316 protein-coding genes, 1 tRNA gene, 7 pseudogenes and 1 riboswitch are annotated in these 355576 nt (G+C 74.3%); of the genes and pseudogenes, 183 read left to right on the top strand and 141 right to left on the bottom strand.

What is annotated here, in order from left to right; all coding sequences use genetic code 11:
* A pseudogene (locus FH609_RS04775) lies at positions 1-146 on the top strand (peptidase); the annotation flags it as partial.
* Positions 147-192: 46 nt separating this feature from the next.
* Here the strand turns inward: FH609_RS04775 and FH609_RS04770 are convergent.
* From FH609_RS04770 to FH609_RS04760, 3 genes are all read right to left on the bottom strand, one after another.
* Positions 193-1386: a cytochrome P450 gene (locus tag FH609_RS04770; protein ID WP_139670708.1), complete on the bottom strand. Its 1194-nt coding sequence runs from the start codon at positions 1384-1386 to the stop codon at positions 193-195.
* 194 nt (positions 1387-1580) lie between these two features.
* Positions 1581-2153, bottom strand: a complete 573-nt coding sequence (locus tag FH609_RS04765; protein WP_139670706.1) for a transcriptional regulator — start codon at positions 2151-2153, stop codon at positions 1581-1583.
* 17 nt (positions 2154-2170) lie between these two features.
* Positions 2171-3727, bottom strand: coding sequence for a helix-turn-helix domain-containing protein (locus tag FH609_RS04760; protein ID WP_139670704.1), 1557 nt, complete (start codon positions 3725-3727; stop codon positions 2171-2173).
* Between the two features lie 315 nt (positions 3728-4042).
* On the opposite strand from FH609_RS04760, the gene FH609_RS04755 reads away from it, so the two are divergent.
* The 11 genes from FH609_RS04755 to FH609_RS04705 all read left to right on the top strand — a co-directional run bounded on the left by FH609_RS04755 (position 4043) and on the right by FH609_RS04705 (position 13241).
* Positions 4043-5203, top strand: a complete 1161-nt coding sequence (locus FH609_RS04755) for a thiamine pyrophosphate-dependent enzyme (RefSeq protein ID WP_139670772.1) — start codon at positions 4043-4045, stop codon at positions 5201-5203.
* Positions 5200-6219, top strand: a complete 1020-nt coding sequence (locus FH609_RS04750) for an alpha-ketoacid dehydrogenase subunit beta (protein ID WP_139670702.1) — start codon at positions 5200-5202, stop codon at positions 6217-6219. The genes FH609_RS04755 and FH609_RS04750 overlap by 4 nt, the downstream gene beginning before the upstream one ends.
* Entirely contained in the window at positions 6216-7481 is a 1266-nt protein-coding gene (locus tag FH609_RS04745; protein WP_139670700.1) for a dihydrolipoamide acetyltransferase family protein, read from the top strand. The genes FH609_RS04750 and FH609_RS04745 overlap by 4 nt, the downstream gene beginning before the upstream one ends.
* A gap of 18 nt (positions 7482-7499) precedes the next feature.
* Complete coding sequence (locus tag FH609_RS04740) at positions 7500-8309, top strand: enoyl-CoA hydratase/isomerase family protein (protein ID WP_139670698.1); 810 nt, start codon at positions 7500-7502, stop codon at positions 8307-8309.
* 6 nt (positions 8310-8315) lie between these two features.
* Complete coding sequence (gene paaA / locus FH609_RS04735; protein WP_139670696.1) at positions 8316-9299, top strand: 1,2-phenylacetyl-CoA epoxidase subunit PaaA; 984 nt, start codon at positions 8316-8318, stop codon at positions 9297-9299.
* Positions 9292-9594, top strand: coding sequence for a 1,2-phenylacetyl-CoA epoxidase subunit PaaB (paaB, locus tag FH609_RS04730; protein ID WP_405379063.1), 303 nt, complete (start codon positions 9292-9294; stop codon positions 9592-9594). Before paaA ends, paaB begins: the two co-directional genes overlap by 8 nt.
* A gap of 37 nt (positions 9595-9631) precedes the next feature.
* The gene (paaC, locus tag FH609_RS04725) at positions 9632-10498 is read left to right on the top strand and encodes a 1,2-phenylacetyl-CoA epoxidase subunit PaaC (RefSeq protein ID WP_139670694.1); all 867 of its coding nucleotides are present in this window, start codon (positions 9632-9634) and stop codon (positions 10496-10498) included.
* Positions 10492-11004, top strand: coding sequence for a 1,2-phenylacetyl-CoA epoxidase subunit PaaD (gene paaD, locus FH609_RS04720; RefSeq protein ID WP_226961396.1), 513 nt, complete (start codon positions 10492-10494; stop codon positions 11002-11004). Before paaC ends, paaD begins: the two co-directional genes overlap by 7 nt.
* Complete coding sequence (gene paaE / locus FH609_RS04715) at positions 11004-12092, top strand: 1,2-phenylacetyl-CoA epoxidase subunit PaaE (RefSeq protein WP_139670692.1); 1089 nt, start codon at positions 11004-11006, stop codon at positions 12090-12092. Before paaD ends, paaE begins: the two co-directional genes overlap by 1 nt.
* A 372-nt stretch (positions 12093-12464) precedes the next feature.
* Positions 12465-12680 carry a hypothetical protein gene (locus tag FH609_RS04710; RefSeq protein ID WP_226961395.1) on the top strand — a complete coding sequence of 72 codons (216 nt, stop codon included), beginning with the start codon at positions 12465-12467 and terminating at the stop codon, positions 12678-12680.
* 51 nt (positions 12681-12731) lie between these two features.
* Positions 12732-13241: an NUDIX hydrolase gene (locus FH609_RS04705; RefSeq protein ID WP_139670690.1), complete on the top strand. Its 510-nt coding sequence runs from the start codon at positions 12732-12734 to the stop codon at positions 13239-13241.
* 55 nt (positions 13242-13296) lie between these two features.
* Here the strand turns inward: FH609_RS04705 and FH609_RS04700 are convergent.
* The 4 genes and pseudogenes from FH609_RS04700 to FH609_RS04685 form a co-directional block, all read right to left on the bottom strand.
* Positions 13297-13722 (bottom strand): annotated as a pseudogene (locus tag FH609_RS04700) (transposase); the annotation flags it as partial.
* A 165-nt stretch (positions 13723-13887) separates the two neighbouring features.
* The gene (locus tag FH609_RS04695) at positions 13888-14310 is read right to left on the bottom strand and encodes a YjbQ family protein (protein ID WP_139670688.1); all 423 of its coding nucleotides are present in this window, start codon (positions 14308-14310) and stop codon (positions 13888-13890) included.
* A gap of 286 nt (positions 14311-14596) precedes the next feature.
* Positions 14597-15619 carry a LacI family DNA-binding transcriptional regulator gene (locus tag FH609_RS04690; RefSeq protein WP_139670686.1) on the bottom strand — a complete coding sequence of 341 codons (1023 nt, stop codon included), beginning with the start codon at positions 15617-15619 and terminating at the stop codon, positions 14597-14599.
* Positions 15620-15716: 97 nt separating this feature from the next.
* Entirely contained in the window at positions 15717-16037 is a 321-nt protein-coding gene (locus FH609_RS04685; protein WP_139670684.1) for an L-rhamnose mutarotase, read from the bottom strand.
* A gap of 330 nt (positions 16038-16367) precedes the next feature.
* On the opposite strand from FH609_RS04685, the gene rhaI reads away from it, so the two are divergent.
* The 8 genes from rhaI to FH609_RS04645 all read left to right on the top strand — a co-directional run bounded on the left by rhaI (position 16368) and on the right by FH609_RS04645 (position 26295).
* On the top strand, positions 16368-17528 hold the full coding sequence (gene rhaI / locus FH609_RS04680) for an L-rhamnose isomerase (protein WP_139670682.1): 1161 nt from the start codon (positions 16368-16370) through the stop codon (positions 17526-17528).
* 2 nt (positions 17529-17530) lie between these two features.
* A complete protein-coding gene (locus FH609_RS04675; RefSeq protein WP_139670764.1) occupies positions 17531-19591 on the top strand; it encodes a bifunctional aldolase/short-chain dehydrogenase in 2061 nt (686 codons plus the stop codon).
* 131 nt (positions 19592-19722) lie between these two features.
* Positions 19723-21183 (top strand): rhamnulokinase, encoded by a 1461-nt coding sequence (locus FH609_RS04670; RefSeq protein WP_139670766.1) that lies wholly within the window; start codon positions 19723-19725, stop codon positions 21181-21183.
* Position 21184: 1 nt separating this feature from the next.
* Positions 21185-21937, top strand: a complete 753-nt coding sequence (locus FH609_RS04665; protein ID WP_139670680.1) for a (Fe-S)-binding protein — start codon at positions 21185-21187, stop codon at positions 21935-21937.
* Positions 21938-21987: 50 nt separating this feature from the next.
* Positions 21988-23445 carry a lactate utilization protein B gene (locus FH609_RS04660; RefSeq protein WP_139670760.1) on the top strand — a complete coding sequence of 486 codons (1458 nt, stop codon included), beginning with the start codon at positions 21988-21990 and terminating at the stop codon, positions 23443-23445.
* Between the two features lies 1 nt (position 23446).
* Positions 23447-24088: a LutC/YkgG family protein gene (locus FH609_RS04655; RefSeq protein WP_139670679.1), complete on the top strand. Its 642-nt coding sequence runs from the start codon at positions 23447-23449 to the stop codon at positions 24086-24088.
* A gap of 103 nt (positions 24089-24191) precedes the next feature.
* Entirely contained in the window at positions 24192-25271 is a 1080-nt protein-coding gene (locus FH609_RS04650) for a questin oxidase family protein (RefSeq protein ID WP_139670677.1), read from the top strand.
* A 100-nt stretch (positions 25272-25371) separates the two neighbouring features.
* Positions 25372-26295 carry an EamA family transporter gene (locus tag FH609_RS04645; protein WP_139670675.1) on the top strand — a complete coding sequence of 308 codons (924 nt, stop codon included), beginning with the start codon at positions 25372-25374 and terminating at the stop codon, positions 26293-26295.
* Here FH609_RS04645 and FH609_RS04640 read toward each other — a convergent pair.
* A complete protein-coding gene (locus FH609_RS04640; RefSeq protein ID WP_139670673.1) occupies positions 26271-26783 on the bottom strand; it encodes an O-acetyl-ADP-ribose deacetylase in 513 nt (170 codons plus the stop codon). The two genes, FH609_RS04645 and FH609_RS04640, sit on opposite strands and share 25 nt — an antisense overlap.
* Before the next feature lie 45 nt (positions 26784-26828).
* Entirely contained in the window at positions 26829-27506 is a 678-nt protein-coding gene (locus tag FH609_RS04635) for a ThuA domain-containing protein (protein WP_139670671.1), read from the bottom strand.
* 195 nt (positions 27507-27701) lie between these two features.
* On the opposite strand from FH609_RS04635, the gene FH609_RS04630 reads away from it, so the two are divergent.
* From FH609_RS04630 to FH609_RS04610, 5 genes are all read left to right on the top strand, one after another.
* The gene (locus FH609_RS04630; protein ID WP_139670669.1) at positions 27702-28793 is read left to right on the top strand and encodes a DUF2332 domain-containing protein; all 1092 of its coding nucleotides are present in this window, start codon (positions 27702-27704) and stop codon (positions 28791-28793) included.
* Positions 28794-28797: 4 nt separating this feature from the next.
* Entirely contained in the window at positions 28798-29226 is a 429-nt protein-coding gene (locus FH609_RS04625; RefSeq protein WP_139670667.1) for a PPOX class F420-dependent oxidoreductase, read from the top strand.
* 80 nt (positions 29227-29306) lie between these two features.
* Entirely contained in the window at positions 29307-29699 is a 393-nt protein-coding gene (locus FH609_RS04620) for a VOC family protein (RefSeq protein WP_139670665.1), read from the top strand.
* A gap of 144 nt (positions 29700-29843) precedes the next feature.
* Positions 29844-30245, top strand: coding sequence for an NUDIX hydrolase (locus FH609_RS04615; RefSeq protein ID WP_139670663.1), 402 nt, complete (start codon positions 29844-29846; stop codon positions 30243-30245).
* Between the two features lie 80 nt (positions 30246-30325).
* A complete protein-coding gene (locus FH609_RS04610; RefSeq protein ID WP_139670758.1) occupies positions 30326-30970 on the top strand; it encodes a TetR/AcrR family transcriptional regulator in 645 nt (214 codons plus the stop codon).
* A 58-nt stretch (positions 30971-31028) separates the two neighbouring features.
* Here FH609_RS04610 and FH609_RS04605 read toward each other — a convergent pair whose 3' ends face one another.
* A complete protein-coding gene (locus tag FH609_RS04605; protein ID WP_139670662.1) occupies positions 31029-31910 on the bottom strand; it encodes an alpha/beta hydrolase in 882 nt (293 codons plus the stop codon).
* A 117-nt stretch (positions 31911-32027) separates the two neighbouring features.
* On the bottom strand, positions 32028-34085 hold the full coding sequence (locus FH609_RS04600) for an ABC transporter ATP-binding protein (protein WP_226961394.1): 2058 nt from the start codon (positions 34083-34085) through the stop codon (positions 32028-32030).
* Between the two features lie 126 nt (positions 34086-34211).
* On the opposite strand from FH609_RS04600, the gene FH609_RS04595 reads away from it, so the two are divergent.
* Complete coding sequence (locus FH609_RS04595; protein WP_139670660.1) at positions 34212-35789, top strand: phytoene desaturase family protein; 1578 nt, start codon at positions 34212-34214, stop codon at positions 35787-35789.
* A gap of 62 nt (positions 35790-35851) precedes the next feature.
* Here FH609_RS04595 and FH609_RS04590 read toward each other — a convergent pair whose 3' ends face one another.
* A complete protein-coding gene (locus tag FH609_RS04590; RefSeq protein ID WP_226961393.1) occupies positions 35852-36940 on the bottom strand; it encodes a LacI family DNA-binding transcriptional regulator in 1089 nt (362 codons plus the stop codon).
* A gap of 207 nt (positions 36941-37147) precedes the next feature.
* Between FH609_RS04590 and FH609_RS04585 the strand changes: the two genes are divergently transcribed.
* A complete protein-coding gene (locus FH609_RS04585; RefSeq protein WP_139670655.1) occupies positions 37148-37738 on the top strand; it encodes a lytic polysaccharide monooxygenase in 591 nt (196 codons plus the stop codon).
* Between the two features lie 147 nt (positions 37739-37885).
* Here the strand turns inward: FH609_RS04585 and FH609_RS04580 are convergent, their stop codons facing one another.
* The 3 genes from FH609_RS04580 to FH609_RS04570 all read right to left on the bottom strand — a co-directional run bounded on the left by FH609_RS04580 (position 37886) and on the right by FH609_RS04570 (position 42172).
* Entirely contained in the window at positions 37886-38473 is a 588-nt protein-coding gene (locus tag FH609_RS04580; RefSeq protein WP_139670654.1) for a hypothetical protein, read from the bottom strand.
* 39 nt (positions 38474-38512) lie between these two features.
* A complete protein-coding gene (locus FH609_RS04575) occupies positions 38513-40567 on the bottom strand; it encodes a glycoside hydrolase family 9 protein (protein ID WP_139670651.1) in 2055 nt (684 codons plus the stop codon).
* Between the two features lie 1023 nt (positions 40568-41590).
* Positions 41591-42172 (bottom strand): DUF6886 family protein, encoded by a 582-nt coding sequence (locus tag FH609_RS04570; protein WP_139670650.1) that lies wholly within the window; start codon positions 42170-42172, stop codon positions 41591-41593.
* A 340-nt stretch (positions 42173-42512) separates the two neighbouring features.
* Here FH609_RS04570 and FH609_RS04565 point away from each other — a divergent pair, with 340 nt between their 5' ends.
* Both FH609_RS04565 and FH609_RS04560 read left to right on the top strand, forming a co-directional pair.
* Positions 42513-44294 carry an ABC transporter transmembrane domain-containing protein gene (locus tag FH609_RS04565; protein WP_139670648.1) on the top strand — a complete coding sequence of 594 codons (1782 nt, stop codon included), beginning with the start codon at positions 42513-42515 and terminating at the stop codon, positions 44292-44294.
* Positions 44291-46072, top strand: coding sequence for an ABC transporter ATP-binding protein (locus FH609_RS04560; RefSeq protein ID WP_139670646.1), 1782 nt, complete (start codon positions 44291-44293; stop codon positions 46070-46072). Before FH609_RS04565 ends, FH609_RS04560 begins: the two co-directional genes overlap by 4 nt.
* A gap of 167 nt (positions 46073-46239) precedes the next feature.
* Here the strand turns inward: FH609_RS04560 and FH609_RS04555 are convergent, their stop codons facing one another.
* On the bottom strand, positions 46240-47028 hold the full coding sequence (locus FH609_RS04555) for a metal-dependent hydrolase (RefSeq protein ID WP_139670644.1): 789 nt from the start codon (positions 47026-47028) through the stop codon (positions 46240-46242).
* A 124-nt stretch (positions 47029-47152) separates the two neighbouring features.
* Between FH609_RS04555 and FH609_RS04550 the strand changes: the two genes are divergently transcribed.
* Positions 47153-49666 (top strand): DEAD/DEAH box helicase, encoded by a 2514-nt coding sequence (locus tag FH609_RS04550; protein WP_139670642.1) that lies wholly within the window; start codon positions 47153-47155, stop codon positions 49664-49666.
* Here the strand turns inward: FH609_RS04550 and FH609_RS30835 are convergent.
* The 4 genes from FH609_RS30835 to FH609_RS04530 all read right to left on the bottom strand — a co-directional run bounded on the left by FH609_RS30835 (position 49638) and on the right by FH609_RS04530 (position 52991).
* The gene (locus FH609_RS30835; protein WP_193318002.1) at positions 49638-50666 is read right to left on the bottom strand and encodes a DUF6397 family protein; all 1029 of its coding nucleotides are present in this window, start codon (positions 50664-50666) and stop codon (positions 49638-49640) included. The two genes, FH609_RS04550 and FH609_RS30835, sit on opposite strands and share 29 nt — an antisense overlap.
* A 109-nt stretch (positions 50667-50775) precedes the next feature.
* Complete coding sequence (locus FH609_RS04540; RefSeq protein WP_139670640.1) at positions 50776-51168, bottom strand: roadblock/LC7 domain-containing protein; 393 nt, start codon at positions 51166-51168, stop codon at positions 50776-50778.
* A 406-nt stretch (positions 51169-51574) separates the two neighbouring features.
* Positions 51575-51757, bottom strand: a complete 183-nt coding sequence (locus FH609_RS04535; protein ID WP_139670638.1) for a hypothetical protein — start codon at positions 51755-51757, stop codon at positions 51575-51577.
* Between the two features lie 148 nt (positions 51758-51905).
* A complete protein-coding gene (locus tag FH609_RS04530; RefSeq protein ID WP_139670636.1) occupies positions 51906-52991 on the bottom strand; it encodes a fatty acid desaturase family protein in 1086 nt (361 codons plus the stop codon).
* Positions 52992-53276: 285 nt separating this feature from the next.
* Here FH609_RS04530 and FH609_RS04525 point away from each other — a divergent pair, with 285 nt between their 5' ends.
* A complete protein-coding gene (locus FH609_RS04525; protein WP_139670634.1) occupies positions 53277-56195 on the top strand; it encodes a DEAD/DEAH box helicase in 2919 nt (972 codons plus the stop codon).
* A complete protein-coding gene (locus FH609_RS04520) occupies positions 56192-57601 on the top strand; it encodes an SWF or SNF family helicase (RefSeq protein ID WP_139670632.1) in 1410 nt (469 codons plus the stop codon). The genes FH609_RS04525 and FH609_RS04520 overlap by 4 nt, the downstream gene beginning before the upstream one ends.
* Here the strand turns inward: FH609_RS04520 and FH609_RS04515 are convergent.
* A complete protein-coding gene (locus FH609_RS04515) occupies positions 57574-58380 on the bottom strand; it encodes an SGNH/GDSL hydrolase family protein (RefSeq protein ID WP_139670630.1) in 807 nt (268 codons plus the stop codon). The two genes, FH609_RS04520 and FH609_RS04515, sit on opposite strands and share 28 nt — an antisense overlap.
* Before the next feature lie 299 nt (positions 58381-58679).
* Here FH609_RS04515 and FH609_RS04510 point away from each other — a divergent pair, with 299 nt between their 5' ends.
* Positions 58680-61613, top strand: coding sequence for a glycoside hydrolase family 2 TIM barrel-domain containing protein (locus FH609_RS04510; RefSeq protein WP_139670628.1), 2934 nt, complete (start codon positions 58680-58682; stop codon positions 61611-61613).
* A gap of 53 nt (positions 61614-61666) precedes the next feature.
* On the opposite strand, the gene FH609_RS04505 is transcribed toward FH609_RS04510, so the two are convergent.
* The 3 genes from FH609_RS04505 to FH609_RS04495 all read right to left on the bottom strand — a co-directional run bounded on the left by FH609_RS04505 (position 61667) and on the right by FH609_RS04495 (position 63675).
* Entirely contained in the window at positions 61667-62476 is an 810-nt protein-coding gene (locus tag FH609_RS04505) for an SAM-dependent methyltransferase (RefSeq protein ID WP_139670625.1), read from the bottom strand.
* Between the two features lie 134 nt (positions 62477-62610).
* On the bottom strand, positions 62611-62847 hold the full coding sequence (locus FH609_RS04500) for a DUF397 domain-containing protein (protein WP_122185429.1): 237 nt from the start codon (positions 62845-62847) through the stop codon (positions 62611-62613).
* A 3-nt stretch (positions 62848-62850) separates the two neighbouring features.
* Positions 62851-63675 carry a helix-turn-helix domain-containing protein gene (locus FH609_RS04495; protein ID WP_405379066.1) on the bottom strand — a complete coding sequence of 275 codons (825 nt, stop codon included), beginning with the start codon at positions 63673-63675 and terminating at the stop codon, positions 62851-62853.
* Positions 63676-63854: 179 nt separating this feature from the next.
* On the opposite strand from FH609_RS04495, the gene FH609_RS04490 reads away from it, so the two are divergent.
* The gene (locus FH609_RS04490; RefSeq protein ID WP_226961392.1) at positions 63855-64310 is read left to right on the top strand and encodes an ATP-binding protein; all 456 of its coding nucleotides are present in this window, start codon (positions 63855-63857) and stop codon (positions 64308-64310) included.
* 7 nt (positions 64311-64317) lie between these two features.
* Here FH609_RS04490 and FH609_RS04485 read toward each other — a convergent pair whose 3' ends face one another.
* The gene (locus FH609_RS04485) at positions 64318-65604 is read right to left on the bottom strand and encodes an MFS transporter (RefSeq protein ID WP_139670621.1); all 1287 of its coding nucleotides are present in this window, start codon (positions 65602-65604) and stop codon (positions 64318-64320) included.
* A gap of 186 nt (positions 65605-65790) precedes the next feature.
* Here FH609_RS04485 and FH609_RS04480 point away from each other — a divergent pair, with 186 nt between their 5' ends.
* The 6 genes from FH609_RS04480 (at position 65791) to FH609_RS04455 (ending at position 71197) form a co-directional block, all read left to right on the top strand.
* Entirely contained in the window at positions 65791-66813 is a 1023-nt protein-coding gene (locus FH609_RS04480; RefSeq protein WP_139670619.1) for a TerC family protein, read from the top strand.
* A 109-nt stretch (positions 66814-66922) separates the two neighbouring features.
* Complete coding sequence (locus FH609_RS04475) at positions 66923-67234, top strand: hypothetical protein (RefSeq protein WP_226961391.1); 312 nt, start codon at positions 66923-66925, stop codon at positions 67232-67234.
* Between the two features lie 138 nt (positions 67235-67372).
* A complete protein-coding gene (locus FH609_RS04470; protein WP_139670617.1) occupies positions 67373-68176 on the top strand; it encodes an alpha/beta fold hydrolase in 804 nt (267 codons plus the stop codon).
* Positions 68177-68503: 327 nt separating this feature from the next.
* On the top strand, positions 68504-69364 hold the full coding sequence (locus FH609_RS04465) for a DMT family transporter (protein WP_264372780.1): 861 nt from the start codon (positions 68504-68506) through the stop codon (positions 69362-69364).
* A 263-nt stretch (positions 69365-69627) separates the two neighbouring features.
* Positions 69628-70635, top strand: a complete 1008-nt coding sequence (locus tag FH609_RS04460) for an ArsR/SmtB family transcription factor (protein ID WP_139670613.1) — start codon at positions 69628-69630, stop codon at positions 70633-70635.
* Positions 70636-70792: 157 nt separating this feature from the next.
* Positions 70793-71197, top strand: coding sequence for a VOC family protein (locus FH609_RS04455; RefSeq protein WP_139670611.1), 405 nt, complete (start codon positions 70793-70795; stop codon positions 71195-71197).
* Positions 71198-71288: 91 nt separating this feature from the next.
* On the opposite strand, the gene xylA is transcribed toward FH609_RS04455, so the two are convergent.
* Positions 71289-72470, bottom strand: coding sequence for a xylose isomerase (gene xylA / locus FH609_RS04450; protein ID WP_139670609.1), 1182 nt, complete (start codon positions 72468-72470; stop codon positions 71289-71291).
* Between the two features lie 102 nt (positions 72471-72572).
* Between xylA and xylB the strand changes: the two genes are divergently transcribed.
* The 6 genes from xylB (at position 72573) to FH609_RS04420 (ending at position 79658) form a co-directional block, all read left to right on the top strand.
* Positions 72573-74006 carry a xylulokinase gene (xylB, locus tag FH609_RS04445; protein WP_139670607.1) on the top strand — a complete coding sequence of 478 codons (1434 nt, stop codon included), beginning with the start codon at positions 72573-72575 and terminating at the stop codon, positions 74004-74006.
* Between the two features lie 75 nt (positions 74007-74081).
* The gene (locus tag FH609_RS04440) at positions 74082-75242 is read left to right on the top strand and encodes an ROK family transcriptional regulator (protein ID WP_139670752.1); all 1161 of its coding nucleotides are present in this window, start codon (positions 74082-74084) and stop codon (positions 75240-75242) included.
* A gap of 185 nt (positions 75243-75427) precedes the next feature.
* On the top strand, positions 75428-75994 hold the full coding sequence (locus FH609_RS30830) for a hypothetical protein (RefSeq protein ID WP_193318001.1): 567 nt from the start codon (positions 75428-75430) through the stop codon (positions 75992-75994).
* 21 nt (positions 75995-76015) lie between these two features.
* Positions 76016-76786: a DUF4239 domain-containing protein gene (locus tag FH609_RS04430; RefSeq protein WP_139670604.1), complete on the top strand. Its 771-nt coding sequence runs from the start codon at positions 76016-76018 to the stop codon at positions 76784-76786.
* A gap of 101 nt (positions 76787-76887) precedes the next feature.
* Positions 76888-78339, top strand: a complete 1452-nt coding sequence (locus FH609_RS04425) for an acyl-CoA synthetase (RefSeq protein WP_139670602.1) — start codon at positions 76888-76890, stop codon at positions 78337-78339.
* Positions 78336-79658, top strand: coding sequence for a carboxyl transferase domain-containing protein (locus FH609_RS04420; protein WP_405379059.1), 1323 nt, complete (start codon positions 78336-78338; stop codon positions 79656-79658). The genes FH609_RS04425 and FH609_RS04420 overlap by 4 nt, the downstream gene beginning before the upstream one ends.
* Before the next feature lie 26 nt (positions 79659-79684).
* Here FH609_RS04420 and FH609_RS04415 read toward each other — a convergent pair whose 3' ends face one another.
* Entirely contained in the window at positions 79685-80530 is an 846-nt protein-coding gene (locus FH609_RS04415; RefSeq protein ID WP_139670600.1) for an NAD(P)H-binding protein, read from the bottom strand.
* A gap of 106 nt (positions 80531-80636) precedes the next feature.
* On the opposite strand from FH609_RS04415, the gene FH609_RS04410 reads away from it, so the two are divergent.
* The gene (locus tag FH609_RS04410) at positions 80637-81047 is read left to right on the top strand and encodes a winged helix-turn-helix transcriptional regulator (protein WP_405379056.1); all 411 of its coding nucleotides are present in this window, start codon (positions 80637-80639) and stop codon (positions 81045-81047) included.
* A gap of 224 nt (positions 81048-81271) precedes the next feature.
* Here the strand turns inward: FH609_RS04410 and FH609_RS31440 are convergent.
* Together FH609_RS31440 and FH609_RS04400 are read right to left on the bottom strand one after the other, a co-directional pair.
* Positions 81272-81545, bottom strand: a pseudogene (locus FH609_RS31440) (EamA family transporter); the annotation flags it as partial.
* A 47-nt stretch (positions 81546-81592) separates the two neighbouring features.
* On the bottom strand, positions 81593-82654 hold the full coding sequence (locus tag FH609_RS04400; RefSeq protein ID WP_139670598.1) for an MsnO8 family LLM class oxidoreductase: 1062 nt from the start codon (positions 82652-82654) through the stop codon (positions 81593-81595).
* Between the two features lie 93 nt (positions 82655-82747).
* Here FH609_RS04400 and FH609_RS04395 point away from each other — a divergent pair, with 93 nt between their 5' ends.
* The gene (locus FH609_RS04395; protein WP_139670596.1) at positions 82748-83662 is read left to right on the top strand and encodes an ADP-ribosylglycohydrolase family protein; all 915 of its coding nucleotides are present in this window, start codon (positions 82748-82750) and stop codon (positions 83660-83662) included.
* A gap of 122 nt (positions 83663-83784) precedes the next feature.
* On the opposite strand, the gene FH609_RS04390 is transcribed toward FH609_RS04395, so the two are convergent.
* Both FH609_RS04390 and FH609_RS04385 read right to left on the bottom strand, forming a co-directional pair.
* Entirely contained in the window at positions 83785-84210 is a 426-nt protein-coding gene (locus FH609_RS04390) for a hypothetical protein (protein ID WP_139670594.1), read from the bottom strand.
* A 9-nt stretch (positions 84211-84219) separates the two neighbouring features.
* Complete coding sequence (locus FH609_RS04385) at positions 84220-84723, bottom strand: ATP-binding protein (protein WP_193318000.1); 504 nt, start codon at positions 84721-84723, stop codon at positions 84220-84222.
* Between the two features lie 242 nt (positions 84724-84965).
* Here FH609_RS04385 and FH609_RS04380 point away from each other — a divergent pair, with 242 nt between their 5' ends.
* Both FH609_RS04380 and FH609_RS04375 read left to right on the top strand, forming a co-directional pair.
* Complete coding sequence (locus tag FH609_RS04380; RefSeq protein WP_139670590.1) at positions 84966-85841, top strand: helix-turn-helix domain-containing protein; 876 nt, start codon at positions 84966-84968, stop codon at positions 85839-85841.
* Positions 85842-85935: 94 nt separating this feature from the next.
* Entirely contained in the window at positions 85936-86751 is an 816-nt protein-coding gene (locus tag FH609_RS04375; RefSeq protein ID WP_139670588.1) for an SAM-dependent methyltransferase, read from the top strand.
* A gap of 46 nt (positions 86752-86797) precedes the next feature.
* Here FH609_RS04375 and FH609_RS04370 read toward each other — a convergent pair whose 3' ends face one another.
* Together FH609_RS04370 and FH609_RS04365 are read right to left on the bottom strand one after the other, a co-directional pair.
* Positions 86798-87460 (bottom strand): response regulator transcription factor, encoded by a 663-nt coding sequence (locus FH609_RS04370; RefSeq protein ID WP_139670586.1) that lies wholly within the window; start codon positions 87458-87460, stop codon positions 86798-86800.
* Entirely contained in the window at positions 87457-88650 is a 1194-nt protein-coding gene (locus FH609_RS04365) for a sensor histidine kinase (protein WP_226961390.1), read from the bottom strand. The genes FH609_RS04370 and FH609_RS04365 overlap by 4 nt, the downstream gene beginning before the upstream one ends.
* 171 nt (positions 88651-88821) lie before the next feature.
* On the opposite strand from FH609_RS04365, the gene FH609_RS04360 reads away from it, so the two are divergent.
* The gene (locus FH609_RS04360; protein WP_139670582.1) at positions 88822-89025 is read left to right on the top strand and encodes a hypothetical protein; all 204 of its coding nucleotides are present in this window, start codon (positions 88822-88824) and stop codon (positions 89023-89025) included.
* Between the two features lie 401 nt (positions 89026-89426).
* On the opposite strand, the gene FH609_RS04355 is transcribed toward FH609_RS04360, so the two are convergent.
* From FH609_RS04355 to FH609_RS04330, 6 genes are all read right to left on the bottom strand, one after another.
* Positions 89427-90095 (bottom strand): ABC transporter ATP-binding protein, encoded by a 669-nt coding sequence (locus FH609_RS04355; RefSeq protein ID WP_139670746.1) that lies wholly within the window; start codon positions 90093-90095, stop codon positions 89427-89429.
* A 112-nt stretch (positions 90096-90207) separates the two neighbouring features.
* On the bottom strand, positions 90208-91116 hold the full coding sequence (locus FH609_RS04350; protein WP_139670744.1) for an ABC transporter ATP-binding protein: 909 nt from the start codon (positions 91114-91116) through the stop codon (positions 90208-90210).
* A 122-nt stretch (positions 91117-91238) separates the two neighbouring features.
* Entirely contained in the window at positions 91239-92246 is a 1008-nt protein-coding gene (locus FH609_RS04345; RefSeq protein WP_139670580.1) for an ABC transporter permease, read from the bottom strand.
* Positions 92247-92275: 29 nt separating this feature from the next.
* Positions 92276-93262, bottom strand: coding sequence for an ABC transporter permease (locus FH609_RS04340; protein ID WP_226961389.1), 987 nt, complete (start codon positions 93260-93262; stop codon positions 92276-92278).
* Entirely contained in the window at positions 93259-94866 is a 1608-nt protein-coding gene (locus FH609_RS04335) for an ABC transporter substrate-binding protein (protein WP_139670578.1), read from the bottom strand. Before FH609_RS04335 ends, FH609_RS04340 begins: the two co-directional genes overlap by 4 nt.
* Positions 94867-95116: 250 nt before the next feature.
* Complete coding sequence (locus FH609_RS04330; protein WP_139670576.1) at positions 95117-96100, bottom strand: acetylxylan esterase; 984 nt, start codon at positions 96098-96100, stop codon at positions 95117-95119.
* A gap of 138 nt (positions 96101-96238) precedes the next feature.
* On the opposite strand from FH609_RS04330, the gene FH609_RS04325 reads away from it, so the two are divergent.
* Both FH609_RS04325 and FH609_RS04320 read left to right on the top strand, forming a co-directional pair.
* Entirely contained in the window at positions 96239-97720 is a 1482-nt protein-coding gene (locus FH609_RS04325; protein WP_139670574.1) for a lipase maturation factor family protein, read from the top strand.
* Between the two features lie 74 nt (positions 97721-97794).
* A tRNA-Pro gene (locus FH609_RS04320) sits at positions 97795-97868 on the top strand.
* A 107-nt stretch (positions 97869-97975) separates the two neighbouring features.
* Here FH609_RS04320 and FH609_RS04315 read toward each other — a convergent pair.
* From FH609_RS04315 to FH609_RS04310, 3 genes are all read right to left on the bottom strand, one after another.
* Complete coding sequence (locus FH609_RS04315; RefSeq protein ID WP_139670572.1) at positions 97976-99508, bottom strand: LacI family DNA-binding transcriptional regulator; 1533 nt, start codon at positions 99506-99508, stop codon at positions 97976-97978.
* 73 nt (positions 99509-99581) lie between these two features.
* Entirely contained in the window at positions 99582-99728 is a 147-nt protein-coding gene (locus tag FH609_RS30825; protein WP_193317999.1) for a hypothetical protein, read from the bottom strand.
* 125 nt (positions 99729-99853) lie between these two features.
* Positions 99854-100351, bottom strand: a complete 498-nt coding sequence (locus FH609_RS04310; RefSeq protein ID WP_193317998.1) for a helix-turn-helix domain-containing protein — start codon at positions 100349-100351, stop codon at positions 99854-99856.
* Positions 100352-100414: 63 nt separating this feature from the next.
* Here FH609_RS04310 and FH609_RS04305 point away from each other — a divergent pair, with 63 nt between their 5' ends.
* The 23 genes from FH609_RS04305 to FH609_RS04210 all read left to right on the top strand — a co-directional run bounded on the left by FH609_RS04305 (position 100415) and on the right by FH609_RS04210 (position 111764).
* Positions 100415-100972, top strand: coding sequence for a helix-turn-helix domain-containing protein (locus tag FH609_RS04305; protein WP_139670568.1), 558 nt, complete (start codon positions 100415-100417; stop codon positions 100970-100972).
* 90 nt (positions 100973-101062) lie between these two features.
* Positions 101063-101413, top strand: a complete 351-nt coding sequence (locus tag FH609_RS04300) for a hypothetical protein (RefSeq protein WP_139670566.1) — start codon at positions 101063-101065, stop codon at positions 101411-101413.
* Positions 101410-101736, top strand: coding sequence for a hypothetical protein (locus FH609_RS04295; protein WP_139670564.1), 327 nt, complete (start codon positions 101410-101412; stop codon positions 101734-101736). Before FH609_RS04300 ends, FH609_RS04295 begins: the two co-directional genes overlap by 4 nt.
* A complete protein-coding gene (locus FH609_RS04290; RefSeq protein WP_139670561.1) occupies positions 101733-102113 on the top strand; it encodes a hypothetical protein in 381 nt (126 codons plus the stop codon). Before FH609_RS04295 ends, FH609_RS04290 begins: the two co-directional genes overlap by 4 nt.
* The gene (locus tag FH609_RS04285; RefSeq protein ID WP_139670559.1) at positions 102110-102292 is read left to right on the top strand and encodes a hypothetical protein; all 183 of its coding nucleotides are present in this window, start codon (positions 102110-102112) and stop codon (positions 102290-102292) included. Before FH609_RS04290 ends, FH609_RS04285 begins: the two co-directional genes overlap by 4 nt.
* A gap of 88 nt (positions 102293-102380) precedes the next feature.
* The gene (locus tag FH609_RS04280) at positions 102381-103232 is read left to right on the top strand and encodes a PD-(D/E)XK nuclease-like domain-containing protein (RefSeq protein ID WP_226961387.1); all 852 of its coding nucleotides are present in this window, start codon (positions 102381-102383) and stop codon (positions 103230-103232) included.
* Positions 103229-103882 carry a hypothetical protein gene (locus FH609_RS04275; protein WP_139670557.1) on the top strand — a complete coding sequence of 218 codons (654 nt, stop codon included), beginning with the start codon at positions 103229-103231 and terminating at the stop codon, positions 103880-103882. The genes FH609_RS04280 and FH609_RS04275 overlap by 4 nt, the downstream gene beginning before the upstream one ends.
* Positions 103879-104112, top strand: a complete 234-nt coding sequence (locus FH609_RS04270; protein ID WP_139670555.1) for a hypothetical protein — start codon at positions 103879-103881, stop codon at positions 104110-104112. The genes FH609_RS04275 and FH609_RS04270 overlap by 4 nt, the downstream gene beginning before the upstream one ends.
* Before the next feature lie 107 nt (positions 104113-104219).
* Complete coding sequence (locus FH609_RS30820; RefSeq protein ID WP_193317996.1) at positions 104220-104387, top strand: hypothetical protein; 168 nt, start codon at positions 104220-104222, stop codon at positions 104385-104387.
* Positions 104388-104459: 72 nt separating this feature from the next.
* The gene (locus tag FH609_RS04265) at positions 104460-104756 is read left to right on the top strand and encodes a hypothetical protein (RefSeq protein ID WP_139670553.1); all 297 of its coding nucleotides are present in this window, start codon (positions 104460-104462) and stop codon (positions 104754-104756) included.
* On the top strand, positions 104753-105127 hold the full coding sequence (locus tag FH609_RS04260) for a hypothetical protein (protein WP_139670552.1): 375 nt from the start codon (positions 104753-104755) through the stop codon (positions 105125-105127). The genes FH609_RS04265 and FH609_RS04260 overlap by 4 nt, the downstream gene beginning before the upstream one ends.
* Positions 105124-105966 carry a helix-turn-helix domain-containing protein gene (locus tag FH609_RS30815; RefSeq protein ID WP_193317995.1) on the top strand — a complete coding sequence of 281 codons (843 nt, stop codon included), beginning with the start codon at positions 105124-105126 and terminating at the stop codon, positions 105964-105966. Before FH609_RS04260 ends, FH609_RS30815 begins: the two co-directional genes overlap by 4 nt.
* On the top strand, positions 105963-106241 hold the full coding sequence (locus tag FH609_RS30810) for a WhiB family transcriptional regulator (RefSeq protein ID WP_193317994.1): 279 nt from the start codon (positions 105963-105965) through the stop codon (positions 106239-106241). Before FH609_RS30815 ends, FH609_RS30810 begins: the two co-directional genes overlap by 4 nt.
* A 16-nt stretch (positions 106242-106257) precedes the next feature.
* Positions 106258-107226: a hypothetical protein gene (locus FH609_RS04250; protein ID WP_139670548.1), complete on the top strand. Its 969-nt coding sequence runs from the start codon at positions 106258-106260 to the stop codon at positions 107224-107226.
* Positions 107223-107768 (top strand): hypothetical protein, encoded by a 546-nt coding sequence (locus FH609_RS04245; protein ID WP_139670546.1) that lies wholly within the window; start codon positions 107223-107225, stop codon positions 107766-107768. The genes FH609_RS04250 and FH609_RS04245 overlap by 4 nt, the downstream gene beginning before the upstream one ends.
* A complete protein-coding gene (locus FH609_RS04240; RefSeq protein ID WP_139670544.1) occupies positions 107765-107992 on the top strand; it encodes a hypothetical protein in 228 nt (75 codons plus the stop codon). Before FH609_RS04245 ends, FH609_RS04240 begins: the two co-directional genes overlap by 4 nt.
* A 136-nt stretch (positions 107993-108128) precedes the next feature.
* Positions 108129-108677, top strand: a complete 549-nt coding sequence (locus FH609_RS32070) for a VUT family protein (RefSeq protein WP_139670542.1) — start codon at positions 108129-108131, stop codon at positions 108675-108677.
* Positions 108678-108714: 37 nt separating this feature from the next.
* Positions 108715-109275 (top strand): hypothetical protein, encoded by a 561-nt coding sequence (locus tag FH609_RS04230; RefSeq protein WP_139670540.1) that lies wholly within the window; start codon positions 108715-108717, stop codon positions 109273-109275.
* The gene (locus FH609_RS04225; RefSeq protein ID WP_139670538.1) at positions 109272-109517 is read left to right on the top strand and encodes a hypothetical protein; all 246 of its coding nucleotides are present in this window, start codon (positions 109272-109274) and stop codon (positions 109515-109517) included. Before FH609_RS04230 ends, FH609_RS04225 begins: the two co-directional genes overlap by 4 nt.
* A complete protein-coding gene (locus FH609_RS30805; RefSeq protein WP_193317992.1) occupies positions 109514-109690 on the top strand; it encodes a hypothetical protein in 177 nt (58 codons plus the stop codon). The genes FH609_RS04225 and FH609_RS30805 overlap by 4 nt, the downstream gene beginning before the upstream one ends.
* The gene (locus FH609_RS04220) at positions 109690-110109 is read left to right on the top strand and encodes a DUF4031 domain-containing protein (protein WP_139670536.1); all 420 of its coding nucleotides are present in this window, start codon (positions 109690-109692) and stop codon (positions 110107-110109) included. The genes FH609_RS30805 and FH609_RS04220 overlap by 1 nt, the downstream gene beginning before the upstream one ends.
* A complete protein-coding gene (locus FH609_RS04215; protein WP_139670534.1) occupies positions 110106-110771 on the top strand; it encodes a hypothetical protein in 666 nt (221 codons plus the stop codon). The genes FH609_RS04220 and FH609_RS04215 overlap by 4 nt, the downstream gene beginning before the upstream one ends.
* A 315-nt stretch (positions 110772-111086) precedes the next feature.
* Entirely contained in the window at positions 111087-111764 is a 678-nt protein-coding gene (locus FH609_RS04210) for a hypothetical protein (RefSeq protein ID WP_139670532.1), read from the top strand.
* A 6-nt stretch (positions 111765-111770) separates the two neighbouring features.
* Here FH609_RS04210 and FH609_RS04205 read toward each other — a convergent pair whose 3' ends face one another.
* The gene (locus FH609_RS04205; protein WP_139670531.1) at positions 111771-112085 is read right to left on the bottom strand and encodes a hypothetical protein; all 315 of its coding nucleotides are present in this window, start codon (positions 112083-112085) and stop codon (positions 111771-111773) included.
* A gap of 176 nt (positions 112086-112261) precedes the next feature.
* Here FH609_RS04205 and FH609_RS04200 point away from each other — a divergent pair, with 176 nt between their 5' ends.
* The 34 genes from FH609_RS04200 to FH609_RS04045 all read left to right on the top strand — a co-directional run bounded on the left by FH609_RS04200 (position 112262) and on the right by FH609_RS04045 (position 137427).
* Positions 112262-113038, top strand: coding sequence for a DUF2637 domain-containing protein (locus tag FH609_RS04200; RefSeq protein WP_139670529.1), 777 nt, complete (start codon positions 112262-112264; stop codon positions 113036-113038).
* The gene (locus tag FH609_RS30800; protein ID WP_193317991.1) at positions 113035-113181 is read left to right on the top strand and encodes a hypothetical protein; all 147 of its coding nucleotides are present in this window, start codon (positions 113035-113037) and stop codon (positions 113179-113181) included. Before FH609_RS04200 ends, FH609_RS30800 begins: the two co-directional genes overlap by 4 nt.
* Complete coding sequence (locus FH609_RS04195) at positions 113181-113741, top strand: hypothetical protein (protein ID WP_139670527.1); 561 nt, start codon at positions 113181-113183, stop codon at positions 113739-113741. The genes FH609_RS30800 and FH609_RS04195 overlap by 1 nt, the downstream gene beginning before the upstream one ends.
* Positions 113738-114301 carry a hypothetical protein gene (locus FH609_RS04190; protein ID WP_139670525.1) on the top strand — a complete coding sequence of 188 codons (564 nt, stop codon included), beginning with the start codon at positions 113738-113740 and terminating at the stop codon, positions 114299-114301. The genes FH609_RS04195 and FH609_RS04190 overlap by 4 nt, the downstream gene beginning before the upstream one ends.
* Positions 114298-114996 (top strand): hypothetical protein, encoded by a 699-nt coding sequence (locus tag FH609_RS30795; protein ID WP_193317990.1) that lies wholly within the window; start codon positions 114298-114300, stop codon positions 114994-114996. Before FH609_RS04190 ends, FH609_RS30795 begins: the two co-directional genes overlap by 4 nt.
* Before the next feature lie 344 nt (positions 114997-115340).
* On the top strand, positions 115341-115544 hold the full coding sequence (locus FH609_RS04180; protein ID WP_139670523.1) for a hypothetical protein: 204 nt from the start codon (positions 115341-115343) through the stop codon (positions 115542-115544).
* Between the two features lie 62 nt (positions 115545-115606).
* Positions 115607-116119 carry a hypothetical protein gene (locus tag FH609_RS04175; RefSeq protein WP_139670521.1) on the top strand — a complete coding sequence of 171 codons (513 nt, stop codon included), beginning with the start codon at positions 115607-115609 and terminating at the stop codon, positions 116117-116119.
* Between the two features lie 84 nt (positions 116120-116203).
* Positions 116204-116347 (top strand): hypothetical protein, encoded by a 144-nt coding sequence (locus tag FH609_RS30790; RefSeq protein ID WP_193317989.1) that lies wholly within the window; start codon positions 116204-116206, stop codon positions 116345-116347.
* A gap of 490 nt (positions 116348-116837) precedes the next feature.
* Positions 116838-117077, top strand: coding sequence for a hypothetical protein (locus FH609_RS30785; protein WP_139670519.1), 240 nt, complete (start codon positions 116838-116840; stop codon positions 117075-117077).
* A complete protein-coding gene (locus tag FH609_RS04165) occupies positions 117022-118521 on the top strand; it encodes a terminase (protein WP_152311249.1) in 1500 nt (499 codons plus the stop codon). The genes FH609_RS30785 and FH609_RS04165 overlap by 56 nt, the downstream gene beginning before the upstream one ends.
* Before the next feature lie 96 nt (positions 118522-118617).
* Complete coding sequence (locus FH609_RS04160; protein WP_139670515.1) at positions 118618-119799, top strand: phage portal protein; 1182 nt, start codon at positions 118618-118620, stop codon at positions 119797-119799.
* A complete protein-coding gene (locus FH609_RS04155) occupies positions 119796-120458 on the top strand; it encodes an HK97 family phage prohead protease (RefSeq protein WP_139670513.1) in 663 nt (220 codons plus the stop codon). The genes FH609_RS04160 and FH609_RS04155 overlap by 4 nt, the downstream gene beginning before the upstream one ends.
* A 202-nt stretch (positions 120459-120660) precedes the next feature.
* Positions 120661-121908 (top strand): phage major capsid protein, encoded by a 1248-nt coding sequence (locus FH609_RS04150; RefSeq protein ID WP_193317988.1) that lies wholly within the window; start codon positions 120661-120663, stop codon positions 121906-121908.
* Between the two features lie 57 nt (positions 121909-121965).
* Positions 121966-122367, top strand: a complete 402-nt coding sequence (locus FH609_RS04145; RefSeq protein ID WP_139670509.1) for a hypothetical protein — start codon at positions 121966-121968, stop codon at positions 122365-122367.
* A 5-nt stretch (positions 122368-122372) separates the two neighbouring features.
* The gene (locus tag FH609_RS04140; protein WP_139670507.1) at positions 122373-122660 is read left to right on the top strand and encodes a hypothetical protein; all 288 of its coding nucleotides are present in this window, start codon (positions 122373-122375) and stop codon (positions 122658-122660) included.
* A gap of 2 nt (positions 122661-122662) precedes the next feature.
* Positions 122663-123238 (top strand): phage head-tail connector protein, encoded by a 576-nt coding sequence (locus tag FH609_RS04135; protein ID WP_139670505.1) that lies wholly within the window; start codon positions 122663-122665, stop codon positions 123236-123238.
* 10 nt (positions 123239-123248) lie between these two features.
* On the top strand, positions 123249-123692 hold the full coding sequence (locus tag FH609_RS04130) for a hypothetical protein (RefSeq protein WP_139670503.1): 444 nt from the start codon (positions 123249-123251) through the stop codon (positions 123690-123692).
* Between the two features lie 2 nt (positions 123693-123694).
* Positions 123695-124426, top strand: a complete 732-nt coding sequence (locus FH609_RS04125; RefSeq protein WP_139670501.1) for a hypothetical protein — start codon at positions 123695-123697, stop codon at positions 124424-124426.
* A gap of 70 nt (positions 124427-124496) precedes the next feature.
* Complete coding sequence (locus FH609_RS04120) at positions 124497-124907, top strand: phage tail tube protein (RefSeq protein WP_139670499.1); 411 nt, start codon at positions 124497-124499, stop codon at positions 124905-124907.
* Complete coding sequence (locus tag FH609_RS04115; RefSeq protein WP_139670497.1) at positions 124907-125419, top strand: hypothetical protein; 513 nt, start codon at positions 124907-124909, stop codon at positions 125417-125419. The genes FH609_RS04120 and FH609_RS04115 overlap by 1 nt, the downstream gene beginning before the upstream one ends.
* Positions 125420-125431: 12 nt before the next feature.
* Positions 125432-125839, top strand: coding sequence for a hypothetical protein (locus FH609_RS04110; RefSeq protein ID WP_139670495.1), 408 nt, complete (start codon positions 125432-125434; stop codon positions 125837-125839).
* 158 nt (positions 125840-125997) lie between these two features.
* A complete protein-coding gene (locus FH609_RS04105; RefSeq protein WP_139670493.1) occupies positions 125998-127977 on the top strand; it encodes a phage tail tape measure protein in 1980 nt (659 codons plus the stop codon).
* Positions 127974-131450, top strand: a complete 3477-nt coding sequence (locus tag FH609_RS04100) for a hypothetical protein (protein ID WP_139670491.1) — start codon at positions 127974-127976, stop codon at positions 131448-131450. Before FH609_RS04105 ends, FH609_RS04100 begins: the two co-directional genes overlap by 4 nt.
* A 10-nt stretch (positions 131451-131460) precedes the next feature.
* Positions 131461-131985: a hypothetical protein gene (locus tag FH609_RS04095; protein WP_139670488.1), complete on the top strand. Its 525-nt coding sequence runs from the start codon at positions 131461-131463 to the stop codon at positions 131983-131985.
* 74 nt (positions 131986-132059) lie between these two features.
* Positions 132060-133043, top strand: a complete 984-nt coding sequence (locus FH609_RS32065) for a LysM peptidoglycan-binding domain-containing protein (protein WP_139670487.1) — start codon at positions 132060-132062, stop codon at positions 133041-133043.
* A gap of 19 nt (positions 133044-133062) precedes the next feature.
* The gene (locus FH609_RS04085; RefSeq protein WP_139670485.1) at positions 133063-133308 is read left to right on the top strand and encodes a holin; all 246 of its coding nucleotides are present in this window, start codon (positions 133063-133065) and stop codon (positions 133306-133308) included.
* 13 nt (positions 133309-133321) lie between these two features.
* Entirely contained in the window at positions 133322-133639 is a 318-nt protein-coding gene (locus tag FH609_RS04080) for a hypothetical protein (protein ID WP_139670483.1), read from the top strand.
* Entirely contained in the window at positions 133636-134286 is a 651-nt protein-coding gene (locus FH609_RS04075; RefSeq protein WP_139670481.1) for a collagen-like protein, read from the top strand. The genes FH609_RS04080 and FH609_RS04075 overlap by 4 nt, the downstream gene beginning before the upstream one ends.
* A 158-nt stretch (positions 134287-134444) precedes the next feature.
* Positions 134445-134699, top strand: coding sequence for a hypothetical protein (locus FH609_RS04070; RefSeq protein ID WP_139670479.1), 255 nt, complete (start codon positions 134445-134447; stop codon positions 134697-134699).
* Positions 134659-135183, top strand: coding sequence for a DUF6879 family protein (locus FH609_RS04065; RefSeq protein ID WP_139670477.1), 525 nt, complete (start codon positions 134659-134661; stop codon positions 135181-135183). The genes FH609_RS04070 and FH609_RS04065 overlap by 41 nt, the downstream gene beginning before the upstream one ends.
* Before the next feature lie 13 nt (positions 135184-135196).
* Positions 135197-136051, top strand: coding sequence for a helix-turn-helix domain-containing protein (locus FH609_RS04060; RefSeq protein ID WP_139670475.1), 855 nt, complete (start codon positions 135197-135199; stop codon positions 136049-136051).
* A gap of 86 nt (positions 136052-136137) precedes the next feature.
* The gene (locus tag FH609_RS04055; RefSeq protein ID WP_139670473.1) at positions 136138-136566 is read left to right on the top strand and encodes a hypothetical protein; all 429 of its coding nucleotides are present in this window, start codon (positions 136138-136140) and stop codon (positions 136564-136566) included.
* Positions 136563-136877 carry a hypothetical protein gene (locus FH609_RS04050; protein WP_139670470.1) on the top strand — a complete coding sequence of 105 codons (315 nt, stop codon included), beginning with the start codon at positions 136563-136565 and terminating at the stop codon, positions 136875-136877. Before FH609_RS04055 ends, FH609_RS04050 begins: the two co-directional genes overlap by 4 nt.
* 208 nt (positions 136878-137085) lie before the next feature.
* On the top strand, positions 137086-137427 hold the full coding sequence (locus tag FH609_RS04045) for a hypothetical protein (RefSeq protein WP_139670468.1): 342 nt from the start codon (positions 137086-137088) through the stop codon (positions 137425-137427).
* Positions 137428-137488: 61 nt separating this feature from the next.
* Here FH609_RS04045 and FH609_RS04040 read toward each other — a convergent pair whose 3' ends face one another.
* Entirely contained in the window at positions 137489-137746 is a 258-nt protein-coding gene (locus FH609_RS04040) for a helix-turn-helix domain-containing protein (RefSeq protein ID WP_226961385.1), read from the bottom strand.
* A 537-nt stretch (positions 137747-138283) separates the two neighbouring features.
* Between FH609_RS04040 and FH609_RS04035 the strand changes: the two genes are divergently transcribed.
* The 3 genes from FH609_RS04035 (at position 138284) to FH609_RS04025 (ending at position 140442) form a co-directional block, all read left to right on the top strand.
* Complete coding sequence (locus FH609_RS04035; protein ID WP_139670466.1) at positions 138284-139120, top strand: AraC family transcriptional regulator; 837 nt, start codon at positions 138284-138286, stop codon at positions 139118-139120.
* Positions 139121-139243: 123 nt separating this feature from the next.
* Positions 139244-139714, top strand: a complete 471-nt coding sequence (locus FH609_RS04030; RefSeq protein ID WP_139670464.1) for a cupin domain-containing protein — start codon at positions 139244-139246, stop codon at positions 139712-139714.
* Positions 139711-140442, top strand: coding sequence for an SGNH/GDSL hydrolase family protein (locus FH609_RS04025; protein ID WP_139670462.1), 732 nt, complete (start codon positions 139711-139713; stop codon positions 140440-140442). The genes FH609_RS04030 and FH609_RS04025 overlap by 4 nt, the downstream gene beginning before the upstream one ends.
* Before the next feature lie 95 nt (positions 140443-140537).
* On the opposite strand, the gene FH609_RS04020 is transcribed toward FH609_RS04025, so the two are convergent.
* Positions 140538-141305 carry an ABC transporter permease gene (locus FH609_RS04020; protein WP_139670460.1) on the bottom strand — a complete coding sequence of 256 codons (768 nt, stop codon included), beginning with the start codon at positions 141303-141305 and terminating at the stop codon, positions 140538-140540.
* 137 nt (positions 141306-141442) lie between these two features.
* Complete coding sequence (locus FH609_RS04015) at positions 141443-142546, bottom strand: DUF5954 family protein (RefSeq protein ID WP_193317987.1); 1104 nt, start codon at positions 142544-142546, stop codon at positions 141443-141445.
* A gap of 346 nt (positions 142547-142892) precedes the next feature.
* On the opposite strand from FH609_RS04015, the gene FH609_RS04010 reads away from it, so the two are divergent.
* The 4 genes from FH609_RS04010 to FH609_RS03995 all read left to right on the top strand — a co-directional run bounded on the left by FH609_RS04010 (position 142893) and on the right by FH609_RS03995 (position 146698).
* A complete protein-coding gene (locus tag FH609_RS04010) occupies positions 142893-143900 on the top strand; it encodes an ATP-binding cassette domain-containing protein (RefSeq protein ID WP_226961384.1) in 1008 nt (335 codons plus the stop codon).
* Positions 143897-144712, top strand: a complete 816-nt coding sequence (locus tag FH609_RS04005) for an ABC transporter permease (RefSeq protein WP_139670458.1) — start codon at positions 143897-143899, stop codon at positions 144710-144712. Before FH609_RS04010 ends, FH609_RS04005 begins: the two co-directional genes overlap by 4 nt.
* Positions 144709-145503, top strand: a complete 795-nt coding sequence (locus FH609_RS04000; RefSeq protein WP_139670456.1) for an ABC transporter permease — start codon at positions 144709-144711, stop codon at positions 145501-145503. The genes FH609_RS04005 and FH609_RS04000 overlap by 4 nt, the downstream gene beginning before the upstream one ends.
* 154 nt (positions 145504-145657) lie before the next feature.
* Positions 145658-146698 carry a LacI family DNA-binding transcriptional regulator gene (locus tag FH609_RS03995; RefSeq protein WP_139670454.1) on the top strand — a complete coding sequence of 347 codons (1041 nt, stop codon included), beginning with the start codon at positions 145658-145660 and terminating at the stop codon, positions 146696-146698.
* A gap of 227 nt (positions 146699-146925) precedes the next feature.
* Here FH609_RS03995 and FH609_RS03990 read toward each other — a convergent pair whose 3' ends face one another.
* A complete protein-coding gene (locus FH609_RS03990) occupies positions 146926-147651 on the bottom strand; it encodes a DNA-binding response regulator (protein ID WP_405379053.1) in 726 nt (241 codons plus the stop codon).
* Positions 147652-147657: 6 nt separating this feature from the next.
* Between FH609_RS03990 and FH609_RS03985 the strand changes: the two genes are divergently transcribed.
* Positions 147658-148500 carry an aldo/keto reductase gene (locus FH609_RS03985; protein ID WP_139670450.1) on the top strand — a complete coding sequence of 281 codons (843 nt, stop codon included), beginning with the start codon at positions 147658-147660 and terminating at the stop codon, positions 148498-148500.
* 142 nt (positions 148501-148642) lie between these two features.
* Complete coding sequence (locus tag FH609_RS03980) at positions 148643-150511, top strand: TerD family protein (protein ID WP_139670448.1); 1869 nt, start codon at positions 148643-148645, stop codon at positions 150509-150511.
* Between the two features lie 89 nt (positions 150512-150600).
* On the opposite strand, the gene FH609_RS03975 is transcribed toward FH609_RS03980, so the two are convergent.
* Positions 150601-152052 (bottom strand): PLP-dependent aminotransferase family protein, encoded by a 1452-nt coding sequence (locus tag FH609_RS03975; protein ID WP_139670446.1) that lies wholly within the window; start codon positions 152050-152052, stop codon positions 150601-150603.
* Between the two features lie 139 nt (positions 152053-152191).
* Here FH609_RS03975 and FH609_RS03970 point away from each other — a divergent pair, with 139 nt between their 5' ends.
* The 3 genes from FH609_RS03970 to FH609_RS03955 all read left to right on the top strand — a co-directional run bounded on the left by FH609_RS03970 (position 152192) and on the right by FH609_RS03955 (position 154926).
* Complete coding sequence (locus tag FH609_RS03970) at positions 152192-152692, top strand: cupin domain-containing protein (RefSeq protein ID WP_139670437.1); 501 nt, start codon at positions 152192-152194, stop codon at positions 152690-152692.
* Positions 152693-152874: 182 nt separating this feature from the next.
* Entirely contained in the window at positions 152875-153714 is an 840-nt protein-coding gene (locus tag FH609_RS03965; RefSeq protein WP_139670435.1) for an ABC transporter ATP-binding protein, read from the top strand.
* Positions 153715-154227: 513 nt separating this feature from the next.
* The gene (locus tag FH609_RS03955; RefSeq protein ID WP_139670433.1) at positions 154228-154926 is read left to right on the top strand and encodes a restriction endonuclease; all 699 of its coding nucleotides are present in this window, start codon (positions 154228-154230) and stop codon (positions 154924-154926) included.
* 101 nt (positions 154927-155027) lie between these two features.
* Here FH609_RS03955 and FH609_RS03950 read toward each other — a convergent pair whose 3' ends face one another.
* From FH609_RS03950 to FH609_RS03940, 3 genes are all read right to left on the bottom strand, one after another.
* Entirely contained in the window at positions 155028-156635 is a 1608-nt protein-coding gene (locus FH609_RS03950) for an ABC-F family ATP-binding cassette domain-containing protein (protein WP_139670431.1), read from the bottom strand.
* A 412-nt stretch (positions 156636-157047) separates the two neighbouring features.
* Positions 157048-158046 carry a CehA/McbA family metallohydrolase gene (locus FH609_RS03945; RefSeq protein ID WP_193317986.1) on the bottom strand — a complete coding sequence of 333 codons (999 nt, stop codon included), beginning with the start codon at positions 158044-158046 and terminating at the stop codon, positions 157048-157050.
* Between the two features lie 160 nt (positions 158047-158206).
* Positions 158207-159463: an amino acid deaminase/aldolase gene (locus tag FH609_RS03940; protein ID WP_139670728.1), complete on the bottom strand. Its 1257-nt coding sequence runs from the start codon at positions 159461-159463 to the stop codon at positions 158207-158209.
* Between the two features lie 174 nt (positions 159464-159637).
* Between FH609_RS03940 and FH609_RS03935 the strand changes: the two genes are divergently transcribed.
* Positions 159638-160954, top strand: coding sequence for a D-arabinono-1,4-lactone oxidase (locus FH609_RS03935; RefSeq protein ID WP_139670429.1), 1317 nt, complete (start codon positions 159638-159640; stop codon positions 160952-160954).
* Between the two features lie 101 nt (positions 160955-161055).
* Here the strand turns inward: FH609_RS03935 and FH609_RS03930 are convergent, their stop codons facing one another.
* The 7 genes and pseudogenes from FH609_RS03930 to FH609_RS03900 form a co-directional block, all read right to left on the bottom strand.
* Positions 161056-162231, bottom strand: a complete 1176-nt coding sequence (locus tag FH609_RS03930; protein WP_226961383.1) for an NAD(P)-binding domain-containing protein — start codon at positions 162229-162231, stop codon at positions 161056-161058.
* A 217-nt stretch (positions 162232-162448) separates the two neighbouring features.
* Positions 162449-163585, bottom strand: a pseudogene (locus tag FH609_RS03925) (pectate lyase family protein); the annotation flags it as partial.
* A gap of 42 nt (positions 163586-163627) precedes the next feature.
* Complete coding sequence (locus tag FH609_RS03920; RefSeq protein ID WP_139670427.1) at positions 163628-164854, bottom strand: right-handed parallel beta-helix repeat-containing protein; 1227 nt, start codon at positions 164852-164854, stop codon at positions 163628-163630.
* A 247-nt stretch (positions 164855-165101) separates the two neighbouring features.
* A complete protein-coding gene (locus tag FH609_RS03915; protein WP_139670425.1) occupies positions 165102-165920 on the bottom strand; it encodes a sulfite exporter TauE/SafE family protein in 819 nt (272 codons plus the stop codon).
* A gap of 135 nt (positions 165921-166055) precedes the next feature.
* Complete coding sequence (locus FH609_RS03910; protein ID WP_139670423.1) at positions 166056-166790, bottom strand: type 1 glutamine amidotransferase; 735 nt, start codon at positions 166788-166790, stop codon at positions 166056-166058.
* 126 nt (positions 166791-166916) lie between these two features.
* Positions 166917-167759, bottom strand: coding sequence for a DJ-1/PfpI family protein (locus FH609_RS03905; RefSeq protein ID WP_139670422.1), 843 nt, complete (start codon positions 167757-167759; stop codon positions 166917-166919).
* Positions 167756-168742 carry a GlxA family transcriptional regulator gene (locus tag FH609_RS03900; protein WP_139670724.1) on the bottom strand — a complete coding sequence of 329 codons (987 nt, stop codon included), beginning with the start codon at positions 168740-168742 and terminating at the stop codon, positions 167756-167758. Before FH609_RS03900 ends, FH609_RS03905 begins: the two co-directional genes overlap by 4 nt.
* A 299-nt stretch (positions 168743-169041) precedes the next feature.
* Between FH609_RS03900 and FH609_RS03895 the strand changes: the two genes are divergently transcribed.
* The 6 genes from FH609_RS03895 to FH609_RS03870 all read left to right on the top strand — a co-directional run bounded on the left by FH609_RS03895 (position 169042) and on the right by FH609_RS03870 (position 174872).
* Positions 169042-169590 (top strand): tellurite resistance TerB family protein, encoded by a 549-nt coding sequence (locus tag FH609_RS03895; RefSeq protein ID WP_139670420.1) that lies wholly within the window; start codon positions 169042-169044, stop codon positions 169588-169590.
* A gap of 314 nt (positions 169591-169904) precedes the next feature.
* Complete coding sequence (locus FH609_RS03890; protein ID WP_226961381.1) at positions 169905-170816, top strand: hypothetical protein; 912 nt, start codon at positions 169905-169907, stop codon at positions 170814-170816.
* 154 nt (positions 170817-170970) lie between these two features.
* Positions 170971-171690, top strand: coding sequence for a helix-turn-helix domain-containing protein (locus FH609_RS03885; protein ID WP_139670418.1), 720 nt, complete (start codon positions 170971-170973; stop codon positions 171688-171690).
* Positions 171691-171771: 81 nt separating this feature from the next.
* Positions 171772-172326, top strand: coding sequence for a dihydrofolate reductase family protein (locus FH609_RS03880; RefSeq protein WP_139670416.1), 555 nt, complete (start codon positions 171772-171774; stop codon positions 172324-172326).
* Between the two features lie 303 nt (positions 172327-172629).
* The gene (locus FH609_RS03875) at positions 172630-173181 is read left to right on the top strand and encodes a hypothetical protein (RefSeq protein ID WP_139670415.1); all 552 of its coding nucleotides are present in this window, start codon (positions 172630-172632) and stop codon (positions 173179-173181) included.
* Positions 173182-173296: 115 nt separating this feature from the next.
* A riboswitch (SAM riboswitch) is annotated at positions 173297-173414 on the top strand.
* 135 nt (positions 173415-173549) lie between these two features.
* Positions 173550-174872 carry an aminotransferase class V-fold PLP-dependent enzyme gene (locus tag FH609_RS03870; protein ID WP_139670413.1) on the top strand — a complete coding sequence of 441 codons (1323 nt, stop codon included), beginning with the start codon at positions 173550-173552 and terminating at the stop codon, positions 174870-174872.
* Between the two features lie 71 nt (positions 174873-174943).
* Here the strand turns inward: FH609_RS03870 and FH609_RS03865 are convergent, their stop codons facing one another.
* Positions 174944-175780, bottom strand: coding sequence for a polysaccharide lyase family 7 protein (locus FH609_RS03865; protein ID WP_226961380.1), 837 nt, complete (start codon positions 175778-175780; stop codon positions 174944-174946).
* 286 nt (positions 175781-176066) lie between these two features.
* Here FH609_RS03865 and FH609_RS03860 point away from each other — a divergent pair, with 286 nt between their 5' ends.
* Both FH609_RS03860 and FH609_RS03855 read left to right on the top strand, forming a co-directional pair.
* The gene (locus FH609_RS03860; RefSeq protein ID WP_139670411.1) at positions 176067-178046 is read left to right on the top strand and encodes a protein kinase domain-containing protein; all 1980 of its coding nucleotides are present in this window, start codon (positions 176067-176069) and stop codon (positions 178044-178046) included.
* A gap of 130 nt (positions 178047-178176) precedes the next feature.
* Positions 178177-178980: an FHA domain-containing protein gene (locus FH609_RS03855; protein ID WP_139670409.1), complete on the top strand. Its 804-nt coding sequence runs from the start codon at positions 178177-178179 to the stop codon at positions 178978-178980.
* Between the two features lie 32 nt (positions 178981-179012).
* Here the strand turns inward: FH609_RS03855 and FH609_RS03850 are convergent, their stop codons facing one another.
* The 12 genes from FH609_RS03850 to FH609_RS03795 form a co-directional block, all read right to left on the bottom strand.
* A complete protein-coding gene (locus FH609_RS03850) occupies positions 179013-180401 on the bottom strand; it encodes an aldehyde dehydrogenase family protein (protein ID WP_139670406.1) in 1389 nt (462 codons plus the stop codon).
* On the bottom strand, positions 180401-181483 hold the full coding sequence (locus FH609_RS03845; protein ID WP_139670405.1) for an AMP-binding protein: 1083 nt from the start codon (positions 181481-181483) through the stop codon (positions 180401-180403). Before FH609_RS03845 ends, FH609_RS03850 begins: the two co-directional genes overlap by 1 nt.
* Positions 181484-181532: 49 nt before the next feature.
* Positions 181533-182750: a 3-deoxy-7-phosphoheptulonate synthase gene (locus tag FH609_RS03840; protein ID WP_139670403.1), complete on the bottom strand. Its 1218-nt coding sequence runs from the start codon at positions 182748-182750 to the stop codon at positions 181533-181535.
* Positions 182751-182755: 5 nt separating this feature from the next.
* The gene (locus tag FH609_RS03835; RefSeq protein WP_139670401.1) at positions 182756-183556 is read right to left on the bottom strand and encodes a hypothetical protein; all 801 of its coding nucleotides are present in this window, start codon (positions 183554-183556) and stop codon (positions 182756-182758) included.
* Complete coding sequence (locus FH609_RS03830; RefSeq protein ID WP_139670399.1) at positions 183553-184869, bottom strand: LLM class flavin-dependent oxidoreductase; 1317 nt, start codon at positions 184867-184869, stop codon at positions 183553-183555. Before FH609_RS03830 ends, FH609_RS03835 begins: the two co-directional genes overlap by 4 nt.
* 137 nt (positions 184870-185006) lie before the next feature.
* A complete protein-coding gene (locus FH609_RS03825; protein ID WP_139670397.1) occupies positions 185007-186614 on the bottom strand; it encodes an ABC transporter substrate-binding protein in 1608 nt (535 codons plus the stop codon).
* Positions 186611-188320: an ABC transporter ATP-binding protein gene (locus FH609_RS03820; protein WP_139670395.1), complete on the bottom strand. Its 1710-nt coding sequence runs from the start codon at positions 188318-188320 to the stop codon at positions 186611-186613. The genes FH609_RS03825 and FH609_RS03820 overlap by 4 nt, the downstream gene beginning before the upstream one ends.
* Positions 188317-189156 (bottom strand): ABC transporter permease, encoded by an 840-nt coding sequence (locus FH609_RS03815; protein ID WP_139670393.1) that lies wholly within the window; start codon positions 189154-189156, stop codon positions 188317-188319. Before FH609_RS03815 ends, FH609_RS03820 begins: the two co-directional genes overlap by 4 nt.
* Positions 189153-190157: an ABC transporter permease gene (locus tag FH609_RS03810; protein WP_139670391.1), complete on the bottom strand. Its 1005-nt coding sequence runs from the start codon at positions 190155-190157 to the stop codon at positions 189153-189155. Before FH609_RS03810 ends, FH609_RS03815 begins: the two co-directional genes overlap by 4 nt.
* A 4-nt stretch (positions 190158-190161) precedes the next feature.
* Positions 190162-191532: an aspartate aminotransferase family protein gene (locus FH609_RS03805; protein WP_139670389.1), complete on the bottom strand. Its 1371-nt coding sequence runs from the start codon at positions 191530-191532 to the stop codon at positions 190162-190164.
* Between the two features lie 81 nt (positions 191533-191613).
* Complete coding sequence (gene asnB / locus FH609_RS03800) at positions 191614-193473, bottom strand: asparagine synthase (glutamine-hydrolyzing) (protein ID WP_139670387.1); 1860 nt, start codon at positions 193471-193473, stop codon at positions 191614-191616.
* A 424-nt stretch (positions 193474-193897) separates the two neighbouring features.
* Positions 193898-194833, bottom strand: coding sequence for a LysR family transcriptional regulator (locus FH609_RS03795; protein ID WP_139670385.1), 936 nt, complete (start codon positions 194831-194833; stop codon positions 193898-193900).
* A gap of 149 nt (positions 194834-194982) precedes the next feature.
* Between FH609_RS03795 and FH609_RS03790 the strand changes: the two genes are divergently transcribed.
* The 8 genes from FH609_RS03790 to FH609_RS03760 all read left to right on the top strand — a co-directional run bounded on the left by FH609_RS03790 (position 194983) and on the right by FH609_RS03760 (position 205693).
* The gene (locus FH609_RS03790; protein WP_139670383.1) at positions 194983-196218 is read left to right on the top strand and encodes an MFS transporter; all 1236 of its coding nucleotides are present in this window, start codon (positions 194983-194985) and stop codon (positions 196216-196218) included.
* A 31-nt stretch (positions 196219-196249) separates the two neighbouring features.
* Positions 196250-197017 (top strand): nucleotidyltransferase domain-containing protein, encoded by a 768-nt coding sequence (locus FH609_RS03785; RefSeq protein ID WP_139670381.1) that lies wholly within the window; start codon positions 196250-196252, stop codon positions 197015-197017.
* Positions 197018-197075: 58 nt separating this feature from the next.
* On the top strand, positions 197076-197441 hold the full coding sequence (locus FH609_RS31425) for a small secreted hydrophilic protein (protein ID WP_226961379.1): 366 nt from the start codon (positions 197076-197078) through the stop codon (positions 197439-197441).
* 70 nt (positions 197442-197511) lie between these two features.
* Positions 197512-198945, top strand: a complete 1434-nt coding sequence (locus FH609_RS03780) for a sensor histidine kinase (protein WP_226961408.1) — start codon at positions 197512-197514, stop codon at positions 198943-198945.
* Positions 198942-199604: a response regulator transcription factor gene (locus FH609_RS03775; protein WP_139670376.1), complete on the top strand. Its 663-nt coding sequence runs from the start codon at positions 198942-198944 to the stop codon at positions 199602-199604. Before FH609_RS03780 ends, FH609_RS03775 begins: the two co-directional genes overlap by 4 nt.
* A 160-nt stretch (positions 199605-199764) precedes the next feature.
* Positions 199765-201177, top strand: a complete 1413-nt coding sequence (locus tag FH609_RS03770; RefSeq protein ID WP_139670374.1) for an SLC13 family permease — start codon at positions 199765-199767, stop codon at positions 201175-201177.
* A gap of 29 nt (positions 201178-201206) precedes the next feature.
* Positions 201207-202439: a glycerate kinase gene (locus tag FH609_RS03765; protein WP_139670372.1), complete on the top strand. Its 1233-nt coding sequence runs from the start codon at positions 201207-201209 to the stop codon at positions 202437-202439.
* 221 nt (positions 202440-202660) lie between these two features.
* Positions 202661-205693, top strand: coding sequence for an ATP-binding protein (locus FH609_RS03760; RefSeq protein WP_139670370.1), 3033 nt, complete (start codon positions 202661-202663; stop codon positions 205691-205693).
* Between the two features lie 86 nt (positions 205694-205779).
* Here the strand turns inward: FH609_RS03760 and FH609_RS03755 are convergent, their stop codons facing one another.
* Positions 205780-206076 (bottom strand): hypothetical protein, encoded by a 297-nt coding sequence (locus tag FH609_RS03755; protein ID WP_139670368.1) that lies wholly within the window; start codon positions 206074-206076, stop codon positions 205780-205782.
* Positions 206077-206081: 5 nt separating this feature from the next.
* A complete protein-coding gene (lanM, locus tag FH609_RS32060) occupies positions 206082-210521 on the bottom strand; it encodes a type 2 lanthipeptide synthetase LanM (RefSeq protein ID WP_139670366.1) in 4440 nt (1479 codons plus the stop codon).
* Between the two features lie 179 nt (positions 210522-210700).
* Between lanM and FH609_RS03745 the strand changes: the two genes are divergently transcribed.
* Positions 210701-212419: a BTAD domain-containing putative transcriptional regulator gene (locus tag FH609_RS03745; protein WP_193317985.1), complete on the top strand. Its 1719-nt coding sequence runs from the start codon at positions 210701-210703 to the stop codon at positions 212417-212419.
* Positions 212420-212434: 15 nt separating this feature from the next.
* Here the strand turns inward: FH609_RS03745 and FH609_RS03740 are convergent, their stop codons facing one another.
* From FH609_RS03740 to FH609_RS03715, 6 genes are read right to left on the bottom strand one after another with little or no spacing between them, the layout of a single operon-like run.
* Positions 212435-212974 (bottom strand): GAF domain-containing protein, encoded by a 540-nt coding sequence (locus FH609_RS03740; RefSeq protein WP_139670362.1) that lies wholly within the window; start codon positions 212972-212974, stop codon positions 212435-212437.
* Positions 212975-212981: 7 nt separating this feature from the next.
* Complete coding sequence (locus FH609_RS03735) at positions 212982-213860, bottom strand: S8 family peptidase (RefSeq protein ID WP_139670360.1); 879 nt, start codon at positions 213858-213860, stop codon at positions 212982-212984.
* Positions 213857-217102: an adenylate/guanylate cyclase domain-containing protein gene (locus FH609_RS03730; protein WP_139670358.1), complete on the bottom strand. Its 3246-nt coding sequence runs from the start codon at positions 217100-217102 to the stop codon at positions 213857-213859. The genes FH609_RS03735 and FH609_RS03730 overlap by 4 nt, the downstream gene beginning before the upstream one ends.
* A 58-nt stretch (positions 217103-217160) precedes the next feature.
* Positions 217161-217424 carry an aroma-sacti cluster domain-containing protein gene (locus tag FH609_RS03725; RefSeq protein ID WP_226961378.1) on the bottom strand — a complete coding sequence of 88 codons (264 nt, stop codon included), beginning with the start codon at positions 217422-217424 and terminating at the stop codon, positions 217161-217163.
* On the bottom strand, positions 217421-218182 hold the full coding sequence (locus tag FH609_RS03720; protein ID WP_139670356.1) for an iron-containing redox enzyme family protein: 762 nt from the start codon (positions 218180-218182) through the stop codon (positions 217421-217423). The genes FH609_RS03725 and FH609_RS03720 overlap by 4 nt, the downstream gene beginning before the upstream one ends.
* On the bottom strand, positions 218179-219318 hold the full coding sequence (locus tag FH609_RS03715; RefSeq protein ID WP_226961377.1) for a radical SAM protein: 1140 nt from the start codon (positions 219316-219318) through the stop codon (positions 218179-218181). Before FH609_RS03715 ends, FH609_RS03720 begins: the two co-directional genes overlap by 4 nt.
* A 349-nt stretch (positions 219319-219667) precedes the next feature.
* Here FH609_RS03715 and FH609_RS03710 point away from each other — a divergent pair, with 349 nt between their 5' ends.
* The 7 genes from FH609_RS03710 to FH609_RS03680 all read left to right on the top strand — a co-directional run bounded on the left by FH609_RS03710 (position 219668) and on the right by FH609_RS03680 (position 227782).
* On the top strand, positions 219668-219868 hold the full coding sequence (locus FH609_RS03710; protein ID WP_122184369.1) for a hypothetical protein: 201 nt from the start codon (positions 219668-219670) through the stop codon (positions 219866-219868).
* A gap of 113 nt (positions 219869-219981) precedes the next feature.
* Positions 219982-220194 carry a hypothetical protein gene (locus FH609_RS03705; RefSeq protein WP_139670354.1) on the top strand — a complete coding sequence of 71 codons (213 nt, stop codon included), beginning with the start codon at positions 219982-219984 and terminating at the stop codon, positions 220192-220194.
* Between the two features lie 124 nt (positions 220195-220318).
* Positions 220319-223105 carry a class III lanthionine synthetase LanKC gene (lanKC, locus tag FH609_RS03700; protein WP_139670352.1) on the top strand — a complete coding sequence of 929 codons (2787 nt, stop codon included), beginning with the start codon at positions 220319-220321 and terminating at the stop codon, positions 223103-223105.
* Positions 223102-224403: an MFS transporter gene (locus FH609_RS03695; RefSeq protein WP_193317984.1), complete on the top strand. Its 1302-nt coding sequence runs from the start codon at positions 223102-223104 to the stop codon at positions 224401-224403. The genes lanKC and FH609_RS03695 overlap by 4 nt, the downstream gene beginning before the upstream one ends.
* Positions 224404-224466: 63 nt before the next feature.
* Complete coding sequence (locus FH609_RS03690) at positions 224467-225492, top strand: MsnO8 family LLM class oxidoreductase (protein ID WP_193317983.1); 1026 nt, start codon at positions 224467-224469, stop codon at positions 225490-225492.
* A 98-nt stretch (positions 225493-225590) separates the two neighbouring features.
* Positions 225591-226643, top strand: a complete 1053-nt coding sequence (locus FH609_RS03685; protein WP_139670346.1) for a FecCD family ABC transporter permease — start codon at positions 225591-225593, stop codon at positions 226641-226643.
* 71 nt (positions 226644-226714) lie between these two features.
* The gene (locus tag FH609_RS03680) at positions 226715-227782 is read left to right on the top strand and encodes a FecCD family ABC transporter permease (protein WP_226961376.1); all 1068 of its coding nucleotides are present in this window, start codon (positions 226715-226717) and stop codon (positions 227780-227782) included.
* A gap of 31 nt (positions 227783-227813) precedes the next feature.
* On the opposite strand, the gene FH609_RS03675 is transcribed toward FH609_RS03680, so the two are convergent.
* Entirely contained in the window at positions 227814-228794 is a 981-nt protein-coding gene (locus FH609_RS03675) for an ABC transporter substrate-binding protein (protein ID WP_193317982.1), read from the bottom strand.
* A 105-nt stretch (positions 228795-228899) separates the two neighbouring features.
* Here FH609_RS03675 and FH609_RS03670 point away from each other — a divergent pair, with 105 nt between their 5' ends.
* The 6 genes from FH609_RS03670 (at position 228900) to FH609_RS03645 (ending at position 235159) form a co-directional block, all read left to right on the top strand.
* Entirely contained in the window at positions 228900-230552 is a 1653-nt protein-coding gene (locus FH609_RS03670) for a (2,3-dihydroxybenzoyl)adenylate synthase (protein ID WP_139670344.1), read from the top strand.
* Positions 230553-230619: 67 nt separating this feature from the next.
* Positions 230620-232008, top strand: a complete 1389-nt coding sequence (locus FH609_RS32055; RefSeq protein WP_139670342.1) for a serine/threonine-protein kinase — start codon at positions 230620-230622, stop codon at positions 232006-232008.
* Positions 232005-232493 (top strand): effector-associated constant component EACC1, encoded by a 489-nt coding sequence (locus FH609_RS03660; protein ID WP_139670340.1) that lies wholly within the window; start codon positions 232005-232007, stop codon positions 232491-232493. Before FH609_RS32055 ends, FH609_RS03660 begins: the two co-directional genes overlap by 4 nt.
* Positions 232490-233632 carry a caspase, EACC1-associated type gene (locus tag FH609_RS03655; RefSeq protein ID WP_139670338.1) on the top strand — a complete coding sequence of 381 codons (1143 nt, stop codon included), beginning with the start codon at positions 232490-232492 and terminating at the stop codon, positions 233630-233632. The genes FH609_RS03660 and FH609_RS03655 overlap by 4 nt, the downstream gene beginning before the upstream one ends.
* 245 nt (positions 233633-233877) lie before the next feature.
* Positions 233878-234108 carry a DUF397 domain-containing protein gene (locus FH609_RS03650; RefSeq protein ID WP_122184379.1) on the top strand — a complete coding sequence of 77 codons (231 nt, stop codon included), beginning with the start codon at positions 233878-233880 and terminating at the stop codon, positions 234106-234108.
* 118 nt (positions 234109-234226) lie between these two features.
* On the top strand, positions 234227-235159 hold the full coding sequence (locus FH609_RS03645) for a helix-turn-helix domain-containing protein (protein ID WP_139670336.1): 933 nt from the start codon (positions 234227-234229) through the stop codon (positions 235157-235159).
* 73 nt (positions 235160-235232) lie between these two features.
* Here the strand turns inward: FH609_RS03645 and FH609_RS03640 are convergent, their stop codons facing one another.
* Both FH609_RS03640 and FH609_RS03635 read right to left on the bottom strand, forming a co-directional pair.
* Positions 235233-236009: an SAM-dependent methyltransferase gene (locus FH609_RS03640; RefSeq protein WP_319789578.1), complete on the bottom strand. Its 777-nt coding sequence runs from the start codon at positions 236007-236009 to the stop codon at positions 235233-235235.
* Positions 236010-236156: 147 nt separating this feature from the next.
* On the bottom strand, positions 236157-236576 hold the full coding sequence (locus FH609_RS03635; RefSeq protein WP_139670331.1) for a hypothetical protein: 420 nt from the start codon (positions 236574-236576) through the stop codon (positions 236157-236159).
* A 633-nt stretch (positions 236577-237209) separates the two neighbouring features.
* On the opposite strand from FH609_RS03635, the pseudogene FH609_RS03630 reads away from it, so the two are divergent.
* Positions 237210-237605: pseudogene (locus FH609_RS03630) on the top strand (zinc ribbon domain-containing protein); the annotation flags it as partial.
* Here FH609_RS03630 and FH609_RS03625 read toward each other — a convergent pair.
* Positions 237602-237868, bottom strand: coding sequence for an SDR family NAD(P)-dependent oxidoreductase (locus tag FH609_RS03625; protein ID WP_226961405.1), 267 nt, complete (start codon positions 237866-237868; stop codon positions 237602-237604). The pseudogene FH609_RS03630 and the gene FH609_RS03625 overlap by 4 nt on opposite strands.
* A 43-nt stretch (positions 237869-237911) precedes the next feature.
* Between FH609_RS03625 and FH609_RS03620 the strand changes: the two genes are divergently transcribed.
* Complete coding sequence (locus FH609_RS03620; RefSeq protein ID WP_139670330.1) at positions 237912-238166, top strand: hypothetical protein; 255 nt, start codon at positions 237912-237914, stop codon at positions 238164-238166.
* A 58-nt stretch (positions 238167-238224) separates the two neighbouring features.
* On the opposite strand, the gene FH609_RS03615 is transcribed toward FH609_RS03620, so the two are convergent.
* On the bottom strand, positions 238225-238611 hold the full coding sequence (locus FH609_RS03615; protein WP_139670328.1) for a winged helix-turn-helix transcriptional regulator: 387 nt from the start codon (positions 238609-238611) through the stop codon (positions 238225-238227).
* A gap of 102 nt (positions 238612-238713) precedes the next feature.
* Between FH609_RS03615 and FH609_RS03610 the strand changes: the two genes are divergently transcribed.
* The 3 genes from FH609_RS03610 (at position 238714) to FH609_RS03600 (ending at position 241147) form a co-directional block, all read left to right on the top strand.
* Positions 238714-239361, top strand: coding sequence for an NAD(P)-dependent oxidoreductase (locus FH609_RS03610; protein WP_226961374.1), 648 nt, complete (start codon positions 238714-238716; stop codon positions 239359-239361).
* A gap of 165 nt (positions 239362-239526) precedes the next feature.
* A complete protein-coding gene (locus tag FH609_RS03605; protein ID WP_139670324.1) occupies positions 239527-239820 on the top strand; it encodes a DUF1330 domain-containing protein in 294 nt (97 codons plus the stop codon).
* Between the two features lie 112 nt (positions 239821-239932).
* Positions 239933-241147 (top strand): MFS transporter, encoded by a 1215-nt coding sequence (locus FH609_RS03600; protein WP_139670322.1) that lies wholly within the window; start codon positions 239933-239935, stop codon positions 241145-241147.
* A 1156-nt stretch (positions 241148-242303) separates the two neighbouring features.
* Here FH609_RS03600 and FH609_RS03595 read toward each other — a convergent pair.
* The 8 genes from FH609_RS03595 to FH609_RS03560 all read right to left on the bottom strand — a co-directional run bounded on the left by FH609_RS03595 (position 242304) and on the right by FH609_RS03560 (position 252517).
* Positions 242304-243596 (bottom strand): ATP-grasp domain-containing protein, encoded by a 1293-nt coding sequence (locus tag FH609_RS03595; RefSeq protein WP_226961373.1) that lies wholly within the window; start codon positions 243594-243596, stop codon positions 242304-242306.
* Positions 243593-244657 (bottom strand): DMT family transporter, encoded by a 1065-nt coding sequence (locus tag FH609_RS03590; protein ID WP_226961372.1) that lies wholly within the window; start codon positions 244655-244657, stop codon positions 243593-243595. Before FH609_RS03590 ends, FH609_RS03595 begins: the two co-directional genes overlap by 4 nt.
* Before the next feature lie 33 nt (positions 244658-244690).
* A complete protein-coding gene (locus tag FH609_RS03585) occupies positions 244691-245845 on the bottom strand; it encodes a saccharopine dehydrogenase C-terminal domain-containing protein (protein WP_139673851.1) in 1155 nt (384 codons plus the stop codon).
* Positions 245838-246896: a saccharopine dehydrogenase gene (locus FH609_RS03580; protein ID WP_139673848.1), complete on the bottom strand. Its 1059-nt coding sequence runs from the start codon at positions 246894-246896 to the stop codon at positions 245838-245840. The genes FH609_RS03585 and FH609_RS03580 overlap by 8 nt, the downstream gene beginning before the upstream one ends.
* A gap of 100 nt (positions 246897-246996) precedes the next feature.
* Entirely contained in the window at positions 246997-248721 is a 1725-nt protein-coding gene (locus FH609_RS03575) for a thiamine pyrophosphate-binding protein (RefSeq protein WP_139673845.1), read from the bottom strand.
* The gene (locus FH609_RS03570) at positions 248718-249518 is read right to left on the bottom strand and encodes a class I SAM-dependent methyltransferase (RefSeq protein WP_139673842.1); all 801 of its coding nucleotides are present in this window, start codon (positions 249516-249518) and stop codon (positions 248718-248720) included. The genes FH609_RS03575 and FH609_RS03570 overlap by 4 nt, the downstream gene beginning before the upstream one ends.
* Before the next feature lie 470 nt (positions 249519-249988).
* Complete coding sequence (locus FH609_RS03565; protein ID WP_139673840.1) at positions 249989-251035, bottom strand: porin PorA family protein; 1047 nt, start codon at positions 251033-251035, stop codon at positions 249989-249991.
* Positions 251036-251149: 114 nt separating this feature from the next.
* Positions 251150-252517, bottom strand: coding sequence for an SGNH/GDSL hydrolase family protein (locus FH609_RS03560; RefSeq protein ID WP_226961371.1), 1368 nt, complete (start codon positions 252515-252517; stop codon positions 251150-251152).
* A 439-nt stretch (positions 252518-252956) separates the two neighbouring features.
* Between FH609_RS03560 and FH609_RS03555 the strand changes: the two genes are divergently transcribed.
* Positions 252957-253802 carry a glycoside hydrolase family protein gene (locus FH609_RS03555; protein ID WP_139673838.1) on the top strand — a complete coding sequence of 282 codons (846 nt, stop codon included), beginning with the start codon at positions 252957-252959 and terminating at the stop codon, positions 253800-253802.
* Between the two features lie 22 nt (positions 253803-253824).
* Here FH609_RS03555 and FH609_RS03550 read toward each other — a convergent pair whose 3' ends face one another.
* From FH609_RS03550 to FH609_RS03535, 4 genes are all read right to left on the bottom strand, one after another.
* Positions 253825-254544: a siderophore-interacting protein gene (locus FH609_RS03550; protein ID WP_139673835.1), complete on the bottom strand. Its 720-nt coding sequence runs from the start codon at positions 254542-254544 to the stop codon at positions 253825-253827.
* Between the two features lie 134 nt (positions 254545-254678).
* The gene (locus tag FH609_RS03545) at positions 254679-255788 is read right to left on the bottom strand and encodes a DUF4037 domain-containing protein (RefSeq protein WP_139673832.1); all 1110 of its coding nucleotides are present in this window, start codon (positions 255786-255788) and stop codon (positions 254679-254681) included.
* A 101-nt stretch (positions 255789-255889) separates the two neighbouring features.
* The gene (locus tag FH609_RS03540; protein WP_226961370.1) at positions 255890-257212 is read right to left on the bottom strand and encodes a purple acid phosphatase family protein; all 1323 of its coding nucleotides are present in this window, start codon (positions 257210-257212) and stop codon (positions 255890-255892) included.
* A 193-nt stretch (positions 257213-257405) separates the two neighbouring features.
* On the bottom strand, positions 257406-260456 hold the full coding sequence (locus FH609_RS03535) for an AfsR/SARP family transcriptional regulator (protein ID WP_193318089.1): 3051 nt from the start codon (positions 260454-260456) through the stop codon (positions 257406-257408).
* Positions 260457-260574: 118 nt separating this feature from the next.
* On the opposite strand from FH609_RS03535, the gene FH609_RS03530 reads away from it, so the two are divergent.
* The 6 genes from FH609_RS03530 (at position 260575) to FH609_RS03505 (ending at position 269097) form a co-directional block, all read left to right on the top strand.
* Complete coding sequence (locus FH609_RS03530) at positions 260575-261585, top strand: LacI family DNA-binding transcriptional regulator (protein WP_139673823.1); 1011 nt, start codon at positions 260575-260577, stop codon at positions 261583-261585.
* 256 nt (positions 261586-261841) lie between these two features.
* The gene (locus tag FH609_RS03525; RefSeq protein ID WP_139673820.1) at positions 261842-263191 is read left to right on the top strand and encodes an ABC transporter substrate-binding protein; all 1350 of its coding nucleotides are present in this window, start codon (positions 261842-261844) and stop codon (positions 263189-263191) included.
* 14 nt (positions 263192-263205) lie between these two features.
* The gene (locus FH609_RS03520) at positions 263206-264165 is read left to right on the top strand and encodes a carbohydrate ABC transporter permease (protein WP_139673817.1); all 960 of its coding nucleotides are present in this window, start codon (positions 263206-263208) and stop codon (positions 264163-264165) included.
* 14 nt (positions 264166-264179) lie between these two features.
* A complete protein-coding gene (locus tag FH609_RS03515) occupies positions 264180-265082 on the top strand; it encodes a carbohydrate ABC transporter permease (protein WP_139673814.1) in 903 nt (300 codons plus the stop codon).
* A gap of 72 nt (positions 265083-265154) precedes the next feature.
* Positions 265155-267320: a glycosyl hydrolase family 28-related protein gene (locus FH609_RS03510; protein ID WP_226961369.1), complete on the top strand. Its 2166-nt coding sequence runs from the start codon at positions 265155-265157 to the stop codon at positions 267318-267320.
* Positions 267321-267408: 88 nt separating this feature from the next.
* Entirely contained in the window at positions 267409-269097 is a 1689-nt protein-coding gene (locus FH609_RS03505; RefSeq protein WP_139673811.1) for a glycoside hydrolase family 13 protein, read from the top strand.
* A gap of 101 nt (positions 269098-269198) precedes the next feature.
* Here the strand turns inward: FH609_RS03505 and FH609_RS03500 are convergent, their stop codons facing one another.
* From FH609_RS03500 to FH609_RS03410, 20 genes and pseudogenes are all read right to left on the bottom strand, one after another.
* Positions 269199-273728 (bottom strand): serine/threonine-protein kinase, encoded by a 4530-nt coding sequence (locus FH609_RS03500; RefSeq protein WP_139673808.1) that lies wholly within the window; start codon positions 273726-273728, stop codon positions 269199-269201.
* Positions 273715-275637 carry a P-loop ATPase, Sll1717 family gene (locus FH609_RS03495; protein ID WP_139673805.1) on the bottom strand — a complete coding sequence of 641 codons (1923 nt, stop codon included), beginning with the start codon at positions 275635-275637 and terminating at the stop codon, positions 273715-273717. Before FH609_RS03495 ends, FH609_RS03500 begins: the two co-directional genes overlap by 14 nt.
* 184 nt (positions 275638-275821) lie before the next feature.
* Positions 275822-278749: a DUF5682 family protein gene (locus FH609_RS03490; protein WP_226961368.1), complete on the bottom strand. Its 2928-nt coding sequence runs from the start codon at positions 278747-278749 to the stop codon at positions 275822-275824.
* On the bottom strand, positions 278746-279873 hold the full coding sequence (locus FH609_RS03485) for an ATP-binding protein (protein ID WP_139673802.1): 1128 nt from the start codon (positions 279871-279873) through the stop codon (positions 278746-278748). The genes FH609_RS03490 and FH609_RS03485 overlap by 4 nt, the downstream gene beginning before the upstream one ends.
* Before the next feature lie 15 nt (positions 279874-279888).
* Positions 279889-281211 carry a VWA domain-containing protein gene (locus tag FH609_RS03480; RefSeq protein WP_139673800.1) on the bottom strand — a complete coding sequence of 441 codons (1323 nt, stop codon included), beginning with the start codon at positions 281209-281211 and terminating at the stop codon, positions 279889-279891.
* Positions 281208-282608, bottom strand: coding sequence for a hypothetical protein (locus tag FH609_RS03475; RefSeq protein ID WP_139673797.1), 1401 nt, complete (start codon positions 282606-282608; stop codon positions 281208-281210). The genes FH609_RS03480 and FH609_RS03475 overlap by 4 nt, the downstream gene beginning before the upstream one ends.
* Positions 282608-283105 carry a hypothetical protein gene (locus tag FH609_RS03470; protein ID WP_122182548.1) on the bottom strand — a complete coding sequence of 166 codons (498 nt, stop codon included), beginning with the start codon at positions 283103-283105 and terminating at the stop codon, positions 282608-282610. The genes FH609_RS03475 and FH609_RS03470 overlap by 1 nt, the downstream gene beginning before the upstream one ends.
* 312 nt (positions 283106-283417) lie before the next feature.
* Positions 283418-284149 carry a PQQ-binding-like beta-propeller repeat protein gene (locus FH609_RS03465; RefSeq protein ID WP_193318088.1) on the bottom strand — a complete coding sequence of 244 codons (732 nt, stop codon included), beginning with the start codon at positions 284147-284149 and terminating at the stop codon, positions 283418-283420.
* Positions 284150-284200: 51 nt separating this feature from the next.
* Positions 284201-284383, bottom strand: a pseudogene (locus FH609_RS32365) (hypothetical protein); the annotation flags it as partial.
* 544 nt (positions 284384-284927) lie between these two features.
* Positions 284928-285581, bottom strand: a pseudogene (locus FH609_RS32360) (serine/threonine-protein kinase); the annotation flags it as partial.
* 256 nt (positions 285582-285837) lie between these two features.
* Positions 285838-286596, bottom strand: coding sequence for a class I SAM-dependent methyltransferase (locus FH609_RS03455; protein ID WP_226961367.1), 759 nt, complete (start codon positions 286594-286596; stop codon positions 285838-285840).
* A gap of 50 nt (positions 286597-286646) precedes the next feature.
* Entirely contained in the window at positions 286647-286922 is a 276-nt protein-coding gene (locus tag FH609_RS03450; protein WP_139673788.1) for a hypothetical protein, read from the bottom strand.
* Between the two features lie 87 nt (positions 286923-287009).
* Positions 287010-288263, bottom strand: coding sequence for a sugar ABC transporter permease (locus FH609_RS03445; protein ID WP_139673786.1), 1254 nt, complete (start codon positions 288261-288263; stop codon positions 287010-287012).
* A complete protein-coding gene (locus tag FH609_RS03440; RefSeq protein ID WP_139673783.1) occupies positions 288263-289147 on the bottom strand; it encodes an ATP-binding cassette domain-containing protein in 885 nt (294 codons plus the stop codon). Before FH609_RS03440 ends, FH609_RS03445 begins: the two co-directional genes overlap by 1 nt.
* A gap of 1 nt (position 289148) precedes the next feature.
* The gene (locus FH609_RS03435) at positions 289149-290228 is read right to left on the bottom strand and encodes a substrate-binding domain-containing protein (RefSeq protein WP_226961366.1); all 1080 of its coding nucleotides are present in this window, start codon (positions 290226-290228) and stop codon (positions 289149-289151) included.
* A 21-nt stretch (positions 290229-290249) separates the two neighbouring features.
* Positions 290250-290921: a histidine phosphatase family protein gene (locus tag FH609_RS03430; protein ID WP_139673780.1), complete on the bottom strand. Its 672-nt coding sequence runs from the start codon at positions 290919-290921 to the stop codon at positions 290250-290252.
* Entirely contained in the window at positions 290918-291967 is a 1050-nt protein-coding gene (locus tag FH609_RS03425; protein ID WP_226961365.1) for an NAD(P)-dependent oxidoreductase, read from the bottom strand. Before FH609_RS03425 ends, FH609_RS03430 begins: the two co-directional genes overlap by 4 nt.
* A gap of 53 nt (positions 291968-292020) precedes the next feature.
* Positions 292021-293499: an FGGY-family carbohydrate kinase gene (locus FH609_RS03420; RefSeq protein ID WP_193318087.1), complete on the bottom strand. Its 1479-nt coding sequence runs from the start codon at positions 293497-293499 to the stop codon at positions 292021-292023.
* Complete coding sequence (locus FH609_RS03415; RefSeq protein WP_139673774.1) at positions 293492-294985, bottom strand: FGGY-family carbohydrate kinase; 1494 nt, start codon at positions 294983-294985, stop codon at positions 293492-293494. Before FH609_RS03415 ends, FH609_RS03420 begins: the two co-directional genes overlap by 8 nt.
* A 263-nt stretch (positions 294986-295248) precedes the next feature.
* Complete coding sequence (locus FH609_RS03410; RefSeq protein ID WP_226961364.1) at positions 295249-296052, bottom strand: DeoR/GlpR family DNA-binding transcription regulator; 804 nt, start codon at positions 296050-296052, stop codon at positions 295249-295251.
* A 166-nt stretch (positions 296053-296218) separates the two neighbouring features.
* On the opposite strand from FH609_RS03410, the gene FH609_RS03405 reads away from it, so the two are divergent.
* The 4 genes from FH609_RS03405 (at position 296219) to FH609_RS03390 (ending at position 303569) form a co-directional block, all read left to right on the top strand.
* Positions 296219-297163, top strand: coding sequence for a quinone oxidoreductase family protein (locus FH609_RS03405; RefSeq protein WP_139673771.1), 945 nt, complete (start codon positions 296219-296221; stop codon positions 297161-297163).
* A 118-nt stretch (positions 297164-297281) separates the two neighbouring features.
* Positions 297282-298631: a family 43 glycosylhydrolase gene (locus FH609_RS03400; RefSeq protein WP_139673768.1), complete on the top strand. Its 1350-nt coding sequence runs from the start codon at positions 297282-297284 to the stop codon at positions 298629-298631.
* Positions 298632-298743: 112 nt separating this feature from the next.
* Complete coding sequence (locus tag FH609_RS03395; RefSeq protein ID WP_139673765.1) at positions 298744-303258, top strand: DUF6531 domain-containing protein; 4515 nt, start codon at positions 298744-298746, stop codon at positions 303256-303258.
* Positions 303255-303569, top strand: coding sequence for a hypothetical protein (locus FH609_RS03390; protein ID WP_139673762.1), 315 nt, complete (start codon positions 303255-303257; stop codon positions 303567-303569). The genes FH609_RS03395 and FH609_RS03390 overlap by 4 nt, the downstream gene beginning before the upstream one ends.
* 75 nt (positions 303570-303644) lie before the next feature.
* Here the strand turns inward: FH609_RS03390 and FH609_RS03385 are convergent, their stop codons facing one another.
* Positions 303645-305939: a glycoside hydrolase family 3 N-terminal domain-containing protein gene (locus tag FH609_RS03385; protein ID WP_139673759.1), complete on the bottom strand. Its 2295-nt coding sequence runs from the start codon at positions 305937-305939 to the stop codon at positions 303645-303647.
* A 329-nt stretch (positions 305940-306268) separates the two neighbouring features.
* On the opposite strand from FH609_RS03385, the gene FH609_RS03380 reads away from it, so the two are divergent.
* The gene (locus FH609_RS03380; protein WP_139673756.1) at positions 306269-306889 is read left to right on the top strand and encodes a TetR/AcrR family transcriptional regulator; all 621 of its coding nucleotides are present in this window, start codon (positions 306269-306271) and stop codon (positions 306887-306889) included.
* A gap of 73 nt (positions 306890-306962) precedes the next feature.
* Here FH609_RS03380 and FH609_RS03375 read toward each other — a convergent pair whose 3' ends face one another.
* Complete coding sequence (locus FH609_RS03375; protein WP_139673752.1) at positions 306963-307289, bottom strand: DUF4333 domain-containing protein; 327 nt, start codon at positions 307287-307289, stop codon at positions 306963-306965.
* 299 nt (positions 307290-307588) lie between these two features.
* On the opposite strand from FH609_RS03375, the gene meaB reads away from it, so the two are divergent.
* Positions 307589-308644 carry a methylmalonyl Co-A mutase-associated GTPase MeaB gene (gene meaB, locus FH609_RS03370; RefSeq protein WP_139673749.1) on the top strand — a complete coding sequence of 352 codons (1056 nt, stop codon included), beginning with the start codon at positions 307589-307591 and terminating at the stop codon, positions 308642-308644.
* Positions 308645-308785: 141 nt separating this feature from the next.
* A complete protein-coding gene (locus FH609_RS03365) occupies positions 308786-309982 on the top strand; it encodes a lactonase family protein (RefSeq protein ID WP_139673747.1) in 1197 nt (398 codons plus the stop codon).
* 115 nt (positions 309983-310097) lie between these two features.
* Here FH609_RS03365 and FH609_RS03360 read toward each other — a convergent pair whose 3' ends face one another.
* Positions 310098-312539, bottom strand: a complete 2442-nt coding sequence (locus FH609_RS03360; RefSeq protein ID WP_139673744.1) for a glycosyl hydrolase family 95 catalytic domain-containing protein — start codon at positions 312537-312539, stop codon at positions 310098-310100.
* A 196-nt stretch (positions 312540-312735) separates the two neighbouring features.
* On the bottom strand, positions 312736-313485 hold the full coding sequence (locus FH609_RS03355) for a B3/4 domain-containing protein (protein ID WP_139673742.1): 750 nt from the start codon (positions 313483-313485) through the stop codon (positions 312736-312738).
* 525 nt (positions 313486-314010) lie between these two features.
* Here FH609_RS03355 and FH609_RS03350 point away from each other — a divergent pair.
* Complete coding sequence (locus FH609_RS03350) at positions 314011-315255, top strand: Cmx/CmrA family chloramphenicol efflux MFS transporter (protein WP_139673860.1); 1245 nt, start codon at positions 314011-314013, stop codon at positions 315253-315255.
* Between the two features lies 1 nt (position 315256).
* Here the strand turns inward: FH609_RS03350 and FH609_RS03345 are convergent, their stop codons facing one another.
* The gene (locus FH609_RS03345) at positions 315257-315976 is read right to left on the bottom strand and encodes a tryptophan 2,3-dioxygenase family protein (RefSeq protein WP_139673740.1); all 720 of its coding nucleotides are present in this window, start codon (positions 315974-315976) and stop codon (positions 315257-315259) included.
* A 227-nt stretch (positions 315977-316203) separates the two neighbouring features.
* Between FH609_RS03345 and FH609_RS03340 the strand changes: the two genes are divergently transcribed.
* On the top strand, positions 316204-318426 hold the full coding sequence (locus FH609_RS03340; RefSeq protein WP_226961363.1) for a DEAD/DEAH box helicase: 2223 nt from the start codon (positions 316204-316206) through the stop codon (positions 318424-318426).
* A 52-nt stretch (positions 318427-318478) separates the two neighbouring features.
* On the opposite strand, the gene FH609_RS03335 is transcribed toward FH609_RS03340, so the two are convergent.
* The gene (locus tag FH609_RS03335; protein WP_193318086.1) at positions 318479-318946 is read right to left on the bottom strand and encodes a MarR family winged helix-turn-helix transcriptional regulator; all 468 of its coding nucleotides are present in this window, start codon (positions 318944-318946) and stop codon (positions 318479-318481) included.
* 115 nt (positions 318947-319061) lie between these two features.
* Between FH609_RS03335 and FH609_RS03330 the strand changes: the two genes are divergently transcribed.
* Positions 319062-319622, top strand: a complete 561-nt coding sequence (locus FH609_RS03330) for a MarR family winged helix-turn-helix transcriptional regulator (RefSeq protein WP_139673737.1) — start codon at positions 319062-319064, stop codon at positions 319620-319622.
* Between the two features lie 531 nt (positions 319623-320153).
* On the top strand, positions 320154-322196 hold the full coding sequence (locus tag FH609_RS03325) for an ABC transporter ATP-binding protein (RefSeq protein WP_139673735.1): 2043 nt from the start codon (positions 320154-320156) through the stop codon (positions 322194-322196).
* 105 nt (positions 322197-322301) lie between these two features.
* Here the strand turns inward: FH609_RS03325 and FH609_RS03320 are convergent, their stop codons facing one another.
* The 3 genes from FH609_RS03320 to FH609_RS03310 form a co-directional block, all read right to left on the bottom strand.
* Complete coding sequence (locus tag FH609_RS03320; RefSeq protein ID WP_139673732.1) at positions 322302-322835, bottom strand: ferritin-like domain-containing protein; 534 nt, start codon at positions 322833-322835, stop codon at positions 322302-322304.
* Between the two features lie 198 nt (positions 322836-323033).
* Entirely contained in the window at positions 323034-323828 is a 795-nt protein-coding gene (locus FH609_RS03315; RefSeq protein ID WP_139673729.1) for an Fpg/Nei family DNA glycosylase, read from the bottom strand.
* A 74-nt stretch (positions 323829-323902) separates the two neighbouring features.
* Positions 323903-324220, bottom strand: a complete 318-nt coding sequence (locus tag FH609_RS03310; RefSeq protein ID WP_139673727.1) for a hypothetical protein — start codon at positions 324218-324220, stop codon at positions 323903-323905.
* A gap of 86 nt (positions 324221-324306) precedes the next feature.
* On the opposite strand from FH609_RS03310, the gene FH609_RS03305 reads away from it, so the two are divergent.
* Together FH609_RS03305 and FH609_RS03300 are read left to right on the top strand one after the other, a co-directional pair.
* Positions 324307-325125: a class I SAM-dependent methyltransferase gene (locus FH609_RS03305; RefSeq protein WP_139673725.1), complete on the top strand. Its 819-nt coding sequence runs from the start codon at positions 324307-324309 to the stop codon at positions 325123-325125.
* Positions 325126-325418: 293 nt separating this feature from the next.
* Positions 325419-326162: a hypothetical protein gene (locus FH609_RS03300; protein ID WP_139673723.1), complete on the top strand. Its 744-nt coding sequence runs from the start codon at positions 325419-325421 to the stop codon at positions 326160-326162.
* 115 nt (positions 326163-326277) lie between these two features.
* Here FH609_RS03300 and FH609_RS03295 read toward each other — a convergent pair whose 3' ends face one another.
* The 3 genes from FH609_RS03295 to FH609_RS03285 all read right to left on the bottom strand — a co-directional run bounded on the left by FH609_RS03295 (position 326278) and on the right by FH609_RS03285 (position 331866).
* A complete protein-coding gene (locus tag FH609_RS03295) occupies positions 326278-327099 on the bottom strand; it encodes a hypothetical protein (RefSeq protein ID WP_139673721.1) in 822 nt (273 codons plus the stop codon).
* 279 nt (positions 327100-327378) lie between these two features.
* Positions 327379-329922 carry an alpha-L-arabinofuranosidase C-terminal domain-containing protein gene (locus tag FH609_RS03290; protein WP_139673718.1) on the bottom strand — a complete coding sequence of 848 codons (2544 nt, stop codon included), beginning with the start codon at positions 329920-329922 and terminating at the stop codon, positions 327379-327381.
* 828 nt (positions 329923-330750) lie between these two features.
* Complete coding sequence (locus FH609_RS03285; RefSeq protein ID WP_139673715.1) at positions 330751-331866, bottom strand: PucR family transcriptional regulator; 1116 nt, start codon at positions 331864-331866, stop codon at positions 330751-330753.
* Between the two features lie 393 nt (positions 331867-332259).
* On the opposite strand from FH609_RS03285, the gene FH609_RS03280 reads away from it, so the two are divergent.
* Positions 332260-333168 carry a UbiA family prenyltransferase gene (locus tag FH609_RS03280; protein WP_139673712.1) on the top strand — a complete coding sequence of 303 codons (909 nt, stop codon included), beginning with the start codon at positions 332260-332262 and terminating at the stop codon, positions 333166-333168.
* 40 nt (positions 333169-333208) lie between these two features.
* Here the strand turns inward: FH609_RS03280 and FH609_RS03275 are convergent, their stop codons facing one another.
* The 5 genes from FH609_RS03275 to FH609_RS03255 all read right to left on the bottom strand — a co-directional run bounded on the left by FH609_RS03275 (position 333209) and on the right by FH609_RS03255 (position 340077).
* Positions 333209-334132 (bottom strand): carbohydrate ABC transporter permease, encoded by a 924-nt coding sequence (locus tag FH609_RS03275; protein WP_139673708.1) that lies wholly within the window; start codon positions 334130-334132, stop codon positions 333209-333211.
* A gap of 17 nt (positions 334133-334149) precedes the next feature.
* Positions 334150-335106 (bottom strand): carbohydrate ABC transporter permease, encoded by a 957-nt coding sequence (locus FH609_RS03270; RefSeq protein ID WP_139673705.1) that lies wholly within the window; start codon positions 335104-335106, stop codon positions 334150-334152.
* Between the two features lie 105 nt (positions 335107-335211).
* Entirely contained in the window at positions 335212-336522 is a 1311-nt protein-coding gene (locus tag FH609_RS03265; RefSeq protein WP_139673702.1) for an ABC transporter substrate-binding protein, read from the bottom strand.
* A 1340-nt stretch (positions 336523-337862) separates the two neighbouring features.
* The gene (locus FH609_RS03260) at positions 337863-339101 is read right to left on the bottom strand and encodes a DUF4032 domain-containing protein (protein WP_139673699.1); all 1239 of its coding nucleotides are present in this window, start codon (positions 339099-339101) and stop codon (positions 337863-337865) included.
* 124 nt (positions 339102-339225) lie between these two features.
* A complete protein-coding gene (locus tag FH609_RS03255; protein ID WP_139673696.1) occupies positions 339226-340077 on the bottom strand; it encodes an endonuclease I family protein in 852 nt (283 codons plus the stop codon).
* A gap of 210 nt (positions 340078-340287) precedes the next feature.
* Here FH609_RS03255 and FH609_RS03250 point away from each other — a divergent pair, with 210 nt between their 5' ends.
* From FH609_RS03250 to gndA, 3 genes are all read left to right on the top strand, one after another.
* The gene (locus FH609_RS03250; protein WP_139673694.1) at positions 340288-341049 is read left to right on the top strand and encodes a ZIP family metal transporter; all 762 of its coding nucleotides are present in this window, start codon (positions 340288-340290) and stop codon (positions 341047-341049) included.
* An 85-nt stretch (positions 341050-341134) separates the two neighbouring features.
* A complete protein-coding gene (locus FH609_RS03245; protein ID WP_139673690.1) occupies positions 341135-341965 on the top strand; it encodes an aldo/keto reductase in 831 nt (276 codons plus the stop codon).
* Positions 341966-342105: 140 nt separating this feature from the next.
* Positions 342106-343542: an NADP-dependent phosphogluconate dehydrogenase gene (gene gndA, locus FH609_RS03240; RefSeq protein ID WP_139673687.1), complete on the top strand. Its 1437-nt coding sequence runs from the start codon at positions 342106-342108 to the stop codon at positions 343540-343542.
* Between the two features lie 101 nt (positions 343543-343643).
* On the opposite strand, the gene FH609_RS03235 is transcribed toward gndA, so the two are convergent.
* The 7 genes from FH609_RS03235 to FH609_RS03205 form a co-directional block, all read right to left on the bottom strand.
* Positions 343644-345077: a GH1 family beta-glucosidase gene (locus FH609_RS03235; RefSeq protein ID WP_139673684.1), complete on the bottom strand. Its 1434-nt coding sequence runs from the start codon at positions 345075-345077 to the stop codon at positions 343644-343646.
* A gap of 20 nt (positions 345078-345097) precedes the next feature.
* The gene (locus tag FH609_RS03230; protein WP_139673680.1) at positions 345098-346093 is read right to left on the bottom strand and encodes an ABC transporter ATP-binding protein; all 996 of its coding nucleotides are present in this window, start codon (positions 346091-346093) and stop codon (positions 345098-345100) included.
* Positions 346090-347157 carry an ABC transporter permease gene (locus FH609_RS03225; protein ID WP_139673677.1) on the bottom strand — a complete coding sequence of 356 codons (1068 nt, stop codon included), beginning with the start codon at positions 347155-347157 and terminating at the stop codon, positions 346090-346092. The genes FH609_RS03230 and FH609_RS03225 overlap by 4 nt, the downstream gene beginning before the upstream one ends.
* Before the next feature lie 5 nt (positions 347158-347162).
* On the bottom strand, positions 347163-348143 hold the full coding sequence (locus tag FH609_RS03220; RefSeq protein ID WP_139673674.1) for an ABC transporter permease: 981 nt from the start codon (positions 348141-348143) through the stop codon (positions 347163-347165).
* Positions 348140-349276 (bottom strand): ABC transporter ATP-binding protein, encoded by a 1137-nt coding sequence (locus FH609_RS03215; protein ID WP_139673671.1) that lies wholly within the window; start codon positions 349274-349276, stop codon positions 348140-348142. Before FH609_RS03215 ends, FH609_RS03220 begins: the two co-directional genes overlap by 4 nt.
* 116 nt (positions 349277-349392) lie before the next feature.
* Positions 349393-351111 (bottom strand): ABC transporter substrate-binding protein, encoded by a 1719-nt coding sequence (locus FH609_RS03210; RefSeq protein WP_139673669.1) that lies wholly within the window; start codon positions 351109-351111, stop codon positions 349393-349395.
* A gap of 35 nt (positions 351112-351146) precedes the next feature.
* A complete protein-coding gene (locus FH609_RS03205) occupies positions 351147-352148 on the bottom strand; it encodes a LacI family DNA-binding transcriptional regulator (protein WP_139673666.1) in 1002 nt (333 codons plus the stop codon).
* Between the two features lie 374 nt (positions 352149-352522).
* On the opposite strand from FH609_RS03205, the gene FH609_RS03200 reads away from it, so the two are divergent.
* Positions 352523-353497 (top strand): TIGR03557 family F420-dependent LLM class oxidoreductase, encoded by a 975-nt coding sequence (locus FH609_RS03200; protein WP_139673663.1) that lies wholly within the window; start codon positions 352523-352525, stop codon positions 353495-353497.
* Between the two features lie 62 nt (positions 353498-353559).
* Here the strand turns inward: FH609_RS03200 and FH609_RS03195 are convergent, their stop codons facing one another.
* The gene (locus FH609_RS03195; protein ID WP_226961362.1) at positions 353560-355449 is read right to left on the bottom strand and encodes a Dyp-type peroxidase; all 1890 of its coding nucleotides are present in this window, start codon (positions 355447-355449) and stop codon (positions 353560-353562) included.
* Between the last annotated feature and the right edge of the window lie 127 nt (positions 355450-355576).

The following is a 355576-nucleotide window of genomic DNA, read 5'->3' as shown; positions in this document are numbered from 1 at the left end:
GCCCGGAGCGCTTCGTCCCGATGCTCAACGCGGCCCGCTCGCCCACGTTCTACGAGTTCGACTCGATGGACCTGCTGCGGCTCTACCGGGAGATGGACGACCGCGACGAGGAGGCCGTCGTCGTCTATGCGGAAACTACCACCACCCCTCACCAAACTCACCGATAACGACCCACCAATAACAAACGCAAATTCACCAAATAACAGGAAGCCCCGTGATCCCGTTGATCATGCTGCCGTGCTTCCATTCGAGATCCGTCTCGGGAACAGCGAGTTTGAGGCTGGGCAGTCGATCGAGTACCGCCGTGATGGCTTCCTGTAGTTCGACACGCGCGAGGTGGGCCCCGATGCAGTAGTGGGGGCCATGACCGAAAGCGAGATGAGGTGCGGCAGGACGGTCCAGCATCAGGGTGTCGGGCTGAGAGAAGACCGCCGGGTCGCGGTTGGCAGCGCCGAGGACGACGATAACGGGTTCGCCGGCGCGGATGGCGACACCGTCGAGTTCGACGTCTTCGGTGGCGTAGCGGGCAAAGGAGAAGCCGCTGAGGATGGGGACGTAGCGGAGGAGTTCTTCGACGGCCTGAGGGACGAACTCCGGTTTGTTTCTGAGGAGTTCGAGTTGCTCGGGATGGCAGAGCAGCGTGGCCAGGAAGTTGGCGATCTGATGTGAGGTGGTGACAAAGCCCGCGTTCAGGATGTCGGCCGTGAGGGCGAACATCTCGTTCTCGGTGATCCGGCCTTCCTCGTCGCAGGCGCGTACGAGGGTGGTGAGCATGTCGTCTCGGGGATGCTCGCGACGTTCCTGGAACATTCCGGCGAGGTGGTGGAAGAAGTCCTCGACGCGTTGGCGAACCGTCTGGCCCGGGATGTCGTTGGCGAAGATGGTGTCGGCCCACATCCAGAAGTTGTCGTGGTCTTCGGGAGGTGCGCCGAGGATTTCGCAGATGATGGTGGTGGGGACGGGGATGGCGAACTGCCGGAGCAGGTCGGCGGGTTGACCGGCCTCCAGGATGGCGTCGAGGCGTTCGTTGGCGACGTCCCTGACGCGGCTGCGGATGGGTTCCATGCTGCGGGCGCTGAAGTGCCGTCCGACGATGGATCGGAGACGGGTGTGCTGGGGCGGGTCGAGGGAGAAGAGCCCTCCGGTGACTCGTGCTTCGTCGCGCATTCGGGGCTGGTCGCGGTCGGTGCCGGCGGCGATCGAGAAGCGAGGGTCGGACAGGACCGTCTGGACGTCGGCATGGCGGGTGGCCAGCCAGGCGTCGTCGCCGTGGGGCAGCCGGACGCGGGTGGGCGGCTGTCGGCGCAGCTCGGTGTAGGCGGGGTGGAGGGTGAAGCCGTGGTTGGTCGGGAAGGGGCAGTGTCGCTGCTCCTGGGCTTCGGGCACGGTGTTGTCTGGTCTTCCTGTGAGGAATGGCTACCCGTGTTCTGGGAGTGCCGGGCCGTTCCCCAGTATCGACAGCGGGGCGGGGTGGCCGCGGGTGCACCGGGCAGGATCACCCCATCAGGTGGTGGAGCGCGGGCCGGGCGGCCCCAACCTGAGGGTTGTGCGGTTGGGACCCGGAGTTGCGCTGACGGCGGTCAGGCGGCGAAGCCCACGTTGGTGACGTACTCGTACTGGCCCCACTGCGATCCCAGATCGACGATCTGCTCGATCCATGCGTCGTCCAGGGCCTGGTCGTTGCCGGCGGCCCAGGCCTCGACGATGGCTCCCCAGCGGCGGATGTTGAGGGTGCGGAACTCCACGACGCGTTGGTGGGGAGGGCGCACGCCGGACTGGTTGAGCGGATGGATCTCCACGCGCGTGCCTCGGCCCTCGCGGTTCAGGCGGGCGAGGAGGTAGCGGGCGACGTTCTGGCGACGGACCGCGCGATAGGCGGTGTCGATGCGTGTGAGGTTGCGTTGGGTGGGGTTGCGCGTGCCGGCCAGCCACGCCTTGAGGGTGCGATCGGTGACGGTCAGTCCTGCCTCGCGTGCGGCGGCGCGGGCTCGGGATGTCCGGGTGAGGTAGTGCAGGCGGGCCAGCAGACCACGGCGCGTTGTGACGGGGGATGCGATGAAGTCGGCGAGGGCGTCGAGTTGGCGTGCGACGGCCTCGAATCCCTTGATTCCCTGGGCGCCGTATTTGCCGAAATCGATGGTGCGCTCGGGCACGTTGTCCTCTTCCCCGGTCAGTTCTCGTCGATGTGGTCATCGGTGTGTTCGGCGGCGGCCTGGTCGAAGGGCTCGTTGCCGATCGGGTAGACGTCCTTGACCTTCACCTCGGATACCCCTCGGCCCTCCGGGAAGACTCTGGGCCAGTCGCCGATGACATGGAGTTCGTCGGTGCCCATCGCTCGGACGACCGTGAGGCCGGCGTCGTGGGCCTTGAGGGCTTTGGTCCAGAGGTTCGCGAAGGCCTGGGAGCGGATGAGGTGCATCCAGTCGGGGCGGTACAGCTCCCGGTTGTAGTTGGACTCCCCCATGGTGGAGACGAACTTGGAGTACATCGCCTTCACGTATTCCAGTGTCACCTCGTCGTCCTGGGCGATGGCGCGGTCCCGGGCGTCCTTGAGGATGACGCGGAACTTCTCCAGCAGGTTCTCGGTGGCGCCGGAGGTGAACGACTCGTGGATCTCGGGGGGTTCGCACAGGCCGAGTTTGGGGCCGGACAGGCGCAGCAGCAGGCGGAGGGTGGGTTCGGTGACCCAGAGGGGGCCGGGTTCGTCGCGGTTGCCGATGGGGTTGGGCAGGTAGGCGCCGTGTTCCCAGGGGGGTGGGGTGATGAGGTGGACGCCGGCGCGGCGGCGGTCGTGTGTGCTGCCGATGGTGTGTTCCAGCTGTCCGATCGGCAGGTGTGTCTTGAGTGCGCTGAGGTAGGCACCGTTGATGTCGAGGGCGGTCACCTCGTGTACGCCGGTGGGTAGTTCGGGGCGGAACCACTTGGGGCGGGCTTCCCAGATCTGGTCGGCGCCGCGTGCGGACTGCTTTCGGAGGATGTCCGGAATCCAGGGGTGGGCGACGATGGCGTAGCGGCCGCCTTTGCGGCAGCTGTCGAGCAGGGCCATGGCGTCCGGGATGGCTCGCTTGACGAGGGCTGCGGTCGCTGCTTCGACGTCGCCCTGGTGTGTGGCGAGTGCGTCGGTCACGGCGGCCGCGATGGGGTCGGGTGAGGAACGGGGGCGGGAGGGCGTCCCGGTGTGGGGGGTGGCTCGGGGGCGGCGGGCAGCGGGCGGTGTCGGGGCGGGTGTGGGCGTGCGGCTCGCCGGTGGCTCGGCGGGGGCGCACTGGGTGGGGTCGAGGTGTTGGGGGAAGCCGGCGACCTGGTGGCGGGCGGGGCGCCCGCACAGGACGCATGGCTGGGGTTCGGTGAGGGCGTCGCCGTCGTCGGTGTGGGCATCCGGGGTGCGGACGTTGGTCTCCCCGCCCGTGGGGGGGCTGGCGTGGGGTGCCGGGGGTGCTTCCGGTGTGGCGGAGGGCGCTTCGTTCGCGGGTGGCGGGACCGGAGGCGCGAGCTTCTCGGCGAGGCCGTCGAGGAGGTAGGCGTACTTGGTTCTGACCTCTCCCACGGGGTCCCGGCCGGCCTCCCATCCGGTGACGGTGGACGGGCTGACGCCGAGGGCGCGTGCCACCTGGGCCTTGGACAGGCCGGCTCGCTCGCGCAGGTCGCGGCGCACGTGTGGCTCGGGGAGGGCGGCTTGGGGGGTGAGGGAGGCGAGCAGCGAGTCGATCGCGTCGAAGTCACTCATCGGGCCACGGGCTCTCGGGATGGCGGTGACGGGGTCGTGGGAGAGGTCCGGATCTGCGACACCTCACCTGTCTCCTGCCTTGACGTCTGAACGTGTCACGAAGTTACCAGCGTGCGGGGGCTGTGTCGGTGGCGGGCCAAACGTCCCGGGTGGTGGGGTGGGAGGGCTGGGCGGGTGGACGAGTGAGTCGTGGCGTGGGGTGGTTTCGGCAATACGTCGCGGGTTGGGGAGGTCGTATTCCGGTGTCTTGTGGGGGGCTTGGGCGGCGGACCATGCTCGATGGTGTCTGGTCTCCTCGGGCTGGGAGTGCCGCGTATGTCGTTCCAGGCTCTTCGGCAGACGGTTGACCGTTTGCTTCCTTCTTCTGATCCGGTTCGTTATGTCGCCGAGGACGGGACGCCGCTTCCCGTTCCGGATGGCGCGGAGATTCCCGCCGACGCGGTGTTGTTGGACGCTTTTCGGCGGATGGTGGTGGGGCGGCGTTTCGACGCGCAGGCGACGGTGTTGACGCGGCAGGGGCGGTTGGCGGTCTATCCGTCCAGTCGGGGGCAGGAGGCCTGCCAGATCGGCGCGGTGTTGGCGCTGCGGGAGGAGGACTGGCTCTTTCCGACGTATCGGGACTCGATGGCGTTGTTCGCGCGGGGGCTTGATCCGCTGGAGCTGCTGACGCTGTTGCGGGGTGAATGGCACTGCGGCTATGACCCGGTGGCCTGGCGTACCGCTCCGCAGTGCACTCCGCTTGCGACGCAGGCGCCGCACGCGGTCGGTCTGGCCGAGGCGTTGCGGCGGCGGGGTCGGGGTGGGGTGGTGTTGGCGTTGGTCGGTGACGGCGGGACGAGTGAGGGCGATTTCCACGAGGCGTTGAACTTCGCGGGGGTGCTCGGGGCGCCGGTGGTTTTCCTGGTGCAGAACAATCGCTATGCGATTTCGGTTCCGCTGGAGCGGCAGTCGGCGGCGCCGGCGTTGGCGTTGCGGGGGGTGGGGTGTGGGGTGCCGTCGGAGCAGGTGGACGGGAACGATCTGGTGGCGACGCTGGCGGTGGTGTCGGCGGCGGTGGAGCGGGCTCGGGCGGGGCGGGGGCCTTCGTTGATCGAGGCGCACACGTATCGGATCGAGCCGCACACGAACGCGGATGACGCGGGGCGGTATCGGGACGAGGAGGAGGTCGCCCGGTGGCGGGCGGCTGATCCGGTGGTGCGGTTGGAGCGGTATCTGCGGCATCGGAGGCTGCTGACGGATCGGGAGGTGGCGGACGCGCAGCAGGAGGCGGAGCGGGCGGCGGAGGCGCTGCGGGCGGGCCTGGGTGGGCCGTTGGCGGGTGATCCGTTGGAGCTGTTCTCGCATGTGTTCGCCGAGCCGACGCCGCAACTGGTCGAGCAGCGGGCGTGGTTGGCGGCGGAGTTGGCCGCCTCGGACGGCGACGACGGTGCCGGCGGCGACAGCGACGGTGTGGGGCTGGAGGGACGGTCGGGATGACGACGGTGACCATGGCGCGGGCGTTGAACTCCGCGCTGCGCGAGGCGCTGCGGGCGGATGACGACGTGCTGGTGTTCGGCGAGGACGTGGGGCCGCTGGGCGGGGTGTTCCGGATCACGGACGGGCTGACCCGGGAGTTCGGGCAGGAGCGGTGTTTTGACACGCCGTTGGCGGAGGCGGGCATCGTGGGGGTGGCGGTGGGCCTGTGCATGGGGGGCTTCCGGCCGGTGGTGGAGATGCAGTTCGACGCGTTCGGCTATCCGGCGTTCGAGCAGATCGCCTCGCATGTGGCGAAGACGCGGAACCGGACGCGGGGGCGGCTCTCCCTGCCGATGGTGATTCGGGTTCCGTTCGGTGGCGGGATCGGGGGCGTGGAGCATCACAGCGATTCCAGTGAGGCGTACTACGCGCACACGCCGGGGCTGAAGGTGGTGACGCCGGCGACGGTGGAGGACGCGTACTGGCTGTTGCGGGACGCGGTGGACGATCCCGATCCGGTGGTGTTCCTGGAGCCGAAGCGGCTGTACTGGTCGCGGGGTGAGGTGAGCACGGAGCGGCGGGCGGTGGAGCCGTTGGGGCGGGCGGTGGTGCGGCGGGCGGGGCGGGACGTCACGGTGGTGGCGTATGGGCCGGCGGTTCCGGTGGCGTTGGAGGCGGCGCGTGAGGCGGCGCGCGGTGGGGTGGATCTGGAGGTGGTGGATCTTCGGTCGTTGGTGCCGCTGGATGACGCGACGGTGATGGCGTCGGTGCGGCGGACGGGGCGTTGTGTGGTGGTGCAGGAGGCGCAGGGCTTCGCGGGGGTGGGCGCGGAGGTGGCGGCGCGGGTGCAGGAGCGGTGTTTCCACTCGTTGGCGGCGCCGGTGTTGCGGGTGGCGGGGTTTGACATTCCGTATCCGCCGCCGGCGGTGGAGCGGGTGCATCTGCCGAGTGTGCGGCGGATTCTCGGTGCTGTTGCCCGGCTTCAGTTCGATGACGAGCCGGATCTGACGCACGGGGTGGCGGGGGTGGTCTCGTGAGCGGCGACGGAGCGGGGGGTCGGCGGGTCTTTCGGCTTCCGGATCTGGGTGAGGGGCTGACGGAGGCGGAGGTGCTGGGCTGGCGGGTGGCGGTGGGCGAGAGCGTGGTGACGGACCAGGTGGTCGCGGAGGTGGAGAGTGCGAAGGCGGCGGTGGAGATTCCGGTGCCGTTCGCGGGGCGGGTGGTGACGTTGCACGCGGGGGTGGGTGAGCGGGTCGAGGTGGGTGGGCCGTTGGTGACGATCGAGGGGGGAGACGGGGCCGGGGTCAGGGCGGAGGCCGTTGCCGGGGCCGGGCCGGAGGTGGCGCGGGAGGAGGTCTCCGGGGCGGAGTCGGGGTCGGGGCCGGTGCTGGTGGGCTATGGGACGGTGCCGGTGGCCGACGTGCCGCGGGACGCGCTGGCGCCTCGGGCGATCTCGCCGTTGGTGCGGCGGATGGCGGCGGAGAACGGGCTGGATCTGGCGGCGTTGTCGCGGGAGGCGCCGCACGGGGTGGTGCGGCGGCGGGATGTGGAGGCCGCGCTGGCGGACCGGTCCCCGGAGTCGTCGGCGGCGTCAACGTCGGCGGCGGTGGAGGAACGGGTGCCGTTGCGGGGTGTCGGGCGGGCGATGGCGGAGCGGGTGACCCGCAGTCGGCGGGAGATCCCGGACGCCTCGGTGTGGGTGGATGTGGACGCGACGGAGCTGCTCGCGGTGCGGGACCAACTGCGCGCTGCGGCGCCGGAGTTGGGCATCGGTCTGCTGGCGCTGGTGGCGCGGGTGTGTGTGGCGGGGCTGGCGCGGTTCCCTGAGCTGAACGCGCGGGTGGACGCGCGGCGCGGGGAGCTGGTGCGGCTGCGGGGCGTGCACCTGGGGTTCGCGGCGCAGACGCCGCGCGGGCTGGTGGTGCCGGTGGTGCGTGACGCGCAGCGGCTGTCGACGGCGGAGTTGGCGGCCGAGCTGCGGCGGCTGGGTGAGGCGGCGCGCGGGGGCACGCTGTCGGCGGAGGCGATGGCGGGCGGCACGTTCACGGTCAACAACTACGGGGTGTTCGGGGTGGACGGGGCGACGCCGATCATCAACCATCCGGAGGCGGCCATGCTCGGCATGGGGCGGGTCGTTCAGCGGCCATGGGTGGTCGACGGTGCGCTGGCGGTGCGCTGGGTGACGCAGCTGTCGATCACCTTCGATCACCGGGTGTGTGACGGGGGGACGGCCGGCGGGTTCCTCCGGTTCGTCGCCGACCATGTGGAACGGCCGGCGCTGCTGACGGCGCGGCTGTGAGGACGAAGGGAGACGGCCATGGCGGGTGAGACGGGCGCGGCGTCGGGTGTGGTGTGCCGCCGCGAGGGGGGCGTGGCGGTGATCGCCCTGGCCCGCCCGGAGGTGGGCAACGCGTTGGACAGTCCCATGCGGCGGGCGCTGTTGGCGGCCGTGGAGGAGGTGGCGGCGGCGGGCCCGGCGGTGCGGGCGGTGGTACTGACGGGGCGGGGCGGGACGTTCTGCGCCGGCCAGGACCTGAGGGAGCACGCGGCGGCGTTGGAGGACGATCCGGGGTCGGCGTTCCGCTGTCTTGAGGAGGAGTACAACCCGCTGGCGCGGGCGCTGTGGGGTCTGGAGCAGCCGCTGGTGGTGGCCGTGGAGGGGGCGTGTGTGGGGGCGGGGCTGGGGTTGGCGTTGACGGGTGATGTGCGGGTGGTCGGGGAGGGTGCGACGTTCGCGACGGCGTTCGCTGGGGTGGGGCTGGCGGCCGACTCGGGGTTGAGCGTGTCGTTGGCGCGGGCGGTCGGTCCCTCGCGGGCGGGGGCGTTGTTCCTGTTGGGCGAGCGGTTCGACGCCGGGCAGGCCGAGGCGTGGGGGCTGGCGCACCGGGTGGTGCCGGCCGGCACGGCGGAGCGGGAGGCGTTGGCGGTCGCCGAGCGGCTGGCGGGCGGGCCGACGGCGGCGTTCCGGGAGATCAAGCGGCTGCTGCGGTCCGAGCCCGAGCCGGACTGGGCGGGCGCGTTGGTCAGGGAGACGGCGGCGCAGACCCGGCTGGGTGTCACGACTGATCATCGGGCGGCCGTCGAGGCGTTTCTGGCGCGTCGGCGGCCCACCTTCGAGGGGCGGTGAACCGGCATGGAGCGTCGGGTGGTTGACGGGCGGCTGGTTGACGGGCGACGGCCCGGGGACGGGGAGGAGTTCGCGGAGGGGCAGGCTCGTTTCGAGGAGACGATCGCCGCGGACCAGCGGGTGGAGCCGCGTGACTGGATGCCGGAGGCGTACCGGGCCACGTTGGTGCGGCAGATCGCGCAGCACGCGCACTCGGAGATCATCGGGATGCAGCCGGAGGGCGAGTGGATCACGCGCGCGCCGTCGCTGCGCCGGAAGGCGATCCTGTGGGCGAAGGTGCAGGACGAGGCGGGGCACGGGTTGTATCTGTACGGGGCGGCGGAGACGCTGGGCGCGGACCGGGCGGAGTTGACGCGGGCGCTGGTGGAGGGCCGGCAGAAGTACTCGTCGATCTTCAACTATCCGACGTTGACGTTCGCGGATGTCGGGGTGATCGGCTGGCTGGTGGACGGGGCGGCGATCTGCAACCAGGTGCCGTTGTGCCGCACGTCGTACGGGCCCTATGCGCGGGCCATGGTGCGGGTCTGCAAGGAGGAGTCGTTCCATCAGCGGCAGGGCTTCGAGCTGCTGTGGACCATGATGCGGGGCACCCGGGCGCAACGGGCCATGGTGCGGGAGGCGGTGGACCGCTGGTGGTGGCCGACGTTGATGATGTTCGGGCCGCCGGACGCGGCGTCGCCCAACTCGGCGCGGTCGATGGCGTGGCGGGTCAAGCGGCACTCCAACGACGAGCTGCGGCAGCGTTTTGTCGACATGACGGTGCCACAGGCGGAGCGGTTGGGCGTGACGCTGCCCGACGAGCGGCTGCGGTGGAATCCGGAGCGAGGGCACTACGACTTCGGGGCGCCGGACTTCGCCGAGTTGGCGCGGGTGATCGCCGGGGACGGGCCGTGCAACGCGGAGCGGGTGCGGCGGCGTGCGGCGGCGCACGAGGAGGGCGCGTGGGTGCGGGCGGCCGCGCGGGCGCACGCTGCGCGGCGGGGTGAGTGAGGTGGCCGGGGTGGCGGAGGAGTGGCCGCTGTTCGAGGTGTTCCTGCGGGGCCGGCGGGGGTTGAACCATGTGCATGTGGGGTCGTTGCGGGCGGCGGACGCCCGCATGGCGCTGACCCACGCGCGTGACCTGTACACGCGGCGGAACGAGGGCGTCAGCATCTGGGTGGTGCGCTCGGCGGACGTGACGGCGTCGGCGCCCGAGGAGCGGGACCCGTTCTTCGACCCGAGCGGCGACAAGGTCTATCGGCATCCGACGTTCTATGACATTCCCGATGACGTTCCGCACATCTGACGGTGCGGGTGCGAGGCGGCAGGGAGGTGGGAGCGGCATGAGCGGCGACGTCTGGGGCGAGCCGGAGGCGGACGGTGCACCGGCCGGCGGTGCGCGGTGGGCGTTCGGCACGGGGTTCGCCGATCCGCTGCACGGGGTGGACACGGCCGTGCCGGCGGGGGTGGACGGGGCGGAGCTGGCGCGGGTGTGTGTGGCGTTGGCGGATGACGCGCTGGTCGGCGCGCAGCGGCTCGCGGAGTGGGTGACGTGGGCGCCGGAGATCGAGATCGAGTTGGCGTTGGCGAACGTCGGTCTCGACCTGCTGGGTCAGGCGCGGCTGCTGTACACGCGGGCGGGGCAGGTGGACGGCAGCGGGCGTGACGAGGACGCGTTCGCGTTCGCGCGGTCTGCACCGGAGTTCCGCTGTCTGCGGCTGGCGGAACTGCCGCGCGGGGACTTCGCGTTCACGGTGCTGCGGCTGCTGGTGCTGTCCTCGGCGCGGCTGGCGGTGCTGGAGCGGCTGGCGGGGGCGGCCGATCCGGTGCTGGCCGCGGTGGCGGGGCGGGGGGTCGCGGAGGTGGCGTATCACCGGCTGTTCGCGGCGGAGTGGGTGGTGCGGCTGGGTGACGGCACGGCGGAGTCGCGGCGGCGGCTGCGGCGGGCGGTGGTGGAGGTCGAGCCGTGGCTGGGCGAGGTCGTGGACGACCGGGTGGGGGCGGGGTGGGGCGTGGCGGCGGGCGCGGTGCGGGCGGCGTGTGCGCGGGACTGGCGGCGGGTGGGCGAGGAGGCGGGGGTGCGGCTGCCGCTGCCGGCGCCGTGGGACGGGGCGCCGGGTGGCAGGGCGGGGGTGCACACGGAGCATCTGCCGGTGCTGCTGGCCGAGTTGGGGTCGGTGGCGCGTGCGCATCCCGGGGCGACGTGGTGACGGGCGCGGCGGCGGAGCTGGCGTGGCGGGTGGCGGGCGGGGTGCCGGACCCGGAGCTGCCGATGGTGACGCTGGGCGATCTGGGCATGGTGCGCGGGGTGGAGTGCGACGCGGCGGGCGGGGTGGTGGTGCGGCTGGCGCCGACCTATGCCGGGTGTCCTGCGCTGGCGGAGATCCGGGCGGATGTGGCGGCGGCGCTGGCGGCGGCGGGGTTCGGGCCGGTGCGGGTGGTGACGGTGTGGTCGCCGCCGTGGACGACGGAGTGGATCAGCGCGGCGGGGCGCCGGAAGTTGGCGGACGCCGGGATCGCGCCGCCGGGCCCGGTGCCGGCGCGCGGGGGCGGCCCGGTGCCGCTGGTGTTGGGCGCGAGGCGTCCGGCGGTGGCGTGTCCGCGCTGTGGCGGGCGGGAGACGGAGGAGGTGTCACGGTGCGGGGCGAGCCTGTGTACGGCGCTGTGGCGGTGCCGGGTGTGCCGGGAGCCGTTCGAACATCTGCGGGAGGTGTGATGGGCCCGGCGGCGGGGCGCGGCGTGTTCCATCGGCTGCGGATCGGGCGGGTGGAGCGGCTGTGCGGGGACGCGGTGGCGGTGACGTTCGACGTGCCGGCCGAGCTGGCCGGGGTGTTCGCGTTCGCGCCGGGGCAGTGGCTGACGGTGCGGCGATGGGTGGACGGCCGGGAGGAGCGGCGTTCCTACTCGGTGTGCGCGCCGGTGGGGGCGGCGCCCCGGATCGGGGTGCGGCTGGTGCCGGGCGGGCTGGTGTCCACGTGGTTGGTGCGGGAGGCGGCGCCCGGCGACGAGGTGGAGGTGGCGCCGCCGGCGGGGACGTTCACGCCGGATCTGTCGGTGCCCGACCACCATGTGCTGGTGGCGGCGGGGTCGGGGGTGACGCCGATGGTGTCGATCGCCGGGTCGGTGCTGGCGCGCTGCCCGGGCGCGCGGGTGACGCTGCTGTACGGGAACCGGGCGAGCGACTCGGTGATGTTCGTGGACGAGCTGGCCGAGTTGAAGGACGCGTTCCCCACCCGGTTCCAGCTGGTGCATGTGCTGTCGCGGGAGCCGAGGGAGGTCGACGTGCTGTCGGGGCGGCTGGACGGGCCGCGTCTTGAGGTGTTGGCGCGGGCGTTGCTGGACCCGGGGGTCGCGCACCGGTGGTGGCTGTGCGGGCCGCTGCCGATGGTGGACCAGGCGCGGCGGACGCTGGCCCGGCTGGGGGTGGACGGGGCCCGGGTGCGGGGCGAGCTGTTCCACGCGGCGGACGAGGAGCCGCCGCCGGCCGTGCGACGCGCGGAGAGGCCGGCCGTGCCGGCCGGGGAGCCGGCGAGCCGGGTGACGGTCCTGCTGGACGGGCGGGCCACGACGGTGGAACTGCCTCGCGGGCAGCGGGTGTTGGACGGGGCGCAGCGGGCCAGGCCGGAGCTGCCGTTCGCGTGCCGGGGCGGGGTGTGCGGCACGTGCCGGGCGCGGGTGACGGCGGGGCGGGCGGCGATGCGGCGGAACTTCGCGTTGGAGCCGGCGGAGGTGGCCGCCGGCTATGTGCTGACCTGCCAGGCCGTGCCGGAGACGGAGGCGGTGACGCTGGACTACGACGGGTGAGGGCGTGGTCGGCGGGCCTGCCCGGGCCGTCGTTCAGCCGAGGAAGCCGAGCCGGACCTGGTGGCGCGGGTTGTCGCCGTTGGTGTCCGCCAACCTCCGTAAGGGCAACCATGAGCCGACCCGCGTCCGCCTCCCGGAACGGACGCCGAGACCCAGCGAACTCCTCATCCGCCGGCCGTGGGTTCGAGCCCCGCCTGCCCCACCCTCTCGCCCCTTCTAAGCGGCGCCGTGACCTGGCGGTTTCCCCTGACGCGGGAGTCACAGGCTCTGACAAGCCGAGCAAGGGCGCCCATCGACACGTCGCCGAACACGGCTTCCGCTCGCTGTTCAGGGTCCTCAAGGCCCGGATGATGGCCTTCGCCGACCCGACGCGTGGCCTCCCGGTGGATCGCAGCGCGGCTGAAGCCACAGGCCCTGCGGGAGGACCGCATCCTCGACGAGATCCACGCCACCGGTGGCGACGTCCGGCGCCGCTGTGACCTCTTCGGCCTCTCGATCACTGGAGCCCTCCGATACGCCGCCACCATCGAGCACCCCGACCTGGCTGGTGGGGTTGGTGACGGCGCCGACGCCAAGGCCCAGGGGTAGCGAAGGCACCCGAGTGAGCGGCCGTGACGAGCGACTGCGATCGTGGGGGCCATGGGTGAACTGGTGGAGCGAGTCGACGAGCGGGACCAAGTGCTGGAAATCGTCGACCGGGGCGAGGCGATCCGGCACGAGTGGCTGCATCGCGTCGCCACGGTTGTCTGCCGCGATACCGCCGGACGGACCCTCGTGCATCGTCGTCCCGACAACGCGTCCCGCTTCCCGGGGAAGCTCAACTGGATGCTCGGCGGCGCGGCCGAAGTCGGCGAGTCGTACGAGGAAGCGGCGGCCCGCGAACTGGCGGAAGAACTCGGCGTTCGAGCAGCCCCTCGATTCGTATTCAAGTTCCTGTGCGCGGGCGTGATCAGCCCCTACTGGCTCGGCCTTCACGAGGCCGTGGTCGAGGCGCCTGTGCAACCTGATCCAGGTGAAGTCGCCTGGCACGGCTGGCTGTACGAGCGGGAACTTGAAGACCTCGTCCGTCAGCAGGACTTCGTGCCGGACGCCCGTGAGGCATTCGACCGGTATCGCGCCTTCAAACAGCCGACTCGACCCCTGGGTTAGGCTCGCCATACGTTTCCGGTCTCGCCCACCACCGCCGCGCGGTGGGCCGGCCGCTCGCCCTTCCCCTTGAGGACGCGTACGCGGCGTAGACCCCGATCTGGTAGTTCTCGACTCGGCCGGCCGTCCCGGAGTACTGCCGCTGCACGCCCGCAGAGGTGATGCCCTTCTTCGAGAAACCGGTGTCGTCCACGATCACAACCCCGTCCGGGGTGCCGAGGCGCTCGGCGACGCACTACTGCGGGCAGTCCCGGACCGCGTCAGCGCCCCAGGAAGCGCCGTTCAGCAGATGCTGGAAGCCGGCCGGTCCACGGTGCCCCGCGTACTCGGCCAATGGCCAACCGTTCTTCCGCTCCACCGGAGCCAGCAGACCATGCACGCAGTCCCGCATACGCCACCGCAGATCCACCCGCGAGAACAGCCCCGCCACACGGGCGAACAACGACTCCAACTGCCCAGCCCACAGGCCACAGGCCAGTTTCATTCATCCCCACCATGCCTGGAACAACGAAGCCGACCAGCTCGGGCAACGATTTCTCACGGGAGTACGCTCGCTCGATCGCTCCCAGGTCTGTGTCGTGCATAGCCTCTCCAATCCGGTCGCACAGGATACGGAGAATCGGCGGCATCACCCTGGGGAAGGGCTTAGCTACCCCAGGAAGCTGAGCCGGACCTGGCGGCGTGGGTTGTCGCCGTTGGTGTCGACGACGCACACGGACTGCCAGGTGCCGAGGGCGAGTTGGCCGTCGACGACGGGCAGCGTGGCGTGCGGCGGGACGAGGGCGGGCAGCACGTGGTCGCGGCCGTGGCCCGGGCTGCCGTGGCGGTGCCGCCAGCGGTCGTCGGCCGGCAGCAGGTCGCGGAGCGCGCCCAGCAGGTCGTCGTCGCTGCCGGCGCCGGTCTCGATGAGGGCGATGCCGCAGGTGGCGTGCGGGGTGAACACGTTGAGCAGCCCGTCCCGGCCGGCGGCGACGTCCCGCAGATAGGCGGCGCACTCCCCCGTCAGGTCGTGGACGGCCTCGTGGGAGCCGGTGGTGATGTCGATCAGGCGGCTGTCGAAGGCGTGGGTCATGCCGTCCATGGTCGGGGGTGGCGCGGGTCGGGGCGGTGGCGGGGGGCGGCGTGTCGCGGTGCCCCGCGGGCTCGGGGAACGCGGCGTCGCCGTCGGCCGGGCCGGGAGACGCGCCCCTGGCAGCCGCCACTCGCGCAACGACCAAGGCCCGCTGCTCAGTCAACGCTCCGCTCTGAGCCTGCTCTTGGGCGTGCTGGTAGGAGTCGGCGCCGGAACCTTGGCCGCCCTCGGAGGCGCCAACCCGGCAACCGCCGTGCTGACCGGCGGAAGCGCCTTCGGAACGTTCTCAGCGGCGGGGTGCCAGGCTGGAGTCGCGGACGATCAGTTCGGGGTCGAGCACGATCCGCTGGTGGCGGTGGCGGGCGGCGTCGTCGCCGGTCTCCTCCAGGAGCAGTTCGGCGGCCTGCTGACCCATGCGGACGGCGGGCTGCCGCACGGAGGTGAGGGGGACGGCGGCAGCGGCGGCGAACTCGATGTCGTCGTAGCCGACGATGGCCATCTCCTCCGGCACCCGCACCCCGGCGGCGAACAGGGCCTGGAGCACGCCGAGGGCCAGCAGGTCGTTGGCGCAGAACACGGCGGTGGGCCGGGGCGCCAGACCCAGCAGGCGGGCGCCGGCGTCGCGTCCTGAGGCGACGTCGAGGCGTTCGGCCTCGATGCGGCGCAGCGCGGAGCGCGGCAGCCCGGCCTCGGCGAGGGCGGCGAGGGCGCCGTCCTCGCGGTCGCGGCACTGCTGGAGCGACATGGGCCCGCTGACGTAGGCGACGGAGGTGTGCCCCTGGTCCAGCAGGTGCCCGACGGCGAGCGTGCCGCCGCGCACGTCGTCGACGGAGACGGAGCAGCCCTCGGCGCTGGGCAGGACCCGGTCGACGAAGACGAACGGGATGCCGTGCCGGCGGAACTCGGTGAGGTTGCGGCCCGACATGTCGGCGGGCGTCAACAGGACGCCACGGACGCGCTGTTCGGCGAAGAGGGAGAGGTAGTCGGCCTCCTCGGCGGGGCTCTGCGCACTGTTGCAGAGCATCACGCCCAACGTCTCGGCGCGGGCGACGCGTTCGGCGCCGGAGGCGACGTCGACGAAGAACGGGTTGCCCATGTCGAGGACCAGCAGGGCGATGATGCGGCTCTGCCCGGCGCGGAGTTGCCGCGCGGACTCGCTGCGGACGTAGCCCAGGCGCACGATGGTGGACTGGACGCGTTCCCTGGTCTCGTCGGCGACCATGTGGGGCCGGTTGATGACGTTGGAGACGGTCCCGACGGAGACTCCGGCGGCCCTGGCCACTTCCTTGATCCCCACCGTGTGCGCCATGTGCGTTGTCCGTTCGTCTCGTGGCCCGCGTGTGCCTCGCGGGCCATGGTATGCACCAGTCGGCCGGTCGGTCGGTGGGGGCCGGGCGGGGTGAGAGTCAGGCGAGGTGGAAGATCTCGGTCAGCGGCTTCATCGCCTCGTCGGGCCGCTGGTCGTCGAGGGCCTCGAACAGCTCGCCCATCTCGGCCTGCCAGCGGGCGTTGACGTCGGTGGCGGCCATGGCGCGCTGGGCGGCCTCGAAGTCCTCGGTCTCCAGGTAGCCGACGAGGAGCCCGTCGTCGCGCAGGAAGAGCGAGTAGTTGTGCCAGCCGGTGGCGGTGAGCGCGGCGCGCATCTCGGGCCAGACGTCGGCGTGGCGGCGGCGGTACTCGTCGATGCGGTCGGGCCGGACCCTCAGCAGGAAGCAGACGCGCTGCACGGACCCTCCTTGTGAAAGGTTTCATATGGGCGTGGGGGCCAGCATCGGACGGGGCGCGCGCCGCGTCAAGGGCGGGCGGACGGGACGGCCGCGCGCGGTTCCGTGACGCGGAACGGCGAGGTGAGCTGCGGTGGATCAGGGCGCTCCCTTGACAGCGCTCGGCGGCGACTCTTAGCGTCGAGGATGCACTGTGAAACGATTCATCAGACCTGAGGTCCCTGTCGTCTCCCCCGTCACCTCCCCACCCACCACTCCCCCACGTCCCCGTCTCCCCCACCCACCCGTCGCCCTCACTTCCCCCTTCCGCGCTGCTATGGGAGCCCTGATCGCATGACCCCCTCATCCGCCGTCAAGGCGGCCCTGTCCTCCCAGGTCGTCGAGACACCCTCGTGGGCCTACGGCAACTCCGGCACCAGGTTCAAGGTCTTCGCCCAGGCGGGCGTGCCGCGCACCCCGCAGGAGAAGCTGGACGACGCGGCGCGGGTGCACCACCACACCGGGGTGGCGCCCACCGTGGCGCTGCACATCCCGTGGGACCGGGTGGACGACTACGCCGCGCTGGCCGCGCACGCGCGGGAGCGTGGGCTGCGGCTGGGCGCCATCAACGCCAACGTCTTCCAGGAGGACGACTACAAGCTGGGCAGCGTCACCCACCCCGACGCGGCGGTGCGGCGCAAGGCGTTGGCGCACCTGATGGAGTGCGTCGACATCATGGACGCCACCGGCTCGCGCGACCTGAAGCTGTGGTTCTCCGACGGGACCAACTACCCCGGGCAGGACGACATCCGCGCCCGCCAGGACCGGCTGGCCGAGGCGCTGACCGCCGTCTACGAGCGGCTGGGCGAGGAGCAGCGAATGCTGCTGGAGTACAAGCTCTTCGAGCCGGCGTTCTACATGACGGACGTGCCGGACTGGGGGACGGCGTACGCGCACTGCCTGAAGCTGGGCCCGAAGGCGCAGGTGGTGGTGGACACCGGGCACCACGCGCCGGGCACCAACATCGAGTTCATCGTGGCGACGCTGCTGCGGGAGGGCCGGCTCGGCGGCTTCGACTTCAACTCCCGGTTCTACGCGGACGACGACCTGATGGTGGGGGCGGCCGACCCGTTCCAGCTGTTCCGCATCATGTACGAGGTGGTGCGCGGCGGCGGGTTCACCTCGGACGTGGCGTTCATGCTGGACCAGTGCCACAACATCGAGCCGAAGATCCCGGCGATCATCCGTTCGGTGATGAACGTTCAGGAGGCCACGGCGAAGGCGCTGTTGGTGGACGCGGACGCGCTGGCCGCGGCGCAGCGCGCGGGTGACGTGCTGGGCGCCAACGAGGTGCTGATGGACGCGTACCACACGGACGTCCGGCCGCTGTTGCGGGAGTGGCGGCAGGAGCGGGGCCTGGACCCCGATCCGGTGGCGGCGTACCGGCGTTCGGGCTGGGCGGAGCGGATCGTGGCGGAGCGACAGGGCGGCCAGCAGGCCGGTTGGGGGGCGTGACGATGGGCGCGGACGAGACGAGGGGCGCCGAGCGGACGCCGGTGGCGGAGCTGTTGGAGCGCGCGCACCGGCTGGGCGCCGACCCGAGGAACACCAACTACGCGGGCGGGAACGCCTCGGCGAAGGGTTCGGCGCCGGACCCGGTGACCGGGGGCGCGGTCGAGCTGATGTGGGTGAAGGGCTCGGGCGGCGACCTGGGCACGCTGCGCGCGGAGGGCCTGGCCGTGCTGCGGCTGGACCGGCTGCGGGCGCTGGTGGACGTCTATCCGGGGGTGGAGCGCGAGGACGAGATGGTGGCCGCGTTCGACTTCTGCCTGCACGGGAAGGGCGGGGCGGCGCCGTCCATCGACACCGCGATGCACGGCCTGGTCGAGGCGGCGCACGTGGACCATCTGCATCCGGACTCGGGGATCGCGCTGGCGTGCGCGGCGGACAGCGAGGCGCTGACGGCGGAGTGCTTCGGCGAGCGGGTGGTGTGGGTGCCGTGGCGGCGTCCCGGGTTCCAACTCGGCCTGGACATCGCCGAGGTGCGGCGGGCGCATCCGGAGGCGGTCGGCTGTGTGCTGGGCGGCCACGGGATCACGGCGTGGGGTGAGACGAGCGAGGAGTGCGAGCGGAACGCGCTGTACATCATCCGCACCGCCGAGGAGTTCCTGGCCCGCCGGGGTCGGCCGGAGCCGTTCGGGGCCGAGCTGCCGGGGTACGGGGCGCTGCCTGAGGCGGAGCGTCGGGCGCGGGCGGCGGCGTTGGCGCCGCATGTGCGGGGGTTGGCGTCGCGGGACCGGCGGCAGGTGGGGCACTTCACGGACAGCGCCGAGGTGTTGGACTTCCTGGCGCGCGAGGAGCACCCGAGGCTGGCGGCGTTGGGCACGTCCTGCCCGGACCACTTCCTGCGGACGAAGGTGCGGCCGCTGGTGGTGGACCTGCCGGCGGACGCGCCGCTGGAGCGGGTGGTGGAGCGGCTGGGCGAGCTGCACGCGGCCTACCGGGAGGAGTACCGGGCGTACTACGAGCGGCACGCGGGTCCTGACGCGCCGCCGATGCGGGGGGCGGACCCGGCGATCGTGCTGGTGCCGGGGGTGGGGATGTTCTCCTTCGGCCGGGACCGGCAGACGGCGCGGGTGGCGGGCGAGTTCTATGTGAACGCGATCAACGTGATGCGGGGCGCGGAGTCGGTGTCGACGTACGCGCCGATCGAGGAGTCGGAGAAGTTCCGCATCGAGTACTGGGAGTTGGAGGAGGCGAAGCTGCGGCGGATGCCGCCGCCGAAGCCGCTGGCGGCGCGGGTGGCGCTGGTGACGGGCGGCGGCTCGGGCATCGGGCGGGCGACGGCGCTGCGGCTGGCGGCCGAGGGCGCGTGTGTGGTGGTGGCGGACCGGGACGCGGGCGCGGCGGAGAAGGTGGCCGAGGAGTTGGGCGGCGCGGACCGGGCGGTCGCGGTGGCGGTGGACGTCACCTCGGAGGAGCAGGTGGTGGCGGCGGTGCGGGCGGCGTCGCTGGCGTTCGGCGGGGTCGACCTGGTGGTGAACAACGCGGGGATCTCCATCTCCAAGCCGCTGTTGGAGACGACGGTGGCGGACTGGGACCTCCAGCACGACATCATGGCGCGCGGCTCGTTCCTGGTGTCGCGGGAGGCGGCGCGGGTGATGATCGACCAGGGGCTTGGCGGCGACATCGTGTATGTGGCGTCGAAGAACGGGGTGTTCGCCGGGCCGAACAACATCGCGTACGGCGCGACGAAGGCGGACCAGGCGCACCAGGTGCGGCTGTTGGCGGCGGAGCTGGGCGAGCACGGCATCCGGGTCAACGGCGTCAACCCGGACGGCGTGGTGCGGGGTTCGGGCATCTTCGCCGGCGGGTGGGGCGCGAAGCGGGCGGCGGTGTACGGGGTGGAGGAGGAGCGGCTGGGCGAGTTCTACGCGCAGCGGACGCTGCTGAAGCGCGAGGTGTTGCCGGAGCATGTGGCGGCGGCGGTGTTCGCGTTGACCGGCGGGGACCTCGGGCACACCACGGGGCTGCACGTTCCGGTGGACGCCGGGGTGGCGGCGGCGTTCCTGCGGTGAGCGGCGTCGTGGCGAAGGGCGTCGGGTCGGGAGGCGTCGGATCGGAGGGCGTCGGGTCGGGGGACGGGGCGGCGCGGGCGGGTGGTCCGCCGTTCGCGGCCGTCGACCTGGGGGCGTCCAGTGGTCGGGTGATGCTCGGCTGGGTGCGCGGCCCCGACGGGTCGGACGGTGAACGGGCCGGCGGCGCGGTGGAGTTGGCGGAGGTGCACCGGTTTCCGAACCGGCCGGTGCGGGTGGCCGGCACGCTGCACTGGGACGTGCTGGCGCTCTACCGGGGTGTGTTGGACGGGCTGGCGGAGGCCGGCCGGCGGGCCGGGGGGCGGCTGGCGGGGGTCGGGATCGACTCCTGGGCGGTGGACTTCGGGCTGTTGGACGCCTCGGGCGCGCTGCTGGGAAATCCGGTGCACTACCGGGACGGGCGGACGGCCGGGGTGGCGGAGCGGGTCGCGCGGCGGGTGGGCGCGGCGGAGCTGTACCGGGCGACGGGGCTGCGGGCGCTGCCGTTCAACACCGTCTACCAGCTGGTCGCGATGGAGGGCTCGCCGCAACGGGCCGCCGCGCGGCGGCTGTTGCTGATGCCGGACCTGATCGCTTACTGGCTGACGGGGGTGGCCGGCACGGAGCTGACGAACGCGTCGACGACGGGTCTGATCGATCCGCGCACGGGCGACTGGGCGTGGGGCGTGGCGGAGGCGCTGGGCATCGACGTGGGGCTGTTTCCGCCGCTGCGGCGGCCGGGTGCGGCGGCCGGCGAGTTGCTGCCGGAGGTGTTGGACGAGTGCGGGCTGGCGGGTCCGGTGCCGGTGACGGCGGTGGGTTCGCACGACACGGCGTCGGCTGTGGTGGGCGTGCCGGCGGCGGGCGACGGCTTCGCGTATGTGGCGACGGGCACCTGGTCGCTGGCCGGGCTCGAACTGCCGGCGCCCGTGCTGTCGGAGGCGAGCCGGCTGGCGGACTTCACCAACGAGCTGGGCGTGGACGGCACGGTCCGCTATCTGCGGAACATCATGGGGCTGTGGCTGCTTCAGGAGTGTCTGCGGGAGTGGGCCGAGGGCGGCGTCGAGCCGGAGTTGGGGCCGCTGTTGGCGGAGGCGGCGCGGCTGCCGGGCCCGGGCCCGGTGGTGGACGCGGGCGGCGAGGAGTTCCTGGCGCCCGGCGGGATGCCGGGGCGGATCGCGGCGGCGTGCCGGCGGTCCGGGCAGCCGGAGCCGGTGGGGCGGGCGGGGATGGTGCGGTGTGTGCTGGACTCGTTGGCGTTGGCGCACCGGGAGGCGGTGGCCGAGGCGGCGCGGCTGGCGGGCGTCGAGGTGCGGGTGGTGCACGTGGTGGGCGGCGGCGCGCACAACGCGCTGCTGTGCCAGCTGACGGCCGACGCGTGTGGACTGCCGGTGGTCGCGGGGCCGACGGAGGCGGCGTCGTTGGGTAACGTGCTGGTGCAGGCGCGGGCCGCCGGGCGGGCGCGCGGCGGGCTGGGCTCGCTGCGTTCGCTGGTTGCGGCGTCGCAGGCGCCGCTTCGCTTCGCCCCGCGCGGGGAGCGGCGGGCGGCGTGGGAGCTGGCCGCGCGGCGGGTCGCCGGCGGCGGAAGGAGCTGAGGTGCGGGTCGCGCTCTTTGTCACGTGTGTCAACGACACGCTGTTCCCGCGCACCGGGCAGGCGGTGGTGGCGCTGCTGGAACGGCTGGGGGTCGCGGTCGACTTCCCGCAGGAGCAGTCGTGTTGTGGGCAGCCGCAGTTCAACACCGGCTACCGGCGGGCGACGGAGCCGCTCGTGCGGCGCTTCGCGCGGGCGTTCCACGGCTACGACTACATCGTGACGCCGTCGGGTTCGTGCGCGGCGATGGTGCGGGACAACTATCCGAGGATCGGGGCGCGCGCGACGGCGGAGGGGCGGGACCGTGGGCTGACGTCGATCGCGGCCTCGGTGGTGCCCAGGACGCTGGAGCTGACGGAGTTCCTGGTGGACGTGGTGGGCGTGACGGACGTGGGCGCGTACTACCCGCACACGGTGACGTACCACCCGACGTGTCACGGGCTGCGGATGCTGGGGCTCGGCGAGCGGCCCAGGCGGCTGCTGGAGGCGGTGCGGGGGCTGACGTTGGTGGACCTGCCGGGCGCGGAGGAGTGCTGCGGCTTCGGCGGGACGTTCGCGCTGAAGAACGCGGCGGTGTCGGCGGCGATGGGCGCGGACAAGGCGCGGCACATCATGGGCACGGGAGCGGAGGCGGTGTGCACGGTGGACAACTCGTGTCAGACGCACATCGGCGGGACGCTGTCCCGGCTGGGCTCGTCGGTGCGGCCGGTGCACCTGGCGGAGATCCTGGCGAGCACCGAGGAGCGGCAGTGGTGAGCGGGGACCGGGTGCGGGGCGACGTTTCGGGCGGCGGAACGTATCTGGGGATGCCGGCGTTCCCGGTGGCGGCCGAGTCGGCGACGCGGGACGCGCGGCTGCGGGCGAACCTGACGCACGCCACGCACACCATCCGGGACAAGCGGGCGCGGGCGGTCGCGGAGCTGCCGGACTGGGGGCGACTGCGGGCGGCGGGCGCGTCGATCAAGGACCGGACGCTGCGTCACCTGGACCACTATCTGGAGCGGTTGGAGGCGGCGGTGACGGCCGCCGGCGGGCAGGTGCACTGGGCGGCGGACGCGGAGGCGGCCAACCGGATCGTGACGGAGCTGGTGCTGGCGACCGGGGAGCGCGAGGTCGTCAAGGTCAAGTCGATGGCGACGCAGGAGATCGAGCTGAACGCGGCGCTGGAACGGGCGGGGGTGCGGGCGTTCGAGACGGATCTGGCCGAGCTGATCGTGCAGTTGGGCGACGACCTGCCCAGTCACATCCTGGTGCCGGCGATCCACCGCAATCGGCGGGAGATCCGCGACATCTTCGCGGAGCGGATGGGCGCGTGGGGCCGGCCGGCGCCGGAGGGGCTGTCGGACGAGCCGGCGGACCTGGCGGAGGCGGCGCGGCTGCATCTGCGGCAGAAGTTCCTGGACGCGAAGGTCGGGATCTCGGGCGCGAACTTCATGGTGGCCGAGACCGGCACCATGGTGGTGGTGGAGTCCGAGGGCAACGGGCGGATGTGCCTGACGCTGCCGGAGACGCTGATCTCGGTGGTGGGCATCGAGAAGGTGGTGCCGACGTGGCGGGACCTGGAGGTGTTCCTCCAGCTGTTGCCGCGCTCCTCGACGGCGGAGCGGATGAACCCGTACACCTCGATGTGGACGGGCACCACGGACGGCGACGGGCCCTCGACGTTCCATCTGGTGCTGGTGGACAACGGGCGAACCGACACCCTCGCTGACGAGGTGGGGCGGCAGGCGCTGCGCTGCATCCGGTGTTCGGCGTGCCTGAACGTGTGCCCGGTGTACGAGCGGGCCGGCGGGCACGCCTACGGCTCGGCGTATCCGGGGCCGATCGGGGCGATCCTGACGCCGCAACTGCGGGGCGTGGACAGCGCGTTGGACGCGTCGCTGCCGTACGCCTCGTCGCTGTGCGGGGCGTGCTACGAGGTGTGTCCGGTGGCGATCGACATCCCCGAGGTGCTGGTGCGGCTGCGGGAGCGGGTGGTGGAGGGCGGCGAGGCGACGGTCCGGGGCCGCCGGGTGCGGATCAGGCCGGCGCGGGGGCACGCCGCCGAGCGGGCGGCGATGCGGGCGGCGGCGTGGGCGCTCGACCATCCGGGGGCGATCCTGGCGGGGCAGCGGCTGGCCGGGCGGATGCGGCGCCTCCAGCCGCGTCGGCTGCCGGGTCCCGGGCGGGCGTGGTCGGCGACGCGGGACGTGCCGCCGCTGCCGGCGGAGTCGTTCCGCGCGTGGTGGCGCAGGACCAGGGGCGGCGAAGGGGAGGCGGGCTGACATGGACGCGCGCGAGGTGGTGCTGGGGCGGGTGCGGCGGGCGTTGGCCGACGTGCCGGCCGAGGAGACGCCGGAGCGGGTCGCGGTGGAGCGGACGTATCTGGACAGCCACCAACCGGCCGACGCGGTCGCGCTGTTGGCGGAGAACCTGGCGGACTACCGGGCGGTGGTGCACCGGGCCTCGGGCGAGGCGCTGCCGGGGCTGGTGGCGGAGCTGCTGGCCGGGCGGGGCGCGGCGTCGGTGGTGGTGCCGGCGGGGCTGCCCGCCGGGTGGCTGGCGGCGGTGCCGCCCGAGGTGCGGCGGGTCGCGGACGAGGAGGCGGTCACCGCGCGGGAGTTGGACGCGGTGGACAGCGTGGTGACGGGGTGTGCGGTGGCGATCGCGGAGACGGGCACGCTGGTGCTGGACGCGGGGCCGGACCAGGGGCGGCGGCGGATCACGCTGGTGCCGGACCACCACGTGTGCGTGGTGCGGGTGCCGGAGCAGGTGGTGGACTCGGTGCCGCAGGGCCTGCGGCGGCTGGACCCGGCCCGCCCGTTGACGTGGATCTCGGGTCCCTCGGCTACCAGCGACATCGAGTTGAACCGGGTGGAGGGCGTGCACGGGCCGCGCCGGCTGGACGTGGTGCTCCTCGGGTCGTAGGCCGCCCGGCGCGGGTGGGCCGTCGGGGGTAGGTCGTTGGCGCCGGTCGGCCTGGTCCTCCGGGCCGTTACCCGGGGGCGCGCGGGTGCGTAGCGTCCCCGGTATGAACCAGAGCGACGGCGGGACGGACGAGGCGGGGCGGGCCGGGGACGGCACGCTGGACGAGGCGTGGGAGCGGCTGCTGCGGTCGGGCCCCGAGCGGAACGGCTGGCTGACCAACCACGCGCCGATGGCGGTGGAGGCGCTGGTGCGGCGCGGGCAGGGCGCCCGGGTGCACCGGTGGATCGACGCCTACCAGGCGAAGTTGGAGGACCGGCCGGCGGCGCGGGACCGGATCACGGAGGAGAACTGGCGCGAGCGGCTGGGCGACGCGCGGCATCTCGGGGACTGGGCGCGGTACTTCGGCGAGCGGCTGGCGGAGCGGCCGTGGCCCGAGGTGGTGGCGGAGTGGTGGCCGAGGCTGCTGCCGGGGATCGCGGGGGGCGCGACGCACCCGGTGATCCGGGTGGGGCACGCGGTGCGGGCGCTGCTGGCGGACGGGGCGTCGGAGCCGAGGCTCGCGGAGCTGGCGGAGGGCCTGGGCTACTGGGCGGCGCGGCACCAGCCGCTGCCGGCGGGCATCGCGGCGGTTCCGGCGGCGGGCGAAGCGGCGGGGGCGTTGGCCTCGGTGGAGCCGGTCGCCGACCGGTCGGGCGGGATCAACCACCGGCTGGGGCAGTTGACGCGGCTGCCGGCGTGGGCGGGGACGCTGCCGGACGACCCGGCGGCGACGCGGGCGCGGCTGGGCGAGCTGGTGCGGGCGGCGGCCGGGTACTACGCGGGGCACGCGCGGGGCGGGCCGGTGATGCTGGTGCACGCGGTGACGGCGCCGAACGCGGTGCTGCGGGTGTTGCCCGCGCTGCCGGTGGAGCTGTGGCGGCCGAGCGTGGCGGCGGCCTGGTCGGCGAGCGCGGCGGTGGTCGCGGCGTACGCGCCGGACGGCGGGCCGGAGCCGGGGCGTGAACGCGGTGGCGACGAGCGGGAGTTGACGGCCGACGAGGTGTTCGCGCGGGCCGCCGAGCACGGCGACGAGCATGTCATCAAGCTGGCGGACTCCGTGCTGGACCTGCTGGCCGAGCGGCCCGGAGACCCGATGCCGGCGGTGGCGGCGCTGCGCGCGGTGGAGCTGATCGCGCCGGAGTGATCGGGCCGAGCCGGGTGGCGCGACCGTGTAGTTTCGCTTGACGGTCGGGCGTTCGAATTCTCGCTGGTCGCGGCCGGAGGGGCGGGAGGATGCTCGGGTCATGCGTCCACGTCACACCGCTCTCGCCGTTCTCGTCGCCGCCGTCTGGGGCGTCAACTTCGTGGTGATCGAGGTCGGCCTCGACCACTTTCCGCCGTTGTTGTTCTCGGCGTTGCGGTTTCTGCTCGCCGCGTTTCCCGCCGTGTTCCTGGTGCGGCGGCCGGCGGTCGCCTGGCGGTGGATCGTGGGGGTCGGGCTGGCGCTGGGGGTGGCGAAGTTCGGGCTGCTGTTCCTGGGCATGGAGGCGGGGATGCCGGCGGGCGGCTCCTCGCTGGTGTTGCAGGTGCAGGCGGTGTTCACGGCGGCGCTGGCGGCGCTGGTGCTGGGGGAACGCCCGGGCCGGGTGCGGCTGGTGGGCATGGTGGTGGCGATGGCGGGCATCGGCGTCGCGGCGTGGGACGAGGGGGTCTCGGGCTCGGCGGTCGGCTTCGCGCTGGTGGTGGGGGCCGCCGCGTTCTGGGCGGTGTCGAACGTGTTGACCCGCAGGGCCGAGGTGGACGACGCGCTGGCGTTCATGGTGTGGGTGAGCCTGGTGCCGGTGCTGCCGCTGGTGGCGCTGTCGCTGCTGGTGGACGGGGTGGACGCCAACCGGGACGCGTTGACGGGGCTGGACTGGGCGGGGGTTGGGGCGGTCGCGTATGTGGCGGCGGGCGGGACGCTCTTCGGGTTCGCCGCCTGGAGCTTCCTGCTGCGGCGCTACGACGCCTCGCGGGTGGCGCCGTTCTCGCTGCTGGTGCCGGTGTTCGGGATGTCCTCGGCGGCGCTGCTGCTGGGCGAGGGGATCTCGGCGGCGAGGTGGGTGGCGGCGGTGCTGCTGGTCGGCGGGGTCGCGCTGACCTCGCTGGGGCCGGCGCGGCGGGGGCCGGCGCTGGCGGTGGCCGGCTCGCCGGGGCTGGGGGCTCAGGAGGCCGGGTCGAAGGCGTGATAGGCCCGTTCGTCGAAGAGGACGAACCGCAGCTCGTCGAAGGCGCCGGAGGCGGCCGCCTCGCGGGTGGCGGCCAGCGCGATGCGCGCGGCGTCGTCGAGCGGCCAGCGGTAGACGCCGGTGGAGATCGCCGGCAACGCGACGGTGCGGGCGCCGAGTTCGGCGGCGACGCGCAGGGACTCGCGGTAGCAGGAGGCCAGCAGCGCGGAGCGGTCCTCGGCGGTGGAGTGGACCGGGCCGACGGTGTGGATGACCCAGCGGGCGGGCAGCCGGCCCGCCGTGGTGGCGACGGCCTGCCCGGTGGGCAGCCCGCCGCCGTAGTGGCCGGCGCGCAGTTCCCGGCAGGCGGCGAGGATCTCGGGGCCGCCCCTGCGGTGGATCGCGCCGTCCACTCCCCCGCCGCCGAGCAGCGAGGAGTTGGCGGCGTTGACCACCGCGTCGACGTGCTGTTCGGTGATGTCGCCCTGGACGCGGGTGAGTACGGACATGCCGCCCATGATGGCACCCGGGGCGGCGAAGACGGCTACGATCCGTCAACTCCCGGCTGCGGTCGGCGCGTTGCCCGCCCAGCGCAGCCCGCCCAGCAGCTGGGCGCGGAAGGCCGGGTCGGAGAAGGATTCGGGGGTGTGGCCGAGGGCGGTGTAGAACGAGCGTCCGCCGGACCGTTCGTGGCACCACACCAGGGGGTGGTCGGCGCCCATCCGGCCGCCCTCGTAGCTGGTCTCGTCGGCGGCGGCCAGGACCCGGACCCGGGGGCGGGGGTTGGTGGTGAAGTTGTACCACTCGTCGACGAAGTCCCAGCGGGCCGGGAGGTGGGCGGTGGCGGGGTGGTCGTGGTCCTCGACGACGACCACGCCGGGCTGGAGCGCGGGGTGGCCGTCGAAGACGGCGCCGACGACCTCGCTGCCGAACCAGGGCCAGTCGTACTCGGTGGTGGAGGCGCCGTGCACGCCGACGAAGCCGCCGCCGGCGGCGAGGAACGCGCGGAGCGCGGCCCGCCCCTCGTCGGTGAGGACCTCGCCGCTGGTGGAGAGGAACACCACGGCGCGGGCGCCGGGCAGGGCGGCGGTCAGCTCGTCGGGGTCCTCGGTCGCGGTCACGGCGAGGCCGGCCTCGGCGCCCAGCTCGTGGAAGGCGGCGACGCCCGCCGGGATCGACTCGTGACGGAACCCGGTGGTGCGGCTGTAGACGACGATGCGCTCTTCGCTCATGTCGCCATGGTAGAAGGCGCTTTCCCGCCGGCTCGGCAAGCGTTCGGCCACCCGTGCGCGAGGTTGTCATGATCAGGCGCAATTGGGGCACGGGAGTACGAGTGGCCCTTCCGCTGGGTCTCTTGCTCCGATTCCTCTTCCCTTCGGCCCCCGACCGGCCCCATGATCTTGGGCGACCCCCACGAAGGAGTACCGATGCCCCGTGAACATGTTGCCCGGGTCTTTCGCCAGCAGGCGGGGGCCTGCGAACGTCAGGGCTCCCCGCTCTACGGCGCGCTGCTGGAGCGGGTCGCGCGGGACATCGAGCACGGCGGGCCGTGCGCCGACGTGGTCGCCGACCACCACGACGTGGCCGTGGACGACGTGCTGCCGCTGCGGCTGCTCGGCGGGGCGCACGCGCTGGCGCTGACCGGCCGGGCCCCCGAGCTGGCGGCGCACTTCCCCAGCGCGGGCGGCGTGTTCACACCCGAGCGCCCCGACGCGGCCTGGCCCGCGCTGCGGGCGGCGATGACCGAGGAGCGGGAGTGGCTGGGTGACTGGCTGACCAGGCCGCCGCAGACCAACGAGGTGGGCCGCGCGAACCTGCTGGTCGCCGCGCTGCTGCACCTGGTGCCCACGGCCCAGACGCCGATCCGGCTCTTCGAGCTGGGCTCCAGCGGCGGCCTCAACCTGCGCGCCGAGCAGTTCCGTTACGAGGGGCCCCGGTTCGCCTGGGGCCCGCTGGACTCGCCGGTGCGGCTGACGAACGCGTGGGCGCCAGAGGTGCCGGGCTGGCTGCGCGCGGGGGCGCGGAGGCACCAGGCGCTGCGGATCGTGGAGCGGCGCGGCTGCGACCCGGCGCCGATCGACCCGCTGTCGGCCGACGGCTCGCTGGTCCTGCGGGCCTATGTCTGGCCGGACCAGCGGGAGCGGATGGCCCGACTGGAGGGGGCGCTGCGGATAGCGGCCAAGGTGCCGGCGACGGTGCAGGCCGGCGGGGCGGCCGAGTTCCTCTCCACGCTGGACGTGGAGCCGGGCACGTGGACCGTGGTGTGGCACTCGGTGATGCGGCAGTACGTGCCGCGCGCCGAATGGGCGGCCGTGGAGGGCGAGTTGGCGCGGCTGGCGGCGTCGGCGACGCCGGACGCCGGCTTCGCGCACGTCGCCTTCGAGCCGGGGCGGCACGACGGGGGCGCCCGGTTCTGGCTGTCGGCCCGGGTGGGCACCGGGCCCGAGCGGCTGTTGGCGTCCGCTCACCCGCATGGCCTGCCGGCCGCTGGCCGACTCCCGGCGGATGTCGCACGATGACCTCATGGCACACGCGATGGGGCGAGACGAGTGGCGGGCCTTCCTCGCCGAGGGCACCAGGACCGGGAAGCTGTCGACGGCGCGCGCGGACGGCACGCCGCACGTGGCGCCGGTGTGGTTCGTGCTGGACGGCGACGACGTGGTGCTGACCACGGGCCGCGAGACCGTGAAGGGGCGCAACCTTGCCCGGGACGGGCGGGTCGCGTTCTGCGTGGACGACCAGGCCCCGCCCTTCGCCTTCGTCGTGCTCCAGGGGCGGGCCGAACTGAGCGAGGACGCCGGGGAGTTGAAGGACTGGGCGATCCGGATCGCGGCCCGTTACATGGGGCGGGAGCGGGCGGTGGAGTTCGGCGAACGGAACGCCGCGCCCGGCGAGATGGTGGTGCGCGTCCGGCCCGAACACGTGGTGGCCCAGGCCGACCTGACGGACTGAGCCGGCGCGGTTCGCGACGCGCGACCCGCGCGGGCCGCGAGGTCCGCCGCCCGCCGGGGCCAGCCCTTAGGCTCGGCGGCATGGCTCCCGCGCGATTCAAAGATCTGGCGCTCGACGCCGTGGACCATCAGGCCCTGGCCGACTGGTGGTGTGCCGCCCTGGGATACGAGCGGCGTCACCGGGAGGACGAGAACGGGGAGTGGCCGCCCGAGTGGCCGGTGCCCATCCACGACCCGCTGGACGAGGGCCCGTCCATCTGGTTCAACCCGGTGCCCGAGGCCAAGGAGGGCAAGAACCGGATGCACATCGACGTCCGGGGCGACACCGAGGAGTTGCTGGCCATGGGCGCGACGCTGCTGCGGCGCCGCGAGGGCGCGACGGCCTCCTGGGATGTCCTGGCCGACCCGGAGGGCAACGAGTTCTGCGTCTTCCCGCCCAAGGTGCCGCCCGTGGTGCGCCCCACCGTCCGCTGAGCCCGGGGACCGCGCCGGCGCCCGCCGGCCGTGTGACACCATCGTCCGGCGCCTCCTGCCACGCGGTGTGGCCCGGGGGCCGGAACGAACGGCACGGCGGGCCGCCGGCGGGCGTCCGCGGGCCTCGGGAGGGCGAGGAGAACGGTGGCAGCGCTGATCGACACCGTGGCATGGGTGCACCTGGAGGACGGAAAGATCCTCGGGGCCCGTTCCCGGGGTAAGGATGTCTTCTATATCCCCGGTGGCAAGCGTGCTCCAGGAGAGAGCGATTTGGAGACGCTGACCCGCGAGGTGCGCGAGGAGCTGACCGTCGCCATCGACCCGGCCTCGGCCGTGCATGTGGGCACCTACACCGCCCAGGCCCATGGCCACCCGGAGGGGACGCTGGTGCGGATGGCCTGCTACACCGCCGACTACCTGGGCGATCTCGTCGCCAGCAACGAGATCGAGGAGATCGCCTGGCTGACCCTGGCCGACCGGGAGCGCACCGCGCCGGTGGACCACGCGGTCTTCGACGACCTGGCCGCCTCGGGCCGGCTGCGCTGAGGCGGCGGCCGGCCGCACGAGCCCGGCCCGGGGCGGCCGCGCCCGGGTACGATGGGGCCCTCTTGGCGGAAGGCGACGAGGTGGCCGGGGCACGGATCGACGGGCGGGTGGAGCGGGGGAACCAGTCCCGTCGGCTGGTGCTCGGACACACCATGAAGATCGCCTCGGTCGAGGGCCTCGGCGGCCTGTCGATCGGGCGGATCGCGACCGAACTCGGCCTCAGCAAGAGCGGCGTCTTCGCGCTCTTCGGCTCCAAGGAGGAGCTGCAACTGGCCACCGTCCGCGCGGCCCGCGCGGTCTTCGTGCGGAGCGTGGCCGAGCCGGCCGAGGACATGCCCCCCGGTCTGGGGCGGGTGTGGCGGGTCTGCGGGCGCTATTTGGCCTACTCGCGCGACCGGGTCTTCCCCGGCGGCTGCTTCTTCACCACGGTGGCCGCCGAGTACAGCGCGCGCTCCGGGCCCGTGCGGGACGCGGTGGCCCGGGCGCGCGAGGAGTGGATCGGCTATCTGCGCGGGCTGCTCGAAGAGGCGCGCGAGGCCGGCGAGTTGACGGCGGACTGCGAGGTGCCGCAACTGACCTTCGAGCTGGTGGCGCTGCTGGAGATGGCCAACGCCGACTCGGTGCTCCACCAGGATCACGAGAGCTACCGGCGCGCCGGCGCGGGCATCCGCGCACGGCTGACGGCCTGCGCCGCGCGCCCCGTCTCCCTCTCCGAGCCGGACTGAGCACGGGGCCGGCCGCACCATCCGGCGCTTCACGGCGGTCGGCCGGCGTTCGCCGGGCTCAGCGGGCGGAGCGAGCCGGCTCCTCCTCGTGGTCGACCGTCCGGACGAAGGCGAGGACGGCGTCGATCACCTCGGGGTCGGCGAGGATGCGGTTGTGGCCGAGCCCCCGGGTGAGCAGCGCGTCGGCGCGGCGGGCGTGGGCGGCCAGCAGCAGCCGGGCCTGCGCGACGGGGACCTGGCGGTCCTCCTCGTCGTGCACCACCATCAGCGGCACGGTGACCCGTTCCGGGCGGTGGGTGGCCGAGAGGGTGCGCAGCGGTTGGGGGACGCCGGGCAGGAAGCGCTCCGCGAGCTGCTGGCCCATCGCGCGCCGCACCCGGGAGTTGAGGCCGAGCTGGTCGCCGAACGAGTCCATGACCCACTCGAACTCGACGGGTGTCGACATGGTGACAAGCCGCTCGGCCGGCACGCCCCCGGCCAGCGCGTACCAGGCGGCCAGCCCGCCGAACGAGTGCCCGACGACCGCGCCGAACGGCCCGTGCTCGTCGGCCAACCGCCCGATGATCCGGCGGAGTTCGGGCAGGTCGCTGCCGGTGCCGCCGGAGGCGCCATGGCCGGGCGCGTCGAACGAGACGACCGCGTGGCCGCGCGCCAGCAGCGCCTCGACCAGCGGCGCGAACCGGGCGGCGCGGAACTGCCAGCCGTGGACCAGCAGCACCGGGCGCGGCCCCGCGCCCCAGCGGTAGACGGCGACCCGGACGTCCCCGACGGTGCGCGTCTCGGCGTGGGCGCGGGCCATGGTCGGCTCCTCGGCGGGCCGCACCGGCACGCGCCCGGTGGCGCGCCGGAAGACCGAGAGCGCGGCGCGGCCGGCGAGCCGGGGGGCGACGTGAACGGTGGTGTTGAGTGTCGCGCCGATCAGCGCGGGCCCTGACCGCATGGGGTCTCCTCGGGGGTGGTGTGCTCGACGCCGAGATATTAGCACGACCGTTCGCTCAGTTTTATGGGCGGTGCACAGGGCGGCGCGGGCCGCCGCGCGGGCGGCACGGGCTCGGCCTCAGGGGGCCAACTCGACCGGGGAGGCGTCGCGTTCGGCCGCCGGACCGGCCGGCCGGTCCGGCCCGGCGCGCGTCGGCTCGGCGCGCGTCGGCTCGGCGCGCGTCGGCTCGGCGCGCGTCGGCTCGGCGCGCGTCGGCTCGGCGCGCGTCGGGTCGACGGGGTCGACGGGGTCGGCGGGTGCTGCGGGCTCGGCGGGCTCGGCGTTGGCCGTCTCGCGGTCGACCAGGGCGGCGTAGCGTCCGCCGAGGGCGAGCAACTCCTCGTGGGTGCCGCGCTCGACGATCCGGCCGCCGTCCAGCAGCACGATCTGGTCGGCGTCCCGGATCGTGGAGAGCCGGTGCGCGATGGTGATCACGGTGCGGCCGGCGGCCAGCGCGTCGACGGCCCGCTGCACGGCGTGCTCGGTGCGGGTGTCCAGCGCGCTGGTCGCCTCGTCGAGCACCAGCACCGGCGGGTCCCGCAGGATGGTGCGGGCCAGCGCCAGCCGCTGCTTCTCGCCGCCGGAGAAGCGGTAGCCCCGCTCCCCCACCACCGTCTCGTAGCCCTCGGGCAGGGTCGCGATGTGGTCGTGGATCTGGGCGGCGCGGGCCGCCTCCTCGATCTCGCGCTGGCTGGCCTCGGGCCTGGCGAACCGCAGGTTGTCGGCGATCGAGGCGTGGAAGAGATAGGTCTCCTGGGAGACCACGCCCACCGCCCTGGCCAGCGAGTCGAAGTCCAGGTCGCGCACGTCGACGCCGTCGAGCGTGACCCGACCCTCGGTCACGTCGTAGAGGCGGGGAACGAGATAGCCCAGGGTGCTCTTGCCGGCGCCGGTCGCGCCGACCACGGCGAGCGAACTCCCGGCCGGTACGGTCAGGTTGATGTCACTGAGGGTGGCGGGCGCGCCCGGGTCGTAGCGGAACGTCACCCTGTCCAGGACGACCTCGCCCCTGGGTCGCTCCAGGCGCACCGGGTCCGGCCGCTCGGTGATGTCCACGGGCAGGTCGAGGTACTCGAAGACGCGTTGGAAGAGGGCGAGCGAGGCCTGGATGTCGACGCCGGTGGACAGCAGCGAGGTGGCCGGGCGCAGCAGCCCCTGTTGCAGGCCGACGAAGGCGACCAGGGTGCCGATCGACGGCGGGGCGCCGCCGAGGTGGGCCAGGGCGCCGGCCGACCAGTAGAGCAGCGGGGGGATGGCGCCCATGATCATGCCGATGGTGGCCATCCGCCAGCGGCCGGCCATGCTGGCGCGCACCTCCAGGGCGACGAGCTTCTCCGACTCGTCGGAGAACCGTTCGGTGAGCGTCTCGGCGCGGCCCATGGTGCGGCCGAGCAGAATGCCGCTGACGGAGAGCGACTCGGTGACCATGGCCGCCATCCGGGCCATCTGCCGCTGCCGGGTGGCGGTGATCCGCTTGCGCTCCCGGCCGACCCGGCGGGCGATCCAGACGAAGAACGGCAGCAGCGCCAGCGAGACCAGGGTCAGCCGCCAGTCCAGCGCGAGCATGGCGACCAGGGTCGCGGTCACGGCGGTGACGTTGGAGACCAGCGAGGTCGCGGTCGAGGTGACGGTCGCCTGCATACCGCCGATGTCGCCGGCGATGCGGGACTGGACCTCGCCGGTGCGGGTGCGGGTGAAGAACGCCAGCGGCATCCGTTGCAGCTTGGCGTAGACGCCGGTCCGCAGGTCGTGCATCACGCGCTGGCCGACGGTGGTGGAGATCAGGGTCTGGAGGACGCCGAAGACGCTGCTGGTCAGCGTCGCGGCCACCATGCCGAGGGCCAGCAGGGTCAGCAGTCCGGTGCGCTGCTCGGGGAGGGCGACGTCGATGATCTCGCGGAGCAGGAACGGGGAGGCGACGGCGACCAGCGAGGAGGCGCCGACCAGCAGGCCGACCAGGGCGAGGCGGCCCCGGTAGGGACGGAAGAGACGCAGGATGCGGCGGATCTCGTGCGGCGGCCCTGGCTCGTCGGGCCCGTCCCGGTCCTCGGCGTCCCGGTCGGGTTCGGTGTCGCGGTCGGGTTCGGTGGCGGGAGTCCGGGGGCCGGGCTGGGCGGGAGTCTCGGGGTGGGGCATTGGCTCCTTCGCGGGGTGCGGGCGGCATGGCGCGTGCTGCGGGGTGGGACGACCGTCCAGCCTACGACCGGTCGGGGACCTTTCCCGACGGGTGGCCGAGTGGCGGCGGGCGTGTTACGAAGAGCCATGCCCAGTCGCTCGCGGTATGACGTGGTGATCGTGGGCGGCGGCCACAACGGACTGGTCGCCGCCGCCTATCTGGCCCGGGCGGGCCACCGGGTGGTGGTGCTGGAACGGCTGGACGCGGCTGGCGGCGCGGCCGTCTCCGACACCCCGTTCCCCGGGGTGGCCGCGCGGCTGTCGCGGTTCGCCTACCTGGTGAGCCTGCTGCCGCAGCGGATCGTGCGCGAGCTGGGGCTGCGGCTGGAGCTGCGGCGGCGGCCGTTCGCCTCCTACACGCCGACGGTGCGCGGCGGCGCGGCGACCGGGCTGCTGGTGGGCGACGGGGAGGCGCGGGTGCGGGAGTCGTTCACGCGGCTGACCGGGGACGGGCGGGAGTACGCCGCGTGGCGCGACTTCTATGCCCGCACCGGGCGGCTGGCGGGCCGGGTCTTCCCGACGTTGACCGAACCGCTGCCCAGCCGGGCGGAGTTGCGGGCGCGGGTGGGGGACGACGCGGTGTGGTCGGCGGTCTTCGAACGGCCGCTGGGCGAGGCGATCGAGGAGACGTTCGCGGACGACCTGGTGCGGGGCGTGGTCTTCACGGACGCGCTGATCGGCACGTTCACGCACGCGCACGACCCGTCGTTGGCGCAGAACCGCTGCTTCCTGTACCACGTGATCGGGCAGGGCACCGGGGACTGGGACGTGCCGGTGGGCGGCATGGGCGCGGTGACGCGGGCGCTGCTGGACGCGGCGCTGGGGGCGGGCGCCGAGGTGGCCACCGGGCACGAGGTGACGGGGCTGGCGACGGACGGCCGGGTCGCGGAGGTGGCGTGGCGGACCGAGGCGGGCGAGGGGCTGGTCGGCGCGGAGACGGTGCTGGTGAACGCCTCGCCGAGCGAGTTGGCGCGGCTGCTGGACGAGCCGGGGCCGGCGGCGCCCGAGGGTGCGCAGTTCAAGGTGAACATGCTGCTGCGGCGGCTGCCGGCGCTGCGCGATCCGGCCGTCGACCCGCGTGAGGCGTTCGCCGGGACGTTCCATGTGGCGGAGGGATACGGGGAGTTGGAGACGGCGTACCGGCAGGCGGCGGCCGGGCGGCTGCCGGCGGTGCCGCCGAGCGAGGTGTACTGCCACTCGTTGACGGACCCCTCGATCCTGTCGCCCGAGCTGGCGGCGAGCGGGCACCACACGATGACGCTCTTCGGGCTGCACACGCCGGCGCGGCTGTTCGCGGGCGACGCGGAGCAGCAACGCCGGGTGCGGGAGCGGCTGTTGGCGGACACGCTGGCGGCGTTGGACGCGCGGCTGGCGGAGCCGGTCGGCGACTGCCTGGCGGTGGACGAGGAGGGGCGGCCGTGTCTGGAGGCGAAGACGCCACTGGATCTGGAGCGTGAGCTGCGGCTGCCGGGCGGTCACATCTTCCACGGCGACCTGGCGTTCCCGTATCGCGCCTCGGAGGACGCGCCGGGGACGCCGGGGGAACGGTGGGGGGTGGCGACCGGGCACCGCAACGTGCTGCTGTGCGGCGCGGGCGCGGTGCGCGGCGGCGGGGTCAGCGGGGTGGGCGGCCACAACGCGGCGATGGCGGTGCTGGAGCGGTAGCGGCCGGCCGCCGGGCCGGCCCGCCGCCGGGCCCGGGGCCGGCGGCGGGGTGGGCCGGTTGGTCAGGTGGGGCGGCGGCGGGGTGGTGGGGCGGTGGAGTCGCGGAGCACCACATGGGTGCCGAGCAGGGCCCGCTGGTCGGCGGCCGAGACCGAACCCTCGGTGAGGCCCAGCGCCAACCGGACGGCGGTGCGGCCGAGTTCGACGTAGGGCACGTGGACCGTGGTCAGCTGCGGCAGCAGGTCGGTGGCGCACTCGGCGTCGCCGTAGCCGACGAGGGAGACGTCGTCCGGCACGCTGAGGCCGACCTCGCGCAGCGCGGCGAGCGCGCCGGAGGCCGCGTTGTCGGTGACCGCGAAGACGGCGGTGAAGTCGGAGCCGCCGACCAGGCGGCGGGCGAGGCGGTCGCGGGCGTCGGCGCGGCCGAGGCCGCCGCCGACCACCAGCTCGGGCCGGAACGGCAGGTCGAAGTCGGCCAACGCCCTGCGGTAGCCGGCGAGTCGGCCGGCGGCGGTGGTGGAGCCCGTGGCCGGCCCGAGGAAGAGGATGCGTCGGTGGCCCTGGACTAGCAGCCGGCTGACGACAGCGTAGGCGCCGCCCTCGTTGTCGTACTCGACGACGGTCGCCGGCGTCGCGTCGTCCGGGGCCGGCCGGCCGCAGAACACCAGCCGGGAGCCGGCGGCGGCCAGGGAGCCGGCGATGGTGGCCAACTCCTCCTGGTGGACGGGGTCCTGGGCGCCGCCGCCGATCAGGATCACGGCCCCGGCGCCGTTCTGGCGCATCCCGCGCAGCACGGTGCGCTCCCGCTCGGGGTCACCCCTGGTGGTGCCGATCAGACAGCTGCGGCCGTTGCGGGTGGCCTCCTCCTCGACGCCCTGGGCGATCCGGGCGACGGCCTCGTCCCGCAGGTCGGGCAGGACGAGCGCGACGGTGGGGGTGGCGTGGCCGCGCAGGGCGCGGGCGTGGGTGTTGGCGACGTAGTCGAGTTCCTGGACGGCGCGGAGCACCCGCTGGCGGGTGCGGGGGGCGACGGGGTAGTTGCCGGCGAGGACGCGGGAGACGGTGGCCATGGACACGTCGGCGGCGCGGGCGACCTGACGGAGCGTCGTGGGCTTCGAGGTCGTGGTCCTGGAGGTTCGGGTCGGGGTCACGGCGTTCCCGCTCGGGGGCCGTGGGCGGCCTCGCGGTGGGGCGGGCGGGACGGAACTGACGGAACGGACAGGCGCGATGGACATGGCCACCCCTCACGATTCATTGGTCTGGACATGACGAAAACCTCGCAGTAACGTCACCCTTGGTCTAGACCGCGCTACTCCCCTCAAGGAGCGCTCCTCCCCCACGACATCCGGGAGCGAACTATGCGAAAGACGATCCTCACCGCCGTGACGGGCGTCGGGCTGGCCGTGGCGACGGTGTTCGCCACGACCACCACCGCGCAGGGCCACGGCTACACCACGTCCCCGACCAGCCGGCAGCTGTTCTGCGCGCAGGGCACGGTCACCGACTGCGGCCAGGTGCAGTGGGAACCGCACAGCGTCGAGGGGCCCAAGGGCTTCCCGGCCGCCGGCCCCGCCGACGGCGCGCTCTGTTCCGGCGGCAACTCCCGCTTCTCCGAGCTGGACGACCCGCGCGGCGGCAACTGGCCCGCCACGGACCTCAACCCCGGGCAGTCCATCACCTTCAGCTGGACCTTCACCGCCCGCCACAGCACCTCCGAGTTCGACTACTACATCACCAACGACAGCTACGACCCCTCGCAGCCGCTGACCCGCTCCGACCTGGAGCCGGCACCGTTCCTGAGCGTTCCGATGAACGGCGCGCAGCCGGGCGACACCGAGCACCACCAGGGCACGATCCCGAACAAGTCCGGGCGGCACCTGATCCTGGCCGTGTGGAACGTGGCCGACACCGGCAACGCCTTCTACGCGTGCTCGGACGTGGACCTCTGAGGTCTCCCGCCACTCCCTCCGATCCCGCCGACGCTCGTCCCGGTCGGTTGACGCGGGTGCGTGGAGAGGTCCAACCCACCCTCCACGCACCCGCCGTTCGGGGGCGGCCGGACCCCGGCAGGGGCCCGGCCGCAACCGGGGTGGCGTTCAGCGCAGCCACGGGATGTTCCGCACCAGCTGGGTGCGCTCCCACCAGCCGCCGAGGCCGTAGACCCGGCCGGCCGAGTAGAGCGCGACAACGACCATCACCCCCGCGTAGACCACGTGCGCGTCGATCACCGGGTTCGGCGACATCGTGGGCGTCCCGTCCGAGGCGAAGCGGGCGGGCGGGAACTCGCTGACCCAGAGCATCAGCATCATCAGCGGCCCGGCGACCGCCGTGACCCGCAGCCCGATGCCCAACACCAGCGAGATGCCCAGGCCACCCATGCCGGCCATGTACAGCCAGTCGATGGCGACCTCGCCGGCCCACGCGTGGAACGTGGACTCCAGCGGCCCGACCGAGACCCCCGAGAGGTAGCCCTGGGCCGGGGAGCCGCCCTGGAGCCAGGACCGCTCCGAGGCCGTGGCGTACCCCAGGCCCAGCGCCTTGTCGAGGAAGGCCCACAGGAAGATCGCCCCGGTGACGATCCGCAGGACGGCGAGCGCGCGCAGCGCCCCACCGGGCTCGGCCGGGATCGGCCGCTCATCGGGCGTCGGGAGGCTCGCGGGCCGGGGAGGATGCTGAACTGCCATGGTCTTCTCCTTGTGTGGCCGGCCGTGAATCGAGATGGCTCACGGCTCCACCACCGCCGTGGGCTCGACTCCCCAGACCAGGGCCCCGTCCTCGTAGACCGTCAGATACGGGGTGCGCGCGGGATCGTCAGCGATGTCCTGGTGCGACCAGTCGTCGCTCGGGTCCCAGCCGGGCCCGCCGTCCACCCTGAACTGCACCTCGGCACGGTGCGCCGACTGGCCTCCCGGATAGATCGAGCGTCCCGCGCAGCTCAGCTCCGCGTAGTAGAGGTCGCCCGCCGCCTGGTGCACCCCGCCCTCCGGCTCGGGGCACTCGCTGTAGCCGGCGGTCAGGGTGACCGACGCGGGGTCGACCCCCTCGTCGAGGGTGAACCAGTAGCGCACCGTGGCGTTGTCCAGCGAACGGGCGGGGAACGCCGAGATGTTGCGCACCGTCGCCTTGATCTCGCTGAACGTGTCGCCGGTCGCGTTGGTGCTCGCCTCGACATAGATCTCGTCGTCGTCCGGCTCCTCCACCGGCGGGAAGTCCGGCAGCGGCGTGCCGCCGTAGCGGGCCGTCAGATGGGCCAGCGCCCCGGAGAAGGCCGCGTTGTAGTCGGTGGCCACCTCGTTGGCCACATAGTCCTGCCGGTCGTCCTCGTAGGCGTCGTCCGGCGCGCCGGGGCCGCCGACCAGCGCGCCGTAGAGGACGTGCCGGCTGGCCTCGGGCTGGGTCAGCTGGTCGGTCCACGAGCCGTGCGCGGTGCGGTGGTGCGGGTCGCGCGGCGAGTTCTCGCCGAAGCCCACCACATAGCTGGAGTCCCTCGGGTTGTCGCCCAGCGCGTAGTTGATCTGGCTCTCGCCGAACTCCCGGTAGCGCGTGGCGCGTTCGGCGTCCGACTCGGCCAGCCAGTCGGAGTAGACCAGCGCCACGAACGAGGTGTTGGCGGCGTAGCGCAGCGAGCCCCAGGTGTCGAGCACGGCCTGGCCGCCCGGCGAGTACCGCACCCGCTGGCCGTCGACGCCGGTCGTCCAGAAGTCCAGCCACCGGTTGGCGTCCTCGACGTACTTGGGGTCGCCGGTCTCCATCGCCAACAGGGCATAGGCGCCGTAGGACTTGTCGTCCCAGGCGATGGTCCAGCGGAAGCTGCGCACGTCCGACTGCGGCTCGGTGGCCAGCAGGTCGTACTCGGTCTCGGCCTTCTCCAGATAGGCCGCGTCCCCGGTCGCCTTGTACAACCAGTAGGCGCCCCAGACCAGTTCGTCCTGGTAGCCGGACCAGGAACGGTAGAAGTCGCCGGCCGGCACGCAGTCGGAGTAGACCCCACGGTGCTCGTCGGCGAAGGCGTACAGCTGCTCGGCGTGGGTCACCAGCTCGGCCGCGTAGGCCGGGTCGTCCTCGGCGAAGACCAGCGAGGAGGCGGCCATCGCGGCGGCGGTCTCGCCCGCCACGTCGGAGCCGGGGCAGGAGGCGTCCACCCGGTAGGCCGGGCGCTCCATCGGCATCACCTCGGCCGGGCCCCACCAGCGGTGGTCCTCGTTGCCGTCGCCGACCTGGGCGTAGAGCACGTCGGGCTCGGGGTGCGCGCGGATGAAGTAGTCGTTGACCCAGCGGAGGTTGCTCTTCAGATACGGCAGCTGCCCCGACTGCTCGTAGCCGTCGCCGGCGGCCAACCCGCCCCAGGCGAGCATGGTGGCCGAAGCGGCCATCGGCAGGCCGAACTTGACGTGGTCGCCCGCGTCGTACCAGCCGCCGGTCAGGTCCAGGCCCACGTCGGCGCCGTCGTCCAGCGCGGAGTCGCCGCGCCAGCTGACCCGGTTGTCCTCGGGCAGCGGTCCCGAGCGCTGCGCCTCGTAGAAGAACATCGACTTCTGGAGCGCCTCGGCGTAGTTGAACGCGGGGGCGGCGGCCGTGGGCGGCTCGGCGTTCGCGCCCTGGGAGGTGAGCGGCACCAGCAGGCCGGCGGCGAGCGCCGTCGCGGCCAGCGCGCCGGCGGCGACGCGGCCGCGCGGGCGGCGCCGGCGGCGGCCCGAGGGGGCGGCCTTCGCGGCCTGGCGGCGGTCAGACGCTCTGTCAGACGCTCTGTCGGGCTCTCGGTCGGAGTGAGGAGACATCAGCGGCTCGTTCCTGGGGTCCGAAGGAGAACCGCCGCCGGGTGGTGACCGTCGTTCGCCCTGCGGCGAGCGACGGTCGGACTGGGAGCGCTCCCACCCGGCGGCGGCAGCTTAATGGTGTGGAAGCCGCCATGCTCCCGTCAAGTCCGTTGACTTAACAGAATGGAGCGATGGAACGGATTCGACGTCGTTCTGGCCTCTGGTGACTTCACCGGGCGAAGAACCCGGATCGTTCTCCTGGTGCGGTGTTCGCCTGGCGACCGGCCGGTCGCCGGGTCCCGCCGCGGCGTTTCCGCCACGGCGGTCGTTTCGCCCCCGCCCGTCCCCGACCGGGGCGAAACGACCGCCTTCCCGCTGGTCCGCCGGACACCCCCTCCCGCAGGGGGTCCGGAGCGGCGAAACCACGGCGGACAGCGGGCCGTTGGTCACCGCAGCGGATGCGGCGGCGACCTGGTCTCTCGGCGGTGCGGCTAGCCGCCGACCCCTCGGCTGCGTCGGTTGAAGTCACTCCTTCTGTTGACCTCTTGAACCCAGAGCCGAAGCAGGGGCCGTCGATCCTGACCGTGGTTCGGCCGCGCGCCGTGGCACGGCGCGGCGCGGGTCGGCTCCGCGCGGTCGGCCCCGTCCGCCGGCATCCCGCGCTCGTCGCGACACTCGGGGTCCTGGCGGACGTCGGAGAAACCTGGTGGAGGTGGCATGGGACGGCCCTCTCGATCCTTGGTCGGCGATCCGAGAAACCACCGCCGAGCGCGAGACGACTCCCGGTGGTGAATGGGAGCGCTCCCACCTTGCGGTTGCCCCTCATACTGAGAGCAGAGCATGACCCCGTCAACCGTTGGCGCAGTCTTTTGTCAAACAAAATCGGCGCGGAGGGGCCGCGAACGCGCCGAACGCGTCCAGGTTGTGAACGCCCGGCGCGCAGAAGGGGGTTGACGCGGACCGCGGGGCGGGCGCCGGCTTCGGGGCGTGGAACCAGGCGCCGCGCGGGGGCCGGCCACGCGCTCCGGCGCCGGCCCCGGTCGGTCAGCCGATCCTGGTGGGCGCGTGCGGGGGGCCGGCGCGGTGGGTGGGGCCGGGGCGGGGGCGGGCGTTGCGCATCCGGATGGCGCTGTGGCCGAGGCTGCTGCCGACGGCCGCGTCCCAGAAGGGCCAGAGGTTGTCGTAGAGGCGCAGTTGGATGCCGGCCTCGCGGTGGAGGGCGAGGAGGTTGCCCACCTCGAGGGGCGGGCCGAGCGGCTCGACCGGCTCGCGGGCGACCAGGGCGTGCCGGTCGGGGCCGAAGGGGCGGAACGGGGCGGCCGGCAGCCGGTAGGCGTAGAGCCTGGCCTCCAGCAGCCGGGAGAGCCAGCCGTACTCGATGGCGTGCACGCGGTGGCCGCCGCCGTCGCCTATCAGGCGCTGCCGGTCGGCGCGTGAACTGCTGGGCCTGAGCCAGACCATGGCCCTGGGGCACTGTCGGGGGAACCAGTAGTCGGGGGCGCGCTCGGCGTCCACGGCCCACACGAGCGCCTCCAACGGGCCCGCGCTGGCGGAGACATGAGGGCGGAAGACCTGGATGCCCGGGTCTTCGGAGAAGTGCAGGACCTCGCCTGGAGCTGGACGCATGGTGATCATCATCGCACCCGGGGACTCGCGGGGGGCGGGTGGGGGGCGCCGCCGGCGCACGGGGTGACCTGGGGCGCGGCCGGGGGAAACGGGCCCGCGCGCCGAGGCGGAACGGGTGCGCCGGAGCGCGCAAGACCCACCGTCGTTTTCCGGCCAGCGCGGGCGCTCGCGGCCGCTCCCCCGGGGCTTCGCGGCCGCGCCGCGAAAGTGGCATGTCAGGGACACATGGGGAGGTGCGGGGCGGGCCGCGCCAGCGGGAAAAACCCGTTGATTTTCGGCACCGGTGACCGTGACCCTTGCAAGGTTGCCCAGTTACGACACGCACTGACTCTGGGATGTCATGCAGATTCGCGATCTTCCGCATACCGACCCCGGCCAACCGGACGTGAGGTCGGGATTTCGTTTTCTGGTCTGGCTCTTCCGCTGCCAGCTCGGCGGCCAGGCCAAGGCGCTGGGGTGGGGCACCCTGCACATGGCCAGCATCGCCGCCCTGCCCGTGGCCATGGGTTCCGCGATCGCGGCCGTGGTGGACGACTCCGGCCGACGGCTGCTGGCGACCGGGGCGTTCCTGGTCGCCATCGCGCTGGTGATGGCGTTCGCCGACGCCATGCTGCACCGCGCGGCCGTCACCAACTGGATCACGGCGGCGGCGCGGGTGCAGCAGCTGCTGGCCCGCCAGACCGCCGCGTTGGGCGGGGTGCTCACCCGCCGGGTGGCCGCCGGCGAGGTGGTGAAGGTCTCCACCGGAGACGTCGAGAAAATTGGCTGGTTTGTCGAGTCGTTCTCCCGGTTCGCCGCCGCGGTGGTCGTCACCGTCTCGGTGTGCGCGGGGCTGATCTGGTTCGAGCCCCAGCTGGGGCTGTTGGTGGCCGGCGGCGTGGCCGCCGTGGTGCTGAGCGTCTTCCCGCTGCTGCCGGCGGCGATCCGGCGGGCCGAGTTCGAACGGTCGAAGTCCGGGCGGGCCACCGAGCTGGCCTCGGACACGGTGGCCGGGCTGCGGGTGCTGCGCGGGATCGGCGGCGAGGAGCTGTTCCTCGACCGCTACCGGAAGGCCTCGCAGGAGGTGCGGTCCGCCTCCGTGCGCAACGCGCGGATGTGGTCCCTGATCGACGCGGTGCAGGTGGTGATGCCGGGGCTGCTGCTGATCGCGGTGGTCTGGCAGGGCACCAGGCTGGCGCTGGACGGCCGGCTGGGCGCGGGCGAGCTGGTGACCGTCTACGGCGCGGTCAGCTTCCTGCTCTTTCCCCTGCGGCTGTTCACCGAGGCGGCGATGGCCTTCACCTTCTCGCGGCCGTCCGCGCGGCGGGCCGTGCGGGTGCTGGGGCTGCGCCGCGAGGGTGGTGCCGAGGTCGCGCCGTGCGCGGACGCGCGCGGCCCCCTGCGGCCCGCCGGCGAGCTGACCGATCCGGCGACCGGACTCCGGGCGGCGCGGGGGCGGCTGACGGCCGTGGTCTGCGGCGCGCCGGACTTCGCCGAGCGACTGGCGGAACGGCTCGGCGGGCACCCGGTCATGCCGGGCGACGAGGCGTCGGCGCGGCTGGGCGGGGTCGCCCTGGACGAGGTGCCGCTGGCCGAGGCGCGGGCGGCGGTGCTGGTGCAGGACAAGGACCCGGTGCTGCTCTCCGGCACGCTGGCCGAGCTGCTGGACGTGCCGTCGTCGGGGCGGGTCGACGCCGAGGCGGCGCTGCGCGCGGCGCACTGCCACGACGTGTTGGAGGCGCTCTCGCGGGCGACACGGGACGGCAGCCGGGACCCGATGCGGGGCGTGATCACCGAGCGGGCCCGTTCCCTCTCGGGCGGTCAGCGGCAACGGCTGGCGCTGGCGCGTTCGTTGATCACCGACCCGGAGGTGCTGGTGCTCGACGAGCCGACGTCGGCGGTGGACGCGCACACCGAGGCGGGCATCGCGCAGGGTCTGCGGTCGCTGCGCGCGGGGCGCACCACGGTGGTGTTCACCTCGAGCCCGCTGATGCTGGACCAGGCCGACGAGGTGGTCTTCGTCGACGACGGCGCGGTGGCGGCCGTGGGCTCGCACCGGGAGCTGTTGGGGACGACGCCGGCCTACCGGGCCGTGGTCACCCGCGACACCGAGACCGTTCAACTCGCTGAGGAGTCCGCATGATCGGCGTGCAGCCGCCCGGCCACGACCCGGCCGGCACCGAACACGCGACGACCCTGCCGGTGGCGGGGCCGGAGACGGTACGTGACTATGTGCGGACGCTGCTGCGCCGACATCGCGGCGCCTTCGCGGTGCTGATCGCGGTGAACGCGACGGCGGTGGTCGCCTCGATGGTGGGGCCCTACCTGCTGGGTGGGCTGGTGCAGGATCTCGCCGACGGCGAGCGGGAGTTGCGTCTGGGGAGGAACATCTCGCTGTTCGCGGTGGCGCTGGTGGTACAGGCGTTCTTCGTGCGGATGGTGCGGCTGCGCGGGGCGGTGCTCGGCGAGCGGATGCTGGCCGACCTCAGGGAGGACTTCCTGGTCCGCTCGGTGGGGCTGCCGCCTGGGGTGCTGGAGCGCGCGGGCACGGGGGACCTGCTGGCGCGGATCAACACCGATGTGGACCGGCTGTCCACGGCGATGCGGGAGGCGCTTCCGCAGATGTCGATCGCCGTGGTGTGGGCGGGGCTGCTGCTCGGCGGCCTGGTGGTCACGGCGCCGCCGCTGGCGTTGGCGATCGTGGTGGCGCTGCCGGTGCTGCTGGGCGTGTGCGTCTGGTACTTCCGGCGGGCGCCGGCCGGCTACCGCTCGGAGGCCGCCGGGTACGCGGCGGTGGCCGCCGCGCTGGCGGAGACGGTGGACGCCGGGCGGACCATCGAGGCGCACCGGCTGGAGGAGCGGCGAATCGCGCTCTCCGACCAGCGGGTGGCCGAGTGGACGAGCTGGGAGCGGTACACGCTCTGGCTGCGGTCGATCCTGATCCCGGCGATCAACTTCTACCACGCCTCGCTGCTGGCGGGGGTGCTGCTGATCGGCGGCTGGTTCGTGCTGGAGGACTGGCTGACCGTGGGGCAGTTGACCACCGGCGCGCTGCTGACCCAGCTGATGGTCGAACCGGTGGGGATGATCCTGCGGTGGATGGACGAGTTGCAGGTGGCGCGGGTCTCGCTGGCGCGGCTGGTGGGCGTGCGGGAGATCGAGGAGGACGCGGGCGACGAGGCGCTGGCGCCCGGCGGGCGTGAACTCCTCGCCGAGCGGGTGCGGTTCGGCTATCTGTCGGACGTGGACGTGCTGCACGACGTGAGCCTGGACGTGGCTCCGGGGACCCGGCTGGCGCTGGTGGGGCCCTCGGGCGCGGGGAAGTCCACGCTGGGGCGGCTGCTGGCCGGGATCTACGGGCCGCGTACGGGCTCGGTGACGCTGGGCGGCACGCGGCTGTCGGAGATGACGGCGGAGCGGGTGCGGGAGCGGGTGGCCCTGGTGAACCAGGAACACCATGTCTTCGTCGGCCCGTTGCGGGACAACCTGCTGTTGGCGCGGACGGACGCCTCGGACGCGGAGTTGTGGGCCGCGCTGGGCGCGGTGGACGCCGACGACTGGGTGCGGGGGCTGCCGGAGGGGCTCGACACCGAGGTGGGCTCGGGGGCGATGTCGGTGACGCCGGCGCGTGCCCAGCAGATCGCGTTGGCGCGGCTGGTGCTGGCCGATCCGCACACCCTGGTGTTGGACGAGGCGACCTCGCTGCTCGACCCGCGGGCGGCGCGCCATCTGGAGCGTTCGCTGGGGCGGGTGTTGGACGGTCGGACGGTGATCGCCATCGCGCACCGGCTGCACACCGCGCACGACGCGGATGTGATCGCGGTGGTCGAGGACGGCCGGATCACGGAGTTGGGCAGCCACCACGAGCTGGTGGCGTCCGGCGGGGCCTATGCGGCGCTGTGGCGGTCCTGGCACGGGTGAGGGAACGTCGCCGGCCGTCGGCCGGGGGCGGTCCGGCCGCGCGCCGGGGTGTGGGCCCGGCTCCCGTCGGGGAGTCGGGCCCCTGGCCTTCCCTGGCCCGGCTTCCCTGGCCCCCTGGCCTTCCCTGGCGGCGGCCGGGTGGTGGCGCGTCAGGGGGTGGCGGGGCGTCAGGGGGTCAACAGGCCGGCGCCGACGCCGCCGGCCGCGCCCAGGAGGATGAAGGCGGGCATCAGCACCTTGTTCTCCACCCAGGCGCCGGCCCGGAACCGCATGAAGCTCGGGGTGCCCAGCGGGTACCAGCGGCGGCCGGCGATCGGCAGCGGCCAGAGCATGGGGCAGCCGGAGATGGTGATGGCGTCGCCGAGGGTGTGCACGATGGCGCCCAGGACGATGGGCAGGCCGAGCCAGGCGTAGGGCTCGTCCGTGAAGAGCCAGTTGGCGCCGTTGCCCGGCTCGTCGAGGACGCCGGCGACGATCCAGGCGGTGGCGGCGCCGAGCAGCCAGACCAGCACGTCGCTGGAGACCCGGGCCATCCGCCACAGCAGGCCCTCGACGGCGAGCACCATGTGGACGAAGAGCGTGAACAGCACCGCCCAGCGGCCGAAGGCGACGGCGGCTCCGGAGAAGCCGACGCCCAGCAGGACGGCCCAGATCCAGGTGTGGGTGAGGGTGCGGTGGCCGCCGCTGCGGCGGCGGTCGCGTGGGCCCCGGGTGGCGTTGTAGACGGCGCTGGAGAGCTTGTCGATCAGGCCGGCGAGGATCTTGGAGAAGGGCCCGAAGGCGCGGGATATGGTCGCCGACCTGTGGTCCAGGTCGGGGGCGAGTGCGGCGCCGGCGCAGATCAGGGTGCCGGCGACCAGAACGGGCCACGGCATCGGGTGGTCGGCGGCGGCAGCGGCGGCACCCACGCCCAGCCAGGCCATCGCGCCGGAGAGCGAGTGCGCAGGTCCCATCATGGTTCGAATCCCCCGCCTTGTCTTGACCGTTGGGTCTTCCTACGGCGGGACAGCGTAGCGCCATGTGATCTTCCGTCGAGTGGCCGGTTCTCGTTAGGGCGGGTGGGACGGGCAGTATGGGACGGTGACCCTTATCGATCAGATGCCGCAGAACAGTGACCCCGACGCGCTCTTCGACACGTTCTCGTCGTGGGCGAGCGAGCGGGGGATCACCCTCTACCCCGCCCAGGAGGAGGCGCTGATCGAGGTGGTGTCGGGGTCCAACGTGATCCTCTCGACGCCGACGGGCTCGGGGAAGTCGCTGGTGGCGGCTGGGGCGCACTTCGCGGCGCTGGCGAGGGACGAGGTGACCTTCTACACCGCGCCGATCAAGGCGCTGGTGTCGGAGAAGTTCTTCGAGCTGTGCAAGCTGTTCGGGACCGAGAACGTCGGGATGCTCACCGGGGACGCCTCGGTGAACCCGGACGCCCCGGTGATCTGCTGCACCGCCGAGGTGCTGGCGTCGATCGCGCTGCGCGACGGGGAGCGGGCGGACGTCGGCCAGGTGGTGATGGACGAGTTCCACTTCTATGCGGAGCCGGACCGGGGGTGGGCCTGGCAGATTCCGCTGCTGGAGCTGCCGCAGGCGCAGTTCGTGCTGATGTCGGCGACGCTCGGCGACATGACGCGCTTCGAGGAGGACCTGACGCGTCGTACCGGACGGGCGACCGCCGTGGTCCGCTCGGCGACCCGGCCGGTGCCGCTCAGCTACGAGTACCGCACGACGGGCATGACGGAGACGCTGACGGAGCTGTTGGAGACCCGTCAGGCGCCGGTGTACATCGTGCACTTCACGCAGGCGCAGGCGGTGGAGCGGGCGCAGGCGTTGATGAGCATCAACATGTGCAGCCGGGCGGAGAAGGACGAGATCGCCGCGCTGATCGGGAACTTCCGTTTCACCACGCGGTTTGGTCGGAACCTGTCGCGCTATGTCCGGCACGGCATCGGGGTGCATCACGCGGGGATGCTGCCCAAGTACCGACGGCTGGTGGAGAAGCTGGCGCAGGCCGGGCTGTTGAAGGTGATCTGCGGCACGGACACGCTGGGCGTCGGCGTCAACGTGCCGATCAGGACGGTGCTGTTCACCGCGCTCACCAAGTACGACGGGAACCGGGTGCGGGTGCTGCGGGCGCGGGAGTTCCACCAGATCGCGGGGCGGGCGGGCCGGGCCGGCTTCGACACCTCGGGGCTGGTGGTGGCGCAGGCGCCGGAGCATGTGGTGGAGAACGAGAAGGCCCTGGCGAAGGCCGGCGACGATCCGAAGAAGCGCCGCAAGGTGGTGCGGAAGAAGGCGCCGGAGGGCTTCGTCAACTGGAGCCAGCAGACGTTCGAGAAGCTGATCGCGGCCGATCCGGAGCCTTTGACCTCCCGCTTCCGGGTGACGCACGCGATGCTGCTGTCGGTGATCGCCCGGCCGGGCGATCCCTTCGCGGCGATGCGGCGGCTGTTGGAGGACAACCACGAGCCGCGCCGGCAGCAGCTGCGGCTGATCCGGCGGGCCATCGCGATCTACCGCTCGCTGCTCGACGGCGGCGTCGTGGAGCGGCTGCCGGAGCCGGACGCGCAGGGGCGCACGGTGCGGCTGACGGTGGACCTCCAGGCGGACTTCGCGCTCAACCAGCCGCTGTCGACGTTCGCGCTGGCGGCGTTCGAACTGCTTGATCCCGAGTCTCCCTCCTATGCGTTGGACATGGTCTCGGTGGTCGAGGCCACGCTGGACGACCCCCGGCAGATCCTGGCGGCCCAGCAGAACAAGGCGCGGGGCGAGGCCGTGGCCGCGATGAAGGCCGAGGGGATCGAGTACGAGGAGCGGATGGAGCGGCTGATGGACATCAGCTATCCGCGTCCGCTGGACGAGCTGCTCTTCCACGCCTTCGGGCTGTACCGCAGGAGCCACCCGTGGGTGGGCGACCACCCGCTCTCCCCCAAGTCGGTCGTCCGGGACATGTACGAACGGGCGTTGACCTTCACCGAGTTCGTCTCGCTGTACGAGCTGGCCCGGACCGAGGGCATCGTGCTGCGGTATCTGGCCAGCGCCTACAAGGCGTTGGAGCACACCGTGCCGGACGACCTGAAGTCGGAGGACTTCCAGGACATCACGGCCTGGCTGGGCGAGATGGTGCGTCAGGTGGACTCCAGTCTGTTGGACGAGTGGGAGCAGCTGGCCAATCCGGAGACGGAGGACGCCGAACAGGCCCAGGAGCGGGCGGATCAGGTGCGGCCGGTGACGACCAACGCGCGGGCGTTCCGGGTGCTGGTGCGCAACGCGATGTTCCGCAGGGTGGAGCTGGCGGCGCTGGACCGCTTCGGGGAGTTGGGCGAGCTGGACGGCGAGGACGGCTGGGACGCGGAGGCGTGGCGCGCCGCGATGGACGGCTACTGGGCGGAGTACGACGAGTTGGGCACCGGTCCCGACGCGCGGGGGCCACGGCTGCTGCGGATCGAGGAGCACCCGGAGGACGGGCTGTGGCGGGTGCGGCAGACCTTCGCCGATCCGTCCGGCGACCACGACTGGGGCATCTCGGCCGAGGTGGACCTGACCGCCTCGGACGCCGAGGGGCGCGCGGTGCTCAAGGTGACGGACGTGGGCCAGCTGTGAGCAGGGGCAGCGGCCGCCGTCTGGCGAGGCGCAGCGCGGCGGCCAGCTGCTGGCGGTACCAGCCCGACTCGTCCGGCTCCTGCGCCGTCAACAGGCGCCGCACCGTGCGCCAGGGGCCGGCCGCGAGCCCGGCCGCCACCAGGGGCGGCCGCAGCCGGCAGAGAGCGGCGCGCTCGGCGGGGTCGGGCACCGACTCCCGCAGCGCGCCGAGCGGGAGCACGGCGGCAGGCACGGCCGCCGCCTCCCACGGGCCGGCCGCCTGCCCGACGAGGAGGCCGGTGCGCCGGGCCCGCCAGCGGCGGGGCCGCCAGTCCTGCCCCTGACGGAGCGTGTGCCGCAGCCCCTCGGGCAGGGCGCCGGTCAGCAGCGCGGGGCGGCGCCTGGCCAGGGCCAGCAGCTCCACGGGGGGATAGCGCCAGGCGATCACGCCGTGCTCGGTGAGGAGGAACTCGCAGGGGCTGAAGCAACCGCCCTTCGCCAGGCGGGAGAAGCGGGCCGTGCTGATGCCCAGCAGCTCGGCGCCGACCGAGGCGCCGACCGGGCGGTGCGGGAACCGCCGCCCCAGCGAGGGCCGGTGCGGCACCCGCCGCGCCCGGGGCGGGCCGCCGCGCTCCCTTCGGCCAGGGCGGGACACGGACGGTGCGGCGAGGCCGGGCGCGGAGCGCCACGGGCGGTGGCGGATCAGCTGGGCCCTGGCACGGCCGAGGGCCAGGGCGGCCGGGCCCGGCGGAACGCGGGTGATGCGGGGATGGTCCGGCAGGCGGGGCAGGACGGGGGCCCGCGCCCCGCGCGGGGCGGCGGCCGCGCGCCCTCGGAGGCCGCCGGCGGCGCGCCCTCGTGGACCGACCGTCAGCGTCGCGCGGCCGGTGACCGTGGGCCGCGCTGGCCAGGGCAGGGGCGAGACGCCGGTGCCGTGCGCGGTCGGCGCCGGCCGGGGGCGGTGCCCCCGAGCCAGGGCCGGGGTGGTGGGCTCGATCAGGGAGAAACTCTGCGGATACATGGCTACCTCCAGCACGCAGTGCTAACTGTCAGTAGCCACTCTAGACACAGCCGCGCTCGATCGGCAACCCTCCGTAGTCAATTCCTCACGACGGGTTCGCGGCCGAGCGTCAGAGGGCCTCCCTGGCCGTCAGGCCCATGTGCTCACCGACCTTGTTGACCAGCAGCGTCATCTCGTAACCGACCTGCCCCACGTCGGCGTCGGGCCCGGTGAGGACGCACAGACAGCTGCCGTCGCCGGCGGAGGTCACGAAGAGCACCCCGTCGTCGAACTCGATCATCGTCTGGCGCACGTCGCCGACGCCGAAGTGGTCCCCCACGCCCTTGGCCAGGCTGTGGAGGCCGGAGGCGACGGCGGCCAGGTGCTCGGCGCTGCTGCGCCGCAGGCCCCGGCTGACCGAGGTCACCAGTCCGTCGCTCGACAGAAGCAGGACGTGCCTGACCCGAGGTAGCCGCTGCGCCAGGTCGTCCAGCAGCCAGTCGAGCGTGGTGCTCAGTGCCATCCCCAGCTCCCCCTTCTCGTAAGGCGACCGCGGTGTCAGCCTTCCCCAGCAAGCGGTTGTGGGCAACCGTTTGGGCCACACCGCTATGCGGAAGGGACCGTACCGTTTCCGTTTCTCGACCGGCGCGGCGGGTGCCCCGCCGAGCCGCGGGAGGCAAGGAGGGAAACGGCTTCGGAGCCCTGGCCACGCGGCCAGGGCCCTGCGACAACAACGACGGGGACACGTCTCGGCCCGGCCGAGACTCCGCGAAACTCCCGCGCGAACACGGCCGAACATCGGCGGTAAAACGTCCGGGAATCGTCGAGGGACCGACGGGACCGACGGGCCGGACGGGACCGGCGGGGGCTGACAGGACCGCGAGCGAACGGCGCCGCCGGCCGGAGCGCGCCGGCGCCCCAGCGGAGACCTAGCGGCCCAGCTCCTTGCGGCCCACCCGCCGCAGCCGGGTGCGCTGCGAGGAGTCCAGCAGGAAATAGGCGCCGACCGGAATCCCGACCATCACCAGCAGGGCGATCCAGAAGCTGGTCAGCCACCAGAGCACCACCCCGACGCCCAGCGCGCCGAGCGCGACCTTCGCACCACGAGACATGGTCCGCACCTCCTCGCCAAGGCGGAGGTCGCCCCGGCACTTCGTCAACGTCTCTCCAGTGTCCACCGTTCCGCGCGAAGGTGTACCGGGGGTCGCACGCGCCGTTCGATCGGCGTGCGCGACCCCCGGTACGGCGCTCGGGTCGGCGTCAGCGCCCCGCGCGGCGCTCGGCGCGCAGCTCCGCGCCGATGCCGTGCATGTGCGTGAGCGCCTGCCGGTAGGAGTCGACCAGGCCCGTCTCCGCGTAGGAGACGTCGATCGACCGGCAGTAGTCGCGGACCAGCGGCTGGGCGCGGCGCAGGTTCACCCGGGGCATGTTCGGGAAGAGGTGGTGCTCGATCTGGTAGTTGAGCCCGCCCATCATCCAGTCGGTGAGCAGCCCGCCGCGCACGTTCCGCGAGGTCAGCACCTGGCGGCGCAGGTGGCCCCAGCGCACGTCGGGGTCGGGCATCTCCATGCCCTTGTGGTTGGGCGCGAAGACGGCGCCCAGGTGCAGGCCGAAGAGCGCGTGGTGCACCAGCGCGAAGACCAGGGCCTTGCCCAGGCTCATGGTGCTCAGCAGCAGCGCGGCATAGGCCACGACATGGACGACCATCAGCGCGCACTCGGTGGCACGGGCCCGGCCCCGGCCCTCCCAGCCGTCGCCGGCGGCCAGCATCCGCGCGCTGGCGACCTTCAGCGCGATGCCTTCGAGCAGCAGCAGCGGGAAGAAGAGCCGGGCCTGGTTGCGGGTGAGCCAGCGGGCGAAGCCGGTGCGCTTCTCGGCCTGCCCCTCGGTCCAGACGAGGACGCCCTCGCCGACGTCGGGGTCCTTGTCGACGTGGTTGGGGTTGGCGTGGTGCCGGTTGTGCTTGTCGTTCCACCAGGCCGAACTCATGCCGAGCAGCAGGTTGCCGTGGATCAGCCCGAGTGCCCGGTTCACCTTGCGGCTGCTGGCGATCTGGGAGTGGCCCGCGTCGTGCCCGAAGAACGCGGTGCGCGTGGTGAACAGCGCCATGGGAACGGCGAGCAGCACGGTCCACCACGAGTTGCCCGCCAGCAGCACGGCGGCGACCACCGCCGCCAGGGCCACGGCGTTGGCGCCGAGGTGGACGGCGTACCAACCCAGGCGCCGGTCCAGGAGCCGCTGCTCCTTGATCAGCCGCGACAGCGGCGTGAACTCGCCCGCGTCGGGCGTGGCCGACGGGGTGGCGGCGCGCGGCGGGGGGATGACGGCGGTGGGCTGTGCTGCCATGGGAACTCCGGTATGAGGAAACGATGGTGCCCCCACCCTAGGGGGCGCTCACGTTGGGTGACCATGGCAGCAACCCCCCGGTGGGGGTGTACCCAGTGCCACCATGGGCGGCGTATCGGCCCCGCTTTGCGCCTTTTTGGCGCCCTCGTCACCGCGCGTTCCCATCGGCGGCGTCGCACGGCCGGGATTCTCCGCGGAGGCGTTTCCGGTCGGGCGGTCCGGTGGAGTACCCTCGGCCGTCGCCCGCCGGCTAGTCAAACTTGAAGACACATCCGAGGAGTGCCTGTGTCAGCGAGCCCGCCCTCCCCGTCGCAGGTCGCCGCCCTCCTCGGTCTCGCCGCCACCGTGCTGCCCGCCGATCCGCCCCGGCTCTCCCGGGTCGCGTTCTGGGACCCGGGCGGCTCGGCGCCCGGGATGGCCGGGCTGTCCGGGGTGGCCGGGCTGTCCGAGGAGGAGCTGACGGTGGTGCTGCCCGGGGCCGACGGCGCCGTCGGGCCGGTCACCGTGCGGACCGCCGTGCTGCCGGTCGCCGCCGCGCTGCCGGTGCTCACCCGGGCGCGGGCCGCCCGCCACGCGGCGCCGGCCGCGCGGTACTGGGGCGCGGCCGCCGTGCTGGCGCTGCAACTGGCGGCCAGGGGGCGGCTGTTGCCCGGGGTGACGGCCGGTGAGCACGACGCCTGGCGGCTGGGGCCGCTGGACGCGGCCGACGCCGAGCGGCTGCGCGAGCTGGCCGAGGCCATGCCGCCGCACGCCCACGCGGTGCCGCTGCCCGAGCCGGACGCCGCGGGCGGGCCGCTGCTGCCGCGCCCCGCCGAGCTGTTGCGCGCGTTCCTGGACGCGGTCGCCGACGGCCTGCCGCGCACGCCGGCCGCCGCGCTGGCCGCCGGCTCCCCCGCGTTCGCGGCCGGGGAGCCGGTGCGGGTGCCCGAGCGGCGGGCCTGGGCGAACGAGGTCGCGGCGGGGCACGACGCGGGCGTCGGGCTCTCGCTGCGGATGGAGCTGCTGGAGCCGCCGACCGGTGACGGCGGGAACGCCAGGTTCCGCGCGGTGCTCCAGGCGCACAGCCTGGCCGACCCCGGCGTGGTGGTGGACGCGGCGGCGCTGTGGTCGGACGAGGGGCCCGGCGCCGAGCACTTCGGGCCCGGCGCGCGGCGGGACGCGCTGCTCACGCTGCGGCGGGCCGTCGCCGCGTGGGAGCCGCTCTCCCCGCTGCTGACCGCCGCCGTTCCCGACGCGGTGGAGTTGGCGGACGACGAGGTGGCGCAGCTGCTGGGCGAGGCGGCCAACCGGGCGCTGGAGGGCGCGGGCGTGCCGGTGCACTGGCCGCGCGACGTGGTGCGCGGGCTGACGGCGGAGGCCGAGATCGGCCAGGACGAGGGGCCGGCTCGCGGCGCTGCGCCCGGGCTGCTGAGCCCGGGCGCGCTGCTGGCGTTCCGGTGGCGGTTCGCGGTGGGCGATGTGCCGCTGAGCCGCGCCGAGTTGGACCGGCTGGCGGAGGCCGGGCGGCCGCTGGTGCGGCTGCGCGAGAGGTGGGTGCTGCTCGATCCCGAGGCGTTGGCCCGCGTCCGGCGGCGGCAGGACACGAAGGTGACGGTGGGCCAGGCGCTCAACGCGGTGCTGACCGGCGACACCGAGGTGGGCGGGGAACGGGTCGCGGCGCGGGCCACCGGCTGGCTGGCCGAGCTGCGCGAGCGGCTGGCCGATCCGGAGCGCGCCGCCGCCGAGCCCGTCGCGCCGCCGCCCGAACTGCGCGCCACGCTGCGCGACTACCAGCGGCACGGCCTGGACTGGCTGCACCGGATGACGTCGCTCGGCCTGGGCGCCTGTCTGGCCGACGACATGGGGCTGGGCAAGACCGTCACGCTGATCGCGTTGCATCTGCACCGGCAGCGCGCGCCCGCGACGGCGGGGCCGACGCTGGTGGTGGCGCCCGCCTCGCTGCTGGGCAACTGGCAGCGGGAGATCGGGGCCTTCGCGCCGGGCACCCCGGTGCGGCGCTTCCACGGCAGCGAACGGGAGCTGTCCGAACTGGCGCCGGGCGCCTTCGTGTTGACCACCTACGGCACGATGCGACGGGACGCGGCGCGGCTGGCCGAGGTGGAGTGGTCGCTGCTGGTGGCGGACGAGGCGCAGCAGGTGAAGAACGCGTTCTCGGCCACCGCCAGGGAGCTGCGCACCATCCCGGCCGGAGCCCGGGTGGCGCTGACCGGCACGCCGGTGGAGAACAACCTCTCCGAGCTGTGGGCGATCCTGGACTGGGCGACGCCGGGGCTGCTGGGCTCGCTGCCCGCGTTCCGCCGGCGGTTCGCCGACGCCGCCGAGGACGGCGGGGACCCGGCGGCGACCGAGCGGCTGGCCCGGCTGGTGCGGCCGTTCCTGCTGCGCCGCCGGAAGTCGGACCCCGGGATCGCGCCCGAGCTGCCGCCCAAGACCGAGACCGACCGGGCGGTCCCGCTCACGCCCGAACAGGCGGGCCTGTACGAGGCGGTGGTCCGGGAGGGGCTGGCCGAGGTGGCCGGCAGCTCCGGGGTGGCGCGGCGGGGCATGGTGGTCAGGCTGCTCACCTCGCTCAAGCAGATCTGCAACCACCCCGCGCAGTACCTGAAGGAGGAACGGCCCCGGCTGGCGGGGCGTTCCGGGAAGCTGGAGGCGTTCGAGGAGCTGGTGGACGCCATCGTGGCGGGCGGCTCCAGCGTGCTGGTGTTCACCCAGTATGTGCGGATGGCCCGGCTGTTGGAGGCCCGGCTGGCCGAACGAGGCGTGGCCAGCCTGCTGTTGCACGGCGGAACGCCGGTGGCGCGCCGGGAGGAGCTGGTGCGGCGGTTCTCCGAGGGCGAGGCGCCGGTCTTCCTGCTGTCGCTGCGGGCGGCGGGCACCGGGCTCAACCTCACCAGGGCGGATCATGTGGTGCACTTCGACCGCTGGTGGAACCCGGCCGTGGAGGCGCAGGCCACCGACCGGGCGTACCGGATCGGCCAGGACCGGCCCGTTCAGGTGCACCGGCTGATCGCCGAGGGCACGGTCGAGGACCGGATCGCGGCGCTGCTGCGGCGCAAGCAGGCGCTGGCCGACGCGGTGCTCGGGGGCGGGGAGGCCGCGTTGACGGAGTTGAGCGACGCGGAGCTGGCCGAGTTGGTGACCCTGCGCCGGGAGCCGGCGGGGCCGGCGGACGCGCGCGACGGGTCGCGAGGGAGCGGTCGATGAGCGAGGACGGTCGTGCGATGGGCGAGGACGCCGAGGTGGTGCTGGCGCCGCTGCCGCCGGCGCGGGGCCGGAGCTTCGCCGACACCTGGTGGGGCCGGGCCTGGCTGAGCGCGCTGGAGGACGGCGCGTTGGACGGCGAGGGGCTGCGGCGGGGCCGGCGGCACGCGCGGGCCGGCGCGGTCGGCGCGGTCTCGGTGCGGCCGGGCCGGCTGACGTCGGTGGTGCGGACCACGGGCGGCGACGCGCGGCGGGCCGACGTGCTGCTGCGCCCGCTGAGTGAGGCGGAGTGGGACCGGCTGGTGGGCATGGCGGCGCGGGAGGCCGGCCATCTGGCGGCGCTGCTGGACGCCGAGCTGCCGCCCGCGCTGGTCGCGGACGCGGCGGCGGCCGGCGTCGAACTGCTGCCGGGCATGGGCGAGTTGGAGCCGACCTGCGAGTGCGGCGAGTGGGATCACTGCGCGCACACGGCCGCGCTGTGCTACCAGACGGCGCGGCTGTTGGACGCCGATCCCTTTCTGCTGCTGTTGCTGCGCGGGCTGGGGCGGGCGGAGCTGCTGGCGCGGCTGCGGCGGCGGAGCACCGCGCCGGCGCGGGCGGCGGGGCCGGTCGGCGTTCCGGCGGCCGAGGTCTACGCCGGGGCCGGCTCGGCGGCGCCGGAGCTGCCGGCGCCGCCGCCGGCCGTGGCCCACCCCGGGCCCGTGCCGGGCCTGGTCCCGGACGACCGGGGCGAACTGGACGTCGCCGCGCTGGAGTTCCTGGCCGCCGACGCGGCGCGCCGGGCCTGCCGGCTGCTGGCCGAGGCGCTGGCGCCGGGCCACGAGCGGCGGCCGGTCGGCGCGGAGCCCTGGGCGGGGACGGGGAGTGGGGGCGGCGAGAACGGGCGCGAGACGGCCGCCGCAGGGGCGGAGCGGGAACGCGGGGCCGGCTCCACGCCGGCGCGGGACGCCCTGTGGCGGGACGCCGTGCGGCTGGCGGCTGGCGGCGATCCGCCGGCCTCGGTGGCCCGGCGGCTGGCCGCCGGGTGTGAACGGACCGGCGTCGAGCTGGCGTTGGCGGTGCGCGCCTGGCGCGTGGGCGGCGCGCCGGCGCTCGCCGTGCTGGAGGCGCCGGGCGCGCGCGCGGACCCGCGCGCCCTGGAGGAGGTGGCGCGCGCCTTCGGTGAGTGGGGCGAAGGGTCCCCGCCGCGTGCCCGGGGCAATGTCTGGACGGTGCGCGGCGCCGGGGTGCAGCTGCGCTATGGCAACGGCCGGTGGTGGCCGTACCGGCGGGAGCGGGGCCGCTGGTGGCCGGCGGGTCCCGCCGAGTCCGACCCGGCCACGGCGCTGGCCGCCGCCCGGGAGGAGTCCCGAACGGCGGCCGGTGCGCCGGGTGTCGGGCCTCAGGCCAGCGACTCGAAGACGGCGTAGTAGCCGCCGGACTGGCCGGCGGCCGTCGGGTGGTAGGAGTCGCCCACCGGCACGGTGACGCTGTGCAGCCACTCGTCGGCCGAGCAGATCTCGTGACCGGTGAAGGCGGTGCGGACGTCGCCGTAGGTGAAGCCGTGGGCGGCGGCGCGGTCGCCGGTGACGGCGCTGAGGTTGTCGGCGGCGCCGTTGATGGCGGCCCGCGACTCCTCGCTGATGCCGAGGGCGCAGCCGCCGTCCAGCTCGTACATGCGCGGGTAACCGAGCACCACCACCTGCGCGTTGGGGGCGGCGGCGCTGATCGCGTCGTAGGCGGAGTCCAGCCGTCCGGGCAGGGTGTCGGCGATGTAGGCGTTGGCCTCGGCGACGGCGGCCAGGCAGGCGTCGGTGCCCTGGAGCACGCAGGTCTGCATGGTGTCGGCGAAGCCCGCGTCGTTGCCGCCGACGCTGACGCTGACCAGGGTGGTCGAGGCGCTCAACGGACCGAGCTGCTCGTTGATCACGTCCGTGGTCACCGCCCCCGAGCAGGCGGTGAACGCGAACGAGGCGGGGCCGTTGGCGTCGGCCCACAGCTCCGGGTAGGCGACGGTGCTGCGGCGGCAGTCGCCGCTGGCGTCGTCGTAGGAGCCGGCGCCGACGCCGGAGGAGTAGGAGTCGCCGAGGGCCACGTACTCGGCGGCGGCGGCGGTGGGGTCCGCCTGGGCCGTGGTGGGGGTGAGAGCGGTGACGCCGAGCGCGGCGGCCACGGTGGCGACCGTGGCCAGAAGACGGCGTGCGTGCATGGAACCTCCCGGGTGTTCCGTGGGGGGACGGGTGGTGCCCCAGGGCTTACCCCGCCCAAATCGTGTCCATGCCAAGCGACTTGGCGGGACGCCCTGCCCAACGAGCGGCGGCGAGCGGGGGCAACGCGCACGGGCGGGCGGAGGAGGCGGCGGGCGGGCGCGCCGCAGCACAGGACCACAGGAAGCGCTTACCAAGCGGGGGTTGTCGAAGCCCCGGTCGCCGTTCTAGCGTCTTCCAACAGCAGGGAACACATCTCAACAACGCGGCCGTCACCAGGGTCGCGAACGCAAGGAGACTCATGCGGAATCGGCCCGAGGACGCTCCTCTCCCGTACTACGAGGACCCCTCCCCCGGGTTCGGCGACCTCCCGCCGCGCGCCTGGTACCCCGCCTCCGACGCGGCCCGGCTCCCCCTCGACGGCACCTGGGACTTCCGGCTGAGCGAGACCGCCGAGGGCGGCGACGTCGCGTTCACCTCCGACGCCTTCACGCCCGAACCCGACGCCGGCTGGGGCCCGTTGACCGTGCCGGGGCACTGGGTGCTCCAGGGCCACGGCGCGCCCGCCTACACCAACGTCCGCTACCCCTTCCCCGTCGACCCGCCCCGGGTGCCGACCGAGAACCCGACCGGCGACCACCGCCGGGTCTTCGACCTGCCCGACGACTGGCCCGAGGACGGCGAGGCGGTGCTGCGCTTCGACGGCGTGGAGTCCTGCGCCCGGGTCTGGCTCAACGGGCGGGAGCTGGGCGTCTTCCAGGGCAGCCGGCTGCCGCACGAGTTCGCCGTCGGTCACCTGCTGCGCCGCTCCGGAAACGTGCTGGCGGTGCGCGTCCACCAGTGGTCGGCCGGCAGCTACCTGGAGGACCAGGACATGTGGTGGCTGCCCGGGATCTTCCGGGAGGTCACCCTGCTGCACCGGCCGCCGGGCGCGGTCGAGGACCACTTCGTGCACGCCGGCTTCGACCACACCACGGGCGAGGGCGTGTTGCGCGTCGACTCCTCGCCGGCCGGGCGGGTGCTGGTGCCCGAGCTGGGCGTGGACGTCGCCACCGGCGATGAGGTGCGGGTGCCGGTCGAACCGTGGACGGCGGAGACGCCCAGGCTCTACGCGGGCGAGCTGGTCACGGCCGGGGAACGCGTTCCGCTGCGGATCGGGTTCCGCACGGTGGTCGTCGAGGACGGGCTGTTCCGGGTCAACGGCCGCCGGGTGCTGTTCCGTGGCGTCAACCGGCACGAGTTCCACCCCGAGCGCGGCCGGGCCCTGGACCAGGCCACCATGCGCGAGGACATCCTGTTGATGAAGCGGCACAACATCAACGCCGTGCGCACCAGCCACTATCCGCCGCACCCGGCGTTCCTCCGGCTCTGCGACGAGCTGGGCCTGTGGGTCATCGACGAGTGCGACCTGGAGACCCACGGCTTCTGCGACTTCGAGGACTGGCGCGGCAACCCGGTGGCCGACGAGCGGTTCACCCCGGCGCTGGTGGACCGGGCCCGGCGGATGGTGGAGCGGGACAAGAACCACCCGGCCGTGGTGATCTGGTCGCTGGGCAACGAGTGCGGCGCCGGCGACGGCCTGTCCGCGATGGCGCGCTGGATACGCGAGCGGGACCCGGAGCGCGCGGTCCACTACGAGAACGACCCGACCTGCCGGGACAGCGACTTCTACTCCCGGATGTACGCCCCGCACGCCGAGGTCGAGGCGATCGGCCGCCGCGCCGAGGAGCCCCTGGCGGACCCCGAACTGGACGCGCGCCGGCGCTCGTTGCCGTTCATCCTGTGCGAGTACGCGCACGCGATGGGCAACGGGCCGGGCGGGCTCGCCGAGTACCAGCGGCTGTTCCGGGAGCACGAGCGCTGCCAGGGCGGCTTCGTCTGGGAGTGGATCGACCACGGCTTCCCGAAGACCACCCCCGAGGGCGTGCCGTACTTCGGCTACGGCGGCGACTTCGGCGAGGAGCTGCACGACGGGAACTTCGTCTGCGACGGGCTGCTCTTCCCCGACCGCACGCCCTCGCCGGGGCTGCTGGAGTTCCGCAAGGTCATCGAGCCGGTGCTGATGGCGGCCGACCGCGCCGCCGGGGTGCTGGAGGTCACCAACGACCAGGACTTCGCCGACACCTCGGGGCTCGCCTTCGAGTGGGCCTACGAGGTGGCGGGCGAGCCCGTCGCCGGCGGGCCGCTGACCGTGCCGCCGCTGGGCCCCGGCGCGACGGCCCGGGTGCCGCTGCCGAGCCGCCCTGGCACCGACCGGCCAGGCGCCGGGGTGTGGACGTTCCGCGCGCTGCTGGCCGACGACACCCCGTGGGCGCCGCGCGGCCATCTGGTCGCCTGGGCCCAACTGGCCACGGACGAGCGGGCGGTGGAGCCGGCACCGCCGGCGTCGGGTGCGGCGCCGGTCCGGAGCGACGACGGGATCGCGCTGGGCCCCGGGCGCTTCGACGCGGTGAGCGGCGCGCTGCTGCGGCTGGGCGACCTCGCCGTGCCGCACGCGCCCCGGCTCGACGTGTGGCGCGCCCCCACGGACAACGACCTGGGCGCCTCCTGGCAGGACGACGAGCGGCACGGCCAGTCCTGGCGGGCGTTGGGCCTGGACCGGATGCGCCACCGGCTGGACGGCGTCGAGCTGACCGACGACGGCCTGGTCGTGCGCGCCCGGGTGGCGCCGGCGGCGGCCGAGGTGGGCCTGGCCACCACCTACCACTGGCGGGCGCTGGACGACGCGTTGCTGCTGTCGGTCACCGTGCTGCCCGAGGGCCCCTGGCGCACCACGCTGCCGAAGGTGGGGCTGCGGCTGGGGCTGCCGGCCGCCTATGGGGCGGTGACCTGGTTCGGCGGCGGCCCGGGCGAGGCGTATCCGGACACCCGGCAGGCGGCGGCGCTCGGCCGCTACCGGGCCGACGTGGACGCGCTCCAGACGCCGTATGTGCGGCCGCAGGAGAACGGCGCCAGGGCCGACGTCCGGTGGGCCGAGCTGGCGGCGGACGTGGGGCCGGCGCTGCGGGTGACCGCCGTGGACGAGCCGTTCTTCCTGACGGCCCGCCGGTGGACGCCCGAGCACCTGGACGCGGCCGAGCACACCAGCGACCTGGTGCCGTCCGACACCGTGTGGGTGCACCTGGACCACGCCCAGCACGGCATCGGCAGCCAGTCCTGCGGACCGGGCCCGCTGGCCCAGTACCACCTGCGGCCCCGGGAGTTCCGCTTCGCGCTGCGGCTGGCCGCGCGCTGAACCGGCCCCGTCTCCCCGGGCATCCGGCCGTCCGGTGCCCGGGGAGACGGGCTTCAGGGCTTGACGCCGACCCCGGCGTAGCCGGCGAGGCGGGCCAGCTCGGGCGAGTCGGGCACCGGGGCGTCCGGACGCCAGAGGTGCGGCTGGACGACCCCGGGTTCGAGCAGCTCGAAGCCGTCGAAGAACGCCTCGACGGCGCTCCTGCCGCGCGGCGTGACGTTGGCCGTCGAGTTCCGGTAGACCTCGCGGACCCTGCGCACGTCCTCGGCGCTGTGGAAGTCGCTGGTGGCGTGGCTGAGCACCAGGCAGCTGCCGGGCGCCAGCCGGGAGGTCAACGCGTGGATCATCTCCGTCGGTCGGGCCTCGTCGTCGATGAAGTGCAGGATGGCGACCAGCATCAGCGCCACCGGCTGGTCGAAGTCGATCAGGTCCCGGATCACCGGGTTCTCCATGAGCGCCTCGGGGTCATGCAGGTCGCCCAGCACGAACCCGGCGTTGCCCTCGGCCGTCAGCTTGGCCCCCGCGTAGACGCTGACGATGGGGTCGTTGTCCACGTAGGCGACGCGGGCGGTCGGGTCGACCTCCCTGGCCACCTGGTGGGTGTTGGGGGTGGTCGGGATGCCGGTGCCGACGTCCACGAACTGCCGGATGCCGCGCTCGGCGACGACCCGGACCGCCCGGTGGAGGAAGGCCCGGTTCTCCCGGGCGGCCAGCCTGACGTCGGGGGCGACGCTGAGCACCCGCTCGGCGGCGATCCGGTCGACCTCGTAGTTGTCCTGGCCACCGAGGTAGTAGTCGTACATCCGCGCCGGATGCGGACGACTGGTGTCTATCTGCTCGGCGTCGAATCCCTCTGTGGTCACCCAATGCTCCGTTCTCTGCCTGGCGTCCACCCCGCGCGGGGTGGCGCCGCCGTCATGTCGCGGTGCCCGCGCCCCCCGCGCGCGGGCACCGCGACGACTCGCTTCCGTCCGGTGAGGTCACACGTCCGGTGCGGTCACACCAGGAGGTAGTCGGCCTCGCCCGACTTCACGCCCTCGATGAAGGTCGCCATCTCGTGCAGGGAGCAGATCAGCGCCGGCCCCTCGGGGTCGGTCGACTGACGCAGCGCCACCCGGCCGTCCGTCAGCCGCATGGCCTCCACGCAGCTGCCTCCGTTCCCGCCGCTCCATGGCTTCTGCCAGCCCTCGGTGCCCAGGTGGGCTGCCGGCATCCCGTTGTAGATGCGATCCATCGTTCAGATCTCCTTGCGAATTCCACTGAGGATGGCCTCAGTGCGGTGCACTGGCGCGGCCTGCGCGCACATCCGGTCCAGCGCCTCCCGGAACGCCGAGACATCGTCGCGCTGGTCGAAGTACGCGGCGCCGACCAGGTTCTCCGCGCAGGCGATGTCGGACAGTTCGGGCACGGGGAACCGGAAGAGGTGGAACGGCCCGTACATGGCCGGGTGCGGGCCCGCCGAGAACGGCATGATCTGGAGCCGGATGTTCGGCGAGGCGGCGGCCTCGATCAGCCGGGTGATCTGGCCGCGCATCACGTTGGGGTGGCCGATGGGCCGGCGGAGCACGGTCTCGTCCATCACGATCCACAGCAGCGGCGGTTGCGGCCGGCCGAGGATGTCCTGGCGGGCCAGCCGCAGCGCCACCAGCCGCTCGATCTCGGTCGCGGGGGCGTGCGGCATCCCGGAGCGGAGCACGGTGGTGGCGTAGGCCTCGGTCTGCAACAGGCCGGGGACATAGTGCGGTTCATAGGCGCGGATCTGGTCGGCCTCGGCCTCCAGGCTCACGAAGGCGCTGAACCACTCGGGCAGCACATCGCGGTAACGGTGCCACCAGCCGGGCCGGTTGGCCTCGCGGACCAGGGCGAGGAAGGTGTCGATCTCCTCCTGCTCGCTGACCCCGTAGATCCGCAACAGCTTCTCGATATAGGGGACCTTGAGCCCGACCTGGGCCTTCTCCATCCGTCTGATGGTGGCGTGCGTGACGTCCAGCGCCCGCCCCGCCTCCTCGAAGGAGAGCCCCGCCGCCTCCCTGAGGTCCTGGAGGCGGCGGCCCAACACCACCCGCAACGCGGTGGCGGCCCCACTGGTCTGCCCGCCGGCCACTAACCCACCCCACCAACTGCCGTCATGGGCAAGGAGTCTGCCATGCCATCAGCCCGAACAACAGACTGAAAGAACCGGATCTGTAATTTGCAGGATGCCTCTTGCCGGATGCGAGGGACAACCCGCACAGTAGTGCCGTGGCTTCCTCCTCGCGCGTCGAACCCCTGGTGCGACAGAACGGCTCAGCGCCGCCGAGCGGGTGTCTGCGCTTCCGCCTGCCGGCGGTGCCGACATCGGCGGCCGAGGCACGTCGACTCACCCGGCAGCAGCTCGCGGAGTGGCGCACGCCCAGTGACGCCAACGACAGCGCCCAGCTGGTGATCTCCGAGCTGGTCACCAACGCGCTGCGGCACACGGACAGCGACAGCGTGGGCTGTGAGGTCCGGCTGCTGGGCTCGCTGCTGCGGGTCGCCGTGGCCAGCGAGGGCGCGGGGCCGCGCAGCGCGCCGAAGAACGCCGGCGAGGAGGACGAGGGCGGCCGGGGCCTGCTGCTGGTCTGCTCCCTCGCCCAGGTCTGGGGCGTCCGCCCGCAGGACGCCGGCGCCGGCCACGTCGTGTGGGCCGACCTGCCGCTGAGCGGCTCCGACCGCTGACCCCGACTCAGGGGCGCGCCACGCCCGTTGACCCCGGCTCCTCCCCCGTCGCCTCGGGCTCTGGCCCGCCGCGTGCGGGACGGGATCGGGCCGTCGCCATCGCGCGGAACGCGCCGGCGGCCGGCAGCGCGACGACCAGGGCCGCGAGCCCCAGGCCCAGCGTGAGGGCGTAGCCCCAGCGCGGGCCGTGCGCGTCCAGCACCGGGCCGGCCGCCAGCCCGCCGGCGGCCCGGCCGAGCGCGGTGGCGGTGGAGAGCCAGGTCATGCTCTCGGTCAACGCCGAGGCGGCGACGCCCTCCCGCACCAGGCTGTAGCCGGCGATGGTCATGGGCGCGACCAGCAGCCCGGAGAACAGCGAGAAGACGCCGAGCACCGCCACCGACGGCATCGCGCCCAGCGGCGCCATCCCCGCGACCACCAGCAGCAGCGCGACCCGCAGCCGCCGGTCCACGGGCGCGGCGAAGGCGTGCGTCCCGTACCAGAGCCCGCCGACCGCGCTGCCCACGGCGAACGCGGCGAGCACCGGGCCGATCATCCAGGCGTCGCCGTGGGTCTCGACGAAGGCCATGGTGGTCAACTCCCAGGCGGCGAACATGGCCGAGGAGCACACCCAGACCGCGCACAACGCGCGCAGCCCCGGGTTCGCGAGCGCGCCGCCGTCACCGGGGGCGCGCGGCGCGACGGGCGGCTCGGTGGCGCGCTGCCCGGCCATCAGCAGGCTCCCGGCCAGCCCGAGCGCGGCGACCACCAGCACGCCGAGCGCCGGATGCCAGAGCACCACCCCGGCGACCACCAGCGGCCCGACGACATAGAGCAGTTCCTCGGTGACCGACTCCCAGGAGTAGGCGGCGCCCAGCAGCCGCCCCGAGCCCTCGTCGCGCAGCAGATGGCTCCAGCGGGCGCGGGCCAGCGCGCTGAGCGGCGGGCGGGTGGCACCGAAGGCGGCCCCGGCCAAGAGCAGCACGGCGGTCGGCGCCCCGGCCCGCGCGGCCGCCACGAGCAGGACGCCGGAGAGCGCGAAGACCGTGGCGACCAGGGTCAGGACCCGGCGCTGGCCCCGGCGGTCCACGGCCCGGCCGACGCGGGGGACCAGCAGGGCGTAGGCCAGCGCGCCGGCCGCCGAAACGGCGCCCGCCGTGGCATAACTGCCCGTGACATGGGTCACCAGAAGCACCACGGCGAGGTGGAGCGTGGCGCCGGGGAACCGGCCCACGAGGCTCGCGGCGACGAAGCGCCCGGCGCCGGGAAGCCGCAGGATCTCGGCGTAGGAGCGCAGGCCGGAGGAGTTCGCCATGGGGCGGCATGATGCCCGTCACAGCCGACGGGGGCAGCCGAATTACCGTGCGGGCGGCGGGGTTTCGGCCGGGGAACCTCGGCATTCCGGAACTCGTTACTTTACCGTTCCATTACCATTGGCGAAGCCGCGACGGCACGCCGCGCGGAAGCCCGTCATGCCGCGCGCAGGAAGACCGGAGGAAGAGTGGACGTCTCGTTGACCGTGTGGGTGCTCACCGTGGTGGTGTTGTGCGCCCTGATCGCCGTGGACTTCTTCTTTGGACGCAAACCACACGAGGTCTCCATGAAGGAGGCCACCGTGTGGACGGTGTTCTGGGTGGTGTTGGCGATCCTCTTCGGGATCGGTCTTGCCGTGTTCGAGGGTGGCACGCCGTCGAGCGAGTTCTTCGCCGGCTATGTCACCGAGAAGTCGCTGAGCGTGGACAACCTCTTCGTCTTCGTGCTGATCATGACCAAGTTCGCCGTCCCGGCGCAGTACCAGTCCCGGGTGCTGATGGTGGGCGTGCTGATCGCACTGCTGCTGCGGGCCGGGTTCATCGCCGCCGGCGCCGCGCTGATCGCGAACTTCTCCTGGGTCTTCTACATCTTCGGCGCGTTCCTGATCTGGACCGCCTGGAAGTTGATCAAGGAGGCCCGCTCCAAGGACGAGGGCGAGGAGTACGAGGAGAACCGCTTCCTGAAGATGGTGGAGCGGCGTTTTCCCGCCACCGACCGCTACCACGGCACCAAGATGGTGATCCGGGAGAACGGCCGCCGGCTGATCACGCCGATGCTGATCGTGATGCTGGCCATCGGCAGCACCGACATTCTCTTCGCGCTGGACTCCATTCCCGCGATCTACGGGCTGACCGAGGAGCCCTACATCGTCTTCACGGCCAACGCGTTCGCGCTGATGGGCCTGCGCCAGCTGTACTTCCTGATCGGCGGGCTGCTGGAGAAGCTGGTGCACCTCTCCTACGGCCTGTCGGTGATCCTCGGCTTCATCGGCGTGAAGCTGGTGCTCCACGCGCTCCACGAGAACGGGGTGCACACGCCGGAGATCAGCACCGCGTTCTCGCTGAGCGTCATCTGCGGCGTGCTGATCGTCACCACCATCACCAGCCTGTACGCCAGCCGCGAGGAGCGCGCCGCCGCCCGGGCCGCGAAGGAGAACGGGTCGGAGGGCGCGGACGAGGAGTCGGCGGAGTCCGCCGAGCACCGCTCCTGACCTCGCCTCCGGTACCGTGACCCGAACGCCGCCGCCGGAACCCGGCGGCGGCCTCGGGCGTTTACCTGGCGTGGGACTCCGCGCACCAACGGTGGACAGGAGGCAGCTCATGGGGACGGGGCCCTCGGGTCAGGAGGAGCCGCAGGGCGGTGACGACGCCCCACGCGAGGAGGACTGGGAGAACCTGGTCCTGGACGAGAGCTTCATACGCGAGGCCGAGGTCCGGGAGCCGACGGCGCGCACGCGGATGCTGCGCGAGCGGTGGAAGGACGGCGGGCCCGCCCCCCAGCCCTGGCGCTCGGACGAGCCGCCGGCGGGCTGGGTGCACGGCTCGGGCCGCCGGGGCGGCTCGCGCAAGCGCGGCGACAAGCCGCGCAAGCGCCGCTGGTTCCGGCGCAAGGGCAAGAACGACGACAGCTGATCGAGGCCGGGCGGGGTCACCACGGTGGCGCCGCCCGACGCCCCGGCCCGTTCCGTCCGACGCCCCGGCCCGTTCCGTACCGGTTGTCGCCGGTCGAGGTCCCCGTTCCCGGTTGAGAGTCCCGTTCCCGGAGTCGCCATGTCCACCGGCCGCCCGCCGACGTTCGCCGCGCTCGACACCGGGGCCCCCGCCGGGGGCGCCGGGGCCACGCTGCTGCTGGTGCACGGGTGGGGCGGCGACCGGCACGAGTGGGACGCGGTGGCGGCGGCGCTCGCCGACCGGCACCGGCTGCTGGCCCCCGACCTGCCGGGCCATGGCGCCACCCGCGCCCGCCCGGGTCGGCACACGCCCCGGCTGGTCGCGGCCGACCTCGCGGCCTGGCTCGACGCCGGGTCGGTGGGCCCGGTGGTCGCGGTCGGGCACTCCATGGGCGGGCAGGTGGTCGCGGCGCTCGCCGTGGACCACCCCGAGCTGACGCGGGCCACGGTGACGGTGGCCACCGGCTTCGGCGGCACCGCGACGCTCGACCAACTCCGTTCCGAGCAGGCCGCTTTGGAGCGGGAGGGCGCGGCCTGGGCGGCCCGCTTCGCCGACCGGGCCAGCGGCCCGGCGACCCCGCCCGAGGTGACCGAGCGGCACCGCCGGCTGCTGGCGGCGGCCGATCCGGCGGTGCTGGCCGCCTACCGGGAGGCGATGTATCTGGCGCCGGACGCCTTCGGGCGGCGGCCGGCCGCCGAGGCGTTCCTGCGCGGGCGGCGCTGCCCGGCGCTGGCGCTGCACACGAGCGCCGAGGCCGCCGCCTGGGAGGCCGCGCTGCCCGGGCATCCGCTCTCGACCCAGCTGACCTGGCCCGACTGCGGCCACTACGTCCACGAGGAGCGGCCGGCCGAGGTGGCGGCCCTGATCGAGGGCTGGTGTCGCCGGGTGGCGGCGGTCGGCTAGCCTGGCGTCATGCCGTCGACGTTCCGCAACCGGGTCATCTCCCCGCCGATCGCCCGCTGAGGGCACGGCTCGCGCGTCATTCCCACCGGCCGCCGCATCCGGCCGCCGGCTCTCCTGAGTGTGCCCTCCTACCGGTCCCTCGTCGGATTCACCATGGAGCAGGACACCTCACCCATGACGTCTTTCTTCGCATCTTCTCGTTCCTCTGGTTCCTCTGGTTCCTCCGCACGTTCCCTTGAGGCCGCCGGCCGCTCCGGCGGCGCGGGGCTCCCCCGTTCCACCCGTGCCGCTCGGGCGGGGCGGCGGCCGCGCGGCGGGGCCTGGCTGGTGCTCGCGGCCGCCGGGCTGTGGGGCACCACCGGGACCACGGCCAGCCTGGCGCCCGAGGGCGCGTCGGCCCTGTCCATCGGCGCCGCCACCATGGGCATCGGCGGGCTGCTCACCCTGGCGCTCGCCGGCCGCTCGGTCCGGCCGGTGCTCCAACGGGCCACGCTGGGCTGGGCGTTGGCCGGCGCCGCCGCCGTCGTCTGCTACCCGCTGGCGTTCTACACCGCGATGGCCTGGGCCGGCGTTGCCGTGGGCACCGTGGTGAGCGTCGGTTCGGCGCCGGTCTTCGCCGCGCTGCTGGAACGGTGCTGTGAGGGGTTGTCCCTCAGCCGCCGCTGGTGGGGCGCGACGCTCGCCGCGGGACTCGGCTGCGTTCTCCTCACGCTGGCCGGCGACGGCGGCACCCCCTCGGGCCAACGGCCGGCCGCCGGCGTGGCGTTGGGCGTGCTGGCGGGCGTCGCCTACGCCGGATACACCTACTGCGCCTCCCGGGTGATCCGGCGCGGGCACCCGGCGCGGGCCACCATGGGGGCGCTCTTCGGGCTGGGCGCGCTGGTGCTGCTGCCGGTGCTGGCCGTCACCGGGGGCCCGTTGCTCGGCTCGGCGCGCGGCCTGGCGGTGGTCGGCTACCTGGCCGTGGTGCCGATGTGCCTGGCCTATCTGCTCTTCGGCGCGGGGCTGGTGCGGGTGCGGACGAGCGCGGCGACGACGTTGAGCCTGTTCGAGCCGCTGGTGGCCGCCGTGCTGGCGGTGCTGGTGGTCGACGAACGGCTCGACGCGTGGGGCTGGTTCGGGGTGGCGCTGGTCGCCCTCGGGCTGACCGCGCTCACCGCGCGGGGGTCGGTGGGCCCCCGCCGCTGACGCCGGCGGGGGAGCCTTCCGAAGGCGGTGGCCGGCCGAGGCTTCGGGTCACGACCGGCCACCGCTTTCCCCTGGGACGGGGCACCCAGAGGGTCCAGTGCCTCCGCCGACGTGCCGCTCCTCGCCGGCGGAGCCTCCCCCGCCGCGGTCCCCCCCTCGTTCCGCCCGGGCGCCCCTCCCCCACGATCATGGCCGGCGGCCCGGCACGGTGCGACCTGTTGTGGCCTGGCCCGAACAACGACATCCGGGACATGCTCTCCTCCATGCCCCTGCGTATCCACCTCACCGCCGAGGACGTCGCCCGCACCCGCCTGGCCCAGGAGCCGCGCGCCATGCTGGAGTTGGACCTCGCCCTGCGACTGCTCCAGGAGCCGAGCCAGCCGACCCGGTTCGGGGCCTGGCGCGGGAGGTCGCTGCGGCGCCTGGCGCCGGGGGCGCGGCGGCTGTTCGACCTGGTGCCGCCGACGGGCTGGTCGGTGGGCTTCCTCGACCGGGCGATGGCCGACTCCGTCGAGGAGGCGGCCGAGGCGATCCGCGCCACGCCGGCCTCCCGGGTCAGGGCGGACATGCGGCGGTGGGCGGAGCGGCGCGGCCGGCCGGTGCCCGGCTGGACGCGGGCGCTCGGCAACGACCGGGAGTTGCTGCGGGAGCTGGCCGACGCCGTGACCCATGTCCATCGGGAGGCCGTCGCGCCCTGCCGGGACCGGATCACCGCGCTCGCCCGTGCGGACCGGACGCTGCGCGAGCGGCAGGCGGCGGAGGGCGGGACACACGCGCTGCTCTCCGCGCTCAACCCGCGCCGCATCCGGTGGCGGCCGCCCGTTCTGGAGCTGACGATGGCCTCGGGGACGGACGGCGACGTCCATCTGGAGGGCGAGGGGCTGCTGTTGGTGCCCTCGGTCTTCGGGGCGGTCCATCCGCTGGTGGACGCGACGGCGCGGCCGCAGCCGTATCTGACCTACCCCGTCGGCTCGCCCGACTCCGAGCCCCTGCTGCCCGCCGTGGCCACCGCGCGGGCCCTGGCGACCGTGCCGGACTCGCTGGCGGCGCTGCTGGGGCACACCCGCGCCATGGTGCTGTGGACCATCGCCGAGCACCCCGGCTGCACCACCACCGAACTCGCCCGGCGCACCGGGATCTCGCCGGCCAGCGCGAGCCAGCACGCGACGGTGCTGCGCACGGCCGGCCTCACCCACACCGCGCGCCACCGCAACACGGCCCTGCACACGGCGACCCCGCTGGGCCTGGGCGTCCTCAACGGCGGGGGCTGACGCGGCGCCGGCGCGCGCGGCGCGGGCGTTCCGCGCGGAGACTCGTCGGCGCGGGCGTTCGGCGCGGAGACTCGTCGGCGCGGGCGTTCGGCGCGAAGACTCGTCGGCGGGGAATCTCGTTGGCGCGGGGTTGGCGCGCGGGTCAAGGATGGGGCGCATGGCACACCTTCACGACATCGTCTTCGACGCGGCGCGCCCCTCCGCCGTGGCCAGGTTCTGGGCCCGGGCGCTGGAGGGCTACGCGGTGGCCCCCTATGACGAGGCGGAGCTGGAACGGCTGCGGTCGGAGGGCATCGACGACCCGGAGGACGACCCGACCGTGCTGGTGGAGCGGGTGGGCGGCGGCGGGCCGCGCCTGTGGTTCCAGCTGGTGCCGGAGGCGAAGGCCGGCAAGAACCGCGTCCATCTGGACCTGAAGGCGGCCGAACCGGCCGTCGAGACCGAGCGGTTGGTCGAGCTGGGCGCCCGGGTGGTGGCCCGCCACGAGGAGCACCTGGTGCTGGCCGACCCGGAGGGCAACGAGTTCTGCCTCTTCCCCGACGCCTCCCCCGACGCCGCCTGACCACGACGTTCGGACAACGACCTGCGACGGCACCGGGCCCGACGCCCCCGGGTACGGGGACGGCGGGCCCGGCGGTCGGTCCGGTCCGGGGTCAGCCCCGGACGCCCAGCAGGTGGTCCATGGCCAGCTGGTCGAGCGCCTCGAAGGCCATGCCGCGCGCGGCGGCGGCCTCGGGGTCGAACTCCTCGAACGCCGACCGGTCGGCCAGCAGTTCCTCGAAGCCCTCGCCCTCGTTGAGGGTGGGCCGGGCCAGCTCGTCGAGGCGGGCGGCGCGCAGCGCCTCCTGGACGGCCGGGTCGGCGCGGAAGGCCGCCGCCCGCTCCTTCAGGATCAGGTAGTTGCGCATACAGCCGGCGGCCGAGGCCCACACGCCGTCGAAGTCCTCGGTGCGCGGCGGCTTGAAGTCGAAGTGCCTCGGGCCCTCGTAGCCGGCGGTCTCCAGGAGGTCGACCAGCCAGAAGGCGGAGCGCAGGTCGCCGGCGCCGAAGCGCAGGTCCTGGTCGTACTTGATGCCGGTCTGGCCGTTGAGGTCGATGTGGAACAGCTTGCCCGACCAGAGCGCCTGGGCGATGCCGTGCGGGAAGTTGAGGCCCGCCATCTGCTCGTGGCCCACCTCGGGGTTGACGCCGAACAGCTCGGGCCGCTCCAGCCGGTCGATGAAGGCCAGCGCGTGGCCGACGGTCGGCAGCAGGATGTCGCCGCGCGGCTCGTTGGGCTTGGGCTCGATGGCGAACCGCAGGTCGTAGCCCTTGCTGACCACATAGTCGGCCAGCAGGTCGAAGCCCTCCTTGAAGCGGTCGAGGGCGGCCCGCACGTCCTTGGCGCCGCCGCTCTCGGCGCCCTCCCGGCCGCCCCAGGCGACGAAGGTCTTCGCGCCCAGCTCGGCCGCGAGGTCGATGTTGCGCAGCACCTTGCGGAGGGCGTAGCGGCGCACGTCGCGGTCGTTGGCGGTGAAGCCGCCGTCCTTGAAGACGGGATGGGTGAACAGGTTGGTGGTGACCATGGGCACCACCAGCCCCGTGGCGTCCAGGGCCTGCCGGAAGCGCTTGATCACGCCGTCGCGCTCGGTGGCCGAGGCGCCGAACGGGACGAGGTCGTCGTCGTGGAAGGTGACGCCCCAGGCGCCCAGCTCGGCGAGGCGGTTGACGGACTCGACCGGGTCCAGCTCGGGCCGGGTGGCCTCGCCGAACGGGTCGCGGCCCTGCCAGCCCACGGTCCACAGACCGAAGCTGAACTTGTCCTCGGGGGTGGGCTGGTACTTCTCAGCTGACATGGCGGCTCCTCGGCTCCCCAGCTATTTCGTCATGGCCGTTAACAAATTAGTATGCGGGGACCCGCCTTAGGAACCCCCTTCGGCTCAGAGAGGACCGCGCTCATGACCGCAGCAGAAGGCCCCCTGGTGGTCGGTGTGGACAGCTCGACCCAGTCCACCAAGGTGCTGGTGGTGGATGCCGCCACCGGCGCGGTGGTGGCCAGGGGCCAGGCGCCGCACCAGGTGACCGCCGAGCACGACAGCGATCCCGAGGTGTGGTGGGAGGCGCTGACCTCGGCGCTGGCGCAGTGCGGCGAGCCGGCGAAGCGGGCCGGCGCGGTCGCGGTCGCCGGCCAGCAGCACGGGCTGGTGACCCTGGACGCCGAAGGCCGCCCGGTGCGCAACGCGCTGCTGTGGAACGACACCCGCTCCGCGCCCCAACGCGACCGGCTGCTGGCCGAGTTGGGCGGGCCGGAGGCATGGGCGGAGCGGGTCGGCAGCGTGCCGGCCGCCTCGTTCACGGTGACCAAGTGGTCCTGGCTGGCCGAGCACGAGCCGGCCGCCGCCGCCGCGACCCGGGCGGTGCGGCTGCCGCACGACTACCTCACGGGGCGGCTCGCCGGGGCGCCGGTTTCGGCCGGCACCACCGACCGGGGCGACGCCTCGGGCAGCGGCTGGTGGTCGACGGCGACCGGCGCCTACGACGAGGAGATCCTGGCCCATGTGGGCCTGGACCCGGCGCTGCTGCCCCGGGTCGTTCCGCCGGGCGAGGCGGCCGGCACGGTCGCCGAGGGCCTGCCGCTGCCGGCCGGCATCCCGGTGGCCGCCGGCACCGGCGACAACATGGCCGGTGCCCTCGGCCTGGGCCTGGCGCCCGGCAGCCCGGTGCTCAGCCTGGGCACCTCGGGCACGGTCTACGCGGTCTCCGAGCGCCGCCCGGCCGACCCGACCGGCACGGTCGCCGGCTTCGCGGACGCCGGCTCGGCGTTCCTGCCGCTGGCCTGCACCCTCAACTGCACGCTGGCCGTCGACCGGTTCGCCGCCCTGCTGGGCCGGGACCGGGAGGCGGTGGAGGCGGGCGGCTCGGCCGTGGTGCTGCCGTTCCTGGACGGCGAACGCACCCCCGACCTGCCCTACGCCTCGGGCCTGGTGCACGGGCTGCGACACGACACCACCGCCGGGCAGCTGTTGCAGGCGGCCTACGACGGCGCGGTCTTCGCGCTGCTCAAGGCGCTCGACCTGGTGCTCGACGAGGGCGCCGACCCGAACGAGCCGATCCTCCTGATCGGCGGCGGCGCGCGGGGCACGGCCTGGCGGGAGACGGTGCGCCGGCTCTCGGGCCGGCCGGTGCGGGTGCCGGTGGCCGAGGAGCTGGTGGCGCTCGGCGCGGCGGCACAGGCCGCCGGGCTGCTGCTTGGGCGGGACGCGGCCGCCGTGGCCCGGGGCTGGGACACCGCGCGGGGGCCGGCGCTGCCGGCGGTGGAACGGGACGAGGCCGCGCTGGAACGGCTGGGGACGACGCTGGCGGACGCGGACGCGCTGCTGCGGCGGGCCTGAGGAAGTCGGCCAACGACCCTTGAGAGAACGGACGTTCAGGTGGCCCAGCCCGCGACGACCACGCCGCAGTCGGCGATGCGGCAGCACAACCTCTCGCGGGTCCTCCACACGCTGGCCGCCGAGGGGCCGCTCTCCCGCGCCACGGTGGCCGCGCGGATCGGGCTGACCAGGGCGGCGGTCTCCACCCTGGTGGACGAGCTGCTGCGCGGCGAGCTGCTGGTGGAGGAGGGCCCCGGGCGGTCGGGCGCGGTGGGCCGGCCTGGCAGCCAGCTGCGGCTGACCGACCGGGGGCCGTGCGGCTTCGGCGCGGAGATCGGCGTGGACCATCTCGCGGTGTGCGCGGCCGACCTGCGGGGCGAGATCCGGGTGCGGGTGGAGAAGGAGTTCCGCGCCCAACACCGCGAACCGGCCGAGGTGCTCGCCGAGGTGCGGGCCCTGGCGAGTCGGGCCAGGGCCCAGGCCGCCCGGGTCGGGCTGCGGCCGGCCGGGCTCGCGGTCGCCGTGCCGGGGCTGGTGCTGCGGGAGAGCGCCACGGTGCTGCGGGCGCCCAACCTGGGCTGGCGCGATGTCGAGTTGGCCGGGCTGCTGCCCGACGACCTCGGCGAGGTCACCGTGCACAACGAGGCCAGCCTGGGCGGGCTGGCCGAGCTGTGGTCGCGCACCGAGCCGGCGGCCGACAGCTTCGTCTATGTCTCGGCCCAGATCGGCATCGGCGCCTCGGTGGTGGTCGACGGCCAACTCCTGGGCGGGGCCCACGGGTTCGGCGGCGAGTTGGGGCACGTTCCGGTGCGTCCCGAGGGGCCCGTCTGCGGCTGCGGGGGCCGGGGCTGCCTGGAGACCTACGCCGGCGAGGAGGCGGTGCTGCGCGCCGCCGGGATCGAGCCGGGGCCCGGCGTTCGGCTGGGCGCGCTGACCGCGCGCTGCGAGGCGGGCGAGGCGGGCGCGCTGCGCGCGGTGCGGCGGGCCGGCACGGCGCTGGGCATCGCGCTGTCCGGCGCGGTCAACCTGCTGGACCCGCGTCAGGTGGTGATCGGCGGCTCGCTGACCCGGCTGACGCCGTGGCTGCTGCCGCCGCTGCGGCGGGAGTTGGGGCGGCGGACGGCGGTGGCCGCGGGCGGCCGCGAGACGCCGCTGCCGGTGACGGCCTCGCCGCTGGGCCCCGACGGCCCGCTGCGCGGCGCGGCCGGCCTGGCCGTCCGCACCGCCCTCGACGACCCGGCCCGCCTCCTGGCGTGACGGGGGCCGGCGGGCCGGGCGCCCCGGCCCGGGGGCCGGGAGCGGGCGGGTGCCTCACCGGACAACTCCCGTTATCCGTACGGGAGATCGGCCGTCCCCCCGCAGGGGTTGATCGGTTCACCGGATAAGGCGAAAAGCCGGCGCATCCGCCCCGCGTGGGGCGTGGGGGGCGGAGGATCGCCCCCGTGACGACTGGGCAGCGAACGTGGTGGAGCACCCTCGGCGCTGCCGGCGCCGGCCTGGCGCTGGCGGCCGCGCTCGGCGGCGGGCCGGCGGCGGCGCACGGCCGACCCGCCGACTCCTGCGCCATCGCGGGCGAGCCCGTCTTCTGGGACTGCTCGACCCCGACGCCGGAGCCCACGCCGACGCCCCCCGACGAGCCGGCGCCGGAGCCGACGGAGTCGCCCCGGCCGGCGCCCACCGAGGAGCCACGGGCACCCGAGCGCTCCGCCGCGCCGGCGCCGATGCCGCCGGCCGTCGCGGAGCCGACGCCCGGCCCCGCACCGCCCGAGGACTCCCCGCCGCCCGACCCGGCGCCGCCGGCCGACGCCGAGCCGCCCGAGCAGCCGCCCCCGTCCCCCGTTCCGCCCGCCGTCTGGCCGCCGCCGGCCGTGCCCCGCGCCGCCGCCGACCCCGAACCCGCCGCGCGGGAGGGGTCGTTGGTGAGCCGGATGGTGCTGGTCGTCACGCCGGCCGTGCTGGCCGCCGCCGTGCTGCGCCCCCGTTCCCGTGCCCGTTCCGGCGCGGCCTAGCCCGTCCCAGGAGACCGATCGATGTCCGAATGGCTGGTTCTCACCTTCGCCGTCCTCGCCACCTGCTCGGTGGTGCTGCTGGTCGCCGTGGTGCGGCAACGGCGTCAGGGCGAGGAGGACGACCCGACCGAGACGCCCGATGTCATCGAGTACATGACGATGATGATCGGCGTGGTCTACGCGATCGTGCTGGGCCTGGCCATCGCCGGGGTCTGGGAGGAGCGTTCGGCGGCCGACGAGTGGGTGCGGCAGGAGGCCCAGGCGCTGCACGAGATGGACCAGCGGGCGGCGGTGTTCGCGCCCGAGCGGGCGGCCGAGATCCGTTCGTCCGTGGAGTCCTATGTCGCGCGGGTCGTGGGCCCGGAGTGGGACCACATGCTGGAGTCGGGCGAACTGACCGACGAGGGCGAGGAGTCGCTGACCGAGCTGCGGGCCACCATCGCCGACCGCGAGCCGACGACGGTCGCCGAGATCACCGCCTACCAGGCGCTGTTGGACGAGGCGGCGGCCGTGGACGAGGCGCGGGCCGGGCGCGGCCAGAGCGCGGAGTCGACGATGCCGGCGGTGGTGTGGTTCGGGCTGCTGGCGGGCGGGGCGGTGACGGTGGGCATGGTGTTCACGCTCCAGATCCAGCGCTCGGGGCGGGAGTTGCTGCTCGCCGGCCTGTTCAGCGCGTTGATCACCTTTCTGCTCTTCCTCATCTGGTACTTCGACGCGCCCTACGCCCGGGCCCTCGGCGACTCGACCGAGGCGTTCCAGAACTTCTTCCCCGGGGTGGCCGGCGGGGACTGAACCGGCGAAGACCGGGCCGGCGCGGACCGAGCCGACGGAGACCGAGCCGCGCGCGCTCGGCCGGCCCCGCCCGGGGTCGGCCGAGCCTTTAGCATGAGCGGATGAGTTCCCTGTTCCCGGCCTTGGACAACGCGCCAGCCAAGCCCGCGCTGCACTTCGGTGACCAGATACTCGACTACCCGACGCTGCGTTCGGTGGCCCTCACGCTCGCCGGGGCGCTGCGTGACCAGACCCGGGTCGCGGTGTGGGCGACCCCGACGCCGGGCACCGCCGTCGCGGTGGTCGCCGCGCTGCTGGCCGGCGTGCCGGTGGTGCCGCTGAACCCGAAGAGCGGGGCGCGCGAGCTGGCCCATGTGGTGGGCGACAGCGAGCCCTCGCTGCTGCTGACCCCGCCCGGCGTCGCCGAACTGCCGCCGGCGCTGGCCGGGTTGCCGGTCCTGGAGGTGGCCGTCGACGTGGCGGCCGACGCGGCCGAGCCCGAAGGGCCGGCGGCTGTCGACCCCGAGCTGCCGGCGTTGGTCGTCTACACCTCGGGCACCACGGGGCCGCCCAAGGGCGCGTTGCTCTCCCGCCGGGCGGTGGCCGCCACGCTGGACGCGCTGGCCGACGCCTGGGGATGGACCGAGCGGGACGTGGTGGTGCACGGCCTGCCGCTGTTCCATGTGCACGGCCTGGTGCTGGGCGTGCTGGGCCCGTTGCGGCGCGGTGGCACGGTGCGGCACCTGGGCCGCTTCTCGCCGGACGGGGTGCGCCGGGCGCTGACCTCGGGCGGCACGGTGCTGTTCGGGGTGCCAACGATGTACCACCGGCTGGCCGAAACCGTCGAAGAGGACCGGGCGTTGGCGGACGCGCTGGCCGGGGCCCGGCTGCTGGTCTCGGGTTCCGCGCCGCTGCCGCTGCCCGACCACGAGCGGCTGTGGCAGGCCACCGGGCGCCGGGTGGTGGAGCGCTACGGGATGACGGAGACGCTGATGAACACCAGCGTCCGCGCCGACGGGCCGCCCGCCACCGGAACGGTGGGCATGGCGCTGCCGGGTGTGGAGGTGCGGCTGGTGGACGACGCGGGGCGCCCGCTGGACGTCGGGGACGGCGAGACGGTGGGCGAGATCCAGGTGCGCGGGCCGAACCTGTTCAGCGGCTATCTCAACCGCCCGGAGGCGACGGCCGAGGCGTTCGACGCGGAGGGCTGGTTCCGCACCGGCGACATGGCCACCCGGGACTCGACGGGCGGCTACCGGATCGTGGGGCGGCGCTCGACCGACCTGATCAAGAGCGGCGGCTACAAGATCGGCGCCGGCGAGATCGAGAACGTGCTGCTGGCCCACCCGGGCGTGGCCGAGGCGGCGGTGACGGCCGCGCCCGACCCGGACCTGGGGGAACGGGTGGTGGCCTGGGTGGTGCCGAGGGACCCGGCGGCGCCGCCGACGCTGGAGGAGCTGAGCGACCATGTGGTCGGGCAGCTGGCCGCGCACAAGCGGCCCCGCGAGGTGCGGTTCCTGGCCGCGCTGCCCCGCAACGACCTGGGCAAGGTGCTGAAGCGGGAGCTGGTGTGAGTCAACCGGCCCGCCCCGCCCGGGAGTTGTTGGACGCGGTGGCGCCGGGGTCGAGGCCGCTGCCGGTCGGGTTCGAGGCGGGGCCCGCCGGCGGGCCGCTGGGCTGGCCGGGCTATGACGCCGGCCTGGCGCGGGCCGCCGCGCGCTCGGGCGAGGCGGAGGCGGTGGTGGCCAGGGTGGGTCGGGTCGGGGAGTGCGAGGCGGTGTTGCTGGCCTTCGAGTTCGGCTTCCTCGGCGGCTCGATCGGCCGGGCCGCCGGGGCGCGGATCGGCGCGGCCCTGCGCACCGCGCGCGACCTGCGGCTACCGGTGGTCTCGCTGCTGGCCTCCGGCGGCACCCGGGTGCAGGAGGGGATGCACGCACTGACCCAACTCCAGGCGATCGCACGGGAGATGGTCCGGCTGCGGGCGGCCGGGCTGCCGCAGCTGGCGGTGTTGGCCGGTCCGGTGACGGGGGGCAGCTGGGCGACGCTGGGCGCGGGCGCCGATGTGCGGCTGGCGCTGCCCGGGGTGCAGGTCGGCTTCTCCGGCGCCCGGGTGCGGCCGGAGGGCGCGGACCCGGCGGCCTACACCGCCGAGGCGCAGGCCGCCGCCGGGCAGGTGGACGCGCTGGTGGCGTGGGAGGAGCTGCCGGGCGCGGTGGCAGGCTGGCTGGCGCTGCTGACCCGCCCGGCCCGGGGCCCGGTGCCTCCTCCCTCGGTGCCGGGCGGCGGCGCGCCGCCGGCGACCGGCTGGGAGGCGGTGGAACGGGCCAGGTCGGCCGGCCGGCCGCGCGCGCGGGCCCATCTGGCCGCCGCCTTCGGCCGGTTGGCGCCGCTGGCCTGCCCCGACCCGGGGCTGCTGGTCGGGCTGGGCGAGGCGGGCGGGCGTTCGGCGGGCTATGTGGCACAGTTGGGGACGCGCACCACGCCGGCCGGGTTCCGGTCCGCGACCCGGCTGATCCGGCTCGCGGACCGGCTGTCGATCCCGGTGCTCACCCTGGTGGACACCCCGGGCGCGGCCAACGACGCACGGGCCGAGCGGGAGGGGGTGGGCGCGGCCGTCGCGGAGACGATCACGGCGCTGGCGGCGGCGCGCGTCCCGGTGACCACCCTGGTGGTGGGCGAGGGTGGCTCGGGCGGCGCGGTGGCGTTGACCGCGCCGGGCCGGATCTGGGTGACGCCGGGGAGCTACTACTCGGTGCTGGCCCCGGAGCCAGCCGCCGCCGTGCTGAAGCGGGACGTGTCCGATCCCTCGGCGGTGGCCGAGGTCGCCGAACGGCTGCGGCTGCGGCCCCAGGACCTGGTGGCGATGGGGCTGGCCCGGGGCATCGTCGGCTGACCCGACGCCCCCCGGTGCGGTGTTCGCTAACGGAACGCCTCGACGGTGCGGCGGGCCCAGTCGGCGAAGGAGCGGGGCGCCCGGCCGGTGACCCGTTCGATGTCCGGGCTGAGCCGCAGCTCGGTGGCGTTGGGCTCGCCGAGCACGTCCAGCGTGGTCTCGACGACGGGCTCGGGCATGAACGCCGTCATCCGGGCGTGCGCCTCGGCCCGGGTCAGCTCGACGAACCGCACCGGCTCGCCGAGGGCGGCGCCGATCGCCTCGGCCTGCTGCCGAGGCGTGACGGCGGCCGGTCCGTTCAACTCGTAGACGGCGCCCGCGTGTTCGTCCTTGCGCAGGGCCACGGCCGCGACGGCCGCGATGTCGCCCGGGTCGACCACCGGGATGCCGACGTCGCCGAAGGGCGCCGCGACGGTCCGCTCGGCGCGCACCGAGCCGGCCCAGGCGAGGGCGTTTGAGGCGAAGCCGCCCGGCCGCAGGATCGTCCACGCCAGGCCCGAGGCGCGCACCGCCTCCTCGACGGCCCGCAGCACGCTGCCGTGCGAGACCGAGTCCGGCCGGCTGACCACGCCCTGCGAGGACAGCAGCACCACCCGCCGCACCCCGGCGTCCCTGGCCACGCCCAGCAGGGCGCGCGGGTCCAGCCCGTGGCCGCCGGCGCCGCCGTCGTGCAGGAGGAGGGCCTCGGCGCCGTCGAGGGCGGGCCGCAGGGTCTCGGGCCGCGCCAGGTCGGCCGGCGTATGACCGACCCCGTCCGGCAGGTCCACCGGGGCCCTGTCCCGCGAGACGGCCGTCACCCGCTCCCCCACCTCGGCGAGGGCCCGCACCAGCGGCCGTCCGACGTTCCCGGTCGCTCCGGTCACCACGATCATTCTGAACTCCCTTGTCAGCCGCTCTCTGTTGCGACGACCGGGACGTTAACAGGCTCGATATAGTAGGTACCCAGGAGAAAGTGACTACCCCGGAGGGATGTGACGCATGACGACCGAGGCGGGCCGTTGGACCCCCGAAGCCATGGCCGGCGCGGCCGACCCGGAGGCGGCCTGCCCCATCGCCCCCGTCGTGGACATCGTGTTCAGCCGGTGGACCACGCCGATCCTCTGGTCACTGCACGCGTTCGGCCGGCAGCGGTTCGTCGAGTTGGAGCGGCGGATCGGGGGCATCACGCCGAAGGTGCTCACCCAGCGCCTGCGCCAGCTGGAGCGCGACGGGCTGGTGGTCCGCACCTACCATCCGGAGGTGCCGCCACGCGTCGAGTACGAGATCAGCGAACTCGGACTCAGCCTCGCGCCGCTCTTCGCGCATCTCGCGGAGTGGGCGGGCAGCCACCTCGACCGGGTCGAGGCGGCCAGGGCCCGGTACGACGAGGCGGGCTCGCCGCGCGCCTGACGACGACCGGTCGCGGGCCCGTTCAACGGGTGGCGGGCGGGGTCAGGCCCGGGTCGTGGGGTCGGTCCCGCCGGGGCGCCGGGCCGTTCGCGGGTGAGGGTCAAGGCGCTGGCGCGGTCGGGGAGTTGGCCGACGACGATCGCGGCCAGGGCAAGGGCGAAGCCCAGCCGTCGCACCGGCCCCAGGGTCTCACCGAGCAGGGCGGCGCCGAGCAGCGCGGCGACCAGCGGCGAGAGCAGGCCGATGTTGAGCACGCCGAGCACGGTGGCCCTCCCCCACCAGACGCCGCGCGGCAGCGCCCGGCCGACGGCCACGGCAACCAGCCCGGCGGGCAGGGCGCGGCAGGGCGGCGAAGAACGGGTGCCCGGGCGGGAGGAGTTCGGTGGTGACCACACAGGTGGTGCCCCACACGGCGGGGGCGAGCGCCGTCAGGGCGGTGCGCCCGAGCACGCCCGACGCGGGGTCGCCGTCTCGCTCCGGGCTGAGCGGAGGTGTCATGGCGGCAGTCTCGGCCCGCGACGATCAATGAGTCCACCACATGTTCGTCAGCCCATCGATCGCGTTGCACGATGGGTCGGGACCGGTCGGAGGCCGGCCAGCCGGGCCAACCTGCGGTAGGAGTCGAGCTGTTCGGCCGGGTCGTGGGTCGCGAAGGTGACCAGCACCTCGTCCGCGCCGGTGGTGGTGACCAGCTCGGCCAGTTGCCGGGCGACGCTGGCCTCGTCGCCGTGCACCTGCCCGGCCAGGGCCTCCGCCAGATAGCGGGCCTCCCGTTCGGTCGGCCGCCGCTCGGCGATCGCGGCCGGCGGCTGGAGCGGCGGGAAGTCGCCCCGGGTGCGGGAGTGGGCCACGGCCCACGCCTCCGGCAGCTGGCGGCGCCGCGCGGCGTCGGCGGTCTCGGCGACCGCCACGTTGACCGCCAGCACCAGGTAGGGGCGCGCGCCCCCGGGCGCGCGGGGCGTGAAGCGGTCCCGGTAGCGCTCGGCGGCCGCGCGGGTGCGGGCGGCGTCGGCCGAGGCGCCCAGCACCAGGGGCAGGCCGAGGTCGGCGGCGATGTCGGCGCCGGCGCCCGTGGCGAGCACGAAGGCCGGCACGTCGAGGCCCTGCGCGGGAACGGCGCGCACCGGGCCCCGGCCGGCGAAGTAGTCGAGCAGCTCGGCGAGTTGGGCGGGGAAGTCGTCCATGGCCTCCCGTTCCGCGCCCAGCGCGCGGCGCACGGCGCCGGTGAAGCCGACGGACCGGCCCAGGCCCATGTCGATGCGGCCCGGGTACAGGGAGGCCAGCACGCCGAACTGCTCGGCGACCACCAGCGGCCGGTGGTTGGGCAGCATGACGCCGCCGGTGCCCACCCGGATTCGTTCGGTGGCGGCCGCGACGGCGGCGGCCAGCACGGTGGGCGCGGCGCCGGCGACGCCGGGCACCGCGTGGTGCTCGGCCACCCAGAACCGGTGGTACCCGAGCCGCTCGACCTCGCGGGCGAAGTCGACCGTGGCGCGCAGCGCCTCGGCCGGCGTCCGCCCGGCCCTGACCTGGGCGCGGTCCAGGACGGACCAGCGGGTTTCGGCCAGGACGGCGGGCGGTGCGACGGGCGCGGGCGCGGTGCTCATGTCCTGCTGGAACGCGGCGGCCCGCCGGCGGATTCCCGGTGGATTCCCGGCGGTGGTTGGCCGAGCCGGGCGGCGGTGGCGCAGGATGGGGGGATGCGACGTGGCACGGTGGCGGCCCTGGACAGCCTGCGCGGTCTGGCGCTGGGGGACGCGTTCGGCGAGACCTGGTTTCCGGTGCTGCGCGCGGGCGGGGACGCGCTGGCGCTGATCCGGGCCCGGCGCACACCAGGGGCGGACCGGTGGCCGTGGACCGACGACACCGCGCTCGCGGCGGCGCTGCTGCGCGCGGCGTGGCCGGACGGCGCGGTCGAACCGGACGCCGTGGCCCGGGAGTTCGGGCTGGCGTACCGGGCGGACGACGGGCGCGGCTACGCCTCGGGGATGCACGAGCTGCTGCCCCGGCTGGCGGAGGAGCCGGGGGCGTGGCGGGCCGCTTCGCGGGCGCTCTTCGGCGGCGAGGGCAGCCTGGGCAACGGGGCGGCCATGCGGGCCGCCCCGCTGGGCGCGCTGCTGGCCCGCGATCCCGGGCTGGCCGCCGAGCGGGCGGTGGTCGCGGCCGAGGTGACCCACCGGCACCCGGAGGGCGTGGCCGGCGCGGTCGCGGTGACGGTGGCGGCGGCGCTGGCGGTCACGGCGCGCGGGCCGGTGGACCCGGGAGCGCTGCTGCGGCGGGTCGCCGGGTTCACGCCGGCGGGCCTGGTGCGGGAAGGGCTGGAACGGGGGGCGACGCTGCCGGCGGCGACCGCGCCGGGCACGGCCGCCGAGGCGTTGGGCAGCGGCGCTCGGATGCGGGCGGACGACACGGTGCCGTTCGCGCTGTGGTCGGCCGCGCGGCATCTCGACGATCTGACCGGGGCGCTGTGGTGCGTGGCCGAGGGGCTCGGGGACGTCGACACGACCTGCGCGATCACCGGCGGCGTGGTCGCGGCACGGGTCGGCGTGGCCGCCGCCCCCGAGGAGTGGCTACGCCGCGCGGAACCGCTGCCGGCGTGGGCGCCGGCAGCGTGAGGGCGGGACTGCCGCCGGGCCGGGGCCGAGACGGGGCGTCCGCCCGGGGCAGGCCGGCGAAGCCGGTGCGCGCCCCGCACGCCCCCACCGGCCCACACCATGACCTGCGGGCAAGCGCCTAACTAGGTCGCCGTGAGGTCGCCCGCCGTGGTGGTGGCCACCGGGTCGACGCCGGCCAGGCGGCAGACGGAGATGAAGAGGAACAGCGGCTGGCTGTAGGGGATGCCGTGGTGCGGCCAGTGGATCAGCCGGGGGGCCCACAGGCCCTCGCCGGCCCATTCGGGCGGGGCGGCTATGGCCAGCCGGACGTCGGTGAGGTAGCGGGTGGGCGCCGGCCAGCACATGCCGGTCTGGGAGCCGCTGGGAACGGGCCACCACCAGCTGGGGCCGACCGCGAAGATCGCACCGGGCCGGGGCAGGCCGGACAGCACGCGGTGGCCGTGCTCCCTGGGCATCTCGACGACGTCGCTCTCCAGCCAGCCGGGGCGACGGCTGTGCACCAGCCGCAGGTGACGCGGGCGGGGCGTGGGGTGGGTGAACTGAACCATAAGGCGGCGTCAGAACCTCTGCTCGGCGGGACGGTTCGGTCCACGGCCGGCCGGGACCGCCGCGTCGTTCTCCCGAGCGTCGTGCGGCAGTTCGGCCCAGACGCGCTGGCCGATCCCCTGCCACGCGGTGTCCACACCCCAGCGGAGGCTGAGCGCGTCGACCAGGGCCAGCCCGCGCCCGCACTCCTCGTCGACGCCGGCGGCGCGCGGGCGCGGCGTTCGACAGCCGGCGTGCTCGTCGGTGACCTCGACGCCGAGCCGGTCGCCGGCCTCCCAGAGCCGGCAGTCGACGGTGGCGCTCTCGGTGTGCTGGACGGCGTTGGCGGTCAGCTCGGAGATCACCAGCTCCACCGTCTCGGCCGTCTCGTCGCTCACGCCCCAGGCGGCGAGGGCGGCCCGGACCCGGCGGCGCGCCTGGCCGGCGGCTCTCAGCTCGGCGGGCAGCCGGAAGCGAAGCTCACCACGGGCGGGTCGTGAGGATCGCTGTGTGGCCGCGGCGGCGAGGGAGAGCATGGCGCTGCCTTTCTCTGCTGATGCGCGCACAGAAACCGTCAAGAACCGGACAGGAGAGGGTATTTCCCCCGCGTCCGGCCACGGATCATGCCGGGAGTAAACGCTCCCAGTCACTCTGGCACTGCCAAGTTCAGTCCGCAACAGGTAAGTTGCAATTTGCATATCGCCACTGCCATGACTCTAGGGTGGGTTCACGAGCGAACGCCGTGGGACGCGTCGCGCACGGTGCGAGGAGGCGTCAGATGATCCAGGGAACGGACTGGGGCGGCGCACCGGCCGTGCTGCGCATGATCCTGGGCCGGCAGCTGGAGGAGCTGCGCCGCCGCGCCGGGCTCTCCTACCACCAGGCGGGCGAGGCGTTGGGCGTGAGCCACTCGACGATCCGCAGGATCGAGGCGGCCAAGGTCGCCCGGCTCCGACTGGGCGATGTCGAGAAGCTGTTGGAGACCTACGGGGTCGAGGACCGCGAGGAGGTCGACACCTTCCTCAAGACCGTCCGCGAGGCCAACAAGCGCGGCTGGTGGCACACCTACCGCGATGTGCTGCCCGACTGGTTCGCCGCCTATCTCAACCTCGAACAGGCGGCCCGTCAGATCCGCGCCTACGAGCCGCAGTTCGTGCACGGCCTGCTCCAGACCGAGTCCTACGCCCGGGCGTTGCTCGGCACGGAGAACCCGCACGCCGCGCCGGCGGCGTTGGAACGGCGGGTGGCGCTGCGGATGCGCCGGCAGGAGCTGTTGGGGCGCGCCGACCCGCCCCGGCTGTGGGTGGTGATGGACGAGACGGTGCTGCGCTGGCCCGTGGGCGGCCGGGCGGTGATGTGTGAGCAGCTCGACCATCTGCTGGAGCTGTGCGAACTCCCGCATGTGACGCTCCAGATCATGCGGTTCGGGCGGGGGCCGCACCCGGCGCTGGGCGCGGGCGCGTTCCACCTGTTCCGGTTCCGCGCGCGTGAACTGCCCGACGTGGTCTATCTGGCGGGCCTGATCGGCGCGGTCTACCTCGACGACCGGGCGGACGTCCTCGTCTACCGGGAGGCCCTGGACCGGCTGGGCGCCCAGGCGTCGCCCGACACCCGCACCCCCGAGATCCTCGCCTCGCTCCGCGCCGAACTCTGAGAGCCGCGGCGCGGCGCACTCCGGAACGAACTCCCCTGCGTGGCGGGGTGGTTGTGAGCCGGCGGGAAGGACTCGCCGGCGGAAGGGACCCGAGATGTCCGAGAACGGCTGGCCTGCCGACCGCATCGACACCGGCAGCGCGCACTCCGCCCGCATCTACGACTACATCCTCGGCGGGGCCGACTACTACCCGGCCGACAAGGAGGCCGGCGACGCGATGTGTGTGGAGTGGCCGGCGCTGCCCGTCCACATGCGCGCCAACCGGGACTGGATGCACCGCGCGGTGCGCTATCTGGCGGCGGAGGCCGGCATCCGGCAGTTCCTCGACATCGGAACGGGCATCCCGACCTCGCCGAACCTGCACGAGATCGCCCAGCAGGTGGCGCCGGACGCGCGCGTCGTCTACATGGACAACGACCCCATCGTGCTCTCCCTCTCGCGCGGGCTGCTCACCAGCGCGCCGGAGGGCCGCACGGCCTATGTCGAGGCCGACATGCGGGACCCGGCCGGCGTGCTGGCCGCGCCCGAGCTGCGCGCGACGCTCGACCTCGACCAGCCGGTCGCGCTGACGGTCATCGCCATCGTGCACTTCGTGCTGGACAAGGACGACGCGGTGGGCATCGTCAACCGGCTGCTGGAGCCGTTGGCCTCCGGCAGCTATCTGGCGATGACCATCGGCACCGCCGACTTCGCGCCGGAGGAGATCGCGCGCGTCTCGCGGGAGTACGCGGCCCGGGGGATGCCGATGCGGCTGCGGAACCTGCCGGAGGCGGAGGCGTTCTTCGAGGGGCTGGAGCTGGTGGACCCCGGCGTGGTCCAGATCCACAGGTGGCGCCCGGACGGCACCGAGCCGGCCGGCATCAGGGACGAGGACATCGGCATGTACGGCGGGATCGCCCGCAAGCCCTGAGGTCCCGGTTTGGGCCGGTCCTGACCGGGACCGGCCGGTCCCGGCCTCAGCGCGGCTCGTCGGGCAGGAGTCCGGCGTCGTGGACCAGCAGGGCGAGTTGGGTGCGGTTGGCCAGGTCGAGCTTGGCGAGCAGCCGGGAGACATGGGTCTTCACGGTGGGCACCGACAGATAGAGCGCGGCGGCGATCTCCGCGTTGGACCTGCCCTGGCCGACCAGCAGCGCGACGTCACGCTCCCGTTCGGGCAGGGCGTTGACCCTGCGGCGGGCCTGGCGCCGCTCCCGGCCGGAGCCAGCGACCTGGGCGATCAGGCGCCGGGTGACGTCGGCGGAGAGCACCGGCTCGCCGGCGGCGACCCGGCGAACGGCCGCGACGATCTCCTGCGGCGGGGTGTCCTTGAGGACATAGCCGGCGGCGCCGGCGCGGAGGGCGCGCACCACGTGCTCGTCGGCGTGGAAGGTGGTGAGCATCATCACCTCGGGCGCCGGGTCGCGCTGGCGCAGCCGCTCGGTGGCGGCCAGGCCGTCCATGCCGGGCATCCGGATGTCCATCAGCACCACGTCGGGGCGGTGCTCGGCGACCAGGGCCGGCACCTCGCGGCCGTCGGCCGCCTCGCCGAGGACGGCGATGTCCTCGGCGGCCCCCAGCATCAGGCGGAGTCCGGACCGGACGAGGGGGTCGTCGTCCACCAGCAGCACGCCGATCGTCATGCCGGCCACGGTAGCCAGGCGGTGAGGACGAAGTCATCGCGCCCCCTGGTGTGCTCCAGCCGGCCGCCGGCCAGGGTCACCCGCTCCCGCAGGCCCGTCAGGCCGGCGCCGGCGCCGGGGACGCGGGTGCCGGGGACGCGGGCGGGCTGGGGGGCGGGGACGCGGTTGCTGACCCGGACGGTGATGCCGTCGCCCGGGCCGCCCGCGACGTGGACGAGGGCCTCCGCTCCCGGGGCGTGCTTGCGCACATTGGTGAGGGCCTCCTGGACCACCCGGTAGACGGTGCGCCCCACAGCCTCGGGCGGCGGCCCGGGCGGCCCGGCGCCGCGCCCGTCCGGCTCAACGAGGGTGTCGGGCCAGGCGGGGATACGGAGGTGGACGGGGGTGCCGGCCCTGCGGGACTCCTCGGCCAGCTGCGGGAGATCCGCGAGGGTCGGCTGGGGACGCGTCGAACCGGCCGGCTCCGCCGCCGGCGCCCCGGGGCCGGCGCGCAACACCCCGATCACGTCCCGCAGCTCCTCCAGCGCCTGGTGGGCGCTGGAACGGATGACGGCGGCGGCGTCCCTGACCTGCTCGGGCGAGGCGTCCGGGTGGTACTCCAACGCCCCGGCGTGCACGCTCAGCAGCGACAGCCGGTGCGCCAGCACGTCGTGCATCTCGCGGGCGATGGCCTCCCTGGTGCGGCGCTGCGCCTGCTCGTAGAGGGTCTCGTGCAGCCGCCTGCGATAGCGCACGGACAGGCCCCAGGAGATCACAGCGGTCATCACGACCAGCATGAACGCGACGGAGGCGCCGTCGGAGATGCTGGACTCCGGCCGCTGGTCGACGTTGACCGGCATCAGGGCCAGCTTCAGCAGGACCAGCAGCACCAGGGTGCGGGTGCGGCAGTGCACCGCGACGGTGAACAGCGAGGCCAGCATCGGGCCCGCCATGGCGTGTGAGGGAAGCGAGAGCACCTGGACGATCAGGGCGATCGCCACCGGGTGGCGGCGGCGCCACCACAGCAGGCCGCAGGCGAGGGCCGCGACGACCTGGTCGATGACGACCACGTCGGGGTCCTCGTGGGTCTCCCCAGCCAGCACGCCCGAGCTGAGGACGGTGGCGACGGCGGCCAGCCCGATCATGGCGAGGTCGACGGTCAGCTGGCGCCGGTCCCCGCCCCGACCGTCCGACGGGGTGCGTTCGTTCACGCGTCCCGACGGTACCGGCCGGCGGCCCGGGGCGGGAGCCGTCCCCGGGCGGCTCATCCCTTGGTCGACGCACGTCATCCCTTGGTCGTCGCGCCGGGCGACCAAGGTCGCGGCGGCCGGCGACCTTCGCCGGAGGCGGCGTGCCCTTCGTCGTCCCTAGCGTTCCCGGTCATGAGCAAGCTTCTTGGACTCCTCTGTTTCTTGCTGCTGTCCCAGGGACTGGGCGGCCTGGTGCACTACTTCTGGGACTGGTTCGAGGTGTGGACCCTGGTGCACCGGATCGGCTTTCTCGACGGCTACGAGGTCTTCGCCTCCGTGGTGCTGTTGGTGTTGGGCGTGCTGGTGGGCGGTGTGGCCGAACGCTTCGAGGGGTAGCGCATCGGCGACACGGGCCGTCCCCGGCGGCGGAGGGACCGCCGCCGGGGCCGCCGCCGCCCCGGGCGGGACCAGGAGGGCGGCGAGCACAGCCGCCAACACGGCCAGCATGGCCGGCGCGGCCAGCGCGGCCGGCGCGGCCAGGGCGCGGCGTCGGCGGCCCAACAGTCCGAAGAGGGACAAAGATTGACGGGTGGTGACGGCCGCTGCGGCCGGCGCGGTGTTCATGCCCCCACCGTGCCGGTCACACACGGTATCCGTCATCGGACCACGGGCTAATCTCCCGCGCCCCGACCTGGCCCGGGGTCGTAGTTCCCCGGGCTAACGGTGTGCCCGGGCTGAGGGTGCCGCACCACCTGCCCGTTCGTTGGTCCTGCCCTCGACCGCCCGGCGAAGGCACCTCAGGCGGCAGCCCGTTCGGCGCTGGACGGGAAGTCCGCCACCCGGTCGCACCAGCGGCGCAGCAGCACCCGGTCGTGTCCGACGGCCAGCAGCGCCGCCCCGTTGGCCGACCGGTACTCCTCGACGACCGCGACCAGTGCGGCCGTCGTGGAGGCATCCAGCATCGCGGTCATCTCGTCGCAGATCAGCAGCCGGGGCGTGAGCAGCAAGGCGCGTGCCACGCAGGCGCGTTGCAGCTGTCCGTCGCTGACCTGGTGCGGGCGGCGGGTGAGCAGGTCGGGGGTCAGACCCACGGTGTTCGCCAACTCGTCGACGTGTCCCCGCAGTTCCTCGCCCCGGCCGGTGGCGTGCGCCGGCGCCGCGATCAGTTGACGGAGCGTCATTCTGGGGTCGGCGGCCAGCCGTGGCTGCTGGAAGACCATGCCGACGCTGGTGCGTTGTTCACGCGCCGCGCGGAAGCGGAAGCCGGTCGCCGCCCGGCCGGCGAGCCGCACCGTGCCCGCGTAGGGGCGGTGCAGCAGCGCGGCGACGCGGGCGAGCGTGGACTTGCCGCAGCCGCTGGGGCCGAGCAGGCCCACGGCCTCGCCGTCGGCGACGGTCAGGGACATCCCCCGCGCCACCGGGGCGCGGCGGTCGTATCCGGCGGTGATCCCGTCCAGTTCGAGCATCGGCGACCCGGGTTCGAGCACCTGCGGCATCGACTCGGACATCCGCTCGGACACCAACGACTCCGACTCCGACTCGGACTCCGACCTCGGCACAGGCATCGACGGCTTCGGCTCAGGCATCGGCGACGGCCTCTCGCGGGTGGTGGCAGGCCAGACCGCCGGCGAAGGCGGGCAGGGTGGCGCAGGTCTCGGAGGCCGCCGGGCAGCGCGGGGCGAAGGCGCAGCCGGCCGGCAGCGCGTCCAGTTCGGGCGGCAGCCCGGGGATCGGGACGAACGCCCGTTCCGGCAGCGCGTCCAACAGCCCGGCGGCGTAGGGGTGTCGAGGCCCCGGCTCGCCGAAGAAGTCGGGGGAGGAACGGAGTTCGACGATGCGGCCCGCGTACATCACCGCGACCCGGTCGGCGATCCGTTCGGCGGCGGCCAGGTCGTGGGTGATCACCAACAGCCCGTGCCCGTCGTCGACATGTCGACGCAACTCGTCCACGGTGCGGTCGACGAGGTCGCGGTCCAGGCCCGTGGTCGGCTCGTCGGCGATCAGCAGCGGCGCTTCGCCGACCAGCGCCAGCGCGGTGGCGGCCCGCTGGGCCAGCCCGCCGGAGAGCTGGTGCGGGTAGCGGTCCAGGTGGTCGAGCGGGAACGCGGCACGCTCGGCGGCCCGTCGGGTCGCGGCCCGCAGCCCGGCGCGCGGGGTGCCGGTGACCTCGCGGACGGTCTCCTCCAGTTGGGCGCGGACGGTGCGCACCGGGGTGAGGTGGGCCGAGGGGCTCTGCGGGATCAGCCCCAGCCGGCGGCCCCGCACGGTGCGCGAGAGCATGGCCTGGGAGGCGGTGAGCAGGTCGGGGCCCTCGGGCGCCAGCCGGGCGCTGCCCCGGGTGCGGGCGTTGGCCGGCAGCAGCCCCAACAGGGCTGAGGCCAGCACCGACTTGCCGCAGCCGCTCTCCCCCACCAGCGCCAGGCACTCGCCGGCCGCGAGGTCGAAGGAGACGTCGTTGACTGCGGCCACGTCGCGCCCGCCCGGCATCAGGAACCGCACCGACAGGCCGGTCACGGTCAGCAGCGGCTCGCCGGCCGGCACCGGTCGGGCCGGCCGGTCGGCCGACGCGGGCCCGGGGGCGGAGGTGGGTGCGGTGGTGGGGGCCTCGGTCACAGGACCAGCTCCGATCGGCGGCGTGGGTTGATCCGCTCCCGCCACAGCCCGGCGACGCCGGCGATGGCGAGGGTGGTGACCACGATGAACAGGCCGGGGAAGAGGGTGGGCCACCAGTCGCCGGCCGACAGCGAACCACGGGCGCCGTTGATCATGGTGCCGAGGCTGGCCTGGTGCGCCGGGATGCCCAACCCCAGGAAGGACAGGGCCGATTCGTGCCACACCGCGTGCGGCACCATCAGCACGGCGGCGAGCCCCGCCTGCGGCAGCACGGCGGGCAGCAGGTGGCGGGTGGCGACCCGCAGCCGGGAGGCGCCGCCGGATATCGCGGCGTCGACGAACGGCCGGGCGCGCAGCGACAGCACCTCGGCCCGCACGATGCGGGCGGTGGAGACCCAGTGGGTCAGGCCGACCGAGGCCACCACCGGCCAGACGCCCGGCCGGAACATGGCCACGATGAAGATGCCCATCAGCAGGTGCGGCACGGCGGTGAACGTGTCCACCAGCCGCATCAGCAGCCGGTCGACGCGCCCGCCGACCGCTCCGGCCAGGCAGCCGAGCGCCAGCCCCAGGCCGCTGGCCACCAGCGCGGCGACCAGCCCGACCAGCAGCGAGACGCGCAGCCCGTAGACGCTGCGGAGCAGCAGGTCCCGGCCCATGTCGTCGGTGCCGAAGGGGTGTTCGGCTGAGGGCGGCAGCAGCTTGGCGGTGAGGTCGACGGCCTGCTGGTCGAGCGGGAAGAAGGCGGGGACCAGCAGCACGGCCAGCGCCGCGAGCCCGACCAACGAGACGGAGGCCACCACGCGCACGCGGCGCGTGCCCCGGCGCGCGTTCCCGGCCGCGCGCCACTCGGCCGCGTCGCCCGCTCGGGATCGTTCCCGGGAACGATCCCGAGCGCCCGAGCCCTGCGCGGGCACCGGCGCCCGCGCCCCCTCGACGGCCACCGACCCGGCCTCCCGGCCCGCCGGCTCCCCGGCCGACTCGCGGGCCGGTTCCTCTGACATCTCTGGGGACACTTCCGGAGGCATGGCCCTCACATCTCGTTCAGGTCGACGCGCGGGTCGGCGAGGCCGTAGAGCAGGTCGGCCAGCAGGTTGCCCGCCAGCACCGCGAGCGCCGAGAGGGCGGTGAGCGCGGCCAGCAGCGGGAAGTCGGTCGACGTCGCCGCGCGCACGGTGGCCGAGGCGATGCCCGGCCAGCTGAAGACCGTCTCCACCAACAGCGCCCCCGTGATCAGCTCGGGGATGCGGGTGCCGACCAGGGTGAGCACCGGCAGCAGCCCGGAGCGCAGCGCGTGGCCGAGGAGCACGGTCCGTTCGCTCACCCCGCGCGCCCTGGCGCCGCGCACCGGGTCCTCGTGGAGCGCGTCGCCGACGCCCTGGCGGACGTAGAGCGCGAACCACGGCGTCTGCGAGATCGTCAACACGGCCGCCGGCAGCGCCAGATGGCGCAGCAGCGAGCCGGCGGTGACGGTGGACTCGCCGGCCTCGGTGAGGCCGCCGGCCGGCAGCACGTCCAGCTGGAGCGCGAACAGCCAGATCGCCAGCAGGGCCAGCCAGAACGGCGGCGCCGCCTGGAGGGTGTAGCTGAGCGAGGTGACGGCCCGGTCGAGCCAGCCGCCCTCGCGCCGCGCGGCCAGCACGCCGAGCGCGCAGCCCAACAGCACCGAGCCGACGAACGCGACCGCGCACAGCAGCAGCGACCAGCCGACCCGTTCCGCGATCACCTGGGAGACCGGCTGCCGCAGCGCCAACGACTGCCCGAGATCGCCGCCGAGCACGGACGTGAGCCAGCTCCACCACTGTTCGACGAAGGTGCCGTCGGGCGAGAGGTTCTCGCGGAGCGCGTCCAGCGTCTCCTGGGAGGCGCTGGAGCCGTCGCCCACATAGCGCCGCACCGGGTCGAACGGCGAGGCGGCGGCCACCGCGAACATCCCCAATGTGACCACGACCAGCACCGGAACGGCGGCGAGCAGCCGCCGTCCGACGAGCCGGCCCACGGCCGGCCAGGGCGCGCTCACGGGCGGACTCGCCAGTCCTCCACGTTCCACCACGGGCCGTGGCCGAGGCCGTGGTCGTGCGGCTCGACCTGGGTGGTGACCCCGTCCCAGGCGTCGGCCATCACATAGACGTGGTCGATGTGGGTGAGGAAGGTGTAGCCGGGGTCCTCGGCCAGCTCCCGCTGCACCGCCTCGTACGCGGCCTCCCGCTCGGCCTGGTCGCCGCTGCGCCGGCCGAGGTCCAACTGCTCGTCCACGGCCGGGTTCCGGTAGTGGGCCATGTTGTTGTAGCCGTTGCCGGCCAGCTCGGAGTAGAGCAGGTTGTAGAGCTGGAAGTCCGGGTCGGCCGGGTCGCCGCCGCCGGAGAGCACCGCGTCCTCGGCGAGGCGGCCGTCGATGACCTCCCAGGAGCCGGACTCGACGGTGATGTCGACGCCGACCTCCTTGGCGTCCGAGGCGTAGGCCAGGGCGTGTTCCTGCCGCAGCCGGTCGCCGGCCGGATACCAGAGGGTGAACTCGGCGCGCTGCCCGTCCCGTTCGCGGATGCCGCCCTCGCCCTCCGTCCAGCCTGCCTCCTCCAGGATGCGGGCGGCCTCCTCCGGGTCGTGGGCCCGCTCGGTGCCCTCGGCGAACCAGGGGCTGGCGGTGGGGATGGCGTTGTAGGCGGGGTGGCCGGCGCCCAGCAGGATGGACTCGACCATCAGCTCGCGGTCGACGGCCAGGTCCAGGGCCCGGCGGACGGCGATGTCGCCGGTGACCGGGTTGTCCGAGGGCAGGGTGACCGCGCGGAAGTCGGCGCTCTCCGCGTTGATGGTGGTCAGGCCCTCCTCGTCGGCGAAGCCCTCGGCAAGGTTGGGCGGCAGCACGGCCGCGTCCAGGTCGCCGGAGCGCAGCCGGGTGGCGCGCACGTCGTCGTCCGGAATGATGGCCATGGTGACCTGCTCGACCTCGGGCGCGCCGCCCCAGTAGTCGGGGTTGGCCTCCAGCGAGATCCGCTCGCCGGGCGACCAGTCGGTGAGCAGATAGGGGCCGGTGCCGACCGGTTCCGTGTTGTAGGAGCCGGTGTTGACGTCCTCGCCGCCGGCCAGCTCCTCGGAGGCGATGGGCAGCACGGTGCGCTCGGCGAACGGGGCGTAGGGGTACTTCAGGGTGAAGACCACGGCGTGCTCGCCGTCGGCCTCGACGCTCTCGATGGGGTCCAGCTCGCCCTTGTTGGGGTTGTTGGTGCCTTCGTCGAGGATGGTCTCGTAGGTGAAGACCACGTCGGCCGAGGTGAACGGCGTCCCGTCGCTGAACGAGACGTCCTCCCGCAGCGGGTAGCGGTAGGTGAGCCCGTCCTCGCTGACCTCGGGCAGTTCGGTGGCGAGCGCCGGCTCCAGGCCCAACTCGTCGTTGTGGCGCAGCAGTCCGTCGAAGATCTTGGAGTTGCCGTCCTTGCCGTAGCCGAGCAGCGGGCTGAGCGAGTCGGGCTCGTTGGCGATGCCCACCACCACGCTGTTCCGGCCGCCTCCGCCGCCGGAGTCGCCGCCCTCGTCGTCGCTGGGTGTCGAGCACCCGGCGGTCGCCACCAACGCGGCCACCGCTCCCGTCACGGCGCCACCGCGGACCAGCCTGCGGACCGTCATCACCACACCCCTGCCCAGCGCGCCCGGCGCGCTGTCACCAGCTTGTTGTTGCGAACCGCTCGCAATTAAAACAGGTGATCGGGTGGGCTTGTCCAGGGGTGCCCGCTCCCTGGTCAAGGGCCCCACGGTGCCGCCTTCGCCCCGTTCCGCACGCGTTCCCCTCCCGTCCCGGTCCCGGCCCCGGCCCGTCCCCGTCCCCGTCCCCGTCCCACGGGAAGGAACGTCTTCGTGCCCGAGGAGGGCGGCGGCCTCAGTCCGTGGCGCCGAGGCCGTGCCGGGCCAGCCACTCCAGCTGCCGGACGGACTGCGTGGAGCGCCCGCCGCCGTGGTCGCCGAACTCCCAGACGGTGATGTCCTTCTCGCCGGCGTAGCGGTTGTAGGCGGCGTAGACCGTGGACGGCGGGCAGACCGGGTCCATCAGGGCGACGCTGAACAGCGTGGGCGCCGTGGCGTCGGGGGCGAAGTGCTGGCCGTCGAAGTAGGCCAGCACGTCGAACACCCGGGCCGGCTCTACCCGTTGGTGCTGACCGAGATAGGTCACCAGCTCGGAGTAGGGGCCCCGGCCCGCGATGTCGGCGCTGCGCCGGTAGTCGCACAGGAACGGGACGTCCACCAGCGTGGCGGCCACCGCGTCGCCGAGCAGGCCGGCCGTGGCGAGGGCCAGTCCCCCGCCCTGGCTGCCGCCGGCGACCACGACGCGGGCCGGGTCGACGGCGGGGTGCTCGCGCAGCGCCTCCACGGCGCGCACGCAGTCGGTCATCAGCCTGCGGTAGTAGTACTCCTCGCGGCTGCCTATGCCCCGGGTCATGAAGCCACCGAACCACTGGGCGGTCGAGACCGGGTCGGGGTCGGGGGTGTCGTGGCCCTGCCCCCGGCTGTCCACCACGAGGTGGGCGTAGCCGGCGGCGCTCCACAGCAGTTGGTCCACGGGCAGGCCGCGACCGCCGCCGTAGCCCTGGAAGCCGACCACGGCGGGCAGCGGCCCCGGGGCGTTCCTGGGCAGCAGCAGCCAGGCGGCGACCGGTTGGCCGTCCCAGCCGGGGAACCGGACGTCGAAGATGTCCACGGAGGCGAGGCGGACGTCCGTCACCGGCCGGTACTCCACCTCGCGCCCGGCGCCCGCCGCCCGCGCCTGGTCGAGCGTGCCGGACCAGAACGCGGTGAAGTCCGCCGGCCGCTCGGCGCCCGAGTCGTAGCGTCGCAGTTCGTCCAACGAAAGATCGGTCAGCGCCACGGCCGGCCTCCTCAGTTCCTGACCGCACCCGTTCCCCGGAGCGGCCCAACGATCAACGGCGGAAAGCTACGTGGCGCTTCGCCGCACGTCAACGGCCGTTCCGCGAGGGCGCCCGGCCGGCTGTGGTAACCACGGTCCATGGATCTCGCCGTGGACCTGGCCGCGAACCTGTCCGTGAACGTGGCCGTCGACTGGGCCGCCGATCCCGACGCCTGGCTGCCCCGGCTGATCCTCCAGCGCGGGCTGGCGGTGATCTATCTGCTGGCCTTCGTCGCCGCCGTCCGCGAGTTCCGGGTGCTGGCCGGGGAACGCGGGCTCACCCCGGCGCCCGCGCTGCTGCGGCGGGTGTCGTTCCGCCAGGCGCCCAGCCTCTTCCACTGGCGTTACGCGGACCGGCTGCTGGCCGGCGTCGCCTGGCTGGGCGCCGCGCTGGCCGGGGCGATCGCGCTGGGCGCGGCGGACGCGGTGCCGCTGGCCGGCTCGATGGCGCTGTGGGCGACGCTGTGGGTGCTCTATCTGTCGATCGTCAACGTCGGGCAGCACTGGTACGCGTTCGGCTGGGAGTCGCTGCTGCTGGAGGCCGGCTTCCTGGCCGTCTTCCTGGGCAACGCCGCGATCGCCCCGCCGACGCTCACGCTGCTCCTGGTGGTCTGGCTGGTGGTGCGCGTCGAGTTGGGCGCCGGGCTGGTCAAGTGGCGCGGCGACCGCTGCTGGCGGCAGCTGAGCTGCCTCGACTACCACCACGAGACGCAGCCGATGCCGGGCCCGTTCAGCTGGTACTTCCACCGACTGCCCAGGCCGCTGCACCGGGTGGAGGTGGCGGCCAACCACGTCACCCAGATCGTGCTCCCGCTGGGCCTGTTCCTGCCGGGGCCGGTGGCCACCTGGGTGGCGCTGGCGGTGATCGTCACCCAGCTGTGGCTCATCGCCTCGGGCAACTTCGCGTGGCTCAACTGGCTGACCATACTGCTGGCGTTGGCCGCCGTGGACGGCGCGCTCGCCGCCCGCCACCTGCCGCTGCCGGCGCCGCCGGCCGACCAGCCGACGGCGCCCGCCTGGTTCACGGCGACCACCTGGGCGGTGGCGGCGCTGGTCGTGGTGCTGAGCCGGCACCCGGTGCGCAACCTGCTCTCCCCGCGCCAGCGGATGAACGTGATCTACAACCCGCTGCACCTGGTCAACAGCTACGGCGCCTTCGCGAGCGTGACGCGGCTGCGGCACGAGATCGTGCTGGAGGGCACGGCGGACGCCGAGATCGGCCCGGAGACGGTGTGGCTGCCCTACGGCTTCCACGGCAAGCCGGGTGAAGTCGGGCGCAGGCCACGCCAGTTCGCGCCGTTCCACCTGCGGCTGGACTGGGCGATGTGGTTCGCGGCGCTCTCGCCGCGCTTTCCCAGGCCCTGGATGCGGGAGCTGGTCGACCGGCTGCTGGCCGGCGACGCCGCGACGCTGCGGCTGCTGCGCCACAACCCGTTCCCCGACGAACCCCCGAGGTGGGTGCGGGCGCGGGTGCTGCGCTACCGCTTCACGACCTGGCGTGAGCGCCGCGCCACCGGCGCCTGGTGGCACGCCGAGCCGACCGGCGAACACCTCCCGCCCCGACCCCGCCCCGGGGGCTGAGCAAGCACCCCCGGCCATGCGGTATGGTTCTACCGCGCGCTGATCGAGGGCGAAGCCCCAGATCAGACGGGCACCGGGACGTGGCGCAGCTTGGTAGCGCACTTGACTGGGGGTCAAGGGGTCGCAGGTTCAAATCCTGTCGTCCCGACGGTGAAGTACAAGGTCAGAGGTCCCTCGCCGAACTCGGCGAGGGGCCTTTTTCGCGTCTCCAGGGCTCCTGGGTCCTATCTGGGTCTTGATCTTGGGAATCCAGGGTCAGCCGAGCAGTCGATCAAGCACGGCAACCGGCGACCGGGGATGCATTGCTCGGCGGGCCGCCAGGGACTCCTCCCAGACCTCCGTGAGGCCGACGACGAGCCGCCGGCGCATCGCGGGCGTGACATGAGCGTACCGCGCGGATACCGAGCTGTCGCTGTGCCCCATCCGCTCATCCATCAACACCTTCGGCGTGCCGATCTCTTCTAGTACGGTGCGGTGCGCGTGGCGCCGGCCGTGTCGGGTCATGCCTGTGCTGATCGGCACCCAGCCAGCTGTCGCGCGGCCGGCGGCTCCTCGGCCACGTGCTGGGACGCCGGGCCACGGCTCAGCCAAGATCGGCACGGGGTGCGGAGCCGCCGGCCCGCGTTTCGGGTACCAGCCGGAGACGGCCGGGGTCCAGATCCATGCGGCGTGGCCGGAGCGCCGCCAGTGCGCCGCCGTCCCCTGCGGGGTTCCGCCGCGCACGTACCCCAGCTCGCTCATCGCCGCCTCGACCCGGGCGAGCGTGGCGTCGGCGACCATGTGGGGCCGGTTGATGACGTTGGAGACGGTCCCGACGGAGACTCCGGCGGCCCTGGCCACGTCCGCCATCGTCGGACCGGCCCGGCCCGTGCGCGCGGCCCCGCCCCGGTAGACGTACCGGATGCCGTGGCATGGGCATGGAGTGGGCGAGATACGCGCCACGTGATCACGTATCAGGCCGGTGAGCCAGCGCGGGGCGTCGATGTCGCGGTAGCTGTCGTCCTTCGGTGGGCAGCGGACGAGGGCGCCGCTGTCCAGCTCGTACAGCTGCCACTCGATCCGGATCGAATCGTCGCGCACGAACTGAGGCTCCAGGCCGACGATCTCGCCCCACCGCATCCCGGTGTAGCCGGCGAGGATCGTCTCGACGAACTCGTCGTCACGGCCAGCGAGGAGCGCGGCCCGCTCGGCGGCGAGCAGGAGACCGAGCGCGTCAGTGATGCGCCGCTCGGGGCCACGCGCCGTCGATCGCCCTGCACGGCGCCCTCGATTCCGCCTCCTCTTCGCTGGGTTGGCCGCGATCAGCCCGGCCTCAACGGCATCCTCTAGCGCGACGTGCAGCACGCGCCGGTAGGTCGCTGCGCTGCTGGCGGACCCTGCTGCCGCCTCGCTCCGCTCCCAGGCGTCGATCGCGGTGCGAGTGAGGTCGCCGAGCGCGGTGTCCCCGAACTCACTGATCGCGCGCTTGATGTGGTGGGCGTAGCTCTGACCGGAGGAGGCCGCCAACTCCTGCGCAGTCAGCCAACCGCCGGCACCGTCGCGTCCGTAGATGTGCTCGTTGAGCGTCACCCTCGACTTCTCGGGGGCGACCCACCGCCCCCGGCCGGCAGCGGCGTCGACCTCGTCCTCGGCAGCGCGCGCGGCCTTCAGCGCGCTGGCCTTCGTCGGATACCGGATGGCCTTGCCGTCGGTGCCCAGCACCGTGCCCTTCTGGCCGTCCGGTCGCTCGTACCGCGCGCGGTAATAGAGCCGCCCGTCACGCCCACGGCGCCCTTCAGCGCCAGCCATCGCCACCCCTTTCCTACAGTGCCGCGCCTCACCCCGCCGTTCCCCGGCGGGGTGATGGGGGTACGCGACTTCCCTACGCCTCGGGCTCGTTGAGGTGGGCTTCCAGCAGCCGCGCCTGAACCTCGTTGACGTGCTCTCTGTTGACCAGCACGATCCCCGTTGCGCCGCACCAGAGGGTCACCCTGGCCGGCATCACCACTCGCATCACTCGGACGACCATCAGTCCCCCTTGACCGTCTGAGCAGCCTCTCATCCGGTCAGTACATCTCACCACATGTGCACAGCCAGGGGCAGTCTGTGAGACGAATTGGCACTATGTGACTGATGTGACCCCGAACCTGACGCTTAGTCAGCATTGGTGTCCGCCGGCGGCGGGGGGTTCCGCAAGGCATCCTCGACCGCCCTCATCTGCCGCCCCCACTGGCGCAACTCGTCGTCGGTCGGCGGCCGTTCACCGCGCACGACGATCGTGGCGGTGAACTCCCCATCCCCGATGGGCACGGTGACGACCTGATCATCCACCAGGACGCCGTCACTGATCGCTCGCTGAATGCGAGCGGAGAGGTCACTCGGTGCCGCCAACTGCTGCTCGGCCGAACCAGAGGGCTCCGGTTCCCCCCCGGCCAGCACCCTGTCGATCGCACCATCCGGCCATCCCAGTAGGGCGGCGTACCGCACCAAGGTCGGCGTCTGCGTGGAAATGTGTCCGTTCTCGATGTTCCGGATGGTCGATCGGCCGGCGCCCAGCTTGCGAGCGACCGCCTGCTGCTCCAGACCGCGCAACAGGCGATCAGCCCGCAGTTGCCCGCCCAGCCGCTTCCAGTCGTGCCCGGTCGTGTCCATGGCCTCATCATGCCTGAGCCCATGCACATGGGATAGCCCCGTCTCACCCTCTGAGCAGCGCATATGTGTAGCACGGGTTGCATGGGGGGCGCACACTGCGCACATAGCCAGTGCATCGCCAGGAAACTGGCTTCAGACTGCTTGTGCACTGGCTTTGACTGCGCATATGCTCAGAGCGTGACACCGAACGGCACCGCGATTCGGGCCATCCGGACCATGCGCTCCCTGCGTCTGGCGGATCTCGCCCACTCCACCGGCCTCAGCACCAGCTATCTCTCCCGCCTGGAGAGGGGGGAGGCCGGGGCGAGCGACAGCACGATCCGCGACATAGCGGATGGGCTGGCGGTGCCGCCAGCCGACATCACCCGAGGAGCAGACATGGCCAGCCAGCCCAGACAGGTGCCGTTCCCCGGTACCCCGGAGGGCGAGGTCTTCCACTACACCCCCGAGGAGGCGGCCGAGTTCCTGCCCTGGTCGCCCCGCGTCCTGCGCATGAAGGCGCAGCAGTATGCGGTCCCGCACAACCGCGGGGGCGGCCGGATCACCTTCACGGCCCGCGACATCCGCGAGATCTCCGACATGACCGCCGTCCGGCCGCTGCCCGAGCGCGCCGCCGCCTGACGCAGAAGGGCCGCCCCGAGAGGCGGCCCGGGCGCCGATGCCACGGCGCCTGACCCACCCCCCTGCACCACTACGAGAGAGGAGTAGGCCGTGTCCGAGCCTACCCGCACCTTGTCCACCACGGCGGCCGGCGAGCTGCTGGCCGCGATCACCGAGTACCTGACCCTGCCCGAGCCGGCCGACGCGGCGGTCCCCGCCCGTGACCGGGCGCTGCTGGAGCGGGCGAGCCGGGTCGTGTCCGTGTTGCGCCTGGCCGGCAGCGACGAGTCCGCGAACCGGGCGGCGCGGGTGCTGCGCCGGTGGGCCACCCAGCCGGTCACCTACGCCACGCGCCTCGCCGAGCTGGCCGACGCCCGCCTCGCGGAGCAGCGCCACCAGCTCGACCTCGCCGACGCCGCGTTCCGCGCGCTCGCCCCGGCCGGGATGGCGGTGGCCCGATGAGCGAGCCGACGATGCGCCACCTCGCGCCGGCTCTGCACCTGGCGTATCTGATCGCGGAGCAGGACCCCGGCCTGCCGGCGGCCATGATCTCGGTGTCCTACACCCACCCGTCCACGGTCGAGGTGTCCCTGCACGGCGACCCGGGTGACATGGAGCCGTGGCGCGTCGCGTTGGGCATCGCCCCGGCCGAGGTGCGGCTGGACACCCACAAGGGCTCGTCGTGGCTGACCGCGTCCACCACCGTCCGTGGTGTCCGTGTCGAGCTGACGTTCCACCTCCCCACCCCGGTCGCCCCGCGCAACACCGAGGGCGGTGCGCGATGAGCGAGCCGACGGTGCCGACCGGGCCGATCGAGGAGCGCCCGGCCGGGTTCATGCCTGACGAGGCGCAGCGGGCGCTGATCCTGGAGGCCCTGTCCACGGCCGGCGTGGAGCTGGGCGCCTACGACATCCGCATGGCGACCTGGCTGGCCGGGTGGGACTGGCCCACCGTCGCCGTGATCGCGTCGTGGCTCCACCGCGCCGCATCGCGGCCGGCGGACGAGGCCGAGGACGAGCCCGCCAGCACCGCCCCGTCCCGCGCCGACGTGCTGCGGGAGGCGGCGGACGAGCTGGTGCACGCCGGGCAGCTGCACGCCGCCGCCCATCTGCGCCGCCTCGCCGACGAGACCGACGCCGACACCGACGGGGGTGCGCGATGACCCCGCAGCAGCCCAGCGAGGCGTTCGCCGTCGAGGAGGAGCAGCGCGGCGACGGCATGGTCGCCTACGCCGCCGCCCACCCCGGAGTCACCGGCGGCCTGTGGCGCGAGTGCGCCCAGCAGGCGTTCGCCACGGCCGCCGCGCACACCGCCCAGCCCAACCTCGGGGAGGCGTCGTGAGCTTCCTCGCCAACTGGTGGTTCGCGCTCGTCATCGCGCTGGTCGCCATGGTCGCGCTGGTCGTCCTGCTGACCTGGTGGGAGGACCGGTGAGCGCGCCGGCCGAGACCGGGATGGCGCCCGGCGTGTACGACGGCATCCCCGAGGACGCGTATCACGCGGACCCGGCGTTGAGCAGCAGCGGCGCCCGCCGACTGCTCGCTTGCCCGGCGAAGTTCGCCTACGAGCGGGAGCACGGCAGCGTGCCGACGCGGGCGATGGAGACGGGGACGGCCGCGCACCTCGCCGTGCTGGGCGTCGGCCCCGACGTCGTGGTGGTGGACGCCCCCGACTGGCGCACGAAGGCCGCCCGGGAGCAGCGGGACGCCGCGCGGGCCGACGGCGCCGTGCCACTGCTGGCCGCCGAGTACGACCAGGTGCAGGCCATGGCCGAGGCCGTGCGCCAACACCCGGTCGCCGGACCGCTCTTCCAGCCCGGCGACGGGCGGGCCGAAGTGTCGATCTGGTGGACCGACCCCGACACCGGCGTCTCGTGCCGGGCCCGCCTCGACTGGCTGCGGAACCCCGTGGCCGGCCGCAGGTTGATCATCCCCGACTACAAGAAGACCGTCGACGCCTCGCCAGCGGCCATCGCCCGGTCGATCGCGAACTACGGCTACCACCAGCAGGGCGACTGGTACACGGAGGCCGTCGCGGCGGCCGGACTCGCCCCGGACGGGTCGGTCTTCCTGCTGGTCTTCCAGGAGCCGACGCCGCCCTACGTGGTCACCGTCGCCCAAATCGCCCCGTCGGACCTGATGTTGGCCGGCGCGAAGAACGCCGCCGCCCGCCAGCTCTTCCGCGACTGCACGGCGTCCGGGCACTGGCCCGGCTACGCCGACGAACCCCTGATCATCCAGCAGCCCTCATGGGCCCAGAAGCGAGACGAGGAATGGCTGTGAGCAGCGAGTTGGCCCTCCCCGACGAGCCGGGCGAGGTCGCCCCGGCCGCCCCGCCGGCCGAGATGACGAGCGAGCTGATCCTGTGGGCACAGGAAGCCCGGCAGGCGGCCGGCATCGCCACCAGCCTGGCGAAGACGTCGTTCGTCCCCGCCTCGCTGCGGGGGAAGCCCGAGGACATCACCGCCGCCATCTTGGCCGGCGCCGAGCTGGGGATGCGGCCCATGGCCACCCTCCGCTCCATGGACGTCATCCAGGGCACCCCCGCCCTGCGGGCCCACGCCATGCGCGGCCTGGTCCAGTCCCGGGGCCACGAGGTCGAGTTGGTGGACTCCAGCGCGGAGCACTGCGTGATGCGCGGCCGGCGCGCCGGTTCGGAGACGTGGCAGACCGTCACGTGGACCATCGAGCGCGCCGCCCAGATGAAGCTCACCGAGAAGCCCGAGTGGAAGAAGCAGCCCCAGACCATGCTCGTCGCACGGGCGACGGGCGAAATCTGCCGGCTCATCGCCTCCGACGTTCTGCACGCCATGCCCTACGCCGCCGAGGAGTTGGACCCGGGTCCCGGCGGGCGGCCGGTCACCACCACGGTGGCCGAGCCCGTCACGGTCGACGAGATCACCGGCCAGGCGCCCGAGGACGGTGCCCGGTGAACCCCTACCTGCTGCTGACGGCTGTGGCGGTCGCCCTGATCGCCGCCGGCGTGGGGCTGGTGGTCCTGGCGCACCTGCCCGCGCTGTGGACCACGACCGGCCCCGTGCCGGAGCCGACGGCGGACGAACTGGCCGCGTGGCGCGAGCAGTTGGCCGCCGACGTGGCCAGCAGCCCCGACCTGGACGCGGCGCTCCGGCGCCACGGGCTGACCGACGGCCCCACCCCCTGATCCGGTCCCGCCGGCCGGTGACCAGACCCGGCCGGCGGGACCCCCAACACCTCGCCGCCCCCACCCGACATGGGGGCGGCCACCCCGACCATACCCAGGAGCACACGATGGCTATCGAGACCACGTACCACGTGCGATGCGACGCCTGCGCCGCGCTACTCGACGGCGAGTACGCAACCCGCGAGGACGCCGAGGCCGCCCGCGAGGACGCCGGCTGGCACCCCACCTACGGCCAGACCCGCTGCGACGCCTGCCAGGACGCCACCGCCCGCTGACCACGGCCGCCGCCCGGCCCGTCCGAACCGGCCCGGGCGGCGGCCACCCCGAACGATACCGAGGAGCACGCGATGACCACGCTGATGGTCCAGATCGACGGCACGACCGTCCCGCTCACCACCTGCTTCTGGGTCCGCCGCACGGCGGACGGCTGCGCCGAGGGGTCGCTCCATGGCGAGTACGCCGCGACGCCGGAGCAGGCGCACAAGGAGTTCGTCCCTCGCCAGCGGGACCGCGACCGCGACCAGAAGGCGGGCTACACCCACGAGTTGGTCACCCGCGAGCAGTGGGACGCCACGGTGATGGCGTGCCTGCTGGGGAAGTGCGAGCACCGCCAGGCCACCACCGAGGACGGAGCCGCCCGGTGACCGGCACCCAGCTCCAGCTCCCCGCCGTGGTGCAGGGCGCCGTGGACCCCGCCGCTGGCCGCGCGGCGAAGACCGCCGGCATGGCCCGCGCCCAGGCCGCGACCGCGCCGTCGTGGGCCGCCGCCTGCCAAGCCGCCATAGCCGTCATGGCGAAGCGCGGCGTCCCGTTCCAGGCCGCCGACCTGCTGAAGGAAGGGCTCCTGGACGAGCCCGAGCACCCGAACCAGTGGGGCCCCCAATTCGGCGCAGCCGCCCGCCGGGGCGTGATCCGCCCGGCCGGCTACGTCCAGTCGAAGCGCGCCACCGTCAAGGCGTCCGCCTGCCGGCAGTGGATCGGCGCCGGGACCGCGCAGGGTGGTGAGGCAGCGTGACCACCGCAACCAGGCCCGCGCCGGCGCACGGCACGACCGCGCGCGCCAAGGGCCGCCCCGCCGCCGGCGTCCGAGGCTGCGGATGCGAGCCGTGCATGGCCGCCGCCCGCCGCTACGACGGCTGGCGCCGCCTCCGCAACCTCTCCCCGGACACCGCGCTCACCGTGCCCGCCGGGCCGGTCGCCGAACACCTGCACCGCCTCCGGACCGCCGGCGCGGGCTGGCGCCAACTCCAGGCCGCGACCGGCTGCTCCTCCTCCACCATCTCCGCAATCCTCAACGGCGAACTCGCCTGGGTCCGGCGGGACACCGCCCGCCGCATCACCGCACTCCAGCCCGGCGACGCCGTGCCCGGCCGGCGCCTCGTGGACGCCACCGGCACCCGCCGCCGCCTGCGCGCCCTGGCCGCCATCGGACACACCATCACCGCCATCAGCGGATACAGCGGCGTGGACGCCGGCCTTCTCCAAGAGCTGACCGCCGGCCGCCGGCCCCACGTCAGCCGCGACGTCGCCGGCCGCGTCGCCACCGCCTACCGGGAGATGGCCACCAGCCCGGGCGGGAACCAGCGGGCCATCAACCGGGCCCAGCGCGGCAGTTGGCCGAACCCCGAGTTCTGGGAGGACTGGGGCGGCATCGACGACCCGCAGGCGCCGGAGTGCGAGCCGGCGGCCAGCGAGCAGCCCCGATACGCGGTGATCGCCGAGAACGCCATGTGGCTGGAGCAGCAGGGCCACAGCCGCCAGCAGGCCGCCGAGCGGCTGGGCGTCTCCCGCGACTACGTCAACCAGGCCATCCGCCGGCTCGGCCAGCGGCGGCAGAACGGGGAGGCGTCGTGACCACCTACGACTGGGAGCGGGAGGCGGTCTGCCGTACCACGGACCCGGAGCTGTGGTTCCCCAGCCAGGGCGAGTCCGGCCGGGTCGCCCTCGACATCTGCTGGAACCACTGCCCCGTCCGCATCTCCTGCCTGGACGCCGCCCTCGCCGAGGAGCAGCGGCCCCGCAGCGGCCGGCACGGCATCCGAGGCGGATACACCCCCGAGCAGCGCGCCCATCTCCAACGCCGCCGCACCACCGCCGCCAACCGCGCGGACGCCACCCCGACCAACTGACCACGCAGGAGCACCGATGCCTTGGGTTCGCCTGGACGACCGCTTCCCTTCTCACCGGAAGGTCGCGTTGCTGTCCGACCGAGCGTTCCGGCTGTACGTCTCCGGGCTCTGCTGGTGCTCCGAGAACCTGACCGAAGGCCGCATCGCCACCCGGGAGTTGAGCCTCATCTCCCGGGTGCGCGGCGCCAAGACCGCAGCGGCCGAGCTGGAGAAGGCCGGTCTGTGGGACCGGACCGAAGACGGCTGGGAGGTGCACGACTACCTGGAGTACAACCCTGACCGTGCTCGGGTGAAGGCGGACCGGGAGGCGAACGCCGCCCGGCAGAAGGCGTGGCGGGAGCGGAAGAAGGCCGAGCGGGAAGCGAAGCGCGCCGCCGAAGAGGCCGCGCGTAACGGGCAGAGTAACGCCCCCAGTAACGGCGTTACGGGTGACGGTTCTGACGTCGAAAACGACGCCTCGGCGACACGACGGCGACACGACGGCGACACGAACGCGCACGGAAGCGACTCCGAAAATCAACCGTCGTCGCAGGTCAACGAAGTTCGTAACGCCGTTAGTAACGCTGCCCCGTCCCCGTCCCGTCCTTCTTCTCCTTCTACGAAGGAGAAGAACAAGCAAGCAAGCCCGCAAGACGGCCCCCTGGTGCCCGACTTCGCTCGCGAGTTGGTGGACCAGCTGACCGCCTCCGGGATGGTCGTCGGCTGGCGCCTCTCCGAGGTGGAGTGGTTCAAGATCCACGCCCACATCAAGCGGTCGTCCGTCCCGGCGCTCGTGGAGTTCACCCGCCGCCGCTGGAACCCCGCCGACCCACCGAGGTCCGCCCGGTACCTCACCCGCATCTGGGAGGACATGCCGTCCGTCCCCGCCGGCACCCCCGGGGCCCCCGCGCTCCCCGCCGCCGCCAACGGCACCACCGGCGGCACCTCGCACAACTCGTCCGTGATCGCGCAGTTCCGCGCCCGCGCACAGGAGCACACCCCGTGAACCTCAACCAGACCGCCGACCTACTCGAACTCCTCTCAGCCGCCAACGTGCTGAACCGCATGGAGGCCGGCACCCCCGACGTGTGGCACGCCGCCTTGGGCGACCTCGACTACCGGGACTGCATGGCCGCCGCCGCCGACCTGATCCGCACCCAGCAGTGGGTCAAGATCGCCGACATCCGCAAGCGGGTGGGCGAGCGCCGCTCCCAGGCCGCTGCGGACTACGTCGGCCCCGGGCTCAGCGCGGAGATACCGGACGCTGATCCGGACGACGTCGCCGGCTACCTCGCCGCCCTGCGCGCCGGACGGCAGCGGGCCGCGTCCGGGCTGGAGCGGCCCCGGCCCGTCGCCGCCCTCGTCGCCGGCGTCGGCCGGGCGGTCCCCGCGCCCCGCCGCGAGCCCGGCCCCATGTCCATCCCCTGCCCCCGCTGCACCGCGCCCATGGGCCGGGGCTGCCGGCTCCCGTCCGGCCGTCCGCGCGGCGCCGGACCCCACCGGGAGCGGGCGCAGGCCGCGCGGCAGCGATGGGAGGCCACCTCGTGACCAGCCACCGCTGCCCGCCCACCTGCCACCGCTGCCCCGACCTCGACGGCGACGTGATGCCCGGCTGCATGGGTACCGCAGCCAACCAGGCCGGGGCCGACACGGCCCGCCTCCTCACCTGGTGCACCTGCTCGGCGAACCTGACGCTGCCTCAGGAGGACAACCTCGCCCACCGCGTCGCCCTGCTGGAGGCGCGCCTCGCCGAACTGGCGGACCAGTTGTGACCGCCCCGCCGCTTCCCGGCCGCCGCCCCCGCCCCTGGTGCCACGCACCGGCCGGCGCCCGATGCACCACCCGACGCGGACGGCCCATGGACGGCAGCCACCCAGCCCGCACCACCACCACCGAGAGGAACGAGACATGACACCCGCCCGCACCACCCTGGCCGCCCTCGCGGTAGCCGCCTACATCACAGCCATCGCCGGAGCGAACTGGGCCACCGACACCTACGGCCTCATCCCCATCGCCCCCGGCCTGACCACCACCGCCGGAACCCTCGCCGCCGGGGCCGCCCTGCTGCTGCGCGACACCGTGCAGGACACCGCCGGCCGCCGCTGGGTGCTGGCCGGTATCGCGGCCGGCGCCGCCCTCACCTGGACCACCGCGCCCGCCCTCGCCATCGCATCCGCAACCGCGTTCCTTGTGGCCGAGCTGGCGGACATGGCCGTCTACACCCCACTCCGCACCCAGGGTTGGGCCCGAGCCGCCCTCACCTCCGGCGCCGTCGGGGCCGTGGTGGATACCTGGCTGTTCCTGTGGCTGGCCGGGTTCCCCCTCACCGCGTCGGTCGTCGGCGGCCAGCTCGTCGGCAAGGTCGCGTGGGCCACCGCCCTGCCCGTCGCCCTGGTCGTCGCCGCCCGGTGGGGGGTGACCCACCGTGCTGTACCTCGCGACACCGTCCGGGCCTGACGCCCGCGCCGCCATGTCCGCCGGACTCATCGGCTGCATGACCACCCCCGCGCAGGGCAACCGCATCCCCGACGGCGCCATGTACGCCTGCGACAACGGCAAGTTCGGCAAGGGCTGGCCCGGAGCCGACCGATGGTGGGACTGGCTGACCCGCACCGTCGCCCGCTACGGCGCCGACCGCTGCCTGTGGGCTGTCGCCCCCGACGTTCCGTTCGACGCCCGAGGAACCCTCACCGAGTCCCTGCCGTGGCTGGCCCGCATCCGCGAGTTGGGCATCCCCGCAGCGTTCGCCGCACAGGACGGGTGCGACCTGCTGGGCGTGCCCTGGGACGCGTTCGACGTTCTGTTCCTGGCCGGCAGCACCGGATGGAAGGTCGGCCCGGTCGCCGAGCAGTTGGCCCGTGAGGCGCGTGAGCGCGGCAAGGGCGTCCACATGGGCCGCGTCAACTCCCGCCAACGCCTCGGCATAGCCGAGTGGTTCGGCTGCGACAGCGCGGACGGAACGTTCCTCGCGTTCGGCCCGGACAAGAACTGGCCCCAGCTCTCCGAGTGGATCGACCACCTGCACCGCAACCCGACGCTCGGCAGCGTCGCATGACCACCCAGCAGGACGCCCGCGCCGTTCGACCCGGCGCGGGCGCCCCCCGATCCCACCACACCACCAACCTGGAGGACCAGATGGCATCCCCGACCCGTATCCAGCGCCGCTGCGAGCAGTGCGGCAGAACCGGGACCCGCCAGTTCCGTGTGCTGCCCGCTGTCCCGCCGATCATCGTGTGCGTCAACCGCGCGGCCTGCCGCCGCCGGTGGCCGCGCCCCGTCATCGGGGAGGCGGCGTGAGCGGCCCGTCGTCCGCCCCGCGCCCGGAGCACACCCCGCGCCCCGGCGCCGCGTGGGAGACCGCCCTCGCCGGCACCGGCGAGGTCTACATCCCCGACGGCCAGCCCGAGCCCCGCCCCAACCGCGCCACGAGGCGCGCAGCCGCACGCAACCGCCGGAGGAGGACCCGCTGATGGCCGTCTACGTCGACGAGATCCGCGACTACACATGGCTGGCCCGCGCCCGGGGCCTGCGCCACACACACTGGTGCCACCTCACCGCCGACGGCGTCGACGAGCTGCACGCGTTCGCCGACCGGCTCGGCCTGCGCCGCACGTGGTTCCAACGCAAGGGGCCTCGCGACTACCGGTGGCACTACGACATCACCCCACCCAAGCGCGCCCAAGCCGTGAAGCTCGGCGCGGTCGAGGTCGACCGCCGCTTCATGGGCCAGCTCATGACCCGCCGGCGGGAGGAGGAGCGCGACGGCGCCGAGGTCGGTCCACGCTGCGGCAACAACCCGAACACCCAGCTCACCGACGGCGATCGCGAGGCCATCGCCGAGTTCCGCGCCTACCTCGCCGCCCGCAACCCGGAGGAGACCGACCGATGACCGAGCCCACGCCCGCCGTGTGCGGGGACCAGTTGGAGGACTGGACGTGCAGCCTGCCCCCCGGCCCGCACCCGCGCTGGCGGCATGTGGACAAGGCGACGGGGGCGTGGTGGCAGCAGTCCGCCATCCCCCCGCACAGCAACGCACCCACCGTGGCGCCCCTGAGCGCCCCTGAGCGCCCCGCAGACGCCCCGGCGAACTCCGGGACCCTGGACGCCAGTTCGGGCCCGCAGACGGGCGCACAGCCGTTCGGGCGCACCGACCACGACCAGTGCATCGACGCCGCCGGCGAGGCCGCGGTCCAGGTCGATCGCTACGTCGTCCAGCCGCTCCTCGCCCGCGCCGAGGCCGCCGAGCAGCGCGAGCGGGAGCTGGCCGCCCGGCTGGCCGACACCGAGGCCGCGCTCACCACCACCATCCGAGCCCGCAAGGCTGCCGAGGCGGCGCTGGCGCGCGTCCGTGCCCTCCACCCCCAGTGGTCCGGCCATGGCCACGGCGACACCTGCGGCTCCTGCACCACCCCGGACGGCGTCCTGCGCGCCCCCTGGCCCTGCCCCACCATCCGCGCCCTGACCGGAGACGTCTGCGAGCAGTTCGTCCCCGGCGACGACCCGGACCGATGCGGGCACTGCGGGCTGGACCCCGACCACCACCCCTTCTAACCCGGCGGCCCGGACCAGCCGGGCTACCCCCGCACCGACCGGAGATCCCCATGCCCGACCGCATCCCCCCAAGCGTCACCCGCGTGATCGTGCGCGGCGGGCGCGTCGTCCATGCCGTCGTGCGCGATGACGACGGCGTAGCCCGCACCGCCTGCGGGAGCAGGCGCCTGCGCGCCGTCGACCGCGCCCAGCACAGGAGCGAGCCCGTCACCTGCCCCGGATGCCGCCGCGCAACGGCCTGACCCTCGGCGGCCCGGCAGTTCGCCGGGCCGCCACCCAACCCGCCGCCCGCACCGAACCGATCGGGGAGCCACCGTGTTCGACCTGACCGCCACCCGCACCGCCCTGACCAACGTCATCGCCCTGTGGCCCCTGCTCGCCGACGCGGTCGGCGCCCGCCCGGCCGGCGACTGGCCCCCCGCCATGGGCATCTCGCGCCTCCGGGAACCTGACGAGGCCGGGGACGGGCGCCCAGGCGACGTCCGGCCGCTCCCCATCTCGGTGGACGTGTTCGACGCCATGACCGAGATCACCGAGCGCCTGGTGGACCTCGCCGACCGGATCGCCGCCGACACCCAGCGGCCCGCCATGAGCCACGCGCCGCGCACCGCCGGCTGGCCGGCCGCCGACCGTGAGCGGCGCGACCAACTGGCCGACGCCGACGCGGCCGACCCGAGACGCTGGCGCTACACCGGCCAGCGCTCGGCCCCCGCCGCCGCACAATGGCTCGCCCACCGGCTGTCCGCGAAGCCGGGCGGCCCGTTCGCCCCCCTCGCGTTGCAGCACCTCCACCAGATCCAGCGCGCCGCCGAGACGGCCGCCGACCGCATCGAGACCCTGCTGCGCATCGCCCGCCGCACCACCGCGACCGGCCGCACCCACGACGGATGCGGCGGAGACCTCATGGTCAGCGGCGGAGACGGGACAGACCCCGCCATCGACTGCGACGCCTGCGGGCGCCGGTGGACGCTCGACACCACCGCCGCCGCCTGACGGGCGTCAGCCCTCCGGCTGTCGGGCGTCACCCCCACTGGCGCCCGCCCGACGCTTCCCGTCATGCCCGTGGCCGATCCGCCACGCCCGCGAGCGATCCACCCCGATCGCCCGGCCGATCTCCGGCCAGTCCATGCCCTGCCCGTGCATCGTCATGACGGCGTGCTCGCGGATCTCCCGCACCAGCCTGTGCAACTCCGGCCACCCCCGCAGCAGTTCCGTCGCCGCTGTCGCCCGCTCTGTCGCGTCAGGGATCGCCTCCAGCGCGCGCACCGCCGTCCTGACGGCCGCCACCTCCGGCCGTTCCTCCGCATCCGCCATGAACTCCACCTCCCCGCCGGAGCGTAGGGGTACACGACGGGCGCCGTGTCGGGTACGCTCAACAGGTGTCGGCTACCCGACACGAACTGGCAGGCCCTCGGGCCCCACAAATGAATCGAGCCCCGGTCGGTGTGTGGAAGCCCGGCCGAGGCTCTGACCACCGGAGAGTGACCTCCATGGCTGAGCAACAGCCTACCCACGCGACCCCCGAAACGGGACGCCCCCGCGACGCCATCTACTGGCTCGCCCTCACCGCCGCCGCCGTGACCATCGGCCTCACCGCCGCCGCGTTCTGGCTCTCATACGCTCACCTCGCCGAGGTTGCCGGCACCCACGGGCTCACCGGCGAACGCATGTGGGCATGGCCCGCGACCCTCGACGCGTTCATCGTCATCGGCGAGATCCTGATCCTCCGCAGCAGCCTCCAGGGCCGCGTGGACTGGTGGGCCATCACCCTGACCGCCGCCGGCTCCGCCGGGTCGATCGCCCTGAACATCGCCGGCGTCGGCGCTGGCGCGCCCCGCCTCGACTACGTCGTCGCCGCCGTGCCGCCCGTCGCCGCGCTCCTCGCGTTCGGTGCCCTCATGCGGCAGATCCACGGCATCCTCGCTGCCCACGTCGCCACCCCGGCGACGCCCGCCGAGACGCCCGACACCGCGCAGCAGACGGGCAATGTCGAACTCGACGCCCCCGACACCGGCGACACGACGGGCGACGACCAGCCCAACGACGAACCGGCGCCCCCCGTCACCTACGACAGCCCCGTCGACCGCGCGATCCGCCCGCTCTACGAGACCGGGTACCGGCCGACGACGAAGCAGATGCGGGCCGCCATGACGGCCGCCGGGCTCGGCGACAGCGAGTCCACCGCCCGCGCGTCCCGGCAGCGCATCGAGCGCACCGAACCGGGCCTGGCCACCTACCCGTCGGCGCTCGGACGGGAGGCGTCGTGAAGCTGCTCTTCTTCCTCGTCGCCGTGCTCGCGGTCGGCGCGCTGCTCGCCGTGATCGAGCCCGAGGAGCTGCTGGACCTCCTCGCCTGGGCCGCGATCACCGTCCTCGCCGGCGCCGCCGGCCTCGCCTGGGTGGGTGCGTGATGACCGACCCGATCCAAGGCCGCATCCTGCCGCCGGATGAGCCTCTGCCCCGCCGGTTGGCCCGGCCGTGGTTCCGCGAGGAGCCCGACCCGGCGCCGGCTGAGGAGCCGGTGGCCGAGCGGCCCTACGAGGCGCCGCCCGACGTGCTGCACGTCCACGTCACCATCACCCCCGGCACCGACGTGTCCCCCGTGGAAGCCGACGTCAGGCCGTGGTGGCGGCCGGCCTGGACGTTGCGCACCGCCATCCTCGGCGCCATCGGACTCATGCCCATCCCCGGCATCGGCGCCCCCGCCGGCCGCTGGGCCCTCACCCTCGGAGACATCCAGGCCGAGGCCAGCATGGGTGCCGCCTGGGTCATCGGCGGGGCCGCCGTCGCCGGAGCCCTCGCCAACGACCGCCGGGTCAGGAACCGGCCGTCCCGCTGGGACCCCGACGAACGCGCCTACCGGCCCGGCTGGGTCGCCCGCGCCATCCTCTGCGCCGCTGTGGCCGGCGCCGCCCTCACCCTCCCCCTGGCCGACGGCCTGGTCTACGTGCTCACCGGAGTGAACCCGTGAACCTCTACAACTCCCCGCCCGGCAGCGTCTCCCTCGGCGGCATCCTCATCGGCCTCGGCATCCTCACCTGGTACGGCGCCCGCTGGTGGTACAAGGGCCGCCCCAAGGGCAAGGGCAAGAAGAGCGGCGACGGCGAAGCGGTCGAGACCAGCACCCGCGACTGGAAGGAACTCCTCCCGCTCGCCTCCGGGCTCGTCTACGGCTCCGCCATGGTCGCCTGCGTCGGCGGGCTCATCGGCTGGACGGCGTACTACATCTCCAACCTCAACAGCGGCGGCGGCAACACCGCGCTCGCCGGCACCACCGGCGCCCAGGGCCGCGACATGGCGACCAACGACATCACCTACCTCACCGACGGCGGAGCGCTTATCGTCGCTGTTGCCTTGGTCGCCCTCATCGCGCTCTGGAAGAAGATCCCGAAGAAGAAGCGCATCCAACTGGCCGCCGGCGTCTGGGCCGGCGTCTCCCTCGCCTACTCCTCCGGCCTCGCCGGCACCCTCGGGCGCACCATCTCCCCGCTGCTCAACGGCGCGGGCGACCCGTTTGTGGGTGTCCTGTGATCCGCCCCGGCCCCACCATCCGCATCCCGGCAGCCCGCGTCCACGACGGCAGCGCCATCATCGCCCGCCGCTGGGCGAGGTGGATCTGGCCCGAGGACGAGGACCAGCAGAGCCTCCCCGCCGCCCTGAGGCGCCTCGCCGCCACCGGGGGAGTCCTCTACCTCGCCGGAACGGCCGTGCTCGACTCCCCCGTGCTCATGTGGCCGGCGGCCTCCGCCTGGTGCGTCGTCGCCTACCGCACCCGGCCGGAACCCGAGACCGAGGAGCCGGTCGACGACGAGGCCGCCCAGGACGACCCGGAGCCCGAACCGGGCCCCGACGAAGCCGAGTTCACCGAGCTGGTCCGGGCGCTCATCGGCGACGGCCCCGGCATCCACCTCGCCGAAATCCCCCCGGCGCTCACCCGCCGCTGGCCCCACCGACACTGGACCCCCGCCGACGCCCGCCACCTCGCCGCCGAAGCCGGCCTCCCCATCGCCGGCACCCGCTCCGCCACCCGGCCCGGCTCCAGCACCGGCATCCGCGCGAAGGACCTGCCCCCACTCCCCGACCGGGAGACCTCTCCCGACGGTGTTGTTGCCGCAGGTCAGCCCGCCAACAACAACACCAACAACACGATCGTCGACGAGATCGGGCAGGGGGGCTGGGTCACCCGCGACCCCGCCGAAACCACCGCACGACACCACGTCGCATAACCCCCCGGGCCGGCCGGTCGCCTGGCAGTGATGCGGCCGGCCCGGGACCCGCCCCGAACACGAGACGGAGACCACGATCATGCCCTTCTTCCGCCGCCGCTCCACCCCCGAGCCCGCCCCCGCCCGGCCCTTGCCCCCCTTCCCGCACCCCATCGCCCGCGACCCCCAGTGCGGCGCCGGCCACACCATGAACCGCGCCGCCGACGGCGGATGGACCTGCCCCTGCAACAAGTAGCCCCCCAGTCGAGCAGATTCGGGCCCTCCGCCCCATAACAAGGTCGGCGGGGCGTGCAGTCGCCCCCGCCTAGCCTCGGTGAAGGCACCCGATCACCCCAGGAGGAACCGTGACCGACGACCGCTTCACCAGCACCATGTCCGCCCCCACCGACCAAATGCCCCTACATATCGCCCGACAGCACATTGGCGAGACGCATCCCTTCCTGTTCTACTTCCGCGACAGCGACGTGACCGCCCAGTTCGGCCACATCACGATCCTCAACGCCACCAGCGACGGCACCCTCACCACCCTCACCGTCGCCCACCACTAACCAACCCGCCGGCCCGCCCAACACCCGGGCGGGCCGGCCCCGTTCCGCGAGAGGATGAACCCATGGCCACCCACACCCCGCCGCCCGACCTCGAACCCTGGGAAACCCTGGACCCCGCCATGCGCGCCACCCTCGCCTCCCAGGTCCCCGCCCGACTCCAACGCGTCATGTACGGCGCCGACCACGACAGCCCCGACCCGGCGGACTTCCGCACCGACATCGCCTGGGCCGACGCCCGCCTCACCGAACTCTGCGCCCACGACCACATCGCCGCCCGGAGGTTCGGCACCCTCACATTCGCCTCCGTCGCCCACGAGCCCAACCGACAGCTGGCCGCCGAGCGCGAGTACTACCTGTGCAACGCCCTCATCGACTACGCCAACCAGCACCACGACCGGGAGTTCCCCGTGCTCGGCGAGATCCGCGACCCCCGCACCACCATCCAGCGCGTCCAGGCCGGCGACAGCAGCCTCGACCTCAACCCCGCCACCAACCAGTGGGTTGAACGGCCCTGGCCCCCCACCCAGTCCGGCGGCGACGGTAGTTGCGCCAGCAGCGATCATCCGGCATCCTGACCCCAAGTCCGGCGTGCCCGGACACAGAAGCTTACGAAGGCCCCGACGGTGAGTCGGGGTCTTCGGCGTTGAACCACCGGCGAGGTGGATGGGGAGCTGGCGCCGCCCGGTGAGGGTCGGGCGGCGACGGCATTACGGAACGGCCACACCCACCCCGACGGCCACGGCCCGGACATCGCCGCACAGATCAACTCCGTGGTGCACGACCACCTCTGCCCCACCTACTGAACCCCCGGCCAACACCCCCCCGGGGGTCCCCCCACCCCCACCCCGCCCCCACACCCCGGCCCCGAGGGGGTGCCCCCGTGTCCACCGCAGCAGGCAGGCGACATCGCTCCGGCCGCCCCTACCGACGGGCCCGCCAGCAGATGTTCGCCATCTACGGCGACCGCTGCCACATCTGCGGGCACGCAGGCGCAGGCGAAGCCGACCATCTGATCCCAGTCAGCGTTGACGCTCAGCAACCAGTGGACCCACACGCCATGCGCCCAGCGCACGGAGTCAACGCACGCTGCTCGACATGCGGACGCGCCTGCAACACCGAGCGCGGAGCAGGGCCGATCGAGAAGCATTTGCGCACGTCAGAGGCTTGGTGACGCGCCGTCACGCGCGGCGCGGTGATCGTTTTTTGGCCAGGGGCGCTGGACGACCCCGCGCCCACTCTTCCGTTTCTCTCCCCGCGCCCCCTGGGGCCGGTGACGCTCCGTAGGCGGTGACCGTGAGTGACGTTGTTGCGGCTGCCGAGTCGGGCGACCGGCGGGCGATTCTGGAAGCCGTGCGCGATCGGCTCGCGGTTGAGTTGGCCGCCGTCGAGGGCAAGGACGCGGCGGCGGTGGCGAAGGAACTGCGGGCGACGGTGGCCGAGTTGGAGTCCCTGCCGGGCGGCAAGGAGGTGAGTCCGCTTGACGAACTCGCTGCTCGACGTGCGGAGAGGCGCGCAGACGCCTCGGGTGGGTAAGTGGCCCGAGTACTCCTCGTCGGCCGGGCCGGAGTTCGTGGACCTGGCGGCGTCGGCTGGGCTGATCCTCGATCCGTGGCAGCAGTACGTGTTGCTGCACGGGTTGGGTGAGCGGCCGGACGGGCGGTGCGCGGCGACGAAGGTGTCGTGCTGGGTGCCTCGGCAGAACGGCAAGGGCGCGATCATCGAGGCGTTGACGCTGGGCTGGCTGTTCTTGACGCGGGAGCGCCTGATCCTGCACTCGGCGCACGAGTTCAAGACGGCGCAGGAAGCGTTCGTCCGGGTTAAGGAGCTGATCCAGTCCACGCCGGACCTGGACCGGCGGGTGGCGCGCATCCGCGAGGCGAACGGCGAACAGGGCATCGAGCTGACGAGGAGCGCGGGCGGTGCGCGACTCCGGTTCGTGGCCCGGTCGCGTGGCTCCGGCCGGGGCTTCTCCGGGCGGAAGAACATTCTGGATGAGGCGCAGGAGATCACCTCGCAGCAGAACGCGGCGATGATGCCGACGCTGTCCGCGCAGCCGGACCCGCAGGCGTGGTTCTTCGGAACGCCGCCGGAGGACCCGACGGCGTGGTGTTACGGGCTTCGGGAGGATGGCGAGGCCGGGGTGCCGCGCATGGCGCATTTCGACTGGGGCGCGGATCTGGACCCGACGGACCCGCTGGACGTGCGGCGCGGGGCGAAGGACCGGGACCTCTGGTACGCGTGCAACCCGTCGATGGGTATCCGGATCGCTGAGGAGACCGTGGAAGACGAGGCCAAGCCCAGCGGGTTGGCCGAGCGGTTCCCGATCGAGCGGTTGGGCGCCTGGTATCCCCGGGCGGTCGGTGGCTCGTCGGTGCTGGATCTCGGGCGGTGGGCCGAGCTGACGGACCGTGCCAGCCGCCGCGAGGGTGCGGTGGCGTTCGCGGTGGACGTCACGCCTTCGCGGGACTGGGCGTCGATCGCGGCCTACGGGCTGCGCGCGGACGGGCTGGGGCACGCCGAGGTGATCGAGCATCGGCAGGGCACGGACTGGCTGGTGGGTCGCCTGGCGCGGCTGCGGGACCGGCACACGCCAGTCGCGATCGGGCTGGACGTGAAGGGCCCGGTCGGCTCTCTGCTGGTCGATCTGGAGAAGGCGGGCATCACCCGGCCGGCAGACGGCGCCGAGCCTCGGTATGGGGATCTGGCGATCCCGACGGCGCAGGAAGTGGCGGCCGGCTGTGGGCAGTTGGTGGACGCGGTGACGCAGGGAACGCTGCGGCACATCGGGCAAGAGCTGCTGGAGACGGCGATCACCGGGGCGCGGACGCGCCCGCTGGGGGACGCGTGGGGCTGGGGCCGGCGCCTGTCCACGGTGGATATCTCCCCGTTGGTCGCCGTCACCTTGGCCAGGTGGGCGTTCGAGTCCCGCGCACACCTGATCGCCCCCGACTACGACGTTCTGGACTCGGTTCTGTGAGGGGGTGGTCGCGTGCCGACGCTGGGGCGTGATGGTGCCTGGTACGCGGGTGAACCCCCGCCGGGCCCGGGTCGTTGGCGGCGCGGGTTCGCGGCCGTGGGCCGCGCGCTGGTGGCGCCGTTCCGCGCGCTGGCCGGGGTGTCGACGCGGGCGATCCAGTCGCTTCCGTGGATCGCGGGCGGCGGGCGGCCGGCGGTGGACGTGTCGGAGCGGGCGATGTCGCTGGTTCCGCTGTGGGCGTGCGTGCGCATCCTCGCGGACAGCATCGCGTCGCTGCCGGTCCAGCTGTACCGGCGAGACGGCGCGACGCGGACACCGGTCTCCTACGTGCCTCAACTGCTGTGGCAGCCGGCCGCGCGGGACGACCTGTTCCAGTGGCTCCACAAGGCGGTGTACAGCCTCGCGTTGCGGGGGAACGCCTACGGGCTGGTGGTGCAGCGGGACCCGATGGGCTACCCGATCATGATCGAGTGGTTGAACCCCGACGACGTGTACGTGGACGAGCTGCGTCCGACCCTCCCGGTGTACTACTGGCAGGGCGTTGAGGTGCCTCGGGACGACATCGTGCACATCCCGTGGATGGTGCCCCCGGGCCGGGTGGTCGGGCTGTCCCCGGTGCAGGCGTTCGCCCGCACGATCGGCATCGGCCTCGCCGCCACCGAGTACGGCCTGAGCTGGTTCGAGAACGGTGGCACGCCGCCGGCGACGATGAAGAACACCCAGAAGACCATCACCCGGGACGAGTCCGAGGAGATCCGCGACCGGCTGATGGCGTCGATCCGCTCGGGCAAGCCGCTGGTGTACGGCGCGGACTGGGATTTCACCGCGCTGTCTGTGTCGCCGGAGGAGTCGCAGTTCATCGAGACGATGCGGCTCAACGCCAGCCAGATTGCGGCGATCTATGGTGTGGCGCCGGAGATGGTCGGCGGGGACTCTGGCGGCAGCATGACCTACGCCAACGTGGAGCAGCAGGCGATCAACTTCGTGAACTTCACGTTGCGGCCGTGGATGACGCTGCTGGAGTCCCGCCTGTCCCAGTTGATGCCGGGTCGGGAGTTCGTGAAGTTCAACGCGGACGCGTTGATCCGCGCGGACACCCTGTCCAGGTACCAGGCCCACAAGTTGGCGCTCGATGGACAGTGGAAGATCCCGAACGAGGTTAGGGCGCTGGAGGACATGCCTCCGGTGCCGTGGGGCGACGACCCGAACCCGATCCCCGGGGCGGCACCCGAGCCGGGCCCTGGGCAGGAAGATCCAGAGGAAGGGAGCCCACGGTGACGGACACCGAGCGGCGCTTTACGAAGGTGCCCGTCGAGCTGCGGGCTTCCAGCGACCGGAAGATGATCGGCGGCTACGCGGCCGTGTTCAACCGGCAGAGCAGCAACCTCGGCGGGTTCGTCGAGGTTGTGGACCCGGCGGCGTTCAACGCGTCGCGCGGGGACGGCTGGCCGGACGTGATCGCCCGCTACAACCACGACGACAACATGCTTCTCGGCAGTACCGGGGGCGGGACGCTGCGGTTGGCGATCGACGGTACCGGGCTGGACTACGAGGTGGAGCCGCCGAAGTCCCGTTCCGACATCCTGGAGCTGGTGCAGCGGGGCGACGTGCGCAAGTCCAGCTTCGCGTTCCGCACCATCGAGGACGAGTGGGGTACGACCGATCAGGGGTTCCCGATGCGGACCTTGGTCAAGGTGCGCCTGGTGGACGTGGCGCCGGTGAACACCCCGGCGTATCCGGACTCGACGGCTGGCCTGCGGTCGCTGGCGGCGCACGTGGGCGCCGAGTTCGACGAGGTCAGGTCGCTGGCCGAGCGGGACGAGTTGCGGCGGTTCTTCCGCCGCTCGGACGGTCCCGGCCCGGCGGAGAAGAAGACGTTCGGCCCGGCGGCGCGGATGGCGCTGCTGGCCCGCAAGCAGGGCCCCTACCAGCCGTAGGGACGTGAGGACTTGGCGCGCCGGCTTAGCGGCCGGTGCCCGGCATCCGGCCGGGTATGGCGATTGGACACCCCGTCGTCACGCGTAGCACGGAGAGCGATCAAGCGACCGCCGATTGCACCACGCGTCGGCCACCGGCACCCGGAGGGGTGTGGGGCGCTGCGGGCTCCCGCTGGATGCCAACCCCCAACGGGAGATGATCATGTCTGAACTCGCGGCGCGGCTCACCGAGCGGCGCAACAGCGTGTGGGAGCAGGCCAAGGCCCTGGCGGACAAGGCGGCCGAGGAAGGCCGCCAGTTCACCGGTGAGGAGGAGGCGTCGTGGCAGGCGCTCGACTCTGAGCTGGACGCCCTCGACAAGCGCATCAAGAACGTGCTCGCCGGCGAGCAGCGCGCGAAGGACGCCGAGGACGCCATGGCGGCGCTGCGGGGCAACCCGAAGAAGAAGGAGCAGGAGCGCGGCGGCGCCGGTGACGAGGAGCTGCGCAAGTTCCTGCGCGGCGAGGGCGGCCGGACGTTCGACGTTTCGCCTGACGCGAAGGTCTCCTTCCGTGACCTGTCGAAGCTCTCCTCGGGTGCGGGTGGGGCGACCGTCCCCACGAGCTTCTACGGCTCGCTGGTCGCGCACCTGGTGGAGACGAGCGCGATCCTCCAGGCCGGCGCGACCGTGCTGAACACCTCCTCGGGTGAGGCGCTTCAGGTCCCGAAGACCACCGCCCACTCGTCGGCGGCGATCGCGCCGGAGACGAGCCCGATCACGGAGTCGGACCCGGCGTTCGGCCAGGTGTCGCTCGGGGCGTACAAGTACGGCACCGTTATCCAGGTGTCCCGCGAGTTGCTGACGGACGCCGGGGTGGACCTGGAGGGCTACCTGGCGATGCAGGCCGGCCGCGCGCTGGGCAACGCGTTCGGGGCGCACGCCTTGGTCGGCAACGGGTCGGGGCAGCCGCGCGGCATCCTGCTGGACGCGACGACCGGCGCGACCGGTCCGACGGGCGAGGGCGGCGGGTTCGGCTCCCAGTCCACCGTGGGCGAGGGCGCCGACCTGCTGATCGAGCTGTTCCACAGCGTGATCGCGCCGTATCGGGCGTCGGGGTCGTGCCGGTGGATCATGAACGACACCACGGCCGGGGTGATCCGGCGGATCAAGACGACGGACGGCCAGTACATCTGGCAGCCCAGCGTGATCGCCGGCACCCCGGACACCATCCTCGGCAAGCCCGTGCTCACCGACCCGAACGTCCCCGACGTTGGCCTGGGCGCCGACTCGGTGATCTTCGGTGACATGTCGCAGTTCTTCGTGCGCATGGCCGGCGGCGTGCGGTTCGAGCGGTCCGACGAGTTCGCGTTCAACGCCGACCTCGTCACCTTCAGGGCGCTGATGCGCGCGGACGCCGCGCTGGTCGATCTGACCGGCGCGGTGAAGACGTTCACCGGCGGCGCCAGCTGACCACCCGGCGCCGGGCCCGCACTGGGCCCGGCGCCCCACCTTCCTGGGAGGGATCACATGTCTCTGTACGACGAGGTGGTGACGGTGCCGACGCTGGCGCCCGCCACTCTGACCGCCGGTGCGGCTACCGGCAGCACGGTGGACCGGGCCATCAACGGCGGCATGGCCGACGCCGTGGTGGTGGTCACCGCAGGCGCCGTTGAGGACGGGACCCATACCGTGGCCGTTCAGGACTCGGCGAACGGCTCCACCGGCTGGACCGCCGTGCCAGCCGGTCAACTGCGCGGCACGGTGCCGGTGATCGACGACGGCGGCGCCGACACGGTCTACGAGATCGGTGTCGTGCACAGCCGCCGCTACCTGCGTGTGGTGGTCACGACGGCCGGCGCGACGGACGGTGCGGTGGTCGCCGCCGCCGTCCTTCTCGGCCGGCCCCGCTACGCGCCTGTGGCGAGGTGATCGGCGTGCGTGTGCGCATGAAGGTGCAGTTGTCGGGGACCCGCAACGGCCGGCCGTGGCCGGGAAGGGGCGAGGGCGTGGAGCTGCCGGAGGGTGAGGCGCGGAAGCTGCTCGGTGCCGGCATGGCCGAGCCGGAGACGGCGACGCCTCCGGAGCCCGAGGTGTCCGCGCCACCGGCGGCCGAGACCTCCACGCCCCCGGCGGCCGAGGAGCGCGACCCCGAGCCGCCGAAGCGCGGCAGGGGCCGGCCGAGGCCGCCACGCGACGCCGCCGGCAACATCGTCAAGGAGTAGCCGTGGACTACGCCGACCTGGCCACGCTGAAGTCCGCGCTGCACATCGCACCGGACGACACCTCGGCGGACGCGCTGCTCAACTCCGCGGTGGCGTCGGCCAGTCGCAGCATCGACGTGGCGTGCGGCCGGCGGTTCTGGCTGGACGACGAGGCCACGGAGCGGGTGTTCTCCCTGCGTGGCCGGCTGCTGTGCAGCGAGGACGGCGAGCGGCTGCTGGTGGACGACATCGGCGCCGACGACATCACCGTGGAGACCGGCGGCGCTGGCGGCTGGACACCGGTGAACGAGGTGGACCTGGCGCCGGACAATGCGGTGGCGCGCGGCCGGCCGGTGACCGCGCTCATCGCCGGCGGCTGGGCGGGGCCGCGTGTGCGGATCACGGCGCGGTGGGGGTGGCCGGCGGTGCCGGACGATATCCGGCAGGCGGCGTTGATCCAGGCCCAACGGCTCTACCGCCGCAAGGATTCCCCGGAGGGCGTCACCGGCAGTGCGGAGTGGGGCGTGGTGCGGCTGTCCCGCCGGGACCCGGACGTGTGGAGCTTGATTGAGCACTACCAGGCGCCGGGCTTCGGGTGAGGGGGTCATCGTGCAACCGAGCCTGATCCGCGACGCGTTGGCCGACGCGGCGCGCGCGGTGACGATGCCGTCCGGTATCCGCCGGCTGACGTGCAGCGGGTACGTTCCTGACGCGGTGACGGAGCCGCACTTCTTCGTCGGCGAGTTCACCGCCGACTTCGACCGGGCGATGAACCGCTCGCTGGACGAACTGGAGTTCACCTGCCGCGTGTTGGTGGGCCGGCAGGACGACCGGGCGGCCCAGCGGGTGCTGGACGCTCTGCTGGCCGGCAGCGGGCCCGCGTCCCTGAAAGCGGCGATCGAGGCGGCGCGCGGCGGGCCCGGGGAGTACGCGCTGGGCGGGCTGGCCCATGACCTGCACGTGATGCGGGTGCAGGGCTACCGCTGGTACGAGCACCAGGGCACCGACTACGTCGGCGCCGAGCTGATCATCAAAGTCATCGGAGAGGGGTAGTCGTGTCGTTCGTGCTGCTGGACGCGAGGCTGTTCACCGGCGGGGCCGACCTCTCCGGGCACTCCAACAAGATCGAGTTGAGCGGCGAGACCGAGGACAAGGACGTCACCAACTACCGCAGCGACGGATGGACCGAGGTGCTGGGCGGCCTCGCGTCCGCCGAGATCTCCGGCGCCGGCCAGTGGGAGGCCGGCGACCCCGGCATGGTGGACGACGTGTCGTGGTCCATGCTCGGCGGCATCGGCGCCTGGACCGTCTGCCCGACCGACAGCACCCCGGGCGCGCTGGCGTACTTCACCCGCGCCCTGCGCGCGGACTACACCCTGGGCGAGTCCGTGGGTGAGGTGGCCCCCTGGTCCGGCACCGCGAAGTCCAGTTGGCCGCTGGTGCGCGGGGTGATCGAGCACCCGCCCGGCATCGCGCGTACCGCCGACGGTTCGTCGGCCGGGGTGGAGCTGGGGCCGGTCCCGGCCGGTGGCCGGCTGTACGCCGTGTTGCACGTCCTGTCGGCCGCTGGCACAACCCCGTCCTTGACCGTCACCGTGGAGTCGTCGGGGGACGACGAGTTCGAGGAGCCGGCCACCGTGCTGACGCTGGACGCGGCGACCGAGCCGGGCGGCCAGGTCGTCCGCACCGCTGGCGACGCCGTCACGGATGGCTGGTTCCGCGTGTCCTGGGAGATCACCGGCACGTCGCCGTCGTTCCTGTTCGTGGTCGCGCTCGGCATCGCCTGAGCACCGACCAATCCGTTCCCCGGCCGGGCGGCGCGGGGCTACTCAACCTGCCCTGAAAGGGGATCACGCCATGCCGAAGATGGTCCTGCTCGCCGAGTACGTCAGCATCAACGGGAACGACCTGTCCGAGTACTGCCGCAAGGGCGAAGTCACCGTCGAGGTGGAGGACAAGGACGTCACCACCTACGCAAGCGACGGCTGGAAGGAACTGCTGGGCGGCCTGAAGTCCGGCGAACTGAGCTTGGAATTCCTCCAGGACGTCGCGGCGTCGGAGATCGACTCCATCATGTGGCCGCTGCTCGGCCAGGTCGTTCCCTTCACCGTGCGCCTGTCGCAGGCAGCCGTCGGCGCCTCGAACCCGGAGTACGGCGGGAACATCCTGATCAACGGCTGGAACCCGATCGAGGGCAGCGTGGGCGACGAGGCGTCCGTCAGCGTGGGCTACCCGACGTCGGGCCCCGTCACGCGCGCCACGAGCTGATGGCCGGCGGAGAGCCGCCGTTCGCTCTGCGGGTCGAGACCCACGAGGGTCTGGACGCGCTGGTGCGCCGCATCCGCGCGGAGGAGGACGGCAAGGAGCTGCGCCGAGAGCTGGCGGCGAACCTCCGCAACGAGCTGAAGCCAGCCGCCGCCCTGGCGAAGTCCGGGATCATGGCCATGTCCAGCGCGGGGCCCGGCACTTCGCCGGCGCTCCGCAGCAGCATCGCGAAGAAGATCCGCCCCGAGGTCAAGCTCGGCGGCCGATGGAGCGGCGCCCGCGTGAAGGCGTTCAAGACGCCCGGCGCGCGCGGGTTCAGAAACGCCCCGAAACGGACCAACAGGGCGAAAGGCTGGCGCCACCCCCTGTTCGGGAACCGCGACGTGTGGATACAGCAGCGCGGCCGGGAGCAGTGGTTCGACCGCGCGCTGGAGGGCCGCCAGGCCCAGTACCGGCGCGCGGTGCTGGACGCGATGGAGCAGATGGCCGCGCGGATCGCCGGCCGAGGACGATAGGAGACCGCGCGCATGTATCTGGTGTACCAGCCCGAGGGGCAGGACGAGCCGACCCGCTGGAAGTACCTCCCGAAGAAGCTCCGCAGCGTGGACCGCGAGGAGCTGGAACGTCGTAGCGGCATGAACTTCTCCGACTTCACGCAGGCCGTGGTGCAGGGCAACAGCCTGTGCCGCAGGGCGCTGCTGTTCATGTTCATGCGCCGCGACCACCCCAAGCTGCGCTTCGACGACGTGGACTTCGCCTGGGACGAGCTGACGCTGGAGTACTCCCGGGGCGAGCTGACCCGGATGCGCGAGGAGGCCGCCAAGAGCGCCCCCGCCGCGCAGCGCGCCGCGATCCTCGCCGAGCTGGACGAGAAGATCGCCGACGCCTACGACGAGGCTGACGAGGGAAAAGCGAGTCTGCCGATCGCCGACTAGCGCGTCTCGGCACCGCCGCCCACCTCCTCGGCATCCGCCCCTGGGAATGGCAGCTCATGACGGTCGAGGAGACCGACCACGTCCTGGCCTGGATTGACGCCTACGAGCAGCAGCAGCGCGAGGCGAGCGAAAAACTGAAGAAGGGGCGGTAGACGGCTGTGTCGGACACGTCCCTGATCTTCAACATCATCGCGAAGGACAAGGCCAGCGCTGCTCTGCGGCGGACCGGGGATCGGATCACGGCGACGGCCGGCGTCATCGCGGAGGGCGTCGCTATGGCGTTCTCCAGCGGCTTCACGCACTCCATGGACGTGTCCGCCGCCAGCGACAAGTTGGCGGCGCAGCTCGGTGTGGGGCAGGCGGAGGCTGCCGAGCTGGCGGCGGTGTCGGCGTCCGTCTACCAGGACGCGTGGGGCGACTCGACGGCCTCGGTGAACGAGGCGATCCGGGCGGTCTACCAGAACATCGGCGACACCTCGACGGCGGAGGGTGGGCTGGAGGGCGTCACCGTCAAGGCCCTGGCGCTCAGCGAGACGTTCGATCAGGACGTGTCCGCGTCGGCGCGCGCCGCCGGCAAGATGATCAAGACGGGGCTGGCGGCCGACGCGGACGAGGCGTTCGACATTCTGGCGCGCGGTTTCCAGACCGGCGCCAACGAGGCCGATGACCTCTTGGACACGTTCTCGGAGTATTCCACCCAGTTCCGCAATATGGGCCTCGACGGGGACCAAGCCATGGGCCTGCTGACGCAAGGTCTCCAGGCTGGTGCACGCGACGCCGATACCGTCGCGGACGCGATCAAGGAATTTTCGATCGAGGCCGTTGCCGGCGGGGAGCGGGTCAGCGAGGGATTCGCGAGCGTCGGCCTGGATGCCGGCGAGATGACGGAGATGATCGCGGCCGGCGGGGATTCCTCGGCGCGCGCTCTGGATATGACGCTGGACGCGCTGCGGGCGATCGAAGACCCCACGGAGCGGAATGCCGCCGCGATCGAATTGTTCGGGACGAAAGCGGAGGATCTTGGCGAGAGCTTGTACGCGCTGGACCCGTCGGAGGCCGTGGCGGCGCTCGGTGAAGTGGGTGGCGCGGCCGACGCAATGGCCGAGACGCTGGCCGATAACCCGGCGCGCGCGCTGGAGAGTTTCAAGCGGAAGGCCATGGCCGAAATCGGTGCGATCGCCGGGGGTTTCGCGCAGTGGGCGATGGCCAACCCGCAGATCGTGCAGCCCTTGGCCATCGGCATCGGGGCGCTCGCTGCGACGATTCTGCTGGTCAGGGCCGGGATGATGGCGTGGGCTGCTGGCCAGGCTCTCGTTACGGCCGGGACGACGCTGTGGGCCGGCGCCCAGTGGCTCCTCAATAGCGCGCTGTTGGCGAATCCGATGACGTGGGTGGTTATCGCGATCGTCGCGCTCATCGCGATCATCGTGGCCGTCGCGACGAAGACCACGTTCTTCCAGGACGTCTGGAAGGCGATGTGCACCGCCGTGACCGCCGCTTGGAATTGGACCTGGAACTTGATTAAGGCCGGGTTCAATTTCCTCAAGAATTTGTTCTTGAATTGGACCGGCCCGGGGCTTTTCATCAAGCACTTCGACAAGATCAAGGGCGCGGCCGGGCGTGCGATGACCTGGGTGAAGGATAAGGTCAAGTGGGGGATCGATAAAGCCAAGGACTTCATCACCGGTTTGAGGGATATGCCCGGCAAGGTCGTTTCCTGGTTTTCTAGTCTCGGCTCAGATATCGGGAGCAAGATGAAGAACGGCTTCAAGGACGGCGGGGTTAACGCGATCATCCGGGCCTGGAATGGATTGTCGTTCACTGTGGGCGGCGGGTCGTTTATGGGTGTCGGTGTTCCGTCGTTCACGCTGAATACCCCGAACGTCCCGCTCCTCGCTCAGGGCGGTCTCATCAACCGGGCCGGTGCGGCGGTGGTCGGCGAGCGCGGGCCGGAGCTGCTGTCGCTGCCGGGCGGGGCGCAGGTGACTCCGCTCTCCCGGGGACGCGGCCCCGATGCCGGCTCTACCGGCCCGTTGGAGGTTCGGTTCGTGTTCGAGGGGCCCGAGGAGCTGGTTCGCATGATGCGCAAGGCCGTGCGGGTGCGCGGCGGGAACGTTCAGGTCGTGTTGGGGGGATGACGGGGATGGAGTGGCCGCAGGGTCCGCTGCCGCAGCGGGTCGAGATCTGGACCGGCGAGCAGTGGGAGGACATCACGGCGGACGTCCGCACCAGGGAGGCCACCACGATCGCGCGGGGCCGGCCGGACGAGGCAACCGTGGCCGACCCCGGCAGCTGCTCGTTCCAGCTCAACAACGGGACGAGCAACGTCAACGGGATCGTCGGCCGCTACTCCCCGCGCAACCCCCGGTCGGACCTGTATGAGGTCATCGGGAGGAACACCCCGGTCAGGGTCAGTGTGCGGGCGGGGGCGCCGTACCTGATGGTGCCGGAGTCGGCGACGCTGGACGCGGCGGTCTCCGCCCCGCTGGCCACGCCGACCACCGCGCTGGACGTGCGGGTGGAACTCGCACTGCCGAGGATGCCGGGGCAGGCCCCGGCCAGCTCGCCGACGCCGTTCGTCTCGGACTGGACGGAGATCATCGGCCAGTACGTGCCGGCCGTGGGCCAGCGCAGTTGGTTCCTGGCCGTGAACGGCGTGGGCGGGCTCTCCCTGCGGTGGTCCACGGACGGCACCAACGCCCCGGGGAGCGTGGTCACCGCGCAGGGTGCGACCGCGTCGGCTCCCTACGCCTCGGGTGAGCGGTGGGCGCTGCGCCTGGTCGCCGTCTGGTCGGGCGGCGCGTGGACCACCACCGCCTACCACGCCCCCACCCTGGAGGGGCCGTGGCGGGAAATGGGTCAGCTCACCGGTACTGGGGCGCCGCCCTTCGCCAGCACGGTGCCTATCCGGGTGGGCGCCGTCGCCAGCATGGGGGTGCTCCCTCACGGGGCGCGGCACTACCGGGCCGAGGTGCGCCACGCCATCGACGGCGCACCCGTCGCCGCGCCGGACTGGACCACCGCTTCGCCCGGGGACACCGCGCTGACCGACGCGCAGGGCGTGGACTGGGTGCTGGTCGGCGACGCCGAGGTGACGGACTGGTACCCGCGCTGGGCCGGGGAGATCCCGGCGTGGCCGCCGCGCTGGGACCTGTCCGAGGCGGACGTGTGGACCCCGGTGCGCGCGGCCGGCATCCTGCGCCGTCTCGGCCAGGGCGCCCGCCCGCTGCAATCCACCCTCCGGCGCAAGATCCCCTCCTACGGCCCGGCCCTGCTGGCTTACTGGCCGATGGAGGACGGCGCCGACGCCGCCGAGGCCGCCAGCGCGATGCCGAACAGCCCGGCCATGACGGCTATCGGGCTGGACTTCGCCGCCAACTCCGACCTGCCCAGCTCGGCACCGCTGCCGACCGTCACCGACGGGGCCCGGATCGTCGCGCCCTTGCCCCCGCTCCCGGCCGGGAGCCCCGGCTGGAGATTCGAGATGGTGTACTACCTCGACACCCTGCCCTCCACGGAGACCGTTCTCATCGCGCTGGACGTCGCCGGCGATGGGATCGCTCGGGTCACGCTGGGCATCAGCTCTTCGAGTCTCCAGTTCCGCTGGTACGACGGGGACGGGGCCCAGGTCGACGCCATGGGCACCAGCAACTCCGCAATCCTGGAGTGGTGGCGGTCGGGCTGGTGCCGCCTCTACATCACGGCCACCCCATCTGGGGGAACCACCACGTGGCGCGTGATGTCCACACCGGTCGGTGAAACCGCCGAATGGGGGCTGCAAGATGGGGTGGCCTTCTACGCGGTTCCCCGCCGCATCGCCACCACCTGGGCCAGCACGGCGGCGGGGCTGCCCATCGGGCACATCACCTACACCAACACGCCGACCGGAAACCCCTACGGCGGCGGTGTCGGCGGCGCCGATAACGGCTGGCGCGGCGAAACCTCTGTTGCCCGGCTGCGGCGCCTCGCGCAGGAAGAGCAGCTGCCGGTCACGACCGCCGGCTGGGGTACCGCCCTGGAGTACACCCGCCTGGGCCCCCAGCGCATCGCCACGATGATGGATCTGATGCGGGACGCGGCCGAGGCCGACGGCGGCCTGCTCGGCGAGGTCCGTGACGACATCGCCCTCTCCTACATGCCGCGTACCTCCATGCTGAACCGGAGGCCGGCGTTGGAGCTGGACTACGCCGTCGGGCACATCGCGCCGGATCTGCTGCCGGAGGACGACGATCAGCAGGTCCGCAACGACATCACCGTCACTCGCACCAGTGGATCATCGGCGCGGGCGGTGCTGGAGGAGGGGCCGCTGTCCGTCCAGCCCCCGCCGGCCGGGATCGGGGTCTACGACGAGGCCGTGGACGTCAACGTGATGGCAGACAGCCAGCTCCCGGACATCGCAGCGTGGCGCCTCCACCTGGCGACCATCGACGAGGTGCGCTACCCCGTGGTGCGGTTGAACCTGCGCAACCCGCGCATGGCCGAGCACATCCAGGCGTACCTCGACCGGGTGGATGTCGGCGCGCGGATCACGATCTCCAACCCCCCGCCGTGGCTGCCGCCCGAACCCATCGACCTGATCGTCCAGAGCTACACGGAGACGATCGGCCAGTTCGAATGGGACGTGGAGCTGACCTGCACCCCGGCATCACCGTGGCGGGTGGGTGAGGTCGCCCCCAACGACCCCGACGAGGCGCGGCCGGCGCCGGTGCACGTGGACACGGACGGCACCACGCTGGCGGTGCCCGTGAACGAGTCGGCCACGGTGCTGTACCTGTGGTCGAACCCGGGGCCGGAGTGGGTGACGAGCGGCGGGCCTGCCGGCGGAACCGCCGCCGACGGGGACCTGCCGGTGGACCTCGCCCTCGGCGGGGAGGTAGTGCGCGCCTCCCGGATTGAGCCGGTCGGCTGGGACGCGTTCGACCGCACACTCTCGGGCGGCTGGGGGACGACGACTACCGGCCTGACCTGGCTGGCCAACTCCGGCCCGGCCGGGGATCGGTCCGTGTCCGCCGGGGAAGGCATCATCACCCTGACCAGCAGCCCCACCACCCCCCGGTTCATGCTGCTGTCGCCGCCGAACTTCGACGACGCCGAACTGCTCGTCAACATCGCGCCGAGCCAGCTCGCCACCGGGGCCGCGCTGGCCGCCGGCGTCATCATGCGCGTCGCCGGCACGGCGTACTACCGGGTCCGGGCCCTGCTCGGCACGGACGGCACGGTGGGGCTGGACGCCGCCCGCGCCAGCACGGTCATCGGCGCGGTCGCCTCCACCCCCTACACCTACACCGGGGGAACCGTGCTGCGCCTCCGCGTGCGGCTGGAAGGGCACCGCATCCGCGCAAAGGTCTGGACGGCCGCCAGCGTGCTGGAGCCCGACGCGTGGCAGCTCGACCGCACGGTGGAAACCGACCCGGTGCCCGTCGGGCTCGTCGGCGTCGTCGCCATGGGCGAGTCGGGCAACACCAACTCCTCGCCGCAGATCCGGTTCTCCGCCTGGCAGGTGGTCGGCCCACAGTACGTAGAGGTGGAGCGCTCCATCAACGGGGTGGCCAAGAGCCACCCGGCCAGCGTGGTTGTGCGCCTGGCCGACCCCATGATCGTTGCTCGATGAGGAGGCGCTGATGCCTTGGCCATGGCAACCCGGGATGGTCGTCACGGCGGCCCGGCTGGAGGAAGGCCGGCTGCGGCGCGTCGAGCAGCCGTCGGACATCACCATCACGTCCAGCATCACGCCACAGTCCACCGACCTGGTCTGGGACGTGGTAGCCGGCGCCGTCTACGCCTACTGGGCCAGCCTCAGCTACAGCGCTACGACCAACAGCGACTTCCGCTGGAACTGGGCGCTGCCGAGCGGCAGCGGCGCGTCCCGAGGCATCGTCGGCTTCGACCCGGCGAACACCTCGGCCGGCGTCGGTACCGGCGGCGCGGTGCTGCTTCGCCGTCCCGCACCCGGCACCCAGATCGTCATCGGCGGCAAGGACGCCTCCAGCCCGCCCGGTGATTTCCGGGTCGCGCTGGATCAGGGGATCATCACCATCGGGTCCGTCGCCGGCGTCGCGCGCGTCCAAGTCGCCCAAGGCGCCAGCCATGCCGACCAGACCATCTTCAGGGCGCAGTCCACCGTGGTCTACCAGCGCATCGGCTGACCACCCCCACCGCTCACCCCGGGAACCACCAGGCCCCCGGGGCGCACCGCCATGCCCAATGAGAGGGGCACCCGATGGAGTTCGTCAGCCGCGCCCAGTGGGGCGCACCCGCGTCGTCACCGGCCGCCGCGCTCACCACGGCGCGGGGCGTCGCTGTGCACTGGCTCGGCGCCACCTACACCCCCCGCGCCCACACCCAGTGCGCCGCCTACGTCCGCTCCGTGCGCGCCTCCCACCTCGCCAACAAGGCCGAGGGCTACGTGGACATCGCCTACAACCTGCTGGTCTGCCAACACGGTTCGATGTTCGAGGGGCGGGGCGCGAAGAAGCGGTCCGGCGCCAACGGCACCACCACCGCCAACGCCAACCACTATGCCGTCTGCGCCCTGTGGGCCAAGAACAGCGGCGAGGCGCCGGCCGCGCTCCTCGGCGGCCTGCGCGACGCGATCGACTACCTGCGCCAGCGCGGCGCCGGCACCCAACTCACCGGCCACCGCGACCACCGCGCCACCGAATGCCCCGGCGACGCCCTGTACGCCTGGGTCCGCGCCGGCGCCCCCCGCCCCGGCGGTTCCACCCCGCCGGCCACCGGCGGCACCACCACCTACACCGTGAAGTCCGGCGACACCCTCTCCGGCATCGGCCAGCGCCTCGGCGTGAAGTGGCATGACATCGCCACCGCCAACAAGATCACGGCGCCCTACGTGATCCGGCCCGGCCAGCGCCTCGCCATCCCCGGGAAGGGGAAGCCAAGCACACCGGCGCCGGCCCGGCCGAAGGTCTCCCTCGCCCGCCTGGTCGCCGCCGCGCGCACTGACCCCCCGAAGCAGGGCACCCCCGTCTCCTACGCCGGCGCCCGCACCGTCGAGGAGGCCCTGGCCGCCGAAGGGCTCCTCAACCGCTCCCTCGCCGACGGCCACTTCGGCACCGCCACCATCAGCGCCTACGCCGCCTGGCAACGGAAGCTCGGCTACACCGGACGCGACGCCGACGGCATCCCCGGCAAGGCCAGCCTCCAGAAGCTCGGCGCGAAGCGCGGCTTCGACGTCACCAACTGACCACGAGAGGAACCGACCCATGACGACCTGGACCTTCTGGCGCGCCACCCTGGAGCGCGCCGTGCGCACCGCCGCGCAAACGCTGGTGGCGGTGCTGGGCGCCGGCGCGGTGGATCTGCTGAGCGTGGACTGGCCGGCGGCCCTCGCGACCGCCGGCGGCGCGGCGCTGCTCGCGGTGCTCACCGCCGTGGCGACCCCGGGCGGGCCCGGCGCGACCGAGACGCCCACGCCCGCGCCAGCCCGCGCCGGACTGCCGCGATCCTGACGAGGGGGTGACCGTGGCCGATGAGCCGACCCTCGGCGAGGTGGCGCGACGTCTCGCAGACGTCCACGCCGACCTCAAGGAAGACCTGCACCAACTCGCCAGCCGGCTCGACGGCAAGGTCTCAACCGACATCTTTGAGCTGCGGATGAAGACCCTGGAGAAAGACATAGCCGACGCCGCCGCGCGAGCGACGGCCGTTGAGGCGGGCCAAGCCGAGCGGGACCGGAAGCGCGCCGCCGACCGCCGGTTGGCGTTCAGCGCCCTCGTCGCCCCCGTGCTGCTCCTGCTGCTCCAGGTCTACCTCTCAGCCAGGGGGGCAGGGTCCGCATGAAGAGGAGGACACGAGCCGATCTCGGCTACGGCCTCGGCGTGCTGGTGGCGGTGGCGGTGCTGGCCTGGGTGGTCATCACCATGACCCGGCTGGCTGACGATCTGCGGGACGCCAACCGGGCGCGCGACCTGCTGGCCGAACAGGTACAGGAGTTGGGCGCCGATCCGGTGGCCGGCCCGCCCGGCAGCCGTGGCGAGGCCGGCGCCTCGGGCCCGCCCGGCCCGCCGGGTGAACGCGGCCCCACCGGCCCGCGCGGCCCGGCCGGCGAGGACGGCGACGACGGGGAGCCGGGGGATGACGGCGACGACGGGCCGGCGGGTGATCCTGGTGCCGCCGGAACTCCGGGCGACCCGGGCACGCCCGGCAGCGACGGCACCGACGGCGCGGCCGGACCAGCAGGACCACCCGGGCCCGCCGGCGACCCCGGACCCGCAGGACCCGCCGGGGAACGGGGGCCCGCTGGGGAGCGCGGCCCGGCCGGGCCGGCGCCGAGCAGCTGGACGTGGACGGGTCCGGACGGCACGACGTACCGGTGCACGGCCGCCGACGGCGGCACGGACTACACGTGCTCCCCGACCTCGACCCCGGAGGCCCCGCCCACCGGCGGGCTCCTCGGCGCGCTCGACCCCGCGCGCCGGCAGTGGTAGACGACATCGCCCCCGCTTGGCTCCGGCCGGCGGGGGCGGTTCGTCATGTCTGGAGCGCGACTGCCAGCCATCACGCACCGTAGTGCACTCTTGACGGGGCTCCTCGGATGGGTGATGGTCCGCAAGTACGCGCAACCCACTCGACAGGAGATCACGCCATGGCACTACGGTTCATGGGCATCGACCCCAAGACCGACGGGGACGAATGCCCGACAGCATGGGTGGATGAGGAGAAGGCCGAGATCGTGGTCCAGGGCTGGAAGGCCGACGGCGCGACCGAGGCTGAGTGCTTGGAGACCGGGAAGATCCCCGAGACTGAGGCGGTCATCCGTCTCCCAGCACGTATGGTGCCGATCCTGAGGAAGGCGTGCGATGCCGCAGAGGCCGCCGAGCTTCAACGAGCAGCTGGCTGACTGCCACCAATCCGCCGTGCATCTGGAGATGCGCGACGTCTACGGAATCGCCGCCGAAGCTGGCGAGTTCGCCGCCTGGAAAGCAGGGGACGACAGCAGCCGGCGCGACGGGACTGGACGCCGTAAGGCATGGCTCGACACCGTTCGTGATGCGACCGCGCGGGGCGTGGAGATCCGCCGCGCCCGGATCGTGTCCGAGCCGGTGAGCGAGTACATCCGGTTCGAGCACGCCGGAACGGCGCTCAACATCGCGGCCGGTGAAGACGTCCGCTGGCTCCCTCGGCGCCGAGCTTCCGATATCGCGCTACCGGGGAACGACTTCTGGCTGTTCGACGGCCGCATTGTGCGCTTCAACCACTTCAGCGGCGACGGGGCCAGCGGCGGCCCGGAGGTGGTCACTGATCCGGCCGTAGTGGACCTGTGCGCCTCGGCGTTCGAGAAGGTATGGGAACGGGCTGTTCCGCACGCCGATTACCAGATCTGACCGGCTCGGCATCGTGGGTGCATCGTCCTCGTCCAGCGTCCAGGCGGCCCGAAAGGCCATCGCCGATCGGCTTCACGGGCTACGCCTGGACGCTGGCCTGACGGCGCATCGCCTCTCGGAGACGTGTGGCTGGCATCCTGCCAAGACGAGCCGCATCGAGCACGCGAAGGCGGCCCCGTCCGACGCGGATATCCGCGCTTGGTGCAGGGCTTGTGGCGCTGACGACCAGGTCGCCGACCTCATCGCCGCATCGCGCGATGCGGACAGCATGTATATCGAGTGGAAGCGCCTTCAGCGCGGCGGTCTACGACAGCTTCAGGAGTCCCGTGTTCCGCTGTACGAGCGGACCCGGCTGTTCCGCACCTACTCGTCGCACGTGATGCCCGGCCTGCTACAGACCCCGGAGTACGCCACGGCTTTGATGGCGGCGATCACCGACTTCCGGGGGACTCCGAACGATGTCGCCGAGGCCGTGGAGGCACGCATGGCCCGGTCGGACGTGATCCGCCAGGGGCGGGCCCGGTTCGCCATGCTCATCGAGGAGTCCGTTCTTCGCTACCAGATCGGTTCCCCGGAGGTGATGGCGGGTCAGCTCGGCGCGCTGCTCTCCGCGATGGCGCTGCCGGCTGTCTCGTTGGGGATCGTCCCATTCTCCGCTCGAAGCCGGGCGCAGTGGGTCACCGAGGCGTTCACCATGTTCGACGACTCCCGTGTTCACGTCGAACTGCTGGCTGCCCAGGTAACGGTGACGGCGCCGGGTGAAGTTGATCTCTATGTTCGGGCGCACGCAAGGCTGATGGACATGGCCGTGCGCGGCGAGCACGCGCGTCGCCTGGTCGCGGCCGCGCTCAGTGCCCTTGCAGGGTGAATCTCCGCAAGAATCCGCAAGACGCTGGTGGCTGATCTCGCCCCGCTCCTACCGTCCTTGGCACACGCCTTGGTGGGAGGAACGGCATGGACGTGGAGACCGAGGGCCGCGCGGTGACCGCGCCCGCCTGGATGCCCAGCACGGCCGAAGGGGCGGCCGTGCTCCCGGCCGGTGTCCACTGGGACGCGGCGCGGGTGCCGCTCGGCCTGGGGATGGACCTGGTCGCCGCCATGGAGCGGCCCCAGCCCGTCATCCGCAATCAGGCCAACGTGACCGTGGCCTGGCTGATCCCGAAGGGCGCGGCCGGCGACTGGCCCGACCTGCGCCACGTCGACGTGCTGCGCGCGGCCCGCGCCGCCCGCCGGCTCACGGTGCCCGCCGCGACGGAGGTGTGGGAGCGGTGGGACGGCGGGCCGGCGACCAGCTGGCGCATCGCGCCCCGGCCGGGGCCGCTGGCCGACCCGGATGTGCTGCTGGATGCGCTGTCCCGAGTGCTGAGCAGGACGGTCCGGTGACCGCCGCCGACACCACGGCGGCCGTGCCGGGCACGGTCACCGCCTGCATCAAGTGCCGCGTTGAGTTTTCCGTGCGACCCGAGGCGACGCCGCACCGCTGCCAGCCCATACCCATCCCGCCGGCCCTGGCCGACATCGACCTGGACCGGCTTCCCCGCCGGGTGTGGATCGGGCTGGACTGCGTCCGCTGCGGCGAGTACATGCCGCCCCGCACCGCCGTGCCGGTCGGCCAGGTCGACGACCGGCACGGCTTCCGCTACGACCTGTTCGCCCACCTCGGGTGCGCCGACGAGGCCACCCCGCCGCCGTAGCGCGGCCCCCACGCTCCCGTCGCCCGGTGGCTCAGCCGTACCCCCGAGCTGCCCGGCCTCGGCCGGCGGGACGCCCGCCCCGCGCCACCCCACCTCGGCGCGGGGCGGGCACCCACGAACCCCTGCGCCGCGCGGTCGTCCGGCGCAGGACCCGCCCGCCCGCCGCACCCCCGTCGGCGGGCGGGCCACCCCACACCCCGGAGACCGCGTGATCGTCCTCGCCCTCACCACCACCCTCGCCGCCGCCTACCTGGCCGCGTCCTGGTGGTGGACGCGGACCCTCGTGCACGCGATCGCCCGGGCCGACAGAGCCGACAGAGAGGACGCCGCCGTGTTCGGACGCAGGAGCAGCAGTGAGAGCGGAGACGACGAGGCGATCGTCCCGTGCGGCACCAGCGGTTGCTCGACGCAGGTGCGGGTGCAGCGATACTCCGACGGCAGCGCGCCGAAATCTGGGATCTGCGACGGGTGCTTCCGCCGGGCGACAGGCGGCGCCGAACCGGCCGAACAGCAGGACGTTCCCGCGCGGCGCGGCTGGTTCCGCCGCTGACCCCCCGACTCCCCGCGCGGCCTGGGGCATGGCCGCGCGGGGCCCAGGGCCGGAGCCCGGATCACCCAGGCTCCGGCCCACCCGGCATCAGCACGGCGGGCGGGACGCCGAGGGCGTCGGCGATGTCCAGCAGGTGATCGAGCACCGGGGACGTCAGCCCGTTCTCGATGCGGTTCACGGTTTTGATGTCGAGCCCGGCGAGCTGGGCGAGGTCGCCCTGGGAGAGGTTGGCCCGGAGGCGGGCGGCGCGGACGCGGCGGCCGACGTCCAAGCGGCGGGCGAGGCGGCGTTCGTCGGCGGGCAGGGGCACCCGCCCCACGCCACCGGATCGTGATCATGGAGTCTGTACCATCGCTGGTACAGTTATTGATCTTGCTAGGGTTGTTGACGACTTATCTATCAAGCGAGAGGCTGGGGCGCTGGGAGCGCTCGCACGCACGTTCGAGCGCGGTCAAGCGTGCCGGCGACACGGGCAGCCTCTCAGGCCGGCACGGGCAGCCCCCTCCACCTGCGAGGGGGCTGCTTCCGTTCTGGGTCCTATCTGGGTCTTGATCTTGGCCCTGAGGGCTGTCGGCAGAGTGATTCGAGACTGTCAGCAGAATGCCCGCCGAGCGACGGGGGTACGCTGCCTGGGCTCTGACCTGCTGGAATGGGCGACATCAGCGCTGGTCCGCCGCGCGCAGCACCGGCGCAGCTTGGTAGCGCACTTGACTGGGGGTCAAGGGGTCGCAGGTTCAAATCCTGTCGTCCCGACGGTGGAACAAGCGCTCTGACAGGGGTCGAACCCCGGTCAGAGCGCTTTTCGCTTGCCCGGGGGCCCGGCGGTGGCCGGCGGCCGGTTCGTAGACTGCCGAGGGTGGAGGACCCTACGACCACCATGATCGAGGCCCGTCCGGCCCCCGCCCTGCGGCGGTACGTCCGCTCGTATACCGGTTTCGACCTTCGCGGATTCCCGGCGGGGGTGCACTGCGGTCCGCCGGGCCACGTGCTCACCACGGTGATCAGTTTGTCCGACCCGTTGGAGGTCGCGGCGGGCGTGGACGACGGGTCACCGGTCACCCGGTTCGACAGCGTGGCGGGCGGTCTGATGTGCCGGTCCGTCGCGATCCACCATGACGGACGCCAGCAGGGCGTGCAGGTGTCGCTGACACCGCTCGGGGCCCGGGCCGTCTACGGGATGCCGGCCGCCGCGCTCGCCCACCGGCTGGTCCCACTCGACGAACTTCTCGGCGCGCTCGGCATCGAACTGGTCGACAGGCTCCGGGCGGCGACGGCCTGGGCCGCGCGGTTCGCCGTGCTGGACGAGTTGCTGCTGCGAGCCGTCGGCCGCGAGGTCGGCGGCGACCCCCTGTCGCGGGTCCGCCCCGAGGTGGCCGGGGCCTGGCGCCTCCTCGTCGCCGCGCGGGGCCGCGTCCAGGTCGGGGCGGTGGCCGGGGAACTGGGCTGGAGTCGCCGGTACCTCACCGAGCGGTTTCGCGGTGAGGTGGGCCTGTCGCCGAAGACCTTCGCCCGCGTTCTGCGTTTCGAGCACGCGCACGAACTGGCCACGGCGCACGACACGCTCCCGTGGACCGATGTGGCGACCGCCTCCGGCTACGCCGACCAGGCCCATCTCGTCCGGGACTGGCGCGAGTTCACGGGCCGGTCGCCGACGGTCTGGCGTCGCGGCGAAGTCCTGCTCGGCGCCGGGTAGTCGCCCTCCGCGCCGGGTGGTCGCCGGCCGCGCCGGGTGGTCGCCGGCCGGCCGCCCGTCGCGTGGGCTTCCGTTCCCATTCCTTCAAGACCGCCCGAGCGCTGGCCTGTGACGATCGTCGGCATGAGACTCGTCAACCACGCACACCGTGCCATCGACCTGCGGACCACCCCCGTGCACCTCGGGCTGGGATCGAGCGCGAACCCCGTCGAGGGCTTCGCCTGGGACCCGGAGGTGCTCCGGGCCTACGGCGCCGCCGTCGCGGCGGACGGCGCCGAGGGCCGGCTGGTGACGATCATCGACGGCGAAGGCCCCGGCGACCACTGGGAGCGCCACCCCTCCGGCGATGAGATGGTCGTCTGCCTCAGCGGGTCGGTGACGGTCATCCGCGACGTGGCCGGGGTGGCCCAACGCGTTGTGCTGGGGGCGGGCGAAGCCACCGTCAACCCGGCCGGTGCCTGGCACGCGGTCGACATGGCGGGGCCGGCGGTCATCCTGACCATCACCCCCGGCCTCGGCACCGAGCACCGTCCCCGGACCGACACCAGCCCGACCGAGCACGTCGGCAACACGCCCAGCACCCAGGCGCCGTGACGACCCGCGTCGCCTGCCTCGGCGACAGCCTCACCCGCGCGCAGCTCAGCGTCGACTATCTGGACCTTGTCGAACGGCGCCGCCCTCCGGGCGAGGTGCGGCTCGTCCGCTTCGGCGCCAACGGGGACTACGCCTACCACCTCCTGCGGCGCCTCGACGCCGTCGTCGTGGACCCGCCCGACGTGATCACCGTGTTGATCGGGACCAACGACGCCCGGGCGAGCCTCGCCGGCTACCCCGTCGAGCAGGCCATGAAGCGCAAGCGACTCCCCGAGCGCCCGTCGGCGGGCTGGTTCCAGCAGTGCCTGGGAGCCGTCGTCGAACGGCTGCGAACGGAGACCGACGCGGCGATCGGTCTGCTGTCGCTCCCGGTCCTCGGCCAGCGACCCGACGGGGCGGCGGCGCGGGCGTCGCAGGCGTACAGCCGGTTGATCGCCGAGGTCGCCGACGCCAGCGCGGCGGCCTACCTCCCGCTCCACGAACGCCAGATCGAGGAACTGCGCCGGGCGGACCCGCCGCCGGTCCCCTACCGGGAGCCGACGCCCGCGGCGGGCCTCGGCGTCCTCATCCGGCACGCCGTGCTCCGCCGCAGCCTGGACACGATCTCGCGCCGCCGGGGTCTCGTGCTCACGACCGACCACATCCACCAGAACAGCCGAGGTGCCGCCCTCGTCGCCGAGGTCATCGACACCTGGCTGACGACCAGGACCACGGACAGGACCACCTAGCCGGTTCCGGCGCCGGGCCCCTTCGGATGCGCGCGGTTCCTGTCCACACCGGAGGGAGGCAACGAGGACCGGCCGTCTCGAAGGCCGCCCGGCGCTCACCGTTCGGTCGCGTCCCGGTGGAGGTGGCCACGGGCGATCAGCTCCAGCACCGTGGCCACCGAGACGGACTGCACGGCCATCAGGCCGATGAGCACGAAGAGTTGGACGGCGCCGGCCTCCATCGGCGAGGCGCCGCCCAGCAGGATGCCGACGAACGCGCCGGGGAGGGTGACCAGGCCCACCGTTCGCGTCTGGTCCAGGCCCGGGACGAGCGCGCTGGCCGCCGCCGTGCGCCCGATCTCCATCCGCGCCTCCCGTTCGGACAGGCCCAGGGCCAACGCGGCCTCGACCTCGCCGTGCCGAGCCTCCAGTTCCTCCAGGGCCCGGCGGCCGGCCAGCGTGGTGGAGGTCAGCGAGCCGCCGATCAGGATGCCGGCGACCGGGACGAGAGCGAAGGAGTCGGGGCGCACCAGGCCGGTCGCCAGCACCAGCGACACGACCGGCGCCACGCCGGCCAGGATCGCCCAACCCGCCCTGCGCCAGGTCGCGTTGGAGGTGATGCGCCGACCGGCCGTGAACGAGGCGACGGCGAACATCAGGGCGACGAAGCCGAGTTGCGGCGCGGTCTGCCCGACGATCCAGCCGATCACCAGGGAGACGACCGCGAGCTGCGCGACCGCCCGCAGCCCGGCCCGCACGATCGGCCACGCGTAGGTACCGGCGTCACCGTCCCGGGTCAGTCGCGCGAACGCCGCCACCCCTGCGGCGGCCACCAGCAGGACGGCGACGACCACGCCCAGCGTGGCGTTGGTGGGCAGCAGCATGGCCCCACCTCACCACGGCGGACGCCCCCGTTGAACACGCCGACGCTTTCAACGGCCGGTCCCGCTCCCCGCGTTCATCGCGTTCCCCGCGTTCACCGCGCCCCCCGCGTTCACCGCCCGACGGTGGACTCGGCGGCTCAGGCGTCGTCGCCCTCGTCCTCGTCGTCCTCGTCGAAGTGGATGGTTCCGTCCTCGTCGAGCACCGGGTGGAGGGCGCCGGGCTCGTGATGGCTAACGTCGGAGGGGCGCGGGCCCTCGGGACCGTCGGGGCCCCAGCGCAGCAGGCGGCGGATGCGGCCGATCCGGTAGAGGGTGCCCAGGACCTCCAGTTCGTTGACCCGGCCCTCGCGCAGCCGATCGGCGGCCTCGGCATAGGCGGCCAGCTCCCCCGCCCCGGCGTCGGCCCCTTCGGCGGCCCGGGTGCGGGCGTCGACGTGCCGGTCGGCGTTCAGGGGGATGAGGCCACGGCTGCGCGGCTCCCAGTACGTCAGCGAGAAGTCCAACGACCTGCGGGCGCCGTGCGCGCTGACGAACAGGCCGCTGTCCGACTCCCATCCCGCGCCGGCCCGCTTCACGATCTTGAACATCACGGGCAGCAACAGCACGTCGGGATGGGTGCGCAGCGCGCGACGCGAGTCGCGCAGCACGTGGTCGGGGTACCGGGAACCGGCGTAGGTCAGGCCGCGCAGCGACAGCCGCTCGGCGGCCTGGGTGGGCGTCACCGGCGCGTCCGGGTCCAGGACCAGGCCGTCGTCGGCCTCCGCCTCCCTGGCGCCGGCGCTCCAGTCGGGGGTCAGCGGCTCGGGATCGGTGGGGCGGGGCTGCTCGAAGCCGTCGGGGCCCATGCCCGCGTACTCCTCCGCGCGCACGACGCGGTAGCGGGTGCCGAGCACGGTGAGTTCGTCGACGGGCTCGCTCTCCAGCCGGGCGACCGCCGCCAACAGGGCGCGCCGCTCCGCCCTGTCGCCGGCCTCGTCCTTCGCGCGGAACCACAGCAGCGAGTTCAGTCCGTCGCGCGCGGTCTGCGGGCAGCCGTTCGTCACCGGGACCACCAACCGCCACCGGGGCCCGTCGTTCGCGTCCTGCGTGGCGACGCCGAACAGCGGCCCACGGACCGCCATATCGGAGGCCCGCATCGCGGCGTCCACCGCGTCCGCCTCCACGGCGGCCTCGACCGGTTCCACCGGAACCCGCACCAGCACCGGCCGCGCCTCGCCCGACCTCATATCCTCACGGTCCATGCGGCCATCCTGCCGCCCGTGTCAGGGCTCCCACGTGGGTTTCCCGGAATCCGCACCCTCACGGGTTCGGATGGCCCCGGCGGGGCACGCTGGCCGACGGCACCCGTCGGGGCTCCCCGTCCGTGCGCCGAGGACCCGGAGAGCTGTCGGGAACGGCGCCGCAGGGCCCGGGCGTTGGCGCGCTCCACCTGCGGCGGGCGACGGTCGTGGGCGGGAAAGTGGCCCGGTGGTGGGGCGGTTGCCGCTCTCGGAACGCCTCCCCTAGGATCGTGCAGGCTCCTCAGGGCTGGAGCTTTCCACACGACGTCGGTCGACCCCGCCCTGCGTGGTCGACGGGGAGTCCGTCGTGCACGCACGCGCAGCGAAGCCCGATCCGATCATCACGACCCGGGGCCTGGGCAAGTCATACGACTTCTACGAGCAGCCAGCGAACCTGCTGGGTGCCCTCCGGAGCCTCCTCCGCCGCGAACTCACGACCGTTCAGGCCGTCCGGGACCTGAACCTGGACGTGCGGCGCGGGGAGATCGTCGGCCTCCTGGGGCCGAACGGCGCCGGGAAGACCACCACCGTCAAGATGCTGTGCGGTCTGCTGGTGCCCACCACGGGCGGCCTGAGCGTCTGCGGGGAGACCCCGGCACGTCGCTCGTACCCGTTCCTGTCGCAGATCTCGGTCATCTTCGGTCAGAAGTCGATGCTCTGGTGGGACGTGTCCACCCGGGAGTCGTTCAGGATCCACAAGAGCATGTACGAGATCCCGGACGACGACTTCTCCGAGGTCGTCGCGCGGCTCGGCGAACTCCTCGACATCGGCGGCATCCTGGACGTTCCGGTCCGCAACCTCTCCCTCGGGCAGCGGATGCGCTGCGAACTCGCCCTGGCCCTGCTGCACCGGCCGTCGCTCCTCTTCGCCGACGAGCCCACGATCGGCCTCGACGTCGAGGCCAAGGTGGTCGTGCGCGCCCTCTTCCGGGAGATCAACCGGACGTTCGGCACCACCATCGTCCTGACCAGTCACGACATGAGTGACGTGGAGGCGCTCTGCGACCGCGTCGTCATCGTCACGGACGGTGGGGCGGCCTTCGACGGGGACATCGGCGAGCTGCGCGCGCGGGCCGGCATCGCGCGGACGGTGGTGTTCACGTACCGGGACACACCCCGGCTCCCGCCCGAGATCCTGCGGGCGTCCGTCGAGAGCGGAGCGCACAGCGTGCGGCTGCGCCTGGGCGATCAGCCGGTGGCGACGCTCGTCCAGGCCGCCACGGGCTGGGGCGACCTCGCCGACGTCGGGATCGTCGAGCCCGGGCTCGACGAGGTCATGTCGAAGGTGTTCAGCGAGAGCGGACGCCGCCCGTGACGCACCACGTCCCGCGACGCAACGCCGCCGTGTTCGTCGCGGTGTTGCGTCAGGAATTCCAGACGATCGCCCAGTACCGCTGGTGGCTGCTGGCGATGCAGGCGAGCGTTGTCGTCATCCCGCTCATCTCCCTCCTGGTGTGGCGCGGTGCGATCTCCCACGGAGCCGACCCGCCGGTCACGCGGGAGTATCTGACGACCTATCTGGTCCTGGTCAGCCTCGTCACCATGCTCACGTCGAGCTGGACCACCAGGTTCCTCGCCGAGAGCATCCGCCTGGGACGCCTGAACACCTGGCTCGTCCGGCCCTGCTCCACCCATCTGGCCGCCGCCGCCAACAACGTCGCCGAGAAGATCGCGAAGCTCGCCACGCTGCTGCCGCTCGTCGCCGTTCTGGCGGTGGCCTTCCTCGGTGACATCAACCTGCCGACGCAGCCTCGACGTTGGCTGCTCTTCGCCTGGGCCCTCGCCCTGGGTGCCACGATGACGTTCTGCCTCGACATCGTCGTCGGCTCGCTTGCCTTCTGGTGGCAGGACATCAGCGCCGTGGACCGCTTCCGGCAGCTGATCACGCTTCTCCTGTCGGGCGCGCTGGTTCCGCTGGCGGTCATGCCGTCGGCGTGGGGGCCGTTCCTCGATGTCCTGCCCTTCGGATACATCGTCGCGTTTCCCATCGACACGCTGTTGGAGCCGAGCGGCGCGGAACTGGGGACGAGCCTGGTCGTCCAGGTGGGTTGGGCCCTTCTCCTCCTCGCGACCGCCCGCCTCGTCTGGCGGCGCGGGCTCCGCCTCTACCACGGGGCGGGCGCATGAAGACACGAACCGCGCTGGTGACCTTCCGGGTGTGGCGAAAGCTGGTGCGCCAGGCACTGATGCGGGATTTCCAGTTCCGTTCGCAGGCGTGGATTCACCTGGCCGCGAGCGTGGGGGAACTGCTCGTCGGCGTCGTCCCGGTGTTGGTCCTGACCCGTTACACGGGGGCGGACCCGGAGATCTCGCAGGCGTCCGTTCTCGCGGTCGGCGTGTTCGCCGTCACCACGGGGCTGATGGACTGCTTCGTCTCCCCCGGCCTGCGGAGGTTCGATTTCGCCGTTCGCCAGGGCGAGTTGGACCTCGCGATCGTCAGGCCCGTGCCGACGTTCTTCTACGCCGTGCTGCGGTGGATTCAACCGACCGAGCTGGGCAGGTGCCTGAGCGGGATCGCGATCCTGGCGGTGGCTCTCGGGACCGGCGACCTCGCCATCGCTCCCCTGGCGGTGGTGAGCATGGTCGTGTGGGCGTTCGTCGGGACCGTCGCCTACTGCGCCTTCTGGGCCGATCTGGCGTTTCTCGCCTTCTGGGCACGCTCCATCGAGCCGGTGAACGAGCTGGCCGCCGCCTGGCGCGGCGCCGGCCAGTACCCGCGGCAGTTCTTCCCGCGAACGTTCCAGATCGTGCTGGTGTCGCTGGCCCCGGCCGCGCTGAGCGGCTCCTATCCGGCGCGGCAACTGCTCGATCCGGACGCCTCGCTCGTGCTCGCACCCGTCGTCCTCGTCGCGACGGCCTCCGTCACCGCGCTGGTGTGGCGGCGGGGCCTGGCCCGTTACGACAGCGCGAGCAGCTGAGAACGCCCCTGCCAGCCGACGACGGCCGGCTTCCGGGCCGCGGCTCGGGGCACGGCCCGGGTCCGGGCTCCGGGACGCGGCTCAGGTCGTGGGCACGGTGTCCCGTTGGGAACGCGTTGGGGAAACTTCCGGAAACCTGGCGTAGGGATCCCCCATGGCGAACGGAAAGCGTGTCACGGCTCGTGATGTGGCCGCGCTGGTCGGGGTCTCGCCCGGCACGGTGTCGAAGGCGCTGTCGGGCCGGGGGGCCGTCCACCCCGACACGCGGGAGCGCGTGCTCAGGGCCGCGAGGGAGCTGGGCCTCAGGACCGCCCGCACGCCCCTCGAGCCGACGCCCGCGCGGGACCTGACGGTCGGCCTGGTGGCCCAGGAGCCCTTCGGGATGCGGCGCACGTCGCCGCTGCTGCTCGGCGCCATGGAGCGGTTCGCCGAGCACGACATCGCCTTCCTGCTCTGCGACGGCCGAGGCGATCCCATCCGCGAGCAGCACTTCGCGGAGTCGCTGCTCCGACGCCGGGTCAACGGCATCCTCGTGGCGGGCAGCGGCGGCGAGCGGCTGACGCGGCCGCCGCTGCGCGGAGCCGTCGGCGTGCCCGTGGTCTACACGACGAGCGCCTCGACCGATCCGCGCGACGTCTCCGTAGTGCCGGACGACCGGGGCGGCGCCGAGGCCGCCGTCCGGCACCTGGTCGCGACCGGCCGGCGGCACATCGCCTGCGTGCTGGGGCCACGGCGCGAGGAGGCCGCCCGGGTCAAGGTCGCCGCCGCGCGGGAGGTGCTCGCCGAGCACGGGCTCGCCCTGGCCGTCGACCCGCTGCACGGCCCCTGGAGCGAGGAGTGGGGCCGGCAGGCCGCGATGCGGCTGGTGCACGGCGGCGTGCGCCTCGACGGGCTGGTGTGCGGGAACGACGTGATCGCCCGGGGCGTCACCAGCGCGCTCGGGACGCTGGGCGTCTCGGTCCCCGACGACATCGGCGTCATGGGGTTCGACAACTGGGCGGTGATGGTGGAGGCCAGCCGTCCCCGGCTGTCGAGTGTCGACCTGAACCTCCCGGACGTCGGCGCGGTGGCGGCGGACCGGATGATCGAGGCGACCCTGCGGGGCGTCGCGCCCCGCCCCGGGGTCACGACCGTCGAGTGCGACCTCGTGCCGCGCGAGTCGACCGCCGTCGCCCCGCCCGGCGCCCGCGTGTAGTTCCCTTTTGTTTCCCTGTTGTTGGGGTTGCCCCTCTCATGCACCGTGGTTACATCCGGGTTGCGGAAACATTTTGTTTCGGACGTTTCTCTTCTGGGCGTTTCCGCCCTCCATCCCGTCCGCACCTCGTCCCGAACCTCGTCCCGAACCTCGTCGGAGAGGACGCGCCGATGTCGGCGAGGCGCCCTGACGGACCCCGGGCCGTGGGGCCGGGCCGAGGCGTTCGTTCAGCGGGAGAGGCCCCAGGAGCCGGCGCGGAGTCCGGCCTGGAAGCGGGAGTCCGCGTCGAGCGCGGCCATCAGCTCGGCCACCCGCCGGCGGTAGGTGCGCAGCGAGACGCCGAGCCGCCGCGCGGCGGCCGCGTCGGTGAGGCCGGAGGCGAGCGCGTCCAGGACCTGGCGGCCGGCGGCGTCGAGGTGGGGAACGTCGTCGCCAAGGTAGCTGTCCAGGTCGCGCGCGGTGTCCCAGAGCGCGGAGAACAGGGCGTGGACGCCGTCCACGAGGACCGGTGACGTCGTCACGGTGTACTCGCGGCCCGCCGGGCTCGCGGGCCCGGCGAGGATCATCACCCGGCGGTCGATGACGATGGTCTCCTGGGGCAGCGGCGCCTGGCTGATCCGGACGACGGTGCCGCGCCCGCGGATCAGTCGCAGGTGGGCGCGGGTCTCCTCGTCGGCGAGCGACGCCGGGCTGAGCAGCTTGCGCGCGGTGAACCTCGGGTCGGCGCCGGCCCGCATCCGGCGCATCATCCCGGCCCTGGCCCGGGGCCGCGACCAGGTGGTGAGGTCACGCGCCGCGCACACGAACTCGCGGTCGGCGGACTCGAAGAGATGACCGGCGCGCTCGATCAGCTCCGCGTCGCCCCGCACTGAGAACACCTGTTCCTTCCGCACCCCACCAGTCTGGCAGCAGGCTGCCACGGACTCGCCCGCCCCCTCGGCCGGGGACACCATGGGCCCATGACGACCAAGATCTTCTCCCTCGGTGGAGACCTGACCATCAACCGGCTCGGCTTCGGCGCGATGCGGCTGGCGATGTCCACGTTCGACGGTCCGCCGCGCGATCCCGAGGCCGGCATCGCGGTGCTCCGGCGCGCCGTGGAGCTGGGCGTGAACCACATCGACACGGCCGGCTTCTACGGCAGGGGCGGGGTGTGGGCGAACGAGCTGATCCGCACGGCGCTCGCCCCCTACCCGGACGACCTGGTGATCGCGACCAAGGTCGGGCCGCTGCTCGCCGACAACGGCGTGCCGAGCGGGCAGGCCAGGCCGGACCAGTTGCGCGGCCTGGTCACCACGGACCTGCGCACCCTCGGGCTCGACCAGTTCCCGCTGGTCTACCTGCGGGTGGGCGGGATGAGCGGTCCCGGCGGCGAGTCGATCGGGGAACGGTTCGCGGTGCTGGCCGAGCTGCGGGCGGAGGGGCTGATCCGGCACCTGGGCATCAGCAACGTCGACGCCGCCCAACTGGCGGAGGCCCGGGCGATCGCACCGGTCGCCGCCGTGCAGAACGCGCACACCGAGGACATGGCGCTGCTCGCCGAGTGCGAGGCGGCGGGGATCGCGTTCGTGCCGTACTTCCTGCTGGGCGGCGGCGGCAACGCGCTCGACGTGGCACGGCTCGACCGGGTCGCGGCGCGCCGGGGGGTCACCGCCTCGCAGGTGCAGATCGCCTCGCTGCTGGCGCTGTCGCCCTCGGTGCTGGCGATCCCCGGCACCGGCTCCGTCGACCACCTGGAGGAGAACGTGGCGGCCGGCGACCTCGACCTCGACGCCGATGACCTGGCCGAGCTGCGCCCCTGACGCCGCGTGCGTTCCGTTCCCACGTTCCGTTCCAACTGGGCGCGGCCCGCGTCCGGTTGGCGGCCTTCGGGGGCGGCGGCGCGTATCGGGAGGAATGGGCGTTCGGCTTGATGCGGGGTGATCCCCCCGCATTCTGATCGCCATGTCTCTCATGTCGCCCGCCCTGGGCCTGTCCGATCCGTCCGACCCACCCGCGCACGCCCCGGACTGGGCGCTGGTGGACGTGGAGACCTCGGGCCTGGTGCCGCGCCGTGACCGGGTGTTGTCGGTGGCGGTGGTGACTCTGGGTCCCGACGGCGAGCCGACCGGGGAGTTCGCGACGCTGCTGAACCCCGGCTGTGATCCGGGCCCGACGCACATCCACGGGCTGACCGCCGAGCGGCTGCGGGGCGCGCCGACGTTCGACCGGATCGCGGACCGGATCGGGGCCCTGCTGCGGGGCCGGGTGTTCGTCGCGCACAACGCCCAGTTCGACTACGACTTCCTCGCGCACGAGTTCGCCCGCGCCCGGATGTCGCTCCCGGTGACGCGACGGCTGTGCACACTGGCGCTGAACCGCCGCATCGAGCCGCCGACCGGGGACCTGACGCTCGGCTCGCTCGCCGCACACTACGGCGTCCCTCAGGCGCGGCCGCACGACGCGCTGGACGACGCCCGGGTGCTGGGCGGGGTCTTCCGCGCGACGCTGCGGGAGGCGGCGAGGCTGGACGTTCCGCTGCCGCTGGTGGCCTGCCCGCCGCGCCAGGACCCACGGTTCGCGCCGAAGCCGCCCAAGTCGACCTGCGCGTACCGCAATCCCGGTCCCTGGACTCCGGGCGGGCCGCTCGTGCAGGGCATGAAGATCGCCGTCACCGGGCCGACCGTGGCATCCAGGGCGGAGCTGGTCGAACGGGCGGTCGCCGCCGGGCTCAACGTGATGGGGTCCGTCAGCCGGCGCACCAGCCTGCTGGTGACCAACGACGCCTCGTCCGCCTCGGCGAAGGCCAGGCGAGCCCGGGCCGAGGGCGTTCCGATCGTCGACGAGGCCACGTTTCTTGGTCTGCTGGACGCGGTGCGGCCTGGCGTCCCGCACGCGGCGGAGGCCCCGGCGACCTTGCTCGGCGCGGCCGCCGCCGCACGGACGACTCGGGCCGCCGCACCGCCCGGTGCCACGGGCCCGGGGGGCCCGGCGGATGCGGTCTCAGACGCGGTCTCAGACGCCGAAGCGGACCTCGCGGGGCGGCGCGTGCTCGTCCTCGGCGGCCCGCACGACGCGGCGGTGGCCGCCCGGGCCCGCGTCGTGGAGCGGGGCGCCGCCGCTGCCGTCAACCTGTCGGCCGGCGTCACCGACGTGGTCCTGCTCGCCGGCGGCGATGCGGATCGGCGGATGCGCCGGATCGCCGACCTCGGCCTGCCCACGCACGACGCGGCCTGGCTGACGGCGTCACCCGCCGGCCGGCCGGCGCCGGGCACGGCCGAGCCGCGCGGGGCGGCGCTGGTGCTGCCGCGCGGCGGCGTCGTCGACCTGCCGGCCGAGAACGGCGGGGCGCCGCCGACCCGTTGGGCGGTCACCGCCTCCTGGGAACAGCGCACGACCTGCGAGATCGATGTCGTGGCCTTCGTGCTCGACCAGGACGAACAGGTCGCGTTCGACGAGGACTTCGTCTTCTACGGCGCCCCCGAGAACCCGGGTTCCACGGTGCGGCTGCTCGGCGACGGGCCGACCGAGCAGACCGTCGAGGTCACACCGGCCACCCTGCCGCCCTCGGCCCACCGGGTGGTCGTGGCCGCCGCGATCGACGGCGCGGCCACGTTCGGCGAGGTCGGCGCCATCCAGATCAGCGCGGCGCCCGGCCCCTCGGCGCCGCCACTCGTCCAGGCCACGTTGGACGCCGCCACCAGTGAGCGGACGCTGGTGCTCGCCGAGGTCTACCGCCGTGGCCCGAGGTGGCGGCTGCGCGCCGTGGGCCAGGGCTACGACCACGGCCTCGCCGACCTCGCCCGGCGCTACGGGGTCGAGGTCGACGACTGACCCCGGGCGGTCCCGAAGGGGCGGGCGGCTCCTTCCCGAAGGAGCGCGGGCGACTCCTTGATCGACCGGCGCCCGGGGCGCCCCGGTGGCTAACCCTGCGGGGGCAGGGTGTGGCAGAGGGCTTCGAGCGCCGCGCCGTAGGCGTGGTCGGGGGGTGCGGCGTAGCCGACGACCAGACCGTCGCGGGGCGGGTCGGTCGCGTCGGGGTGGCGGAACGCGGCGAGGCCGTCGACGGAGACGCGCGTGGCCGTGGCGGTCGTGACCGTCGAACGCTCCGTCCCCGGCGGCAGGTTGAGGACCACGTGCAGGCCGGCGGCGATGCCGGTGGGCGTGACGTGCGGCACCCGGCGGGCGAGGAGCCCGACGAGGCGGTCCCGGCGGCCCCGGTACCGCTGCCTGGCCCTGCGGACGTGCCGGTCGTACTGTCCTGAGGCCAGGAGGTCGGCGAGCGTCAGCTGGTCCGTCACGCTGGACCACGCCTCCCGCTCGCCCTTGGCGCACAGCACCGGCTCGATCAGGTGGTCGGGCAGCACCATCCAGCCGAGCCGCAGCGCGGGCGAGAGGCTCTTACTGACCGAGCCCAGGTACACCACCCGCTGCGGGTCGAGCCCCTGGACGGCGCCGACCGGGTCGCGGTCGTAGCGGAACTCCCCGTCGTAGTCGTCCTCCAGGAGCACGCCGCCCGACCGGCGCGCCCAGTCCACGGCGGCCGCCCGCCGCTCCGGGTGGAGCGTTCCCCCGGTGGGGAACTGGTGCGCTGGCGTGAGCAGCGCCGCCCTGATCCCCGGGAGGTCAGTCAACTCGCCGGTGTGCGCGCCGTGTTCGTCCACGGTCAGCGGAACGGTCCGCACCCGCGCCGTCGCCAGGATCGAACGGTGGAACGGCAGCCCGTAGGACTCGACGGCCAACGGACCGCCCAGCACCTTCCCGCCCAGCACCTTCCGGCCGAAGAGCAGCCGCAGGGCGTGCGCGACGCCCGAGCACACGACGATCGATTCCGCGCCGGCGCGCACGCCCCGGGCGCGCGCCAGGTAGCGGGCGAGGGCCTCGCGCAGCTCGGGCCGGCCGCGCGGGTCGCCGGGGCCGAACGCCTCGCTGGGCGCCGCGTTCACCGCCCGCCGCGCGGCGGCCAGCCAGACGGTGCGGGGGAACGAGCCGGCGTCCGGCAGTCCCTGCCGCAGGTTGTGCGCCGGGAGCGCGGGGCGGGTCGGCGCGGGCGCCGAGCGGCCGTGCGGGGTGGCGGCCGGCCGGGCGCGGGGCGCCACCCAGGTGCCCGCCCCCTGGCGGGCGACGAGCCAGCCCTCGGCGACGAGTTCGGCGTAGGTCTCGGCGACGGTGTTGCGGGCCAGCCCGAGGTCGGCGGCGAGCGAACGGTACGGCGGGAGGCGGGTGTCGGGGGCCAGCCGCCCGTCCTCGATGGCCTCCCGCAGCGCGCGCCCGAGCGCGGCCCGGCGGCCGCCGCCGGTCGCCGGGTCGAGCCGCAGGTCGAGGTGGATGTCGCTGCCGCCGCGCTCGGCCGGATTGACCCAGGAATCAGCCATGGGATTGCACCCTACCCGGGGTCTTTCCCGCGCCTAGCGTGGTGGTCACGGGGGCGCGGCGAGGAGCCGGCACCAGCCGGCCCTTTCCCCGTCCTCGGAACCCGAGCCCGATGTCACAGCCACCGCAAGGAGCGTCCCCATGACCGAGCAAGTGACCGCCCCCGCCCCCGTTCTCGTGCGTGCCGCCTCCGCCGAGACGGTGCGGGACGGGGCCGCCAGCCTCATCACCCTGTTCGCCGACTCCGCCCAGACCAAGGGGGCGTTGACGGCCAACCGCGCCACCCTGCGCAGGGGCTCCCCCGGCGCTCCGGCGCACTTCCACACCCGGGCGACGGAGCTGTTCTTCGTGCTGGGCGGCAAGCTGCGGGTGCTGCTCGGCGAGTCGGTCGTCACGCTGGGGGCGGGCGACCTCGTGACCGTCCCGCCCCGGCTGCCCCACGCGTTCGCGCCCGCCCCCGGCACCGAGGCCGACGTGCTGGTGGCCTTCACGCCCGGCATGGACCGGTTCGACTACTACCGGCTGCTGGAGCGCGTCTACCAGGGCCGGGCCGGCGTCGAGGAGATCAGGGCCAGCTCGGAGCGGTACGACAACCACTACCACGAAAGCCCCGTCTGGCAGGCCGAGTTGGCTCGTGCCTGAGCCGCCCCGCCCGCCAGCCGCCCTTCCGGGGCACCGGCCGGGCCGGCGGCTCGGCCGGGCCGGCGGCTCGGCCGGGCCGGCGGCTCGGCCGGGCCGGCGGCTCGGCCGGGCCGGCGGCACCGCCGTCGCCTACCCTCGTGCCGGGGAGCGGCGAGAACGGCGAGACGAGTGAGAACGGTGCGATGAGTCGGAGGCCCGAAGTGATCAGCGCCAGCGACGTGGAGGTCGTCCGCGACGGGACGCCGATCCTCGCGGAGGTGTCGCTGACCGTCCGGGAGGGCGAGCACTGGGCGCTGCTCGGCGCCAAAGGTGCGGGAAAGAGCACGCTGCTGGCGCTGCTCGGCGCGCGCGGGCACCCGACCAGGGGCACGGTGCGGGTGCTCGGCCGGACGTTGGGCCGGGTCGACCTGCGGGAGCTGCGGGCCGCCGTCGGCCATGTCGACCCGCGCCATCCGCTGCGTTCCCCGCTGCGGGTGCGCGACGTCGTGCTGACCGGGCTCACCAACAGCGTGGAGCCGCTGCCCCGTTGGGCGCCGAGCGCCGAACAGCGGGCGCTGGCGGACCGGTTGATCGAGACGCTGGGCATGGCCGGTCGGGCCGACGCCCGTTGGCCGACGCTCTCGCAGGGCCAGCGGGGGCGCACCCTGATCGCCAGGGCGCTGATGCCCCGGCCTCGACTGCTGCTCCTCGACGAGCCCTCGACGGGGCTTGACCTGGCCGGCCGGGAACAGCTCCTGGACAGCCTGGAGACCCTGCGACTGACCCAACCCGCCCTCACCACCGTGCTCGTCACCCACCACCTGGAGGAACTTCCCCCGGGCACCAGCCACGCGCTGCTCCTGCGCGAGGGGCGCGTTCTCGCGCGCGGGCCGGTGGCGACCACCCTGACCAGCGACCAGGTCAGCAAGTGCTTCGACCACCCGCTGCGCCTCAGCCGCGCCGACGGCCGCTGGAGCGTGCGCACCGACCCGCCACGCGGACGTCCGGGCCGGCCGCCGTTCAGCCAGACGAGGATGTCCTGATCCGCTCCTCGACCGTTGGGCATTCGATAAGCGTGCGGCAGTTCCCTTGAACGAATGGTCGCAGCCGGTCTACTTCTTTCATTTTGGCAACTCGGCGGCGTTCCTCGGTATGTGATCTCCGTGGAACTCGGCCACTACTGTCACGCCGGCGCCGGCCATATGCGGTTTCTCGGCCGGCCCACCGGCGCCCGTGGGTCGGGAACTGTCAGTGCCGCTTGTTAGACCGGATCCCGAGGTGGCGCCGCGCCGGGTGGTGCCGCCGTCGGAGGAGAGGGCACGGCAGATGCCGCAGGGAAAGCACGTACCGGACGGATTCGTCCGCGTCAGGTCACACATTCGGCGCCTGCCGACGGCGCGAGGTGGCGGAAACACGAAAAGGGGACTCAGCGGCTGGACGATCGCCGCGCTCATCGCTGGCGTGTGGCTGTGGGGACAGGTCTTCGGATTCGGTGACGCCGGGGCAGAGGAGCCGGCAACGTCGGAGACCTCGGTGAGCGAGTCGGCGGACCGGCGATGAAGGGTCCGCGCCCGCGCTGGCCGCGCGGTGGCGGCGAGTGGCTGGCGGCGGCGCTGGTGGCGGTCGCGCTCCTGACGGCCCTCGTCGAACTGGCGGCAGCGGCGGCCGAGTTGCTGGTGCGTAGCTGGCCGGTGTCGCTGGCAGCGGCTCTCGGCGGCTCGCTCTGCGGAGGCTGGCGCGCCTGGCGCGGTGCCAGAGCGGAACGGGAACGGGCGGCGGCGCTGGCCACGTTACGCATACGTCTCGACGACCTGGACGCGATGGGCGACAAAGCCTTCGAGTTCGCGCTGCGCGACCTGTTGATCCGGGACGGGTGGGCGGCCCGGGTCGTCGGGCGAAAGGGGGACCAGGCGGCGGATGTGATCGCGGACCAGGAGCGGCGCGGGCGGATCGTGCTTCAGGCCAAGCACACACGCGTCGGGAACAAGGTCAGGTCGTCGGTGATGTACCAGGTGAAGGGCACGGCGGGTCCGGTGCACGGCGCCGACACGGCGGTCGTCGTCACCAACGCGGACCTCACCCGGGACGCCAAGGCCTGGGGCGATCGGCACCAGGTGCACTGGCTGGACCGGGAACGGCTGCGCCACTGGGCCGAGTTGGGCACCCCGCTGCACGCTGTCCTCCGCCTGCCCGAGGGGCGGTCGCGGCGTCGGACGGCGCGAAGGGAGGTGCCCTTGTCTGACGCGAGCCCGTGAGTCTCCGGCGGTGGGCCTGTCGCGCGCCGGCGCGCGACAGGCCCACCGCCGGTGTGGCCAGCCAGGTGCGCCCCGCCGCTCGCGGGGCGGGGCGCGCCGGGTCAGGCGGACAGGTCGCGGCGTTGGCGCATTCGGCCGTCGGGGTCGAGGGCGATGACGGTGTCCACGCCGATCCGGTCGAGGAAGCCGGCGTCGTGGCTGACGACGAGGAGCGCTCCCCGGTAGGCGTCGAGGGCCTCCACCAGTTGCTCGACGCTGACGATGTCCAGGTTGTTGGTCGGCTCGTCCAACACCAGCAGGTGGGCGGGCGGTTGGGCGAGGAGGAGCCGGGCGAGGGAGACGCGGAACCGTTCGCCGCCGGAGAGGGTGCGCACCGGGCGGTCGGCGGCAGCGCCGCGCAGCAGGAGGCGAGCGAGCTGGTTGCGGACGGTTCCCGGGGGCGTGTCGGGGGCGACGGCCCGCACGTTCTCCATCGCGCTGGCGTCCTCGTCGAGGCCGTCGAGGCGCTGCGGGAGGTAGCCGACGCGTTCGGTCAGCAGCCGTCCGTGGGGCCGGTCGGGCACCGGCGCCGTGCCGTTGACCAGGTGTTCGAGCAGGGTCGACTTGCCGGTGCCGTTGGGGCCGACGAGCGCGACGCGCTCCGGGCCCTGGACGACCACGGTGCGGTCCTGGTCCACCAGCTCGGCCAGCCGCCTGCCGCGCGGGAGTTCGGGGTCGGGGAGGACGAGCCGGATGTGTTCCTCCTCGCGGACGCGGGCGTCGGCGGCGTCCACGGCGGCCTGGGCGGCCCGCACCTTCTCGTCGAGGGTGGTGCGCAGCGCGCCCGCCGAGCCCTGGGCCCTGCTGGCGCGGTTGCCGGCGATGATCTTCGGGATGCCGCCGTCCTTCTGGGTCTTCCTGGCGGTGCGCTCCCGGCGCGCCAGCTTGGTCTCGGCCTCGACGCGCTGCCGCTTCTCGACCCTGAGGGTCTGCTGGGCCGAGCGCGCGGCCTGGACGGCCGCCGCCTGTTCCTGCTCGCGGTGTTCCTGCCAGGCGCTGTAGGGACCGCCGAAGGTGTCGAGGGCGCCGTCGTGCAGTTCGGTGGTGTGCTCCATGTGCTCCAGGAGTTCGAGGTCGTGGCTGACCACGACGAGCGTGCCGGGCCACTGGTCGACGAACGCGGCGAGCCTGGCGCGGGTGGGCCGGTCGAGGTTGTTGGTGGGCTCGTCGAGGAGGGTGATCGGGGTGCGGCGGACGCGCAGCCCGGTGATGGCGATGAGCATGGCCTCCCCGCCGGAGACCTCGGTGACGCGGCGGTCGAGGTCGGCGGCGCCGAACCCGATCTGGTCCAGGGCCTCCTCGGCGCGGGCCTCGATGTCCCAGTCGTCGCCGACGGCCTCGAAGTGGCGCTCGGCCACGTCGCCGGACTCGATGGCGCGGAGCGCGGCGATGGTCGCGTCGATCCCGAGGAGCGCGGCGACCGTCGTCTCGTGGCTGAGGGTGAGGGTCTGCGGCAGGTAGCCGACCTCGCCGAGGGTGTCGATCCGCCCTGCGGTGGGGCGCAGGAGGCCGGCGACCAGCCGGAGCAGGGTCGACTTTCCGGCGCCGTTGCGGCCGATGAGGCCGGTGCGGCCGGTGGGGAAGGTCCCGTTGACGCCGGCGAGCGCGACGGTGCCGTCGGGCCATTCGAACGTGAGGTCGCGGAGGGTGATGGCGGAGGGGGTGGGCATGGGGTTCCTTCCACTTCCGGTCGGCCGGGATGGGGCTCTCCGGCGTGACCTGGGGCGCGGCGGGGCTCGGTGGCCGCCGGGCGGGTTGACGGGGAGGGACCGACCACGGGCGGACGCCGGCCACCCGGGCGTGGGGCCGGGTGGCGGGGGCCGCGCGACGCTCGGGGCGGCGCGGGCGGCGGGCGACGAACGGACCGGGGTCGGTGCGGTGCGAACGTGCCGGGGGTTCACGCGGGGGTGTCAACGCCTCGTGGGGAGGCGGACGCACGCCGCGTGCGGGAGGGATCACCGGGTCACTCGGGGGCGCGGGCGCGCGGCCCGCGTGAGTGAGGGGTGCCACCGGCGGTTCGGTGGCTAGATTCTGTCGACCTCGATCTCCATGCCGGCACCCTACCAAGCGGCGCGACGGGGGTCAGTCGAGGACGATCGGGTTGCTCAGCGCCGCCATCCGACCGTCGGCGTGGCGCACCTCGACGCGGACGAAAGCGGCCGGGCGGCGCGCGTCGGCAGCCCACTCGACGGCGCCGGAGCCTTCGGCCGGCAGGGCCGCGTGGTGGACCGGGCCCGCCTCGGTGTGGAGGCCGACGGTGCCCGAGGGCACGCCGTGGACCTCGGCCCGGGCCACGGCGGCCCGCCCCCGCGTCGCCAGCCGCTCCCCCACCCCGGCCTCGGCGTCGCCGGCCCGCGCCGTGAACGTCAGTCCCACGGCGGCCGATTCGGCGATCCAGCAGCGGCCGGCGCGCAGGCCGGCGAGGATCGCGTCAGCGCTCAGCTCGTCGGCGTACACGACGGTGGCCGGGGTGCCAAGCTGGCCCCGGAGATGGACGTCGCTGTCGCCGATCGCCGGCCGCCACCGCCCCCGGGGCACGTCGGCGGCCAGGGCGCGCGCCCAGTCGGCGAGGACGACCTCGTTGTCGGCGTTCCACGGCAGGTCGGAGGCCCACTGCCCGTTCCACACCTCGACGGCGTCGAAGCCCCGGTACGGGTGGCGGAGCGTGCCGGTGGGGTAGGGCGCGTGCGGGTGGGCGGCCACGCACAGCCCGCCGGCCTCGCGCACCTCGGCGAGGTGCCGGTCGTGCGCGGCGTCGCCGGCGCCGTACCGCGCGTCGATGGTCTGGTGGGGGCGCAGGCCGAGCGCGAGCCAGTGCCCGTCGCGGGTGGTGACCTCCTCGCCGAGGATCACCAGCAGGTCGTCGCCGGCGTGCCGGCCCCACGCGCCGTGGGTGGCGGTGGAGGCGTGCTCGGTGGTGGCGAGGAAGTCGAGGCCCAACCGGCGGGCCTCGGCGGCCAGTTCCCCCGGCGTCAGCTCGCCGCCGTCGGAGTGCGTGGAGTGCACATGGCAGTCGCCTCGGTACCAGCCGGGCCCCCGGCCGGCCGCCCGCGGCGGCGGGAGGTCGTCCTGCCCCGTCATGGTTCCCCCGCCCTCTCGCGCGTGCCTTCGGCCCGCCCTGGAGAACGAGGCGCCGCCGGCCGGGGTTCCCCGCCCCGCCGAGCGGGGTTCCGCGCCCCGGCCGGCCCGGGCTCCGCGACTCGCCGGCCGGCGTTCCCCGGCTACGGCCAGCGTTCCCCGTTCAGAGGAACGCGTGGCCCTCGCCCCGGTAGGTGGGGGCCTCGGCGACGACGCGATCGCCGTCCACCAGGTGGAACGTCCGGACATGTTCGGCGAGTTCACCCGCCTTGGCGTGGCGGAACCACACCCGGTCGCCGATCCGCAGCCGGTGGGCGGCGCGGCCGAGCAGCGGGGTCTGCACCTCGCCCGCGCCCTCCATGCCCCGCAGCCGCAGGCCCGGCGGGAAGACCGGGCGCGGCTGTCGGTCGGCGCCCGGCGGGCCGGAGGCGATCCAGCCGCCGCCGAGCACGGTGGCCACGTCGGGCGCCGGGCGGCGCACCACGGGCAGCGCGAAGTAGGCGGCGGGGCGCGGCCGGAAGGAGCGGTAGCCGTCGAAGAGGACCGGGCCGTAGAGCCCGGAGCCGGCGGCTATCTCGGTAACGGCCGGCTCGGCGGCGGTGCGTTCGACGCTGCCGGTGCCGCCGCCGTTGACGAACTCCAGGTCGGCGACCTCCCGCACGGCGGCCACCGCCTCGGCCCGGCGTTCGCGCAGTTCGGCGACGGAGGCGCGCTGGGTGGCGCGCACCGCGAGGCCGCGCAGCGGCGCGCCGGGCGGGGCGTCGCCGACGCCCGCGGTCTGCGACTCGTAGGCCATCAGCCCGACGAGGCGGAACTCCGGGCGGTCGGCCACCGCCCGGGCCAGCGCCAGCGCGGTGGCCGGGCTGCGGACCGGCGAACGGCGCGCGCCGATGTGCAGCCGGTCGCCGAACAGCCGCAGCGAGGCGTCGAGTTCGAGGCACAGCCGCAGCGGACGGGCGGCGGACGGGCGGGCCGCCTCGCGCAGCAGGTCGAGGTGGGCGGCGGAGTCCACCATCAGGGTCACCCGCCGGGCCAGCCGCTCGTCGTCGGCCAGCCGCCGCAGCGCGGCCCGGTCGGCGGTGGGGTAGCCGACGACCACGTCCTCGATGCCGTCGGCGTCGTCGTCGGCGTCGTCGTCGGCGTCGGCGTCGTCGTCGGCGTCGGCGAGCCACAGCGCCTCGGGCAGGGTGTAGGCGAGGACGCCGGCGAAGCCGCGCCGGTCCAGGACCCGCCGGGTGAGGGCGCGGCAGCGCAGCGACTTGCTCGCCACCCGCAGCGGCTTGCCGAGCGCCCGGCGGGCGAGGTCGGCGGCGTTGGCGTCGTAGGCGGCCAGGTCGACCACGGCGAACGGGGGGTCGAGCGCGGCGGTGGCCCGTTCCAGCCGTGCGTGGGTCTCGTCGTCGGCGGCGCGCTGCGCCATAGTGACGGGTGCGCCCACGGTGACCCCCTGGTGCGTCGGTGCGGCCGGCGTGGCCCGGCCGGGTGCGGACCACCGTAACGGGGCCGCCGCCCGGCGCAAGCCCCCGCGCGACGGCGGCCGAACGGGACGGCCGGGACGGCTGGGACGACGGGACGGTGCGAGGGAGGGGACGCGATGACCGCGTGGCGGAACTGGGCGGGGACGGCGAGCGCGCGCCCGGCGCGGGTGGAACGGCCGGGCAGCGTCGAGGAGTTGGCGGCGGCGATCGGGCGGGCCGCCGGCGAGGGGCTGCGCGTCAAGGCGGTCGGCAGCGGCCACTCGTTCACCGGGATAGCGGTCACCGACGGGGTGCAGCTGCGGATGGACGCCCTCGACGCGCCGATCCGGGTGGACGCCAGCTCGGGCCTGGTCACCGTCGAGGCGGGCGTTCCGCTGCACCGGCTGAACGCCGTGCTGGCGGCGCACGGCCTGGCCATGACCAACCTGGGCGACATCGACCGGCAGACGCTCTCCGGCGCGATATCGACGGGGACGCACGGCACGGGCGCCCGCTCGGGGAGCCTGGCGGCGCAGGTGCGGGCGCTCGAACTGGTGCTGGCGGACGGCTCGTCGCTGCGGTGCTCGGCGGAGGAGGAGCCGGAGGTGTTCGCGGCCGCCCGCGTCGGCCTTGGCGCGCTGGGGGTCGTCGCGAGCGTCACCCTCCAGTGCGAGCCGGCGTTCGTGCTGCGGGCCGAGGAGGGGCCGATGCCGCTGGGCGACGTCCTCGGCGGGCTGGACGAACTGCTCGCGGCCAACGAGCACTTCGAGTTCTACTGGTTCCCGCACACCGACCGCACCCTCACCAAGCGGAACAACCGGCTGCCGCCGGGCGAGCGGCCGCGCCCGCTGGGCCGGGCGCGGGCCTGGTGGGAGGACGAGTTCCTGTCCAACACCGCGTTCGAGGCGGTCTGTCGGCTCGGCACGGCGGTGCCCCGGGCGGTTCCCCGGCTGAACGCGGTGGCCGGCCGGGCGCTGTCGGCGCGCGCCTATGACGCCGCCTCGCACCGGGTGTTCGTCTCGCCGCGCCGGGTCGTCTTCCGCGAGATGGAGTACGCGGTGCCCCGGGAGGCGGTGACGGAGGTGGTCTCGGCGGTCCGCCGCTGGGTGGAGCGGAGCGGCGAGCCGGTCGCCTTCCCGGTGGAGGTGCGCTTCGCCCCGGCCGACGACGTGTGGCTGTCCACGGCGCACGGCAGGGACACCGCGTATGTGGCCGTGCACCAGTACCACCGGCTGCCGTACGAGCGGTACTTCCGGGCCGTCGCCGCCATCGCGGACGCGGCCGGCGGCCGACCGCACTGGGGCAAGCTGCACTGGCTGGACGCGGCGGCGCTGCGCGACCGCTACCCGCGCTTCGACGACTTCCTGGCCGTCCGCGACCGCCTCGACCCGGGCGGCGTCTTCGCCAACCCGTACCTCGACCGGGTCATCGGCCGGGCGCCGGGGCGGAGTTGACCGGGCCGGGGCCAGGGCCGGAGTTGACCGGGCCGGGGGCGAACGGGCGGGGGGCGAACGGGTACCCTCAACTCCCCCTCGGACACCGGCCGTTGGGCGGATCAGCGGGTGGTGAGGGCCGCCAGGGCGCGGGCCGCCTCGCGGCCGGCGCGGTTGGCGCCGACGGTGGACTGGGAGGGGCCGAAGCCGATGAGGTGCACGCGCGGCTCGTCGGCGACCTGGGTGCCGCGCAGCGCGATCCCGCCGCGTTCGTTGCGCAGGCCGAGCGGGTCGAGGTGGCGCAGCGCGGCCTTGAAGCCGGTGGCCCAGAGGATGGCGTCCACCTCGGTGAGGGTGCCGTCGGCCTCGCGGACGCCCGTCGGCTCGACGGCGGTGAACATGGGGCGCCGCACCAGCGCGCCGCGTTCCCTGGCGGCGAGGGCGTAGGGCGTCCAGGGCAGCTCGGTGTAGGAGACGACGCTGCCGGTGGGGTTGCCGGCCGTGACGTCGGCGAGGACCCGCGCGATGATCTCGCGGCCCTCGACCTCGGGGCGGAACTCCCCGTCGCGGAAGACGGGTTCGCGGCGGGTGTACCAGAAGGTGGTGGCGACCCGGGAGATCTCCTCCAGCTGTTGGAGCGCGGAGATCCCGCCGCCGACGATCGCGACGCGCAGCCCGGCCAGCTCCTCGGCGGAGGTGTAGTCGCGGGTGTGCAGCTGCCGGCCGAGGAAGGTCTCCTGGCCCGGGTAGTGCGGCAGGACCGGGTTGTTCCAGGTGCCGGTGGCGTTGATGACGGCCCGGGTGCGCCAGCGCCCGGCGTCGGAGTCGACGAGGAGGTCGCCGTGCGGGTCGGCGTCGGCGCGGGTGACGGCGGTGACGTGGACGGGGCGGAGGATCGGCAGGCCGGTGGCGCGTTCGAAGGCGGCGAAGTAGCGGGGGACGGCGGTGCTGCTGGGCTCGGCGGGGTCGATCGGGGGCTGCGGGAAGTCGGGCAGGTCGAAGATGCCGTTGACGGTGGCCATCCGCAGCGACTCCCAGCGGTGCCGCCAGGCGCCGCCGGCGGCGGGCTCGGCGTCCAGCACGGCGAAGGTGCGGCCGGCGGCGGGGTCGGCGCCGGGGTCGGCGCCCGGCTCGGTCAGGGCGCTGGTGAAGCCGCGCCGGCGCAGGTGGTAGCCGGCCGAGAGGCCGGCCTGGCCGCCGCCGATGACCAGCACCGTGGCGCGGCGCTCGCCGGCGGCGGCGGACCGCGCCGGGGCGTGGGGCGCGCGGGTGGCGGCGAAGGGCGCGGAGCCGGCCACGGACACCTCCTCGAACCTTCTTGAAGTCTTCTTGAAGCTTCAACTTCTCTTCAGCGTACTCTTCCGCCGGCTTCCCGAACGGGCGGCCACCGCGTCCCACGGCGGGCCGAGCACCTCGTGCGCGGGCCCGTGCCGCGCGGACGCGGAACGCCCCCTCGCCCACCCGTTCGGGTGAGCGAGGAGGCGGCGGCTCCCGGAGGGCTGGCGCGACGGGCTAGCAGGTGCCGTCGGAGAAGCGGAGGCCGTTGTCGGCGCCGGCGATGTCGCTGACGACGTCGGGGACGCAGCTGGCGTCGTCGAGCGGGAAGGAGTAGGGGATGTCAACGGTGGTGTTGGACTCGGGGTCGGGGCCGGCGGGGTTGGTGTCGTCGCCGGGGCTGGACCAGGTCACGTTGTCGAAGACGTTGCCCGACACCTGCCAGTAGCCGGCCTCGTCGGTGTAGAACGTGCCGAGCACGTCCTTGGAGTCCTCGAAGTAGTTGTTGTCGACCCGGACGCGGGCGCCGGCGCGGGAGTTGATCCCGGACTCGTTGATGCTCACGTAGTGGTTGTTGAAGACGTGGCCAACGCCGCCGCGCAGCAGCGGGGTGCGGGAGTCGATGTTCTCGTACAGGTTGTGGTGGTAGGTGACGAAGCCGTTGGAGGTGTCGCTCTCGCTGGAGCCGACGAGCCCGCCCCGGCCGGAGTTGCGCAGGATGCTGTTGGAGAGCGTCACGTACTGCGTGTTGTTCTTCATGTCGAACAGGCCGTCGTAGCCCTCGTCCTCGCCGCCGGACGCCTCCAGGGTGACGTGGTCGACCCAGACGTTGCGGACGTCCTTCTCCATGCCGATGGCGTCGCCGCCGTTGGAGGTGGGCGAGCCGGACTTCTTGACGTTTCTGACGGTGACGTTCTGGATGATGATGTTGCTGGACTCCCGGATGTGGATGCCCAGTTGGTCGAAGACCGCGCCGTCGCCGACGCCGACGAGGGTGACGTTGCTGATCTGCTTCAGCTCGATGACGCCGTCGGCGGTGTTGCAGCTGTCGCCGGAGACCTTGCTGGTGTTGCCGTGGTTGATGGTGCCCTCGACCTCGATGGTGATCGGGGTGTCCTCGCTGGCGCGGGAACAGAGGGCCTCGTGGATCTGGGTGCCGGTGGTGGCCCGGACGGTCGCGCCGCCCTCGCCGCCGGTGGTGCCGCCGTTCTGGCTGGCGTAGCCGGAGGCGGTGCCGGTCGCGGCGGCCGAGGCGCCGGTCGTGGCGAGCGTGACGCCGGTCGCGGCGACCACGGCGGTCAGCGTGGCGGTGACCGCGAGCCGCAGCCCGAGCCTTCTCCTGGTCCTGGCGGACCTTCTGGTGGTTGTTCCGGTCATGGTGGGTGCCTTTCGCGCGGTGGGGGGTGAGGGGCGCGTGGGTCAGTCGGTGAGCGCGGTGCCGCCGAAGGTCACGACGAGGCTGCCGTCGTCGGCGAACGACCAGGCCAACTCGCCCTCGTACGCGGCGCACTCGGGCGCGTTCTCGCCGGACCAGAACGCGTTGGAGCCGTCCACGTCGCCGATGGTGCGGTCGTTGGAGCCGCTGTCGCAGGAGACGTTGTCGCGGAAGACCGAGGAGCCGCCGTCGAAGTTGAAGTTGCGCTCGGCGCTGCCGACGCCGACGTTGCCGGAGACGGTCAGGGAGCCGGTGTTGCGGTTGTAGGTGAAGCCGTGCTTGCCGTTGTCGACGGCGAGGTTGTCGCGCAGCACATGGTCGACGGGGATGTCCTCGCCGCCCAGCTTGAAGCCGTTGCGGTCGCCGTCGCCGGCCTGGGAGCCGTCGGAGAGGGTGCCGTTGGCGTAGGCGAGGGAGTTCTCGACGGTCACCGCGCCGATGGGTCCGGTGTCGGACTTGGTGTAGAGGTCGTAGCCGTCGTCGATGTTGTGGTGCGCGACGGTGTGCCGGAAGACGTTGCCCGGGCCGACGGTCAGCTTGGGCGCGAAGCCGTCGGCGTCCTCGCCGTCGGAGTCCACGTTGTCGTGCGAGACGGCGCTGAGGACGAGGTTGTTGGCCGGCCACTCGCTCTCGGGGGTTTCGGAGGTGGCGCGGGAGAGCTGGAGGCCGGAGTCGCGATTGTGGCGGGTGACGGTGCGCTCGATGACGTTGTCGCTGCCGCTGACGAAGATACCGTTGTCGCCGGCGTGTTGGACGACGATGCCGTAGAGGTGCCAGTAGTCGGCGTTGAGGGCCAGGCCCCGGTTGGCGGGGTCCTCCTCCTGGGCGGAGAAGTCGAGGACCGGGGTCTCGCCCGGGTAGGCGGTCAGGGTGGTGCGGGCGTCGGCGGTGCCGTCGCTGCCCGGGTCGATGGTGACGGTCTCGGCGAGGTCGTAGGTGCCGTCCCGCAGGTAGATCGTTCCGCCGGCGGCGACCCGGTCGACGGCCGCGGTGAGCGTCGTCGGGTCGTCCTCGGTGCCGGCGGCGTCGGGGCTGCCGTCGGGCGCGGCGTAGAGCGCGTCGGCGGCGAGGGGGACGCCGGAGGCGGTGACGTCGGCGGTCTCGTCGGCGCCGGCGACGGCGCCGGACAGCAGCCAGGCCGTCGTCGCGCCGGCGAGCGTCACCGCCAGGGTGACGCGACGGCGGCGGGTGGGGACTCGGGGCAGGGACATGCGGTCAACTCCTCATCGGACCGGGGTGGGGGCGCGCGTCCGACGGCATCGCGCGAGCGGGGGCGAGCGGCTCCCTGACGGGTCGCCCCCGGGCGGGCGCGCACGGTCCGGGGCGGGGAACGCGCCGCCCGGGGCCGGCACTTGGGGGCCAGCGTAGGAGGAGGCGGTGGCACTATCCCGGGCTGCGCGTGGACAATACCGACGTGGCGGGCCCGTCGCCGGGCGGACGGTCGGCCCGGCGGAGCGGTCAGAAGAAGACCAGGTTGACGATGGCGACCGTGCCGATGACCACGATCAGGGTGCGCAGCAGCCGGGGCGGCAGCCGCCGGCCGACGCGGGCGCCGACCACGCCGCCGAGGGTCGCGCCGACGGCGAGCAGCGCGACGACCGGCCAGTCGATGGAGCCCCAGGCCACCGTCATGAAGACGAGCGTGGCGACCAGGTTGACGCCGGTCACCAGGAGGTTCTTGACGGCGTTGACGGACTGGAGGGACTCGGCGGTCAGGATGGAGAGCAGGCCGACGACGAGGATGCCCTGGGCCGCGCCGAAGTAGCCGCCGTAGACGCCGACGACGGCGATCCCGCTCAGCAGGCCGAGGCGGCGCGCGGGCGGGGCGGGCCGGTCGGCTTCCGCTGGCTCCGCGCTGGCGCGGCGGGCGGCGGCCCGTTGCACGAACGGTCCTGCGACCACCATCAGCAGCCCGACGGCGATCAGCGCGGGGACGACGGTGCCGAACGCCTCGTCGGGCAGGACGAGCAGCAGCAGCGCGCCGGCGATGCCGCCGACCAGGGACGCGGGCAGCAGGACGCGCGCCAGGTCGGCGTTCTCGCGCAGTTCGCGGCGGTAGCCGATGGTGCCGGAGAGGCCGCCGCCGACCAGGCCGATGTTGTTGGAGATGTTGGCGACCAGCGGGGAGTAGCCGCACAGCACCAGCACGGGGAACGAGACCAGGGTGCCGGAGCCGACGACGACGTTGATCATCCCGGCCCAGAAGCCGGCGGCGAGGATCGCGGCGCCCTTGCCCCCGGTGACGAGGGCGTCGGACAGGGCGAGTTCGACGGTCATCGCCGGCCGGCCGGCACGTCGGGCCCGGGACCCGGTCCTCGCAGGTCACCGCGTGTCGCATCCATGGCGGCAAGGCTATCGCCGGGGGCGGGCGCGCCCACGCCGGGGTGCGCCGGGGGCGCGCGGGCGTGCGGCTCAGCGCGCGCCGGCGCCCGCGCTGGCGCGCACCACGGCGGCGAAGTGGGCGACCAGCCGCCGCGCCGCGCGGGCCGACTCCGGCTCGCGGCGCTCGGCCTCGGCGCGGAGCGCCGGCAGGTCGAGGCCGCCGTCGGCGAGGGCGGCGGCGTCCCAGTGGGCGAGCCGGTCGGCGCCGACCTCCGGGTGGAACTGGGTGCCCCAGGCCGAAGGACCCAGCCGGAACGCCTGCACCGGGCAGAGCGGGCTGCTCGCCAGGTGGACGGCGCCGGGCGGGAGGTGGGTGATCTGGTCGCGGTGGTTCTGGATGACCGGGAACGTCGCGGGCAGCGGGCCGAACAGCGGGTCGTCGGCGGCCTCGGGGCGGCGGGTGACCGGGTGGGAGCCGCGTTCGGGCGTGCCGTGGTCGCCGCGCACGGTGCCGCCGTGGGCGGCGGCCAGCAGTTGGGCGCCCAGGCAGATGCCCAGCAGCGGGACGCCGTCCGCCACGGCCCGGCGGGCCAGGCGCCGTTCGCGGGCCAGCCAGGGGCGCCGGGCGTCGTCGTCGGGCAGGAACCCGCCGCCGAGCAGCACCACCGCGTCGTGGCCGCCGGGGTCCTCGGGCACGTCGGGGCCCTGGACCTCGGCGAGGGTCAGGCCCTCCTCGGGCAGCCAGCCCAACAGCCGGCCGGCGCCGCTGCGTTCGTGGTTGACGACCAGCAGCACGCGGGGCGCGGAACGGGGTGCCGCCGTCATGTCCACCGCCTCTCGGGCCGCCGCGCGGGGCGGGCGCCTCCATGGTGACCACGGGGTCCGGCCGCCGGTCAAGGCGGCCCGGCGCAACGGCGCCCGCCTCGCGCCGGCGCGCGCCGGCGCGGACCGCTATCCGCCCGTGGAGTCCGCCAGCAACCGGAGCGCCAGGTCGCGCAGCTCCTGGCTCGCCTCGGCGGCGTTGCCCGAGTCGAACGGCGGTGCCGGGTCGTACTCCAGGGCGAGCTGGACGGCCCGCGCCACCTCCTCGCCGGCGAGTTCGGCCGCGAGGAGGAGCGCCATGTCGATGCCGGCCGAGACCCCGGCGGAGGTGAGCAACTTCCCGGACCGCACGAAGCGTTCGGCGACGTAAGCGACGCCGTAGGTGGACTCGATGTACTCGGCGGAGGCCCAGTGGGTCGTCGCCCGCCGCCCGGTCAGCAGCCCGGCGGCGGCCAGGATCACCGAGCCGGTGCAGACCGAGGTGGTCCAGCGGGTGCCCGGGTGGTGGCGGCGAATCCAGTCCAGGAGCGCGGGGTTGTCGATGGCGGCGACCACGCCGTCGATGCCGCCGCCGGGGACCAGCAGCACGTCGAGGCGGTCCACCTCGTCGAGCGCCAGGTCGGCCGTGACGGCGATGTCGCCGGTGTCGGTGCGGACCGGGCCGGGCCGCTCGCCGACGAGGGCGACGTCGGCGTCGGGCAGCCGGCCGAGCACCTCGGCCGGGCCGGTCGCGTCGAGCAGCGTGAACCCCGGGTAGAGGAGAATCCCGACGCGCGGCCCGGTCCCCTCCCGTGCCGGCCGGCCGGCGGCCGCCTCCTGCGGCGCTGGCTGGCGGCGGCCGGGCGCGGGGGCGGCGCCGAGGGTGGCGGCGCCGGCGAGCACCGTGCTGGCGGCCGTGGTGGCCAGGAACGTCCTGCGGTGCGTGGGGCGCCTGTCGGGGTGGTGCGGGTGCGGGTGCGTGTCTCGCGTCATGGCAGGGAAGCGTGGCGCGGACTCGGGCCGCGCGGGGCCGGCGTGTCCGCCATCCTGCGCAGCGTGTCCCCCGTCGCACCGTAGTGGTCGAGGAGCGCCTGCCGCAGGACCGTCGCCGAGCCGAAGCCGCAGCGGCGCGCCACGGCGACGAGCGGCAGCGAGCTGGTGCGCAGCAGGTGAACGGCCGCCTCGGCGCGGGCGGCGCGCACCGCCCGGGCCGGGGTCATGCCGAGGTGGGCGGTGAACAGCCGGGTCAGATGGCGGGGGCTGACGCCGGCCCTGGCCGCCAGCGCGCGCGGGCTGAGGTCGTCGGCGAGATGGCCGGCGACATGGCGCAGCAGGTCGGCGACGGCGCGGTCCCTGGGCGGCGGTGCGGCGAGGAACGCGCTGAGCTGCGCCTGGTCGGCCGGCCTGTGCACCCAGGTGACCAACTCCCGTGCGGCGGCGCGCGCCAGGGCGGGCCCGTGGTCGTCCTCGACCAGGGCGAGGACCAGGTCCAGGGCGCTGATCACGCCGGCCGAGGTGAAGACGGAGCCGTCGCGGACGTAGAGCGGCGCGGGGTCGACGGCGACCCTCGGGTAGCGGTCGGCGAGGTCCCGCCCGTAGCGCCAGTGGGTGGTGACCCGGCGGTGGTCCAACAGGCCGGCCTCGGCGAGGACGTGGGCGCCGGTGCAGACCGAGGCGACCCGCCGGGCGCCGCGCGCCAGGCGGCGCACCTGGGCCACGAGCGGCCGGTCGCGGGCGGCGGCCTCGCTGCCGAAGCCGCCGCTGACGATCAACGTGTCGAGCCGCCCGGTCACCTCGGCCAGCGCCAGCGGCGCGCCGACCAGCACCCCGCTGGAGGTACGGGCGGCCCGGCCGGTCGGGGTGGCGACCTCGACGGCGTAGGGCGGCGCGGCGCCGTGCGCGTTGGCGATCTCCAGGGCGCCGGCCGGGCAGGCGATGTCGAGGATCTGGGCGTCGTCGTAGGCGACGATCAGCATCCGGCGGGCCCGCCCCGGCCGGCCCTCGTCCGGCCCTTCCGGCTCGGTCATGGGCTCTCCCCTCTTTTTCTCCCGGTTCTCTGCCGGTTCTCGCCCGGTGTTCTCCCGGTCTCGCCCGCGCCGCGCGGGCCTCCCCCTCGAAGAGTCGACGTCCGGGGCACCCCGGTTCCCGGCCGGTTCCCCGGCGGTCCCCGAACGGCCGACAGCCGGGAACTCGCGCCGGCCCGGAGTCGTTCTGGAGGAACGCGAGGCGTCACCGCACCGGTACGCGGCGAACAGAGAGAGGCGGGAGTGCGCCGATGGCGATGTGGGACCGCATCAAGGACCAGGCGAAGAACCTTCAGCAGTCGAAGAGCGGCTCGGGCCAGCAGCCCGGGCACGCGCCGTCCTCGGGCGGGCGCGGCGAGTCGAAGGCGAAGCTGGTGAGCGCGCTCAAGGCGCAGCTGACCTCGTTGAAGGGCGAGTTGAAGTCGGGCGGGTTCCGGGACGCGAGCGTCGCGCTGTGCGCGCTGGTCGCGGCGGCCGACGGGCATGTCGATCCGGCCGAGCGGCAGCAGGTCGAGCAGCTGATCCTCACCAACGACGTTCTTCAGAACTTCCCGGCCGACCAGCTGCGCCGGCAGTTCGCCAAGCATGTGGACGCGCTGGGCTCCCGGTTCGCCGACGGCAGGTCGGCGGCGATGGCGGACGTGGCCAAGGTGGCCAAGAAGCCGCAGGAGGCGCGGGCGGTGGTGCAGATCGGCATCGTGGTGGCGGGCGCGGACGGCTATGTGGCGCCGGCCGAGGCGGCGGTGCTGCGCGAGGCGTGCGCCGCGTTGAACCTGTCGCCCACGGAGTTCGGCATCTGAGGCGCGTTCGGAGGTAGCGGCACGTCCGGTGGCCGGGCCGAGCTGCCCCACGGGCCCCGTCATCCGCGAGCGGCGGTGACGGGGCCCGGTCGCGTTCGCGGAGCCCCGGGTGTGCTCTCCGGGGAGTTGGCCGGTTGTGGTCGACGCGACCTCTTTACAGGCGGGGGCGGCGCCCCCAGGATGGCTCACCAACACAACTACCCAGCCTCGCACAGGAGATGACGGGCGTTTCTGTCCGATGATGGTGCGATACGGGTGGCTGTGCGCTCCTGTGCCATGTCACATGCCCCGCCATCGACGAGAAGAGGTCGACGATGCCCCACCCGCCGGAGCCCAAGACGTCCGTCCCCCGCCCCCTCGGCCGCCGCCGGGCACGCCGCTGGGCGACCTGCTCGGCCGCCGTCCTGCTGGTGGCGGGCCTCGCCGTCGCCGTGCCGGCGTCCGCTTCGGCCGGCGAGTCCCCGGCCGGGAACGCCCCCGCCGCCGGCGCGGGAGCCGTGGCCCCGGCGGCCACGGTGGTCAGCCCGGTGCCGCGGGAGGTCGTCGACCGTTACCAGCTGGACACCCGCTGGTACGCCAAGTACGTGGCGGGGCCGACGGACGCCAGCGGCCGGTCGATCCCGGTGCTCGGCTCGGCGGCGATCGACGACGCGACCCTGCTGCGCGCCGCCGCCGAGTTGGAGACCCTCACCCGCACCTGGCCGTACTTCCCCGTTCAGGAGCTGGACGCGCGGAACGTGCGGGTCGTGCTGACCGCCAGGTCGGAGAAGATGAGTTCGATCCCCGAGGTCTACGCGATCTACGGGACCTCCCTCGACGAGCGCTACTGGGCCGGCATGGGCGCCACCGACGCGCTGCCGCTCTCCGTGGGCACCGAGGCCAACCTGATCGACAACCAGGGCGGGGAGAACAACTTCGTCCACGAGTTCGGCCACTCGGTGGCCGACATGGCGCTGCGCCACATCGACCCCGCCTTCGCCGGCGAGCTGGAGAGCGCCTACAACCAGGCCAGGGCGGCCGGGCGTTGGCAGAACACCTATGCCGCGACCAACACCTCCGAGTACTGGGCGGAGGGCGTGCAGAGCTACTTCGACGTCAACCGCGAGGGGCCGCGCGGCGGCGACGGCGTGCACAACGAGATCAACACCCGGCAGGAGCTGCGCGGCTACGACGGGCCGCTGTTCGCGCTGCTGGACCGCGTCTACCAGGGCGCGACCCTGCCCTGAGGCCCGCGCCGGCCGCGCCGGCCCGGGCGCCGGCGGGCGTTCCCACGCGCCCGCCGGCCCGGGCTCGGTATCCTCGCGCCCAGCGCGAGGCGTCGCGCGCGGGGCGCACGCCGGGCGCGACCGGGCCGGGCGGGCAGAGGGGAAGGGGACGCGGATGGGCCTCTCGATGGAGTGTCGGGACTCGGACTCGCCGTGGGTGGCGCAGGTGTGGCGCTCGACCAGCGCGCGGGTGGACTCGATGACCTCGGTCGCCAGCCCGCACTGGGAGCTGGTGATCTGGGAGGAGGCCGGCCGGGTCAACGCGAACCTCCAGGGCCCGGAGTCGCGGGCCAGCATCGCGCCGGTGCCGCAGGACGCGACGTTCTTCGGGATCACCTTCGCGCTGGGGACCTGGATGCCGCACCTGGCGGTCAGCCAGCTGGTCGACAGCTCGGCGCCGCTGCCGGACACCACCCGCCGCTCGTTCTATCTGCGGGGCTCGGCCTGGCACCTGCCGACCTTCGACAACGCGGAGGCGTTCGTGCGGCGGCTGGTGCGGGAGGACATCCTGGTCAGCGACCCGGTGGTGACCTCGGTGCTGGCGGGCCGCGAGCCCGAGGTGTCGGCGCGCACCGCGCAGCGGCGCTTCGTCGCGTCGACCGGGCTGACCCGGGGCGCGATCCGGCAGATCGAACGGGCGCGGGAGGCGGCGCTGCTGATCCAGGGCGGCGCGCCGGCGGGCGAGGTGGTGCACCGGCTGGGGTACTTCGACCAGCCGCATCTGGCCCGTTCGTTGAGCCGCTTCGTCGGGCGTACCGCCACTCAGCTCAGTGCGCGGACCGAGGAGGAGGCGATGTCGCTTCCGTACAAGACCGGGCCGCTCGACTCGGCCTAGCCTCCCTGTCGTGGCCATCGGGGCCACCCGGAACGCGGGCGCCGCCCGGACGACGTTCCGGACACAGAGAGGTGCGTCATCGTGCGCAAGCTTGTCTCCTGCCTGTTCGTCTCCCTCGATGGCGTGGCCGAGTCGCCCGACCAGTGGCAGTTCGCCTTCGACGAGGAGATGGGCCAGGTGCTGACCGAGTCGTTGGAGAGCAACGACGCGATCCTGATGGGCGCGGTCACCTTCACCGAGTGGGCCGGCTACTGGCCGACGGTGACCGAGGGCGAGGACGTCGACTTCGCCAACTGGATCAACGGCTCCCCCAAGTACGTGGTCTCCAGCACGCTCAGCGACGTCTCCGACTGGTCCAACAGCCAGCTGCTGAAGGGCGATCTGGCCAAGGCCGTCAACGAGTTGAAGGCCGGCGAGGGCAAGGGCATCTCGGTCGCCGGCAGCCCCCGGCTGGTCGCATCCCTGCTGGCGGCGGACCTGCTGGACGAGTTGGTGCTGCTGATCCACCCGGTGGTCGCCGGCGAGGGCCGCAGGCGGCTGTTCCCGGACGACGCGCCCCTGAAGAAGCTGACGCTGGTGAGCGCGCGGCCCACCAGCAGCGGCGTGGTCATCGCCACCTACCGGCCGGAGCGCTGAGCGCGGCGGGACGACGGACGCGGGGTCACGCGGGCACGGGGGCACGCGGGCGGGAAAGGGCGCGGGAAAGGGGGGCCGCGCATTTCCCGCCCGCGGCTCTCTCCTCATTAACACGGGCCGCTTTCCCCGGACTTTCTCGACGCCCTCCGAGACTTTCTCCGGACTTTCTCGCTGCTTTCTTCGAGACGAATCGGTAACCGTTTCCGACCATGCGCGCATTCGATTTGCGATTTCCTTGCGGGGCTCACTAACGTCGGGCAGCGACAGCCCTTCCCACATACAGTGACAACGGGGGAAACACCTGTGCGTGCACGAATTCGCCTCATTTCCGTGGTGGCCGCGCTCGCGGCCGGCGCGGTGCTCACGAGCTGCGGTGACGACGACGAGGGCGGTGGCGGCGGCCTGCCCGGGGCCGGCGGCGGACTGCCGGACTTCGAGATGAACGAGGAGCTGGAGCTGGACACCACCGGCGGCTTCGGCGACGGGGGCGCCGAGGGCGACGGCGCCCCCGACGCGGAGGGCCTTCCCGACCCGGGGGCCGGCGGGGGCGACCCCGCCTGGTTCGCCCGCTGGGAGGCCAACGGCGCCACGCTCTACACCACGGCCGACGGCGTTCTCTACGGCAACCCGGGAACGGGCGAGACCTGCCGGCAGAGCGTCGGGGTGCAGGGCGCGCTCGACTGGGAGCCGGTGTTCTTCATGTGCCAGGGCACGGCGGCGAGCGTGACGCTGCGGCTCAGCGGGGACACCATGGCCATCGAATGGGGCGACCGCACCGAGGAGTTGACCAGGGCGGAGAGCCTGGACGGCCAGACCGTGGATCTCGACTCCCTGGAGTCCACGATCCTCAACTGAGGCGGCGCCGGCCGTCTGGGCCGGCGGGAGAACCCCCGGACGTCGGCGGCGTCCGGGGGTTCCGGCCTGGCCCGACTACCGCGCGCGGCGCGGTGTGTGGCAGACTGCCGGCCAAGGTCACGAGTGACAGCGCCACAGGGCCCCGGCCCGCTGTCCGGCAACCCTCCGTCGCGGCGGGGTGCCCCGGGTGATGACCGGGCCGTGGACAGCAGGGTCCATGGCAAGTGCGGCCTCTCGGGAGTCACTCATGCGTCAGCGAATGCGCTAGGAGCCGTCGGCTCCTCCCTCTGGTTATCGGTTATCGGTCACGGCCGGCTCGTTCCGCCGTGGCGTCTCTCAACCCGTCGAGTTCCGCCGGAGACAGCGTCATGCCCACTCACACCGCGCCCCGCCCTGCCACCACTCCCTCCGTTCCGCCGCCCTCCCCCGCCTCCCCCGTTGATGATTCGCACGCCGTGCTCAGCGCGGCGGTCACCGCGCCGCTTCTCGGCGGTGGCGAGATCGGCTACGCGGCGCTGGACTACGCCGCCAGCGCCCCGGTGCTGCGCCGGGTCTGGGATGAGGTCGCCGCCTACGCGCCGTACTACGGCAGCGTGCACCGGGGCGCCGGTCATCTCTCCCGGCTGTCCACCGAGCTGTTCGAGCGCGCCCGGGCGACGGTCGCCGCGTTCCTCGACTGCCGCGCGGACGACCGGCTGGTCTTCACCCGTTCCACCACCGACTCGTTGAACCTGCTGGCGGCCGCGCTGCCCGCCGGCACGCGGGTGTTCGTCTTCGAGTCCGAGCACCACGCGGCGCTGCTGCCCTGGGCCCGGCACGGCCACCGGGTCGACTGTCTGCCGACGCCGCGCGACCCCCAACAGGCCGTGCGCGCGGTCGAGTCGGCGCTGGCGGCGGCCCCCGAGGGGCCGAGACTGCTGTGTGTCACCGGCGCGTCCAACGTGACCGGCGAGCTGTGGCCGGTGCGGGAACTGGCCGCCGTCGCGCACCGACACGGCGCCCGGATCGTGCTGGACGCGGCGCAGTTGGTGCCGCACCGGCCGGTGAGCGTCGCCGACTGGGACGTGGACTGGCTGGCGTTCTCCGGGCACAAGCTGTACGCGCCGTTCGGCGCCGGCGTGCTCGCCGGGCGGGCCGACTGGCTGGACGCCGCCGCGCCCTATCTCGCCGGCGGCGGCGCGACCCGCGTGGTCGCGGCCGACCCGGCCGAGGGCGTGCGGGTGACCTGGGCGGAGGACGAGGCGCGGCACGAGGCGGGTTCGCCGAACGTGATCGGCGCCTTCGCCATCGCCGCGGCCTGCCGGGCGCTCACCGAGGGCGCGGGCTACGGCGCGCTGGAGGCGCGGGAGCGGGAGCTGCTGTCGGCGCTGCGCGCCGGCCTGGCGGCGCTGCCGGCGGTGGCCGAACTGTCGCTGTTCGGGTCGGAGTCGGAGCGGGTGGCGGTGGTGTCGTTCACGGTGCGGGGCTGGGAGAGCGAGGCGTTGGCGCGGGCGCTGTCGGAGCGGTACGGGATCGGGGTGCGGTCCGGGATGTTCTGCGCCCAGCCGCTGGTGCGGCGCCTGTTGGGCGCGGACGGGCCGGCGGACGACTGCGGCGGGGCGCTCCAGGCGGTGCGGGTCAGCTTCGGTGCGGGCACCCCGCGCGAGCACATCGACCGGCTGCTGGCGGCGCTGGCCGAGCTGACGGCCTGACGGGCTGCCGGCCTGCCTGCGGCCCGCGCCCGCACCGATCCCCGAAGACCCGAAGACCCGAAAGAGGAACCCTAGTCGTCCTCGTGGTCGACGGTCAGCTCGTGGATGACGACCTCGCCGTAGTTGTCCTCGTCGCAGGGGCTGGAGTTGTCGCAGTTGGCCTGGGTGTAGGCGCCGGCCTTGAAGTAGTTGGTGTCGTCGTCGTGGTCGAGGGTGGTCTCCAACTCCCCGTTGTAGTAGACCTCGATCTCGCCGTCGCTCACCACATAGCTGATCTCGAAGACCGTGCCCAGCTGGTAGTCGTCGGTGATCAGGTGGTGGTGGGCGGTGTCGCCCTCGGTGATCCAGAGTTCGGTGCCCTCCAGGCGCACCACGGTCACGTCGTCGTCGCCGCCGTGGATCTGCGCGCCGACCACGTGCGGCTTGTCCTCGGGGAGGGCGGTGAACGCCTCCCGCACCGTCAAGGTGTGGGTGCCGGAGGTGGAGGACCACTCGATCTCGTCGTCGCCGCCCGGCTCCATCTCGCGCAGCTCGGCGCGCGGGTAGGAGGAGCCGCCGGTGGTCACGCCGTCGACGGGGGCGCGGAAGCGCACGGCGTCGCCCGAGTCGGTCTCGACGACCGTGAAGAACGCGTCATGTTCGTAGTCGTCCAGCTCCGGCTGGGTGACCTCTTCGGGGTCCTCGTCCTCGCCGGTGGGCAGGGTGATCTTCCAGTCGCTCAGGTCGAGCACGTCGGAGGGAAGTTGGGCGGCGCCGTCGGGCCGGTGCTTCCCGCCGTCCGGCTCCTCGGCGGCCCGCGCCGCGGTGCCCGCGACCAGCGGCACGGTCAGCGCCGCGACGGCGGCCAGGGCCAGCGGTGTGCGGCCGCGTCCCTCACGTGCGGGGCGGGTGGGGCGGGGCTGCCTCACGGGCGTTCCTCCTGGTCGGGCGGGTGCGCGCCCGGCCGGGCCGCGCGCCGCGATGGTAGGCGGGGCGCGCCGGGAGGGGTCCCGACGGCGGCAGGGAAGGCGTCATAGCGGGAGGAACCGGGCGTTTTTCCGGCGTCCGGCGGGCGTCTCCACGGTTGTGGTCGGCCGGTGAAGACGCCGGGTACGTGACCGGATGCGGTGCGCCACCGCGAGCGGCACAGTAGGTTCATGACGTGCTCCGTCGCGACGGTGCGGGGGCACGAGGGAGGAACACGAGGGGGAAGTCGTGGGTCCCGGAGACGAGTTGGCCGGTCGCTATGGCCTGGAGGAGGTCATGGGCACCGGCCGTGGCGGTGAGGTGTGGCTGGCCCACGACCGCCTGGTGGGCGAGCGGGTGGTGCTCAAGCCGGTGCCGGCCGGGAGCGACGGCGCGCCCCCGGTGCGACGGCTGGGCGAGCCGCGCGCGCTGGCGAAGTTCCGCGACCACCCGCACGTGGTGACGCTGCTGGACATCGTGACGGTGCCGGCCGGGGGCGGCGGTGAGGCCCACTGGTTCGTCATGGAGCATGTGCCGGGCGGCGGCCTGGACGGCCGGCCGCCGATGGCGCCCCGGGACGTGGCCCGGCTCGGCGCCCAACTCGCGGACGCACTCGACGCGTTACACGCCGCCGGCATCGTGCACTGCGACGTGAAACCGGCCAATGTCGGGCTGACCCGGCGGGGCGCGGCCAAGCTGCTGGACTTCGGGGCGGCGTACCGGTTCCGCGACACCCAGACGGTCACCGTCAACGGCCCGTTCAGCTTCACCCCGGACTACGCGGCGCCCGAGGTGGCGCGCGGGAACATTCCGCGCCCCGCCTCCGACGTGTTCAGCCTGGCCGCGACGCTGCACGCGCTGGTCACCGGCGCGCCGCCGCGCGGGGACGACGGGCCGGCGGCAGAGGACGACGACGCCACCGACGCCGACACCACCGACGCCGACACCACCGAGGGCGGCGAGGCGCTGCGCCGGTGGCGGGCCGAGCAGGGCGTGGTCCGGGTGGACGCGGAGGCGACGGGCCCGCTGGCGCCGGTGCTGACGGCGATGCTGCGGCGGGACCCGCGCCGGCGGCCCGACGCGGCCGAGGCGGGGCGGCTGCTGGCGGCGGTCGCCGGTCCCGGCGGCGGCGCGGTCGGCGGGGAGCCGGACGGCGACACCGAGCCCGGTCCCGAGCGCGCCACCCAACGCCCGTGGCGGCGGCGGGCGTTACTGGCCGGGGCACTCGGGGTGGCCGCGCTGGTGCTGGCGCTGCTGCTGGTGCCCGGCGGGGACGGCGGCGAGGGCGGCGACGACCGGGCGGGCGGCGGCCCGGAGCACTCGACGGACGACGGGCCCGGCTCGATCGGCGACCCGCGCACCGCCGACCTGTGCGAGCTGGCCGACGCGGCGGCGCTGAGCCGGTTCGGGAGCGTGCGGCTGGACGCGGACTTCGGGAACTTCGACCAGTGCGACGTGCTGATCACCCCGAAGGAGGAGGACCGGCTGGCGCCCGACTCCCGCATCGACGTCTCGCTCGCGCTGCGCCCGGGCGCGCCGCCCGAGGCGGGCGAGTTCTCCCGCGCCATCGGCGAGGTGGGGGTGCTGGAGGGGGAGCCGGAGGACGACGAGTGCGCGTTGACGCTGGTGCCACCGGCCGCCGAGGCGGAGGAACTGGTCGTGGGGCTGCGGGTCACCGAGGAGGACGGCCCGGTCGCCGGCGGCCAGGGGACGCTCTGCCTGCTGGCCGAGGCGGTCGCCGCCGGCGCGGCCGATGTGCTCAACGAGGGGCGGGTGCCGCGCCTGGCCACCCCGCACGCGGCGAACTCGCTGGTCTGGACGAGCGCCTGCGCGCTGCTGGACGCCGAGGCCCTGGCCGGGCTGCCGGGGCTGGCCGAGGACGAGCCCGAGGTCGGCGTGCGGGAGTGGTCCTGCGAGTGGGCGAACGAGGAGAAGACCCTGGGCGCCGAGGTGGCCTTCCACCGGGACCAGCCCAGGACGGACCCGGCGGGCGAGCCGTTCCGGCCGCACGGCTTCGACACGGTCATCGAGGAGGAGGGCAACGGCGAGGGGACGTGCACGGCGTTCGTCGAGTACCGCACCTATGGCGGGCGGGACGCTGACACCTATGCGGAGATGGTCCGCGTCCATGTGCGCGCCGAGCCGGCCGCCGGCCGGGACATGGACCAACTGTGCGCGGCGGTCCGGGGGTTGGCCGAGGCGGCCGCCGCCGAGCTGCCGGCGGCCTGACCTGGGGGACGGTGGCCTGACCTTCGGGACGGAGCGGCCGGGAGGGGTCACGGCCGGCGTCGGGAGACTGGTCCCCTCCCCCGCGCCCACCACCGACGAGTTCGGCCGACGAAGCGAAAGGAGCGCGGCGATGAGCCTCGACCCTCCGGAGAGCCTGGCCCGCCTGGCCGCCGAGCGGAAGCCCGCCCCGCCCGGCACGCTGCACGCCCGCACGGTCTCCGGCAGCGTGCGGGCCGATCCCCGCTCGGTGCGGACCGTCCGCTTCGGGCGGGCCGGCACGCCGGAGAACGAGCTGAAGGTCGGCGGCGACGACACCGGCGTCAGCCGCCGCCACGGCGAGGTGACGTTCCACGACCACGGCTGGTGGCTGCGGAACACCGGGCAGCGACTGCTGCGGCTGCCGCGAGGCAAGCTGGTGCACAGCTCCACCGACCCCGTTCCGCTGGCGCCCGGGTACACGCCGGTGTTCGTGCGGGGCTTCGGCTACCGGGAGCACCTGGTGGAGCTGTATGTCGCCGACCACGACGACGCCGGGCCCGGCGCGCGGGAGTCCGCCGACACCATCCCGCCCCAGCGGTGGCCGCTGGACGAGGCGGAGCGGCTGGCGCTGATCGTGCTGGGCCAGGAGTACCTGCGCTACGACCTGGAGCCCAGGCCCCTGGTGTACCGCAGGGCGGTGGCCCAACTCGCCGCGCTCCAGCCGCAGTACGGCTGGACCAAGCGGCGGGTCGAGGAGCGGGTGGGCGCGGTGCGCAGGCGGCTGCACCGCAGCGGGCGGGTGGCGGCCAAGCTGCTGCGGGAGGCGGACGACGACGCCAGCGACGCGACGCTGATGCACAACCTGCTGCGGGAGCTGGTGGACTCCACGACGCTGGTGCCGCCGGACCTCACCGAGCTGGAGCTGGCGCTGGACGCCCTGGACGACGAGTTCTGAGCGAGCCGGGCGGCGCCCAGCGGTCCCCCGGGTCAGCGGGCGGCGACCACCGCCTTGTCGCGCATCAGGAACGTGCCCGGGTAGCCCTCGTGGGGCAGCTCGGGGCCGCCGTGGCTGGTCGGGGCGCCCAGGTGGACGTTGCCGACGGTGGGCTCGTGGAGCAGCGCCTCGACCAGCGCGTCGTCCTCGGTGTGGGCGGTGACGACCAGCGAGCCGCGCAGCGGGGCGATGCCGTCCGCCGGCGCCCAGGGCGCCACCGTGACGCAGGGGAAGGGGAGTTCGCCGCCGACCAGCGGGTGGTGGGCGTCGGCGACGGTGAGCACGGCCGGGCCCAGCACCACCCCGCCCTCGGGGTGCGGGGTGGCGATCCGGTCGAGGGGGATCTCGAAGTGGGCGCCGGCGCGCCGCAGTTGGCCCAGCAGCGCCTCGGCGGTCGCCTCGGCCACCCGGGGCCCGAGGTGGCGGTCGGTGGTCTGGCGCCCGGCGGCCGCCTCGGTGAGGGCGGCGGCCAACTCGGCGGCCAGCGCGGCGTGGTCGCCCTCGACGAGCACCGCCGAGGTGTTGACGCAGGCCGCGCCGGAGAGCGCGGTGACGGCCTCGGCGATGGAGGCGACGGTGCGGGGCGTGTGGTGGCCGCGCGTCACCAGCGTCTTGGCCCGGCCCGGCCCGCCGACCCTGATCGTCGGCTCGGCGCCATAGCGCGCCAGGACGTCGTCGCCGCCCCAGACCAGGCCGAGGTCGGCGCGGCGCAGCAGGGTCTCGGCGCCGGCGTGGCCGGTCGGGAGACACACGGCGTCGGTGGGTTGGAAGCCGGCGGCGCGCAGCGCGGCGACGACGCGGTGCGCGGTGAACGGCTCGCGGCGCGAGGGGCGCACCGCGACCCGGTAGCCGAGGGCCAGGGCCTGGAGCCAACCGTTCTGGATGGTGGGCGTGTTGCCGGAGAGCACGGCGGCCAGGGTCTCGCCGCGCCGCGTCCACACGCCGCTGCCCGGACCGGCGGCGGCCTGCCGCCAGGAGCCGAGCGAGCCGACGGGGCGGGCGCGGTCGGCGCGGGCCGGCGCGGCGGCGACGGCGGTGGCGACGGCGCGGCTCAACTCCTCGGTGAGCGGCGCGTTGTGGCCGCTGACCCGGCGCACCAGCGCCAGGTGGTCCCGGAAGGTGAGCCCGCCGAGGGTGTCGTCGAGGAAGCGGTCGGCGGCCTCGGCGAGGCGGGCGGCCCGCTCGGGCGCGGGCAGCGGGGCGGCGCGCCGCTGGGCGGCCAGGGCCTGCCCGAGCAGCAGGTCGGGGGCGAGGGAGAGGCTGGCCAGGGGCGCGCCGTCCACGCCGTGCACGGTCTGGTGCGCGCGGGTGGTGTGGGTGCCCCGGTGGGTGAGCAGCGGCAGTTCGAGGAGGGTGGCGGTCTCCGGTTCGGCGATGGTCATCAGTAGACCCCCTGGATGACGGGCTCGCCGTCGAACGCGGCGAGCGGCCGCGGGGCGTTGAGGGCGTCGCCGACGCCGCCCTCGGGCGCGGGGACCCGGATCGCGGAGTCGCGTTCCAGGTTGTTGGGGATGAACAGGCCGCTGCTGACGTGCGTCATGCGGACCTGGCCGCGCTGCCCGTAGGGCACCGGCTGGTGAGTGTCGGGGTCGACGACGGCGAAGACGACGAACGGCGGGTAGCCGTCGTAGAGGGCGGCGGGCGGCGGCGCGGTGGGGGTGCGCAGCCGGGCGGTGGTCAGCACCATGGTGCTGCCGTAGACGTTCTGGATCACGGTGTCGGGCAGGGTGCCGGCGATGAGGTCGTAGGTGTCGTCGTCGAGGTGGGCGCCGGCGAGCGCGAGGTAGCGGAGCGAGGCGCGCAGCCGGTCCACCAGGACGTCGTGCAGCAGGAGTTCGGTGAGGATCGGCGGGGTGGTGGTCAGGGCCGCGATCCGCTGGGTGCGGATGACGTGGCCGAGCTGGTCGACCAGGTGGGTCAGATAGGCGTCGGGCCGGCGGCCGGCGGCTATCTCCTTCTTCACCCAGCGCGGGTCGAGGTCCACGGTGTGCAGGACCGAGCCGAGCGCCCTGGCCTGGAGGCGGCTGGTGTGGCCGTAGGCGTGCGGGCCGGAGGGCATGGCGACCAGCCAGGGCTCGCCCTCGGGGAAGCCGGCGGCGCGCAGCTCCGCCGTCTTCCACTCCAGGGCGCGGCGCACCCAACGGTCGGTGTAGGGCAGGCGCTTGGGCGAGCCGGTGGTACCGCCGGTCTCGAAGACGGCGGGCACCGGCTCGTCGGCGAGCCCGGCCGGGATCAGGTCCTCGACGGGCCGGTCCCGCAGCTGTGCGGCGATGTCGGGGAAGCAGCCCAGGTCGGCGTAGCCGGTGATGTCGCGGACGGGGTCGAAGTCGAGCTGCCGGGCCAGGTCGAGCCACAGCCGGGAGCCGGTCTCGGGCGAGAAGTGCCAGCGCAGGGCGGCCTGGAGGTACTCCTCGGGGTCGGGGTGTGCGGTGTCCTCAAGGGCGAGAAGGGGATGCTGCGCCATGGGTTCTCTCCTGTCTGCGGGGGGCGCCCGGGCGTCGCGGGGCCGGGGGTCAGGCGTGCCAGTGGCCGAGGACGGTGGCGGTCTGCTCCGGGTTGAGCCGGGGGTCGAGCAGGGTGCGGTAGCGGGCCGGGTCGTGGGGCTCGACGCCGCGCTCGGCGCACTCGTGGACGTCGTCGCCGGTGGCCTCCAGATGGAGGCCGGCGGGCCGGCGGCCTGCCTCGGCGACGATCCGTTGGAACGCGGTCAACTCGGCGGCGATGTGCTCGACATGGCGGGTCTTGAAGCCGTGGACGCCCTTGACGGTGTTGCCGTGCATCGGGTCGCTGACCCAGTGGACGTGCTCGACGCGGCGGTGGACGGCGCGCACCAGCGGGCCGAGCCGGTCGATCTCGCGGTGGCCCATCCGGGCGATGAACGTCAGCCGGCCCGGCTCGTCCTCGGGGTTGAGGGCGGCGGCGAGCGCGGCGGCCTCCTCGGGCGCGGTGTCGGGGCCGATCTTGACGCTGACCGGGTTGTGCAGCACGGCGGCCAACGCGATGTGGGCGCCGTCGCGTTGCCGGGTGCGGGCGCCGACCCAGGGCCAGTGGGTGGTGGCCAGCAGGTGCCGGCCGCCCGGTTCGCCGGCGCGCAGGAAGCGCAGCTCGTAGTCGAGGAGCAGCATCTCGTGGCTGGTCCAGATCGGGTCGCGGCGGGCGGTCGCCCGGTGGTGCTCGGCGAGGGTGGCGTGGGCGGCGCGGGCGGCGGCGTGCGCCCGGGCGAGGCGGGCGGGCGAGGGGCGGCGGGCCTCGGGGGTCGGCTGGGGCGCGTTGACGATGGGGCCCCGGTAGGCGGGCAGCCGCCGCCCGTCGACCACCTCGAACTCGGCGGAGCGCGGCTTGGCGTACTGGCCGGCGAGCCGGCCGACGGCGACGATGTCGCGGCCGGTGCGGGTCCGCAGGTGGGAGCGGACCTGGGTGAGGAACGCGACCTTGGCGCGGGTGGCGGCCGGCACGTCGGTGTCGATGTCCTCGACGCAGTCGCCGAGTTGGAGGACGAGGCCGCCGGCGGCGTCGAGCCGGGCCAGCTCGTGGCGGAGTTCGTCGACGTCCTCGCGGGTCACCGCGTCACCGGGCGGCAGCGAGCGGAGCGTGGCGTGGAGCGCGGACCGGTCGGGCCAGTCGGGCTGTTGGCGGGCTGGCAGGGCGCGCAGCCGCGCGATGTCGGCGTCGACGCGCGACGGGGGCGGGGCGGTGGGCAGCGTGCTCGTTCCGGGGTGGCGGGTCGTCATGGCGGTCAACCTTCGCGTCCGTTGCGGGGGCCGTGCACCGGGGAGCCCGGGCCGTTCGGGGAGTCCGGGCCGTTCGGGGAGTCCGGCGCCTCCGGTGCGGCCGGGCCGCGGGAAGCGGTCCAGACGCACCCGTGGCCGCAGGCGTCCTCGGTCAGTTGGTGGCGGGCGTTCAGTCCCTTGATGGTCACCATGGCGGTGGTCGCCGGCACGCAGTACTCGCAGGGCGCGCGCAGGGTGATGGGGACGCCGCGCCGGCGGGCGCGTTCGCGGTACTCCCAGATGGCGCAGCGGCGGATGCGGAGCGTGGCGTGTTCGGGGTCGTGGGCGAGCCACTCGGTGTCGGAGTCGTAGAGGTCGGCCTGGGCGGCGAGGCGGTCCAGGGGCACCCTGGCGTCGTGTTTCGGGGCGGGGTCGACGGCCGCGTAGATGATCCCGTTGGACCTGGCCCAGGCGGCCAGCTCCGGGTGGCCGAAGTGGTGGACGACGAACCGTTCCATCAGGGCCTGGCCCCGGAAGAACGCCGCCTTCCACTCCTGTTCGTCGTTGTTGTCGGGGAGTGACTCGAAGATCGCCTGTTTGACTTCGAGGAGCGCCCGCATGTGGGCGCCGGCGCGGGTCTCGACGACGAAGCGGGTCAGTCCGGCCTCGCCCTCGAAGAGGCGCCGCCGCCATAACGCGCTGCGGGCGGCGGCCGCGTCGGCGTCGGCGGACTCGTCGGCGGACTTGTCGGCGGACTTGGCGGTGGGCTTGTCGGCCGGTGGGTGGACGGCGGGCTCGGGGGGCGCGGCGTGCGGGCTCTCGGTCATGGGTGGTCACCTGTTCTGCTGGGGGTGCGGCGGGGGTGCGGGTGCCGGCGGCGGGGCGTCTCGCCGCGCAGCAGGGGGACGACGCGGGAACAGAGCGCGTCGAAGTCGTTGCCGAGGATGAACTGGAAGCCGTCCACGCCGTCCTCGTCGAACCAGCGGCGCAGCTCGGCACCGAGCTGCTCGGGTGTGCCGACGAACCGGGCGTGCTCGCCGAGCAGCGACGCCTCGGCGGCGAAGTGGCCGACGGTCAGGCCGGGTTGGCGGGCGAGGTCCCACAGCGGCAGGTAGGGGGAGCCGAGGGTGGCGAGGACCTCGTCCGGCGTCTCGGGCAGCAGGTCGGCGGGGAGCGGGTCGGCCGGGCCGGCTTCGCCGAGCGGCAGCCGGGGGAAGCGGGCGCGCAGCGCGTCCAGCGCGGGCCGGCCGCTGCCGGCGTGGGCGCGCCGCCGCTGGGCGTCGAGGAGGCCGGCGGTCTCCTCGGGGCTGGCGGTGATCCGGAGGAACGCGCCGGGCAGCAGCGTCACGGCGCCGGCCGGGCGGCCGGCGGCACGGGTCTCGGCACGCAGGATGGCGCGCAGCGCGCGGGCTGCGCCGAGGGTGGGCGTGCCGGCGAAGACGCCGTCGCCGGTGCGGGCGGCCAGCCGGAGCCCGGCCAGCGAGGAGGTCGCCTGGAGGACGAAGGGGAACGCGGCGGAGTAGGGGGCCATGTCGAGCGGCCCGGTCTGCTCGTAGAACGTGCCGTGGTGGACGACGTCCCGGATCAGCTCCTCGCGCACGAAGTGGTCCCGGGCCGGGTCGGGCCGGTTGGCCTCGGGCGGCCAGCTCGCCCACAGCCGGCGCAGCACGTCGAGGAACTCCTCGGTCTGAGCGTGGCGTTGCTCGGGTGGGGTGGCGCGGGTGATGCCGATGGCGGTGCCGGAGCGGAAGGAGGACACCACGTTGACCCAGGCGCGGCCCCGGGAGATCCGGTCCAGGCTGGCGAGGGAGCGGGCGGCGGAGAACGGGTGGGTGTGGAGGGTGGAGACGGTGGGCAGGACGGCGATCCTGCGGGTGGCGGAGGCGATGAGCGCGGCGGCCTGGAACGGTTCGAAGACGGTCAGCGGCGGGCCTGTGCGCAGCGCGGCGCGGTTGACGCCGGAGAAGTCGGCCTGGAAGAAGGCGTCGAAGCCGGCCTCCTCGGCGCGGCGGGCCTCGCGCACGAAGGTGTCGACGAGGAACGGTGAGTCGGCGCGGCCGGCCTCGGTGCGCCAGTCCCGACTGGTCGGCAGGTACTGGGCGTTGAGCAGCAGGGTGGGAGTGGTCGCGGGGCTGGTCATGCGGGTCCTCGGCTCGGTGCGGCTCGGTCTGGCTCGGTCTGGCTCGGTCTGGCTCGGTCTGGCTCGGTCTGGCTCGGTCTGGCTCGGTCTGGCTCGATCGGCGGGTGGCAGGTGGCGGCGGCGCGCGGTGCCGGTCGTCAGTCCTCCTTGGTGACGCGGTGCAGGATCGGCTCCCAGGCGTTGACGGGGAAGGTGAGGTCACGCACGGCGTCGCGGGCCAGCAGCACCTGGGCGGAGTCGAAGAGCGGGATGCCGTAGCCCTCCTCGACGAGGAGGGTCACCGCCTCGTCGACGAGCTGGCGGCGGCGCTCCGGGTCGACGGTGGTGGCCTGCTCGGCGAGCAGCGCGTCGACCTCGGGGCGGGGCGCCTGCCCGGTCCACTGGGCGAGTTCGGTGTGGTAGAACGCGGCGATGCCGTCGGCGTCGCCCCGGCTGGCGCCCTGGTAGACGGCGAGCTGCCAGTCGCCCGAGGTGCGCAGGTCGGCCTGTTCGGCGTCGGAGACCTGGCGGAGTTCGAGGGCGATGCCGATCTCGGCGAGCCCGCTGGCCAGGTACTCCCAGCCGGCGGCCGAGGTGCCGATGTCGGAGCCGACGAAGGTCAGGGTGAGTTCGAGGCGCTGCCCGTCGCGGGCGCGCACCCCGTCCTCGCCGGCGCGCCAGCCGGCCTCCGCCAGGAGGGAGCGGCTGAGGTCGGGGGCGTACGCCAGCGCCTCGCTCCGGTCGGTGTAGTAGCGGTGGCCTCGGGAGACCACGTCGGTGGCGGGCTCGACGCCCTCGCCGTAGAACGTGTCGACGAACTCCTCGCGGTCGATGCCGTGTTGGAGGGCGCGGCGGACGGCCGAGTCGGCGAGGACGGGGTCGGCGGTGTTGACGACGAGGGTGTTGACGACCGAGCGGTCGGGGGCGAGCACGGTCTGGACGCCGTCCTGGCCCTCGGCCTGGGCGAGGCCCGCGTCGGTGACGGAGTAGGCGACGTCGTACTCGCCGGAGACGACGCCGGCGGCCCGGACGCTCTCCTCGGGCACGATCTGGACGGTGACCCGTTCCAGGGCGGCCTCGCCCTCGCGGCCCCAGGCGGCGGGCGCCCAGGCGTATCCGTCGCGGCGGACGTACGTGACGCGTTCGTCCTGGACGGCCTCCTCCAGCACGAAGGGTCCGGTGCCTACGGTGCCCTCGGCGCAGCGCTGCTCGGGGGTGCGGGCCAGGGACTCGGGGGCGACGATGCCGAACTGGCCCTCGGTGTTGGCCTGGAGGAAGCCGGCGTTGGGCTCGTCGAAGGCGACACGGACGGTGCGTTCGTCCACGGCCTCGGCGTGGTGGTAGCCGCGCAGATAGGCCTCGACGGTCGGCGAGACGCCCTGTTCGGCCAGCGACCACAGGGTCTCGAAGTTGTCGGCGACGACCTCGGCGGTCAGCTCCTCGCCGTTGCTGAACGTCACGCCCTCGCGGAGGGTGAACGTGTAGGCGCGGCCGTCCTCCAGGGTCTCCCAGGACTCGGCCAGGTAGGGCTCGATGGCGCCGGTCTCGGGGTTCTCGCTGAGCAGGGTGTCCAGCACCTGCCGGCCGAAGAGGGCGAACGGGTTAAACTGGGCGTAGTCGAAGCAGGTCGGGTACCAGCCGTAGGCGATCCGCAGGTGGGTCGGGTCGCCGGCGTCCGTGGAGGAGGCGGAGCCGCCGCAGCCGGCCAGCAGGAGTGTGGCGGCGGTGGCGAGGGCGAGCGGGACCTGGCGGGTGGTGCGGGTCATGGCGTGGTCGTCCTGTTCTGCCGCTCGGTGGCGGGCTGTTCGGTGGCGGGCTGTTCGGTAGCAAGGGGTTCGGTAGCGAGGGGTTCGGGCAGGGTGGGCACGGCGTCCAGCAGGGCGCGGGTGTGGGGGCTGGTGGGCGCGGTGAACACGTCCTCGGTGGGGCCGCGTTCGACGATCCGGCCCCGGTGGATCACCAGCACCTCGTCGGCGACGGCGCGCACCACGCCGAGGTCGTGCGAGACCAGCAGGTAGGCGACGTCGAGCCGGTCCTGGAGTTCGGCCAGGAGCTTCAGCAGGGCGAACCGCACGGCCTGGTCGAGGGCGGAGACGGGCTCGTCGAGCACCAGCACGTCCGGCTGGAGGGCCAACGCCCGGGCGATGGCGATGCGTTGGAGCTGGCCGCCGGAGAGCTGGGGCGGGCGGCTGGCAGCGGTCTCGGCGGGGAGTTCGACCTGGGCGAGCAGTTCGCTGACGTGCGCGGCGCGGGTGGCCGGGGTGCCGACGCGGTGGGCGTGCAGCGGCTCGGCGACGATCTGGCCGACGGTCAGCGCGGGGTTCAGGCTGCGCGCCGGGTTCTGGTAGACGAGTTGAACCCGGCGGGCCGCCGCGCGCCGGCCGCCCCGGCCGGGGGCCGGGGTGACCGTGCCGGCGTCGGGCCGGTCCAGGCCGGTGAGCAGGCGCAGCAGCGTGGACTTGCCGGCGCCGGACTCGCCGACGACGGCGACGGTGCGCCCCCGGTGCAGGGCGAGGTCGACGTCCCGCACGGCCGGCACCCGGGGCGCGCCGCGCCCGCCGCCGAAGGACTTCGACAGGCCGCGCGCCGCCAGCACCGGCGGCTCGTCGGCGCCCTGCGGGCGCGGGCGGCGCGGCGGCAGCCGGCTGGGCAGGGCCGCCAACAGCTCGCGGGTGTAGGGGTGTCGGGGGCGGGCGAGGACGTCGCGGGTGGGCCCGGTCTCGACGGCGCGGCCGTGCCGCATCACCAGCAGCCGCTCGGCGCGCTCGGCCGCCACGGCGATGTCGTGGGTGACGAGCAGCACGGCCAGGCCGCGTTCGGCCCGCACCCGGTCGACCAGGTCGAGCACCCGGCGCTGGACGGTGGCGTCCAGGTTGGAGGTCGGCTCGTCGGCGAGCAGCAGGCGCGGCTCGCCGACCAGGGCGAGCGCGATCAGCACGCGTTGGCGCTGCCCGCCGGACAGCTGGTGCGGGTACTGCCGCAGCCGCGCCTCGGGCCGGTCCACGCCGACGTCGGCGAGGGCGGCGACGGCGCGGGCGCGGCTGTCGGCCCGGTCGGTCAGGCCGAGGAGGTGGCGGTGCAGTTCGGCGAAGTGGCGTTCGATCCGCACCAGCGGGTCCAGGGCGCGCACCGGGTCCTGCGGGATGAGGCCGACGGAACGGCCGCGCAGCGCCCGGGGGTCGGCGACCTCGCGCGGCTCCCGGCCGTCCTCGGCGCGGACGGCGAGCCGGCGGAACGAGACCTGGGCGGTGCGCGGGGTGAGGCCCAACAGGGCGTGCAGCGTGGTGGACTTGCCGGAGCCGGACTCGCCGACGACGGCGAGGGTCCGGCCGGGCTCGACGGTCAGGGACAGGTCGTCGACGGCGAGGAGTTGGCCGGCGTTCCGGCCGTTCCGGCCCGGGCGCGGGTAGCGGACGGTGAGCCCTTCGAGGGCGAGCGCGGGGGCGCCGCTCGCCTGATGGCGGTCGGTCACGGCGTCAGCCCCTCGTGGCCGGCGCCGACGGAGCGGCCCAGGCGGTGCAGGGCGAGCACCGCGCAGGCGAGGACGGCGCCGGGCAGCGTCGTCAGCCACCAGGCCGTGGCGAAGTAGTCGCGCCCGCCGGCGATCAGGGTGCCCCACTCGGGGTCGGGCGGCTGGGTGCCGTAGCCGAGGAAGCTGAGGGCGGAGACGGACAGCACCATGGTGGCCAGCTCCAGCGCGGCGAGCGCGCTGATCGGGCCGCGCGCGTGCGGCAGCACATGGCGCAGCAGCACGCGGTGGCGCGCGACGCCGAACCCGGCGGCCGCCTCGACGAACGGCTGGGAGCTGACGCGCAGCACCTCGGCGCGGGTGACGCGGGCCAGCGCGGGCACGGAGGCGATGCCGACGGCGACGGCGAGGTTGCCTGGCCCGGTGCCGAGGCCGGAGACGATGAGCAGCGAGATCAGCAGCGAGGGCAGGGCCAGCAGCACGTCCACGCCGGCCATCAGCACCCGGTCGACGAGGCCGCCGAGGTAGCCGGCGGCCAGCCCGATCAGCAGGCCGAGGCCGAAGGCGAAGGCCAGCGCGAGCAGCGCGGTGGCGAGCGTGGCGCGGGTGCCGTGGACCACGCGGCTGAGCAGGTCGCGGCCGAGTTCGTCGGTGCCGAAGGGGTGCGTCGCGGTGGGCCCGGTCAGCCGCTCGGTGACGTTCTGGGCGAACGGGTCGTGGGGTGCGAGGAGTTCGGGCAGCAGCGCGGCCAGGCCGACGGCGGCGAGGACGAGCAGCGCCGGCCAGGGGGCGGCGGCGCGGCGGCGGGTGGCGGCGCGTGCGGGCGCGGGCGCTGTCATGCGGGCGCTCCCCCGTTCTCGCGGCGCAGCCTCGGGTCGAGCAGCGGGTAGAGCAGGTCGACGGCGAGGTTGACGGTGGCGAAGACCAGCGCGGCCAGCACGGTGATGGCGAGGATCACGGGCGCGTCCTGGGTCTCGACGGAGGAGGCGAGCAGCCGCCCGAGACCGGCCCTGGCGAAGACGGTCTCGGTGATCACGGTGCCGACCAGCACCCCGCCGACGGTCAGGCCGGCGAGGGTGACGAACGGCAGCAGCGCGTTGCGCGCCACATGGGCGAGGTAGACGCGCCGCCAGGGCAGCCCACGGGCCGTCAGCAGCTCGACGAACGGGGCCTGCCGCATGTCGTCGAGGGAGCGGACCAGCACGGCGGTCAGCGCGGCGGAGACCGGGAGCGCCAGGGCGACGGCGGGCAGCACCAGCCCGGCCAGGCCCTCGCCGCCGGAGGAGGGCACCCAGCCCAGGGTGAAGGAGAACAGCCGCAACAGCAGCAGCCCGAGCCAGAACGCGGGGATGGCGGCGATCAGCGCCGGCAGCCGTGTCAGCAGGCGGTGCGCGAGTCCTTCGCTCCGCCACGAGGTGGCCAGGGCCAGCGCGACGGAGAACGGCACGGCGAGGACGAGCGCGGCGGCGGCCAGGCTGAGCGTGGCCGGGGCGACGGCGGCCAGCACCTCGGGCACGGGTCGGCCGGACTGGAAGGAGGTGCCCAGGTCGCCGGTGAGCAGCCGGCCCAGGGTGGTGAGGTAGCGCAGGAGCAGCGGGTCGTCGAGGCCGTGGGCCTCGCGCAGCGCGGCGATCCGCTCGGGGCCGCTGCCGCCGGCGCCGGCGGAGCGGCGTTCCAGCATCAGCGCCACCGGGTCGCTGGGCAGCGCGTAGAGCAGGAAGAACGCCAGGGTGTAGGCCGAGAGCAGCACGGTGGCGAACGTGCCGGCCCGGCGCGCCGCGTGGCCGGCGCGGCGCGGCGGAGCGGCGGGTGTGACGGTCGGGTCGAGGATGTCCGCCATGCGTCTACAGCCCCCGCCAGGCGTCGGTGAGGGCGGAGCGCAGGACCTGTTCGACGAAGGCGAACTCGGCGGGGCCGACGACGGTGGGCGGCGCGAGGAGGATCGCGGGGTCGCCCCGTTCGTCGATGCGGGCGTGGAGCCCGGCGGCGCGCAGCGCGGGGGCCAGCGACTCGTCGATGAGGCGGCGGCGTTCGGGCCCGGTGAAGGGTTCGCGGGTGTGCTGGTCCTTGACCAGCACCACGCCCCAGAAGTAGCCGGCGCCGCGCACGTCGCCGACGATCGGCAGGTCCTTCAGGCCGGCCAGGGTGGCGGCGAACGCGTCCTCGTGCTCGCGGACCCGCTCGTTGAGCTTCTCCCGTTCGAAGACGGCGAGGTTCGCCAGGGCGACGGCGGCGGCGACGGGGTGGCCGGCGAACGTCAGGCCGTGGGCGAAGGTGTGCTCGGGGCGGGTGAACGGCTCGAAGAGGCGGTCGCTGACGACGGTGACGCCGGCCGGGACATAGCCGGCGGTCAGGCCCTTGCCGCCGGTGATGATGTCGGGGACGACGCCGTAGCGGTTGATGGCGAAGGTGTCGCCGACCCGGCCGAAGGAGGTGATGACCTCGTCGGCGACGAGCAGCACCCCGTAGCGGTCGGCGATCTCGCGGACCCGTTGGAGGTAGCCGGCGGGCGGCGGGATCGCGGCGCCGGAGTTCTGCACGGGCTCCAGGAAGATCGCGGCGACGGTGTCGGGCCCCTCGGCCTCGATGGCCTCGGCGATCCGGTCGGCGGCCCACCGGCCGAACGCCGCCTCGTCGTCGCGCAGATGCGCGGGCGCGCGGTAGCGGTCGGTGGTCGGCACACGGTGGCCGCTGGGCACCAGCGGCTCGAACGGGGCGCGCAGCTGCGGGAGTCCGGTGATGGAGAGCGCGCCCTGGGTGGTGCCGTGGTAGGAGATGGCGCGGCTGATCACCTTGTGGCGGGTGGGCTGGCCGGTGGCGCGGAAGTACTGCTTGGCGAGCTTCCAGGCGGTCTCGACGCTCTCGCTGCCGCTGTTGGTGAAGAACACCCGGTTGAGGTCGCCGGGCGCGCGGTCGGCGAGGGCCTCGGCCAACTCGGCGGCGCGCGGGTGGACATGGCCCCAGATCGGGAAGTAGTCCAGCTCGCGGATCTGCCGGGCGGCGGCCTCGGCCAGTTCGGGCCTGCCGTGGCCGACGTTGACGGCGAAGAGTCCGGAGAGCCCGTCGAGGTAGCGCCGGCCCCGGTCGTCCCAGACGTAGGCGCCCTCGGCGCGGGTGATGACGGGGACCTCGCCGCCGGCGGCGAGCCGGGCGTGGTTGGTCAGGTGCAGCCAGAGGTGGTCGCGGGTCTGTCGGAGGGTGTCGCTGCTGGTCATGGGTGGGCTCCCGGGTCATGCGGAGGAACGGGGCGGGCGCGGGGGCGCGCGGCGGGCGTGAGGGCGCGCGGCGGGCGCGGCTCAGAGGGCCAGGCGCGGGGTGTACTGGCGCAGCCAGGAGGCGAAGTTGAGGATGACCTCGCCCTCGAAGTTGCTGACCAGGCCGTGCGACCGGGCCGCCTCGCCGATGTGGCGCGGGTCGAGCGCGGGCGCGGCGAAGATGGCGTCCAGCCCCTCGGGCGGGTCGTGCAGCACGCGCGTGAGGTGGTCGGTCAGCCGGCGCGAGTAGTCCGGGTCGGGCGAGGTGGGGTAGGGCGACTTGCGCCGTTCGCGGACGCTCTCGGGGAGCAGCCCGACGGCGGCGTCGCGCAGCACGCCCTTCTCCCGGCCGCCGGCGTGGTGGACGGCGCGCGGCAGGGTGACGAGGAGTTCGACGACGCGGTGGTCGGTGAACGGGACGCGCACCTCCAGGCCGCTGGCCATGCTGAGCCGGTCGTTGCGGTCCAGCAGCATCGTCAGGAAGTGGGTGAGCGCGAGATAGACAATCTCCCGGTGGCGTCGCTCGCGCGGCGCCAGCGCGGGGTCGAGGTCGAGGCCGCCGAGCGCGGTGGCGTACGCGTCGGCGAGGTACTCCTCCAGCCGCAGCCGCTCGACGAGTTCGGGGTCGAGGGTGCCCAGGACCCGCTGGTGGAGATAGCCGTGGGCGGGGCTGTCGGCCATCCACGGGAAGGTGTCGGCGGCGACGGCCCGTGGCTCGGAGAACCACAGGTAGCCGCCCAGTATCTCGTCGGCGGCCTCGCCGGAGAGCGCGACGGTGGCGTGCCGGCGGATCTCGCGGCACAGCAGGAGCAGGCTGGTGTCGAGGTCGCCGAAGCCGTTGGGCAGGTCGCGGGCGCGCACGGTGGCGTCGCGCTCGGCTGAGTCGGACAGCAGGTGGCTGTCGAGCACGATGTTGGCGTGCCGGGTGCCGATGAACGCGGCGGCCTCGCGGGCGTGGTGGCGGTCCTGCGCGGAGCGGGAGTCGGCGGACCCTGCGGCGTCGGTGAAGTCGACGGAGAACGAGCCGAGGCCGGCGCGTTCCGGCAGGCCGGCGGCGATGGCGGTGACGACGGACGAGTCCAGGCCGCCGGAGAGCAGGGTGCACAGCGGAACGTCGGCGATGGTCTGCCGGGTGACGGTGTCGTGCAGCAGCGAGCGGAGGCGTTCGGCGGCCTCGTCCGGGTCCTCGGTCGCGGCGGGCGCGGCGACCAGTTCGGCGAGGTCCCAGTAGCGGTGGGTGCGCACGCCGTTCCCGGTGAAGGAGAGCACCTGGCCGGGAAGGACCTCGGCGACGCCCCGGTAGGGGTTGGTGCCGGGGAACTTCAGCAGCGGCAGGGCGAGTTGGCGCAGCCCGTCCTCGTCGACCTCGGTGGCGACGTCGGGGTGGGCGAGGATGGCCTTGGCCTCGGAGCCGAAGATCAGGCGGCCGCCGTCGTGGTGGTAGAGCAGCGGCTTGACGCCGAGGTGGTCGCGGACCAGCCAGAGGGTCTCCTCGCGGTCGTCCCAGACGGCGAACGCGAAGATCCCGTTGAGCCGCCGGGCGGCGTCCGCGCCCCACTCGGCCCAGGCGGCCAGCAGCACCTCGGTGTCGCTGGCGGTGCGGAAGCGGTGGCCGCGCGCGGTCAACTCCCGGCGCAGCTCGCGGTGGTTGTACAGCTCGCCGTTGTAGGTGACGACCCAGCGGGGCTCGGTGCGGCCCGGCTCGGCGAGGGTCATGGGCTGGGCGCCGCCCTCGATGTCGATCACGGAGAGCCTGCGGTGGGCGAGCACCGCGCGGCGGGCGAGCCACACGCCGGAGCCGTCGGGGCCCCGGTGGGTGAGCTGGTCGTTCATCTTCTCGGCGACGGCCTGCGCGTCGGGGCCGAGCCCGGCGTGGTCGACCCAGCCGGCTAATCCGCACATGGCTAAGGAACCCTTCCGTGGTCAGGGGGTGGTCAGGGGGTGGTCAGGGGCGTGCTGAGGGTGCGCCGGTGGTGGGGCGGGCGGCGCGCCGGGGGCGCCCGTCGCGGGGCGGGGCCGGTCGCGAACGGCCGGCCCGGGCGGGGGCGTTGGGGCGCGCCCCGCTCAGCGGGCGGGGCGCGGGGTGCCGGGCGGGGGCGCGGGGGCTCAGGCCCGACAACAGGGGCGCGCGGCCGGCTCGCGCCGCACGCCGGGGCGTGCGCTGGGGCGCGTGGTAACGGTGCGGCTCGGCTCGATCACGGGGCCCATCCTGGGGGCGCGCTCGGCGCGTTCGCAAGCCGTACCGGGCGGTCGTCTCATGGTGTGAGACAACGTGAAACAGTCGTTGAGCTGGCGAAACGTCCGTTCACACGGGGTCGTCGCGCGGTCATGCGGGGACGGCGCTGGGCGCCGGCGGCCGGGCGGCCGGCCCGGTGAACTCCTCGCGCAGCAGCCCGGCGAGCGCGAGCAGCGCGGGAACGGCCCGGTCGGTGCGCCAGACCAGGCCGAGTTGGGAGGACTCCTCCAGCCCGGTGACCGGCAGATAGCGCACGTCGCCGCGCGCCGCCCGCTCGGCCAGCGGGCGGCAGACGAGCATCGCGTGCTCGCCGGCCGCCACCAGGGCCAGGCCCTCCTGGACGGTGCTGATGCCCATCGAGGAGCTGATCGGCGCCCCGGCGGGCGTGGCGTGCGGCACCCGGGCGGTGCGCCAGTAGTCGGGGGCGTCGCCGGTCGGGTGCAGGAGGTCGAGGCCGGCCAGCGCCTCGACGTCGACCGGCGCGGCGTCGGCCAGCGGGTGCGAGGGCGCGAGGGCCAGCAGCCGGTCCTGTGGCGGGAAGCGGTAGCCGACGGTCAACGCCGGCTCGCGGACGGGGAGTTCGACCACGGCTGCGTCCAGCCGGCCGTCCAGCACGGCGGCGAACGGGGAGCCCAGCGGGATCTCGTTGAGCGCGACCGTGACGCCGTGCTCGGCGCGCAGCCGGCGGAAGGCCACGGTGATCTCCTCGTAGACGCTGCCGTGGAAGCCGACGCGCAGCTGGCGCAGCGCGCCGCTCCTGGCGCGCTCGTGCGCGCGGGCGAGCACGGCGGTCAGCGCCTCGTACGCCGGGCGCACCTCGTCGACGAACTGCGCGCCGAAGCGGGTCAGCGCCACCCGGCGGCTGGTGCGGTCCACCAGCCGCACCCCGAGGCGTCGTTCGAGGGCGGCGAGCAGCTGGCTGACCCGGCTCTGGGAACAGCCCAGGCGCTCGGCGGTCCGCCCGAAGTGCAGCTCGTCGGCGAGCGCGAGGAGGCACTCGATCTGCTGGACGTGCACCGGGTTCATCGCCGCCCCTACTCGCCGGAAGGTCCACGCCGGACGGTCCGCCGGGTGAGCGCCGGTCGACGTTGGCGGGCCATCGATCAGCGTAGCTCATCGATGCGTTGAGAAGATCGGCGTTGTTCCCGGTCAGGGCCGCTGTTTGGCTGGCTGGCATGAGTGCGAACCCACCTGAGGCCCTGCCCGAGGCGTCGGCGGCCGAGGCCGACCCGGACGCGCGGCGCACCACCCGCCGCCAGTGGCTGGCGGTCGCGGTGCTGTCGTTGAGCACCTTCGTGGTGGTGACCTCCGAGATGCTGCCGGTCGGCGTGCTGACGCCGATGGCCGAAGGACTGGACACCAGCCAGGGCGCGGCCGGCTTCAGCCTGACGATCACCGGCCTGGTGACGGCGGTGGCCGCGCCGACCGTGCCGCGCCTGCTCGGCGCGCTGGACCGGCGGCTGGTGCTGGCCGTCGCGATGGTGGTGTTGGCGGTGGGCAACGTCCTGACCGCCGTGGCCGGCGGCTTCGGCGCGCTGGTGGTCTCCCGGGTGGTGCTCGGCCTCGGGATGGGCGCGGTGTGGGGGCTGGCCTCGGCCGTCGCCGTCCGGCTGGTGGCGCCGCGCGACGCGGCGCTCGCGGTCTCCTGCGCGGTCGGCGGCGTCGCGGCGGCCTCCGTCGTCGGCGTCCCGCTGGGCACCGTGGTGGGCAACGCCTTCGGCTGGCGGGCCGCGTTCGCCTCGCTGGGCGGGGTGGCGGCGCTGCTGGCCGCCGGCCTGGCGCTGGCCCTCCCCCGGCTGCCGCGCCCGGCGGTGCCGACCGGGCCCGACGAGCCGGCCGCGCCCGAACCGCTGCTGCGCGCCCCGGCGGTGCGGCTCGGCCTGGTGCTGATCGCGCTGCTGGTGACGGCGCACTTCGCCGCCTACACCTATGTGCGGCCGGTGTTGGAGGACCTGACTGGCCTGTCCCCCACGCCGATCGCGCTGCTCCTGCTGCTCTACGGCGTCTTCGGCCTGGTCGGCAACTTCGTGGCCGGCGCGCGGGCGGCGACTCGGCCGCGCTCCACGGTGCTGGTGCTGACCGGCGGGATCGCCGTCTCCATCGGCCTGTTGGCGCTCCTCGGCGAGCTGACCGCCGCCACCTCGCTGGCCGTCGCGCTGTGGGGGCTGACCTACGGCGGGCTCTCGGTGGCCGGGCAGATCTGGATGACGCGGGCGGCGCCGGAGCGGGTGGAGCAGGTCACCGGGGTGTATGTGGGGGTGTTCACGGCCGCCATCGCGCTGGGCGCTTTCCTGGGCGGGGCGGTCGTGGAGGCGGCGTCGCTGACGGTGCTGCTGGGGAGCGCGGCGGCGTTGGCGGGCGTCGCGCTGGCCGTCGGCCTGGCCGGCCCCGGGCCCGGCGCCCGCTCCTGACCCGGCGGGCGCGGCTGCTAGCGTCCGGGGCGTGTTCACTGCGGAGCAACGCGCGGCGCTGCGCGAACGGTTGGTGGCCGAGGCCCGGCGCGATCCGGCGATCGGCGCCGCCGCCCTCGTGGGCTCGGCGGCCGGCGGCCGGGAGGACCGGTGGTCGGACATCGACCTGGCGCTCGCGCTGGCGCCGGGCGCCGACCGGGACGCGGTGGTGGCGGCGTGGAGCGCCCTGTTGTACGAGGACCACGGCGCGGTGGCGCATCTGGACGTGTGGGCGGGCGGCACGCTCTACCGGGTGTTCCTGCTGCCCTCCACGCTCCAGGTGGACGTGTCGTTCTGGGCGGCGGAGGAGTTCCGGGCCCGTGGGCCGGAGTTCCGGCTGCTCTTCGGGGCGGCCGGCGAGCCGGCGCCGGCGGCGCCTCCGGCGGCCGGCGAACTGGTGGGCTGGGGCTGGCTGTACGCGCTGCACGCCAGGACGAGCATCGCGCGCGGGCGGCTGTGGCAGGCGGAGTACATGGTGAGCGGGGTGCGGGAGCGGGCGTTGGCGCTGGCCTGTCTGCGGCACGGGCTGCCGGCCGCGCAGGGCCGGGGCATGGACGAGCTTCCGGCGGACGTCACCGGGCCGCTGGCCGGGGCGCTGGTGCGGGCCCTGGAGCGCGGGGAGTTGGTCCGCGCGCTGGGCGTGGCCTGTGCGGCGCTGCTGCGCGAGGCGGCGGCGGTTGACGCCGGTCTGGCCGGCCGACTGGCGGCGCCGCTGGCGGAGTTGGCCGACCCGCCCGAGGGGGCACCGGCGGGCGGATGAGGAATCTCTCATCTTCCGCTCATGACACGGTGACCCGGCGCGCCGCAGGCTGGGGGGCATGGCCTTCTCCCACCGGGTGGCGGCGCTGGCCGCCGTCGTGCTGATCCCCGTGACCATCGCGGGGGCCAGTCAGGTGCTCGGCGACGACGCCGCGCCGCCCGATGTCGCGCCCGACGTCCGGTTGGGCGCGACGTCACCGCCGCCGTCGGGGACCAACTCCCCGACGGCGCCGCCCGACGAGGAGGTCGCGCCCCGTCCCCGACCCACCGAGACCTCCCTCCATGACGACGACCGACGGCCCGGAGCCGGACAGCCCGACGACGGAGACGAAAGCGAGGAAGGGAAGGAAGGAGAGGAAGGGGAGGAAGGGGACGACGACGCGGACGACGGGGACGACAGCGCCGACGACGACGGGGACGACTGAACCGGCGGCGGCCCGGCGGCCGTTCCGGGTCGGCGCGCGGCTGCGCATCCTGGTGTGGCTGGTGGTGCTGATGGCGGTGTCGCTGGCGACCGTCGTGGTCATCGTCCGCTCCGTGCTGTGGCGGGACGCGGACGAGCGGGTCCAGCAGATCCTCGGCCAGGAGACCGCCGAGTTCCACAACTTCGTGGAGCACGGGCGCGACGTCCGCACCGGCGAGCCGTTCGCCGATCCCAGGACGCTGCTCAACGACTATCTGGAGCGCCAGTTCCCCGAGCCGGCCGAGGAGTTGCTGGGCTTCGTGCCCGGCGGCGAGCGCGGCACCCTGATCCGGCAGCCGCGCGAGATCAGCGCCCGGCTGCCGCTGCACCGGGACACCGCCTCGGTGGAGCGCATCCTCGCCGACGAGGCCCGCTCGGGCACGCTGCGCCGCCCGGCGGGCGACGTCGACTGGGCCAAGGTGAACATCACGTTCGGCGACTCGGAGCGGCCGGCGGCGTTCCTCGTCACCTACCACCCGCAGGAGGCGCACGACTCGGTGCGGAACGTCGTCGGGACGCTGGTCCTGGTCGCCGGCCTGGCGCTGCTGATGACGTGCGTGGTCGGCTGGTGGGTGGCCGGCGGCATCCTGGCGCCGGTGCGGCTGGTGCGCAACACCGCGGCCCAGCTCACCGAGCAGGATCTGGCCCGCCGCATCCCGGTGCGCGGCTCGGACGACGTCTCGGCGCTCGCCGAGACGTTCAACGCGATGCTCGACCGGCTGGAGCGGGCGTTCGCCGCGCAGCGGCGGTTCGTGGACGACGCCGGGCACGAGCTGCGCACCCCGATCACCATCGTGCGCGGCCATCTGGAGCTGATGAGCCAGGACGAGGGGCCGGCGGGCGCCGCCGAGCGGCGCGAGACGCTGCGGCTGGTCAGCGACGAGCTGGACCGGATGAGCCGGATCGTGGAGGACCTGCTGCTGCTGGCCACCTCCGACCGGCCGGACTTCGTGCGGCCCGAGCCGGTGGAGCTGGCCGAGCTGACGGCCGATGTCTTCGTCAAGGCGCGGGCGTTGGGCGAGCGCCGGTGGGAGCTGGCCGAGGTCGCCGAGGGCGAGGCGGCGCTGGACCCGCAGCGGGTCACCCAGGCGATGGTGCAGCTGGCGCAGAACGCGGTCCGCCACACCGGCGCCGGGGACGTGGTGCGGATCGGCTCCCGGCGGCGGGACGCGACCGTCGAGCTGTATGTCGCGGACGGCGGGCCCGGGGTCGCCGAGGAGGACGCGCCGTTCGTCTTCGAACGGTTCTGGCGCGGCGCGGCCCGGCGGGGCGGCGGCGCCGGGCTGGGCCTGTCCATCGTACGCGCCATCGCCGAGGGCCACCACGGCCGGGCCGAGCTGGGCCGCACGCCGGGCGGGGGCGCGACGTTCACGCTGACGCTGCCGGTCCGGCGCCACCGGGAACACGGAGAGCACGGGGAACACGCCGATGTCGGCGGGACGCCGACCGTGGGGAGTGCGGGATGAACCGGATACTGATCGCCGAGGACGAGGAGCGGATCGCCTCCTTCGTGCGGAAGGGGCTGCGGGCCAACGGCTTCGCCACCACCGTGGCCACGGACGGGGACGAGGCACTGGAGCAGGTGCTCGGCGGCGGGTTCGACCTGCTGCTCCTGGACATCGGGCTGCCGGGCCGGGACGGGTTCACGGTGCTGCGGCAGATGCGGGAGGCGCGGGTGAACGTGCCGGTGATCGTGCTGACCGCGCGGGACTCGGTGCGGGACACCGTGGCCGGCCTGGAGGGCGGCGCCGACGACTGGATGACCAAGCCGTTCCGCTTCGAGGAGCTGCTGGCCCGGGTGCGGCTGCGGATGCGCACCGCGAGCGGGGCGCCGGAGGCGACGATCCTGCGCGGCGGCGAGCTGAGTCTGGACCTGCGCACCCGCAGGGCGCGGCGCGGGGAGACGCTGGTGGACCTGACGGCGCGGGAGTTCACGCTGCTGGAGCTGTTCCTGCGGCACCCGGGGCAGGTGCTGTCGCGCGAGCAGATCCTCTCCCAGGTGTGGGGCTACGACTTCGACCCGGGCTCCAACATCGTGGACGTGTATGTGCGGGCGCTGCGGCGGAAGTTGGGCAGCGGCTGCGTGGAGACGCTGCGCGGCATGGGCTACCGGCTGCCGCTGTGAGCGGGCGGGTGTCTTGGTGAACGTCTCCTCATCCGGGGTTCACTGAAGCCTCAGCCCCCGTTTCGACACTGGACGGGTGTCCTTCACCTCGACCGAAACCTCCGTGTCCGCCCGCCGAGGCCGACCCGCGCCGCGCACGCCGCCGTCCGGGCGGCCGCCCGTGCGGTGGTCCTTCGGGCGGTCCGTCGCGCTGTGCCTGGCGCTGAGCGTGGTGGGGCTGCTGGCGGTGCCGGTCAACTTCCCGGGGCTCGGCCTCCAGGGGCGGGTGACGCTGGCGGTGTTCACGCTGGCGACCTGCGCCTGGGTGGCGACCGGGCTGGACGACACCCAGGTCGCGCTCGGCGCCGGGCTGGTGTTGACGGTGTGCGGGGTGACCAGCGCCGACGCGTTCTTCGGCACCCTCGGTGACGCCACGATCTGGCTGCTGATCTGTGCCTTCGTGCTGGCCGCCGCCGTGGCGGAGAGCGGTCTCGCGGGGCGGCTGGCGGCGTTTCTGGTAGGCGGGGCCCGCACGGTGCGGCAGTTGGCGCATCTGAGCACGGCGGCGCTGGTCGTGTCGGCGTTCGCGGTGCCGGCGACCTCGGGGCGGGCGGCGCTGGCGCTGCCGGTGTTCGTGGCGCTGGCGCGGGCGTTGGGTGACCGGCCGCGGGTGGTGGTGGCGCTGGCGCTGCTCTTCCCGACGGTGATCCTGCTGTCGGCGGTGGCCACCCTGATCGGGGCGGGCGCGCACCTGATCACGGTGTCGGTGCTGTGGGAGACCACGGGGCAGCGGATCGGCTTCCACCAGTGGCTGCTGCTGGGGCTGCCGTTGGCGGTGGTCTCCTCGCACCTGGCGGCCGAGGTCGTGCTGGCGCTCACCACCCGCCGGGCCGACCGGCGGGCGCCGGTGCGGATCGCGCCGGGCGACGTCGAACGGGTCGGCGGGCGGCCGGTGACGGGGCCTCTGACGCCGGTCGAGCGGCGCTGCGCCGCGCTGGTGGGCGCGGTGGTGGTGCTGTGGTCGGCGGAGCCGCTGCACGGTCTCGCGCCGGCGGTGGTCGCGCTGGCCGGGGCGGTCGCGGTGACCGCGCCCCGGGTGGGGGCGGTCACGCTGCGGGCGGCGCTGGGCACGGTGCCGTGGTCGCTGCTGCTGTTCATGGCGGCGACGATGGCGATGGGCGTGGCGCTGGTGACCTCGGGCGCCGCCGGCTGGCTGCTGGGCGGGTTGCCGGGTGGGGACGTTCCGCCGTGGCTCTTCCTCGGCGTGGTGGTGGCGCTCAGCACGGCCGCGCATCTGGTGCTCCAGTCCCGTTCGGCGCGCTCCAGCGTGCTGGTGCCGCTGGTGGTGGCGGGCGCGGTGGGCGCCGGCGTCGATCCGGTGTCGGCGGCGCTGGCCTCGACGGCGGCGGCCGGGTTCTGCCACACGCTGCCCGCCTCGGCCAAGCCGGTGGCGCTCTTCTCCGACGTGCCGGGGGTGCCGACGTACACCCCGGCCGATCTGCTGCGGCTGTCCGCCGTGTTGGCGCCGCTGACGGCGGCGCTGGTCCTGCTGTTCGCCCTGGCCGTCTGGCCGCTGTTCGGCGTCGCGCCCTGAACGGGGCGGCGCGAGTGAGGAGTTGTCTGGTGTTTCCGTATCGGATCGTCGTGGCCCCCAGCGGGTTCAAGGAGTCGCTCACGGCCGCCGGGGCCGCCGAGGCCATCGCGGCCGGGCTGCGGCGGGCCGCGCCGGCGGCGGAGATCGACCGGCTGCCGCTGGTGGACGGCGGGGAGGGCACGGCCGCCGCGCTGGCCGCCGCGACCGGCGGGCGGATGGTGCCGGTGACCGCGACCGGGCCGGTCGGGCGGCCGGTGCGCGCGGAGCTGGCGGTGCTCGGCGACGGCGCCGACCGGGAGGCTCACCGGGGAAACGGGCCGCCGTGGGTGGGCGGAACGGCGCACGGGACGTTCGTGGTGGAGATGGCGTCGGTCGCGGGGCTGGCGCTGGTGCCAGCGGGGCTGCGCGACCCGGGCGCGACCACCACCAGGGGCGTGGGTGAGCTGCTGCGCGCCGCGCTGGACCTGGGCGCGCGGCGGGTGTTGGTGACGTGCGGCGACTCGGGCACGTCGGACGGCGGGGCGGGGGCGCTCCAGGCGTTGGGGGCGCGGCTGTTGGACGCGCGGGGGCGTGAACTGCCGCCGGGTGGCGCCGCGTTGAACCGGCTGGAGCGGATCGACCCGGCGCGGCTCGATCCCCGGCTGGCCGGCACGGAGCTGGTGGTGGCGTGCAACCCGTTCAATGTGCTGTGCGGGCCGCGCGGCGTGGCGCGGGTGTTCGGGCCGCAGAAGGGCGCGGACCCGGCGCGGGTCGCCGAGCTGTCGTCGGCGCTGGAGCGGTGGGCCGCCGTGCTGGCCAGGGATGTGGCGCCGGCGGGCGTCGCGTTGCGGTCGGCGGCCGGCACCGGAGCGTCCGGCGGGCTGGGCGCGGGGCTGGCCGCGCTGGGGGCGCGGCTGCGGCCCCGGTTCGAGGTGCTGCTGGACCAGGTGGGGCTGGACGGGCGGCTGGCCGGGGCCGATCTGGTGGTGACGGCCGAGGGCGCGCTGGACCGGGAGTCGTCCCGGGGCAAGGTGCCGGGCGAGGTGGCGCGCCGGGCCAGGGCGTTGGGGGTGCCGGTGCTGGTGCTGGCCGGCACCATCGGGGAGGGCGCGCACGAGGCGTCGCTGGTGGGGATGGACGCCTGGAGCGGCATCCTCCCGGCGCCGGTGGCGCTGCCCGAGGCGCTGGCGCGCGGCGGGGAGTTCCTGGCCGACGCGGCCGAACGGGCCCTGCGCATGGTGCTGTTGGGCAGCCGGCTGGCCCAGCGTTCCCTCAGCTCCTGAATGCCACACGGGAGTTCGGCCGGCTGTCGGTGCGGGCTGCTACGGTCCCCAGCGGGGCCTGTCGCCGGGGCGGATGATCGGGCGGAAGCCCGCGTACCGCGCGCGAGGCGGGGAAGTGACGCTGCGGGAGGGGCGCGCGCGGCGGGCCCGGGAGGAACGACGGTCGGGCCCGTGGCGAGGCGGCGGGCGCACCGTTCGGCACGAGGGAGCGACGCGAGCGCATGACGAGCCCGTTACGGATGAGGACGGCCGAACTGGTCGGTCGGGACGCGGAGTTGGCCGCCCTGTCGGCGACGCTGCGGGGCGCGGCCCAGGGGCGGGGCGGCACGGTCTTCGTCACCGGAGAGCCCGGGATCGGCAAGACCCGGCTGGCCGCCAGGGCCATGGCCCTGGCGCGCGACGCCGGGATGGCGGTGCTGCGCGGGCGATGTACCACGGTCGGCCCGGCCGTGCCGTTCCGCCCGTTGACCGAGGCGCTGCTGGCGCTGGCCCGCGCCGGGCAGGCGCCGCCGGCCGACGTGTTGGGGCCCTATCTGCCGGTGCTGGGCCGGCTGGTGCCCGAGTGGTCCACGGGCGGCGACTGCGACGACTCGCCGGTGGTGCTGGCGGAGGCGGTGCTGCGGCTGGCCGCCGCGCACGGCCGGCGCCACGGCAGCCTGCTGGTCGTGGACGACCTGCACGACGCGGACCCCGAGACCCTCGCCGTGGTGGAGTATCTGGCGGCCAATGTCGCGACCCAGCCGGTGGCGCTGCTGGCGACGGTCCGCTCGACGCCCTCGGCCGCGCTGGAGCTGGTGGAGGCCGTGGTGCGGCGCGGGGAAGCCGGGGCCCTGCCGCTGGGCCGGCTGGGCGGGCCCGAGGTGCACGCCCTGGCGGCGGGGCTGTTGGACTGCCCGCCGGGGGCGCTGCCCGGTGAGGTCTCGGCCGAGGTGCTGGCCGACAGCCATGGCATCCCCTTTGTCGCCGAGGAGTTGGTGCGCGGCATGATCTCGGCCGGGCGGCTCGCCCGGGCGGCGGACGGCGGCTGGCGGCTGGTGCCGACCGAACGCCCGGGCGTGCCGGTGACGTTGGTGCGGGTGGTGGCGGAACGGGCCGCCCGGCTGGGGCCCGGCGGTGAGGCGGCGCTGTCGGTGGCGGCGGTGCTGGGGCGTTCGTTTCCCGTGTCGGTGCTGCGGCGGTGCGCCGGGCTGCCCGAGGAGGCGCTGGCGCGGGCGGTGCGGGCGGCGGTGGCCGACGGCCTGCTCCAGCCGGACGGGGAGCTGGGCCCGGACTGGTACGCGTTCGCCCATCCGCTGGCGGAGGAGGCGTTGGCCTCGCTGCTGAGCCCGGCGGACCGGGCGGAGCTGTCGGCGCGGGCCGCCGACGCGGTGGCGGAGCTGTACCCGGGGCTGCCCGGCACCTGGTGCCTGCTCGCGGCGCGGCTGCGGCGGGCGGCCGGCGAGCCGGAGGTCGCGGCCGGGCACTACCGGGAGGTGGCCCGCCGGGCGCTGGCGGGCAGCGGCCCCGGCACGGCCATCACCGTGATCGACGAGGCGCTGGCGATGCTGGGCGACGGTCCTTACGCGCCGGTGCGCGGCGGCGTGCACCGGGAGCTGCTGGAGACGCTGCTGCTGGCGCTGGCGGACGACGGGCGGTTCGACCGGGCCGTCGAGGTGGCGGACCGGCTGCGCCGCGCCGACCTGGACGCGGCGCCCGGGCCAGGGCCCGGCGGGAGTGGCGCGGCCCGGCGGGTGGAGCTGCATGTGCGGCTGGCCTGGGCGGCCGAGGTGGCGGGCCGCTGGGAGGAGGGCCTGGCGCAGGTCGCCGAGGCCAGGGCGCTGCTGCCGGCGGACGCCGGGGAGGCGGAGACCGCCGGCATCGACGCGGTGGAGGCGTATCTGACGGTCTCCGACACCCGCCCGGGCCGGATCGCGCGCAGCGAGCGGCTGGCGCGCCGCGCCATCGAGGGCGCGCGCCGGCGCGCCGACCCGGCGCTGGCCTGCCAGGGCTGGTACGCGGTGGGCGCGGCGGGCCGGGGGCGTTCGTTGGCGGATTCCGACCGGTGTTTCCGGCAGGCGCTGCGGATCGCCTCGCGCCACGAGCTGAACGGCTGGCGCGCGCACGGGCTGCTGGGGCTCGGCGGCAACGCCTGGCTGGCGCGGGCCGCGACGGACTCCCTCACCTACGCCTGGCACGAGGCGCTGCGCACCGGCTGCGTCAGCCTGGCGCACAACGCGGGCGCGCTGCTGGCGTTGGACGCCGCGCTGCGCTCCGACTTCGCGCGGGCGCGCGCGCTGGTGGACGGGGCGCTCGACGAGACGCGGCGGCTGAAGCTGCGCTCGGTGACGCGCTATCTGCTGATGGTGCGGGCGGTGGTCGCGGCGCACCGGGGGCGGCGGGCCGAACTGCGGTCCGCGCTGGCGGAGTTCCGGGCGGACGGCGGCGAGCAGTCCATGGAGGCGCCGCTGGCGCGGGGGCTCGGCGAGCTGTTCTGCGCGCTGCTGGAGGAGGACCGGGCGGCGGCCGACGAGGTCGCCGGCGCGCTGCGGGCGGCGGCCGAGGCGAACGGGCAGGACTTCTTCCATCTGACGGGTCGGCACGGGCTGGTGCTGCTGCTGGACGTGCTGGCCGGCCGCGCCGACCGGGCGGAGTGGGAACGGATCGCCGACGGGCAGGCCGGACGGCTGCGTTTCAACCGGCAGTTCGGCCGGCTGGCGCTCGCGGTGCTGGAGGGCAGGGCCGGGCGGCGGGAGGCGGCCGAGGCGGCGGTGGCTGAGGCGCTGCGGGAGGCGGAGCCGTTCCCGGTGGCCCGGCACCTGGGGCTGCGGCTGGTCGCCGAGGCGGCGCTGGCCGACGGCTGGGGCGAGCCGCGCCGCTGGCTGACCGAGGCGGAGGAGTACTTCCACGGCGCCGGGGTGATCGCGGTGGCCGGGGCGTGCCGCTCGTTGCTGCGGGGCGTCGGCGTGGTGGTGCGGCAGCGGCGGGCCGGCACCGACCGCATCCCGGAGGCGCTGCGGGCGATGGGCCTGACGACGCGGGAGTACGACGTCTTCCGGCTGCTGGTGGACCGGCTGGGCAACAAGGCCCTGGCCGGGCGGCTGCACCTGTCGGTCCGCACGGTCGAGAAGCATGTGGCGAGCCTGCTCGCCAAGACCGGGACCGGGGACCGGAACCGGCTGTGCGACTTCGCGGCGGACTTCCTGTCCGTCACGGCGGCGCGGGAGCCGGGTGCGGGGGCAACCGCCGTGTCGCCGGGGGGCGTTGACGCGTCCTGAGGGGCGTTGACGTGTCCTGACCGGCCGGGCGCGGTGCCGGCCGGGGGCCGGGCGCGGTGGCTGTGGGCCGCGCCCGGCCGGCGCGGTCAGCCGATGTCGATGTTGATGCTGACCGAGGTGGTGCCCGGGTCGTGGTTGAGCACGGAGACCACGACGGCGGCGCCGACGGTGGCCCCGGTGAGGATCGCCAGCCGCACCCGCGCCCGCCGGGCCGCGTCGGCGGCGCCGCGCGCCTCCGCCTCGTCGCCGGGCGCCGGGTCGTGCCGTTCCGCCGCCGCCTCCCGGGCGTCGCTCGCCGGCCCGTTCGCCGGCTCGTTCGCCGGCCCGTGTGCCGGTTCGTTCACGGGCTCGTTCACCGGCTCGTTCGATCGCTCGTCCGCCACGGTGGTCACGCTCCTTGACTGGGAGATTCGGGGAACTTGGGAGAACGGGTCCGGCCGACCGGCGCCCGCTCCTCGGGCGCGCGCCCCGGGGGACGCGCCGCGTGCCGCAGCGCGAGCACCGAGGGAACGCGCGGGCCGAGGGCCAGCCGCAGCAGCCCGTGGCCGATCCCGGCGAGGCCGGTGAGCAGCCCCGGGGTGGCCACGCCGTCGGGGGTGCCGCAGCGCGGGCCGTGCCGTTCGATGTCGCGCAGCAGCCGCGCGACGGCCGGGTGCGGCGGCGGGCCCGCGCCCGCGTGCGCGGCCACCAGCGGCTCCAGCGCGCCGAGTTCGCCGTGGCACGGCGCGTGGTCGGGCGCCGGGGCGTGGTCGGGCGCCGGGGCGCGCTCGGCGAGACGGGTCGCGAGGCGGTCGGCCTCGTCCGGGTCGCCGCCGGCGAGGACGACGCCGGCCAGGCCCGAGCACCAGCCCAGGCCGTCGTCCGGCCGGGCCGGGCCGGCCGGGGCGCGGCCGAGGGCGAGCGCCACGCCGGCGCTACCCCACAGCAGGCCGGGCGCGGCGGGCGGCGTGGCCCGGGCGAGGCGGGCGGCCAACGAACGGGCGAGCGCGGCGGCTTCGGGCAGGCCGGTGGCGGCGTGCAGGGCCTGCGCGGCCGGCAGCGCGCCGGCGAGCCCCTCGGCCAGGGTGACGGACTCGGCCGCCTCGCCGGCGGCGGCCAGCGCGGTCAACGCGTCCGGCAGCGCCGCCGTCAGCGGGGCGCTGTCCAGCAGCGGGGCGAGCCGGGCGGCGGCGTAGGCGAGGCCGCCGACGCCGAAAAAGCCGCCAGGGCCCACGGCGCGCGCCAACTCCGGGTGCGCGGCGAGCAGTCGAAGCGTGTCGGGCAGCGGGCGGGTGACGGCGTCGGCCGCCGCCGACAGATAGCGGCCCCGGCCGGTGGCGTGCCCCAACTCGGCGAGAAACAGGGCCGTTCCCGGGTAGCCGTCCGCCAACGAGGCGCCCTGCGGGCTGAGATACCAACGGTTGTCGCCGAGCAGATGCAGGCCGAGCCAGTTGACCCGGCCGCCGTCCGCCCGGGCGAGGGCGAGCAGCCGCTCGCCGACCTGCTCCGCCAGGGCGAGGGCCTTGGCGGCCGGCACCGGACCGCCGGCGCTGGGCGCCGGCGGGACGGGGGCGCCGGGCGCCGGGGCGCCCGGCGCCAACGGGGCGGGGACGCGCTCGCGCGCGGGCGCGGCGCGGAAGCGGGGCGCCGGCGGCGCCGAGGCGCGCCCCGTCGCGGACGGCGCGGAAGCGTCTGGATTCTGCGGAGGGGAGACGCCCTCGGGCGCCGACCCGGTAGTAGCGTCCTCGCACCGCGAGACGGAAGCGCCTGGTGTCGGCGGGACGGAGACACGTTGGGGCGCGGGCGGCGCGGCAGCACTTGGTACCGGCGGAGGGGAGGCACCCTCGGGCACCGGCCCGGTAGTAGCGTCCTCGCGCGGCGAGGCAGAAGCGCCTGACGCCGGCGAAGCGGAGACGCCCGGCGCCGGCGAAGGGGAGACGCCCTCAGGCACCGGCCCGGTAGTAGCGTCCTCGCACCGCGAGACGGAAGTGCCTGACGCCGGCGGGACGGAGACGCGTTGGCGCGCGGGCGGCGCGGCAGCACTTGGTACCGGCGGGGCAGGGGCGGACGGCGCCACTGGGCCGATGCGCGAACTCGCCCCCGCCGAAGCACCGTTGGCAAGCCGCGAGCCAGGGCCGGGCGGACAGCCCGAAGGAGCCTCCTCCGACACCACTCCGGGAGCGGCGGCACCCGGAGCACCTGACGCCGGCGGGACGGACGCCCGCCCGGGCAGCGCTAAGACGGGCGGCGACTCCGGGCGGGCACCCGAACCCGACCCGCCGGAACGGAAGCCGGCGAGCTGTGAGCCGGGCCCGGGCGGGCGACCCGAAGGGGCCTCCTCGGGGGCAACGGCACCCGGCACGGGCGGGACGGCGCCAGGGGTGGGGGCGTTGCCGGCGGAGCCGGACCTCGGGGCACCGGCGGCGTGGGCCGCCCGGCCGGTGGAAGCGTCGGCGGTGCCGGGGCGCGACGAACGGGAGGCATCGCCGACGCGCGGCGTGCGGTGGCCGTTCCCGCGCGGCGGCGTCCCCGGAGGGCGGGGGCCAGCGGCCGGCTGACCGGGGGCGGGTTCGCTCTCCCCGTCCTCGGACAGCGGCCCGGGGGCCCGACGAGCCCCACCCGCCTCGGAGTCGGCGGCCGCCGCCGAACTCCCTTCCACAGGGGCCGCGTTGATCGCACCCGCCCCGCCGAACTCGGCGGACCGGGGCACCCGCCGAAGACCGTCCTCACCGACAGCGGCCGCCCCGTCGACCTCCCCCACCACGCAACGCCCACCCGGCACACCCCCGCCAAAAGCACCCGACACCCGCCGAAGACCGTCGTCGCCAGCCGCCACACCGCCGGAGGCGCACGCGCACGCACCCACCGCGCCGGGCACCGGGCCGCCCACCCCGCCGCCCCCGTCGCCGCCCGCGCCCGCGGGGCCCTGCCCCGCAGGGCGCTCGTCGCCGGGCCGCCCCGCAGGGACTCGCCCCGCAGGGGTCCCGTCGGCGCCCCCGGGCGTCGACGGGACCGGTCGCGCCGGGTCCTGCCGCCCGGCAGGACCCGGCCCGTGGCCGGGGAAGGGCCGCAGGGTGGTGAGGGAGGCGCGGATCACCCACTCCTGGTAGGCGAGTTCGGCCTCGTCCCAGGCGCGCAGCGCGGCGGCTGCCGCCGGCAGGCCAGGTTCGCGGCCGGGCAGGGCGCCCTCGACGGGCCGGCCGTCGGGGGCGGCGACCGTCGTGGCGGCGGGCGTGGTGGTGAAGAGCGGGATGTCCCCGTCGAGCAGCTGGGCCAGCTCGTGGGGCGCGAACGCGGCCGTGTGCGGGCGGCCGGTCTGCTCCAGGAGCGCGGCGAAGGCGCGGCGGCGCGCGGCCAGGTCGCGCAGCGCCTCCGGCGCGGTCGCCTCGGCCAGCAGTTCGGCGTACTCCTGGCTCGGCCGGGCCACCAGCCGGGTCGGCTCGGCGCCGAAGCGGCTCAACGGCCCGCCGGGCGCGGTGAGTTCGGCGGCGTGCCGGGCCAGCAGCCGGTGGGCGGCGCGGAAGCCGCGCAGCAGCGCCTCGGTGTGGTCGGTCGGCTCGACGGGCGGTCCCGGGGCGGCGCGCCGGGGCCGGTTGGGGCCGCCGGGCCACGGGAGGCGGCGCCGGCCGAGCCGCATCCGGTCGGTGCCGGGGTCCTCCCAGGCGGGCAGCGCGTCCGGGGAGAGCTGCCCCTCGCGCGCGCCGAGGGCCGAGGTGTCGGCGGAACCGAGCGGGCCGAGGAGGGGGTGCGGCAGCACCGAGGTGCGGTGGGTGGAGGCGGCCAGCGCGTGGGCGGCGGGGTCGGGGCCGCCGTCGGTCGCGGTGGGCAGGGTGGGGTGGAAGAGGGTTTCGACGTCGACGACGACCGGGTGGCCGCCGGCGGCGATGACGTTCTCGGCGTGGATGTCGACGGCGCGCACCGCGTGGAGCAGGGCGAGTTGGGCGCCGGTGCGGGCGTGGAAGGCGTCGAGGTCGGCCTCGTCGGCGACGGGTTCGGCGGCGATGTGTTCCGCCCAGCCGTAGCCGTCGCGCGGCAGCAGCCGCACGGCGCGCGGCGCGAGCGCCGGGTGGTGGCGGGCGAACCAGGCGAGCAGGTCGTTCCAGCGGGCGTGCGCGCCGAGCGGCCTGGGCTTGTGGACGAGGCGGCGCCCGTCGGCGAACTCCAGCAGGGCGACGGTGCGGCCGCCGGCGTGTGGGTCGCCGAGGCCGAAGGTGACGCGGGTCGGCGGGCCTGGGGCCGCGCCGGCCAACAGGCGGCCGGCGAGGGCGGGTTGGTCGTCGCGGAGCCGGGTGGTGAGTTCGCCGGCGGCGGCGACGGCGGTCAGGCAGCGCCGGCCCAACAGCCGGGCCAGCACGGGGTGTTGGTGGAGCAGCGCGGTGAGCGCGGGGCGGGTGGCGAGCGCGCGGACGCCGTCGTCGAACCGTTCCTGGGGGGTGGCGCCGGTCAACTCCCCTGCCGCCCGGGCGGCTTGGAGACGTTGGACGAGGCAGCGCGCGGCCGTGGCGGTGAGTTGGGCGGCCAGCCAGCTGCGGGCGCCGGCCCAGACCGCGCGCGCGTCGGGCTCGCCGGCGCCGGGAACGGTCGCCGCGAAGTGGCGGTCGGCGACGGCCAGCAGCGGGGCGAGCGGGTGGAACAGGCGCCCCGGGCGGCCGAGTTCGGGCGCGGCGCGGAGGGGTTCGCCGGCGTCCGGCCGTTCGGGGGCCAACGCCAGGGCTTGGTCGACGAGTTGGGCCCAGGGTGGCGGGGCGTCGCCGGCGCGGCGTTCCTCGTCGGTCAGCGCCGGCAGCCACCATGCCGGGGCAACGCGCCGCGCGGGTGCGGGGGTTGGCGGCGCGGCGACTGGGTGCATGGGCCGACTCTTTCAAAGGCGGCGGGGCCGGTCATGGGGGAATCGCCCCCAGTTTCTCGCCAGCGCGGGCCGGACGGGGCCTTGGCGCGGGGCGTCGGGCCTGGTCACCGGCGGGACGGGCGGGAATGTGGGGGCGGCATCCCCATGTGCGGCGCGGGGAACGGTGGCACGGTCGTGCCATGAACGGTGCGGTCACCATCACCTCCTTCGGCGGGCTGACGGTGCGCCTCGGTGGCGAGGAGCACGTGGAACTCGGCGGCCCCAAGCCCCGGTTGCTGCTCGCGCTGCTGCTGAGCCGGGTCAACACGGTCCACCCGGTGGACGCCCTGATCGACGCGGTCTGGGCGGGCCGCCCGCCGCGCACCGCGCGGAAGAACCTCCAGGTGTATGTGTGTCGGCTGCGTCGGGTCCTGGGCGACCGCCTGGTCCACACCGGGGGCGGCTATCTGCTGCGGCTGTCGGCGGCGGAGTGCGATCTGGTGGCGTTCGAGCAACGGGCGCGCGAGGGGCGTCGGTTGGCCAGGGAGGGCGCGGCGGGCGCGGTGGAGCGGCTGGCGGAGGCGGTCGCGCTGTGGCGGGAGGAGCCGTTGGGCGAGTTCGGCCGGCTGCCGTGCCTGTCGGATGCGGTGGACCGGCTGACGGAGGTGTTTCTCGGCGCGCTGGAGGAGTGGGCTGAGCTGGAGGTGGAGCGGGGCGGGCACCGGCTGGTCGTGGAGCGGCTCCAGGACCTCGCGGCGGCGCACCCGTTGCGGGAGCGGCTGTCGGCAGCGTGGATGCGCGCGCTGGCGGCCGGCGGGCGGACCGGAGAGGCACTGGCCCACTTCGACGCGGTGCGGCTGGCGCTGGCGCGGGAGCTGGGCGTGGCGCCCGGCCCGGTGCTGACGGCGCTGCGGCGCCGGCTGCTGGCCCCGCCCGAGGACGGCCCCCGCGCGGAAGGCGGCGGCCTGGGCGATCAACTCCCGCGCGATCTGCCGGACTTCGTCGGCCGGGCGGAGGAGATCCACCGGGCGCTGGCGCACTTCCGCGAGGGGCGGCGGGAGGGCCGGGTGATGGTGGTCTCCGGCGCGGTCGGGGTGGGCAAGTCGGCGTTCGCGGTGCGGGTGGGGCATCTGCTGGCCGACGCGTTCCCCGACGGCCTGCTGATGGCGGAGCTGGGTGACCGGCCGCTGGGCACGGTGCTGCGGGGCCTGCTCGACGCGGCGGGCCTGCCGCCGGAGCGGAGCGTGGGGCAGGCCCTGGCCCGGTGGCGGTCGTGGATCGCCCGGCGGCGGCTGCTGTTGGTGCTGGACGACGCGGTGTCGGCGACGGTCGCCGAGGCGCTGCTGCCCGGCTGCGGGCCCAGCGGGGCGCTGGTGACCAGCCGGTACCGGCTCAGCGGTCTCTCCGGCGTGGAGTGGGTGCCGCTGGCGCCGCTGACCGAGGCGGAGGGCCTTGAGCTGCTGGGCCGGGTGATCGGCGTGGGCCGGCTGATGACGGACCCGGAGGCGGCGGCGCGGATCGTGCGGCGCTGCGAGGGGCTGCCGTTGGCGCTGCGGATCGCCGGCGCGAAGCTGAACGCGCTGCGGCATCTGCGGCCGGCGGAGTACGCGGACCGGCTGCGGGACGCGCCCTCGCTGCTGGACGAGATGGCGGCCGGCGAGCTGGTGCTGCGGGAGCGGTACGAGGCGTTCTGGCGGGGGCTGCCGCCGCCGCAGCGGGCGGCGTTCCTGCGGCTGGCGGCCCATCAGCCGCCGCTGCGGTACGAGCGGGTGGTCGCTGACGCGGAGGAGTTGCTGGAGTGCAGCCTGCTGACCCCGCCGAGCGGCGAGGTCAGCGCGCATCTGGCGCTGTACGAGATGTCGGTGTTCGCGCGGGAGTTCGCGGGCGGCCTGCCGTCGGAAGCCGGGGCCCCGGGCTGACCGCCCGCCCTCGCCCTATCCGCGGGTGTGGAGGAAGTCGCGGAAGGCGTCCACGATGTCCACGGCGTTCACCAGGTCGCCGGCGGGGCGGTGGGCCTCGCCGGCGACGCGCAGGGCGAGGGCCGCCTGGTGGGCGAAGAGCGACAGCAGGTCGAGGTCGCCCAGGTCGGAGCGGGAACGGGGGGCCGGGTCGAGCACTTCGAGCACGCCCAGGACCCGCCCGTCGGAGAGCAGCGGGGCGGCCATCAGCGCGTCGGGGACGTAGCGGGTGGACTCGGCCAGGTCGCGGGCGAACTGCGGCACGCCGGTGAGGTCGTCGGCGATCATGGCCTGTCCCGAGGAGGCGACCCAGCCGGCGATGCCCCGGTGGGCGGGGAACCGGGTGCCGACCAGGAACTCCTCGCCCTCCCCGGCGACGGCCTGGAAGACCAGTTCCCCGGCGTCCTCGTCGACCAGGAAGACGGAGCTGGCGGCGGCCCCGAAGATGGCCCTCGCCACCTCGACCACGGACTGCAACAGGGCGCGGGTGCCGTCGGATGCGATGGGTCTGGGCACGGGTACCTCATCTCTCGTGACGGGTCCGCCGGTCGGCGGACGGCGGGGAGGTGACCGCCTCGGCGGAACGGGCGTCGGCCGGATGGACGTTGGCGGCCGTCAGGTAGAGGACGGTCTTCAGCTGGAACGGCGTCAGCCCGGGGTGGCGGGCCAGGATCTGGGCACAGCGGCCGGCGATCCTCGGTGCGGCGAAGCTGTTGCCCGTGGTGCGGGTGACGCAGCGGCCGGTCCAGGCGACCCGCACGTCCTGCCCCTTGGCGAAGAACTCCACCGGGGGGCTGGGGTTGTAGAGGTGCGGCTCGGGGTCGGCCTCCTGGTGGCTGCCGACGGAGAAGACCGTGCCGAACCGCCAGGGGAAGCTCTCCACCGGCAGGTTGTGGGCGGAGGCGACCAGGACGGTGCCGTCGAAGTAGGCGGTGTCGGCGAGTTCGCGGAGCGCGCCGACGAACCGGGAGTGGGTGGTGGAGAGGCTGAGGTTGATGACGTCGAAGCGCTGCTCGACGGCCCAGCGGAGCCCGGCGAGGAGGAACGCGCCGCTGCCGGAGAAGTTCTCGCCCAGGACGCGGACGCTGTGCACCTCGCAGTCGGGCGCGACCTCCCGGACGATCCCGGCGCAGGCCGTGCCGTGGCCGCAGGGGTCGTCGGCGTCGGTGGGCACGACGCGGGGCGTTCCGTCGTCGCCCTCGACGACCGCGTGCGAGGAGGCGACCTGGCCGACCATCGGGTGGTCGCCCTCGACGCCGCTGTCCACGACGCACACCCGCACGCCGCGCCCGGTGGAGCCGCCCCAGGCCCACTCGGGGGTGATCCCGGCCGGGGCGGCGGCGAACACCGCGATGTCCTCGGGGCCCCGGTCGCGCAGCCCCCAGCTCAGCGCGCCGTTCACCGGTCCCCTCCCCCGCTCCGCGCCGGGCGGCCGCCGGCCGCCGTTCGCCGGGCGCGCGGGTTGAGCCGGGAGGCGGCGTGCGCGAGCAGCGAGATGGTGGTGTCGCGGCCGACCCGGTGGCCCTTGGCGGCGTAGAGGCGGACGGCCTCGCCGGCCGAGGCGACGGCCCTGGCGGGCAGGTCGGCCGCCAACTGGACGCGGGCCAGGTCGAGATGGGCGGTGGCCCGGGTCAGCGGGGAGTCGGTGGTCTCGGCGGCAGCCACGGCGCGGGCGGCCAGGGCACGCGCCGTGGCCGGCTCGCCGGCCAGCGAGGCGTCCAGGGCGCGCAGCCCGTGCAGGTCGGCGGCGTCGGCCGGGCGGAGGGTGGCGGCGTCCGCTTCGAGGAGCCCGGGGGCGGGGCGCGCGCCGCGCGTGAGGTGGAGGCGGGCCAGCTCGCGGGAGGCGGTGGCCAGCAGGGCGGGCGCGCCGACGGCGCGGCACTGCTGGACGGCCGCCCACAGCAGGGGCTCGGCCGCCTCCGGCCGGCCGGCCAGCACCTCGACGCCGGCGGCGAACAGCGGGGCGAAGCCGGCGGCTTCGGCGTAGCCGAGGCCGGCGGCGAGCCGGTCGGCGGTGGCCAGGCAGGCGCGGGCCTCGCCGGTGCGGCCGGTCAGCGCCAGCAGGTTGGCGAGCGGATAGCTGAGGGTGACGGTGGCGGTGGCGTTGCCCGGGCCGTGCTCGGCGAGCAGCGCGCGGCAGCGCTCGATGGCCTCGGGCGCCGGCGTCGGCCCGTGCCAGAGGGAGACGCCCAACGCGCCGAGCGCGATGGCGCGTTCGGGGGCGACGCCGGCGGCGACGGCGTGGTCGAGGGCGGTGGCGAGCAGCCGGGCGGCGGAACGGTGGCGGCCGGCGAGCTGCCGGTCCTGGGCGATGCGGATCTGGGCCCTGGCCAGGCCGAGCCGGTCGCCGGCGGCCTGGAAGACGGGCATCGCGGCGTGCGCGGCGTCGGCGGCGGTGCCCTGCTCGCCCTCGGGGTCGAGGGAGGCGAGTTGGAGCCGGGCGTGGGCGTGGGCGAGCCGGTCGCCGGCGCGGGCGGAGACGGCGAGGACCTTCCGCAGCAGCGCGCCGCCCTCCTCGGCGCGGCCGAGCGCCAGCCAGGTCTCGCCGAGGCCGAGCGCGGCCGCCGTCCAGCTCGGCTCGTCGGACTCGCTGTGGCGCAGGGCGCGTTGGTGGAGTTCGGCGGCCCAGCCGAGGTCGGCGCGGGCGAGCGCGTGGCGGCCGGCCTCGGCGAGCGCGCGGGCTGCGCGGCCGCGCAGCGCCCGGGTGCGCGGCCCGAGCTGGCCCAGCTCCCGCAGGTGGAGATACGCCTGTTCGGTGTGGTGGGCGGTGAGCGCGGCGCCGGTGCCGGCCCGGGCGGCGAGCCGCTCGTGCCAGGTGGCGCGGCGCCGCTTGCTGAGGCCCCGGTAGGCGACGTCGCGCAGCAGCCCGGAGCGGAACTGGTGGGCGCCGGGCGCGCCGCCGGGCGCGGGCTCCAGCAGGCCGCGCCGGGTCAGCTCGTCGAGCGCCTCGGGCGCGGCCCCGTCCTCGGGGGTGCCGGCGAGCAGGAGGTCGACCTCGGCGGTGGTGAAGCGGCGGCCGACGACCGCGCCGGCCTCCAGCGCGGCGCGCGTCGGCCCGTCGAGGCCGTCGATGCGGGCGGCGAGGACGGCGGTTACGGTGACGGGCAGGCGGCCGGGGTCGGTGGCGTCGCCGCCGTCGGCGGCCCAGGCGAGGAGCTGTTCGAGGTGGAGCGGGTTGCCCTCGGCGCGGCGGATCGCGGCCTCGCGCACGCCGCTGGAGAGCGGGCCGGCGCGGCCCACGAGGTGCTGGGCGGCGGCGAGGCGGCGGGCGGCGGCGTCGGGCAGCGGGCCGAGCGGCAGGTGGTGGACGGCGCCGGTTCGTTGATCGACTTCCGGTCGTTCGACGGCGCACGGTGCCTCGGCGGCGCCGGTTCGTTCGTCGGCGTCGGGTGTCTCGTCGGCGCACGGTGCCTCGGCGGCGCCGGCTCGTTCGGCGGCGCCGGTTCGTTCGTCGGCGTCGGTTCGTTCGTCGGCGTCGGGTGTCTCGTCGGCGTCGGGCGGCGTGAAGTCGACGGCCCGGGGCGGGCGTTCCCGGGTGGGGCGGCCGGACCGGAGCAGCAGCACCGGCCGGTCGGCCAGCGTCTCCGCCAGCCCGCGCAGCCCGCCCAGCAGCGCCGGCCTGGCCCACTGGGCGTCGTCGAGGACGAGGGCCAGCGGACGGCGGCGGGAGAGTTCGGCCAGCAGGGTCGCGACGGCGCCCCAGGTCGCGGCGACGGAGGGGCTGGGCGTGCCGTCGGCCAACAGTCCGCCGCGCAGCACCTCGTGGGCGGCGCCGCCCTCGCCCGACGGCACGCCGGTGTGGCGCAGCAGGGCGGTGAGGGCGTCGGCAAGCGGGGCGAGGCTCGCCTCGTCGCCGTGGCCACGGCAGCTGGCGGCGCCCACCGGCACGCCGTCGGCGGCGAGTTGGGCGAGCCAGGCGCGCAGCAGCCGGGTCTTGCCGATGCCGGCCTCGCCGGTCACCGTGACCAGGCGGGCGGCGGGACCGGTGGTCACGTCCCTCCAGTGCTCGCCCAGCCGCCGCAGTTCGGCGTCGCGGCCCACCAGGGGCGCCGCGTCGGGCGGGGTGTCGGCGCCCGCGCCGCGCGGGGCGAGCCCGAGAAGCCGGAACGCGCGGACCGGCTCGCGCTTGCCCTTCAGGCGCAGCGGGCCGAGCGGCGCGACGTCGGCGTCGGCGCCGAGCAGCAGGCGGGTGGCGGGGCCGATGAGGATCTGCCCGGGCGGCGCGGCCTGTTCGAGGCGGGCGGCGACGTTGACCACCTCGCCGGAGACGAAGGTGCCGTCGGTGGGCTCGCCCGAGGTGACGACCTCCCCGCTGTTGACGCCGATCCGCACCTCCAGGGTGCTGCCGACCTCGGCGGCCAGCTCCTCGTTGAGCGGCTTGAGCGCGGCGATCATGTCGAGCGCCGCGGCCGCCGCGCGGCGCGCGTCGTCCTCCCGCACGCGGGGGACGCCGAAGACGGCGACCACCGCGTCGCCGATGAACTTCTCCACGGTTCCGCCGCGCGCCTCGACGCCGGCGCGCATCGCCTCGAAGTAGCGCAGCACCACGGCGCGGAGCGTCTCGGGTTCGAGGACCCCGGACAGCTCGGTGGAGCCGACGAGGTCGCAGAAGAGCGCGGTGATCATCTTGCGTTGCTCGGGCACGGTGTGACTCCCTCGGTGTGCGCCCGGTGGGCCCTGGGCCCGTTCGACAACCCGGACCTCAGAACAGGGCGGCGCCGGCCACGGCGGCGTGCGCCCTGACCTCGGGCTCCACCGCGTCGAGGCGGGACTTGATGTCCAGCACCAGGGCGAGTTCGTCCGGGGTGAGCGCGGCGAAGACGGCGCGCTGCTCCGGGGTGAGGGAGGGCACGGGGAAGCCGGCGTCGGCGAGTTCGCGCAGGGTGCGCGCGGCGGCGGCGGCGTCGTCGTCGGCGGCCGCTGGGCTGCCGGCGTTGCCTTCGGGCGGGTGCGGCGTGGCGGTCATGGCGTGCGGGCCTCCTTCGGGGCGGTGGGGGCGGCCGGGGTCAACAGGGTGGCCGGCGTCAACAGGGGCGGTGCGGCGGACAGTTCGGCCAGCACGTCCAGCAGCGCGGCGACGGTGTGCAGGGCGCTCAGCCGGGCCGCGCGCCGGGCGCGTTCGGTGGTGACGCCGGCGTCGAGCGCGGCGACCACCTCGGCGCTGTGGCCCGGGTCGGCCTCGGCGTGCAGCCGCACCGAGTCGAACGCGGCCGGCGGCAGCCCGGTCCGCTCGGCCAGCAGCGCGGGCAACGCGGCGTGCGGGGCGTGGAGTTCGAGGACCAGGATGTAGCCGAGGAGCGCGGCCGGGTGGTGGTGGCTGACCCAGTAGTACGGAGCGCCGACCAGCCGGGCCACGGCGGCCGACGGCGGTTCCTCGAACGCGCGGGCGGGGTCGAGGCCGACGGCGGCCAGGTCGTCGAGCAGCCAGTCGTCGTGGTGGCGCTCGCGGTCGATGTGCGCGTCGAGGAAGCCGGCCAGGGCGTCGGCGCCCGGCTCCCCGGCGATGCCCGGCGCCCCGGGGTCGGACGGGAGGGCACGGCAGCGGCGCGCGGCCAGCTCCATCAGGGGCACGGAGGCGCGGATGACGGCGTGCATGGTGGTGAGGTAGCGCGCATAGCGCTCTCTGAGCCCCTCGGGGCGCCAGAGCGCGGCGGACGCGCGGTGCAGCGCCGGGGACAACGGCTCGACGAGGGCGCGCAGTTCGTGCCCGGCCGGCGCCCTCACGACGCGCCCCCCGACTGCCCCGACTGCCCCGGCTGGCTCGGCTGGCTCGGCTGGCTCGGCCCGCCGGCCGTCTCGTCGAGGAGGTGCGCGTGCCGGGGGCTGCCGTGCCGGGCGACGAGCGCCACCGGGTCGCCGGCGGACAGGGCGCGGGCGGCGGCCTCCTGGAGCAGTTCGCCGCAGGCGCCCTCGCCGACCCGCCGCGCCCAGCGGCGGGCGGCCGGCAGCTCGCCGAGCCGGTGGCAGGTGGCGCAGTAGCCGGCCGGCGCCGAGCCCGGCGGCGCGCCGGCGCGGGCCGCGATGTGCACCGGCCCCACGGTGCGGATCATGCGCAACAGCGGGTCGCGTCGGGCCCGTTGGAGCACCCCGTGCCAGCTGTCGGTGGCCACCGAGCCGACCCGCAGCTGGGCCGGGCGGCGCCGGCCGTCCACCACGTCCTGCTGGCAGCAGGCGGTGATCGCGCCGTCGGCGGCGACCACCGGCCAGGCCGCCAGCTCGCAGGGCGCGGCGGCCGAGGGCGGGGGCGGCGGCCCGGCGGCCGGCACGCCGGGCAGCGCGGCGCCCCGGCCGAGCGGCCGCACCAGGCCGACCAGCAGCGGGACGGCGTGGCCGAGGCGGGCGGTCACGTCGGCGGCCAGCTCGTCCGGGTAGGGGTCGTCGGGTCCGGCGGCCAGCGCGTGGAGGCTGACGGCGACGCCGGTCGCGGCCAGCGTCTCCAGCGCGGTCAGCAGGTCGCGGCGCGGGACCTCCCGCTCGTGGTGGGCGTCGGCGCTCAGCGAGAAGTGGTCGACGGCGGCGGCCACCCGCCGCACGGCCGGCGGAAGTTGGCCGCCGACGGCGAAGAAGCCGCCGGAGAGCACGGCGGTGCGGGTGCCGGCCTCGCGCGCGGTCTCGGCCGCCTCGACAACCAGGCCGGGCCGGGTCAGCGGCTCGCCGCCGGTCAGCATCAGCACCTCGGGTCGGCAGTCGGGGGTGAAGGTGCGCAGAAAGCGCAGCAGGTCGGCGGCGTCGAGATCGCGCCCTTCGCGGGTGGCGGCCAGCGAGCAGTGGGCGCAGCGCAGCGGGCAGCGTTCGGTGAGGGTGACGAGGAGTCCGGCGCCGACGGTCTGGCGCAGCGACATCAGGTCGGTGAGCCGCACGCGGGCCTCCTTGACTCCAGCCTTCTCCGGCGTCCGGTATCGGTGACGTTCCTCGGCCCCGTCCCCGGCCCGGCGAGCGTCCGGGCCCGGGCGGGGGCAACGGGCATTCTGCGCGGCGGCGGCTGCCGTCCGGTTGCGGAACGGTATGAGTGCGGGTCGGGGCGGTGCGCGGGGCCGCGCGCCGGGCGGCGGGGCGCCGTCGGGAACGGCAACGGCCGCCGGCTGCCTGGGCGTTCACCGCTTGGCAACCGTTTCTCTTCCGGCCCTCCCTACCTTCCTCCCGGCGTGCGCTTCCCGCTCGGGGACGCCACGCCGTCCACGTAGGACCCCGACTCAAGGAGGAAGCTCCATGGCGGAGACCAACGAGCAGCCGACGCAGGAGAGCGAGGCGGCCAAGGCGGCCAGCGCCGTCGAGGTGGCCGCGCACGCGATGGCCGGCGCGGTCCTGGAACTCCAGCGCCTGGCGCCGGAGAAGCAGGCCGAGACCGCCCTGGGCGCGCAGAGCAGCGGCTCCTGTGGCGCCGTCAGCTGCATCTTCGACCCCGCCTGACGGGCGCGCCGGCTGACACACGGCACACGAGACCGGCCGGGGCGGGCGAACACGGCCCGCCCCGGCCGGCCACCGTTCGACATCCCGATCCGGTCCCTTCAGGGAGGAAGCACGTGGCTGACACCGTCGAGCACCCCACTCCGCCGCAGGGCGGCACCGGCCCCAACGACACCACCGACAGAACGGCCGAGGTGATCGCCCACGCCATCGCCGGCACCGTGCTGCGGCTCCAGCGCCTGTCGCCGGAGCGGCAGGCGGAGACCGCGCTCGGCGCGCAGAGCAGCGGCTCCTGCGGGGTCACCAGCTGCATCTTCGACCCCGCCTGACCGAGCGCCCGGCCGCACGGGCGAACCGTACGACCGACGCGCCACCGGCCGGCGCCGCCCCGCACGGCGCCGGCCGGCCCAACCCCCGCACGGCACCCGGCTTTCCAGAGAGGACAACGCGGCGATGAAGGTGGAGTGGGAGACGGTCCAGGCGTATATGGCGCACCATCCGCGCTGGTTCGAGAACCCGGAGCGCCGTCAGCCGGACGCGCGGCACCTGGCGCTCTACCGGTCCGTCATCCCCGGCGACTGGCGGCTGTCGCGCCGCGGGTACTGGCTGATCGCCACGCCGCCCGGGGTGCCGGCGGTCGCGCAGGGGTGGAAGCTGCACGTCTCGGCGACCTCGGCGACGACGGAGGCCACGCTGCGCGCGGCGCTGCCGGTGTTGCGGGACGCGGCGGTGCACTTCAAGTTCCTGATGGACGCCTCGGCGATGCGGGAGAACAACGGGAAGCTGATCTCCCGGGGCGCCAGCGGCAAGTTCCTCACCGTCTACCCGGCCGACGAGGCGGAGTTCCGCGCGGTCGGCGACGCGTTGACCCGCGCGCTGGACGGCTTCGACGGGCCGATGGTGCTCTCCGACCGGCGCTACCCGGGTTCGCGGGTGGTGCACTACCGGTACGGCGGCTTCCAGACGATCTCCCGGGTGCTGCCGGCGGGGAACCGGGAGCTGCTGATCCACACGCCGGACGGCGAGCCGGTCGTCGACATCCGCCACCCCTACTTCCACGTGCCCGACTGGGCGAAGGACCCGTTCCCTGCCGAGGCGCCGCGCGGCTCGGGAAGGGCATCCGGCTCGGGAAGCGCGACCGGCTCGGGCGGCTCCGGCGGGGAGATCACCCTGGCGAACGGCCGGTTCACCGTCACCAGCGCGATGCGGTTCACCAACCGGGGCGGCCTCTACCGCGCGGTGGACAACGAGACCGGCGCCGACGTGGTGCTGCGCGAGGCGCGGCCCGGCGTCCAGGTCGGCCCCGAGGGCCTGGACGCGGTCGAGCTGCTGCGGCACGAGCACACGATGCTCACCGAGCTGGCCGACACGGACCTGTTCATCCGCCCGGTGGCCTACTTCACCGAGTGGGAACACGCCTTCCTGGCCGAGGAGTTCGTGCCCGGCACCCATCTGGGCCACCTGAGCGTGGTGCACAACCCGATCTACACGCTGGAGCTGAGCCCCGAGAAGCTGACGGACTACTACGACCGGTTCCGTGGCCTGTGGCTCCAGGTCGCCGACGCCATCGCGGCCTGCCACGAGCGGGGCATCGTGCTGGCCGACCTGTCGCCGACCAACATCATGGTCACCCCGGACGACCGCATCCGCGTCATCGACCTGGAGTCGGCGTTCCACGAGGGCGCGCGGGAGGGCGCGGCGCGCGGCGCCGGCCTGTTCACGCCGGGCATGACGACCCGCCGCGCGATGCTCGCCCGGCGCGGCGACCGGGCCAGCGACTACTACGCGCTGGGCGGGATCATCCTCGGCTGCGTGCTGCTGTGCTTCCAGCCGGACATCATCGACCCGACCATCCCCCGCCGGGTGCTGGCGGAGGCGGCCGGCGAGCTGGACCTGCCGCCCGAGCTGGTCTCCCTCATCACCGACCTCTACCAGGAGAACGCGCCGGCGCCCGACCCGGCCGCGCTGCGCCGGCGGATCGAGGAGCTGCCGCTGACCACGCACTGGCGGCGCCCCGCGCCGCTGGCGCTGCCGCCGGAGCCGGACGCGGCGGCGACGTCCGCGCTGCACAAGCGGATCGACACCGTGCTCGACGGCGTGGTGGCGTACTGCGCCGAGACCGCCGACACCTCACGCACGGACCGGCTCTTCCCCACCGACCTGCTGGTGTTCGAGACCAACCCGCTGTGCCTGGCGTTCGGCGCCTACGGCACCCTCTACGCCACGCACCGGCTGACCGGCACCGTGGACGAGACGCTGCTGGGGTGGGCGTTGCGCCAGCCGGCGTCCCCTGACCGGCTGCCGCCCGGGCTGTACTACGGGAGCGCGGGGGTGGCCTGGGCCCAGTCGGCGCTCGGCTACCCGGAGTTGGCGGTGCGGACGCTGCGGGACGCGGCCGACCATCCGCTGCTGCACGCCGGCCCCGGGGTGCTGTCGGGCGCGGCCGGGCACGGCATGGCGTGCCTGCGGGTGTGGCGGGACAGTGGGCGGGAGGAGTTCCTTCAGCGGGCCCGGGAGATCGCGGCGTGGCTGGCGGTGACCGCGCACCGGGACGGCGGGCTGGCCTCGTGGCCGGACCCGGAGGGCGGCACGCCGGTCGGCTACGCGCACGGCGCCTCGGGCGTGGCGCTGTTCCTGCTGGCGCTGCATGGGGCGACGGGCGAGCGGGAGCCGCTGGAACTCGGCCGCGCCGCGCTGGAGTTCGACCTGTCCCAGGCCATCTTCCAGTCCGGCGGCCGGTACTCGTTCCCGTCCCGCGCGGTCGAGGGCGACGAGGAGGTGGCCGTGGTGCGGCACTACTGGGACGAGGGAACGGCCGGGGTGCTGACCACCCTGCTGCGCTACCACCAGGTGACGGGCGAGGCGGCGCTGCGGCGGCGGATCGACGAGCTGCTGCCCGACGTGTGCCGGAAGTTCACGGTGCTGCCACAGCTGTTCCGTGGCACCAGCGGGCTGGGCAACGCGGTGCTGGACGCCTACGAGTTCCTGGGCGACCCGGCGCTGCTGGCGGAGGCGGAGCGGATGGCCGGCGCGGTGCTGTGCATGGCCATCGACCGGCCGGAGGGCGTCGTCTTCCCCGGCGAGCAGACGTTCCGGGAGAGCTGCGACCTCGCCACCGGCTCGGCCGGCATCGCGCTCTTCCTGGACCGGGTGCGGCACGCCAGGCCGGGAGCGCGGAGCAACGGGAACTTCGTGCTGGACGACCTGCTGCCCGCCGCGCCCGGGGCGGGCCGGCCGTGACAACGGACGCGGCGCCGGCGGAGGCGGCGGCGCCGGCGCCCCGACCGCTGCGCGCCAACCGGGACTTCCGGCTGCTGTGGGTCGGGCAGGCGCTCTCGGACTTCGGCGCCTCGATGACGTTCGTGGTGCTGCCGCTGGCGCTGCTGGGCGGCGGGCACTCGCCGCAGGCGGCCAGCACCATCGGCACGGCGGTGCTGGTGACGGCGATGCTGGCGCGGCTGCCCGGCGGCTATCTCGCGGACCGGTTCCGGCACCGGACGCTGATGCTGGTCGCCGACGTGGCGCGGTGCGCGATGTTCGCGGTGGTCGCGGTGTGGACGTTCCTGGGCGACCTGCCGCTGTGGCTGGCGGTGGTGTCGGTGATGGTGGCACAGCTGGGCGTGGAGCTGTTCAAACCGAGCCAGAGCGCGGTGGTGCGGCGGGTGGTGCCGGCCGGTCAGCTGCCGACGGCGATGTCGTTGAACCAGGCGCGCGGCTACGCGGCGGAGATCGCGGCCCCGGCGGCGGCCGGGCTGCTGGTGGCGGTGGAGCTGGGCCTGCCGTTCGCGGTGGAGGCGGCGACGTTCGCCGCCTCGGCGGTCTGCGTCTGGTTCCTCTCCCCCACCGCCCGCGCCAGCCGGGCATCCGAGCCGCCGCCGGCCGACCGGGCGCCGCGCGCCGACCAGGACCGACGGCCCGGGGACGGCGAGCGGTTCTGGCGCCGGATGACGGCCGGCCTGCGCTATGTGGCGGCCAACCGCTTCCTGCGCACCCTGGCGGTGCTGGCCACCGGCCTCAACTTCCTCTTCCAGGCGCTGGTCTACGCCCTGATCCTGGGCCTGGGACAGCGGGACGGCGGCAGCGGCGCGGTGGGCGCTGCGCTCAGCGCGGCGGCGGTGACCGGGCTGCTCGGCTCGGTGGTCGCGCCGTTCCTCCAGCGGCGGCTGCGCATCCAGCTGCTGGTGGCGGCCGGGCCGGCGCTGGCCGCCGCGCTGCTGGCGGTGGCGTGGGCCGGCGGCAGCGAGCTGGCGTTCGCCGGGTCGCTCGCCGCGATGAGCCTGCTGACGCCGGTGATCGCCGCCTCGCTGGCGGTGCTGCTGGCGACGATGGTGCCGCGCGAGATCTATGGCAGGACCACGGCGGCGATCGGCTTTGTCACCGAACTCTTCCAGCCGCTGGGCCCGTTGGCGGCCGGGCTGCTGCTGGCGGGGCTGCCGCTGACCGGGGTGGCCGCGCTCTTCGCCGCCGGCTTCGGCGTGCTGGCGGTCCTCGCGCTCTTCCTGCCCGCCCCGACGCCGAACCCCGCCCCTGCCGACTGACTGTCTGTTCGCTTGGCCGACTCCCGCTCAACTGCCCGTTTCCGCCGACCGTTGGAGGCATCCGTGATCCCGCTCTCCGTCCTCGACGTGGCCGTCATCCCTCCCGGCGGGACGGCCCGCGAGACCCTGTTGGACGTCGTGGAGGTGGCGCGGGCCGCCGACCAGGCCGGCTACCGCCGGTTCTGGGTGGCCGAGCACCACACCTCGCCACGCTGCGCCGGGAGTTCGCCGGCGGTGCTGATGGCGCACCTGGCGGCGGTGACCCGGCGGGTGCGGGTCGGCTCGGGCGGGGTGATGCTGCCCAACCACGCGCCGCTGGCCGTGGCGGAGCAGTTCGCCGTGCTCCAGGCGCTCCACGACGGCCGCGTCGACCTGGGCGTCGGCCGCGCCACCGGCGGCAACGAGCACGCCGCGCTGCTGGACCGCGCGCTGCGCACCTCGCCGGCGGCGCGGGACGCGTTCCCCGAGCTGATCGACGAGCTGCTGGGCTTCCTGCACGACGACTGGCCCGAGGGCCATCCGCTCGCCGCGCTGCGGATGTCGCCGCTGCCGGCCGAGCCGCCCGAGGTGTTCGTGCTGGGCTCGACGGAGAACGGCGGGCGGGTGGCGGCCTCCCGTGGCCTGCCGTTCGTCTTCGGCGGGCACCTCGGCCCCAGGTCGCGCCCGACCGCCCTGGCCCGCTACCGCGCTGAGTTCCGGCCCGGCCGGCACGGGCCGGCCGGGCCGAGGGTGATCGCCTCGGTCAACGTGCTGTGCGCCGAGAGCGACGAGGAGGCCGCCCGGCTGGCGTGGGAGACCAGCGAGGCCCAGGTGGTGGAGGCGCACGCGACGCGCTCGCCCGGCCAGCCGCTGTCGCCGGCGCGGCAGCGACATCTGACCCAACAGAACCTGGCCGAGGTGCAGTTGGTCCAAGGCGAGCCCGCGAGCGTGGCCGCCGGGCTCGCCGATGTCGCCGCCACCTGGGGCGCGGACGAGCTGATGGTGGTCCCCTACGGGCTGACCGGCAAGGACCGCGCCCGCGTGCTGCACCTGCTGGCGCCCGAGACCAGCGCGACGCCCGAGACCGACGCGGTGCCGGGGCACGGCTGATCCCCGGCCTCGGGCGGCCCCGGCAACCCCCCGGCGGATGAGTAAGGTTAGCCTTACCTCACGAGCCCACGGTGGGGCTGCCGGGGAGAGGACGGGGCGTGGAGACGGTCGACGACGTCGCCGAACGGGCGGCGGGGGCCCCCGTTCCCCGACGGAGCCCGCTGGCCCGCGCCGGTGGACTGGCGCTGGCCGGCGTCGTGTTGGGGTGCCTGGTGGTGCTGAGCACCTGGCTCGGGGCCCGGGCGACCGGCCCCGGCGAGGTGCTGCGCGCGCTCTGGTCGGACGACGGCTCGTACACCGCCGCCCTCGTCCGCGAGCTGCGGCTGCCGCGCACCCTGACCGGCCTCCTGGTGGGCGCGGCGCTGGGCGCCGCCGGGGCGCTGATGCAGGCGCTGACCCGCAATCCGCTGGCCGATCCCGGCCTGTTGGGCGTCAACGCCGGCGCCTCCGCCGCCGTGGTCCTCGCCGTCGGGGTGCTGGGCGTGACGGACTTCGGGGGCTTCGTGTGGTTCGCGTTCGGCGGCGCGCTGCTGGCGACCTGCGCCGTGTACGCGCTGGGCGCCTCGGGGCGGGGGCGGGGCTCGCCGGTGCGGCTGGTGCTGGCCGGCGCCGCCGTCAGCGCCTGCCTGTCGGGGCTGATCGCGGGCGTCACGGTGTTGGACGCGGCGACCTTCGACTATCTGCGGTTCTGGACGGTGGGCTCGCTGGCCGGCCGGCGGCCCGAACTGGTCGCCGACCTGGTGCCGTTCGTGCTGGTCGGCCTCGTCCTGGCGCTGGCCCTGACGCGCCCGCTGAACGGGATCGCGCTCGGCGAGGACACCGCCCGCGCCCTCGGCGTGAACCTGGCGCGGACCCGGCTGCTGGGTGTCCTGGCGATCACCCTGCTGTGCGGCTCCGCGACGGCGGCGGCCGGGCCGATCGGCTTCGTCGGGCTGGTCGTTCCGCTGGTGGCCCGCCGGCTGACCGGGCCCGACCTGCGCTGGTCCCTGCCCTATGCGATGGTGCTGGCCGCCTGCCTGCTGCTGGCGGCGGACACGGCCGGCCGACTGGTGCTGCCCGAGGGCGAGTTGGAGGTGGGCGCGATGACCGCCGTGCTCGGCGCGCCGGTCTTTGTCGCGATGGTGCGCCGGCAGCGGGGGGCCGCCTCGTGACGGCCAACGGAACCGTCCCGGGAAGCCGGAGCCGCGCCGGGGCCGGCGGTCGGGTGGCCGGGGTCGTCCCCGTGCGGCTGTTCGCGGCGCGGGTGTCGTTCCGGTTCCGGCCGCGCCTGGCGCTGGTGGCGGCGTGGGCTTCACTGAGCTGCGTGGCGCTGGTCGGCGTGAGCCTGTGCGTGGGCGCCTACCCGGTCTCCGTTCCCGAGGTGGCCGAGGCCCTGTTCTATGGCACGGGCGACCGGCTGGCCGTGCACTTCGTCACCCAGGAGCGGCTGCCACAGGCGCTGGTCGCGGTGCTGGCCGGGGCGGCGCTCGGGGTCAGCGGCGCGGTCTTCCAGAGCATGGCCCGCAACCCGCTGGCCAGCCCGGACGTGATCGGCTTCAGCAGCGGCGCGGCCACCGGCGCGATCCTGGTGATCGTGCTGCTCGGCGGCGCCGCCCAGACGGTGGCGCTGGGCGCGGTCGGCGGCGGGCTGCTGGCGGCGGCCGTGGTCCTGGCGCTGGCCAGCGGGGGCGGCCTGGGCGGCGGCCGGCTGGTGCTGATCGGGCTCGGCGTGACGGCCGTCCTCGGCTCGGTCAACTCCTACCTGTTGACCAGGGCGGAGCTGAACACCGCGCAGAACGCGCACCTCTGGCTGATCGGCAGCCTGCACGGCCGCTCCTGGGGCGAGGTGGCGACGCTGCTCGTCGCGCTGGTGGCGCTGGTGCCGGCGATGGTCCCGCTGGGCCGGCACCTGCGCTGCCTGGAGTTGGGCGACGACGTGGCCGGCGGCCTCGGCCTCAACGTGGTCCGGGTCCGGCTGGCGCTGACCGGGCTCGGCGTCGCGCTGTGCGCGGTGGCGGTGTCCTGTGCCGGGCCGATCCCGTTTGTCGCGCTGGCCGCGCCGCAGATCGCGGTGCGGCTGACGCGCGGGCCCGGGGTGAGCCTGGCGGCGGCCGGCCTGACCGGCGCGGCCCTGCTGGCCGCCGCGCATCTGGTGGCCAACCAGCTGTTCGCCGCGCTGGCCTGGCTGGGCGAGCGGGTGGCCTGGCTGGCGCTGGTCGACGCCGACCAGCGCCATGTCCAGCTGCCGGTCGGCGTCGTGACGGCCCTGCTGGGCGGCGCCTATCTGGGCTGGCTGCTGCGCTCCCGCTGAGCGCGGCGCGCCCCCGGCCGGCGCCGCCCGTTCAGAGCTGCCGGAGGATCGCCTCGATCTCGTCCACCGCGCCGATGGCGAAGCGGTAGGAGCCGACGCCGTAGTGCCGTACGGGGAAGGCCCGTTGGGCGACGACGGGGGCCAGGTCGGCCCAGAGCGGGTTGGCCAGCAGCTCGGTGGTGGGCGCGGCGAGGGTGCCGTCGAACAGCTCCGGGTAGACCAGCACCGTGCAGTCCTGGAGGATCTCCAGTTCCTCGTAGGACTTCTCGACGAAGCCGGCCTCCTCCTCGGGCAGTCCGGCGCCGATGGTCAGGCCCAGGTCGCGCATGACGGTCAGCAGCGGCGAGCCGAGGAAGAACGTCCCGTTGGGGCCGCCGCTGACCGGGGCCCAGGTGGAGGCGGCGATCTGCTCGGCGTGCGTCTCGCGGACCTCGGCGAGCCGGTCCCGGTACTCGGTGCGGACGGCGGCGAGCCGGTCGGCGCGGTTGACCGCGTCGGCGACCCGTTCCGCCTGCTCGTGCCAGAGGTTGCCGCTGTCGGCCCAGTTGAAGTACACGACGGGCGCGATGGTGGTCAGCTCGCGGGTCTTCTCCTCGTAGAACTGGTCGAGGATCAGGTCGGGTTCGAGGGTGGCGATGGCCTGGGCGTTGGGCTCGCCCGGCACGCCGATGGTGGTGGCATCCCGGACAGCCCGGTAGATGTCGTCGGGCAGGGCGGTGCGGAGCGCGGTGCCCTCGGGCACGCCGACCGGGGCGAGCCCGACGTCGAAGAGCATCCAGACGCCGTAGTTGTCGGTGACGACGACGCGTTCGGGGTGCGCGGGCACGGCGATCTCGCCGTTGTCGGCCGCGACGGTCCGCTCGGCCGCGCCCGTCGGTTCGCCCTCGGCCGCCCCGTCGTCACCGCCGCCGCGCACCCCGCAGGCGGTGAGGCCGAGCAGGGCGCCGAGGCCGGCGGCGCCGCCGAGGAAGCGTCTGCGGTCGGGGGCGAAGGGGGCGGTGGTGCGGGTCACTTGAGACCTCCAGGGGAGCAGGCTGCGACGTCACCCCACCCGAGCTAAGGTGAGGCTAACCTAAGTTATCAGTCCGTAGTTATCAGTCCGCCCCAGGAGGCCCCGGTGTTCCCCCCGTTCGCTCCCGCCACCGCCGAGCGGCCGCCCGCGCCCTCCCTCACGCCCGCGCCCGACGCCTCGCCCGACCTCGGTCCCGACGCGCGGGCGACGCCCGGCTGGCCCGAGGAGTTCGCCGCCCGGTACCGGGCCGCCGGGCACTGGCGCGGCGAGACCGTCGGCCGCGCGCTGCGCGACCGGGCCGCCGCCCACCCCGACCGGGTGGCGCTGGTGGACGGGCCCCGCCGCTGGACCTACGGCCGGCTTGACGCGCTGGTGGACCGGATGGCCGCCGGGCTGGCCGCGCTGGGCGTCGCCAGGGGCGACCGGGTGGTCGTCCAACTCCCCAATGTCGCCGAGTTCTTCGAGGTCACCCTCGCCCTCCTCCGGCTCGGCGCCCCGCCGGTCCTCGCGCACCCCGAGCACCGGGAGGCCGAGCTGCGGAACCTCTGCTCGTTCACCGAGGCCCGCGCGCTGGTGGTCGCCGACGCGTGGGACGGGTACGACTTCCGGGCCCTCGCCGGCCGGGTCGCCGACGAGGTGCCCACCCTGCGGCACGTCCTGGTCGCCGGCCGGCCCGGGCCGCACACCCCGCTCGACTCCGTGCCCAGGGACCCGGTGCGCCCGCTGACCGGACCCGAGCCGGGCGACGTCGCGCTGCTGCGCCTCTCCGGCTCGACCACCGGCGCGCCCCGGCTCGTTCCCCGCACCCACGACGACTACCTGCACGGCCTGCGCGCCGCCAACGAGGCCGCCGGCATCGACCACACCACCGTCTATCTGTGCGCCCTGCCGGCGTCCGGCGCGCTGGCGTTGGGCGCCCCCGGCGCGTTGGGCACGCTGTGCGCCGGGGGGCGCGTGGTGGTCAGCCCCCACCCGGGCCCCGACACCGCGTTCCCGCTGATCGCCCGCGAACGGGTCACCACCACCGCCCTCGTTCCCCCGCTCGCCGCCCGCTGGATCGACGCGGCGGCCACCACCGCGCAGGACCTCGGCAGCCTCCGCCTGCTCCAGGTCGGCGGCGCCCCGCTCGACGAACGCACGGCCCGCCGCGTCTCCCCCGCGCTCGGCTGCGCCCTGCAACAGGTCTATGGCACGGCCGAGGGCCTGGTCAGCGCGACCCGGCTCGACGACCCGGTGGAGACCGTCGTCACCACCCAGGGCCGCCCGCTCTGCGCCGACGACGAGATCCGCGTCGTGGACGAGCACGGCGAACCCGTGCCGCCCGGCGCGGCCGGCCAGCTGCTGGTCCGGGGCCCGGGCACCGTCCGTGGCCACTGGCGCGCGCCCGAACACGACCGGCTCGCCTTCACCGCCGACGGGTTCCACCGCACCGGCGACCTGGTGCGGCGCACCGAGGGCGGCGCGCTGGTGGTCGTGGGGCGCGTCCGGCGGGGCATCAACCGGGGTGGCCAGCAGTTCGCGCCCGAGGAGGTCGAGAACCACCTGCTGGCGCACCCGGACGTGTACGACGCGCTGGTGGTCGGCGTTCCCGACGCGTTCCTCGGCGAACGCGTCACCGCCCGTCTCGTTCCCCGGCCCGGCGCGGCCCTCCCCACACCGGCGGCGATCCGCGCGTTCCTCCACGCGCGGGGCCTGGCCGCGTTCAAGATCCCCGAACGGGTCGAGGCGGCGCGGGACATGACGCACGAGGCCGCCTGACGCCGAGACAACCGGGCGCGGCGCGCGCGGAGTTGCCGGGCATCACGGTGCGCGACAGGATGGCCCCATGGCGCAGAGCAGGGTGGTCGCCGACCGCTACCACCTCAGGCGGGAGGTCGGCCAGGGCGGCACCGGGGTGGTGTACGAGGCGTGGGACCGCGAGTTGGAACGACGGGTCGCGGTCAAGGTGCTGCACGAACGCGTCGGGATGTCCGCCGCCGAGGAGGCCGGGCGGCTGCGCCGCGAGGTGCGGGCCCTCGGCCGGGTCAACCACCCGGCCGTGGTCAGCCTCTATGACGCGGGCATCACCGAACAGCGTCCCTATCTGGTGATGGAGTGGCTGGACGGCCTCGACCTCGCCCGGCTGAGGGCGGCGCTGGGCTGGCGACTGCGGGACCTGGCGGCCGCGTTGACGCTGCCCCTGGTGGAGGGGCTGCGGGCCATCCACGAGGCGGGCGTGCTGCACCGGGACATCAAGCCGTCGAACATCCGCGTCACCCACGCGGGCCGGGTGGTCCTCTGCGACCTGGGGCTGGCCAGGATCAGCGGCGACACCTCGCTCACCCGGAGCGGCGTGATCGTCGGCACCCCGCGCTACATGGCCCCCGAGATGATCAGGGGCGAGGCGCCGACCCCCGCCTCCGACTACTACGCACTCGGCCTGTGCCTGCGGGAGGTCCTCACCGACCAGCAGGTGTTCGCCGAACACGAGAACGCCGCGACACTGCTGTGGACGGCGGTCAACGAGGGCGTCGAACCCGTCGACGCCCCCTCCCTGGCGGGGTCCGTGCCCGGTGGACTGGTGGACCTGGTCAACGGCTGGTGCGCCAGGGACCCCGCCCAGCGGCCGACCGCGACCGACGCCGCCCTGGAGGTGCTGACCGCCGAGGCGCCCGTCCGCAGCCTGGGCGGGCTGATCGCGATGGTCGAGGACGACGGCGAGCCGCTGGCCCTGGAGATCCCCGGGAGCCTCGACGGCCCCCTCGTCCCCGGCGGCTCCTCCCCCGACCCCCAGCCCGCGCCCGCCGACGCCCGGCGGGACCGCACCCTCAGCGGTTCCTTCCCGGCCCCCTCCTCGATGCTCTCGCTGGGCGATGTCACCCAGGCCCTGGTGCTGCACCGGATCACCCCGCGCAACGCGGTCTCCCGGCTGCGGGAGGCGGTGGGCATGGTGCAACGCGGGGAGCACCGGGAGGCGTTGGACCTCCTCGCCACCATCGGGACGGTCGGCGCCGAGCGGTTGGGCCCGGGCGACCCCACGACCCTGACCGCCCGGTTCTGGCACGCGGTCTGCCTGGCGCGGCTCGGGTCGGGCGAGGAGGCCCTGGCGCTGCTGGCCACCGTCAACGCGCACACCGAGCCGGTGACGCCGCCCGACGACGGCGAGCCGGCGCCCGCGTCGGGGTCCGCGCCGGCGCCCGCGCCGGAGGAGAACGAGAAGGGGGACCCCGAATGACCGAGACCCGGGTCGAGGTGCGCCTCGCGCCGCGCGAGGACGGCGGGCGCGAGCCGATCGCCGTGGAGGACGAACTCCGTTCCCTGGTCCACTGGTTGCGCGCCGACGAGACCCTGACGCGCGGCCTGGTCAGCCGGCTGGAGGCCCAACGCCCCGCCGGCGAGGGCGAGATGGGCGCGGCGCTGGACGTGGTGGCGCTGGTGCTGGGCTCCGGCCTCTCGGCGGGCGCGCTGGCCGTCTCCGTGCTCCAGTGGCGGGACACCCGGCGCACCGGCCGGCCGCTGGTGGTGAAGCGCGGCGCCTGGGAGGTGCACGTTCCGCCGGGCCGGCCGGCCGACGAGGCGACGCTGGCCCGGCTGGTCGCCCTGCTGGAGGCGGCCGAGGACGGTGAGCCCGACACGCCCGACGCCTCCGCTGGCTCCGGCGGCTCCGGCGGCACCGGCGGCTCGGGCGGCACCGGCGGCGGTTCCGGCGAGGGGCGGTGAGCGGCCAGGGCCCGCCGGACCCGGCCGCCTCCCGGGCGGTGCTGCTGGGCGGGGCGCGCTACGAGGAGCTGGCCCAACTCCCCGCCGTCGCCGCCAATCTGCGGGACCTGGCCGGCGCCCTGCGGGACCCGCTGCTGTGGGGGCTGCCCGACCGGAACTGCGTCGAGGTGTGCGATCCGGCCACCCCGTCGGAGCTGCTTGACCCGGTGCACCGGGCCGGCGAGGAGAGCACCGACACGCTGCTCGTCTACTACGCGGGGCACGGGCTGCGCGATCCCGACTCGGCCGACCTGTATCTGGCGTTGGCCGGTTCCCGACCGCACACCGGCTACACCGCCGTCGCCTTCGACCATCTGCGGGCCGCGCTGCGGCAGGCCAGGGCCAGGCGCCGGGTACTGATCCTGGACTGCTGCTTCAGCGGCCGGGCGGCGAGGACCCTGGACGGCACGGACGCGCTGGCCGCCCGGGCCACCGTGGACGGGGCCTATGTGCTGGCCGCCTCGCCCGGGGACCGGGCCGCGCTGGCGCCGGAGGGCGAGCCGCACACCGCGTTCACCGGCGAGCTGCTGCGGCTGCTGCGGCAGGGCGTCGCGGACGGGCCCGAGGTGCTCGATCTGGACACGCTCTACCGGGAGTTGAGTGACCGGCTGCGGGCGAAGTCGAGGCCGGCGCCGCAGCGCAGCCAGGAGAACGACGTCGGGCGGCTGCCGTTGGTCCGCAACCGGGCCCTGGCCAGCCCTGACGCGCCGGCCGGGCCCGTCGTCGACGCGGATGTGCGCACCGCCATCACGGCGGCCGGCCTGCGGCTGGGCCGGATGCTGCGCGCCGCCGGCCGCAACCGGGACGCGCTCACCGTGCTGCGCCTCGCCTTCGACGAGCGCGACGGCAGCGACCGCGACACCACCTTCGCCCTCCAGCTGGAACTCTCCGAGCTGCTGGCCGACGCCGACCGCGCCAAGGAGGCGATCGAGGTACTGGAGCAGGCGTTCCACCAGACCCACCAGACGACGGGCCCGGAGGCGGTGCTGGTCTGCCGCCGGCTGGCCGAACTCCTCCAGGAGTCCGGCAACTACGTCCAGGCGTGCGAGGTGCTCAAGCACGCCCTCGACCTGGTCGAGTCCCGCTCCCGACGCGGCTGACCGCCCCAACACGCCCGCACGGCAAGGCCGTTCACGCCGGGGCCGCGCCAGGGCCGCGCCATGGAACTGGCGGACGGAGGGGCGCCGCGCGCCCGCACCGCCACTCCTGTGGGTGACGCGGCGCGTCCCGCGCGGCGGCTACGGTTCGCTGGTCGCGCACCGGTGCACCACGGCGACGTCCCGGCCCGCGCCGCCCGTCGGCGGCGCGGAGCGATTCAGCGTGCGAGAAGGGAACCACTGTGCCCATGGTGTTCGAGAACGGCAGCCCGGCGGACCGCGTCCCCGGGGTCACGTGGGTGAAGAGCACGGCGAGCGCGAGGGACGGGAACTGCGTCGAGCTGGCCGCGCTCCCGAACGGCGAGGTCGCGGTGCGCAACTCCCGTTTCCCCGGCGGGCCCGCGCTGGTGTACACGCGCCAGGAGCTGCGGGCGTTCGTGTCCGGGGTGCGGGCGGGCGAGTTCGATTCGCTGCTGTGAGGCGGCCCTGAGGCTGCCCTGAGGAGCCGAACGCCCGCGCCCAACAAGGCCGTTACGCGGACAGGCGCACTCCGGTCGGGGATACTGAACGTCGATATCCCTACCACGGAGAGTGCGCATGTCCGCGAGCGGTCCCAGCCGGCTTCCCTTCGCCGCCTCGGGCGATCCCTCGTCACCGCGCTGGGGCACGCCGGAGGCGGCGCAGCGGGTGTTGGGCGAGAGCCTCCGACAGCTGCGGCGGGAGGCCGGGCTGACGCTGCGCGAGGTCGCCGAGCCGCTGCGCGGGTCGGCGGCCAAGGTCAGCCGGCTGGAGCGGGGGGCCAGTTCGCCGAAGGAGCGTGACATCGAGGACCTGATCGTCTTCTTCCGCGTCCCCGACGAGAAGGCCCGCGAGATCCGGGCGCTGCTGCGGCAGTCCCGGGAGAGCCCCTGGTGGTCGCAGTTCAGCGATGTGACGCCGAACTACCTGCGCCGGCTGATAGGTCTCGAAGGCTCGGCCGCCGGCATCCACGCCTACGAGAACCATGTGGTGCCGGGCCTGTTGCAGACCGAGGAGTACGCCAGGGCCGTGATCAGGGCCGCGCTGCCGCACGCGGACGCGATGACGGTGGAGCGGAAGGTCGAGCTGCGGGTCTCCCGGCAGAAGGTGCTCGTCGCGCCGCAGCCGCCGATGGTGCGGGCGCTGCTGGACGAGGCGATCCTGCGGCGGCCGGTCGGCGACTACGGCGTGATGTGGCGGCAGTTGACGCATCTGCGGGAGGTGGCGCGGCGGCCCTCGGTGCGGCTGCGGGTGGTGGAGTTCGAACGGGGCGCGGGCCGCGTTCCCCACTACCCGGTCACCCGGCTGCACTTCGGGGACGGCGGGCCGTCCGAGCTGGTCTATGTGGAGCATCTGGACAGCGCCACCTATGTGACGCGGCCGGCCGAACTGGAGCGCTATCGGGGCCTGTTGGAGGAGATCAACGAGGTGGCCTCGCGGTGGGAGCGCACGGAGGCGCTGCTGAGCGAGGCGATCGAGGAGTACCGCCGCAAGGACGACCGCCGGGGCTGAACGTCCCGCCTTCGCGGCCGCCGGCGGTCGGCGAAGGCCGGGCCGGGCGGGGCCTGGCGGGCCGCTTCCGCGTTCAGGTGCGGGCCACGCCGCACCAGCCGGTCCACTCGTCGGTCCGCTGGGGCGGGAGGAGTCGGCCGTCGGGCCGCCAGCTCCTGGTGTCGGTCACGCCGGGTTCCAGCAGGCGCATTCCCGCGAAGTACCCCTCGACCTCCCCGGGTTGGCGCACCCGGCCCCAGCGGCCCCGGGTCAGCTCACCCATCAGCGCGCTGACCTCGCGGCGCACCCGTTCGTCGTCGCTGACCAGGTGTGAGATGGCGACGAAGCTGCCGGGCGGCAGCCGCCGCCGCACGCCGGCGACCAGTTCGGCGGGGGCCTGGGCGTCGGTGAGGCAGTGCAGCACGGAGCCAAAGAGCGCCGCCGTGGGCTCGGGGGTGAGCAGCCGCCGCACCTCGGCGTCGCCGAAGACGGTCTCGGGGCGGGTGATGTCCGCCCGCACCACCAGGGTCCGCCGGTCCTCCTCCAGGACCAGCCGGCCGTGGGCGACGGCCATCGGGTCGATGTCGACATAGATCACGCGGGCCCGCGGCACGTGTTCCCTGGCGATCTGGTGCACGTTCTGCCGCGCGGGCAGGCCGACGCCGAAGTCGATGTACTGGGTGACGCCGTGTTCCTCGGCGAGGACGCGGACCGCGCGCTCCAGGAAGGCCCGGCAGTTGCGGACCACCGCGACGCCGCTGGGCGCGAGGCGGAGCAGGCGGGCACAGGCGTCCCGGTCGGACTGGTAGTGTTCCGCGCCGCCGAGCAGATACTCGTACATCCGCGCGACGCTGGGCGTGGTGATGTCGATCCGCGCGCTGATAGCCCTGCCTCCGTTCTCCCGCCGCGCTCCGGGGCAGGCACACCGGGGGCGCCGTTCGGGGGCCGACTGTAACGCAGCGGCCCGCCCGATCTCAGGGATTCCGTACGGGAGTTGACAGGGCCGGTCGGTTCGGCGTCAGGGGCGCAGCAGCACCGTCACATGGGCGGGGTCGGCGCCCATCACGTCGGCGACCTCGGCCGGCGGCAGCCCCAGCGACCGGCTCAGCACCCGAGCCTCGGCGCGCATCGCCTCGACGGGGCAGGCCGGGCCGCCGGTCGCCGCTATGTCCCCTCCGTGGCGGGCGACTTCGTGGTGCGCGACTTCGTGGTGCGCGAGGTGGTGGCTCAGGAGCCGCCAGGCGACGGCGTTGGGGCGCGGGGCGCTCAGCACCTCGGGCCAGCGGGCGGCCAGTTCGGCGAAGGTGCGCTCCACGGCCTCGACCGCGCCCCGGTGGCGGCCGAGGCGGACCAGCGCGTACCGCAGATAGCGGGCGTGGTAGAGCTGCCGGAACGCGCGCAGCTCGGGGGGTGGGGCCCCCGGGGCTGGCTGGTTCATCGGGCCGTCTCCTCTCGGCGGGCTGTCGCGCGGGCCGGCGCCTGGGCGCCACGTGCCCGCCACCCCGGCCGGAACGTGGGCTGCCGGGAGGGGAGTTCCCCGGCGCGCTGGCGGTGCGCGCCGAAAGAACCAGAACTCAGGTGCCCCGCACCGGAATTCGCGCGCACAGAAGGAAAGTACCCCGTTCTCGGCCCGCGCGTCACGCAACGAGGAGAATGCAAATCCCGTACCGCCGCCGGTCGTTCACCCATTCGGATAACCGCGTGCGCATTCGATGAGCGGCGCCGCGTGAAAGGCGATGGAGAACGGTGGGGCAGCGAGGGAAAAGGGCCGGGGACCGGGAAAGCGGTCGTTTCCAAACAGCCCTCGGCATTATCGGAACCTTCGCGGTCCTCTCCGGTCAACCACCGGGACGCCAGCGGGCGTTGCCCGTTCCGTGCGGCGCTTGCCGATGCGCGTGCGGATGCAACATCACGAACCCGCGCGCCCCGCCTGACGGCGGGCGCGGGCGGGCGTCAGCCCTGCGCCGTGGGACGGACGACGAGTTCGTTGACGTCGATCATCGGGGCCTTCCTTCGTGGAAACCTCCGGCTTCGGCCGAGGGAGGGAACGAAGCTCCTGTGGAGCGGGGCATCGGCCAACCGGGACAAAGCCCGCCGCCGCGTCGCCAAGATCCACGCCAGGATCGCCGACCGGCGCCGGGACCACCTCCACAAGCTCACCACTCGGCTCGTCCGTGAGAACCAAACGGTCGTGAACTCGTCGTGATCGACCGCTACTTCCCCAGCTCCAAGCTGTGCGGCGCCTGCGGCACGATCGCTGCGAAGCTGCCGCTGAACATCCGCACATGGACGTGCGAATGCGGCACCACGCATGACCGTGATGGGAACGCGGCGAAGAACCTTCTGGCCGCCGGGCTGGCCGCGTCTGCCTGTGGAGACGATGTAAGACCGGGAGTCCACCCGGACGGGGCAGTCGTCGACGAAGCGGGAAAGCCAGCGGGCGACCGCTGGAACCCCCCGCCGCTAGGCGAGGGAGGAAGTCAACCGGTTCCATTCGTCGACGCGCAGATCCGCGACCGTTGACAGCGGCCTGATGCCATCGTTGTTGACGAGGACGTCGATGCGCCCGAACCTGTCGAGCGCCGTCTGCGCGAACGCCCGCACCGCCCCCGGGTCGGTGACGTCCAGCCGGCGAATCTCGATCGTGGTGCCTTGGGCGCGGAGCGTGACGACGAGGGCGTCGAGCCGGTCGACGCGACGCGCGAGGCCGTGCGGGCCGCTGTGGGACAGTGGGACGGCCGAGCGAACGGCGGCGGGGGAAGGGAGCGGGCCGGTGCACCACCGGATCTATCGGGAGTACGACGTGGAGGGGCTGCCCCTGCCGCTGGTGATCGTGCTCACCATCATGACGTTCACGCTGATCGCGGTGCTGGTCTGGGCGCTGCTGCGGCTGGGGCGCCGGCCCCCGCCGAGCCCGGAGCAGCGGGCGCGGAACGCGGCGCGCGACGCCTCGCGCAAGCGGCAACGCGCCCTGCGCGAGCGGCGGTTGCGCCTCCAGCGCCGCGCGGACCGCGGCGCGGACCGCTGAGCCGCCGGGCGGGCGCGGTGGTGGTGGTGCGTTCCCCGTCCCGTTCGGTTGCCCGGCGTCAGGCGGTGCGCCGCTCCCGGGCGGCGTCGAAGGACTCGCGGGCGGCGAGGAGTTCGTCGATGTGCTCGCGGACCCAGCCGCAGACGACCTCCAGCGGGCCGAGCAGGCTCTCGCCCAGCGGGGTCAGCCGGTACTCGACCTGCCGGCCCGAGCCGGTGCGGGTCTCGGCGCGGGCGATCAGGCCGTCCCGTTCCAGGGAGCGCAGCGAGGCCGTGAGGACCTTGGGGGTGACCCGCCGCAGCGGGACGCGGAGTTCGGAGAAGCGGCGCGGCCCGTCGGCCAGGCAGGTCAGGATCATGGCGGCCCACTTGTCGCCGACGCGCACCGGGCTGAGCGCGGTCGGGCAGACCTCGTCGAACAGGTCGGACGGCAACGGTTCCCTCATGGTCGCGAACGATAGCCGGTATCCGATCGGTAACCGGTGCTCCCGCTAGCGTCCCGGGCACCGGCCGGGGTGTGGGACTCCGGCCCTGGCGAGGGGAGTTCCTTGATGCGGATCGTGATCTTCGGCGCCGGTGGGCGCGCCGGCCGAACGGCGGTGGCCGAGGCGGAGGCGCGGGGTCACGAGGTCACCGCCGTGGTGCGGGACCCGACGAAGCACCGGGAGCTGGGCGCGGCGCGGGTGGTCGCCGGCGATGTGAGCGTGGCGGCCGACGTGGCACGGCTCGCCACGGGGCAGGGGGCGGCGATCAACGCGGCGGCGGACATCGCGGCACCCGCCGACGTGTTCTTCCCCGGCGCGGCCTCCGCGCTGGACACGGGGCTGGCCCCCGCCGGGGTGTCGCGCCTGCTGTTCGTGGGGCTGGCCTCGGTGCTGCCCGGCGCCTCGGGCGTTCCGCTGATGGACGAGCCCGGCTACCCCAACGAGTACCGCCCGTTCATGCTGGGGCACGCCGCCGGCCTGGAGCGGCTGCGGGGCTCGGCGCTGGACTGGGTCTACGCCGCGCCCGCCGGCGACTTCGACCACGGCGCCGGCCGCACGGGCCGCTACCGGATCGCGGACCACGCCGACCGGGACGACCGGATCTCCTACCCCGACCTGGCGGTCGCGCTCCTCGACGAGATCGAACGGCCGCGTCACCACCGTTCCCCACTGGCGATCGGCGGCGCGGCCCCGGCCAACGGGTCGGCGTAGCACGTCGGTTGCGTCGCGGCGCTCGGCTTCGGCGTTCAGGGTTCGGGGTTCGGGGTTCGGGGTTCGGCTTCGGCGCTCGGCTTCGGCGTTCACGCGCGCGGGTGGGTGGGGCGCCCGGGCGGCCGGGGCGGCCGGGGCGGCCGGGGCGTCTGGCAGGCTGGGGCGGTGACCGCCTATGTGATCGCCGAGGCCGAGCACCGCGACAGCCCCGAGGTGCGCCGCTACCGGGAGTTGGCCCAGGAGTCCGTCGCCCTGCACGGCGGGCGCTATCTCGCGCGCGGCGCGCTGCCCGGCGCGCTGGAGGGCGACTGGCCGGAGGGCCGCCGGATGACGGTGCTCGCCTTCCCCAGCCGGGAGCACGCCGAACGCTGGTACGCCTCCCCCGAGTACGCGGCCGCCCGCGCCACCCGCTCCGACCTGGCGGGCCGCCGGCTGCTGATCGTCGAAGCGCAGGACTGAGCCGGGCCCCAACCCGGCCGTGGGCGGGGCGGGCGGCATAGACTGCCCGGCGTCATCCGTCGCCGCGAAGCGGCGGCGGTCCGTTGGGAGTTCGGCTCCCGGGTGGGTGGGCATGTCCGAGAGGCATGTCACCATGCGGAGCTATCTCGACGTGCTGCGCGTCCCCCGGCTGCGCCTGCCCCTGCTGGCCACGGTGCTGGGCGCCTTCCCCCTGGGAATCCTGGGCCTCGGCCTGCTGCTCCACGCACGGGAGGTGACCGGTTCCCTGACCGCCGGCGGCCTGGCGGCGGCCGCGTTCGGCCTGGGCAACGCCGTGGGGCTCGACGTGCAGGGCCGGCTGATCGACCGACTCGGCCAGCCGCCGGTCCTCGTCGTCGCCGGCCTGGGCTGCGCGCTGGGGGGCGTCGTTCTGGTCACGGCCGGTCCGGCGACGAACGGGCCGGGCCTGGTCGTAGCGGCGAGCGCCGGCCTGGGCGCGGCCTGTCCCGCGACCACCGGCTGCATGAGGGTGCTGCTGTCCGAGTTGCCGCCGGAGGGCGGCACCCGCACGGCGGGCTATGCGCTGCTCGCGGTGCTCTTCCAACTGGCCCTGCTCGGCGGACCGTTGCTGGTGTCGCTGACGCTGCTGTTCGCCGGGCCCGACGGCGCCGTGCTCGGCGGCGCGCTGCTGGCGGCGGGGGCGGCGCTGCTCTTCGCCCGGTCGTCCGCGTCCCGCGCGTGGCGGCCGGGCCCGGGCCCCGCCGGCGCGCGCGGGACGCGCGGCGGCGCCGGGTTGACGGTGCTGCTGGCGCTCGCTGCGGGCGCCGGGTTCTCGGCCGGGATGGTCGCCGTCGCGGTGCCAGCGGCCGCCCTGGCGTTGGGCACCGCCGCGCACAGCGGGCTGTTGACGGCGGCGGCCTCGGCCGGCGAGATTCTCGCGGGACTGGCGCTGGGCGCCCTCACCTGGCGTTGGTCGCCGTCCCGGCTGCTGCTGGCCACCCTGGCCGGGTCGGCGCTCGCGCTCGGCGTGGCGGCCTGGGCCGCCGGCGGACTGGGAACGCTGTGCGCCGCGCTGTTCCTGGTGGGCGCCTGCAGCGGCCCGTCGGCGATCGCCTCCTCCGCGCTGTTGGACACCCTGGCGCCGCGCTCGGCCCTCACCCGGGCCTACACCCGGCTGGTGGGCGTCGGCCTGTTGGGCGCGGCGGCGGGCAACGCGGCGGGCGGGGCGGTCGCCGAAAGCCTCGGGCACCGGCCGGCGTTGGCGCTCAACGCCGGCTGGCTCGCGCTGCTGGCGCTGGCCGGCACGCTGCTGCGGCGCCGGCTGCGGCTGCGGGAGCGCTGCCGCTAGAGGTGGGTGCGGGGTTTGTCTGCGGGCCGGTGGCCGGTGCGGGGCAGCCCGACTGATCGTTTGTTGGTCGACGAGACTCTGCGGTGTGGTGGGGGCTCTGGCGCGGACCACGACGCGTGGCCTACATGGCGCACGATCGGCCGGGTGCGGGCGTAACGAATACCGGCAGGAGGCTGGCTGGGAAGGGGGGCGCGGCTTCCGGGAGGTGGAGTTCGTTGCCGCCAGGGGTGGTCGGGAATGGCGGTGCGTGCCCCACGGGCGCAGGGACCGCGCGGAGTTCGGGGGCCGGCCGGCGGCTGGGGGCGTGCGTGGCGCGCACCGGCTTCGCCGGCCTGCCCCGGCATGTCGTCCGTCTCGGATGTGACCGATCGTCGGGCGGCTCACGGGGGCGGTGCCGGTTGTTCGGGTGGGGCGGGCGGTAGGTGCTGGGTTCGGTCAATGACCACGCTGCCGCGTGAACATCGCCTGCCGTCTTGGTAGTCAGCGGGCCGTCGACTCCCGAAGGCGGGCGCGCCGGGGGGTGGGGGGACCTTTTTTCTAGGTGCCCGTTTGGAAGTGAACAGATCGTTCAACTCTAGACGGGCACCTACAGAAAGAGACCCCCACCCCCCTGCCCGGAAGCGGACAAGGTGCGGACTACCCCACCGGCAGGCGTTGTTCGCGCGGCAGCGTGGTCGTTGACCGGCGCTCCGTCGTGCCAGCAGGGGTGAGGCGACGGGCCGTCCCCCTTTCAGTCGTCCGACGATCGGTCACGTCCGAGACGGGCGACATGCCGGGGCAGGCCGGCGAAGCCGGTGCGCGCTACGCACGCCCCCAGCCGCCGGCCGGCCCTCGAACTCGGCGCGGTCCCTGCGCCCGGAAGGCACGCACCGCCATTTTCGACCACCCCTGGCGGCAACGAACCCCACCTCCCGGAAGCCCCGCCCCCCTCCCAGCCAGCCTCCTGCCGGCATTCGTTACGCCCGCACCCGGCCGATCGTGCGCCATGTAGGCCACGCGTCGTGGTCCGCGCCAGAGCCCCCACCACACCGCAGAGTCTCGTCGACCAACAAACGATCAGTCGGGCTGCCCCGCACCGGCCACCGGCCCGCAGACAAACCCCGCACCCAACACACCACCCGCGCCACCCCGCCCCCGTCCCAACACCCACAGCCCGCTACGGCCGGCCGGCGTAGAGGCCCGCCGACTCCAGGCGGCGCAGCGCGCGGTGGTCGGACTCCAGCACCTCCGGGTCGTCGTGGCTGAGATAGACCGTGCCGGGGCAGGTCGCCATGTCCACGGTGCGGGACAGGGCGCCGCCGGCCGGGGCGTTGACCACCAGCTCGGCGAACGAGGGCAGCGCCCGCACCGGCCGCCAGCCGGCCGGCTGCGGGACCCGGCCGGGGCGGGGCGAGATCAGGTTGACGCAGCGCAGCCGGCTCCGCAGCCGGTACGGCGCCCCGGCCTCGGCGGCGAAGCCGGCCGGGTCGGCGAGGGCGTGGGCCAGGCTGTTGACCTGGTCGGCGCCGACGCAGCGGCCCAGCAGCTCCGGGGTCTGGCCGCCGCCGAGCCGGGCGCCGCACTCGATGAGCACCGGGCCGCGCTCCGTCACCATCACCTCGGTGTGGGCGGCGCCCTCCCCGATGCCCAACGCGTCGAGCACCGCCAGGACATAGCGGACCAGCTCGGCCACCCCGGGCTCGTCGAGGGCGAGCAGGTCCTCGTAGTCGTAGACGGAACGGCCGTCCACCAGCCGCTTGTGGTACCGCCACACCTCCACCACGCGGTGGCGGCCGGCGTGGCTGACCGTGTTCACATAGTGCTCGGTGCCGGCCAGGAACTCCTGGGCGAGGACCGTCTCGTTGGGCTCGCCGTAGCGGTTGGCCGAGGCCAGGATGCGGGCGTGCGCGTCGGCGGCCTCGGCCGGGGTGTGGCAGACGAAGACATGGTCGGTGCCGGCGCTGCGCACCGGCTTGAGCACCACGGGCCAACGGGCGTGCGCCGCCGCCCAGTCGAGGATCTCGGGCAGCGCGGCGGTGCGGAGCGTGTCGGCCGTGGCCAGGCCGGCGGCGCGCACGGCCTGGCGCATCAGGAACTTGTCCCGGCGGGCCGGGGAACGCGCCAGGTCGTTGCCCGGTGCGCCGAGCGCTGCGGCCAGCTGGTCGGCCAGCGCGACGCCCGACTCGGCGGCGGCGACAACCCGGGTCACGCCCAGCCCGCGCAGCCGGCCGGTGGTGGCCGCCACATCGCCCTCGTGGGCGAGGTCCACCGCGAAGTCCTCGGGCCGGTAGGCGAGTCGGGTGTCGGGGAACGGGGAGCGGACATGGACGACCTCCACGCCCCGGCGGCGCAGCGCCCCGGGCAGCAGGCGCCCGGCGCCGTAGGCGTCCACGACGGCGACGGTCCCCGGCCGGTCGGGCCCCGGCCGGTTGCTCTCGGGTGGGCCGGTCACGGGTGGTGGTGCGGTCACGAGGGGGCTCCTTCGCGGGGGTCGCCGGCGGTCTCGTTCCGTCCGCCGGCGGTCGGCGCGCGTGGCGCGCCGGGGTCCGAGGTGCGGGGGCCCGGCGGGGCGAGGGCGGCGACCGGGACGGCGGTCGGGGTGGGGTCGTCGGGTCGCCGGTCCCGCACCAGCACCCCGACGGCCACCAGGGCGACCACGCCCAGCACCCCGAGCAGGGTCAGCGGGGAGAACCGCAGCCGCCCGTCGGCGAGTTGGAGGAGCAGCGCGAAGAGCGGGGAGAGGCAGATCAGCAGCGAGGTGGTGATGGGCTCGGTGTGCCGCACACCCACCTGGAGCACGTAGATCGGCAGCGCGACCCCGATCACCGCGACCACGGCGCCGGGCAGCAGCGCCTCGCCCAGCCGTGGCTCGGCCTCCAGGGCGACCAGCGCCCAGGCCAGCACGCCGATCAGCACGAAGCGGGTGGCGAGCACCGTGCCCGGGTCGCAGCCGGCGTCGTTGAGCCGCTTCATATAGATGATGTTGGCGGCCGAGCCGGCGGCGCAGGCCAGGGTGAAGCCGAGGCCCCACAGCGCCTCGCCGGTGGCGATCTCGCCGAGCCCGCTGCGCCCGCTGAACGAGCCCCACATCAGCACGCACAGCAGCCCGCAGATGGCGACCGAGACGGCGACCTCGGCGGCCAGCACCCGGCTCTGCCGGCGCAGCAGCGGGCCGGCGAACGCGGTGATCACGGGGCCGAGCGCGAGGCTGACGACGTTGACGATCGCCGGCTCCAGGTGGTCGAGGGCGTAGAAGGTGCTCAGCCAGGTGAGCGCGGTGGTGACGTTGATGGCCACCAGGTCGGCGCGGTGGGTGGTGAGCGCGCCGGGCTCGGCGGGGTGCCAGCGGCGGCGGGCGGCGACGAGCACGGCGAAGAAGGCCACCGCCAGGGTGAAGGAGACGGCGGCGATCGCGGCGGGGCTGACCACCTCGAAGCGGTTCCCCGCGTAGACGTCCATCGCGGCGGCGAGCACGGCGTAGACCAGCAGCGGCAGCACGCCTCGCCGCAGCGTGGCCTGGGTGGCGGTCATCGGGCCCACGTCCGGGCGGTGTCGGGTGCCATCTCAGACCTCGCCGTCGCCGTGGAAGGTGGCGGTGACGCCGTGGGTGGCGAGGAACGTCAGCCAGCCGCGCACCGCCTCGGGGTCGTCGGTGGCCTGGTGGAGTCCGGGTGGGACCCGTCCCGCGACGACCTCCAGCACCGCGCAGGCGAGGGGGACGGAGACCAGGCGCGGGGTGGCGGCCTCGCGGGCGTCGCCGGTGGCGTCCAGGGTCCACTCCCCCGACCAGTCCTCGCCGTCGTCGGTGTGGACGGACAGCCGGACGGACATCACGACCCGGTCGTGGTCGTCGGCCGTGGTGGGGTAGCGGGCGGCCAGCCGCGCGGCGAGCGCGGTGAGGCGGGCCTCGTCGGCCTCGGCCAGCTCGGCGAAGACCGGCTTCCACGCCTCGCTCCAGCCGGCCAGCCGGAGCGTTCCCCTGGCGAAGCTCTCCAGCCGCCAGGTGGCGGGCAGGCCGTAGGTGGCGACGAAGGGCAGGCTGTCGCGGTTGGGGTAGGTCTCGAAGGTCTCGCCGGCGACGGTCAGTTGGTCGACGGCCTCCCAGGGGCGGGCGAACCGGCGGGGAAGGCCGCCCTGGATGGTCCTGGCCGGGGTGAGCAGCGCGGTGAGCACCCCGCGCGGCGCCCAGCTGAACTGGTAGCGGAAGGCGTTGGGGACGGCCGGGTTGCTGCCGCAGTAGGAGCCGAAGTGGGCGACGGCGGGCCGGTCGCCGACGGCGCCGCGCGCGGCGTCCACCAGGTGGTGGGCGAGCAGGTGGTCGATGCCCGGGTCGAGGCCGACCTCGGTGAGCAGCACGCAGCCGCGTTCGGCGGCGGCCGTCGCGTGGGCGGCCAGTCCGGGGCTGACATAGCTGGAGCAGACCAGATGGGCCGAGTTGGCGAGTGCGATCCGGGCCAGGGCCGGGTGGTGGTCGGCGGGGAGCATGGAGACCACCACGTCGCCCGGGGCGAGTTGGTGGGTCAGGGAGTCGGGGTCGTAGGCGCGGGGCTCGGCCTGGCCGAGGAGCCCGAGCCGGGCCAGGCAGGACTCGGCGCGGGCGACGGTGCGGCCCCACAGGACGGTGGTGGTCTCGGCGCAGACGAGGCCGAGGCCGCTGCCGGTGGAGAGGCCGGTCCCGATCCAGTGGACGCGGCCGCTCGGGGGGATCAGGTCAGCCATCGCTTCCTCGCTCGGGGTGGTCGGGGGTGGCCAGGGCCCGCCGGAAGGCTTCGGCGCTGCGGTCCCAGACGGGGCTGCCGTCGGGCAGCACCCGCAGGTGGGGCAGCAGTCCGGCGGAGAAGGTGGTGCTGGACTCGCGCGGCAGCAGGGAGGGGAGGTTGTCGATGGCGATCACGTCCAGCGGGGGCGCCGAGTGGAGCCGGCGGACCGGCCGTTCCCAGTCGGTGGTGCGGTCGTTGACCGGCAGGCGGTTGCGGTCCGAGGTCACGTCGCAGGTGACGTCGGCGACGACGGTCAGGGCGCGGTCGGGGCGCGGCAGGTCCTCGGGGGTGAGGAACGGCGGTCCTGGGGCGGCCGGGGCGACGGCGTTGACCAGCAGGTCGTGGGCGCGCAGCGCCGGCCGGTCGAGGTCGGCGGTCTCGGCCTGGTCCCAGCCGGTGGTGGGCACGCCGGCCACCTCCAGGGCCCGGCGGGCGCCGCGCCCGGAGCGGCCGAGGGCGCCGATGACCAGGGCGCGCGCCCCGCCGGTGTGTTCGCGCAGGCGCGCGTCGAGGGCGGGGCGGGTGGTGGCGGTCAACGGGGTGGTCAGGCGGCGGCGTTGGTGGAGGACGGCGAGGGCGGCGCCGACATAGCCGGCGAACTCGCCGAAGGCGGTGACCCGTCGGCCGTCGTCGTCGGTGAGGTACTCCAGGTCGAGCAGGGTGCCGCCGCCGGCGGCGAACCGGCGCAGCAGGGCGGGGCCGCCGTGCTGTCCCCGGTAGGCGTGGCCGAAGAAGACGTGGCGGTGGGTGAGCGCGTCGGGCGGCGCGGCCGGCTCCTTGAGGCCGAGGACGACCTCGCCGGGTCCGGCGTCGGGCCAGCTGTGGGCGGGCGCGACGCGGCAGCCGACCCGGGCGTACTCCTCGACGGGGAAGGCGCGTTGGGGGCTCTCCTCGACGGTGACGGGGAGTCCTTCGGCGATCAGGGAGGCGGCGTCGGTGGGGACGAGGGGGGTCCTTCGCTCGTTCGGCGCGGTCTCGGCGCGCAGCCGGACCCCGGTGGTGCGTGGCATGGGAGGGGTGTCTCCTGGGTGGTGCGCGGGGCTGTGGTGCGGTGGCGGTTCGGCGGTGCTGTTCGGCCGTGGTGCGGCGGGCGCCCGGGCGGGTGGGCGCTCAGTGGATGGGGCGGCCGGTGGACTCCCCGTCGAGCGCGGCCCGCCAGACGGGGACGGGGGGCGGCGCGGCCATGTGCTCGGGCACCCGCACATGGATCAGCGAGGGGCCGTCGCCGCGCCGCGCGGCCCGCTCGGCCAGCGCGGCGAGCTGGTCGAGGGTGGTGGCGCGCGTCCCGGATATGCCGGTGCCGAGGCCGAGTTGGACGGGGTCGATCGGCCCGGGGTCGACGGCGAAGTACCGTCGCTGGACATAGAGGTGCTGGATCATCTTGATCCAGGCCAGCGAGGTGTTGTCGAGCACGACGAAGGTGATGGGGAGGGCGAGCCGGACGGCCGTCTCCCACTCGCCGACGGCCATGGCGAGGCTGTTCTCGGTGGTGAGGCAGAGGACCCGGGCACCGGGGTGGCCGACGGCGACGCCGACGGCGGCCGGCACCGCGTAGCCCATGGGGCCGTGGCCCCGGGGGATGACGACCCGCCAGCCGTCGCCCGGTGCCTCCCAGTGGCAGGCGAGGTGGGGCGTGGGGGTGCCGGCGTCGGCGACCACCCAGGTGTCCCGGCCGAAGGCGGCGCGCAGCGCGCGGACGACCTCGCGGGGCGGGAGCACGCCCTCGGGGGTGGCCGCCGGCGGGTCCTGGGCGGCGGCCCAGGCGGCGCGGGCCGCGGCCAACGCGGCGGCGCGACGGGCGCGTTGGGGCTCGGGCGCGGCTGGCGTGGCGGCGCGCAGGGCGGCCAGCGCGGTGCGGGCGTCGCCGACCAGGGGCAGCGCCTCCGGGTAGGTGCGGCCGGCGCGCTCGGCGGCGGCGTCGAGGTGCAGCACCTCGGGGACGCCACGGGGCGGCACGGTGAAGCCGAGGGTGTCGGTGGCGTTGGCGCGGGTGCCGACGAAGAGCACCAGGTCGGCGGCGGCGACCTCGGCGTTGGCGTCGTCGCGGGCGCCGTTGCCGCCGACGACGCCCAGGGCCAGCGGGTGGGCCTCGTCGATGGCGCCCTTGCCGTGGATGGTGGTGGCGACGGGCATCGCGAGGTGGTCGGCGAGCTGGGTCAACTGCTCGCCGGCGCCGGAGAGATGGACGCCGCCGCCGGCGACGGCGACCGGCCGACTGGCGGCCGCGAGCCGGCCGGCGGCGGCCCGCACCGCCTCGGGCGGGGCGGCGGGGCGCCGGCCCGGGACGAGCGCCGGGCCTTCGGGGGCGTGGATCGGCGGGGGGAGCGGGACGGTCTCCTCCAGCACGTCCTCGGGGATGATGAGGGCGGCCGGCCCGGGGCGGCCCTCGGTGGCGGCGGCGATGGCGCGGGCGACGAGGGCGGGGATGTCGGCCGGCCGCTCCACGGTGTGCCGCCACTTGGTGCAGGCGGCGAAGAGCTGGTCCTGGTCGACCTCGCTGATCGGCGAGGTGCCCCGGCTGCGGCGGTTGTTGTCGGTGGTGACGGCGAGCAGCGGGACGCTGGCGGCGAGGGCCTCGGCCATGCCGCTGGCCAGGTAGACCGCGCCGGCGCCGCTGGACGCCTCGCAGACGCCGAGCCTGCGGGTGGTGCGGGTGTAGGCGTCGGCCATGAACCCGGCGTGCCGTTCGTCGCGGGCGAGCACGTGCCGGATGGTGTCGGCCCGCTCCCGCAGCACGTCGTAGAGGGCGATGCTGGTGTCGCCCGGGAAGCCGAAGACGGTGTCCACGCCGTGTCGGACCAGTGCCTCGACGAGCAGTCGCGCGCCGGCGGTCATGCGGCGACCCCCCGGGGTCCCGGCAGCCTCGGGTGGGCGTGGGCGGTGACCACGGCGCGGACGCGTTCGCCCGAGAGGGGGCGCCGGTAGCGGTACTCCTCGGTCTCGGCGGAGCCGAAGCCGGCACGGAGCGCCTGGTCCCGCAGTTGGTCGGCGGAGAGCCAGTGGAAGCCGTGGACGCCGGGCGCGGGCTGGGCGGGCGAGCCGTCCTGCGGCGCGTCGTTGGAGGCGATGAGGACGCCGTGCGGGGCGAGCCAGGACCGGACGCGGCGCAGCACGGGGACCAACCCGTGGGCGGGGTCGAGGAGATGGCCGAGCACGCCGTCGAGGTAGATCACCGCCCAGGGCTCGGCCGGCTCCCAGCGGTGGATGTCGCCGCGTTCGGCGTCGAGTCCCTTGGACCGGGCGATGGCCACCGCCTCGGGCAGGGCGTCGACGGCCAGCACGCGGTGGCCGCGCAGCGCCACCTCGGCCTCGACGGCCGCGTTGCCGCAGCCGAGGCTGAGCAGCCCGCCGCCGGTGGCGCCGAGCGCCGCATGAAGCTTTTCGGTCATCCACTGTCGATAGGCGGCGCTATAGGTGGAGGGAGTGACCGAATCCCCGCGACTTCCGCCGGATTCCCAGATATCGAAGAGATGGCGGCCGCCCTCGACCTCGGCCCGGTAGAAACGGATCAGGTCCTCGTGGTTTCTCGCCTGACGGTCGGCCGCACGGCCAGTCTCGCGGTCCCGGTTCTCCGCGTCCCGGTTCTCCGCCGTGTTGTTCCGCGCCTCGCCGTCCGCGCCCCTGTGCGTCATCGCTCCCCCTTGACACCCCGTTCACCAGCCCGAACCTCCCCTGGGTTCGAGCCTTCGCCAGGATGCGGGCGGCGCGGAATGGGCGTCAAGGAATGGCCAAAGCTCCGCGCTCCGCACGGAATGCAATTGATCGAAGCTGACCGCGACGCTTTCTCATTCTCGGGAGAACGGCCGATCAATCGACCATCGCCGCAAGGAATTCGACCGGTCACCCGAAAAGGGACCGACCGGCGAGGTGACTTGGATCACATCCGCCGTCGACGAGAAACGCCAACGGCCGCCCGCCGCGCGGAAAGCGCGCCGCCGGGGCGCCGCCACGGCGGAAACCGGCGCCGCGTTCAGTTTCGACAACAACCGGACACGAACAAGCGGACACGGGAGTGCAGCCGGCAGCAGGAAGGGGCCCGTGGGGCGGGAGATACGTTCCTCCCGCCCCACGGGCCCCTTGGCCCTCGAAGGGACGCCGGGTCTCAGGCGGTCGCGGGCGGCGGGTCGGCGGCGGCGCCGGTCCCCCCGCCATCGCCGTCGCGGCCCCGGCCGCGCAGCTCGCGCCAGACGGCGAGGACCACCAGCACGGCCGCCACGACGGCGAGCCCCAGCGGGATGGCCATCCGCACCAGCCAGAGCATCTGCGAGTTGGAGTCCGCGTCGTCGGCCCGTTCCTTGGTGCCCTCCTCGGTGCCCTCCACGGAGAGGGTGTTCACCGGGGCCAGGTCGATCGGCCCGTCCGGGCCCTGGATCTGGGCGACGACGCTCTGCTCCAGGGAGCCGTTGAGCACCGCGCCGGTCTCGGAGTCGACCCAGGCGACGCGCGCGGTGCTGGCCGCGTAGGTCAGCGGCACCTCCTCGGGGAGCTGCCCCAGCAGCGCCGGGTCCGGCTGCTGCTCGGGGGGCAGCCCCTGGGCTATGCCGGCCAGCACGTCCCTGGGCAGCGCGGCCGGGAAGCGTTCCACCATGGCCGGGTCGGCCAACTCGCCGGCGGTCTCGATCACATAGACATAGGCGGTGCGGCCCTCGACGTCCTCCGTGCGGTCGTAGACGGCGGGCGCCTCGGTGGCGGTGGTCGGGTCCCAGAAGGTGTAGTCCTTCTCCTCCGGGTCCAGCGGCCAGGAGATCACCAGGCCCTGGTGCTCCTCGGCCTCCGAGCCCTCCGGCGGGTCGACGTTGACCAGGTCCACCCGGTCGACGGCCCAGCGGTGGCTGGTGGTGGACAGTTCGGTGCCGTCCGGGCCGGTCACCGCGACGTCGTCGGTGACGACGGCGGTCGACCCGTCGGTCTCCACGACCTTGACGTGGCGGTCGAGGTTGATCGGAACGTCGCTGAGGAAGGCGTTGGCCAGGTCCCCGGTCTCCAGGGCCGCCGCGTTGAGCAGCGTGGCCGTTCCCGTGTACTCGAACGTGGTGTCCGTGTCCCCAGGCAGCTGGTGGACGGACGGGTAGACCACAAGGCGGGTCACGACCGAGGCGGCCACCAGCACGGCGGCCGATCCGGACAGGACCCAGGTGCTTCTGCGCATGGCATCTCCCGGTTACGCGCACACGGCGTTGTGCGACGGCTGGGTCAACCTATGGTCGGCACCCGTGCGGGTCAATAAACTTCCTACAACATGTGAACGACTGTTCACCCCGACTCAGCCCAGCTCACGGGCCGGGTCCCCGCGCAGGCCGAGCGGCACGGCCGCCGCCATGGCCTCGTTGCCGGCGTCGTTGGGGTGCAGGTGGTCGCCGCTGTCGAAGCGCGGGGCGAGGCGGTCGGGCTGCTCGGGGTCGCGGAGCGCGGCGTCGAAGTCGACGACGGAGTCGAACGCGCCGGAGGTGCGCATCCAGGTGTTGACCTCCTGGCGCGTTCGCTCGTTCTCGGGCGTGAAGTAGCCCACGGGGGTGTCGCGGAACGGGGTGATGGTCGCGCCGTGCACCCGCACGCCCCGCTCGTGCGCCCGCGCGATCAGCTGGCGGTAGCCGGCGATCAGCTCGGCGGAGGTCACCCGCTCCGACTCCGGGACCAGGGTGCCGGGTTGGCCGATGTCGTTGACGCCGAGGTGCAGGATCACGTCGCTGACGCCGGGGTGGGCCAGCACGTCGCGGTCGAAGCGGCGGAGTCCGCTCTCGCCGAAGTAGGCGATCCAGTCGTCCTCGGGGTCGTCGTTGTCGGGCTCGTGGGCGTCGTACAGCAGGCGGTTGCCGCTGATGCCCTTGTTGACGACGCCGACCGTCCGGCGCCCCGGCGCCTCGGCGAGGCGGTCGTTGAGGTAGTCGGTCCAGCGGTGGTTGGCGTCGAGGGTGGTGCCGGCGGTGATGGAGTCGCCGAGCGCGACCACGGCCGAGGCGCGCGGCCCGGCCGTGACGGCGATGTCGGAGAGGAAGTACCAGCGTTCGAAGGTGCCGGCGACGGCCGGGTCGGTCTCGGCGACCGCGTTGCCGTCGAGCAGATAACCCGTCTGGGCGGCGAAGTTGTTGACGGAGGTGCCGGGGGTCGGCTGCGGCAGGTGGAGGCTGATGACCAGCTCGGCGCCCTCGGGGACGCGCAGCGCGACCGGGTCGCTGACGGCCGGCGCGCCGGCGGGCACGGTCAGCGAGGGAGCGCCGCCGAAGGTCAACGGCCGGACGGTGCCCGGCTGGACCCGCGCGCCCCGCTCGCCGGCCGGCCGCAGCGCGACGCTGGCCTCGCCGACGACCAGCGGCGCGGCGCCGAACTCGTTGGACAGCCGCACCCGCAGGGTGTCCCCACCGAGGCTGGCGCGCACGACCTGGCGGAGGGTCTGGTCGGCGAACGCGGTGGTGTCGCTGGCCGGCACGGTGGTCACCGGCGTGGTCCAGCTGCTCACCCACCGACCCGGCCCGCCCTGGGCCGCCGCCGCGTGGCCGGACGGCAGCAGCACCGCCAGGACGGCGGCGAGCAGCGCCGCGACCCAGCCGAGGCGCCGCGCGCGGCGCGCCGGTCCGGGGAGTCTCCTGGGACGGTCGGGGGAACGGCCGGGCAGCGGGGAGGGTGACGGCACGCTGGGCTCCTGTGACGGTTCGAGGGCGGTGTTCGAACGGGCCGGCGCTGGCCGGACGGCGCGCGGGCCGGTCGGAACGGGGTGAACCTAGGCAACGGCACCGGGCCGGTCAAGACGGCCAACGCGCCGCGCCCGCAGGGGCGTTGGCCGCGTGCGCAGGGGCGCGGCGCTGACCTGCGGCGCGGGGCGCGCGCCCGGCGCGCGGCGGCGGCGCGGCCGTCGGGGCGGGCGCCCGTTCCGGCCGACGGTCGTCTGACCGCGACGGGCCGGGCGGGGCGTTCCGGAACGGCCGGGGTGCGTTGACGCTCCTCGGCGGCCCGTGCCAGCATCGCAGCGCAGAGAGCGCTCTCCGGTCAATGTGCCGCCGCCCTCGGCGAGTTGCCCCGGCCGCCACGTTCCTCCGTCCCTCCGTCCCTCCGTCCCCCCAGAAGGCCCAGCGATGCCCCTCGTTCCCCGCGTGTTGACCGGTCTGATCGCCTTTCTGCTGGGCATCGGCAGCCCGGCCCTGGCCGGCGTGGAGCCCGGCGGGTCCGCCGACGCCGCGCCCGTCGCCGCCGACGGGCGCAAGGGCGCCAACGTGACGCCGGTGGACGGGATCTCGGAGGCGCTGGCCGATGTGGGGGCCTCCTGGTACTACACCTGGACCTCGCACCACGACGGGATCGCGACGCCGGACGGCGTGGAGTTCGTGCCGATGATCTGGGGCGCGGACGCGGTCAACGACGAGGCGCTGGCGGAGGCGGCCCGGGAGGGCGAGCAGCTGCTGGCGTTCAACGAGCCGGACCTCGGGGAGCAGGCGAACATGTCGGTCGAGCAGGCGCTGGACCTGTGGCCGCGCCTGGAGGAGACCGGGCTGCGGCTGGGCGCGCCGGCGGTGGCCTATGGCGGCGACACCCCGGGCGGCTGGCTGGACCGCTTCATGGCGGGGGCCGAGGAGCGGGGCCTGCGGGTGGACTTCATCCCGCTGCACTGGTACGGCGCGGACTTCGGGCCGGACGCGGTGGAGCATCTGCGGGGCTATCTCCAGGCGGTGGCGGACCGTTACGGCAAGCCGGTGTGGCTGACGGAGTACGCGCTGATCGACTTCTCCGGGCCGAGCCCGCGCTACCCGAGCGAGCAGGAGCAGGTGGACTTCGTGCGGAACTCCACCGCAATGCTGGAGGAGTTGCCGTTTGTGGAGCGCTACGCCTGGTTCACGCTGTCGACGGGCACCCACCGCACCGGGCTCTACGACGGGGCGACGCCCAACGCCAGCGGCCGCGCCTACCGGGAGGCCGGCGGGTAGGAGCCGGTTCGGATCGGGGCGTTCAGCGCCAGTAGCCGAGGGCGTGCAGCCGGCGCTTGGGCAGGCCGACCTCCTTGCGCAGGAACGCGGCGAGCGTCCTGGTGGTGGCGGCGTCGCAGGTGACCCAGGCGTAGACGCGTTCCGGGTCGTCGACCAGCGCCGGCAGTTCGGCCCGCACCTGGCGGACCAACCGGCCGCCGTCGTCGGCCCGTTCGACCAGGCGCAGCTCGTGCAGGTCCGGGTCGTGGCGGAACGGGAGGACCCGGTCGCTCAGGTGCGGGGTCTCGAACCAGAGGGTGGCCGGGGTCGTGGGGTGGGCGGCGAGCAGGGAGACGATCGCGGGCAGCGCGGCGGGGTCGCCGACGACCAGCAGCCGGGAGGGCGCGGGCTCGGGCGGTTCGAAGCCGGTGCCCTGGAGGGTGGCCTCGATGGTGTCGCCGGGCTGGGCGGCGCGGGCCCAGTCGCTGGCGGCGCCGGAGTGGAGGGCGAACTCCAGGCCGAACGTGCCGGCCTCGGCGTCGGGTTCGACCAGGGTGAAGGCGCGCTGGTGCGGCTTGCCGTCCCGGTCGAACCAGAGCCGCACCCACATCGTCGGGTGCGGCGGGACGGCGGTGAGCAGCCCGCCGTCGGTGACCCGCACCCGGCGGTAGCGCTCGGTGACCTGTTCCACGTCGGTGACGGTGAACGTGAAGTCCTTGCCCCGGAACAGCTTGAGGACCGCGCCCTCCCAGCCGTGTGCCATCGCCTGTGCCCCTTCTCTCGCTGACCTGTGCCCGCGTCCCCGCGCCGGGCGCGGAAGTTAGGTTAGCCTAGGCTAAGTTAGCCTCGGATCGCCCGGCGGCGGGGTAACGGACCGGCATCGCCCGGGCAGCCGGCTCAGGGGCGTTCGCCGGCCAGCGCCCGGACGGTGGCGGTCAGCGCGTGCGGCTGGTGGATCAGGTCGGTGTTGTCGGCCCACTGGTCGACGCCGCCGGTCAGCGGCAGGGCGGTCAGGGTCGGGTCGGTGAGGGTGGCGGCCAGGGCCTCGGCGAAGCGCTCGGCGTGCAGCACCTGGAACGGGCGGCCGTGGTAGTTCCGCAAGCCGGGGTCGACCCGTGGCGCGAGGTCCGCCGCGTTCTGGAGCCGGGCGACCCGCTCCAGCGCCGCGCCCAACGCCCGTTCCCGCTCGGGGTGGTCGGGGGCGGCGAGCGCGCGGCGCAGCAGGGGCGACAGCTCCTCGGCCACGGGGAGTTGGGCGAAGGCGCTGCCCAGCCACTTGCTGTAGGGGGCGTAGCGGCGGGCGAGCAGCAGGCACAGCCGCATCAGGTCGCGGGCCAGCCGGGCGGCGACCACGGCGGAGCCGAGCGCGTCGCCCACCTCGGCGCAGCGGCCGACGAACGCCTCCTCCTGGGAGATCCGCTGCCACTGGCAGGCCAGCAGATAGCGCCAGACCTCGTCCGGGTACCAGGCCAGCCGCCGGCGGGCGGCGGTCAGCGCGCCCAAGCCGTCGTGGTAGACGGCGCCGCCGGTCGCCTCGGCGAGGCGCTGCTGGGGCAGCGCCAGCCAGTCGAGCGGGGTGAGCGGGTCGGCGGCGCCGGCCGGGCCCAACTGGCGGACCAGCCAGCCGTCCACGGTCTCGACGGCGACCCGGTGGTCGACCGGGCCCTCGGTCGGCGTCATCAGGCCGACGGGGTCGGATTCGGCCCGCACGAAGTGGGTCGGCCAGCCCCGGATCTCCTTGGGCAGTCGCTCGGCGAGGAACGGGCGGAAGCGCGGGCCGAGTTCGGCGGCGTCCTCGGGCGTGAGGAAGAGGTCGAGGCGCGGGCCCCACTCGTGGTCGGCGGAGCGGGCGGTGTCGAAGCCCAGCACCTCGGAGCCACCGCCGACGCGGGCGGCGGCGTGCGGCAGCCCGGGGCGGATCTCCTCCAGCAGCGGCAGGACGGCCTCCCGGTAGAGGATCTCGGAGAGTTGGAGGCCGGGGATGAAGTCGGCCTGGGGGGTGCTCATGGGGCCACTCTGGCCCGGGGGCCGGGGCGCGGGCCACCGCGTTTTCCCGCGCGCCGACCACATGCGCCGGCCCGCGCCCGTGGGGGCTCGTCCGGGCCGGCTCAGTCCTCGACGACCCGCTTGCCGTCGGCGTCGCGGAGCACGGTGAACGCGTCGACCACCGCGCCGTCCCCGGTCCGCGCCTCGTAGCGGAGGCGGTCGGCGGTGACGTCCACGACCTGGTAGGTCTGGGTGTCGCCGTGCTGGACGCGGGCCTCGGCGCCGGCGGCCGTCCAGTCGGCCGGGGTCGGCTCGTACATCTTGGGACCGGCGACCGAGACGACATAGGCGGGCCCGGTGGTGACGGCGGGGTCGTCGGTGCGGCGGTCGAGCAGGTTGCCCCGGCCGTAGGAGTGGTCGTGGCCCTGGAGCACCAGGTCCACGTCGTGCTCCTCCAGCACGTCGAGGAACGCCTCCCGCACCACCGCGCCGGTCCGGCCCTCGCTGTTGGCCATCACGGGCTGGTGCAGGGTGACCACGGTCCAGCGGTTGGGGTTGCCGCTCAACACCCGGTCCAGCCAGACCCGTTGGTCCTCCAGCCAGTCCACCACGTCGAACCAGGGCGCGTTGGTGTAGTTGCTGTTGAGCGAGACGAAGCGCACGCCCTGGTAGTCGGTGTAGTAGACGGTGCCGTCGAGGTCCTCGTCGTCCGGGCCGTTGCCGGCGCCGGGGAACTGGCGGGTCCAGTGGTCGGACAGCTCCCAGCCGTCGTACTCGTGGTTGCCCGGGGTGGCGATCTGCGGGTGGGTGGCGGTGTGCTGGGTGCCGAAGGCGGCGAACCACTCGGCCCACTCGGCGTCCGCGTTCGCGTTGTTGATCAGGTCGCCGGCGTGCACGGTGAGTTCGGCGTGCGGCACGTCCGCCTGAGCGGCGGCGACCAGGGGCGCGGCGCCCGTGGTGATGTCGTTCTGGATGTCGCCGAAGTAGAGGAACGTGAACGGGTCCCCGGCCGCGCCTGCGGTGCGGAAGGTGATCCAGTCGCTGAACGCGGCCCTGTCGCCCAGCCGGTAGCGGTAGGCGGTGTCGGGGCTCAGGCCGGTGAGGTCGGCGCGGTGGTGGTGGCCGCCGGCGACCTGGCCGGTGGGGGTGGCGGCGACGGTCGTGGTGGGGCCGCCGTCCGCCGGCTGGTACTCGACCACGGGCGCGGCCGAGGCGGCCGGGGTGCGCCAGGTCAGGGTCGCGGCGGTGTCGGGCGTCGCGGTCGGGGAGAGCACGATCCGGTCGAACGTCTCGTTCTGGGCGGCGTTCTCGGCGGCGGGCTGAGCGGCGTCCTGCGCCCGCGCCGGCGCGCCGGCCAGGCCGGCGAGCAGCAGCGCCGCGGTGGCGGGCAGCGCGAGCCGGCGGGCGCGGTGGGCGGCGGGGCGCGGGCGGGCGTTCGTCGACATGGTGAACTCCTCGGGACGGCGGAACGGAGCCGGCCCGGGCGGGCGCCGGGCGCGGCGTGGCTTCGCCGGGAGGCTTCCCGGGGCATCTGGCATGGGCATGAACGGTGGGGCGTGCGGCGGTGAACGGACGGCTGAGCGACGGGAGTTCGGCGGAGGGCGCCGCCGGCGGGCCGTTCACCGCCCCGCCGGCTGTTCACGGTTCGATGGCGGGCAGCCCCGGCCCGGCGGGCTCCTCGCCGGTCGCCGCGAGGCGGGCGGCGGCCTCCTCGGCCTGGGGCAGGCGGAGGCCGGCGGCCAGTTCCACCACCCGCCGCCAGTCCTCCCGGGCCCGGTCCCGCTCGCCGAGGGCGGCCCGCACGTCCCCCCGGGCGAGCCGGGCGGCGGCCACCTCGCGGCGGTGGTTCCCCTCGGTGGCCACCGCCACCGACTCGTCGAGGTGCGCGAGCGCCTCCCGGTGCCGGCCGACGGCGGCGAGGGCGGCGGCCCTCGACCTCAGGCAGTGGGCCAGGACGTCGGTCGCGCGCAGCGTGCGGAACAGCGCCACGGCCTCCTCCAGGAGGGACAGCGCCCGTTCGTGCTCGCCCCGCCGGTGGTGCAGGGCGCCGAGCGACCGCAGGCAGATCGCCTCCACCACGCGGAACCCGGTCTCGCGGGCGAGCGCCAGCGCCCGGTGCGCCTCCTCCCACGCCTCCTCGTCGCGGCCCAGGCCGATCAGGACGCGGACCAGCACGGCGCGGGCGTTGGCCTCGATGGGCCGGTCGTCGTGCGCGGCGCACACCTCGACGCCGGCGACCACGTGGTCCAGCGCCTCCCCGTACCGGCCCAGGTCCACCAGGTGCGCCGCGTGGTTGACCAGCAGCGCGCGCCGAAGCTGCCAACTGAGGCCGCTGCCGCTGGAGTCGAGGGCGCGGCGCGTCTGGCGCAGGGCCTCCCACAGGTCGCCCTCGGCGGTGTGGAGGATGCCCAGGTTGTTGAGCACCGCGCCGCGTTCCTCCGGCAGGCCGTGCTCCTCGTAGCCGGCCAGGGCGCGCCGGAGGTGGTCCAGCGCCGCCTCCTGCTGGCCGCCCACCGTGCTGAGGGCGGTGCCCAGGTGCCGTCGGGCGTGGGCCTCGGCCAGGGTGTCGCCCAGCGTCCGGGCCGCGCGCAGGGCCCGGGTCTGGAGGGTGACCCTCTCGTCCTTGAGGCCGCCGATGTCCTGGTAGCGCCAGACGGTCCGCGCCAGGAGGGTGACGAACTCGGGACCGCCGTGCCGACTGACCTCCATCAGGTTGTCCCGCTCGGCGTCCAGCCAACGGCGGGCCTGGTCGGGCGAGTTGAGCGCCGGGATCTCGGCGGGCGAGGCGGGGACCCCGGGCAGCCGGTCGGCCTCGAAGGGGGCGAACGTCGCCATCGCCAGCGCGGCCGCCGCCAGGTAGTAGCCGCACAGCCGGTCCAGGGCGGCGCGCCGCTCCTCCGGGGGATCGAGGGAGTCGGCCAGCTCGGCGGCGTAGGCGCGCAGCAGGTCGTGCGGCTGGTAGCGGCCAACGGGCGTGCGGTCCACCAGGGAGGCGCGGCGCAGCGCCTCCAGGGCCCGGTGGGTGCGGCGCCGGTCCTCGCCGGCCAGCGCGGCCAGGGCGTGCGCGTCGATGTCGTGCCCGGGGTGGGTGCCCAGCAGGCGGAACGCCCGCGCGGTCGCCGGGTCGAGCCGCTGGTAGGACCAGGAGAAGACGGCGCGGACGGCCGTGTGCGGGTCGCCCTCGACGTCGAGCGCGTGCAACGCCTCCTGGCGGCCGGCGAGTTCGTCGGCGAGGTCGGCGATGGCGCGGCCGGGCTGGGTGTCGATCAGTTCGGCCGCGACGCGCAGCGCCAGCGGCAGGCGGGCACAGCGTTCGATCAGCGCGTCGGTGGCCGGCGGGTCGGCCTCGGCGCGCTCGCCGACGAGTTCGGTCAGCAGGCGGCGGGCGTCGGCGAGCGGCGGGCGGTCCAGGTCGAGGCGGCGGGCGCCGTCCCTGGCGACGAGGCCGGCCAGCGACTCCCGGCTGGTGACCACGGTGACACAGGTCGGGGTGCCGGGCAGCAGGGGCCGCACCTGTTCGACGGTCCTGGCGTTGTCCAGCACCAGCAGCATCCGCCGCCCGTCGAGGAGGGAGCGGAGGTGCGCGGCGCGCTCGTCGAGGTGACGCGGGAGGCTCGGCGCGTCGCGGTCGAGGGCGCGCAGAAACCCGGCCAGGGCCTCCTCGGCCGTCAGCGGCCGGTCGGGCCCGTAGCCGCGCAGGTCGACGTGGAGCTGTCCGTCGGGGAAGCTGTCCCGCACCCGGTGCGCCCAGCGCACCGCGAGGGCCGTCTTGCCGACGCCGGCGGTGCCGGCCAGCACGGCGACGGCGGCCGGCCCGTCCAGCAGCTCGTCGAGCGCGGCGAGTTCGGGCTCGCGGCCGACGAAGTCGGCGATGTCCCTGGGGAGTTGGGCGGGCCGCACGGCCGGCGCCCGGGTGGCGGCGCACGGCGTCGGCTCCAGGGGCTCGCCGGCCAGCATCCTCCGCTCCAGCTCCTGGAGTTCGGGCCCGGGTTCGAGGCCGAGCTCGGTGACGATCAGCCGCCGCGCCGCGCGGTGCGCGGCCAGCGCCTCGTCGGTGCGGCCGGCCCGGTGGAGCGCGGTGACCAGCAGGGCGTGCGCGCGTTCCCGCAGCGGGTGGTCGCGGACCAGCTCGCGCAGCCGCCCGACGGTGGCGTGGCCGGCGCCCCGGGCCAACTCCGCCTGGCAGAGGGCCTCCTGGGCGGCGAGGCGGCGCTCCTCCAGCGCCCGCGCCCAGTCGGCGAGGGCGGGGACGTCGAGGTCGGCGAAGGGCCGGCCGCGCCACAGCCCGAGCGCCCGGCGCAGCAGCGCGGCGGCCCGCTCCGGCTCGCGCACCGCTACCTGCTCGGCCTCCTCGGTCAGCGCGGTGAAGCGGTCGACGTCCAACTCGCCCTTCGTGACGGTCAGTCGGTATCCCTCGGGCCCCCAGGACAGCCGCTCAGGCCCGCCCAGCGCGGCCCGCAGCCGGTGCACCTGGAGGTGCAGCCTGGTGCCGGCCCTGGGGTCGGCGTCCTCGCCCCACAGCAGGTCGATCAGGTGGTCGGCCGAGACCGGCTCGTTGGCCCGCGCCAGCAGCGCGCCCAGCAGCGTCCTGCGCAGCCGGCCCGTCACCAGCCGCCGTTCACCGTTCCGCCGGATCTCGACCGGCCCCAGCACCGCGAACTCCATGTCCCGCCCGTTCCGTTCGGCCATCTCGTTCGGCCATCGCCCCCAGTCTGACGGGTGGCGGGGTGGGCGGCGGACCGCGCGATGCGTCATTTTCTTGCGCTCTCGCTTCGATATTTTGCAGTGCCCGTTATAGAGTCCCACCGTGAAGCAACGACTCTCTCAGGTGGCCGCGTTCGCCGGTGTCAGCGAGGCGACGGTGCGCCGGGTGCTCAACGGGGCCCCCGATGTGATGCCCAGGACCAGGGACGCCGTGCTGACGGCGCTGGACGTGCACGGCTTCGAGCGGCCGGCGCGCTTCCGGCAGGGCCGGGCCCCGCTGGTGGGGCTGGTCATCCCCGAGTTGCTCAACCCGGTCTTCCCCGCGTTCGTCCAGGCGCTCTCCGGGCTGCTGAGCACGCACGGCCTGGTGCCGGTGCTCTGCAACCGCGCGCCGGACGGCGGGCCGGACGCGCACTCCATCAACCTGCTGCTCCAACAGCGCGTCGCGGGGCTGGTCTTCGTCGGCGCCAGCTACGCCGACATCGGCGAGGAGCAGGGGCGGCGGCTGCGCGAGGAGCGGATACCGCTGGTGCTGATCAACGCCGCCGACGAGAACCTGGACCTGGCCCAGGTCAACGTGGACGACGCGCTGGCCGCCGAGCAGGCCATGGCGCACCTGACCTCGCTCGGCCACCGGCGGATCGGCCTGATCCTGGGGCCGGTCGGCCATGTGCCAAGCGCGCTCAAGCTGCGCGGCTACGCGGCGTTCCAGGCCCGCAGGGGGCTGGGCAGCGACGACTGGCGGCCGTGGGTGGCGCACACCATCTTCTCGATGGAGGGCGGCTCGACCGTGCTGCCGCGCCTGGTGGACGCGGGCGTGACGGCGGTGGTCTGCGCCAGCGACGCGCTGGCGCTGGGCGCGATCCGGGCGGCTCGCCGGCGCGGGCTGCGCGTTCCCGAGGAGCTGTCGGTGGTGGGCTTCGACGACTCGCCCTTCCTGGTGGCGACCGATCCGCCGCTGACCACGGCGCGGCAGCCGGTGGCGACGATGGCGGCGGCCGCCGTCGCCTCGCTGGCCTCGCAGCTGGGCGGGCACGCCGCTGTCAGCGAACTGATGCTCTTCGAGCCGGAGTTGGTGGTGCGCTCCTCGACCGCCCCGCCGCCGGCCGGCTGAGCGGGGGCGCGCGGGCCGGGGAACGGGCGCCGGCCGGGGCCGGGGCCGTGGGCGGGTTGGGCCTCCCGGAACCCGCGCCAATCGTCGAGATCTTGCGCACGATGGTTGACTTCTTGCGTGGGGCGATTTTACTGTCGGGCTCGCCGTGAGGGCGCGGACGAACGATCCCGTCGCCGTCGCGGCCGTTCCCGGCGGACACCAGGGAAACCGCGCGCGGTTGACGCGGTGTCGCCTCCGTTCCCAGAAAGGCCCCGCCATGGTTGGCTCACACGTCCGTCGGTTCGCGGCACGGGGCACGGCGTGCGCGCTGGTCCTCGGCCTGACCGCCTGCGGCTCCTCGTCCTCCTCCGAGGAGGACGGGGTCGTCACCGTCAGCGTCAACGGGCTGCCGCCTGAGACCCAGGCGATCGACCGGCAGAACTTCGAGGACGACATAGCGGCCTTCGAGGCGGCGCACCCGGACATCCGGATCGACGCCCGCGAGGGGCTGATGGACCCGGAGACCTTCACCGCCAAGCTGGCGGGCGGGCAGCTGGAGGACGTCTTCTATGTCTACTTCACCGACCCGGCCGGCCTGATCGAGCGCGGTCAGGCGGCCGACATCACCGACTACCTCGACGAGTTCCCCGAACTGGCCGATGTGCGCCCCGAGTTGCTGGACGTCTTCCGCGACGAGGAGGGCCGCGCCTACGGCCTGCCCACCGGCAACTACTCGATGGGCCTGCTCTACAACCGCGAGCTGTTCCGCCGGGCCGGCCTCGACCCCGACCGGCCGCCGGAGACCTGGGACGAGGTGCGGGCCGCCGCCCGCGAGATCAGCGCGCTCGGCGACGACACCGTGGGCTTCGCCGACTACAGCAAGAACAACCAGGGCGGCTGGCATCTGACCGCGTGGATCTACTCGATGGGCGGCCGGGTCGCCGAGCGGGACGGAGACGGCTGGCGGGCGGCGTTCGACGACGCGGCCGGGCGGGCCGCGCTGGAGACGCTGCACGCGATGCGCTGGGAGGACGACAGCATGGGCACCCGGCAGCTGCTGGAGATCGCCGATGTCCAACGCATGATGGGCAGCGGCCAGTTGGGCATGTATCTGGCCGGACCCGACAACATCCCGACCATTGTCAAGCAGTTCGAGCGCGAGTACGAGGAGTTCGGGCTGACCGCGATGCCGGGCGAGGCCACCCTCGGCGGCGGCGACGGCTTCATGGTCAACCCCGACGCCTCGCCCGAGGAGATCAGGGCCGGGCTGACCTGGGTGCAGTGGAAGTACCTCAACCCGGAGCGCGAGGAGGAGATCACCCGGAACGGCGTCGAGGCCGGCATCCCCGTCGGGCTCCCCCAACCCGACCTGTGGCAGGGCGAGTCGCAGGAGGTCGTGGACGCGATCCACCGGGAGTACGCCAACGTTCCGCTGGAGAACTACCAGCCGTTCCTCGACCGCGCCGACGAGGTGGAGGTCCTGGTCGAGCCGCCCAACGCCCAGCAGATCTACACCGTGTTGGACGGCGTGATGCAGGCGGTGCTCACCGAGGAGAACGCCGACCTCGACGGTCTGCTGGGCGACGCGGCCGACCGCGTGGACGACATCCTCGCCACGGTGCGCTGAGGCGGTCGGACGCCATGACGGCACACACCACGACCCCGCCGCCGGCGCCCGTCGCCCCGCCCCGGGAACCCGCCGCCCGGCGCCGCGTTCCGCCGGGGCGCGGCGGGCGGTCGGCCGCCCTGCGCCGCAACCTGGCCGCCTACCTGTTCCTGGCCGGCGCCGTGGTCTGCTTCGCGCTGTTCTCCTGGTACCCGATCGTGCGCGGCTTCCTGCTGAGCTTCCAGCGGGTCACGTTCACCGGCGCGGACGAGTGGGTGGGCTGGGAGAACTTCCAACGCCTCCTCGACGACCCGCTGTTCGCGACCGCCTGGCGGAACACCGGCTACTTCACGCTGCTGGCGCTGGTCTTCGGCTTCGCCGCGCCGCTGCTGACCGCCGTGGTGCTCAACGAGCTGCGGCACGGGCGGGCGTTCCTGCGGATGGCGGTCTATCTGCCGGTGATGCTGCCGCCGATCGTCACGATGCTGCTGTGGCGCTGGATCTACGACCCGGGCCCCGGGCTGCTCAACAGCGCGCTGGAGGTGGTGCGGCTGCCGCCGCAGGCGTGGCTGGAGTCGGAGAACCTGGCGATGGTCTCCCTGGTGCTCGTCTCCACCTGGGCCAACATGGGCACCACGACGCTGATCTATCTGGCCGCGCTCAGCAACATCCCGGGCGAGCTGTACGAGGCGGCCCAGCTGGACGGCGCCTCGATCCGGCGGCGGCTGTGGCATGTGACGCTCCCCCAGCTGCGGTTCATCCTGTTGATCACCCTGCTGCTCCAGGTGCTCGGCACCATGCAGGTGTTCATCGAGCCGTTCGTCCTCACCGGCGGCGGGCCCGACGACGCCACGGTCACCGTCCTGCTGCTGCTCTACCGGTACGCGTTCGTCTACAACGACTTCGGGCTGGCCAGCGCCATGAGCACGGTGCTCTTCCTGGTGCTCGGCGTCTTCGCCGCCTGCTATCTGCGCCTGACCAGGACCCGAGGCTGAGGGGAACCGCACACATGGCCAACAAGCCCGGAGACCGCGACCCGTTGGTCCGCACCTTGGTCGCCCCCGCCGAGATGGCCGGCCGGACCGGACGGTGGATCTACCGCTTCGTGCTGACGCTGACCCTGGTCGGCTTCGTCCTCGCCTTCCTCTTCCCGCTGTACTGGATGGCCTCGGGCGCGCTGAAGTCGTCCGCCGAACTCGCCCGGTCCACGCCGACGTTGCTGCCGCGTTCCTGGCATCCGGAGAACTACGGCGAGGCGTGGTCCACGCTGGGCCTCGACCAGTACTTCTGGAACACGGTGGTGCTAGCCCTCGGCGCCTGGGCCTTCCAGCTGGTGTTCGCGGTGGCCGCCGCCTACGCGCTCTCCGCGCTGCGCCCGGTGCTGGGCAACGTGCTGCTCGGCATGATGCTGGCCACCCTGATGCTGCCGGTCTCCGCGCTGCTGGTGCCGACCTATCTGACGGTGGTGGACGTGCCGCTGCTGGGCGTCAACCTGATCAACACCCCGTTCGCCGTCTGGCTGCCGGCCTGCGCCAACGCGTTCAACATCTTCCTGCTCAAGCGGTTCTTCGACCAGATCCCCACCGAGCTGCTGGACTCGGCCCGGATGGACGGCGCCGGCAGCCTGCGGGTCCTGGTCTCGGTGGTGCTGCCGCTGTCCCGGCCGGTGCTGGCCGTGGTGTCGATCTTCGCGGTCGTCGGGGTCTGGAAGGACTTCCTGTGGCCGATGTTGGTACTGCCCGACCCGGCGCGCCAGCCCATCACGGTGGCGCTCAACGCGCTCGCCGCCGACATGCCCGTCAACCAGCTGCTCGCCGGCATGGTCATGGCCAGCGTCCCGCTGCTGGTGCTCTTTCTGATCTTCCAACGCCACATCGTCGCCGGGCTCACCGCCGGCAGCCTCAAGGGCTGACCCCGGCCGGCGCGTTCACCCTCCATCCCCCACAACGGCGGCCCCCGGCCGCCGCCAACCGAAGGGTTCCCCATGACACCCACCGCACCCCGGCGCGCCCCGCGCCGGCCGCGCCGCCACGTGCTCACGGCGCTCGGCGCCGCGGCGCTGGCGCCGGCCCTGGCGCTGACGCTCTGGCAGCCGGCCGGCTCGGCCGCCCCGCCCGAGGCGGCGCCGTCCGAGGCCGCCCCGTCCGAGGCCGCGCCGTCCGAGGCGGCAGCGCCGGCGGCGCCCGGCATGATCCCCGTCGCCGACGCGTTCCGCTCCGGCGGCGCCCAACCGGCCGCCGGGGCGGCCGCGTTGACCGGCTTCGCCGCCGAGGGCGCCCGCGCCGTGTTCACCGTGGCCGGCACCGAGGCGGGCGCCAGTGGGCTGACCGTGCACTACCGCACCCCGGGCGAGGCCGCGGCGACCGTCACGCTCCTGGCCAACGGCGCCGAGGTCGAGCGGCTGACCCTGCCCGGCACCGCCGGCGGCTGGGACACCCTGGAGACCGAGGTCCCCCTCCGCGCCGGCGTGAACACCGTGACGCTGCGCACCGAGTCCGGCGACAACGGCGCGTTCGAGCTGTCCGGCGTCACCGTCGCCGAGGCCGCGCCCGCGCCCACCCGGGGCGCCGCGCTGCCCTACACCGCCTACGAGGCGGAGGCCGGCAGCACGGACGGCACCGTCATCGGCCCGGACCGCACCTATCTGACCGTGCCCGCCGAGGCGTCCGGCCGGCAGGCCGTGGTGCTGGCGGAGACCGGCTCCCATGTCGAGTTCGAACTCACCGCGCCCGCCAACGCGTTGACCCTGCGCCACTCGCTGCCCGACAGCGCCGACGGCACCGGGACCGACGCCACGCTCAGCCTCTATGTGAACGGCGAGCACCACCGCGACCTGGAGCTGACCTCCGAGCACGCCTGGGTCTACGGCGCCTACCCCTACACCAACAACCCCGCCGACGGCTCTCCGCACCGCTTCTTCGACGACAGCCGGGTGCTGCTGGACGAGGAGTTGCCGGCCGGCACCGTGCTGCGGCTCCAGAAGGACGCCGAGGACACCGCCGCCTCCTACACCATCGACCTGCTGGAGGCCGAGACCGCGCCCGGGCCGGCCGCGATGCCCGACGGCTTCGTCGACGCCACCGAGCGCGGCGTCACCCCGGACGACGGCAGCGACGACACCGCCGCCCTCAACGAGGCGCTGGCGCAGGCGAGTTCCGAGGGGCTCGGGCTGTGGCTGCCGCCCGGCGCCTACGACATCTCCGACCATGTCAACCTGACCGGCGCCACCCTGCGCGGCGCCGGCGAGTGGCACACCGTGCTGCGCGGCAGCGAGGGGCGCGGCGGCTTCTTCGGCCGGGGCGGCACCAGCGTGGTGCAGGACCTCACCCTCGACGGCGACGCGACGGTCCGCGACGACGCCGGCGACCATGCCGCGTTCGAGGGCGACTTCGGCAGCGGCTCGACGCTCCAGAACGTCTGGATCGAGCACAGCAAGGTCGGCCTGTGGATTCAGTCCCCCACCGACGGGCTGCTGGCCACCGGGCTGCGCATCCGCGACACCTACGCCGACGGCGTCAACCTGCACCGGGGCACCGCCAACACCGAGGTGACGCACTCCAGCGTCCGCAACACCGGCGACGACGCGCTGGCCATGTGGTCGGAGTCCGAGGCGGTCAGCGACAGCGCGTTCCGCTTCAACACCGTGCAGGTGCCGCTGCTGGGCAACGCCGTCGGCATCTACGGCGGGCACGCCAACGGCGTCGAGGACAACGTGCTGGCCGACACCGTGACCGCCTCGGCCGGCATCGCGATCAGCACCCGCTTCGCGCCCGTCCCGTTCAGCGGCACCACCTCGGTGCAGCGCAACACCCTGCTGCGCACGGGTGGTTACGAACCCAACTGGAACAGCGCCTTCGGCGCGCTGTGGATCTACGCCGACACCTCCGACATCACCGCGCCCGTGGTGGTCAACGACCTGGAGATCGTGGACAGCACCTACAGCGGCATCCTGGTCTCCTGGCAGCGCACGGTCACCGGACTGTCCGTCTCCGATGTGGAGATCACCGGCACCGGCCGGTTCGGCATCGAGATCAACGCGGCCGGCTCCGGGACGTTCTCCGGGGTGCGGGTCAGCGGCGCCGCCGAGGGCGGCCTCGACCTGACCGGCGGCTTCACCGTGGAGCGCGGCGAGGGCAACTCCGGCTGGTAGGCCGGCCGTTCGTCCCTCGCGCCGGTGCCCCGCCCGCGACGGGCGGGGCACCCCCCTGACCGCACCCTTCCTCCAAGGAGTCCCGCACGTGACCAGCCCCGCGCAGCCCGCCGTCTCGCCCTCGCCCGCACCCGCACCGGCGCCCGCGCCCTGGTGGCGGACCGCCGCGATCTACCAGATCTATGTCCGCAGCTTCGCCGACGGCAACGGCGACGGGGTCGGCGACCTCCGGGGCATCGCCGAGCGGCTGCCCTATCTGCGGGACCTCGGCGTGGACGCGCTGTGGCTGACGCCCTGGTATGTCTCGCCGATGGCCGACGCCGGCTACGACGTCGCCGACTACCGCGACATCGACCCGCTCTTCGGCGACCTCGCCGAGGCGGAGGCGCTGCTGGCGGCGGCCCACGCGCAGGGCCTACGGGTGCTCGTGGACCTGGTGCCCAACCACTGCTCCGACCAACACCCGTGGTTCCGCGAGGCGTTGGCCGGCGGGCCCGGCTCGGCGGCGCGCGGGCTGTTCTGGTTCCTTCCGGGGCGCGGACCCGAAGGGGCGCTGCCGCCCAACGACTGGGTCTCCTACTTCGGCGGGCCCGCCTGGAGCCGGATCACCGAGCCGGACGGCAGCCCGGGCCCCTGGTACCTGCACATGTTCGCGCCGGAACAGCCCGACCTGAACTGGGAACACCCCCGGGTGCGGGCCGAGTTCGAGGACATACTCCGCTTCTGGCTGGACCGGGGCGCGGACGGCTTCCGGGTGGACGTCGCGCACGGCCTGGCGAAGAAGCCGGGCCTGCCCGACGTCGGCCCCGATCCCGACGTGACGGACCTGCCGTACCAGGACGTCGCCGGCGTGCACCGCATCTACCGCGACTGGCGCCGGATCGTCGCCGGCTACCCGGGGGAACGGGTGCTGGTGGGCGAGGTGTGGCTGCCCTCGCCGGCCCAGTTCGCCCGCTATCTGCGGCCCGACGAGCTGCACTCGGCGTTCAACTTCGACTTCCTGTGCGCCCCCTGGGAGCCGGCCGCGCTGCGCCGCGTCATCGAGGAGACGTTCGCGGCCCACGCGCCGGTGGGCGCGCCGCCCACCTGGGTGCTCTCCAACCACGACACCATCCGCCATGTCACCCGCTACGGCCGCGCCGACACCTCGTTCGACATGGGCGACAAGCGGCTGGGCGACCCGAGCGACGAACGGCTGGGCCGGCGGCGGGCCCGGGCTGCGGCGCTGCTGACGCTGGCGCTGCCGGGCGGGGTCTATGTGTACCAGGGCGACGAGTTGGGGCTGCCGGAGGTGGCCGACCTGCCGGACGAGGTGCTTCAGGACCCGACGTTCGTCCGCTCGGGCGGCGCCGACCGGGGGCGGGACGGCTGCCGGGTGCCGCTGCCGTGGGCGGCGGAGGCGCCGGCGTTCGGCTTCTCGCCGCCGGACGCGCGCGCCGAGCCGTGGCTGCCGCAGCCGGCGGGCTGGGCGGCGCTGGCGGTGGACGCCCAACGGGCCGACCCCGACTCGACGTTGTCCCTCTATCGGGCGGCGCTGGCGCTGCGGCGGGAGCGGCTGCGCGGGCTGCCGGAGACGCTGCGCTGGGTGCCGGCGGGCCCTGACAAGCTGTGCTTCGACCGGGTGGGGGCGCTGCGGTGCCTGGTCAACCTGGGCGAGGCGCCGGTGCCGCTGCCGGCCGGCGCCGAGGTGCTGCTGGCCAGCGGGCCGCTGGCCGGGACGGCGAACGGCGGGCGGGCCGTTCCTTCGGACACCGCCGTCTGGCTGGCGCCGGCCTGAGCGGGGTCGCGGGGGCGGCGGGCGGCGGCGCATCAGCGGGCGGGCGCGCGCCGGGATCAGCGGGCGGCGCGTCGAGGTCAGCGAGGGGGCGCGCGTCGGGATCAGCGGGTGGCGCGCCGGGTCAGGCCCAGCGCGCGGCGGACGCCCGAGCGGAACATCCGGCCGCCGAGCGGCTCCGCGACATCCAGCAGCTCCACGCCGACGGCCAGCGCGAGGCACTGGTTCTCCCCGCTCCGCTTCAGCGCGCGCATCCACCCGAGCCACGCCACCACCAGCCGGCTGACGCCCAGCCCCGCCTCGGTCAACTCCCCCAGCCGCACGAGCAGTCGGGTCCTGGCGGCGTGCGCGACGGCCAAGCCAGGGAGCCGCTGCGGGTGATCGGCCGGCAGCGTCGAGTACCGGGCCAGCGCCTCGCGCACGGCGGCCAGGTCCCGGCGCGTCCGGGCGTCGTCCACCGGTTCGAGGGGGGAGGCAACGCCGGGGAGGTGGCTGGCGTAGGCGGTGGCGATGAACGCGCGGTGGATCTCCCTGCCCCAGTCCTCGGTCTCCGCGCGGCGCTTCGCCCGGCGGAGGAACGTCCAGTGGTTGTACATCAGCGGCGCCAGGAGCACCGCGCGCGCCGGCTCGTCGGCGCCCCGGCAGAGTCGGACGGCCTCCTCGTTCCACGCCAGGGCCTCGTCCGTCCGGCGCAGCCGTGCCAGCCAGACGGCGTGCTTCTGGAGGCAGCGGATCAGCGGGGTGCGGCCGGTCTCCGGCGCGGTCTCGGCGAGGGCCCGCAGGATCGCGAGCGCCCGGGTCGTGGTCTCGACGGCCGCCGCGTGCCGCCCGCGCGCGGCGTGTTCGTCCGCGAGGTCGGAGAGGATCGCGGCCCGCTCGGGCGTGACGTCCTGGGGCCGGAGTCGCGCGGGGTCCACGGCGTGGATCGCCCGCGCGAGGTCGCTCAGCTCGTTCCGCAGCTCCGGCTCGGGCACGCCCCGGTAGCCGCAGGCGGCGAGTTCGCGCCGCAGCGGGTCGAGGTCGCGCCCCTCCGCGTCGTCGGCGTTTCCCGAGCGGGCGAGGAACACCTCCAGCCGGGGCCGCAGTTCGTCCCGCCAGTCCGTCAGGTCGCGCACCCGGAGGTCCCAGTCCAGCTCCCACACCCGCAGGGTGTCGTCGGAGCCGCCGGAGACGACGCGGGTGCCGTCCCCGGAGACGCCCACCGAGGTGACCCAGCCGGTGTGCCCGGTGAGGACGCGCAGGCAGCGGCCCGTGGTCAGGTCCCACAGCCGCACCGTGCCGTCCCAGCTGGCGGAGGCCAGATGCCGGCCGTCGGCGGTGGCGGACAGCTGGTAGACCCGGCCGTCGTGCCCGGTGAGCGTGTGCGCGAGCGCGCCGGTGGCCAGGTCCCGGACCGACAGGGCGCCGTCGTCGGCAGCGGTCACCAGCCACCGGCCGTCGGCGGTGGCCAGCGCGCAGACGGCCGGCCTCTCGCCTGGCCCGAACCGGCCGAGGCACACCCCGCTCGCCAGGTCCCACAGGCCGGCCGCGCAGCCCCGGTGGGCGACCACGGCCCGGCGTCCGTCGGGCGTCAGGCACAGCACCTCTGCCCAGCGGAAGTCCTCGTCGCCCGGGAAGGCGAACGCCGTCTCGCACGTGCCGCCGGCCACCTCCCACACCCGCACGGTGCGGTCGGCGTCACTGGTCACCAGGCGCCCGCCGGCCGGCAGGACATGCAGCGACCCGATCCGCGCGGGGTGCCGCAGCGTGTGCCGGAGCCGCCCGGAGGACGTCTCCCACACGGACACCTCGCCATGGCCGGCGGCCACCACGCACGTGCCGTCCGGCGTGACCTCGACGGCGGAGGCGACGCCCCGCACCTCGCCGAGTTCGCGCACCAGGCGCCCGTCGGACAACGCCCGGAGCTGGACCCGGCCGTCGTTGGTGCCGCAGACGACGCCCGTGCCGTCGGGCGTCAGGGCGACGGAGTCGACCTGCACCCGGAACGCGTCGATCACCGTCTCCTCGCGGGCGGTCCGCAGCGCGGCGCGGGTGCCGTAGGCGTGCAGCCCGCGCCAGGCGGCGAGGACCGGCGCGGCCCGCTCGTGGCCGGGCGTGGCCCGGGCCTGGCGGAGCGGGGCGAGCGCGCCGGCGGCGTCGCCCGCCTCGATCGCGGCGTGCGCCCGCTCGACCAGCGCGGCCACCTCGGCGTCCGACTCCAGCAGGTGCCGCAGGTCGCGGGGGCGGGCGATCTGGAACGAACCGGCGACGAAGCTCCGCCAGGCGGCCGCGCGCACCTCCCCGGAGGGCGTGAGGTGCGGGAGCCGAAGGCCGTCGGGGTCCACGCCCACCGCCGACGCCGGGGTGACCGTGCGCAGGCACCGGCCGGTGGCCAACTCCCAGACGCGGGCGGCGCGGTCGAGGCTGACCGCGTGCCTCCCGTCGAGGACGGCGCGCACGGAGGTCACGGTGCCGCCGGCGCCGCGCAACGTGCGCAGCGCACGCCCCGTCGCCAGGTCCCAGACGCGCACGGTGCCGTCGATGCTCGCGGACAGGGCGCGCCGACCGTCGGGGGGCGCGCTCAGCGCGGTGACGCTGTTGGTGTGGCCGGCCAGGATGTGCCGCACCTCGCCGGTCGCGTCGTCCCAGACCCAGATCAGCCCGCCGCGTGAGCACAGGATCAGGCGGCCGTCGTCGGTGACGCACAGCTCGTGGGTGCTGGCGCCGACCCGGCCGAAGGGCACGAAGTCGTCCGGGAGCGGCGGCGCTTCGCGCGGGTCCATGGTGAGCACCCGCAGGCAGGAGCCGGTCTCCGGGTCCCACTCGCGCACGGTGTCGTCCACCCCGGCGGAGAGCGCGGTCGCCCGGCCCGGCACCCAACAGGCCGCGTAGACACTGCGGTTGACGTTCGGCTCGGCGGCCCGGTCACCGGACCGGGCGGGCGCCACCCGGATGGCCTGGCCGACCGGCAGCGTGCCCGCGCCGGGCGCGCGGCGGTCCGAGCCGTGGCCGGTGAGCACGCGCAGGCAGCGGCCGTCGGAGGTGTCCCAGACCCGGACCGTTCCGTCGAGGCTCGCCGACAGGGCACGCCGCCCGTCGGGCGCCACGGCCAGCGCGTACACGGTGTCGGTGTGGCCCGCCAGGTCCGGCAGCCGGCGGCCGGCGGGCAACTCCCACCCGGCGACGGTGTGTTGCCCGAGCCGGGACGTCCAGGCGTACCGGCCGTCCGCCGTGACGCCCGGCCGGCGCCCGCCCTCGCCGTCGTGCTCGATCCGGCCGAGCACGCGGGTGCCGGCCGCGCCGGCGGCGCGCGCCTGGGCGAGGTGCCGGCGCAGGTCCTCCGTCGCCGACGAGGCGTCCGGCCCGTCCGGGGACTCGATGAGGGGCGCGGCGGCCTCGGCGTCGCCGCGTTCGAGGTGGACGCGGGCGAGGAGGTGCGCGACGCGGCGCGGCTCGACGCTGTTGGCCGCGACGCTCTCCAACTCGGCGAGCAGCTGCTCGTCGGTGGTCGCGGCCGCGCGCCAGCGCAGCAGCCCCCGGTTGTAGACCGCCTCGGGGTGCTGCGGGTCGGCGGCGCACGCCTCGTCGAGGAGGGCGCCGGCCTCGTCGGCCCGGCCGAGGTCGAGGAGCGAGAGCGCCCGGTTGTTCAGCTCGTCGGCCCGCAGGTCGCCGGGGCGCGGCAGCGACCTGGGGTAGCGGTGGCCGGCCAACGCCTCGTACAGCTCGGTCAGTTCGGCGGCCACCCGCCGCATGTCGGGCCGTTCGGCGGGGTCACCGCGCAGACAGCTGGCCAGCAGGCCGTCGAGGGCCGCCGGCACCTCGACGCCGGTGGCCCCGGCGCGGAAGCCGTCGGCGCGGAGCGCGGCGAGCACGGCGCCGACGGCGGGGCCCGCCTGCCAGGTGATGTCGCCGACGAGCATCTCGACGAGGCTGACGGCGAAGCTCCACACGTCGCTGCGGCGGCCCACCGTGGAGCGGGTGTACTGCTCGGGCGAGGCGTAGGCGCGGGTCATGCCACCGTGCGAGACCCGCAGCGTGTGGGGCCCGTCCGCCGGCGGCCCGGCGACGGCGCCGTCGCCGGTCGCGGGCCCGAGGACGGCCGGGGGTTGCGCGCGGGCCAGCCCGAAGTCGGTGATCTTCACGCGCCCCGCGCTGTCGAGCAGGATGTTGGCCGGCTTGACGTCCTGGTGGACCACGCCCTGGTCGTGGGCGTGGATCAGACCCCAGGCGGCCTGGATCGCGACGTCCAGCACCCGGAGCGTCGCCTCGCGCGAGGTCCCCTCGTAGAGGCGGCCGTTCGCGATCCAGCCGGCGAGGCTCCCGGCGTCCAGGTACTCGACGAAGAGCCGGGGCACCCCGTCGAGGGTGCGCAGGTAGTGGCAGGTGCAGACGTGCGGGTGCGGGCCGAAGCCGACCCAGGTCTCGGCCTCCCGGATGAACCGGTCGCGCGCCGCGCCGTCCCGCATCCCGGGCGCCAGCGGCGACTTGACGGCGAGGTCGGTGTCCCAGCCCAGGTGGCGGACCCGGTAGACCACGCCCATGCCGCCCTCGCCGAGGACGGCGCGGACCTCGTAGGTGTCGGCGACCCGCTCGCCGACGCGCCAACTCCCGGGCGCGCGCGGCGCGTTGGCCGCCGCTGCCTCACCCGCTGGCACCGGAGCCCCGGGAGAGTCCTCCGACGAGGGCGGTCAGCCGCCGCGCCTCGGCCGCGATCCCGTCGCCGAGCCGGTCCACGACGGCCAGTCCGTTCAGCCCGCTCCCGCCGATCTGGGCCGCGAGGGCTTCGAGGTAGGTCGCGGCGGCGATGACATGGTCGCCGACGTTGATCCGGTCGTCGCCGCGCCCCAGCGCCTCGGACGCCCGCTGGGTGTCGGCAGCGACCCGGCCGACCTGGGTGGCGATCTCCCGGCGCGTCTCGCCCGGCATGTCGACGGCGCGGCCGATCTGGTTGAGGATCGTCTCGCAGGAGCGCGCCAGTTCGCGCAGCAGCCGGTACCCACGGCCCGCGCGCGGCGCCGGGCCCGAGCTGTTGGCGACATAGCCGCCGGCGATCTGGGCCTGGACGGCGCTGAGGACCAGCGGGGTGTACGCGTGGATGTCGACCGCGCTGGTGGCGCCCAACGCCTCGCGGAAGCACGGGTGGACGTGGAACTCCGCCTCGTGCGGCTGGACGGGCAGGTCGGGGCCGCCGGCGTAGACCACGTCGCTGCCGCGCCGCACGCCCAGGAAGCCGACCGAGTACAGGGTGTCGACGACGCTGGGCAGCGTGAGCAGGTGCGCGTACGCCGGGAACTGGCCGTGCAGGGTGGCGGCCGTCTGTTCGAGGCGGCTGGCGAGGACGTTCCGGGTGACGATGTAGCCGGTGTTCTGGAAGAGCGGGAAGAGGCGTTCGAGGTAGGGGTAGGCCACCAGGTACTCCTGGGCCAGGTCCTTCAGCTTCCACTCGGAGAACTGCCGGGTCGCCGCCAGGACGTCCGCCTCGCGCACCCGGTCGTGGCCGTGTTGGAAGGCCGTGTCGCGGGCCAGGTTGAGGAACTGGATGACGTCGCGCGGCCTGGGCAGGGCGCGGCGCAGCAGATAGGTCGCGGTGCTCGTTCCCTCGACGCGGGCCGGGAACAGCTCGCCCCACAGCCGCTCCGGGGTGAGCCGCTCGCCGACCGAGGCGCTGGCCCGGGTGAGCGCCAGTTCGAGGAGCGCGTCCTCGGACCAGCCGAGGCGCAGCTCATCGCCACGGAACTTGTCGCCGTCCGGGAACGACAGCGCGTCGTAGATGTCGGAGCGCAGGAAGACCAGGCAGCGCATCGCGCCCTGGTAGAACGCGGTGATGTGCTTGGCGGCCAGCAGCAGGCCGATGATCATCGAGTGGACGTCGGAGTCGGCGGACCACACCTGTTCGAGCTGGTCGACCAGGAGCAGCACCGGGGGCCGCCGCCCGGCCCAGCCCAGCGCGGCGAAGGCGTCGGCGACGCCCCGTTCGACGACCTCCAGTTGGCGGGTGGCGGCGGCGCCCTCGGACGGGGCGCGGGTCATCTCCAGGGCGGTGCCGATGCCGAAGGCCTCCAGGGAGAGGGAGGCGGTCTGGAGGCCACGGACCAGCTGGGCGAGGCGGCCGCCGAAGTCCTGCTGGGAGAGTTCGCCGTTGGCCTTCAGGAAGCGGCGCAGGACCCGGATCGTCCGGTGCGGTCGCAGCCGGCCGGGGGCGCGGGTGGCGTGGGTGACGAGGTGGCGCGCGGCGTGGACGGCGCATATGTAGCGCCAGACCAGGGACTTGGCGTTGTCGCCGGTGAGGCCCTGGAGTTCGAAGCGGCGTAACGCGTTGCCCACCGCGTCGTCGGGCGTGATGAGGATGGTGCCGTCAGGGTGTCCCTGGCCCTTGGCGATCGTCATGCAGATCGCGCTCTTGCCGGCGCCCTTGCGGCCGATGACCAGCATCTTCCGCCCGGAGACGGTCGCCTCGTAGGCCACGGTCCGCACGAAGCTCTCGCCCAGCAGCCCGCCGGCGATGTCCCGTTCGGCGTCCTCGTATCCGAAGCTGAGGCGTTGGAGGGCGGAGGGCTCGGTCACCGCCGGTACTTCCGTTCTGCTGGGGCGTGCTGACGGCCGGTGAGCGGTTCCGGGTGGCGGAACCGCATCTGTCGCGGTCACAGTATGCACGGCCGCGCGGGCGCAGCGTGCCGGTTCGGGGAAGTCCCGCCCGCCCGGGCCGGTTCGCCTCGCGGGCGGACCGATCCTGGCGGGCGGGTCGTCGTCAGCCGGTGGTCAGCAGGGCGGCCAACGCCTCGGCGGTAGCCGGGTGTTCGGCGACCAGGCCGGCTGCGGGGCCGGCCTCGCCTGCCGCCGTGGGGGCCGGCGCCCACTCCCCCGCCGCGCCGAGCAGCGCCGCCAACGCGTCGGTGGTGGCGGGGTGGTGGGCCAGCAGCTCGCCGGCGGGGCCGGCCGTGGGCGGGGCGGGCGGCGCGGCGGCCGGCCGTTCCTCCCAGGGCGGGACCAGGCCGTCCACGCCGGCCAGCGTGCCGGGGAACGTCCGGCCCGCCTCCCGCACCAGCAGCGGCAACAGCTCGGCGGCCTCCTCCCGGAGCGTCATGATCAACCGGGGCAGCCAGGGCAGCAGCACCGCCTCCGGCAGCCGGGCGAACGCCCGCGACAGCTGCTCCACCACGAACGGCGTCAGCGTCGGCACCGGGTCCAGCGCCTGCACGAAGCCGCTGACATAGCGCGGGAACGCCGGCACCACCAGCGGGTTGGCCAGCAGCGCAGCGCAGCGCTCCCGGAGCGCGGGGAGCGGAAGCAGGTCCAGCCGGTGCTCGGCCGCCCACAGCAGGGCCGTCCGGTCGGGCTCGGTCGGGTGCGACTGCCGCACCGCCAGCTCCAGTTGGGTCCGGTCGCAGCCCAGGGAGACGGCGAAGCCCTCCAGGCCGAACAGGAAGCCCAGCATCGCGCCGACCTGCCGGGCGCCCACGGCCTCGTCCGTGAACGCCGAGGGCAGCAGGGTGCAGTAGTGGGCGTAGCCGGTGGTGACAAAGGTCTTCGCCCAGTCGGGCGGGCCGGCCTCGGTGGTGCGGTAGTAGCCCAGCAGGCGGCGTATCCGGCGCAGCACGCGGGGCGCGTCGTCCACCGTGCGCTCGGCGGCGAGCAGCGCGACCGCGCGGGCGCCGAGGTCGTCGACCAGCCGGCCGGGGCCGAGGTAGACCAGGGCCTCCTCGACCGCCGCCAGCGCGGTGGCCGCCGTGGCGGTCGGCTCCCGCACCGCGCGGCGCAGCCGCCGCTCCAGCACCTGCTCGATGGTGACGCCCTCGTAGCCGAGCTGCACCAGCGCCCGCTGCTCGCGGCCGATCGCCAGGTCCCAGCTCTCCTGGATGGACCGCTCCCCCAGCGTGCGGTCGCCCATCACCGGCCTGACCACGTCGCCGAGCAGGCGGCGCAGCATCCACAGCACGTCCGAACAGGGCCGCAGCTCGGGGTGGTTGGCCAGGTCGAGCAGGGCGCGCCGCTGGGTGCGGGCGGTGAGGTTGAGGCCGAGCGGGGCCAGCCGGTCCAGCACGTCGCGGGCCAGTGGCGGCAGCGCGTCATAGCCGACGGTGCCGATGCGGTCCCCGCCCAGCAGCATCGCGCAGAGCCGCCGCACGTCGCGCTTGCCGGGCACGGCGTCCTTCTCGACGCAGGTGACCGCCGCGTCCTCGAAGTCGTAGGCCGTGGGCCTGGCCCGGCCGCGCATCCCGGCCAGCAGGACGGCGGTCTCGAAGATCGCGATGGCGTCGGCGGTGCTGGCCGGATACCCGTTGCGGCGGGCGAGGCGGACCAGGTCGACGCACCAGCCGCGCAGCTCGTCCTCGTCGAGGGCGTGCGGGACGGGCGGCCGGTCGAGGAACGGGGTCAGCCGGTCGGCGCCGGGCCCGCCGTCCGCCGTCGGGGCCCCGGCGGCGCGCCCCGCCGGCTGCTTCGCCTTCCCCGTGCCCGCGCCCTTGCCCCTGCCCTTGCCGGTCCGCTGGTGGGTGAGCCGGAACGGGGTCAGCCGCTCCCTGGTCAGGGTCCGCGACCAGGTGGCCGCCGCCAGGGATACGGCGCCGGGCGCGAGGCCGAACTGGGCCTCGATCGCTGAGTGGCTGGAGGGGATCAGCCCGTAGCGCCAGGCGGTCGCGGTGCGCGGCGGGATCGGGAACGGCTCGGCGCGCGAGGCCAGCCCGAACTGCTCGACGCGGCTGGCCGCGTGGAAGGCGCCGCACACGTGGAGGCAGTCGGCCGGGTCGGCGCCCGAGGCGGCCAGGTGCTCCCTGATCCGCGTCCACATGTAGCGCTCGCGGTCCTCGTCGACGGCGAGCCGGGCCCGCCGCTCGGGGCGGAGCCGCCGGAAGAGGCTGCCGATCATCACCATGACCTGCCGGTAGGTCGGGTAGTCGGCGCCGGCCAGCGGCTGCTCCACATACTGGTCCCACCACTCGGACCAGTGCCGCACCTTCCCGTGGTGCAGCAGGTACGCCTCCAACTCGGCGAAGCCGGGGCGCAGTCGACCGACGCCGATGCCGAGGGCGTCCCCGTGGAGCGCGGCCTCGTCGGGCACCTCGCCCGCCTCGGCCGCCCGGGCCGTCCCGGAGGGCTCGCCGGCCTCGGACGGCTCGGCGTCCGGGGCGTTCCCGCGTTCGCGCCACTGGAGGACATGGTCGGCTGAGCGGTCCACCAGCACCAGCTCCACGCCCGGGGTGTCCAGGGCGTAGGCGATGGCCTGGTACTCGGCGGACGCCTCGGTCAGCGGCGCGACCACGCTCAGCGGCGCCCAGTCGGTGGGGAAGCCGTCCACCTCGGTGGCGAACGCCTGGAGCGCCACGGGGAGTTGGCAGTTGCGCAGCTCTTCGAGGAGCGGCGCCAGGTCCTCGGGCAGCTCCAGGTAGATCACCCGGGGGCGCTTCTCCGCGAGGCGTCGCGCCATGGCCAGCGCGGAGGCCGGCGAGTGGTGGCAGACCGGGAAGATCTCCAACTCCTCCGCGAGCGCCCGGTCGACGTCCTCGACCATGCCGGCCAGGATCTCGGGCACCGCGTCCCCGGGGCCGGCGAACGCCTCGGCGGCGGCGCGCAGCCGCTCGCGCAGCGCGCCGAGCCCCGGCGGGGCGTCGGGGGCGTTGCCGGCGTCGGGCACCTCGGCGGTGCCGGCGCCGGTGCTGATGACGGGGGTGCGGCTCATGAGAGAGTCGCGATCGCCTCGCGGCCGCCGTCCAGGAAGTCCCGCCAGGGGCCGCCCTGTTCGCCCTCGCTGCGCGGCTCTATGACGCCATGCCAGAACTTGTTGAGGATCGCCAGATCCTCCGGGCTGCGCCGGGCGAGCGAGCCGACCAGCGATCCTGCGAGGGTGTGGGCGCCCAGCTCCTTCTCGCCGAAGAACTGGCTGTGCAGCACGGCGTCCTCCAGCACGCCGATCTGCTCGGCGGTGGAGAGCGCGGACTCCAGCCGTTCGTCGTCGCTGGCGGCGTTGGCCGACACCGCGCGCAGGTCGGCGAAGCTCTGGAGCAGGATGTCCAACAGGGTGGGCGGCACCTCCACCTCGATCCGGTGGCGGCGCAGCAGCTCGGCGGTGCGGAACCGGACGATCTCCGCCTCGGTGCGCTTGTTGGTGACCACCGGGACCCGGACGAAGTTGAAGCGCCGCTTCAGCGCCGACGACAGGTCGTTGACGCCCCGGTCCCTGCTGTTGGCGGTGGCGATGATGGAGAACCCCGGCTGGGCGAAGACGGTGGCCTCGCCGCTGTCGCCGTCGAGTTCGGGGATGGAGACGTACTTCTCGGAGAGGATCGAGATCAGCGCGTCCTGCACGTCGCTGGTGGCGCGCGTCAGCTCCTCGAAGCGGCCGATCACGCCGCGCTCCATCGCCGTCATGATGGGCGAGGGGATCAGCGCGTCACGGGACTGGCCCTGGGCGATGACCTGGGCGACGTTCCAGGAGTAGGTGATCTGGTCCTCGGTGGTGCCGGCGGTGCCCTGGACCACCAGCGTCGAGTTGCGGCAGATCGCGGCGGCGAGCAGCTCGGCGAGCCAGCTCTTGCCGGTGCCGGGGTCGCCGATCAGCAGCAGCCCCCGGTCGGAGGCGAGGGTGACGATGCTGCGCTCCACGAAGCTGCGGTCGCCGAACCACTTCTGCGGGATCTCGCGGTCCAGTCCGTCGGCCCGTTCGGAGCCGAGGATGAACAGGCGCACCATCTTCGGGCTGAGCCGCCAGGAGAAGGGCTTGGGCGCGTCGTCGACGGACTCCAACCAGTCCAGTTCCTCGGCGTACTTGACCTCGGCGGGCGCGCGCAGCGGGGTGTCGCTCATAACTTGTTCGTTCTCCTAGGCGAGGAAGTTCTTGAGTTCGAAGACGAGCTTGCGGATGTGGCCCGAGATGACCGGCGTGCCCTGCTCCTTGAGGCGCTGGCGGAACGTCGGGTTGACGCTGCCCCGGCCGGAGCTGTTGACGGAGCCGACGGGGATGAGCCTGGCCCCCGAGCGGTGGACGGACCTGAAGTCGTCCATGAGCGCCGGGTTGTCGTAGAAGTCGGAGATCCACACCAGCACGGTGTTGTCCGGGTCGGCGATCTTGGGCCGGGCCAGGGCCATGGCGGCCGTGCCGTCCGTGCCGCCGCCCAGCCGGGTGCGCAGCAGCACCTCGAACGGGTCGTGCACCCAGGGCGTGAGGTCCAGCGCCCTGGTGTCGTAGGCGACGAGATGGACGTCGACCTTGGGCAAGCCGGCGAAGATCGAGGCCAGGATGGTGCAGTTGACCATCGAGTCCACCATCGACCCCGACTGGTCGACGACCACCACCAGCCGGGCGGGCGTGGTGCGGCGCGCGGTGTGCCGGTAGTAGAGCCGGTCCACGTAGAGCCGGCGGTCCTCGGGGTTGTAGTGGGTGAGGTTCTTCCAGACGGTGCGTTGGATGTCGAGGTTGCGGAAGACCCGCTTGGGCGGCACCGAGCGGTCGATGCTGCCGACGCTGGTCTTCTCCACCTGGGTGCGCAGCACCTCGGCCACCTCGTCGACAAAGCGACGGATCAGGCCCTTGGCGCTGGCCAGCGCGACGCCCGAGAGGTTGTCCTTGTCGTGGAGGAGCTGCTCGATCAGCGACATGCTGGGGGTGAGCGCGCGGGCGCGGGCGGGGTCGGCGAGGACCTCGCGCAGCCGCATCCGCTTCACCAGGTCGCCCTCCAGGCGGGTCAGATACCCGGACAGCTCGCCCGGGTCCTGGCCGCCGGCCAGCGCCCTGCGGCACCAGTCGGCGTCCCGTTGCCAGTCGGAGAGCTGGCCGGCCGTGACCGACCCGGTGCCGGTGGCGAACGTGTTCAGCAGCAGCTTGGTGACCAGCGCGGCCCGGCGCACCGGGTCCCCTTCGCCCTCCGGGCCGCCCAACCCGGCCAGCTCCTCGGCCAGTTCGGGGAAGCGCTGGACCAGGTTGTCCATCGAGAGGCCGGGGTCGAGCACGGCGGGCGGCAGCCCGACGTCCTCGGCGATGGCGACGCCGGCGCTCTCCAGGGCCGGCTGCTCCTCGCCGTCGAAGAGGCGGGCCAGCAGCCGCCAGTAGAGGACCTGCCGTCGGTTCTCCGCCGTCCGGTCCCCGGGCGCGGCGTCCGTCGTCTCCGGGCCTGCGGTCGTCGTTACCTGCTCCGTCTCGTTCATGCGCGCAGCAGCCGTCCCGCTCGTTCCCGCAGGGTCTCGACGGGATCGCCCCACTTCGCCTCCGCCTTGGCGACCTTGGGGTCGGTCGGGCCCTGGGCCCAGTCCCCGGTGTGGGCCTCGACCTGCTGTTTGCGGGCGGTGGCCCGCACCCCGAGGGGCCGCAGCGACCAGCCGCCGTCCTCCCAGCACAGCAGCCCCAGACAGGCCGTGGAACTCTTCACCAGCTGCGGGGTCAACGGCCCTGCGGACGGCAGGTGTTCGAGGTCGAGCGGCAGCGCGTGCCCGTCGAGCGTGAGCGCGCCGTCCCGCACCCGGTACCCCTCCAGGAGCACCGGCTCGGCGAGCTGCACCGGATGGCGCCGCAGCGGCGGCACCGCCGGCGCGCGGGCGCCGGCCAGCTGGGTCCGCGCGGTGACGAACGGGTCGGCCGCCTCGTCGAGCGCAACGCGGGACTCGTTCCAGACCAGCTCGCCGCCGGCCAGCAGCGGGAGCCCGGTGACGGTGAGCGCGCGGCGCTCGGCCAGCGCCCGCAGCAGCGCGGGGAACCCGCCCAGCAGCCGCCACAGCGTGGGCCCGGTCAGCGTCTCGACCTTGGCCGCGCCCACGCCGACCCGCACCAGCAGCGCCGGCTGGCCGCCGTCCCGCTCCAGCAGGGCGTGCACAACCAGTTGGACGGCCGTGGGGTGCTCGTGGAGCTCGGCGCCCAGCGGCAGCAGCCGCCCGCCGACCTCGGCGGACGCCTCGGCCGCCTCGGCCGCCTCGGCCGCGCCCGGCTGGCAGAGCAGCACCGCATTCGCCCACAGGTCGGCCCAGCGGCGGACCGGCAGCCGCTCCCAGGTGGACAGCGGGAGGCAGGCCCGCAGCTCGCCGGCGAGGCCGTCCAGCAGCACGGCCAGCCGGCGGGCGGCCGGCTCGGCCCAGAGCGCGGTGAGCGCCTGGTCCAGGCCGCGCAGGCTGTCGTCGCCCAGGCCGCGCCAGCCGACCAGGGCCACCTCCCGCAGCCAGGAGCGGGCGCCGTCCAGCAGCCGCTCGCCCAGCGGCTCGCCGCCGCCCGGCTCCGCGCACTCCTCCCGTTCGCGGCCCAACGCCGTGTCCAACGCGGCGAGTTGGGCGTCGTACACGGCGCCGAGCAGCGCGGCGCGGGCCGCCGCGAGCGCGGCCAGCCGCTCGTCGGAGACCGAGCCGGCCGCGATCTTCTCCACCGCCTCGGCCGCCACCGGACCCAGCGGGGTCCCGGCGACGCAGCCGGCCAGCGCGGTCAGCGCCGCCGACTGCTCCGGCGTCGGCCGGCCGAGCCCGGTGACCAGCGCCCGGTCGAACCCGTCCACCGCGTCCAGCGCCTCGACCACCCCGGCCGGCGCGGCGCCCAGCAGCTTCTCCAGCTGGATGCCCAGCATCAGCGCACCGCCCCCGTCGCCGGGAACCACCGCAGCTCGGGCAGCGGCGCCGTGCTCGCCGGGACCTCCAGATAGGCCAGGTGCCGCAGGAAGCGGCTGAAGACCTCGGCGGCCGGCCGGTCGCGGTTGATCCCGCCGCCGCGCAGCCGGGCCGTCAACTCGCCCTCGCCCGGCTCGACTCGGAGGAACCGCGCGACCCGCTCCTCCCCGTACTGGAGGACGGCCTCCTTCACCAGCGCCTCGACGTGCTTGCAGCCGCCGGGGCGAATCCCGCCGCAGGGCCGGTTGTTGTTGGTGCCGCAGCTGACGTCGTGGCTGCCGGCCTCGACCGCCGACACATAGACCCGCGCGATGTCCGAGCCGCTGGAGACCACCCCCTGCAACCGGCCGTCCACCAGCTCGACGAACGGCACCTTCACCACCTTGCGCGGCCGCGCCGCCGGCACGACCCGCGCCGTGGGGCGCCGCTCCCATGCGGCCCGTTCCCCGTTCTCCACCCGTTTCCCCTTTTCCGCGTTCTTCCGCGTTCTTCCGCGTTCTTCCGTGTTCTTCCGGAATCCTCCCGGGGTACTCCCCCGGGCTCTCCCCGAACGTCTCCCCAACGGCCCTGCGGGCAGCCGGAACCAGACCGGTCCCCATGGGAAACCACCAGCCCAGCGGGCCTGTTGCGACCCTCGGTGGCGATCTGGGTAACAGCATGGACCACGCCACTGACAATCGCCGCCCCCGCCCACCCAGCGGGCCGCTGCCGCGCGTTCACCTGACGCGGCCGCGGCAAACGGCCGGCCGGGCGGGCCCGTTGGCCCGGCTCAGCCGCCGCCGAGCGAGATTCCGCCCGCGCGGAGGCGGCCGTCGCCGCCGTCGAAGTACACGCGGTCGCCGACGACGGCCGGGTCGGGGTTGCCGGTGGACAGGCGGGTCTCCGTCGGGGACTCGCCGGTGCGCAGGTCGAGGGCGTGCAGGGTGCCGGTGGCGACGCTGTAGAGCGCGGCGCCGTCCAGCGGCGCGTGCACCAGGGGTTCGTCCTCCGTCGGCTCCGTCCAGAGCGGCTCGCCGGAGTCGGCGGCGACCGCGTGCACCTCACCGGGGCCGCCCGTTCCCGATCCGTCCCCGGTGGCACCGAGGACCACGCCGTCGGCGACGACGACCGGTTCCAGCCACTCCTCGATCCGCACATCCGGTGCGAAGCTCCACAGCGGGGTGCCGCGCCGGGCGTCGAAGGCGTGGAGCTTCCCGTCACTGTCGCCGAAGTAGGCCGTGCCGTCCGCGACGGCGATCGTGGTCGCCTCGCCCCTCGACGGATCGCCGTCGGCGGCTCGCCGGTGCTCCCACAGCGCCTCGCCGCTGTCCACGTCCAGCGCGGTGAAGAAGCTGCCGTCGTCCCGCCACATGCCGCAGAAGACGACGCCGTCGGCCACGGTCAGCGCGGGGGCCATGAGCCGGTCGGCCTCCCGGGTCCACCGCACGCGCCCCGTGGGGCCGTCCAGAGCCGAGACGGCGGACACGAAGGAGTCGTCCCCCGTGTCATACAGGGTGTTCACCAGGACGGTCTCCCCGGTCAGGGCGACGCGGACGGTGACGCTCCGCTCCGTCCCCTCCGGCGTGTGGGCCTCGGCGCCCAGGCTCCACAGCCGCTCCCCTGAGCCGAGGTCGACGGCGTGCAGCGTGCCGCTCGCCCCGTCGGTGACCAACGCCCGGCCCTCGTCGAGGACTTCGAGCCGCGCGTCGCCCAGCGCCTCGTTGGTCCACCGGGGCTCTCCGGTGGCGGCGTCCAGCGCGCGCAGGCCGCCCGTTCCCGTCCGCCATCAGCACCGTGCCGTCGGCGGTCAGGGGCCGGCCGGCGAGCTCCGCCTCGTGCGTCCACAGCTCCGAGACGGCGAGGTCGCGCGCTGCGCCGCCGGGCGTTTCGCCGTCCCGCGCGGCGTCGTCGTCGGCGGTGGCGCCGTCAGCGTCGTCGTCGAGGAGCTCGCCGGCCAGGAGCAGTCCCGCGACGACGGCCAGGGCGGTGAGGACGGCGGCGCCGGCCGCGAGGGCCGTCCGCCGGCGCCGGGCCGGCCCGCGCGGCGGGGCGGCGAGTGCCGCCGTGGCGACGGCGGTCGGCGGCGGGGCGTCGGCCGCGCGGGCAGCCGGGCCCGCCGCGCCGGGTCCCTCGGGCAGTGGGGCCGCGCGCAGCGCCTCGACCTCGGCGGCGACGGCCGGCGGCAGCCAGGCGCCTTCGGCGAACGTGCCGGGGCTGCCGTCGGCGGCCTCCCAGCGGCCGAGCTCCGCGAGGAGTTCCGGCACCGGGGGCCGCCGCCTCGGGTCCTTGGCGAGGCAGCGGGCCACCAACTCCGCGAGCCCGTCGGGCAGTCCGGCGAGGTCGGGCGCCTCGTGGACGACGCGGTAGTGCACGCCGTGCGCGGGCCCGCCGCCGAACGGGCCGGCGCCGGTCGCCGCGTACGCCAGCAGCGCGCCGAGCGCGAACACGTCGCCGGCGGGCCCCACCTGCTGGCCGACGAGTTGTTCGGGCGGGAGGTAGCCGGGGCTGCCGGCCACGACGCCGGTGCGCGTCAGCTTGGTGTCGTCGACGGCCACCGCGATCCCGAAGTCGATGACGCGCGGGCCGTCCGGCGCCAGCAGGACGTTGGACGGCTTCAGGTCGCGGTGCACCAGGCCGGCCGCGTGCACGGCGGTCAACGCCTCGGCCAGGGCGGCGCCCAGCCCGCGCACCGCCGGCTCGGCCCAGGCCCCGTGCCGGGCCACCGCCTCCTGGAGCGCCAGGCCAGGAACGTACTCGGTGGCCAGCCACGCCGGGTCGCCCTCGGGGTCGGCGTCGAGCACGGCCGCGGTGAAGTAGCCCGTCACGCGCCGTGCCGCCGCCACCTCCCGCTCGAAGCGGCGCCGGAACCCCGGCTCCCGCAGCAGCGCGTCCCGCACCACCTTCACCGCCACCGCCCGCCCGCCGGGCGAACGGGCCAGATATACCCGGCCCATGCCGCCCTGGCCCAGCCGGGCCAGCAGCCGGTACCGGCCCACCCGCACGGGATCACTCGCCGTCAACGGACCCGACGCCACCGTTCGTTCCTCCCACCGCTCCTGTCCCACCCGCGAGACTCCGCCGAGCCTCCGCCCCGTGCCTCCGTCGACCCGCCGCCTCAACGGCTCCTCCCCACACCGGACTTGCCGCACCCCCCGCGCGGTTCCCACCCGGCGCCGCCGGGCGTGCCGGCGCGCCGGGACGAGGCCCGGGTCAGTGCGGGTCGGCGGCCGTCGTGGGCACCTCCAGGACGAGGAACACGAAGCACATGCGGGTCGCCAGTTCCTCGAACTCCTCGGGGTGCGCGGCGCGGCCGGCCGGGTCGGGCCGTGGTTCGAAGATCCGGGTCAGGTGGAAGCCGGCCGTGGTGCAGGCGTCGACCATCGCGTGCAGCGGCCTGCGCCAGAACCGCATCGGCACGGTCCGCCCGCCCAGCGTCCAGTCCAGGGTGTAGCTGGTGGTCGCGAAGTAGTCGGGACGCGGGTCCTGCGTCGCGTAGGCGGCGAACGGGTGATCCATCGAGGCGATCAGCCGGCCGCCGGGCCGCAGCACCCGTCGCAACTCCCCCAGCGTGGGCCCCCAGTCCTCCAGGTAGTGCAGCACCAGCGAGGCGACCACGTCGTCGAACGCGCCGTCGGCGAACGGCAGGGGGCCGCTCAGGTCGACGAGCCGCAGGTCCGCCTCGGGCCCCAGCCGCCGCCTCGCCAGCTCCAGCATCGCGGCGCTGGCGTCGACGCCGGTGACGTCGGCGCCCCGCTCGCGCAGCGCGTCCGACAGCACGCCCGCGCCGCAGCCGGCGTCCAGGACGCGGCGACCGGCCACGTCCCCGACGAGGGAGAGCATCGCGGGCCGCTCGTAGTAGGCGTTGAAGATGTTGGTCTCGTTCTCGGCGGCGTATGCCTCGGCGAAGCCGTCGTAGTCGTTGAACCGGCCCTCGGGCGCGGGCCGGGCGTGGTCTTCGGTGGCGGTCATGCGCCTCAGTCTCCTCGAAGATCCGTTCGCCCCCCGGTCGAAGGTTCCGTTCAGGACAGCGCGCGGTACTCGGGGGGCGGCCGTTCCAGGTCGGGCCGTTCGCTCCAGTAGGCGTGCCCGTGAATTTCCAGCATCGCCCAGTGCCATGCCTCGTCGTGGAAGACCAGGCCCCGGTGCGGGGCGTCGGCCGGCTCGTAGGGGTAGTGCGCCAGCGCCGCCGCGCGGGCCCGCTCCGGCGTGCGGCCGCCGTGCCGCCGCATCACCCAGGCGTAGCGGCGGCGTTCGGCCTCCAGGTAGGCGACATAGTCCGCCTCGGTCCAGGTCACGGTCGGTCAACCTCCCTGTCGCACAGGACAGACGCCAGGACCGGCCGGCCCGTTCCCCCGGGGGAACGGGCCGGGCTCCCCGGAACGCTAGGCCGCGCGGCCGTGGGCCACCCGGGAGCGGCGGGCCACGGAGTCGAGCATCACGGCGAGGGCCAGTACCAGTCCGGTGATGATGAACCGGAATGAGGAATCGAGGTCGAGGAGCGTCAGCCCGTTGGAGATGGACTGGATGACCAGGATGCCCAGCAGCGCCGAGAACGCGCTGCCCCGGCCGCCGAAGAGACTGGTGCCGCCGATGACGGCGGCGGCGATCGCGTTGAGGTTGACGTCGCCCGCGCCGGTGGACTGGTTGGCGGCGGCCAGCCGGGCCGCCGCGATCATGCCGCCGAGCGCGGCGAACGTGGAGCACAGCACGAACACCGAGGTGTAGACCCGGCGCACATTGATCCCCGCGCGCCGCGCGGCCTCCGCGTTGCCGCCGACGGCGAACACCGAGCGGCCCCAACCGGTGCGCGTCAGCGCGTAGTTGAGGATCAGTACCAGGACCACGAAGCTGACGAAGAGCCAGCCGACGCCGCGCGCCCGGTTGAGGTACCAGACGGCGAAGCCGAGCCCCAGCAGCACGGTGACGCTGCGCGCCACCAGCAGCGTGGTGGAGCGGGCGGACAGGCCCGCCGCGCGGCGGGTCCTGGCCAGGCCGTAGCCGGTGGCGAAGAGCCAGCCGGCGGCGACCACCACCAGGACATAGCTCAACCACTCGGGCAGGAAGGCGAGTTGTGCGAAGTGCACCAGCCCCGAGTCGAACGGGATGTTGATCGCGCCGGTGTCGCCCAGCAGCCACAGCTGGATGCCGAGGAAGCTGAGCAGCCCGGCCAGCGTCGCCACGAAGCTGGGCACGCCCAGCCGGGTCACCATCTGCGCGTACACGAAGCCGATGGCCGCCCCCGCGGCCAGCGCGGCGGCCATCGCCAGCGGCATCGGCCAGCCCTGCTTGACGAAGGTGACGGCGGTCAGCGCGGCCGACAGCCCGCTGACGGAGCCGACCGAGAGGTCGATCTGGCCGACCAGCAGCACGCAGACCACACCGAGCGCGATGATGCCGACGGAGGCGGACTCCATCAGCAGGTTGACCAGGTTGGCGCTGGAGAGGAAGACCGAGTTCAGCGACTGGAAGACCGTCCAGATGACGACCAGTCCGAGCACGATCGGCAGCGCGCCCAGGTCGCCGGAGCGGATGCGGCCCCAGATCCCGGCGAGCGCCGGCCCCAGGCCCTCGCCGCGCCGCAGGCGTTCGTCCAGCAGGTCGAGCGGCGCGGCGGCGGCCTCCTTGACGTCGGCCATCACTCTTCTTCCTTTCGCTGACGCGGGGTGCGCGGCTCACCCGGCTGACTCTGCTCACCCGGCTGACTCTGCTCACGCGGCTCACGCGGCTCACGACGCCGTTGGCTGGCGCGCCGGGAGACCGCGTTGTCGCTGGCGCCGATCATGGCGGCGACGATCTCCTCCGTGGGGGCTTCGGCGTCGAACACCCCGTTGTTGCGGCCGAGTCGGAGGACGGCGACGCGGTCGGCGACGGCGCGGACGTCCTCCATGTTGTGGCTGATCATGATCACGCCCAGCCCACGGTCCCGGAGGCGTTCGATCAGATTGAGCACCTCGGCGGTCTGGGCCACGCCCAGGGCGGCCGTCGGCTCGTCGAGAATGATCACCTTCGGGTCGCCCAGCAGGGAGCGGGCGATCGCCACGGTCTGGCGCTGGCCGCCGGAGAGCGAGGCGACGGGGACGCGGACGGTGGGGATCTTCGCGGACAGCTGGCGCAGCAGCTCCCAGGACCTGATCTCCATGGTGACCTCGTCGAGCCGGCCGCGCCGCACCTCCCGTCCCAGGAACAGGTTCTGGATGACGTTCAGGTTCTCGCACAGCGCCAGGTCCTGGAAGACGGTGGCGATGCCGAGGGCGTGCGCGTCGGCGGGGCTGGCGACGGTCACCTCGCGGTCGGCGAAGGTGACCGTGCCGGTGTCCGCGCGGTGCACCCCGGAGAGCACCTTGACCAGCGTGGACTTGCCCGCGCCGTTGTCGCCGACGATCGCGACGACCTCGCCGGCCGCCACGTCGAGGTCCACCTCGGTGAGCGCGGCGACCGCGCCGAAGTTCTTGCTGATGCCGCGCAGCGAGAGGATCGGCCGGGTCGGGGCCTGGGACGCGGCGGCGGCCGGAGCCGTCATCTCACTGCTCCCACTCGATGCCGGCCTCGGCGCAGGCGTCCGCGTACTCGGCGGTGCAGACGTCGGCCGCGCTCACCTGGTCGGACTCGGCGAGCACGTCGGGGAGGTTCTCCAGGGTGACCACGGTCGGCTCGAAGAGCTGGGCCGGGGTGTCGAACAGCTCGATCTCGCCCTCGGGGGTCTCGCCCTGCGCGAACTCCCAGGCGACCTCGGCCGCCGCCTCGGCGACGATCTTGATCGGCTTGGAGATGGTGTTGTACTGCTGCCCGGCGACGATGCGTTGGGCGGCGGCCACCTCGAAGTCGTTGCCGGTGACCGGCGGGATCGGGACGCCGGCGGCCTGGAACGCGGCGATCGCGCCGCCGCCGGTGCCGTCGTTGGCCGCGACCACGCCGGCGATGTCGCCCTCGAAGCGGTTGACCTGGGCGGCGACCCAGTCCTGGGCGTCGGCCGGCTGCCAGCCCGGGGTGTCGAACTCGGCGAGCAGCTCGTAGCCGCTGTCGTCGATCGCGTTGTGGATGCCCTGCTTGATCAGCCCGGCGGCCGCGTCCGTGGGCGAGCCGTTGACCTGGAGCAACCCGCCCTCGGCGCCGGTCTCGTCGAGGTGGTCGACGAGCGACTGGCCGATGGACTCGCCGATCGCCTCGTTGTCGAACGATATGTAGTAGTCGGCCGGGGTGCTGGAGATGGGCCGGTCGTAGGCGATGACGGGCACGCCCTGGGAGCGGGAGGCGTTGACGATGCTGGCGGCGGCGTCGGAGTCCACCGGGTCGATGACCAGCACGTCGGCGCCCTGGGCCAGCGCGGAGTTGGCCTGTTCCTGTTGGCGGGAGGCGTCGGCGTTGGCGTTCTGGTAGATGACGGAGCAGTCGGCGCACAGCTCCTTCATCCTGGCCTCGAAGAGCGGGGCGTCCCACAGCTCGTAGCGCGGGGAGGCGATGTCGGGCATCAGGAAGGCGATGGTGGCGCCTTCGCCACCGCCGCCCGCGCCGTCGTCGGTGTCCTCCTCCGATGCGCAGGCGGTCGCCGTGGAGACGGCGAACGCGGCGGTCAGGGCCAGTGCGAGAATGCGTCGGCTCACGGTGCTTTCCTTATCTACGGCTCAGCTACGGCTTGTCTGCGGTGTGTCTGCGGTTCGGGCCGGCAGGGTGCGGTTCAGCGACAGCAGGGCGGCCGGGTGCGAGGGGTCGGCGGGCAGCCGGAGTTCGGTGACCGCGACGTTCTCCAGCCGGGGGAAGGTCCGCCGGTAGTGCGCGACCGGCAGACCCAGCAGGGAGCACAGCGCCAGGCGGAGCCCGGTGCTGTGCCCGACGACCAACACGGTGTGTCCGGGGAGGCGTTCGGCGACGGCGCGCAGCGCGCCGCTGACCCGCGCGGCGGCCTCGGCGGGCGGCTCGGCCCCGGGGAACGGGTGGGCCACGGGGTCGGCGACGAAGCGGCGCACCAGCTCCGGGTCGGCCTCGGCGCGGGTGCGGCCCTCCAGCTCGCCGAAGTCCGCCTCACGCAGCTCGGGCACGGTCAGCAGCTCGACGCCCAGCGCCTCGGCGGCCGGGGTCGCGGTGCGCACGGCGCGGCGCAGCGGGGAGCTGACGACGGCGTCCACGCCGGCGGCGACCGCGCCGCGCGCCAACTCCTCGACCTGCCGCAGGCCGCGCTCGGTCAGGTCGGGGTCGCTGCGGGAGCCGGCGTAGCGGTTCTCGGCGTGCCAGACGGTCTCGGCGTGCCGGGCCAGCAGCAGCCGGGTTGTCGCGGCGGGCTCCGTTCCGCCCGTCATGACGCCTTCAGCACGGCCGGGTTGGCGCAGTGCAGCGGCGGCTCGCCGCGCAGCCAGCGGCCGGCCTCGGCGGCGACCATGGTGGCGGCGCGGCGGGCGGTGGCCCGGCTGGCGCCGGCCAGGTGCGGGCTGAGGACCACGTTAGGCGCGGTGCGCAGCGGGTGGTCGGCGGCCAGTGGCTCCTCGTCGAAGACGTCGAGCGCGGCGGCGAAGAGGTGCCCGACGGCAAGCGCGTCGGCGAGCGCGCCGTAGTCGAGGAGGCCGCCGCGCGCGCAGTTGACGAGGACGGAGCCCTGCGGCATGGCGGCGAGTTCGTCCGCGCCGATCAACCCGGCGGTCTCCTCGGTGAGTCGGGCGTGCAGCGAGACCACGGAGGAGGAGGCCAGCAGCTCGGGCAGCGAGACCAGGCGGGCGCCGGCCGGCAGCGCGGCCGGGTCGGCGTAGGGGTCGGCGACCAGCACGGTGGCGCCGAGCGCGAGGAGCGCCCTGGCGACCCGGCCGCCGATGGCGCCGCCGCCGACCAGGCCGACGGTGGAGCCGGCGATCTCCAGGCCGGTGGCCTGGTAGGCGTAGAAGCCGCTGTCCCAGCGGCCGGCGCGCATACTCTCCTGCGCCTGCGGGACGCGGCGCATCGCGGCGAGCATCAGCGCGAGGGTGTGCTCGGCGGTCGCCTCGGCGTTGCGCCCGGGCGCGAACGTGACCCGCACGCCGTGCTCGGTGGCGGCGGCGAGGTTGGCGTTGACCGGGCCACCCCGGGAGACCGCGAAGAGTTCGAGCTCGGGGCAGGCGGCCAGCACCCGTTCGGTCAGCGGCGCCATCTGGGTCAGGCAGACCCGCGCCCCGGCGAGCGCCTCGATCATCGCGTCCTCACTGCCCGAGGCCTCGTCCACCTCGGCGACCTTGCCGAACGGGACGTGTGGCCAGGGCAGTTCGAGTTCGCGCACCTCCCAGGCGGACGGGCCGCTCTGCGCGTGGAGGGCCTCGACCAGCAGCCGGTTGAGCACGAAGTCGTCGCCGGCGAGCAGGACGGGGATCGGTTCGTTCACGGTCTGTTCGTTTCCTTTCGGCCCGCCGTGGGGCCCGGTGGGTGGGGTCGGCATCAGCTGGCCTCCTCGGCGAGGGCGGGGTCGAGCCAGCCTCGGCCGGCGAGTTCCTCGACGAAGGCGCGGTAGCCGGGCAGCAGGGCCTCGGTGCGCGCGGGGTCGGGGGTCAGGGTGCGGCGGACGCTGACGAGTCGGCGGGCCGCCGCCGGGAGGTCGCCGCCGATCGAGCCGGCCGCCAACACGGCCATGCCGAGGGCGGGTTCGGGGTTGACGGGCAGCCAGACGGGGACGCCGAGCAGGTCGCAGCGGAGCTGGTTCCACCAGTCGTTGCGGGCGGCGCCGCCGGTGAAGGCGACGGGGCCGCCGACGTCGCAGCCGGCGCGGGCCAGCAGCGCGAAGGAGAGCCGTTCGATGTGCGCGACGCCGGTGAGGACGGCGGCGAACGCGGTGGCCGGGTCGGTGTCCCCGAGGGCCAGCGGGCCGGCGCCGAGGAAGCCGCGCGCCTGCGGGGCGACGAACGGGAACCGTTCGCCCTGCCCGACCAGCGGATAGCAGACCGGCACGTCGGCGACCCCGGCGGCGGCCTCGGTCAGTTCGGCCAGCGCCGCCTGGTCGGCGTCGGGGAAGAGGGCACGCACCGCGCCCGCGCCGGTGGAGGAGGCACCGCCGGGCAGCCAGCGGTCACCGTGCGGGGCGCGGTGCGAGTAGACGGCGCCGGTGGGGTCGCGGGGCAGCCGGGCGCTGACGCCCTTGAGGGCGAGGGTGGTGCCCAGCACCGTGTTCCACTGGCCGATCTCCAGGGCGCCGGCGGCGAGTTGGGCGGCGCAGCCGTCGGTCATGCCGGCGACCACGGGGGTGCCGGCGGGCAGCCCGGTGGCGCGGGCGGCGGCCCGGCTCACGGTGCCCAGGACGGTGCCGGGGCGGACCACGTCGGGCAGGGTCGCGGGGTCGAGGCGGAGCCGGGCCAGCACCTCGTGCGGCCAGCGGGAGGCGAGCAGGTCGTAGCCGGTCTTCAGGGCGTGGCTGGAGTCACTGGCGACCCGGTGGCCGGTGAGGGCGGCGGCGACCACGTCGGGCTGGTGGGCCAGCCGCGCCTCGCCGTCGAGCAGGCCGCGTTCGTGCCACCACAGCAGCTTGGGCAGTGCCCAGGCCGGCTGCATCCGGTAGCCGAGGGTGGTCCACAGCTCGGCGCCGGCCCGCTGGGCGGGGGCGGCGAGTTCGGCGGCGCGGGTGTCGTCGTACATCACGCCGGGGGTGCGGGGGGTGCCGTCGGGGTCGGTGAGCAGCACGGTGCCCGAGGTGGCGCAGACGGCGAGGGCGCCGACGGGGCGTCCGGCGAGCGCGTCGGAGACCTCGGTCAGGGCCTCGGCGGTCAGCCGCCACCAGTCGGCCGGGTCCTGCTCGTGCCGGGGCCCGTCGCGCCGGCCGGTCAACGGGCGGGCGGCGGCGGCGCGTTGGCGGCCGGTCGCGTCGACGGCCAGCGCGCGGACGCTCTGGGTGCCGAGGTCGACGCCGATCCACACGGGCTCAGCCATGGTCCCGCCAACCGGCCCAGCGGCTCGCCGTCAGGTCCCTGGTGGCGAGGAACTCGGCGTGCTCGGCCTCGTGGAACGCGCGGGTGGCGGCGTCGGGTTCGCGGCGGGCGCTCGGCCTGACCAGGGCGCGGGCGGCGGCGGTGAGGTCGGGGTGGTCGCCGAGGAGGGTGCTGGCGAAGAGCAGCGCGCCCTTGGCGCCGACCTGGCTGTCCTCGGTGCGGACGGCGGGCACGCCGGTGATGTCGGCGATGAGTTGGCACCACAGGTCGCTGGCGGCGCCGCCGCCGCACAGGCCCAGCTCGACGGGGCGGTGCGGGGCGGCGTCCAGGCAGTCCCTGATGACGTGGGCGAGTCCTTCGAGGACGGCCCTGGCCAGGTGTTCCCTGCCATGGGTGAAGAGCGCGCCGGTGACCAGGCCGCTGGCGGCCGGGTCGAGGAACGGGGCGCGTTCGCCGGCGGGCGAGAGGTAGGGCAGCACCCGCAGGCCCTCGGCGCCGGCCGGGACGCGGGCGGCGAGTTCGGTCAGCTCGGCGTGGTCGCGCAGGCCGAGCAGGGCGACCAGCCAGTCGAGCACCCCGGTGCCGGCGAGCGTGGGGAAGGCGCGGACCAGCCGGCCCGGCACGCCGAAGTCCAGGGTGAGCCCCGCGGGTTGGCCCCCGGTGTCGGGGCGCTCGATCAGGACCTCGGTGCACAGGGTGGTGCCCAGCACGCAGGTCGCCTGTCCTGGCTCGGTGGCGCCGACGCCGAGCGCGGTGGAGACGATGTCGTAGGGCGCGAGGACGACGGGCGTGCCGGCGGGCAGGCCGAGTCGCTCGGCGGCCTCGGCCGTGACCTCGGCGACCCGGCTCTCTTCGGTGAGCAACGGGGGCAGCAGCCGGCGGTGTTGGCCCAGTCCGTAGGCGTCGAGGAGGTCGTCGGAGTAGGCGCCGGCGTGGATGTCCAGCCAGGGCGCGGACGCCTCGGAGGGGTCGATGCCCAACACGCCGGTCAGGCGCAGGAAGAGCCAGCCGCCGCAGGTGAGCACGGAGTGCGCGGCGTCCAGCGTCCCGGGCTCCTCGTCGGCGAGGTGGCGCAGCACCGCGTTGGGCAGGCCGGCGTTGGTGAGCGAGCCGTTGACCCGGTAGGCGGCCTCCAGCACGCCGTCCTCGGCCCAGCGGGTGACGGTGTCGGCGGCGCGGCCGTCGTTCCACAGCACGGCGGGGCGGACCGGGCGGTGGGCGGCGTCGACGAGCCAGGCGCCGTCGCCCTGGGCGGTCAGGGCGAGGAACCGCACCGGGGCGCCGGCGCGTTGGACGGCCTCCCGCACGGTGGCGACGACCGCGTGCCAGACCTCGTCCATGTCCTGCTCGGCGCGCTCGCGCCGGGGGTGGGCGACGGCGGTGTCCCGCCGGGTCACCACGCGTTCCCTTCCGTCGGCGTCGAAGACCACCGCCTTGATCACGGTGGTGCCCGCGTCCACGCACACCGCGACCGGTCCGTCCGACATCACCGTCTCGTGCCCCTTCCGTGGTGGTTCCCGTTCGGGCCCGTCCGGGCGCCGGCACCCGTCCCGGCCCCGAGCCCGAAGTGAGGCGTATTACAGGCAGGGCTCCAGAATTTCGCAACTTTTAACATTGATCTTGGTCCCGATCCGGGACCGGCTCGCGTCCGGGATCGCGAAAAGCCAGGTGGCAGGGCATGGTGGGAGATCTACCCCGGTGGGCTCACCGGATTAACTTCACATGACTTAGCAGTGCACGGTCGGTGCGTTCAGGTGCGCACCACGTCGACCCGGGCGCCGCGCGCCCGCAGCCCACGGACCGTCAGGGCGTCCGTGCCGTCGTCCACCACCACCCGGTCCAGGTCGGCTATGCCGACCAGCCGGTGCTGGGCGCGGCGGTCGAACTTGGTGTGGTCGATCATCGCGACCGTTCGCCCGGCCGAGGCGATCAGCGCCCGCCGGGTGATCATCGTGCCCAGCGACTGGAGGTAGCAGAAGCCGTCGGCGACCGCCGTGGTGGACAGGAAGAGCACGTCGGGCCGCAGCTCGGACGCGGCCTCGGCGGTGGCCCGGCCCAGGAACGAGTCGTAGGCCGCGTCGTAGCGCCCGCCCAGCCCGATCAGCTCGATGCCCGGCTGGGCGGCCAACGCCCGTATCACCGGCAGGAAGTGGGTGACCACGGTCAACGGCGCCCGCTGCGGCAGCAGCCTGGCCAGCACCAGCGAGGTGGTCGAGTCGTCCAGGGCGACGACCTGCCCGGACTCCACCTCGGTCGCCAACACCTCGTGCGCGATGGCCGACTTGGCCTCGACCTGGGCCTGCATCCGGTGTTCCAGGTCGCCGTGGAAGGTGGTGGTCGGCGCGCTGGTCGCCCCGCCGCGCACCTTGTGGAGGTAACCGCGCTTCTCCAACTCGTCCAGATCCCGGTGCACGGTCATGATGCTGACGCCGAACTCCTTGGCCAACTCGTCCACCCGGACGAACCCGGCCTCCGCCACCCGCCGCCGCATCGCCACCCGGCGCAGCTCGGGGTTGCGACGGGCACCCTCGGCGGCAAAGGGATCACTGACCACCTCCCCAGCATCGCACGCCGCCCCGAGCGCACCGGCCGCCACCAGCGCATGAACACCCACAGTGACAGTGCGATGACTTATGGTGTGCGACAGGGTGTCGACCAGGAGGTCGAACGCCGAACGCCGATCGCCGGGTGACCAGTTCACCGGAGTACAAGGGGGCATCATGCGCGCCGTCGTCATGGAGAGGTTCGGAGGGCCCGAGGTGCTGCGGGTGACGCGGGTGCCCGAGCCCCGGCCGAGCCCGACGCACGAGCTGGTCGAGGTCACCCGCGCCGGGGTGAACTGGACGGACGTGCACGCCCGGGTCAACTCCCCGCTCGCGCCCGTGGAGTTGCCGCACGTCCCCGGCACCGAGGTGGTCGGCAGGACGCCCGAGGGGCGGCGGGTCGTCGGCCTCACCCTCGGCGGCGGCTACGCGGAGCGCGCGCTGGTGGACCGACGCATGACCTGGGAGGTGCCGGACGACATCAGCGACGACGAGGCGATGCCGCTGCCGCTCCAGGGGCAGGCCGCCTGGCACCTGCTCTTCACGGTGGCCCGCATCCGGGCGGGGCAACGGGTGTTGGTGCCGGCGGCGGCCGGCGCGCTCGGCTCGATGGCGGTGCAGCTCGCGACGGAGGCAGGGGCCAGGGTGATCGCGCTGGCCAGCACGGAGGAGCGGCGGCAGCTGGCGCTCTCGCTGGGTGCCGAGGTCGCGGTGGACTCCGCCGCCGAGGGGCTGGCCGACCGGGTGTGCGACGCGGCGGGCGGCCCGGTGGAAGTGGCGCTGGAGATGACGGGCGGCCCGGTGCTGCACGAGACGATCGCGGCGCTGGCGCCGCGCGGGCGGCTGGTGATCTACGGCTGCGTGGGCGGGGTGCCCACGGACCTGCCGACGCGCACGCTGATGGAGCGTTCGGTCACGGTCTCCACGTTCTGGCTGCCGCACCTGCGAGAGGCCGGCGACGCCCTGCCGACCAGCATGGCCGGCCTCTTCGAGGCAGTGCGCCGGGGCGTCCTGCGCCCGATGAACGGCGGGGTCTACCCGCTGGCCGAGGCCGCCGCCGCGCACCGGGCGCTGACCGGCCGCACCCACCTGGGCAAGTTGGCGCTCGACCCGTCCCGTTGACGCGCGGCGGCGCGGCGCGTCGACGGGATCGCGGCCCAACCCCTGTGGCGGAAGGCCGGATTGGGCTATGACTGGAGCGGTGTAGACCATTACCGTCTCCCAGCCGAGAGGTTCCCCCATGCGTCACACGAGACTCGTGCTGGTGGGGGTGGTGGCCGCGTTGACCGCGCTGCTGCCGCTCTCCCCCGCCGCCGGGACGTCGTCGCCCGCCTCGCCCGAGCCGGCCGAAGGAGGGGTGTCGGCGGCGGCGGTGGCCCCGCGCCTCGCCATCGACGACGACTTCCCCGACCCCGAGGTGATCGTCGTCGGCGACACCTACCACGCCTACTCGACCAGTTCACGCCACGGCCGCGTGCCGCACGCCACCGCGCCGGGCCCGGACGGGCCGTGGACGATCCGCGGCGACGTGCTGCCCGACAAGCCCGCCTGGACCGGCGACGGCGGCTTCTGGGCGCCGGACGTCTCCCAACGGGCCGACGGCCGGTACCTGATGTACTTCACCGGGCCCGACACCGCCTCGGGCCGGATGTGCCTGGGCGCGGCGCTCGCCGACAGCCCCGACGGGCCGTTCCTGGCCACCTCGGACCGGCCGCTGGTCTGCGACCCGGGCGAGGGCGGCGACATCGACCCGTCGAGCTTCGTCGACTCCGACGGCAGCCGGTACCTGCTCTACAAGAACGACGGCAACGCGATCGGCCAGCCGACCATCATCTGGCTCCAGCGCGTCGAGGCCGACGGGATCACTTTCGTCGGCGGCCGCACCGAGCTGCTGCGGAACAACCTGCCGTCCGAGGACGGCGTCATCGAGGCCCCGGTGCTGGTCAAGCGGGCCTCGCACTATGTGCTGTTCTACTCGGCCGGCGTGTACACCACGCCCAACTACCAGACCAGCTACGCCACCTCGGCGTCCCTCACCGGCCCCTACACCCGCGCCTACCGGCCGCTGATGACGACCGCCAGCCTGGACGGCGCGGTCAGCGGGCCCGGCGGGGCTGACATCGGGGACGGCCGCATCTTCTTCCACGGCGCCCTCCCGGCAGGCGGGCGCGGTCTGTACGTGGCCGACCTCGGCTGGGACAACGACTACCCGGTGGTGCGCGGCAGCCGCGTCCGCCACGAGGCGGAGCGCGGCACGCTCAACAACGCGAGCGTGCGGCAGACCGGCACCGCCTCCCAGGGCGCGGTGGCCGCCGGCATCGACTTCGCCGACAGCTGGGTCGACATCCGCGTCTTCGCCGCCAGCGCCGGCCCGCACACCCTGCACATCGGCTACGCGGCCGGCTACGGCGAGGCCCAACACGCCCTGTCCGTCAACGGCCAGCCGGCGGGCACGGTGACCTACCCGGACCGGGGCTGGGAGAACTGGACGGAGGTGTCCGTCGACGTCGACCTGACGGCGGGCGCCAACACGATCCGCCTGGGGCACCTCAGCCGCTGGGCCGAACTGGACTACGTCGAGGTGTCGTAGCCCCCGGCCTCGCGGGCGCGGTGACGGGCCCTCAGCCCACCGCAACCGTGTCGCCCTCCCCGTCGTCTTCTCCGGTACCTGGTGCCCCGTGCGACGACCTGGGGAGGGCGACATGGCACGAGCATCCGACTGGTCGCCGGTGGACATGGACCGGGACCCGACTCCGGGGGACCCGGACGAGGTCCGCGAACTCGCCGACGATCTCCAGGAGTTCGCCGACGACGTGGGCGAAGCGCTGGGGAAGATCCGGGGTCTGGCGTCCGAGCGCGCGGTGTTGGACTGGGCCGGGCTGTCGGCCGACGCGTTCCGTTCCGAGTTCGAGGGCGTGCCGGACAACCTGACGAAGCTGGAGGACTCCTACAGCCTCTGCTCCCAGGCCCTGCACGCCTACTGGCCCAAGCTCCAGACCGCCCAGGGGATGGCCGACCGGGCGTTGGACCGGGCGATCTCCGCCCAGGCCGATCTCGCCTCGGCCCAGTCCGCGTTGGGGGACGCGACGGACTGGGTGGGCCGGGCCGGCGAGGAGGCCGAACGGCTCCAGCGCGAGGGCGAACGCGACAACGTCGAGCCGCCGGACGAGAACGACGTCCGCGCGGCGGCCCGCGACCAACAGGCCGCCGAGGCCGCCGCAGGCGCCGCCCGGTCCCGGGTCAACGACGCCGAGGAACGCCTGGCCGCCGCCCGCCAACTCGCCCTCGACGCCCAGGAGATGCGCGAGGAAGCCGCCCGCGTCTGCGCCCAGGGCATCGAGGAAGCCTCCGACGCCGGCATCCAGAACCGCAAGTGGTGGCAGAAGGCCATCAAGTGGGTCACCGACAACTGGGACACCATCGTCGCCGTCTGCAAGGTCATCGTCGCCGTCCTCGGCATCGTCGTCATGATCATCGGCGGACCGCTCGCCTGGGTCGTCCTCGCCGCCGCCCTCGTCGTCCTCGCCGACACCCTCATCAAATACGCCAGGGGAGAAGCCGGCCTCCTCGACGTCGCGTTCGCCGCACTCGACTGCATCCCCGGCATGAAGGGCCTCACCACCCTCGGCGGACTCGCGCGCGGCCTGCGCGGCGGACTCTCCGCCGCGAGAACCGGACTGCGCGGCCTGGCGGACGGCGTGCGCGGCCTGGCGACCCGTGGGCGCGATCTCATCAGGGACGGCATGGAGTCCGCGTACTCCCGCGTCCGGGACCTCGTCAGGAGCGGCCGCACCGACCCCGTTGACCTCGCGACCGGACGGGTCTACCTGCCGCAGACCGATGTGGAGCTTCCGGGCGTGCTACCCCTGGCCTTCACACGTCGCGCCGAATCCGGCTACACGGTGGGCCGGTGGTTCGGCCGCACCTGGACGTCTCTCGTGGACCAGCGCCTCGAACTCGACCGCGAGGGCATCGTGTTCCTGACCGAGGACGGCATGGTGCTCGCCTATCCGCATCCCGAGCGCCCGGGTGTGCCCGTGTATCCGGAGAGCGGCCCGCGCCATCCCCTGGTGGCGCTGAAGGAGAGCGGCTACCGCCTGACCGACCTCACCTCCGGGATCAGCCGCCACTTCGCCCCACGCGACGAGCGGGACGAGGCACGCTTCCTCGGCCTGCGGGACCGCAACGGGAACACCGTCTCCGTCGACTACGCCGAGGACGGCAGAACGCCCACGGCCATCCGGCACTCCGGCGGTTACACGCTCCGCCTGACCACCGAGGGCGACCGTGTGACGGGGCTGTGGCTCGCCAGCGGCGAGGCGGAGGAGACGGACCTCCTCCTGCGGCGCTTCGGCTATGACCTCTTCGGGAACCTCGTCGAGGTGACCAACTCCCACGGTGCGGTCACCCGGTTCGGCTATGACGAGTACCGCCGCCTCACCTCCTGGACGGACTCGAACGGCGTCTCCTACCACTACTCCTTTGACGAGGCACACCGGTGCGTCGCCGAGGGCGGCTCGGCCGGGCATCTGGCCGTCACCTTCCGCTACGACGAGGAGTCGCCGGAGTGGCCCGGGGCGCGCGTCACCTCCGTGACCACCGCCGAGGGGGCCACCAGCCGCTCCGTGGTGAACGAGGCGCACCAGATCGTGGCGGAGGTGGACCCACTGGGCAACACCGTGCGCTTCGAGTGGGACCAGCACCACCATCTGCTGGCCGCGACCGACGCGTTGGGCCACACCACTCGGTTCACGCTGGACGCGGACGGCCGGCCGGTGTCCGTCCACTACCCGGACGGCGGCGTGGCCCGGTACGCCTACCAGGAGCACGGGCTGCCGACCACCATGACGCTGCCGGACGGTTCGACCTGGCGCCGGGAGTACGACGCCCGGGGCAACTGCGTGGCGGTCGTGGACCCGGCCGGCGCGGCCACCCGGTACGCCTTCGACGAGCGTGGCAGCCTCACCGCGGTGACGGACGCGCTAGGCGCCACCACCCGCGTGGAGTGCGATGACGCCGGCCTGCCCGTCGCCCTGGTCGATCCTCGGGGCAGCCGGCTGACCCGGGAGCGCGACGCCCTGGGCCGCATCGTGAAGACCACCGATCCCCTGGGCGGAGTCACCCGGCTGTGGTGGTCGGCGGAAGGCCGCGTGCTGCGCAGCGTGGACGCGGACGGCGCCGAGCAGATCTGGGAGTACGACGGGGAGGGCAACTGCCTGCGCCACACCACCGCGCACGGCGCGGTCACCCGGTTCGCGTACGGGCCGTTCGACTTGATCACCGAGCGCGTCAACGCCGACGGCGCGCGGTATCTCTTCGAGCACGACGCCTCACTGCGGCTGACCAGGGTGACCGACCCGCGCGGCCTGACCTGGGACTACGCCTACGACACCGCCGGCAGGCTGGTCGCCGAGTCCGACTTCGACGACCGGGTGGTGCGCTACCAGTGGGATGACGCCGGGCGGCTGACGCGACGGGTCAACCCTGCGGGGCAGACCGTCAGTTACTCCTACGACGCCCTGGGGCGGCTGGCCGCCAAGGACGTCGACGGCGTGGTGACCACCTACGGAAGGGACGCCGTCGGCGCCCTGACCCATGCCTCAGGGGCGGGCGTCGAGCACGTCTGGGAACGGGACGCGGCGGGCCGCGTCGTCGGCCAGACCATCAACGGTCAGTCCCTGTCCTTCCGCCTCGACGCCGCCGGCAACCGCCTGGGGCGCCTCACCCCGGCGGGTGTCCCCACCCGCTACGCCTACGACGGCGCGGGGTTGTTGAGCGAACTGGACGTCGACGGGCATCGTCTGAGCTTCGCGCACGATGCCGCCGGCCGCGAGATCACCCGCCGCGTCGGCGACGCGCTGACTCTGACCCGGGACTGGGACCCGGCGGGGCGACTGACGCGGGAGACCGTGGCGCACGACGGGAACTCCCTCCTCGACCGCGCCTACTCCTACCGCGCCGACGGTCACCCCGAGACCTGCGAGGACGCGGCGCGCGGCGTCCGGCGCTACGTGCTGGACGCCGTGGGGCGCGTCACCGGGGTCGGCGCGCCGGGTTGGCAGGAGAACTACGCCCACGACGCGGCGGGCAACCAGACGGCCGCGACCTGGCCCGCCCGTTTCGCCGGCTCCGAGTTTCTGGGCGAGCGCGACTACGCCGGCACCCGTCTGGTGCGGGCCGGCGCGATCCACTACGAGCACGACGCGGCGGGCCGCGTGGTGCTGAGGCGTCGCAGGAGGCTTTCCCGCAACCCGGACATCTGGCGTTACACCTGGGACGCGGAGGACCGACTGACCTCGCTCACCACCCCCGACGGCACCGTGTGGCGCTATCTGTACGACGGCTTCGGCCGGCGGGTCGCCAAGCGGCGCATGGCGGCGGACGGCGAGACCGTGCTGAGCGAGACGCGTTACACCTGGGACGGCGGTGTCCTGGTGGAACAGCACACGACCGGCCGGGGGCAGGGCTCCGGGACGGTGCTGACGTGGGAGCACGACGGTCTCCGCCCCCTCACCCAGACGGAGCGGCTGACCGACGCCGCCACCCAACGGGTCGTCGACGCGCGCTTCTTCGCCATCGTCACCGATCTGGTGGGCGCCCCCACCGAGTTGGTCGACGAGGAGGGCCACACGGCGTGGAGCGCGCGGTCCACCGCCTGGGGCCTGACCGCGTGGCGGCCCGGGGCGACCGGGATGACCCCGCTGCGCTTCCCCGGCCAGTACCACGATCCGGAGAGCGGCCTTCACTACAACGTCAACCGCTACTACGACCCGCACACCGCCCGTTACGCCAGTCAGGACCCGCTGGGGCTGCTGCCGGGGCTCAACCCAGGCAGCTATGTCCCCAACCCGCAGGTCGAGGCCGACCCCCTGGGCCTGGCCGCCTACGACATCCCCTGGTCGAGTGGACGCGTCTCACGCGCCGCGCGGAACCTGGAGAACGGCGCCACCGGCGTCACCATGGGCAGCCGCAGCGAGGTGGAAGAGCTGTTCCTCGGCGTCTACCAGGGGCAGGGCTACCGCAACGCCACGGGCTTCGACGGGCCGGGAACCCGACAGTACTTCGGCGAGAAACGCGGCACCTATCATTGGGACGACCAACTCGGCGAGGACGGCCGGGTCCTCGGCCACGGTCCCGGCAACCGGGACGGCGATCTTCCTCACCTACAGATCCACACCTTCGAAGGGCCCATCGTCCGCATCTTCTGGACACCATGACCATGCGCATCGCAGCACGGAACCGCCTGACCATGCTCGGAGGCGCGCTCGCCGCCCGCAGGGAGCCGGAGTCGGCCGGCCACTACTCCTGGGTGTGGGTGATCCCGCTGCCCGGGGGCGGCTACCGCGTGCGCACCTTCGAGGTGGCGTCGGAGCTAGTGGACGAGGACGTCTCCTTCTTCGACGAGGACATGCGGATCGTGGGCGACGAGCGGGTCATGTCCCTCGACGACATCGACGGGGCCGTCGCGCGGGTCGGCGTGGACCCCAAAGCGCTCGACGCCCCCTGGAAGTGCGACTTCCCGCTCTGAGACGCCGCCGCGCGACGACCCGTGGGGCCGCGCCGGCCGGCGCGGCCCCCGGGGGGTGGCCCCGTGGCCTCCGGCTCAGCCCTTGATCGTGAAGCCCGCGCGGAGCAGCGCCTCGTCGCGGGACGACGGCCCGACGAGGAGTTCGAACGCGCCGGGCTCGACGACCCGGTTGCCCGCCGCGTCGACCAAGGTGCAGTCGGCGGCGGCCAGTTCGAGGGACACCGTGACGGTCTCGCCCGGCGCGAGCCGCACCTGGCGGTAGCCCTTCAGCTCCTTGGCGGCCCAGGTCACCGAGGTGACCGTGTCGCTGACGTAGAGCTGCACGGTCTCCAGCGCCGGCCGCTCCCCCGTGTTGGCCAGGGTGACCCGGGCGCGCACCGTGTCCTCGGCCTCCAGGACGGGGGTGAGCACCTCCAGGTCCCGGTACTCGACGGTGGTGTAGCTCAGCCCCTCGCCGAAGGCGAACGCCGGCGACTGGGTGAGGTCCGCGTAGCGCGTGCCGTGTTGGCCGCGCACCTGGTTGTAGTAGGTCGGCTGCTGCCCGGCGTGCCGGGCGAAGGACAGCGGCAGCCGCCCCGTCGGCTCGATCAGCCCCAGCAGCAGTTCGGCCAGGGCCCGCCCGCCGCGCATCCCCGGGTTGAACGCGTAGACCACGGCCGCCGCGTTCAACGCCGACGGCGGCAGCACCAGCGGCTTGGAGCTGAGCAGCACCACCACCAGCGGCTTGCCCGTCGCGGCCAGCGCGTCCAGCAACGCGACCTGCCCGCCGACCAGTTCGAGCGTCGCCGTGGAGCGGGACTCGCCGACCAGCTCGATCCGGTCGCCGACGACCGCCACCACATGGTCCGCCGCCTCGGCCGCCGCCACCGCCTCGGCGATCAGCGCCTCGTCGGGCTCGGCGGGGATCACCACGTCGGGCCTGGGCTGCCCGTCGGGGAAGAACTCCCCCTCCGGGTCCGGCCCGACGGTGAGGATCTCCGCGCCCCGCGCGTGGGTGACCGTCCACCCCTCGGGCGCGACCGCCCGGAAGCCGTCCAGCACGGTCTCGGTCATCTCGCGCGGGTGGCCGTCGGGCAGCAGCCAGTCGGTCTGCCCGGAGGCGCCGGCCCAGTCGCCGAGTTGGGTGTGCGGGTCGTCCACGTTGGGCCCGACCAGCGCCACGGTGCGGGGCGCGGCGTCGTCCCCGGCGACGGCGCGGCCGTCGGCGCCCGCGCTGAACCCGCCGCCCAGCGGCAGGGTCCCGTCGTTGCGCAGCAGCACCAGCGAGCGGCGCGCGACCTCCAGGTTCAGCTCGGCGTGCGCGGCGGAGCCGACGACGGCGGCCTGCCGCTCGGGGTCGGGGTGGCGCGGGTTCTCGAAGAGGCCCAGCTCGAACTTGAGGGTGAGCACGCGGCGCACGGCGGCGTCGATGTCGGCCTCGTCCAACGTGCCCTCGGCGACGGCCTGGAGCGCGCCCTCGAAGAACTGCGGGGTGGTCATCACCACGTCGTTGCCGGCGCGCACCGCCTTGGCCGCCGCCTCGGTGTAGTCGGCGCAGACCAGCTGCTCCCACACCATGCGGCCGACGTTGTCCCAGTCGGTGACGAGGGTGCCGGTGTAGCCCCACTCGCCGCGCAGCACGTCGTTGAGCAGCCAGTCGTTGACGGTGATCGGGACGCCGTCGATGGACTGGTAGCCCAGCATGAAGCTGCGGCAGCCCTCGCGGGCGACCCGCTCGAAGGGCGGCAGGAACCAGGAGCGCAGCTTGCGTCTGCTGAGGTCGGCCTCGCTGGCGTCCCGCCCGCCCTGGGTCTCGGAGTAGCCGGCGAAGTGCTTGGCGGTGGCCAGGATCGCGGTCGGGTCGGTCAGCCCCTCGCCCTGGTAGCCCCTGACCATCGCGGAGGCCAACTCGCCGATCAGGAACGGGTCCTCGCCGAACGTCTCGCTCACCCGGCCCCAGCGCAGGTCGCGGGTGATGCACAGCACCGGCGAGAACGTCCAGTGGATGCCGGTGGCCGCCACCTCGACGGCGGTCGCCCGCGCCACGCGCTCCACCAGCTCCGGGTCCCAGGTGGCGGCCATGCCCAGCTGGGTCGGGTAGATGGTGGCGCCCTTCCAGAACGAGTGCCCGTGGATGCAGTCCTCGGCCACCAGCAGCGGGATGCCGAGCCTGGTCCGGGAGACCAACGCGTTGGCCTCGTCGATCCGTTCCGGCGAGGTGTGCAGGATGGAACCCACGTGCAGCTCGCGCACCAGGTGGTCGACGCCGTCCATGCCGGACAGCTGGAGCATCTGCCCCACCTTCTCCGGCAGGGTCATCCGCCCGATCAGGTCGGCGACGCGCTCGGACACGGGCAGCGCTGGATCGAGGTAGGGCAGAGGGGAGTTCACGGGGTTCCTTTCCCGAGGTGTCACAGGGAGGGCGCGTGGGTGCGCGGGTTCACCGCGCGGGGGTGGCGGGGGCCGTCGGCGGGTGGCCGCGTCCCACGCCTGGTCGGGACAACGGTCGGTGGCCGGCTCGGCCGCCGGGCCTTGCCCCCCGCCCGCACCCCGTCGTGCGGGCGCCACGCGTGGTGCTGTGGGCAGGGACCACAATGACTCCGGATTCGCTCAGGGGGACAACCGCGCTGGTGAGGCGCTCTTCACGACGCTAGCACTGAAAACATCCGGATGGAGGTTTTACTGGTTCCGGGACTGCTTCCGGTACTACTGTGCTCCGCATGACGAAGCCGCCAGCGCCCGCCGACGGATCGCCGCGCCGTGGCCCCTATGCCAAGGGGGTCGAGCGCCGCAGGGAGATCCTGGACCGGGCGATCGAGGTGTTCGCCGAGCGCGGCTCCGAGGGCACCTCGCTGCGCGCGATCGGCGACGCCATCGGCGTCTCGCACGCCGCGCTGCGGCACTACTTCGCGTCGAGGGAACAACTGCTGCTGGAGGTCTACCGGTTCGCCGAGCGCCGCACCGAGGAGCGCGACCCGGAGCCGCCGGGCGGCTCGGTGGTGGGGATGATGACGCACGCGGCGCGGCGGAACCGGGCGGTGCCCGGGCTGGTGCAGCTGTACTCGACGCTGCTGGCGCGGGCGTTGGAGGAGGACCACGAGGAGTCCAGGGAGTACTTCGCCGCCCGGTTCGACGGGCTGCGCGCGGAGTTGGCGGAGCGCGTGGAGTCCGGCCAGCTGCGCGGCGACATCCGCGCGGACATCTCGCCGCAGGCCGCCGCCGCGCTGGTGATCGCGGCCTCGGACGGGCTCCAGATGCAGTGGCTGCTCAACCCGTCGATCGACGTGGAGGCCACGCTGGCGCAGTTGGAGGAGCTGCTCGCCCCGGCGGAGAAGTGCTGAGCAGGAGTGCTGAGCGACGCGCATCCGCCGGGGCCGAAGCCGAGCTAGTCGGGGGAACCCGCCCGGGGGGCGGTCACTCTTTGGGGGACTCGTCGACCTGGACGTCGAACTCGGCCTGGTCGCCGTCCACCTCGGTCGTGGTGACGGTCGCGCCGTAGGTCAGGTCGCCCGAGGTGAGTTCGCAGCGGATCTCGGCCCCGACCTCGGCCGGCAGGTCCTCGGGGCAGGTGAAGTCGTCGGGGGCGACGCCCACCGCCTCCTCCAGCTGCGCGCTGGCCTGCTCGGCGACGTCGTCCTTCTTGATGACGGGGTCGCCGCCGGAGCAGCCGGTGGCGAGGAGCAGCGGCAGCGCGCCCAGCGCCGCACAGGCGAGAACGCGGCTCGGCCGTATCCGTCTCATGAGTGACCTCCTGGTGGTGGGAAACTCCCCGTGGGAACGGGGGAACCGGGGGCGGAACAGGGGGTGGGGCACCTCGATGTGCCAACGCACCGGGACGACGCGCGCCCTGCACAGGGACAGCGATGCGCGCGCCGTGGTTCCGTGAACGAGGAGAAACTGTACGGTCTCCGCCGCCGGTGAACATCCGGGGGCGACGCCCGGCGCCGCTCAAGGGGGATGATCTACCATGCGCGCATGGCCCAAGCCACCGACGCTCCTCCCGTCCGCGCGCTGGCCGTCGACGTGACGGGCCGCCCGTCATGACGCCGCCGTCACAGCCTCACTCGCCCCGCACGCCGCCCGCGCCCGACGCCTATGTCAGGGGCGTGTTGGACGGCTCCCGCGCCTGGATCGCGCGGACCGTCACGCTGCTGGAGTCCCGCAGGCCCGACCACCAACGGCGCGCCCAGGAGGTGCTGTTGGGGCTGCTGCCGCACGCGGGGAACGCGCACCGCATCGGCATCACGGGGGTTCCCGGAGTCGGCAAGTCGACGTTCATCGACGCGTTCGGATCGTTGCTGACCGAGACCGGTCACCGGGTCGCGGTGCTGGCCGTCGACCCGTCCTCCACCCGCACCGGCGGCTCGATCCTGGGCGACAAGACGCGGATGGAGCGGCTGGCGGCCGACGAGCGGGCGTTCGTGCGCCCCTCGCCCAGCGCCGGGACGCTCGGCGGGGTGGCCAAGGCCACCCGGGAGGCCGTGGTGGTGATGGAGGCCGCCGGCTACGACGTGGTGTTGATCGAGACGGTGGGCGTGGGGCAGTCGGAGACCACGGTGGCCGAGATGGTGGACACCTTCCTGGTGCTGGCGCTGGCCAGGACCGGGGACCAGCTCCAGGGCATCAAGAAGGGCGTGCTGGAGCTGGCCGACGTGATCGCGGTCAACAAGGCGGACGGGCCGCACGAGCGGGAGGCGCGCAACGCGGCGCGCGAACTGCGGGGCGCGCTGCGGATGATGGAGCCGGTCGACCCGGACTGGACGCCCCCGGTGCTCACCTGTAGCGCGCGGGAGGGCAACGGCCTGGACGAGGTGTGGGAACGGGTGCGGCGGCACCGGCAGGTGCTGCGCGCCTCGGGCCGGCTGAAGGCCAGGCGCGACGACCAGCTGGTGCGCTGGACGTGGTCGATGGTGACCGACACGGTGCTCTCCCGACTGCACCAGCACCCGGGGGTGCGGGAGTTGGCGCCGCGCGTGGAGGCCGAGGTGCGCGCCGGGACGCTGACGGCGGCGCTGGCCGCGCAGCGGCTGGTGGCGGCGTTCACCGACGGCGCGGACGCCGGGCGCGAGGCGGAGCCGGCGGAACGGCGCGGCTGACGGCGGGCGGTGGTCGGTGGGCGGCGCGGCCCGGTTCCGGATGTGTGGGGTGGGCGCCAACCCCCTTCCCCGACGCGGCGGTTGGGCGGATGCTGTGACGCGCACCTTCCGACACATCCGTCACGACGAGGGAGTCAACCGATGCCCCCACCACCGGTGACCCGACGTACCGCGCTGACGCTGTTCGCGGCGGCGGCCGGCGGCGGCCTGACGTTCGCGGTCTCGGCCGCCAACGCCTCGACGCCGGCGCCGCGTTCCGTCGCGCCGCGCGGCGCCGCTCCGTTCGCCAACCCGGCGCGCTTCTACCTCGGCTCGGTCCAGCACGAGATCGGCGTGGCCACGGCCGACGCCGCCTCCGGCGCGCTGAGCCTGGACGCGCTGGTCGCCGACAGCCGTTCGTCGTTCCTGGCGCTCTCCCCCACCGCCGAGCGGCTCTACTCGGTCATCGGCGACGACGGCGGCCGGCTCGACGCGTTCACCCTGGACGAGGACGGGGCCGTGACCGGCCCGCTGGGCAGCGTCGGCGGCCTGGGCGACGGGCCGTGCCATGTGGCCGTCCACCCGGCCGGCGGCCATGTCTTCTCGGCCAACTACAACGACGGCACCGTGGCGGTCGTCGCCCTGCTCGACGACGGCGCGCCCGGCGAGGTGACCCAGGTCGTCCAGCACACCGGCTCCGGGCCCAACCCGGGCCGCCAGGAGGGGCCGCACGCCCACCAGGTGCTGCCCGACCCGGGCGGCGCGCGGCTGTTCGCCGTCGACCTGGGCAACGACTCGGTCTACGCCTACGCCTTCGACGCCGAGGCCGGCCAGCTCACCGAGGAGCACCAGTCGGCGATGCCGCCCGGCTCGGGCCCCCGGCACATGGTCTTCCACCCGGGCGGAGAAACGGCCTATGTGCTGGGCGAGTTGGACTCCACCCTGACGACCTGCGGCTATGACGCCGCCACCGGCGCCCTCACCCCGGGCGCGGTGGCCTCGCTGCTGCCGGACGGCGCGGACCCGGGCGGGAACACCGCCGCCGAGATCGTGGTCTCCGCCGACGGGCGCTTCGTCTACGCCTCCAACCGGGGCGACGACAGCATCGCGATCTTCTCCGTGGACGGCGCGGACGAGACCGAGCCGCGCCTGGTCGGCCACGTGGACAGCGGCGGGGCGACGCCGCGCCACATCAGCCTGGGCGCCGACGACGCCCACCTGTATGTCGCCAACCAGTCCACCGGCGTCGTGGTGGTCTTCGCGCGGGACGCGGAGACCGGCGGGCTGACCCCGACCGGGGAGCCGCTGCCGCTGCCCGGCGTGGAGTGCGTGCTGCCGGCCACCAGCGTGCTGGGCTGACGCCCGACCGCCCCACCGCCCGACCGCCCAACGCCGGGGCCCCGGCCGCCCGTCGAACGGGAACGCCCGTCGAACGGGAACGGCCGGGGCCACGGCGCGTTGTCCTGCCCGGGCGTCAGCGCGGGGTGAGGGTGTAGGAGCGGCCGGCGACGGCGGGCAGCTCCACGGAGCCGTCGGTGGCGTCGAGGGTGGTGAGCGTGCCGTCGGCGTCGGTGACCCGGCAGCCGGCGGCGACCAGGCCGCCGCGCACCCGGATCGTTCCCTCGTGGCCGGCCGTCAGCACCGCCCGGACGGGCTGTCCTTCGGCCCACTCGATGTCCACGGTGACGTCGCCGACCGCGCGCAGCCCGGTGACGGAGCCGTCGGGCCAGTCGCCGGGCAGCGCCGGCAGCAGCTCGACCTCGCCGTGATGGCTCTGCACCAGCATCTCGGCGATGCCGGAGGTGGCGCCGAAGTTGCCGTCGATCTGGAACGGCGGGTGGGTGTCCCACAGGTTGGGCAGCGTCGACTCCCGCAGCTGCTGGGCGAGCATCACATGCGCGTGGTCGCCGTCCCGCAGCCGCGCCCAGAAGTTGATCTTCCACGCCTTGCTCCAGCCGGTGCCGCCGTCGCCGCGCGCGTTCAGCGACACCTCGGCGGCGGCCGCCTCCGGGCTGCCGGGCGCGATCTGGTTGCCCGGGTGCAGGGCGTAGAGGTGGGAGACGTGGCGGTGGTCGTTGTTGGGGTCGTCGAGGTCCTCCTTCCACTCCTGGAGCTGCCCCCAGGACCCGATCCGCAGCCCCGGGTCCAACTGCTCCAGGGTGGCGGCGAGTTGGTCGCGCAGCTCGGGGTCGACGTCCAGGGTCTCGGCGGCGGCGAGGGTGTGGGTGAGGGCCTCGCGGACGATCTGCTGGGACATCGCGGCGCCGGCGGTGAAGTCGCCGTGCTCCGGCGAGTAGCTGGGGCTGACCACCAGCAGCCCGTCGCGCGGGTCGGTGTGCAGGTTGTCCAGCCAGAACTCGGCGACCTCCTTCAGGACCGGGTAGGCGGTGTCGGCGAGGAAGCCGGTGTCCCGGGTGAAGCGGTAGTGGTCCCACAGGTGCCGGGTGAGCCAGGCGCCGGCCTCCGGGAACCAGAACGAGGTGGCCCAGTCGTGCAGCCCCGTGAAGCCGTACGGGTTGGTCTCGTTGCCGACGACCCAGCCCCGGGACGCGAAGATCTGGGCGGCGGACTCGCGGCCGGGCGCGCGCAGGGCGTCGATGAACGCGTGCAGCGGCTCGGTGGTCTCGGCGAGGTTGGTGATGTGCGCCGGCCAGTAGTTCATCTGGAGGTTGATGTTGACGTGGTAGTCGGCCGACCACGGGGGCGCGGTGGACTCGTTCCAGACGCCCTGGAGGTTGGCGGGCAGCGAGCCGGGGCGGGAGGAAGCGATCAGCAGATAGCGGCCGTAGGCGAAGAACAGCGCCTCCAGCGCCCGGTCCGCCGGGGAGCCGCCCCCGCCGTAGGCGGCGAGCAGCGCGTCGGTTGGCTGGTCGGCGGGCATCTGCTGGCGGATGTCGAGCCTGACCCGGTCGAACAGGGCCTGGTGGTCGGCGAGATGGGCGGCCAGCAGCGCGTCGTAGCCCTGGGCGACCGCCGCGTCCACGGCCGAGGTCACGGCGTCGTGCGGGTCGGCGCCCCGGTAGTCGGGGTAGGTGTCGGCGTAGTCGGTGCCGGCGCCCAGCACGAACCAGGCGGCGTCGGCGCCGGTGACCGTCACCGAGCCGCCGCTCTCGCTGCGGCTGCCGCCCTCGGTCACCACCTGGATCTGGGCCTCGAAGACCAGGCCGTTGTCGGCGAGCGCACCACGCACGGTGATCCGTCCCTCGGCGGCGCTGACGTCCGTTCCGCCGTGCGGGCCGGTGTGGTTGAGGGTGAACGAGACCCGTCCGCCCTGGTCGGCCGAGATCCGGCCGACGATCACGCCGGCCGGGTGAGAGGCGAAGTACTCGCGGAGGTGGGTGGCCCCGCCCGCCTGGTAGGTGACCCGGGAGACGGCCTCGGCCAGGCTCAGCTCGCGCCGGTAGGCGTCGGGGTTCTCGGGGGTGTCGGGGAAGTCGAGGGTCAGCTCGCCGAAGGTCTGGTAGGCGCCGAACCCGGTCTTGGGCTGGCCGAGTTGGGCGACTACCTCCTCCGGGGTGGCGCGGCCGTTGGCGTCCAGGGCGGCGCGCACCGCGTCGATGGCGCCGGGGCGGGGCTCGCGCCAGTTGCCGAAGTCGTAGCCGGGCGATCCCGGGCCGCCGGTCCAGAGCGTCTTCTCGTTGAACTGGAGGCGTTCGGTGGCGACCGTGCCGTAGATCGCCGCGCCCAGCGCCCCGTTGCCGATGGGCAGCGTCTCGCTCTCCCAGACGCCGGCCGGCTGGGCGTACCAGAGCGTCAGCTCCGGCGTCGGCTCGGCCAGCGGCGCGCCGCCCGAGGCCCCGGCGCCGCGCTCCGACGCCGCCACCGTCCGGGCCAGCGGAACACCCGCGACCGTCATGGCCGCCGCACCTCCCATGGCTGTCTTGAGGGCGGTCCTGCGGTTGATCCCTTGCTTCATCGAGGGCCTCCTGAGGCCGACAGGGAAACGGATGCCAGGGCCTGGGTCAGGCTAGACATCCAATGACTCGCCGGCAAGGGAGGCGACAGGAACCGGTTACGCCGCCTCTGGGGCGCAACTGGCAGGTGATGGCGTGGTCTTACATGGGATGTGTGCGGGGTGTCGGGGCCCCGGGGTGGTTGGCCGGGCGGCGCGCTCAGTCCTCCTCAGGTCGCGGGCCGGTGACGACGCGGGTGGCGGTGCGCACCCCGGGGCTGGCCTCGGTCAGCCCGCGCACCAGCGCCTCGCCGGCGGCGGCGAGCGCCTCGTCGTCCATGGCACCGAGCGCGTCCAGCACGAAGAACGCGCGGGTGGTGGTGAGGGTCAGCTGGGTGCGGACGCACTGCCGCCAGTTCCAGCGGCGGCAGGTGACACCCAGGTCGTCCCGCCAGATCGGCTCGCCGGGCGCGGCCGTCTCCACCGCCGGCTCGCCGCCGGCCACGGTGGCGAACTCCTCGTCGCCCACGGCGCGTTCCAGCCGGGGCGCGCCCCGGTAGTGGTCGAGGTCCTCGCCGCCGAGGGGGACCGCGTGCGCGATCGAGACCGCGTTGTAGATGTCGGTGAGCCGGTTGATCCTCGGCAGCCCGGCCGGCACCCGGCGCAGCAGGGCGTCGGCGCTGGGGCGGGTGCGCTTGGGCTTCATCCCGGCGGCCTGGAACGCCTCGCGCCAGGCGCGGACATGCGGGTCGTCCTCGTAGGAGCCGCCGGCGTACCGCTCCGTCACCGTGCGCTCGGCCTCGGCGAGCAGCCGCTCGCTCACCTCGTCGCTCGGCCCGGGGACCAGGCCGTCGGCCACGATCAGCAGCGCGCGGTAGTCGGGGCGCAGGGCGGTGATCTCGGGCGCGACCGTGGCCTGGGCCAGCCAGTCGTCGAGGGCGGTGGAGGCGGGTGAGGCGGAGAGGGACATGTCACTCCAGGTGAGGGGGTCGAACGGCGGCCAGTGTAACGACGGGCACTGACACGGACGGCCGCCGTCCGGGAGGGGCGGGGGTGTGGGGCATGGGAGCGTGAGGGCGGCGTTAGGGTGGGCGGGTGTTCAGCCCGGAGTCAGACAGACCGTAGCCGCCGGTTCGCCGGTGGCCTCTCGCCGTTTCCGCCCGTTCGCGCCCGGGTGTCCCGCCGTGGTCGGGCCCGCCGCGACGGGAGTTGGGCACGCCATCGGACAGCCGGCCCGCGTCCCCGCGCGCGGCGCGCCGAACCGTTCCCCCTCGTGTCACCGTGACCGGTCCGGTCGGCAGCCGCCGCGCCTCTGATCCCTGTCGCCCGCGCGCCCCGTGCCGTCGTGCCGTGCCGTGCCGTGTGCCGTGTGCCGTGTGCCGTGCGCCGCGTGGCGACGTCCGACGTGGTTGCGGAGTTCTTGGTGTCTGCTTCGTCTTCTTCTGCCGATTCTTCTGCCGACCCCCGTGGCGGGCCCGCCACGGGGACCCGTTCCCTGCCGCCGGCCGTGTACCTGCTCGGCCTGGCGGTCTTCGCCCAGGGCACATCCGAGTTCATGCTCGCCGGGCTGGTGCCCGACATCGCCGCCGACCTGGCGGTCTCCGTCTCCGCCGCCGGGTCGCTGACCTCGGCGTTCGCGCTGGGCATGGTGGTGGGCGCGCCCACCATGGCGCTGCTCGGCGCGCGCTGGTCCCGGCGCGCGGCGCTGATGGGCTTTCTCGGTCTCTTTCTGCTGACCCATGTGGTGGGCGCGCTCACCACCGGCTATCCCGTGCTGCTGGCCTGCCGGGTGGTCGGCGCGTTGGCCAACGCCGGCTTCCTGGCGGTGGCGTTGGCCACCTCGGCCGCGCTGGCCGGGCCGAACGCCCGGGCCAGGGCGACGGCGGTGCTGCTGGGCGGGGTGACGCTCGCCTGTGTGGTCGGGGTGCCGGGCGGCGCCCTGTTGGGTCAACTCTGGGGCTGGCGCGCGGCGTTCTGGGCGGTCGCGCTGCTGTCGCTGCCGGCGCTGCTGGCCGTGCCGCGCTCCGTCCCGGCGGGCGCGCCGGAGCCCGCGCCGGGCGACGCCGGCGCGGCGGGGGGCGCGGAGGCGCGGGTTGGCGCCGGCGCGCGGGGCGAGCTGCGCGCGCTGCGGCGGCCGGCCACGCTGCTGGTGCTGGCCCTGGCGGCGCTGGTGAACGCGGCCACCTTCGGGACGTTCACCTATCTGGCACCGCTGGCGACCGAGGTCGCCGGGCTGGCGGAGGGCTGGGTGCCCGGGGTGCTGGCGCTGTTCGGGCTGGGCTCGTTCGCCGGCGTCACCCTTGCCGGGCGCGTCGCGGACGCCCGGCCGCTGCCGCTGCTGGTCGGGGGCGGCGCTGCGCTGCTGCTCGGCTGGCTGGCACTGGCCGCCGGCGCCGGCGCGCCGGGCGCGCTGCTGGGGCTGGTCCTTCTCCAGGGCGCGCTCTCGTTCGCGGTCGGCACCACCCTGATCGCGCTGGTGCTCTCCACGGCGAGCGGGGCGCCCCGGCTGGCCGGCGGCTTCGCGACGGCGGCGCTCAACGTGGGCGCGGCGCTGGGCCCCTGGGCCTGCGGGCTGGCGCTGGACGCGGGTTGGGGTCACCGGGCGCCGGTGTGGCTGAGCGCCGCGCTGGTCGCGGCGGCCCTGACGGTGGGCGCGTTGGGGCGGGAGGCGTTGCGCGCGGCGACCCCGCGCCGGGGCGCGCGCGGGCGCGATCCGGAAGGGCGCGCGCCGGTGGGCTGATTCAGTCCTGTGGCCAGGCGGCGGGGAAGAGCCGTCGCCTGGCCGCCCGCCAGAGGTAGTCGGCGCCCTCGGAACCGGCCGTTCCGGGGGCGCCCCCCAGGAACCGCTCGGCCAGCGCGGCGTGCCGGGCCCGCCACAGGGCGGCGGCCTCGTCGAACGAGAGCAGCGCGGCACGGACGCGTTCCACCAGCTCGGGCGGGTGGTCGCCCACGCGGTAGGCGTCGAACGACTCGGCCACCGAGGGCGCGGCGAGCCGGGCGCGCAGCCGATCGCGGTCGGCCTCGGTGAAGCCGCGCGTGCGCAGCAGCCGTTCGTCGCGCAGGCCGCAGAGGAACTCGACCTCGCGCCACTGCACGGACTGGAAGCCGCTGGTGTCGCCCAACTCGACGCGGATGCGGCCGAAGGCGTCGGGCGCGAGGGTGGCCAGGGCGTCGAACTGGCCGGTGAGCACGCGCATCACGGTGGGCAGCGGCTCGATCCGCCGGAGCGCCGTCCCGCCGTCGCCGTCGCGCAGCGCCCGCCCGGCGATCTCCAGGTGGCGGAGCAGGACGGCGAACCATATCTCGCAGGACTGGTGGGTGGCGAGGAACAGCGTGCGGTCCACGTCGTCCTCGTGGACCCTGGCCACGGCGAGCAGTTCGTCCAGCCGCAGGATCTGTCCGTAGCTGAGCGGTGGTTCGGCGAGCGGGTCGGTGCGGGCGCCGGCGTCGTTGACGGTCATCCGTCCAGCATCGCACCGATGAGCGGGTGGGGCCCCAGGTGTGCGGGCGGACTCCCGCGTGACGGGGCGGGTGTGACGCGAGGGGCGCTCGCGCGGCGTCACGCGCGCCGGCGTGCGCGATGATGGCCGCCGGCGCGGGGTCGTGAGGAACGCGGGCCGCCTGGGACGCGGGGCGCCTGGCGCGCCGGTCGCCCGGGAGGCGGGCACGAGGAACGGGGTGAGGGGGCATGGGCGGGAGCGGGCAGCGGAACGGGGGCGCCGGCGGGGGCATGGGCCGCCTCGCGGCGCGGGAGTTGTGCGCGCGGGCGGAGGCGTTGGTCACGTCCGCCGAGGCGCTGGTCGCGGACCACGCGCGGGCGTGGGAGAGCGCGCGTGAGGCGCTCGCTCCGCTGCGCGCGGAGTTGGTGCGCACCGAGCTGGCGCGCATCCCGGTCTCTCGGCTGCGCGAGGTGACCTCGGGGCGGCTGCGGGTCGCGGCGCTGGAGGAGGCCGGCTTCGACACGGTGGGCAAGGTGGCCGAGGCCGCGGAGTACCGGCTGCGGCAGGTGCCGGGGGTCGGCGAGGTGTCGGCGCGGCAGGCGCGGGCGGCGGCCGCCGGGATCGCGCGGGCGGCCGAGGAGACGGTGGCCGTTCGGCTGGATCTCGACCGGCGCGAGGAGCCGGGCGCAACGGCGCTCGTGGTGGCGCTCGGCCGCCTGGTGAGCGCGGGTCCCGAGCTGCCGCGCGCCCGGCGCACGGCGGCGGAACTGGCCGAGGAGCTGCGGGCGTTGCTGGTGGAGGCCGCGCCGGCGCGCGGCCGGCTGCGGATGCTGACGGTCGGGCGCCGGCGCAGGGCGGCGGCCCGGGCCGCGCTCCCCCGGCTCGCCGCGACGCTGGCCGAGCTCGCCGAGCGCGAGGTGCCGACGCTGCTCGCGCAGGTCTCGGCCGACCTGCTGCGCGAGCCGCCCTCCGCGCTCGACGCCTGGCTCGACTTCGCCACCAGGTCGGCCGACTACTACGCGGTGCTGAGCGAACTCACCTCGGGCGCGGCCGAGTTGGCGTCCGCCGAGGGCTTTCTGCCGGGCGAGGTGGTGGCCCGGGTGCGGCTGACGCCGTTGGACGACACCGCGCGCCGAGTCGCGCTCCGTGGCTACCAGGAGTTCGGCGCCCGCTTCGCGCTCAGCCAGCGGCGGGCGATCCTGGGCGACGAGATGGGCTTGGGCAAGACCGTTCAGGCGTTGGCGGCCCTGGCGCACCTGTGGTCGGCGGAGGGCGCCCGGCACTTCCTGGTGGTCGCGCCGGCGAGCGTGCTGCTTGGCTGGGTGCGGGAGATCGAGGCGCGCAGCGCGCTGCCGGCGTACCGGCTGCACGGCCCGGACCGGGCGGCGGCGCACGCGGAGTGGGCGGAGCGCGGCGGGGTCGCGGTCACCACCTTCGACGGGCTGCGCGCCCTGCCGGGCCCCGGGGCGCCGGGGCCCGAGGTGGCGATGCTGGTGGTGGACGAGGCGCACTACGTCAAGAACCGCGCGGCGCTGCGGTCGTTGGCCGTGGCCGCCTGGGCCGAGCGGGTGGAGCGAGTGCTGTTCCTGACGGGCACGCCGATGGAGAACCGGGTCGGCGAGTTCCGCGACCTGGTCAGCTATCTGCGTCCCGCGCTTGCGGACGGGGCCCTGGGACGGGAGGCGGCGGCCGGCGCGGTGGCGTTCCGCAGGGCGGTCGCGCCGGTCTATCTGCGCCGCAACCAGGCGGACGTGCTCACCGAACTCCCGGAGCTGGTGCGGGTGGACGAGTGGGAGGAGCTGTCGCCGGGGGACCTGGCCGCCTACCGGGCGGCGGTGGCCGGCGGCAGCTTCCCGGCGATGCGCCGCGCGGCCTATGCCGACCCGGCCGGCTCGGCGAAGCTGGGCCGGCTGCGGGAGATCGTGGCCGAGGCCCGGGAGAACGGGTCGAAGGTGCTGGTCTTCTCCTTCTTCCGGGAGGTGTTGGCGACCGTCGGCGCGGCGTTGGGGGAACGGCCGGTGGGCACGATCGACGGCTCGGTGAGCGCGCCGCGCCGGCAGGAGCTGGCGGACCGGTTCGCCGCCGTGGGCGGGCACGCGGTGCTGCTGTGCCAGATCCAGGCGGGCGGGGTGGGGCTGAACCTCCAGGCCGCCTCGGTGGTCGTGCTGTGCGAGCCGCAGGTGAAGCCGACCTGGGAGCACCAGGCGGTGGCCCGCGCGCACCGGATGGGGCAGGTGCGGTCGGTCCAGGTGCACCGGCTGCTGGCGGCAGACAGCGTGGACGAGCGGATGCTGGAGCTGCTGGCCCGCAAGGAGCGGCTCTTCGACCGGTATGCGCGGCGCAGCGAGGTGGCGGACTCGGCCGACGAGGCGGTGGACCTCTCGGACGCGGCCATCGCGCGGCGCATCGTCGAGGACGAGCAGCGCCGCCTGGCCGGCGAGGCGGCGCCCTCCCCGGGGTCGCCGGGCTGAGCCTCGCGGGTCCCTCGCGGGTCCCTCGCGAATCCTTCTGCGGGCGGCGCCGTCAGGCCGGCCGGGGCCGGCCCTCGGCGAGGGCGCGTTCGACGTTTCCGGCCATGGCGGCCAGGGTGTGGACGGTGGCGGCGTACCGCTCGGGGCCGATGCCGGTCAGCAGCAGGGCGCGGGTGCGCTTGACGTGCTCGGCCAGCTCGGCGTGCACGGCCGCGCCCCGGTCGGTGAGGGCGAGGGCGCCGGCGTCGGGCTGCCGGACGGTCCAGCCGCGCTCGGTCAGGTCGTCGAGCAGCGGGCCGAGCGCCACCTCGCCCTCTCCCCAGAACGGTGCGAGCGTCTCGCGCAACTCCGCGTCCGTGTGCGGGCGTTGGGCGAGGGAGTTGAGCGTCTGCCAGTGCCGGCGGCCGACGCCGTGGTGGGCGAGGGTGGCCGCCAGCTGCTCCTCCAGCAGGTTGTGCAGGTGCCTGAGCCAGTAGCCGATCGGCCTGCGGGTCGCGGTCTCCACGGGTCGCCCTCCCATACATGTGTTTGTACATGTAACTGTACATGCGATAGGACCTGGACCGGGTATCGTTCCGGACCAGGGGTTCGTGGCGCATCCGGCCACGGCGGGACGTGAACGGACAGGGACTGCGATGACTTCGGACCGGGAGCCGGCGGAACGGGACCCGGCGGAGCGGGCCGGAACGGGCGGCGCCGAGCGGGAGCTGGCCGCCATCGAGGGCGCGCTGGTCGCGCTGGCCCGGTCGCGCTCCCGGCGCGCGCTGGCGGCGCTCGCCCGCCGCAGGAACGCGCTCCCCGGGCGCCAACCCGAGCTGCCGAACGCCGTGTTCGAGTTGCTGGACGCGGTGGCGGCGGCGACCGAGCGCGGGGAGCGGCCCACGGTGGGCGAGTTGGCCACGGTGCTGGGCGTGGACCAGCCCCGGGCCAGCCGGCTGGTGGGCCGGGCCGTGACGGCCGGGGTGCTGCGCCGGGTCGTCGACCGGCACGACGCGCGCCGCTCGCCGGTGGCGCTGACCGCCAGGGGGCGGCGGGCGCTGGAGGGCGTCAGCGCGTTCCGGCGGCGGGTGGTCGGCGAGGCGACCGCCGGTTGGTCGGCGGCCGACCGGCGGGCGCTGGCCAGGCTGTTGCCCCGGCTGGTGCGGGACATGGCGGCCGTGACGGCGGCCGATCCGGCGGAGCGCGCCGACGGTTAGGCGGCGCGCCCGGCGCGCGCCGAGGGGGTGCGCCCATGCCGAATGCGCCTTCCGGGAGATGTCCGGATACCGCCGCCGGCACCCCCGAAAACTCCGGCGGGCGACACCCGGGTCAACCCGGCCCCCGCCGCCGCCTGTTACCCAGCGCAACGATGGCGAAGGCGTCGCCGGAGGCGCGGGGAACGGCCCGAGAACGGTCGGGCTTCCCATCCGCACAGCGGGGAAGGGCCCTCAGCCGGCGCCGGAGGGTTGCGCGACAACCGGCCATCGGCAACCGGGCGGCGCCCGGGAATTCCGGCGCGGCTGTCAGACCCCGTCCCTAGGGTGGCCGACATGTCACTCAGGGTGATGAGAGCGGGCAGCCGCCCCGTCTCCTTCGCCCACCGGACCGTCCCGAAAGGCGACGCACATGCGCCCGTTCCCCCTTCCCCCCGCCCTCTCCCTCATCTCCGCCACCGACCCCAACCCCGCCCCCGCATCCGCCCGCGCCCACGCCTCCGCCACCGACCGCGCCCGGACGGGAGGCCGTCGATGAGGGCCCGTCGCCGGGCCGCCGCCGACCGGCGCCGTGCGGCGGACCACGGGCCCGAGGTCGAGATCTCCGCGTCCGAACGGGAGTTGTTCGGAGGCCCACTGGTCTATGACACCTCCTGGAGCCAACACGAGGACGTCCGCTACCAGTTGGACCTGCGCTCGATGATCGGCGGAATGCCGGGTCTGGTGGGGCGTGCCGTCGGGCTCGCCTGGCGGGCGGACCGGCGGGCGACGATCCAGGTGGCCGCCGCCGAGCTGCTGCGCGGGGTCAGCCAGGCGCTCGGCCTGCTCGGGGTCAACTGGCTGCTGGCCACGCTGCTCGCCGGCGGCGAGATCACCGAACGCCTGCGGGACGCCGTGCCGGTGGCCGTGCTGCTGGGCCTGGTCGCCGGGCTGGGCGCGGTCTGCGGGGCGGTCTCCACCCTGGCCACCGGCCCGTTGGAGCCCAAGGTCGAACGGCTGGCCAGGGAGCGCTATCTGGAGCGTGCCTACCAGGTGGAGATGCGGGCGATGGAGGACGAGGACTTCCACCGGCTGCTGGAGTCGGCGCAGTACGGGGCGACCTCGGCGCGCAACATGATCCGGCACGCGGTCTCGGTGATCGCCGCGCTGCTCTCCCTGGCGGCGGCGGGCGCGGTGCTCACCACGCTGCACTGGCTGCTGCTGCCGATGCTGCTGGCCATCGTGCTGCCCCGCGCACTGGCCACCCTCAGCGTCGCCAGGCGACGCTACCGCAGCTTCCACCGCTGGGTTCAACACAGCAGGGCTGCCGCGATGTTGGGCCGGCTGATGACGAACACGGACGCGGCGCCGGAGATCCGGGTGCACGGCGTGGGGCCGTACATCCTGCGGCATTTCCGGGGGATGTCGGCCAGTCAGGAGGGCGAGCAGGCGCGCCTGGCGCGGCTCGCGGCGCGCACCGAGTTGCTGGCAGCGCTGTGCGCGGGGGCGGCGGCCCTGGCGACCTATCTGCTGCTGGCGGGTCTGCTGTGGACCGGCGCCATGGCGCTGGCCGCCGCCGGCACGGCGGTGCTGGCCATCCGCACCGGCACGGCCAACCTGGACGGACTGGTCCGCCAGATCAACTACCTGCACGAGGAGTCGCTGTACGTGGGCGATCTGGACCGGCTGATCGTGGAGTCGGAGCACCACCGGATTCCCCGGGGCGGCGGGGCGCTGCCCAGCCCGGTGCGGACCATCGAGTTCGACCGGGTCTGCTTCGCCTATCCGGGCGGCGGCGGCGAACCTGTACTCACCGACGTGTCGTTGACGCTGCCGGCCGAGGGCGGCGCCGTGGTGGCCCTGGTCGGTGAGAACGGCTCGGGCAAGAGCACCCTGGCCAAGCTGCTCTGCGGCCTCTACCTGCCGGCCGGCGGCAGCATCCGGTGGAACGGGGTGGACGTGCGGGAACTGGACCGGCAGGCGGTCTTCGGCCACTGCGCGATCGTGCACCAGGACCACTTCCGCTGGCCCATGACGGCCCGGGTGAACGCCACGATCTCCCGCACCGACCGGCCGGTGGACGAGGAACGGCTCGCGGACTCGGCGGCGCACGCGGGCGCCGACCGGCTGGTGGCCGAGTTGCCCCGGGGCTGGGAGACCCTGCTGTCGCGCACCTTCAAGGGCGGGCACCAGCTCTCCGGGGGTCAGTGGCAGCGGCTCGGCATCGCCAGGGCGCACTACCGGGACGCGCCGCTGCTGGTGGTCGACGAGCCGACGGCGGCGCTGGACGCCAGGGCCGAGGCGCGGGTCTTCGAGCAGATCAGGTCGCTGGCGGACCGGGGCCAGACCATCGTGCTGATCACCCACCGCATGGCCTCGGTGCGCCATGCCGACGTGGTCCATGTGCTGCACGAGGGGCGGCTGGTGGAGTCCGGCACCCCGGAGGAGTTGCTGGCCGACGCGTCGGGGCACTACCGGGCGCTGCACGACCTCCAGGCCGCCCAGTTCCGGCCGGTGCCGGGGCAGGGGCCCGGGCCGGCCCGGGGCGGGAAGCGGCCGACCGGCGGGGCGCGACGGACCGTGGAGGTGGATGGCTGAGGGAGCCGGTGCGGCCCGGGCCGGAGCCCGGCCCGGGCGGCCCCCAGGACGAACGGAACGGGAACGAGAGGGGGTTCGGACGCCCGGAACCCAGGTGCCGGAGGGTCAGATGCCGAGGAGGTCGACCAGGTCGTCGGCGTGGTCTTCCTCCTCCTCCAGGATCGACTCCAACAGCCGCCGGGTGGTGGGGTCGTTGTCGCCCAGCCAGCGGATGATCTCCTGGTAGGTGGAGATCACGATGCGCTCGGCGAGGAGGTTGTCCTTCAGCATCGCCTTGAGGTCGCCGTCCTTCGGCGTGGTGTAGTCGGTGGTGGCGCGCTGGGCCAGGGTCGCGGGGTCGAAGTCGGGGTCGCCGCCCAGCTGGGAGATGCGTTCCGCCGCGCGCAGCGCGTGGTCCAGTTCCTCCTTGGCGTGCTCGGTGAACTCGGCGGAGACCTGGGCGCGGTCGATGCCGGTGGCGGCGATGGCGTGCCGGGTGTAGCGCAGCCAGCAGACCACCTCGGTCGCCACCACGTCGTTGAGCACCCCGATGACCCGGTCGTGGTTGAGGCCGTAGGTGTCGGTGACCGGTCCTGCCTCCATCCGTGCCCTGGCCTCGTCGCGAATCCGGGTCACATCGAGGACGAAGTCGTCGGTCATGCGGGGGTCTCCTTCGTGCGCGGGCCGGCCGCGCGCCCGAGGTGGGCGTGGCGGTCTCGGTTCCGGACAGTAGGCAGCCGCCGAGGTCCGCCCCGACCGGCACACGCTGAGCGGGACCGGTCGCGACGCCAATGGAGCAGTTACGCGCCGCACCCGGGCGCGCGGGAGGACCGCGCGCGGCCCCGCGCGCCGGTGCGCTCAGGCGTGGGCGGCCGGCTGGTCGTGGGGACACCACACGGTGCCGCGTCCGGCGACCCGGCCGTGCGCGAGTTCGGTGCCGCAGCGCGGGCAGGTCCCGGCCGGCTCGTCGCGGTGGCCGGTCAGCCAGGAGCGGCGCGGCGGCACCCGCCCCGCCCGCACGGAGACCCGGAGCACCTGCTTCAACGCCCGGTTGAGTTGGCCGTGTTGGGCCCGGTCGAGCTGGTTGGTGCGGCGGGCCGGGTGGAGGCGGGCGTGCCAGAGGACCTCGTCGGTGAGCAGGTTCCCGAGCCCGGCGACGCGGGACTGGTCCAGCAGGGCCGCCTTCAGCTGGCGCGGCCGCCCGTCGAGCGCGCCCGCGAGCTGTTCGCGGGTGAGGGAGAGGGCGTCGGGCCCCTGGTCGGCGAGGAGCCGGTCCACCTCGCCGGGGTCGGCCGCCAGCCACAGGCCCTTGAGCTTGCGCTGGTCGCGGAACCGCAGCTGCTGTCCGTCGTCGAGGGTGAACAGCACCCGGTCGTGGGCGGCCGGCGGTTCGTCGGCCGGCGTGCAGACCAGCCGGCCGGTCATCCCGAAGTGGAAGAGCACGGCCGGCCCGCCGGTGTGCATGATCAGCCACTTGCCGTGCCGCTCGGGCTCCGCGATGCGGGCGCCGGCGAGGGCGTCGCGCAGCCGCCGGGCGCTGAGCCCGCCGCGCAGCACGCCCGCGTCCGTCACCCTGACGCCGGTCACCCTGCGCCCTCGCCCGCAGGCGTCCAGCACCCGCCGGTACTCCTCGATGTCCGCCAACTCCGGCATGAGCCCGACCCTAGGCGCGGCCCGGCGCCCCGGCACGGCGAGCGGGTCCGGTCGGGTCACGCCCCCGCCCGGGATCAGTCCCCCGCCGGCGCCGCCCCGGCCGGCCCGTTCCCGCCCCGGTCGTTCGGGTGGGCGAACGGGTCGCCCGCGACGCCGGCGAGCCGCACCAGGCCCAGCCCCCGGACGTCGTCGTCGATCAGCACCCACAGCGTGAACGCGAGCCCGCCGGCGGCGGCCCGTTCCCGCGCCCAGCCCAGGACCTCGTCCACGTCAGCGCCCCGGACCTCGTACTCGTCGGCGACGTTCACCCGCCGGTCCCAGAACGAGACCCGGTAGACCGCCTCGTCGTCTTCCCAGCGGGTGTCCCTGGGGTCCCTGCCCTCGATCCGCATGAGAACGACGGTAGGCCGGCGCGGACGGGGGGACGGTACCCGATAACGCGTTGAGCGGCGGTCAACGGCCGCCGCAGGATGGGGGGATGAGCGAGGAGCGAACCGACGACGACGGCTATGCGGAGCTGGTGGCCGAGGGCCTGACGACGCCGTTCGAGGGGTGGGACTTCCGCCCGTGGCACGGGCGCCTGACGGACCCCGAGGACGAGCTGCCCTGGAGCTACGAGGCCCTGGTGCGCGAGCGGCTACCCCGGGTGACCTCGCTGCTGGACCTGGGCACCGGCGGCGGGGAGTTCCTCTCCTCGCTGGCGCCGCTGCCCGCGCGGACGGCGGCGACCGAGGGCTATCCGCCCAACGTCCCGGTGGCCAGGCGCCGACTGGAACCGCTGGGCGTCGAGGTCGCGGCGCTCGACGAGCGAGACGACGACGGCGGAGGCGGCGGAGACGGTGCGGGCGGCGAACTGCCGTTCCCCGACGGTTCGTTCGACCTGGTGATCAGCCGGCACACCGCCTACCACCCCGACGAGCTGCGCCGGGTGCTCACCGACGACGGGGTGTTCGTCACCCAGCAGGTGGGCGGCCTGGACCTGGCGGAGATCAACGAGGCCCTGGGCGCTCCCGAGCACGCCTACCACGACTTCTGTCGGGACTCGGCCAGCCGGGAGCTGGTGGACGCCGGCTGGACCGTGGACTGGTCGGCGGAGGCCCGGGTTCCCGAACGGCTGCCGGACATCGGCGCTTTGGTGCTCTTTCTGCGGCTCACCCCGTGGCATGTCCCGGACTTCGACGTGGCGCGGTACGACGCCCCGCTGCGGGAGCTGCACCGCGCGATGCGCGCGGGCCGGCCGCTGGAGGTGAGCTGCCACCGCTTCGCTCTGGTGGCCCGCCCCAACGGGAAGGGCTGAAACCGCGCGCCGAACGCCCCGGGGACGCTACCCTGAGACGAACACCGGGGAATCCCCGCCCCAACTCACCGTCACGGCACGCCAACTCGCCGCGTTGGTCGACAACTCCCCCCAGATGGCGGCGAACCACGCCCACATGTCGGACATCTCCCGATCGTGGCGGTTCCCGGTACCGTGAGCGGGCACGCACGGCGGCCGTCGGGCACGGCGGGCCGTGGGGCACGGGAACGCCCGGCCCGCCGCCCGACGTTCCCCCGGCGACGGCCCCCGCGAGAACCAGGGACGGACGGACCATGGCACGCGACACCACCCGCCATCTGACGGAGGCGCTCGACGCCTGGCAGCGGGCCAGGGACCTGCGGGAGGCCGGGCGGACCACCCGCGCGGGGATGGTCTACCAGCGCGGGATCAACGCGTTCCTGCTCCACCGCACCCTGCTGCGCCGCGCGGAGAACGCGGCCGGGTCGGCGTCGCGCACCGACCTCACGCCCGTTCTCTTCGCGCTCGGCGCCCTGACCCGCGAGGGCGTTCCGGTGATCGAGGCGGCCAGGTCGCGCAGGTTCGCCACCCTGCACGCCCGCACCGGGCTGGCCGCCGCGCACCTGGCCGACCCCAGCCGGGGCGTGTCCGAGTCGATCGGCCCGACGCTCTCCGGCGCGCCGGAGCAGCTGCCCCGGGTGGCGCCAGGCGACGAGGCGCCCGTTCCGGCCGACGAGCGGATCGCCGGCGCCGCGTCGTCCCGGCTGCTGATGGCCCGCCTGATGGCGGACTATCCGGCGGTGTTGGCCAGGGAGAAGCGGCGGTGGACGGTGGCGGACGAGGAGCCGTTGCCCTTCGTCCGGGAGCGGCGCCGGTTTCGCGGCGCGGTGCTGCCCGGCTGCGTCGGGCTCGACCACCGGGCGGAGACCCGCCGGCTGGCCAGCGACGGGGTGCGGATCTACACGGAGTTGACCCGCGTGCTCCCCGTCTACCGGCCGGCGCTGGACCGCGCCAAGGAGGACCTGGCCGCCGTCCTGGCCCGCCTCGGCGACGGCTGAGCCGGGCCACCCGGGCACCGCCCGGCGCCCCCGCGCCGCATCACAGCGCACCGCACCACGCCGGCAGGCGCGCGGCCCCGCCGGCCCGGCGACCCCGCCGCCCCGAGGGGCCGCGTCAGCCCTCGCAGCCGACCCGCTCCTTGGCCAGCACCACGTCGTCCAGCAGCAGGTCGTAGGAGGTCGGGTACGGGTCGGCCTGGTAGAGCTGCCAGCCAACGCGCACCGTGTCGAACTCGGGGAAGACGAAGTCGACCTGCTCGCCGCCGTGTTGGGTGGTGGTGACGGTCAGGTCGGGCTGGTGTTCGCCGTCCAGCCAGACGTCGACCCGGTTGTCGGACGCGTCCTGGCGCCACTCCACGCAGGTCCAGCGCCCCGCCTCGGCCGGGGCCGACTCCCGCCAGTCCGTCCAGTCCCCGGTGGGCCCGCCGTCGGAACCGACGCCCCACAGCGCGACCCCGTCGCCCACCTCGGGCACGTACTGGCCGCCGATCGGCCGCACCAGCGTGCCGTCGCCCTCGCCGGCCGCCTCGACCAGGGTGAAGTGCGCCCAGTCGGGCTCGGTCGGGAACTCGGCGACGAAGAGGTCCATCCGCCCGTAGAAACTGTTCCCCGGCGCCTCGAAGTCCTCGACGGTCAGGAACGCGTGGCCGTTGCCCTCGGTGTGCACGGCGAGGGCCTGGCCGTCCTCGGCCCGCTCGTCCGCCACCACGGTGAGGGCCCCGTCGCGGGTGTCGACGCCCCAGCTCGCCTCGGTGACCTCGCCGGGCGGCAGCAGCTCGAAGTCCTCGCAGAAGAGGAACTCCCGCTGATCGGTGGCGCAGTCGAGCTCCGGGTCCGGCGTGGGGCAGGCGGCGGCCGTCGCGGTGGCCGAGGCGAGCAGTCCTGCGGCGGCGAGCGCCGTGGCCAGGCGCCGGGAGGTGGCGGTGCGGGGGGTCATGGGGAACTCCGCTCGATAGCTGAGGCCGGATCGGTGGCGGGGCGGCGGCCCTTGGTGGACAACGACCCCTGGGAGCGCTCCCATTCACGCTCGAACGGAACCATAGGCCAGCGGACCGGCGTCCACCAGATGTCGTCCCCGGTTGATCCGTCGGCGGACGGATCAACCGGGGACGAGTACCAACTCGCCGCGCCGGCCGGGCGGTTGACCATGCCCGGCCGGCGCGGCCCGGCGGCGAACGAGCCGGGTCCTCGGGCTCCTACGCCTCCTACGGCTCGGTCACGGTTCGGTCGGTATCCGCAGGAAGGTGACCGAGTTCGGCGGGAAGGTGTAGCTGAACGCGTTGGCCACGCCCTCGAACGTCGAGGTCTCCGGCTGGATCGGCCGCTCGGTGCGGGTGTTGACCGCCTCCGGGTCGCCCTGGAGCACGGTGACCTCGGCCGTGTCGCCGACCTGGACCTCGTTCCCGAGGTCGATGGCGGTGCGGGCTGCGTCGTCCTGGGCGTTGACCACCTTGACGATCAGCTCGCCGGTCTCCTGGTCGCGGGTGACCACCTGGCGGAACGGTTCGGCGACCGCGTCGTCGGTGAAGCTGCCCCACTCCTGCCCGTCGAGCAGCAGGGTGACCTCGCGCCCGCGCACCTGGACCTCGATGTCGTAGGCGCGACCCTCCTCGATGGTGGTGGTGTCGCCCTCCAGCACCGGGCTCCTGGCGCCGTTGACGCCGCGCTCCACGGCCGAGCGGGTGTTGCCCCAACCGCCCAGGTTCCACCAGTAGTAGTTGCCGGTGTCCTGCACGCCGAAGGCGATCAGGAAGCCCTCCTCGCCGGACTGCTTGGTGGCGGTGAGCTTCAGGTCGTAGTCGGTCCAGCCGGTGTCGCCCGCGATGACCAGGGCGTCCTCCACGCCGGCGTCGGTCTGGGCGTAGGCGCCGTCGACGATCTGCCAACTCCCGTTGCCGTTGCCGCTCCAGCGGTCGGCGCCGCCGGAGAAGTCGTCGGCGAAGAGGGTCTCGCCGTCGGCCGAGGTGACCTCGACGTCGTCGTAGGTGGCGCTGGTCAGCCAGGTGCCCAGGCCGATGCCGCCGCTGATGGGCTCCTGTTCGATCGGGGTCGTGCTGGCCTGGCTGGGAACGACCTCGTGGCCCCGGTTGACGCTGAACAGCTTCTGCACCTCGTAGCTGGCCGACGGCCAGGACTCACGGTTGTTGAACCAGATGAGGTCGGGGTGCCACTGGTAGCTGTCCTCCATGGCGAAGAGCGGCGCGTAGGAGGCCATCTTCACCACGTCGGCGTTGCGCTCCAGGCCGGTGAGGAAGGACGCCTCGGCGAGCGCGTTGTAGAAGGTGTTGTCCCGGGAGGCGTACTCGCCCAGGAAGACGTCGGGGCCCTCGCGGTCGTAGGAGTCGTAGCGGTCGTTGTTCTCCAGGAACCAGGTCGGGTCGTTGTAGTAGTGCTCGTCGACCATGTCGACGCCGCCCTCGGTGTTGAGCCGCCACAGGTCGTCGAAGAGCGGGCCGCTGGAGCCGGGGCCGGAGTTGCTGACGACGGTGATCTCGGGGTACTCGGCCTCGATGGCGGCGCGGAACTGCTCGAAGTTGGCGTAGAACTCCTCGGCGAGGTTCTCCTCGTTGCCGATGGCGACGTGGGTGAGGCCGAACGGCTCGGGGTGGCCCATCTCGGCGCGCAGGCCGCCCCAGGTGGAGTCGGTGGGGCCGTTGGCGAACTCGATCAGGTCGAGGGCGTCCTGGATGTGGCGCTGGAGCAGCTCGGGGTCGTCGGTGTGCTGGTTCTCGCCGCAGCCGGTGACCAGGGCGGGGAGCACGGGCAGCGGCATGGCGCCGATGTCCTCGCTGAACTGGAAGTACTCGAAGTACCCGAGCCCGTAGGACTGGTTGTAGCCCCAGAAGTTGTGGTTGGTGGGCCGCTCCTCGACGGGTCCCACGGTCTCCTTCCACTGGAAGGAGCGCTCCCTCGGGTAGTCGGGTGCCTCGTACGCCTCGTGGGTGCCGGTGTTGACGATGCAGCCGCCGGGGAAGCGGACGAAGCTCGGCTCCAGGTCGGCGACGGCCTGGGCGAGGTCGGGGCGCAGGCCGTTGGGGCGGTCGCGGAAGGTGTCCTGGGGGAAGAGCGACACCATGTCGAGGGCGACGGTGCCGGCGCCGCCGGCGACGACCTCGACCTGGCCGGCGTCGGTGGTGGCGTCGGCGGTGAGGGTGCCCTGGTATCTGGTCCACTCCCCCGAGGTGACCTCGACGGTCAACGGGGCGGCGAGCGCGGCGCCATGCTCGTCCCGCAGGGTGACGGTGAGGGGGGTGGCGGCCTGGTCGGTCCTGGCCCAGACGGAGAAGTCGTAGCCGGCGCCCTCGGTGAGGGCGATGCCGCCCCAGCCGGCGTTGGCGAGGCCGAAGCCGGCGTCGGCCGAGCCGCCGTCTCCGTTGAGGGCCAGCCGCAGGTAGTTGCGGTTGTTCTCGTTGAGCCGGCCGTCGTCGTCGACCACCTCGGCGGTGCCGCTCGCGCCGGCTGAGACCTCGCGCCACCCGGTGAGCGGGGTGTAGGAGGCGTTGTCCTGGGTGGTGAACTCGAAGGAGCGGTTCTGGATCAGTTCGGCGTAGAGTCCGCCGTCGGCCGCGTGGTTGATGTCCTCGAAGAAGACGCCGTACATCGTCTCCTCGATGGTGGGGCCGGTGGCGCCCGCGTCGACGGAGAGGGTGTAGTCGGTCTCCGCCACGGCGGGGTCGGCCACCGTGGGTGGAGCCACGACGAGCGCGCCGGCGATCAGCGCTCCCGTGGTGAGACCCGTCCTGAGTCTCTTGCTTGCCATGCGGTCTCCCGAAGTTGTCCCTGCTTCTGGTCTCGCACCGAGGGACGCCCCGCCGTTGTCCGATATGTCGAACGTCGCTCAGGTGCCCGAACGGAACATAGAGGCGCCCCCATGGGCCGTCAACACCTCGCGGCGGGAACGGAGTTGCGTGACGGAGCCGGAGTGACGCGGGGGGCGTGCGAGCTGGGTGAACGCGCCCACACTTCACGTGACTGGCATTAAAGAAGCGTTAAGATTGCCGGGTTCAGGCAATGAAAATCGCATCTCAGGAATGGCATCATCGAGTCACCAGCAGGAAGCGGTGGCAGCGGGAGCGAAGGCTCCCGGGGTGGTTGCCCGATGTCGGCATGACGGCCTCGGACATCCCACCACGGCGGAACTCCCGGCGGGGTGTGCGACGGCGACGTCGCGTCCGGGAGGCTCCACCGTCCGTCACCGCGGGTGGGCCCGACGCGCGCCGGGGGGCCGGGCCGGGCCCACCGCTGGTGCCGCCGAGGCCCGCGAGCGTCGGCGAGGGGGGAAGGGCGCGGCCCCGCGAGGGGGCGGCCCGGCCGGGCCGGACGCCCGGGCGTGACCGAACGCGAGAAGGCCGAGGGGCGAGCGGGGGGATGCCTCGCCCCGGGGCCGGCCGGGGGTTTCGGTGACGCGGGCGTCCGACGGCGGCGGCGCATCCGGCCGGGGGGCCGGGCGCCGGCGCTGGCCGGGCTCGGGGTCGCGCCAACCAGGCCGGACGGGCAGGGAGTTGAGCGGCCTCGCCCATCGGGTCGAGGGTGCCTCGGCGGTCAGGGCCGCCGGGGCACCCGGGCGTCCGCCGGGCGGGCCCCTGGCTCACAACTCCTGCTCGGGCCAGCCCAGCAGCCGGGCGCCGATCACCGCCGTCTGGAGGGTGTAGCGCTGGAACGAGTCGGCGGGGTCGGCGCCGGTGAGCTGCTCTATCCGCTTCAGCCGGTAGGTGAACGCCCGCACGCTCAGCGAGAGTCGGCGGGCCGCCTCCGCCGCGACACAGCCCGCGTCGAAGTAGGCGTTCAGCGTCCGCACCAGCTCCCCCGCGCCGCCGCGCGCCCCGCGCAGCGGGCCGAGCACGGTGTTCACCAGGTCGGCCATGGCGTGCCGGTCCCGGGTGAGCACGGGGAAGACCAACAGCTCGGCGGCGCGCAGCACCACCGGCTCCAGGCGCAGCCGGTCGGCCAGTTCCAGGGCGCTCAGCGCCTCCTCGTAGGACTGCACCACGCCGCCGGGGCCCGGGTGGGCCCGGCCGATGGCGACCCGGCAGCCGCGTTCGGTGGTGCCCTCCATGGCCAGGGCGACGCGCGCCTGTTCGGCGAAGTAGTCGACGACATCGGGCTGGTGGCCGGGGGCGACGCAGACCAGCCGGGCGTCCTTGGTGGTGAGCAGCACCCGGCGCGGGCCGAAGCGGGTGGTCAGCGCGGTCTCGACGCGGCGGGTCAACGGGTCGGTGTCGTCGTGGGGTTGGTCGCCCCTGGCGACGGCGACCGTGTGGGTGTGGGCCAGTTGGAGGCCGAAGCGCTCGGCGCGCGCCGACAGGTCGCCCAGGTCGCTGCGGCCGTGCAGCAGGTCGTCGATGAACTCCCGGCGGGCCGCCTCGTCCCGGCGCACCGCGACCAGCTGGGCCCGTTCGTAGCCCTCGGCCAGCGCGTCCACGGCCTGCTCGGACGCGGCCAGCACACAGGTCGCGGCCGAGCGCACCCGGCGGGCGCCGGAGGCGTCGCTGGCGCCGGGGAGGTCGGGCCAGGCGGCCCTGGCCAGGGCCAGGTGCGCCCGGATCACCTCGCGCAGCCCCAGTCCCTCGCGCGCCGCCCGCTCCCCCAACTCCCGCAGCTCGTGCACCTCGGCGCGGGTCAGCCGGCGGCCGGTGGTCGCCACCTCGGCCAGGATCTCGGCATAGCCATCCAGGTACTGAGCGGGTATCGCCCGATAGGCCACGCGTTCTCCCGTTCTCCCGGTTGTCCCCGGTTGTCCGCCCCGGCGCGCCCGCCCCGGTGTGGCGGCCGGGCCGGTCCCCCGTTCGGCCGCCTCGCACGCCCACCGAGCGGGCGTTCCCCCGGCTGGGGCGCGCGGGCGCGTCCAGCCTAGGCGGCGCCGCCGTGCGGGGTCCGCCAGGGTGTCCGGGGGCGCGCGACGCCCGTTGCGCGCCCTACCCGGTCCGGGTGAACGGCCCGACACTCGTCCGGGGTGGGATGCCGGGGAACGCCCCGGCGTCGCCGCGCGAACGACGCGACACGGTAGGCGAAGGTACGCCAGCTCACCGGCCCGGTGCCGGACGACAGCCAACGGACAGCCAGGTCAGCCAGGACAGCCAGGAAGGAAGGCGAGGCGATGCGGGTGCGCACGGACAGCCACGGGGGGCACGGGTGGGAGCGGGAAACGGGCGGGCCGCCGGGACGGGCCCCTTCGGCGGCCCGGGCCTGGGCGCGGGCGGCGCACCCCGTTCCGGTGCTGGTGGTCACCGGGTTGACGGTCTGTCTGGCGGTGAGCATGGGCCACTCGCCCGGCTCCGCCGCGCTGGTGGCGTTGGCCGTGTTCGCCGGGCAGCTCTCGGTGGGCTGGCTCAACGACCTGGTGGACGCGGCCAGGGACGCGCGCGCCGGCCGGCTCGCCAAGCCGGTGGCGCAGGGGCGGCTCGCGCCGGCCTCGGTGGCCGGGATGGTGCTCGGCTCGGCGCTGCTGGCGACGGGGCTGACCGCGCTCTGCGGCCGCAGGGCCGCGCTGGCCCACCTGTTGGCGCTGGTCTCGGCGTGGGTCTACGACCTGGGCGTCAAGGCCACGGCCTGGTCGGTGCTGCCCTATCTGGTCTCCTTCGGGCTGCTGCCGGGCGTGGTCACGTTCGCGCTGCCCGGCTCCCCGGCGCCCCCGCCGTGGCTGGTGGTCTCCGGCGCGCTGCTGGGGTGTGCGGCGCACTTCGTCAACACGCTCCCCGACCTGGCGGACGACGCCCGGGTCGGGGTGCGCGGCCTGCCGCACCGGCTGGGCGCGGCCGGCAGCCGGGTGGCGGCGGCGCTGGCGCTGCTGGGCTCGGCGCTGGCGCTGGCCGGGGCGGCCCGACTCGGGGGCGCGCTGGGCCTGTTGGCGCTGGCGGCGGCCGCGCTGACAACGGTCGCCGGGCTGCTGTGGCTGGGCAGCGGGCGCGGCGGGGTGCGGCTGGCGTTCCCCACCGTGCTGCTGGTCGCCGCGTTGGAGATGGGGCTGCTGCTGACGGCGGGCCTGCCCTCGGGCGCGGCCGGCTGAGCCGGGGCCGCCGGCCGCGCCCTCAGGTGCCGTGCCCGGTTCAGCCCTTGACCGCGCCCTGCATGATGCCGCCGACGATCTGCCGGCCGAAGACGACGAACATCAGCAGCAGCGGGAGCGTGCCCAGCAGCGCGCCCGCCATGATCACCGACTGGTCGCGCACATAGCCGGCGCTCAGCCGGGTCAGGGCGACGGGAACGGTGAGGTTGGCGTCGTCCAGCGCGATATAGGGCCAGAAGAAGTCGTTCCAGGCGTGCACAAACGTGATCATGAACAGCACCGCCATCGCCGGCCTGGCTACCGGGAGCACCACGGACCAGAAGATCCGCAGCGCGTGCGCGCCGTCCACCCGGGCCGCCTCCACCAGTTCGTCGGGCAGCGCGTCGGCCAGGTACTGCCGCATGAAGAACACGCCCACGGCGCTGACCAGCGTCGGGAAGATCACCGAGGGCAGCGAGCCCCCCAGGCCCAGGTCGCTCATCAGCATGAACAGCGGGACGACGCCGAGTTGGGGCGGCACCATCATGGTGCCGATCACCAGCATCAGCAGGATGTTGCGGCCCCGGAAGCGCAGCTTGGCGAACGCGAAGCCGGCCAGCGTCGCGAACAGGACGGTGGAGGTGGCGATCACCGTGGCCACCACCAGGCTGTTGGCCATGGCCGCGCCCAGGCCGGCGTCCTGCCAGGCGGCCTTGAGGTTGGTGAACAGGTTGGGCCCGGGCAGGAACGGCGGCGGGCTCTGGGTGACGCGGGTGTTGTCGGTGGAGGCGGCCACCATGGTCCAGTAGAGCGGGAAGAGCGAGAGCAGGGCGGCCAGCCCCAGCAGCACATAGGCCACCGGGCCGCCGTGGTGCTGCCGCCCGGCGCCCGGCCGGAAGCGCGAACGCCGGCGCGCACTCCCGTCGTCGGGCGCGCGTTCCGCTTCCGCGCGCCCCTCGGCGTCCTTGAGAATCTGCGTGGTCATCGTCGGCGACGCTCCAGTCAGGCTCGGCGGGACAGCACGCGCCGCAGCACGCGGTGCAGCACGAAGAGAAGGATCAGCAGCAGGAACATCGCCCAGGCCACGGTCGCGGCCCGGCCCATCTGGTAGTTGCGCCAGCCCTCCTCGTAGAGCAACAGGCCCAGCGTCTGGTACTGGTTGTCCGCGCCGCCGGTGATCCCGTTGACGCCCTGCCCGAAGATCAGCGGCTCGCCGAAGAGTTGGGTGGCGCCGATGGTGGACAGCACGATGGTGAAGACGATGGTCGGCCGGATGCCGGGGACGGTGACCCGCAGGAACTGCTGCCAGCGCGAGGCCCCGTCGATGGCCGCCGCCTCGTAGCGCTCACGCGGGATGGCCTGCATCGCGGCCAGGTAGAGCAGCGCGTTGTAGCCGGTCCACCGCCAGATCACCATGCAGGAGATGGCGATCTGGGCGGGCCACTTGCGGCTCTCCCAGTCGATGTTGTCGAAGCCGAACAGGCCAAGACCCCAGTTGATCATTCCGAAGTCACGCTCGAACAGCATGGTGAACACCAGCGCCGCCGCGCCCACCGAGGTGGCGTACGGCGTCAGCGCCGCGACCCGGAAGAACGCCGAGCCGCGCAGCTTGTAGTTGAGCAGATGGGCCAGGCCCAGGGCCATCAGCAGCTGGGGAACGGTGGAGATCACGCCGATGGTGAACGTGTTGGCCAGCGCGTTCCAGAAGCGGTCGTCGTTCCACAGCGCGGTGTAGTTGTCGAACCTGAGCCACTCCATCCGGTCCATCGTGGCCAGCTCGACCCGGTGCAGGGAGACCCAGAAGGTGAAGATCAGCGGGTAGGCGCTGAAGGCGGCGAAGATGACGAAGAACGGGGCGATGAAGGCGTAGGGCGCGACGCGCAGATCGAGACGGTGCGGCAGGTCGCGCCAGCGCCGCCGCCGTTGGCTGGCCGGGGGCGCCGGAGTGCGGGTGGCCACGGCTGGCTGGTCCTTTCCTGGGTGGCCGGGGCCCGGGTCGCCCGGGTCCCTGGTCCCCGGGGGCCGTGCGCCGGCCCCCGGGGGCGAACCTTGGTCGCCGTGGTGCTAGCCGACGGCGCGGGCGATGTTCTCCTCGGTGGCGGTCCAGGCGTCCTCCGGGCTTCTGCCCTGGGACTCGATCAGTTGGAGGCCCTGGGTGAAGGCGTCCTTGATCGTGCCGTCCTTGCGTCCGAGCACCTGCTCGTCGGGGATCTCCTGGGCGGCGGCGCCGAAGATCTCACCGATCGGGGCGTCGTTGAAGTAGGCGGAGGACGTCGTGGTGACCCCCTCCGACTCGATGGCCTGCTCGGAGGACGGGAAGTTGCCCAACTCCTGGAAGATGTACTCCTGTTGCTCCGGGGCGGTGAGCCAGGCCACCAGGTCCATCGCCTCGTCCCGCACCGGGCTGTCCTCCACCACGGACAGGAAGCTGCCGCCCCAGTTGGCGCCCTGGGGCGCCCGCGCGATGTCCCAGTTGCCGGCGTTGTCCGGGCCGGCCTTCTCGCTGATGTGGGCGAGCATCCACGCCGGGCAGACGGCCGTCGCGAAGGTGCTGTTGGCCAGGCCGGGGTCCCACTCCGGCTGGTACTGGCGCAGGGCCGCCGTCATCCCGGAGGTCGCGGCCCGCGAGGCGAGGTCCCAGGCGTCGAGCACCACCGGGTTCTCGTCGTAGATCAGGTCGCCCTCGGCGTTGTAGAACTGCTCGGAGCTGCCGTAGACCATGGCGTTGAACAGACCCGTCGAGCTGTCCATGTAGGACAGGTCGGGGTCGGGCGAGTTGGCCATGAACGTCTCGCCGACCTCGACGTACTTCGACCAGTCGCCCGCCCAGAGCGCGGCCACGTCCTCCCGGTCGGTGGGCAGCCCGGCCGCCTCAAACATGTCCCGGCGGTAACAGACCGCCATCGGCCCGATATCGGTGCCGAGTCCGAGCACCTGACCGTCGGGCGTGGTCATCTGGTTAAGCTTCCAGGGCAGGAAGTGATCGGTCCCGGACATCCCGGAGAAGTCGGCGAAGCTGTCCGCCTGGGTGTCGACGATCTCCTTGGCGCGGCCGATCTCGATGCCCTGAATGTCCTTCAGGCCGCTGCCGGCGGCGAGATGGGTCTGGAGCGCGGTGTAGTAGGTCTGTTCGTCGCCGGCGACCTCGGCCTCGATCTCGATGCCGGGGTTCTCCTCCTCGTACCGCTCCAGGATGCCGGTCTCCTCGAAGCCCATGACGCCGAAGAGGCCCATGGTGATGGTGACCGTGCCGTCGTCCGAACGCCCGCCCTCGCTGCCGCCGCTGGTCGAGCACCCCGCGAGCAGGACGAGCGGCAGGGCCGCCGCCACGGCGGTCCCCCAGCGGGAACGGGTCGACTTCCGGAATCTGCCCATGCGGTCCTCCTCGCGCCGGGGCCCTCGCCTCGGACGCCACGACTAGCCCGTGCCGGGTGGCGGGAGGCAACTCCCGTTGCCCATGGGAGCGGTCCCACCGCAGGGAGCCTGACTCCTCGTCATGGCGGTGTCAAGACGGGTGCTGGACGCTGCCGCTGGGCTTTGGGCGGACGCGCCGCCGCCGCGCTGCGCGCGGCGTGCTGGCCGCGCGGGAGCGCGGGGGGCTGGCCGCGCGAGGTGCGGGTGCGCTGGAGCGCTGGCCGCGCGGGAGCGGGTGCACGCCGGCTGCGGCCGCGCGGGAGCGGGTGCACGCCGGCTGCGCCGCGCGGGCGGAAGGCACTCGGCCGCGTGAGGTGCGGGGTCGGAGCGCTCGCGAGAGGAAGCGCCGGCCGTGCGGGCTGAGGTGCGCGGACGGAAAGCACGCGGCCGCGCGAGGCGCCGAGGCGGAGGCGGGCGCCGGCCGCGCGGGCGGGGGTGCGTGAGCGAAGGCGGCGGCCGCGAGAAGCGCGGGACGGAGGCAGGGCGCGTGGGTGAGGGTGCGCGAGGGCGGAGGCGCTGGGCGCCGGCCGCGCGCGAGCGAGATGCACGCGGGGCGCGCTCCGCCGAGCCGGGGCCCGCCGCTGCGCGCGCGACGCGCCCGTTGAGGACCCGGAGCGGTGTCGGGGATATCGCGGGTCGTTGAACGATCTGTTCACTTCCAAACGGGCACCTAGAAAAAGAGTCCCCCACCCCGGCACGCCCGCCTTCGGGAGTCGGCGGCGCGCGGACTACCAAGACGGCAGGCGATGTTCGCGCGGCAGCGTGGTCGTTAACCGAAGCCACCACCCACCGGCCGCCGACCAGAACAACCGGCACCGTCCCTTTCAGTCGTCCGACGATCGGTCACGTCCAAGACGGGCGACATGCCGGGGCAGGCCGGCGAAGCCGGTGCGCGCCACGCACGCCCCCAGCGGCCAACCGACCCCCGAACAAGCCGCAGTCCCCGCGCCCGGAAGGCACGCACCGCCATCACCCACCACCCCCACGACAACAAACCCCACCTCCTGGAAGCCGCGCCCCCCTCCCAGCCAGCCCCTTGCGGTCATTCGTTACGCCCGCACCCGGCCGATCGTGCGCCATCTAGGCCCGGCGTAGTAGCCCGCGCCAGAACCCCAACCCCCCACAACAAGCCTCGTCGACCAACAAACGACCAGTCGGGCTGCCCCGCACCGGCCACCGGCCCGCACCCGAAGGCCCCGGCGCTCGGGGCCCCCAGGGCCCCGGCGCCCCACGCGCCACGCAGCGCGCACCGCGCCCCACGCCCCACGCCCCACGCCCCACGCAGCGGCACGCCGCTCCGGTCACTCCTCCCCGTCGAGGACCGGCTCACCCGCCGGACGGTTGGGAAGGATGTTCGTCACGTAGTCCTCTATCGCGATGTCCATGCCCACGTCCCGCTGGGCCCGCTCGGAGAGCGTCAACCGGTGTTCCAGCAGCTCGTGATAGATCTGCGCGGTGTCGATGCCCTCGCGCAGCTCGTGCGGCACGCCGCGCACCGCCGGCCGGAACACGTCGCGCACCCAGCGGTGGGCCAGCACCTCGGGCCGGGCGCCGAGCGGGTCGCCGGGGGCGTAGTCGTCCTGGCCCGCCATCCAGGTCTCCAGGTCGTTCAGCAGGCTGCGCGCCTGGTTCTCCTCGGCGTCGAGGCCGGTCAGCCGCAGCAGCTGCCGCTGGTGGTGGCCGGCGTCCACGACCTTGGGCAGAAACGTGACGTGGTCGCCGTCGGGCGAGCGTTGGATCTGCATCTCGGCCACGTCGAAGCCGAGTTCGTTGAGCCGCCTGATCCGCCGGTCGATGTAGTGCTTCTTGTCCCTGGGGTAGACCGAGGTGCGGGTCAGCTCGTGCCACAGCTCGCCGTAGCGGGTGACGATCTCCTCGCCGAAGAGCACCGGGTCGACCGAGGGGTGGAGCGAGCCGCCGGCCTCCAGGTCCATCAGTTCGCCGGCGATGTTCACGCGGGCGACCTCCAGGTCGTACTCCCGCTGGCCCCGGCTCAGCCGTGGCTGGATCTGTCCGGTCTCGGCGTCCACCAGATAGGCGGCGTAGGCGCCGGCGTCGCGGCGGAAGAGTGTGTTGGACAGCGAGCAGTCGCCCCAGGCGAAGCCGTCCAGGTGCAGCCGGACCAGCAGCACCGCGAGGGCGTCCAGCAGCCGCTTGATGGTGGTCGGCCGCATGGTGGTCTCGAACATGGAACGGTAGGGCAGCGAGCCCTTGAGCTGGCGGGTGATGAGCACCGGCTCAAGGGGCCCGCCCAGGGCGTCCGTTCGGCCGGTGACCACGGCCACCGGGTCGACGGACGGCACCTCAAGCCGGTCGAGGTCGCGCAGCAGCTCGTACTCGCGGACCGCCGCCCACTCCCCCACCTCCTTGACCGCGAACACCTCGCCGCCGGCGCGCGCGAAGCGCACGACGTGCCGGGAGATGCCCCGGGGCAGCGAGACCAGGTGTTCCTCTGGCCAGTCCACCAGCGGGACGTCCCACGGCAGGTCGAGCAGCGTGGTGGGGTGCTCCGGGTCGGTGGCGGTGATCTGGAGTTCCATGGCCCCAGTCTGCGCCATCGCCCCGCTGACCTGGCCGGCGGCCCGGCGCGTCACCAGCACACCCACGCGCCGCCGGGCGTCGGCGCGCCAGCAAACACCCGACGCGCCGACGGATCTCCGCGCGTTACCAGATCTCCTCGACCCACTCGGGGTGGTCGACGAACGGGTTGCGGTTGCCCTGGAAGTCCTCGAAGACCGTGGCGTTGCGGGCCTCCTCGGCCGCGCTCGGCGGGTCCTGGGCGTGCCAGTCGAGCAGGGTGGAGAGCCGGCCGAGGTAGGGCACCGAGCCGTTGCCCGTGGAGTCGTTGACCTCCAGGTCGGCGAAGCCGTCGCCGCCCTCCCAGCGGACGGCCATGTAGAGGGCCATCCGGGCGATGTCGCCCTTGACCTCGTCCCTGGGCTCCCAGGAGTCGGCGTCGGTGTAGTTGCCGGGGGCGCGCGGGGACTCGGTGCCGCCCTCGTCGAAGTCCTTGTTGCCCCGGTCGCTGTTGACCTGGACGTCGCTGGGCCGCAGGTGGTGCAGGTCGGTGCCGGGCCCGGGCGAGGTGCCGAAGTCGCCGTGGGACTGCGGCCAGACGTGCTCGCGGTTCCACTGGCCGACGTTGCCGCCGTTGGCGTCGGCGTCGCGGGAGAGGCCGGTGTAGAGCAGGATCACGCTGTCGGGGTCGGCCGGGTCGCGGTCGGTGACCTTGAGGGCGTCCCAGACCTGGGAGTACGTGAGGGTGGTGACGTCGGTGCTGATGATCTCGTGGAGCGCCTGCTTCAGCGGCTCGCCGGTCAGCCCCTCGGCGTCGGCGTAGTAGTCGTCGACCACGTCGGCCGGGACAACGGGCACGGCCGGGACAACCGGGACGACGGGCGCGGCGGAAGCAACGCGCGCGGCGGGCTCGGCCGGCGCGGCGCCGAGCAGGGGAACGGTGAGCGCGGCGGCGGTCGCCGAGACGGCGAGCGCGCGGCGGAGGTGGGTGGGAGGCATGTGGGGGGACTCTCCTCGGTCGGGTAACGCCGCGTGGCGGTGCGGGCGTTGGACGAAAGGATTCTTCCCACGGAACGCGGTTGACGCGCGTTGCCACCGTTTCGTCATGACCTTGTCATCAACGCGTCGGGGCGCGGACACGCCGCCCCGGACACGCGTGCCGTGCGCCGCCTCCCCCGATCCGGCCGGCCGGCGCGGTAGGCAGGCGGCATGTGGGAGATCGTGCTGGCCGGCCTGTGGGGCCTGGTCGCCGGCTCGGCGCTGCTGCTGGGCGCCGGGGTCGGCTACGGGCTGCGGGTGCCGAAGTGGCTGATCGCCGCCGTGATGGCCTTCGGCTCGGGCGTGCTGCTCTCGGCCGTCGCGTTCGAGCTGGTGGGCGCTGCGTTCGAGGAGTCGGGGATGGCGCCGGCTGTGGTCGGAACCCTGCTGGGCGCTGGCGCCTACACGCTGGGCAACGCCTGGCTGGCCCGGCGTGGCGCCCGGCACCGCAAGCGGTCCGGGCACAACGCGGGCCAGCGCCAGCCGTCGGAGTCCCAACAGGGCGGTTCCGGGCTGGCGTTGGCGTTGGGCGCGCTGCTGGACGGGGTGCCGGAGACGGCCGCGATCGGGGTGAGCCTGCTGGACGGCGGGGCGGTCTCGATGGTGACGGTGGTCGCGGTGTTCCTGAGCAACGTGCCCGAGGGCCTGTCCAGCGCGGCGGGGATGCGGCGCTCCGGCCGGGGCGCCCGCTATGTCTTCGGGGTCTGGGGCTCCATCGCGGCGGTCAGCGCGCTCTCGGCGCTGCTGGGCTACGCGGTGTTGGGCGGCTTTCCCGAGGCGGTGGTCGCGGCGGCGACGGCGGTGGCGGCCGGGGCCATCCTGGCGATGGTCGCCGACACCATGATCCCGGAGGCGTTCGACGACGCGCAGCTGGCGATCGGCCTGATCCTGGTCTGCGGCTTCCTGGTGTCGTTCGGCCTGTCGCACGCCTGACGTGACGGCCGGCCGGGGCATGGCGGGCCGCGTTCGGGGCGGCGCCCTGGCTACCCTGGCGAGATCGCCTACCGGAGGAGGAGCAGTGCCGGCCGCCCCCCACCACACCCTCAACGACGACCACCCGTTGCCCGCCGTGGGCTTCGGCACCTATCCGCTGAGCGACGCCGAGGCCGAACGTTCCGTCGCCGACGCGATCCAGCAGGGCTACCGACTGATCGACACGGCCGTCAACTACCGCAACGAGACCGGCGTCGGGCGCGGCATCGCCGCCTCGGGCCTGCCGCGCGCGGAACTCGTCGTCACCACCAAGCTGCCGGGCCGCCACCACGGCTACGAGGAGACGCTGGCCTCGTTCGAGGAGTCCAGGTCCCGGCTGGGCCTGGAGTATGTCGACCTGTATCTGATCCACTGGCCCAACCCGAGCGTGGATCGCTATGTCGACTCCTGGCGCGCGATGGTCAAGCTGCGGGACGAGGGGCTGGTGCGCTCGGTGGGCGTCTCCAACTTCACGCCGGCGCAGCTGACGCGGCTGCGCGAGGAGACCGGCGTGGTGCCGGCGGTCAACCAGATCGAGCTGCACCCGCTGCTGCCGCAGGACGAGGCGCGCGCCTTCCACGCCCGCGCGGGCATCGTCACCGAGAGCTGGAGCCCGCTCGGGCGCGGCAGCGACCTGCTGCGGGACGAGCGGATCGGGGAGATCGCCCGGGCGCACGGGGTGAGCCCGGCGCAGGTGATCCTGCGCTGGCACCTGCAACTGTCGGCGGTGCCGATCCCGAAGTCGGCCGACCCCGAGCGCCGAAGGGGCAACATCGATATCTTCGGATTCTCGCTCGACGCCGAGGAGATGGCCGCCGTCGCCGACCGCCCACACCGGCGGTTGGGCGGCGATCCCGACCACCACGAGGAGATGTGAGGCGGCCACTCCGCGCCCCGGGCGGGCGAAGCGGCACCACCAGCGCCGCGTCGCCCAGCACGGCCGGGGCGCGGCCGAGCGTTCCGTCCCGACCGGGCCCATCCGGTCGGTGACCATTCCACTATGGGAGTTGATTGAAGATGGCTGGGCAGGCCCAGATCGGGGTCACGGGGCTGGCGGTGATGGGCCGCAACCTCGCCCGGAACCTCGCGCGTCATGGCCACACGGTGGCGGTGCACAACCGAACGGCCAGCAGGACGCGGGAGTTGGTGAAGGAGTTCGGCCACGAGGGCACATTCGTGCCGGCCGAGTCGGCGGAGGAGTTCGTCGCCTCGCTGGAGCGGCCGCGGCGGATCGTGGTGATGGTGAAGGCGGGCGCGCCCACCGACGCGGTGATCGACGAGTTCGCTCCGCTGCTGGAGCCCGGCGACATGATCATGGACGGGGGCAACGCGCACTTCGAGGACACCCGCCGCCGGGAGGCGGCCTTGAAGGAACGCGGGCTGCACTTCGTCGGCTGCGGCATCTCCGGCGGTGAGGAGGGCGCGCTGCACGGGCCGAGCATCATGCCGGGCGGCTCGCGCGAGTCCTACGAGGCGCTGGGCCCGCTGCTGGAGAGCATCGCGGCCCAGGTGGACGGCGAGCCGTGCTGCGCGCACATCGGCCCGGACGGCGCGGGGCACTTCGTGAAGATGGTGCACAACGGCATCGAGTACGCCGACATGCAGCTGATCGCGGAGGCGTACGACCTGCTGCGCCGGGTCGCCGGCTACGAGCCGGAGCGGATCGCGGAGATCTTCCGCACCTGGAACGAGGGGCGGCTGGACTCGTATCTGATCGAGATCACCGCCCAGGTGCTGGCGCACCGGGACGCCGCGACGGGCAAGCCGTTCGTGGACGTGGTCCTGGACCAGGCCGAGCAGAAGGGCACCGGGCGTTGGACGGTGCAGACGGCGCTCGACCTGGGCGTTCCGGTCTCCGGCATCGCCGAGGCGGTCTTCGCGCGGGGCCTGTCGGGCCACGCGGAGCTGCGGAAGGCGGCCCGTTCGCTGCCCGGGCCCGACCGCCCGGAGCTGCACCCGGACGACGCGGCGCGCTTCGCCGACCAGGTGGAACAGGCGCTGTACGCCTCGAAGATCGTGGCCTACGCGCAGGGCTGGCAGCTGATCCAGGCCGGCAGCGAGGAGTACGGCTGGGACATCGACCTGGCGTCGGTGGCCGCGATCTGGCGCGGCGGCTGCATCATCAGGGCGCGGTTCCTCAACGGCATCCGCCGGGCGTTCGGCGAGGGCGAGGCGCCGGTGACGCTGCTGACGGACGAGCTGTTCGCCGAGGACCTGGGCTCGGCGCAGAACTCCTGGCGCCATGTGGTGGCGCGCGCGACGGAGTTGGGCGTTCCGGCGCCGGGCTTCTCGGCGGCGCTGGCGTACTACGACGCGCTGCGCGCCGACCGGCTGCCGGCCGCGCTGATCCAGGGTCAGCGGGACTACTTCGGCGCCCACACCTATCTGCGGGTGGACCGGCCGGGCAGCTTCCACACGCTCTGGGGCGACGACCGCTCCGAGGTGGCGGGCTGACGTTCCGGTAGGAGAACAGGCCGGCGGGGGCGGACGTTCGAGGTGGCCGAACGTTCGCCCCCGCCGTTTCCCTGGGAGATGTGGTCTGGTGGCGCGGCCGGCTAGCCGCCCCGGGTGAGGCGGACGGTGTCCCGGTACCAGGCGCCGCTGTCCTTGACGGTGCGCTTCTGGGTGTCGTAGTCCACCCGGACGATGCCGAACCGCTTCTCGTAGCCCTCGGCCCACTCGAAGTTGTCGAAGAGGGACCAGGCGAAGTAGCCGCGCACGTCGGCCCCCTGGGCCCTGGCCTCGGCGACGGCCGCCAGGTGGCTGGCGAGGTAGCCGACGCGGTCGGCGTCCGGCACCGCGCCGTCCTCGGCGACCCGGTCGTCGAAGGCGGCGCCGTTCTCGGTGATCACCAGCGGCACCCCGTACTCGCGGTGCAGCCGCAGCAGCAGCCTGGTGAGCCCGGAGGGCACGATCTCCCAGTCCATCGCGGTGCGCGGCAGGCCGAAGGGCACCATCCGCACCACCGGCAGGCCCCGCTCGTCGGTGGTGGCGCCCTCCTCGTCGGTGCCGGCGAACTGGTGGCTGGTGTAGTAGTTGACGCCCAGCAGGTCCAACGGCTGCGCGATGGTCGCCAGGTCGCCGTCCTGGACGGGCAACTCGACGCCGTGCGCGGGGAGTTCGGCGAGCAGGTCCTCGGGGTAGCGGCCGTGCACCAGGGCGTCCAGGTAGAGCCGGGTGCCCAGCGCGTCGGAGCGGCGCGCGGCCTCCCGGTCCCGCTCGTCGTCGCTGGCGGGGCTGCCGTGGCCGAGGTTGAGCACGATGCCCAGGCTCAGCTCGTTGTCGGCCTCGGCCGCCGCCGCCCGCATCCGCTGGGCGGCCAGGCCGTGGCCGAGCAGCAGGTGGTGCACGGCGTGCAGGGCGTCGGAGAAGTTCTTCCGACCGGGGGCGTGGATGCCCTCGTGGTAGCCCAACATGGCCGAGCACCAGGGCTCGTTGAGGGTGGTCCAGTTGACCACCCGGTCGCCCAGCGCCCGGTAGGTCAGCTCGGCGTACTCGGCGAACCGGTAAGCGGTGTCCCGCTCCGGCCAGCCGCCGGCGTCCTCAAGCTCCTGGGGCAGGTCCCAGTGGTAGAGGGTGGCCCACGGGGTGATGCCGTGCTCCAGCAGGGTGTCGACGAGCCGGTCGTAGAACGCGATGCCCTTCGCGTTGACCGGCCCCTTGCCGCCGGGCTGGATGCGGGGCCAGGCCAGCGAGAAGCGGTAGCTGTCGACGCCGAGGCCGGCGATCAGCTTCACGTCCTCGGGCATCAGCCGGTAGTGGTCGCAGGCGGTGTCGCCGTTGTCGGCGTTCACCACCGCGCCGGGCACCCGGCAGAAGGTGTCCCAGATGGAGGGGGTGCGGCCGTCGGCGTCGGTCGCGCCCTCGATCTGGTAGGCGGAGGTGGCGACGCCCCAGGTGAAGTTCTCCGCCAACTCGGGGATGGCGCGGGGCGCGCCCACGGGGGTCGTCTCGGTGGGTGTGCTGGTCGTGGTGGCGTGGGCTGTCATGACGCTTGTGGTCGCTCCTGTCAGTGGTCGGCGTGCAGCCAGCAGGCGACGGTCCGTGAGCCGTCGCCCGGGACCGGTTCCAGCGCGGGCACTCGCTGGTCGCAGGGCTCGAACGCCTTGGGACAGCGCGGGTGGAAGGCGCAGCCCGGGGGCATCGCCGTGAGGTCGGGCGGCGATCCCGGGATGCCGGTGAGTTCCCTGCGCGGCCCGTGCAGCGCGGGGAAGGAGTGCAACAGGCCGTGGCTGTAGGGGTGGTGGGCGGTCTGGTAGATCTCCTTGGCCGCCGCCTCCTCGACGATCCGGCCCCCGTACATGATCGCGATCCGGTCGGAGAACTCGATCAGCAGCGAGATGTCGTGGGTGATGAAGACGACCGAGAAGTCCAGCTCGTTGCGGAGCCGGGACAGCTGCTTGAGGATCTGGCGCTGCATCACCACGTCCAGCGCGGTGGTCGGCTCGTCCAGGATCACGATCTCGGGGTCCAGGGCGAGCGCCATGGCGATCATGACCCGCTGCCGCATCCCGCCCGAGAGCTGGTGCGGATAGCTGGCCAGCCGGTCGGCCGAGATGCCGACCAGCGACAGCAACGAGGCGGCCCGCTCCTGCCGTTGGGCCGAGGTCATGTCGGGCCGGTGCGCCTTGAGCACGTCGGTGAGCTGGGAGCGCACCGTGTGCACCGGGTTGAGGGAGTTCATCGCGCCCTGGAAGACCAGCGAGATCTCGGACCAGCGGAAGGCCCGCAGCTGCTCGGAGTCCAGCGACAGGATGTCGATGTCGGTGCCCTGCCGGGGGTGGTAGCGGACCTCGCCGCCGGTGATCACGCCGGGCGGGGACAGCAGCCGGGTGACGGCGTAGGCCAGCGTCGACTTGCCGGAGCCCGACTCGCCGGCCAGTCCCAGGACCTCGCCCCGGTGCAGGGTGAGGTTGATGTCGCGCACGGCGTGCACGGCCTTCTCGCCCAGCCCGTAGTTGACGTTCAGTCCGGAGATCTCCAGGACGGGTGGGGTGCTGCTCATGCCTGGTCGTCCTTCCGGATGGTGCCCTGCGGCGCGCTGCGCGGCGGCGGGGCCGGTGCCGGCACCTTGGCCAGCGGGCCGGCGTTGGCCGCGTTCGCCGGGACGCCCGGGTGGTCCCGCAGCACGGGCGTGAAGCCGACGCGCATCGTGACGGTGCGGTCCGCCTTCTCGTTGCGCAGCCTCGGGTTGATGAACTCGTCGATGCCATAGTTGATCAGCGCCAGCGAGGTGCCCAGCAGCGCGATGCACAGCCCGGCGGGAACGAACCACCACCAGGCGTCCTGGGCCAGCGCCTGGTTGTTCTGCGCCCAGAACAGCACCGTGCCCCAGTTCCACTCGGAGATGTCGGCGATCCCTATGAACGCCAGGGTGATGTTGGAGAGCACCGCGAAGATGACCGTGCCGATGAAGCCGGTCGCGATCACCGGGGTCAGGTTGGGCAGCAGCTCGAAGACGATGATCCGCCAGGTGGACTCGCCGGTGGCGCGGGCGGCCTGGACGTAGTCCCGGTTGCGCAGCGAGAGCGTCTGCGCCCGCAGCACCCGCGCGCCCCAGGCCCACGAGGTCAGGCCGATCACGGCCGCTATCGTCAGGTCGTTGGTCTCGGGCAGGAAGCTGGTGATGATGATGATCAGCGGCAGCCCGGGGATGACCAGGAAGATGTTGCTGAGCGAGGAGAGCGCGTCGTCGCCGAAGCCGCCCAGATAGCCGGCGGTCACCCCGATCAACACGCCCAGCACGGTGGCCAGTACGGCGGCGACGAAGCCCACCACCAGCACGCCCCTGGTGCCGACCAGGATCTGCGAGAAGATGTCCTGCCCGGTCTGGGTGGTGCCGAAGGGGTGGTCCCAGGACGGCGAGGCCATGATGTTCGGGCCGCGCGCCGACGGGTCGTAGGGCGCGAGCATGTCGCCGAAGATGGCGAGCAGCACGAAGAAGCCGAGGATGGACAGGCCGACGAGGGTCTTGCCGTTGCGCAGGAAGCGCAGCTTGTCGCGGCGCGGGGCCGACGCGTCGGTGTCGGCCGCGGCGACGACGGCCGACTCGGATGCCTGGAGCGCCATGACCGTCACGCCTCCCTTCGGGTTCGCGGGTCGAGCAGCAGGTAGATGAGGTCGGCCACCAGGTTCGCGGCCAGCACCGCGAGGGTGATGATCAGGAAGACGCCCTGCATCAACGGGTAGTCCTTGGCGCCGACGCCCTGGAAGAGCACGAAGCCGATACCGGGATAGGAGAAGACCATCTCCACCAGCAGGGTGCCGCCGACGATGAAGCCCAGCGAGAGCGCGAAGTTGGAGATGCTCGGCAGGATCGCGTTCCTGGCGGCGTAGGAGAACATCACGCGCCGCTCGGGCAGGCCCTTGGCCTGGGCGACCAGCACGTAGTCCTCGGCCGAGACGGACACCATCATGTTCCGCATCCCCAGAATCCAGCCGGCGATGGCGCTGACCACGATGGTGATGGCCGGCAGGGTGCCGTGGTAGATGGTGCTGGAGATGAACGGCCAGTCGAACGCCGGCACCAGGCTGTTGTCGTAGCCGCCGGAGGCCGGGAAGACCGACCACTGCACGGCGAAGACGGCGATGGCGATCAGGCCGAGCCAGAAGTACGGGATGGCCGAGAGAAACGTGGTGACCGGCAGCATGTTGTCCACCCAGGAGCCGCGCTTCCAGCCGGCGTAGACGCCGATCGCGGTGCCCAGCAGGAAGCTGAGCAGGGTGGTCAGGCCCATCAGGCCCAGGGTCCACGGGATGCTCTGGCTGATGATCTCGGAGACGCCGGTCGGGAAGTAGGTGAACGAGGTGCCCAGGTCGCCCTGGAACAGGTTGCCCCAGTAGTCGAGGTACTGCTGCCAGACGGACTCCTGGTTGTCCAGGCCGAACAGGGTCCGCAGCGAGTCGATCGCCTTGCTGTCCAACTGGCCGGAGTAGCGGGTGATCAGCGCCGCGACGGGGTCGCCCGGCATCAGCCGGGGGATGAAGAAGTTGATGGTGATGGCGGCCCAGGCGGTGAAGAGGTAGAAGCCGAGCCGCTGGATCAGATACCTCACGCCGACGCCTCCTGGGGCGCGGACCGCGCGGGGGCGTCCTCGGCGTACAGCCAGCAGGCGGCCCACTGGCCGTCGGCCAGGTCGAAGCGGGGCGGCACCTGGGTGCGGCAGCGCTCCATCGCCTTGGGGCAGCGCGGGTGGAAGCGGCAGCCGCTCGGCGGGGAGATCAGGCTCGGCGGCTCGCCGGCCGTCTCGCTCTCCTCCTCCTCGACGACGACCTCGCCGCCGGCCGGGTCGACCGTGGTGGCGGCCTGGTGGTCGGCGACGATCCGGTCCGGGTCGGGCGCCGACGAGGTGAGCAGCTGGGTGTAGGGGTGGGCGGGCCGCTGGGTGACGGTCTCGCTGTCGCCGCCCTCGACCATCCGGCCGGCGTACATCACCAGCGTCTCGTCGGCGAAGTACCGGGCCGAGGCGATGTCGTGGGTGATGTAGAGGATGGCGAGGTTGAGGCGTTCCTTGAGGTCGCGCAGCAGGTTGAGGATGCCGAGCCGGATCGAGACGTCCAGCATCGAGACGGGCTCGTCGGCCAGGAGCACGGACGGGTCGGCGGCCATGGCGCGGGCGATGGCGACCCGCTGCCGCTGGCCGCCGGACAACTCGTGCGGGAAGGAGTCGAGATACCGCTCGGGCGGGGTGAGGTGGACCCGCTCCAGCAGCTGGGCGAGGGCCTGCTCCAGGTCCTTGGCGGTGCGCCCGGCGCGGTTGTGGATGCGCAGCGCGCGGGTGAGGTGGTACCGCACGGTGTGCGTGGGGTTCAACGAGCCGAACGGGTCCTGGAATATCAGCTGGACCTGGCGACAGTAGGCGCGGAAGGCGCGGCCCTGGCCCACCTTGGTGGGCTTGCCGTGCAGCAGCAGCTGCCCCGAGGTGGTCGGGTACAGCTGCGCCAGGAGCCGGGCGATGGTGGACTTGCCCGAGCCGGATTCGCCCACCACGGCGGTGACGGAGCCACGGCGGAGCTTGAGGGAGACGTCGTCCACCGCGTGCACGACCGGGCGGTTGCGGTCGGCGAAGTTGCGCAGCGTGCGGCGAACGGCGAAGTGCTTGCTGATGGCGCGCGCCTCAAGGACCACGTCGCCAACGGTGGGCGGGCTGTTGGTCGCTGTGCCGGGTGGGTCGGGAGTCTTGGCCATGACGGTGTGTTTTTCCTGTCGTACGTCGGCGAGAGCGCCCGCCCCCGCCGCCTGGGGCGTGGGGGTGGATGTGCGGCGGGGGCGGGCGGGCTAGGTGGCCTCGTTGCTGGCGGGCGTCAGCCGTCGGCCGGTTCCAGGTTGAGCACGACCTCCAGGGCGTTCCGCTGGGTCGGCTGCGGCGGCGCGTAGGGGTCCTCCTCCGACGGCCAGCCGACCCAGTTCTGGGTGCTGTACTCGGCGCCGACGGGGGACGCGACGGTCGGGATCATCGGGACCTGCTCGACGAAGATCCGCTGAAGCTCGTTCATCGCCTCGGCGCGGGCCTCGTCGTCGGTCGCGTTGGCGTACTCCCGCAGCGCCTCGCCGGCCTCCGGGGAGTCGAAGCGCCCGAAGTTGCCGCCGGGGGACGCCTCGCCGATCGGCTGGAGCAGCGCGTCGTCCATCACGTGCTGGTAGGTGTCGTACGGGGTGGCGCCACCGTTGGTCCAGTGCAGGGTGGCGTCGAAGCCGCCGGCGTCGACCGAGTTGCGCCAGCCGTCGACGGTCGCGGTCTCGACGGACGCCTCGATGCCGATCTCGGCCAGGTTGTCGGAGATCACCGACAGCGAGGTCAGGTAGTCCGACCAGCCGGCCGGGTCGATCAGCGACATGGTGACCGGCTCGCCCTCGGGCGTCAGCAGCGCGTCGCCCTCGAAGGTGTAGCCGTTCTCCTCCAGCAGGGCGCGGGCGCCCTCGACGTCACGCTCCTGCACCACGCCCTGGTACTCCGGCGCGAGGAAGGACTCGCCGGCCGGCAGCGGCAGGCCGGTGGGGCTCTCCACGACGGGGAACGCGCCGGCGTGGCCCTGCTCGTGGATGGCCTGGCGGTCGATGACCATGTTCATCGCCTGGCGCAGCACCACGTCGTCGAACGGCTCGCGCTCGGTGTTGATCCACAGGCCGTGAATGCCCAGGCCGGTGGGGAACCAGAGGTTGAAGTTGTCCGGGTCGTGGGAGAGGTAGACGTCCTCGAAGTTCGGGATGAAGACGTAGGACCACTCCAGCTCGCCGTTGGCCAGCGCCGTGGTGGCCGCGTTGTTGTCGTTGTAGCCGGTGTAGCGCAGCTCCTCGACCTGCGGCAGGTCCTGCCAGTACTCGTCGCGCCGGGTCAGGGTGATGGTCTGCGGCGTGAAGGTCTTCAGGGTGTAGGGGCCGGTCCCGATGGGCTCCTGGTCCTCGTAGGTCTCCGGGTTGTCGACCTGTGACCATATGTGCTCGGGAACGATGTAGGTCTGGTAGATCTTGACCTGGTTGACAAACTGGGAGGACGAGAAGGTCACGGTGACCGTGTTGCCCTCCTGCGTGATCTCCTCGAAGGGGATCGCGCCCGCGTTGAGGCCGGCGTGGTCCTTCAGCAGCTGGAAGGTGAAGGCGACGTCCTCGGCGGTGAACTCCTCGCCGTCGGACCAGGTCGGGCCCTCACGGACGGTCAGCTCCAGCTGGGTGAAGTCCTCGTTCCAGGACCACTGTTCGGCGAGCCAGGGCTTGCCCTCCTCCTCGGGGGCGATGCCGTTGGTCATCACCAGCGGTTCGTAGATCATGGCGCGGTAGCCGAGCGAGGCGCTGGCCGAGGTCTCCAGCAGCGGGTTGCTGTTGTTGGCCTGCGGGCCGTTGGGCATCCCCACGGTCAGGACGCCGTCGCCGCCGCTGTCGCCGCCGTTGTTGTTCCGGTTGCTGTTGGCGTCGGAACACGCGCCCAACAGCGAGAGGGACAGCACAACGCCCGTCGCCACAGCAAGGGTTCTGCGGGATCGTGATTGGACTCTCACGGATTTGCTCCCAGGGTGATCATTCATGGTTGTGAATAAGGATGACGAGCTGGGGGGGACGGTCAGCCCGGCGCCGAGGACCGGATGACCAGTTCGGTGGGCAACACGACGGCGTCCGGCTCCAACGTGGTGGCACCGCTGAGGTGGTTGAGCATCCGCCGGGCCGCCGCCTCGCCCATGGCCTGCATGGGCTGGCGGACGGTGGTCAGCGAGGGCTCGGTGTACGCGGCGATGGGGATGTCGTCGAAGCCGATGACGGCGACGTCGTCGGGCACCCGGCGGCCGGCGGCGCGCAGCGCGTGGAGCACGCCGGTGGCGCTGAGGTCGTTGTGGCAGAAGACGGAGTCGAAGGGCAGCCGCTCGGCCAGCGCGTACTCGATCACGCTCTGGCCGCAGCGGACGGTGAAGTCCCCCTCGAAGACCCGGGATTCGGGCTGGGCGGCGCCGTGTTCGGCGAGCACCTCGGCGAAGCCGTGCAGGCGGTCCTGGACGCAGCCGAACTGGGTCGGCCCGGTGACCACCAGCGGCGCGCGGCGCCCCGAGGTCAACAGGTGGTGGGCCGCCGACGCGCCGCCCTCGCGGTTGGTGGTCGCGACGGAGGGGAACTCGGCGCCCTGGCCGCGATCGTCGACCAGGACCAGCGGCAGCCCCTGGTGGTGGAGCGCCGCGATCGAACCCCGGGTGTTCTCCGGCTCTATCACCAGCACCCCGTCGAAGGCCCTGGCCGAGACCTGGCTGGTGAACTGCGCCATCGACTCCTCACCCCGGTTGCAGGTGAACAGCAGCAGTCCGTAGCCGGAGGCCTCCAGGGTGTCGGCCGCGCCCTGGAGCACCTCGCCGACCCAGGGCCAGGTGAGCGAGGGCACGAGCATGGCCAGGGTGCGGCTGTTCCCCCTGGCCAGGCCGACGGCGCGGGAGGAGGGGACATACCCCAGTTCGGCGATCACGGTGCGGACCCGTTCCGCCGTCTCGGAGTCGACCTCGCCCTTGCCGTTGAGCACGCGCGAGACGGTGGTCTTGCTGACCGCCGCGTTACGGGCGACATCGGCGATGGTGACACGCATGGGGCAGGCTCCTCGGCACGCTGAGCTGGGGCTGCCGCGGGCATTCGGCGGCAGCGCCGACACCGGTTCCGGAACCGGTTCCGGCGATGTTGCGTGGGAGTTAATCGTCTGGGTCGAGTGACGTCAATACGTCGCGCCGAATTCTTTTGACGGGGCCTCAACGACCGTCATGCGTTCAAGGGGTGAACAGAGAAAACGTTGCACCATCCCTGACCTGGACGAGTCGCATCATGGTCACGTAACCATCGCGGTATCCACGAGTCGGCCATCCGACGGACTCCTCTCCGAGGGGCGGCCCTGCCAACGCGGCGCCGGCCACCCTCGCTGGCAGCGTGCCAGCGAGGGGGACGGATACGCCAGGCCCAGGGAGCGGTATGCGAATTGGTTACAAACTGGCCGCCGAGGCGTTCGGCCCGGCCGAGCTGGTGCGGCAGGCGGTCCTCGCCGAGCGCGCCGGCTTCGACTTCGTGGAGATCAGCGACCACTACCACCCCTGGCTCGACGTGCAGGGCCACTCCCCCTTCGCCTGGGCGGTGCTCGGCACCATCGCCGCCAGGACCGAGCGGATCGGCCTGGCCACCGGCGTGACCTGCCCGACCGTGCGCTACCACCCGGCGGTCATCGCGCAGGCCGCCGCGACCCTGGCGCTGCTCTCCGAGGGCCGCTTCACGCTCGGCGTCGGCTCGGGCGAGCGGCTCAACGAGCACGTGGTGGGCCTTGAGTTCCCCGACTCGGTGCGGGTGCGGCAGCAACTCCTGCGCGAGGCGCTGGAGATCATCCAGCTGCTCTGGCAGGGCGGCTACCGCTCCTACGAGGGGCAGCACCTGCGACTTGAGGACGCCCGGGTCTTCGACCTGCCGCCCACCCCGCCGCTGCTGGCAGTGGCGGCCGGCGGCGCGGACGCCGCCCGGATCGCGGCCGAGCTGGGCACCGCGCTCTTCGCCACCGAGCCCAGGGCCGACCTGGTGGACGCCTACCGGGAGGCGGGCGGCGACGGCCCCCGGTTCGTGGAGATGTCGGTGGCCTACGCGGCCGACGAACAGGAGGCGGTGCGGGCCGCGTTGACCACCAACCGGTGGGCGGTGACCGGCTGGAAGGTGATGAGCGAGCTGCCGAATCCGGTCAACTTCGAGGCCGCCACCACCACCGTCCGGGAGAGCGACATCCGCGAGCAGTTCGCCTGCGGGGCCGACGTCGAGCGCTACCTCGCCGTCGCCCAGCCCTTCGTGGACGCCGGCTTTGACCAGCTGGTGCTGATGAACGCCGGGCCCGACCCGGACGCGTTCCTCGACTTCTACCAGCGGGAGTTGGACGGTCCGCTGCGCGCGCTGACGCCCCGCCGGGGCTGAGCCGGCCGGGCCCGGGGCGGCGGCGCCCCGGGCCCGGCGCCGGTTCAGCGCGCGGTGTCGGTTCAGTGTGCGGTGTCGGTGCGCCACAGCACCCCGCCGTCGGCCGCCCGCACGGCCACGTCCCCGTCGGCGCCCACCACCAGGACGGCGCCCTCGTTCCCCTCGGTCGGCGTGGCCCAGACCGCCGCGCCGTCGGCGTCGACCAGGGCCAGCCGGCCGTCCTCCCAGAACTCGGCGCGGCCCGAGCGGCCCCCGGTGTAGCCGGCCTGCCAGGTGACCTCCTCCCGGTCGTCGCGGACCCTGAGGTCCCCGTCGTCCTCGAAGCGCAGCCTGGCCTTCCCCGAGCTGATCACCTCGCCCCTGCGCAGCACCATGGGCGCGGCCAGCACCCGGTCCTCGGGCGGCGGCCCGCCCGGCGGGATCTCGCCGGCGGCCAGCAGCCGCAGCGCGGTCAGCGAGGGCGTGAACGCGTAGAGCGCGCCCTCGGTGCGCACGAACTGCCGCAGCGTCAGCGGGACATGGGCGTCCGGCGAGCCGTGCACCGGGAAGGACGCCTGCGAGCCGCGCCCGATCACCGCGTCCCGGCCGACCTGGACCTCGCGCTCGGGGAACGCCTCGGCGTCGACCCAGGAGCGCTGAACGAACTCGAACTGGGCCACCAGATCGCCCTGGTAGGCGACGAAGACCAGGCCGCGCGGCGCGTCGGGACCGTTCTCCGCGCCGCCGGTCGGGTCGAAGCGCTCGCCGTAGGGGACGCCCCTGCGGATGATGCGGCGGCCGTCCAACGCGCCCTTGAGCGGGACGGGTTCGGGGTCGGTGACGCGGGCCAGCAGGCCGTCGCGCGGGTTGGTCTTGCGCAGGTGGGCGCAGAGCGGGACGGCGCGGCCGAGCTGGTCGTCGCCGTAGAGGATGTCGTTGTCCGCCTCGGTCTCCGGGTCCGGGTGCGGGTCGGCGTCGGGGTACTTGGTCAGCGGGGCGCCGGAGCGCCAGCGGCCCATCAGCCGGGCGGCCAGCCACTCGCTGGTGGCGCCCGGCGGGACGGCGTTCCGCTGCTTCAAATCGGCGACCAGGTCGGCCATCTGGGCCCACCAGCCGGGCACGTCCTGGGCGAGGCGGCGCACCACGTGGAAGGAGCCGTCGCGCATCCACTCGGGCAGCCAGTCGGGCAGCCGGTGGTCCTTCTCGTGGCCGACGAGGAACTCGCCGGCCGGGACGATGCGGGTGCCCGGCTTGCCCAGCTGGTGCTCGGGGTCGTCCGGGTCGGGCTCGTCGAAGTCCCGCACGCCCGGCTGGCTGATGCCGTCCTTGAAGCCGAAGTGCTCCCGGCCGCGCAGGCTGCCGGCGAGGGTGCCGGCCGGCTGTTCGAAGACCACCGTCAGCCCCGAGTCCCCGGCCTCGTCGCGCTCCTCCGCCAGCGCGCGCGCCAGGTCCTCGGGCCGGTCGGCGGCCAGGGTGAGCACCGCGTGCACGGCGGGCTGCCCCACGGCGCCGAAGAGCCAGTGCTCGGGGGCGCTGGCGTCGGTGTCGCCGAGCCGCTCGGCCCGCCGGGCCGGACCCTGGAAGAACGCCTCCTGGGTGGTGCCCCTCGGCACGTCGGTGTAGGGGGCGCCGCCGATCAGCTCGGTCAGGCCGGCGTGGGTGAGGCTCACCGAGCGCCAGATGGCGTGGTGCCGCTCCGGGTCGACGCCGGCGCGGGCCCGCCGAGCGCGGCTGAACTGGCGGTTGAAATCGGCCACTTCGCGGGTGGTGGCCACCCGGTGGCGCAGCCGGTCCAGCCACTCCCTGGCCTGGTCCCGCTCGCCGAAGGCCAGCAGCAGCAGGTGGACGTGGTCCTTCTTGAAGCCGGCCAGGATGTCGCCCTGGATCTCGGTGCTCTGGCGCAGCGGGAGGGATTCGGCCTCGGGCGTCGGGCTCTGGGTCGGCACCCGGGCCGACGTGGCTGTCTCGGACACGGCTGTCTCGGACGTGGTGGCGGTGGACGGCTCGGACGAAGGGGGCATCGGCTCTCCGGGACCTCGGACGCGGGTGAACGACGGCTGTCGGTGAACGGGGCGCGGCGGAGGGGGCCCGCCGCCGCGC

It is taken from the genome of Streptomyces sp. 3MP-14 (assembly GCF_006334905.2).
GTDB lineage: Bacteria > Actinomycetota > Actinomycetes > Streptomycetales > Streptomycetaceae > Streptomyces > Streptomyces triticirhizae.
Note: the sequence above shows the minus strand (reverse complement) of the source record. Positions and strands in the feature narration are given on the sequence as shown.

Excerpts from the sequence above, each read along its gene's own strand:
- FH609_RS04760 (WP_139670704.1), bottom strand. The coding sequence starts at position 3,727 with ATGAGTGACTTCGACGCGATCGACTCGCTGCTCGCCTCCCTCACCCCC.
- FH609_RS04755 (WP_139670772.1), top strand. The coding sequence starts at position 4,043 with ATGTCGTTCCAGGCTCTTCGGCAGACGGTTGACCGTTTGCTTCCTTCT.
- FH609_RS04750 (WP_139670702.1), top strand. The coding sequence starts at position 5,200 with ATGACGACGGTGACCATGGCGCGGGCGTTGAACTCCGCGCTGCGCGAG.
- FH609_RS04740 (WP_139670698.1), top strand. The coding sequence starts at position 7,500 with ATGGCGGGTGAGACGGGCGCGGCGTCGGGTGTGGTGTGCCGCCGCGAG.
- paaA (WP_139670696.1), top strand. The coding sequence starts at position 8,316 with ATGGAGCGTCGGGTGGTTGACGGGCGGCTGGTTGACGGGCGACGGCCC.
- paaC (WP_139670694.1), top strand. The coding sequence starts at position 9,632 with ATGAGCGGCGACGTCTGGGGCGAGCCGGAGGCGGACGGTGCACCGGCC.
- paaE (WP_139670692.1), top strand. The coding sequence starts at position 11,004 with ATGGGCCCGGCGGCGGGGCGCGGCGTGTTCCATCGGCTGCGGATCGGG.
- FH609_RS04705 (WP_139670690.1), top strand. The coding sequence starts at position 12,732 with ATGGGTGAACTGGTGGAGCGAGTCGACGAGCGGGACCAAGTGCTGGAA.
- FH609_RS04695 (WP_139670688.1), bottom strand. The coding sequence starts at position 14,310 with ATGACCCACGCCTTCGACAGCCGCCTGATCGACATCACCACCGGCTCC.
- FH609_RS04690 (WP_139670686.1), bottom strand. The coding sequence starts at position 15,619 with ATGGCGCACACGGTGGGGATCAAGGAAGTGGCCAGGGCCGCCGGAGTC.
- rhaI (WP_139670682.1), top strand. The coding sequence starts at position 16,368 with ATGACCCCCTCATCCGCCGTCAAGGCGGCCCTGTCCTCCCAGGTCGTC.
- FH609_RS04675 (WP_139670764.1), top strand. The coding sequence starts at position 17,531 with ATGGGCGCGGACGAGACGAGGGGCGCCGAGCGGACGCCGGTGGCGGAG.
- FH609_RS04670 (WP_139670766.1), top strand. The coding sequence starts at position 19,723 with ATGCTCGGCTGGGTGCGCGGCCCCGACGGGTCGGACGGTGAACGGGCC.
- FH609_RS04660 (WP_139670760.1), top strand. The coding sequence starts at position 21,988 with ATGCCGGCGTTCCCGGTGGCGGCCGAGTCGGCGACGCGGGACGCGCGG.
- FH609_RS04655 (WP_139670679.1), top strand. The coding sequence starts at position 23,447 with ATGGACGCGCGCGAGGTGGTGCTGGGGCGGGTGCGGCGGGCGTTGGCC.
- FH609_RS04650 (WP_139670677.1), top strand. The coding sequence starts at position 24,192 with ATGAACCAGAGCGACGGCGGGACGGACGAGGCGGGGCGGGCCGGGGAC.
- FH609_RS04645 (WP_139670675.1), top strand. The coding sequence starts at position 25,372 with ATGCGTCCACGTCACACCGCTCTCGCCGTTCTCGTCGCCGCCGTCTGG.
- FH609_RS04640 (WP_139670673.1), bottom strand. The coding sequence starts at position 26,783 with ATGTCCGTACTCACCCGCGTCCAGGGCGACATCACCGAACAGCACGTC.
- FH609_RS04635 (WP_139670671.1), bottom strand. The coding sequence starts at position 27,506 with ATGAGCGAAGAGCGCATCGTCGTCTACAGCCGCACCACCGGGTTCCGT.
- FH609_RS04630 (WP_139670669.1), top strand. The coding sequence starts at position 27,702 with ATGCCCCGTGAACATGTTGCCCGGGTCTTTCGCCAGCAGGCGGGGGCC.
- FH609_RS04625 (WP_139670667.1), top strand. The coding sequence starts at position 28,798 with ATGGCACACGCGATGGGGCGAGACGAGTGGCGGGCCTTCCTCGCCGAG.
- FH609_RS04620 (WP_139670665.1), top strand. The coding sequence starts at position 29,307 with ATGGCTCCCGCGCGATTCAAAGATCTGGCGCTCGACGCCGTGGACCAT.
- FH609_RS04605 (WP_139670662.1), bottom strand. The coding sequence starts at position 31,910 with ATGCGGTCAGGGCCCGCGCTGATCGGCGCGACACTCAACACCACCGTT.
- FH609_RS04600 (WP_226961394.1), bottom strand. The coding sequence starts at position 34,085 with ATGCCCCACCCCGAGACTCCCGCCCAGCCCGGCCCCCGGACTCCCGCC.
- FH609_RS04595 (WP_139670660.1), top strand. The coding sequence starts at position 34,212 with ATGCCCAGTCGCTCGCGGTATGACGTGGTGATCGTGGGCGGCGGCCAC.
- FH609_RS04585 (WP_139670655.1), top strand. The coding sequence starts at position 37,148 with ATGCGAAAGACGATCCTCACCGCCGTGACGGGCGTCGGGCTGGCCGTG.
- FH609_RS04580 (WP_139670654.1), bottom strand. The coding sequence starts at position 38,473 with ATGGCAGTTCAGCATCCTCCCCGGCCCGCGAGCCTCCCGACGCCCGAT.
- FH609_RS04575 (WP_139670651.1), bottom strand. The coding sequence starts at position 40,567 with ATGTCTCCTCACTCCGACCGAGAGCCCGACAGAGCGTCTGACAGAGCG.
- FH609_RS04570 (WP_139670650.1), bottom strand. The coding sequence starts at position 42,172 with ATGCGTCCAGCTCCAGGCGAGGTCCTGCACTTCTCCGAAGACCCGGGC.
- FH609_RS04565 (WP_139670648.1), top strand. The coding sequence starts at position 42,513 with ATGCAGATTCGCGATCTTCCGCATACCGACCCCGGCCAACCGGACGTG.
- FH609_RS04560 (WP_139670646.1), top strand. The coding sequence starts at position 44,291 with ATGATCGGCGTGCAGCCGCCCGGCCACGACCCGGCCGGCACCGAACAC.
- FH609_RS04555 (WP_139670644.1), bottom strand. The coding sequence starts at position 47,028 with ATGATGGGACCTGCGCACTCGCTCTCCGGCGCGATGGCCTGGCTGGGC.
- FH609_RS30835 (WP_193318002.1), bottom strand. The coding sequence starts at position 50,666 with ATGTATCCGCAGAGTTTCTCCCTGATCGAGCCCACCACCCCGGCCCTG.
- FH609_RS04540 (WP_139670640.1), bottom strand. The coding sequence starts at position 51,168 with ATGGCACTGAGCACCACGCTCGACTGGCTGCTGGACGACCTGGCGCAG.
- FH609_RS04535 (WP_139670638.1), bottom strand. The coding sequence starts at position 51,757 with ATGTCTCGTGGTGCGAAGGTCGCGCTCGGCGCGCTGGGCGTCGGGGTG.
- FH609_RS04530 (WP_139670636.1), bottom strand. The coding sequence starts at position 52,991 with ATGGCAGCACAGCCCACCGCCGTCATCCCCCCGCCGCGCGCCGCCACC.
- FH609_RS04520 (WP_139670632.1), top strand. The coding sequence starts at position 56,192 with ATGAGCGAGGACGGTCGTGCGATGGGCGAGGACGCCGAGGTGGTGCTG.
- FH609_RS04515 (WP_139670630.1), bottom strand. The coding sequence starts at position 58,380 with ATGCACGCACGCCGTCTTCTGGCCACGGTCGCCACCGTGGCCGCCGCG.
- FH609_RS04510 (WP_139670628.1), top strand. The coding sequence starts at position 58,680 with ATGCGGAATCGGCCCGAGGACGCTCCTCTCCCGTACTACGAGGACCCC.
- FH609_RS04500 (WP_122185429.1), bottom strand. The coding sequence starts at position 62,847 with ATGGATCGCATCTACAACGGGATGCCGGCAGCCCACCTGGGCACCGAG.
- FH609_RS04485 (WP_139670621.1), bottom strand. The coding sequence starts at position 65,604 with ATGGCGAACTCCTCCGGCCTGCGCTCCTACGCCGAGATCCTGCGGCTT.
- FH609_RS04475 (WP_226961391.1), top strand. The coding sequence starts at position 66,923 with ATGGGGACGGGGCCCTCGGGTCAGGAGGAGCCGCAGGGCGGTGACGAC.
- FH609_RS04470 (WP_139670617.1), top strand. The coding sequence starts at position 67,373 with ATGTCCACCGGCCGCCCGCCGACGTTCGCCGCGCTCGACACCGGGGCC.
- FH609_RS04460 (WP_139670613.1), top strand. The coding sequence starts at position 69,628 with ATGCCCCTGCGTATCCACCTCACCGCCGAGGACGTCGCCCGCACCCGC.
- FH609_RS04455 (WP_139670611.1), top strand. The coding sequence starts at position 70,793 with ATGGCACACCTTCACGACATCGTCTTCGACGCGGCGCGCCCCTCCGCC.
- xylA (WP_139670609.1), bottom strand. The coding sequence starts at position 72,470 with ATGTCAGCTGAGAAGTACCAGCCCACCCCCGAGGACAAGTTCAGCTTC.
- xylB (WP_139670607.1), top strand. The coding sequence starts at position 72,573 with ATGACCGCAGCAGAAGGCCCCCTGGTGGTCGGTGTGGACAGCTCGACC.
- FH609_RS04440 (WP_139670752.1), top strand. The coding sequence starts at position 74,082 with ATGCGGCAGCACAACCTCTCGCGGGTCCTCCACACGCTGGCCGCCGAG.
- FH609_RS04430 (WP_139670604.1), top strand. The coding sequence starts at position 76,016 with ATGTCCGAATGGCTGGTTCTCACCTTCGCCGTCCTCGCCACCTGCTCG.
- FH609_RS04425 (WP_139670602.1), top strand. The coding sequence starts at position 76,888 with ATGAGTTCCCTGTTCCCGGCCTTGGACAACGCGCCAGCCAAGCCCGCG.
- FH609_RS04415 (WP_139670600.1), bottom strand. The coding sequence starts at position 80,530 with ATGATCGTGGTGACCGGAGCGACCGGGAACGTCGGACGGCCGCTGGTG.
- FH609_RS04410 (WP_405379056.1), top strand. The coding sequence starts at position 80,637 with ATGACGACCGAGGCGGGCCGTTGGACCCCCGAAGCCATGGCCGGCGCG.
- FH609_RS04400 (WP_139670598.1), bottom strand. The coding sequence starts at position 82,654 with ATGAGCACCGCGCCCGCGCCCGTCGCACCGCCCGCCGTCCTGGCCGAA.
- FH609_RS04395 (WP_139670596.1), top strand. The coding sequence starts at position 82,748 with ATGCGACGTGGCACGGTGGCGGCCCTGGACAGCCTGCGCGGTCTGGCG.
- FH609_RS04390 (WP_139670594.1), bottom strand. The coding sequence starts at position 84,210 with ATGGTTCAGTTCACCCACCCCACGCCCCGCCCGCGTCACCTGCGGCTG.
- FH609_RS04385 (WP_193318000.1), bottom strand. The coding sequence starts at position 84,723 with ATGCTCTCCCTCGCCGCCGCGGCCACACAGCGATCCTCACGACCCGCC.
- FH609_RS04380 (WP_139670590.1), top strand. The coding sequence starts at position 84,966 with ATGATCCAGGGAACGGACTGGGGCGGCGCACCGGCCGTGCTGCGCATG.
- FH609_RS04375 (WP_139670588.1), top strand. The coding sequence starts at position 85,936 with ATGTCCGAGAACGGCTGGCCTGCCGACCGCATCGACACCGGCAGCGCG.
- FH609_RS04370 (WP_139670586.1), bottom strand. The coding sequence starts at position 87,460 with ATGACGATCGGCGTGCTGCTGGTGGACGACGACCCCCTCGTCCGGTCC.
- FH609_RS04360 (WP_139670582.1), top strand. The coding sequence starts at position 88,822 with ATGAGCAAGCTTCTTGGACTCCTCTGTTTCTTGCTGCTGTCCCAGGGA.
- FH609_RS04355 (WP_139670746.1), bottom strand. The coding sequence starts at position 90,095 with ATGCTCGAACTGGACGGGATCACCGCCGGATACGACCGCCGCGCCCCG.
- FH609_RS04350 (WP_139670744.1), bottom strand. The coding sequence starts at position 91,116 with ATGCCGGGCGGGCGCGACGTGGCCGCAGTCAACGACGTCTCCTTCGAC.
- FH609_RS04345 (WP_139670580.1), bottom strand. The coding sequence starts at position 92,246 with ATGTCAGAGGAACCGGCCCGCGAGTCGGCCGGGGAGCCGGCGGGCCGG.
- FH609_RS04335 (WP_139670578.1), bottom strand. The coding sequence starts at position 94,866 with ATGACGGTCCGCAGGCTGGTCCGCGGTGGCGCCGTGACGGGAGCGGTG.
- FH609_RS04325 (WP_139670574.1), top strand. The coding sequence starts at position 96,239 with ATGGATCTCGCCGTGGACCTGGCCGCGAACCTGTCCGTGAACGTGGCC.
- FH609_RS04315 (WP_139670572.1), bottom strand. The coding sequence starts at position 99,508 with ATGGCTGGCGCTGAAGGGCGCCGTGGGCGTGACGGGCGGCTCTATTAC.
- FH609_RS30825 (WP_193317999.1), bottom strand. The coding sequence starts at position 99,728 with ATGGTCGTCCGAGTGATGCGAGTGGTGATGCCGGCCAGGGTGACCCTC.
- FH609_RS04310 (WP_193317998.1), bottom strand. The coding sequence starts at position 100,351 with ATGGACACGACCGGGCACGACTGGAAGCGGCTGGGCGGGCAACTGCGG.
- FH609_RS04305 (WP_139670568.1), top strand. The coding sequence starts at position 100,415 with ATGTGTAGCACGGGTTGCATGGGGGGCGCACACTGCGCACATAGCCAG.
- FH609_RS04295 (WP_139670564.1), top strand. The coding sequence starts at position 101,410 with ATGAGCGAGCCGACGATGCGCCACCTCGCGCCGGCTCTGCACCTGGCG.
- FH609_RS04290 (WP_139670561.1), top strand. The coding sequence starts at position 101,733 with ATGAGCGAGCCGACGGTGCCGACCGGGCCGATCGAGGAGCGCCCGGCC.
- FH609_RS04285 (WP_139670559.1), top strand. The coding sequence starts at position 102,110 with ATGACCCCGCAGCAGCCCAGCGAGGCGTTCGCCGTCGAGGAGGAGCAG.
- FH609_RS30820 (WP_193317996.1), top strand. The coding sequence starts at position 104,220 with ATGGCTATCGAGACCACGTACCACGTGCGATGCGACGCCTGCGCCGCG.
- FH609_RS04265 (WP_139670553.1), top strand. The coding sequence starts at position 104,460 with ATGACCACGCTGATGGTCCAGATCGACGGCACGACCGTCCCGCTCACC.
- FH609_RS04250 (WP_139670548.1), top strand. The coding sequence starts at position 106,258 with ATGCCTTGGGTTCGCCTGGACGACCGCTTCCCTTCTCACCGGAAGGTC.
- FH609_RS32070 (WP_139670542.1), top strand. The coding sequence starts at position 108,129 with ATGACACCCGCCCGCACCACCCTGGCCGCCCTCGCGGTAGCCGCCTAC.
- FH609_RS04230 (WP_139670540.1), top strand. The coding sequence starts at position 108,715 with ATGACCACCCCCGCGCAGGGCAACCGCATCCCCGACGGCGCCATGTAC.
- FH609_RS04225 (WP_139670538.1), top strand. The coding sequence starts at position 109,272 with ATGACCACCCAGCAGGACGCCCGCGCCGTTCGACCCGGCGCGGGCGCC.
- FH609_RS04220 (WP_139670536.1), top strand. The coding sequence starts at position 109,690 with ATGGCCGTCTACGTCGACGAGATCCGCGACTACACATGGCTGGCCCGC.
- FH609_RS04215 (WP_139670534.1), top strand. The coding sequence starts at position 110,106 with ATGACCGAGCCCACGCCCGCCGTGTGCGGGGACCAGTTGGAGGACTGG.
- FH609_RS04205 (WP_139670531.1), bottom strand. The coding sequence starts at position 112,085 with ATGGCGGATGCGGAGGAACGGCCGGAGGTGGCGGCCGTCAGGACGGCG.
- FH609_RS04200 (WP_139670529.1), top strand. The coding sequence starts at position 112,262 with ATGGCTGAGCAACAGCCTACCCACGCGACCCCCGAAACGGGACGCCCC.
- FH609_RS04195 (WP_139670527.1), top strand. The coding sequence starts at position 113,181 with ATGACCGACCCGATCCAAGGCCGCATCCTGCCGCCGGATGAGCCTCTG.
- FH609_RS04175 (WP_139670521.1), top strand. The coding sequence starts at position 115,607 with ATGGCCACCCACACCCCGCCGCCCGACCTCGAACCCTGGGAAACCCTG.
- FH609_RS04150 (WP_193317988.1), top strand. The coding sequence starts at position 120,661 with ATGTCTGAACTCGCGGCGCGGCTCACCGAGCGGCGCAACAGCGTGTGG.
- FH609_RS04145 (WP_139670509.1), top strand. The coding sequence starts at position 121,966 with ATGTCTCTGTACGACGAGGTGGTGACGGTGCCGACGCTGGCGCCCGCC.
- FH609_RS04120 (WP_139670499.1), top strand. The coding sequence starts at position 124,497 with ATGCCGAAGATGGTCCTGCTCGCCGAGTACGTCAGCATCAACGGGAAC.
- FH609_RS04115 (WP_139670497.1), top strand. The coding sequence starts at position 124,907 with ATGGCCGGCGGAGAGCCGCCGTTCGCTCTGCGGGTCGAGACCCACGAG.
- FH609_RS04110 (WP_139670495.1), top strand. The coding sequence starts at position 125,432 with ATGTATCTGGTGTACCAGCCCGAGGGGCAGGACGAGCCGACCCGCTGG.
- FH609_RS04100 (WP_139670491.1), top strand. The coding sequence starts at position 127,974 with ATGACGGGGATGGAGTGGCCGCAGGGTCCGCTGCCGCAGCGGGTCGAG.
- FH609_RS04095 (WP_139670488.1), top strand. The coding sequence starts at position 131,461 with ATGCCTTGGCCATGGCAACCCGGGATGGTCGTCACGGCGGCCCGGCTG.
- FH609_RS32065 (WP_139670487.1), top strand. The coding sequence starts at position 132,060 with ATGGAGTTCGTCAGCCGCGCCCAGTGGGGCGCACCCGCGTCGTCACCG.
- FH609_RS04085 (WP_139670485.1), top strand. The coding sequence starts at position 133,063 with ATGACGACCTGGACCTTCTGGCGCGCCACCCTGGAGCGCGCCGTGCGC.
- FH609_RS04075 (WP_139670481.1), top strand. The coding sequence starts at position 133,636 with ATGAAGAGGAGGACACGAGCCGATCTCGGCTACGGCCTCGGCGTGCTG.
- FH609_RS04070 (WP_139670479.1), top strand. The coding sequence starts at position 134,445 with ATGGCACTACGGTTCATGGGCATCGACCCCAAGACCGACGGGGACGAA.
- FH609_RS04065 (WP_139670477.1), top strand. The coding sequence starts at position 134,659 with ATGCCGCAGAGGCCGCCGAGCTTCAACGAGCAGCTGGCTGACTGCCAC.
- FH609_RS04055 (WP_139670473.1), top strand. The coding sequence starts at position 136,138 with ATGGACGTGGAGACCGAGGGCCGCGCGGTGACCGCGCCCGCCTGGATG.
- FH609_RS04030 (WP_139670464.1), top strand. The coding sequence starts at position 139,244 with ATGAGACTCGTCAACCACGCACACCGTGCCATCGACCTGCGGACCACC.
- FH609_RS04020 (WP_139670460.1), bottom strand. The coding sequence starts at position 141,305 with ATGCTGCTGCCCACCAACGCCACGCTGGGCGTGGTCGTCGCCGTCCTG.
- FH609_RS04015 (WP_193317987.1), bottom strand. The coding sequence starts at position 142,546 with ATGGACCGTGAGGATATGAGGTCGGGCGAGGCGCGGCCGGTGCTGGTG.
- FH609_RS04000 (WP_139670456.1), top strand. The coding sequence starts at position 144,709 with ATGAAGACACGAACCGCGCTGGTGACCTTCCGGGTGTGGCGAAAGCTG.
- FH609_RS03995 (WP_139670454.1), top strand. The coding sequence starts at position 145,658 with ATGGCGAACGGAAAGCGTGTCACGGCTCGTGATGTGGCCGCGCTGGTC.
- FH609_RS03990 (WP_405379053.1), bottom strand. The coding sequence starts at position 147,651 with ATGGTGTCCCCGGCCGAGGGGGCGGGCGAGTCCGTGGCAGCCTGCTGC.
- FH609_RS03985 (WP_139670450.1), top strand. The coding sequence starts at position 147,658 with ATGACGACCAAGATCTTCTCCCTCGGTGGAGACCTGACCATCAACCGG.
- FH609_RS03980 (WP_139670448.1), top strand. The coding sequence starts at position 148,643 with ATGTCTCTCATGTCGCCCGCCCTGGGCCTGTCCGATCCGTCCGACCCA.
- FH609_RS03975 (WP_139670446.1), bottom strand. The coding sequence starts at position 152,052 with ATGGCTGATTCCTGGGTCAATCCGGCCGAGCGCGGCGGCAGCGACATC.
- FH609_RS03970 (WP_139670437.1), top strand. The coding sequence starts at position 152,192 with ATGACCGAGCAAGTGACCGCCCCCGCCCCCGTTCTCGTGCGTGCCGCC.
- FH609_RS03965 (WP_139670435.1), top strand. The coding sequence starts at position 152,875 with ATGAGTCGGAGGCCCGAAGTGATCAGCGCCAGCGACGTGGAGGTCGTC.
- FH609_RS03955 (WP_139670433.1), top strand. The coding sequence starts at position 154,228 with ATGAAGGGTCCGCGCCCGCGCTGGCCGCGCGGTGGCGGCGAGTGGCTG.
- FH609_RS03950 (WP_139670431.1), bottom strand. The coding sequence starts at position 156,635 with ATGCCCACCCCCTCCGCCATCACCCTCCGCGACCTCACGTTCGAATGG.
- FH609_RS03945 (WP_193317986.1), bottom strand. The coding sequence starts at position 158,046 with ATGACGGGGCAGGACGACCTCCCGCCGCCGCGGGCGGCCGGCCGGGGG.
- FH609_RS03940 (WP_139670728.1), bottom strand. The coding sequence starts at position 159,463 with ATGGCGCAGCGCGCCGCCGACGACGAGACCCACGCACGGCTGGAACGG.
- FH609_RS03935 (WP_139670429.1), top strand. The coding sequence starts at position 159,638 with ATGACCGCGTGGCGGAACTGGGCGGGGACGGCGAGCGCGCGCCCGGCG.
- FH609_RS03920 (WP_139670427.1), bottom strand. The coding sequence starts at position 164,854 with ATGTCCCTGCCCCGAGTCCCCACCCGCCGCCGTCGCGTCACCCTGGCG.
- FH609_RS03915 (WP_139670425.1), bottom strand. The coding sequence starts at position 165,920 with ATGACCGTCGAACTCGCCCTGTCCGACGCCCTCGTCACCGGGGGCAAG.
- FH609_RS03910 (WP_139670423.1), bottom strand. The coding sequence starts at position 166,790 with ATGACGGCGGCACCCCGTTCCGCGCCCCGCGTGCTGCTGGTCGTCAAC.
- FH609_RS03905 (WP_139670422.1), bottom strand. The coding sequence starts at position 167,759 with ATGACGCGAGACACGCACCCGCACCCGCACCACCCCGACAGGCGCCCC.
- FH609_RS03900 (WP_139670724.1), bottom strand. The coding sequence starts at position 168,742 with ATGCTGATCGTCGCCTACGACGACGCCCAGATCCTCGACATCGCCTGC.
- FH609_RS03895 (WP_139670420.1), top strand. The coding sequence starts at position 169,042 with ATGGCGATGTGGGACCGCATCAAGGACCAGGCGAAGAACCTTCAGCAG.
- FH609_RS03890 (WP_226961381.1), top strand. The coding sequence starts at position 169,905 with ATGCCCCACCCGCCGGAGCCCAAGACGTCCGTCCCCCGCCCCCTCGGC.
- FH609_RS03885 (WP_139670418.1), top strand. The coding sequence starts at position 170,971 with ATGGGCCTCTCGATGGAGTGTCGGGACTCGGACTCGCCGTGGGTGGCG.
- FH609_RS03870 (WP_139670413.1), top strand. The coding sequence starts at position 173,550 with ATGCCCACTCACACCGCGCCCCGCCCTGCCACCACTCCCTCCGTTCCG.
- FH609_RS03855 (WP_139670409.1), top strand. The coding sequence starts at position 178,177 with ATGAGCCTCGACCCTCCGGAGAGCCTGGCCCGCCTGGCCGCCGAGCGG.
- FH609_RS03850 (WP_139670406.1), bottom strand. The coding sequence starts at position 180,401 with ATGACCATCGCCGAACCGGAGACCGCCACCCTCCTCGAACTGCCGCTG.
- FH609_RS03845 (WP_139670405.1), bottom strand. The coding sequence starts at position 181,483 with ATGGCGCAGCATCCCCTTCTCGCCCTTGAGGACACCGCACACCCCGAC.
- FH609_RS03840 (WP_139670403.1), bottom strand. The coding sequence starts at position 182,750 with ATGACGACCCGCCACCCCGGAACGAGCACGCTGCCCACCGCCCCGCCC.
- FH609_RS03835 (WP_139670401.1), bottom strand. The coding sequence starts at position 183,556 with ATGACCGAGAGCCCGCACGCCGCGCCCCCCGAGCCCGCCGTCCACCCA.
- FH609_RS03830 (WP_139670399.1), bottom strand. The coding sequence starts at position 184,869 with ATGACCAGCCCCGCGACCACTCCCACCCTGCTGCTCAACGCCCAGTAC.
- FH609_RS03825 (WP_139670397.1), bottom strand. The coding sequence starts at position 186,614 with ATGACCCGCACCACCCGCCAGGTCCCGCTCGCCCTCGCCACCGCCGCC.
- FH609_RS03815 (WP_139670393.1), bottom strand. The coding sequence starts at position 189,156 with ATGACAGCGCCCGCGCCCGCACGCGCCGCCACCCGCCGCCGCGCCGCC.
- FH609_RS03810 (WP_139670391.1), bottom strand. The coding sequence starts at position 190,157 with ATGGCGGACATCCTCGACCCGACCGTCACACCCGCCGCTCCGCCGCGC.
- FH609_RS03805 (WP_139670389.1), bottom strand. The coding sequence starts at position 191,532 with ATGACCAGCAGCGACACCCTCCGACAGACCCGCGACCACCTCTGGCTG.
- asnB (WP_139670387.1), bottom strand. The coding sequence starts at position 193,473 with ATGTGCGGATTAGCCGGCTGGGTCGACCACGCCGGGCTCGGCCCCGAC.
- FH609_RS03795 (WP_139670385.1), bottom strand. The coding sequence starts at position 194,833 with ATGAACCCGGTGCACGTCCAGCAGATCGAGTGCCTCCTCGCGCTCGCC.
- FH609_RS03790 (WP_139670383.1), top strand. The coding sequence starts at position 194,983 with ATGAGTGCGAACCCACCTGAGGCCCTGCCCGAGGCGTCGGCGGCCGAG.
- FH609_RS31425 (WP_226961379.1), top strand. The coding sequence starts at position 197,076 with ATGGCCTTCTCCCACCGGGTGGCGGCGCTGGCCGCCGTCGTGCTGATC.
- FH609_RS03780 (WP_226961408.1), top strand. The coding sequence starts at position 197,512 with ATGGCGGTGTCGCTGGCGACCGTCGTGGTCATCGTCCGCTCCGTGCTG.
- FH609_RS03775 (WP_139670376.1), top strand. The coding sequence starts at position 198,942 with ATGAACCGGATACTGATCGCCGAGGACGAGGAGCGGATCGCCTCCTTC.
- FH609_RS03760 (WP_139670370.1), top strand. The coding sequence starts at position 202,661 with ATGACGAGCCCGTTACGGATGAGGACGGCCGAACTGGTCGGTCGGGAC.
- lanM (WP_139670366.1), bottom strand. The coding sequence starts at position 210,521 with ATGCACCCAGTCGCCGCGCCGCCAACCCCCGCACCCGCGCGGCGCGTT.
- FH609_RS03745 (WP_193317985.1), top strand. The coding sequence starts at position 210,701 with ATGAACGGTGCGGTCACCATCACCTCCTTCGGCGGGCTGACGGTGCGC.
- FH609_RS03725 (WP_226961378.1), bottom strand. The coding sequence starts at position 217,424 with ATGACCGCCACGCCGCACCCGCCCGAAGGCAACGCCGGCAGCCCAGCG.
- FH609_RS03710 (WP_122184369.1), top strand. The coding sequence starts at position 219,668 with ATGGCGGAGACCAACGAGCAGCCGACGCAGGAGAGCGAGGCGGCCAAG.
- lanKC (WP_139670352.1), top strand. The coding sequence starts at position 220,319 with ATGAAGGTGGAGTGGGAGACGGTCCAGGCGTATATGGCGCACCATCCG.
- FH609_RS32055 (WP_139670342.1), top strand. The coding sequence starts at position 230,620 with ATGGCGCAGAGCAGGGTGGTCGCCGACCGCTACCACCTCAGGCGGGAG.
- FH609_RS03660 (WP_139670340.1), top strand. The coding sequence starts at position 232,005 with ATGACCGAGACCCGGGTCGAGGTGCGCCTCGCGCCGCGCGAGGACGGC.
- FH609_RS03650 (WP_122184379.1), top strand. The coding sequence starts at position 233,878 with ATGGTGTTCGAGAACGGCAGCCCGGCGGACCGCGTCCCCGGGGTCACG.
- FH609_RS03645 (WP_139670336.1), top strand. The coding sequence starts at position 234,227 with ATGTCCGCGAGCGGTCCCAGCCGGCTTCCCTTCGCCGCCTCGGGCGAT.
- FH609_RS03635 (WP_139670331.1), bottom strand. The coding sequence starts at position 236,576 with ATGAACCAGCCAGCCCCGGGGGCCCCACCCCCCGAGCTGCGCGCGTTC.
- FH609_RS03615 (WP_139670328.1), bottom strand. The coding sequence starts at position 238,611 with ATGAGGGAACCGTTGCCGTCCGACCTGTTCGACGAGGTCTGCCCGACC.
- FH609_RS03600 (WP_139670322.1), top strand. The coding sequence starts at position 239,933 with ATGTCCGAGAGGCATGTCACCATGCGGAGCTATCTCGACGTGCTGCGC.
- FH609_RS03590 (WP_226961372.1), bottom strand. The coding sequence starts at position 244,657 with ATGACCGCCACCCAGGCCACGCTGCGGCGAGGCGTGCTGCCGCTGCTG.
- FH609_RS03585 (WP_139673851.1), bottom strand. The coding sequence starts at position 245,845 with ATGGCTGACCTGATCCCCCCGAGCGGCCGCGTCCACTGGATCGGGACC.
- FH609_RS03580 (WP_139673848.1), bottom strand. The coding sequence starts at position 246,896 with ATGCCACGCACCACCGGGGTCCGGCTGCGCGCCGAGACCGCGCCGAAC.
- FH609_RS03575 (WP_139673845.1), bottom strand. The coding sequence starts at position 248,721 with ATGACCGCCGGCGCGCGACTGCTCGTCGAGGCACTGGTCCGACACGGC.
- FH609_RS03570 (WP_139673842.1), bottom strand. The coding sequence starts at position 249,518 with ATGACGCACAGGGGCGCGGACGGCGAGGCGCGGAACAACACGGCGGAG.
- FH609_RS03565 (WP_139673840.1), bottom strand. The coding sequence starts at position 251,035 with ATGCGCAGAAGCACCTGGGTCCTGTCCGGATCGGCCGCCGTGCTGGTG.
- FH609_RS03555 (WP_139673838.1), top strand. The coding sequence starts at position 252,957 with ATGCCCCTCGTTCCCCGCGTGTTGACCGGTCTGATCGCCTTTCTGCTG.
- FH609_RS03550 (WP_139673835.1), bottom strand. The coding sequence starts at position 254,544 with ATGGCACACGGCTGGGAGGGCGCGGTCCTCAAGCTGTTCCGGGGCAAG.
- FH609_RS03545 (WP_139673832.1), bottom strand. The coding sequence starts at position 255,788 with ATGAGCACCCCCCAGGCCGACTTCATCCCCGGCCTCCAACTCTCCGAG.
- FH609_RS03540 (WP_226961370.1), bottom strand. The coding sequence starts at position 257,212 with ATGTCGACGAACGCCCGCCCGCGCCCCGCCGCCCACCGCGCCCGCCGG.
- FH609_RS03535 (WP_193318089.1), bottom strand. The coding sequence starts at position 260,456 with ATGGCCGAACGGAACGGGCGGGACATGGAGTTCGCGGTGCTGGGGCCG.
- FH609_RS03525 (WP_139673820.1), top strand. The coding sequence starts at position 261,842 with ATGGTTGGCTCACACGTCCGTCGGTTCGCGGCACGGGGCACGGCGTGC.
- FH609_RS03520 (WP_139673817.1), top strand. The coding sequence starts at position 263,206 with ATGACGGCACACACCACGACCCCGCCGCCGGCGCCCGTCGCCCCGCCC.
- FH609_RS03515 (WP_139673814.1), top strand. The coding sequence starts at position 264,180 with ATGGCCAACAAGCCCGGAGACCGCGACCCGTTGGTCCGCACCTTGGTC.
- FH609_RS03510 (WP_226961369.1), top strand. The coding sequence starts at position 265,155 with ATGACACCCACCGCACCCCGGCGCGCCCCGCGCCGGCCGCGCCGCCAC.
- FH609_RS03490 (WP_226961368.1), bottom strand. The coding sequence starts at position 278,749 with ATGAGCCGCACCCCCGTCATCAGCACCGGCGCCGGCACCGCCGAGGTG.
- FH609_RS03485 (WP_139673802.1), bottom strand. The coding sequence starts at position 279,873 with ATGAGCGACACCCCGCTGCGCGCGCCCGCCGAGGTCAAGTACGCCGAG.
- FH609_RS03480 (WP_139673800.1), bottom strand. The coding sequence starts at position 281,211 with ATGAACGAGACGGAGCAGGTAACGACGACCGCAGGCCCGGAGACGACG.
- FH609_RS03475 (WP_139673797.1), bottom strand. The coding sequence starts at position 282,608 with ATGCTGGGCATCCAGCTGGAGAAGCTGCTGGGCGCCGCGCCGGCCGGG.
- FH609_RS03455 (WP_226961367.1), bottom strand. The coding sequence starts at position 286,596 with ATGACCGCCACCGAAGACCACGCCCGGCCCGCGCCCGAGGGCCGGTTC.
- FH609_RS03445 (WP_139673786.1), bottom strand. The coding sequence starts at position 288,263 with ATGGCCGACGTCAAGGAGGCCGCCGCCGCGCCGCTCGACCTGCTGGAC.
- FH609_RS03440 (WP_139673783.1), bottom strand. The coding sequence starts at position 289,147 with ATGACGGCTCCGGCCGCCGCCGCGTCCCAGGCCCCGACCCGGCCGATC.
- FH609_RS03430 (WP_139673780.1), bottom strand. The coding sequence starts at position 290,921 with ATGACGGGCGGAACGGAGCCCGCCGCGACAACCCGGCTGCTGCTGGCC.
- FH609_RS03420 (WP_193318087.1), bottom strand. The coding sequence starts at position 293,499 with ATGGCTGAGCCCGTGTGGATCGGCGTCGACCTCGGCACCCAGAGCGTC.
- FH609_RS03415 (WP_139673774.1), bottom strand. The coding sequence starts at position 294,985 with ATGTCGGACGGACCGGTCGCGGTGTGCGTGGACGCGGGCACCACCGTG.
- FH609_RS03405 (WP_139673771.1), top strand. The coding sequence starts at position 296,219 with ATGCGCGCCGTCGTCATGGAGAGGTTCGGAGGGCCCGAGGTGCTGCGG.
- FH609_RS03400 (WP_139673768.1), top strand. The coding sequence starts at position 297,282 with ATGCGTCACACGAGACTCGTGCTGGTGGGGGTGGTGGCCGCGTTGACC.
- FH609_RS03395 (WP_139673765.1), top strand. The coding sequence starts at position 298,744 with ATGGCACGAGCATCCGACTGGTCGCCGGTGGACATGGACCGGGACCCG.
- FH609_RS03390 (WP_139673762.1), top strand. The coding sequence starts at position 303,255 with ATGACCATGCGCATCGCAGCACGGAACCGCCTGACCATGCTCGGAGGC.
- FH609_RS03380 (WP_139673756.1), top strand. The coding sequence starts at position 306,269 with ATGACGAAGCCGCCAGCGCCCGCCGACGGATCGCCGCGCCGTGGCCCC.
- FH609_RS03375 (WP_139673752.1), bottom strand. The coding sequence starts at position 307,289 with ATGAGACGGATACGGCCGAGCCGCGTTCTCGCCTGTGCGGCGCTGGGC.
- meaB (WP_139673749.1), top strand. The coding sequence starts at position 307,589 with ATGACGCCGCCGTCACAGCCTCACTCGCCCCGCACGCCGCCCGCGCCC.
- FH609_RS03365 (WP_139673747.1), top strand. The coding sequence starts at position 308,786 with ATGCCCCCACCACCGGTGACCCGACGTACCGCGCTGACGCTGTTCGCG.
- FH609_RS03360 (WP_139673744.1), bottom strand. The coding sequence starts at position 312,539 with ATGAAGCAAGGGATCAACCGCAGGACCGCCCTCAAGACAGCCATGGGA.
- FH609_RS03355 (WP_139673742.1), bottom strand. The coding sequence starts at position 313,485 with ATGTCCCTCTCCGCCTCACCCGCCTCCACCGCCCTCGACGACTGGCTG.
- FH609_RS03345 (WP_139673740.1), bottom strand. The coding sequence starts at position 315,976 with ATGACCGTCAACGACGCCGGCGCCCGCACCGACCCGCTCGCCGAACCA.
- FH609_RS03340 (WP_226961363.1), top strand. The coding sequence starts at position 316,204 with ATGGGCGGGAGCGGGCAGCGGAACGGGGGCGCCGGCGGGGGCATGGGC.
- FH609_RS03335 (WP_193318086.1), bottom strand. The coding sequence starts at position 318,946 with ATGGGAGGGCGACCCGTGGAGACCGCGACCCGCAGGCCGATCGGCTAC.
- FH609_RS03330 (WP_139673737.1), top strand. The coding sequence starts at position 319,062 with ATGACTTCGGACCGGGAGCCGGCGGAACGGGACCCGGCGGAGCGGGCC.
- FH609_RS03325 (WP_139673735.1), top strand. The coding sequence starts at position 320,154 with ATGAGGGCCCGTCGCCGGGCCGCCGCCGACCGGCGCCGTGCGGCGGAC.
- FH609_RS03320 (WP_139673732.1), bottom strand. The coding sequence starts at position 322,835 with ATGACCGACGACTTCGTCCTCGATGTGACCCGGATTCGCGACGAGGCC.
- FH609_RS03315 (WP_139673729.1), bottom strand. The coding sequence starts at position 323,828 with ATGCCGGAGTTGGCGGACATCGAGGAGTACCGGCGGGTGCTGGACGCC.
- FH609_RS03310 (WP_139673727.1), bottom strand. The coding sequence starts at position 324,220 with ATGCGGATCGAGGGCAGGGACCCCAGGGACACCCGCTGGGAAGACGAC.
- FH609_RS03305 (WP_139673725.1), top strand. The coding sequence starts at position 324,307 with ATGAGCGAGGAGCGAACCGACGACGACGGCTATGCGGAGCTGGTGGCC.
- FH609_RS03300 (WP_139673723.1), top strand. The coding sequence starts at position 325,419 with ATGGCACGCGACACCACCCGCCATCTGACGGAGGCGCTCGACGCCTGG.
- FH609_RS03295 (WP_139673721.1), bottom strand. The coding sequence starts at position 327,099 with ATGACCCCCCGCACCGCCACCTCCCGGCGCCTGGCCACGGCGCTCGCC.
- FH609_RS03290 (WP_139673718.1), bottom strand. The coding sequence starts at position 329,922 with ATGGCAAGCAAGAGACTCAGGACGGGTCTCACCACGGGAGCGCTGATC.
- FH609_RS03280 (WP_139673712.1), top strand. The coding sequence starts at position 332,260 with ATGCGGGTGCGCACGGACAGCCACGGGGGGCACGGGTGGGAGCGGGAA.
- FH609_RS03275 (WP_139673708.1), bottom strand. The coding sequence starts at position 334,132 with ATGACCACGCAGATTCTCAAGGACGCCGAGGGGCGCGCGGAAGCGGAA.
- FH609_RS03265 (WP_139673702.1), bottom strand. The coding sequence starts at position 336,522 with ATGGGCAGATTCCGGAAGTCGACCCGTTCCCGCTGGGGGACCGCCGTG.
- FH609_RS03260 (WP_139673699.1), bottom strand. The coding sequence starts at position 339,101 with ATGGAACTCCAGATCACCGCCACCGACCCGGAGCACCCCACCACGCTG.
- FH609_RS03255 (WP_139673696.1), bottom strand. The coding sequence starts at position 340,077 with ATGCCTCCCACCCACCTCCGCCGCGCGCTCGCCGTCTCGGCGACCGCC.
- FH609_RS03250 (WP_139673694.1), top strand. The coding sequence starts at position 340,288 with ATGTGGGAGATCGTGCTGGCCGGCCTGTGGGGCCTGGTCGCCGGCTCG.
- gndA (WP_139673687.1), top strand. The coding sequence starts at position 342,106 with ATGGCTGGGCAGGCCCAGATCGGGGTCACGGGGCTGGCGGTGATGGGC.
- FH609_RS03235 (WP_139673684.1), bottom strand. The coding sequence starts at position 345,077 with ATGACAGCCCACGCCACCACGACCAGCACACCCACCGAGACGACCCCC.
- FH609_RS03230 (WP_139673680.1), bottom strand. The coding sequence starts at position 346,093 with ATGAGCAGCACCCCACCCGTCCTGGAGATCTCCGGACTGAACGTCAAC.
- FH609_RS03225 (WP_139673677.1), bottom strand. The coding sequence starts at position 347,157 with ATGGCGCTCCAGGCATCCGAGTCGGCCGTCGTCGCCGCGGCCGACACC.
- FH609_RS03215 (WP_139673671.1), bottom strand. The coding sequence starts at position 349,276 with ATGGCCAAGACTCCCGACCCACCCGGCACAGCGACCAACAGCCCGCCC.
- FH609_RS03210 (WP_139673669.1), bottom strand. The coding sequence starts at position 351,111 with ATGAATGATCACCCTGGGAGCAAATCCGTGAGAGTCCAATCACGATCC.
- FH609_RS03205 (WP_139673666.1), bottom strand. The coding sequence starts at position 352,148 with ATGCGTGTCACCATCGCCGATGTCGCCCGTAACGCGGCGGTCAGCAAG.
- FH609_RS03200 (WP_139673663.1), top strand. The coding sequence starts at position 352,523 with ATGCGAATTGGTTACAAACTGGCCGCCGAGGCGTTCGGCCCGGCCGAG.